Source organism: Oharaeibacter diazotrophicus, assembly GCF_004362745.1.
In the GTDB taxonomy this organism is placed as follows: domain Bacteria; phylum Pseudomonadota; class Alphaproteobacteria; order Rhizobiales; family Pleomorphomonadaceae; genus Oharaeibacter; species Oharaeibacter diazotrophicus.
Window position 1 is genome coordinate 1,236,895 of the sequence record NZ_SNXY01000006.1, and the last position, 450,865, is coordinate 1,687,759.

Annotated in this window: 410 protein-coding genes, 4 tRNA genes, 1 other RNA gene and 2 pseudogenes (2 of these 417 running past the window's edge); 175 read left to right on the forward strand and 242 right to left on the reverse strand. The window is 71.3% G+C overall.

The features are described from left to right. Both EDD54_RS05820 and EDD54_RS05825 read right to left on the reverse strand, forming a co-directional pair. A protein-coding gene (locus EDD54_RS05820) for a glutathione S-transferase family protein (protein WP_126535700.1) crosses the window boundary here: on the reverse strand, positions 1-141 show its 5' portion. Its footprint begins 534 nt before the window's first position; 141 of the gene's 675 nt are visible here — the first part of the coding sequence; the start codon lies at positions 139-141; its stop codon lies beyond the left edge, outside the window. Between the two features lie 67 nt (positions 142-208). Beyond that, the gene (locus EDD54_RS05825; protein ID WP_126535698.1) at positions 209-664 is read right to left on the reverse strand and encodes a DoxX family protein; all 456 of its coding nucleotides are present in this window, start codon (positions 662-664) and stop codon (positions 209-211) included. Between the two features lie 138 nt (positions 665-802). On the opposite strand from EDD54_RS05825, the gene EDD54_RS05830 reads away from it, so the two are divergent. Beyond that, positions 803-1,693, forward strand: a complete 891-nt coding sequence (locus EDD54_RS05830) for a LysR family transcriptional regulator (protein ID WP_126535696.1) — start codon at positions 803-805, stop codon at positions 1,691-1,693. 70 nt (positions 1,694-1,763) lie between these two features. Here EDD54_RS05830 and EDD54_RS05835 read toward each other — a convergent pair whose 3' ends face one another. Further along, positions 1,764-2,693, reverse strand: a complete 930-nt coding sequence (locus EDD54_RS05835; protein WP_126535694.1) for a LysR family transcriptional regulator — start codon at positions 2,691-2,693, stop codon at positions 1,764-1,766. A gap of 121 nt (positions 2,694-2,814) precedes the next feature. Here EDD54_RS05835 and EDD54_RS05840 point away from each other — a divergent pair, with 121 nt between their 5' ends. Together EDD54_RS05840 and EDD54_RS05845 are read left to right on the forward strand one after the other, a co-directional pair. Next, on the forward strand, positions 2,815-3,540 hold the full coding sequence (locus EDD54_RS05840; RefSeq protein WP_126535692.1) for an SDR family NAD(P)-dependent oxidoreductase: 726 nt from the start codon (positions 2,815-2,817) through the stop codon (positions 3,538-3,540). Further along, positions 3,485-4,060, forward strand: coding sequence for a GNAT family N-acetyltransferase (locus EDD54_RS05845; protein ID WP_126535690.1), 576 nt, complete (start codon positions 3,485-3,487; stop codon positions 4,058-4,060). Before EDD54_RS05840 ends, EDD54_RS05845 begins: the two co-directional genes overlap by 56 nt. Before the next feature lie 444 nt (positions 4,061-4,504). Here the strand turns inward: EDD54_RS05845 and EDD54_RS05850 are convergent. The 38 genes from EDD54_RS05850 to EDD54_RS06035 form a co-directional block, all read right to left on the reverse strand. Then, positions 4,505-4,578: transfer RNA gene (locus EDD54_RS05850), tRNA-Gln, on the reverse strand. A gap of 217 nt (positions 4,579-4,795) precedes the next feature. Next, positions 4,796-5,782: an aldo/keto reductase gene (locus tag EDD54_RS05855; RefSeq protein WP_126535688.1), complete on the reverse strand. Its 987-nt coding sequence runs from the start codon at positions 5,780-5,782 to the stop codon at positions 4,796-4,798. Positions 5,783-5,945: 163 nt separating this feature from the next. Next, positions 5,946-6,021 (reverse strand) — tRNA-Val (locus EDD54_RS05860). Between the two features lie 137 nt (positions 6,022-6,158). Continuing rightward, entirely contained in the window at positions 6,159-6,434 is a 276-nt protein-coding gene (locus EDD54_RS05865; protein WP_126535686.1) for an HU family DNA-binding protein, read from the reverse strand. 232 nt (positions 6,435-6,666) lie between these two features. Beyond that, positions 6,667-9,090, reverse strand: coding sequence for an endopeptidase La (gene lon / locus EDD54_RS05870; protein WP_245515651.1), 2,424 nt, complete (start codon positions 9,088-9,090; stop codon positions 6,667-6,669). 385 nt (positions 9,091-9,475) lie between these two features. Further along, positions 9,476-10,744: an ATP-dependent Clp protease ATP-binding subunit ClpX gene (gene clpX, locus EDD54_RS05875; protein ID WP_126535682.1), complete on the reverse strand. Its 1,269-nt coding sequence runs from the start codon at positions 10,742-10,744 to the stop codon at positions 9,476-9,478. A gap of 267 nt (positions 10,745-11,011) precedes the next feature. Next, positions 11,012-11,644 (reverse strand): ATP-dependent Clp protease proteolytic subunit, encoded by a 633-nt coding sequence (locus EDD54_RS05880; RefSeq protein WP_126535680.1) that lies wholly within the window; start codon positions 11,642-11,644, stop codon positions 11,012-11,014. A gap of 301 nt (positions 11,645-11,945) precedes the next feature. After that, entirely contained in the window at positions 11,946-12,836 is an 891-nt protein-coding gene (locus EDD54_RS05885) for an SGNH/GDSL hydrolase family protein (protein ID WP_126535678.1), read from the reverse strand. Between the two features lie 245 nt (positions 12,837-13,081). Beyond that, the gene (gene tig, locus EDD54_RS05890; RefSeq protein ID WP_126535676.1) at positions 13,082-14,431 is read right to left on the reverse strand and encodes a trigger factor; all 1,350 of its coding nucleotides are present in this window, start codon (positions 14,429-14,431) and stop codon (positions 13,082-13,084) included. Between the two features lie 175 nt (positions 14,432-14,606). Next, positions 14,607-14,691, reverse strand: a tRNA-Leu gene (locus EDD54_RS05895). Between the two features lie 128 nt (positions 14,692-14,819). Next, complete coding sequence (locus EDD54_RS05900; RefSeq protein WP_126535674.1) at positions 14,820-15,359, reverse strand: DUF4405 domain-containing protein; 540 nt, start codon at positions 15,357-15,359, stop codon at positions 14,820-14,822. A gap of 287 nt (positions 15,360-15,646) precedes the next feature. Further along, positions 15,647-16,057 (reverse strand): TfoX/Sxy family protein, encoded by a 411-nt coding sequence (locus EDD54_RS05905; RefSeq protein ID WP_126535672.1) that lies wholly within the window; start codon positions 16,055-16,057, stop codon positions 15,647-15,649. A 76-nt stretch (positions 16,058-16,133) separates the two neighbouring features. Then, on the reverse strand, positions 16,134-16,808 hold the full coding sequence (gene tenA / locus EDD54_RS05910; RefSeq protein ID WP_245515652.1) for a thiaminase II: 675 nt from the start codon (positions 16,806-16,808) through the stop codon (positions 16,134-16,136). Positions 16,809-16,818: 10 nt separating this feature from the next. Next, positions 16,819-17,103, reverse strand: coding sequence for a DUF1467 family protein (locus EDD54_RS05915; RefSeq protein WP_126535668.1), 285 nt, complete (start codon positions 17,101-17,103; stop codon positions 16,819-16,821). 46 nt (positions 17,104-17,149) lie between these two features. Further along, entirely contained in the window at positions 17,150-17,971 is an 822-nt protein-coding gene (gene panB / locus EDD54_RS05920; RefSeq protein WP_126535666.1) for a 3-methyl-2-oxobutanoate hydroxymethyltransferase, read from the reverse strand. Then, positions 17,968-18,846, reverse strand: a complete 879-nt coding sequence (panC, locus tag EDD54_RS05925) for a pantoate--beta-alanine ligase (protein ID WP_126535664.1) — start codon at positions 18,844-18,846, stop codon at positions 17,968-17,970. The genes panB and panC overlap by 4 nt, the downstream gene beginning before the upstream one ends. A gap of 438 nt (positions 18,847-19,284) precedes the next feature. Further along, positions 19,285-19,689, reverse strand: coding sequence for a methylmalonyl-CoA epimerase (mce, locus tag EDD54_RS05930; protein ID WP_126535662.1), 405 nt, complete (start codon positions 19,687-19,689; stop codon positions 19,285-19,287). 42 nt (positions 19,690-19,731) lie between these two features. Continuing rightward, on the reverse strand, positions 19,732-21,357 hold the full coding sequence (locus tag EDD54_RS05935) for a ribonuclease J (RefSeq protein WP_126541680.1): 1,626 nt from the start codon (positions 21,355-21,357) through the stop codon (positions 19,732-19,734). A 163-nt stretch (positions 21,358-21,520) separates the two neighbouring features. Further along, positions 21,521-22,396, reverse strand: a complete 876-nt coding sequence (locus EDD54_RS05940) for a lytic transglycosylase domain-containing protein (protein ID WP_126535660.1) — start codon at positions 22,394-22,396, stop codon at positions 21,521-21,523. A gap of 88 nt (positions 22,397-22,484) precedes the next feature. Then, entirely contained in the window at positions 22,485-23,237 is a 753-nt protein-coding gene (locus EDD54_RS05945; protein WP_126535658.1) for a biotin--[acetyl-CoA-carboxylase] ligase, read from the reverse strand. 4 nt (positions 23,238-23,241) lie between these two features. Then, positions 23,242-24,672 (reverse strand): NADH-quinone oxidoreductase subunit NuoN, encoded by a 1,431-nt coding sequence (gene nuoN / locus EDD54_RS05950; RefSeq protein ID WP_207620269.1) that lies wholly within the window; start codon positions 24,670-24,672, stop codon positions 23,242-23,244. 15 nt (positions 24,673-24,687) lie between these two features. Beyond that, complete coding sequence (locus EDD54_RS05955; RefSeq protein WP_126535656.1) at positions 24,688-26,214, reverse strand: NADH-quinone oxidoreductase subunit M; 1,527 nt, start codon at positions 26,212-26,214, stop codon at positions 24,688-24,690. Continuing rightward, positions 26,214-28,310: an NADH-quinone oxidoreductase subunit L gene (nuoL, locus tag EDD54_RS05960; protein ID WP_126535654.1), complete on the reverse strand. Its 2,097-nt coding sequence runs from the start codon at positions 28,308-28,310 to the stop codon at positions 26,214-26,216. The genes EDD54_RS05955 and nuoL overlap by 1 nt, the downstream gene beginning before the upstream one ends. Positions 28,311-28,317: 7 nt before the next feature. Beyond that, positions 28,318-28,626 carry an NADH-quinone oxidoreductase subunit NuoK gene (gene nuoK / locus EDD54_RS05965; RefSeq protein ID WP_126535652.1) on the reverse strand — a complete coding sequence of 103 codons (309 nt, stop codon included), beginning with the start codon at positions 28,624-28,626 and terminating at the stop codon, positions 28,318-28,320. A 38-nt stretch (positions 28,627-28,664) separates the two neighbouring features. Next, positions 28,665-29,276, reverse strand: coding sequence for an NADH-quinone oxidoreductase subunit J (locus tag EDD54_RS05970; protein ID WP_126535650.1), 612 nt, complete (start codon positions 29,274-29,276; stop codon positions 28,665-28,667). Between the two features lie 96 nt (positions 29,277-29,372). Then, positions 29,373-29,861 (reverse strand): NADH-quinone oxidoreductase subunit NuoI, encoded by a 489-nt coding sequence (nuoI, locus tag EDD54_RS05975; protein ID WP_126535648.1) that lies wholly within the window; start codon positions 29,859-29,861, stop codon positions 29,373-29,375. A 77-nt stretch (positions 29,862-29,938) separates the two neighbouring features. Beyond that, positions 29,939-30,187, reverse strand: a complete 249-nt coding sequence (locus EDD54_RS05980; protein ID WP_126535646.1) for a hypothetical protein — start codon at positions 30,185-30,187, stop codon at positions 29,939-29,941. Positions 30,188-30,191: 4 nt separating this feature from the next. Next, positions 30,192-31,238 (reverse strand): NADH-quinone oxidoreductase subunit NuoH, encoded by a 1,047-nt coding sequence (nuoH, locus tag EDD54_RS05985; protein ID WP_126535645.1) that lies wholly within the window; start codon positions 31,236-31,238, stop codon positions 30,192-30,194. 8 nt (positions 31,239-31,246) lie between these two features. After that, positions 31,247-33,322: an NADH-quinone oxidoreductase subunit NuoG gene (nuoG, locus tag EDD54_RS05990; protein ID WP_126535644.1), complete on the reverse strand. Its 2,076-nt coding sequence runs from the start codon at positions 33,320-33,322 to the stop codon at positions 31,247-31,249. A gap of 47 nt (positions 33,323-33,369) precedes the next feature. Continuing rightward, entirely contained in the window at positions 33,370-33,630 is a 261-nt protein-coding gene (locus tag EDD54_RS05995) for a hypothetical protein (protein ID WP_126535643.1), read from the reverse strand. A 10-nt stretch (positions 33,631-33,640) separates the two neighbouring features. Continuing rightward, positions 33,641-34,930: an NADH-quinone oxidoreductase subunit NuoF gene (gene nuoF / locus EDD54_RS06000; RefSeq protein WP_126535642.1), complete on the reverse strand. Its 1,290-nt coding sequence runs from the start codon at positions 34,928-34,930 to the stop codon at positions 33,641-33,643. A gap of 93 nt (positions 34,931-35,023) precedes the next feature. Beyond that, the gene (gene nuoE, locus EDD54_RS06005; RefSeq protein WP_126535641.1) at positions 35,024-35,704 is read right to left on the reverse strand and encodes an NADH-quinone oxidoreductase subunit NuoE; all 681 of its coding nucleotides are present in this window, start codon (positions 35,702-35,704) and stop codon (positions 35,024-35,026) included. Between the two features lie 151 nt (positions 35,705-35,855). Continuing rightward, the gene (locus tag EDD54_RS06010; protein ID WP_126535639.1) at positions 35,856-36,812 is read right to left on the reverse strand and encodes an FkbM family methyltransferase; all 957 of its coding nucleotides are present in this window, start codon (positions 36,810-36,812) and stop codon (positions 35,856-35,858) included. Next, positions 36,812-37,996 (reverse strand): NADH-quinone oxidoreductase subunit D, encoded by a 1,185-nt coding sequence (locus tag EDD54_RS06015; RefSeq protein WP_126535637.1) that lies wholly within the window; start codon positions 37,994-37,996, stop codon positions 36,812-36,814. The genes EDD54_RS06010 and EDD54_RS06015 overlap by 1 nt, the downstream gene beginning before the upstream one ends. Before the next feature lie 51 nt (positions 37,997-38,047). Then, the gene (locus EDD54_RS06020) at positions 38,048-38,431 is read right to left on the reverse strand and encodes a four helix bundle protein (protein WP_126535635.1); all 384 of its coding nucleotides are present in this window, start codon (positions 38,429-38,431) and stop codon (positions 38,048-38,050) included. 38 nt (positions 38,432-38,469) lie between these two features. Continuing rightward, positions 38,470-39,072, reverse strand: a complete 603-nt coding sequence (locus EDD54_RS06025; protein ID WP_126535633.1) for an NADH-quinone oxidoreductase subunit C — start codon at positions 39,070-39,072, stop codon at positions 38,470-38,472. Positions 39,073-39,161: 89 nt separating this feature from the next. Further along, a complete protein-coding gene (locus EDD54_RS06030) occupies positions 39,162-39,740 on the reverse strand; it encodes a NuoB/complex I 20 kDa subunit family protein (RefSeq protein ID WP_126535631.1) in 579 nt (192 codons plus the stop codon). Further along, positions 39,731-40,096 (reverse strand): NADH-quinone oxidoreductase subunit A, encoded by a 366-nt coding sequence (locus EDD54_RS06035; protein WP_126535629.1) that lies wholly within the window; start codon positions 40,094-40,096, stop codon positions 39,731-39,733. Before EDD54_RS06035 ends, EDD54_RS06030 begins: the two co-directional genes overlap by 10 nt. A 532-nt stretch (positions 40,097-40,628) precedes the next feature. Here EDD54_RS06035 and EDD54_RS06040 point away from each other — a divergent pair. The 4 genes from EDD54_RS06040 to EDD54_RS06055 all read left to right on the forward strand — a co-directional run bounded on the left by EDD54_RS06040 (position 40,629) and on the right by EDD54_RS06055 (position 43,615). Beyond that, positions 40,629-41,843: a threonine ammonia-lyase gene (locus tag EDD54_RS06040; protein WP_126535627.1), complete on the forward strand. Its 1,215-nt coding sequence runs from the start codon at positions 40,629-40,631 to the stop codon at positions 41,841-41,843. A 68-nt stretch (positions 41,844-41,911) separates the two neighbouring features. Beyond that, positions 41,912-42,379 (forward strand): RDD family protein, encoded by a 468-nt coding sequence (locus EDD54_RS06045; protein WP_126535625.1) that lies wholly within the window; start codon positions 41,912-41,914, stop codon positions 42,377-42,379. A 94-nt stretch (positions 42,380-42,473) separates the two neighbouring features. After that, positions 42,474-43,220, forward strand: a complete 747-nt coding sequence (locus EDD54_RS06050; protein ID WP_126535623.1) for an arginyltransferase — start codon at positions 42,474-42,476, stop codon at positions 43,218-43,220. Then, a complete protein-coding gene (locus EDD54_RS06055) occupies positions 43,217-43,615 on the forward strand; it encodes a VOC family protein (protein WP_126535621.1) in 399 nt (132 codons plus the stop codon). Before EDD54_RS06050 ends, EDD54_RS06055 begins: the two co-directional genes overlap by 4 nt. Here EDD54_RS06055 and EDD54_RS06060 read toward each other — a convergent pair. From EDD54_RS06060 to EDD54_RS06070, 3 genes are all read right to left on the reverse strand, one after another. After that, positions 43,593-44,633, reverse strand: coding sequence for a polysaccharide pyruvyl transferase family protein (locus EDD54_RS06060; protein ID WP_126535619.1), 1,041 nt, complete (start codon positions 44,631-44,633; stop codon positions 43,593-43,595). The genes EDD54_RS06055 and EDD54_RS06060 overlap by 23 nt on opposite strands. 107 nt (positions 44,634-44,740) lie before the next feature. Then, positions 44,741-45,124, reverse strand: coding sequence for an NADH:ubiquinone oxidoreductase subunit NDUFA12 (locus EDD54_RS06065; protein ID WP_126535617.1), 384 nt, complete (start codon positions 45,122-45,124; stop codon positions 44,741-44,743). Between the two features lie 128 nt (positions 45,125-45,252). Further along, the gene (locus EDD54_RS06070; RefSeq protein ID WP_165644537.1) at positions 45,253-45,939 is read right to left on the reverse strand and encodes a response regulator; all 687 of its coding nucleotides are present in this window, start codon (positions 45,937-45,939) and stop codon (positions 45,253-45,255) included. A gap of 661 nt (positions 45,940-46,600) precedes the next feature. On the opposite strand from EDD54_RS06070, the gene EDD54_RS06075 reads away from it, so the two are divergent. The 7 genes from EDD54_RS06075 (at position 46,601) to arsH (ending at position 56,580) form a co-directional block, all read left to right on the forward strand. Then, positions 46,601-50,317, forward strand: a complete 3,717-nt coding sequence (locus EDD54_RS06075) for a vitamin B12-dependent ribonucleotide reductase (RefSeq protein WP_126535613.1) — start codon at positions 46,601-46,603, stop codon at positions 50,315-50,317. Between the two features lie 341 nt (positions 50,318-50,658). Continuing rightward, positions 50,659-51,771, forward strand: coding sequence for a PAS domain-containing protein (locus EDD54_RS06080; RefSeq protein ID WP_126535611.1), 1,113 nt, complete (start codon positions 50,659-50,661; stop codon positions 51,769-51,771). After that, positions 51,768-52,181 (forward strand): response regulator, encoded by a 414-nt coding sequence (locus EDD54_RS06085; RefSeq protein ID WP_245515653.1) that lies wholly within the window; start codon positions 51,768-51,770, stop codon positions 52,179-52,181. The genes EDD54_RS06080 and EDD54_RS06085 overlap by 4 nt, the downstream gene beginning before the upstream one ends. Positions 52,182-52,316: 135 nt before the next feature. Then, positions 52,317-53,807 carry a PAS domain-containing protein gene (locus EDD54_RS06090; RefSeq protein WP_126535609.1) on the forward strand — a complete coding sequence of 497 codons (1,491 nt, stop codon included), beginning with the start codon at positions 52,317-52,319 and terminating at the stop codon, positions 53,805-53,807. Between the two features lie 161 nt (positions 53,808-53,968). After that, positions 53,969-54,307 carry a PadR family transcriptional regulator gene (locus tag EDD54_RS06095; protein ID WP_126535607.1) on the forward strand — a complete coding sequence of 113 codons (339 nt, stop codon included), beginning with the start codon at positions 53,969-53,971 and terminating at the stop codon, positions 54,305-54,307. Positions 54,308-54,586: 279 nt separating this feature from the next. After that, on the forward strand, positions 54,587-55,831 hold the full coding sequence (gene arsK / locus EDD54_RS06105; RefSeq protein ID WP_126535604.1) for an arsenite efflux MFS transporter ArsK: 1,245 nt from the start codon (positions 54,587-54,589) through the stop codon (positions 55,829-55,831). Further along, positions 55,828-56,580, forward strand: a complete 753-nt coding sequence (gene arsH / locus EDD54_RS06110; RefSeq protein ID WP_126535601.1) for an arsenical resistance protein ArsH — start codon at positions 55,828-55,830, stop codon at positions 56,578-56,580. Before arsK ends, arsH begins: the two co-directional genes overlap by 4 nt. On the opposite strand, the gene arsC is transcribed toward arsH, so the two are convergent. From arsC to EDD54_RS06140, 6 genes are all read right to left on the reverse strand, one after another. Then, complete coding sequence (gene arsC / locus EDD54_RS06115) at positions 56,581-56,988, reverse strand: arsenate reductase (glutaredoxin) (protein WP_126535599.1); 408 nt, start codon at positions 56,986-56,988, stop codon at positions 56,581-56,583. It lies immediately after the preceding gene. A 5-nt stretch (positions 56,989-56,993) separates the two neighbouring features. Further along, the gene (locus EDD54_RS06120; RefSeq protein WP_126535597.1) at positions 56,994-57,695 is read right to left on the reverse strand and encodes an aquaporin; all 702 of its coding nucleotides are present in this window, start codon (positions 57,693-57,695) and stop codon (positions 56,994-56,996) included. Beyond that, complete coding sequence (locus EDD54_RS06125; protein ID WP_126535595.1) at positions 57,692-58,204, reverse strand: arsenate reductase ArsC; 513 nt, start codon at positions 58,202-58,204, stop codon at positions 57,692-57,694. The genes EDD54_RS06120 and EDD54_RS06125 overlap by 4 nt, the downstream gene beginning before the upstream one ends. A gap of 11 nt (positions 58,205-58,215) precedes the next feature. Continuing rightward, positions 58,216-58,554 carry an ArsR/SmtB family transcription factor gene (locus EDD54_RS06130; RefSeq protein WP_126535593.1) on the reverse strand — a complete coding sequence of 113 codons (339 nt, stop codon included), beginning with the start codon at positions 58,552-58,554 and terminating at the stop codon, positions 58,216-58,218. Between the two features lie 184 nt (positions 58,555-58,738). Beyond that, on the reverse strand, positions 58,739-60,928 hold the full coding sequence (locus EDD54_RS06135; RefSeq protein WP_165644657.1) for a putative bifunctional diguanylate cyclase/phosphodiesterase: 2,190 nt from the start codon (positions 60,926-60,928) through the stop codon (positions 58,739-58,741). Positions 60,929-61,140: 212 nt separating this feature from the next. Then, positions 61,141-62,319 (reverse strand): ceramide glucosyltransferase, encoded by a 1,179-nt coding sequence (locus EDD54_RS06140; protein ID WP_126535589.1) that lies wholly within the window; start codon positions 62,317-62,319, stop codon positions 61,141-61,143. Between the two features lie 198 nt (positions 62,320-62,517). Between EDD54_RS06140 and EDD54_RS06145 the strand changes: the two genes are divergently transcribed. Both EDD54_RS06145 and EDD54_RS06150 read left to right on the forward strand, forming a co-directional pair. Next, complete coding sequence (locus EDD54_RS06145) at positions 62,518-65,088, forward strand: AMP-binding protein (RefSeq protein ID WP_126535587.1); 2,571 nt, start codon at positions 62,518-62,520, stop codon at positions 65,086-65,088. 80 nt (positions 65,089-65,168) lie between these two features. Then, complete coding sequence (locus EDD54_RS06150; RefSeq protein WP_126535585.1) at positions 65,169-66,635, forward strand: protein adenylyltransferase SelO; 1,467 nt, start codon at positions 65,169-65,171, stop codon at positions 66,633-66,635. A gap of 21 nt (positions 66,636-66,656) precedes the next feature. Here EDD54_RS06150 and EDD54_RS06155 read toward each other — a convergent pair whose 3' ends face one another. The 4 genes from EDD54_RS06155 to EDD54_RS06170 form a co-directional block, all read right to left on the reverse strand. Then, entirely contained in the window at positions 66,657-67,217 is a 561-nt protein-coding gene (locus EDD54_RS06155; protein WP_207620652.1) for an SRPBCC family protein, read from the reverse strand. Beyond that, complete coding sequence (locus EDD54_RS06160) at positions 67,204-67,563, reverse strand: ArsR/SmtB family transcription factor (RefSeq protein ID WP_126541676.1); 360 nt, start codon at positions 67,561-67,563, stop codon at positions 67,204-67,206. The genes EDD54_RS06155 and EDD54_RS06160 overlap by 14 nt, the downstream gene beginning before the upstream one ends. Positions 67,564-67,666: 103 nt before the next feature. Then, positions 67,667-67,993 (reverse strand): antibiotic biosynthesis monooxygenase family protein, encoded by a 327-nt coding sequence (locus EDD54_RS06165; RefSeq protein WP_126535583.1) that lies wholly within the window; start codon positions 67,991-67,993, stop codon positions 67,667-67,669. Positions 67,994-68,078: 85 nt separating this feature from the next. Continuing rightward, on the reverse strand, positions 68,079-68,477 hold the full coding sequence (locus EDD54_RS06170; RefSeq protein WP_126535581.1) for a flagellar basal body rod protein FlgC: 399 nt from the start codon (positions 68,475-68,477) through the stop codon (positions 68,079-68,081). Positions 68,478-68,680: 203 nt separating this feature from the next. On the opposite strand from EDD54_RS06170, the gene EDD54_RS06175 reads away from it, so the two are divergent. Continuing rightward, positions 68,681-69,112, forward strand: a complete 432-nt coding sequence (locus EDD54_RS06175; RefSeq protein ID WP_126535579.1) for a hypothetical protein — start codon at positions 68,681-68,683, stop codon at positions 69,110-69,112. 180 nt (positions 69,113-69,292) lie between these two features. Here the strand turns inward: EDD54_RS06175 and EDD54_RS06180 are convergent, their stop codons facing one another. The 3 genes from EDD54_RS06180 to EDD54_RS06190 form a co-directional block, all read right to left on the reverse strand. After that, positions 69,293-69,643: an ArsR/SmtB family transcription factor gene (locus tag EDD54_RS06180; protein ID WP_126535578.1), complete on the reverse strand. Its 351-nt coding sequence runs from the start codon at positions 69,641-69,643 to the stop codon at positions 69,293-69,295. A 108-nt stretch (positions 69,644-69,751) separates the two neighbouring features. Next, positions 69,752-71,323 carry a DHA2 family efflux MFS transporter permease subunit gene (locus EDD54_RS06185; protein ID WP_126535576.1) on the reverse strand — a complete coding sequence of 524 codons (1,572 nt, stop codon included), beginning with the start codon at positions 71,321-71,323 and terminating at the stop codon, positions 69,752-69,754. A 129-nt stretch (positions 71,324-71,452) separates the two neighbouring features. Continuing rightward, positions 71,453-72,694: an HlyD family secretion protein gene (locus EDD54_RS06190; protein ID WP_425374982.1), complete on the reverse strand. Its 1,242-nt coding sequence runs from the start codon at positions 72,692-72,694 to the stop codon at positions 71,453-71,455. A 318-nt stretch (positions 72,695-73,012) separates the two neighbouring features. On the opposite strand from EDD54_RS06190, the gene EDD54_RS06195 reads away from it, so the two are divergent. From EDD54_RS06195 to EDD54_RS06215, 5 genes are all read left to right on the forward strand, one after another. Next, positions 73,013-73,645, forward strand: a complete 633-nt coding sequence (locus EDD54_RS06195) for a TetR/AcrR family transcriptional regulator (protein ID WP_126535574.1) — start codon at positions 73,013-73,015, stop codon at positions 73,643-73,645. Positions 73,646-73,778: 133 nt separating this feature from the next. Continuing rightward, positions 73,779-73,979: a hypothetical protein gene (locus EDD54_RS06200; protein ID WP_126535572.1), complete on the forward strand. Its 201-nt coding sequence runs from the start codon at positions 73,779-73,781 to the stop codon at positions 73,977-73,979. Between the two features lie 81 nt (positions 73,980-74,060). Next, positions 74,061-74,729: a response regulator transcription factor gene (locus EDD54_RS06205; protein WP_126535570.1), complete on the forward strand. Its 669-nt coding sequence runs from the start codon at positions 74,061-74,063 to the stop codon at positions 74,727-74,729. Next, the gene (locus EDD54_RS06210; protein ID WP_126535568.1) at positions 74,726-76,129 is read left to right on the forward strand and encodes a sensor histidine kinase; all 1,404 of its coding nucleotides are present in this window, start codon (positions 74,726-74,728) and stop codon (positions 76,127-76,129) included. Before EDD54_RS06205 ends, EDD54_RS06210 begins: the two co-directional genes overlap by 4 nt. Continuing rightward, the gene (locus EDD54_RS06215; RefSeq protein ID WP_126535566.1) at positions 76,126-77,121 is read left to right on the forward strand and encodes an ABC transporter substrate-binding protein; all 996 of its coding nucleotides are present in this window, start codon (positions 76,126-76,128) and stop codon (positions 77,119-77,121) included. The genes EDD54_RS06210 and EDD54_RS06215 overlap by 4 nt, the downstream gene beginning before the upstream one ends. 21 nt (positions 77,122-77,142) lie before the next feature. Here the strand turns inward: EDD54_RS06215 and EDD54_RS22875 are convergent, their stop codons facing one another. Continuing rightward, entirely contained in the window at positions 77,143-77,313 is a 171-nt protein-coding gene (locus EDD54_RS22875; protein WP_165644410.1) for a hypothetical protein, read from the reverse strand. Positions 77,314-77,644: 331 nt separating this feature from the next. On the opposite strand from EDD54_RS22875, the gene EDD54_RS06220 reads away from it, so the two are divergent. From EDD54_RS06220 to EDD54_RS06230, 3 genes are read left to right on the forward strand one after another with little or no spacing between them, the layout of a single operon-like run. Continuing rightward, a complete protein-coding gene (locus EDD54_RS06220) occupies positions 77,645-78,595 on the forward strand; it encodes a Bug family tripartite tricarboxylate transporter substrate binding protein (RefSeq protein ID WP_126535564.1) in 951 nt (316 codons plus the stop codon). Then, on the forward strand, positions 78,592-79,080 hold the full coding sequence (locus EDD54_RS06225) for a tripartite tricarboxylate transporter TctB family protein (protein WP_126535562.1): 489 nt from the start codon (positions 78,592-78,594) through the stop codon (positions 79,078-79,080). Before EDD54_RS06220 ends, EDD54_RS06225 begins: the two co-directional genes overlap by 4 nt. Before the next feature lie 31 nt (positions 79,081-79,111). Continuing rightward, entirely contained in the window at positions 79,112-80,629 is a 1,518-nt protein-coding gene (locus EDD54_RS06230; RefSeq protein WP_126535560.1) for a tripartite tricarboxylate transporter permease, read from the forward strand. Between the two features lie 103 nt (positions 80,630-80,732). Here EDD54_RS06230 and EDD54_RS06235 read toward each other — a convergent pair whose 3' ends face one another. From EDD54_RS06235 to chvE, 5 genes are all read right to left on the reverse strand, one after another. Next, on the reverse strand, positions 80,733-80,981 hold the full coding sequence (locus EDD54_RS06235; protein ID WP_126535558.1) for a hypothetical protein: 249 nt from the start codon (positions 80,979-80,981) through the stop codon (positions 80,733-80,735). Between the two features lie 276 nt (positions 80,982-81,257). Continuing rightward, positions 81,258-82,262, reverse strand: coding sequence for an AraD1 family protein (gene araD1 / locus EDD54_RS06240; RefSeq protein WP_126535556.1), 1,005 nt, complete (start codon positions 82,260-82,262; stop codon positions 81,258-81,260). Between the two features lie 179 nt (positions 82,263-82,441). After that, a complete protein-coding gene (mmsB, locus tag EDD54_RS06245) occupies positions 82,442-83,680 on the reverse strand; it encodes a multiple monosaccharide ABC transporter permease (protein ID WP_126535554.1) in 1,239 nt (412 codons plus the stop codon). Beyond that, complete coding sequence (mmsA, locus tag EDD54_RS06250) at positions 83,677-85,239, reverse strand: multiple monosaccharide ABC transporter ATP-binding protein (protein ID WP_425374983.1); 1,563 nt, start codon at positions 85,237-85,239, stop codon at positions 83,677-83,679. Before mmsA ends, mmsB begins: the two co-directional genes overlap by 4 nt. Before the next feature lie 91 nt (positions 85,240-85,330). Then, the gene (chvE, locus tag EDD54_RS06255) at positions 85,331-86,380 is read right to left on the reverse strand and encodes a multiple monosaccharide ABC transporter substrate-binding protein (protein ID WP_425374988.1); all 1,050 of its coding nucleotides are present in this window, start codon (positions 86,378-86,380) and stop codon (positions 85,331-85,333) included. A 315-nt stretch (positions 86,381-86,695) separates the two neighbouring features. Here chvE and EDD54_RS06260 point away from each other — a divergent pair, with 315 nt between their 5' ends. Further along, positions 86,696-87,724 (forward strand): LysR family transcriptional regulator, encoded by a 1,029-nt coding sequence (locus EDD54_RS06260; protein WP_165644409.1) that lies wholly within the window; start codon positions 86,696-86,698, stop codon positions 87,722-87,724. A 43-nt stretch (positions 87,725-87,767) separates the two neighbouring features. On the opposite strand, the gene lexA is transcribed toward EDD54_RS06260, so the two are convergent. After that, the gene (gene lexA, locus EDD54_RS06265; RefSeq protein ID WP_126535548.1) at positions 87,768-88,478 is read right to left on the reverse strand and encodes a transcriptional repressor LexA; all 711 of its coding nucleotides are present in this window, start codon (positions 88,476-88,478) and stop codon (positions 87,768-87,770) included. Positions 88,479-88,702: 224 nt separating this feature from the next. Then, positions 88,703-89,764, reverse strand: coding sequence for a LysR family transcriptional regulator (locus tag EDD54_RS06270; protein ID WP_126535546.1), 1,062 nt, complete (start codon positions 89,762-89,764; stop codon positions 88,703-88,705). Between the two features lie 442 nt (positions 89,765-90,206). Between EDD54_RS06270 and EDD54_RS06275 the strand changes: the two genes are divergently transcribed. The 14 genes from EDD54_RS06275 to EDD54_RS06340 all read left to right on the forward strand — a co-directional run bounded on the left by EDD54_RS06275 (position 90,207) and on the right by EDD54_RS06340 (position 104,696). Then, a complete protein-coding gene (locus EDD54_RS06275; RefSeq protein WP_126535544.1) occupies positions 90,207-91,514 on the forward strand; it encodes an NtaA/DmoA family FMN-dependent monooxygenase in 1,308 nt (435 codons plus the stop codon). Between the two features lie 58 nt (positions 91,515-91,572). Beyond that, positions 91,573-92,880, forward strand: coding sequence for an NtaA/DmoA family FMN-dependent monooxygenase (locus EDD54_RS06280; protein ID WP_126535541.1), 1,308 nt, complete (start codon positions 91,573-91,575; stop codon positions 92,878-92,880). A 32-nt stretch (positions 92,881-92,912) separates the two neighbouring features. Further along, positions 92,913-93,473: a flavin reductase family protein gene (locus EDD54_RS06285; protein ID WP_245515654.1), complete on the forward strand. Its 561-nt coding sequence runs from the start codon at positions 92,913-92,915 to the stop codon at positions 93,471-93,473. 31 nt (positions 93,474-93,504) lie between these two features. Further along, a complete protein-coding gene (gene ribB / locus EDD54_RS06290) occupies positions 93,505-94,170 on the forward strand; it encodes a 3,4-dihydroxy-2-butanone-4-phosphate synthase (protein ID WP_126535539.1) in 666 nt (221 codons plus the stop codon). A gap of 134 nt (positions 94,171-94,304) precedes the next feature. Beyond that, positions 94,305-95,378 carry an MsnO8 family LLM class oxidoreductase gene (locus tag EDD54_RS06295; RefSeq protein WP_126535537.1) on the forward strand — a complete coding sequence of 358 codons (1,074 nt, stop codon included), beginning with the start codon at positions 94,305-94,307 and terminating at the stop codon, positions 95,376-95,378. After that, complete coding sequence (locus tag EDD54_RS06300) at positions 95,375-95,884, forward strand: flavin reductase family protein (RefSeq protein ID WP_126535535.1); 510 nt, start codon at positions 95,375-95,377, stop codon at positions 95,882-95,884. Before EDD54_RS06295 ends, EDD54_RS06300 begins: the two co-directional genes overlap by 4 nt. A 282-nt stretch (positions 95,885-96,166) precedes the next feature. Next, the gene (locus EDD54_RS06305) at positions 96,167-97,480 is read left to right on the forward strand and encodes an NtaA/DmoA family FMN-dependent monooxygenase (RefSeq protein ID WP_126535534.1); all 1,314 of its coding nucleotides are present in this window, start codon (positions 96,167-96,169) and stop codon (positions 97,478-97,480) included. A 40-nt stretch (positions 97,481-97,520) separates the two neighbouring features. Continuing rightward, positions 97,521-98,354: a transporter substrate-binding domain-containing protein gene (locus EDD54_RS06310; protein ID WP_126535531.1), complete on the forward strand. Its 834-nt coding sequence runs from the start codon at positions 97,521-97,523 to the stop codon at positions 98,352-98,354. Positions 98,355-98,551: 197 nt separating this feature from the next. Continuing rightward, positions 98,552-99,397: a transporter substrate-binding domain-containing protein gene (locus tag EDD54_RS06315; protein WP_126535529.1), complete on the forward strand. Its 846-nt coding sequence runs from the start codon at positions 98,552-98,554 to the stop codon at positions 99,395-99,397. 79 nt (positions 99,398-99,476) lie between these two features. Next, positions 99,477-100,175 carry an ABC transporter permease gene (locus tag EDD54_RS06320; protein ID WP_126535527.1) on the forward strand — a complete coding sequence of 233 codons (699 nt, stop codon included), beginning with the start codon at positions 99,477-99,479 and terminating at the stop codon, positions 100,173-100,175. Continuing rightward, positions 100,172-100,981 (forward strand): ABC transporter permease, encoded by an 810-nt coding sequence (locus EDD54_RS06325; protein WP_126535525.1) that lies wholly within the window; start codon positions 100,172-100,174, stop codon positions 100,979-100,981. The genes EDD54_RS06320 and EDD54_RS06325 overlap by 4 nt, the downstream gene beginning before the upstream one ends. Beyond that, the gene (locus EDD54_RS06330; protein ID WP_126535523.1) at positions 100,978-101,757 is read left to right on the forward strand and encodes an amino acid ABC transporter ATP-binding protein; all 780 of its coding nucleotides are present in this window, start codon (positions 100,978-100,980) and stop codon (positions 101,755-101,757) included. The genes EDD54_RS06325 and EDD54_RS06330 overlap by 4 nt, the downstream gene beginning before the upstream one ends. 372 nt (positions 101,758-102,129) lie before the next feature. Beyond that, a complete protein-coding gene (locus tag EDD54_RS06335; protein WP_165644633.1) occupies positions 102,130-103,605 on the forward strand; it encodes an MATE family efflux transporter in 1,476 nt (491 codons plus the stop codon). Then, positions 103,602-104,696, forward strand: coding sequence for a DMT family transporter (locus tag EDD54_RS06340; protein WP_126535519.1), 1,095 nt, complete (start codon positions 103,602-103,604; stop codon positions 104,694-104,696). Before EDD54_RS06335 ends, EDD54_RS06340 begins: the two co-directional genes overlap by 4 nt. A 105-nt stretch (positions 104,697-104,801) precedes the next feature. Here EDD54_RS06340 and EDD54_RS06345 read toward each other — a convergent pair whose 3' ends face one another. The 5 genes from EDD54_RS06345 to EDD54_RS06365 form a co-directional block, all read right to left on the reverse strand. Beyond that, a complete protein-coding gene (locus tag EDD54_RS06345; protein ID WP_126535517.1) occupies positions 104,802-105,197 on the reverse strand; it encodes a hypothetical protein in 396 nt (131 codons plus the stop codon). Beyond that, a complete protein-coding gene (locus tag EDD54_RS06350; protein WP_126535515.1) occupies positions 105,198-105,644 on the reverse strand; it encodes a hypothetical protein in 447 nt (148 codons plus the stop codon). A 237-nt stretch (positions 105,645-105,881) separates the two neighbouring features. Continuing rightward, positions 105,882-106,250: a hypothetical protein gene (locus EDD54_RS06355; RefSeq protein ID WP_126535513.1), complete on the reverse strand. Its 369-nt coding sequence runs from the start codon at positions 106,248-106,250 to the stop codon at positions 105,882-105,884. A gap of 304 nt (positions 106,251-106,554) precedes the next feature. Further along, on the reverse strand, positions 106,555-106,932 hold the full coding sequence (locus tag EDD54_RS06360) for a hypothetical protein (RefSeq protein WP_126535511.1): 378 nt from the start codon (positions 106,930-106,932) through the stop codon (positions 106,555-106,557). A 446-nt stretch (positions 106,933-107,378) separates the two neighbouring features. Beyond that, on the reverse strand, positions 107,379-107,759 hold the full coding sequence (locus tag EDD54_RS06365; protein WP_126535509.1) for a winged helix-turn-helix domain-containing protein: 381 nt from the start codon (positions 107,757-107,759) through the stop codon (positions 107,379-107,381). Between the two features lie 478 nt (positions 107,760-108,237). Here EDD54_RS06365 and tsaA point away from each other — a divergent pair, with 478 nt between their 5' ends. Then, positions 108,238-108,756 carry a tRNA (N6-threonylcarbamoyladenosine(37)-N6)-methyltransferase TrmO gene (tsaA, locus tag EDD54_RS06370; protein WP_126535507.1) on the forward strand — a complete coding sequence of 173 codons (519 nt, stop codon included), beginning with the start codon at positions 108,238-108,240 and terminating at the stop codon, positions 108,754-108,756. Beyond that, positions 108,753-109,322, forward strand: a complete 570-nt coding sequence (locus EDD54_RS06375; RefSeq protein WP_126535505.1) for a DUF2478 domain-containing protein — start codon at positions 108,753-108,755, stop codon at positions 109,320-109,322. Before tsaA ends, EDD54_RS06375 begins: the two co-directional genes overlap by 4 nt. Positions 109,323-109,342: 20 nt before the next feature. Here EDD54_RS06375 and EDD54_RS06380 read toward each other — a convergent pair whose 3' ends face one another. Then, the gene (locus tag EDD54_RS06380) at positions 109,343-109,969 is read right to left on the reverse strand and encodes a class I SAM-dependent methyltransferase (RefSeq protein ID WP_126535503.1); all 627 of its coding nucleotides are present in this window, start codon (positions 109,967-109,969) and stop codon (positions 109,343-109,345) included. 117 nt (positions 109,970-110,086) lie between these two features. Between EDD54_RS06380 and EDD54_RS06385 the strand changes: the two genes are divergently transcribed. Continuing rightward, the gene (locus tag EDD54_RS06385; protein ID WP_126535501.1) at positions 110,087-112,027 is read left to right on the forward strand and encodes a hybrid sensor histidine kinase/response regulator; all 1,941 of its coding nucleotides are present in this window, start codon (positions 110,087-110,089) and stop codon (positions 112,025-112,027) included. 151 nt (positions 112,028-112,178) lie between these two features. Continuing rightward, a complete protein-coding gene (locus EDD54_RS06390; RefSeq protein ID WP_245515655.1) occupies positions 112,179-113,105 on the forward strand; it encodes an aldo/keto reductase in 927 nt (308 codons plus the stop codon). A gap of 46 nt (positions 113,106-113,151) precedes the next feature. On the opposite strand, the gene EDD54_RS06395 is transcribed toward EDD54_RS06390, so the two are convergent. The 7 genes from EDD54_RS06395 to EDD54_RS06425 all read right to left on the reverse strand — a co-directional run bounded on the left by EDD54_RS06395 (position 113,152) and on the right by EDD54_RS06425 (position 121,732). Continuing rightward, the gene (locus EDD54_RS06395; RefSeq protein ID WP_245515656.1) at positions 113,152-114,507 is read right to left on the reverse strand and encodes an Nramp family divalent metal transporter; all 1,356 of its coding nucleotides are present in this window, start codon (positions 114,505-114,507) and stop codon (positions 113,152-113,154) included. A 516-nt stretch (positions 114,508-115,023) separates the two neighbouring features. After that, entirely contained in the window at positions 115,024-115,980 is a 957-nt protein-coding gene (locus tag EDD54_RS06400; protein WP_126535497.1) for a hypothetical protein, read from the reverse strand. 169 nt (positions 115,981-116,149) lie between these two features. Next, the gene (locus tag EDD54_RS06405) at positions 116,150-117,259 is read right to left on the reverse strand and encodes a hypothetical protein (protein ID WP_126535495.1); all 1,110 of its coding nucleotides are present in this window, start codon (positions 117,257-117,259) and stop codon (positions 116,150-116,152) included. Further along, positions 117,256-117,975: a TfuA-like protein gene (locus tag EDD54_RS06410; RefSeq protein WP_126535493.1), complete on the reverse strand. Its 720-nt coding sequence runs from the start codon at positions 117,973-117,975 to the stop codon at positions 117,256-117,258. Before EDD54_RS06410 ends, EDD54_RS06405 begins: the two co-directional genes overlap by 4 nt. Then, positions 117,972-119,261, reverse strand: coding sequence for a YcaO-like family protein (locus tag EDD54_RS06415; RefSeq protein ID WP_126535491.1), 1,290 nt, complete (start codon positions 119,259-119,261; stop codon positions 117,972-117,974). Before EDD54_RS06415 ends, EDD54_RS06410 begins: the two co-directional genes overlap by 4 nt. Before the next feature lie 4 nt (positions 119,262-119,265). Further along, positions 119,266-119,631, reverse strand: coding sequence for a hypothetical protein (locus tag EDD54_RS06420; protein WP_126535489.1), 366 nt, complete (start codon positions 119,629-119,631; stop codon positions 119,266-119,268). A gap of 124 nt (positions 119,632-119,755) precedes the next feature. After that, on the reverse strand, positions 119,756-121,732 hold the full coding sequence (locus EDD54_RS06425) for an AfsR/SARP family transcriptional regulator (RefSeq protein ID WP_245515694.1): 1,977 nt from the start codon (positions 121,730-121,732) through the stop codon (positions 119,756-119,758). Between the two features lie 496 nt (positions 121,733-122,228). Here EDD54_RS06425 and EDD54_RS06430 point away from each other — a divergent pair, with 496 nt between their 5' ends. Then, on the forward strand, positions 122,229-122,525 hold the full coding sequence (locus EDD54_RS06430) for a DUF6455 family protein (protein ID WP_126535485.1): 297 nt from the start codon (positions 122,229-122,231) through the stop codon (positions 122,523-122,525). A 159-nt stretch (positions 122,526-122,684) separates the two neighbouring features. On the opposite strand, the gene EDD54_RS06435 is transcribed toward EDD54_RS06430, so the two are convergent. After that, the gene (locus EDD54_RS06435) at positions 122,685-124,277 is read right to left on the reverse strand and encodes an EAL domain-containing protein (RefSeq protein ID WP_126535483.1); all 1,593 of its coding nucleotides are present in this window, start codon (positions 124,275-124,277) and stop codon (positions 122,685-122,687) included. Positions 124,278-124,593: 316 nt separating this feature from the next. On the opposite strand from EDD54_RS06435, the gene EDD54_RS06440 reads away from it, so the two are divergent. After that, on the forward strand, positions 124,594-125,751 hold the full coding sequence (locus EDD54_RS06440) for a hypothetical protein (protein ID WP_126535481.1): 1,158 nt from the start codon (positions 124,594-124,596) through the stop codon (positions 125,749-125,751). A gap of 271 nt (positions 125,752-126,022) precedes the next feature. Next, entirely contained in the window at positions 126,023-128,179 is a 2,157-nt protein-coding gene (locus EDD54_RS06445; RefSeq protein WP_126535479.1) for a hypothetical protein, read from the forward strand. A 304-nt stretch (positions 128,180-128,483) separates the two neighbouring features. On the opposite strand, the gene aspS is transcribed toward EDD54_RS06445, so the two are convergent. Then, positions 128,484-130,265, reverse strand: a complete 1,782-nt coding sequence (aspS, locus tag EDD54_RS06455; RefSeq protein ID WP_126535475.1) for an aspartate--tRNA ligase — start codon at positions 130,263-130,265, stop codon at positions 128,484-128,486. A 274-nt stretch (positions 130,266-130,539) separates the two neighbouring features. Here aspS and rnd point away from each other — a divergent pair, with 274 nt between their 5' ends. Next, positions 130,540-131,727 (forward strand): ribonuclease D, encoded by a 1,188-nt coding sequence (gene rnd, locus EDD54_RS06460; RefSeq protein WP_126535473.1) that lies wholly within the window; start codon positions 130,540-130,542, stop codon positions 131,725-131,727. Positions 131,728-132,027: 300 nt separating this feature from the next. Here rnd and EDD54_RS06465 read toward each other — a convergent pair whose 3' ends face one another. From EDD54_RS06465 to EDD54_RS23390, 5 genes are all read right to left on the reverse strand, one after another. After that, positions 132,028-133,548 carry a Ppx/GppA phosphatase family protein gene (locus EDD54_RS06465; RefSeq protein ID WP_207620264.1) on the reverse strand — a complete coding sequence of 507 codons (1,521 nt, stop codon included), beginning with the start codon at positions 133,546-133,548 and terminating at the stop codon, positions 132,028-132,030. Then, positions 133,532-135,676 (reverse strand): RNA degradosome polyphosphate kinase, encoded by a 2,145-nt coding sequence (locus EDD54_RS06470; protein ID WP_126541671.1) that lies wholly within the window; start codon positions 135,674-135,676, stop codon positions 133,532-133,534. The genes EDD54_RS06465 and EDD54_RS06470 overlap by 17 nt, the downstream gene beginning before the upstream one ends. Before the next feature lie 163 nt (positions 135,677-135,839). Then, positions 135,840-136,523, reverse strand: a complete 684-nt coding sequence (locus tag EDD54_RS06475; RefSeq protein WP_126535469.1) for an HdaA/DnaA family protein — start codon at positions 136,521-136,523, stop codon at positions 135,840-135,842. After that, positions 136,520-137,641: an AI-2E family transporter gene (locus EDD54_RS23385; protein ID WP_126535467.1), complete on the reverse strand. Its 1,122-nt coding sequence runs from the start codon at positions 137,639-137,641 to the stop codon at positions 136,520-136,522. The genes EDD54_RS06475 and EDD54_RS23385 overlap by 4 nt, the downstream gene beginning before the upstream one ends. Beyond that, the gene (locus tag EDD54_RS23390; RefSeq protein ID WP_126535465.1) at positions 137,638-138,192 is read right to left on the reverse strand and encodes a CDP-alcohol phosphatidyltransferase family protein; all 555 of its coding nucleotides are present in this window, start codon (positions 138,190-138,192) and stop codon (positions 137,638-137,640) included. The genes EDD54_RS23385 and EDD54_RS23390 overlap by 4 nt, the downstream gene beginning before the upstream one ends. A 191-nt stretch (positions 138,193-138,383) precedes the next feature. On the opposite strand from EDD54_RS23390, the gene purM reads away from it, so the two are divergent. From purM to purN, 3 genes are read left to right on the forward strand one after another with little or no spacing between them, the layout of a single operon-like run. Beyond that, positions 138,384-139,448, forward strand: a complete 1,065-nt coding sequence (gene purM, locus EDD54_RS06490) for a phosphoribosylformylglycinamidine cyclo-ligase (RefSeq protein ID WP_126535464.1) — start codon at positions 138,384-138,386, stop codon at positions 139,446-139,448. Further along, on the forward strand, positions 139,445-140,599 hold the full coding sequence (locus tag EDD54_RS06495; RefSeq protein WP_126535463.1) for a capsular polysaccharide export protein, LipB/KpsS family: 1,155 nt from the start codon (positions 139,445-139,447) through the stop codon (positions 140,597-140,599). Before purM ends, EDD54_RS06495 begins: the two co-directional genes overlap by 4 nt. Continuing rightward, entirely contained in the window at positions 140,596-141,258 is a 663-nt protein-coding gene (gene purN, locus EDD54_RS06500) for a phosphoribosylglycinamide formyltransferase (RefSeq protein ID WP_281009388.1), read from the forward strand. The genes EDD54_RS06495 and purN overlap by 4 nt, the downstream gene beginning before the upstream one ends. A gap of 76 nt (positions 141,259-141,334) precedes the next feature. Here the strand turns inward: purN and EDD54_RS06505 are convergent, their stop codons facing one another. Together EDD54_RS06505 and fabI are read right to left on the reverse strand one after the other, a co-directional pair. Then, the gene (locus tag EDD54_RS06505) at positions 141,335-143,065 is read right to left on the reverse strand and encodes a S8 family peptidase (protein ID WP_126535462.1); all 1,731 of its coding nucleotides are present in this window, start codon (positions 143,063-143,065) and stop codon (positions 141,335-141,337) included. A 187-nt stretch (positions 143,066-143,252) separates the two neighbouring features. Further along, on the reverse strand, positions 143,253-144,068 hold the full coding sequence (gene fabI, locus EDD54_RS06510) for an enoyl-ACP reductase FabI (protein ID WP_126535461.1): 816 nt from the start codon (positions 144,066-144,068) through the stop codon (positions 143,253-143,255). Between the two features lie 179 nt (positions 144,069-144,247). Between fabI and EDD54_RS06515 the strand changes: the two genes are divergently transcribed. Continuing rightward, positions 144,248-145,678: an FAD-binding oxidoreductase gene (locus EDD54_RS06515; protein WP_126535460.1), complete on the forward strand. Its 1,431-nt coding sequence runs from the start codon at positions 144,248-144,250 to the stop codon at positions 145,676-145,678. Positions 145,679-145,685: 7 nt separating this feature from the next. On the opposite strand, the gene EDD54_RS06520 is transcribed toward EDD54_RS06515, so the two are convergent. Then, positions 145,686-146,447, reverse strand: a complete 762-nt coding sequence (locus EDD54_RS06520; protein WP_126535459.1) for a hypothetical protein — start codon at positions 146,445-146,447, stop codon at positions 145,686-145,688. 192 nt (positions 146,448-146,639) lie between these two features. Here EDD54_RS06520 and EDD54_RS06525 point away from each other — a divergent pair, with 192 nt between their 5' ends. Then, entirely contained in the window at positions 146,640-147,284 is a 645-nt protein-coding gene (locus tag EDD54_RS06525) for a LysE family translocator (RefSeq protein ID WP_126535458.1), read from the forward strand. A gap of 13 nt (positions 147,285-147,297) precedes the next feature. On the opposite strand, the gene EDD54_RS06530 is transcribed toward EDD54_RS06525, so the two are convergent. From EDD54_RS06530 to EDD54_RS06545, 4 genes are all read right to left on the reverse strand, one after another. After that, positions 147,298-147,567: a hypothetical protein gene (locus EDD54_RS06530; RefSeq protein ID WP_126535457.1), complete on the reverse strand. Its 270-nt coding sequence runs from the start codon at positions 147,565-147,567 to the stop codon at positions 147,298-147,300. 135 nt (positions 147,568-147,702) lie between these two features. Further along, complete coding sequence (locus EDD54_RS06535) at positions 147,703-148,134, reverse strand: TIGR02301 family protein (protein WP_165644497.1); 432 nt, start codon at positions 148,132-148,134, stop codon at positions 147,703-147,705. 44 nt (positions 148,135-148,178) lie between these two features. Beyond that, positions 148,179-148,613 carry an NUDIX hydrolase gene (locus tag EDD54_RS06540; protein ID WP_126535455.1) on the reverse strand — a complete coding sequence of 145 codons (435 nt, stop codon included), beginning with the start codon at positions 148,611-148,613 and terminating at the stop codon, positions 148,179-148,181. Continuing rightward, a complete protein-coding gene (locus tag EDD54_RS06545; RefSeq protein WP_207620372.1) occupies positions 148,610-149,107 on the reverse strand; it encodes a hypothetical protein in 498 nt (165 codons plus the stop codon). Before EDD54_RS06545 ends, EDD54_RS06540 begins: the two co-directional genes overlap by 4 nt. Before the next feature lie 146 nt (positions 149,108-149,253). On the opposite strand from EDD54_RS06545, the gene EDD54_RS06550 reads away from it, so the two are divergent. Next, entirely contained in the window at positions 149,254-149,988 is a 735-nt protein-coding gene (locus EDD54_RS06550) for an SOS response-associated peptidase (protein WP_126535454.1), read from the forward strand. Between the two features lie 13 nt (positions 149,989-150,001). On the opposite strand, the gene EDD54_RS06555 is transcribed toward EDD54_RS06550, so the two are convergent. Genes EDD54_RS06555 through tpiA form a run of 3 tightly spaced genes read right to left on the reverse strand, consistent with a single transcriptional unit; the run spans position 150,002 to position 152,720 of the window. Next, positions 150,002-150,577, reverse strand: coding sequence for a Uma2 family endonuclease (locus tag EDD54_RS06555; RefSeq protein WP_126535453.1), 576 nt, complete (start codon positions 150,575-150,577; stop codon positions 150,002-150,004). A 41-nt stretch (positions 150,578-150,618) separates the two neighbouring features. Beyond that, positions 150,619-151,950 (reverse strand): dihydroorotase, encoded by a 1,332-nt coding sequence (locus tag EDD54_RS06560; protein WP_126535452.1) that lies wholly within the window; start codon positions 151,948-151,950, stop codon positions 150,619-150,621. A gap of 26 nt (positions 151,951-151,976) precedes the next feature. Continuing rightward, positions 151,977-152,720, reverse strand: a complete 744-nt coding sequence (gene tpiA, locus EDD54_RS06565; protein WP_126535451.1) for a triose-phosphate isomerase — start codon at positions 152,718-152,720, stop codon at positions 151,977-151,979. Between the two features lie 212 nt (positions 152,721-152,932). Between tpiA and EDD54_RS06570 the strand changes: the two genes are divergently transcribed. Genes EDD54_RS06570 through trpC form a run of 3 tightly spaced genes read left to right on the forward strand, consistent with a single transcriptional unit; the run spans position 152,933 to position 156,671 of the window. Continuing rightward, entirely contained in the window at positions 152,933-154,822 is a 1,890-nt protein-coding gene (locus EDD54_RS06570) for a peptidylprolyl isomerase (RefSeq protein ID WP_126535450.1), read from the forward strand. A gap of 38 nt (positions 154,823-154,860) precedes the next feature. Continuing rightward, positions 154,861-155,883 (forward strand): anthranilate phosphoribosyltransferase, encoded by a 1,023-nt coding sequence (gene trpD, locus EDD54_RS06575; RefSeq protein ID WP_126535449.1) that lies wholly within the window; start codon positions 154,861-154,863, stop codon positions 155,881-155,883. Then, on the forward strand, positions 155,880-156,671 hold the full coding sequence (trpC, locus tag EDD54_RS06580; RefSeq protein ID WP_126535448.1) for an indole-3-glycerol phosphate synthase TrpC: 792 nt from the start codon (positions 155,880-155,882) through the stop codon (positions 156,669-156,671). Before trpD ends, trpC begins: the two co-directional genes overlap by 4 nt. A gap of 153 nt (positions 156,672-156,824) precedes the next feature. Here the strand turns inward: trpC and EDD54_RS06585 are convergent, their stop codons facing one another. Together EDD54_RS06585 and EDD54_RS06590 are read right to left on the reverse strand one after the other, a co-directional pair. Next, positions 156,825-157,247: a hypothetical protein gene (locus EDD54_RS06585; protein ID WP_126535447.1), complete on the reverse strand. Its 423-nt coding sequence runs from the start codon at positions 157,245-157,247 to the stop codon at positions 156,825-156,827. A 179-nt stretch (positions 157,248-157,426) separates the two neighbouring features. Then, entirely contained in the window at positions 157,427-158,212 is a 786-nt protein-coding gene (locus tag EDD54_RS06590) for a 2-keto-4-pentenoate hydratase (protein WP_126535446.1), read from the reverse strand. Between the two features lie 85 nt (positions 158,213-158,297). Between EDD54_RS06590 and moaC the strand changes: the two genes are divergently transcribed. From moaC to EDD54_RS06605, 3 genes are all read left to right on the forward strand, one after another. Continuing rightward, complete coding sequence (moaC, locus tag EDD54_RS06595) at positions 158,298-158,780, forward strand: cyclic pyranopterin monophosphate synthase MoaC (protein WP_425374984.1); 483 nt, start codon at positions 158,298-158,300, stop codon at positions 158,778-158,780. Between the two features lie 48 nt (positions 158,781-158,828). Next, positions 158,829-160,031 (forward strand): molybdopterin molybdotransferase MoeA, encoded by a 1,203-nt coding sequence (locus tag EDD54_RS06600; RefSeq protein ID WP_126535444.1) that lies wholly within the window; start codon positions 158,829-158,831, stop codon positions 160,029-160,031. A 157-nt stretch (positions 160,032-160,188) separates the two neighbouring features. Then, complete coding sequence (locus tag EDD54_RS06605; RefSeq protein ID WP_126535443.1) at positions 160,189-160,503, forward strand: DUF6916 family protein; 315 nt, start codon at positions 160,189-160,191, stop codon at positions 160,501-160,503. 155 nt (positions 160,504-160,658) lie between these two features. On the opposite strand, the gene EDD54_RS06610 is transcribed toward EDD54_RS06605, so the two are convergent. From EDD54_RS06610 to EDD54_RS06630, 5 genes are all read right to left on the reverse strand, one after another. Then, on the reverse strand, positions 160,659-161,228 hold the full coding sequence (locus tag EDD54_RS06610) for a GNAT family N-acetyltransferase (RefSeq protein WP_207620546.1): 570 nt from the start codon (positions 161,226-161,228) through the stop codon (positions 160,659-160,661). Further along, on the reverse strand, positions 161,225-161,797 hold the full coding sequence (locus EDD54_RS06615) for a phage tail protein (RefSeq protein WP_165644819.1): 573 nt from the start codon (positions 161,795-161,797) through the stop codon (positions 161,225-161,227). Before EDD54_RS06615 ends, EDD54_RS06610 begins: the two co-directional genes overlap by 4 nt. 13 nt (positions 161,798-161,810) lie before the next feature. Further along, the gene (locus EDD54_RS06620) at positions 161,811-162,359 is read right to left on the reverse strand and encodes a phage tail protein (RefSeq protein ID WP_126535441.1); all 549 of its coding nucleotides are present in this window, start codon (positions 162,357-162,359) and stop codon (positions 161,811-161,813) included. 48 nt (positions 162,360-162,407) lie between these two features. Beyond that, on the reverse strand, positions 162,408-162,965 hold the full coding sequence (locus EDD54_RS06625; RefSeq protein WP_126535440.1) for a phage tail protein: 558 nt from the start codon (positions 162,963-162,965) through the stop codon (positions 162,408-162,410). Between the two features lie 176 nt (positions 162,966-163,141). Continuing rightward, on the reverse strand, positions 163,142-163,351 hold the full coding sequence (locus tag EDD54_RS06630) for a hypothetical protein (RefSeq protein ID WP_208112153.1): 210 nt from the start codon (positions 163,349-163,351) through the stop codon (positions 163,142-163,144). Between the two features lie 337 nt (positions 163,352-163,688). Here EDD54_RS06630 and EDD54_RS06635 point away from each other — a divergent pair, with 337 nt between their 5' ends. Genes EDD54_RS06635 through EDD54_RS06650 form a run of 4 tightly spaced genes read left to right on the forward strand, consistent with a single transcriptional unit; the run spans position 163,689 to position 167,517 of the window. After that, complete coding sequence (locus EDD54_RS06635) at positions 163,689-164,546, forward strand: phosphoenolpyruvate carboxykinase (ATP) (protein ID WP_126535438.1); 858 nt, start codon at positions 163,689-163,691, stop codon at positions 164,544-164,546. 9 nt (positions 164,547-164,555) lie between these two features. Further along, entirely contained in the window at positions 164,556-165,413 is an 858-nt protein-coding gene (locus tag EDD54_RS06640; protein ID WP_126535437.1) for a sulfotransferase domain-containing protein, read from the forward strand. Then, positions 165,410-165,694: a PqqD family protein gene (locus EDD54_RS06645; protein ID WP_165644979.1), complete on the forward strand. Its 285-nt coding sequence runs from the start codon at positions 165,410-165,412 to the stop codon at positions 165,692-165,694. Before EDD54_RS06640 ends, EDD54_RS06645 begins: the two co-directional genes overlap by 4 nt. Beyond that, positions 165,685-167,517, forward strand: a complete 1,833-nt coding sequence (locus EDD54_RS06650) for an asparagine synthase-related protein (protein ID WP_126535435.1) — start codon at positions 165,685-165,687, stop codon at positions 167,515-167,517. Before EDD54_RS06645 ends, EDD54_RS06650 begins: the two co-directional genes overlap by 10 nt. Here EDD54_RS06650 and EDD54_RS06655 read toward each other — a convergent pair. Then, positions 167,490-167,888, reverse strand: coding sequence for a lasso peptide biosynthesis B2 protein (locus EDD54_RS06655; RefSeq protein WP_166653434.1), 399 nt, complete (start codon positions 167,886-167,888; stop codon positions 167,490-167,492). The two genes, EDD54_RS06650 and EDD54_RS06655, sit on opposite strands and share 28 nt — an antisense overlap. A gap of 308 nt (positions 167,889-168,196) precedes the next feature. Here EDD54_RS06655 and EDD54_RS06660 point away from each other — a divergent pair, with 308 nt between their 5' ends. From EDD54_RS06660 to EDD54_RS06675, 4 genes are all read left to right on the forward strand, one after another. After that, complete coding sequence (locus EDD54_RS06660) at positions 168,197-168,568, forward strand: hypothetical protein (protein WP_126535433.1); 372 nt, start codon at positions 168,197-168,199, stop codon at positions 168,566-168,568. Between the two features lie 163 nt (positions 168,569-168,731). Next, positions 168,732-170,345 carry a peptide chain release factor 3 gene (locus EDD54_RS06665; RefSeq protein WP_126535432.1) on the forward strand — a complete coding sequence of 538 codons (1,614 nt, stop codon included), beginning with the start codon at positions 168,732-168,734 and terminating at the stop codon, positions 170,343-170,345. 303 nt (positions 170,346-170,648) lie between these two features. Beyond that, positions 170,649-178,196, forward strand: coding sequence for a type I polyketide synthase (locus EDD54_RS23630; RefSeq protein WP_126535431.1), 7,548 nt, complete (start codon positions 170,649-170,651; stop codon positions 178,194-178,196). After that, positions 178,196-179,575: an aminotransferase class I/II-fold pyridoxal phosphate-dependent enzyme gene (locus EDD54_RS06675; protein ID WP_126535430.1), complete on the forward strand. Its 1,380-nt coding sequence runs from the start codon at positions 178,196-178,198 to the stop codon at positions 179,573-179,575. Before EDD54_RS23630 ends, EDD54_RS06675 begins: the two co-directional genes overlap by 1 nt. Positions 179,576-179,618: 43 nt before the next feature. Here the strand turns inward: EDD54_RS06675 and EDD54_RS06680 are convergent, their stop codons facing one another. Beyond that, positions 179,619-180,407, reverse strand: coding sequence for an SDR family NAD(P)-dependent oxidoreductase (locus EDD54_RS06680; protein WP_126535429.1), 789 nt, complete (start codon positions 180,405-180,407; stop codon positions 179,619-179,621). A gap of 4 nt (positions 180,408-180,411) precedes the next feature. After that, positions 180,412-181,704: a capsule biosynthesis protein gene (locus tag EDD54_RS06685; RefSeq protein WP_165644412.1), complete on the reverse strand. Its 1,293-nt coding sequence runs from the start codon at positions 181,702-181,704 to the stop codon at positions 180,412-180,414. A gap of 198 nt (positions 181,705-181,902) precedes the next feature. Between EDD54_RS06685 and EDD54_RS06690 the strand changes: the two genes are divergently transcribed. Next, positions 181,903-183,192, forward strand: a complete 1,290-nt coding sequence (locus tag EDD54_RS06690) for a capsule biosynthesis protein (protein ID WP_165644413.1) — start codon at positions 181,903-181,905, stop codon at positions 183,190-183,192. A 28-nt stretch (positions 183,193-183,220) separates the two neighbouring features. On the opposite strand, the gene EDD54_RS06695 is transcribed toward EDD54_RS06690, so the two are convergent. The 6 genes from EDD54_RS06695 to EDD54_RS22880 all read right to left on the reverse strand — a co-directional run bounded on the left by EDD54_RS06695 (position 183,221) and on the right by EDD54_RS22880 (position 190,142). Continuing rightward, the gene (locus tag EDD54_RS06695) at positions 183,221-184,825 is read right to left on the reverse strand and encodes an ABC transporter ATP-binding protein (RefSeq protein WP_126535426.1); all 1,605 of its coding nucleotides are present in this window, start codon (positions 184,823-184,825) and stop codon (positions 183,221-183,223) included. A 25-nt stretch (positions 184,826-184,850) separates the two neighbouring features. Further along, complete coding sequence (locus tag EDD54_RS06700; protein WP_126535425.1) at positions 184,851-185,981, reverse strand: ABC transporter permease subunit; 1,131 nt, start codon at positions 185,979-185,981, stop codon at positions 184,851-184,853. After that, positions 185,974-186,897: an oligopeptide ABC transporter permease OppB gene (gene oppB / locus EDD54_RS06705; RefSeq protein WP_126535424.1), complete on the reverse strand. Its 924-nt coding sequence runs from the start codon at positions 186,895-186,897 to the stop codon at positions 185,974-185,976. The genes EDD54_RS06700 and oppB overlap by 8 nt, the downstream gene beginning before the upstream one ends. Before the next feature lie 144 nt (positions 186,898-187,041). Continuing rightward, a complete protein-coding gene (locus tag EDD54_RS06710) occupies positions 187,042-188,637 on the reverse strand; it encodes a peptide ABC transporter substrate-binding protein (protein WP_126535423.1) in 1,596 nt (531 codons plus the stop codon). Positions 188,638-188,884: 247 nt separating this feature from the next. Further along, entirely contained in the window at positions 188,885-189,796 is a 912-nt protein-coding gene (gene puuE / locus EDD54_RS06715; protein WP_126535422.1) for an allantoinase PuuE, read from the reverse strand. 76 nt (positions 189,797-189,872) lie between these two features. Further along, positions 189,873-190,142: a hypothetical protein gene (locus EDD54_RS22880; RefSeq protein ID WP_165644414.1), complete on the reverse strand. Its 270-nt coding sequence runs from the start codon at positions 190,140-190,142 to the stop codon at positions 189,873-189,875. 165 nt (positions 190,143-190,307) lie between these two features. Here EDD54_RS22880 and EDD54_RS06725 point away from each other — a divergent pair, with 165 nt between their 5' ends. Continuing rightward, positions 190,308-190,544 (forward strand): transferase, encoded by a 237-nt coding sequence (locus EDD54_RS06725; protein ID WP_126535421.1) that lies wholly within the window; start codon positions 190,308-190,310, stop codon positions 190,542-190,544. A 4-nt stretch (positions 190,545-190,548) separates the two neighbouring features. Here EDD54_RS06725 and pssA read toward each other — a convergent pair whose 3' ends face one another. Next, entirely contained in the window at positions 190,549-191,445 is an 897-nt protein-coding gene (gene pssA, locus EDD54_RS06730) for a CDP-diacylglycerol--serine O-phosphatidyltransferase (RefSeq protein WP_126535420.1), read from the reverse strand. 15 nt (positions 191,446-191,460) lie between these two features. Then, positions 191,461-192,162 (reverse strand): phosphatidylserine decarboxylase, encoded by a 702-nt coding sequence (locus EDD54_RS06735; protein WP_126535419.1) that lies wholly within the window; start codon positions 192,160-192,162, stop codon positions 191,461-191,463. A gap of 189 nt (positions 192,163-192,351) precedes the next feature. Between EDD54_RS06735 and EDD54_RS06740 the strand changes: the two genes are divergently transcribed. After that, positions 192,352-192,540, forward strand: coding sequence for a hypothetical protein (locus tag EDD54_RS06740; RefSeq protein ID WP_126535418.1), 189 nt, complete (start codon positions 192,352-192,354; stop codon positions 192,538-192,540). A gap of 109 nt (positions 192,541-192,649) precedes the next feature. Here EDD54_RS06740 and EDD54_RS06745 read toward each other — a convergent pair whose 3' ends face one another. Next, complete coding sequence (locus EDD54_RS06745; RefSeq protein ID WP_126535417.1) at positions 192,650-194,566, reverse strand: ABCB family ABC transporter ATP-binding protein/permease; 1,917 nt, start codon at positions 194,564-194,566, stop codon at positions 192,650-192,652. 649 nt (positions 194,567-195,215) lie between these two features. Continuing rightward, complete coding sequence (locus EDD54_RS22885) at positions 195,216-197,153, reverse strand: LysM peptidoglycan-binding domain-containing protein (protein ID WP_166653435.1); 1,938 nt, start codon at positions 197,151-197,153, stop codon at positions 195,216-195,218. Positions 197,154-197,559: 406 nt separating this feature from the next. Between EDD54_RS22885 and EDD54_RS06760 the strand changes: the two genes are divergently transcribed. The 5 genes from EDD54_RS06760 to EDD54_RS06780 all read left to right on the forward strand — a co-directional run bounded on the left by EDD54_RS06760 (position 197,560) and on the right by EDD54_RS06780 (position 200,297). Continuing rightward, positions 197,560-198,165 (forward strand): LOG family protein, encoded by a 606-nt coding sequence (locus EDD54_RS06760; protein ID WP_126535416.1) that lies wholly within the window; start codon positions 197,560-197,562, stop codon positions 198,163-198,165. A 105-nt stretch (positions 198,166-198,270) separates the two neighbouring features. Continuing rightward, positions 198,271-199,062: a sterol desaturase family protein gene (locus EDD54_RS06765; RefSeq protein WP_126535415.1), complete on the forward strand. Its 792-nt coding sequence runs from the start codon at positions 198,271-198,273 to the stop codon at positions 199,060-199,062. Further along, a complete protein-coding gene (locus EDD54_RS06770) occupies positions 199,059-199,496 on the forward strand; it encodes a YqaA family protein (RefSeq protein WP_126535414.1) in 438 nt (145 codons plus the stop codon). The genes EDD54_RS06765 and EDD54_RS06770 overlap by 4 nt, the downstream gene beginning before the upstream one ends. A gap of 82 nt (positions 199,497-199,578) precedes the next feature. Next, the gene (locus EDD54_RS06775) at positions 199,579-199,839 is read left to right on the forward strand and encodes a DUF1858 domain-containing protein (protein WP_126535413.1); all 261 of its coding nucleotides are present in this window, start codon (positions 199,579-199,581) and stop codon (positions 199,837-199,839) included. Further along, on the forward strand, positions 199,836-200,297 hold the full coding sequence (locus EDD54_RS06780) for a group III truncated hemoglobin (protein WP_126535412.1): 462 nt from the start codon (positions 199,836-199,838) through the stop codon (positions 200,295-200,297). Before EDD54_RS06775 ends, EDD54_RS06780 begins: the two co-directional genes overlap by 4 nt. A gap of 186 nt (positions 200,298-200,483) precedes the next feature. Here EDD54_RS06780 and EDD54_RS06785 read toward each other — a convergent pair whose 3' ends face one another. The 4 genes from EDD54_RS06785 to EDD54_RS06800 all read right to left on the reverse strand — a co-directional run bounded on the left by EDD54_RS06785 (position 200,484) and on the right by EDD54_RS06800 (position 204,879). Further along, positions 200,484-201,650, reverse strand: a complete 1,167-nt coding sequence (locus EDD54_RS06785) for an NnrS family protein (protein WP_126535411.1) — start codon at positions 201,648-201,650, stop codon at positions 200,484-200,486. Positions 201,651-201,968: 318 nt separating this feature from the next. Continuing rightward, positions 201,969-203,393: a cytochrome c oxidase accessory protein CcoG gene (ccoG, locus tag EDD54_RS06790; protein WP_126535410.1), complete on the reverse strand. Its 1,425-nt coding sequence runs from the start codon at positions 203,391-203,393 to the stop codon at positions 201,969-201,971. Next, complete coding sequence (locus EDD54_RS06795) at positions 203,390-204,463, reverse strand: hypothetical protein (RefSeq protein ID WP_126535409.1); 1,074 nt, start codon at positions 204,461-204,463, stop codon at positions 203,390-203,392. Before EDD54_RS06795 ends, ccoG begins: the two co-directional genes overlap by 4 nt. Further along, positions 204,460-204,879 (reverse strand): metal-sulfur cluster assembly factor, encoded by a 420-nt coding sequence (locus tag EDD54_RS06800; RefSeq protein WP_126535408.1) that lies wholly within the window; start codon positions 204,877-204,879, stop codon positions 204,460-204,462. The genes EDD54_RS06795 and EDD54_RS06800 overlap by 4 nt, the downstream gene beginning before the upstream one ends. A gap of 158 nt (positions 204,880-205,037) precedes the next feature. Between EDD54_RS06800 and EDD54_RS06805 the strand changes: the two genes are divergently transcribed. Beyond that, positions 205,038-205,739 (forward strand): Crp/Fnr family transcriptional regulator, encoded by a 702-nt coding sequence (locus EDD54_RS06805; protein ID WP_126535407.1) that lies wholly within the window; start codon positions 205,038-205,040, stop codon positions 205,737-205,739. 16 nt (positions 205,740-205,755) lie between these two features. Here EDD54_RS06805 and EDD54_RS06810 read toward each other — a convergent pair whose 3' ends face one another. Genes EDD54_RS06810 through EDD54_RS06820 form a run of 3 tightly spaced genes read right to left on the reverse strand, consistent with a single transcriptional unit; the run spans position 205,756 to position 208,576 of the window. Beyond that, positions 205,756-206,649, reverse strand: coding sequence for a PfkB family carbohydrate kinase (locus tag EDD54_RS06810; RefSeq protein ID WP_126535406.1), 894 nt, complete (start codon positions 206,647-206,649; stop codon positions 205,756-205,758). A gap of 9 nt (positions 206,650-206,658) precedes the next feature. Continuing rightward, positions 206,659-207,522 carry a MurR/RpiR family transcriptional regulator gene (locus EDD54_RS06815; protein ID WP_126535405.1) on the reverse strand — a complete coding sequence of 288 codons (864 nt, stop codon included), beginning with the start codon at positions 207,520-207,522 and terminating at the stop codon, positions 206,659-206,661. 58 nt (positions 207,523-207,580) lie between these two features. Further along, the gene (locus EDD54_RS06820) at positions 207,581-208,576 is read right to left on the reverse strand and encodes a sugar phosphate isomerase/epimerase family protein (RefSeq protein WP_245515697.1); all 996 of its coding nucleotides are present in this window, start codon (positions 208,574-208,576) and stop codon (positions 207,581-207,583) included. A gap of 201 nt (positions 208,577-208,777) precedes the next feature. Between EDD54_RS06820 and EDD54_RS06825 the strand changes: the two genes are divergently transcribed. Both EDD54_RS06825 and EDD54_RS06830 read left to right on the forward strand, forming a co-directional pair. After that, entirely contained in the window at positions 208,778-209,113 is a 336-nt protein-coding gene (locus EDD54_RS06825; protein ID WP_126535404.1) for a rhodanese-like domain-containing protein, read from the forward strand. Positions 209,114-209,355: 242 nt separating this feature from the next. After that, complete coding sequence (locus tag EDD54_RS06830; protein ID WP_126535403.1) at positions 209,356-209,649, forward strand: hypothetical protein; 294 nt, start codon at positions 209,356-209,358, stop codon at positions 209,647-209,649. Between the two features lie 86 nt (positions 209,650-209,735). Here EDD54_RS06830 and EDD54_RS06835 read toward each other — a convergent pair whose 3' ends face one another. From EDD54_RS06835 to EDD54_RS06850, 4 genes are all read right to left on the reverse strand, one after another. Continuing rightward, entirely contained in the window at positions 209,736-210,098 is a 363-nt protein-coding gene (locus tag EDD54_RS06835) for a DUF779 domain-containing protein (RefSeq protein ID WP_126535402.1), read from the reverse strand. A gap of 150 nt (positions 210,099-210,248) precedes the next feature. After that, positions 210,249-211,769, reverse strand: a complete 1,521-nt coding sequence (gene adh, locus EDD54_RS06840; RefSeq protein WP_126535401.1) for an aldehyde dehydrogenase — start codon at positions 211,767-211,769, stop codon at positions 210,249-210,251. 523 nt (positions 211,770-212,292) lie between these two features. Beyond that, positions 212,293-212,766: a cupin domain-containing protein gene (locus EDD54_RS06845; protein WP_126541666.1), complete on the reverse strand. Its 474-nt coding sequence runs from the start codon at positions 212,764-212,766 to the stop codon at positions 212,293-212,295. 112 nt (positions 212,767-212,878) lie between these two features. Beyond that, positions 212,879-213,577, reverse strand: coding sequence for an alpha/beta fold hydrolase (locus tag EDD54_RS06850; protein ID WP_126535400.1), 699 nt, complete (start codon positions 213,575-213,577; stop codon positions 212,879-212,881). Between the two features lie 280 nt (positions 213,578-213,857). Between EDD54_RS06850 and EDD54_RS06855 the strand changes: the two genes are divergently transcribed. Continuing rightward, the gene (locus EDD54_RS06855; RefSeq protein WP_126535399.1) at positions 213,858-215,459 is read left to right on the forward strand and encodes a DEAD/DEAH box helicase; all 1,602 of its coding nucleotides are present in this window, start codon (positions 213,858-213,860) and stop codon (positions 215,457-215,459) included. A 51-nt stretch (positions 215,460-215,510) separates the two neighbouring features. Here the strand turns inward: EDD54_RS06855 and EDD54_RS06860 are convergent, their stop codons facing one another. Continuing rightward, on the reverse strand, positions 215,511-216,749 hold the full coding sequence (locus EDD54_RS06860) for a hypothetical protein (protein ID WP_208112154.1): 1,239 nt from the start codon (positions 216,747-216,749) through the stop codon (positions 215,511-215,513). A gap of 268 nt (positions 216,750-217,017) precedes the next feature. On the opposite strand from EDD54_RS06860, the gene EDD54_RS06865 reads away from it, so the two are divergent. Then, positions 217,018-218,088: a GGDEF domain-containing protein gene (locus tag EDD54_RS06865; protein ID WP_126535397.1), complete on the forward strand. Its 1,071-nt coding sequence runs from the start codon at positions 217,018-217,020 to the stop codon at positions 218,086-218,088. Here EDD54_RS06865 and EDD54_RS06870 read toward each other — a convergent pair. After that, positions 217,995-220,262, reverse strand: coding sequence for a ComEC/Rec2 family competence protein (locus EDD54_RS06870; RefSeq protein WP_126535396.1), 2,268 nt, complete (start codon positions 220,260-220,262; stop codon positions 217,995-217,997). The genes EDD54_RS06865 and EDD54_RS06870 overlap by 94 nt on opposite strands. A 510-nt stretch (positions 220,263-220,772) precedes the next feature. On the opposite strand from EDD54_RS06870, the gene gltA reads away from it, so the two are divergent. Continuing rightward, positions 220,773-222,065: a citrate synthase gene (gene gltA, locus EDD54_RS06875; protein ID WP_126535395.1), complete on the forward strand. Its 1,293-nt coding sequence runs from the start codon at positions 220,773-220,775 to the stop codon at positions 222,063-222,065. 162 nt (positions 222,066-222,227) lie between these two features. Here gltA and lpxB read toward each other — a convergent pair whose 3' ends face one another. The 12 genes from lpxB to pyrH form a co-directional block, all read right to left on the reverse strand. Then, a complete protein-coding gene (gene lpxB / locus EDD54_RS06880; protein ID WP_126535394.1) occupies positions 222,228-223,442 on the reverse strand; it encodes a lipid-A-disaccharide synthase in 1,215 nt (404 codons plus the stop codon). After that, positions 223,439-224,305, reverse strand: coding sequence for an LpxI family protein (locus tag EDD54_RS06885; RefSeq protein ID WP_126535393.1), 867 nt, complete (start codon positions 224,303-224,305; stop codon positions 223,439-223,441). Before EDD54_RS06885 ends, lpxB begins: the two co-directional genes overlap by 4 nt. After that, positions 224,305-225,108: an acyl-ACP--UDP-N-acetylglucosamine O-acyltransferase gene (gene lpxA / locus EDD54_RS06890; protein ID WP_126535392.1), complete on the reverse strand. Its 804-nt coding sequence runs from the start codon at positions 225,106-225,108 to the stop codon at positions 224,305-224,307. Before lpxA ends, EDD54_RS06885 begins: the two co-directional genes overlap by 1 nt. A gap of 131 nt (positions 225,109-225,239) precedes the next feature. After that, positions 225,240-225,665: a 3-hydroxyacyl-ACP dehydratase FabZ gene (gene fabZ, locus EDD54_RS06895; RefSeq protein WP_126541665.1), complete on the reverse strand. Its 426-nt coding sequence runs from the start codon at positions 225,663-225,665 to the stop codon at positions 225,240-225,242. A gap of 47 nt (positions 225,666-225,712) precedes the next feature. Further along, the gene (gene lpxD, locus EDD54_RS06900; protein ID WP_126535391.1) at positions 225,713-226,762 is read right to left on the reverse strand and encodes a UDP-3-O-(3-hydroxymyristoyl)glucosamine N-acyltransferase; all 1,050 of its coding nucleotides are present in this window, start codon (positions 226,760-226,762) and stop codon (positions 225,713-225,715) included. A gap of 184 nt (positions 226,763-226,946) precedes the next feature. Next, the gene (bamA, locus tag EDD54_RS06905) at positions 226,947-229,274 is read right to left on the reverse strand and encodes an outer membrane protein assembly factor BamA (RefSeq protein ID WP_245515658.1); all 2,328 of its coding nucleotides are present in this window, start codon (positions 229,272-229,274) and stop codon (positions 226,947-226,949) included. Positions 229,275-229,467: 193 nt separating this feature from the next. After that, positions 229,468-230,586, reverse strand: coding sequence for an RIP metalloprotease RseP (gene rseP, locus EDD54_RS06910; protein WP_126535389.1), 1,119 nt, complete (start codon positions 230,584-230,586; stop codon positions 229,468-229,470). Between the two features lie 74 nt (positions 230,587-230,660). Continuing rightward, a complete protein-coding gene (dxr, locus tag EDD54_RS06915) occupies positions 230,661-231,869 on the reverse strand; it encodes a 1-deoxy-D-xylulose-5-phosphate reductoisomerase (protein WP_208112157.1) in 1,209 nt (402 codons plus the stop codon). 5 nt (positions 231,870-231,874) lie between these two features. Beyond that, entirely contained in the window at positions 231,875-232,699 is an 825-nt protein-coding gene (locus EDD54_RS06920) for a phosphatidate cytidylyltransferase (RefSeq protein WP_165644676.1), read from the reverse strand. 26 nt (positions 232,700-232,725) lie between these two features. Further along, positions 232,726-233,475 carry an isoprenyl transferase gene (locus EDD54_RS06925; RefSeq protein ID WP_126541663.1) on the reverse strand — a complete coding sequence of 250 codons (750 nt, stop codon included), beginning with the start codon at positions 233,473-233,475 and terminating at the stop codon, positions 232,726-232,728. A gap of 153 nt (positions 233,476-233,628) precedes the next feature. Continuing rightward, complete coding sequence (gene frr / locus EDD54_RS06930) at positions 233,629-234,192, reverse strand: ribosome recycling factor (RefSeq protein WP_126535387.1); 564 nt, start codon at positions 234,190-234,192, stop codon at positions 233,629-233,631. A 102-nt stretch (positions 234,193-234,294) separates the two neighbouring features. Further along, positions 234,295-235,011 carry a UMP kinase gene (gene pyrH / locus EDD54_RS06935; protein ID WP_126535386.1) on the reverse strand — a complete coding sequence of 239 codons (717 nt, stop codon included), beginning with the start codon at positions 235,009-235,011 and terminating at the stop codon, positions 234,295-234,297. 399 nt (positions 235,012-235,410) lie between these two features. On the opposite strand from pyrH, the pseudogene EDD54_RS23765 reads away from it, so the two are divergent. Then, positions 235,411-235,710: pseudogene (locus EDD54_RS23765) on the forward strand (type II toxin-antitoxin system VapC family toxin); the annotation flags it as partial. 155 nt (positions 235,711-235,865) lie between these two features. On the opposite strand, the gene tsf reads toward EDD54_RS23765, so the two are convergent. The 5 genes from tsf to EDD54_RS06965 form a co-directional block, all read right to left on the reverse strand. After that, a complete protein-coding gene (tsf, locus tag EDD54_RS06945) occupies positions 235,866-236,792 on the reverse strand; it encodes a translation elongation factor Ts (RefSeq protein WP_126535384.1) in 927 nt (308 codons plus the stop codon). A 217-nt stretch (positions 236,793-237,009) separates the two neighbouring features. Continuing rightward, positions 237,010-237,792 (reverse strand): 30S ribosomal protein S2, encoded by a 783-nt coding sequence (gene rpsB, locus EDD54_RS06950; RefSeq protein ID WP_126535383.1) that lies wholly within the window; start codon positions 237,790-237,792, stop codon positions 237,010-237,012. Between the two features lie 181 nt (positions 237,793-237,973). Further along, entirely contained in the window at positions 237,974-238,651 is a 678-nt protein-coding gene (locus tag EDD54_RS23165; protein ID WP_207620485.1) for an NADH-quinone oxidoreductase subunit E, read from the reverse strand. 206 nt (positions 238,652-238,857) lie between these two features. Next, positions 238,858-241,326 (reverse strand): BON domain-containing protein, encoded by a 2,469-nt coding sequence (locus EDD54_RS06960; RefSeq protein WP_126535382.1) that lies wholly within the window; start codon positions 241,324-241,326, stop codon positions 238,858-238,860. 264 nt (positions 241,327-241,590) lie between these two features. Continuing rightward, the gene (locus tag EDD54_RS06965) at positions 241,591-242,640 is read right to left on the reverse strand and encodes a porin (RefSeq protein ID WP_126535381.1); all 1,050 of its coding nucleotides are present in this window, start codon (positions 242,638-242,640) and stop codon (positions 241,591-241,593) included. Positions 242,641-243,227: 587 nt separating this feature from the next. Here EDD54_RS06965 and EDD54_RS06970 point away from each other — a divergent pair. The 8 genes from EDD54_RS06970 (at position 243,228) to EDD54_RS07000 (ending at position 251,451) form a co-directional block, all read left to right on the forward strand. Further along, positions 243,228-244,301, forward strand: coding sequence for a hypothetical protein (locus EDD54_RS06970; RefSeq protein WP_126535380.1), 1,074 nt, complete (start codon positions 243,228-243,230; stop codon positions 244,299-244,301). Between the two features lie 59 nt (positions 244,302-244,360). Beyond that, positions 244,361-244,813: a hypothetical protein gene (locus EDD54_RS06975; protein WP_126535379.1), complete on the forward strand. Its 453-nt coding sequence runs from the start codon at positions 244,361-244,363 to the stop codon at positions 244,811-244,813. Continuing rightward, positions 244,810-246,150, forward strand: coding sequence for a hypothetical protein (locus tag EDD54_RS06980; protein WP_126535378.1), 1,341 nt, complete (start codon positions 244,810-244,812; stop codon positions 246,148-246,150). The genes EDD54_RS06975 and EDD54_RS06980 overlap by 4 nt, the downstream gene beginning before the upstream one ends. Next, positions 246,131-246,994: a hypothetical protein gene (locus EDD54_RS06985; RefSeq protein WP_126535377.1), complete on the forward strand. Its 864-nt coding sequence runs from the start codon at positions 246,131-246,133 to the stop codon at positions 246,992-246,994. Before EDD54_RS06980 ends, EDD54_RS06985 begins: the two co-directional genes overlap by 20 nt. 184 nt (positions 246,995-247,178) lie before the next feature. Then, complete coding sequence (locus tag EDD54_RS06990) at positions 247,179-248,069, forward strand: phosphoenolpyruvate carboxykinase (ATP) (protein WP_126535376.1); 891 nt, start codon at positions 247,179-247,181, stop codon at positions 248,067-248,069. 17 nt (positions 248,070-248,086) lie between these two features. Continuing rightward, positions 248,087-248,929: a sulfotransferase domain-containing protein gene (locus EDD54_RS06995; RefSeq protein ID WP_207620487.1), complete on the forward strand. Its 843-nt coding sequence runs from the start codon at positions 248,087-248,089 to the stop codon at positions 248,927-248,929. 295 nt (positions 248,930-249,224) lie between these two features. Further along, positions 249,225-249,386 carry a hypothetical protein gene (locus tag EDD54_RS22890; RefSeq protein WP_165644678.1) on the forward strand — a complete coding sequence of 54 codons (162 nt, stop codon included), beginning with the start codon at positions 249,225-249,227 and terminating at the stop codon, positions 249,384-249,386. A 142-nt stretch (positions 249,387-249,528) separates the two neighbouring features. Continuing rightward, a complete protein-coding gene (locus EDD54_RS07000) occupies positions 249,529-251,451 on the forward strand; it encodes an asparagine synthetase B family protein (RefSeq protein WP_126535374.1) in 1,923 nt (640 codons plus the stop codon). A 13-nt stretch (positions 251,452-251,464) separates the two neighbouring features. Here EDD54_RS07000 and EDD54_RS07005 read toward each other — a convergent pair whose 3' ends face one another. From EDD54_RS07005 to EDD54_RS07025, 5 genes are all read right to left on the reverse strand, one after another. Next, a complete protein-coding gene (locus EDD54_RS07005; protein WP_126535373.1) occupies positions 251,465-253,075 on the reverse strand; it encodes a caspase family protein in 1,611 nt (536 codons plus the stop codon). Next, the gene (locus EDD54_RS07010) at positions 253,072-254,637 is read right to left on the reverse strand and encodes a caspase family protein (RefSeq protein WP_126535372.1); all 1,566 of its coding nucleotides are present in this window, start codon (positions 254,635-254,637) and stop codon (positions 253,072-253,074) included. Before EDD54_RS07010 ends, EDD54_RS07005 begins: the two co-directional genes overlap by 4 nt. Further along, positions 254,634-255,572: an OmpA family protein gene (locus EDD54_RS07015; protein ID WP_126535371.1), complete on the reverse strand. Its 939-nt coding sequence runs from the start codon at positions 255,570-255,572 to the stop codon at positions 254,634-254,636. Before EDD54_RS07015 ends, EDD54_RS07010 begins: the two co-directional genes overlap by 4 nt. Positions 255,573-255,716: 144 nt before the next feature. Beyond that, positions 255,717-256,880, reverse strand: a complete 1,164-nt coding sequence (locus EDD54_RS07020) for a benzoate/H(+) symporter BenE family transporter (RefSeq protein ID WP_126535370.1) — start codon at positions 256,878-256,880, stop codon at positions 255,717-255,719. An 80-nt stretch (positions 256,881-256,960) separates the two neighbouring features. Then, positions 256,961-257,893 (reverse strand): c-type cytochrome, encoded by a 933-nt coding sequence (locus tag EDD54_RS07025; protein ID WP_126535369.1) that lies wholly within the window; start codon positions 257,891-257,893, stop codon positions 256,961-256,963. A 152-nt stretch (positions 257,894-258,045) separates the two neighbouring features. On the opposite strand from EDD54_RS07025, the gene radA reads away from it, so the two are divergent. The 11 genes from radA to EDD54_RS07080 all read left to right on the forward strand — a co-directional run bounded on the left by radA (position 258,046) and on the right by EDD54_RS07080 (position 268,721). Beyond that, on the forward strand, positions 258,046-259,476 hold the full coding sequence (radA, locus tag EDD54_RS07030; RefSeq protein WP_126535368.1) for a DNA repair protein RadA: 1,431 nt from the start codon (positions 258,046-258,048) through the stop codon (positions 259,474-259,476). 177 nt (positions 259,477-259,653) lie between these two features. Further along, positions 259,654-260,307, forward strand: a complete 654-nt coding sequence (locus EDD54_RS07035; RefSeq protein WP_126535367.1) for a CvpA family protein — start codon at positions 259,654-259,656, stop codon at positions 260,305-260,307. 325 nt (positions 260,308-260,632) lie between these two features. After that, positions 260,633-262,093 (forward strand): amidophosphoribosyltransferase, encoded by a 1,461-nt coding sequence (gene purF, locus EDD54_RS07040; protein WP_126535366.1) that lies wholly within the window; start codon positions 260,633-260,635, stop codon positions 262,091-262,093. 129 nt (positions 262,094-262,222) lie between these two features. Further along, positions 262,223-262,981, forward strand: coding sequence for an SDR family NAD(P)-dependent oxidoreductase (locus EDD54_RS07045; RefSeq protein WP_126535365.1), 759 nt, complete (start codon positions 262,223-262,225; stop codon positions 262,979-262,981). A 7-nt stretch (positions 262,982-262,988) separates the two neighbouring features. Further along, complete coding sequence (locus EDD54_RS07050; protein ID WP_207620460.1) at positions 262,989-263,744, forward strand: N-acetylmuramoyl-L-alanine amidase; 756 nt, start codon at positions 262,989-262,991, stop codon at positions 263,742-263,744. 238 nt (positions 263,745-263,982) lie between these two features. Further along, positions 263,983-264,690 (forward strand): lytic transglycosylase domain-containing protein, encoded by a 708-nt coding sequence (locus EDD54_RS23410; protein ID WP_126535364.1) that lies wholly within the window; start codon positions 263,983-263,985, stop codon positions 264,688-264,690. A 147-nt stretch (positions 264,691-264,837) separates the two neighbouring features. Then, positions 264,838-265,284, forward strand: coding sequence for a barstar family protein (locus EDD54_RS07060; protein ID WP_126535363.1), 447 nt, complete (start codon positions 264,838-264,840; stop codon positions 265,282-265,284). Between the two features lie 399 nt (positions 265,285-265,683). Further along, entirely contained in the window at positions 265,684-266,844 is a 1,161-nt protein-coding gene (locus EDD54_RS07065; RefSeq protein ID WP_126535362.1) for a PQQ-dependent sugar dehydrogenase, read from the forward strand. A gap of 70 nt (positions 266,845-266,914) precedes the next feature. Further along, positions 266,915-267,297, forward strand: an RNA gene (gene rnpB / locus EDD54_RS07070) — RNase P RNA component class A. A gap of 65 nt (positions 267,298-267,362) precedes the next feature. Further along, on the forward strand, positions 267,363-267,884 hold the full coding sequence (locus tag EDD54_RS07075; protein ID WP_126535361.1) for a hypothetical protein: 522 nt from the start codon (positions 267,363-267,365) through the stop codon (positions 267,882-267,884). A 363-nt stretch (positions 267,885-268,247) separates the two neighbouring features. Continuing rightward, positions 268,248-268,721, forward strand: a complete 474-nt coding sequence (locus tag EDD54_RS07080; RefSeq protein WP_126535360.1) for a paraquat-inducible protein A — start codon at positions 268,248-268,250, stop codon at positions 268,719-268,721. Here EDD54_RS07080 and EDD54_RS07085 read toward each other — a convergent pair. The 6 genes from EDD54_RS07085 to EDD54_RS07110 form a co-directional block, all read right to left on the reverse strand. Then, a complete protein-coding gene (locus EDD54_RS07085; protein ID WP_126535359.1) occupies positions 268,690-269,316 on the reverse strand; it encodes a GNAT family N-acetyltransferase in 627 nt (208 codons plus the stop codon). The genes EDD54_RS07080 and EDD54_RS07085 overlap by 32 nt on opposite strands. A 7-nt stretch (positions 269,317-269,323) precedes the next feature. After that, positions 269,324-270,055: an NUDIX hydrolase gene (locus tag EDD54_RS07090; RefSeq protein ID WP_126535358.1), complete on the reverse strand. Its 732-nt coding sequence runs from the start codon at positions 270,053-270,055 to the stop codon at positions 269,324-269,326. Then, the gene (locus tag EDD54_RS07095; RefSeq protein ID WP_126535357.1) at positions 270,048-270,515 is read right to left on the reverse strand and encodes a DUF983 domain-containing protein; all 468 of its coding nucleotides are present in this window, start codon (positions 270,513-270,515) and stop codon (positions 270,048-270,050) included. The genes EDD54_RS07090 and EDD54_RS07095 overlap by 8 nt, the downstream gene beginning before the upstream one ends. Positions 270,516-270,559: 44 nt before the next feature. Further along, a complete protein-coding gene (locus tag EDD54_RS07100; RefSeq protein WP_126535356.1) occupies positions 270,560-271,264 on the reverse strand; it encodes a TerB family tellurite resistance protein in 705 nt (234 codons plus the stop codon). Between the two features lie 100 nt (positions 271,265-271,364). After that, positions 271,365-271,952: a hypothetical protein gene (locus EDD54_RS07105; protein ID WP_126535355.1), complete on the reverse strand. Its 588-nt coding sequence runs from the start codon at positions 271,950-271,952 to the stop codon at positions 271,365-271,367. A 70-nt stretch (positions 271,953-272,022) separates the two neighbouring features. Beyond that, positions 272,023-272,502 carry a hypothetical protein gene (locus EDD54_RS07110; RefSeq protein WP_126535354.1) on the reverse strand — a complete coding sequence of 160 codons (480 nt, stop codon included), beginning with the start codon at positions 272,500-272,502 and terminating at the stop codon, positions 272,023-272,025. Between the two features lie 482 nt (positions 272,503-272,984). Between EDD54_RS07110 and EDD54_RS07115 the strand changes: the two genes are divergently transcribed. Next, the gene (locus tag EDD54_RS07115) at positions 272,985-273,251 is read left to right on the forward strand and encodes a hypothetical protein (protein ID WP_126535353.1); all 267 of its coding nucleotides are present in this window, start codon (positions 272,985-272,987) and stop codon (positions 273,249-273,251) included. Between the two features lie 918 nt (positions 273,252-274,169). Then, the gene (locus EDD54_RS07120; protein ID WP_166653436.1) at positions 274,170-275,747 is read left to right on the forward strand and encodes a sensor histidine kinase; all 1,578 of its coding nucleotides are present in this window, start codon (positions 274,170-274,172) and stop codon (positions 275,745-275,747) included. A gap of 183 nt (positions 275,748-275,930) precedes the next feature. Here EDD54_RS07120 and EDD54_RS07125 read toward each other — a convergent pair whose 3' ends face one another. Both EDD54_RS07125 and EDD54_RS07130 read right to left on the reverse strand, forming a co-directional pair. Beyond that, complete coding sequence (locus EDD54_RS07125) at positions 275,931-276,365, reverse strand: CBS domain-containing protein (protein ID WP_245515659.1); 435 nt, start codon at positions 276,363-276,365, stop codon at positions 275,931-275,933. Positions 276,366-276,497: 132 nt separating this feature from the next. After that, a complete protein-coding gene (locus EDD54_RS07130) occupies positions 276,498-277,253 on the reverse strand; it encodes a rhomboid family intramembrane serine protease (RefSeq protein WP_126535350.1) in 756 nt (251 codons plus the stop codon). A 497-nt stretch (positions 277,254-277,750) separates the two neighbouring features. On the opposite strand from EDD54_RS07130, the gene EDD54_RS07135 reads away from it, so the two are divergent. The 3 genes from EDD54_RS07135 (at position 277,751) to EDD54_RS07145 (ending at position 280,128) form a co-directional block, all read left to right on the forward strand. Continuing rightward, positions 277,751-278,386 (forward strand): PAS domain-containing protein, encoded by a 636-nt coding sequence (locus EDD54_RS07135; RefSeq protein WP_208112159.1) that lies wholly within the window; start codon positions 277,751-277,753, stop codon positions 278,384-278,386. A 239-nt stretch (positions 278,387-278,625) separates the two neighbouring features. Continuing rightward, positions 278,626-279,240: a PilZ domain-containing protein gene (locus tag EDD54_RS07140; RefSeq protein WP_126535348.1), complete on the forward strand. Its 615-nt coding sequence runs from the start codon at positions 278,626-278,628 to the stop codon at positions 279,238-279,240. Positions 279,241-279,528: 288 nt separating this feature from the next. Further along, positions 279,529-280,128, forward strand: coding sequence for a transglutaminase-like cysteine peptidase (locus tag EDD54_RS07145; protein WP_245515660.1), 600 nt, complete (start codon positions 279,529-279,531; stop codon positions 280,126-280,128). A gap of 131 nt (positions 280,129-280,259) precedes the next feature. Here EDD54_RS07145 and EDD54_RS07150 read toward each other — a convergent pair whose 3' ends face one another. After that, entirely contained in the window at positions 280,260-280,790 is a 531-nt protein-coding gene (locus tag EDD54_RS07150; RefSeq protein WP_126535346.1) for a gamma carbonic anhydrase family protein, read from the reverse strand. An 88-nt stretch (positions 280,791-280,878) separates the two neighbouring features. After that, complete coding sequence (locus tag EDD54_RS07155; RefSeq protein WP_207620367.1) at positions 280,879-281,205, reverse strand: DUF6949 family protein; 327 nt, start codon at positions 281,203-281,205, stop codon at positions 280,879-280,881. 177 nt (positions 281,206-281,382) lie between these two features. Between EDD54_RS07155 and EDD54_RS07160 the strand changes: the two genes are divergently transcribed. Beyond that, positions 281,383-282,135 carry a hypothetical protein gene (locus EDD54_RS07160; RefSeq protein WP_126535345.1) on the forward strand — a complete coding sequence of 251 codons (753 nt, stop codon included), beginning with the start codon at positions 281,383-281,385 and terminating at the stop codon, positions 282,133-282,135. A 76-nt stretch (positions 282,136-282,211) separates the two neighbouring features. Here EDD54_RS07160 and EDD54_RS07165 read toward each other — a convergent pair whose 3' ends face one another. After that, complete coding sequence (locus EDD54_RS07165) at positions 282,212-282,424, reverse strand: DUF3126 family protein (protein WP_126535344.1); 213 nt, start codon at positions 282,422-282,424, stop codon at positions 282,212-282,214. A 138-nt stretch (positions 282,425-282,562) separates the two neighbouring features. Beyond that, entirely contained in the window at positions 282,563-283,396 is an 834-nt protein-coding gene (gene cysE, locus EDD54_RS07170) for a serine O-acetyltransferase (RefSeq protein ID WP_126535343.1), read from the reverse strand. Between the two features lie 188 nt (positions 283,397-283,584). On the opposite strand from cysE, the gene EDD54_RS07175 reads away from it, so the two are divergent. Then, positions 283,585-284,394: an enoyl-CoA hydratase gene (locus tag EDD54_RS07175; protein ID WP_126535342.1), complete on the forward strand. Its 810-nt coding sequence runs from the start codon at positions 283,585-283,587 to the stop codon at positions 284,392-284,394. Between the two features lie 370 nt (positions 284,395-284,764). On the opposite strand, the gene EDD54_RS07180 is transcribed toward EDD54_RS07175, so the two are convergent. The 3 genes from EDD54_RS07180 to cysQ all read right to left on the reverse strand — a co-directional run bounded on the left by EDD54_RS07180 (position 284,765) and on the right by cysQ (position 288,517). After that, positions 284,765-286,339 carry an AMP-binding protein gene (locus EDD54_RS07180; protein ID WP_208112160.1) on the reverse strand — a complete coding sequence of 525 codons (1,575 nt, stop codon included), beginning with the start codon at positions 286,337-286,339 and terminating at the stop codon, positions 284,765-284,767. Between the two features lie 113 nt (positions 286,340-286,452). Next, positions 286,453-287,640 (reverse strand): AGE family epimerase/isomerase, encoded by a 1,188-nt coding sequence (locus EDD54_RS07185; protein WP_126535340.1) that lies wholly within the window; start codon positions 287,638-287,640, stop codon positions 286,453-286,455. A gap of 64 nt (positions 287,641-287,704) precedes the next feature. Next, positions 287,705-288,517, reverse strand: coding sequence for a 3'(2'),5'-bisphosphate nucleotidase CysQ (gene cysQ, locus EDD54_RS07190; RefSeq protein WP_126535339.1), 813 nt, complete (start codon positions 288,515-288,517; stop codon positions 287,705-287,707). 262 nt (positions 288,518-288,779) lie between these two features. Between cysQ and EDD54_RS07195 the strand changes: the two genes are divergently transcribed. The 3 genes from EDD54_RS07195 (at position 288,780) to EDD54_RS07205 (ending at position 291,423) form a co-directional block, all read left to right on the forward strand. Then, complete coding sequence (locus EDD54_RS07195; protein WP_245515661.1) at positions 288,780-289,541, forward strand: ABC transporter permease; 762 nt, start codon at positions 288,780-288,782, stop codon at positions 289,539-289,541. Further along, positions 289,525-290,244: an ABC transporter ATP-binding protein gene (locus EDD54_RS07200; protein ID WP_126535338.1), complete on the forward strand. Its 720-nt coding sequence runs from the start codon at positions 289,525-289,527 to the stop codon at positions 290,242-290,244. The genes EDD54_RS07195 and EDD54_RS07200 overlap by 17 nt, the downstream gene beginning before the upstream one ends. Before the next feature lie 249 nt (positions 290,245-290,493). Beyond that, positions 290,494-291,423: a threonine/serine dehydratase gene (locus tag EDD54_RS07205; protein ID WP_126535337.1), complete on the forward strand. Its 930-nt coding sequence runs from the start codon at positions 290,494-290,496 to the stop codon at positions 291,421-291,423. A gap of 97 nt (positions 291,424-291,520) precedes the next feature. Here EDD54_RS07205 and EDD54_RS07210 read toward each other — a convergent pair whose 3' ends face one another. The 4 genes from EDD54_RS07210 to xoxF5 all read right to left on the reverse strand — a co-directional run bounded on the left by EDD54_RS07210 (position 291,521) and on the right by xoxF5 (position 296,013). Further along, positions 291,521-292,099, reverse strand: a complete 579-nt coding sequence (locus EDD54_RS07210; protein WP_126535336.1) for a rhodanese-like domain-containing protein — start codon at positions 292,097-292,099, stop codon at positions 291,521-291,523. 120 nt (positions 292,100-292,219) lie between these two features. Continuing rightward, complete coding sequence (locus EDD54_RS07215; RefSeq protein WP_126535335.1) at positions 292,220-293,062, reverse strand: substrate-binding domain-containing protein; 843 nt, start codon at positions 293,060-293,062, stop codon at positions 292,220-292,222. Between the two features lie 198 nt (positions 293,063-293,260). Then, entirely contained in the window at positions 293,261-293,779 is a 519-nt protein-coding gene (locus tag EDD54_RS07220; protein ID WP_126535334.1) for a c-type cytochrome, methanol metabolism-related, read from the reverse strand. Between the two features lie 428 nt (positions 293,780-294,207). Beyond that, positions 294,208-296,013 (reverse strand): lanthanide-dependent methanol dehydrogenase XoxF5, encoded by a 1,806-nt coding sequence (gene xoxF5, locus EDD54_RS07225; protein ID WP_126535333.1) that lies wholly within the window; start codon positions 296,011-296,013, stop codon positions 294,208-294,210. Between the two features lie 502 nt (positions 296,014-296,515). Between xoxF5 and EDD54_RS07230 the strand changes: the two genes are divergently transcribed. Both EDD54_RS07230 and EDD54_RS07235 read left to right on the forward strand, forming a co-directional pair. Then, positions 296,516-297,418 (forward strand): quinoprotein relay system zinc metallohydrolase 2, encoded by a 903-nt coding sequence (locus EDD54_RS07230; RefSeq protein ID WP_245515662.1) that lies wholly within the window; start codon positions 296,516-296,518, stop codon positions 297,416-297,418. Between the two features lie 115 nt (positions 297,419-297,533). Further along, on the forward strand, positions 297,534-298,379 hold the full coding sequence (locus EDD54_RS07235; RefSeq protein ID WP_207620446.1) for a quinoprotein dehydrogenase-associated SoxYZ-like carrier: 846 nt from the start codon (positions 297,534-297,536) through the stop codon (positions 298,377-298,379). An 82-nt stretch (positions 298,380-298,461) separates the two neighbouring features. On the opposite strand, the gene EDD54_RS07240 is transcribed toward EDD54_RS07235, so the two are convergent. The 5 genes from EDD54_RS07240 to EDD54_RS07260 form a co-directional block, all read right to left on the reverse strand. Beyond that, positions 298,462-298,812, reverse strand: coding sequence for a hypothetical protein (locus EDD54_RS07240; protein ID WP_126535331.1), 351 nt, complete (start codon positions 298,810-298,812; stop codon positions 298,462-298,464). A gap of 204 nt (positions 298,813-299,016) precedes the next feature. Continuing rightward, positions 299,017-299,103 (reverse strand) — tRNA-Leu (locus EDD54_RS07245). A 117-nt stretch (positions 299,104-299,220) separates the two neighbouring features. Continuing rightward, positions 299,221-299,616, reverse strand: coding sequence for a septal ring lytic transglycosylase RlpA family protein (locus EDD54_RS07250; RefSeq protein WP_126535330.1), 396 nt, complete (start codon positions 299,614-299,616; stop codon positions 299,221-299,223). A 423-nt stretch (positions 299,617-300,039) separates the two neighbouring features. Next, positions 300,040-300,558 (reverse strand): xanthine phosphoribosyltransferase, encoded by a 519-nt coding sequence (gene gpt / locus EDD54_RS07255; protein WP_126535329.1) that lies wholly within the window; start codon positions 300,556-300,558, stop codon positions 300,040-300,042. 56 nt (positions 300,559-300,614) lie between these two features. After that, the gene (locus tag EDD54_RS07260) at positions 300,615-301,412 is read right to left on the reverse strand and encodes a competence/damage-inducible protein A (protein WP_126535328.1); all 798 of its coding nucleotides are present in this window, start codon (positions 301,410-301,412) and stop codon (positions 300,615-300,617) included. A gap of 145 nt (positions 301,413-301,557) precedes the next feature. Between EDD54_RS07260 and sfsA the strand changes: the two genes are divergently transcribed. Further along, positions 301,558-302,265, forward strand: coding sequence for a DNA/RNA nuclease SfsA (sfsA, locus tag EDD54_RS07265; RefSeq protein ID WP_126535327.1), 708 nt, complete (start codon positions 301,558-301,560; stop codon positions 302,263-302,265). Positions 302,266-302,313: 48 nt separating this feature from the next. Here sfsA and EDD54_RS07270 read toward each other — a convergent pair whose 3' ends face one another. Further along, a complete protein-coding gene (locus EDD54_RS07270) occupies positions 302,314-302,796 on the reverse strand; it encodes a hypothetical protein (RefSeq protein WP_126535326.1) in 483 nt (160 codons plus the stop codon). 196 nt (positions 302,797-302,992) lie between these two features. On the opposite strand from EDD54_RS07270, the gene map reads away from it, so the two are divergent. The 6 genes from map (at position 302,993) to EDD54_RS07300 (ending at position 308,718) form a co-directional block, all read left to right on the forward strand. Then, positions 302,993-303,823 carry a type I methionyl aminopeptidase gene (gene map, locus EDD54_RS07275; protein ID WP_126535325.1) on the forward strand — a complete coding sequence of 277 codons (831 nt, stop codon included), beginning with the start codon at positions 302,993-302,995 and terminating at the stop codon, positions 303,821-303,823. A gap of 654 nt (positions 303,824-304,477) precedes the next feature. Next, positions 304,478-304,900 (forward strand): VOC family protein, encoded by a 423-nt coding sequence (locus EDD54_RS07280; protein WP_126535324.1) that lies wholly within the window; start codon positions 304,478-304,480, stop codon positions 304,898-304,900. A gap of 88 nt (positions 304,901-304,988) precedes the next feature. Next, positions 304,989-305,714: a RadC family protein gene (gene radC, locus EDD54_RS07285; protein ID WP_126535323.1), complete on the forward strand. Its 726-nt coding sequence runs from the start codon at positions 304,989-304,991 to the stop codon at positions 305,712-305,714. A gap of 181 nt (positions 305,715-305,895) precedes the next feature. Further along, positions 305,896-306,813, forward strand: coding sequence for a phosphoenolpyruvate carboxykinase (ATP) (locus EDD54_RS07290; protein ID WP_126535322.1), 918 nt, complete (start codon positions 305,896-305,898; stop codon positions 306,811-306,813). Positions 306,814-307,009: 196 nt separating this feature from the next. Next, complete coding sequence (locus EDD54_RS07295; RefSeq protein WP_126535321.1) at positions 307,010-307,744, forward strand: class I SAM-dependent methyltransferase; 735 nt, start codon at positions 307,010-307,012, stop codon at positions 307,742-307,744. 77 nt (positions 307,745-307,821) lie between these two features. Continuing rightward, a complete protein-coding gene (locus tag EDD54_RS07300; protein ID WP_165644527.1) occupies positions 307,822-308,718 on the forward strand; it encodes a radical SAM/SPASM domain-containing protein in 897 nt (298 codons plus the stop codon). On the opposite strand, the gene EDD54_RS07305 is transcribed toward EDD54_RS07300, so the two are convergent. Then, positions 308,708-309,826 (reverse strand): 50S ribosomal protein L11 methyltransferase, encoded by a 1,119-nt coding sequence (locus EDD54_RS07305; RefSeq protein ID WP_126535319.1) that lies wholly within the window; start codon positions 309,824-309,826, stop codon positions 308,708-308,710. The genes EDD54_RS07300 and EDD54_RS07305 overlap by 11 nt on opposite strands. Before the next feature lie 209 nt (positions 309,827-310,035). On the opposite strand from EDD54_RS07305, the gene EDD54_RS07310 reads away from it, so the two are divergent. The 4 genes from EDD54_RS07310 (at position 310,036) to EDD54_RS07325 (ending at position 314,228) form a co-directional block, all read left to right on the forward strand. Further along, positions 310,036-311,463, forward strand: coding sequence for a circularly permuted type 2 ATP-grasp protein (locus tag EDD54_RS07310; protein ID WP_126535318.1), 1,428 nt, complete (start codon positions 310,036-310,038; stop codon positions 311,461-311,463). A gap of 85 nt (positions 311,464-311,548) precedes the next feature. Beyond that, entirely contained in the window at positions 311,549-312,493 is a 945-nt protein-coding gene (locus EDD54_RS07315) for an alpha-E domain-containing protein (protein WP_126535317.1), read from the forward strand. 19 nt (positions 312,494-312,512) lie between these two features. Further along, positions 312,513-313,340: a transglutaminase family protein gene (locus EDD54_RS07320; RefSeq protein WP_126535316.1), complete on the forward strand. Its 828-nt coding sequence runs from the start codon at positions 312,513-312,515 to the stop codon at positions 313,338-313,340. 147 nt (positions 313,341-313,487) lie between these two features. Continuing rightward, positions 313,488-314,228 (forward strand): proteasome-type protease, encoded by a 741-nt coding sequence (locus tag EDD54_RS07325; RefSeq protein ID WP_126535315.1) that lies wholly within the window; start codon positions 313,488-313,490, stop codon positions 314,226-314,228. 27 nt (positions 314,229-314,255) lie between these two features. On the opposite strand, the gene cueR is transcribed toward EDD54_RS07325, so the two are convergent. The 12 genes from cueR to EDD54_RS07380 form a co-directional block, all read right to left on the reverse strand. Continuing rightward, the gene (cueR, locus tag EDD54_RS07330; RefSeq protein ID WP_126535314.1) at positions 314,256-314,663 is read right to left on the reverse strand and encodes a Cu(I)-responsive transcriptional regulator; all 408 of its coding nucleotides are present in this window, start codon (positions 314,661-314,663) and stop codon (positions 314,256-314,258) included. Between the two features lie 550 nt (positions 314,664-315,213). Continuing rightward, the gene (locus tag EDD54_RS07335; protein WP_126535313.1) at positions 315,214-315,486 is read right to left on the reverse strand and encodes an usg protein; all 273 of its coding nucleotides are present in this window, start codon (positions 315,484-315,486) and stop codon (positions 315,214-315,216) included. 164 nt (positions 315,487-315,650) lie between these two features. Next, positions 315,651-316,874, reverse strand: coding sequence for a vWA domain-containing protein (locus tag EDD54_RS07340; RefSeq protein ID WP_126535312.1), 1,224 nt, complete (start codon positions 316,872-316,874; stop codon positions 315,651-315,653). Beyond that, positions 316,871-317,785 carry an AAA family ATPase gene (locus EDD54_RS07345; RefSeq protein ID WP_126535311.1) on the reverse strand — a complete coding sequence of 305 codons (915 nt, stop codon included), beginning with the start codon at positions 317,783-317,785 and terminating at the stop codon, positions 316,871-316,873. Before EDD54_RS07345 ends, EDD54_RS07340 begins: the two co-directional genes overlap by 4 nt. 116 nt (positions 317,786-317,901) lie before the next feature. After that, a complete protein-coding gene (locus tag EDD54_RS07350; RefSeq protein WP_166653437.1) occupies positions 317,902-318,978 on the reverse strand; it encodes a branched-chain amino acid ABC transporter substrate-binding protein in 1,077 nt (358 codons plus the stop codon). Between the two features lie 151 nt (positions 318,979-319,129). Next, positions 319,130-320,248: a branched-chain amino acid ABC transporter substrate-binding protein gene (locus EDD54_RS07355; protein ID WP_126535309.1), complete on the reverse strand. Its 1,119-nt coding sequence runs from the start codon at positions 320,246-320,248 to the stop codon at positions 319,130-319,132. A 77-nt stretch (positions 320,249-320,325) separates the two neighbouring features. Next, a complete protein-coding gene (locus EDD54_RS22895) occupies positions 320,326-320,463 on the reverse strand; it encodes a hypothetical protein (RefSeq protein WP_165644601.1) in 138 nt (45 codons plus the stop codon). 201 nt (positions 320,464-320,664) lie between these two features. Beyond that, positions 320,665-321,012: a DUF6867 family protein gene (locus EDD54_RS07360; RefSeq protein ID WP_126535308.1), complete on the reverse strand. Its 348-nt coding sequence runs from the start codon at positions 321,010-321,012 to the stop codon at positions 320,665-320,667. Between the two features lie 11 nt (positions 321,013-321,023). Further along, a complete protein-coding gene (locus EDD54_RS07365) occupies positions 321,024-321,761 on the reverse strand; it encodes an ABC transporter ATP-binding protein (protein ID WP_126535307.1) in 738 nt (245 codons plus the stop codon). Beyond that, complete coding sequence (locus tag EDD54_RS07370; RefSeq protein ID WP_126535306.1) at positions 321,758-322,633, reverse strand: ABC transporter ATP-binding protein; 876 nt, start codon at positions 322,631-322,633, stop codon at positions 321,758-321,760. The genes EDD54_RS07365 and EDD54_RS07370 overlap by 4 nt, the downstream gene beginning before the upstream one ends. Positions 322,634-322,635: 2 nt before the next feature. Continuing rightward, complete coding sequence (gene livM, locus EDD54_RS07375; protein WP_126535305.1) at positions 322,636-324,213, reverse strand: high-affinity branched-chain amino acid ABC transporter permease LivM; 1,578 nt, start codon at positions 324,211-324,213, stop codon at positions 322,636-322,638. A gap of 5 nt (positions 324,214-324,218) precedes the next feature. Beyond that, positions 324,219-325,136: a branched-chain amino acid ABC transporter permease gene (locus EDD54_RS07380; protein WP_126535304.1), complete on the reverse strand. Its 918-nt coding sequence runs from the start codon at positions 325,134-325,136 to the stop codon at positions 324,219-324,221. A 395-nt stretch (positions 325,137-325,531) separates the two neighbouring features. Between EDD54_RS07380 and EDD54_RS07385 the strand changes: the two genes are divergently transcribed. Further along, positions 325,532-326,092, forward strand: a complete 561-nt coding sequence (locus EDD54_RS07385; RefSeq protein WP_245515663.1) for a flavin reductase family protein — start codon at positions 325,532-325,534, stop codon at positions 326,090-326,092. A gap of 59 nt (positions 326,093-326,151) precedes the next feature. Here EDD54_RS07385 and EDD54_RS07390 read toward each other — a convergent pair whose 3' ends face one another. Then, positions 326,152-326,649: a histidine kinase gene (locus EDD54_RS07390; RefSeq protein WP_126535303.1), complete on the reverse strand. Its 498-nt coding sequence runs from the start codon at positions 326,647-326,649 to the stop codon at positions 326,152-326,154. A gap of 324 nt (positions 326,650-326,973) precedes the next feature. On the opposite strand from EDD54_RS07390, the gene EDD54_RS07395 reads away from it, so the two are divergent. From EDD54_RS07395 to EDD54_RS07410, 4 genes are all read left to right on the forward strand, one after another. Continuing rightward, complete coding sequence (locus EDD54_RS07395) at positions 326,974-328,005, forward strand: P1 family peptidase (RefSeq protein WP_126535302.1); 1,032 nt, start codon at positions 326,974-326,976, stop codon at positions 328,003-328,005. A 37-nt stretch (positions 328,006-328,042) separates the two neighbouring features. Beyond that, on the forward strand, positions 328,043-328,573 hold the full coding sequence (locus tag EDD54_RS07400; protein ID WP_126535301.1) for a hypothetical protein: 531 nt from the start codon (positions 328,043-328,045) through the stop codon (positions 328,571-328,573). Between the two features lie 64 nt (positions 328,574-328,637). Then, the gene (gene purB / locus EDD54_RS07405) at positions 328,638-329,966 is read left to right on the forward strand and encodes an adenylosuccinate lyase (protein ID WP_126535300.1); all 1,329 of its coding nucleotides are present in this window, start codon (positions 328,638-328,640) and stop codon (positions 329,964-329,966) included. A 419-nt stretch (positions 329,967-330,385) separates the two neighbouring features. After that, positions 330,386-332,371: an HAD-IIIC family phosphatase gene (locus EDD54_RS07410; protein ID WP_133673967.1), complete on the forward strand. Its 1,986-nt coding sequence runs from the start codon at positions 330,386-330,388 to the stop codon at positions 332,369-332,371. A gap of 437 nt (positions 332,372-332,808) precedes the next feature. Here the strand turns inward: EDD54_RS07410 and EDD54_RS07415 are convergent, their stop codons facing one another. Together EDD54_RS07415 and EDD54_RS07420 are read right to left on the reverse strand one after the other, a co-directional pair. Continuing rightward, positions 332,809-333,093: an excalibur calcium-binding domain-containing protein gene (locus tag EDD54_RS07415; protein ID WP_126535298.1), complete on the reverse strand. Its 285-nt coding sequence runs from the start codon at positions 333,091-333,093 to the stop codon at positions 332,809-332,811. Between the two features lie 116 nt (positions 333,094-333,209). Next, entirely contained in the window at positions 333,210-334,409 is a 1,200-nt protein-coding gene (locus EDD54_RS07420) for an MFS transporter (RefSeq protein ID WP_126535297.1), read from the reverse strand. A gap of 408 nt (positions 334,410-334,817) precedes the next feature. Here EDD54_RS07420 and EDD54_RS07425 point away from each other — a divergent pair, with 408 nt between their 5' ends. Then, positions 334,818-336,407 (forward strand): hypothetical protein, encoded by a 1,590-nt coding sequence (locus EDD54_RS07425; protein WP_126535296.1) that lies wholly within the window; start codon positions 334,818-334,820, stop codon positions 336,405-336,407. 348 nt (positions 336,408-336,755) lie between these two features. Further along, positions 336,756-338,381 carry a hypothetical protein gene (locus tag EDD54_RS07430; RefSeq protein ID WP_133673968.1) on the forward strand — a complete coding sequence of 542 codons (1,626 nt, stop codon included), beginning with the start codon at positions 336,756-336,758 and terminating at the stop codon, positions 338,379-338,381. 119 nt (positions 338,382-338,500) lie between these two features. Here EDD54_RS07430 and EDD54_RS07435 read toward each other — a convergent pair whose 3' ends face one another. After that, a complete protein-coding gene (locus tag EDD54_RS07435; RefSeq protein ID WP_126535294.1) occupies positions 338,501-339,040 on the reverse strand; it encodes a hypothetical protein in 540 nt (179 codons plus the stop codon). A 152-nt stretch (positions 339,041-339,192) separates the two neighbouring features. Then, positions 339,193-340,002, reverse strand: coding sequence for a glutamate racemase (murI, locus tag EDD54_RS07440; protein WP_126535293.1), 810 nt, complete (start codon positions 340,000-340,002; stop codon positions 339,193-339,195). 146 nt (positions 340,003-340,148) lie between these two features. On the opposite strand from murI, the gene EDD54_RS07445 reads away from it, so the two are divergent. Then, complete coding sequence (locus tag EDD54_RS07445) at positions 340,149-340,646, forward strand: MarR family winged helix-turn-helix transcriptional regulator (protein ID WP_166653438.1); 498 nt, start codon at positions 340,149-340,151, stop codon at positions 340,644-340,646. A gap of 71 nt (positions 340,647-340,717) precedes the next feature. Here EDD54_RS07445 and EDD54_RS07450 read toward each other — a convergent pair whose 3' ends face one another. From EDD54_RS07450 to EDD54_RS07465, 4 genes are all read right to left on the reverse strand, one after another. Continuing rightward, on the reverse strand, positions 340,718-341,182 hold the full coding sequence (locus tag EDD54_RS07450; protein ID WP_165644482.1) for a YHS domain-containing (seleno)protein: 465 nt from the start codon (positions 341,180-341,182) through the stop codon (positions 340,718-340,720). A 144-nt stretch (positions 341,183-341,326) separates the two neighbouring features. Beyond that, positions 341,327-342,157, reverse strand: a complete 831-nt coding sequence (locus EDD54_RS07455) for an RNA methyltransferase (protein ID WP_281009475.1) — start codon at positions 342,155-342,157, stop codon at positions 341,327-341,329. A 178-nt stretch (positions 342,158-342,335) separates the two neighbouring features. Next, positions 342,336-343,727, reverse strand: a complete 1,392-nt coding sequence (locus EDD54_RS07460) for an NAD-dependent succinate-semialdehyde dehydrogenase (protein WP_126535290.1) — start codon at positions 343,725-343,727, stop codon at positions 342,336-342,338. A gap of 276 nt (positions 343,728-344,003) precedes the next feature. After that, entirely contained in the window at positions 344,004-344,411 is a 408-nt protein-coding gene (locus tag EDD54_RS07465; protein WP_126535289.1) for a group II truncated hemoglobin, read from the reverse strand. A gap of 263 nt (positions 344,412-344,674) precedes the next feature. Here EDD54_RS07465 and EDD54_RS07470 point away from each other — a divergent pair, with 263 nt between their 5' ends. Next, positions 344,675-345,886, forward strand: a complete 1,212-nt coding sequence (locus tag EDD54_RS07470) for an NADP-dependent isocitrate dehydrogenase (protein WP_126535288.1) — start codon at positions 344,675-344,677, stop codon at positions 345,884-345,886. 181 nt (positions 345,887-346,067) lie between these two features. Here EDD54_RS07470 and EDD54_RS07475 read toward each other — a convergent pair whose 3' ends face one another. Beyond that, complete coding sequence (locus EDD54_RS07475; RefSeq protein WP_126535287.1) at positions 346,068-346,574, reverse strand: hypothetical protein; 507 nt, start codon at positions 346,572-346,574, stop codon at positions 346,068-346,070. A 257-nt stretch (positions 346,575-346,831) separates the two neighbouring features. Between EDD54_RS07475 and EDD54_RS07480 the strand changes: the two genes are divergently transcribed. Continuing rightward, positions 346,832-347,224 carry a hypothetical protein gene (locus tag EDD54_RS07480; RefSeq protein WP_126535286.1) on the forward strand — a complete coding sequence of 131 codons (393 nt, stop codon included), beginning with the start codon at positions 346,832-346,834 and terminating at the stop codon, positions 347,222-347,224. Positions 347,225-347,236: 12 nt separating this feature from the next. On the opposite strand, the gene EDD54_RS07485 is transcribed toward EDD54_RS07480, so the two are convergent. The 3 genes from EDD54_RS07485 to recA form a co-directional block, all read right to left on the reverse strand. Then, on the reverse strand, positions 347,237-348,412 hold the full coding sequence (locus tag EDD54_RS07485; protein WP_165644483.1) for a cyclic nucleotide-gated ion channel: 1,176 nt from the start codon (positions 348,410-348,412) through the stop codon (positions 347,237-347,239). 805 nt (positions 348,413-349,217) lie between these two features. Beyond that, positions 349,218-351,875, reverse strand: coding sequence for an alanine--tRNA ligase (alaS, locus tag EDD54_RS07490; protein ID WP_126535284.1), 2,658 nt, complete (start codon positions 351,873-351,875; stop codon positions 349,218-349,220). A 299-nt stretch (positions 351,876-352,174) separates the two neighbouring features. Next, complete coding sequence (recA, locus tag EDD54_RS07495; protein ID WP_126535283.1) at positions 352,175-353,260, reverse strand: recombinase RecA; 1,086 nt, start codon at positions 353,258-353,260, stop codon at positions 352,175-352,177. A gap of 317 nt (positions 353,261-353,577) precedes the next feature. On the opposite strand from recA, the gene EDD54_RS07500 reads away from it, so the two are divergent. Genes EDD54_RS07500 through EDD54_RS07510 form a run of 3 tightly spaced genes read left to right on the forward strand, consistent with a single transcriptional unit; the run spans position 353,578 to position 355,912 of the window. Further along, complete coding sequence (locus tag EDD54_RS07500; RefSeq protein WP_126535282.1) at positions 353,578-354,519, forward strand: PfkB family carbohydrate kinase; 942 nt, start codon at positions 353,578-353,580, stop codon at positions 354,517-354,519. After that, positions 354,516-355,421: a pseudouridine-5'-phosphate glycosidase gene (locus EDD54_RS07505; protein ID WP_126535281.1), complete on the forward strand. Its 906-nt coding sequence runs from the start codon at positions 354,516-354,518 to the stop codon at positions 355,419-355,421. The genes EDD54_RS07500 and EDD54_RS07505 overlap by 4 nt, the downstream gene beginning before the upstream one ends. Next, positions 355,418-355,912, forward strand: a complete 495-nt coding sequence (locus EDD54_RS07510; protein WP_126535280.1) for a GNAT family N-acetyltransferase — start codon at positions 355,418-355,420, stop codon at positions 355,910-355,912. The genes EDD54_RS07505 and EDD54_RS07510 overlap by 4 nt, the downstream gene beginning before the upstream one ends. Positions 355,913-355,918: 6 nt before the next feature. Here the strand turns inward: EDD54_RS07510 and EDD54_RS07515 are convergent, their stop codons facing one another. Next, on the reverse strand, positions 355,919-357,136 hold the full coding sequence (locus tag EDD54_RS07515; protein ID WP_126535279.1) for a cytochrome P450: 1,218 nt from the start codon (positions 357,134-357,136) through the stop codon (positions 355,919-355,921). 220 nt (positions 357,137-357,356) lie between these two features. Between EDD54_RS07515 and EDD54_RS07520 the strand changes: the two genes are divergently transcribed. Next, complete coding sequence (locus tag EDD54_RS07520; RefSeq protein ID WP_245515698.1) at positions 357,357-359,306, forward strand: putative bifunctional diguanylate cyclase/phosphodiesterase; 1,950 nt, start codon at positions 357,357-357,359, stop codon at positions 359,304-359,306. A gap of 42 nt (positions 359,307-359,348) precedes the next feature. On the opposite strand, the gene EDD54_RS07525 is transcribed toward EDD54_RS07520, so the two are convergent. The 11 genes from EDD54_RS07525 to flgB form a co-directional block, all read right to left on the reverse strand. After that, positions 359,349-359,807, reverse strand: a complete 459-nt coding sequence (locus tag EDD54_RS07525; protein WP_126535277.1) for a very short patch repair endonuclease — start codon at positions 359,805-359,807, stop codon at positions 359,349-359,351. Continuing rightward, positions 359,804-360,952, reverse strand: coding sequence for a DNA cytosine methyltransferase (locus EDD54_RS07530; protein ID WP_126535276.1), 1,149 nt, complete (start codon positions 360,950-360,952; stop codon positions 359,804-359,806). Before EDD54_RS07530 ends, EDD54_RS07525 begins: the two co-directional genes overlap by 4 nt. A gap of 33 nt (positions 360,953-360,985) precedes the next feature. Continuing rightward, complete coding sequence (gene cckA, locus EDD54_RS07535) at positions 360,986-363,523, reverse strand: cell cycle histidine kinase CckA (protein ID WP_126535275.1); 2,538 nt, start codon at positions 363,521-363,523, stop codon at positions 360,986-360,988. Between the two features lie 183 nt (positions 363,524-363,706). Further along, the gene (locus EDD54_RS07540) at positions 363,707-365,089 is read right to left on the reverse strand and encodes a DUF1501 domain-containing protein (protein WP_126541656.1); all 1,383 of its coding nucleotides are present in this window, start codon (positions 365,087-365,089) and stop codon (positions 363,707-363,709) included. Positions 365,090-365,096: 7 nt separating this feature from the next. Then, positions 365,097-366,449 (reverse strand): DUF1800 domain-containing protein, encoded by a 1,353-nt coding sequence (locus EDD54_RS07545; protein ID WP_126541655.1) that lies wholly within the window; start codon positions 366,447-366,449, stop codon positions 365,097-365,099. 197 nt (positions 366,450-366,646) lie between these two features. Then, a complete protein-coding gene (flhB, locus tag EDD54_RS07550; protein ID WP_126541654.1) occupies positions 366,647-367,723 on the reverse strand; it encodes a flagellar biosynthesis protein FlhB in 1,077 nt (358 codons plus the stop codon). A gap of 10 nt (positions 367,724-367,733) precedes the next feature. Then, the gene (gene fliR / locus EDD54_RS07555) at positions 367,734-368,498 is read right to left on the reverse strand and encodes a flagellar biosynthetic protein FliR (protein WP_126541653.1); all 765 of its coding nucleotides are present in this window, start codon (positions 368,496-368,498) and stop codon (positions 367,734-367,736) included. Next, positions 368,495-368,758, reverse strand: a complete 264-nt coding sequence (fliQ, locus tag EDD54_RS07560) for a flagellar biosynthesis protein FliQ (RefSeq protein ID WP_126541652.1) — start codon at positions 368,756-368,758, stop codon at positions 368,495-368,497. Before fliQ ends, fliR begins: the two co-directional genes overlap by 4 nt. A 28-nt stretch (positions 368,759-368,786) precedes the next feature. Beyond that, positions 368,787-369,062, reverse strand: coding sequence for a flagellar hook-basal body complex protein FliE (gene fliE / locus EDD54_RS07565; RefSeq protein WP_126541977.1), 276 nt, complete (start codon positions 369,060-369,062; stop codon positions 368,787-368,789). A gap of 103 nt (positions 369,063-369,165) precedes the next feature. Continuing rightward, the gene (gene flgC, locus EDD54_RS07570; RefSeq protein WP_126541651.1) at positions 369,166-369,576 is read right to left on the reverse strand and encodes a flagellar basal body rod protein FlgC; all 411 of its coding nucleotides are present in this window, start codon (positions 369,574-369,576) and stop codon (positions 369,166-369,168) included. A gap of 14 nt (positions 369,577-369,590) precedes the next feature. After that, positions 369,591-370,007, reverse strand: a complete 417-nt coding sequence (flgB, locus tag EDD54_RS07575) for a flagellar basal body rod protein FlgB (protein WP_126541650.1) — start codon at positions 370,005-370,007, stop codon at positions 369,591-369,593. Between the two features lie 369 nt (positions 370,008-370,376). On the opposite strand from flgB, the gene EDD54_RS07580 reads away from it, so the two are divergent. Both EDD54_RS07580 and fliP read left to right on the forward strand, forming a co-directional pair. After that, positions 370,377-372,212: a flagellar biosynthetic protein FliO gene (locus EDD54_RS07580; RefSeq protein WP_126541649.1), complete on the forward strand. Its 1,836-nt coding sequence runs from the start codon at positions 370,377-370,379 to the stop codon at positions 372,210-372,212. A 180-nt stretch (positions 372,213-372,392) separates the two neighbouring features. Further along, positions 372,393-373,238, forward strand: a complete 846-nt coding sequence (fliP, locus tag EDD54_RS07585) for a flagellar type III secretion system pore protein FliP (protein ID WP_126541648.1) — start codon at positions 372,393-372,395, stop codon at positions 373,236-373,238. Between the two features lie 25 nt (positions 373,239-373,263). Here fliP and EDD54_RS07590 read toward each other — a convergent pair whose 3' ends face one another. After that, positions 373,264-374,142, reverse strand: a complete 879-nt coding sequence (locus EDD54_RS07590) for a PhzF family phenazine biosynthesis protein (protein WP_126541647.1) — start codon at positions 374,140-374,142, stop codon at positions 373,264-373,266. 124 nt (positions 374,143-374,266) lie between these two features. Between EDD54_RS07590 and EDD54_RS07595 the strand changes: the two genes are divergently transcribed. Continuing rightward, entirely contained in the window at positions 374,267-375,622 is a 1,356-nt protein-coding gene (locus EDD54_RS07595; RefSeq protein WP_126541646.1) for an aminotransferase-like domain-containing protein, read from the forward strand. A 105-nt stretch (positions 375,623-375,727) separates the two neighbouring features. On the opposite strand, the gene EDD54_RS07600 is transcribed toward EDD54_RS07595, so the two are convergent. The 5 genes from EDD54_RS07600 to EDD54_RS07620 form a co-directional block, all read right to left on the reverse strand. Next, positions 375,728-379,579 (reverse strand): tetratricopeptide repeat protein, encoded by a 3,852-nt coding sequence (locus EDD54_RS07600; protein WP_126541645.1) that lies wholly within the window; start codon positions 379,577-379,579, stop codon positions 375,728-375,730. An 86-nt stretch (positions 379,580-379,665) separates the two neighbouring features. Next, positions 379,666-380,955 (reverse strand): MotE family protein, encoded by a 1,290-nt coding sequence (locus EDD54_RS07605; RefSeq protein ID WP_126541644.1) that lies wholly within the window; start codon positions 380,953-380,955, stop codon positions 379,666-379,668. Between the two features lie 7 nt (positions 380,956-380,962). Next, positions 380,963-381,436 carry a DUF6468 domain-containing protein gene (locus tag EDD54_RS07610; RefSeq protein ID WP_126541643.1) on the reverse strand — a complete coding sequence of 158 codons (474 nt, stop codon included), beginning with the start codon at positions 381,434-381,436 and terminating at the stop codon, positions 380,963-380,965. Then, entirely contained in the window at positions 381,433-382,644 is a 1,212-nt protein-coding gene (fliM, locus tag EDD54_RS07615) for a flagellar motor switch protein FliM (protein WP_126541642.1), read from the reverse strand. Before fliM ends, EDD54_RS07610 begins: the two co-directional genes overlap by 4 nt. Before the next feature lie 13 nt (positions 382,645-382,657). Then, on the reverse strand, positions 382,658-383,170 hold the full coding sequence (locus EDD54_RS07620; RefSeq protein ID WP_126541641.1) for a flagellar basal body-associated FliL family protein: 513 nt from the start codon (positions 383,168-383,170) through the stop codon (positions 382,658-382,660). Positions 383,171-383,468: 298 nt separating this feature from the next. Here EDD54_RS07620 and flgF point away from each other — a divergent pair, with 298 nt between their 5' ends. Genes flgF through flgH form a run of 4 tightly spaced genes read left to right on the forward strand, consistent with a single transcriptional unit; the run spans position 383,469 to position 386,788 of the window. Continuing rightward, positions 383,469-384,209 carry a flagellar basal-body rod protein FlgF gene (flgF, locus tag EDD54_RS07625; protein WP_126541640.1) on the forward strand — a complete coding sequence of 247 codons (741 nt, stop codon included), beginning with the start codon at positions 383,469-383,471 and terminating at the stop codon, positions 384,207-384,209. Positions 384,210-384,230: 21 nt separating this feature from the next. Then, entirely contained in the window at positions 384,231-385,016 is a 786-nt protein-coding gene (gene flgG, locus EDD54_RS07630; protein ID WP_126541639.1) for a flagellar basal-body rod protein FlgG, read from the forward strand. A gap of 12 nt (positions 385,017-385,028) precedes the next feature. Then, a complete protein-coding gene (flgA, locus tag EDD54_RS07635; RefSeq protein WP_126541638.1) occupies positions 385,029-386,018 on the forward strand; it encodes a flagellar basal body P-ring formation chaperone FlgA in 990 nt (329 codons plus the stop codon). Between the two features lie 8 nt (positions 386,019-386,026). After that, positions 386,027-386,788, forward strand: a complete 762-nt coding sequence (gene flgH / locus EDD54_RS07640; RefSeq protein WP_126541637.1) for a flagellar basal body L-ring protein FlgH — start codon at positions 386,027-386,029, stop codon at positions 386,786-386,788. 308 nt (positions 386,789-387,096) lie between these two features. On the opposite strand, the gene dksA is transcribed toward flgH, so the two are convergent. Together dksA and EDD54_RS07650 are read right to left on the reverse strand one after the other, a co-directional pair. Continuing rightward, positions 387,097-387,513 (reverse strand): RNA polymerase-binding protein DksA, encoded by a 417-nt coding sequence (dksA, locus tag EDD54_RS07645; protein WP_126541636.1) that lies wholly within the window; start codon positions 387,511-387,513, stop codon positions 387,097-387,099. Between the two features lie 140 nt (positions 387,514-387,653). After that, positions 387,654-388,097 carry a flagellar assembly protein FliX gene (locus tag EDD54_RS07650; protein WP_126541635.1) on the reverse strand — a complete coding sequence of 148 codons (444 nt, stop codon included), beginning with the start codon at positions 388,095-388,097 and terminating at the stop codon, positions 387,654-387,656. A gap of 222 nt (positions 388,098-388,319) precedes the next feature. Between EDD54_RS07650 and EDD54_RS07655 the strand changes: the two genes are divergently transcribed. The 5 genes from EDD54_RS07655 (at position 388,320) to EDD54_RS07675 (ending at position 391,499) form a co-directional block, all read left to right on the forward strand. Continuing rightward, on the forward strand, positions 388,320-389,435 hold the full coding sequence (locus tag EDD54_RS07655) for a flagellar basal body P-ring protein FlgI (RefSeq protein WP_126541634.1): 1,116 nt from the start codon (positions 388,320-388,322) through the stop codon (positions 389,433-389,435). Beyond that, positions 389,435-389,749, forward strand: coding sequence for a rod-binding protein (locus EDD54_RS07660; protein WP_126541633.1), 315 nt, complete (start codon positions 389,435-389,437; stop codon positions 389,747-389,749). Before EDD54_RS07655 ends, EDD54_RS07660 begins: the two co-directional genes overlap by 1 nt. Then, positions 389,746-390,225, forward strand: coding sequence for a flagellar protein FlgN (locus tag EDD54_RS07665; protein WP_126541632.1), 480 nt, complete (start codon positions 389,746-389,748; stop codon positions 390,223-390,225). Before EDD54_RS07660 ends, EDD54_RS07665 begins: the two co-directional genes overlap by 4 nt. A 262-nt stretch (positions 390,226-390,487) precedes the next feature. Continuing rightward, the gene (locus tag EDD54_RS07670) at positions 390,488-390,946 is read left to right on the forward strand and encodes a FlaG family protein (RefSeq protein ID WP_126541631.1); all 459 of its coding nucleotides are present in this window, start codon (positions 390,488-390,490) and stop codon (positions 390,944-390,946) included. 109 nt (positions 390,947-391,055) lie between these two features. Continuing rightward, positions 391,056-391,499 (forward strand): adenylyltransferase/cytidyltransferase family protein, encoded by a 444-nt coding sequence (locus EDD54_RS07675; RefSeq protein WP_126541630.1) that lies wholly within the window; start codon positions 391,056-391,058, stop codon positions 391,497-391,499. A 15-nt stretch (positions 391,500-391,514) separates the two neighbouring features. On the opposite strand, the gene EDD54_RS07680 is transcribed toward EDD54_RS07675, so the two are convergent. After that, entirely contained in the window at positions 391,515-393,200 is a 1,686-nt protein-coding gene (locus EDD54_RS07680; RefSeq protein WP_133673970.1) for a CDP-glycerol glycerophosphotransferase family protein, read from the reverse strand. A gap of 198 nt (positions 393,201-393,398) precedes the next feature. Between EDD54_RS07680 and EDD54_RS07685 the strand changes: the two genes are divergently transcribed. From EDD54_RS07685 to flaF, 9 genes are all read left to right on the forward strand, one after another. Continuing rightward, complete coding sequence (locus EDD54_RS07685; RefSeq protein WP_126541628.1) at positions 393,399-394,187, forward strand: hypothetical protein; 789 nt, start codon at positions 393,399-393,401, stop codon at positions 394,185-394,187. Between the two features lie 21 nt (positions 394,188-394,208). Further along, positions 394,209-394,988 carry a hypothetical protein gene (locus EDD54_RS07690; RefSeq protein WP_126541627.1) on the forward strand — a complete coding sequence of 260 codons (780 nt, stop codon included), beginning with the start codon at positions 394,209-394,211 and terminating at the stop codon, positions 394,986-394,988. Between the two features lie 23 nt (positions 394,989-395,011). Beyond that, positions 395,012-395,797, forward strand: coding sequence for a hypothetical protein (locus EDD54_RS07695; RefSeq protein ID WP_126541626.1), 786 nt, complete (start codon positions 395,012-395,014; stop codon positions 395,795-395,797). A gap of 17 nt (positions 395,798-395,814) precedes the next feature. Beyond that, on the forward strand, positions 395,815-396,618 hold the full coding sequence (locus EDD54_RS07700; RefSeq protein ID WP_126541625.1) for a hypothetical protein: 804 nt from the start codon (positions 395,815-395,817) through the stop codon (positions 396,616-396,618). A gap of 329 nt (positions 396,619-396,947) precedes the next feature. Beyond that, the gene (locus tag EDD54_RS07705) at positions 396,948-397,802 is read left to right on the forward strand and encodes a flagellin N-terminal helical domain-containing protein (protein ID WP_126541624.1); all 855 of its coding nucleotides are present in this window, start codon (positions 396,948-396,950) and stop codon (positions 397,800-397,802) included. Between the two features lie 250 nt (positions 397,803-398,052). Beyond that, complete coding sequence (locus EDD54_RS07710) at positions 398,053-398,910, forward strand: flagellin N-terminal helical domain-containing protein (RefSeq protein ID WP_126541623.1); 858 nt, start codon at positions 398,053-398,055, stop codon at positions 398,908-398,910. A 167-nt stretch (positions 398,911-399,077) separates the two neighbouring features. Beyond that, a complete protein-coding gene (locus tag EDD54_RS07715; RefSeq protein ID WP_126541622.1) occupies positions 399,078-400,241 on the forward strand; it encodes a flagellin in 1,164 nt (387 codons plus the stop codon). Positions 400,242-400,258: 17 nt separating this feature from the next. After that, on the forward strand, positions 400,259-400,696 hold the full coding sequence (gene flbT, locus EDD54_RS07720) for a flagellar biosynthesis repressor FlbT (protein ID WP_126541621.1): 438 nt from the start codon (positions 400,259-400,261) through the stop codon (positions 400,694-400,696). Continuing rightward, complete coding sequence (flaF, locus tag EDD54_RS07725; protein WP_126541620.1) at positions 400,635-401,006, forward strand: flagellar biosynthesis regulator FlaF; 372 nt, start codon at positions 400,635-400,637, stop codon at positions 401,004-401,006. Before flbT ends, flaF begins: the two co-directional genes overlap by 62 nt. Before the next feature lie 198 nt (positions 401,007-401,204). On the opposite strand, the gene EDD54_RS07730 is transcribed toward flaF, so the two are convergent. From EDD54_RS07730 to EDD54_RS07745, 4 genes are all read right to left on the reverse strand, one after another. Then, positions 401,205-402,734 (reverse strand): hypothetical protein, encoded by a 1,530-nt coding sequence (locus EDD54_RS07730; RefSeq protein ID WP_126541619.1) that lies wholly within the window; start codon positions 402,732-402,734, stop codon positions 401,205-401,207. 83 nt (positions 402,735-402,817) lie between these two features. Then, a complete protein-coding gene (flgK, locus tag EDD54_RS07735) occupies positions 402,818-404,671 on the reverse strand; it encodes a flagellar hook-associated protein FlgK (RefSeq protein ID WP_126541618.1) in 1,854 nt (617 codons plus the stop codon). 71 nt (positions 404,672-404,742) lie between these two features. After that, positions 404,743-406,137 carry a flagellar hook protein FlgE gene (locus tag EDD54_RS07740; RefSeq protein WP_126541617.1) on the reverse strand — a complete coding sequence of 465 codons (1,395 nt, stop codon included), beginning with the start codon at positions 406,135-406,137 and terminating at the stop codon, positions 404,743-404,745. 189 nt (positions 406,138-406,326) lie between these two features. Next, the gene (locus EDD54_RS07745; protein ID WP_126541616.1) at positions 406,327-407,769 is read right to left on the reverse strand and encodes an outer membrane protein assembly factor BamB family protein; all 1,443 of its coding nucleotides are present in this window, start codon (positions 407,767-407,769) and stop codon (positions 406,327-406,329) included. Positions 407,770-407,890: 121 nt separating this feature from the next. On the opposite strand from EDD54_RS07745, the gene EDD54_RS07750 reads away from it, so the two are divergent. Continuing rightward, positions 407,891-408,736: an AAA family ATPase gene (locus EDD54_RS07750; RefSeq protein ID WP_126541976.1), complete on the forward strand. Its 846-nt coding sequence runs from the start codon at positions 407,891-407,893 to the stop codon at positions 408,734-408,736. A 26-nt stretch (positions 408,737-408,762) separates the two neighbouring features. On the opposite strand, the gene EDD54_RS07755 is transcribed toward EDD54_RS07750, so the two are convergent. Genes EDD54_RS07755 through EDD54_RS07765 form a run of 3 tightly spaced genes read right to left on the reverse strand, consistent with a single transcriptional unit; the run spans position 408,763 to position 412,005 of the window. Next, on the reverse strand, positions 408,763-409,788 hold the full coding sequence (locus tag EDD54_RS07755; protein ID WP_126541615.1) for a YcjF family protein: 1,026 nt from the start codon (positions 409,786-409,788) through the stop codon (positions 408,763-408,765). Next, on the reverse strand, positions 409,785-411,401 hold the full coding sequence (locus EDD54_RS07760; RefSeq protein ID WP_126541614.1) for a YcjX family GTP-binding protein: 1,617 nt from the start codon (positions 411,399-411,401) through the stop codon (positions 409,785-409,787). Before EDD54_RS07760 ends, EDD54_RS07755 begins: the two co-directional genes overlap by 4 nt. Positions 411,402-411,453: 52 nt before the next feature. Then, complete coding sequence (locus tag EDD54_RS07765) at positions 411,454-412,005, reverse strand: SixA phosphatase family protein (protein WP_126541613.1); 552 nt, start codon at positions 412,003-412,005, stop codon at positions 411,454-411,456. Between the two features lie 75 nt (positions 412,006-412,080). Between EDD54_RS07765 and EDD54_RS07770 the strand changes: the two genes are divergently transcribed. Together EDD54_RS07770 and EDD54_RS07775 are read left to right on the forward strand one after the other, a co-directional pair. Further along, positions 412,081-413,262, forward strand: coding sequence for a vWA domain-containing protein (locus EDD54_RS07770; RefSeq protein WP_126541612.1), 1,182 nt, complete (start codon positions 412,081-412,083; stop codon positions 413,260-413,262). 167 nt (positions 413,263-413,429) lie between these two features. Continuing rightward, positions 413,430-414,809: a glutamine synthetase family protein gene (locus EDD54_RS07775; RefSeq protein ID WP_126541611.1), complete on the forward strand. Its 1,380-nt coding sequence runs from the start codon at positions 413,430-413,432 to the stop codon at positions 414,807-414,809. 21 nt (positions 414,810-414,830) lie between these two features. Here EDD54_RS07775 and EDD54_RS07780 read toward each other — a convergent pair whose 3' ends face one another. Beyond that, a complete protein-coding gene (locus EDD54_RS07780) occupies positions 414,831-415,955 on the reverse strand; it encodes an acyltransferase family protein (protein ID WP_165644652.1) in 1,125 nt (374 codons plus the stop codon). Positions 415,956-416,102: 147 nt separating this feature from the next. On the opposite strand from EDD54_RS07780, the gene EDD54_RS07785 reads away from it, so the two are divergent. Then, a complete protein-coding gene (locus EDD54_RS07785; protein ID WP_165644651.1) occupies positions 416,103-416,933 on the forward strand; it encodes an AraC family transcriptional regulator in 831 nt (276 codons plus the stop codon). A gap of 48 nt (positions 416,934-416,981) precedes the next feature. Here the strand turns inward: EDD54_RS07785 and EDD54_RS07790 are convergent, their stop codons facing one another. Both EDD54_RS07790 and EDD54_RS07795 read right to left on the reverse strand, forming a co-directional pair. After that, a complete protein-coding gene (locus EDD54_RS07790) occupies positions 416,982-417,302 on the reverse strand; it encodes a 2Fe-2S iron-sulfur cluster-binding protein (RefSeq protein WP_126541608.1) in 321 nt (106 codons plus the stop codon). Between the two features lie 66 nt (positions 417,303-417,368). Beyond that, positions 417,369-417,725 carry an Hpt domain-containing protein gene (locus EDD54_RS07795; protein WP_126541607.1) on the reverse strand — a complete coding sequence of 119 codons (357 nt, stop codon included), beginning with the start codon at positions 417,723-417,725 and terminating at the stop codon, positions 417,369-417,371. A 694-nt stretch (positions 417,726-418,419) separates the two neighbouring features. Between EDD54_RS07795 and EDD54_RS07800 the strand changes: the two genes are divergently transcribed. Next, complete coding sequence (locus EDD54_RS07800; protein WP_126541606.1) at positions 418,420-425,676, forward strand: apolipoprotein A-IV repeat region-like domain-containing protein; 7,257 nt, start codon at positions 418,420-418,422, stop codon at positions 425,674-425,676. 1,010 nt (positions 425,677-426,686) lie between these two features. Here EDD54_RS07800 and EDD54_RS07805 read toward each other — a convergent pair. From EDD54_RS07805 to EDD54_RS07820, 4 genes are read right to left on the reverse strand one after another with little or no spacing between them, the layout of a single operon-like run. Then, entirely contained in the window at positions 426,687-427,301 is a 615-nt protein-coding gene (locus tag EDD54_RS07805) for an ABC-type transport auxiliary lipoprotein family protein (protein WP_165644770.1), read from the reverse strand. A 14-nt stretch (positions 427,302-427,315) separates the two neighbouring features. After that, positions 427,316-428,974, reverse strand: coding sequence for an MlaD family protein (locus tag EDD54_RS07810; RefSeq protein ID WP_126541605.1), 1,659 nt, complete (start codon positions 428,972-428,974; stop codon positions 427,316-427,318). Between the two features lie 8 nt (positions 428,975-428,982). Next, complete coding sequence (locus tag EDD54_RS07815; RefSeq protein WP_126541604.1) at positions 428,983-429,795, reverse strand: ABC transporter ATP-binding protein; 813 nt, start codon at positions 429,793-429,795, stop codon at positions 428,983-428,985. After that, complete coding sequence (locus EDD54_RS07820; protein WP_126541603.1) at positions 429,792-430,949, reverse strand: ABC transporter permease; 1,158 nt, start codon at positions 430,947-430,949, stop codon at positions 429,792-429,794. Before EDD54_RS07820 ends, EDD54_RS07815 begins: the two co-directional genes overlap by 4 nt. 179 nt (positions 430,950-431,128) lie before the next feature. On the opposite strand from EDD54_RS07820, the gene dgcN reads away from it, so the two are divergent. Together dgcN and dgcA are read left to right on the forward strand one after the other, a co-directional pair. Further along, positions 431,129-432,139 (forward strand): N-acetyltransferase DgcN, encoded by a 1,011-nt coding sequence (gene dgcN / locus EDD54_RS23175; protein WP_126541602.1) that lies wholly within the window; start codon positions 431,129-431,131, stop codon positions 432,137-432,139. Beyond that, positions 432,136-433,116 carry an N-acetyl-D-Glu racemase DgcA gene (dgcA, locus tag EDD54_RS07830; protein ID WP_126541601.1) on the forward strand — a complete coding sequence of 327 codons (981 nt, stop codon included), beginning with the start codon at positions 432,136-432,138 and terminating at the stop codon, positions 433,114-433,116. The genes dgcN and dgcA overlap by 4 nt, the downstream gene beginning before the upstream one ends. A 3-nt stretch (positions 433,117-433,119) precedes the next feature. Here dgcA and EDD54_RS07835 read toward each other — a convergent pair whose 3' ends face one another. Continuing rightward, a complete protein-coding gene (locus EDD54_RS07835) occupies positions 433,120-434,292 on the reverse strand; it encodes an MFS transporter (RefSeq protein ID WP_126541600.1) in 1,173 nt (390 codons plus the stop codon). A gap of 152 nt (positions 434,293-434,444) precedes the next feature. Here EDD54_RS07835 and EDD54_RS07840 point away from each other — a divergent pair, with 152 nt between their 5' ends. Further along, the gene (locus EDD54_RS07840) at positions 434,445-435,617 is read left to right on the forward strand and encodes a protein phosphatase CheZ (protein ID WP_126541599.1); all 1,173 of its coding nucleotides are present in this window, start codon (positions 434,445-434,447) and stop codon (positions 435,615-435,617) included. A gap of 56 nt (positions 435,618-435,673) precedes the next feature. Next, positions 435,674-436,213, forward strand: coding sequence for a GNAT family N-acetyltransferase (locus EDD54_RS07845; protein WP_126541598.1), 540 nt, complete (start codon positions 435,674-435,676; stop codon positions 436,211-436,213). On the opposite strand, the gene EDD54_RS07850 is transcribed toward EDD54_RS07845, so the two are convergent. The 3 genes and pseudogenes from EDD54_RS07850 to EDD54_RS07860 all read right to left on the reverse strand — a co-directional run bounded on the left by EDD54_RS07850 (position 436,194) and on the right by EDD54_RS07860 (position 439,278). Beyond that, entirely contained in the window at positions 436,194-437,177 is a 984-nt protein-coding gene (locus EDD54_RS07850; protein ID WP_126541597.1) for a threonine ammonia-lyase, read from the reverse strand. The two genes, EDD54_RS07845 and EDD54_RS07850, sit on opposite strands and share 20 nt — an antisense overlap. Positions 437,178-437,461: 284 nt before the next feature. After that, a pseudogene (locus EDD54_RS07855) lies at positions 437,462-438,469 on the reverse strand (glycosyltransferase family 4 protein); the annotation flags it as partial. After that, positions 438,466-439,278 (reverse strand): UDP-2,3-diacylglucosamine diphosphatase, encoded by an 813-nt coding sequence (locus EDD54_RS07860; protein WP_126541974.1) that lies wholly within the window; start codon positions 439,276-439,278, stop codon positions 438,466-438,468. The pseudogene EDD54_RS07855 and the gene EDD54_RS07860, both read right to left, overlap by 4 nt. Before the next feature lie 213 nt (positions 439,279-439,491). Between EDD54_RS07860 and pgi the strand changes: the two genes are divergently transcribed. The 6 genes from pgi (at position 439,492) to EDD54_RS07890 (ending at position 449,069) form a co-directional block, all read left to right on the forward strand. Then, positions 439,492-441,129: a glucose-6-phosphate isomerase gene (gene pgi / locus EDD54_RS07865; RefSeq protein ID WP_126541595.1), complete on the forward strand. Its 1,638-nt coding sequence runs from the start codon at positions 439,492-439,494 to the stop codon at positions 441,127-441,129. A gap of 141 nt (positions 441,130-441,270) precedes the next feature. After that, positions 441,271-442,749, forward strand: a complete 1,479-nt coding sequence (gene zwf / locus EDD54_RS07870; protein ID WP_126541594.1) for a glucose-6-phosphate dehydrogenase — start codon at positions 441,271-441,273, stop codon at positions 442,747-442,749. A 65-nt stretch (positions 442,750-442,814) separates the two neighbouring features. Then, positions 442,815-443,504 (forward strand): 6-phosphogluconolactonase, encoded by a 690-nt coding sequence (gene pgl / locus EDD54_RS07875; protein WP_126541593.1) that lies wholly within the window; start codon positions 442,815-442,817, stop codon positions 443,502-443,504. A 52-nt stretch (positions 443,505-443,556) separates the two neighbouring features. Next, positions 443,557-445,371 (forward strand): phosphogluconate dehydratase, encoded by a 1,815-nt coding sequence (gene edd, locus EDD54_RS07880; RefSeq protein ID WP_126541592.1) that lies wholly within the window; start codon positions 443,557-443,559, stop codon positions 445,369-445,371. Between the two features lie 93 nt (positions 445,372-445,464). Beyond that, the gene (locus EDD54_RS07885) at positions 445,465-446,499 is read left to right on the forward strand and encodes a phytanoyl-CoA dioxygenase family protein (protein WP_126541591.1); all 1,035 of its coding nucleotides are present in this window, start codon (positions 445,465-445,467) and stop codon (positions 446,497-446,499) included. Between the two features lie 266 nt (positions 446,500-446,765). Then, positions 446,766-449,069: a xanthine dehydrogenase family protein molybdopterin-binding subunit gene (locus EDD54_RS07890; RefSeq protein WP_126541590.1), complete on the forward strand. Its 2,304-nt coding sequence runs from the start codon at positions 446,766-446,768 to the stop codon at positions 449,067-449,069. An 80-nt stretch (positions 449,070-449,149) separates the two neighbouring features. On the opposite strand, the gene EDD54_RS07895 is transcribed toward EDD54_RS07890, so the two are convergent. Then, a complete protein-coding gene (locus EDD54_RS07895; protein ID WP_207620235.1) occupies positions 449,150-450,388 on the reverse strand; it encodes an OmpP1/FadL family transporter in 1,239 nt (412 codons plus the stop codon). A 295-nt stretch (positions 450,389-450,683) separates the two neighbouring features. After that, positions 450,684-450,865 carry the end of a bifunctional hydroxymethylpyrimidine kinase/phosphomethylpyrimidine kinase gene (gene thiD / locus EDD54_RS07900; protein WP_126541589.1) on the reverse strand. The gene runs 640 nt beyond the window's last position, so only the last 182 of its 822 coding nucleotides appear in the window; its start codon lies off the right edge, out of view; it ends in the stop codon at positions 450,684-450,686.

The window sequence follows — 450,865 nt, forward strand, 5'->3', positions numbered from 1 at the left end:
CGAGATCGCGCGGAACCAGTCCGGCTTGTCGTCGAGATCGACGACGGTGCGGGAGAACGGCACGCCTTTCTCGGTGAGAGCGATGACGGCGCGCTGGACATAGGGGCAGAGCGCGTGGCTGACGAGTTCGAGCTTCGGCATCGGACGAATCCAGTCGTGGTGGATAGGAGTGTGGGACGGCGTCGCCGTCCCGCCGATTGCGGCTTGATCAGCCGAAGACCCTGCCCGCGACGCGTCGCGCCCGGCGAAGGAGCGGCCTGGAAGGACTGAGAGCGAAGGCTCCGTCGCCCAGCAGCGCTTGGGCGAACGAGAGTACGACCAGGTAGGCCGGATACTCCCAGCCGCCGTTCGGCGCGGTGAAGACCCAGCCGTTGGCGCCGTGGACGCCGACGATGGCGCCAACCAGGAAGGGCGTCAGCGCCAGCGCCACCCAGCGGGCCTGGATGCCGAGCACCAGGGCCGCGCCGCCAAGAGCCTCGGCGGCGAAGGTGACGTAGGCCAGCCAGCCCGGCAGGCCCACGCTCTCGAAGAAGGCGGCGGTCCCGGGCAGACCGTAGGTGAGGAGCTTCAGGACAATGCCGTGGGCGAGGTACATGGTGCCGAGCGACACCCTGAGCAGGGTCGTCGCCACCCGTTCGGCGGTGAGGGAAGTTGGGGCGGACATGGGGCTTCTCCGAGAGTTCGGGCCGTGGCGCTGCGGCTCGTCCCGATCGGTAGCGCTTGCACATGATCCGCTCCATCTGTGACTTTGGAAGTCGTGCTTGCACGACTGCAAGCCGCTCGCCTGCTAGTCTCCCTGGCCATGGACGACTGGAACGACCTCCGCCTCGTGCTCGCGATCGCCCGCCGTGGCTCCCTGACCGGGGCCGCGGCCGACCTCGGCGTCAACCACTCCACGGTCTTCCGCAGGCTCGGCGCCCTGGAGGACCGGCTCGGCGTGCGCCTGTTCGAGCGGCTGCCGGGCGGCGTCCACGTGCCGACGCCGGCCGGAGAGCGCACGGCCGCCGCGGCCGAGCGGGTGGAGACCGAGACGGCGGCGCTCGACCGCGAGATCCTCGGCCGCGATGCCCGGCTCACCGGCCGGCTGCGAGTGACCTCCTCGGAGACGCTCGCCTACAGCCTGTTGACGAGGCAAATCGGCCTGTTCCGGCAGGCGCATCCGGGAATCGCGGTGGAACTCGTCATCGACAACCGCATCCTCGGCCTGTCACGCCGAGAGGCGGACGTGGCGCTGCGCGTCGCACGGCCGCGCGGGGGCGACCTCTTCGGCCGCAAGCTCGCGGATGTCGGCTGGACGGTCTACGGCACGCCGGGCCTCGTGGCCGGCAGCGGGCTCGAGAACGGCCCCTTCGTCGGTTGGGAGGACGGCGTCGCGGGCGTCAATGCCGCCGACTGGCTGGCAGCGACGGTCCCGGCCGCCCGCATCGCCTACCGTACCAACAGCGTCGTCAACCAGCTGGTCGCGGCCCGCAACGGCCTCGGCCTCGCCGTGCTGCCCTGCTACCTCGGCGACGGCGAACCCGGCCTCGTGCGCGCCGTGCCGGAGCCGATCCCGGCGTTGGCGCGCGAGCTCTGGATCGTAACCCACGCCGATCTCAAGACAACCGCCCGGGTGCGCGCCTTCCTCGACATCGTCGGCGGCGGGCTCGTCGGTGAGCGGGCACGACTCGAGGGACGGACCGGCGACCGGTAGGGGCGCGTCCCGGCCGGAGGGAGGCCCGGCACGCTTCGGGCCCGACAGCCTCGGTCACCCGCGAGCGTCTTCACCCGTCCCGCCGGGCCGATCCGGTAACGCCGAGCGGCGCCAACCGCTCGCGCAGAAAGTCGATCGCCACGCGCGTCTTCGCCGGCAGGTAGGCGCGCGAGGGGTAGAGCATCCAGGCGGACGTGTCGAACTGCGTCGCCGCGCAGTCGTGCTCCGGCAGGAGGTCGACGAGCCGACCGGTGGCGAGGTCGTCCGCGATCAGCCAGAGCGGCAGCAGCGCGGGGCCGAGGCCCATCAGCGCCGCCTCGTAGAGCGTCAGCGCGCTGGTGAAGAGAAGATCACCGTCGATCGGCACCTCGGTCACGGTGCCGGTCGCGTCCCGCACAAGCCAACGGTCGCGGAACGCCGGCAAGGCGAGGCGCAGGCAGCGAGCGGATGCGAGGCGTGCAAGATCCCCGCCGAGCCCGTCGCCATCGCCCCACGACGGCGCGGCGCAGACGCGGTAGCGGGTCGGCATCAGCCGGGTGCAGACAAGATCGCCGGAGACCTCCGGTGCGAGGCGCACTGCGAGATCGATCTTCTCGGCCACGATGTCGAGGGTGTCGTCGGTGAAGACGAGATCGAGCCGGACCGCCGGATGGAGGGCGCGGAAGGCGGGGATCAGCGGCAGGATGCAGCGCGCGCCGAAGGCCACGGATGCCGTGAGGCGCAGCAGCCCCGTCGCGCCCACACTCGCCGCCAGCGCCTCGTCGCGCGCGGCCTCGAGATCGGCGACCAGCGCGCCGACCTTGGCGAGATAGGACGCGCCGAGTTCGGTGGGCGAGAGGCGGCGCGTCGTCCTCTGGAAGAGGCGGAAGCCGAGCTCCGCTTCCACCGCGGCCACCGTCCGCGACACCCAAGAGGGCTCCACGCCGCGCCCGCGCGCAACTTCGGCGAAGCTGCCCCGCGACAGAACTTCGACCACCACCTTGAGCGCCTCGATGTCCATGGGATCATTGGTGCAATTTAAGAACGAGTGTCGCGCATCCTGCGGCGTTTAAGGCGCTCGGTGCAAGGATTAGATCTGGGGCGTCGCGGTTACCCCGCCATCTCGTCCCAGGAGCAGAGCCATGCGGATCCAGTCCACCGTCGCCCTCGTCACCGGCGCCAACCGCGGCATCGGCCGCGAGATCGTCTCGGCCCTCGTCGCCGCCGGCGCGGCCAAGGTCTACGCCGCCGCACGCGACGTCGCCCGATTGGCCGAGACCGTCGCGATCGCCCCGGACCGGGTCGTCCCGCTCGCCCTCGACGTCGCGGATCGGCAGGCCGTCGCCGCCCTCGCCACCGCCGTCCCCGACCTCCGGCTCTTGGTCAACAACGCCGGCGTGCTCGACTTCGGCTCCGCCCTCGACATGGCGCCCGAGGCGATCGAGCGGAACTTCACGGTGAACTTCTACGGTCCGCTGCTCACCACCCGCGCCCTCGCCCCGGTGATCGCCGGCAACGGCGGCGGCGCGGTGGTGAACATCGCGAGCGTCGTCGCGCTCGCCAGCATGCCGGCGCTCGCCGGCTACAACGCGTCCAAGGCGGCGCTGTGGTCGCTGTCGCAGAGCCAGCGCGGGAGCCTCGCCCCGCTCGGCATCGCCGTGCACACCGTCTTCCCAGGCCCGGTCGACACCGACATGGCGGCCGAGATCACCTTCCCGAAGACCAGCCCGGCGGACGTCGCCCGCGCCATCGTCGAAGGCATCGAGTCCGGCCGGGACGACATCTTCCCGGACCCGATGTCGGCGAGCGTCTATGAGGCCTGGCGCGCCGACCACAAGGCCATCGAACGCCAGTTCGCCGCCGTGTAATCCAATCGAAGTCCGGATCGCAGACCAGCTGGCAGGAGGAGCCCCGCCGACGTCCTCGTCGCCAATCGTTCGCCCGGCCGGCGCCGAGGACATCCCGGCGCTCGCTGCCATCATCCGCGGCGTCGGCCTGTTCTCGGCCGAGGAGGCCGACGACTTCGTCGCCTCCCTGCCCGCGGCCTTGGCCGAAAGCCAGGACGGGCGGCAATGGCTCGTCACGTCCGACGGCAGCGGCGCGGCCCTCTTCCAGCCGGAGCCGGCGCCGGGCGTCTGGAACATGCTGTTCCTCGGCGTTCTGCCGGCATCCCGCCGGCGCGGCGTCGGCCGCGATCTCGTCATCGCGGTCGAGCGTCGCACCATCGAACTCGGCGCACGCATGCTCCTGATCGATACGTCGAGCCTGCCCGCGATGGCACCTGCGAGAGCGCTCTACGCATTCCTCGGCTACGAACAGGTAGCCGAGATCCCGGACTATTGGGCGGTCGGGGACAGCAAATGGACGTTCCGGCGCGTGCTTTCGTAACGGCCGATGGAAGCGAGTGTTCGGCGGGACCGATCAAGCGACCCGGATGGACTTCGCGACGCGGTTGGTGCTGACGACGCCAAGAGATGGAAGCACGCTCTCGGCCCGTCCCCGGCACTCCCAGGATTCCAGCGCGTTCTCAATCTTGCCCGCCAGACCGGGAGCCGCGCGGCCCCAACATGATTGCGCACCTGACGTTCCGGGTGCAACCATCGTAGCGGACCGGCCTGCGGTCGCACCGGTGGAAGACGTTGCCCTCGCAGGCGAGAGTGGGGACTTCGTGACGCGTCGCCGTCAGGTGCGCCCCCTCGAGATCCGACCGGCCGCGGCGCCTTTGGGGCACAGCTTGGGGCCAAGGTTGGGGCACACGCGCACCAAGATCGGCGGAGCGGATTCTCAGCCGATGGCGAAACATCAATGTTTACAAGGAGCTTAGCGGAAGATTGGCTGGGGGACCTGGATTCGAACCAAGATTAACGGAGTCAGAGTCCGCTGTTCTACCGTTGAACTATCCCCCAGCAGGCCTGCTTCGCAGGGCCGGCACCGCCGGTGCCGGTTGCCGCCGGCCGGGGTGAAGTAGCCGATCGTCATCGGCCTGTCAACGACTTCGCCACCGGCTGTCAACCAGCCGCAAACCCGCCGGCTTCGGCGGGATCGTCGCGCGGGTGCCTCGACCGGACCGGTTTCCGGCGCACGAGAATCGAGTCGCGCGCCTGCCCCCTCCACCCACCTACCTCAGCCGTCGATCGTCGCCATGCCGCCGGGGGCGTAGCGCTCGCCGGCGGCGGCGCCGCGGGGGAAGGCGCGGTCGAGTTCGGCTAGGTCGTCGGCGGAGAGGTCGACCGTGGCGGCCGCGACGTTCTCCTCGAGATAGGCGATCCGCTTGGTGCCGGGGATCGGCACGACGTCGTCGCCCTGGGCGAGCACCCAGGCGAGCGCCAACTGCGACGGCTTCACGCCCTTGGCGGCGGCCATCTCCTCGACGACGCCGACGAGATCGAGGTTGAGGGCGAAGTTCTCGCCGGAGAAGCGTGGCGAGGCACGGCGGAAGTCGTCGCCGGGAAGATCCTCGGGCTTGCGGAAGCGCCCGGTGAGGAAGCCGCGCCCGAGCGGGCTGTAGGGCACGAAGCCGATACCGAGCTCGCGCAGGGTCGGCAGGATGGCGTCCTCGGGATCGCGGCTCCACAGCGAGTACTCGGTCTGCAGCGCGGCGATCGGATGGACCGCGGCGGCGCGCCGGATCGTCGCCGGCGACGCCTCGGAGAGGCCGAGGAAGCGCACCTTGCCGGCGCGCACCAGATCGGCCATGGCGCCGACGGTGTCCTCGATCGGCGTGTTCGGGTCGACGCGGTGCTGGTAGTAGAGGTCGATCACGTCGACGCCGAGCCGCTTCAGGCTGGCCTCGCAGGCGGCCCGGACGTATTCGGGCCGGCCGTCGATGCCGAGGCGCTCGCCGTTCGGGCCGCGGACGTTGCCGAACTTGGTGGCGAGCACCACGCCGTCGCGCCGGCCCGCGATCGCCCGTCCCACCAGTTCCTCGTTGCGGCCGACGCCGTACATGTCGGCGGTGTCGAGGAAGGTGACGCCGAGATCGAGGGCACGCCGGATCACCGCGACCGATTCCGCCTCGTCGGCGGCGCCGTAGAACTCGCTCATCCCCATGCAGCCGAGGCCGAGGGCCGAGACCACCGGCCCGTTCCGGCCGAGAACACGCGTCCGCATCTGCCATCTCCCGCTCGCGGGTCCCGGTGCCGACCGTCCGGCCGGCGCGCATCGGGCCCCGTATGTCCCCACGTCCCAACGCGAGGGTAGCGGGCAGGGATCCGGCGGTCGAAGCACGATGTCGGGAGGGGCGCGCGAAAAGGACCGGCGCGAGGGAGGCGACTGGTGGGCGGTGAGGGTCTCGAACCCCCGACATCCTGCGTGTAAAGCAGGCGCTCTACCAACTGAGCTAACCGCCCGCCGACCGTCGACGCGGCGAGAATTACGGCGAAGTGGGCCGCGTGGCAAGCACCGCGCGCCGGCGCCGCAAAGGAAACGGCCGGCCGCGCCATCGCGCGACCGGCCGTTCGTGCCGACGGTGGACCGTCGGTCCGGATCAGCCGTTGACGGCGTCCTTGAGGGCCTTGCCGACGCGGAACTTCGGCTGCTTGGAGGCCGGGATCTGGATCGTCTCGCCGGTCTGCGGGTTGCGGCCCTCGGACGCGGCGCGCTCGGTCACGACGAAGTTGCCGAAGCCGACGATGCGAACCTCGTCGCCCTCCTTCAGGGCCGCGGTGATCGCGGCGAAGAGGGCGTCGACGGCCGCGCCGGCCTGCGCCTTGTTCAGCGACGCCTTGTCGGCAACCTGCGCGACCAGATCGTTCTTGTTCATCACGGATCCCTTTGTCCTTGGAAGCTCGTTGACGGTGGCGGACCCGAGGGGGGCCCGGCGACCTCGGGCGGCACGTTTCCCGGATTTCCGCCCGAAATCAAGAGGCGAAGGCCGGGAATCTCAGGAAAAAAGCGCCCCCGGCGAACCTCTTCACGACAAAGAAAGGGCCCGGGCTCCGAGGAGCCCGGGCCCTTTCGACCCTGGGGTGCGACAGCCGTCGAGCGGCCGGTCGTCAGTGTGCCGTGGCGGTCGTGGCGTCCTCCTCGATCGCCGGGGTCTTGGGCGTCTCCGCCTTCGATTCGTCCCACTCGATCGGCTCGGGCATGCGCACCAGCGCGTGCTTCAGCACCTCGTCCATGCGGGCGACCGGGATGATGTCGAGGCCACCCTTGACGTTCTCGGGGATGTCCGCGAGGTCCTTGGCGTTCTCGGCCGGGATCATCACCGTCTTGATGCCGCCGCGGTGCGCGGCGAGCAGCTTCTCCTTGAGGCCGCCGATCGGCAGCACGCGACCGCGCAGCGTGATCTCGCCGGTCATCGCCACGTCGTGGCGCACCGGGATGCCGGTCATCACCGACACGATCGACGTCACCATCGCGATGCCAGCGGACGGCCCGTCCTTGGGCGTCGCGCCCTCCGGCACGTGGACGTGGATGTCGCGCTTGTCGAACAGCGGCGGCTCGATGCCGAAGTCGACCGCGCGGCTGCGGACGTAGGACGCCGCCGCCGAGATCGATTCCTTCATCACGTCGCGCAGGTTGCCGGTCACGGTCATGCGGCCCTTGCCGGGCAGCTTGACCGCCTCGATCGTCAGCAGTTCGCCGCCGACCTCGGTCCAGGCCAGACCGGTGACGACGCCGACCGCGGCGTCCTGCTCGGCCTCGCCGTGGCGGAACCGGGGGACGCCGAGATAGGCCTCGACCTTCTCCGGCGTCACCACCACCGACGTCACCTCGCCCTTCGACTTCTGGATCTCCGTCACCGCCTTGCGGGCGAGCGACATCATCTCGCGGTCGAGGTTGCGGACGCCGGCCTCGCGGGTGTACTGGCGGATCACCGTGCGGATCGCGTCCTCGGTGATCTCGTACTCGCCCTTCCGGAGGCCGTGGTCGGCGATCGCCTTCGGCATCAGGTGCCGCTTGGCGATCTCGACCTTCTCGTCCTCGGTGTAGCCGGCGATCCGGATGATCTCCATGCGGTCCATCAGCGGCGCCGGGATGTTCAGCGTGTTCGCCGTGGTCACGAACATCACGTCCGAGAGGTCGTACTCGACCTCCAGGTAGTGGTCCATGAACGTCGAGTTCTGCTCCGGATCCAGCACCTCGAGCAGCGCCGACGACGGGTCGCCGCGGAAGTCCATGCCCATCTTGTCGATCTCGTCGAGCAGGAAGAGCGGGTTGGACTTCTTCGCCTTCTTCATCGACTGGATGACCTTGCCGGGCATCGAGCCGATGTAGGTGCGGCGGTGACCGCGGATCTCGGCCTCGTCGCGCACGCCGCCGAGCGACATGCGGACATATTCACGGCCGGTCGCCTTGGCGATCGACTTGGCCAGCGAGGTCTTGCCGACGCCGGGCGGGCCGACGAGGCAGATGATCGGGCCCTTGAGCTTGTTGGCGCGCGCCTGGACGGCGAGATACTCGACGATGCGCTCCTTGACCTTCTCCAGGCCGTAGTGCTCCTCCTCGAGGACGTGCTCGGCAAAGGCGAGGTCGTTGCGCACCTTCGAGCGCTGCTTCCAGGGGATGCCCAGCAGCCAGTCGAGGTAGTTGCGCACCACCGTCGCCTCGGCCGACATCGGCGACATCTGGCGCAGCTTCTTCAGCTCCGCCTGAGCCTTTTCCCGCGCCTCCTTGGAAAGCTTGGTCTTTTTGATGCGCTCCTCGAGCTCGGCGAGCTCGTCGCGGCCTTCCTCGCCGTCGCCGAGTTCCTTCTGGATCGCCTTCATCTGCTCGTTGAGATAGTACTCGCGCTGGGTCTTCTCCATCTGACGCTTGACGCGCGAGCGGATGCGCTTCTCGACCTGGAGGACCGAGATCTCGCTCTCCATCAGCCCGAGCACGCGCTCCAGCCGGTCCGCGACCTTGACGAGGCCGAGGATCTCCTGCTTGTCGGAGATCTTGACCGCCAGGTGCGAGGCGACGGTATCGGCGAGCTTGGAATAGTCGTCGATCTGCGAGATGGTGCCGAGCACCTCCGGCGAGACCTTCTTGTTCAGCTTGACGTAGTTGTCGAACTCGGCGACCACCGAACGAGCCAGGGCCTCGACCTCGACGCGCTCGCCCCAATCCTCGTCGAGCATCGTGGCCTCGGCCTCGAAATACTCGGTGCGATCGAGATAGCGGGTGATGGTCGCGCGCTTGCCGCCCTCGACCAGCACCTTGACGGTGCCGTCGGGCAGCTTGAGCAGCTGCAGCACGGTGGCGAGGGTGCCGACGTCGTAGATCGCGCCCGGCGCCGGATCGTCGTCGCCGGCGTTCTTCTGCGTGACGAGCAGGATCTGCTTGTCGGCGTTCATCACCTCTTCGAGCGCGCGGATCGACTTCTCGCGGCCGACGAACAGCGGCACGATCATGTGCGGGAAGACGACGATGTCGCGCAGCGGCAGGACGGGGAACACGTCCTTCGGCAGTCCTGACGGGGATTGGGCGGCCATGTCCATTTCCTTATCTGCGGCCCGTCGACTTGGCCGGGAGGGAGCCACGATCGACGGCCGAACGACGCGGTCGGCACGACGGACCGTCACCGCGCGCGGAGACGACCCTCGATGGAAACGGGCTGTGGAAGGTTCGCGGGGGGCCGTCCGCCGGTCGCCCCGATCCGCTTCGCACGGCCGGCGCCGGGTGCCCCGCGTTGGAGCGCACCCCGAGCCGCCTCGCTCGTTTCCGACGCTGCCGCGTCAAGCGGATACATGGACCGCGGCAGGGGTATGTTCAAGGTCGCCGGAACAGCCCGGCGACTTTGCCGTCATGGCGGCGAAGCCCCTCGCCGCCCTCGATCTTCGCCGCGGCGGGCACCGCCCGCCGCTCGGGCCCCAGGCCTCACGCCGAGGTGCCGGTCTCCTCGAGCCGCTGCTCGGCGTAGACGTAGATCGGCTTGGCCTTGCCGGCGACCACGTCGTCGGAGATCACGACCTCGCGCACGCCGTCGAGGCCCGGCAGCTCGTACATGGTGTCGAGCAGGATCGCCTCCATGATCGAACGCAGGCCGCGCGCGCCGGTCTTGCGCTCGATCGCCTTGCGGGCGATCGCCCGCAGCGAGTCGTCGGTGAAGGACAGCTCGACGTCCTCCATCTCGAACAGGCGCTGGTACTGCTTGACCAGGGCGTTCTTCGGCGCGGTCAGGATGATGATCAGCGCCTCCTCGTCGAGATCCTCCAGCGTCGCCAGCACGGGCAGACGGCCGACGAACTCGGGGATGAGGCCGAACTTCAACAGGTCCTCCGGCTCGACCTCGCGGAACAGCTCGCCGGTGCGACGGTCCTCGGGGGCCGCGACGTTGGCCTTGAAGCCGATCGAGGTCGACTTGCCGCGCGCCGAGATGATCTTCTCGAGACCCGCGAAGGCGCCGCCGCAGATGAACAGGATGTTGGTGGTGTCGACCTGCAGGAACTCCTGCTGCGGGTGCTTGCGGCCGCCCTGCGGCGGGACCGAGGCGACCGTGCCCTCCATGATCTTGAGGAGGGCCTGCTGCACGCCCTCGCCCGAGACGTCGCGGGTGATCGACGGGTTGTCGGACTTGCGCGAGATCTTGTCGACCTCGTCGATGTAGACGATGCCGCGCTGGGCCCGCTCGACGTTGTAGTCGGCGGCCTGCAGCAGCTTCAGGATGATGTTCTCGACGTCCTCGCCGACATAGCCGGCTTCGGTCAGCGTCGTGGCGTCGGCCATCGTGAAGGGCACGTCGATGATGCGGGCGAGCGTCTGCGCGAGCAGCGTCTTGCCGCAACCGGTCGGGCCGATCAGCATGATGTTCGACTTGGCCAGTTCCACGTCGTTGTTCTTGGCGGCGTGGTTCAGGCGCTTGTAGTGGTTGTGGACCGCGACCGAGAGAACCTTCTTCGCCTTGTCCTGCCCGATGACGTAGTCGTCGAGGACCTTGCGGATGTCCTCCGGTGTCGGCACGCCGTCGCGCGACTTGACGAGATTGGACTTCGACTCCTCACGGATGATGTCCATGCAGAGCTCGACGCATTCGTCGCAGATGAAGACCGTCGGGCCCGCGATGAGCTTACGGACTTCGTGCTGGCTCTTGCCGCAGAACGAACAGTAGAGCGTGTTCTTCGACTCGCCGCCGCTGACCTTGGTCATCCAATCATTCCTGCTCGGTTGCGGGCGGTGACCCACCCGGGTCCGGCGGAGGACGCCGCGGCCACCGCCGCCTCGCCCGACCCCGGACCTCGTCCCGATCCTTCTAGCGCATCGCCGGTCGCCCGGCAGACGATCCGACGATGCTGGCGCCGGAGGATCAAGATAGACTTAACGTCACGTACCATCGGCGACCCGGTGGTCGCCGCCGTTCCGTCCCCACCCCGCCCGGCCCCGCGGCGAGGGCCGATGCGGGAACGGTTCCGGGTCTCAGCGCCCCGCCGCCTCGAGGGCGACGCGGCTCTCGAGGACGTCGTCGACGAGGCCGAAGGCCTTCGCCTGGGCGGCGTCCATGAAGTTGTCGCGCTCCAGCGCCTCCTCGACGGCCTCGAGGCTCTTGCCGGTGTGCTTGACGTAGATCTCGTTCAGCCGGCGCTTCAGCTTCAGGATCTCCTGGGCGTGCAGCATGATGTCCGCGGCCTGACCGCGGAAGCCGCCCGACGGCTGGTGCACCATGATCCGGCTGTTCGGCAGCGAGAAGCGCATGCCCGCCTCGCCGGCGCACAGCAGCAGCGAGCCCATCGACGCCGCCTGGCCGATGCAGAGCGTCGACACCTTCGGCCGGATGAACTGCATGGTGTCGTAGATGGCGAGGCCCGAGGTGACGTAGCCGCCCGGCGAATTGATGTAGAGGGAGATCTCCTTGTTCGGATTCTCCGATTCCAGGAACAGGAGCTGGGCCGACACCAGCGTCGCGACGTTGTCGTCGATGCCGCCGGCGATGAAGATGATCCGCTCCTTGAGAAGGCGCGAGAAGATGTCGTAGGCGCGCTCGCCGCGGTTGGTCTGCTCAACCACCATCGGGACCAGCGTGCTCATGGTGAAATCGACGGGATCCTTCATGCCTCTCCTCGCACCGCGCGTGCCGCGGCCGTTCCGTGGCGGAAAACCGGCGTCGCCGCCGCCCCCGCAAATCGCTCGTGACGGGATCGTTACATCCCGTTCCCGCCCTTGGCTACACCGACCGACTAAATTTTGCGTGCACGGCCGCGGTCGGATCGCCGCCGGACCGGTGCCGCGGCGGGCCCGGGAGAGCGCATATATGTCGCCGCGGCCGCCATGGAAGCCCCTCCCCGGAAACGCGGAACGGGCCGGGGATCGCTCCCCGGCCCGTTCGTGACGATCCGTCGCCGGCTCGGCCGGATCAGTGCGTCAGCGCCCAGCGCGCCATGAAGGCGGTGATTTCGTGGGCGTGGGTGGTCGGGTGGACGTCGTCGAAGAACATGTACTCGTTCTGCGTCGCCGTGCTCGCCGACACGCAGGCCGGCACGCGGACGCAGGCGTCGGTGACGTTGGTGAAGCCGAAGGTGGCTGGCGAGGCGATCACCGAGGAGAACAGGGTGTTCAGGTCGAGCACCACGATTTTCGCGGTCGGATTGGCGGTGCGGGCCGCCGTGACCTTGGCCGCGAGGCGGGTGTTGTAGGTCTTGGTGGCGAGCGCGTAGACGGTGCCGAGACCGCTCGCGAGCTTGGCCTGCGGCGTCTTGTCGAGCGCCGGCAGGTTGGAAATCACGACGACCTTCGCGCCGGCCTTCAGCACCGAGGCGAGGTTGGCGGCCATGGCGTCGGCGGCGGCGGTGGCGACCTTCTTGGTGTTGGTCGCGGTGCTCGCCGGCGTCAGCACGAAAATGTCGTTGGCGCCACCGAGCAGCGTCACCACGTCCTTGGCCGCGAACTTGCCACCCTTCTGCAGGTAGGCGCCGATCTGGGTCGGGATCGTCGGGACCTGACCGCCGGTTCCGGCATAGGCGCCGCCGAAGGCGAAGTTGGTGTCCTTGGCGTTGTTGATCGCGCTCGAGAACTTGTTCATCGCGCCGCCGGCCAGGATCTCGGTCCACACCGGCCCGTTGGAGAAGCGGCCCTGGTAGTAGGGCGGCGACGCCGGCTTGGAGCCGGACGTGAACTCGAAGGTGTTGCCGACGTCGCTCAGCGAATCGCCGAAGGAGACGACGCGGTAGTCGGCCGCCGCGGCCGCAGTGACGGTGGCGGCGACGGCGAAGGCCGCGCCCGCGAGCCTGGCCCAGAACGTCTTCATTCAGATCCTCCCGATCCCCGTTCCCTCCGTCCGGCCGGCGCCCTCTCGCGCCCGGCCGCCGGCACGCCGCCTCCTCGCGGCCACCGGTTACGGATTGCGACGTTTACGTAATCGGAAGGCGCGACCTGACGCAAGCGGAAACCGACGTGTTTCCGCAGCCGTCGGCGATACACGTGCGAAAAAACGACGCCGGCCGGAGCGGGTGGCTCCGGCCGGCGCGAAAATTCGTCGGGACGGGCGTGCGGTCAGGCCGCCAGCTCGTCGTCCTCGGTGAAGAGCTCGTCCTTGGAGACGGTCTTGTCGGTGACCTTGACCGAGGCGAGCAGGAAGTCGACCACCTTCTCCTCGAACACCGGCGCCTGCAGCGAGGCGAGCGCGTTCGGGTCCTTGCGGTAGTAGTCGAACACCGCGCGCTCCTGGCCCGGGAACTGGCGGGCGCGCTCGATCAGGGCGCGCTGCAGTTCCTGCTCGGTGACCTGGACCTTGTTGGCCTCGCCGAACTTGGAGAGCACGAGACCGAGACGGACACGGCGCTCGGCGATCTTGCGATACTCCTCGCGGGCCTTCTCCTCGGTGGTGTCCTCGTCGGCGAAGGTCTTGCCGGAGCGCTCCATCTCGGCGGCGACCTGCCGCCAGATGATGTCGAACTCCTGCTCGACCAGGGTCGGCGGCAGCTCGAAGGAATACTGCTTGTCGAGGGCGTCGAGCAGCTGGCGCTTGACCTTCTGGCGGGTCTGGAAGCCGTACTGCGACTCGATCTGGGTGCGCACGGCGCCCTTGAGGGCCTCGAGGCTGTCCATGCCGAGGGTCTTGGCCCAGTCGTCGTCGAGCTTCAACTCGCCGGGCGCCGCGATCTCGAACACCTCGATGTCGAAGGTGGCCGGCTTGCCGGCGAGATGCGGCGCCTGGTACTCGGCCGGGAAAGTGACCTCGATCACCTTCTTGTCGCCCTTCTTGGCACCGACCAGCTGCTCCTCGAAGCCGGGGATGAAGCGCTTCTGGCCGAGGAAGAGGTAGGCCTTGTCGTCGGCGCCGCCCTCGAAGGGCTCGCCGTCGAGCTTGCCGAGGTAGGAGATGGTCAGGCGGTCACCCTCTTCGGCGACGGCGTCCTCGGCCTTCTCCTCGTAGGAGCGGGCGCCCTCGCCGATCTGGCTCAGGCGCTCGTCGACCTCGGCGTCGGTGATGTCAGCGACCGGCCGCTCGATGGCGATCTCGTCGGTCGGGGCCAGCTCGAAGGCCGGCAGCACCTCGTACTTGATGGCGAAGGCGAGATCGACGCCGCCGTCGAGCACCTTCTCGGCGTCCGCGTCGGCCAGCTCGACCTGCGGCTGCATCGCCGACTTCTCGTTGCGCTCCTCGAGCGCCTTGTTCGAGCTCTCGCCGATCACGGTGTTGACGATGTCGGCCATGGCCGACTTGCCGTAAAGCTTCTTCAGGTGGCCCATCGGCACCTTGCCGGGGCGGAAGCCGCGGATCTGGACGCGACCCTTGAGGTCGTTCAGATAGGTCTCCAGCCGACCGGCGAGGTCGGTGGCGGGAACGACGATCTTCAGCTCGCGCTTGAGGCCGTCGGCGGCGGTTTCGGTCACCTGCATGGATGCGTCTTTCGTCCCTGTCGTCGCTCGGCCCGTCCCGGCGCGGCGCGTGGCCGCGGAGCGGACGGGCGTCCCGTTCTGTCGTCTCGATCGTCGGGCGCGTCCCGCACGATCCCTCACGGGACCGGCATTCGGCCGCGACGGCGGGTTCCGGCAGCTCGCGAGGCGCGTCGACTGGTGCGGGCGGAGGGACTTGAACCCCCACGGCTTGCGCCAACGGAACCTAAATCCGTCGTGTCTACCAATTCCACCACGCCCGCGAGGACGCCGCCTGCTTCGCGGCCGGGGCCCGAGGCGGCGTCTCCCATAGCAAAGTTTCGTCGGGGCACAAAGCGAAAAGGCGCGGGTTTCCCGCCCCTCTCCCGCGCCGCGCGGGCCTTCCGCGGGATCAGGGGGCCGCGGTGGTCGCGGGGCCGGCGGGCGCCACCTTCGCCGCGGCATTGAGCGCGGCGACGATCTCGAAGGCGTCGCGGCCGGTGCGGGCGGAAAGGTCGGCGATGCTGTCCGACGGCTTGACCGGGCTGATCCCGGCGGCGACCAGGGCGTCGAGCACGGCCTGTTCGTCGCTGCCGATCGCCGGGGCGACGGCGGTCAGGGGCGCGCTCTGGAGCCGGCCGACCATCTGCATCATCGGATTGCCGCCGCCGTTGCCGGCCGCCAGCGCGAATCCGACGGCGAGCACCAGCGAGACCGCGGTCGCCACCCACATCGTGCCGCGCTTGAAATAGCCGACGAGGCTGCGCCAGTTGCGCCAGACGTGCAACGCCACCGGCACCAGCAGCACCATCGACAGGATCTCGTGCATCTCGCGGAAGGTCGCGGTGCCCAGGTGCACGAACAGCGCGACACCGGAGACGGCGGAGACCACGAACAGGCCGGTGGTGAACGGCGTCGCCTGACGGCAGAGGAAGTCCTTGACGGTGGCCATGACGGGTATCTCGGGTGTCCCTGGTTGCGAGCGCTCCGCCGCCCGCCCGGCGCCCGCGGGGACGGGAACCGGACGGGCACCTCGGAGCGACGAGGGTCGGCGTCGCGCGCGGCGCCGGGGGCACGGCACCGCCGACGTCGACGCTTCGGACACTAGCCGCCCGGTGGCCGTCGATCCTCGCGCGGGGGTATGGAAGTGTAACGAACCGTATCGCGGTGGTCGCCGGCGGAAGGTCGGTGCCACCGGGCACCGCGCCCCCTCGGGAGGCGGCCGAGTCGGCGTCACGCCTAACCCGGCTCCGGCCCGCGAGCCTTCCGCGCCGCGCGCGGGCGCGCTGCCGCCTTCTTGGCGACCGCGGCAGCTTCCTTGGCGTCGGCGAGGCGGCGGGCCGCCGCGGCGGCGGCGAGCGCCCAGGCGCGGAACGCCTCCGGCTCGTCGAACAGCCGCTCGGGTGCGCGCCAGTAGGGCATCCGCGACGTGCGACCGTCCTTGGACGTGTAGGTGAAGGGGCCGCAGCCCTCGGCCTCGAAGTCGGGGATCGTGACCTCGTCGGCCTTGAGGAACAGCACGTCGCCGACCGAGATCGCGAAGATCACGCCGTCGCGGTAGATGCCGAGGCCGCCGAACATGCGCCGCATGGTGACGCCGCCGAGCGGCTCGGTCAGTTCCGCGAGGAAGTCGCGCCAGCCCTCGTCCATGATCCGCCCTCCTCCCGGGGAGCCGCCCGCCGGCGGGGGAAAGGCCCGCGGTCGGTGAGAACGCATCATGAACGGATCAGGGTGCCTTGTCCAATCCCATCTGCCAGAACGCGGCTTCGAGCCGGCAGGCCTGACCGAACAGCTTGGCGAGGCGGACGAGGCGGCCGTCGGAGAGGTCGTCGCCGGCGAGGCGGTCCAGCGACTCGACGGCCGAGGCGGCGAGGTCCTGGTAGGCCGCGCTGGCGTATTCGGCGATCCACAGCGAATAGGGATTGCCGTCGCGGACGCCGCCGGCCTCGGCGAGGCGGCGCGCGATCACGGCATAGCCGATCACGCAGGGCGCCAGCGCGACGTGGAGGTCGAGCAGGTCGCCGGCGAGGCCCGCGTCGATGACGAAGCGGGTGTAGGCCACCGTCGGCATGTCCTCCTCGGACGCCTCCATCTCGGCGCGCGAGATGCCCCAGCCGGCGCAATAGTCGACGTGGAGGTCCATCTCCTTGTCGAGGATGGCGGAAAGGCCGCGCAGGCCCGAGCGCATCTCCTCGAGGCTGCGCGCCTTGTAGACCGCGAGCGCGTAGGCGCGGGCGAACTGGATCAGGAACAGGTAGTCCTGCACCAGATAGTGGCGGAACGCCGCCTGCGGCAGCGTGCCCGTCCCCATGGCCTCCACGAAGGGATGGTGGGTGTAGGCGTCCCAGTCGGACGCAGAGAGCGCGACGAGGCGATCGAACAGCGGCTGGCGGGACGTCACGTCCATGACCTCAGGTGGTGCGGTGAGCCTTCGGACCCGGGAACATGTCGAGGGTCAGGCCGGAGTTGCGGACGAGGAGGAAGGTGACGAAGCAGATCGCGGCCACCACGGTGGTGGCGATCAGCTTGCGCTTCAGGTGCGGCACCACCGGCGCGCCGGGGTCGGAGCCGGGCGTGACCTCGCCGGTCTCGTGCTGCGAGCGCACGCCCCAGGGCAGCACCGCGAACAGCACCAGCCACCAGATGATGAAGTAGATCGCGATCGCGCTGCCGATGCCGACGCCGCCGATGCTCATCGCCCTCTCCTGCTCCGATCCGGCCGGACCACCGCCCTGCCGATTCTCACGCCTTCGGCCGGAACGTATGCTCCGGCCCCGGGAAACTGCGCGCCTTGACCTCCTCGGCATAGGCCGCGACCGCCTTCGACACCTCGGCGCCGAGTTCGGCGAAGCGCTTGACGTGGCGCGGCACGAACTCGTTGAACAGGCCGAGCATGTCCTCGGTGACGAGGATCTGGCCGTCGCAGTGCGGCGAGGCGCCGATGCCGATGATCGGGACCGGCGAGCCCTCGGAGATCTCGCGGGCGAGCGGCTCCATCGTGCCCTCGAGCACGATGGCGAAGGCACCGGCCGCGGCGACGGCCGCGGCGTCGTCCTTGACCTTGCGGGCCTCGGCGAGTGTCTTGCCCTGGGTGCGGTAGCCGCCGAAGCTGTTGACGAACTGCGGCGTCAGGCCGACGTGGCCGAGCACGGGCACGCCGCGTTCGGTCAGGTGGCGGATCGTCTCCGCCATCTCCTCGCCGCCCTCCATCTTGACCGCGTTGGCGCCGGTCTCGGCGAGCACGCGGGCGGCGTTGCGGAAGGCCTGCGCCGGGCTCTCCTGGTAGGAGCCGAACGGCATGTCGACCACCACCATCGCCCGCTTGGAGCCGCGGACCACGGCCGCGCCGTGGGCGATCATCATGTCGAGCGTCACCGGCAGCGTGGTTTCGAAGCCGTAGAGCACCATGCCGAGGCTGTCGCCGACCAGCAGGAAGTCGACGTGCGGGTCGATCATCGCCGCCATCGGCGCGGTGTAGGCGGTCAGGCTGACGATCGGGCGGACGCGGTGCAGCGCCTTGATGTCGTTGACGCTGGTGCGCTTGGAACGGATCGGGGCGCTCACGGGCGTGCTCCCTCGCTGGCGGGGCGGACGGGGATGACGCGCTGGTCGAGCAGCCGGGTGCGGCCGAAGCGGACGGCGAGCAGCACGACGACCGCGCGCGGCGGTTCGGCGGCGTCGTAGGCGAGCAGCGTGTCGGCGTCGCGGACCGCGATCAGGTCCGGCGCGGCGAGCGGCTCGGCCTCGACGAAGGCGCGGACGCGGCGCTCGAGCGCCCGGCCGTCGACGACGCCGTCCGCGACCGCTGCCTCGGCGTCGGCGAGCGAGCGCGACAGCACCACGGCGACGGCGCGCTCGGCGGGGCCGAGGAACACGTTGCGCGACGAACAGGCGAGACCGTCGTCCTCGCGCACGGTCGGCACGCCGACGATGGCGATCGGCATCGAGAGGTCGGCGACCATGCGGCGGATCAAGAGCAGCTGCTGGTAGTCCTTCTCGCCGAAATAGGCCCGGTCGGGCTGCACGATCGCGAACAGCTTGGCGACCACGGTGGCGACGCCGCGGAAGTGGCCGGGCCGGCGTTCGCCCTCGAGCAGGCCCGACAGCGCGGTGACGTCGACGATGGTCTCCATCGGCCGCGGGTACATCTCCTCGACGGCCGGCGCGAAGACGATGTCGCAGCGGTGCGCTTCCAAGAGCGCGCAGTCGCGCGGCAGGTCGCGCGGATAGCGGGCGAGGTCCTCGGTCGGGGCGAACTGCAGCGGATTGACGAAGATCGAGGTGACGACGACGTCGGTTTCGGCGCGGGCGCGGTCGACCAGCGTCGTGTGGCCCTGGTGCAGATAGCCCATGGTCGGGACGAATCCGACCGTGCGGCCGGCCCGCCGATGTGCCGCGATGGCCGCGCGCAGGCCGGCGATGGTGTCGATCACCTGCAAGGACAGCTCCTTCCCTCCCCGGGGAGACCTCGTTGGATCGTTTTGCGACGCTTCTACTGCGCTGCGGCAGCGAACGCCATCGCGGATTTCGGATGAGCGGCGGGCGCGGGTCTCGACAACGCGCCACAACCGAAGGACGATGGCTCGGTCGACGGCGGAAGCAGGGCGTTCCCTGCCCGGCGGGAACGATCGGGGAGGACGGGCCGCCCCGACCGCGGCGAAGGCCTCGCCGTTCGATCAGGAGTCCGGTCGATGTCGCGTCCGCGATGGAAACTGGAGGTCGCCCTGGCGAAATATGCGGACCGCTGGGTCATAACGGTCCGCATATCATTCGCAAGGTAGGCAAACGGGACGGGCGGTGGCTGCCGCCCGTCCCACTCCTGGAAGATAGCAAGTCCGCGGCCCGCCTTCAACGCGGGCGCGCACCGGCCGCGGCGGTCAGGCCTGCTCGAGCTCGACCAGGGTGCCGTTGAAGTCCTTGGGGTGCAGGAACAGCACCGGCTTGCCGTGGGCGCCGATCTTCGGCTCGCCGCTGCCGAGCACGCGAGCGCCGGTCGCCTTCAGCCGGTCGCGGGCGGCGATGATGTCGTCGACCTCGTAGCAGACGTGGTGGATGCCGCCGGAGGGATTCTTGTCGAGGAAGGCGCGGATCGGGGAGGCGTCGCCGAGCGGGGTCAGGAGCTCGATCTTGGTGTTCGGCAGCTCGATGAAGACGACGGTGACGCCGTGGTCCGGCTCGGCCTGCGGCGGCTTCACGTCGGCTCCGAGCACGTCGCGGTAAGTGGCCGCCGCCGCTTCCAGATCCGGAACCGCGATGGCGACGTGGTTGAGCCGACCGATCATGCTTCACCCCTTCCCTGTCGGAGGACGGGGCGCTGCCCCTCCTCAGGCGTCTTCCAATCTCAGCACCGTCACGTCGCAGATGGGCTTCTTGCCCCAGCGCTCGTTGACGGCCGACCGCACCGAGCGGCGGATCGCCTCGGCGACGGTCTCGTCGTCGCGGCGCCGCGCCCGCGGCATCGACTCCAGCGTGCCCTCCACGACCTTGCCGAGGGCGTCGTGGAAGCTCTCGCCCCGCGCGTCGGTGGTCGGCAGGCCGAACAGCGACAGCGCGAAGTCGCCGACGAGGTCGCCCGTGTCGTCGATGACGACCGTGACCGCCACCGCGCCGGCGAAGCTGATCCGCCGCCGCTCGACCACGCCGGACACCTCGGGCTCGCGGACCAACGAGCCGTCCTTGACCAGGATGCCGACCGGCACGTGGCCGGTGATCTCGGCGTCGCGGTCGGCCGGCAGCAGGCGGACGATCGCGCCGTTCTTGGCGGAGACGACGGTCGGCACGCCCGCCGCCTTGGCGAGGGCGGCGTGGGCGGCAAGATGAACGGCCTCGCCGTGGACCGGAACCGCGACTTTCGGCTGGATCAGCCGGTAGAGCTCGGTCAGTTCGTCGCGGCGCGGATGGCCGGAGGTGTGCACCAGCGCGTCGCGGTCGGTGACGATGTGGATGCCGCGCGCCACCAGGGCGTTCTGGATCGCGCCGACGGCCTTGTCGTTGCCGGGAATCGTGCGCGAGGAGAACACCACGGTGTCCCCGCTCGACAGCGCGACGTTGCGGTGCTCGTCGAAGGCGATCTTGGCGAGCGCCGCCCGTGGCTCGCCCTGGCTGCCGGTGACGAGGGCGACCACCTTGTCCGGCGGCAGGTAGCCGTAGGCCTCCTCGTCGCGGAACGGCGGCAGCCCGTCGAGCATGCCGAGTTCGCCGGCGACGTCGACCACGCGGCGGATCGCGCGGCCGAGGATCACGACCTCGCGGTCGTTGGCGGCGGCGGCCTGCGCCACCGAGCGGATGCGGGCGACGTTGGAGGCGAAGATGGTGACGGCGACGCGGCGCTTGGCCTTGGCGATCACCTCGGCCATGCCCTTGGCGACATCGGCCTCGGACGGACTGCGGCCCTCGCGCGTGGCGTTGGTGGAATCGCAGATCATCGCCCGGACGCCCTCGGCGCCGAGGGCGGCGAGCCGGTCCATGTCGATGGCGCGGCCGACGCCGGGTGCGAGGTCGATCTTCCAGTCGCCTGTGTGCAGCACGTTGCCCATGGCGGTGCGGATCATCACCGCGTTCGGCTCGGGCAGCGAATGGGATACCGCGACGAGTTCGAGGTCGAACGGGCCGATCGAGAAGCGCGAGCCCTGCTCGACCACGGTGGTCGGGATGCGCGGTGCGCCGGGCTCCATTTCGCGCTTGGCTGCGTGCAGCGCGGCGGCGAAGGGCGTCATGTAGACCGGCACCTCGAGGCGCGGCCAGAGGTCGTAGAGGGCGCCGTAGTGGTCCTCGTGGGCATGGGTGATCAGGATGCCGACGAGGTTCTTCTTTTGGGCCTCGACGAAGCGGATGTCCGGCAGCACGAGGTCTACGCCCGGCAGGTCCGGTCCGGCGAAGGAGACGCCGCAGTCCATCATCAGCCACTTGCGATCGCGTTCGGGGCCGAGCCCGTAGAGAGCGAGGTTCATCCCGATCTCGCCCACGCCCCCGAGCGGCAGGAACACCAGTTCCTCGCCCCCGTCGATCCTCGGCTTCTTCACGCGGTCGAACTCCTGCAGCACCACACCCGAACGGAAGGGTCCTACGTGGAACGGATGCGCGCCGAGGTCAAGGTTTCCCGGCCGAGCCCGATCAATTCCGCATGACCAGGCAGGAACCGCCGGCCTGACGCAGCGCCCGGCAGAGGCGCGTGGCGTCGCGGCGGCCGGAAAAGGCGACGCGCAGTTGGTAGTAGCGCCGCGGCTTGGCGCCGCCGACGCGGAACGGCAACAGTGTCGGCTCGTGGCCGGCGAGCACGCCGGCGTAGCGTGTCCGCATCCGGGCGTAGGTGGCGACGAGGTCGTCCTTGCCGTAGCCGCCGGCGAGCTGGACGCCCCAGGGCAGCACCGCCTCGTCGAGCGCGGACGCCGCCGCCCCCGGCGTCTCGGCGACGACGGCGGCGACCGTCGCGGCGCAGCCGGCGCCCGGGTCGGCGATCTGCATCACCCCGGCGGCCTCGGCGAGACCGCTGCGCCAGTCGTCGACGCTCCAGCCGGTGACGAAGGCGACGTAGGCCCGCGTCTCGCGCGGCAACGTGCCGCCGCCGGCCAGAAAGTCCGAGACACGGGTCCGGCCGGCGTTGTAGGCGGCGGCGGCGAGGCCGAGCGAACCGAACCGGCCGGAGAGATCGGCGACCAGCGCCGCCGCGGCCGGGATCGCCTGCTCGGGATCGAAGGGATCCTCGAGCTTCCGCTCGGCGGCGGTGCCCGGCATGAACTGGGCGATGCCCTGCGCCCCGGCCCGGCTCGTCACCGCCGGCCGGAAGCTGCTCTCGCGCCAGATCAGGCGCGTGAACACCGCGACCGGCAGCCCATTGTCGGCAGCGGCGCGCTCGATCAGCCGACAGACGGTGTCGCGGGCGCTCTCGGCCCGCGCGGGCGCGGATGCGAACACAGCCGCGTACCCTGCCACGGCGACGAGCGCGGCGGACGCGAGGCGGCGGGCGGGTGTTCGGTCGGCGGATGCCATGGCGCTGCGGCCTGGGTGGAGGCGGACGGTCCCGCCATCCTGCCGAAACATGGTCAACGCCGTATTGCGCCCCGGTGGTCCCGGCCACTCAGCGGAAGAAGACGTCGCCCGCCGAGATCAATTGCCGGCTACCCTCGTCGGTGACGAGCATCAGGCGGCCGCCGGGGTCGAGGCCCTCGAAGCGGCCGGAGACGGTGCGGTCGGGCAGGCGGACGGTGATCGGTGCGCCGAGGCCGCGGGCGCGTTTCAGCCAGGACTCGCGAATCGAGGCGAAGCCGACGTCGCGCCATTCGGCGAGGCGGGCGGCGAGGCGGGCGGCGAGGCACTCGAACAGGGCGAGCGGCGCGGTCGGATAGCCGGCGGCGTCGAGATGGGTGGCCGGATAGGGCGTGCCGCCGGGGTGCGAGGCGCAGTTAATGCCGATGCCGATCACCGCGACCGCGCCCTCGGGCAGCGCGGCCCCCTCGATCAGGATGCCGGAGATCTTGGCGCCGCCGAGGAGGACGTCGTTCGGCCACTTGATCTCGAGCGACGGCCGCGCCGGCGGCGGCAGCACGTCGGCGATGGCGTCGTGGACCGCGAGCGCGACGACGAGCGGCAGTTCGCCCATCCGCTCCGGCGGCGCCGCGTCGCGCAGCATCAGGCTGGAGAAGAGGTTGCCCGGCTCCGAGGACCAGGGCCGGCCCTGCCGGCCGCGGCCGGCGGTCTGGCGTCCGGCTACGACCCAGAGCCCGGAGGCCTCGCCCTCGCGCGCCTTGTCGAGCGCGAGGGCGTTGGTCGATCCGACCGCGTCGAGGACGAGCGCACGATAACCGTGCGGCAGGCGCGGCGCGTCGGTCATCGCGTCAGAACAGCGTCTTCGCCGCGGCGGCGGCGGCGGAGGCGATCGGCCCGGACACCAGCACGAACAGGATGGTGAACAGGCCCGCGACGCCGAGCACCGCCTTCAGCTCCAGCGGCATCGGCTGGAACGGCCGGGCCGGCTCGTCGAAGAACATCACCTTGACGATGCGCAGGTAGTAGTAGGCGCCGACCACCGAGGCGAGCACGCCGAGCACGGCCAGCCAGTAGAGCCCGGCCTGCACCGCAGCCATGAACACGAAGTACTTCGCGAAGAAGCCGGCGAAGGGCGGGATGCCGGCGAGCGAGAACATGATCATGCCGAGCAGGAAGGCCATCGGCAGGTTGGTGCGCGACAGGCCGGCGAGCTCGTAGATGTCCTCGACCATGCCCTCCTCGCGCCGCATCGCCAGAATGCACGCGAAGGCGCCGGCGGTCATGGCGAGATAGGTCGCCAGATAGATCAGCACGCCCTGGACGCCGGTCTCGGTGCCGGCGGCGAGGCCGGTCAGCGCGTAGCCCATGTGGCCGATCGAGGAATAGGCCATCAGGCGCTTGATGTTGCGCTGTCCGATCGCCGCGAAGGCGCCGAGCACCATCGAGGCGAGCGCGATGAAGGCGACGATCTGCTGCCAGTCGTGGGTGACCGGGTGGAACGCCTCCATCACGATGCGGATGAAGATGGCCATGGCGGCGATCTTCGGCGCGGCGGCGAAGAAGGCGGTCACCGGGGTCGGCGCACCCTCGTAGACGTCCGGCGTCCACATGTGGAACGGCACCGCCGACACCTTGAAGGCGACGCCGGCGAGCAGGAACACGATGCCGAACACGAGGCCGAGCGAGGCGCGCTCGGCACCCGCCAGCGAAGCGGCGATGCCGGCGAAGTCGGTGTGGCCGGTGAAGCCGTAGGTCAGCGACGCGCCGTAGAGCAGCATACCGGACGACAGCGCGCCGAGCACGAAATACTTCAGACCCGCCTCGGTGCCGCGGACGTCGTCGCGGTTGATGGCGGCGATGACGTAGAGCGCCAGCGACTGCAGCTCGAGGCCGAGGTAGACGCCGATCAGGTCGCCGGCCGAGATCATCAGCATCATGCCGAGCGTGGCGATGACGATCAGGACCGGGAACTCGTAGCGCTCGAACTTCTCCGCGCGGACGTAGGCGAGCGACATCACGATCGCCGAGGCCGAGCCGATCAGCGCCAGCACCTTGAGGAAGCGGGCGAAGCCGTCGACGACGAACGCGCCCTCGAAGGTGGTGCCCTCGCGGCCCCAGATCACCGCGACGAGCGCGAGCAGGAGCACCACCACCGACAGGCCGGTGACGGTGCGGTAGGTGCGGTCGCCGCCGAAGGCGCCGATCATCAGGAGGACGAGCGATCCGATCGCCAGGATCAGCTCGGGGGCCGCGAGGCCGAAGTCAGGCATGGCGAACATGGCGGTCGGGGCCCCTCAGCGGATGACGACGGCGTCGACGGCCGACGCGGTCTGGCCGGCGGCGTCGATGGCCGCCTGGGCGTTTCGGATCAGCGCCTCGACCGAGGCGGCGCAGGCGTCGAGCACCGGCACCGGGTAGACGCCGTAGAAGATCGTCAGCACGACGAGCGGGACGATGATGGCGAGCTCGCGCGGGCTGAGGTCGACGATATTCTTCAGGCTCGCCTTGGTGAGCGAACCCCAGACCACCCGGCGGAACAGCCACAGCGCGTAGGCGGCCGACAGGATCACGCCGGTGGTCGCGAAGAAGGCGACCCAGGTGTTGACCTGGAAGGCGGCGCTCAGCGTCAGGAACTCGCCGACGAACCCCGAGGTGCCGGGCAGGCCGACGTTGGCCATGGTGAAGATCAGGAACACCGTGGCGTAGACCGGCATCCGGTTGACGAGGCCGCCGTAGGCGTCGATCTCGCGGGTGTGGATGCGGTCGTAGACGACGCCGACGCAGAGGAACAGCGCGCCCGAGACGAGGCCGTGGCTGAACATCTGGAAGATGGCGCCCTGAATCCCTTGAGTGTTCATCGTGAAGATGCCCATGGTCACGTAGCCCATGTGGGCGACCGACGAATAGGCGATCAGCTTCTTGATGTCCTCCTGCATCAGCGCCACCAGCGAGGTGTAGACGATGGCGACGACCGAGAGGGTGAACACGAAGGGCGCGAGGTCGGCCGAGGCGAGCGGGAACATCGGCAGCGAGAAGCGCAGGAAGCCGTAGCCGCCCATCTTCAGGAGGATCGCCGCCAGGAGCACCGAGCCGGCGGTGGGCGCCTCGACGTGCGCGTCGGGGAGCCACGTGTGCACCGGCCACATCGGCATCTTCACCGCGAAGCTCGCGAAGAAGGCGAACCACAGCCACCACTGCATAGACGCCGGGAACGGGTGGTCGACCAGCTGGGTGATGTCGGTGGTGCCGGCCTGCCAGTACATCGCCATGATGGCGATCATCATCAGCACCGAGCCGGCGAGGGTGTAGAGGAAGAACTTGTAGGAGGCGTAGACGCGCCGCTTGCCGCCCCAGACGCCGATGATCAGGAACATCGGGATCAGGCCGCCCTCGAAGAAGACGTAGAACAGCACGAGGTCGGTGGCCGAGAACACGCCGACCAGCAGCGTCTCCAGCACCAGGAAGGCGATCATGTACTCCTTGACGCGGACCTGCACGCTCTCCCACGAGGCGAGGATGCAGAACGGCATCAGGAAGGTGGTCAGCATCACGAACAGGATCGAGATGCCGTCGACGCCCATGCGGTAGGCGAAGAAGGTCCCCATCCAGTCGGCCTGCTCGGTCAGCTGGAAGCCGGGGTTCTTCGGATCGAACCCGGCCCAGACGAACAGCGACACCAGGAAGGTGACCACCGTGGTGATCAGGGCGACCCAGCGGACATTGCGCACGGCCGCCTCGTCCTGCGCCCTCAGAAGGAGGAGGAACAGGACGCCGACGAGCGGCAGGAACGTCGTGAGCGAGAGAAGCGGAAGGCCGCTCATTACTGGATACCCCCGGCGAACATGGCCCAGGTGATCAGCGCGGCGACGCCGATCAGCATGGCGAAGGCGTAGTGGTAGACGTAGCCGGTCTGCAGCCGGACGACGCGGGCGGTGACGTCCTGCACCCGGGCGGCGACCGCGTTCGGGCCGAGGCCGTCGATGATCGCGCCGTCGCCGACCTTCCAGAACAGGCGGCCGACGAACTTCGCGGTCCGCACGAACAGGATGTCGTAGAGCTCGTCGAAGTACCACTTGTTGAGCAGGAACTGATAGAGCGCGTCGTGCTGGCGGGCGAGCCGCTTCGGCTGGTCCGGATCGACGACGTAGAACCAGTATGCGCCGCCGAGGCCGAGCAGCATCGCCACGAAGGGCGAGGCCTTGACCCAGAAGGGCACGTGGTGCGCCTCCTCGACGACGTGGTTCTCCGGCCCGAAGAACAGCGCGGTCTTCCAGAACTCCTTGTACTCCTCGCCGACGAAGTGACCGTAGAACACCATGCCCGCGAGCACCGCGCCGACCGCGAGCACGACGAGCGGGATCAGCATCACGCGCGGGCTCTCGTGGGCGTGGTCGTAGGTGTGATGGTCCGCCCGCGTCTCGCCGAAGAAGGTGAGGAACACGAGGCGCCAGGAGTAGAAGCTCGTCAGCATCGCCGCGAAGACCAGGAGTCCGAAGCCGTAGCCGGCCATCGGGTTGTGCTCCTGGGCGGCGTAGGCGCTCTCGATGATCGCGTCCTTGGAGAGGAAGCCGGCGAAGCCGATCTCGGTGCCGGGGATGCCGACGCCGGTGATCGCCAGCGTGCCGATCGTCATCACCCAGAAGGTGACCGGGATCTTGGTCCGGAGCCCGCCCATCTTCCGCATGTCCTGCTCGTGGTGCATCGCATGGATGACCGAGCCGGCACCGAGGAACAGCAGCGCCTTGAAGAAGGCGTGGGTGAACAGGTGGAACACACCGGCGCCGTAGGCGCCGCAGCCGAGCGCGACGAACATGTAGCCGAGCTGCGAGCAGGTCGAGTAGGCGATCACGCGCTTGATGTCGTTCTGGACGAGGCCGACGGTCGCCGCGAAGAAGGCGGTGGTGGCGCCGAAGAACGTCACGGTGGCGAGCGCGGTCGGCGACAGCTCGAACAGCGGCGACAGCCGGGCGACCATGAACACGCCCGCGGTCACCATGGTGGCGGCGTGGATCAGCGCCGACACCGGCGTCGGGCCCTCCATGGCGTCCGGCAGCCAGGTGTGCAGCAGGAACTGCGCCGACTTGCCCATGGCGCCGACGAACAGCAGCAGGCAGAGCACGGTCGCGGCGTCGAAATCCCACGACAGGAAGTGCAGCGTCTTGCCGTAAAGCGACGAGGCGTTGGCGAAAATCGTGTCGAAGCCGACCGACCCGAACATCAGGAACACGCCGAAGATGCCGAGCGAGAAGCCGAAGTCGCCGACGCGGTTGACCACGAAGGCCTTGATGGCGGCCGCCGAGGCCGACGGGCGCTTGTACCAGAAGCCGATCAAGAGGTAGGAGGCGAGACCGACGCCCTCCCAGCCGAAGAACATCTGCACCAGGTTGTCGGAGGTCACCAGCATCAGCATCGCGAAGGTGAACAGCGACAGGTAGGCGAAGAAGCGCGGCCGGCTCGGGTCCTCGTGCATGTAGCCGATCGAGTAGAGGTGCACGAGCGACGACACCGAGGTGACGACGACCAGCATCATCGCCGTCAGCGTGTCGATCCGGAACGCCCAGTCGACCTGCAGCGCACCCGAGGTGAACCACGTCATCACCGGCACGCGCAGGGTCTCGCCCTCGCCGAAGCCGACCGAGACGAAGGACACCCACGACAGGATCGCAGACAGGAACAGGAAGCTCGTCGTGACGATCTCGGCGATCCGGGAGCCCGGCGCCGCCGGCTCCACCGCGTGGTGGTCGTCGTGGCCGTGGTGGTCGTCGGCCGCGTGGTCGTCGTGGTGATGGTCGTGGTGATCGTGGTGGTGGCCGTGGCCGCCCACCGGCGCCGGCACCGTCGACGCCGCGCCCCACAGCGAAATGGCGCCGGCGATCAGGAAGCCGATCAGGGGGAGGAAAACGATGAGGGAGTACATGTCGTCCTCAGCCCTTCATCATGTTGATGTCTTCGACCGCGATCGAGCCGCGGTTGCGGAAGAACACGACCAGGATCGCGAGGCCGATCGCCGCCTCGGCGGCGGCGACGGTCAGGATGAACAGGGCGAACACCTGTCCGACGAGGTCGCCGAGATGGGTGGAGAAGGCGACCAGGTTGAGGTTCACCGCGAGCAGGATCAGCTCGACCGACATCAGGATGACGATCACGTTCTTCCGGTTGAGGAAGATGCCGAGGATCCCGAGGGTGAACAGGATCGCAGCGACCGAGAGGTAGTGCGAGAGACCGATGACCATGGGTCGACCTTTGTCCGTGGTGCGCGCGCGGGAGGGCCTCAGAGGCCGCGGCCCGGCTCGACCTTCTTGATCTCGATGGCGGTGGAACGCGTCCGGGCGACCTGGACCGAGATGTCCTGGCGCTTGATGTTCGGCCGGTGGCGCAGCGTCAGCACGATGGCGCCGATCATGGCGACCAACAGCACCATGCCCGCGGCCTCGAAGTAGAACACGTAGCGGGTGTAGATGATCTCGCCGAGCGCCTGCACGTTGGATACCTGCGTCGGGTCCGGGATAGGCGCCACCGCCGACGTCATCGCGTCCGGCGCGAAGGTGAAGCCGCCGACCACCATCAGAAGCTCGGCGAGGAACACGATGCCGACCAGCATGCCGACGGGCAGGTACTGCAGGAAGCCCTGGCGCAACTCGGCGAAGTCGACGTCGAGCATCATCACCACGAACAGGAACAGCACCGCCACCGCGCCGACGTAGACGACGATCAGCATCATCGCCAGGAACTCGGCGCCGGCGAGCATGAACAGCCCCGCCGCGTTGACGAAGGCGAGGATCAGGAACAGCACCGAGTGAACGGGGTTCCGGGCGGAGATCACCATGACCGCCGAAGCGACGGTGATCGCCGCGAAGATGTAGAAGAACAGAGCCTGGATCATCGTCTCGCCCTTGCCCCCGTGCCGGGGCGCTCCCGGCCCCCGCGTCCTGTCCATCGGTCGTGCCGGGGGAGACGGATCGCCCCTCCCCCCGCCGCCTCACCGGTAGGGTGCGTCCATCGCGATGTTGCGCGCGATCTCGCGTTCCCACCGGTCGCCGTTCGCCAGGAGCTTTTCCTTGTCGTAGTAGAGCTCTTCGCGCGTCTCGGTCGCGAACTCGAAGTTCGGGCCCTCGACGATGGCATCCACCGGGCAGGCTTCCTGGCAGAAGCCGCAGTAGATGCACTTGACCATGTCGATGTCGTATCGGGTCGTGCGCCGCGTGCCGTCGTTGCGGCGCGGGCCGGCCTCGATCGTGATCGCCTGGGCCGGGCAGATCGCCTCGCAGAGCTTGCAGGCGATGCAGCGCTCCTCGCCGTTCGGATAGCGGCGCAGCGCGTGCTCGCCGCGGAAGCGCGGCGACACCGGCCCCTTCTCGAAGGGATAGTTGATGGTCGGCTTCGGCTTGAAGAAGTAGCGCATGGCCAGGAAGAACCCGGACACGAACTCCTTCAACAGCAGCGACTTGGCGACGGCGTCGAGTCTCATCGACCGATCCCTCTTCCTCTGTTCCTCGTCGAGGGCGGTCGCCTTGCAAGGCGCCCTGCCCCACCCCAGATCACGTGTCAGGCCGGCGTGACGCCGATCCCGATCACCGAAACCCCGACCCACCAGCCGAGCGCGGCGAACACCAGGGCGTTCACCACGAAGACGACCTTCATGACGAGGTCGGCCCGCTTCGGGTCCGGCGCCCCGCCGAGCCGGGCGAGCGCCCGGCGGACCAGCGAGGCCACCACCGCGTAGTCGATCAACCCGACCAGCACGCCCAGCGCGGCCCCGAGGACGCCGGCGAGGGGAAGGTCGGGCCAGCCCATGGCCTCAGCCCGCCCAGCCGGTGACCTGCAGGACACCGGCGACGATCAGGACCATCGCCAGCGACAGCGGCAGGAACACCTTCCAGCCGAGGCGCATCAGCTGGTCGTAGCGGTAGCGGGGCACCATCGCCTTCGCCATCGCGATGAAGAAGAAGACGAAGCAGGTCTTGGCGGTGAACCAGATCACGCCCGGGATCCAGTTGAACGGCGGCAGGTCGACGATCGGCAGCCAGCCGCCCATGAACAGGATCGTGGTCAGCGCGCACATGGTGACGATCGCCACGTACTCGCCGAGCATGAACATCATGTACGGCGTCGAGCCGTATTCGACCATGAAGCCCGCGACCAGCTCCGACTCGGCCTCGACGAGGTCGAACGGCGGGCGGTTCGTCTCGGCGAGCGCCGAGATGAAGAAGATCACGAACATCGGGAAGAGCGGCAGCCAGTACCAGTTCAGGAACGACAGCCACGGCAGCCCGATCATGGTGGCGAGGCCGGTCTCCTGGCTCTTGACGATGTCCGTCAGGTTCAGCGAGCCGGCGCACAGCAGCACCGTGATGATCACGAAGCCGATCGACACCTCGTAGGACACCATCTGCGCCGCCGAGCGCAGCGCCGACAGGAAGGGATACTTCGAGTTGGACGCCCAGCCGCCGATGATGATGCCGTAGACCGACAGCGACGAGATCGCGAAGATGAACAGGATGCCGACGTTGATGTCGGCGACCACCCAGCCGTCCGCGACCGGCACCACCGCCCAGGCGAGCAGCGCCAGCGTCGTCGTCACCAAGGGCGCCAGCAGGAACAGGCCCTTGGACGCGCCGGACGGGATCACGGGTTCCTTCAGCACGAACTTCAGGAGGTCGGCGAAGGACTGGAACAGGCCGAACGGCCCGACCACGTTGGGCCCGCGGCGGATCTGCACGGCCGCCCAGATCTTGCGGTCGGCGTAGAGCAGGTAGGCGACCAGCACCAGGAGCACCACCAGGAGCAGGACGCTCTGCGCGGCGATCACGATGACGGGCCAGAGGATGTCGGACCAGAAGTTCATGTCGCCCCTCACTCGGCCGCGGCCTTGACGGCGCCGGCGGCGAGCGCGGAGCACTCGGCCATCACGGCGGACGCCCGCGCGATCGGATTGGTCAGGTAGAAGTCCGTGATGGTGCTCGCGAACGGCGCGGTGCCGACCGTGCCGCCGATGGCGGCGAGACCGACCACGGAGGCCGTGTCGGACGGCGGCAGCACGTCGACCGCCGCGAAATGCGGATGGTCGGCGTAGAGCCGGGCGCGCAGCTGCGCCAGACTGTCGAACGGCAGGCGTTTGCCGAGCACGTCGGACAGCGCACGCAGCACCGCCCAGTCCTCGCGGGCCTCGCCCGGCGGGAAGGTGGCGCGGGCGCCGACCTGCACGCGACCCTCGGTGTTGACGTAGGTGCCGGACTTCTCGGTGTAGGCCGCCCCCGGCAGGATCACGTCGGCGCGGTGAGCGCCGCTGTCGCCGTGGGTGCCGACGTAGACGACGAAGCTGCCGACGTAGTTGCCCATGGCGATCTCGTCGGCGCCGAGCAGGAACAGCACGTCGACCGCCCCGCCCTGCATGCCGCGGACGTCGAGCCCGCCGGCACCCGGCGTGAAGCCGAGGTCGAGCGCGCCGACCCGCGAGGCCGCGGTGTGCAGCACGGCGAAACCGTTCCACTCGTCCGAGACGGCGCCGACGTCGACCGCCAGCTTGGCCGCGGCCGACAGCACGGCGAGACCGTCCGGCCGCGCGATCGCACCCTGGCCGACCACGATCAGCGGACGCTTGGCGGCGGCGAGCACGTCGCGCACCGCGCCGTCGAGGCCGGTCAGGGCCTCCGGGCCGGTGCCGATCCAGGTGACGGGATAGGTCAGGTCGCGCTTGCCGCCGATCGCGTAGACCGGGCAGCCGCCGGCGCGCCAGCGCTTGCGGATGCGGGCGTTGAGCACCGGCGCCTCGTGGCGCGGGTCGGTGCCGACCAAGAGGATGGCGTCGGCCGCCTCGATGCCGGCGACGCCGGGGTTGAACAGGTAGGCGCCGCGGCCGAGCGAGCCGTCGAGCACCGTGCCGTCCTGGCGACCGTCGACGTTCGGAGAGCCGAGCGCGGCCATCAGGCCCTTCAGCGCGTAGATCTCCTCGACCGAGGCGAGGTCGCCGGCGATGGCGCCGATCCGGTTCGGCGCGGTCGCCGCCACCTTGGCCTTGATCGCGGCGAAGGCCTCGGTCCAGGACGCCGGGCGCAGGCGGCCGTTCTCACGGACGTAGGGGCGGTCGAGCCGCTGGGTCTTGAGGCCGTCCCAGACGAAGCGCGTCTTGTCCGAGATCCACTCCTCGTTCACCTCCTCGTTGAGGCGGGGGAGGATGCGCATGACCTCGCGGCCGCGGCTGTCGACGCGGATCGCCGAGCCGAGGGCGTCCATCACGTCGACCGACTCGGTCTTGGCGAGTTCCCAGGGGCGGGCCTGATAGGCGTAGGGCTTGGAGGTCAGCGCGCCGACCGGGCAGAGGTCGATGACATTGCCCTGCAGCTCGGACGACATCGCCCGCTCGAGATAGGTGGTGATCTCGGCGTCCTCGCCGCGGCCGATCAGGCCGAGCTCGGTGATCCCCGCCACCTCGGTGGTGAAGCGCACGCAGCGGGTGCAGTGGATGCACCGCGTCATGATCGTCTTGACCAACGGCCCGATGTACTTGTCCTCGACGGCGCGCTTGTTCTCGACGTAGCGCGAACTGTCGACGCCGTAGGCCATCGCCTGGTCCTGCAGGTCGCACTCGCCGCCCTGGTCGCAGATCGGGCAGTCGAGCGGATGGTTGATCAGCAGGAACTCCATCACGCCCTCGCGGGCCTTCTTGACCATCGGCGACTTGGTCAGCACGACGGGCGGCTCGCCGTTCGGGCCGGGCCGGAGGTCCTTGACCTGCATGGCGCAGGACGCCGTCGGCTTGGGCGGGCCGCCCTTCACCTCGACGAGGCACATGCGGCAGTTGCCGGCGATCGACAGCCGTTCGTGGAAGCAGAAGCGCGGAACCTCCGCGCCGGCCTGCTCGCAGGCCTGCAGCAGCGTCGCATCCGGCGCGACTTCGATCTCGGTTCCGTCGACGATGAGCTTTGCCATCACTTCGCCTCTTGGGCCGCCGGAGCGGCTCGATCACCCTTGAACCGTCACGCCTTGGTGAGCAGCTCTTCGATCTTGTTCAATCGGGCCTCGATCTCGTCGACCTTGGCCTCCTGCTCGTCGGCCCGCAGGCCGGCGCTCGTTCCGAGCCCCAAGGCATAGAGGACGGAGTGCCTCAACTCGTCGAACCGCTTGTCCATGCGGTCGAAGCGGTTCTCGAGTCGGTCGATCTTCCTACCCTGCTCGATCTGCTCCGCGCGCATTTCCCGGAGCAGCTTCAAGACGATGTTGTCCGGCTCCTCGCCCATCGCCCCCTCCTCATTCCGCCGCCACGGCGTGCGCCTTGGCGTAGGCGTCGATGCGGGCTTCCATCACCGGGCGGAAGTTCTTGATCAGGCCCTGGATCGGCCACGCCGCGGCGTCGCCGAGGGCGCAGATCGTGTGCCCCTCCACCTGCTTGGTGACCTGGAACAGCATGTCGATCTCGCGCTTGGTGGCGTTGCCGACCGCCATGCGCTCCATCACGCGCCACATCCAGCCGGTGCCCTCACGGCACGGCGTGCACTGGCCGCAGCTCTCGTGCTTGTAGAAGTGCGACAGCCGGGCGATCGCCTTCACGATGTCGGTCGACTTGTCCATCACGATCACGGCGGCGGTGCCGAGGCCCGAACCGAGGTTGCGCAGGCTGTCGAAGTCCATCGGCGCGTCGACGATGTTCTCGGCGGTGACGCAGGGCACCGACGAGCCGCCCGGGATCACGGCGAGCAGGTTGTCCCAGCCGCCGCGGATGCCGCCGCAGTAGCGGTCGATCATCTCGCGGAACGGGATGCCGAGCTCCTCCTCGAAGGTCGCCGGCTTGTTGACGTGTCCGGAGACGCAGAACAGCTTGGTGCCGACGTTGTTCGGCCGGCCGAGCGCGGAGAACCATGCCGCGCCGCGGCGCAGGATGGTCGGCGCGACGGCGATCGACTCGACGTTGTTGACCGTGGTCGGGCAGCCGTAGAGGCCGACGTTGGCCGGGAACGGCGGCTTCAGGCGCGGCTGGCCCTTCTTGCCCTCGAGGCTCTCGAGCAGCGCGGTCTCCTCGCCGCAGATGTAGGCGCCGGCACCGTGGTGGACGTAGACGTCCATGTCCCAGCCCGAGCCGCAGGCGTTCTTGCCGAGGTAGCCGGCGTCGTAGGCCTGGTCGATCGCCGCCTGCAGGCGCTCGCGCTCGCGGATGAACTCGCCGCGGACGTAGATGTAGGCGGCGTGGGCGCCCATGGCGAAGCCGGCGATCAGGCAGCCCTCGACCAGATGGTGCGGGTCGTGGCGCAGGATCTCGCGGTCCTTGCAGGTGCCGGGCTCGGACTCGTCGGCGTTGACCACGAGGTAGTGCGGCCGGCCGTCCGACTGCTTCGGCATGAAGGACCACTTCAGGCCGGTCGGGAAGCCGGCGCCGCCGCGGCCGCGCAGGCCCGACGCCTTCATCTCGTTGACGATCCAGTCGCGGCCCTTGAGGAGGATGTCCTTCGTGCCGTCCCACTGGCCGCGTTTCAACGCACCCTGCAGCCCCCAGTCGTGGCGGCCGTAGATGTTCGTGAAGATGCGGTCCTTGTCAGCAAGCATCGTTCGGATCCTCGGACCTCGGTTCGTCCAGCAGGTTCGGGTCACCGCCCGACCACCCGCACGTCCTTCTTCGGCGTCGTCGCGCCGGCCCGGTCAGGCCGGCTTCTTCTCTTCCGGCTTCGGCTCCTCGCGGGCGTAGGCCCGGTGGAGACCGATCGCCGAACCGTCGTAGAGCGCGGCGTCGAGCAGCGTGTTCTCGCCGCCCTCCGGCGCCGCGTACTGGCGGCCGTTCTGCGGCCCCGGCGTCGGCGGGTTGCCCGCCGCGAAGCCGTCGATCAGCGCCTCGAAGCTCTCCGGCGTCAGGTCTTCGTAGGTGTCCTTGAAGACCTGCACCATCGGGGCGTTCACGCAGGCACCGAGGCACTCGACCTCCTCCCAGGAGAACGACCCGTCGGCGTCGAGTTCGTGGGCGTGCGGGGCGATGCGCGACTTGCAGATCGCGATCAGCTCCTCGGCGCCGCGCAGCTGGCACGGCGTGGTGCCGCAGACCTGGATGTGCGCCTTCTTCCCCACCGGCGACAGTTGGAACATCGTATAGAAGGTCGCGACCTCGAGGACGCGGATGTAGGCCATGCCGAGCATGTCCGCGATCGCCTCGATCATCGGCTTGGTGACCCAGCCCTCCTGCTCCTGGCCGCGCCAGAGCAGCGGGATCACCGCCGAGGCCTGGCGCCCCGCCGGATAGCGCGCGATCACGGTCCGTGCCCAGGCCGCGTTCTCCGCATTGAAGGCGAAGCTCTCCGGCTGTTCCGCGTGCAGTCTGCGCACCGACATCTGTCGTCCTCGACGCTTCTGGAACCGTCCCGTCGGGCCGGCCCGTCTCGTTTGATCCGTCGGCCCCCTGCCCCACCAGGGACGGGAACCGCTGCCTCGCACCGTCACCCCGGCGTCGCCGCCGGTCTCATCGGCCAGCCGCGTCGCCGCGTCAAGCCGTCGCGCCCGCGCCGGTGAGCCGTTCGATCCAGAACGGCGAGCGCGTGGCGAAGAAGTCGTATCCGACCCGTCGTACCGTCTTGATGACCGAGAGCTCGGCGAGGTCGCCGATCTCGCGGAACGTCGTGTCCGAGACCCAAGTGAACAGCCGGAGGCCGAACACCTCGCGGAACGCCCGACTCACCGTGTGGTGCGGATCGTTGCCGTGGTCCTCGTAGAGCACGATCAGGTCGCGATCCATCAGCGCGCCGGCGCCCTCGAGCGCGGCGCACTCGGCGCCCTCGACGTCGAGCTTCAGCACCACCGCGCCCGCGGGCGGGACCGGCAGGTCGGACACGGCCACCGTCGTCGCCGCCTCGAGCACGGTGCCGCCCGCCGCCTCGGCGACGATCGAGCGCTGCTCGTGACGGTCGCCGCCGTAGACGGTGACGGCTTCGCCGGAGCGGGCCGCCACGGCCTTGCGCAGCACCTCGAACCGGCCGCCGTTGAGCGCGGCGTTCAGCCGGGCCCGCTCGGCCGACGGCGTCGACAGCTCGACGGCGACGGCCGGATGGGACCCGTAGGCCGTCGACGTCACCTGGACCGACCAGTAGCCGTAGTTCGCACCGCAATCGAGGAAGGTGTAGTCGACCCCGCGGGCGAGCTTCAGGAAGGCGGCGATCTCCTCCTCGTAGTCCATGTGCGGCATCAACAGCACGGACCAGTAGGGATCGCCGTAGGGAAACGAGAACAGGTCGCCGTCGCCGAGCGTCACCACCACGTCGCGCCGGCTCGGGAACAGCCGGGCGATCAGGCGGGTCAGCGGCGTCAGCCCCGGCACGCGCGGAAACGGCACCACCCGGGTGATCGCGCCGAGAAGCGCGATCCCGGCCCGCTCGACCGCGGTCGCGCCGGCCAGACGGCCGGTGCGGCGATCGTAGCGGATGGTGTCGGCCGCGGCGGTGGTCATCAGCGGTCGACCTCGCCGAACACGATGTCGAGCGAGCCGAGCACCGCCGAGACGTCGGCGAGCTGGTGGCCGCGGCAGATGTAGTCCATCGCCTGGAGATGGGCGAAACCGGGCGCGCGGATCTTGCAGCGGTAGGGCTTGTTGGTGCCGTCCGACACCAGATAGACGCCGAACTCGCCCTTCGGCGCCTCGACGGCGGCGTAGATGTCGCCGGCCGGCACGTGGAAGCCCTCGGTGTAGAGCTTGAAGTGATGGATGAGCGCTTCCATCGAACGCTTCATCTCGCCACGGCGCGGCGGCGCGTACTTGCCGTCGGTGGTGAGCACCGGTCCGCGCTCGACGCGCAGCTTCTCGATGCACTGCTTCATGATGCGCACCGACTGCCGCATCTCTTCCATACGGATGTGGTAGCGGTCGTAGCAGTCGCCGTTCTTGCCGACGGGGATGTCGAACTCCATCTCGGCGTAGCACTCGTAGGGCTGCGACTTGCGCAGGTCCCACGGCGCGCCGGAGCCGCGCACCATCACGCCCGAAAAGCCCCACTTCCAGCACTCGTCGAGCGTGACGACGCCGATGTCGACGTTGCGCTGCTTGAAGATGCGGTTCTCGGACAGGAGGTCGTCGAGATCCTGCACGGTCTGCAGGAACGGGTCGCACCAATCCCAGATGTCCTCGACCAGCTGGTCCGGCAGGTCCTGGTGCACGCCGCCCGGACGGAAGTAGGCCGCGTGCATGCGGCTTCCGCTCGCGCGCTCGTAGAACACCATCAGCTTCTCGCGCTCCTCGAAGCCCCACAGCGGCGGGGTCAGCGCGCCGACGTCCATCGCCTGGGTCGTCACGTTGAGGAGGTGCGAGAGGATGCGGCCGATCTCGGAATAGAGCACGCGGATCAGCTGGGCCCGCCGCGGCACCGGAATGCCGGCGAGGCGCTCGACCGCGAGGCAGAAGGCGTGCTCCTGGTTCATCGGCGCGACGTAGTCGAGCCGGTCGAAATAGGGCACGGCCTGGAGATAGGTCTTGACCTCGATCAGCTTCTCGGTGCCGCGGTGCAGCAGTCCGATGTGCGGATCGACGCGCTCTACCACCTCGCCGTCGAGCTCCAGCACGAGGCGCAACACGCCGTGAGCCGCAGGGTGCTGCGGCCCGAAGTTGATGTTGAAGTTGCGGACTTCGGCTTCAGACATGGGCGTTGCCTCCGGGCAGTCGGCAGTAGGCAGTAGGCAGTAGGGTCCGCATCACTTGTCTCCGCCCGGCTGCAGGGACCGGATGAGGCCGCGCAACATGCGCCCGATCCGATCCGCGCTGTCCAACAGCTTCATGACCACGTCTTCCTTAAGGAGCTCGACCCTGCCCGCCAGGATCACGTGCGTCTCGAACTCCTTGAGCGAGCCCTGCGCTATCCGCAGGTGGTGCACGTAGTTCCCGACATTGTCGCGTCCGTAGCCTTCCGCGACATTCGCCGGCACCGAGGCGGCGGCACGACGGATCTGTGAAACGAGCCCGAAGATCTCTTCGCGGGGAAACCCGCGCGTCGCTTCGTAGCTGTTCACCGCAAGATCCATCGCGTCCTTCCAAACCTTCAGGTCCCGGTAGGACCGTATCTCCGGTTCACTCGACATCGGCAGCCAAGCTCCCCCGAAGCCCTACTGCCGAAGCCCTACTGCCTCGCCTTTTCGTCGCCCGGCAGTACGTAGTCCGGACCTTCCCAGGGCGACAGGAAGTCGAAGTTGCGGAATTCCTGGTTGAGGCGGACGGGCTCGTAGACGACGCGCTTCTGCTCGTCGTCGTAGCGGACCTCGACGAAGCCGGTGAGCGGGAAGTCCTTGCGCAGCGGGTGGCCGTCGAAACCGTAGTCGGTCAGGAGGCGCCGGAGCTCCGGGTGGCCGGAGAACAGGATGCCGTAGAGGTCGTAGGCCTCGCGCTCGAACCAGTCGGCCCCCGGGAACTCGGCGCAGATCGACGGCACCGGCGTCGCCTCGTCGGTCGCGACCTTGACGCGGACGCGTGCGTTCCTCGTCGGGGACAGGAAGTGGTAGACGACGTCGAAGCGGCGGTCGCGGCTCGGATAGTCGACGCCGCAGACGTCGACGATCGAGACGAAGCGGAGCGCCGGGTGGTCGCGGAGGACCCGGACCACGTCGACGATGCGCTCGGCCGGGACCGTGACGCCGATGTCGCCGAAGGCGACCTCGAGGTCGACGACGTCGGCGCCGAGCGCCGCGCGGATCGCCTCCGCCATGCCGTTCAGGGCTTCACTCATCGTCCCTCGTCACCTTCGCCCGTGTGGCCCGACCGCCGGTGGCCGCCGGCGGTCCTCTGGGTCGCGTCCCGTCCGTCCGGACCGGCGCCTCAGCGCTCGATCGTGCCGGTGCGGCGGATCTTCTTCTGCAGGAGCAGCACGCCGTAGAGCAGCGCCTCGGCGGTCGGCGGGCAGCCGGGGACGTAGATGTCCACCGGCACCACTCGGTCGCAGCCGCGCACCACGGAATAGCTGTAGTGGTAGTAGCCGCCGCCGTTGGCGCAGGAGCCCATCGAGATGACGTAGCGCGGCGCCGGCATCTGGTCGTAGACCTTGCGCAGGGCCGGGGCCATCTTGTTGGTCAACGTGCCGGCGACGATCATCACGTCCGACTGCCGCGGCGAGGCGCGCGGCGCGAAGCCGAAGCGCTCGACGTCGTAGCGCGGCATCGACAGCTGCATCATCTCGACGGCGCAGCAGGCGAGGCCGAAGGTCATCCACATCAACGAGCCGGTGCGGGCCCAGTTGATGAGATCGTCGGTCGCGGTGACGAGGAAGCCCTTGTCGGCGAGCTCGGCGTTGACTTCCGTGAAGAACGGGTCGTTCGCACCGATCGGCTTGCCGGTCGACGGATCGACGAGGCCCTTGGCCGGGGGCGAGACCAGCGTGGAGTTCGCGGTCAGTCCCATTCCAGCGCTCCCTTCTTCCACTCGTAGGCGAAGCCGATCGTCAGCACGCCGAGGAACACGATCATCGACCAGAAGCCGAACAGCCCGACCTCCTTGAAGGCCACCGCCCACGGGAACAGGAAGGCGACCTCGAGATCGAAGATGATGAAGAGGATCGACACCAGGTAGAAGCGCACGTCGAACTTCATGCGGGCGTCGTCGAAGGCGTTGAAGCCGCACTCGTAGGCCGACAGCTTCTCCGGATCGGGATCGCGGAACGCCAGCAGAAACGGCGAGACCAGCAGCGCTAGGCCGATGCCGAGCGACACCGCCAGGAACACGATGATGGGCAGATAGTCTCTCAGGAGCGCGTCCATGGCGACCTCTCGAGGCGGACCCGAGCCACGCGGGGGACCCCATCACGGCACGAAGGGCCGCCGTTCGCGGCGATGTCCTCGCCACCAGCGGCCGCCCGTCGTCTCAGCCCCGATGCGGCCTTCGTCCAGGCTGTCGTCCCTCCCGCGGCCGAGCGGCCGACGGGAAGGATTTCGCGAGGACTCGCGGGCCTTCCGGTCACGGATACCAGCGGCACGGTTAGCCCATGGCCTGCCCTTTCGCAAGTGCGATCCGACGGAGAACGCCGGGGGGTCCGGGTCGTCCCCGACGCCGCCTCGCCGCCCGGTCGCGGCGGCGAGGGAAATCAATCGATTGAAGCCCGATCGGCCGCGTGAAATTCGGACAAATGCGCCGTTCCGACGATCGCGGCGGCCCGCCGCCCGGACACCACGGGACCGTCGGCGCGAGCGCGGGCGGCGCAGCATCGCCGGGCCCGGCGGGCGACGCGGGCGGGTGGCGGCGCACGCGCGATCTGCTATTGGCTGAGGCGATCGAACAGGAAGTCCGCCGACCATGTCCCGCCCCACCCTCGCCGACATCCGCGCCGCCGCCGCCGTCGTCGCCGGTCAGGTGATGCGCACGCCGTTCCTGGCCGCGCCGCGGCTTTCGCGGCTGACCGGCGCCGACGTCAAGGTCAAGTACGAGAACCTCCAGGTCACCGCCGCCTTCAAGGAGCGCGGCGCGCTGGTCAAGCTGACGTCGCTCACGGCCGAGGAGCGCGCGCGCGGCGTCGTCGCCATGTCGGCCGGCAACCACGCCCAGGCGGTCGCCTACCACGCCACCCGGCTCGGCATCTCCGCCGTCATCGTGATGCCGGTGACGACGCCGCACGTGAAGGTGGCCGCGACGCGCGAATTCGGCGCGCGGGTGGTGCTGGAAGGCGAGACCGTGGCCGAGAGCTCCGGCGCCGCCGAGCGCATCGCCGCCGACGAGGGCCGCGTCTTCGTCCACCCCTACGACGACCACGCGGTGATGCGCGGCCAGGGCACCATCGCGCTCGAGATGCTCGAGGACGACCCCGACCTCGACGTGCTCGCGGTGCCGATCGGCGGCGGCGGCCTGATCTCGGGCATGGCCATCGCCGCCAAGGCGCTGAAGCCGTCGATCGAGGTGGTCGGCGTCGAGACCCGGCTCTATCCCTCGATGTGGGCGGCGATCCACGGCGTCGACGCGGTCTGCGGCGGCGCGACGCTCGCCGAGGGCATCGCGGTCAAGAACGCCGGCGCCTTGACGCTGCCGGTGGTGCGCGACCTCGTCGACGCCATCGTGCTCGTCGACGAGAGCCACCTCGAGCGCGCCGTCAACGCCTTCCTAACCCTGCAGAAGACCATGGCCGAAGGGGCCGGCGCGGCCGGACTCGCCGCCATGTTCGCCGAGCCGGAACGCTTCCGCGGCCGCAAGGTCGGCCTGCTGCTGTGCGGCGGCAACATCGACCCGCGCATCCTCGCCTCCATCATGATGCGCGAACTGGCCCGCGAGGAGCGCATCGTCGCGATCCGCCTCGCGATCCCGGACCGGCCCGGCGTGCTCGGCGACATCGCCGCGCTGATCGGCGAGTGCGGCGGCAACATCCTCGAGGTCAGCCACAAGCGCACGGTGCTGGAGATTCCCGCCAAGGGTGCGTCGCTGGACATCACCTTCGAGGCGCGCGACGGCGGCCACGCCGAAGAGATCTGCGCGGCGCTCCGCGCACGCGGCTACGGCGTCGAGCGCCGACCCGCGGAGTGAGACGCGCGGTCCCGGCGATTGCATCGGCGGGCGGTCGTCCCCACCTGTCGTGTCGCAAGGAGTGAACGATGTCCACCACCCACGACCGGCCGACCTACGTCGCCGACCCGCTGACCGACTGGCGCCTGTTCGACGGCGTGCGGACCCGCCGCATGTTCGCCTTCCTGATCGACGCGGTGCTGATCGCGTTGATGACGATACTCGCCTACGTGGTCGTCGCGGTGTTCGGCGTCTTCACCCTTGGCCTCGGCTGGCTCCTGTTCCCGCTGCTCTGGCCCGGCGTCGCCCTGCTCTATTCCGCCTTTTCGATGGGCGGGCCGCGCTCGGCCACGATCGGCATGCGCACCATGGGCCTCGAGGTCCGCATGCTCGACGGCGGCCGCCTCAACCCGGGCATCGCCGCGGTGCACGCGGTGCTGTTCTACGCCTCGGTCTCGATCCTGACGCCCTTCGTGCTGCTGGTCGCGCTGTTCTCGGACCGCAAGCGCCTCCTGCACGACCTCGTGCTCGGCACCGTCGTCGTCAACCGCGGCTGAACGGCGCGGCCGCCAGGATCGTTCGGACGTCTCGCCTTGGGCGCCGATCCGTGACAGGATCGCCTCCCGACTTCCCGCTTCGGCCGCCCGAGGCATGACGCACCATCCGACCGACGCACCGCAGTTCTTCCTCACCGCGCCCTCGCCCTGCCCCTATCTGCCGGGCCGGTTCGAGCGGAAGGTGTTCACCCACCTGGTCGGCGACCGGGCGCCGGCGCTCAACGACATCCTGAGCCAGGGCGGCTTCCGGCGCAGCCAGAACATCGCCTATCGCCCGGCCTGCGAGACCTGCCGGTCCTGCGTGTCGGTCCGGATCTGCGTCGACGAGTTCGAGCCCGGCCGCAGCTTCCGCCGGACCCTGCGCGCCAACGAGGACCTCGTCGGCGCCGAACTGCCGGCCGCGCCGTCCTCCGAGCAGTATTCGCTGTTCCGCCGCTACCTCGACAGCCGCCACTCCGATGGCGGCATGGTCGACATGACCATGCTCGACTACGCCATGATGGTCGAGGACACCCACGTCGAGACCGCGGTGATCGAGTACCGCCGCCGCGGCATCGACAGCTTCCTGACCGGCCGTGGTCAGGGTCCGCTCCACGCCGTCGCGCTCACCGACGTGCTCTCCGACGGGCTGTCGATGGTCTATTCCTTCTACGACCCGGAAGAGCACGAGCGCGGCCTCGGCACCTACATGATCCTCGACCACGTCCGCCGCGCCCGCGCCCGCGGGCTGCCCTACGTCTATCTCGGCTACTGGGTGAAGGGCTCGTCGAAGATGGACTACAAGGCGCGCTTCCGCCCGCAGGAGCACCTGATGCCGCGCGGCTGGGAGCGCGCGCCGTGAGCTTCCGCCGCCTCGGCGCCGTCACCGTCCTGGTCGACGACTACGACCGCGCCCTCGCCTTCTACCGCGACGGCCTCGGCTTCGCCGTCGTCGCCGACACCGACCTCGGCGGCGGCAAGCGCTGGGTGCTGGTGGCGCCGCGGCCGGATAGCGAGACGCGCCTGCTGCTCGCCCGCGCCGGCGACGACGCCCAGCGCGCCCGGATCGGCGACCAGACCGGCGGCCGCGTCTTCCTGTTCCTCGAGACCGATGACTTCGCCGCCGACCGGGCCCGCGTCGCCGCCGCCGGCGCGACCTTCCTGGAAGACCCGCGCCGCGAGGCCTACGGCACCGTCGCGGTGTTCCGCGACCCGTACGGCAACACCTGGGACCTCATCGAGCCCGCCGCCCCCTGACCGGGCCCAGCCGGGCGGCGAGCCCCGCGAGGTCGCGCCGCAACCGCGCCGCCAGATGCACCGGGCTCGCCGGCTCGCGCAGCGGCACGCCCGCGACCAGCGGATGGTCGAAGGCGCTGAAGCCCGGCTCCGGCGTCAGCGCGCGGCCGGGCACCGGGAAGGCGCGGGCGAGCGGCTCGGCGTCGAAGGGCTTTTCCGTCCAGGTGGCGTCGACCGCGTCGATCACCGCGTCCCAGTCGGTCGCCTCGTCGCGCGGCTGGCCGTAGAGCTCGATCTCGTCGCGGCCGAGGCCGCGGTAGAGGTCGACGAAGCGCAGGTCGACGCTGCCGTCCTCGAGCAACGGCGCGCGCGCGGGCCCGGGCCGCTTTGTCCGCGTCGAGAAATAGAGGCAGGGAATGCCGTAGCTCTCGGCGAAGACGAGGCCGTGCAGCGAGGTCGACACGATGCGCCGGCAGGCGAGGATCTCGTCGAGCCGCGCCCGCAGCGCCGCCACCGAGACCTCGGTGGTGGTGGTGATCACGCGGACGCGGTCGCCGAGCGACGCCGGCACGGCGTAGCGCAGGAAGTCGGGACGCGGCCCGGCGTCGACGGCGGTCGAGACGAGTTCGGAGAGGTGGACGACGACGCCGAGATCCCAGCGCTTCGGCGGGGCCGGATGGAAGCGCGGCAGCAGCCAGAGCGGATCGCCGAAGACGGCGTCCGCCGGCACGGCGCCCTCTCCGAGCACGGCCCGCGAGAACGGCCCGCGCATCGCGGCCAGGGCGACGCGGGTGTCCGGCGGCCGGACGTAGGGCCGCTTCTCCGTTGCGAAGGGATCGAGATGCGGCGAGGCCCCGGTGCCCCAGAACGCGACCGCGCCACCGTGGAACAGGTGGCCGACGGTGCCGACGGCGCCGAGGCGCGGGCGGCGCGAACGGAAGGGCACGTGCTCGACCGGCATACCGGCCATCATCGCCACGATGACGGGCGACAGCGCGTCGCCGAGGTTCAGGCGCCACGCGAACGGTGACGGCGCCATCCAGGACAACGGGACGCGTCCGGTGCGCGCGACGGCGCCGCGGATTTCGTCGAGGACGGAGGCGTGTTCGTCCAACGGTGAGGGCCCGTGGGGGCGCGGGAGCCCGGTCAGCCCGGGGTCCAGGCGTCGTAGTCGCCGGTCGAGCGCGGACGGGTGCCGTCGGCCAGGATCGAGCCCTTGGGGCGATAGGCGGCGGCGGTGCCGGTCGGATTCGGGCGATGCGGCTTCTGCCAGGAGCGCGGCCGGTAGTCCTCGCGGGTCGGCGGCGTGTCGGTGCGGTGGTGCATCCAGCCGTGCCAGCCCGGCGGGATCGCCGAGGCCTCGGCGTAGCCGTTGTAGATCACCCAGCGGCGCTTGCCGGTGGCGTCCTGCCAGTAGACGTTGCCCGCCTCGTCCTCGCCGACCCGGATGCCCTTGCGCCACGTGAAGAAGCGCGTGCCCATGGTCTGGCCGTTCCACCAGGTGAAGAGCTCGGTCAGGAAGGTTTTCATGGTCTCTGATCGCAAGATGCGCCACGCGGGATCGAGCCCTCGGGGCCCGACCCTTGTCGGCGCGGACTATGGCGATGGTGCGGCGCGATGTCCAGTGCGCGGCGGCGCGATCCGTCGCGGCCCGGACCCTATTCGGCGCGGAGCGCGGCGTAGTGGTTGAGCCGCGGCATCCGCTTCAGCGTCTCCGCCGGCTGCTTCGGTCCCTCGGGCGGGCGCACGGTCTCCGCGTAGCGCAACTGCCAGACCGGCACCGCCGGCTCCAACGGGAGCGGCTCGGCGGCCGGCGGGGCGGGCGACGGGCGCAGCGGCTCGACCTCGAGGTGGAAGCGCTCCTTGAGCTTGTCGAGTCGCTCGGGAACGCCTTGGATCACCATGCCGCCGCCCTCGCCCGGCACCAGTTCGCGCTCGTCGCCGATCAGCCAGTCGATGCGGCGGTGCAGCATCGACGGCGCCAGCGGCTTGACCAGGATGGTGTGCGCCCCGGCGCGCATCGCGCGTTCGAGCACCTGCTGCGTGGCGTGGGCGGTGACGATGATCACGGGCACCACCGACAGCTGCCCCATCGACCGTTTTCGCAGCGCCTTCATGAATTTGTATGGCGTCTTTCGACCGATCTTCCAATCGGAGATGACCAGGTTCGGCGGCTCGTGCAGAATCGCCTCGACGGCGTCCTTCAGGCTGTCGAACAGACGGACGCGACGGACGTTGATCGCGTGCAGCATCGTGCGCAGGATGGCCTGCATCGGCTTCGAGTCGTCGATCACGACGACGTCGAGCTGGTCCGTGGGCAGACCGTAGCAGGCGTGATGGGTCATGGGGACGCCGATCCGGTGACATGCGGCGCCGACACCCGAGATCGGCGCTTCATACATCGATAACCCGGTTCTTTCTAAAGACTTGCCAAGGGCCGCCCGCGAATTCGACTAAATTCGTCGCGATCGCCGGGACCTTTTCCCACCCCTACATGTTGTGTGCCGCACGACACCAAACCACGACCCGTTGCGTGACGCATTGACCCGGCGAAGCGACTCGCCGTAGCTTCGCGCCATGGATCGAACCGGTTCGGCGGCCCTTTCGCGGCGGCGCCGACGGCGCGGCAGGAGCCGCGGCGCACGGGACGGTCACGCAGTGCACCCGAGCGCGAGGATCGACCCGCCACCGAATCGCTTCGGCGGCGAACCACGTCCGCGCGGGCGGGACAAGGGCTTCCGTGTCCGCGGCGCGAGGGCGGAAGAGAGTTGGGGACAGGCACGAGGCGGCTGGGGAAAACGGCGTTAAGGAATCTTCAACCGAGTCGCGCCGAACCCTATACCTCGTGGCGACGAGGCCGGACACACACCACATTCTGTGGCGGTCGCACGCGATCGTGTCCGGCGGCAGCGTTCCATCAGGACGACAGAGAGCTATCATCAACCCGAAGACCGCGACGCGAGCCCGCTCTCCCAGGGATCCCGCGGCTGACGAGGACGAGCGACGATGCGGATCGAGCGGCGTTTCACCAAGGACGGCCAGTCGCCTTACGCGGAGGTGGAGTTCCGCTCCGCGGTCAGCGAGATCCGCAATCCCGACGGGTCGGTGGTCTTCCGCGCCTCCGACATCCAGGTGCCCGCCGCCTGGAGCCAAGTGGCCTCCGACATCCTCGCCCAGAAGTACTTCCGCAAGGCCGGCGTGCCCGCGGCGCTGAAGCGCGTCGAGGAGAACGGCGTGCCCTCGTTCCTGTGGCGCTCGGTGCCCGACGACAAGGCGCTCGCCAAGCTGCCGGCGGCCGAACGCGCCGGCGGCGAGACCGACGCCCGGCAGGTGTTCGACCGCCTCGCCGGCACCTGGACCTACTGGGGCTGGAAGGGCGGCTACTTCGGCACCGAGGACGACGCCCGCGCCTTCTTCGACGAGCTGCGCTACATGCTGGCGACCCAGAAGGCCGCCCCGAACTCGCCGCAGTGGTTCAACACCGGCCTGCACTGGGCCTACGGCATCGACGGCCCGAGCCAGGGCCACTACTACGTCGACCCCGCCAGCGGTGAACTGGTCCGCTCGGCCTCGGCCTACGAGCACCCGCAGCCGCACGCCTGCTTCATCCAGTCGGTCGAGGACGACCTCGTCAACGACAACGGCATCATGGACCTGTGGGTGCGCGAGGCGCGCCTGTTCAAGTACGGCTCCGGCACCGGATCCAACTTCTCCAAGCTGCGCGGCGAGGGCGAGAAGCTCTCCGGCGGCGGCCGTTCGTCCGGCCTGATGAGCTTCCTGAAGATCGGCGACCGCGCCGCCGGCGCCATCAAGTCGGGCGGCACCACCCGCCGCGCCGCCAAGATGGTGGTGGTCGACATCGACCATCCGGACATCGAGCAGTACATCAACTGGAAGGTCCGCGAGGAGCAGAAGGTCGCCGCCCTCGTCACCGGCTCCAAGACCTGCTCGAAGCACCTGACCGCTGTGATGAAGGCGATCGGCGAATCCGGCCTTGCCGGCGAGGACCGCTTCGACCCGGCCAAGAACCTCGGCCTCAAGCGCGAGATCCGCGCCGCCAAGAAGGCGGCGGTGCCGGAGAACTACGTCCGCCGCGTCATCCAGTTCGCGCGCCAGGGCTACACCGAGATCGAGTTCCCGGTGTTCGACACCGACTGGGATTCGGAAGCCTACCTCACCGTCTCCGGCCAGAACTCCAACAACTCGGTGCGCGTCACCGACGAATTCCTGCGCGCGGTCGAGACCGGCGGCTCGTGGAACCTGACCGCCCGCAAGGACGGCAAGGTCGTCAAGACGCTGAAGGCCAAGGATCTCTGGGAGACGATCGGCTACGCCGCCTGGGCCTCGGCCGATCCCGGCATCCAGTACCACACCACCATCAACGACTGGCACACCTGCCCGGCGTCCGGCGAGATCCGCGCGAGCAATCCCTGCTCGGAGTACATGTTCCTCGACGACACCGCCTGCAACCTCGCCTCCCTGAACCTCCTGCAGTTCGTGCGGGCCGACCGCTCGTTCGACATCGAGGCCTTCGCCCACGCCTGCCGGATCTGGACCGTGGTGCTCGAGGTCTCGGTGCTGATGGCGCAGTTCCCGTCCAAGGAGATCGCGCGACTCTCCTACGAGTTCCGCACCCTCGGCCTCGGCTACGCCAACATCGGCGGCCTCTTGATGTCGTCGGGCATCCCCTACGACAGCGCCTCGGGCCGTGCGATCTGCGGCGCGATCACCGCGATCATGACCGGCGTCGCCTACGCCACCTCGGCCGAGATGGCCGGCGAGCTCGGCGCCTTCCCCGGCCACGCCGCCAACGCCGACCACATGCTCCGCGTGATCCGCAACCACCGCCGCGCCGCCCGCGGCGAGAAGTCGGGCTACGAGCAGCTGCACACCCCGCCGGTGCCACTCGACCACGCCGCCTGCCCGGACCAGCGTCTGGTCGCGGCCGCGGTCGCGGCCTGGGACGAGGCCCTCGCCCTCGGCGAGAAGCACGGCTACCGCAACGCCCAGGTCTCGGTGATCGCGCCCACCGGCACGATCGGCCTCGTCATGGACTGCGACACCACCGGCATCGAGCCCGACTTCGCGCTGGTGAAGTTCAAGAAGCTGGCCGGCGGCGGCTACTTCAAGATCATCAACCGCGCCGTGCCGGAGGCGCTGCGCGCCCTCGGCTACCCGGAGAGCCAGATCGCCGAGATCGAGGCCTACGCGGTCGGCCACGGCTCGATCGCCCAGGCGCCGCACGTCAACCCGTCGAGCCTGCGCTCCAAGGGCCTGTCGGACGCGGCGATCGAGAAGGCGACGGCGTCGCTGAAGGCGGCCTTCGACATCAAGTTCGTCTTCAACCGCTGGACCCTCGGCGACGACGAGATGCGCCGCCTCGGCGTCTCCGACGCCGAGATGGCCGACCCGAACTTCGACCTCCTCGCCCGCCTCGGCTATTCCAAGGCCGAGATCGAGGCGGCCAACACCCACGTCTGCGGCGCCATGACCCTCGAGGGCGCGCCGTTCCTGAAGGCCGAGCACCTCGCGGTGTTCGACTGCGCCAACCCGTGCGGGCGCACCGGCAAGCGCTATCTCTCGGTCGAGAGCCACATCCACATGATGGCGGCCGCCCAGCCGTTCATCTCGGGTGCGATCTCCAAGACCATCAACATGCCGAACGAGGCGACGGTCGAGGACGCCAAGGAAGCCTACATGCTGTCCTGGCGCCTCGCCCTCAAGGCGAACGCGCTCTACCGCGACGGCTCCAAGCTCAGCCAGCCGCTGAACTCGCAGCTGCTCGCCGACGACGCCGAGGACGCCGAGGACGCGGTCGAGGCCATCGTCGCGGAGAAGGCGGTCGCCGCCCGCACCGCCGCGGTCGCCGAGAAGATCGTCGAGCGCATCGTCGAGCGGCACATCCGTGCCCGCGAGAAGATGCCCGACCGCCGCAAGGGCTACACCCAGAAGGCGATCGTCGGCGGCCACAAGGTCTACATCCGTACCGGCGAGTACAACGACGGCCGCCTCGGCGAGATCTTCATCGACATGCACAAGGAGGGCGCCGCCTTCCGTGCGATGATGAACAACTTCGCCATCGCGATCTCGCTCGGCCTGCAGTACGGCGTGCCGCTGGAGGAATACGTCGAGGCCTTCACCTTCACCCGCTTCGAGCCGGCGGGCATGGTGCAGGGCAACGAGATGATCAAGAACGCCACCTCGATCCTCGACTACGTCTTCCGCGAGCTGGCGGTCAGCTACCTCGGCCGGCACGACCTCGCCCACGTGCTGCCGGAGGAGATGACCAACACCGGCCTCGGCGGCGGCGTGAAGGAGGAGAAGGCGGCCGACCTCGTGCTGTCGAAGGGTCTCGTGCGCGGCAAGACCGCCCAGTTCAAGGTGGTCTCCGGCGCGCCGGATCCGAAGGGCTCCGCCGGTCCCGGCGCCGGCGCGAGCGTCTCGGCCTTCGCGACCGCCCGCGCCTCGGCCCCGGTCTCCGGCCTCGCCACCGCCGGCGCGACCGCCTTCAAGCGCGACCTCGACGACGCCCCCGCCCCGGCCGCGACGCCGTCGGCCGGCACCGCCGAGGCCCCGCAGCCCGACTACGCCACCAAGGTCGCCCAGGCCCGCGCCAAGGGCTACGTCGGCGAGGCCTGCTCGGAATGCGGCAACTTCACCATGGTGCGCAACGGCACCTGCCTGAAGTGCGACACCTGCGGCTCGACGAGCGGCTGCAGCTGAGGGGGTGTGGGAGGGGCGCCTCGCGCCCCTCCCCTCGATCCGGGTTCCGGACGCCTTCGGGCATCCGGAACCGCGCATGAGAACGAAACGAGATCGACGTCGCCTTCTCGTCCAGTTCTTCGTCCGGGCGGTTCGGTCGGGTGCTCCCGCCAGCCTACCTGTCACAATCCCCACCGCCACTTTCGCCCACCGTCGACACCCCCGCCGCAAAGCGCTTTCGTCGCGGCCCATGTTTCCCGTCCGCACGGTGGGCTGGAACCGAAGCTTCGCGACGGCGTTCAAATCGGTGGCCGCCCCGTGCGGCCGTTTCGATCCACTGGGACGCTGTCGGCGGAACGACGATGAGCAGGAACGAGGCCCGGATCGCCGGGGACAGGCTGCTCGCGGCCCATCCGAGCGAGGATCCCTTCGCCGCCGCCATCAAGGCGACGCGGATGCCGATGCTGATCACCGATCCGACCCAGCCGGACAACCCGATCATCTTCTGCAACGACGCCTTCCTCGAACTGACAGGCTACGGCCGGGGCGAGGTGATCGGGCGCAACTGCCGTTTCCTGCAGGGGCCGGACACCGACCGCGCCCGCATCGACGACATCCGCCGCGCGGTCGCCGCCGAGGAGCCGGCCCGGGTCGACGTGCTGAACTACCGCAAGGACGGCACGCCGTTCTGGAACGCGCTCTACCTCAGCCCGGTCAAGGACGACGACGACCGGACGATCTACTTCTTCGCCTCCCAGCTCGACGTCACCGACGTCAAGACCCGCGAGGGCGAACTCGCCGCCGCGCGCGACGACCGTGAGCGCGAGGTGCGCGACCGCACCGCCGAGCTGCGCGCCGCGCTCGAGGCCAAGACGGTGCTGCTCCACGAGGTCGACCACCGGGTCAAGAACAACCTCCTGATGATCGCGTCGCTGGTGAAGCTGCAGGCCCGCCGCAGCGAGGACCTCGGCGAGCGCCGCGCGCTGATGGCGGTGCTGGAACGGGTGGAGGCGCTGAGCACGGTGCAGCGCCAGCTGTTCGTGCTCGACGACGTCTCGCGCTTCGACGTCGCCGCCTTCGCCCGCGACCTCTCGGCCGAACTGCTGGCGGCGTCGACGCGCACCGACGTCACGGTCGACCTCGACCTCTCGCCGGTACTGGTGCCGGCGGCCAAGGCGTCGCCGATCGCCCTGATGGTCAACGAGGTGGTCACCGACGCCATCCGCAACGCCTCCGCCGAGGGCGGGCACGTCCGGATCGCCGTCGGCCGCGCCGACGGGCACTTCCGCATCCGCGTCGACGACGACGGCATGGCCGAGCCCGGCGAGGTGCTCGGCCCCGCCTCGGTCGGGCGGCTGATCGTGGAGACCTGCGCCCGGCAGGTCCAGGCCGAGGTCCGGTGGGAGGCCGCCGGCGGCCGGTCCGCGGTGGTCCTCGAACTCCCCGTCGAATTCCTGGAGGACAACGCGTCATGAGTCTCGCCGTCATGGTCGTCGAGGACGAGGCGCTGCTCGCCCTCGAACTCGAGGACGTCCTGCAAGAGAACGGCCACCGGGTGCTCGGCCCGGCGATGTCGCGCAACCAGGCCGTCCGCCTCGCCGAGGAGACGCGCCCCGACCTCGCCCTCGTCGACGTGCACCTGCTCGACGGCCCGACCGGCGTCGAGGTGGCGCGCCACCTGTCGTCGAAGGGCGTGCCGGTGGTGTTCATGACCGCCAACGTGCGCCGGATCCCCGAGGATTTCGCCGGCGCGATCGGGGTGATCGAGAAGCCCTACACGACGAACGGCCTGCAGAACGCCCTGACCTACGTGGTCAAGCGCCTCCACGGCGAGCCGCCGCCGACCGTGCCGGCGAGCCTGACGATGTCGCCGACCATCGCCTGAGGCTGTGGACGCCGGCGGCCGGGACGACTGGTCCCGCGCGATGGTCGTGCTATTTCTCCCGACGCCCCTGCGGTTCGTGGTGGTCGGTTCGGGAGCGCTTCTCCCGCTGTCCGGTTTGCCCTGGGGCCGCCCGTCATGAACGTGCCGATCAAGTGCCCTCCCGATGCGCCGCCCGGCGGCCCGGACACGCTCGCGCTGTTCCGCACGTTCGACTGGGCGTCGACCGCGCTCGGGGACAGGGCGGACTGGCCGCGCAGCCTCGTCACCGCCGCCGACATCGTCCTGCGCTCCCCGCTGCCGATGGTGCTGCTGTGGGGCGCGGACGGGGTGATGATCTACAACGACGGCTACGCCCGGATCTGCGGCGAACGGCACCCGCGCATCTTCGGCAGCAAGGTGCTGGACGCCTGGCCGGAGGCGTCCGGGTGGAACGAGGAGGTTATGCGGGTCGTGATGGGGGGCGGCACGCTCTCGGTCGCCGACCAGGAGTTCACGCTGCTGCGCAACGGCGAGCCCGAGAAGGTCTGGCTGACGGTCGACTACGGCCCGGTCGTCGACGAGACCGGCTCGCCCGGCGGCGTCCTCGCCGTCTGCGTCGAGACCACCGCCCGCGTGCTCGCCGAGCGCCGCGCCGCCGAGGAGCACGAGCGGCTGAAGCTGATGTTCTCGCAGGCGCCGAGCTTCATGGCGATCCTGTCCGGTCCCGAGCACCGCTTCGAGATCGTCAACGCCTCGTATCTGCGACTGGTCGGCCACCGCCGCGACCTGATCGGCAAGACCGTCCGCGAGGCGCTGCCGGACGTCGAGGGCCAGGGCTATTTCGAATTGCTCGACGAGGTGTTCCGCACCGGCCGGGCCTTCACGGGCCGGAACCTCGCGGTCGACCTGCGACGCGAGGCCGGCGCACCACCGGAGAAGCGCTACGTCGACATGATCTACCAGCCGCTCCAGGACGAGCACGGCCGGACCTCGGCGATCTTCGTGGAGGGCTTCGACGTCACCGACCGCACCCTCGCCGAGGAGAAGCAGACGCTGATCCTGCGCGAGATGAGCCACCGCGTGAAGAACCTCTTCGCGATCGTGCTCGGGATGATCTCCTCGACCGCCCGTCGCGCGAAGACCCCCGCCGACATGGCGGCCGCGCTGCAGGGCCGGCTGCGCGCCCTCGCCGCCGCCCATGACCTCGTCCGCCCCGGCTTCGAGACCGACGGCACGAACGGCTCGCGCGCCTCGCTCGACCGGCTGATCCGGGCCGTCGTCGGCCCGCATCTCGACGAGCCGGGTCGGCTCGCCGCCGACGGTCCGGAGATCCTGCTCGGCGAGCAGGCGGCCACGGCGCTGGCGCTGCTGCTCCACGAGACCGCGACCAACGCGGTCAAGTACGGCGCGCTGTCGGTGCCGGGCGGCCGGGTCGACGTTGCGTGGACGACGGTTTCCGGCGCGCTCGAGCTGACGTGGACGGAGAGCGGCGGCCCGGAGCCGCGCGCGCCGAGCAAGCTCGGCTTCGGCAGCCTGTTGGTCGAGCGCAGCGTCACCGGCCAATTGCGCGGCAGCCTGACGCGGACGTGGCGGCCCGAGGGGCTGCTGAAGCAAGTCACCATCCCCACCGACGCGCTGGCGAACTGACCCGCTCCGCGGGGTCACGATTCGCAGTCGCCGCCCGAGCGGCGGTTGACACCTCGATCATCGAGGTGTATCGACCAGCAATGCCTAGCACCTCGATGCATCCAGTGCCGAAGCCCTCTCCCGATCTCACAAGCCGGGCGTATTGGAACGGCACCATCAAGATGAGCCTGTCGAAGCTGTTCATCCTCCGGGTGCTCTGCGACCGGCCGATGCACGGCTACGACATCGCCCGCACGGTCGAGCAGACCACCAACGGCTGCTGCTCGCCGTCCGAGGGCACGATCTACCCGGTGCTGCGCGACTTCGAGGAAAACGGCCTCGTCACCCACGAGACCGACGTCGTCTCGGGGCGCGAGCGCAAGGTCTACACGCTGACCGACAAGGGCCGCGAGGCGCTGCGGGTCGCGGTCGACGCCTGGATCGAGATCACCGACGCTCTGGTCGCGGCCGACAAGGTCGTGCCGCGGACGACGACGCCGGGAAGCGCCTGCTGCGGATGAGCGCCCCCTCTTTTTCGGCTCCCGGCATCGACCATCGAGGCATCGATGGGCAAGGCGGAGGACGGATCATGGATGGAGACTTGCGGACCGCGGGTCGCACGGCGGGCTGCTGCGGCGGGCCGGCGCCGGCGGCCGTCGACGCCTGCTGCGCGGCGGACGCGACGGCGAAGGCGTCCGGTGAGGCCGGCTGCGGCTGTTCCACGCCGGCGCCGCTCGCCGACGCCGCGCCGGCGGGTGGGTGCCGTGCGCCCCTGCCGGTGGCCGTGGATGCGTGAGCGGATGCGGAGGTCCGCCCTCTCCCTCGGCCCGACGGCCGTCGTCTGGACGCTCGGCGTCACCCAGATCGTCGGCTACGGCACGCTCTACTACAGCTTCGCGATCCTCGCCGGCGACGTGGCAGTGAGCTTCGCCGTGCCGGTGTCGCGGATCTTCGGGCTGTTCTCGCTGGCGCTGCTGGTCGGCGGTTTCGCCGCGCCCTTCGTCGGCCGGTGGATCGACCGCCACGGCGCGCCGCGGGTGATGGCCGCGGGCTCGGTGGCGGCGTCGGTCGCGCTGGCGGCGGTGGCACTCGCCCCCGGCCCGACGAGCTTCGCCGCCGCGCTGATCCTGATGGAAGTCGTCTCGGCGGCGGTGCTCTACGACGCCGCCTTCACGGCGCTGGTCCAGATCCGCGGCCGCGACGCGCGCCGACGCATCGGGCACCTGACGCTGATCGCGGGCTTCGCCTCGACGATCTTCTGGCCGCTGACCACGTGGCTGCACGGCTGGCTCGACTGGCGCTCGGTGATGCTCGCCTTCGCCGCCGCCAACCTGATCGTCGCCGCGCCGCTGCACCTCCTGCTGCTCGCCGCGCGCCCGGGCCGCGACACGGCCGGCGATGCGCCGGAGCGTACACCGGCCGTGGCGGTGGATCCGCCGCCGCCGCCGGCGCTCGCCCGGCGGATGTTCGTGCTGGTGACCGCGGGTTTCGCCCTGTCCGGCTTCCTGCTCTCGGCGCTGCTGGCGCAGATGGTGCCGGCGCTGACCGCCCTCGGGCTCGGCGGGTCGGCACTGGTGGTCTCGACCCTGTTCGGGCCGGCCCAGGTGCTGGTGCGCTTCGTCAACCTCGTCTTCGGCGTCCGCCGCCACCCGCTGTTCGTCACCTTGTTCGGCATGACGATGCTGCCGCTCGCCGTGCTGATCCTGGCGACGACCGCGCCGGCGGTCGCGGGTGCGGTGGTCTTCGCGGTGCTGCTCGGCTTCGGCTCCGGCCTGAAGAGCATCGTCCAGGGAACGCTGCCGCTCGCCCTGTTCGGTACGGCGTCCTACGGCAGCCGGCTCGGCCGGATGGCCCTGGCGCGGCAGTTCCTGGCCGCCGCCGCGCCCTTCGCCTTCGCCTGGCAGCTGGAGACCCGGGGCCCGACCGTGGCGCTCGCCACACTCGTGGCGGTCGGCCTGCTCGGGCTCGCGGCCTTCGCCGCGGTCGCGCGCCTCAGGGACCGCGCCGCCGCGCCCTCGACAATCACCGCCAAGGGACGACCATGAGAGGCACCGACCTTCCCGACCACGACGTCTTCCCGGCCCTCGACGCGCGCTTCCTGGAGCCGATCGACGCCGCCGCACTGATCCCGCCCGGCGGCGCGACGCATCCGCCGCGGATCCTGCTGCTCTACGGCTCGCTCCGGGACCGCTCCTACAGCCGCCTGCTCGCCTACGAATGCGCCCGGCTGCTCGAGCGCTTCGGATGCGAGACCCGGATCTACGATCCGGCCGGGCTGCCGCTGCCCGACGGCGCGCCCGCCGATCACCCGAAGGTGCAGGAGTTGCGCGCCCTGTCCGACTGGTCGGAGGGGCAGGTCTGGGTCAGCCCGGAGCGCCACGGCGCGATCACCGGCATCATGAAGGCGCAGATCGACTGGATCCCGCTCGCGATCGGCGCGATCCGGCCGACCCAGGGGCGCACGCTCGCGGTCTGCCAAGTGTCCGGCGGATCGCAGTCCTTCAACGCCGTCAACACGTTGCGCCTGCTCGGCCGCTGGATGCGGATGGTCACGATCCCCAACCAGTCCTCGGTCTCGAAGGCGTTCCAGGAGTTCGACGACGCCGGCCGGATGAAACCCGGCCCGCTCTACGAGCGCGTCGTCGACGTGATGGAGGAACTGGTCAAGTTCACCTATCTCACCCGCGACCGCTCGGCCTATCTGACGAGCCGCTACAGCGAACGGCGCGAGGCCGGCCTGAAGGCGGAGAGCGCGGCGGCGGACCTCGCCCGGCGCTCCGGCGCGACCGGCTGATCAGTCGGGCAGGACGGCGACCATTTCGCCGTCCTCCTTGGTGAAGGTCGCCGGCGGATTGTCGAGGAGGCCCAGCACCCGCTCGGACGGCCGGCACAGCCGGACGCCCTTGTCGGTGACGACGATCGGCCGGTTGATCAGGATCGGATGCGCCATCATGAAGTCGACGATTTCGTCGTCGGTCCACTTCGGATCGGCGAGGCCGAGATCGGCGTAGGGCGTGCCCTTCTCGCGCAGCAGCGCGCGCGGCGCGATCCCCATGCGCGCGATCAGGTCGACCAGCGTCTCGCGGCTCGGCGGCGTCTTCAGGTACTCGACGACGGTCGGCTCCTCGCCGCTCGCCCGGATCATCGCCAGCGTGTTGCGGGACGTGCCGCAGGCGGGGTTGTGGTAGATCGTGACGGGCAAGGCGTTCACTCCGCAGGGGTTGCTACAGGGGCGGCGGCCGCCCTCGGGGCTGCGAGCAGCCAGCCCGCGAGGCCGAGGGCGAGGAAGGCCCCGGCGAATTCGGCGAGGACGAAGCCGGGCAGATCGGCCGGCCGGATGCCGGAGAAGGTGTCGGTCAGGCTGCGGGCGATCGCCACCGCCGGGTTGGCGAAGGACGTCGACGCCGTGAACCAGTAGGCGGCCGTGATCGTGAGGCCGACCAGCACCGGGACCGCGTCCGGCCGGAAACGCAGTCCGCCGAGGACGACCGTGACCAGGGTGAAGGTGGCGACCACTTCGGCCAACCACTGCGACGCACCCGTCCGCACCGTGGCCGAGACGGCGAACGGGGCGTGCTCGAACATCAGGTGCGCGACCAGCGTGCCGGCCACGCCGCCGAGGACCTGCGCGGCCACGTAGGCGAGCCCCTCGCCGGCGGCGAGTTCGCGCCGAGCGACGAACACCGCCGTCACCGCCGGGTTGAAGTGGGCGCCCGAGATCGGGCCGAGGATGGTGATCAGCACGACCAGAATCGCGCCGGTCGGGATGGTGTTGCCGAGGAGCGCGAGGGCGACGTCCGCGGTCAGTCGATCGGCCATGATGCCCGACCCGACCACGGTCGCGACCAGGACGGCGGTGCCGAGCGCCTCGGCGACGAGGCGGCGCGGAAGATCGGGGCGGGCGGTCACGGGCGGTCCTCTGCGGTCGTCCGACCGATGTCGTCCAGCTTCTTCTGGAGCGACAGCCGGTCGAGGCTCGTCACGGGCAGGTTGACGAAGACGCCGATCCGGGCGTTCAGCTGCCGATAGGCGTCGGCGAAGGCGAGCGCCTTCTCCGTGTCCGTCCCCTCCACCGCGGCGGGGTCGGGAACGCCCCAGTGCGCCGTCATCGGCTGGCCCGGCCAGACCGGGCAGGCCTCCGCGGCGGCGCTGTCGCAGACCGTGAAGACGAAGTCCATCTTCGGCGCCCCCGCCACGGCGAACTCGTCCCAGCTCTTCGAGCGGGCGAAGGCGGTGTCGAAACCCGACTGTCGCAGCAGACGGATCGCGAAGGGATTGACCTCGCCCTTCGGCTGGCTGCCCGCCGAATGGGCGCGGAAGCGGCCCTGGCCGAGCTTGTTCAGGATGGCCTCGGCCAGGATCGAACGGGCGGAGTTGCCCGTGCAGAGGAAGAGGACGTCGAAGGTCCGGTCGGACATGGGGCGCTCCATCAGCAGCCGCAGCTCTCGGGATCGGGCGATCCGAGACCGGCGCAGAGTTCGGGACGGCCGCCGCAGCAGTCGGCGGTGAGGAAGGTGATCAGGTCGCGCACGCGCTCGATCGCGACCGCGTAGCGGATGTTGCGTCCGTCGCGGCGCGAGACGACCAAACCGGCCCGCTCGAGATTGGCGAGGTGGAAGGACATCGCCGTCGGCGGCACGGCGAGCTCCGCCGCGATCTCGCCCGACGGCATCCCCTCCGGACCCTTGCGGACGAGCAGCCGGAAGGCGTCCAGGCGGACCTGGTGCCCGAGGGCGACGAAGGCGGGGACGGCTTGGAGATCGTTCAACATACAATCCTACAAGCACGCTTGTAATGTCACAATCAAGCGGACTTCGATCTCCCGCGCGTGGTCGGTCGCGCGGTCGGTCGCGCGCCCGCGGCGGCGGCGACGCGCGCGGCCGGAGAACCGGCCACGCGTCGGGCACCCGGGTCCGAGATCCGATCGAAAGGGACGCCCCGTGCCGCGGGGATCAGAGCGCGAGGCGGCGCGGCGCGAGGTCCTGGCGCCGGCGGTCCGGCGAGACGAAGTCCTCGAGCGCGGCGGGACGGCCGAGCAGGTAGCCCTGCAGGCGGTCGCAGCCGAGCGTGCGCAGGAGTTCGGCCTGCTCGGCGGTCTCGACGCCCTCGGCGACGCTGACCATGCCGAGCCGGCGCGCGAGGTTCACGACCGCCTCGACGATGGCGAGGCTGGAGGGGTCGGACGCGATGGTGTCGACGAAGGAGCGGTCGATCTTGACGACGTCCACCGGCAGGCTCTTCAGGTGCGACAGCGAGGCGTGGCCGGTGCCGAAGTCGTCGAGGGCGACGCGAACGCCGCGTTCGCGCAGCGCCCCGAGACAGGCGCCGATCTCGTCCTGGACACCCTCCAGGAACACGGTCTCGGTGACCTCGAGGACCACTTTGGACAGGTCGACGCCGAAGCGGGCGAAGCCGGTGGTCAGGCGCTCGACGAGATCGCCGCGGGCGAAGTCCGACGAACCGACGTTGATGCCGATCGACGGTGCGAGCCCGTGCAGATCGCGCCAAAGGTGATACTGCCCGGCGACCAGACGAATCATCCGGCTGGTGACGTGGTGCGACAGGTTGGCGTCCTGCAACGCGGCGTGGAACGCGCCAGCCGGCACGACCGTCCCGTCGGCGGCGACGAGGCGGACCAGGGCCTCGAAGCTGGTGACGCCCCCGCTGGCGGCATCGACCACCGGCTGGTAGTGCGCGATCAGGCGATCCTCGAAGATGGCGCTCTCGAGCCGCTGGATCGCGCCGATCCGCTCCATGATCCGGGTGCGCAGTTCGGCGTTGAAGGCGACGCAGCCGCCGCGGACGTGCTCCTTGGCGTGATGCAGCGCGAAGTCGGCGCTCTGGTAGCAGACGTCGGGATCGCTGCCGGGCTCGACCTCGGCGAGGCCGACGCTGACGCGTGGCATGATGCTGATCCGCCCGGCCGTGAGCGGTCGCTGCGCCAGTCGGAGGATCCGCCGCGCCAGCGCGGGAACGGCGTCGGCGGCGTCGGTGGCGACCAGCACGGCGAACTCGTCGCCGCCGAGACGATAGGCCCGGCCGCCCGCGGGCACGATCTCGGTCAGTTTGCGGGCAAGGTCGACCAGCACGAGGTCGCCGGTGGCGTGACCGTGGGCGTCGTTGATGATCTTGAAGGCGTCGAGGTCGAGCAGCAGCAGCCCGACCCGTCGGTCGCCGGCGAGCCGCGTGCGCAGGTCCTCGCGAAAGCGGCGCAGGTTGCCGAGACCGGTCAGGGCGTCCGTGTTGGCGATCTCCTCCAGCGCCTGCTTGCCGCGGTACTCCTCCGAGACGTCGCGGACGATGCCGAACAGGCTGCGCGCCTTGCCGTCGACCATCTCGACGTCGCTGACCACGTGGACCCAGCGCGCCTCGCCCGCCGGCGTCACGATGCGGTAGTCCTTGTTGACGGGGATGGCGATGCCGCGCCGCGCGGCGTCGAGGCGCAGGCGCATCTCCTCGCGGTCCTCGGGGGCGTAGCAGGCGAGCACGGTCCCCGAATCGAGCGGCGCGCCGACGGGGATGCCGACGTTGCGGTAGACCTGATCGGACCACTGGATGGTACCGTCCTCGAGGTCGAGCCGGAAGCCGCCGACCTTGGCGGAGGCCTCGGTCTGCCGGAACCGAGCCTCGCGCAGGTCGACCTCGTGCTTCAACTCGACGAAGTTCTCGCGCACCAGCGCCAGCTGCAGGACCGTCTCGGCGATGGCGCGGAGATCGCCGAGTTGCGCGAGCACCGTATCGGGCGCGTGCAATTCGGGACCGAGCACGCAGAGCGCGCCGATCGTCTCGCCCTCGATTCCGAGCGGGACCCCGACATAGCTGCGCACGCCCATGGTGCGGACGAGCCCGTTCGCCGCGAAGCGCGGGTCGCCGGCGGCGTCGGCGACGACGAGCGGGCGGCGGGTGTCGACCACCACCTTGCAGAAGGAGCCCGTCAGCGGAGCCTCGGTGTCGTCGGCGCCGTAGCGGGCGATGAAGCGCTGGCGGTCGTGGTCGACATAGGTCAGGAGCGCGATCGGATAGCCGCTCGACGAGGCGGCAAGGTGCAGCACGGGGTCGAAGGTGCCGCCTTCGATCCCGAGAACCACCTCGCGGAGCTGCAACGCCTTGGCGCCGTGTAGCGACCTCTCCGACCCACCCATTCGGGCACTCGCTGGAACCTCGATGACCACCATCGAAGATGATACATCTTGAGCGGTCCAGGAGTTAATATTGTGTGTTCTTCGATCGCGGCGGGCAATCGCCGCGCGTCTTTCCATTTATGCGCGCACAACCTTAACACGGCGACGGCGGGTTGACGCAAGGGAATGCGTCCCCTCGTCGCGATATGTCGGATGTTCCCCGGCGGGATCGGTCAGCGCCAGCCGGCGGCGAGTTCGCGGATGCGCTCGCCGACGCGGCGGCGGGCGCGGGCGAGACGTCCGGGCTCTTCGGCGGCGACGGTCATGTCGTTGCCGCGCCACGTAAAGCCGTCGCCGGCGAGCGCGGCCGCCCACAGCAGCGGCAGCGCGGCGTCGCGCAGCAGCTTGGCGGCGAGACCGCGCACCGACAGCGGCCAGCCGGAGACCCGGTCGAGCGCCACCTCGGCGCCGTACCAGACCAGGGCGTAGGCCGCGACCGCCTCGGCCGGCCAGACGCCGTTCGCCGCGAGCACGACGGCGCCGGCGATCGGTAGCGCGCCGCCGGCGAGGAGCTCGGGCGCGAAGAACAGCGGGAAGGAGGCGCGGCGCAGCCGGGCCCAGCGCAGCTGACGGCGCCAGACCTCGCCGATGGTGCGCCGGCCGAGCGGCTGCGGATAGGGCCGGTCGACGAGCCGGACCGAGAGGCCGGCCTCGCGCACCACCTTGGTGGAAGCGGCGTCCTCGGCCACCTCGGCGGCGAGACGGTCGATGCCGCCGGCGCGGTCGAGCAGCGGACGGTACCAGAACATCGACTTGCCCTGGGCGAAGCCGAGGCCGACGGTGTCGGCGACCAGCTGCCAGCGCGCCTGGAAGCCGTTGAGCCAGGCGCATTCGACCTCGGCCCACAGGTTGGCGGGCGCGACACCGATCGGCGGCGAGCAGACGAGGCCGGTGCGCTCGTCCCAGCGCGCCATCGAGCGGCCGAGGAAGTCGGGCGCCATCAGCACGTTGCTGTCGACCATGGCGATCCAGTCGTGCCGCGCCGCCGCCCAGCCCTTGACCACGTTGTTGAGCTTGGGGTTGACGCTGATGCGGTCGTCGCCGACCAGCAGCCGCGCCTCGCGCTCCGGATGGGCGGCGATCAGCCGGCGCACCAGCGGCACCACCGGATCGTCGGCCGAGGCGACGCAGAACACGATCTCGTAGTCGGGATGGTCGAGCCCGAAGCTGCTGGCGAGCGTCGCCTCGACCGCGTTCTCGAGCCCGCAGACCGGCCGGAGCAGCGTCACCGGCGGGCGGCGCGCCGACAGCGCGCTCGAGCCCGGGCGCCGGCGCGCGCGCCACGCGGCGAGGGCGACGCCGGTGAGCTGCACCGCCATCGCGAACCCACAGAAGGTCGACAGGGTCTCCATGCGGCCGTGTCTCCGGATCCAGGAATTCCAGCGACTAACCCAGCCTCGTGACAGTCGCGCGAAGGCCGGCGTACCCGGACATGTCAGCGTGGCGACGGCGACGACCGACCATGATGGCGTCACGATCCGGTCGCCGATGTCGCGCGCGGCCGGCGAAGCGGCCGCGCGAACGGGTGGCGGCACGTCCGGGGAGCGGCGATGGAAGACTGGTTCTGGCGGGAACTCGGCGCGCACGGCGCGCGGCCGGCGCTGATCGTCCCGGGGCGCGACCCGGTCCGCTACGACGAACTCGCCGACAGGGCGCGCGACTTCGCCGCCCGGCTCGGACCGGGGCGCCGGCTGGTCGCGGTCGAGGCGGCACCGTCCGACCACGCCGTGACGGCCTGGCTCGGGGCCCTCGTCGGCGGCCACGCGGTCGCCCTCGTCGCGCCCGACGACGCCGCGGCGCGGCACGCCTTCGCCGACCGATTCGCCCCCGACGCCACCGTCCGCCGCGTCGCCGGCCGCTGGCGGCTCGAGGAGTCGGCGCCCCCGTCCGACGGCGACCGGCGCCTTCATCCCGACCTCGCGGAGATGCTGGTGACCTCCGGCAGCACCGGCTGCGGCAAGGCCGTGCGGCTGTCGCGGCGCGCCGTCGACACCAACGCCCGCGCGATCGCCCGCTATCTCGGCCTCTCGCCCGCCGACCGCGCCGCGCTGGTGCTGCCGCTCCACTACAGCTACGGCCTCTCGGTGCTGGCCTCGCACCTCGCCGTCGGCGCGTCGGTCGACCTCGGCTTCGGCTCGGTGCTCGACGACGGCTTCGTCGACCGCCTCGCCGCCTCGGGCTGCACCGGCCTCGCCGGGGTGCCCTACACCTACGACCTCCTGGAGCGGATCGGCTTCCGCGACCGCATGCCGGCGGGCCTGCGTACCATGACCGTCGCGGGCGGACGGCCCTCCCCCGACCTCGTCGTCGCCTACGACGCGGCGATGCGTCGAACCGGCGGCCGCTTCTTCGCCATGTACGGCCAGACCGAGGCGACGGCGCGGATCGCCTACCTGCCGCCGGAGCGGGCCGCCGACGCGCCCGACCGGATCGGCGTCGCCATCCCCGGCGGCAGCCTCGCGTTGGTCGGCGACGACGGCCGGCCGGTGACGGCGCCGGGCGCCGTCGGCGAACTCGTCTACCGCGGCCCCAACGTGATGATGGGCTACGCCGAGACCGCCGCGGACCTCGCCCGCGGCCACGAGGTCGAGACGCTCGCCACCGGCGACCTCGCCGAGGTCGACGCCGACGGGCTCTACCGCATCGTCGGCCGCCGCGCGCGCTTCTCCAAGATCGCCGGCGTGCGCGTCGGCCACGACGCCGTCGAGGCGGCGCTGCGGCGCGAGGGCGTCGTCGCGGCCGTCACCGGCGACGACCGCGGCCTCGCCGCCGCCTTCGTCGGGGCCCGGGCGGTCGAGGACGTCCGGCGCCGCCTCGCCGCGGTGGCCGGGCTGACGCTCCGCCACGTCCGCGCGGTCAGGGTCGACGACCTGCCGCGGCTCGCTTCCGGCAAGGTCGACCTCGCCGCGGTCGGCCGGCTCTGCGCCGCGCCGGCGCCGCGCGACGCCGGCCTCGCCGCCGCCTTCCGCGAGGTGTTCTACCCGCACCCGGTCGCCGACGGCGACAGCTTCGCCGCGCTCGCCGGCGACAGCCTGCGCTACGTCGAGATCTCCGCCCTGCTCGAACAGCGCCTCGGCCGCATCCCCGAGGGCTGGGAGACCATGACGCTGGCCGACCTGACGCGGCTCGGCCGCGAGGACGGCGGCCCGGGCCGGTCGATCCGGATCGACCTCCTGATCCGCGCCCTCGCGATCCTGCTGGTGGTGACCCAGCACGCCACGCTGTGGCCGATCCCGGGGGGATCGGCGGCGATGACCGTATTGATCGGCTTCGGCCTCGCCCGCTTCCAGCGCGACAGCCTCGCCGCCGGCGACCTCGGCCGCGTGCTGCGCCCGCTCGCCTCGGTGCTGGCGCCCTATTACGCGCTGGTCGCCGCCTACGCGCTCGTCTGGGACCAAGTGCCGTGGGCGTCGGTGTTCCTCGTCGGCAACTTCGGGATCGCCGACCCGGTCAGGCACACCATGCTGCCGTTTCTCTACTGGTACGTCGAGGTCTACGCCCAGACCATGCTGCTGCTCGCCGCCGTGTTCTCGGTGCCGGCGGTGCGGCGGGCGGCCGGACGCGATCCGTTCCGGCTCGGTCTCGTCTTCCTCGCCGTCGGCGTCGCCGCCCATTTCGCCGGGCCGGCGCTGTGGCCCATCGGCGACCGGAAGATCTTCACCCTGCCCTGGGTGCTGCCGCTCGCCGCCTTCGGCTGGTGCGCCGCCGTCGCCGACACGCCGGCCCGCCGGGCGGTGGTGCTCGCCGTCGCGGCCGTGGCGATGCCGCTCTTCGCCTGGACCGGCGGCAACTGGACCGGCGCCTGGGTGCTCTACGGCCTTCAGATCGCCGTGATCGCCGCCCTCCTCCACCTCCGCACGATACGGCTGCCCGCTCCGCTCGCCGCGGGCGTGCTGGCGCTCGCGACCGCGAGCTTCCACGTCTACCTGTTCCACCGCTTCGTCCCGGAGCTCTTCCTCGCCCATCTCGAGCCGCATCTCGGCGCCGGCGCCTTCGCGGCGGTGTCCGTGGTCGGCGGTGTGCTGTTCGGCTGGTCGGTGCACCGGCTGGTCCGCGAACTGCGCGCTCGGATGGCGGCGCGGCACGGCGCCGGTGCGATGGCGCCGCCGGCACGGTCCTGATACCGGGTGTCGGACCGGCGGCGGTTGCCGAGGGCGGGCGGCTCCCCTATGTCGAGGGTCCGATCCAGGGAGCGCCGCCGATGTGGACCGCCCACCGCTACCACGACCTCGCCGACCGCCTCTACGCGGAGGTCGCGCCGGTGCCGGTGCGCGCGCCGACACTGGTGGCGCTCGACGAGACGCTCGCCGCCGACCTCGGCCTCGAGCCCGCGTGGCTGCGCTCGCCCGAGGGCGTCGCCGCCCTCGCCGGCAACGCCGTGCTGCCCGGCACGCGGCCGGTCGCACTCGCCTATGCCGGCCACCAGTTCGGCCAGTTCGTGCCGAGCCTCGGCGACGGCCGCGCGGTGCTGCTCGGCGAGGTCGTCGCGACGGACGGCCGGCGCCGCGAGATCCAGCTGAAGGGCTCGGGACGGACGCCGTTCTCGCGCGGCGGCGACGGCCGTGCCGCGCTCGGCCCGATGCTGCGCGAGTTCGTGATCTCCGCCGCCATGGCCGGCCTCGGCATCCCGACCACCCGGTCGCTGGCGGTGATCGCCACCGGCGAGCCGGTCCGCCGCGAGACCATGCTGCCGGGCGCGATCGTCGTCCGCGTCGCCGAAAGCCACGTCCGCGTCGGCACCTTCCAGTATTTCGCCGCCCGCGGCGACCGCGAGGCGCTCGCGCTCCTGGTCGACGACGTGGTGGCGCGCAGCTATCCCGAGCTCGCGGCCACCGCCGGACCCGAGCGCGCCGCGGCGCTGCTCGACGCCGCCTGCGCGCGGCAGGCGAAGCTGGTGGCCTCTTGGATGGGCGTCGGCTTCGTCCACGGCGTGATGAACACCGACAACGTCGCGCTCGCAGGCGAGACGATCGACTACGGCCCCTGCGCCTTCCTCGACGCCTACGATCCCGCCACGGTGTTCAGCTCGATCGACCGGATCGGCCGCTACGCCTTCGCCAACCAGCCGCACATGGCGGGCTGGGCGATGGCGCGCCTCGCCGAGGCGCTGCTGCCGCTCCTCGCCGACGACCGCGACCGCGCCGTCGCGATCGCCCAGGCCGCGATCGACCGCATGGCCGCCGCCTCGACACGCGCCTACGACGCCGTCATGGCCGCCAAGATCGGCCTCGCCGCCGACGATCCCGCCGCGCGCGACCTCGTCACCCGCCTGCTCGCCGCGATGGCGGCGACGGCAGCCGACCATACCGCCACCTTCACGGCCCTGACGGACGCAACCGCCGATCCCGCGGCGGTACCGGCGCTCGCCGCACGCCTCTCGTCATCCGAACTGGCCGCTTGGCTCGAAGACCACCGCGCCGCGGTCGCCGCCGGGACGGGCGCCGCCGCGGCGGCGGTCGCGCGGATGCGGGCGGCGAACCCGCGCTTCGTGCCGCGCAACCACCGCGTCGAGGCGGCGCTGGCGGCCGCGGCCGAGGGCGACCTCGGCCCGCTCGGCGATCTCCTCGCCGTCGTCCGGCGGCCCTTCGACGAGCACCCGGCCCTCTCCGCGCTCGCCGAACCGCCGCCGCCGGGCGGCGGGATCTACCGCACCTTCTGCGGCACCTGACGAGCCGATCCGGGCCGCGTGTCACGCCGACGGGGTGCGGGCGTCGTAGACCGGCTGCAGCGCCGCGACGCGCCGCCAGAAGCCGTCCGGTGCGCGGCCGGCGAGCCGGTCGGCGAGGATGTCGAGGTGGACGTGCCAGCCCGTCGAGACCAGCACGGTCATGCCGCGGTCGCGGGTCCGCGAATGGGTGATGGTCAGACGAACGCCGCCGTCGGCGTCGGCAAGATCGAAGCGGACCTCGGACGCGTCGGGTCCGGTGCCCCAGGTGAAGGCGAGCAGCGCCGGCGGGTCGCAGGCCAGCACCGTGCCCCGCAGCCGGGATTCCTCGCCGTGGGCGGCGAGATGGGCCGGCGGCGGGTCGTCGCCCTCGGTCAGCTCGTTGTTGCGGAACACCAGTTCGATCGCCCCGCCGGTGGCGAGGTCGAAGGCGCCGGCGGCCAGCCACTGCCGGCGCAGGTCCGCCTCGGTGAGATAGCGCCAGACCCGCTCGCGCGGCCCCGGCAGCATGCGCTCGATCCGCACCTCGTCGCGCGCGGTGAGCCGGCCGAAGCCGCCGTCGTCCATCTGGTCAAGTCGAGCCATCGTGTCCTCCTCGCTCTGCGTCCTCGGCGGCGAGAAGCGCCGCGAGGGTGTCCAACCGTTCGGTCCAGAACCGCTCGAAATGCCGGATCCACTCGCGGCCGGCGTGCATCGGCGCCGCGTCGAGCCGGCAGACGTGGACCCGCCCGCGCACCTCGCGCCGGATCAGGCCGGCTTCCTCCAGCACGCGCACGTGCTTGGACGCCGCGGCGAGCGACATCGGATGCGGCGCCGCGAGGTCGCCGACCGACGCTTCCCCCTGACCGAGCCGCAGCAGCATGGCGCGCCGGGTGGGATCGGCGAGCGCGTGGAAGACGGCGTCGAGCCGTTCGGGATGTTCTTCAACCATGTGGTTGAGAATAGCGGGGGCGATCAGGACAGTCAACCGGTTGGTTGAATTTCCGGGCACGGAAGAGCGACACCGGGGCGGACGTCGCCGCCGGTCGGGTCGATCAGTCGCGGGGGGCTTCGGTGCGGTCGGCCGGGCCGTAGTCGCGGATCACGGTGGCGATGCGCAGGCGGTAGTCGCGGAACATGCCGCCGCGGCCGACGGCCTGGGCGCGGCGGTGGTCGAGATGGTTGCGCCAGACCTTGATCGCCGCCTCGTCGCGCCAGAATTGCAGCGACAACAGCTTGCCCTCGTCGTAGAGGCTCTCGAAACGCTCGACCGAGATGAAGCCGTCGATCTGTGCGACCTCCGCCTTCAGGTCCGCGGCCAAGGCGAGATAGGCTCCGCGCTGGCCCTCGGCGGGCCAGACTTCGAAGATCACGGCGAGCATCGAATCCCCCGTCCGGGTTCGAGAAACCCCATCCTCGCCGAAGTGGCGGACAGCGTCACGACCCGACCGTGCGGTATGCCTTACGTTACGTCAACGCATCGAGGGTCGTGCGCATCATGTCGTTCGCCACCGCGACGACCTTCGCCGACGCGGCGTAGCCCTGCCGCGCCCGGAGCACGTCCGTGAGTTCGACGACGACGTCCACCGCCGGGGCGGCGACGGTGCCGTCCGGGCCGGCGTCGGGAGCATCCGGATCGAAGCGGCTCTCGTAGGCCGGCGCGCGCGGCACCAGGTCGGCCCGGACGCCGCCGTCGGCCGTGGCGGTGGTGCGCACCGCGACCGGCGCGTAGGCGTTCGAGCGGCCGGCGGCGTCGGGCGGTGCGCCCGTGCTGCCGGCATTGGCGAGGTTGGACGCCGCCGCGTCGAGCCGGAGGCTCGCGGCCCGCATCCCGCCGAGGGCCGTCCCGATCGCACCGACGCCCATCGTCCTCCCTCCCCGTCGTTCCCCGTGTCGGCGACCATGGTCGCGCCGAGGCGTTCACGGCGGCTTGCGCGGGTCGGTGCAATTCGACCGACCGAGCGACGGCAACGGCGCGCATCGTGATTTGACGGCGGGGGCGGCCTGCCCGAAGCTCCAGAATGGTCGTGACCGCGCGGTCCGCGCGGCCCCGGAGAGGAGCCCGCGCCATGATCGCCTCCCGCATCGCCGCCGCCTTGCTCGTCCTGCTCGTCGCCGTGCTGCCGGCCGGCGCCGCGGAGTTCACCGACGCCGTCGCCCGCAAGATGGTGAAGGACGCCACCGCCTTGGTGAAGAAGGGCAAGTACCTGCGCGGCCCGGCGATCACGTCCGCCCTGATCGGCCGGCAGTTCTACGCGCGGCAGCCGGGTTCGGCGGCCATCCCGACGTTCCAGTTCTATTCGACGGGCTACACCGTCTCGCTCGGCTTCAACTCCGCGCTCTACGACTGGAAGGTCTCGGGCAACATGTTCTGCTCGAAGCTCCGCACCGCCTCGGCATACGTCTGCAAGCACCGTGTGGTGAAGCTGACGGACGGCACCGTGCTGGTCGGCACCGCCGGCGCCAAGAGCATCGCGATGCGGCCGCGCATCAAGGCCTGAACGCCCCGCTCGGTCTCAGAGCCTGTTTCAAAAGTCGGCGGCCGAGGGCCGCCAGGGGATTTTTCGTCGTCGGCAGGAGCCGAACGCAGCCGATGCCGGAAGCATCGGCGAGGATCGGCGACGAACCGACGGCGGAAAAGCACCGGCAGACCGACCCGACCGACTTTTTGAAACAGGCTCTTACTTGCAGTAGATGTCGTAGAGCAGGCCGATCAGCCGGCGCGCCTCGTCGGAGGCGAGGCGGTAGTAGATCGTCTGGCCGTCGCGCCGGGTGGCGACGATGCCGAGGTCGCGCAGGCGGGCGAGATGCTGCGACAGTGCCGACTGGCTGAGCCCGACCGCCTCGGCGAGCGCACCGACCGACATTTCGCGGTCGACCAGCCGACAGAGCGCCATCAGCCGCTTGGTGTGGCCGAGCGCGGTGAGGAGGCGCGCGGCCTGATCCGCCTTGCCCTCGAGGACGGCGAGGGAATCGTCGCCTTCGCAGAGGCCCTGGCCACCCGCGACCGCGTCCACCTGATCGAGAACCATCGCATCTCCCATGTCCGCCCGCGTCAAACTTGGGGCGGGGACTCCGAATATCGTCGTATTCAAGCGCATGCGCAAGAACGGTCGATCGCCGACGCGGCCGGTCGGGCGTCAGTGCCCGCCGCCGCCACCGCCGGCACCCTGGGGCCGGCGCACGAAGGGCAGCACCAGCGCGAGCGCCAGGAACAGCCCGGTCAGGAGCAGGAAGACATCGGCGAAGGCCATGACGTTGGCCTGCCGGGCGACCATTCCGGCCATGCGCTGCAACGCGCCGCGTTCGGCCTCGCTGCCGAGGGCGGAGAGACCGCGCGTCATGGTGTCGAGCGTCTCGACCGCGACGCCGCGGCTCCAGGTCACGCCCTCGGCGAGGCGCTCGGTGTGGAGGTCGCGCCGGTCGGTCAGCACCGTGTTGATGACGGCGAGGCCGACGGCGCCGCCGAGGTTGCGGGTGAGGTTGAACAGGCCCGAGGCGTTCTTCAGCTGCGACGGCGGCAGCGTGCCGAGGGCGATGTTGTTGATCGGCACCATGCAGATCATCAGCGACACGCCGCGCAGCACCTGCGGCAGGAACAGTTCCCAGAAGTCCCAGTCGGCGGTGAGATGCGAGACCAGCCAGGTGCCCGCGCCGAAGCCGACGAAACCGGCGCCCATCATCACGCGGGGATCGAGCACCTTCATCAGCCGCCCGGCCACCGGCGCCATCACGAACATGCAGACGCCGGTGACGAACATGGTCTCGCCGATCTGCAGGGCCGAATAGCCGCGGATACGGGCGAGGTAGGCCGGGTAGAGGTAGGTCAGGCCGTAGAGGCCGATGCCCATGCCGAAGGAGAACAGCGAGCCGAAGGAGAAGTTGGCGTTGCGGAACGACCTGAGGTCGACGATCGGCTCGTCGCGGGTGAAGGCGCGGAAGAAGAACACCAGCGCCCCGGCGGCGCAGGCGACGGCGAGCACGGCGACCGCCTCGTCCTGGAACCAGTCGTTGGCCGGCCCTTCCTCGAGCACGTATTCGAGCGAGCCGAGGAAGACGGCCATGGCGGCGAAACCGATCCAGTCGAACTTGCCGAGCAGCGACATGTCGGGCTCGTCGAAGTCGATCAGGGTGGCGGTCGAAATCGTGACCAGGATGCCCGGCACGATGTTGATCAGGAACAGCCAGTGCCAGGAGAACAGGTCGGTGAGATAGCCGCCGACCGTCGGGCCGATGGTCGGCGCCAGCGTGGCGACGAGGCCGATCATCGGCGAGATCATCGACTGCCGCTCGCGCGGAAAGATCGCGTAGGCCGAGGCGAACACCGTCGGGATCATGCCGCCGCCGATGAAGCCCTGCAGGGCGCGCCACACGATCATCTCGTTGATCGTCGTGGACGTGGCGCACAGGAAGCTCATCGCCGTGAAGCCGCCGGCGGAGATCGCGAACATCCACCGGGTCGACAGCATCCGCGACAGGTAGCCGGACAGCGGGATCATCACGACCTCCGCGATCAGGTAGGCGGTCTGGACCCAGCTGATCTCGTCGGACGAGGCGCCGAGGCCGGCCTGGATCTCCGACAGCGAGGCCGAGACGATCTGGATGTCCAGGATCGCCATGAACATGCCGAACACCATGCAGAGGAAGGTGAACAGCTTGCGCTTGTCGAGGGGGGCGGGCGCGGCCCGGGGGGCGGCGGCGACGGCGGACATGGAGCGGACCTCCCCGGTCCGGCCGCGGGCGGCGGCGCCGGGCCGATCTTCGGCGGTGGGGGGAGCGCGGCCGGCGGGGCGCGCCGTCGGGAGGGACGGTGCGGCTCCGGTCGCGCGCGGTCTTCGGGATCAGCGCGCGGCGGTGCGCGCAGGCGCGTCGCCGGTGCGGGTGTCGACGCCGGCGATCACCGACATGCCCGGGCGGAGCAGGCCCTCGGCGGCGACGTCGGCGGGCACGGCGATGCGGACCGGCACGCGCTGGATCACCTTGGTGAAGTTGCCGGTGGCGTTTTCGGGCGGCAGCAGACTGAACACCGAGCCGGTCGCCGGCGAGAAGCTCTCGACGGTGCCCTCGATGGTGCGGCCCGGCAGCGCGTCGACGGTGAGTTCGACCGTCTGGCCCGGCTTCAGGCCGGCCAGCTGGGTCTCCTTGAAGTTGGCGTCGACGTGGACCGAGGCGAGCGGCACCAGCGCCGCCAACCGCTGGCCCGGCTGGACGTAGGAGCCCTCCTCGACCGCGCGGTTGCCGACGACGCCGTCGACCGGCGCACGGATCACGGTGAAGGAGAGGTCGCGTTCGGCCTTGTCGAGCGCGGTGGCGAGCTCGGCCCGCACGTGCGACGCCTCGACCTGCTGTGCCTTCAGCACCTCGACGTTCGCCTCGGCGGCCGCGAGCGCCGCTTCGGCGGCGGTGACGCCGGCGACGGCGCGGTCGCGGGCGGCGCGGGCGCTGTCCATCTGGGCGGTGGAGGCGACCTTGGTCTCGACCAGCTTGTCGGTGCGGGCGTAGTCCGCTTCGGCGACCTCGAGGTCGGCCTTGGCCGAGGTGATCTGCGCGTCGGCCTGACGGACGGAGGCGTCGGCGGCCTCGACCTGCCGGCCGATCCGGTCGATCGTCGCATCCTGGGTCGCGATCTTGTCGCGGGCGGCGGCGACCGCGAGTTCGTAGTCACCGGCGTCGAGGTGCAGGATAGGATCGCCCGCCTTCACGTGGGTATTCGGCGCGACGTCGACCTTGTCGACGTAGCCGCTCACCTTGGCGGCGAGCGTGGTGATGTCGGTGGCGACATAGGCGTCGTCGGTCTCGACCATGAAGCGCCCGTGGGTCCACCACTCGCGCCCGGCATAGGCGCCGTAGGCGGTCGCACCGGCGAGGATCAGCAGCAGCACCAGACGGCCCTTGCCCTTCTTCTTCTTCGGCGCGGCCGCCGGCTGTGCCGCGACCGCGGCGGGAGCCTGGACCGCGGGCGCGGCCGGAGCCGCCGGCACCTCGGGGGTGGGCTTCGGCCCGGCGTCGGCGCGGATGGCGGGCGCCGGCTCGCCGGCCGAGGCCGCGCCCTGCTCGTCGCTCTCGTAGGTCTTTCTCGCCACGGCTCTCTCCTCGAAACCGTCGTCGTCTCCAGACGGGTCGCGCGACGCCGTCCGTCCGGCATCCCCGCGCCCTCCGCCGGAATGGGCCCGGCCCGGGAAGACGGTTGCAATGATCGTGCGACCACATATGTATTGACCGAACGGTTCGGTCAATCACCTCCCACCGCATCCAACGCACTCGTGATCGCAGCGCGAGGCGCGGCATGCGGCGAACATGACGTCGGCGTGACGCCCCCCTTGCGGAGGCGGCAGCGACGCGGCAGGTCTTGGACGACCGCACGTGCCCGCTCGCGACCGACGGGATCCTGGACGACGACGATGAACGACACCCTGCAGACCGCCCACACCGACGGTGCGGATCCCGCCAAACGACGCCAGATCCTCCATGGCGCCCGCGAGGTCTTCCTCGCCAAGGGTTACGACGGCGCCAGCATGGACGGCATCGCCAAGGCCGCCGGCGTCTCCAAGGGCACGCTCTACGTCTACTTCCAGAACAAGGAGTGCCTGTTCGAGGCGCTGATCGTCGAGCAGAAGCGGACGCTGGCGGAGAACCTGTTCGAGACCGCCGGCGACAGCACCGACTTCCGCGCCCATCTGGTGCGGATCGCCGGCCGCTATCTCGACTACATGGCGGCCCCCGAGCACATCGCCTCGATCCGCATGGTGATCGGCGCGATGGAACGCTTTCCCGCCTTCGGCCGCGCCTTCTACGCCGCCGGCCCGCAGACCGGCATCGACAAGCTCGCGGCGATCTTCCGCACCGCCGTCGCGGCCGGGCGCTTGCGCGAGGACTGCGACGTCGAAGTCGCCGCCGGCCACTTCATGGACCTCTGCGCCTCCGGCACGCTGAAGCGCCTGCTGTTCCACGTCGAGACCGCGCCGGGCCCCGCCCGCATCGCCGAGACGGCCGAGATCGCCGTCGACGTGTTCCTGCGCGCCTACGGCCGCTGACACGAGCGGCCGGCAAGATTTTTCTCCCGCCCCGCTCCTCCTTGGCATGGCGTGCCACCGCGCCGCCAAGATTGGGATGGATAAGGCGACAACATTGGTAGAGAATGTCGGCATCCGAATCCGGAGCCCGACCATGTCCACCATCTCGTCCCTCGCGATCGACCGACCCGCCGCTCCGGCGCGCCGTCGCTCCCCCGTCCGGCGGGCGCGCGTGGTCCTGGACGTCGCCCTGTTCGCTTTCGCGGTCGGTTTCGTCGCCCTGACGACGCTCGCCGGCACCGGCCCGCGCCCGGCCGACGGCGCCACCGCCGCGGTGGTCGGCTCGCTGCCCTGACGGCGCCGCGGCAGGGATTGCCCCGCCGCACGCCCCGCGCGACACTCCCGGCAAAACGAAGACCGTGCCGGGAGGGAGGACATGCGGCTGCTGGTGGTGGAGGACGCCGAGGATCTCGGGTTGGCGATCCGCCGTCACCTCGAGCGCCAGGGCCATCTGGTCGAATGGGCGCGCGACGGCGCCGACGCCAGCCAGCTCGGCGAAACCGGCGACTTCGACGCCGTACTGCTCGACCTCAACCTGCCGACCCGCTCGGGCACCGACGTGCTGGAGCGCCTGCGCGCCCGCCGACGCCCGGTGCCGGTGCTGGTGATGACCGCCCGCGGCGAGATCGACGACAAGGTCCGCCACTTCCAGCTCGGCGCCGACGACTACCTCGTCAAACCCTTCGACTTCCGCGAACTCGACGTCCGCCTCGCCGCGCTGCTGCGTCGCCACGGCGGCGGCGCGGCGGCGGAACTGCGCCTCGGCAACCTGGTGTTCGACGGAGCGGCGCGCCGGGCCCGCATCGGCGACCGGCCGGTGGAGTTGTCGGGCCGCGAGTACCGGCTGCTCGAGTATTTCGTGCAAGGCCGCGGCCGGGTGCTCTCCAAGGAGCAGATCCTCGACCATCTGGTCGGGCTCGACGAGGAGATCGGCCTCAACGCCGTCGAGCTCTACGTCTCGCGCCTGCGCAAGAAGCTCGAAGGCTCCGACTTCGAGATCCGCACCATCCGCGGCCTCGGCTACGTCGCCGAGATCGCCCGGTGACCGGGCGCCGCCAGCATTCGATCGGGCGCCGGCTCGCCGTCGCCGGCGGCGTCTCGGTCGCCGTCTTCGCGGCGGTGATGGCGGCGATCGTGCTCAATTTCGCCCACCGCGCCTCCGAGGAGGCCTACGACCGCCTGCTGCTCGCCTCCGCGCAGTCGATGGCCGACGCCATCCGTGTCGACGGCAGCGAGATCACCGTGGACGTGCCGACCTCGGCCTTCGCCATGCTGGCGATCGACAAGGATGACCGCATCTTCCACCGCATCACCGAGGATCCCGGCCTTCCGATCACCGGCTATCCCGACCTCGCGCCGGACTTCGCCTTCGCCCCCGGCGAGACCGTCGCCTTCTTCGACACCGACTACGCCGGCGCAAGGGTGCGGGTGGCGGCGGCGCGGCGGCTGATCAGCGCCGCCGGCGAGCCGCGCCGCGTCGCCGTGCTGGTGGCCGAGACGGTGGAGAGCCGGGCCGCCCTCGCCGCCGAGATCCGCGCCTACGCGCTCGCGCCGCTGGCGATCGCCTGCCTCGCCGCCATCGTGATGATCCCGCTGTCGATCAAGCTGGTGCTGCGGCCGGTCGGCGCGGTCGAACGCGCCCTCGCCGCCCGCGACCCCTCCGACCTCGGGCCGCTCGCCACCACCGAGGTGCCGCGCGAGATCGCGCCGCTGGTCGAGGCGCTCGACCACTTCGTCGGACGCCTGCGCGACACGTTGGAGCGCAACCGCGTCTTCATCGCCGACGCGGCCCACCAGTTGCGCACCCCGCTCGCCGCGCTGCGCGGCCTCGCCGAGGTCGCCGCCGCCGAGAGCGACCCGGCCGCGCTCTCCGATCAGGTCGAGCGCATCCGGCGCAACGCCGTCGCGGCGAGCCGGATCACCAATCAACTGCTCGCCGACGCCACGGTCTCGCATCGGCTGCAGCTCGGCGCGCGCGAGCCGGTCCGGCTCGACCGCGCCGCCGCCGACGCGGTCAACGACGCGCTCGGCTTCGGCGGCGGCCGGGCGATCCGCTTCGACGTCGAGGACGGCGCCGCCGGTGGCCTCGTCGCCGGCGACGCGACGGCGCTGCGCGAGGCGGTGCGCAACCTGATCGAGAACGCCTTCGTCCACGCCCCCGGCGAGGCCGCGGTCGACGTCACCGTCGCGGCCGTGGCCGACGACCACCTCGCCGTCCGCGTCGCCGACCGCGGGCCGGGGATCGCCGCGCCAGACCGCGAGCGCCTGTTCGGCCGCTTCGAGCGCGGCGCCGGCGCCGCCGAGGGCGGCTCGGGCCTCGGCCTTGCGATCGTCGCCCGCGTCGCCGCCGCCCACGGCGGCACGGCGCGCCTCGACGGCCGGGCGGGCGGCGGGCTGGTGGCGGAGATCGTGCTGCCGTCGGCGGGGCGGGAGGAGGAGGCGTGATCGTGCGGCGGATCCTGCTGGCGGCCCTTGCCGCCGCCCTCCTCGCGGCGCCGGCCACGGCCGCCGACCTGGTGATCGCCGGCTCGACCGACCGGGCGGCGATGGAGCCGCTGCTGGTCGCCTTCCGCGCCGGCGCGCCGGACATGGACGTCGTCTACGTCGAGCGCGAGACGGTCGATCTCGACGCCGCGGTGCGCGCGGGTACGCTCGACCCGGCGCCGGACGTTGTGATCTCCTCGGCGGCGGACCTCCAGGTCCGCCTCGTCAACGACGGCTTCACCCGGCCCTACGCCTCGCCTGCGACCGCACGGCTGCCGGCCTGGGCGCGCTGGCGCGACGAGGCCTTCGGCTACACCTTCGAGCCGCTGGTCTTCGTGGTCAATCCGCGGCTGGTGCTCGGTTCGGAGCGGCCGCGCACGCGCGAGGCGCTGGCGGCGATGGCCGCCGACCGCCGGCTGACGGTGGCGACCTACGACGTCGGACAGAGCGGCATCGGCTATCTCGCCGCCAGCTTCGACGCCGACACCATGAGCGACTACTGGCCCTTCGTCGAACGGATCGGCCGTCCAGGCCTCAGGACGGCGTGCTGTACGTCGATCGTGCTGGACATGGTGGAGAGCGGGGCGGCGGCCGTCGGCTACAACGTGCTCGGGTCCTACGCCCGGGCGCGGCAGGCCGCCGGCGGTGGCATCGACATCGTGCTGCCGGAGGATTTCACGGTCGCGATCGCCCGCGTCGCGGTGCTCCCGCGCAATGCCCCGCATCCGGCGGCGGCCGAGCGCTTCCTGGAATTCCTGCTGTCCGACACCGGACAGGCCGTGCTCGGCGCAGAGGCGCTGCTACCGGCCGGAACCGGCGGCGACGAGAGCGCCGCCGAATCGCGCGCATCGGTGCGCCCGATCGCGCTCGACGCCGCGCTGCTCGCCCGCACGGACGACCTCAGGCGGCGCCGCTTCATCGACCTCTGGCGGAGCGTCACCGCCGGACGGTGACGCCGACGCTCCGGCCCCGGTTCAGCGCAGACGGACGCCGTCGAAGCTGGTGCGGGGCAGGCCGAGCTTGCGCAGCGCGACCGGCGACGGACGGTGGCCGCCCTCGACGGCCACGGCGGCGGCGAAGGCACCGTCGATCATGTCGACGACTTCGCGGACGCGGGCGACGAAGGTGGTGGACCGGGCGGACATGACAATCTCCCTCTGGGGCGTGGTGTGACCGACGCCCCGGATGTGGCCCCGCGCCCGGCGCAGCGGTAGCCCGCCCCCGCGCGCGGCCGGCATGCACGGAGCGCCTGCGTTCAAACGGTTGAGCGCCCTTGCGGTTAACCGGTTCGCAGGATTCGGCGCATCCGCGTCGGAACGACAGGCTGGTGACAGGGTTCGGCGCCAGCTTGCACCGATCGGCGCCGGAGGGCGTCGGACCGGTCGGCGCGGAGGACGCGTCGCCGGCGGCGGAGGTCGCTCTGCCGGAACGAGAACGATCGCAGCGGCCCGGGAGGGGCCGTTCGGGAGGAGACCCATGCGCAAGCTCATCATCGCGCTCGCCACCGCGGGCGCTTTCGCCCTGCCCTTCGCCGCGTCGGCGGCGGACTACAAGATCATGGCGCCGGCCGCCCCCGGCGGCGGCTGGGACCAGACCGCCCGCACCATGCAGACCGCGCTCCAGGACGAGGCCATCGCCTCGTCGGTGCAGGTCACCAACGTACCGGGCGCCGGCGGCACCATCGGCCTCGCCCAGTTCGTCAACCAGGCGAGCGGCGATCCGTCGTCGCTGATCGTCGGCGGCTACGTCATGGTCGGCGCCATCCTGACCAACGCCTCGCCGGTGACCCTCGACAACGTCACCCCGATCGCGCGCCTGACCGGCGAGACCGAGGCGATCGTGGTGCCGGCCGCCTCCGACATCAAGTCGATGGACGACCTCGTCGCCAAGCTGAAGGCCGATCCGGGCGCGGTCTCCTGGGCCGGTGGTTCCGCCGGCGGCACCGACCACATCGCGGCCGGCCTGATCGCCAAGGCGATCGGCGTCGATCCGACCAAGATCAACTACATCGCCTATTCCGGCGGCGGCGAGGCGCTGGCGGCCATCCTCGGCGCCCAGGTCACGGTCGGCATCTCCGGCTACGGCGAGTTCGCCTCGCAGATCGAGGCCGGCCAGCTCCGCCTCCTCGCCGTCACCGGCGACCAGCGCGTGCCGGGCACCGACGCCCCGACGCTGAAGGAGGCCGGCGTCGACGTCGTCCTGCAGAACTGGCGCATGGTCGCGGCCGCGCCGGGCATCACCGACGAGCAGAAGGCGGCGATCACCGCCGACATCGAGAAGATGGTGAAGTCGAAGACCTGGCAGGACGCCCTCGCCGCCAAGGGCTGGACCGACACCTATCTCGCCGGCGACGCCTTCAAGACCCAGCTCGCCGCGGACGTCTCGGCCACCACAGACGTCCTCAAGGCCATCGGCCTGGTGAAATGAGCCAGCCGTCCGGCTCCTCCCGGCAGCGCCGCCCCGACGGGGCGGCGCTCGCCATCGCGGCGGGTCTCGCCGTGGTCTCGGCGGTGATCTTCTGGAACACCGCCAACCTCGGCGGCGGCGCCAGCTACGCCAGGATCGGCCCGACCGCCTTTCCCTACGCGATCGCGACCGCCCTCGCCCTCCTCGCCGTCGGCACCGCCGCCAAGGCGTGGCGCGGCGCCTTCCCCGAGCGCGAGCGCGACGAACCGGCGCCGATCCTCTGGATCGTCGGCGGCCTCGCGGTGCAGCTCCTGATCCTGAAGACCGCCGGCTTCTCGATCGCCACCGGCCTCCTGTTCGCCGCCACCGCGCGCGGCTTCGGGCGCGGGCCGCTGTGGATCACGGTGCCGGTCGGCATCGCGCTCTCGCTCGCGATCTGGCTCGTGTTCGCCCGCCTGCTGCAGCTGTCGCTGCCGGCCGGGCCGCTCGAACGCCTCTTCCTCTGACCTGACCCTCGGACCGGGCGGATCACCGCACATGGATACCCTCGTGCTCCTGATGCACGGGCTCGCGACGGCGTTGCAGCCGATGAGCCTCGTCTACGCGTCGATCGGCGTGGTGCTCGGCACCGCCGTCGGCGTGCTTCCCGGCATCGGACCGGCGCTCACCGTGGCGCTGCTCCTGCCGGTGACCTACAAGCTCGATCCCGCGGGATCGCTGATCATGTTCGCCGGCATCTACTACGGCGGCATGTACGGCGGCTCGACCACGTCGATCCTGCTCAACACCCCCGGCGAGAGCGCCTCGATCGTCACCGCGCTCGAGGGCAACAAGATGGCCCGCGCCGGCCGCGGCGGCCCTGCGCTCGCCACCGCCGCGATCGGCTCCTTCATCGCCGGCCTCGTCGCCACGCTCGCCCTCGCTTTCCTGGCGCCCTGGGTGGTCAAGATCGCGATCGGCTTCGGCCCGGCCGACTATTTCGCGCTGATGGTGCTGTCCTTCGTCACGGTCTCGGCCGCCTTCGGCTCGTCGGCGCTGATGGGGCTGACCTCGCTGTTCGTCGGGCTCGCCCTCGGTCTCGTCGGCATCGACCTGCAGACCGGTCAGGCCCGCCTTTCCTTCGGCGTGCCCGACCTCCTCGACGGCATCGAGGTGACGACGCTCGCCGTCGCCCTGTTCGCCATCGGCGAGACGCTGTCGGTCGCCGGTGCCGGTGCCCGCGGCGACGAGACCATCGAACCCGTCCGCGGCTCGGTGTGGATGACGAAGCGCGACTGGGTGCGCTCGTGGGGACCGTGGCTGCGCGGCACGCTGATCGGCTTCCCGATCGGTGCCATGCCCGCGGGCGGCGCCGAGATCGGCACCTTCCTGTCCTACGCCACAGAGCGCAAGCTGACGAAGCATCCCGAGGAATTCGGCAACGGCGCCATCGAAGGCGTCGCCGGACCGGAGGCCGCCAACAACGCCTCGGCCGCCGGTACGCTGGTGCCGCTGCTGACGCTCGGCCTGCCGACCTCGGCGACCGCCGCGATCATGCTGGCCGGCTTCCAGCAGTTCGGCCTGCAGCCGGGGCCGCTCCTCTTCGCCACCAGCCCGCAGCTGGTCTGGGGCCTGATCGCCTCGCTGCTGGTCGCCAACCTGATGCTGCTGATCCTCAACCTGCCGCTGGTGGGCCTGTGGGTGAGGCTGCTGGCGATCCCGCGGCCGTGGCTCTACGCCGGCATCCTGACCTTCTCGACGCTCGGCACCATCGGCGCCAACCCCTCGCCGGTCGAACTCGGCATGCTGCTCGCCTTCGGCCTGCTCGGCTACGGCCTGCGCCGCTTCGGCTATCCGATCGCGCCGGTGGTGATCGGCCTGATCCTCGGACCCCTCGCCGAGCAGCAGTTGCGCCGCGCGCTGTCGATCAGCCAGGGCGACCTGACGGTGCTGGTGCAGTCGCCGCTGGCGATCGCGCTCTACCTCGTCGCCGCCGCCGCCATCCTGGTGCCGATCGCCGTCCGACTCTCCGGCCGCGGCAAGGTGCTGGAGGCGCTCGCCTCCGACGAGGACTGATCGGCGGGAGGCTCTTCGTGGGAAGGGTGCCATGAAAGAAGCGAGGCGGGTCCGGCCGGACCCGCCTCGCTTCGTTCTGGTCGGACGATTTCGACCTTCGGCCTCAATGCCGACGGGCGCGGCCCGGCAGCTCGCCGGCGGTCAGGATCACGAGGCCGATCAGGCAGGCCGCGGTGGCGGTCAGCGCGATGGTGATCAGCGCCGCGTAGCCGTAGTGGTAGACGAGGCCGACCAGCGCCAGCACCAGATAGGTCAGCAGCAGGTAGACGCCGCCGATGCGGCCGCCGACGGCGTCGCGGAGCGCCCAGCCGACGAAGGGAACGGTGTAGAGCGCGCGGACGGCGGTGTTCATGATGGCGAATTTCCCCTGACAGGGCCGATCCGTACGGCCTCGTACGGACCTCTCTGCCGCATGTTGCACTGCGGTGCAAACCCGGGAAAGTCCCGATGCGACCGCCCGCCGCGCCGGACCGAGGCGGCCCGGCGCGGCGGGCGAGCAGTCTTGCCGAGCCCGTGAGGTTCCGACCTGTGGTCGGAGCGTTGCGGGCGAGAAGCGCCCGACCGGGCGCCGGCCGAAAGGCCGAAACCCCGCAAAATCCCGACGAGTCGGGACTTTGCGGGACAGGTTTCAGAGCGCGCGGACGAGTCCCGGACCGGGCTCGCTCGCCGCCACGGCGAGACCGTTGCGCAGCGGCAGGCCGAAGGGCGGCGCGGAGATCTCGAAGACGTCGCCGGCGCGCGTGGTGACCGCGTCGGAGAAGCTCAGCGTCGCCGTGCCGAAATAGTGGACGTGGACGTCGCCCGGGCGCCGGAACAGGTCGTATTTGAAGTGGTGGTGTTCCAGGTTGGCGATGGTGTGGCTCATGTTGTCCTCGCCCGACAGGAACGGCTTCTGCCAGACGATGGTGCCCTCGCGCAGGATCCGGCTGACGCCGGAGACGCCGGACGGCAGCGCGCCGACCAGCAGTTCCGGCCCGAAGGAGCAGGCGCGCAGCTTGGAATGAGCGAGATAGAGGTAGTTCTGCCGCTCGGTGACGTGGTCGGAGAACTCGTTGCCGAGCGCGAAGCCGACGCGCCACGGCGTGCCGTCCGGACCGATCACGTAGAGGCCGACGATCTCCGGTTCCTCGCCGCCGTCGAGGGCGAAGGCCGGCGACACCAGCGGCGCCCCCGGCGCGGCGACGATCGAGCCGTCGCCCTTGTAGAACCACTCCGGCTGCACGCCCGCCTCGCCGGGCCCGGGCTTGCCGCCCTCGAGGCCCATGCGGAACATCTTCATGCTGTCGGTCTGCTTGGCCGGATCGGAGAGATCCTTGTGCATCTTGTCCCGGCCCTCGGCGCTGCCGAGATGGGTGAGGCCGGTGCCGGTGACGTAGACGTGGGCGGGATCGGGATGGTCGAGCGGCGCGAGCATCCGGCCGTCGCGGTAGACGTCGTCGAGATCGACCGTGACGCGCGCCCGGCCGTCCAGCCGAGCCGCCACCGCGGCCTCCAGCGAAACGCCGCCGGTGATCGCCTCGAAGGCGAGCTCGCGGACGCCCGCGGCGCCCGGCACCATCACGGCGGCGCCGTCGTCGAGCACGGCGGCGACCGCCCGGTCGCCTTGGGGCGTCAGGATCTGGGACAGGCGCATCGGGTCACTCCATCGCGGCGGGACGCGCGCGGCAGCGGCGTCCGCGGCGGTTCACGGACGGGGAACACGGCTGACGGGCGCTCGGCCGGCCGCCGCGGGCGGAGGGTCGGCCGCGGCTTCGCGACCGGCTCGAACAAGGCCCGAAAATCCGGTGGCAACAGGGACTTCCGGGCGACTTCTCACTTGTTGCGGTTGTAGATGTCGACGAACACCGCGGCGAGCAGCACCAGGCCCTTGATCACCTGCTGCCAGTCGATGCCGATGCCCATGATCGACATGCCGTTGTTCATGACGCCCATGATGAAGGCGCCGATCACCGCGCCGACCACCGTGCCGACGCCGCCGTAGGCCGAGGCACCACCGATGAAGCAGGCCGCGATGACGTCGAGTTCCAGGCCCTGACCGGCCTTCGGCGTCGCCGAGGTCAGGCGCGCGGCGTAGATCATGCCGGCGAGCGCCGACAGCACGCCCATGTTGACGAAGGCGTAGAAGGTCAGCCGCTCGGTGTCGATGCCGGACAGCTTGGTCGCCTTCTCGTTGCCGCCGAGGGCGTAGATGCGCCGGCCGATCGTCGTGCGCGTCGCCACGAAGGAGTAGAAGGCGATCAGCACGCCCATGATCACGAGAACGTTGAGGATGCCGCGATAGGTCGAGAGCGCCCAGCACAGCGCCACGATGGCGGCGACCACCAGCACGTTCTTGGCGACGAAGATCGCCGACGGCTCGAGCTCCATGCCGTGGGCGCGGTGCTCGGCGCGGGTACGGACGTTGAGCCAGACCAGGAAGGCCGCGAGCGCGAGCGCGATCAGGAACGACGTGGTGTGGAACGGCCCGCCGACCAGGTCGGCCGGGAGCGCGATGCCGAGGCCGTCGGCGCCGAGGAAATCCGGGATGAAGCCGTTGGCGATGCGCTGGAACCCGTCCGGGATGCGGATCGAGACCGAGCCGAGCAGCGCGATCATCAGGCCGCGGAACACCAGCATGCCCGCGAGCGTGACGATGAAGCTCGGGATCTTCTGGTAGGCGACGAAATAACCCTGCACCGCGCCGATGGCGCCGCCGACCACGAGGCAGAGCACGAAGGCGAGCGCCGGATTGAAGCCCCACGGCACCATCATCGTCGCCGCCATGGCGCCGACGAAGCCGGAGAGATAGCCGACCGACAGGTCGATGTGCCCGGCCACGATGATCAGCAGCATGCCCAGCGACATGATCACGATGTAGCTGTTCTGCGAGATCACGTTGGTCAGGTTGACCGGGCGGAACAGGATGCCGTCGGTGGCGAAGCCGAAGAAGGCCATGATCACGGCGAGCGCCAGCAGCATGCCGTATTGGCGCATGTGGTGGCGCAGGTAGCTGCCGAAGGACGGCGTCGCCGCCTTCTTGTCACCGGCTCCGGGAAGGGTCGTGTCGGTCATGGCGCACCCGCGTCCTGTTTCTCGCCGTGGCGAATGATGGCGGTCATGATCTTCTCCTGGGTGGCCTCGGCCACCGGCATCTCCGCGACGAACTCGCCCTCGTTCATCACGTAGACGCGGTCGCAGATGCCGAGCACCTCGGGCATCTCCGAGGAGATGACGACCACCGCCTTGCCCTGATCGGCCAACTGGTTGATGATCTTGTAGATTTCATACTTGGCGCCGACGTCGATGCCGCGCGTCGGCTCGTCGAGGATCAGGATGTCCGGCTCGGAGAACAGCCACTTCGACAAGACGACCTTCTGCTGGTTGCCGCCGGAGAGCTGACCGACCTTCTGGTGCACGCCCGCCGAGCGGATGCCGAGGCTCTCGCGGAAGCGGACCGCGACCTTCAGCTCCTTGATCTCGTCGATCACCGTCGCCTTCGACACCGCCTTCAGGTTGGCGAGGGTGACGTTGGTGCGGATCGGCTCCTCGAGCACGAGACCGAGCTGCTTGCGGTCCTCGGTGACGTAGGCGAGGCCGGCGCCGAGCGCCTTCGGGATCGTCGAGATGTCGACCTCGCGGCCGGCGACCCGGGCCGTGCCCGAGATCTTCTGGCCGTAGGAGCGGCCGAACACGCTCATGGCGAACTCGGTGCGCCCGGCGCCCATCAGGCCGGCGATGCCGACGACCTCGCCGCGGCGCACGTTCATCGCCACGCCCTTGATCAGCTTGCGGTCGGCGTGGAGGTGGTGATGGACGGTCCAGTCGCGGACCTCGAACAGCGTCTCGCCGATCTTCGGCGTGCGCTTGGGGAAGCGGTCCTGCATCTCGCGGCCGACCATCAGCTTGATGATCTTGGCCTCGCTGATCGGCTCCGACGCGGTGTCGATCGTGCCGACGGTCTGGCCGTCGCGCAGCACCGTGATGCGGTCGGCGACCTTGGAGATCTCGTTCAGCTTGTGGGTGATCAGGACGGAGGCGATGCCCTGCTTCTTGAACTCGACCAGCAGGCGCAGCAGCGCGTCGGAATCGCTCTCGTTCAGCGACGCGGTCGGCTCGTCGAGGATCAGGAGCTCGACCTCCTTCGACAGCGCCTTGGCGATCTCCACCAGCTGCTGCTTGCCGACGCCGATGTTGGTGATCAGCGTGCCGGGGCTCTCGGAGAGGCCGACCTTGGCCATCAGCGCCCGGGTGCGGGCGAAGGCCTTGGCCCAGTTGATCACGCCGTTGGAGGCGGTCTCGTTGCCGAGGAAGATGTTCTCGGCGATCGAGAGCTGTGGCACCAGGGCGAGTTCCTGGTGGATGATGATGATGCCGCGGTGCTCGCTGTCGCGGATGCCCCGGAAGCGGCACTCCTCGCCCTTGAAGCGGATCTCGCCGTCGTAGGTGCCGTGCGGATAGACGCCCGAGAGCACCTTCATCAGCGTCGACTTGCCGGCGCCGTTCTCGCCGCACAGCCCGAGGATCTCGCCGCGGCGCACCGTCAGGTTGACGTTCGACAGCGCCAGGACGCCGGGAAAAGCCTTGGTGATGCCGCGCATCTCCAGGATGGTGTCCATTCCGGTCCCTGTCATCTCGGTCTCGTCCCACCCGTGACTGTCGGGGCCCGGCCGCTCGGACCGGGCCCCGTTCTCGTTCGCGTCCGTCGCCGTGGCGACGCCGCGATCAGTTCTCGATCTGCTCCTTGGTGTAGTAGCCCGAGCCGACCAGGATCGACTCCCAGTTCGACTTGTCGACCAGCACCGGCTTGAGCAGGTAGGACGGCACGACCTTGACGCCGTTGTCGTAGGTCTTGGTGTCGTTGATCTCCGGCTCCTTGCCCGAGAGCACGTCGTCGACGAGCTTGGCGGTCACCTTGGCGAGCTCGCGGGTGTCCTTGAAGATCGTCGAATACTGCTCGTCGGCGAGGATCGACTTGACCGACGGCAGCTCGGCGTCCTGGCCCGAAACGAACGGGAAGGGCTGCTCGGCGGTGCCGTAGCCGACCGCCTTCAGCGACGACAGGATGCCGATCGACAGGCCGTCGTAAGGCGACAGCACGGCGTCGACGCGCTTGTCGGTGTAGTAGGCCGACAGGAGGTTGTCCATGCGGGCCTGGGCGACCGCACCGTCCCAGCGCAGGGTGCCGACCTTGTCCATGCCGGTCTGGCCGGACTGGACGACGAGCTTGCCGGCGTCGATCTGCGGCTGCAGGACGCTCATGGCGCCGTTGTAGAAGAAGAAGGCGTTGTTGTCGTCCGGCGAACCGCCGAACAGCTCGATGTTGAACGGACCCTTGCCCTCTTCGACACCGAGCGCCTTGACGAGCGAGGTCGCCTGCAGCACGCCGACCTGGAAGTTGTCGAAGGTGGTGTAGTAGTCGACGTTGCCGGAGTCGCGGATCAGGCGATCGTAGGCGATCACCTTGATGCCGGCCTCGTTGGCCTTCTGCAGGACGTCCTTCAGCGTGGTGCCGTCGATCGCCGCAACCACCAGGACCTTGGCGCCCTTGGTGACCATGTTCTCGATCTGGGCGAGCTGGTTCGGGATGTCGTCCTCGGCGTACTGGAGGTCGGTCTCGTAACCGGCCGCCTGGAACTCCTTCACCATGTTGTCGCCGTCCGCGATCCAGCGCGCGGAGGACTTGGTCGGCATCGAGATGCCGATGGTGCCCTTGTCCGCGGCGGCGGCCGGGCCGACGAAGGCGGCGACGCCGATGGCGAACGCGGTCAGCATGGAAGCGATCAGTTTCAAGGTCTCTCTCCCTCGGTCTTCGGACGGAGGAGCCGCCCGAGCCGCACCCGTCGCGGGGCGCGGCGGGCCGGCCGCCGGCGTCTCACTCCCCGGAGGCGGCGGACGGACGGGCTGCGTCGGTCCGTGCCCGTGGCACGGCGCTTCGACGGTCCCGCATTCGGCCGGCATCCTCCTCCAACCCGCCCGGCGATCCCACCGCCGGAAACGAGCCCGCGCACATTAGGGCCCCACAGCTATAACCGTCTAATGACGTTTCACGCCGTTGCCATAGCCGATCCGGCATGTATAGCTCACGTCATGGAAACGTCCCCTCCCCGTCCGCCGCGCACCGCGGACAAGTCCCCCGGCCGCCGCGTCGCGGCCACGCCACCCGGTGACCGGCTGCTGCGCAGCGGCCTCAAGGTCAAGCACCTGCTCCTGCTCGTCGCCCTCGACGACCACCGCAAGCTGCACCGCGCCGCCGAAGCCATGAACCTCAGCCAGCCCGCCGCCTCCAAGATGCTCGGCGAGATCGAGAAGATGGTCGGCGCGGCCATGTTCGAGCGGCTGCCGCGCGGCATAGAGCCGACCCGCTACGGCGAGGCGCTGATCCGGCGCTCGCGCACCGTGCTCGCCGAACTCGGTCAGGCCGGCACCGAGATCACCGCGCTCCGCGTCGGCGAGGGCGGCGCGGTCGCGATCGGCACCGTGATGTCGCCCGCGGCCGAGATCATGGTCGACGCGATCGAGCGGGTGCGCGCCCGCATGCCGCGCGTCCAGATCACGGTCCAGGTCGACACCAGCGACGTGCTCGCCGGCCATCTCACCGCCTCCCGGCTCGACTTCATGATCGGGCGCATCCCGCCCGGCGTCGATCCATCGCCCTTCGTCTACCGCGAGATCCGCGAGGAAACGGCGGCGCTCCTCGTCCGTGCCGAGCATCCGCTCGCCGGCCGCGCGGCCGTCCGCCCGGAGGACCTCTACGACCGCGACTGGGTCATGCAGGCGCGCGGTTCGCTGCTGCGGCGCAGCCTCGAGGCGCTCCTGCGCCGCCACGGCGTGCCGCCGCCGGTCAGGGTGATCGACACCCCGTCGGTGATGATGGCGACGCTCCTCGTCGCCAGGACCGATTCGATCCTGCCGGTCGCCGAGCCGGTCGCCGACCTCTTCCTCGCCGCCGGCCGATTCGTGAAGCTCTCGCTCACCGAGAAGCTCACCGTCGAGCCCTACGGCCTGATCCGCATCGCCGGCCGGCCGCTCTCGCCGGCCGCAGCCGCCTTCTACGCAACGCTCGAGGACCTCGTCTGGGGCCTTCCCGCGCCGGTCGAGGGCGAACCCGCGGCCTGAGCGCCGCTCGCGGCGGTCGGATCGGCCGCCGCCGCGACGGCGATCAGTAGCGCCGCATCAGCGCGACCAGCCGGCCCTGGATGCGGACGCGGTCGGGCCCGAAGATGCGGGTCTCGTAGGCGGGATTGGCGGCCTCGAGGGCGATCGAGGCGCCCTTCTTGCGCAGACGCTTCAGCGTCGCCTCCTCGTCGTCGACCAGCGCGACCACGATGTCGCCGGTGTCGGCGGAGTCCGAGCGCTTGATGACGACGGTGTCGCCGTCGAGGATGCCGGCCTCGATCATCGAATCGCCGCGGACCTCGAGAGCGAAATGCTCGCCGAGGGCGACGAGGTCGATCGGGACGTGGATGGTGTGGGAGTGGTTCTGGATCGCCGAGATCGGCACGCCCGCCGCGATCCGCCCCATCACCGGCACCGGCATGGTGTCACGGCTCTCGGGCGCCGGCTCCGGCGCGGGCACGGCCCTCGGACGGCCGAGATTGCCCTCGATCACGCTCGGCGCGAAGCCGCGCCGCGGCCGTCCCGGCCCGGGCTGGACGCTGTCCGGCAGCTTGATGACCTCGAGTGCGCGCGCCCGGTTCGGCAGGCGCCGGATGAAGCCGCGCTCCTCGAGCGCGGTGATCAGGCGATGGATGCCCGACTTCGACTTCAGGTCCAGAGCGTCCTTCATCTCGTCGAAGGACGGCGGAACGCCGGACTCCTTGAGCCGCTCGTGGATGAACATCAGAAGTTCGAGCTGCTTGCGCGTCAGCATCGGGACCCCCTGGCCGGAGCGCCGAAATCGGAACGGCCCGAGTGCCGCGCGATTCGGTACAAAACACGAACACAGTTAACATGTTCCGTGTGTGTTCCGCAAGAGCCGGTGTCCGTCGTTCCAGATCCTATCCGATGGCGCGGCCCGCTTTCGACCCTCGACCCGCGATCGACGGGTGCGAAGCGTCACGCCGCGGGGACGCCGGTTCGTGGCCGGAGCGCGCTTCAGTCGGCCTGACGCAGCCCCGTGGCCGTCACCAGCCGGGACGCGTCGCGCACCGTCGGGCGTGCGTCGGCGGCGACGGCGACGCGGGCGCGGACGGGGGACTGCGCCGGGTGGCGGTGCGCCGGCGGGGCGGAGGGAATCGCGGCGGGCGCTTCCATGTGGGCGTCGATCAGGCAGTCGACGAAGCGGCGGGCGAGCTTGAAGTCGGTCGAACTCGGTCCGAGCACGGCGGCGACGCGGCTAACGTGGCGGGTGATGTCGGGACGCAGCAGACGCAGCCGCCCGACGGCGACGTGCGGGGCGGCGACGTGGTCGGGCAGGAGGCCGATGTTGCGCCCCGACAGGATCAGCGTCGTCTGGGCGTGGGCGCCGTGGCCGATGTCGCCGCGCGTGGCGGCGTTGCGGGTGCGCTCCGGATGGAAATACTCGTGGTGGCCGCGGTTGGCGTAGCTGGCGGCGTCGATGTCGGCCCGCGAGATGTTGTCGTCGGGCACGGCGAACAGCGGATGGCCCGCGGCACAGTAGAAGTGCGATTCCTCGTCGAACAGGTGCTCGAAGGTGAGCTGGCCGAAGTGGTCGTTGACGAGGCCGATGCCGACGTGGACCAACCCGTCGGCGACCCTGCCGGTCATCTGGAAACCCAGCATGATCTCCATGCGGTAGCGGATCTGCGGGTAGTAGTCCGAGAAGCGGGCGATCGCCTCGGCGATGCGGGCGCGGGGATTGTCGACCACGTGGTCCTGAATGCCGATGACGAGCTCGTGGCCGGCGCCGTCGTGCAGGTTCGAGGCCCGTTTCCTGAAGGTCTCGACCGAGGAGAACAGCTCCTTGGCCGCCTCGTAGACGATCTCGCCCTCCGGGAACAGCTTGAAACCGCGCGGCCCGCGCTGGCACAGCCGCGCGCCGAGACGGATCTCGAGCGACTTCAGGTACTCGCTCAGCATCGACTGCGACAGGTTCAGCGTCGCCTGGGCGGCGGTGAAGCTGCCCTCCTCGACGATCGTGCAGAAGCAGCGCAGCAGCTTCAGGTCGATGTCGTGGATCTGCGTCAGGTTCGACATGGCGGGCGTTCCTGATCTCCACGACCGCCGTCGGGGGCACGGACGGTCGGAATACGGAAAACTACGCAACCGGCGTGCCAGTCATGTTGCATCGCAAGAGATGCGGAGTCCGAGCGCCGTACCGCGGCGCGGCGAGATCGGTCGGCGGAAGGCCGACACCCGCGACAAACATTTGTTCTACAACGATCTTTTCGGCCGGCCGCGTGCCATCGCCGCACCCGGCCCATTCGGCGCCGACCGCCGGCGTCGGCTCGTGCCGGGCATGCCGCCCGGGGACCGGGCTGCGGATCTTTCGTCCAAAAATCAAGCCGTTGCCCAATTCGTCAGCCTCGCCCTCCCCGATCGGAGCTTTGCCCATTGCCGATGGAAGCCGTTGTTGCACTGCGGTTGACTGGTCCCGAGGCGCCCACCCCGGACCGTCGCCAACCGCCACGAGGCCGCGATGCCCAAGCCGTTCCACCTCGCCTGGTTCATGAACTTCTCGGTCGACGAATGGAACGCGCCCTTCTCGGCCGGCGGCGATCCCTGGACCGGCGAGTTCTACATCGACATGGCCAAGGCGATGGAGCGGGCCTGCTTCGACTACATCATGATCGAAGACACGCTGATGATCGCCGACGCCTACGGCGACTCGATGGAGGCCTATCTCAAGTACGCCCTGATGGGCCCCAAGGGCGACCCCGCGCCGTTGGCGGCGATGATCGCCAACCACACCTCGAAGCTCGGGGTGGTGGCGACGCTCTCCACCATGGCCTACCCGCCCTTCATGCTGGCGCGGCTGTGCTCCACCCTCGACAGCATCGCGCAGGGCCGCTTCGGCTGGAACATCGTCACCACCGGCGAGAACCACGCCGCGCGCAACTTCGGCATGGACGAACTGCCGCCGCGCCAGATGCGCTACGACATGGCCGACGAATACGTCGCCCTGGTCAAGCAGCTGTGGGACAGCTGGTCGCCGGGCGCCGTGGTGCGCGACCGCGCGACCGACACCTACGTCGACCATGCCAAAGTGAAGCCGATCGACTTCGAGGGGCGGTTCTACAAGTGCCGCGGGCCGCTCAACTGCGTGCGCTCGCCGCAGGGCCGGCCGACCTTCGTCCAGGCCGGCGGCTCGCCGCGCGGGCGCCAGTTCGCCGCCGAGACGGCCGACAGCATCATCGCCGCCGCCTCCGGCACCAAGGCGATGAAGGAATACCGCGACGACATCCGCCGCCGCGCCGCCGAGGCCGGCCGCGACCCCGACGACATCAAGGTGTTCTTCATCGTCACCCCGGTGCTGGCCGAGACCGAGGCGATGGCGAAGGAGAAGCTCGCCTTCTACACCTCGACCGAGGCGTTCATGGTCAAGGTGCTCGCCCAGATCAGCTCGGTCACCGACATCGACTTCTCGCGCTTCTCGCTCGACGAGGAGCTGCCGCGGATGACCACCAACGGCGAACAGGGCTCGCTCGAGGCCTTCGCCCAGTGGGGCACCGGCAAGACGCTGCGCCAGCTGGTCGCCGACCGCGCCACCCGCGGCCTCGACGGCATCGTCGGCACGCCGGCGGCGGTCGCGCGCCGCCTCGGCGAGGTCATGGAGGAAGTCGGCGGCGACGGCTTCCTGATCACCTCGCCGTTCCAGAAGGTGTCGCGCCAGTACGTCACCGAGATCTGCGAGGGCCTGGTGCCCGAGCTGCAGCGCCTCGGCCTCGCGCGCACCTCCTACGGCGACGCGCCGATGCACCTGCGCGACCGCCTGCGCGAGTTTTGAACCCTCCCCGCCCGGCTTCCGCCCGCCCCGTTCACCGCCCCTCGTCGAGGACGATCCGATGCCCAAGCGCTTCCACCTCGGTTGGTTCATGAACTTCGCCGTCGACGAATGGAACAAGCCCTTCGCCGCCGGCGGCCGGCCCTGGGACGGCGGCTTCTACGTCGACATGGCCAAGTCCATGGAGCGGGCGTGCTTCGACTACATCATGCTCGAGGACACGCTGATGATCTCGGAGGCCTACGGTCACTCGACCGAGGCCTATCTCAAGTATTCGATCATGGGTCCGAAGGGCGACCCCTCGCCGATGGCCGCCCTGATCGCCGCGGCCACCACCAAGCTCGGCGTGGTCGCGACCATGTCGACCATGGCCTACCCGCCCTACATGCTGGCCCGCCTCTGCGCCACGCTCGACAACATCGCCGGCGGCCGCTTCGGCTGGAACATCGTCACCTCCGGCGAGAATCTCGCCGCCATGAACTTCGGCATGGACGAGCTGCCGCCGCGCCAGAACCGCTACGACATGGCCGACGAATACGTCGACCTCGTCCAGCAGCTCTGGCGGAGCTGGGACCGGGACGCCGTGGTGCTCGACCACGCCACCGACACCTACGCCGACCACACCAAGGTTCGGCCGATCGACTTCGAGGGCAAGTACTACAAGTGCCGCGGCCCGCTGAACTGCGTGCCCCCGGTGCAGCCGGGCCGCCCGGCCTTCGTGCAGGCCGGCGGCTCGCCGCGCGGGCGCCAGTTCGCCGCCGAGACCGCCGACAGCATCATCGCGCCGTCCTCCGGCGTCGCCGGCATCAAGGCCTACCGCGACGACGTCCGCGCCCGCGCCATGGCCGCCGGCCGCGACCCGGACGAGATCAAGGTGCTGTTCGTGGTCGCCCCGGTGCTGGGCGAGACCGAGGAGGAGGCCAAGGCGAAGTTCGCCCGCATCTCGGCGGCGCCGAGCTACATCCCGAAGGTGCTCGCCTCGATCAGCTCGATCACCGACATCGACTTCTCCAAGTTCGACCTCGACGCCGAGCTGCCGCACCTCACCACCAACGGCGAGCAGGGCTCCCTCGACGCCTTCGCCCAGTGGGGATCCGGCAAGACGCTGCGCCAGATCTGCATGGAGCAGGTCTCCCGCGGCCTCGACGGCCTCGTCGGCACGCCGGACCAGGTCGCCGACCGCATGGGCGAGATCATGGAGGAGGTCGGCGGCGACGGCTTCCTGATCACCCGCCCGTTCACCACCAACATCAGCCGCCAGTACATCCTCGAAATCTGCGAGGGCCTCGTGCCGGCGCTGCAGCGCCGCGGGCTGACGCGGACCGAATACACCAAGTCGACGCTGCGCGAGACCCTGAGGGAATTCTGAGCGCCCTTCCCCGCCCACTCGGAGACACGGTCATGGCCTATGCCGATCACGTCCACGACATGCCCCCCGCCGGATCCGCGTCGCCGGTGGGAACGGACATCTTCGCCGTGCCCACGGTCGACCGGCAGGCCTACCGCGGCGGCATGGCCCGCCTCGCCGCGGCGGTGAACATCGTCACCGGGGCCGGCGACGACGGCTGGGTCGGTCTGACCGCGTCGGCGGTGACGTCGGTGACCGACGACCCGGCCACGCTGATCGTCTGCGTCAACCGCAACGCCCAGGCCCACGCCACCTTCACCAAGAGCCGCATCCTCTGCGTCAACACCGCGGCGGCCGAGCACGAGGCGCTGGCGATGGCCTTCGCCGGTGGCACCAAGGACATGGCGGCCCGCTTCGCCGCGGGCCGCTGGACCACCCTCGTCACCGGCGCGCCGGTGCTGGAGGGCGCCACCGCCGCCTTCGACTGCCGCGTCGCCAACGTGGTCGGCGGTGCGAGCCACGACGTCCTGTTCTGCGAGGTGCTGGCGGTGCGCGAGAGCCCGACGGCCGAGGCGCTGGTCTACCACGCCCGCAAGTTCCACCGCCTGTCCTGACCGCGTGCCGTCCGGCCCCGAGGAGCGCCCGATGAACAGTCCCTGCCCCCTGCCCTTCCTCGACGAGGCCGAACCGGTCGGTCCGATCGCCTCCGCCGAGGAGATCGTCGCGGCCGCCCGGGCCGGCCGGATGGTGATCCTGATCGACGACGTCGACCGCGAGAACGAGGGCGACCTCGTGATCCCCGCCGACGCCGTCGACGCGGCGACCGTCACTTTCATGGCCCGCGAGGCCTGCGGCCTCGTCTGCGTCGCCATCGACGGCGAAACCGCCGCCCGGCTCGCCCTGCCGCCGATGACCCGGCGCGCCACCGACCCGATGCGCACCGCCTTCACGGTTTCGATCGAGGCCCGCCACGGCGTCACCACCGGCATCTCCGCCGCCGACCGCGCCCGCACCGTCGCCGTCGTCGCCGACCCCGCTTCGGGGCCGGACGACGTCGTGATGCCCGGCCACCTCTTCCCGGTGGTGGCGCGCGAGGGCGGCCTGCTCACCCGCGAGGGTCACACCGAGGCCGCCGTCGACCTCGCCCGGCTCGCCGGCCGCGGCTCGGCCGGCGTGATCTGCGAGATCATGAACGCGGACGGCACCATGGCCCGCCTGCCGGACCTCCTGGTGTTCGCCCGCCGCCACGGCCTCCTGCTCGGCACCATCGCCGACCTCGTCGCCTATCGCCGCGAGGCCGGCTTGCCGTGATCGACGCCGCGGTGCACGGGCCGCGACGCCCGCACCCCGCCGCCTTGCCGTCCGGACGGTCCGGACGCTACACCAGTGTCGTCGCGCGGCCGGGTGCGCCGGCATCCTGCGCGACCGGTCCGAGGGCCCTGCCGATGCGCCTGTCGATCCTCGACCAATCCGTGACCGTCGCCGGCCAGGGCCCGGCCGCGGCGATCCGCGAGACCGTCGCGCTCGCCCGCGCCGCCGACCGCCTCGGCTACCACCGCTTCTGGGTGTCCGAGCACCACGGCTTCCCCGGCCTCGCCGGCTCCGCGCCGATGCCGCTGCTCGGCGCGATCGCCGCCGGCACCCGCCGGATCCGGCTCGGCGCCGCCGCAGTGATCCTGCCGCACGCCGCACCGCTGAAAGTGGCCGAGGAGGCGCTCGTGCTGGAGGCGCTGGCACCCGGCCGGGTCGACCTCGGCCTCGGACGCGGCCCCGGCGCCGACCGGGCCACCGCCTACGCGCTGTCGCCGGAACTGCTCGACGATCCCCTGGCCCGGCCGGGCGGCGGCTTCGCCGACGACGTCGCCGCCGTGCTCGCCTTCCTGAGCGGCGCCCCAATGCCGCCGGACCACCCCTTCGCCGGCGTCGCCGCGGTGCCGGCGCCCGAAGGCCCCGGCCCCGCGCCCTTCGTCGTCGGCGGCACGGCCCGGACCGCGCAACTCGCCGGCCGGCTCGGCCTGCCCTACGCCTTCGCCCATTTCGTCGCCGACGGCGCCGGCGCGGACGACACGCTCGCGGCCTATCGCCGGACCTTCGTCCCGAGCCGCTTCCTCGCCGCGCCCCGGGTGATCGTCGCCACCTTCGCCGCCGCCGCCGCGACGGCGTCGGAGGCCGCCGGGTTCCACGCCGCCTACCGGCGCTGGCGCGCGGCCCGCGACGTCGGCGCGTTCCGACCGATCGGACACCCGTCCGCCGACGACGCGACCCCGCCCGCCGGTCCGCGGCCCGAGCGCTTCGGCACGGCCGACGTCGTGGTGTCCGACCTTCACGCGCTCGCCGAGTCCTACGGCGCCGACGAGGTCGTCGTCGCCGTGCCGGTGGCGGACCTCGGCGCCCGCCTGCGCGCCGTCCGCCTGATCGCCGCCGCCGCCGGCCTCGCCGCCGCCCCCTCCCGCCCGCGCGCGATCCCGACCGGGGTCGCCGCGCGCCCCTCCCCGTTCCCGACGGAGCTCTCCCCATGACCGACACGCCCGCCCCGATCGATCCCGGCACCTTCTGGCGCACGCTCGGCGCCCGGGCCACCGGCATGATCGTGGTGACCGCCGCCGGCGACGCCGGCCCGGCCGGCTTCCTCGGCCTGTCCGCCGCCCACGTCACCGCCGATCCCGCCACCATGCTGGTGTCGATCGACGCCAAGACCAGCGCGCTCGCCGCCGTGCTGGCGCGCCGGCACTTCGCCGTCAACATCCTGCCGGCCGAGGCCGCCCACGTCGCCGACGCCTTCGGCGGCAAGTCCGGCCTCGCCGGCGCCGACCGCTTCGTGCCCGCGGAATGGACCACGTTGGCGACCGGCGCGCCGGTCCTCTCGGCGGCGCTCGGCGTGTTCGACTGCGTGGTCGACGAGATCGTCACCCGCGGCAGCATCTCGATCGTCATCGGCACGGTGGTCGCCGCGCGGTCGCGCGGCGACGGCGAGCCGCTGGTGTTCTTCCGCGGCAAGGTCACGACGGGACTGACCGGAGCCTGAGGCTCCCCTTCAAATCGACAGTTGCAATCGGCGTCGCGGAAGATTACATCTCCGCGAGCCGGTTGCATTTTCTTTTCATGATGTCCAGGTGAATAAAAAGGCATCTATTGCGAGCCTAAAAAGGCAGCATAAATCTTTGCCTCTTCCAATTTTCGATTTGCCCTTGATGGATGTTTTCCGCTGATCCGCCGAGGTTAGGTTTTTCCCGTAGTCCACGGCAGCCACCGAGGCCGGGCTCTCCAGCCCTGCCGCGCGGCCCACGGGAGAAAGAGATCAGCACCGATGGCCGGCAAACCCTTTCACCTCGCCTGGTTCCTGCAGGGGTCGAGCATAGCGGGCTGGGGCGATCCCTTCGCCGGCAACATCGCCCGCGACTGGATGTCCGCCGGAGCCTTCCTGGACCTCGCCCGGGCGATGGAACGCGCCTGCTTCGATTACGTCCTGATCGAGGACTCGATCTACGTCGGCGAGAACTGGAAGAACTCCCGCGAGATCTTCCTCGCCAACGGCATGTGCGCACCGCGTCAGGAGCCCTCGGTGGTGGCGACGCTGATGGCCGCCGCGACCACGCGGCTCGGCATCGTGCCGACGCTCTCCACCTTCGCCTACCATCCCTATCTGACGTCCCGCATCGTCGGTTCGCTCGACCAGATCTCCGGCGGCCGCGGCGGCTGGAACATGGTGACCGGCTCGTCAGACCTCTCCGCCATGAACTTCGGCATGGACGCCCTTCCCGAGCACGACGCCCGCTATCTGATGGCCGAGGAATACATCCAGATCTGCAAGGGTCTGTGGGGCTCCTGGGAGCCGGGCGCGATCGTCGCCGACCGTGACAGCGGCCTCCTGATCGACCACACCAAGGTGCACACCATCGACTTCAAGGGCGAGTACTACGCCTCGCGCGGGCCGCTGAACTCCGGTCCGCTGCCGCAGGGCCGGCCGGTGATCGCCCAGGCCGGCGGCTCCAAGATGGGCAAGGCCTTCGCCGCCCGCCACGCCGACACCATCGTCGCCGCCCCCCGCGGCGTCGCGGCGATGAAGAAGTACCGCGACGACATCCGCGCCGAGATGATGGCGGCCGGCCGCGACCCCGACGACTGCAAGGTCCTGTTCCTGCTGCAGCCGATCGTCACCGAGACCAAGGCGGAGGCGGCCGAGAAGATCGCGATGCGCCGCGAATTCTCGGAAAAGAACATCGACCGCATGCTCGCCCGCTTCGGCTGGTCGACCAATCTCGACCTGTCGGACTGCGACCTCGACGCCCCGATCGGCGAACTGACGACCAACGGACACCAGTCCTCGCTCGCCCAGTTCCTCGACAACTCCAAGGGCAAGACGCTGCGTCAGGCCATCGTCGACCACACCACCAAGGGCTACTGCGTCGACGTCGTCGGCACGCCCGACACCTGCGCCGGCATGATGGCGGAGATCATGGAGGAGATCGGCGGCGACGGCTTCCTGATCGAGCAGCCGAACGTCCACCGCAAGGCGATCGCCTCGATCACCGACGGCCTGGTGCCCGAACTCATGCACCGCGGGCTCACCCGCAAGGCCTACGCCCACGAGCAGCTGCGCGACAACCTGCTCGACTTCTGACCCCCCCGCACCGCGACCGTTCGACCACCGGAGATCGTTCATGACGTCAAGCCCGAAGACGCCGTCCCTCGCCGCAACCCTCGGCCTCGCCGCCGGCATTTTGGCCGCCGCCACCGCGCCGGCCGCCGCCGACAAGCTGCTGCTCGGCAACGAAGGCGTCTACCCGCCGTTCAGCATCGTCGCTTCCGACGGTCACCTGACCGGCTTCGAGCCCGAACTCGCCCGCGAGGTCTGCAAGCGCATCGGCGCCGAGTGCGAGTTCGTCGTGATGGACTTCAAGGCGCTGATCCCGTCGCTGCTGCAGGGCAAGTTCGACATCCTGACCTCGCAGCTGTCGCCGACGCCCGAGCGTCTCGAGAAGCTCACCTACGGCACCCCGATCGTCTACAACCCCGCCACCTTCGTCGTGAAGAAGGACAGCGACTACACCTTCACGCCCGAAGGGCTGGCCGGCAAGGGTCTCAAGATCGGCCTGCAGCGCGGCGCTTCCTCGATCCCCTACGTCGACAAGCACTTCCCCGACGTCTTCGAGAAGATCCTCTACGACAACCCCGACCAGATGCGCCTCGACCTGATGGCCGGCCGGATCGACATGGTGTTCGACTCCAAGCTCAACTGGACCTTCGAGCTGATCATGAAGCCGGACGGCAAGGACTGGAAACTCGCCGGCGGCGACCACTGGCTCGGCGACGCCTCCATCCCGGACGACAAGCGCGGCTACAGCTGGGCCGTCCCGAAGGGACAGGAAGCGCTGATCGCGCGCTTCGACAAGGGCATCGACGAGGTCATCGCCGACTGCACCTTCACCAAGCTGCGCAAGCAGTTCCTCGACGTCGCGATCCTCACCCGCGAGGCGCCCTGCCTCGACAAGTGACGCCGGTGTCCGCGGCGATCCCGGCTCCCGGTCGGATCGCCGCGTCCCCCCGAACGCGCCTCGCCCCCGCCCGGACGGACGGGAGACCATGACCCGGCCCCTCGCCCCGTCGCGGCGGGGCGGCCGCGGCAGGACCACCGAAGAGAGAAGCCCTCCCACCCGAGATCCCGAACCACCACCCCACCCTGGAGACCGCCATGACCCGCTTCGCCCGCACCCTTCCCGCGCGGATCCTCGCCCGCCTCGCCGCCCTCGCCGTCGCCGCCGGCGTCGCCCTGCCGGCGGCCGCCGAGACGCTGCGCGTCGGCAACGAGGGCACCTACCCGCCCTTCAGCATGGTGGACGCGGACGGCAAGCTCGTGGGCATCGAGCCGGACCTCGCCCGGGCGATGTGCGAGCGGATGAAGATGGAGTGCGAGTTCGAGGTGATGACCTTCAAGGCGCTGGTGCCGTCGCTGCTGCAGGGCAAGTTCGACGTGCTGGTGTCCCAGCTGACGCCGACCGCCGAGCGCAAGGAGAAGATGCTCTTCACCACCCGCGTGGTCGCCAATCCGATGGTCTTCGTCGTGCCCGCGGCCCTCGACGCGCCGATCACCCGGGAGGGCCTCGCGGGCAAGGGCATGAAGCTCGCCCTGCAGAGCGGCGGCGCGCACATCCAGTACGCCAAGGACATGCTCGGCGACAGCGTCGAATACGTCCTCTACGACAACCCCGACCAGTTCCACCTCGACATGGTCAGCGGCCGGGTGAACATGTCCTTCGAGGCCAAGCTCAACTCGCAGGTCGACTTCCTCTCCAAGGACCCCGGCAAGGGCTTCAAGATGGCCCCCGGCGAATACTGGGTCGGCGAGGCCAGCGTGCCCGAGGACGAGCGCGGCCTCGGCTGGGCGGTCCGCAAGGACTCGCCCGAGCTCCTCGAGAAGGTCGACGCGGCGCTGAAGTCCCTGATCGCCGACTGCACCTACACCCGGATCCGCAAGAAGTACCTCGACATCTCGACCCTGCCCGAGGACGAGGCCTGCGCGGCCACCATGACCAACTGACCTTCACCTGGGCCCGGCGGACACCCCGCCGGGCCCGCGCCGTTTCCGGCCATCGCTCCAACGTCCGCAAGGAGGGCCCATGGACCTCGCCTCTCCAGAATTCTGGGGCTACATCCGCCAGATGGCGGGTGGAGCGGTGATCACCCTCGAGCTGTTCGCGTGCAGCGTCGTGCTGGCGCTGGTACTCGGGACGATCGTCGGCATCGTCAGCCTGTCCCGCAACCTCGCGATCCAGGCGCTGTGGCGGACCTACGCCTCGATCGTGATGGGCGTGCCCTCGCTCCTGGTGATCTTCATCATCTACTACGGCGGCAGCGCCATGCTGAACGGTCTGTTCGGCCGTTCGCTGCGCCTCGACGTCACGCCCTTCGGGGCCGGGCTCGCCGCCCTCACGATCGTCTACGCGGCCTATGTCGCCGAACTCGTCCACGGCGCCGTGCGCAACCTGCCGCGCGGCCAGTTCGAGGCCTGCGCGGCGCTGTCGCTGCGCCCGGTGCAGGCCTGGATCCACGTAATCCTGCCGCAGGTGTTCCGGCTCGCCCTGCCCGGCCTCGTCAACGTCTGGCTGATCGTGCTCAAGGACACGCCGCTGGTCTCGCTCGCCGGCCTCAACGATCTCGTCGCCACCGCCAAGATCTCCGCGGGCGCGACCAAGGAACCCTTCATCTTCTTCATCGCGGCGTCGCTGTTCTTCATCGCGTTCAGCGCGCTGACCATGCCCCTCGCCAACCGGCTCGACACCCGTCTCGGCCGCGGCATCGCCAAGGTGAAGTCATGAGCGCACTGCCGATCGACCTCGAACTCGCCGCCGAGAGCCTGCCCGAGATGCTGCGCGGGCTCGGCACCACCATCTCGATCACCGTGGTCGTGCTGCTGCTCGGCCTCGTGCTGTCGGTGCCGATGGCGCTCGCCCGCATGTCGAAGCGGCCCTGGCTGTCCTGGCCGGCGGCGTGCTTCGTGGTGTTCTTCCGCGGCGCGCCGCTGCTGACCCTGCTCTACCTCGTCTACTACGGCTTCGGGCAGATCGAGTCGCTGCGCGAAGGCCCGCTGTGGTTCGTGTTCGGCAGCGCCTTCGCCTGCGCCGTCATCGGCCTCACCCTCAACCACGTCGCCTTCATGGTCGACGTGGTGCGCGGCAGCCTGGAGGCGGTGCCCGCCGGTCTCGTCGAGGCGGCTTCCGCCCTCGGCATCACGCCGCGCCAGACCTTCCGCGAGATCCAGATGCCGCTCGCCATGCGCTACGGCCTCGCCGCCTACCAGAACGAGGTGGTGATGTTCACCAAGGGCACGGCGGTGATCAGCGTGATCACGGTGGTCGACCTGACCGCGGTCGCCAACGCGGTGTTCGAGCAGACCTACGATCCCTTCACCCCGATGCTGACGGCCGCCTTCCTCTACTGGACGCTCGTCAACGTCATCCGTCTCGGCTTCGGCCTGCTCGAGGGCCACCTGAACCGCCACCTCAGGGCCCACGACGCCTCGCGCGGCGAGGCCGGCGTGCGCCTGCCGGCCGCCGTGGCGGCGCTCGGGCGCCGGCTGCGCCTCGCCGTCACCCCGTCGACCCCGAAGGAACAGACCTCATGAGCCTCGCGACGCCCGCTCCCGCCGGGACCGATCCCTCGCAGCGCGCCGTCGCGGTGACGATGCGGGGCGTGGAGAAGTACTACGGCAAGTTCCGCGCCCTCTCCGGCATCGACCTCGAGGTCCGCCGCGGCGAGAAGATCGTGATCTGCGGACCGTCCGGCTCCGGCAAGTCGACGCTGATCCGCACCATCAACCGGCTCGAGCCCCACGACGGCGGCACCATCGTCGTCAACGGCGTCGAGCTCGACGGCAGCGCGGCCAAGACCCAGGACGTCCGCCTCGAGGTCGGAATGGTGTTCCAGCAGTTCAACCTGTTCCCGCACCTGACCATCCTCGAGAACTGCATGCTGGCCCCGCGCCTCGGCCGCGGCATCTCGCGCGCCCTCGCGGAGAAGCGCGCGCTGCAGTATCTCGACCGCGTCCACATCGCCGAGCAGGCGCACAAGTACCCGAGCCAGCTCTCGGGCGGACAGCAGCAGCGCGTCGCGATCGCCCGGGCGCTCTGCATGGAACCGCCGATCATGCTGTTCGACGAGCCGACCTCGGCGCTCGATCCGGAGATGATCAAGGAGGTCCTGCAGGTGATGGAGGACCTCGCCGCCGACGGCATGACCATGATCTGCGTCACCCACGAGATGGGCTTCGCCCGCCGCGTCGCCACCCGCTGCGTCTTCATGGACAAGGGCGAGATCGTGGAGATCGCCCCGGCCACGGAGTTCTTCGAGCAGCCGAAGAGCGAACGCCTCAAGGGCTTCCTCGCGCAGATCCTGCACTGACGGCACCGACGGGACGCCTTCCCCCGACGTCGCCCGAGCGCCATCCCCGAGACCGCCGACGCCCCGCGCCGGCGGTCTCGTCGCATCCGGCGGGCGCCCGTTCCCATGAGCCCGCGCAACCGCCCCGGCCGCGCCCGCGCGGGCGCCCACGGCTCCGGCAGGCTGGCGCGGCAATGGGCAGCGAGCCCCCGGAGAGGGCCGAAGGTCGGTTCGCGCCTTGGCGATGGTTCGCCGCGCCGGGCGTCGCTAGTCAGGAAGGGCCGGCTGCCCCGGCCGCCCGTCGCCGTCCCACCTGCGGACGGCCCCGGCGAAGCGGCAGCACCGGCCGACGTGCCCGATCGGGCGGCCCCTCCTCTGGCGGAACGAGGCGCGATGACTGGTCACGACCGACCGCAGATCGAAGCCGTCCCCGTCCCGGCGCGGGCCGAACCGCGGCTGCCGGCCTCGGGGCCGGCCCCGCTCGGCGGCCACGTCCGCGAGACGCTGCGTCTCGCCGGGCCGATCTCGATGGCCCATTTCTCCAACCTCGCCACCACCACGGCGACCCTCCTGATGTTCGGCTGGACCAGTGCCGACGCGCTCGCCGCCGGCGGCCTCGCCATCCGCGTCGCCGTCAGCACCAACATCCTCTGCGGCGTCGTGGTCGTCGCCGGCCTGATGATGTCCGAGGCCGAGGGCGCCGGCGACGGCCGCGCGGTGGCGGCGAGCTACGGCCGCGGCCTCGTGCTGGCCCTCGCCCTGTCGGTGCTGTCCTTCCTCTGGATGACCGTGTCGCCGACGCTGCTGCTCGCCCTCGGCCAGGATCCCGGGATCGTCGCCCGCACCGCCGACGTCCTCGACGTCATGCGCTGGGCCGAGCCGGCCAACCTGATCCGCCTCGGCCTGATGCGCTCGGCGCTGCCGGCGCTCGGCCTCGCCTCGATCCTGTTCGCGCTGACGCCGGTGTCGATCGCCGCCTACGTGCTGATCGGCTTCGGCCTGGTGTCCGGCCGGTTCGGCCTGCCCGAGGTCGGCTGGCTCGGGATTCCCGTCGCCTTCGTGATCGTGAGCTGGGCCGGCGCGCTCGTCATGCTGGCCGTGGTCCACCTCGGACCGCGGCGCCGCAAGGTCGCCCTCCGCCCGGGCGGGCTCGGCGGCATCCTCCACGTCTTCGGCCGCGGCCTGCCGATCGGCACCATGCAGGCGATCGACAACGTCTACTATCTCACGCTGACGCTCCTGATCGGCCAGTTCGGCGCCGCCACCCTCGCCGCCCACCAGATCGCGCTCAACTTCGGCACCATCGCCTGGGCCTTCGCCTCCGCCTTCGGCGACGCCGGCGCGCTCCGGATCCGCTACCGCCGCGGCGCCCGCGCCATGGACGACGCCTGGCGCGCCGGCCGGGTCGCCGCCGTGCTGTCGGTGCTGTCGATGACCGCGGCGGCCGCCGTCGTTCTCGCCTTCCCCGCCCCCTTCGTCGGCCTGTTCCTCGACGTCCACCGGCCAGAGAACGCCGCCACCGTCGCGATCGCGCTCACGTTCATCCCGTTCGCCGCCGGCTTCATCTTCGCCGACGGCCTCTACGGCGCCGGCATGGGCGTGCTGCGCGGGCTCGACGACAACCGCTTCGCCATGGTCGCCTCGGCCTGCGGCTACTGGGGCGTCGGCATGCCGCTCGCCTGCCTGTTCGCCTTCGCGCTCGGCTTCGGCGGCATCGGCATCTGGATCGGCATCGTCTGCGGCGTCACCCTGGTCGGTTCGGTGCTGCTCGCCCGCTTCGGCTGGCAGGCCGACCATGCCGGGCGGGCGAAGCACCGCGCCGCCGCGCCGCCGGCCGGCGAACTCGCCGGCTCCGGGAGCCCGACGTGAGCGCCGACGGCGGCGCCCGCTTCACCCCCGCCGATCTCGACGGCGCCGCGGCGATCCCGGCGGCGGCGCCGGATACGGCCGCCCCGTCCGCGGACGTGGACGCCGCCGGCGCCGTCGACGCCTCGGATCTCGCCGAGGTCGCGCTGACCGCGCCGCTCGCCCCGCCGCTGTCGGCACCCCGGCGCGAGCCGGTCGCCGGACGGCTCCGCCGGCTCGGCGCCCGCGGCCGCTCCCGCTGGACGGCGGCGTCCGACAACCTGCGCGGTTCGGCGCTGATGATCGGCTCGATCCTCGTCTTCTGCGTGATGATGTCGGCCATCAAGGCGATCGGCGACGGCCTGCCGCTGGTCGAGACCCTGCTGATCCGCCAGCTGCTGCTGACCGCCATGGTGCTGCCGGTGCTCCGGGGCGACCTCGTCGCGGTGTTCCGCTCGCAGCACGCCGGCCTCCTCGCCCTGCGCGGGCTGTTCTCTCTCGGTTCGCAATACACCTATTTCCTCGCGGTGCTCTACCTGCCGCTCGCCGAGATGACCGCCCTCGGCTTCAGCCAGGTGGTGTTCATGACGCTGACGGCGGTGGTCGTGCTGCGCGAGACCGTCGACGCCCGCCGCTGGGCCGCCACCGGCATCGGCTTCCTCGGCGTCCTCGTGATGCTGAAGCCCGGCGCGGCGCTGTTCGACCCGCACGCGCTGCTGGCGATCCTGAGCGCCCTGCTCCTCTGCGGCGTCACCGCCTTCATCCGCCTGCTCGCGGACCGGGAGTCGACCTCCGCGATGCTGCTCTACCAGTCGGCCGTGCTCTGCCTAGCCTATGTCGGCCCGGCGATCTGGCTGTGGGAATGGCCGACGCCGCGCGAATGGGGCCTGCTCGCCCTGATCGGCGTGTTCGGCACCATCGGCCAGTATCTCTTCACGATGGCCTTCCGCGTCGCCGAGACCTCGGCGCTCGCCCCGCTCGAGTTCACCCGCCTGATCGTCGCCTGCGCGATCGGCTACGCCCTCTTCGACGAAATCCCCGACCTCCGGACCCTCCTCGGCGCCACCATCGTCATCGCCACCACGGTGTACACGGTCCGCGGCAACGCGGGGTGATGGAGGGTGGGAGGGCGGAGGGCGGGCCCCCCCAGAAGCCGACCGAAATAATGCAAAGTCCCGGCGAGTCGAAACGTCATGAAACGGGTTTAGGAGTGCCGAGGTCTATGGTGCACCCTCGGCTTTGCGCTTGCGGATCGAACGCTTCAAAATGAGATACAAACCCCATCCGACAAAATAAATAATGACAGCAGAGAAATAGAGGTACCCAAGAACAGTCCAGAAACTGTTCGTTTCCGCGATAAAACTCAACGACGCCTGCAGGCAAATGCCGGACGGGATCCCGACGCCATAGCCGGCACCACGCCATGAAACAAGTGCATATGAAGGAATCCCTGATCGTTTCGCTAGCCCAAAAAACAACGACAACCCACCCAAAATTATCGCCGCGGCTAGAGATCCATAGAATAAACCAAGTAAAATCGAGAGCACGATACAAAAGGCGCCGCTAGCAACGAAAATTAGAGCAAACGCAAAAATTGAGTATGCGATACGCATCATTCAATATCCAGTACCAAGAATTAAAAGAACATGGAAACGATCGAATATTTCCACGATCACGGTACTTTCATCATCAAACTGCGGGAGTTCTGGCTCAAAGCAGGTCTCACCTGGGTATTCTAAACGATCTGAATAATTTATCGACAATCTGTCAGATCGATTCTCTGTATTAAATTTAATCAGTACACTTTTTATTGTTGTTGCACAGTTTTTCTTGTCGCCACCTTCAAAATAGAACGCTAAATCATGGCGGCAAATTTCTTTCGACTTTGTCCTGTTGTTGTAAACTGCTCTACCCCCTACAAAGACAGAAATTCGACAGTCGTCGTTTCTGCAATCGATATCGAGCGCAGGTATTCCATCGCCTTTGGTGAGCGTCCTCGCCTCGCTTGGCTTCACGCATTGCGATGCAGCGTAACCCGCAGAAGGAAACAGTGAGAGCGACATCACAATGGTGAAACACAAAATGCGCATTACAGTCCACGATATGATAGGATTCATGAGTAGTTTAACTCGCCGACGGCGTCGGACTTGATCGCATGCGGAACGATTCGCCGCCTTTCCGCCTCCCGGTCCACTTGCGGTGCGGTTCGAAATCGTGGTCGAATCTTCGCCACATAAGACTCGATCCGCAAGCGCCTCGAAAACGTTTCGTTCTTCATTTGGCGAATGAACTAGCCAAATTCAAAACAACAGACAATCCTGAATGGAGGCTCTAAACATATCGTGCAGCGGGCTTGTATCAGAGTTACACAAAATCACACGCCGGCCGGAAACATGAGCCAACTCAAAATACCCGCCACTTTCATCGATCAGTCGATCACCATCGAGTACCACGAACAATCCGAACAGCGCCTCACAAGCAGATTCGGCGATTAGGCTATCGACATGGTCTCTACTTTCGTCGTCGAGAGATTTGTACCAGTTTGAACGATTTCTGATCTCAACCGACACCTTACGCCCGGTCGGATTTCTCAGTCTCTCTACCACATCCAAAACCGCGGCATCGGCAACATGGATCTTGACCAGATCGACAAAGGACTCGCTGTCCATCCCGAAACTCCTCATTCTTGGAACTTCCAGGACGATGAGTCCTGCTCAACTTACTCGGAAACCAATGTAGGCTTCTCAGAATAACGACGAAACCAAAATTGCCGTAAATTCTTATGCGATTGAATATTCAGAAAATCTATGACCCCTGCATCTCCATGGCATGGGCATCGCCAAATGCCCTGGCGTAGGCAAGGGAATAGTCGAAGCCGTTTCGCCGGCGTATGCCGTCGATATGCGTGCCACCGGGTGTTTCCGAACAACACGACGTGATGCAAGACCGTGACCCGATATGGACGTCGCGACCTCATGACCGAGTGGTCGTCCGCGTCCGGCTTGCGTCCCGCGCACGGGATGCAAGCAGATCCAAGGCGACGGCGATCTTGATCCGTGCGGACTTCCTGCAACCGCGACGGTAGTCCGCGAGCGTCCTGCGCACCACCAGAATCTCGCCGTCGTCGCGCGGTACTTCGACGACGACGATCTCGTCGGGCGAAACGAGAACGGTGTAGATGTCTTCACCCTGGTCCATGACCCAGTCCAAGACGAAGGCGTCGGCGACGTTCGCCGTTTCGGCTCGGAGGGCGTCGACCAACCGATCGTCGCTGCCGTCGTTCAAGGCGGCATTGGATCGGAGCAACTGCTCGCGCAACAATCCTTCGGCGAGGCTGCCGATCAGCTTCATGTCCTCACCCCCTGCACGTGCCCGCAGGACATGCGAAATCACGCTTCGCGGCCGATCATTGCGTCGCTGCGGTGAAGGGCCGCCGAGACTTCGCGCATCGCGGCCCCCGATGGCCGTTGAGCGGAAGAGGAAGTGCTCCGCCCTCGCGCCGAGGCGACGTTCATCCCAATGCTACCAAGCGGGAGCAGCGTTCGCATCCGGTGCCTCGGCGATGAGACGCACGACGCGGAAGGTGAAGTCAGTGGCCGATCGGACGAACGCAGGGCGATCCGACGGTGATTTCATTGACGGCAGCCGTCACATGCGAGCGGATCCGTCGAACACCGCCACCCGAACTCCGCGTCGAAGAACGAAGACGCCCCCGCGAGAACATTTCGTACTTGGTAAGAAAACGGCGCGCCATCGACGAAACCGAAGCGCCTTCGACATCCGGAACTGCAATGATCCTAGCTCGTCCCGTCGACCGGCTCGGACACGCCCCCCTCCTCCGCCCGCACCACCTCCTCCTGCAGCGCCTTGAGGTGCGGGGCGGCGGCGTCCGTGGCGGCGCGTTCGATGGCGCGGAAGCGGGCGACGAGGGCGAGGCCGAGGGGGGTGAGGGCGGCGCCGCCGCCGCGGCGCCCGCCGGACTGGCCGGAGACGACCGGCCGGCCGAAGGTGCGGTTCATCTCCTCGACCAGTTCCCAGGCGCGGCGGTAGGACATCCCCATCGCCCGCCCGCCCGCCGCGATCGAGCCGAAGGCCGCGATCTTCTCGAGCAGGTCGATCTTGCCGGGACCGATCCGGCCGTCGGGATCGAGATCGATGCGCAGGCTGAGGGCGGGCATGACGGCGAGACTCGGTGGGCGGGGCCGATCGGACTATGGCCGCCGGCCGACGCCGACGCCAGTCCGGGCCGACGAATCATCCGCGACACCGCCCCGCGACCAGCCACGGGCTCGCCGGGCCGCACCGCGCGGAGCCACGGCCACGCGGGGTGTCGCGCCGCGCGCCTGGAGCCCATCGGAGCCAGCGTCCCTGCGCCCGAACCGGGAGCACGGCGGCAATACCGGGGTCGCCGAGTTCCGACCCGTCGTCGGCGCACTCGCGCGCCAGAGGCACCCGACCGGGCGCCGGCCGAAAGGGCGAAACCTCGCAAAGTTCCGACGAGTCGGGACGTTGAGAGGCAGGTACGAGAGGCCGTGGACGAGACGGCCTCCGCCGCGCTATTCCTTTTCGAATATAGCGCCATCGGCGGATCGAGGCCCCTCCCCGGATCGGCCGTCCGCTGCACGCCGGGCAGCCCCCGTTCACCCGAGGTGACCCATGACACCGCGTGACGAGATCCGTACCAACGAGGTGGCGGTGGCGCCGCCGGTGCCGGGCGACGCCGGGCTCGTGTTCGTGGGACGCATCGCGACGCCGTGGACCGAGCGGACCGACTGCCCGCGCCAAGGCCGGCTCGACGGGCCGGACTGCCGCATCGAGGTGTTCGAACCCTGGGTGGCGGCGCTCGACGGCATCGGCCGCTACGAGCGCCTCGAGGTGCTCTACTGGCTGCACCGCTCGCGCCGCGACCTGGTGCGTCAGAGCCCGGCCGACGACGGCGCCACGCGCGGCACCTTCGCGCTGCGTTCGCCGGTGCGGCCGAACCCGATCGGCACGGCGGTTGTCCGGCTGGTGGCGGTGGACGGGCCGTTCCTCACCGTGCGCGGGCTCGACTGCGTCGACGGCACGCCGCTCGTCGACCTCAAGCCCGACCGCACTCTGTTCGTGCCGCTGGCGCCGCCGCAGCCGGGCGACTTCGAGACCGGCCCGGCCGCTTCCGCGGGCCGGCCGGCGTGAGCGCGCTGCCGCGCCTCTACGCCGACAACGACGTCGCCGGCATGGTCTACGGCCCCGGCGACGATCCAGACGCCCTGCTCGCCGGCTTCGTCCGCACGCTGCTCGGCGAGGGCTGGGACGTGCTCGGCATCCTGCAGCGGAGCGTTCCGGGCGCGACGTCGCGCAACCGTGCCGTCGCGTTCGATCTCGTGCCCGCGGGCGAATGGCCGGAGCCGCCGGTCGCGGGCGTCCGGGCGCCGGGGCGTGCGGCGGACGCGCTGCCGGAACTCGGCCGCCGGCTCGCGGCCGTGCTCCACCGCCGGCCGGACCTCGTCGTCCTCAACCGCTTCGGCCGCGCCGAGGTCGCCGGCGGCGGCCTCGTCGACGTGCTCGGCCGCGCGCTCGAGGGCGGCGTGCCGGTGCTGGTCGCGGTGCCCGCCGGGCTCTACGACACCTGGATCGCCGGCACCGGCGGCCTCGCCGTCACGATCGAGCCGCGGGCGGAGCGGCTCCGCGGCTGGTGGGCCGCGCTCGGCAACGCGCCGTCGCCGCGGCGCGCGCCGCCGGCCTGCCCGCACGAGCCCTGACCACGGCGGCTCCGCTCGGCCTATTCCGCGCCGTCGAACGCGTGGACCGTGGCGGTGCCCGGCGTCCCCGCCGAGGCGCCCCATTCGGCGACGACGTAGGTGGCGAGCGGTGTCAGCCGGGCCCACGGCAGGTGGTCGCGACCGGGGTCGCCGACGAGGACGCGCGCGCCGCGGCAGCGGAGTTCGGTCAGCGCGGCGAGCGCGGCGGTCGCGACGGCGGCGTCGTAGAAGACGTCGCCGGCGACGACGAGATCGAAGTGGCCGGCCGGGAGTTCGGCGGCCGTCGCGACGGCGAGGCCCGCGCGCCGGGCGTTGGCGCGGACCGCGGCGCGGGCAAAAGAGTCGGCGTCGAGCGCGACGACCTCGGCCGCACCGGCGCGGGCGGCGGCGAGGGCCGCGACGCCGCCGCCGGCGCCGAAGTCGAGCACGCGGCGGTCCGCGGCCAGCACCGGGTGGTCGAGGAGGTGACGGGCGAGCACGAGGCCGCCCGGCCAGGGCCGCGCCCAATAGGGCGGCGGGAAGGCCGGATCGGCGGCGGCGAGGCGGCCGAGGCCGCTCGACGGCACCGCCGCGTGCAGCGCGATCTCGGGCACCAGCGGATGCGCCGCGGCCGGCAGCCGCGCGGTGATGAAGGCCTCGACGTCCATGGTGGCGCCGTCACGCTGTCGCCCAGGAGGAACGTTCCGCCGGAGACGGGCGCCCTTTCGGGGGGAACCTTCTCCGCTGCCGGACGTTTACGCTCACCGAGGGCTTTCGGGGAAGCCATGGAACGTCGCGACAGGGCGGAAGGATCCGACGACGACAGCCGATACCGGCGTCTCGTCGATGCGATCACGGACTACGCCATCTACATGCTAGATCCGAACGGGATCGTGTCGAGCTGGAATCCGGGGGCCAGGCGCTTCAAGGGCTACGAGCGCGAGGAGATCCTCGGCCGGCACTTCTCGATCTTCTACACCGAAGAGGATCGCGAGGCGGGCATACCCGCGCTCGCGCTGCGCACGGCGGCCGAATCCGGTCGCTTCAACGCCGAGGGCTGGCGGCTGCGCAAGGACGGCGGCCGTTTCTGGGCCTCGGTGGTGATCGACCCGATCCACGACGCCGACGGCGCCGTGGTCGGCTTCGCCAAGGTCACGCGCGACCTCACCGACCGCCGCGCCGCCGACGAGGCGCTCAGGCGCTCCGAACAGCAGTTCCGGCTGCTGGTCCAGAGCGTCACCGACTACGCCATCTTCATGCTCGACCCGCAAGGCAACGTCGCCAGTTGGAACGCCGGCGCCGAGCGCATCAAGGGCTATGCGCCCGCCGAGATCCTCGGCGAGCACATCTCGGTATTCTACACGCCCGAGGAGCAGATCGCCGGCCTGCCGCGGCTCGCGCTCGAGACCGCCGCCCGGGAGGGCCGCTTCGAGAGCGAGGGCCAGCGCGTGCGCAAGGACGGTTCGCGCTTCGACGCCCACGTGGTGCTCGACGCCGTCCACGACGAGACAGGCCGGCCGATCGGCTTCGCCAAGATCACCCGCGACATCAGCGAGCGGCTCCAGGCCCAGCGCGAGCTGGAAGCGACGCGCGAGGCGCTGTTCCAGTCGCAGAAGATCGAGGCGGTCGGCCAGCTGACCGGCGGCGTCGCCCACGATTTCAACAACCTGCTGGCAGTCGTGATGGGCGGGCTCGAAGTGCTGCGCCGGCGCGTGCCCGACGAGCCGCGCACCCGCGCGATCCTCGACGACCTCGTGCGCGCGGTCGACCGTGGCGCGGCGCTGACCCGGCGCATGCTCGCCTTCGCCCGGCGCCAGGACCTCGTGATCCGCGCCGTCGACGTCGCCGCGCTGGTCGCTGGGATGACGGAGCTGCTCGAACGCTCGCTCGGGCCGGCCATCGCGATCGAGACACCCTTCCCCGCCGACGTGCCGCCGGTCCGTACCGACTCGCACCACCTCGAGACCGCCCTGATCAACCTCGCCGTCAATGCCCGCGACGCCATGCCGGAGGGCGGCACCATCACATTCTCCGCGGCGCCGGCCGTGCCGGATCCGACCGACGGGCTGCCGCCCGGCGCCTATGTCGCGGTCGCGGTCACCGACAGCGGCTCGGGCATGGACGAGGCGACGCTGGCGCGCGCGGTCGAGCCGTTCTTCACGACCAAGGGCGTCGGCAAGGGCACCGGTCTCGGGCTGTCGATGGTGCACGGTCTCGCCGAGCAGTCGGGCGGGCGGATGCGGATCCGCAGCCGGGTCGGCATCGGCACGACGGTGGAACTGCTGCTGCCGGCGGCCGCCCCCGAGGACGTCCGGGACGAGCCGGCGCGGCCGCGGCCGGTGCCGACGCCGGGGCGTCGGCTGGCGGTGCTCGCGGTCGACGACGACGAACTGGTGCTCGCCGCCACCGCCGGCATGCTCGAGGACCTCGGCCACGCCGTCGTCGCCGTGCCGTCGGCGGCGCGGGCGCTCGGCCTCGTCGAATCCGGCGGCGCTTTCGACCTCGTGCTGACCGATCAGGTGATGCCGGAAATGACCGGTGCCGAACTCGCCGCCCGCCTCGCCGCGATCCGGCCGGAGCTGCCGATCCTGGTGGTCACCGGCTACTCCGACCTGCCCGCCGACCTGCCGGCGCACCGCCTCGCCAAGCCGTTCAGCCGCGACGGCCTCGCCGCCGCCATCGCGGATGCGACGGCGGGCCGCACCGGACCGCGCGCCGTGCTATGACCGGCGCGGCGCGGGGGAGCGCCACGGGGAAGGCCCCGCGCCGGGACCGCGGCGCGGCCGAGCCCCCCGACGACCGGAAACGACGACGAGGAGGACAATCTTGAGCGGAAACGATGACGCCCGCGTGTCCGTGGGCCGGACGGCGGTCCGGGTGCCGAGGATCGGATTCGGCACCTCCGCGCTCGGCGACATGCCGAACACCTACGGCTACAGCGTCGACGAGGCGCGGGCCCAGGCGACGGTCGAGGCCATCCTCGCCAGCGACCATCCCTTCCTCGACACCAGCCGGATCTACGGCGCCGGCCGCAGCGAGGCGCGCATCGGCGCGGCGATCCGGGCGATCGGCGGCCTGCCGGCCGGCGCGGTGATTTCCACCAAGCTCGACCGCGACGTCGAGACCGGCCGCTTCGACGCCGCCGCGGCACGGCGTTCGGCCGAAGAGAGCCTCGCCGCGCTCGGGCTCGACAAGGTCCACGTCCTCCACCTGCACGACCCCGAGCACGCCCGCGACCTCGGCGAGATCGCGGGTCCCGGCGGCGCCGTCGAGGAGCTGTTCCGGATGAAGGAGGAAGGGCTCGCCGACGCGGTTGGCCTCGCCGCCGGCGACGTCGCGGTGATGATGCCGATGCTGCGCGACTTCCCCTTCGACGCGATCATCACCCACAACCGCCACACCGTCGTCAACGGCAACGCGGAGGCGATGATCGAACTCTGCGTCGAGCGCGGTACGTCCGTGTTCAACGCGGCCCCCTACGCTGGCGGCGCGCTCGCCAAGGGCACCGCCGGCTTCCGCCGCTACGTCTACCAGGAGGCGACCGACGCCATGCTGGCGCCGCTGCGCCGGGTCGAGGAGATCTGCGCCCGCCACGGCGTGCCGGCCGGCGCGGTGGCGCTGCAGTTCTCGCTGCGCGATCCGCGCGTGGCGTCGACGATCTGCGGCGTCAGCAAGCCCGAGCGGGTGGCGCAGACGCTGGAATGGGCGGCCTTCCCGGTGCCGGACGCCGTCTGGTTGGAACTCTCCGCCATCGAGCGCGACAGCGCCGACCCCGAGGCGACCCGCGCCTACGATCCGGGCTGACCGGCGGTCTCCCGGGGCGTGGATGCCGCGCCCCGGGATGTCCGGTTCAGGCCCCGGTGACGAAGTCGTAGATCAGCTTGAGATTGAGCACCACGATCACCGTCGCGATCAGCGCGGCGAACACCGACAGCCAGCGCGGCGCCACCAGCGCCCCCATCTTGGAGCGGTCGGCGGTGAACATCACCAGCGGCACCACGGCAAAGGGCAACTGCAGACTGAGCACGACCTGGCTGAGGATCAGCAGTTCGGCGGTGCCGCTCTCGCCGTAGGCGATGGTGACGGCGGCGGCCGGCACGATCGCGATCGCCCGCGTCACCAGTCGCCTCAGCCACGGCGAGAGGCGGATGTCGAGGAAGCCCTCCATCACCGCCTGCCCGGCCAGCGTCGCCGTCACCGTCGAGTTGAAGCCGCAGCACAAGAGCGCCACAGCGAACAGCGTCGGCGCGATCGCGCTGCCGAGCAGCGGCGCCAGCAGCGTGTGCGCCTCGCCGAGCTCGGCCACGGTGGTGTTGCCGGTGTGGTAGAAGGCGGCGGCCGCCAGGATCAGGATCGAGGCGTTGATCAGGAGCGCGATCATCAGCGCCACCGTGGAGTCGATGGTGGCATAGGTGACGGCGCTGCGCCGGCCTTCCGGCGTGCGGTCGTAGCCGCGGGTCTGCACGATCGCCGAGTGCAGGTAGAGATTGTGCGGCATCACGGTCGCGCCGATGATGCCGAGCGCGAGATAGAGCATGTCCGGGTTGGTGACGATGTCGGTGGTCGGCGCGAAGCCGGCGATCACCGCGCCCCAATGCGGATCGGCCATGGCGATCTGGACGCCGAAGCACACGAAGATGACGCCGAGCAGCGCGACGATCAGCGCCTCGACGTAGCGGAATCCGAGGCCCTGCAGGAACAGCACCAGGAAGACGTCGAGCGCGGTCAGGATCACGCCGATCTCGAGCGGGATGCCGAACAGTAGGTTGAGGCCGATCGCGGTGCCGATCACCTCGGCGAGGTCGGTGGCGCAGATCGCCAGTTCGGCGAGCAGCCACAGCGGCCACGACACCCAGCGCGGATAGGCGTCGCGGCAGGCCTGCGCGAGGTCGCGGCCGGTGGCGATGCCGAGCCGGGCGCACAGCGCCTGCAGCACGATCGCCATCACGTTGGAGACCAGCGCCACCACCAGCAGCGCGTAGCCGAAGCGGGATCCGCCGGCGAGCGAGGTCGCCCAGTTGCCGGGATCCATGTAGCCGACGGCGACGAGATAGCCCGGCCCGAGGAAGGCCGCGAGCCGGCGCAGGCCCGGCTTGCGCGGCACCGCCACCGAGGCGTGGACCTCCGCGAGCGCGGGATCGCCGCGGTCGCGGCGCCAGCCGAAGCGGTTCAGGGAGACGACGGTCGGCGAGACGGTTTCGGTCACGATGCGTGGTTCCCCGTACGGACCGTCAGATTAGAATGCAAATCACTCGCAATAGCAACTCGCGAATGGGGGGAGGTCGCGGAGGCGGCCGGGGCGCGGGGCTCCGCATCGCCCGGCGGCGCCTCGAAGGAGGCGCCGCACGTTCGTCATGACGATCGCTCGAAGCTGCGGTTCCATCCTTCCCCTGAAGGGAAGGATGGAGGCAACGGGCTTCCGAGGCCGGACGGCCCGCGACGTCCACCGAAACGCCCTCGGAACCCCGACCCCTTCCGGCCCTCCGGGCCACCTTCCCCTGGAGGGGAAGGATGAGACCCCCCGGGCTTCCGACGCTCGACGGCCGGCCCGGTCTGCGCGCCGCGCCAACCGCTTCCTTCATCCTTCCCTTTAGGGGAAGGTGCCGAGCGGAGCGAGGCGGAAGGGGTCGCGACGGCCGGCGGAGCTGGCCGTTCCGCCGCGACGTCCGCCGAAGAGCCCACGGAAACCCGAGCCCTTACAACCGTCCTCGCGCGGGAGCGGTCACTTCACCCGCATGCTGTCCGGGTCGCGCATCAGCGAGGAGGTGTCGACCGCCTCGAAGGCCGAGGCCGGGACCTGCTTCAGCTCGTCGAGCAGGCCCTCGGGCCAGCGCGTGTCGGCGGTGCCCTGGAAGAACCACGGCGAGCCGTTGTCGGCGAGGACGAGGCCGAAGCGCTTGAAGGCGGCCAGCACCGCCCTGGTGTCGGCCCTGAGCGCCGGGTCGATCCGGTAGGACGCCTTCAGACGGAAGCGCGCACCCATCGGCGGAAAGGCGGCGTTCGAGACCGAGCCGGCGTCGTGGCGGGCCGGCCAGAGATGGGCGCGGTCGGTGACGTCGGTGGTGAAGCGGACGGCGTGGTCGATCCGCCGGCGCGCGACCTCGTCGTAGCGCAGGAGACCGGGCAGGATCGGCAGGCCGGCGGCGTCGGCGGAGGTCCAGCCGTCCGGGCGCAGCGCGTTCGACTTCAGGAGCCACGACGCCCCGCTGCCGGCGAACCAGCGGCCGCCGCGCCGGGAGGTCGCCCAGGTCTCGTAGACGCGGCAGGTGCCCTTGTCGACGACGATGGTGTGGCGGTCGCCCTCGACCCATTGGCCGCCCTCGACCTTGGTGTCGGACCCGAGCGGATAACGGATGCGGTCGCTCTCGTCGGCGTAGTCGAAGGTCACCGACACCTTGGGGTGGGACGACGCCACCACGGTGATCGGGATGCCGTAGGGCACCGGTTGCTCGCCGTAGCTCGGTCCGAAGTCCGGGTGCAGCCGGCGGCTCGGCGACATGTTCGCCATCCAGCGCGCGCTGGAGCGATGCACCGGCAGCTTGGAGACGTCGGCGTGCCACCAGCTGTCGGCGGGGAAGTTCGGGCAATTGGTGCCCGGTACGGGCGAAGACGTCGGGGCGGCCGCCGCCGTGGCGACGGAGAGCAGCAGCACGGCGGCGGCGGCACGGAACGGGCGCATGGTCACTCGTCTTCCCCCTGGGTGGCGCGATCTACGGACGCGATCTGCGACGGGCACGGCGCCCGTCGTCCCTTGAACGGACGCACGGCCGCCGATCTTCCCCCGAAATCGAGATTTTCCAAGAGCGTGGCACCACCTCTTCGAGTCCAAGACCCGCCCCGCGGCGCGGTCAGCGCCTCGACAGGATCCGGCTGGCGCAGTTGAGGCCGCCGTTGCGCAGCGCCAGGGCGCCGAGCCCACGCACCGGCACGGTCGAAAAGCCGAGCCCGGCCCAGAGCGCCAGCATGGCGTCGTCGACCGCCGCGAGCGGATCGTCCGGCCCGGCGGCGAACAGCGGTACCCACGCGCGCGGCGTCGCGACGCCCTCGGCCTCGACCCAGGCGTTGTTGGCGGAGAGGAGGTGCATGGTGCGCCGCCGGCGGTGCGCGTGGTCGATGCCGATCGCCGGCAGCGGATTGCGCAGCACCGCGAAGCCGGCTGCGGCGAGCGCCGCCGCGTCTGCGTCGAAGCGGGCGGCGTAGTCCTCCGGCGGCGGCGGCAGGCCGGCGAGCCGGGCCGCCAGAGCGGGATCGCCGACCAGGAGGCGCGGCCGCCCGTCCGGCGCACGGCCGGCCGGCGTGACGTGGACGTCGACGTGGAACACCGCCTGCCGCGAGCCCTTGGCGACGATGCCCGGCCATGGGTCGTGACGCCAGACGCCGTCGTCGCGCGGGTGATTGCTGCCGAAGGGTGTCGGCGCCGGCTCCGCCCCGCCGACCACGACGATCCGCTCCGGCAGGCCGTAGTCGGCCGCGAAGGCGGCGAGCGCGCCCTCCCCCTCCGGCGGCGGCACGGCACGCCGCGCGCGCCAGAACGCGAACTCGTCCGCACCGACGAGCGCGTAATCCGCGCCGACCAGGAGGTTGCCGCCGTCGAGCAGCGGCGGCCCGTCGAGGACGAGGTCGAGCGGCAGCGCGCCGACCGAGAAGCGCGGGCCGGCGAGCAGCCGCGGGCGCGCGCTGCCGGAAAAGGCCAGCGACTGGTCCTGGATCCAGACCGACAACGGCGTGTCGTCGGGCACCGCCTCGACCGCGGCGCCCTGCCCCGCCCGCGCCCGTACCACCGCGGCCGACGCGGCGTGGGTGACGGCCAGCACTTCGCCGCCGGTCGCCGCCGCGGCGGCGAACAGGGCGTCGGCGGCCTCGGGCGAGTCGCGCAGGAAGGCGGAGGGCAGCGCCAGCAGCACCGCCGCGATCGCGCCCTCCGAGGAGGAGACCAGCCGCCCGGGCGCCGCGGTCATCGCCCTGCCCGTTCGGCGAGGAAGCCCAGCCATTGCGACGTCGCGTTGAACGTCCAGTCGGTCGGCGGCGGCAGGCGGCCGGGCGGGCGGGCTTCGAGCCAGCGCGCCACCTTGAGGGCGTCGCGGCGCTTGCGGTCGATCCGGCCGGCGCGCAGCAGCGCGCGCAGTTCGTCGGCACGCCCCCCGTCGAAGCCGGCGCGCGCCGGCAGGTCGGCGAGGCGGCGGTCGGCGTGGTGGACGGCCCGCGAGGCCTCGGCGAGCGCGACCCGCTCGACCGGCGTGATCGTCCCGCGGCGGGCGAGCACCGCCAGCGTCAGGTCGACCACCGCCTGCGTCTCCGACAGCGCCGCCCAGCCGAGTTCGGCCGGGGCGTGGATCTGCGCGACATAGCCGTCGTCGAGTTCGGCCCCGCTCGCGAAGCGCCAGTAGACCGCGCCGACGCCGACCATGCCGAAGGCGGCGCATTCGGCGGCGCGCAGCGCCCCCATGCTGGCACCGCCGGCGACGCGGACGCCGAGCGACAACGCGTGGACGATCTCCTTGTGCCAGATCGCCGGCGTCGAACCGAACAGGCCGTCGACGATGCCGACCGCCTCGGCCCCGGCCTCGACGGCGTCGAGGAGGTCGCCGCGGGCGGCCGGGCCGCGATGGACGAGGCCGGGGAACGCGGCACGATCGGCGTCGGTCAGGCTCGGGCCGGAGAACAGGACCTTCACGCCGCGCTCCTCAGCATCGCCCTGAGGAGCCGTGCCCCGGGCTGGCGCCCCGGCCCGCCGGTGCCGATCTCGAGGCCCGGCACGATCACCCGGCAGACGGCGAAAGGGAAGTCCGGATCGGTCATCGGCACCATCACGACCTGCCGGATGCCGCTGGCCGCGAGCCGGGCGACCACGGCGTCGACGGCCGCCCACAGGCCGTCCGTGCGGACCAGCGCCGGCCGCGGCGGCGCGTCGACGGCGGGGGCGGCGGTGAGCGCGGCGAGGCGGTCGTTGCGGCCGCGGTCGCCGGCGCCGAGCGAGCGGTAGCGGTCGGCGCCGATGTCGTCGCGGGCGCCGGCGATGGCGGTGACGCGCGCCTGACAGGCCTCGGCGACCGCGCGCATCGCCGCCGACCCGACCGAGGCGTCCGAGCCGTAGCCGATCGTGAGGCCGGCCTCGATGGCGCCGGGGTCGCGCTCCATCCGTCGCGGCGTCAGCAGCGCGGCGACGACGGGCACGCCGAAGTCGGAGGTGGCGTCGAACAGCGCGACGTCGACGCCGGCGGCGTCGAGCCGGTGGGCCGCGGCGTCGAGCCAGGGATCGCCGAACCACGCCGGCGCGCGCTTCAGGGCGGCGACGGCGGGATCGGGCAGCAGTTCCATCAGGGCGATCGCGTCGCGCTCAACCAGCTCGTGCAGGCCGCGCAACACCGCCTCGACCAGCAGGTTGCCCGAAGCGAGGCCGTCGCTCGAGCGGTCGAAGGCGTCGCGCGGCGGAAGGTCGACGTGGTCGAGGCCGACGAGTTCGACGGGGACGGCGACGGCGGTGCCGGCGATCAGGTCGAAGCCGGCGACGAGGCGGCGCGGCAGGGCGCGGTCGACGTCGCGCGGACGGCAGCGGGTGACGCGCGCGAGATCGACCAGCGGAACACCGGCCGCGGCGGCCTCGGCGAGCGACAGCGTCAGGCACGCGGCGGGATCGCGTTCGGCGACGGCGACCTCGGCCGCCTCCATCGCGGCCGAGGCGAGCGCCGAGACGGCGTCGCGGCCCTTGCCCTGGTTGACGGACAGGCTGCGCGAATTCGGCCGGTAGGCGGCACCGATCGGCACGCCGACCCGGTCGAGCCCGGTGACGAGGCCGATCCGGGTGATGCCGAGGGTGGAGGCGAGCCGGCGGACGACGGCGAGCGTCTCCGCCGGATCGACGACGCGGTCGCGCTCGCCGTGGACGGCGCGATCCGCGGTGCGCCGCGAGGCGGCGACCCGGCCGGCGACGGTGTCCGCCAGCATCGGCCAGGTCGTCATCGCGTCAGCTCGCGTGGTGGACGACGTGGCTCGACAGGAAGCGCGCCAGCTCCGCGTCGGTGCGCGAGAAGCGGTCGACCGGCTCGATGCGGACGGTGGCGAGCACCGAGCCGAGCTCGTTGGCGGAGATCGCCAGGGAGACGCCCCGGTTCACGGTGCCACGGCTCTCGATGGTCGCGAGGATCGAGGCGGCCATGTCCTTGCGGGTCTCGTGCGCTTCCGGCTCCGCCGAGGAGACCTCGGCCTGGAACATCGCGATCACGTCTTCCCAGATCGCCTTCGGGACCGGGTTGGCGGTGCCCTCGGTCTTGTTGATCAGCCACAGGTCGTCTTCGTCGTCCAGGTTACCGACGAGATAGTAGTCAGCCATGGCGTGTCCCTCTCGCTCCCCCCGAGGTCGCCGGAGCACCCGAATCACCGGGTGAGGCACCAAAGGGTTAACGAGCGGTAAACGGGAGGGCGTGACCGAGCCGTGATCGGATTTGTGCGGCCTGTCACGGCAGACCGGCGGCGCGCAGGCCGTCGATCAGGTTGCGGGTGTCGTCGGAATTGCGGTTGGGTACGATGTTCCAGAGCTGCTCGGTGCGGAAGTCCGGGAAGGTCTCGCGCACGGCCCGGGCGTAGCGCTCGGCGGCCTCGCGGTCGCCGGCGCGGGCGGCGGAGGCGGCGAGCAGGCGGGCGGTCGCCGGGTTGCGCGCCACCGGCGACAGCGCGGCGAGCGCGTCCTCGAACTGGGCGACCTGATAGAAGATGCTGCCGCGGACCCAGTGGTAGTAGTCCGGCGGCACCGGGTTGAGCCGGAGCGCCCGGCCGATCGCGTCGAGCCCGGCGGCGGGGTCGCCCGCGTGGGCGAGCGCGTCGGCGTAGTCGGCCAGGAGGTCGGCGTCGTGGGGGTTGAGGTCGACCGCGCGGCGGAAGCACTCGAGGCTGTCGTCGTGGTGCTTGCGGTAGAGCTTGGCGAAGCCGGCCTCGCGGTGGCCGCGGGCGTCGTCGGGATCGCGCTCCACCGCGGCGGCGGCGAGCGCGGTCGCCTCCTCGAGCAGTTCGGGCGTCGGCGCGCCGCGCACCAGCCATTCCAGGCTGTGGGTGCGGGCGAGGCCGGCGTAGGTCGCGGCGAAGCTGTCGTCGAGCCGGGTGGAATCGCGGAACACCTTGCGCGCGCGGCGCAGGTCCCTGAGGTCCGTGCTCTGCAGGAAGCGCCGGCCCTCGAGGAAGAGCCGGTAGGCGGACGGATCCTTGGGCGTCGCCGGCGGCGCCAGCTGGGCGCGGTCGATCGCGTCGGCGGTCCACGACACGATGCGCGCGGTGATCTCGCGGTGGACGCCGCGCAGGTCGTCGCGCGGCAGCGCCACCTCCTGGGCCCAGATTACCTCGTCGGTCGCCACCTCGGTGAGGCGCAGACCGAGGTGCAGCGCGCTGCCGTCGATCCGGCCGGAGGCGAACAGCGCAAAGTCGCACCAGGGCTTGTCGCGCTCGCGCCCGCGCGGACGGGCGCCGTGCAGCAGGCTGGTGTGGGCGGCGATGATGCGGAAGCTGCGATAGCGGCTGAGGCCGACCGTGATGTCCTCGAGCAGCGCATAGGCGCGCGACTGCGCCCAGCGCTCGAAGGCGGTGGTCGGAGGCAGGATGGCGATGCGCGGCCGGTCCCGCGTCGCGGACGGCCCCGGTGGCGTCGGCGCCGCCGGCTCGGCCGGCACCGGCGCGATGCCGAGCCCGAGCACCCGCTCCGCGGTCGCCACGGTCTCCGGCTGCGGCGGTTCGCCGAGTTCGGCGAGCAGCGCCTGCCGGCAGGTGGCATAGGCGCGCCGCGCCGCCGCGATGTCGCCGACGGCGGCGTGGGCGCGCATCATCGCGCGATAGGCGGCCTCGTGGGTGTTGTCGCGCGCGGCGAGGCGCGTGGCGATCGCCAGCGACACCTCCGGCGGCGCCGCCCCGGCCTCGAGCAGGGCGACCGCGGCGGCGATCCAGGAGAAGCGGAAGCGCTCGCGCTCGGCGGTGAGCCAATCGTCGAGGCTGGTCTCGCCGGTGCGCACGCCCTCGAGCAGGTCTCGGTCGTAGCGGCACAACAGCCCCGACAGCGCCGGCCACTCGCGCCGCCTCGTCAGGCCGGCGACGTCCGCGTCGAGCCAGTCGACGAGGTCGATCGCGGTGGCGTCGGCGAGGCGGATCCATTCGGCGTCGACGACGATCAGTACGAACCCGGACGAGCGCTGCAGTCGCGTGATCCGGCTGAGCAACTGGCGGAGGTTGGCGTTGGCCTGCGCCGGGCCGGCCGATCCCCACAAGAGGTCGCGCAGCTTCGAGCGGATCATCCGCCGCCCGGGCGCGAGCGCCAGCGTGGCCGCGATGAAATAGGCCTTGTCGGGAATCGCGACGGTCGTCGCACCGACGTAGAGCGCGGGTGCGCCGAGCAGTTCCAGCCGGGCGGCGTGACGTCCGTCGTCGCCACCGCCGAGATCTCCGAGCGCCATGTCCACGTGCAGAACTCCGCCACCCCGGGCCCGGCCCGCCGCCGTCCGCCCGGCGCGCGCCGCCGCCGGGCTCGACTTTGGCGACGCACCCGGCGAAAGGGGCGTCGCTGCGGTAGACCTTGGTAGAACAAATACAGTTTATGGCATCTCGCAGCCTTCGAGTCACGCCCGTGTCACGCCGCATGTCGGAGTGTCGGGACGCCTTTCGCGAGGCGGGCCCGTTCGGGCCCTCGACTGACGCGGTAGACCTTTGACTTCGTCCCAACCGGGGTGGCCGACACCCTCCCCCGCGTCACCCCGAGGCGACGCGGATCGGCGGGCCGGCTGCTCCGGTTGTTTTTTCCGGTTTGTTTCTCGCCGTCCGATTTTCTACGGCCGGACGATCGCATCGTCCACCGTTCGCGCGTTGATCCAGGTCAACGCGCCGCCCACACGGCGATGGGAGGTTGCTTCCGCCGGGCTCCGGAACCGAGAGCCCCCCGAGCGGAGGTCAGCCATGTGCGCCGATCACGACGACACCACCGAGCGAGCCTGCGGCGACGATTGCCCGTGCCGGTCCGCGGCCGCCCCCGAGGAGATGCGCCGGATGGTCCGCGCGCTCGGTGTCGACGGGCTGCTCCAGGACGCCGAGCGCGCCGAAGCCGGCGCGCTGTGCACCACCTGCACCGACCGTGACGTCTGCCGCGACTGGCTCGACGTCGCCGCGATCCGCGGCGCCGACCACGCGCCGGACTTCTGCCTGAACGGCGAGCGCTTCGCCGCCCTCGCCTCCGAGGCGCCGGCTACCATCTGAAGGTCCGGCGCGCGGACCCTCGCGTTCGCGCTCATACCGATCTCGCAAGGTCCCGACTCGTCGGGACCTTGCGAGATCTCGGCCTTTCGGTCGGCGCCCGGTCGGGCGTTCCTCGCCCACGAAGCTCCGGCCAGTGGTCGAGACCTTGCGAGTCCGGCCTCACGCCGCGTCGCGGCGGTCCGGGGCGGGCGCCGCGGCCGTCGGCGCGGCGGTGTCCGCGCGCGCGGCCGGCGCACCCTTTTCCAGCATCTCGAGATAGGCCTTCGCCGGCACCGGCGGCGAGAAGACGTAGCCTTGCGCCGTCGCCACCCCGACGCGCTTCAGGTGCTCGAGCTGGTCCTGCGTCTCGACGCCCTCTGCGATGATGCCGAGGCCGAGTTGGTTGGCGAGTTCGACCAGGGTGTCGACGATCGTCTGCGACGAGTGGTCGGTGCCGATGTGGTCGATGAACATCTTGTCGATCTTGATGATGTCGACGCCGAGCTTCTGCAGGTAGGCGAGACCGCCGTGGCCGGTGCCGACGTCGTCGAGCGCGACCGCCGCGCCGAGCGCCTGGATCCGGCCGATGATGGCGCGCGACAGGTTGAGGTCCTTGAGCGGGTGCTGCTCGGTGACCTCGAAGCAGAGCTGATCGAAGGCGATGCCGCTGTCGCCGTAGATGTCCTGGATCTCGTCGAGGATCTCGAGGTCGTTGAAGTGCATCGCCGTCAGGTTGATGCTGAGCTTGAGATGCGGGTTGCGCCGGTAGATCGCGGCGCAGTCCTCCACCGTCTTCGCCATCAGCTGGCGGGTGATGTCGCGGATCAGGCCGGTCGCCTCGGCGTAGGGCAGGAACTGGCCGGGCGGCACCATGGTGCCGTTCTCGCGCCGCCAGCGCACCAGCACCTCGCAGCCGCGGATCTCGCCGGTGAAGAGGTCGAACACCGGCTGGTAGTAGGGTACGAATTCCTGGTTCTCGACCGCCCGGGTGAAGGCGTCGCCGGCCTGACCGCGCCAGTTGTTCCAGAGATTGACCGCGAACACCGCGATGCCGGACAGGGTGGCGACCACCAGCACGATCGCGCGCAGCGGCGCCATGGTGTCCTCGGCCGCCACGGCCGAGGCGGAGGCGACCACCTTGATCGGGTAGCGGTGCGACGTCGCGGTCTCGACGATCGCGCCCGGCTCCTTCTCCGGCGCCCAGTTGCCGGCGGTGCGCAGCCAGACCGAACCGTCCTCGAGGAAGACCTCGATGCGGCTGGCGTCGCGGAAGTAGGAGGGGCCGGCGGCGACGTCCAGCACGTCGCGGTCGAAGCGCGCCACGAGACGCTGGCGCGGATCGACGCGCAGCGTCACCACCGCCTGGCTGTCGCCGTTGCCCTTGAGGATGCCGATCATCACCGACGGATCGCCCGGATCGGCGGCCGGCAGGCGGGCCGGAAAGGCGAGCGCGCCCATCGGCTCGCCGCAGATCAGCGTGCCCGCCTCGTCGATCAGGCCGATCTGCTGGACGTAGCTGGCCTGGAACGCGAGGTGGCCGTAGGCGGCGCGCGAATCGTAGCCGCAGTCCACCACCGCGCGCTTGCGCGCCTCGGCGAGCAGCGTCAGCCCCTCGCCGATCACGGCCTCGGCGCGCTCCAGCACGCGCTCGGCCATCTCGCGCGCCTCGACGCGGCCCTCCGCCAGTCCGTTGCGGGACAGCACGTAGTCGGACACCATGATCGGCAGGCCGGCCATCAGGGCCGCCGCGATCGCGGTCTTTCCCCACTGCACCAACCGCCGCTTCAACGGATCGATCCCCGCAAAGGCACGCGCCCGGATCCGGGCCTTCGCCCGAGAATGCGGTGCCCGGATGAAGATTCGGTTCCGCTCCGCCGCCGGAACGCCCCAATCGCCGACGACCTTCCCCCGCACGCGCGGTCCGTATACGTTCGTTTCCGGGGGAGGTCCCCTTCGGGGGGCCGCAGGAGAGCTTCAGCTTGAACGGTCCGGTACCCTTGTTCCAAGGTGTCGCGCCGGCCCGGTGCACCGCGCCGCCGGACGGGACGACCGCACGCAATCGACGACCCTGCATTGTTGGGAGAAGAGCATGAATTTCCCGCGTTCGGCGAAGGCGGGTGTCGCCGCGCTCGCCATCGGCGCCTTCACCACCCTTCCCGGTTGGGCCGCGACCGACCAGGAGATCACCGACGCGCTGACCAAGTTCTCCAAGGCCGGTGACGACAAGGCGGTGGTCGAACTCGGCACGCCGAAGAGGGAAGGCGACGCGCTGATCTACGGCAACGTCGTCGTCAAGGACCAGGGCGGCACCCGGGAGACCCGGATCGCGACCCTGAAGCTCGTCAACGCCGACCTCAACGGCAAGGGCGGGCTCAAGGCCGACTCACTCACCGCCGAGGGCATCTCCGGCACCTCCGGCGACACCGCCGCGAAGGCCGAGAGCCTCGAGATCGTCAACTTCGACGCCACCCCGCCCGCCGCCCCGGGCGGCGAGGGCAAGGGGCGGATGGACAGCCTGACGATCACCGCGATGGAGATCACCGAGAAGGACAAGCCGCCGGTCACGATCGGCAGCCTCGGCGTGGAGGCGTCCGACTTCGTCGACGACTATCCGCACACGCTGTCGCTCTCGGTCGAGAACATCGTGGTCGATCCGGCCACCGCGGCGGCCGGCGGCATCGACACCGCCCCGCTGAAGGCGCTCGGCTACGACAAGCTCAACCTGTCGGTCTATGCCGGCGGCGCCTGGGACCAGCCGTCCGGCACGCTGACGCTCGACGAGTTCAGCGTCGAGGGCGCCGACATGGGCACGCTCACCCTGACCGGCACGATCGGCGGCGTCACCGCCGACGTGATGAAGGCGCTCGGCCAGCCGAACCCGCCGCCGGACCTGATCACCAAGCTGACCCTCTCCGACGCCTCGCTGACCTACGAGGACGCCTCGCTGACCGGCCGCGTGCTCGACATGCAGGCCAAGCAGATGGGCCAGGAGAAGGAGGCCTTCGTCGGCCAGATCACGGCGGCGCTGCCGATGATGCTGGCCGCGCTGCAGAATCCGCCCTTCCAGGACAAGGTGGCCGCCGCCGCCGGCGCCTTCCTCAAGGACCCGAAGAACCTGCAGATCACCGTCGCGCCGGAGAAGCCGGTTCCCGTCGCCGAGATCGTCGGCACGGCCCAGACCGCGCCGCAGACGCTGCCCGACGCGCTGAAGGCCGACGTCCAGGCCAACGTCGAACTCGAGGAGTGAGACCGAGCGCGCAAAGCTCCGACCCGTGGTCGGCGCTCTGCGCGCGAGAAGCGCCCGACCGTGCGCCGGCCGGATGGCCGAAACCTCGTGAAGTCCCGACAAGTCGGGACTTTGCGAGACGGGTACGAGACCCCGGCGGCGGGGCCGGCGCGCAGGGCGCGTCGACGGTCCCGCCGCCTCCCTTTCGTCGACGGCCCCACCGGACGGGCGGGGCGGATTTTCAAGTGCGCGGCCCGACATGCCGGGCCCCCGATTCGAGAGCGGTGCCCCGATGACGTCGTCCGCCAAGGTCCGGCTCGCCGCCGGTCTTTTCTTCGCCCTCCACGCCTCCACCGCCCTCGCCGGCCCGCGCGCCGATCTGGTGCGCGACTGGCTGACCGCGAGTTCCTTCGGCCTGCCGGTGACGATCGGCGCCGTCCGCGAGGAGCCGCGGTCGCAGTCGGTCGTCCTCGAGAACGTCGTGATCGGCGATCTCGAGAAGGATTTCGTGACGATCGTCTACCCCACCCTGACCGTCGAGGATCCGCGCCGCACGCCGACCGGCGACTTCGCCGCCCACGCGATCCGCATCGCCGGGATGAAGGCCGATGTGCGCCTCGACATGGAGCACTGGGTCCCCGACCTCGCCGCCCTCTCCAAGGCGAACGACGAGGGATCCGACCCGATGGTTCCGGACGGCGGGCAGACGGAGGACGATGCCGCCGGCGGCAACGCCGCGGACGGCAACGGCGCCACCGCGGACGGCGCGACGCCCGACGAGCCTGCCACCGCCGAGAAGCCCCCGGTCGCACGGCTCTCCTTCCAGGCCGAGACCTTCGTCGTCGAGCGCTTCGTGTCGCCCTTCGCGAGCCCAACCTTCGACGCGAAGGCGAGCAGCTTCGACAAGGCGATCGCAATCGCCCGTTGGAGTACCCGCATCCGTACGGACTGGGCCGAGTACACCAACGCCGACTACGATACGACCGACGCCGCCGGCGGCACGACCAAGGTCTCCTACGGCAGCATCTACCTCTCCGGCATGCACGACGGCCGGATCGAACGGTCCGGCGCGAAGTCCATCGAGGAGACGATCGCCGCGAACGGTACCGACGCCAAGGTCACGATCGGCGAGACGTCGACGCGCGGCGCCGACATCGGCGCTTATCTCGACGCCTTCGACCCCGCCGCCTATGTCGATGGCAAGGGCGACGGCCGCTGGCACACCCTCGTGGCCGAGGCCGGCTATCGCGACATCCGCGTCGAGTTCGACGGCGGGGTCCTCGCCGTCGGCGACGTCACCACCACCGGGGCGCGTATCCGCCAAACGCCGAAGCCCGCCATGGCCATCTTCCAGGCGTTGTTCGCCGACCCGAAGCTGCCGGAGCGCGACCCGCTCGCCTTCGCGCGCGACGTTCTGCCAAACGTCACCGGACTCTTCGGCTTCGATCAGGTCAAGGTGACGGACATCTCGGTCGACGCGCCCGACGACATCACCTTCCGGCTCGGCGAGATCGCCGTCGACCAGGCCGACGCCGACGGGATCGGCGCGATCACCTTCCGCAACGGCGAACTGAAGGCCGGCGAAGCCGGCTCCGGCTCGCTCAACCTCGTCACGCTCGGCAATCTGAAGTTCGGCTCGCTCGGTGCCCTGCTCTCGCTCGCCGACGCCTCCAAGACCGCGGAAGGTCCCTCGCCGCAGGCCATGATGGACGCCGTGCTCGACGGCTCGCCGACGCTCGACTTCCTCGAGGTCGCCGGCCTCGCGATCGAGACGCCGCAGGGCAACCTCGGCCTCGACAGCTTCGCGATTACCGAGGGCGACTGGTACAAGGCGCTCGCCCGCCGCTACGACCTGTCGTTCAGCCGCGCCTTCCTGCCGGTGGCGATGATCACCGATCCGGACGCCAAGGAGCAGCTGACCGCGATGGGCTACGACCAGGTCGCGGTCTCCGGCGCGGCCACCATGACCTGGGATACCGACAAGGGCGATGTCCACCTCGAGGACGCCACCGTGAAGGTCGCCGACATGGGCGTGCTCTCCGGCGACGTCCACCTCGGCAACCTGCCGCTGTCGATCTTCCTCGATCCGGCGACGATCGAGGCGCGGATGCAGGAGGGCACCCTGGTGTCGGGCTCGATCGGCTTCGGCAACGCCGGCGTGGTCGAACGCGCCTTCGAGGTCCAGGCCAAGAAGCTCAACCAGAAGCCCGACGACTTCCGCAAGAGCGTCGGCGACGCCATGCCCCTGATGCTCGGCTTCCTCGACGACCAGCGCATCCAGCAGAAATTCGCCGACGTGCTGAAGACCTTCCTGAACGACCCCCAGTCGATCGTCCTCACCCTCGCCCCCACCGCCCCGCTCCCCTTCTCCGCCCTCGCCGCGATCCAGACCGAGGCCCCGGGCGAGGTGCTGGATCTCCTGAAGGTGGACGTGAAGGCGAACGAGTGAGGCAGTCGGCAGTCGGCAGTCGGCAGTCGGCAGTCGGCAGTCGGCAGTCGGCAGTCGGCAGTCGGCAGTCGGCAGTCGGCAGTGAACATCCGCCGGAGTGCGCGTCCCTGTCCATCCCTCGACACGTCCCCTCCCCCCTCGAGGGGGAAGGTTAGGGAGAGGGGTACGCGAAGCTTCGACCGCCGCGTCGGCGGACGCGTGGGTTCCCCCTCTCTCCAACTCTCCCCCTCGAGGGGGGAGAGGGCGGGTCGAGGTTCCGGTGCTTGCCCGGCCAGGATCGAGGGCGAACGCGCCCCGCCCTGCCTCAGCTCGGCAGGTTGAGCCGGATGTGCAGTTCGCGGAGCTGCTTGTTGGTGGGATCCGAGGGGGCGCCCATGAGGAGGTCCTCGGCGCGCTGGTTCATCGGGAACAGCGTGATCTCGCGCAGATTCTCGGCGCCGCAGATCAGCATGATGATGCGGTCGACGCCCGCCGCCATGCCGCCGTGCGGCGGGGCGCCGTACTGGAACGCGCGGTAGAGGCCGCCGAACTTCTCCTCGACCTCGGTCTTCGACTTGCCGGTCAGCTCGAAGGCCTTGACCATCACTTCCGGCAGCTGGTTGCGGATCGAGCCCGAGGCGATCTCGTAGCCGTTGCAGACCATGTCGTACTGGTAGGCCTTGATGGTCAGCGGGTCCCGGTTCTGCAGCGCGTCCAGGCCGCCCTGCGGCATCGAGAACGGGTTGTGGGCGAAGTCGAGCTTCTTCTCCTCCTCGTCCCACTCGTAGAACGGGAAGTCGACGATCCAGCACAGCTCGAAGCGCTCGGTGTCGACGAGGCCGAGTTCGGTGCCGGCGCGGGTGCGCGCCTCGCCGGCGAACTTGTAGAACTTGGCCGGATCACCGGCGACGAAGAAGGCGGCGTCGCCCTCGCCGAGGCCGAGTTGGACGCGGATCGCCTCGGTGCGCTCCGGGCCGATGTTCTTGGCGATTGGGCCGGCGCCCTCGAGCGCGCCGTTCTCGCTGCGCCAGAAGATGTAGCCGAGACCGGGCTGGCCGGCGGTCTGCGCCCACGAGTTCATCCGGTCGCAGAAGGCGCGCGAGCCGCCGGTACGGGCCGGGATCGCCCAGACCTCGGTGCGGGCGTCCGCCTCGATCATGCGGGCGAACACCTTGAAGCCCGAGCCGGCGAAATGCTCGGTCACCGCCTGCATCTCGATCGGGTTCCGGAGGTCCGGCTTGTCGGAGCCGTACTTGCGGATCGCGGTGTCGTAGGGGATGCGCGGGAACACCTCGGTGACCGGCTTGCCCTCGGCGAACTCCACGAACAGGCCGCGCAGCACCGGCTCCATGGTCGCCCAGATGTCCTCCTGAGTGACGAAGCTCATCTCGAGGTCGAGCTGGTAGAACTCGCCCGGCAGGCGGTCGGCGCGCGGGTCTTCATCGCGGAAGCAGGGCGCGATCTGGAAATAGCGGTCGAAGCCGGCGACCATCAACAGCTGCTTGTACTGCTGCGGCGCCTGCGGCAGCGCGAAGAACTTGCCGGGATGGATGCGCGAGGGCACCAGGAAGTCGCGCGCGCCCTCGGGCGAGGACGCGGTCAGGATCGGCGTCGAGTATTCGGTGAAGCCGGCCGCGTCCATGCGCCGGCGCATCGCCGCGATCACCTTGGTGCGGGTGACGATGTTGCGGTGCAGCGTCTCGCGGCGGAGGTCGAGGAATCGGTACTTGAGGCGGACGTCCTCGGGATAGTCGGGCTCGCCGAACACCGGCAGCGGCAGCTCGCGCGCCGCCGACAGCACCTCGAGCTCGCGGACGTAGACCTCGACCGCGCCGGTGGCGAGGTTCGGGTTCACCGTCTCGGGCGTGCGCGCCTTCACCTCGCCGTCGATCCGGATCACCCACTCCGACCGCACCGCCTCGGCGGCGGCGAAGGCGGCGGAATCGGGGTCGATCACGCACTGGGTGATGCCGTAGTGGTCGCGCAGGTCGACGAACAGCAGGCCGCCGTGGTCGCGGACGCGGTGGACCCAGCCCGACAGCCGGACATTGCCGCCGACCGCCGAAGCGTCGAGCTGTCCGCAGGTGTGGCTCCGGTAGCGATGCATGGTCGGCGTCCTGTCTGAAGCGGCGAAGGAATGGCGCGAAACGGCCGAAAGCCGCGGACCTCGCGGTCCCGGCGCGCGGGCGGAAGAGCGCACGGCGCACCCGCTTTGTCAAGGATGCGGCCCGCGCCGGGACGGCTCCGGGTGGACGACCCGCGCGGCCGCCGCGGATCGCCGGCGGCGTTGCCGCGACGTCACGAAAGTGGCGAAACGACGTTCGCACCGCCTCTGCCGGCGCGACAGGCGCATACGATTCGGCTATAGAATTTCCTCAGCCATGACGATGATCACCACCATCTCCGCCCTCGCGGAAGCCTGCACCCATCTCGCCCGGTTCGACGCGGTGACGGTGGATACCGAGTTCCTCCGGGAAACGACCTTCTGGCCGAAGCTGTGCGTCGTACAGATGGCGAGCCCCGAGCGGGCCTTCGTCGTCGACGCCCTCGCCCCCGGGCTCGACCTTTCGCCCTTCTTCGACCTGATGCGGGACGAGGCGGTGCTGAAGGTGTTCCACGCCGCCCGGCAGGACATCGAGATCATCTGGCACCTCGGCGGCTTCGTGCCCCACCCGGTGTTCGACACCCAGGTCGCGGCGATGGTCTGCGGCTTCGGCGACTCGATCTCCTACGACCAGCTGGTCGCCCGCGTCAGCGGCGCCCACATCGACAAGACCCACCGCTTCACCGACTGGACGCGCCGGCCGCTGTCGGCGAGCCAGCTCGCCTACGCCGAGGCAGACGTCACCCACCTGCGCGACGTCTACCGCCACCTCGCGGCGACGCTGGAGCGCAAGGGTCGCACCGACTGGGTCGCCGAGGAGATGGAGGTCCTGACCTCGCCGGAGACCTACCGCTCCGATCCCGACGAGGCCTGGCTCCGCCTCAGGATGCGGCTGAAGAAGTCGCGTGAGCTGATCGTGCTCAAGGAAGTCGCCGCCTGGCGCGAGCGCGAGGCCCAGGGCCGCGACGTGCCGCGCTCGCGCGTGCTCAAGGACGACACCCTGTTCGAGATCGCCACCCACGCCCCGACCACGGTCGCCGCCCTCGGCGAGCTGCGCACCGTGCCGCGCGGCTGGGAGCGCTCGAGGGCCGGCGAGGACGTGGTCGCCGCCGTGACGCGGGCGCTCGAGATCCCCAAGGAGCAGTGGCCGCGCGCGCCCAAGGGCCGTCAGGCGCCCGAGGGCTCCGGCGCGGTGGTCGACCTTCTCAAGGTGCTGCTGAAGCAGGTCAGCGACGACGAGGGCGTCGCCGCCAAGATCATCGCCACCGTCGACGAACTCGAGGAGATCGCCGCCGACGACGGGGCCGACGTGCCGGCGCTGCGCGGCTGGCGCCGCGAGCTGTTCGGCGAGCGCGCCCTCGCGGTCAAGCGCGGCGAGATCGCCTTCGCCTACGACGGCAAGCGCGTCGTCACCGTCGAGATGCCCGGCCGGGCACCGGCGGCGGCCAAGTCCGCGGCGGAGTGAGGCCAGGGCATTCGCGCGAAGCCGTAGTCATCCTTCCCCTCGGGGGAAGGTGGCCCGAAAGGCCGGAAGGGGTCGTCCTCGTGGGGCGGACCAAGCACTTTTGGGTCGAAGGGAGCCTCGCTCCGATCCATAACGGGCAGGCGGAACGGAAAAAGGCGACCCCTCCCCCTCGCTTCGCTCGGACCCTCCCCTGAGGGGAGGGATGAATGGCCGCTCGGAGCAATTGCGCCAGGAGTGGATTGCCCCGGCCGGACTTCGTGAAGGCCGGCCCGTCACCGCGGGACCGGTCCATATCCTGCGTCAGCCGACGATCCGCACCGCGGCGTCGCGGCCGCCGCCGAGCTTGCCGAGCTGGACGAGCCGCTTCAGCAGGCGCTCGCCGACGAGGTCGGCGAGGTCGCCGGGGATCTCGAGTACCAGGGTCTCGCCGTCCATCGACAGCCGCGTCCGTGGCACCACCCCCGGCATCGACGCCGAGATCAGGTAGGCGACCCGCAGCGCCGCGCCGAGCGTGCGCGCGCGCTCCTTCAGCCGCGTCGAGGCGAGTTCGCGGATGCGCGGGCTGACGGGATCGTCGACGAGGCCGACGTGGCGGAAGAACACCGCCAGCGACAGATAGGCCCGGCCGGGATGGTCGACGCCGACGAAGGAGGCGTTGGAGAGGATGCCGAGGCTCTGCTCGCCGCGATAGTCCGGATGGGCACGCCAGCCGATGTCGGACACGAGGCAGCCGGCAGCGCGCAGGCGCGCCTCGTCCTCGGTCTCGTCGATGCCGAGGGCCGCGAAGGCTTCGGCGGTCCACGGGATCAGTTCCTCGGCGTGACGCGGCGAGCGCGAACGCAGCAGGTTGAGCTCGCGGCAGGCCTCGAGCAGCGGATCGCGGGCGCGCTCCTCCTCGGCAAGGCGCTCGTAGAGGTGGCCCTCGCGCACGCCGAGCGCGGAGATGATCACCTGGCTCGGCCGCAGGGCCCGCACGACCTGTTCCAGCACCAGCGCGCCGAACGGCAGCAGCGCGCGCCGCGCCTTCGACACCACCTCGATCTGGTCGATCGATTCGAGCTCTCGCCGCGCCACCACGCGCGCGAACTCCAGCGCCTCGTCGGCGCGGATCGCGTAGTGGTGCATCACGTGCAAGGGATAGCCGACCTCGGCCATGTGCAGGCGGGCGAGCGAGCGCCAAGTGCCGCCGACGGCGTAGAACGGCCGACCTTCGCAGGGCACCATCTCGCCGGCGCCGGCGAGCGCCTCGGCGACGATCTTCTCGGCCTTGCGGACCGAGCCCTCGGCAGCCTCCTCGAGGCGCAGCCCGCCGAGCGGCAGGCTGCGGCCCTTGCCGATCGTGCCGGCCTCGACCGAGACCAGTTCCAGGCTGCCGCCGCCCATGTCGCCGACGACGCCCGACGCCTTGTGGAAGCCGGAGATCACGCCGAGCGCGGACAGCCGCGCCTCGTCGGGCCCCGACAGCAGGTTCACCGGCGCGCCGCAGATCTTCTCGACCGCGCGCAGGAACTCCGGGCCGTTGGCGGCGTCGCGGGAGGCGGCGGTGGCGAGGATGTAGGTCTCGACCGATCCGGACTGGTCGGCCAGCAGCTTGAAACGACGGATCGCGGCGAGCGCGTCGTCGACCGACTGCGGCTGCATCCGCCCGCTCGACGCGAGGCCCTTGCCGAGACCGGCGAGGACCTTCTCGTTGAAGAGCATGGTCGGCGAGCGCGTCAGCCGCTCATAGATCACCAGCCGCACCGAGTTCGAGCCGATGTCGATGACCGACACCGGCCCGTGTCCGGGCAGACGACCCGGCGCGTCAGCCGGCGGCGGCAGCGGCCTGTCGGCGGCGGCGTCGGGGGATCGGCTTGGGGGAGTCCGTTTCGAGCGAATGTCCGCGACCCGACAGCGAGGGGTTTGTCATGAAGTACTGGTGCGCGTTGAAGGGCTCGTCGCCCTCCTCCGCCACGATGCGCTCGTGACCGCCGTTCGGCAGCAACCGCCAGCTCTGCTGGTTGTCCCGGATGCTCGCGACCATGATCTGGTCGACCACCTGGGCATGCACGGTCGCGGTCGTCAGCGGCACCAGAACCTCGACGCGGCGATCGAGGTTCCGCGGCATCATGTCGGCCGATCCGATGTAGACCGTCGCCTGCGGCGAAGGCAAGCCGTGGCCATTCCCGAAGCAGAAAATGCGGTGGTGCTCGAGGAAGCGGCCGACGATCGACTTGGCGCGGATATTCTCGGAGAAACCGGGGATTCCCGGCCTCAGGCAGCAGATGCCGCGGACCACCACGTCGATCGACACGCCGGCCTGGCTCGCCCGGTAGAGCGCGTCGATGACGTCGGAATCCACAAGAGAATTCATCTTCAGCCAGATCTGCGCCGGGCGGCCGGCCCGGGCGTGCTCGATCTCGCGCTCGATGCAGCCGACGATGGTCGAGCGCAGCGACAGCGGGCTCATGGCGAGCTTGCTCAGCGACTGCGGCTCGGCGTAGCCGGTGATGAAGTTGAACACCCGCGCGACGTCCTGCGCGATCACCTTGTCGGCGGTGAAATAGGACAGGTCGGTGTAGATGCGGGCGGTGATCGGATGGTAGTTGCCGGTGCCGATGTGGCAGTAGGTCACGAGATGGCCGGCCTCGCGGCGCACCACCATCGACAGCTTGGCGTGGGTCTTCAGCTCGATGAAGCCGAACACCACCTGGACGCCGGCGCGCTCGAGGTCGCGGGCCCAGCGGATGTTGGCCTCCTCGTCGAAGCGGGCCTTGAGCTCGACCAGCGCGGTCACCGACTTGCCGGCCTCGGCCGCCTCGATCAGGGCGCGCACGATCGGGCTGTCGTTGGAGGTGCGGTAGAGCGTCTGCTTGATCGCGACCACTTCCGGGTCGGCCGCCGCCTGACGCAGGAACTGCACCACCACGTCGAACGACTCGTAGGGATGGTGGACGATCAGGTCCTTCTGGCGGATCGCGGCGAAGCAGTCGCCGGCGTGCTCGCGGATGCGCTCGGGGAAGCGCGGCGCATAAGGCGTGAACTTCAGCTCGGGCCGATCGAGGCCGACCAACTGGCCGAGTTCGTTCAGCGCCAGCGCACCGTCGACCAGGAACATCTCGTCGGGGGCCGAGCCGATCGCCTCGGCGACGAAGTCGCGCAGGCCGACCGGCGTCGCGCTCTCGAATTCGAGGCGGATCACCGAGCCGCGGCGCCGGCGCTTCAGCGCCGATTCGAACAGGCGGACGAGATCCTCGGCCTCCTCTTCGACCTCGAGGTCGCTGTCGCGGATGACGCGGAAGGCGCCCTGCCCCTTCACGACGTAGCCGGGGAACAGCCGGCCGATGAACATCGTGATCAGCTGCTCCATCATGATGAAGCGGGCGACCGGGGTCTCCTCGCGCTCCGGCAGGCGGACGAAGCGCTCGATCTTGGCGGCCATGCGGATCAGGGCGGTCATCCGCGAGGCGTCCTTCACCCGCTCGAGGTCGAGCGCGACGGTGAAGCCGAGGTTCGGGATGAACGGGAACGGGTGCGCCGGATCGACCGCGAGCGGCGTCAGCACCGGGAAGATCGCCTGCAGGAAGTGGTCCTCGAGCCAGGCGATGTCGGCGGGCGACAGCGTGTCGGGCTGAACCAGCACGATGCCGACCTCGGCGATCTCGGCGCGCAGGTGAACCCAGCGCTGCTGCTGGGCGGCGGCGAGTTCGGAGGCGGCGGCGGAGATCCGCGCGAGCTGCTCGGCCTGGGTCAGGCCGTCCTCGGACAGGGTCGAGACGCCCTCGCGGATCTGGCCCTTGATGCCGGCGACGCGCACCATGAAGAACTCGTCGAGGTTGTTCGCCGAGATCGACAGGAAGCGCAGGCGCTCGAGCACCGGGTGCGCCGGATTCTCCGACTCCTCGAGGACGCGGCGGTTGAAGCCGAGCCAGGACAACTCCCGGTTCACGAACCGAACCGGGCTCTCCATGAGCGCCCGGCGCGCGTCGGCGCCGTCGACCGGCCGCTCGCCGCTCAGAAGCTCCTGTTCGGTGAATTCCAAGGTGCCCTCCTCCGCCCGTCACGCAAAGCAGCGTGAGCCATGACAGGAGTTTATGACGCTTTTTCTGCGAAGGCGAAGAGGTCCGTGCCGCTCACTCGTCCTCGCCGGGGGAGAGCAGCTCCGCGGCGAGCGCACGGGTCACGCGCCGGCCGCGCGCCAGCGATTCGCGGTCGAGGGCGTCGACGATCTGCGTCGCGGCGGCGAAGGAGCGCTCCATCCGCGTGACGAGATAGTCGAGCACGCCGGGTTCGACGTCGATCTGGCGGTCGGAGAACAGCTTGACCATGACCCGCTTCAGGAGCTCGTCGTCGGGCGGGCCGAGGAAGGCCGGCTGGGCGGCGCGCAGGCGCGAGACGAGGTCCGGCAGCGTCAGCCCCCAGTCGGAGGGGATGGCGTGGGCGGTGATCAGCACCGAGGCGCCGCGGGCGCGCGCGGCGTTGAGCAGGTGGAACAGCGCGCGCTCGGCGAGCCCCGGCTCGTCGGCGTCCTCGACCGCGACGGCGCCGCGGCCGACCAGTTCGGTCGGGTCGGTGTCGGCGAGGTCGGCGGCGAGCACCACCGGCGCCTGCGCCCGGTCGGCCCAGGCGCGGGTCAGGTGCGTCTTGCCGGAGCCGGGCGGGCCGATCAGCAGCACGACGGCCGCCGGCCAGTCGGGCCAGGCGTCGACGAAGGCGGCGGCGTCCCGGTTGGCCTCGCCGACCAGGAAGTCGGCCCGGCTCATCTGGGGCTCGAAGGGCATCTCCAGCGGCAGTTGCTTCGGCCGTCCGTTGCTCATGGCCTCTGGTGATCCTCTCCGAGAAGGTCGATGCGCCGCGTCGGCACCTCGAGCGTGGCGGTGCGGCCGCGGTAGAGCGCACTCGCCAGATATTGCGCCAGCGCGAAGCGGATCAGCACCGCGATCGCGGTGGTCGCCGGCACGGCGACCAGCATGCCGACGAAGCCGAACAGCGCGCCGAAGGCGAACAGGGCGAACATCAGCCAGACCGGGTGCAGGCCGACGCTGTTGCCGATCAGCTTGGGCTGCAGGATGTTGCCCTCGATGAACTGGCCGAGGGCGAAGACGCCGGCGACCACGGCGACCCAGGTCCAATCCGGCCAGAACTGCACGATCGCGACGCCGATCGCCAGGATGCCGCCGACGATCGAGCCGACGTAGGGGATGAAGCTGATCAGGCCCGCGAACAGGCCGATCAGCAGGCCGAAGTTGAGGCCGCACAGCGTCAGCCCGATCGCGTAGAAGGCACCGAGCAGCGCCGACACCGAGACCTGCCCGCGCACGAAGTTGGAGACGCCCTGGTCCATCTCGCGGGCGAGCCGGCGGACGGTGATCTGGTGGTCGCGCGGGATCCAGCTGTCGACCTTCTTCACCATGTGGTCCCAGTCGAGCAGCATGTAGAACGCGACCACCGGCGTCACCACCAGCAGCGACACGATCGACATCAGCGCCTGCCCGCCGTTCCACAGCGAGGCCATGATGGTGCCGAGCCAGGAGGCGCCCTGGTTGACGATCTCGCCGAGCGAGCCCTTGACGTCGGTCGGCGACAGCTTGAGCGCGCCGAAGATCCGCTTGCCGGCGGTCGAGTTGACGAATCGCTGCAGGCGGTTGGCGTAGTCCGGCAGGTCGGTGAGGAAGCCGGTGAGCTGGGTGCCGAGCACCGGCACCAGCACGATCAGCAGCAGCACCGTCATCATCAGGAAGGCGACGAGGATCAGCACGGTCGCGATCGTGCGCGACAGGCCGGCGCGCTCGAGGCTGTCGGCGACGGGATCGAGCAGGTAGGCGAGCGCCATGCCGGCCACGAACGGCAGCAGCACGCCGGAGAAGACGTAGAGCAGCAGTACGAAGACCGCCGCCGCCCCGAGCCAGAACAGGATGGTCGACCGCAGTTTCACGCGCCGCTCCCCTCCGCCGGTCCCGCCATGTGCCGTGCCCAGCCGATGAGGTAGGCCGCCGCCGAACCGATCGTCAAGGCGGCGACGATCCAGCCGAGCGCCGGAACCACCGGTCCGAGGGCGATGCCGAGGCCGAGTTCCCCGAGGACGACGGCCGCGAACAGGATCTGCGCCGCCGTGTTGGTCTTGGAGATGAGCAGCGGCACGATCGGCACCGGCCGGGTCACGATCCACGACAGGATCACGCCGCCGACGATCAGCACGTCGCGGCTGACCACCAGCAGCACCAGCCAGGCCGGGATCGCGCCGACGATGCCGAGCGTGACGTAGATCGAGACCAGCAGTGCCTTGTCCGCGACCGGATCGAGATAGCGGCCGAGTTCGCTCGCCTGCCCCGGCACGTGGCGGGCGATCGCCCCGTCGACGGCGTCGGAGATGCCGGCGGCGACGAACAGCGCGAAGGCGGCGCCGTAGTCGCGGTCCATCAGCAGCAGCACGACCACCGGCACCGCCACGAGGCGGACCAGGGTGATGATGTTCGGCAGCGTCAACTCGACCCCGCGTCCTTCGCGCCCCGAGATCACCGTGACATGGGGATCGGCCGGCGTCCATCAATGCGGAATCGCCCGCGGACGTTCCGATTCCGTGGGCGGCGGGCGGATCTGCGGCGGATTGGTCTTGAGTTCGGTGCGAGATTGCGGTTCTTGGCCCCAAATCCCAAGTCCACGAAGGGCCAGTCGGCATGCAGGGCAGGAACGGTCTCACCTACCGCGACGCGGGTGTCGACATCGACGCGGGCAACGCCCTGGTCGACCGCATCAAGCCGCTCGTCAAGGCGACCCGCCGCGTCGGTGCCGACGCCGACATCGGCGGCTTCGGCGGCCTGTTCGACCTGAAGGCCTGCGGCTACCGCGACCCGGTGCTGGTCGCCGCCAACGACGGCGTCGGCACCAAGCTGCGCGTCGCCATCGAGGCCGACCGCCACGGCACCGTCGGCATCGACCTCGTCGCCATGAGCGTCAACGACCTCGTGGTGCAGGGCGCCGAGCCGCTGTTCTTCCTCGACTACTTCGCCACCGGCAAGCTCTCGGTCGACACCGCCGCCGACGTGATCGCCGGCATCGCCGAGGGTTGCCGCATCGCCGGCTGCGCCCTGATCGGCGGCGAGACCGCCGAGATGCCCGGCATGTACGCCGACGGCGACTACGACCTCGCCGGCTTCGCGGTCGGCGCCGTCGAGCGCGACGGCATCCTGCCGCGCCGCGACGTCGGCGCCGGCGACGTCGTGCTCGGGCTTGCCTCTTCCGGCGTCCACTCCAACGGCTATTCGCTGGTGCGCAAGATCGTCGAGCGCTCCGGCCTCTCCTACGGCGACGACGCCCCGTTCGCGCCCGGCACCAGCCTCGGCGAGGCCCTGCTCGCGCCGACGCGGATCTACGTGAAGTCCGTGCTCGCCGTGCAGCGCGAGACCGGCGCGCTCAAGGCGCTCGCCCACGTCACCGGCGGCGGCTTCGTCGACAACATCCCGCGCGTGCTGCCCGAGAAGGTGTCGGCGCGGATCGACCTCTCCGCCGTCGCGGTGCCGCCGGTGTTCGGCTGGCTCGCTCGCGAGGGCGGCCTCGACGAGGCCGAGATGGTGCGCACCTTCAACTGCGGCGTCGGCATGATCGTCGTTGTCGCCGCCGCCGACGCCGACCGGGTCGCCGCCGCCTTCGCCGCCGCGGGCGAGACCGTCTGCCGCCTCGGCGTGCTCGAGGCCGACGCAGACGGCCCGCGCACCCTGTTCGAGGGCCGTCTGGCGTCATGACCACGCGGGCGCGCGCCTGCACGACGTCCTCCGTCGGCACGCGCCTGCGTCGCGCCGTCGAACTCTTGCGTGCCCGTGCGGACGCGCTCGCCTTCCTGGTCCGTCTCGCCGCGGCCGTCGCCCTGCACCGCCGCAGCGCGGCGCGCTGCTTCTGCTTCGCCGTCTCGCGCAACAAGCACGCCGCCGTGCGGGCCGAGCATCCCGCGGCGCGGATCGTGTCCTGCCGCATCCACAAGGTGGGCGACGGCTATGCCGAGCAGCCCGCCTTCGTCCGGCGCGCCGCCCGGCGCCTCGTCCGCGCTGCCCATGCCGCCGGCATGCCGATCGCCGTATGGGGCTACGCGGACCGCCTCGCCCTCGGCGTCGACTTCGCCGGCGACGCGCCGGTGGAGCGGCTGGAGCGCGCGGTCTGGGGCCCGCCCGTCGATTCCGACGCGCCGGTGTTCGCCTACGTGCTCGACCGTGGGGCCCCGTATTTCGACGGCCGCCGGGCCACCGACCTCGAACGGGCGGCCGAAACGGTCGGCGACGCCGAGCTGGCCGAGGACGACGCCCTGCTCGACCGCCTGCTCGCCGGCCGCTTTCAGAAATACGCCGGCCTCGGCGGCGACCTCGCCGTCGATCTCGGCCCCGAGGACCTGGTGATCGCCGGCCAGTGCGTCGGCGACGCCGCCTGGATCGAGACCGACGCCCTCGTCGAGGACAACGTCGCGCTGGTGCTCGCCGCCGTCGCCGATATCCCCGCCCGACGCGTGTTCTACAAGCCCCATCCGTTCAACCGCACCAAAGCGGCCGATCGCGAGCGCCTCGCGGCTGTACCCGGTCTCGTCCAGCTCGACCCGGCCACGGCCTTCGCCGCCATCGTCGAACGTCGGCCGAAGATCGCCGTCGCGACGTCCGGCGCCGGGCTCGAGGCGGCGGTGCGCGGCTGCGAAGTGCACACCTTCGGCACCTCCTTCTATTCGCACCGAGGCTTCACGGTCGACCGCACCGTCTGCGACCGCCGCCGGCGCCGTCTCGACGCGCGCGCGATGCTCGCGGTGACCCTGTTCCATTACACGCGCTACGCCGACCGTGCCGCCGGGCGTGCGCTCGCCGCCCGCGAGGCGGTCGAGCGCATCCTCGGCGCGCCGGCAGGAGGACGTCCTTGAGCCAAGACAAGTGCCCTGTCGGCGTCCTGATCTCGGGGCGCGGCTCCAACATGGCGGCGCTGGTCGAGGCCGCCGAAGCGCCCGGCTATCCCGCCCGCATCGCCGTGGTGATCGCCAACAAGGCCGACGCGGCCGGGCTCGACTTCGCCCGCGCCCGCGGCATCCCGGCGATCGCCGTGCCGCACCGCGACTTCGCCGACAAGGCCGCGTTCGAGACCGCGATGACCGCCGAGCTCGAGCGCCACGGCGTCGAGCTGGTCTGCCTCGCCGGTTTCATGCGGCTGCTGTCGCCGGTGTTCATCGAACGCTGGCGCGACCGGCTGATCAACATCCATCCGTCGCTGTTGCCGGCCTACCGCGGGCTGCACACCCACGAGCGCGCCCTCGCCGACGGCGTCCGTGTCGCCGGCTGCACCGTGCATTTCGTGGTGCCCGAGGTCGACGCCGGCCCGATCGTCGCCCAGGCCGCCGTGCCGGTGATGCCCGGCGACGACGCCGACGCCCTCTCCGCCCGCGTCCTCGCCGCCGAGCACCGCCTCTACCCGCACGCCCTCGCCCTGGTGGCGAGCGGCGCGGCCCGCGTCGAGGGCGGCGCCGTCGTGCTCACCGGCGTCGGCGCGGCGCCCGCCCCGCTGATCGTCCCGCCGATCCCGTCCTGAGAACGCGTCGACGGGGACGGGCATCGCCCGTCCCCGTCTCTCGCCGCCCGGTCGCGGGCCGGCCCGTGCGGGCGGGTCAGCGCACGACCAGACGGACCCGGAGGGTGGCGACGTCGCCGATCGCGTCGCGGTTCACCACCTTGATGTTGCCGTCGTAGGTGCCGGCCGGCAGGAAGAAGGCGGCGGCGGAGGGGCGCACGGTGATCCGGGTCGAGCTGCCGGCGGCGATCGAACCGGAGCCGACGCTGGTCTCGAGGAAGACCGGCACGTCGCGGACCTCGAAGCCGAGCCGGGAGCCGGTGGCGCGGATCGTGAAGCTGCGGCCGGCCGGCGAGAACGAGGTCAGGCTGGACTTGGTCAGGATCTGGCGCGCGGTCGGCGCGGCCGACAGGTCGGGATTCTCGGCGCGGACCTTGGCGGCGGCGTCGTCGAGTTCGATGCGGGAGCGGATCAGCGTGCCGCCCGGGCGGGTGTCGCGGATCGGCCGGCCGGTGGCCTTCAGCGCGGCCTCGATGCGGGCGACGGTGGCGGTCGGCTCGACGCTCTTGATCGCGGCGAAGGCGGCGGCGACGTGCGGCGTCGCCATCGAGGTGCCCTGCAGCCCGGCGAAGCCGCCGCCCGGCACCGACGACTGGATCACCGAGCCCGGCGCCAGCAGATCGACCATCCGGTTCATGTTCGAGAAAACCGAGACGCGGTCGGTGGCGGTGTCGGTCGAGCCGACGGTGACGGCGCTCGAGATGCAGGCCGGCGAGCCGACCGCGTCGGTGAAGCCGTCGTTGCCGGAGGCGATCACGGTGGCGACGCCGCGGCTGCGCAGGGCGTCGATCTGCGCCTTCATCAGGCCGTTGACGAGGTCGCAGTCGCCGGTGTTGCGGCCGCCGCCGAGGCTCATGTTGACGGCGGCGATCGGCGTGCCCGGCAGGTCGGCGCGGTTGACCCGCTCGATGACGAAGCCGAGCGCGTCGAGGAGGTCGAGGCCGTTGAAGCGCACGCAGGGGGCGCGCTCGTTGCCGCAGTCCACGACCATCGAGCCGGCCATGATCGGCAGGATCTTCGCGCCCGGCGCGACGCCCCGGCGCGGCCCGGTGGCGGTGCGGTTGACGCCGGCGACGATGCCGGCGACGTGGGTGCCGTGGAAGCAGCCGCTGACCAGCGGGCCGCAGTCGTCGCCGGCACCGGTGGCGATCTCGGTGTCGCCGCCCGAGGGGCAGAGGCTCGACATCACGAAGGGGATGTTGGACGAGAAGCAGGCCTGCTTCAGGGTGACCTTGCCCCTGAGGAACGGGTGGTCGAGGTCGACGCCGGTGTCGATCACCGCGACGGCGGTGTTGCGGCCGTCCGCGCCCGCCGCGATCGCCGCCGGCGCACCGATCCGCGGCAGGCTGGCGTCGAGGGTCGGCGAGAACACCTGCTCGAGCTGGATCGCGGTGACGGCGGGATCGGCGGCGAGCTCGGCGAGTTCGGCCGCCGTCACCGTCACCGAGAAGCCCGGGGCGTAGCGCGAGCGCTTGATCGCCATCCGCTTTGCCGTGGTGCCGGCGAGGGCCGCGGTGCCGAGGGCCGAGCGGATCCGGGTCGTCTGCTCGCCCGGCAGCGCCGCGAGGTAGCCGTCCGGCACGCCGGCCCAGTGCGGCAGGTCCTTGCCGTTCCAGGCTGTGGCGTAGCGCACGGTGACGCGCACGCTGCCCTCGGCCTTCAGCCGGGCGTCGATGGCGGCGCCGTCCTGCACCACGGCGGCGGCGCCGGCGGAAAGGGTGGAAGCCGCGAGCAGGCAGGCGGCGAGGAAGGTCCTGGGCGTGGTCACGGGCGTTGCTCCGACGATCGATCCGGACCGCTACGGGCCCGTTGCCACCAATCTCGCCGAGCCACGCCCGCCGCGCTGTTTCCACGGGAACAAGGGGTTGGCGACCGCGCAAACGAAAACGACCGGCCCGCGGCGGCGGAACCGGTCGTTCGATCGGATCATCCGAAATGGCTGGGTGCGCGCCCGCTCAGTCCTTGACGACGCTGATGTCCGGGGCGTCGACCGCCTTCATGCCGACGACGTGGTAGCCGCTGTCGACGTGGTGGACCTCGCCGGTGACGGCGCGGCCGAGGTCGGACAGGAAGTAGACGGCGCTGTCGCCGACCTCCTCGATCGTGACCGTGCGGCGCAGCGGCGCGTTGTACTCGTTCCACTTCAGAATGTAGCGGAAGTCGCCGATGCCGGAGGCGGCGAGTGTCTTGATCGGGCCGGCCGAGATGGCGTTGACGCGGATGCCCTTCGGGCCGAGGTCGACGGCGAGATACTTCACGCTGGCCTCGAGCGCGGCCTTGGCGACGCCCATGACGTTGTAGTGCGGCATCACCTTCTCGGCGCCGTAATAGGTCAGCGTCAGGATCGAGCCGCCGTCGGTCATCAGCTTCTCGGCGCGCTGGGCGATCGCCGTCAGCGAATAGGCCGAGATGTTCATGGTGCGGGCGAAGTTGTCCGGCGTGGTGTCGACGTAGCGGCCGGTCAGCTCGTCCTTGTCGGAGAAGGCGATCGCGTGCACCAGGAAGTCGAGCTTGCCCCAGCGCGCCTCGACCTCGGCGAACACGGCGTCGATCGTGCTGCCGTCGGTGACGTCGCAATGGCCGACGACGATCGCGCCGAGTTCCTCGGCGAGCGGCTCGACGCGCTTCTTCAGGGCGTCGCCCTGGTAGGTCAGCGCCAGCTCGGCACCGGCTTCGCGACAGGCCTTGGCGATGCCCCAGGCGATCGACCGGTTGTTCGCGACGCCCATGATCAGGCCGCGCTTGCCCGCCATCAGCCCGGAAACAGCCATCGTTCTCTCCTGAATACCAACCAAAGTCGCGGCCGCCCCGTATGGCACGGGGCTATTGCTTAGGCAAGAAGCCGCCTGGACGGGATGTCGCACTTTTCTCATCCGATTGTTACAAGGTCGGGGAGCCCTCCCGCCGGCGTCCGGCGAGCCCGTCCGCCCTCCGACCGAGCCCGCCGTCCATGGCCGACGACAGCCTCTCCGCCTTCCTCGCCGGCGCCGCCGCCGCCATCGGCGCTCGCCACGTCGTCACCGATCCGGCCGATCAGGCGCGCCATCTGGTCGAGTGGCGCGGGCTCTATCGCGGCGAGACGCCAGCGGTGCTGCGGCCCGGCACCACCGCCGAGGTCGCCGAGATCGTCCGCCTCGCCGCCGCGACGCGGACGCCGCTGGTGCCGCAGGGCGGCAACACCGGCCTCGTCGGCGGTCAGATCCCGGTGCCCGGTGCCGGCGAGGTGGTGGTGTCGCTGGAACGGCTCGACCGGATCCGCGCCGTCGACGCCGCCGGCTACACCGTCACCGTCGAGGCCGGTGCGACGCTGGAGGCCGTCCACGCCGCGGCCGAAGCGGTCGACCGCCTGTTCCCGCTGACGCTGGCGTCCCAGGGCAGTTGCAGGATCGGCGGCAACGTCTCGACCAACGCCGGCGGCACCGCCGTGCTCTCCTACGGCAACACCCGCGATCTCGTGCTCGGCCTCGAGGTGGTGCTCGCCGACGGCCGCGTCCTGAACGGGCTGCGCCGGCTGCGCAAGGACAACGCCGGCTACGACCTCAAGCAGCTGTTCATCGGCACGGAGGGCACGCTCGGGATCGTCACCGCGGCGGTGCTGAAGCTGCTGCCGCGCCCGCGCGAGGTCGCGGTCGCCTTCGTCGGGCTCGACGGGCCGGCCGAGGCGCTGGCGCTGCTCGCCCGTGCCCGCGACGAAGCCGGATCGTCGGTCACCGGCTTCGAGGTGATGGCCGGCGGCGCGGTCGCCTTCGCGCTCCGCCATCTCGCCGGCGCGCGGCGGCCGACCGCGGCCGACCATCCCTGGTACGTGCTGGTCGAGATCTCCTCGGGGGCGGCCGACGGCACGGCGCGCCGCCTGCTCGAGACCGCCCTCGCCGAGGCGATCGAGGCCGGCGAGGTCGCGGACGCGGTCGTGGCCAGCAGCCTCGGTCAGGCCGCCGAGTTCTGGCGCCTGCGCCACGGCCTGTCGGAGGTTCAACGCCACGAGGGCGCCTCGATCAAGCACGACGTCTCGGTGCCGCTCGCCGACCTCCCCGCCTTCCTGGTCGAGGCGGAGGCCGCCGTCCGCGCCGCCTTCCCGGGCTGCCGCCCGGTGCCGTTCGGCCACATGGGCGACGGCAACATCCACTTCAACGTCAGCCAGCCCATCGGCGCCGACGGCGCGGCCTTCCTCGCCCGCTGGGACGAGATGAACGCCGTCGTCCACGCGGTGGTGCGGCGCTACGACGGCTCCGTCGCCGCCGAACACGGCGTCGGTCGCCTCAAGCGCGACCTGCTCGCCGAAACCCGCGACCCGGTCGAGATCGAACTGATGCGCCGTCTCAAGACCACGCTCGATCCCCTAGGAATCCTGAATCCCGGACGGGTGATCCAGGCCCCCTGAGCCCGGCTCATTCCCCCGCCAGGAACGCCGTCCAGCGTCCGTCGGCGGCGATCTCGACGTGGAAGAAGCCGTAGGCGCCGGCCGCCCGCATGCCCTCGAAGTCGCCGGCGGTGAGGATGCGGAACAGTTCCACCATCTGCGGCGCCGTCAGCGCATCCAGGGGATAGCGCGCGAAATAGGGCCAGACGTAGCGCTCGTCCGCCGTGCCGGCGTCGACGCGGACCCAACCGGCGTCGAGCACGTCGAGCAGGATGGCGAGCACCTCGCGGCCCTCCTCGTCGCCCGATTCGGCGCGCAGCACCTCGATCGGATCGCCGCCGTCGAGGCTGGAGACCCGCGTGGGCGGCGTCGCCCGCTCGATCAGCGCGCGCAGTTGCTCGGGGTCGCCGGTCCGCGCGGCGGCGATCACCGCCTCGCGGGTCGCCCGCACGGCGGGGGGCAACGCTTCGGTGCCATAGCGGACCTCCGGCAGCGGCCCGGAATAGGGCTCGGCCGTGCTCGGGGCGCGCACGCCGTCCGGATCGTCCTCGACGGCGTCGGGTTCGGGCGGTTCGGCCGAGAACGGCGTGCCGTCCCTCGGGATCACCAGAGAGCCGCCGCCGGGCAGCGGCGGCGCCCCGCCCGTCGCCGGCTCCGTGACGCCGGCGGCGAGGCGGATCGGCGCCCGCGATTCGGCCGCGGCCACGCCGGTCGACAGCACCAGCGACGCCGCGAGCAGGACGGCGGCGCGGCGGAGGAGAACGGGCGTTGCGTCGAGGTCGGAGGTCATGCGAGGCGGATCCGGTCGGCGAGTCTCGAGGACGCGGCTGCCGACTCCTAGACGAATGCGCGCGCCCGACAAAGCGGGAAGCGGCATCGTGAGCCGCCGCGATGCGACGGCGGCTTCCCTTCGCGGCGGTCGGCCGTGCTAGGGTCCGGCGGCACGGCCCGCCGCGCCGCACCGAAGGAGTGGAACCACCGCATGACCTTGGCGCAGTTGCTGTTCGCCGGCGCCGTGATCGGCCTGGTCATGGCCGTTCCCGTCGGGCCGGTGAACCTGCTCGCGATCTCGCGGACGCTGCGCTACGGCTTCGTCGCCGGTTTCGTGGCCGGGCTCGGCGGCATGGTCGCCGACACGCTGCTCGCCGCCATCGCCGCCTACGGCGTCACCTGGGTGATCGACTTCGTCGAGGGCAACGCCCGACCGATCCAGTTCGCCGGCGGCGTCCTGCTCCTGGTGATGGGGATCGCGGCGATGCGCTCGCATCCCCATCTCGACCGCGCCGCGGCGGTCGCCTCGTCGGGTGGCGTGCTGCGCGGCGGTGTCTCCGCCTTCTTCATGACGATGACCAACCCGGGCGCGGCGCTCGCCATGCTCGCCCTTTTCGGCAGCCTCGGCGACATCGACGCCGACGGTCTGCAGGGCGCCCGCGCCGCGGCGGTGGTCGCCGGCGTCGCCGCCGGTTCGACGCTGTGGTGGTTCGTGCTCGCGAGCATCGTGCGCCACGTCCGCGGCCGCCTCGGCGACGCCTGGCTCCACGCGGTCAACCGCACCGCCGGCATCGTGCTCGTGGTGTTCGGGGCGGGCCTGATCGCCAGCCTCGCCCTCGGCATCCGCCTGTTCTAGACCCGCCGCCGGCTCACTGCAGCGTGCGGTTCACCGTGTAGCCGCCGGAGGCGATCTTCTCGGGCAGCTCGCCGATCAGGTTGGCGACGCACTCCTCGCCGAAGCACTCCACCAGCGTCGCGATCGCGGCGAACAGGGCGGCGTGGGCGACCGCGTCGACGGGAAGGCCGTCGGTCTCGGCGTCCTCGAAGGCGCGCTCCAGGTGACCCATGGCCCGCTGCTTGACGTTCTCGCCGGCTCCGACCTCGATCGGCTCGAACACCTCGTCCCGCATGTCGGACATCTCGACGCAACCTCGTCACGCACGGCCCGAATCCCGCCCGCGGCGGAACGATGACCGTCATGGCGACCCTAGCACCCGGCCCCCCGGGTGCAAGACCAATGATTAATGTTCGTTAACGGCATTGCGGACACCCGGTTAATCCGGGGGTAACCCTGCCGCGCCAGCCCCACCCGTGCCCGCGGCCCCGCCGCCGCGCCCGTCGGCGAGGCGCGAGCCGACCTCCGCGCCCTCGGCGAGATAGCGTTGCAGCAGTGCGCGGGTGCGCGCGGTGCAGACCCGATGCACGGCCGCCAGCGTGCGCGTGCCGCGGTTGAAGGCGGCGACGTAGCGCCGGCGCTCCTCGGCTCCGAATCGCTGGGCGTCGACGATCGCCTCCATCCGCCCGCGCCACGCATCCGGCTCGGCGGTGCCGCAGAGCTGGTCGAGATAGGACGTCGCCCCGAGGATCTCGGCGAATCGGGTCAGGTCCGCCTCGAACGGGCGCGCGGCCGGCGCCGGATCGTCCGCGGCGGCGGCCGCGACGGTGGCGGCGAGGAGGACGACGACGGCGGCCGCGGCACCCTGCATACCCTCCCTCCCCGCCCCGAATCGACGGCGCGCAGCCTCGCCCCTCATCGTGGCGGCTCTCCGGCACGTGCGCCGGTGGCCGCGACGAAATGGCCGAGCCGCGGCGTGGTGTCGAGGGAGGCGATCTCGTCCGGGGCGAAGTAGCGGGCGTCGGCCGCGTCGGAGGCGGCCACCGGGGCGGAATCGTCGAGGGCGCGGGCGGCGTGCACCAGCAGCACGTGGTGGCCGAGGAGCACGCCGGCCGAATCGCGGCGGACGATCTCGTGGACGAGCGGTTCGCCGACGATCTCGACGACGAGGCCGGTCTCCTCCATCACCTCGCGCCCGACGGCGTCGGCGACCGCCTCGCCCGGCTCGACGTGGCCGCCGGGAAAGGTCCACAGCCCCGAGAGCGGCGCCTGACCGCGCCGGATCAGCAGCACGCGCCCGGCGCGCCAGACGCCGGCGCTGACCGCCAGACGGGGCAGGACGGGGCTCACCCGAAGATCGCGTCGACCGCCGACTGGGCGTCGGCCGAATCCTCGGTGACCAGCGTGACCGGCGGCGCACCGTTGATCAGGCCCATGGCGTGCGCCAGCAGCGGCTTCACCCGCATCTCGGTGAGATCGGTCACCGCCTCGAGCGGCAGCGCGTCCATCGGCGCCTCGGTGATCATGCGCTGGACGTCGCCGAGGGCCTTGTCGATGTTGCGCACCGTGCTCTCGAAGGCGGCGCGGCGGACGGGATCGACGGCGCCGTAGGCGGCGATGGCGAGGTCGCGCTCCTTGAAGTGCGAGCGGCGGAAGTGCTCGACGTAGCTGCGCGGCAGCCAGGCGACCACGTCGGGCGCGCAGTCGGGCATCATCGGCAGCATGTCGATGAGCATGACCACTTCGTTGAAGTGGTTGAGATAGTCGGTCGCCAGCCGCGTGTCCGGGTGGATGTTCGCCGCCGCCAGACGCGCGGGCGAGAAGTCGTCCGCCCCGGCGTCCACGGCCTCCAAGATCCCCCCAGCGTCCAACGCTCCGGCCTCCTGCTCGCGCATCGGCCGAATCATGATCCCGTCAGGTTGCCAAATGCCTTACGACGCTACACGTTGCGTTCGGATCGTTCGAGACGCGGCGACGGGAGGAGACGGCGATGTGCGGGCGCTACGCCCTGACCCTGCCGCCGGACGCGGTGAAGCGGCTGTTCGGCTATCCCGAGACACCCAATTTCCCGCCACGCTGGAACATCGCGCCGACGCAGCCGATCCCGATCGTTCGCGGCGGCCGCGACGGTGCACATTTCCTGCTGGTGCGCTGGGGGCTGATCCCGGCCTGGGTCAAGGACCCCCGGGACTTCACGCTGCTGATCAACGCCCGCGCCGAGACCGCCGCCGAGAAACCGGCTTTCCGCGGCGCGATGAAGTACCGCCGCTGCCTCGTGCCGGCGAGCGGCTTCTACGAGTGGCGCCGCGACGGCAAGGACAAGCGGCCCTTCCTGATCCGCCCGCGCGACGGCGGCGCCGTCGCCTTCGCCGGGCTTTGGGAGACCTATCTCGGCGCCGACGGCGCCGAGATCGACACCGCCGCCATCCTCACCACCGCCGCCAACCGCCTGATGGCGCCGATCCACGACCGCATGCCCGCGGTGATCCCGCCGTCCGAGTTCGCGCGCTGGCTCGACACCGACGGCTCCAAGCCGGCCGACGTCGCCGACCTCCTCCGCCCTGCCCCCGACGACCTCTTCGAGGCCGTCCCGATCTCCACCCGCGTCAACGCCGTCCGCAACGACGACGCCGCCGTCCAGGAACCGCTCAGCGAACCGCTGCGCGTGGACGCGCCGGCCGCGGAGGAACGGCGCGAGCGCGGTGGTCAGGGCGAATTGTTCTGAGGGGGAAAGTCCGTCACATACCCGGCAGGTCGCGCAGGCGGACGGAGTAGCCGGGCACGAAGGCGGGGACGAGGAGGTCGGCGGCGGAGCAGTCGACGATCGAGCCGTAGCCGCGGGCGTCGGGGTCGCGGTGGACGCGGGTGGTACGATCGGCGGCCTGGATCACCCAGTATTCCCTGACGCCGATCGAGGCGTAGATCTGCGCCTTGCGCACGGCGTCGTAGCGCCAGGAGCTGTCGGCGACTTCGATCACCAGCGCCGCGTCGGGGCCGCGGATGGAGCCGATTTCGAGTTCGGCAGGGAAGACCAGGAAGTCGGGCTCGAGGTAGAGCAGGTCCGAGATCGCCCAGCCGGCCTCTTGGATGTGCCCGAAGGCGTCCGGCAGCTCCCGGGCGAGGTGCCGGTTGAGATGACGTTTCAGCGTCTCGTGCAGCGGGCCCTTCGGCGACATCGGGCGGAGCTCCCCGTCGACGATCTCCAGCCGCTCGTCGGGCTCGATCACCCCGGCCTCGACCATGCGTCGCACGTCCGCCACCGTGAAGGCGCGGCGCAGGCTCCCATCCTCGGCGACGAAGGTGCGCTGGTTCATGATAGCCAGACTACCACGGCCCGCGCGGCCGGCGAAGCCGCTCAGCGCGGCATCGCCTCGCCGAAGCAGACCGGGCGCCCGGCCGACGGGCCGGTCAGTTCGCCCTCCCACATCACCCGGCGGCCGCGGACGACGGTGCCGACCGGCCAGCCGGTGACGGTCACGCCGTCGTAGGGCGTCCAACCGGCGCGCGAGGCGATCCAGGCGTTGGTGACGGTCTCGCGGCGCTTCAGGTCGACCACGGTGAAGTCGGCGTCGTAGCCGACGGCGATCCGGCCCTTGCCGGCGATGCCGAACAGGCGCGCCGGGCCGGCGCTGGTCATGTCGACGAAGCGTTCGATCGAGAGCCGGCCGGCGGCGACGTGGTCGAGCATGACGGGCACCAGCGTCTGCACGCCGGTCATCCCCGAGGGGCTGTCCGGATAAGGCTTCGCCTTCTCCTCGAGCGTATGCGGCGCGTGGTCGGAGCCGAGGATGTCTGCGATGCCCTGGGAGAGCCCCCACCAGATCCGGTCGCGATGGGCGGCCGAGCGCACCGGCGGGTTCATCTGCACCAGCGTGCCGAGCCGGCCGTAGGCCTCGTCGGTCAGCGTCAGGTGGTGCGGCGTCACCTCGCAGGAGACGAGGTCCTTGTGATCCCGGAGGAAATCGATCTCGTCGCCGGTCGAGATATGGAGCACGTGGATGCGCGCGCCCTGCTCTCGGGCGATGCGGACCAGGCGCCTGGTGCAGGTCAGCGCCGCCTCGGCGTCGCGCCAGACCGGATGGGAGGACGGATCGCCGGGCACGCGCTCGTCCTTGCGCGCGCGCAGCCGGAACTCGTCCTCCGAGTGGAAGGCGGCGCGGCGGCGGGTGGCCCCGAGGATGGCGGCGACGCCGGCGTCGTCCTCGACCAGCAGGTCGCCGGTGGACGAGCCCATGAAGACCTTGATGCCGGCCGCGCCCGGCAGGCGCTCCAGCTCCGGGATGTCGGCGACGTTGCCGCGGGTGCCGCCGACCCAGAAGGCGAAGTCGCAGTGCATCCGGTCGGTGCCGGCGGCGACCTTGTCGGCGAGCCGCTCGGCGGTGGTGGTCAGCGGGTTGGTGTTCGGCATCTCGAACACCGCCGTGACGCCGCCCATGACGGCGGCGCGCGAGCCGGTCTCGAGATCCTCCTTGTGGGTCGCGCCCGGCTCGCGGAAGTGCACCTGGGTGTCGATCACGCCCGGCAGGATCGTCAGGCCGGTGCAGTCGATCGTCTCTTCGGCGGCCGACGGCGGGAAGCTGCCGAGCCCCGCGATGCGGCCGCCCGAGACGGCGACGTCGCGGACGCCGACACCGTCGTGGTTCACCACGGTGCCGTTCTTCAGGACGAGGTCGTAGAGGTCGGCCATCGGGGTCCGGTGCTCCGCGCGGGGGATCAGGCGTAGGCGGCGACGATGCCGAGGAAGTCGGCGGCCTTCAGGCTGGCGCCGCCGACCAGCGCGCCATTGACCTCCGGCACCGCCATCAGCTCGCGGGCGTTCGAGGGCTTCACCGAGCCGCCGTAGAGGATGCGCACGCCGGCGCCCGCGGCGCCGAAGCGCTCGACGAGGCGGGCGCGGACGAAGGCGTGGACCTCGGCGACGTCGGCGACGGTCGGCGTCAGGCCGGTGCCGATCGCCCAGACCGGCTCGTAGGCGACCACGGTGTTCGTGGGCTCGACGCCGTCCGGCAGCGAGCCGGCGAGCTGGGTGCCGACCACGTCGAGCGTACGGCCGGCCTCGCGCTCGGCGCGGGTCTCGCCGACGCAGACGATGGCGACCAGCCCGGCCCGGCGGGCGGCGCGCGCCTTGGCGGCGACGACGGCGTCGGTCTCGCCGTGGTCGGCACGGCGCTCGGAATGGCCGACGATGACGTAGGTGGCGCCGGCGTCCTTCAGCTGCTCGGCCGCGACGTCGCCGGTGTGGGCGCCGGAGGCGTCTGCGTGGCAGTCCTGACCGCCGACCGGCAGGCGACCGAGGGTGGCGAGCGCGGCCACCAGCGTCGCCGGCGGGCAGACCGCGACCTCGACCGCGTCCGCGAGGGCCGGCGAGACGCCGTCGGCGATGGCGACGAACTCGGCCACGGAGGCCTTCGTCCCGTTCATCTTCCAATTTCCGGCGACGAGCGGCTTGACGGCCATCACACGAGTCCTCCCTGCAGAACACTGACGCTTCGCGTCGGACGGACTTAGCAGAAGGCCGGGCCGGCGCAAGGCGGGCGCGCGCGGATTCGCGTGTTCGGCCGCGGCTTGCGGCCCCTCCGTCCCGTCCTTATGATCCGCGCCCTATCCGGGGGAGCCCCCGGGAGGATGATGCTCGGGTGCGCCGGTGGCGCGCCGAACCGGACGGGACGATGCTCGACACTCTGCGCCGCGGCGCCCAGACCTGGGTCGCCAAACTGCTCATGGCCATTCTCGTGGTGTCGTTCGGCGCCTGGGGCATCGCCGACGTGTTCCGGAACTTCAGCGTCCACGCCGTCGCCTCGGTCGGCGGCACCGACATCGAGGCGACCGAGTTCCAGCGCGTCTACCAGCGCCAGATCCAGAATTTCTCGCGCCAGATGGGTCAGGCCGTCTCGGCCGAGACGGCGATGGCCTTCGGCCTGCCGCAGCGGATCCTCGGGCAGCTGATGGCCGACGCCGCGCTGCTCGACGCCGCCCGCGGCTACGGCATCGGCCTCTCCGACGACGCCCTCGCCAAGGCGATCGCCGACGATCCGGTGCTGCGCCCGCAGGGCGCGACCGCCTTCGACCGCGCCTATTTCCAGCAGCTCCTGCAGCAGAACGGCTTCAGCGAGGCGTCCTACGTCACCCAGCGCCGCGGCGACGAACTGCGCAAGCAGTTGCTCGACGGCCTCGTCGGCGACGTCACCGCCCCGGCGGCGCTGATCGAGGCGGTGGCGCGCTACCGCAACGAGGTCCGCATCGTCGAGACCGCCGCGCTGCCGCGCAACGCCGTCACGCCCGTGCCGGTGCCGACCGACGACGACCTCGCCAAGTGGTACGAGACCAACAAGGCGACCTTCGCCGCCCCCGAGATCCGCACGCTCTCGATCGTCTCGGCGACGCCCGACGCCCTCGCTGACGCCGCCGCCGTCTCCGACGAGGACGCGCGCAAGGAGTACGAGCGCACCAAGGCGAGCTTCGGCACGCCCGAGACGCGCCGGATCCAGCAGGTGCTGCTGCCGACCATCGAGGACGCCAAGGCGGCCGCCGACAAGATCGCCGCCGGCGGCACCTTCGACCAGCTGATCGCCGAGCGCGGCCTCAAAGCCGAGGACATCGACCTCGGCGTCATGACCAAGGCGCAGGTGATCGACCCCGCCGTCGCCGAGGCCGCCTTCGCGCTGCCGCTCAATCAAGTCAGCCAGCCGATCGGTGCCACCTTCGGCGGCGCGCTGATCCGGGTCACCGAGATCACGCCCGAGCACGTCCGCCCCTACGAAGAGGTCGCGGCGGAGATCAAGAAGACGATCGCGACGCGCCTCGCCGAGAAGCAGATCCTCGACCTCCACGACGAGATCGAGGACGCCCGTGCCGGCGGCGCGACGATCCAGGAGATCGCCGAGCGCTTCAAGCTGAAGCTCGTCACCGCCGAGGTCGACGCCCAGGGCGCCCGCGCCGACGGCACCGAGGTCGCCGACCTCCCCGAGAAGCAGGCGCTGCTCCAGGCCGCCTTCGCCGCCGACGAGGGCGGCGAGACCGACCCGGTGCCCTCGGGCAAGGGCTTCGTCTGGTACTCGGTCGACAAGGTGGTCGCCGCGCACGACCGCCCGCTCGCCGACGTCCGCGACAAGGCCGCCGCCGCCTGGACCGACGCCAAGGTCGACGAACTGCTCGCCGCCAAGGCCGACGCCATGGTCGAGGCCGTCAAGGCCGGCGGCGACTTCGCCAAGCTCGCCGCCGACGCCGGCGCCACGGTCGCGACCTCCGACGCCTTCGCCCGCAACGCCCAGAAGCCCGAGCTCGGCCCGGCGGGCGTCGAGGCCGCGTTCGGCGGACCGGCCGGCCACGTCGTCGCCGTCGAGGGGCCGGATCGCGAACGCATCGTGATGCGGGTCAAGAACGCGGTGGTGCCGCCCTTCTTCGCCGAGGCCGCCGACAGCATCGACGCCGCCAAGCAGCTGCGCACCGAGCTCGAATCGAGCCTCGAGGCGCAGTATGTCGAGGCGCTGAAGAAGAAGCTCGGCACCACGGTCAACCAGGCCATGCTCGATTCGGTGATCGGGCTCGGCAGCCGCTGAGACGCGTCCGCGCAATCCGGGGATCGGGGGATCCGGCCATGGCCGACTTCAAGGCGTTCATCAACAAGGTCGCCGGCGGCAACGCCCTCTCCCGCGAGGAGGCGCGCGCCGCCTTCGACGTGATGATGTCGGGCGAGGCGACGCCGGCGCAGATCGGCGGCTTCCTGATGGCGCTGCGCGTGCGCGGCGAGACCGTCGACGAGATCGCCGGCGCGGTCGAGACCATGCGGGCGAAGATGCTGCGGGTCGAGGCCCCGGCCGAGGCGATCGACATCGTCGGCACCGGCGGCGACGCCACCGGCAGCCTGAACATCTCCACCGCCTCGGCCTTCGTCACCGCCGCCGCCGGCGTTCCGGTCGCCAAGCACGGCAACCGCGCGCTGTCGTCGAAATCCGGCGCCGCCGACGTCCTGATGGCGCTCGGCGTCAAGATCGACGTCCCGGCCGAGACGATCGGCCGGGCGATCGCCGAGGTCGGCGTCGGCTTCATGTTCGCGCCGGCCCACCACGCCGCCATGCGCCACGTCGGCCCGAGCCGGGTCGAACTCGGCACCCGCACCATCTTCAATCTGCTCGGACCGCTGTCGAACCCGGCGGGCGTGCGCCGCCAGCTGGTCGGCGTGTTCGCGCGCGCCTGGGTCGAGCCGATCGCCCGGGTGCTCGGCACCCTCGGCTCCGAGGCCGCGCTGGTGGTGCACGGCTCCGACGGCATGGACGAGATCACCTGCGCCGGCCGCACCCACGTCTCGCGTCTCGAGGGCGGCGAGGTGGTCAGCTTCGAGATCTCGCCGGAGGACGCCGGCCTGCCGATCCATCCGCCCGGCGCGGTCGCCGGCGGCAACGCCGAGGAGAACGCGGTCGCGCTGCGCCGCCTGCTCGAGGGCGCCCCGGGCGCCTACCGCGACACCGTGCTGATGAACGCCGGCGCCGCGCTGATGGTGGCCGGCCGCGCCGCCACCCTCGCCGAGGGCGTCGTCGCCGCCGCCGCGGCCATCGACGACGGCCGCGCGCTCGACAAGCTCGACCGCCTCGTCGCCCTCACCAACGCGGACGACGCATGACCGACATCCTCGCCGCCATCGAGACCTACAAGCGCCGCGAGATCGCCGCCGCCGAGGCCGCCGTCCCGCTCGCCGAGATCCGCGCCCGCGCCGCCGACCAGCCGCCGCCGCGCGGCTTCCGCGCCGCGATCGAGCGCACGCTCGCCGACGGCCGCTACGCCCTGATCGCCGAGATCAAGAAGGCGAGCCCGTCCAAGGGCCTGATCCGCGCCGACTTCGATCCGCCCGCCCTCGCCCGCGCCTACGAGGCCGGCGGCGCAACCTGCCTGTCGGTACTGACCGACGGCCCGTCCTTCCAGGGCGATCCCGCCTATCTCGGCGCCGCCCGCGCCGCGGTGCCGCTGCCGGCGCTGCGCAAGGACTTTCTCTACGTGCCCTACCAGGTCTTCGAGGCCCGGGCCTGGGGCGCCGACTGCATCCTGATCATCCTCGCCGCCGTCGACGACGACACCGCCAAGGCGCTCGAGGACACCGCCTTCGCGCTCGGCATGGACGTGCTGATCGAGGTGCACGACGAGCCCGAGATGGAGCGCGCGCTGAGGCTCGCCTCACCCCTGGTCGGCATCAACAACCGCAACCTCCGGACCTTCGAGACCCGCCTCGAGACTACCGAGGCGCTGGCGCCGATGGTGCCGGCCGGCCGCATCTGCGTCGGCGAGTCCGGTCTCGGCGTCACCGCCGACCTCGACCGCCTCGCCGCCGTCGGCGTCCGCAGCTTCCTCGTCGGCGAGAGCCTGATGCGCAAGCCCGACGTCGCCGCGGCGACGCGGGAGCTGTTGGGCCTCTGACGCTTTCCCCGAAACGCGAAGGGCGCGGGTGCCGTCCGGCCCCGCGCCCGTTCACCACTCTACGCGACGCAACGCTTACGCGACACCACGGCCGGCGGCGGTCGGGCCGCCGCCCGTATCACGGGTCAGCCCACCGTTGCGGCGGGCCGGGGATCACTTCTCGCTCAGCGTCAGGGCGAGGCGCGGCAGATGGGTGGTGCCGTCGGCGAGGAACAGGCTGACCAGCGGCTTGGTCGAGCGCTTGCCGGCACAGGACACCGCCAGCGCCACGACGGCCTGGACGTCGGACTCTTCGGCGCTCGCCAGCGCGACCTGGACGCCGCGGTTCGAGGCGACCGTGCCCTCGGCGGTGGCGAAGTCGGTACCGTCGGCGGCGTTGCGGCCGACCACGGTGTAGGTCGCGTCGGTGCCGCAGGTGTTGACGATGCCGACGACGATCTCGTCGGCCGCCACCAGCGGGATCGGCCCGGCGGCATAGGCCTTGCCCCTCGACTGACCACCGCCGTCCCCGGCGAGCGCGGCACCCGACGTGGCGGCGATGACGACGGCGGCGACGGCGAACTTCTTCAGGATCATTCTCTACCCCCGGCGGATCGTCGCGCGCGGCTCACGACGCCGCGCAGAGCGGACAACGATCGCTGAGGACAATCATTCCCATCGAGATCTGAATTCGCGCTTGCGCCGATGCCAACAATTGCATCGATCCGCATCTTTTCCGAGGATCTTGCGGCTTCGGAAAGGCTGCAGGCGCCGCTTCAGCGGAACGAGACGGAGACCGTCCCGAACACCCCGAAGTCGGCGGTCACGGCGTCACCGGGTCCGACCTCGAGCGGGACCATGCAGGTGCCGGTCGTCACCACTTCGCCGGCCGCGAGCGGGATGCCGAGGCCGGAGAGTTCGTTGGCCAGCCACGTCAGCGCGAGCCTGGGATCGCCGAGCACGTTGGCGCCGATGCCCTCGCGCGGCGGCCGCCCATTTACGGTGCCGAACACGCGGTGGGCGGAGAGGTCGACGTCGCGCCAGAGCGCCGGCGCCTCGGGGCCGAGCACGAATTCGTGGGCGCAGGCGTCGTCCGCGATCAGCTGGGCGGCGCCGACCTTGGTGAAGTCGCGGTAACGGCTGTCCGGCACCTCGATCGCCAGGTGCAGCGCCGCCACCGCCGCCATCACCTCGTCGACCGTGTAGGGTTCCGCCCGCGGCTCCAGCGTCCGCCCCACGCGGAAGCAGAACTCCGGCTCGGCGACGGCCATCAGGTTGTCGCCGAAGGCCAGCTCGGCCCCGGAGGGGAACGCGCGCCCGGCGAACAGACGGCCGGCGAGCGGGCCGTCGACGGCGATGTGGCGCTGGCCGGCGAGGCTGGTGGCGGCGATCTTCCAGCCGATCCGCGGGCCGGCCGAACGGCCCTCCAGGCGCGCCTGGATCGCGTAACCGTCGGCGCGGCTCGCCGGGCGCACGGGCTCGGGGATGGCGTCGCAGCGCGCCTGCCGGCTCCAGAGATCGTAGAGGAAGTCCGCCGCGGCGGAGGCGTCGTCGAGCTTCATGTTGTTCCCTCCCGGCGGCGATGCTATGCGCCGCGGGACGAACGCCCGCAAGGGACGCGTGGGGGGCGTCGCCGTGGAGGAACCCGTGACCGATCGGCTCACCCATCTCGACGACACCGGCGCCGCCACCATGGTGGACGTCGGCGACAAGGCCGTCACCGACCGCACCGCCGTCGCCGAGGGGCGCGTCGTCATGCGCCCGGAGACGCTGGCGCTGATCGTCGCCGGCGACGTGCCGAAGGGCGACGTGATCGCTACCGCGCGCATCGCCGGCATCATGGCCGCCAAGCGCACCCACGAGCTGATCCCGCTCTGCCATCCGCTCGCGATCACCAAAGTGAAGGTCGACATCGCCGCCGACGCCGCGCTGCCGGGCCTCGTCGTAACGGCCACGGTGCGCGTGCCGGGCCGCACCGGCGTCGAAATGGAGGCGCTGACCGCCGCCTCGATCGCATGCCTCACCATCTACGACATGGCCAAGGCGGTCGAGAAGGGCATGCGGATCGAGGGTATCCGCCTGCTCGCCAAGGCCGGCGGCAAGTCCGGCGACTGGTCCGCCGCCGACTGACACGTCGCCGATCGCGCGACACCGCCCTTTCACGAGAGGATCGCCGCCATGGCGTTGACGTCCGTCGCCGAAGCCCAGTCCCGCCTGCTCGGGTCGGTCGTGCCGCTCGCGGTCGAGACCGTATCGATCGAGGCCGCCGCCGGCCGTGTGCTGGCGCAAGATCTCGCCGCCCGCCGCACCCAGCCGCCCTTCGCCGCCTCGGCCATGGACGGCTACGCCGTCCGCGGCGCCGACGCCGGCGCCGGCTCGGTGCTCGCGGTGATCGGCGAAGCCGCCGCCGGCCGCGGCCTGCCGCGCCCGGTCGGTCCCGGCGAGGCCGCGCGCATCTTCACCGGCGCGCCGCTGCCGGACGGCGCCGACACCGTGGTGATCCAGGAGGACACCGCCCGCGACGGCGACCGCGTCACCCTGACCGCCGCGACCGCGCCCGGCCGCAACGTCCGCCCCGCCGGCCTCGACTTCGCCGAGGGCCACGTGCTGCTCCCCGCAGGCCGCCGGCTCGACGCCCGCGCCCTCGGCCTCGCCGCGGCGATGAACCACGGTGTGCTGCCGGTGCGCCGGGCGCCGCGGGTGGCCGTGCTCGCCACCGGCGACGAGCTGGTCGCCCCCGGCACCGAGCCTGTCGGGCCCGACCGCATCGTCGCTTCCAACCAGATCGCCATCGCCGCGATGGTGCGCGAACTCGGCGGCGAGCCGATCGCCCTCGGCATCGCCCCTGACGACCTCGACGCCATCCGCGGCCGCATCCGCGCCGGTCTCGACGCCGGCGCCGACGTCATCGTGCTGCTTGGCGGCGCCTCGGTCGGCGACCACGACCTGACCGGGCCGGCGCTCGCCGCCGAGGGCGTCGCCTTCGACGTGCAGAAGCTGGCGATGCGGCCGGGCAAGCCGCTGATGCTCGGCCGGCGCGGCGCAGTCCACGCGCTCGGACTGCCCGGCAATCCGGTGTCGAGCCACGTCGGCGCCGTGCTGTTCCTCGCCCCGCTGCTGCGCGCCCTCCAGGGCGAGACCGATCCCCTGCCCCGGCTCGAGCCGGCCGTGCTCGGCACCCCGCTCCGGGCCAACGACCACCGCCAGGACTATCTCCGCGCGACGCTCGCGGTCGACGGCGGCCGCCTCGTCGCCACGCCGGCCTCGCTGCAGGACTCCTCGGTGATCTCGGTGCTCGCCGCCTCGAACGCCCTGATCGTCCGCCCGCCGCACGCCCCGGCCGCCGCCGGCGGCGACACCGTCGACGTCGTCCGGCTCTGACGCTCGCCAGCGCCGGCGCGATCCTCGCGTCGAGGCGCGGCGCCGCCGATGCCGCCGGCGATGCGCGCCACCACGCCCCTTGCGCGAGCGATCCCGTTCCGGTTCAATCCATGTGAGAGCCCGTACCGGAGCGACGGGACGGGGAGCACCGCGCGTCATGACCGACACGAGCGAGACGGCCGACACAACCGCGTATCCGGACCTTGACGCCATCCGTGCCGAGGTGGGTACCCGGTTCATGGTCAACGGCGAACCGATGACGCTGGTTTCGGCCGAGCCGCTGCGGGCCGCGAGCATGCCCGGACGCGCGACCGGTTTCGCCCTGGTCTTCGCCGGCGAGCCCGGCCGGCCGATGCGGCCGCAGGCCCTCCGCGCCCTCGAACCGCCGCTGGCTGGGATCGCCGGCCTGTTCCTGGTCTGCGTCGGCCCGCGCCCCGGCGGCGGCTTCCGCTACGAGGCGGTGTTCAACTGACGCGACGACCGGAGGCGCGCGGTCCTGCGACGTGACATCCGGAGACGACACCGGCACGACGGCGCGGCACGCGGCATCCTCCCAACGGCCGGAACGCCACCGTAGATGCGCACGACCGCCGAAACGAGTCGGCGCATGTCGACCCGCCCTGCATCCTAGGGTGCCGGCCGGTCCGTCCCTCGGACGCCCGATTCCGGCAGCGGCAACTCCATCTTCTCGTAGGCGCCGGCGAGCCCCTGCGAGACGAAGCCGAGGCGCAGGTACAGGCGGCGGGCGGGGTTGTTCGGCTCGACGTGGAGCCCGATGCGGGCGAGGCCGCGCGCGCCCGCCTCCCCGGCCGCGAAGTCGATCAGCGCCGCGCCGATGCCGCGGCCGCGAAAGGCCGGCAGCAGGCCGACGTCGACGACGCGCAGCTCCTCGCCGGCCGCGATCAGGATCAGCCGGCCCGCCGGAACGCCGTCGACCTCGACGATCCAGCGGTCGGCGTCGGCATAGTGGCGGGCGTAGTGCAGCGACTGCAGGCGGAACTGATCGGCCAGGAAGGCCTCCAGCACCGCGTCCGGCCAGCCGGCGACGGCCATCTCGGCGCGGCGACCCTCGACGTAGACGGCGCATTCGAGCGCGGCGTCGTCCGCGCGGGCGGGACGCAGCGACACCCCCGGCGCGGCGCGGAGCGCGCGCGACGGGGGTGTCGCCTCGATCCCGGCGTCGACGGGGGCGATCACGGCGGGGTCGGGAAGTAGCCCTCCGTGCAGATGCACCAGCGCATCGCCAGGAAGGGCTGGCGGTTCTCGTGGGGATTGCCCGTGCCCGACCCGCTGCCGACGAAGGGCGTCAGCGTGGCGGGGTTGAGTTGCACCGGCGAGGGCGCCGGATCCTGGGTGTAGCCGAAGGCGGCCACCGTGCCCGACGGGTTGCCCTTGAAGTAGATGCCGGTCTGCAGGTTGCCGGTGGGTTCCTGCACGCGAACCGCCAGCGTCGACTGGGCACCCTGGTAGTTGTGGATGTGGGGCGGCATGTGCGCCGTGGTCAGCGCGACGGCATTGGCACCGCCGTGCTGGGCGACCATCGGGTCGAAGTCGTCGACCGGATCGTCGCCGGCGCAGACCAGGGCGCGCGCCCTGAGGTCCGGCAGGGCGAAGTTGAACCCCGGCGTGCCACCGTAGAGATTGCCGATCACCGCGTAGAGCGACTGGTTGGCCTGAACGGGGACGAGAGTTCCGTCGCAGAGGGCCCAGTTGAGCGGAACGAACTGGTAGGGAAAGAGCCGAAGCTCGCCGACGAAGGCATCCATGGCGTGCGTCTCCTCAAGGGCGGTCGGGATAGAGACCTTCGTAGCAGATGATGAAACTGACCGCTTGGTAGGGCATGATGTTGTCATGCGGCTGGCTGCCGCCGGCGGACGCGCCCACCGTGGTCGGATCGAGGAACTGCTTGGTGATGCCAGCGGCCGAGCCCGGGACGTAGGCGTAGATGGTCCCGTCGGGGCGCGCACCCGGCACCGCCAGCACAGCCCCGCCGCTCGGCGTGTCGGTGGTGCCGCCGTCGCCGCTGACGGTGACGAAGTGGCGGTGGATCGCGATCTGGTCCTGACGCAACTGCACCTTGCTGCCGCCGCCGCTGACGCCCAGGACCCGCTGCTTGAGGCCCGGGCCGGTGCCCTGGCCGACCGCGAGCCGCCCGCGCAGGTCCGGCAGCTTGAAGGTGGTGTAGCCGTTGCCGCCGTATGTCACGCCGAGCAACGAGTAGAGGACCTGATAGGTCTGGATCTGCAGTTCGCTGCCGTCGCACATCAGCCAACTCTGCGGCGCGAACTTGCCGGCGAACGGGCGAATTTCACCCACGACGCTTTCCATGACGGGTTTTCTCCTGCGGAGATCGAACGGGCTTCGCCGGACCGGCGCTCACGGACGCGGCGGATAGTAGCCGGTCAGCGCGATCGCGAAGTTGAGGGTGAGGAACGGCTGCATGTTGTCGTGGCCGTTGCCGCCGACCGGATCGATCGCGGAGGAGTCCAGCACCCGCGGATTGGTGATCGGATCCGACGCGCCGTGCGGCTGGTAGACGTTGAACGTCACCGACGACGAGGTCGTCGGCACCACGCGTCCGAAATTGTTGCCGCCGGGATTGACCTGGTTGCCGTTCTGCCCGGACGCGAAGATCGCGTGCGTGTGGGTCGGCGCCTGCTTCTCCGACAGCGCCACGGTCTCCTGCCCGCCCTTGGTGCCGACGGTGTAGTTCACGGTCGGATCGACCGGCTGCGCTCCGATCCCGACCGGGGTCCGCCCCCGCAGGTCCGGCAGCGCGAAATAGTTGGCATCGCCGCCGAAACTGTTCAGCAGCAGCGAATACAGCGCCGGATACTGCCGCGCCGGCAGCATCGAGCCGTCGCACAGCGCCCAGCCGACCGGCGCCCAGGGGAACGCCCACATCTTGATCTCGCCGACGAACGGTTCAGCCATCGTCACACCTCCCGATCACGGACGCAGTTCTCCCCGACCGCGGCGCGTCTCGCCACGGACCACCGGCCCGAGCCTGCAATTTTGAATTTTATTTCCCGTTGAACTCAACTAATCATGGTTTGCCGTCGATGGCAACCACGCGATTTCCGGAGTCGACGGCCTCGTCGATCCCGATCTCAGGATCCGTCCTTCGCCGACTCGGCGCCCGTTTGTTCCAGCGGGGCCGTGTGCTTGTCGGCCGTCGCCGACCAGACCCCGGCATCCTCGACGGTCGGCTTCACCCAAGGGCGGCGAACCGGCGGATGTCCGCCCTGCGCCGCGGCCGGCGAGGAGGCGTCGACCGCCGTTTCGAGGCCGATGGTCTGCGTCTTCACGGGATCCGTCATCGACTGGTCGCTGCTCCCCCGAAGCGTCCGACGCCCCACGTGACGAACAACTCGTGCCGACGGCCGAGTTCCATCGCCGGCCCGAAGTGCCCTTCGGACCGCATACGGCGTGCACGGATCGCCTTCCCGTTGAAATTTGACCGGGAGTATGGTCCACATCGTGGTGCAACACAAGCGGGCATTAATCAAGCGTCGATTTCAGGACCCCGCGACGGATCAGCGAATGGTTGTCGGCTCCAACAGTGAAATGTGGGTTTTCGGGGCGAACGCGGCGTCGACACCGCTGTCGCCGCAACCGCGCCGCTACCGCATGGCCGGCGTGGAAATCGCGTCGCAGTTGTCGCTTCCGACAGCCCTTGCCGGTGGCGACACCACCGCCGATCTCGTGATCCGGCTCCGCCCGCTGCCCGACCGTCTCGCCACACCGCTCGCCTCCGGCACCGGCTGGAGCCTCGACCACCGCGACTTCCTGCTGGAGCTCGACGGGATCGCCCGGATCCGGGTCCGCGACGGCCGCGAGATCGCCGTCGACCCGGCGCCCGGCACCGCTGCCGACGATGCGGCCGCCTTCGCGGTCGGCACCGGGCTCGGCGTCACGCTGCTGCAGCGCGGCGTGCTGCCGCTGCACGCCGCCGCCGTCGGCCATCGCGGCCGCGCCGTGCTGCTCTGCGGCGTCAGTGGCGCCGGCAAGTCGACTCTGGCCGGCGCGCTCTGCCGCGCCGGCTGCGACTTCCTCGCCGACGACGTCGCCGCCCTGGCTGCGTCGGTCGACGGTCCGCCCGTGGTGCAGCCCGACGGCCGGGCACTGCGCCTGCACCCGGAGAGCATCGCGGCCCTCGACCTCGCCGCGCGGGCCGGCTCCCCGGTGCGTCCGGCGGTCGCCAAGCGCCACGTCGCGCCGCCGACGGCGGTGCCCGGACCGCTGCCGATCGGCGCCGTCTTCGTGCTGGCCCCGGCTACGCCCGCCCGGCCGGCCGGGATCACCGCGATGCCGGTCCTGGCGGCCGCGCAGGCGCTGCTGCGCCACACCTTCCGCCGCGGCCTCGCCCTCATGATCGCCCCGGCCGTGCTGACCCGCGAGATCGCCACCCTCGCCGACAGCGTGCCGGTGGCGACCCTCGTCCGCCCGCAGCGCTTCGCCGACCTCGACGCCACCGCCGCCGCGGTGCTCGCCCATCTCGACGCGGCGTGGTGAGCCGGCGCCATGGCGATCTTCCCGCCCGGTCTCGTCTGGCTCGCCTCGTTCCCGAAGTCGGGCAACACGTGGCTGCGCGTGCTGTTCGCCAACCTGCGGGCCGGCGCTGTCGGCGGCGCGCACATCAACCGGCTGGAGGACGACGACGGCGACTATCCCGGCTCGAAGGACTGGCTGGTCGAGCGCACCCAGGTCGATCCCGACCTGCTCGGCCTCGCCGAGATCGAGCGCCTGCGCGCCCGCGTCCACGACGCCCAAGCGCCGACCGCCACAACCTTGCAGCCGGTCAAGATCCACGACGCCCTGTTCGGCGTCTCCGGCGCGCCGATCGCCGGCACCGTAGCGCGGGCGATCCTCTACGCCGTCCGCGACCCGCGCGACGTCGCGGTGTCGGCGATGCACCACTTCGGCCTGACCGCCGACGCCGCCGTGGCGCTCCTCGACGGCGAGCACGGCCCGTTCGGCGGCGGCCGGATGCTGCCCTACCGGCTCGGCGACTGGTCGAGCCACGTCCGCGACTGGACCGGCTACCGCGCCGTCCCCGTGGTGACCCTTCGCTACGAGGACCTGCGCGCCGAACCCGAGCACCGCTTCGCCGCGGTGCTCGCCGCCCTCGGCGTCGCCGCCGACGCAGCGGAAATCGCGACCGCGGTCGCGCGTTCGTCGCTGGCGGCATTGCAGCGCCAGGAAGAGGAGGCCGGTTTTTCCGAGGCCCGCCTCGGTCAGGCACGTTTCTTCCGCTCGGGCCGGGTCGGCGAATGGCGGGAGGTGCTCTCGCCCGCGCAGGTCGCGGCCATCGAAGCGCGCCACGGCGCCGTCATGCGGCGCTTCGGCTACCTGCCCGCCGAAGAGGACCCGTCGCCGTGACCTATCCCCGTTTCCGCCGCCGCCCGGACGCGCCCGCCGCCACGCTCGGCGACCGGCTGCTGGTGCTCGACGTCGCCCGCGCCCGCTTCGTCGGCCTGAACGCGGTCGGCGCGCGGCTGTGGGCGCTGTTGGAAACGCCACTTTCCGCCGACGACCTCGTCGCCAACCTTCTCGCCGAGTTCGACGTCGACGCCGCAACCTGCCGCATCGAGACGGCGGCGGTGCTGCGCGACCTCGTCGCCCGCGGCCTCGTCGAGGTGGATCCAGACCCGTGCGCCTGATCTGCGGCCTGCTCCGGCTCGACGGCGGCCCCGCTTCGCCCACCACCGTCGCCGCCATGGCGGCGGCGATGACGGCGCCCGGTCTCGCTCCCCGCCTTGCCGTGCGCTGCGACGGCCCGGTCGGCCTCGGCGTGCTCGCCTTCTCGCGGGCCCACGCAGCGGCGGTGGTCGCCGACGGCGCCCTGCTCCTCGCCGCCGACGCACGGCTCGACGATGCCGGCGAAGCCCCCGAGGCCATACTGGCCCGGGCGATCGGGACCGCCGGCCCCGACTTTCCCGATCGCGTCGACGGCGACTTCGCGGTCGCGGCCTGGGACGGCGCGCGGCGGCGCCTGCTGCTCGGCCGCGACGCCTTCGGCGTCCGGCCGCTCGCGTACGCCCTCCGGTCGGGGCGCTGGTTCGCCTTCGCCAGCCTGCCGAAGGGCTTGCACGGCGCCGGTCTCGCCGCCGCCGACTACGATCCCGCCGAACTCGCCGCGCTGTTCCTGCAGGTCTACCACCGCGGCGCGGCGACCGGTTTCCGCGAGATCCGGATGCTGCCGGCCGGCTGCTCCCTGTCGATCGCCGCCGACGACGGCGTCCCGCGCCTCTGCCGCGCCTTCGCGCCCGATCCCGCCACCGTGGGGCGCTGGCGCGGCAGTGCGGACGAGGCCGCCGAAACGCTCCGCATCCTCGCCGACGCGGCGGTGCGCGCGCGCCTGCCCGCGACGGGTCCGGCGGCCGCTCATCTCTCCGGCGGTCTCGACAGTTCGCCGGTGGCCGTGCTGGCGGCGCGGGCCTTGCGCGAGCGCGGCGACCGATTGCTGGCGCTGTCGTGGTCGTCGCCGCTGACGCCGGACCGGCCCGGCCGGGACGAGGCCGCGATGGCCGCCGCGGTGCTCGCCGCCGAGCCGGGCATGATCCACCGCGACTTTCCCTACGGCCTGCCGCTGCCCGACCGGGGCTTCGACCCGGACTGGCCGACCGACCCGATCCATGCCCATCTCGACCTGTCGACCGCCGCCGCGGCCGCCTTCGGCGCCGGTGTCGTCCTCTCCGGCGTCGGCGGCGATCAGGCGGCGAGCTACGACGGCCGTCACCCCTATCTCGCGCTGCTGACGGCCGGCCGGATCGGCAGGCTGGTCCGCGAACTGCCGGCGCGGGCGGAGGCCGACGGCGTCGGTCTGGCAAGGGCGATCCACGGCCGGCTGCTCCGGCCCGCCCTCTTCGGCCGCGACGGCGGGGCGCGCCGGCAGGCCCTGACGGCCGAACGGGCACGCTTCCTGGTGCCGGCGCTCCGCGCCGTCGCGCCCGACCTCGCGCTGCCGCGCCAACTCGACGGCTTCCGCCCGGAGGACCGCGTCGGCGCCGTGCTCGACAACCACCTGCCGTCGCGCTGCACCGAGATGGCCTTCGCCGGCGCGCGCCACGGCGTCGCCTTCGCCTTCCCGCTGCTCGACCGCCGACTGGTGGAGTTCGCCCTCGGCCTGCCGCTCCACCTGATGGTCGACGAGGGCCTGGCGCGCCAGCCGTGGCGGCGGGCGATGCGCGGCGTGCTGCCGGAAGCGGTGCGGCTGTCGCCCCACAAGCTCGGCGGCTCCGACCCCCGCCACGTCCGCCTCGCCGCCCACGCCCCGGCGCTGATCGCGGAGGCGGCGGCCCTGAAGCGCCACGACGCCGCGACGGCGATCGTCGACCTCGACCGCGTCGCCGCGGTGCTGGCGCTGCTCGGCCGCGCCGACGGTCCGCCGGCCGCCGTGCTGAACGGCGCCGCCCGGGCGCTGTCGCTCGCGCGCAACCTCGCCCGGATGGCGGATCAGTCGAAGCTGGCGAGTTCCACCTGACCGGGCGCGGCACCGCCGCCGATCAGCACGACGCCGCCGGCGGTGAGCCAGGCGTGGGCGGCGAGACCGCCGTCGGCCGGGCCCGCACTGAGGTGGAGCCGGGTCGGCAGGCCGCGTCGGCGCAGCATGGTGCGCAGCGCGAGCGCGCGGGAGAGGCAGAGGAAGCGCGAGGGGGCGAAGCGGGTCGCCCGCTCGACCGCCGCGGCGACGCGGCGGCCGCGCACGACCGTCTCGGTCGGCACCGGCACCGCGGGCGCCTTGGCGAGGCGGCCGGCGAAGCGCCGGAACGGCACCACGCGGATGGCGACGGTCCAAAGACCGAGCCACGCCGCCGCCTCGATCACCCGGAGCCGCCACAGCCACAAGCCCATTCTCACGTCACCCGCACCCGAACGTCCCGTCGGTCGCGACGGTAGCGCCGAGGCCCGCGTCCTGTCCATGCCCGGCGGCCGGCGCGGGCCGGAAGCGGCCGTCGGCGCGTGCGACACCCGAGTTTCTTCGACGTCGTAAATTTCCCCGCAACCACGTCGCACGATCTCCGGCGCGCGAGCGGTCCACCATGCCCCGGTTCGCGTTAGGAGTCTGGAGGCGAGTCGCGCCAAGATGCCGGACCGGTCGATTCGGGCCGGCCCACAACAGCTCAGCGACCCCCCTCAGAACAAGATCGAGCGGGCCGGGCATGATTGCGACCACCAACGACGCCGACGGTTCGGCGGGCGCCGGACGGTGTCCGGCCGCGGAGGCGGAGGATCTCGGGCACGTCCTGCGCCTGATGCGGCTGCTGCTCACCGCGGTCGACTACGCCGGAACCGACGGACTGACGCTCGAGCGCGACTCGGCGCTGGTCGGTCTGGTGCGCACGCTGGTCGGCCGTCAGGGCACGTCTCCCCACTCCACCCGCACCGCGGTGATGGCGCTGCGCGACCTCGTCTGGCGCGTCGACACCGCCCGCGCCCTCCTCTCCGCGCGGGTCGACGAGGCCGGCCGGCGCGAACTCGACGTGCTGCTCGACACCGACGACATCCACCTCTTCCTGCGCCAGGAGCGCTGAGCGGCGGCCTGCGCCGCGGTGCGAAGCGCTTGACCTCTCCGGCGCGAGCGACGATACCCACGGCTTCCGTGAACCGCGGGCGTCGTCCGGGGTCGGCGACCGTCTCGCGCGCCGGCCGGATCCGCCCGGCCGGACACCGCCGAGACGAGGTCGACCGAGCGCCATGAGTTCCCCATCCGCGGCAACGGCCGCCGAGAACAGGATCCGCGCCGAGGTCGGCCGCCGGCGCACCTTCGCGATCATCTCGCACCCCGACGCCGGCAAGACGACGCTGACCGAGAAGCTGCTCTTGTTCGGCGGCGCCATCCAGCTCGCCGGTCAGGTCCGCGCCCGCGGCGAGAACCGGCGCACCAGGTCGGACTGGATGAAGATCGAGCGCGAGCGCGGCATCTCGGTCGTCACCTCGGTGATGACCTTCGAGTACGGCGGCCACGTCTTCAATCTGCTCGACACCCCGGGCCACGAGGACTTCTCCGAGGACACCTACCGCACGCTGACCGCGGTCGACAGCGCGGTCATGGTGATCGATGCGGCCAAGGGCATCGAGGCGCGCACGCGCAAGCTGTTCGAGGTCTGCCGCCTGCGCGACATCCCGATCGTCACCTTCGTCAACAAGCTCGACCGCGAGGCCCGCGACCCGTTCGAGACCCTCGACGAGATCGAGAAGACCCTCGCCCTCGACACCGCGCCCGTCACGTGGCCGGTCGGCTCGGGCCGCGACTTCGTCGGCACCTACGACCTCGCCTCGCGCCGCACCCGGCTCATGAACGAGAAGGGCGAGGACCACCGCGACGAGATCGACGACGCCGCGCTCGACGAACTGCTCGCCGCCCGCCACCTCTCCGACAAGCGCGAAGAGATCGAGATCGCCCGCGAGGGCACCGCGCGCTTCGACGTCCAGGCCTTCCGCGAGGGCCACCTGACGCCGGTGTTCTGGGGCTCGGCCCTGCGCAACTTCGGCATCAAGGACCTGCTCGACGGCCTCGGCGCCTTCGCGCCCGCCCCGCGCGACCAGCGCGCCGACACCCGCGAGGTCCACGCCGACGAGGAGAAGATGTCGGCCTTCGTGTTCAAGATCCAGGCGAACATGGATCCGAACCACCGCGACCGCATCGCCTTCGTCCGGCTGTGCTCGGGCCGGCTGCAGCGCGGCATGAAGGTGCGCCACGTCCGCTCCGGCAAGACCATGAGCCTGCACACGCCGCAGTTCTTCTTCGCCCAGGAGCGCCAGCTCGCCGAGGAGGCCTTCGCCGGCGACGTGGTCGGCCTGCCCAACCACGGCACGCTCCGGATCGGCGACACCCTGACCGAGGGCGAGGATCTCACCTTCGTCGGCGTGCCGAGCTTCGCGCCCGAGATCCTGCGCCGCCTCCGGCTCGAGGACGCGATGAAGGCGAAGAAGCTGAAGCAGGCCATGCAGGAACTCGCCGAGGAGGGCGTCGTCCAGCTGTTCCGCCCGGTCGACGGCTCGCCGGCGCTGGTCGGCTTCGTCGGCGCGCTCCAGCTCGACGTGCTGCAGAACCGCCTCGAGCAGGAATACGGCCTCGAGGTCGGCTTCGAGACCAGCCAGTACAACATGGCGCGCTGGGTCGGCGGCGAGCGGCAGGCGGTCGCCGATTTCGCGGCGGCGAACCGGTCGGCGCTCGCCGAGGACGTCGACGGCGATCCGGTGCTGCTGTCGAGTTCGGGCTACGCCTTCAACTACGTCCGCGAGAAGTGGCCCTCCGTCCGCTTCACGGACGTCAAGGAAATCCAGGCGCGCGCCGGCGCGGCGTGACCGTTCCGCCGCACTCGGACATCCGATTGCGAAGGCTACGTTGCACTGCGATGCGATCCGCGGCAGGATCGTCCCATATGGATTTGCCTTCGGATCCTCGACGGGGGCCATTGGCGCCCGTCCGGCCGCGATCTTCGCCGCGGTCGGGCCGTCGGGGAAACGGGTGTTGTGCGGCGCAGCATCGGCAATGGACCGTAACGGGGGAAGCGATGACCGATCCTGTTTCCGTCGCCTGCGCCTGATTCGCGGCTCCACGGGGAGCCGGTTCGTTTTCGAGCGGTGTTTCGTTCCTTCAGAGGTTCCATGACGTATTCCAACCGCCCCATCGCGATCGTCGGCTACGCCTGCAGGCTGCCGGGTGCCGAGAACGCGGACGCCTTCTGGTCGGTGCTCGAGGAGGGGTCCTGCGTCGTCGGCGAGGTGCAGGGCGATCGCTGGGCGCGGAACCGCTTCGGCCACCCCAACCGCCAGGTCGGCGGCAAGAGCTACACCTGGCGCGCCGGCCAGATCGCCGATCCCTGGGGCTTCGACCCGACCTTCTTCGGCGTCTCCCCGCGCGAGGCGATCCAGATGGATCCCCAGCAGCGCCTGCTGCTCCAGGTCGTCTGGGAGGCGCTCGAGCACGCCGGCATCCCGCCGTCCAAGCTGTCGGGCACGGAGACCGGCGTCTACGTCGGCGCCTCCTCGGTCGACTATTCCAACAAGTTCATCGTCGATCCCGCCGCCGCCGACATCCAGTTGATGACCGGCAACACGCTGTCGATCGTCTCCAACCGCATCTCCTACGTCTTCGACCTCAAGGGCCCGAGCTTCACCGTCGACACCGCCTGCTCGTCGTCGATCGTGGCGCTGCACGAGGCCCTCGAGGCGATGCGTGCCGGCCGGATCGACACGGCGATCGTCGGCGGCGTCAACCTGCTGCTGTCGCCCTTCGCCTTCATCGGCTTCTCGCGCGCTTCGATGCTGTCGCCGACCGGCCTCTGCCGCGCCTTCGACGCCGACGGCGACGGCTACGTCCGCTCCGAGGGCTCGATCGCCTTCGTGCTGAAGACGGTCGAGGCCGCGCGCGCCGCCGGTGACCCGATCCGCGGCGTGCTGGTCGGCTCCGGCATCAACTCGGACGGGCGCACCGTCGGCCTGTCGCTGCCGTCGTCGGAGCAGCAGGCGGCGCTGCTGCGCCACGTCTACGAGCGCTTCGAAATCGATCCCAACGCCCTCGCCTATCTCGAGGCGCACGGCACCGGCACCCGCGTCGGCGATCCCGCCGAGGCGATCGCGCTCGGCACCGTGCTCGGCCGGCGCCGCGACGAGCGGCTGCCGATCGGCTCGGTCAAGACCAACATCGGCCACCTCGAGGCCGCCTCCGGCCTCGCCGGTCTGCTCAAGGCCCAGCTCGCGCTCGAGAAGCGCCTGCTGCCGCCCTCGCTGCACTTCGACACCCCGAACCCGGACATCCCGTTCGACGACCTCAACATCGAGGTCGTCACCAAGGCGCGGCCGCTGGCGGACGGCGGCACGCTCGCCCACGTCGGCGTCAACTCCTTCGGCTTCGGCGGCGCCAACGCCCACGCCGTGTTGCGCGAGCCCTCGCAGGTCGAGGCCGGCCGCGCGCCGAAGCCGACGCGGATCGCCCCGCTCGTGGTTTCGGCCCAGAGCCCCGAGGCCCTGCGCAACCTGGCCGCCACCTATCGCGGCCTGCTCGCCGACGCCGACACGCAGACCGCGATGCGGATCGCCAACGCCGCCGCGCACCGGCGCGACCGGCTCGACCACCGCGTCGTCGCCCTCGGCGCGACGCCGGAGGCGCTCGCCGGCGCGCTCGACCACTTCCTCGACCGCCAGCGCGCCGCCGATCACGTCTCCGGCCGCGCCGTGGCGCGCTCGGCGCCGGTCGCCTTCGTCTTCTCCGGCAACGGCTCGCAGTGGGCCGGCATGGGCCGGGCCGCCTACCAGACCGATTCCGCCTTCCGCTCGGCCTTCGACGCCGTGACGCGCCAGTTCATCCGCGTCGCCGGCTGGTCGCTCCTGCGCGAGCTGTTCTCGCCCGACCTCGAGACCGAGATCGACCGCACCGAGATCGCCCAGCCGCTCTTGTTCGCCGTCCAGGTCGCCACCGTCGAGGCGCTGGCCTCGCGCGGCCTCCGGCCCGACATGGTCGCCGGCCACTCGGTCGGCGAGGTCGCCGCGGCGTGGGCCGCCGGCGCACTGTCGCTGGAGGCGGCCGTGTTCCTGATCCACGTCCGCTCGACCCAGCAGGAGATCACCCGCCACTTCGGCGGCATGGGCGCGCTGCTCGTCTCCGCCGCCGAGGCGCGGCAGGCGCTCGACGACCCGCAGTTCCGCGGCCTCGAACTCGCCGCCGACAACAGCCCGCGCTCGGTGACGGTATCCGGCACGGTCGAGGCGATGAACGACTTCGCCCGGCAGGCCAAGAAGAACCGCTGGGCCTTCAAGAAGCTCAAGCTGGACTACCCGTTCCACAGCGCCCTGATCGACCCGATCCGCAAGGACCTGACCGCCGCCCTGGCGACCCTGCAGCCGCGCGAGACCCGGATCCCGTTCGTCTCGGCCGTGACAGGGGCGCTCGCCGAGGGCCGCGAACTCGGCGCGGACTACTGGTGGCTGAACGTGCGCCAGCCGGTGCTGTTCCGCTCCGCGGTCGAAGTGCTGGCCGAGCAGGGCGCGCGCATCTTCGTCGAGATCGGGCCGAAGCCCGTGCTGCAGACCTACGTCACCGACAGCCTCGCCGGCGCCAACCGGCCGGGCACCACGGTGAGCAGCCTCGACACCCACGACAACGAGGACGCCGACATCGTCGGTCTCGTGGTGGCGCGCGCGCTGGTGGCCGGCGCCGAGATCGACGACACCCGCTTCTTCGGCGCCCCCGCCGCCCAGCCCGACGGGCTGCCGCGCTATCCCTGGCAGAACCAGCCCTACCGCGTCGCGCTCACCGACGAGGCCGTCGACATGTTCGGCCGCGGCGACGACCATCCGCTGCTCGGCTACCGGCTGCGCCGCGACGGCGGACCGTTCCTCGCCCACCTCGACGCCGCCCTGGTGCCATGGCTCTCCGACCACAAGGTCGAGACCTCCACGGTGTTCCCGGCCGCCGGCTTCGTCGAGATGGCGCTCGCCGCCGCCCGCGTCCACCACGGCGACGGCGCGATCGAAGTGCGCGACCTCGACATCCTGCGCCCGCTCGTGTTCGAGGACGGCGAGCCCGTCGAGACCCGCACCGAGGTCGACGGCGACGGCGACGTGGTCACCGTCGAGAGCCGCCGCCGTTCCGGCGAGGACGTCTTCGCGCTGCACGTCAAGGCGCGCGTCGCCCGTGCGCCGACCCAGACGCCCGAGAAGATCGTCCTGCCCGAGATCGGCGAAGCCGCCCTCGACGCCGAGGCGCTCTACGCCCTGACCCGCCGCTTCGGCCTCGGCTACGGCCCGGCCTTCCGCCGGGCGGCGTCGGTCCATCCGGCCGGCGAGCGCGCGCTGGTGGTCAAGTTCGCGGCCGAGACGCCGGCCGGCGTCGACGACCGCGCGACGGTGCTGCACCCGACGCTGCTCGATTCCGCCTTCCACGGCCTGTTCTACCTGATCACCCGCGACGTCGGCGCCGACCCGGACGTCTCGTTCCTGCCGGTACGCATCGGCGATCTCCGCGTCCACGCCGCCGGCCGCACGCCGGCCGCGGCCCTCGTCACCGTCGAGAAGGCGTCGCCGCGTTCGGTCGAGGCGAGCTTCGTGCTGGTCGACGCCGACGGTACCGTGGTGGCGCGCGCCGAGAAGGTGCGCTTCAAGGCGGTCCGGCTGTCGCGTGCGGCAGACCCCGACGACTTCGTGCTGACGACGCGCACGATCCGCCTCGCCGCGGTCAACGAGGAGATCGAACTGCCGGCGGCCTGGGCCGACCCGATGCGGCGCCTGCTCGAGCTCGGCCTCGTCACCGACGCGGTCGATCCCGACGAGCCGTCGCTGCTGATCGACGCCGGCGCGCGCTCGATCGCCTTTGCCGCGCTCGCCGGCTTCGCCGACGCCGACGGCCGGCTCGACCCGGAGCGCCTCGCCGACGAGGGCCGCCTCGCCACGTCGTCGCTGCCGCTGTTCCACCGCCTGATCGAGGCGCTGGAGGAGGACGGTGCCGTCGAGCGCGACGATGCCGGCGCACGGCTGCCGGCCGAGAGCCCCTATCCGCCCGCCGAGACGGTGATCGCCACCCTCGTCGCCACCTATCCGGACCGCATCGCCGAGGCGATGGCGCTGGTCGGGCTCGACGGCGGCCTCGCCGGCCGCCTCGCGCGCGGCCTCGCCGCCGAGACCTCGGACGTGCTGCCGCAGGCGCTCGCCGACCATCTCGACGGCTCCGCGCCGTCGGCGGCGCCGCTGCACGCGGCGGCCCTCGCCGCCGCGCTCGACATCGCCGGCGCCTGGCCCGCCGACCGGCCGCTGCGCATCCTCGTGATCGGCCCGCAGGCCCCCGCCATGGCCCGCCGCCTCGCCGCCCACCCGCGCGTCACCGCCGTGGTCGTGACCGACCCCGACAACGGCCGCTTCGAGCGCGCCCGCCTCGACATCCCCGCCGTCACCGATGTCTTCGCGGTGCCCTTCGCCGAGATCTCCGAGGGCCGCTTCGGCCAGCGCGTGTTCGAACTGGCGCTCGCGGTCGGCCTCGTCGGCCGCCCGGCCTCCTCGGCCGCGCTCGACACCATCCGCGGCCGCCTCGCCAGCGGCGGCCTGTTCCTGTCGGCCGAGGCCGAGCCGACCCTGGTCGGCGACCTCGTCTACGGCCAGACCGTCGGCTGGTGGCGCGGCAGCGTCTCGCCGGCCTATCCGATCGGCGCGCGCACCACGACCGCCGGCTACCGCGAGATCCTCGCCAGCGCCGGCTTCCGCGATCCCTCCACCCTCGTCCTCGCCGACGAGGCCACCCGCGCCTGCCTCGCGGTCGGCCGCGCGCCGGTGCGCGTGCTCGCCGTCGGCGAGCCCAAGGCCGACCCGGTGCTGGTGCTGGTCGACGCCGCCAAGGGCGCCCGCCGCATCGCCGACGCCCTCGCCGCCGCGCTCGCCGAGCGCCGGCGCCCGGTCCGCGTCGCCGCCGTCCGCAAGGATGCCGCCGGCCGCCTGCTCGTCGAGGCGATCGACGCCGGCACCGACGAGGAGCTCATGGCTCTCCTCGCCAGCGGCGAGGCCAAGGACCTCGTCTACGCCGCCGCCCCCTCGTCCGAGACCGCCGATCCGCTCGCCACGGCGCAGGAGCGGACGATGACGCTGCACGCCGTGCTGAACGGCGCCATGAAGCCGCCGGCGCGGCTCTGGCTGGTTCTGCCCGGCGGCTCGGGCGCCGACCCGGTCCGGTTCCACCGCCCGGTCGAGACGGCGCTCTGGGGCCTCGGCCGCGTCGTGATGAACGAGTATCCGGACATCGAGACCCGGATGATCGACCTCGCGGTCGCCTTCGAGCCCTCGGAGGCCGCCGCCCGCCTCGCCGACCTCCTGGACCGGCCCTGCCCGGAGCGCGAGATCGTCGTCGACGAGCGCGGCACCGCGGCGCTGCGCATCGTGCAGGCGCCGAAGCTCGCCGAGCGCGCGGCCGCCTCGCGGCTCGACGGCCCGCTCGCCCGCGTCCTCGGCATCGACCGCCAGGGCAGCCTGGACGGCCTCGTCTGGCACACCGCCGAGCGCCGCGCCCCCGCGGGCGACGAGGTCGAGATCGAGGTCGCCGCCGCCGGCCTCAACTTCCGCGACGTGATGTGGGCGCTCGGCCTCCTGCCCGAGGAGGCGCTGGAGGACGGCTTCGCCGGCGCCACCCTCGGCATGGAATGCTCCGGCGTCGTCACCCGCGTCGGCCCGGCGGCGAGCCGCTTCCGGCCGGGCGACCGCGTCATCGCCTTCGCGCCGGCCTGCTTCGCCACCCACGTCACCGTGGCCGAGAAGGCGCTGGCGCCGCTGCCGTCGACGGTCGACCTCGTCGCCGCCGCGACCATCCCGGTCACCTTCCTGACCGCCTACTACGCGCTGGTCGAGCTCGCCCAGCTCGACGAGGGCGAGACGGTGCTGATCCACGGCGGCGCCGGCGGCGTCGGCCTCGCGGCGCTGCAGATCGCGCTGTCGCGCGGCGCGCGGGTGATCGCGACCGCCGGCACCGCCGACCGGCGCCGGCTCTTGTCGATGCTCGGCGCGACCCACGTGCTCGACAGCCGCTCGCTCGCCTTCGCCGACGACGTCCGCCGCCTGACCCGCGGCGCCGGCGTCGACGTCGTGCTGAACTCGCTGTCCGGCGAGGCGATGGAGCGCAGCCTCGAGATCCTGAAGCCGTTCGGCCGCTTCGTCGAACTCGGCAAGCGCGACTACTACGCCAACACCCAGATCGCGCTGAGGCCGTTCCGGCAGAACCTGTCCTACTTCGGCGTCGACGCCGACCAGCTCCTGACCCGGCGCCCCAAGCTCACCGCCAAGGTGTTCCGCGAGCTGGTCGAGGGCTTCGAGAGCGGCGCCTTCACGGCCCTGCCCTACCGGGTCTATCCGGCCGAGCAGGCGACCGAGGCGTTCCGGCTGATGCAGCAGTCCGGCCACATCGGCAAGGTGCTGGTGCGCCCGCCGGCGGTGCCGGAGCCGGTTCACCCGTCCGCCGCGATCCGTGCCGACGCGACCTATCTCGTCGCCGGCGGCCTCGGCGGCTTCGGCGCCGAGACGGCCCGCTTCCTGGTCGAGCGCGGCGCCCGCCACGTCGTGCTGACCAGCCGCACCGGCACGCCCGGCGAGGCCGCCGCGGGCGCGATCGCCGCCATGCGCGCGGCCGGCGCCACCGTCGTCACCGCCGCCGCCGACCTCACCAAGGCCGACGCGGTCGCCGCCCTGTTCGCCCGGATCGCGGCGGAGATGCCGCCGCTGAAGGGCATCCTGCACACGGCGATGGTGATCGACGACGCCCTCTTCCACAACCTCGACGCCAAACGCATCGAGGCGGTGATGGCGCCGAAGATCGCCGGTGCCGCGACCCTCGACCGGCTGTCGCGCGGGCTCGACCTCGATCTCTTCGTGCTCTACTCCTCGGCGACGACGCTGATCGGCAACCCCGGTCAGGCCGCCTATGTCGCGGCCAACGCCTACCTGGAAGGCCTCGCCCGCGCCCGCCGTGCCGCCGGCCTGCCGGCGTTGGCGATCGCCTGGGGCGCGATCGGCGACGCCGGCTACCTCGCCCGCAACCTCGCCACCAGCGACATCCTCGCCACCCGCCTCGGCAAGCAGACGCTGTCGGCCCGCGCCGCCCTCGCCGGGCTCGGCATGGTGCTCGACTCCGGCGTCGACATGCCCGTGGTCGCCTACGCCCGGGTCGACTGGGCGGCGGCGCGGCGCGAGCTGCCGCTGATGGCGACGCCCTTCGCCGGGCGGGTCGCCGCCCACGCCAAGGAGGCCGCGCAGGACTCCATGGGCGAGGGCCAGCTGCTCGCCATGATCGAGGGCCTCGACCACGCCCAGGCGCAGAAGGTCGTCGTCGAGCTGCTCGGCGGCGAGATCTCCCGCATCCTGCGCCTGCCGGCCGAGGACATCGACCCGAGCCGGCCGCTCACCGAGGTCGGCATGGACTCGCTGATGGCGCTGGAGCTCCGCATGGCGGCCGAGCAGCGCCTCGGAATCGACATACCGTTGTTGTCGCTGGCGAATGGCGCCACGCTCGGCGACATCGCCCGGCGCATCGTCGACAAGGCGCTGGCGCGGGACGGGGCGGCCGAGGTCTCGGCCGACGCCGAGCTCGCCGCCGCCCGCCACGTCGACGGCGAGCTCGACGAGGACATGACGGCGGTCGCCAACGCCGTGGAAGCCCGGGCGGGAACCGTGAAGAGGTTGATCTGATGCCGGACCAGAAGCGCGGTTACGGGGGCGTCTCGGGAGCCGCCAAGGATGCCCTGATCGCCGGGCTGCGGGAGGCGAGCCGCAACCGGCGTCAGCGTCCCGACCTGCCGGCGCCGGCGCTCGGCAAGGAGCGCGTGGCCAAGGCCTACGACTTCTCCCAGCTCGAGGACTACCGGCAGCTCCGGCTGCACCGCGCCGCCGCCGACATGCTCGGCATCGAGAACCCGTTCTTCCGCTCCCACGACGGGCTGGCCGCCGGCACCACGTCGATCGCCGGCCGCTCGTTCCTGAACTTCGCCTCCTACAACTACCTCGGCCTCAACGGCCATCCCGCGGTGACCGCCGCCGCCAAGGCGGCGATCGACCGCTACGGCGTGTCGGTGTCGGCGAGCCGGCTGGTCGCCGGCGAGCGGCCGTTCCACCGTGAGCTCGAGCGCGCGCTCGCCGGCCTGCACGGCGTCGAGGACGCGGTGGTGATGGTGAGCGGCCACGCCACCAACGTCTCCACCATCGGCACGCTGATGGGCCCGAAGGATCTCGTCCTGATGGACGCCCTGATCCACAATTCGGTCGCCGAGGGGGCGCGGATGGCAGGCGCCGCCCGCATGACCTTCCCGCACAACGACTGGCAGGCGGTCGCCGACCTGCTCGGCCGGGTGCGGAGCCAGTACCGCAACGTGCTGATCGTCGTCGAGGGCATCTACTCGATGGACGGCGATCACCCGGACCTCGCCCGCTTCGTCCAGGTCAAGTCCGACTTCGACGCCTGGCTGATGGTCGACGAGGCCCATTCGCTCGGCGTGCTCGGCGCCACCGGGCGCGGCATCGCCGAGCACCTCGACGTCGACCCGCGCAGCGTCGAGATGTGGATGGGCACGCTGTCGAAGACGCTGTCCGGCTGCGGCGGCTACATCGCCGGTTCGTCGGCGCTGGTCGAATACCTGAAGGTCAAGGCGCCCGGCTTCGTCTACTCGGTCGGCCTGCCGGCGCCGGTGGCCGCCGCGGCGATCGCGTCGATCGAGGTGCTGCGCGAGGAGCCGCAGCGCGTCGCCCGGCTGCACCAGAACGGCCTGCGCTTCCTCGAGAAGGCCCACGCCGCCGGCCTCGACACCGGCCACGCCATGGGCTACGCGGTCGTCCCGGTGATCGTCGGCGACAGCGCCCAGACCGCCGTCCTCGCCGACCGGATCTATCGGCGCGGCCTCAACGCCCTGCCGATCATCTATCCGGCCGTGCCGGAGAAGGGCGCCCGCCTGCGCTTCTTCATCACCTCCGAGCACACCGACGAGCACATCGACACCGCGGTCCGGATCACAGCGGAGGAACTCTCCGAGGTGCAGAATCAGGGCAGCGTCCTGAAGCAGCTCGTCGGCCGCTGAAGGCCGGGCGCGAGCGCGCCCGGCCCGCCCCGGCACACTCTGTTCAGCGCCCGTCGTCGGGCTCGACGCGGGCGCGGAAGCCGCGGTTGGTCCAGTCCGACAACGCCGGCGGCAGCAGCATGTTGAGCATGGTGCCGAGCGTGAGCAGGAACGGGAAGGCGATCACGCCGCGGCCGCGGCGGAGCCGGTCGGCGATGTGCGCCGCGGCCTTCTCCGCCGAGATCTCGAACGGCTTGTAGCCGACGTGCCGGGCCGACATCGGCGACGTCACGAAGCCCGGATAGACCACGCTCACCCGGATGCCATAGCTCCTCAGCCAGCCGCGCAGGGCGATGCCGTAGCCGCGCACCGCCATCTTGGTGGCGCTGTAGGACGGCAGGTCCGGCTGCGGCCTCAGCGCCGCCAGCGACGACACCAGCGCGACATGTCCGCGCCGCCGCGCGATCAGGCGCGGCAGCATCGGCTCGACGGTGTTGAGCATGCCGCCGTAGTTGATCTCCATCAGGCGCCGGCTGACGCCCTCGGCCTCCGGCTTGTCGCCGGGTGCGAGGCCGGCGGAGACGCCGGCGTTGGCGATCAGGAGGTCGACCGGATGACGGTCGTCGAATTTCTCCAGCATGTAGCGCGTCATCACGGGATCGCGGACGTCGACCAGCGAGATCTCGACCGCCGCCCCCTTCTCCCGGCAGGCGTCGGCGACGGTGCGCAGGCGCTCGGCGTCGCGGGCGATCAGGCAGAGCGTGACGCCCGGTGCGGCGAAGGCGCGCGCGAGCGCCGCGCCGATGCCGCTGGAGGCCCCGGTGATCACGATGGTGGAGTAGTTCGTCGGCATCGGCTCAACCCTTCTCGGAGCGCCACTCGTCGAGCCGCCGGAAGGCGACCGTGCGGGGGCGCGGCGGTCCCGGCAGCCTAAGCTCCGGCTCCAGGATGCGTTCCGCGACATTGGAAGCGCCGAGGTCCATGGCGTGTTCCGCCGTGAAACCGCCGCGCACCTGGCTCGCCCAGGCGAGCGCCCGGACGAAGTCGCGCGCCAGACTTGGATCCGGCGGCACCGGTTCGCGCCAGAAGGCCGCGAGCGGGCCCTGGTGGGTCAGGCCGGCGACGTCGTAGACCGCATTGCCGAGCGCCGCCACCGGCCGCCCCGCCGCCAGCGCGGTGACGCCGACCGTCGAGTTGACGGTGACGACGCCGGCGGCGCCCGCCAGCATGGCGTCGAGGTCTCCGCCGTCGACCACGTGCGCCCGGTCCGCGACGCCGACCGCCGCCGCCATCCGCGCGATCCGGCGCGGCCACGCCGCGAGACCGTTGTCGAGCGGGTGCACCTTGAACAGCAGCCGGGCCTCGGCCGGTGCGTTGCGGGCGAAGGAGGCGAGGATCCACGCCACCGCGTCGTCGAGATGCGGGAACGGGCTGTGGACGCGGATCTGGAAGTCGGTGGCGAGTTGCAGCGGCACCAGGAAGGTCGGCCGCGGATCGGCGGCGAGCGCCGCCAGCACGGCCGCGGTGCGGCGGGCGGTGCGCCCCTCGGTCGCGAGCTTCAGGATCCAGCCGCCGTATTCCACCGCGGCGTGGTCGATGGCGTAGCGGCGGTAGCGCGGGAAGGTGAAGGGGTTGCCGAACACGTTGGCGAGGTTGTAGGCGACGTCCCAGGCGGCGTATTTCAGGAAGCTCGCGCCGCCGAGCGGCGCGAGGTCCGGATCGGGCCGCCCGGCCGCCATCCGGCGGATCGCCTCGGCCTCGCGCGGAAAGCGCGAGAAGGACGACAGCCCGTCCGGCTCCACGGTGATCCAGTCGGGCCGGAGATAGCCGTGTTCGATCGCGTGGACGCGGATGCCGAGGTCGTGCGCCACCGGGATCGCCGCCGCCTGATAGGGCCGGCTGTCGCCGAGCAGGGCGAGGTCGGTGACGGCCTCCTCCGCCATGAAGCGGCGGACGAAGCCGGACCAGTCCGTAAGGGAGCCCCGATAGTCGCGTGCGCCCGGCAGCCGCCAGAACAGACGGTCGCCGAGGGCGAGATTGAGGCGTCGCACGTCATGGCCACGATCGAGGACGGCACGGGCCACCCGCGCCATGAAGGGCGAAGACGGCCCCTGGAGGAACAGGACGCGCCGCTTCGAAGTGGCCGCCATGCGCTCGCTCGCTCCCCTCTCCGCCTCGCCTTCGACGCGTCGGCGGCGCAAGCCCCGCATTTGGGAGGGTGCCCCGACGTCGCCTCCCCTCTTAGCCGAAACACCGACGCGCCGCCATTGACACGGGGCGAGCCGGACGGCTACCGAAGGCGTCACGAAGCACGGACGCGTGACAAGTCGGGTCGCACCAAGGACATCATGACGGGGAAGACGGCCCGCACGATCCTGCTCCTCCAGGGGCCGCCGACCCTGTTCTGGACTGAACTGGCCGACGGTTTCGAGGCTGCCGGGCACCGGGTCCTCAAGGTCCACTTCTGCATGGGCGACTGGATCTTCTGGCGCCGCCGCGGGGCCCGCAACTACCGGGGTCGCTTCAAGAACTGGCGCCGCTGGCTGGAGCGTTTCGTCGCCGCCGAGGGCGTCACCGACATCCTCTACTACGCCGATCGCCTGCCCTATCACGTGGTCGCGCGCGAGGTCGCCGAGTATCTCGGTCTCAACGCCTACGCCGTCGAATTCGGCTACCTGCGCCCCGACTGGCTGACGCTGGAACGGGGCGGCATGGGGGCGTGGTCGCACTTCCCGAACGACCCCGACGAAATCCGCCGCGCCGCCCGCGACCTGCCCGAGCCGGTGATGCACTCGGCGTTCGGCTACAAGTTCAACCAGGAAGCCTTCGGCGAGGTGACATTCCACCTCTCCGCCGAGATCCTGCGCCTCGCCTACCCGTTCTACCGGCACGACACCTATTACCACCCCTATCTCGACTATCTCTCCTGGATCCCGCGGCTGGTGAAGGTGAAGGGCGCGCTCGCCCACGCCAACGCGGTCTGTCACAAGCTCTGGGACGCCAGGACGCCCTATTTCCTGCTCGCGCTGCAGCTCCAGAGCGACTACCAGATCCGCGCCAACTCGCCCTACCGCCATCTCTCCGAGATGCTCGAGGAGGTGATCGGCTCGTTCTCCCACGACGCCGACCCGGGCGACCATCTCGTCGTCAAGATCCACCCGCTCGACAACGGCTTCGAGAACTGGCCGCGTGTCGTCGCCGAGATCGCCGCCCGGCACCGGGTCAGCGATCGCGTCCACGCCATCGACGGCGGGCTGCTCTCCAAGCTGATCGACCACGCCAAGGGCGTCGTGGTGGTGAACTCGACCGTCGGCCTGCACGCCATCCGCGCGGGCTGCCCGACCAAGGTGCTCGGCATCGCCGTGTTCGACGTGCCCGGCCTGACCGACCAGGGCTCGCTGACCGACTTCTGGCGCGAGCCGGCCCCGGTCGACCCGGACCTCACCGACGCCTACGTCCGCCTGATGGCCCACGCCATCCAGATCAAGGGCTCGTTCTACAATCCCGCCGGCCGCGCCGCCGCGATCCCGGAGATCGTGCGCCGGGTCGAGGCCGATCTCGTCAACGACCGCGCCCTGGTGCCGGTACCGCCGCGCCTCTCGCGCGCCAAGCGCATCGGCGTCCCCGCGATCCCCTGACGGAACCGCGGGGGACATCCGGCGCGGCTCAGGCCGCGACGGTCTCGCCGAGGGCCGCCGCCATCAGCTCGCGGGTGTAGGGCTCGCGCGGATCGTCGAAGATCTGGTCGGTCTCGCCCTCCTCCACCACCCGGCCGCCGCGCATCACCAGGATGTAGTCCGACAGCGCGCGGACGACCGCGAGGTCGTGGCTGATGAAGAGGTAGGACAGGCCGTGCTTCTCCTGCAGGTCGCGCAGGAGGTCGACGATCTGCTTCTGCACCGAGCGGTCGAGCGCCGACGTCGGCTCGTCGAGCACCACCACCTTCGGCTTCAGGATCATCGCCCGGGCGATGGCGATGCGCTGGCGCTGGCCGCCCGAGAACTCGTGCGGATAGCGGTTGCGCATCGCCGGGTCGAGCCCGACTTCGGCCAGCGCGGCGACGGCGCGGCGGTCGCGCTCGGCGGCGGAGAGCTGCGGCTCGTGGACCAGCAGGCCCTCGGTGACGATCTGGCCGGCGGTCATGCGCGGGCTGAGCGAACCGAACGGATCCTGGAACACCAGCTGCAACTCGCGCCGGAGACCGCGCATGCGGGCGCGGTCGGCGGTGGAGATATCGTGGTCGGCAAAGCGGATCAGGCCGGTGCCGTGGTTGAGGCGCAAGAGCGCCCGCCCGAGCGTCGACTTGCCCGAGCCCGATTCGCCGACGACGCCGATGGTCTGGCCGCGCCTCAGCCGCAACGTGACGCCGTCGACCGCCTTCAGCTCCACCGGCGGCCCCGCGAACAGGCCGCCGCCGAGCTGGAACGACACCTTGACGTTGCGGCCCTCGAGCAGCACCGGCGCGTCGGGCGCCGGCGGCGCCTTGCGGCCGGTCGGCTCGGCGGCGAGCAGCATCTTCGTGTAGTCGTGCTTCGGCGCGGCGAAGATCGCGGCCACCGGCCCGGTCTCCACCACCTCGCCGCGGCGCATCACTACCACGCGGTCGGCGAAGCGGCGGACGATGCCGAGGTCGTGGGTGATGAAGACGATCGAGAGACCGATCCGCCGCTTCAGGTCGGCGAGCAGGTCGAGGATCTGCGCCTGGATGGTGACGTCGAGCGCCGTGGTCGGTTCGTCGGCGATCAGGATGTCGGGGTCGCAGGCGAGCGCCATCGCGATCATCACGCGCTGGCGCTGGCCGCCGGACATCTCGTGCGGGAAGCTGTCGACCCGCCGTTCCGGGTCGGGCACCTTGACGAGCGCGAGCAGCTCGATCGCCCGTTTGCGCGCGGCCGCGGCCGAGAGGCCCTTGTGGTGGCGCAGCGGCTCCATGATCTGGTCGCCGACCCGGTAGAGCGGGTCGAGCGAGGTCATCGGCTCCTGGAAGATCATGGTGATCTTCGAGCCGCGGATGCCGTTGAGAGCGCGCGGCGACAGCCCGACCAGCTCGCGGCCGCGGTATTTCGCCGAGCCGGCGACGCGGCCGTTGGCGGCGAGCAGGCCCATCAGCGCCATCATGGTCTGGCTCTTGCCCGAGCCGGATTCGCCGACCACGGCGAGGGTCTCGCCGGCGGCGACGGCGATGTCGACGCCGCGGACGGCGTGGACTTCGCCGCCGGGCGTCGCGAAGCGGACGTCGAGCCCGCGGATGTCGAGGACGGTTTCGGCCATGCCTTCGTCTCCTGGCGGGTTCGGGTCAGCGGTCCTTGGGGTCGAGCGCGTCGCGCAGGCCGTCGCCGAGGAAGTTCAGCGCGAACAGCGTGACCACGAAGAACGCCGACGGGAAGATCAGCAGCCAGGGCGAAGCCTGCATCGCGGCCGAGCCCTCGGCGATCAGCGTGCCCCAGCTCGTCAGCGGCTCCTGGACCCCGAGACCGAGGAAGGACAGGAAGCTCTCGAGCAGGATCACCTGCGGCACCAGCACGGTGACGAAGACGACCACCGGGCCGATCGTGTTGGGCACCACGTGGCGGCGGATGATCGCCGCGGTCGAAAGGCCCATGGCGTTGGCGGCCTCGACGTATTCGCGCCGCTTGATCGACAGCGTCTGGCCGCGGACGATGCGGGCCATGTCGAGCCACTCAATCGCGCCGATCGCCACGAAGATCAGCACGAAGTGGCGGCCGAAGAACACCACCAGCATGATCACGAAGAACATGAAGGGCAGCGAGTAGAGGATCTCGACGAGGCGCATCATCACGTTGTCGACCCGGCCGCCGACGTAGCCGGAGATCGCGCCGTAGGCGACGCCGATCACCAGCGACACCAGCGTCGCCAGGATGCCGACGGTCAGCGAGATCTGGCCGCCGATCATCACGCGCACGAACAGGTCGCGGCCGTTGCGGTCGGTGCCCATCGGGAAATACTGGCGATTCACCGTGCCGGTGACCACCAGCGTCCGGCCGTCGTCCAGCGTTTCGGCGACGGTCGCGCCGTCGAACTCGTCCGGACGGTCGAGATAGCGGGTGACGCGCGGGTCGATCGGCGCGTCCTTGACGAGGCGGGCGGTGTAGGTCGAGCCCTCGACGTCGAACGCCTCCAGCTTGACCCGGCCGCGGTCGGCGGCGGTGGTCATCACCTTCGTCAGCGTGTCCTCGAGCGGATAGGGCTCGAGGCTCGGGGGTACGCCGACGTAGCTCGGGAAGATCTCGTCGTAGCGGTGCGGGTAGACGAGCGGCCCGAACACGCAGACGAGCGAGACCAGCGCCAGCACGACGAGGCTGGTCATGGCGGCGGCGTTGCGGCGGAGCCGGGCGAGCGCGATCGAGCCGAGGCTCTGGCCCTTGCCGGCGGAGGCCGGCGGCATGGCGGCGGCGGCGTCACTCATAGCGCACCCTCGGGTCGATCACGGCGTAGAGGATGTCGACGATCAGGTTGAAGACCACGATGAACACCGAGATCAGCACCACGGTGCCCATCACCAGCGTATAGTCGCGGTTGAGCGCGCCGAGCACGAAGTAACGGCCGACGCCGGGCAGCGAGAAGATCGTCTCGACCACCACGGAACCGGTGAGGAGACCGGCGGCCGCGGGGCCGAGATAGCTGACGGCCGGCATCAGCGCGGCGCGCAGCGCATGGCGCACCACCACGGAGCGGGCCGGCAGGCCGTAGGCGCGGGCGGTGCGGACGTGGTCGGCGCGCAGCGCCTCGATCATCGAGCCGCGGGTCAGGCGGGCGAACACCGCGAGCTGCGGCAGCGCCAGCGCGACCATCGGCAGCACGAGGTCGTCGAAGCCGCCGTTGCCCCAGCCGCCGGCCGGAACCAGCCGCAGCATCACGGCGAACACCAGCGACAGCACGGGGCCGACGACGAAGTTCGGCACCGTCGTGCCGATCGTCGCCATCGACATCACCGCGTAGTCGATCGCCGAGTTCTGGCGCAGTGCCGCGAAGGTGCCGACGGCGATTCCGCCGATCACCGAGATCACCAGGGCGAAGGAGCCGAGGATCACCGAATAGGGCAGCGCCTGCAGGATGAGTTCGGCGACGGTATAGTCGCGGTAGACGAAGCTCGGGCCGAAGTCGCCGTGGAGGACGTTCCAGAGATAGTGGACGTACTGGACGACGAGCGGCTGGTCGAGTTCGTAGACGCGGTTCAGGTTGGCGAGAACCTGGGGCTCGAGCGGACGTTCCAGGTTGAACGGTCCGCCGGGCGCGATCCGCATCAGGAAGAAGGACAGCGTGACGACGATGAACAGGGTCGGCACCGCCGACACGAGCCGCCGGAGGGCGAAGGCGAGCATCCGGGCACTCCCCTCGGAGGGATGACGACGACCGTCGGCGCCCCGCCGCGGGCCGGCCGGAGCCGGGACGGCGGAGCGGGAGCGGCGTGCGGAGACCACGCCGACCGGCCCGCTCCGAAGGAGCGGGCCGGTCGGCGGAGGCGGTCATTCCACCGAGAGATACTTGGTGAGGTGCTCGTTGACGGCGTTGTTCTCGAAGCCCTTGACCTTGCGGTTGACGAGCCAGAGCGAGCCGTTGTTGAGGAACGGCGTGGTCGGCTGCTCGCGGGCGTAGATCGCCTCGGCCTCGGCCATCACCTTCATGCGCTCGGCCGGGTCGCGGATCTCGTAGGACTTCTTCATCAGCGCGTCGAACTCGTCGTTCTTCCAGTGGCCGTAGTTGAAGGCCGTGTTGGAGGAGACGAGCAGGTTCAGGAAGTTCTCCGGGTCGGCGTAGTCGGCCGACCAGCCGGCACGGGCGACGTCGAAGGCGCCGCCCTCTTGGAGGTAGGCGTAGTGCGACTTGACGTCGAGGTTCTGCATGGTGACCTCGACACCGATCGCCTTCCACATGTCGGCGACGGCGGTGGCCACCTTCTTGTGGTTCTCGGAGGTGTTGTAGCGGATGTCGACCTTGAGCGGCTTGCCGCCCTCGCCGAAGCCGGCCTCCTTCAGGAGTTCCTTGGCCTTGTCCTCGCGGTCGAGTTGGTCCATCGACGCGAAGTCGGCCTCGGCCGGGGTGTAGCCCTCCATGCCCGGCGGCACGAAGGCGTAGCTCGGCAGATAGGAGTTGGTGAAGATCTTCTCCGACAGGAAGTCGCGGTCGACCGCCATCGACAGCGCCTGACGGACGCGGACGTCGTCGAACGGCGGCTTGCGGGTGTCGAAGACGTAGTAGTAGGTTGCCAGATTCGGGGCGACCTTGATCTGGTCCTCGCCGAGCTTGCCCTTGAGGAAGTCGAGCTGGTCGGCCTGGAACTGGTAGACCACGTCGAGCTCGCCGGCCTCGAACATGCGCTCGGTGGCAGCCATGTCCTCGGACGGGTTGTAGATCACCTTGTCGATCTTGACGCTCGCGGCATCCCAGTATTCGGGATTCTTGACCGCGGTGATGTGGTCGTTGGCGACGTACTCGGTCAGCTTGAACGCGCCGTTCGAGACCATGTTGCCGGGCTTGGTGAACTCGGCGCCGAACTTCTGCACGTTGGCGGGATTGACCGGCAGCGCCGCGTAATGGGTGGCGAGCTGCAGGAAGTAGGGGGTCGGGCGCTCCAGCGTGACCTCGAGCGTCTTCGGCGCGACCGCCTTGACGCCGAGCGTATCGACCGCGGCCTTGCCGGTGTTGATCGCCTCGGCGTTCTTCACCGGATAGAGGATGGTGGCGTATTCGGCCGCTTCCTTGGGATCGAGCAGCCGGCGCCACGCGAACACGAAGTCGTCGGCGACCACCGGCGAGCCGTCCGACCACTTGGCGTTCTCGCGCAGCTTGAACGTGTAGACCGTGCCGTCGTCGGACAGCGTCCAGCTCTCGGCGACGCCGGGGATCACCTCGCCCTTGTTGTCGTAGACCGTCAGGCCCTCGAACAGGTCGCGCACCACGAAGCCCTCGATGTCGATCGAGATGTGGGCCTGGTCGAGCGTCTGCGGCTCGCCGCCGTTGCCGCGGCGCAGGACGGTTTCGGCGGCCGCGGGCAGCGCGGACAGCACGGTGCCGGCGAGGAGGGCGGCGGCGATGCCGCGGGCGAGCACGATCCTGGTCATCTGGATTTGCCTCCATTGTTCTGCTGCCGGCGGCGGGCCGTTCACGTTCCGGAACTCCCCTGGTCACCCGCCACCGACGGTCGGCATACGCTAAGCCTTGCCGCGCCGACGGCAAGACGGAAAAGCACCTGTCGTTGCGTCATGTGGAAACACTTGCGCGAAAAAGCAGCAAAGCTGCCGACGAAGAGCTTCGCCGGCAGCAATATTTCCCGTTGTCCAACGGCAGCTTGCGGAACGTGTCGCGCGCTCAGGCCGGCTTGTGGTGCGCGATCCAGTGCCACGCGATGTCGATGCGCCGCGGCAACCAGACCTTGTCGTGCGAGAGCACGTAGTCGAGGAAGCGCGCGAGCGCGGCGACGCGGCCCGGGCGGCCGACGAGGCGGCAGTGGAGACCGACGTTGAGCAGCTTCGGACTGCCGGCCGCGCCTTCGGCGTAGAGCACGTCGAAGCTGTCCTTCAGGTAGTTGAAGAACTGGTCGCCGGCATTGAAGCCCTGGTTGGTGGCGAAGCGCATGTCGTTGGTGTCGAGGGTGTAGGGGATCACCAGATGCGGCCCGTTCGGCCCCTCGAGCCAATATGGCAAATCGTCGGCGTAAGCATCGGACGTATAGAGGAAACCGCCCTCCTCCATCGCGAGGCGGGTGGTGTTCTCCGAGCAGCGGCCGGTGTACCAGCCGAGCGGCCGGGCGCCGGTGACCTCCTCGTGGATCCGAATCGCCTCGAGCATGTGCGCGCGCTCGGCCTCGGGCGAAAAGTCCTTGTATTCGATCCACTTGAGCCCGTGCGAGGCGATCTCCCAGTCCGCCTCCTTCATCGCCGCGACCACCTCGGGATTGCGGGCGAGCGCGGTGGCGACGCCGTAGACGGTGACCGGGACGTTCCTCCCCGTGAACAGCCGCCACAGCCGCCAGAAGCCGGCGCGGGAGCCGTATTCGTAGATCGATTCCATGTTCATGTGGCGCTGGCCCGGCCAGGGCTGGGCGCCGACGATCTCGCTCAGGAAGGCCTCCGAGGCGGCGTCGCCGTGGAGGATGCAGTTCTCCCCGCCCTCTTCGTAGTTGATCACGAACTGGACGGCCACGTTGGCGCCGTCGGGCCAAGCGGCGTCCGGGGCGTTGCGTCCGTAGCCGATGAGGTCGCGGGGATAGTTCGGGTCCATGGTCGCCGGAGGTCCTTTCCTTCGCACCCGCGAACGATCGGACAGCCGCGCCGACTTTGCAAGCCGGATCCGACGGTTAACGCCCGCCCTCCCCGCCCTCGCCGAGCCGCATGACGGCGACGCCCATCGCGACGCTGGCGAGCGTGATCACGAAGCCGGCGGTGACGAGCGCATAGGGAACCAGCGGGGTGTCGTCGCCGGCGACGAGGCGGCCGAAGCCGCCGACGTCGAGGACGACCAGCCCGGTCGAGACGACGAGCCCGGCGGTGGCGCCGGCGAGCGCGTTGAGGGCGAGCAGGCGGAACAGCGGCAGCTTCCACACGGGCGCGGAACGGGTCGTGGTCATCGGCGTTGTCACCTCGCTGCATCCCGATCGGACGCCGTGCAAACGCCGGGAACCATGACCTGGATCATGGTGCAAAACGTTAACCCGGTGTTAATCGGCCGTTAACCGAACGACAACCAAACTCGGACCGACCCATTTCGGTCTCAGCTCTACGAGGAGTGCCCCATGGCGTCCCGGCCCGTCGAGCGTCAGGACCCCGCCGCCCCGCCGTCGCACCATCCGGTCGACGGCCGTTTCGCGATCGCCCGGGCCGAGCTCGAGGCGATGCGCGTCTTCCTCGCCGAGCGACGACCATCCTCGGGCCCCGAGGCCCTCGACCTCCTGCGCAAGGCCTTCCCCGCCGCCCCGCTCGCCGAGCGGGTCAAGGTCGCGACCGAGGCCCGGGCGGTCCGGTTCGGCTGACCGCTCAGGGCCGGGGATCGGCCGAGGGCCGCGCCTCCGGCTCGTCGTCGTCGTCCTCTTCCTCGCCCCCCTCCGCGGGCCCCTCGAAACCGACCTCGGCCTCCGGGGTGCCGTGGGCGCGGGCGAGCCGGTTCCACGACCGCCAGCCGAACGGCACGAAGACGAGGTAGGCGATGGTGGCCGCCGCCAGCATCTCGAACGGGAAGCTCGCGAACAGCGCCACCGCGGCGACGACGCCGACCAGCACCGGCAGCACGAGATCGCGCCGGACCCGGCCGAGCTTCTTGCCGGAGAAGGTCGGGATCCGGCTGACCATCAGGAGCGCCACCAGCACCACGTAGACGCCGACCGCCGGCGCCGCCTCGGGCGGCACCTGGAGCCCGGTCTGGGCGAGGTAGACCGGCAACAGCACGGTGATGGCGCCGGCGGGTGCCGGCACCCCGGTGAAGAAGTTGCCCTGCCAGGCCGGCTTCTCGGTGTCGAGCATGGCGTTGAAGCGGGCGAGGCGGAGCGCGCCGGCGATCGCGAAGATCATCGCCGCCATCCAGCCGAACGACTTCACCCCGTGCAGGATCCAGCCGAACAGCAGGATCGCCGGCGCGACGCCGAAGGCCAGGAAATCGCTGAGCGAATCGAGTTCGGCGCCGAAGCGCGAGGTCGAGCGCAGGTAACGCGCGATCCGGCCGTCGAGGCCGTCGAGGACGGCGGCGGCGAGGATGAAGTAGACCGCCAGTTCGAAGCGCCCCTCGAAGGTGAGGCGGATCGAGGTCAGCCCGGCGCAGAGCGCCAGCAGCGTGACGAGATTGGGCACGATCGCCCGGATCGGGATGCGGCGGCCGAGCCGGCGCACCGGGCCGGGCGGTTCGTCGTAGGGATCGACGGGCGGGAAGATGTTGGTCATGGCCGCCGCTCCGCCTCAGGCGATCCGCACGATCGGGGTCGGCCGCTCGCCGTCGAGGTCGGCGAGCACGGTCTCGCCGGCGACGGCACGCGCACCCTCGGCGACCAGGGCGGTGGCGCCGGCGGGCAGGTAGACGTCGACGCGCGAGCCGAAGCGGATCAGGCCGAAGCGGTCGCCGACCACGAGTTCCTCGCCCTCGCGGGCGAAGGACAGGATACGGCGGGCGATCAGGCCGGCGATCTGCACCACCGCGACCTGCCGGCCGTCGGCGCGGTCGATCACCAGACCGTTGCGCTCGTTGTCCTCGCTGGCCTTGTCGAGCTCGGCGTTGAGGAACTTGCCAGCGCGGTAGGCGATCCGGCTGATCCGACCGGTGACCGGCATCCGGTTCACGTGGACGTCGAACACGTTCATGAACACGCAGATGCGCAGGCGCGGCACGTCGCCGAGGCCGAGTTCGCGCGGCGGCACCGCCATCGCCACCGACGAGATCCGCCCGTCCGCCGGGCTGATGACGAGGGTCGGCGTCACCGGGGTGACGCGGGCGGGATCGCGGAAGAACAGCGCGCACCAGATCGTCAGCGCGAGGCCGATCCAGAACAGCGGCGCGACGAACCAGCCGACCAGGACCGTCACAACCGCGAAGATCGCGATGAAGCGGTGACCCTCCGGGTGGATCGGCGGGACCGCGTTCCTGACCGAGGCGAGAATGGACATCCGGGGCGACCCTGTGACCGGGGGGAGATCGGGACTGTCCCGACCGTTTCGCACGGAACGCCCGGCAGCGGAAGGGTCGGAGTTGAGCGATCCCGGACTCCGTTCGGACACGATTGCGGTCGTACACTGTCCCCGTGCGGACGCCGGACGCGATTCGAGCCCGACCGCCGCACCTGAGGATCGTTCGTAATGAGTATCTCGGCTCTCGGTTCTTCGACGAGCACCCCCGTCCGCGCTCCGCAGCCCCTGGCGGAGAAGGCGGAAGGCGCCGGCCCCGACAGGGACGGCGACGCCGACGACGTCGGCGCGGCGGCCGCGGCCGCCCCCAAGGCGGCCCTGCCCAAGGGCGTCGGCTCGCTCGTCGACGTGACCGTCTGATCACCGCGCCCGCGACGATCCGGCCGTACGCCGGGGCGTCGCGGGCGAGGCCCGGCCGGAAGCCGGCCGGATTCCAGGTGACCGCGGCGAGCCCGCACCGGGCCCGCCGTCACTTCGCCGGGATCGGCTCCCCGGCCCGCGGCCCACGCGTGACGACGCCGAGGTCGTCCTCGGCGATCGCCCGCTTCAGCTGCTCCTCGGCGTCGGCGGCGGCGCGCTGGCGGTCCCACATGGTGGCGTAGAGGCCGCCGGCGGCGATCAGCGCCGCATGGGTGCCGCGCTCGGCGATCCGGCCCTTCTCCAGCACGATGATCTCGTCGGCGCCGACCACGGTGGAGAGCCGGTGCGCGATCACCAGCGTGGTGCGGCCCTCGGCGACCCGATCGAGTTCGGCCTGGATCTCGCGCTCGGTGTTGGTGTCGAGCGCCGAGGTCGCCTCGTCGAGGATCAGGATCGGCGGCGCCTTCAGGATGGTGCGCGCGATGGCGACGCGCTGCTTCTCGCCGCCGGAGAGCTTGAGGCCGCGCTCGCCGACCTGGCTGGCGTAGCCCTGCGGCAGGCTCTCGACGAAATGGCCGATCCGGGCCTGCCGGGCCGCCTCGCGGACCTCGTCGTCGCTGGCGGAGGGCCGACCGTAGCGGATGTTGTAGAGGATGCTGTCGTTGAAGAGCACGGTGTCCTGCGGCACCATGCCGATCGCCGCGCGCAGGCTCTCCTGGGTGACGTCGCGCACGTCCTGGCCGTCGATGGTGATGCGGCCGGAGGTGACGTCGTAGAAGCGGAACAGCAGCCGCGACAGCGTCGACTTGCCGGCGCCGGACGGGCCGACGATCGCCACCGTGCGCCCGGCCGGCACCTCGAAGCTGATGCCGGAGAGGATCCGGCGGTCCGGATCGTAGGAGAACACCACGTCCTCGAAGCGCACCGCGCCGCCGATGACCTTCAGCGGCACCGCGTTCGGGGCGTCGACGATCTCGGCCGGCTGGTCGAGCAGGTCGAACATCTGCTCGATGTCGGCGAGGCCCTGGCGGATCTCGCGGTAGATGAAGCCGATGAAGTTGAGCGGAATCGCGAGCTGCATCAGGAGCGCGTTGATCAGCACGAAGTCGCCGACGGTCTGGGTGCCGGCCATCACCTCGCGCGCCGACATCACCATGCAGGCGGACATGCCGACGGTGAAGATCAGGGTCTGGCCCATGTTGAGCCAGGCGAGCGAGGTCCAGGTCTCGACGGCGGCCTTCTCGTAGCGCGCCATCGAGGCGTCGAAGCGCTTGGCCTCCATCGCCTCGTTGCCGAAATACTTGACCGTCTCGAAGTTGAGCAGGCTGTCGATCGCCTTGGTGTTGGCGTCGGTGTCGCTCTCGTTCATGCGGCGGCGGATGTCGATCCGCATGTCGGAGTACTTCACCGAGAACCAGACGTAGAGCCAGACGGTGAGACCGATCACCACCAGATAGGGCCAGCCGAACTGGAAGCCGATCACCGCCGCCGACAGCGCGAACTCGAGCAGGGTCGGCGCCGCATTGAGGATGGTGAAGCGGACGATGGCGTCGATGCCCTTGACGCCGCGCTCGATCACCCGCGACAGCCCGCCGGTGCGCCGCTGCAGGTGGAAGCGCAGCGACAGCGCGTGCAGGTGCGTGAAGGTGCGGAAGGCGAGCGTGCGGACGGCATACTGGCCGACCTCGGCGAACAGGGCGTCGCGCAGCTGGTTGAAGGCGTTGAGGAGAATGCGCCCGACGCCGTAGGCGACGACCAGGAACACCGGCATCGACATCATCAGCACGGCGCGGTCGGACGGCGCCTCGGGCGCCAGCGCGTCGGTGGCCCAGCCGTAGAGATAGGGCACCAGCACCGTCGCCACCTTGGCGACCACCAGGGCCGCGACCGCGAGCGCGACGCGCATCTTGAGGTCGGGCCGCTCGGACGGCCACAGATAGGGCCAGAGGTTGGCGATCGTCTTGCCGAGCGTCGAATCGTCCGCGCTCACGGTCCGGCCGTTGGCGCGCGTGTCGGGTTTCTTCATGGGATGTCCGCAGCCGTGGCATCGGCCCCGGCCGACGGCCGAAACCTCCGGCCGCCACCGACGGCCGGACCCGGCGCATATAGCCTACTTCGCAGGCAACGACACCGTCCGAATGCCGCAACTTCGCGTGAGAGGGGATCGGGGCGCGGGTGGGCATTGCCCGCCGGAATGCGGGACCGCACGACGCGGGCGGTGAGTGGACCCGTGCGAGCGGTGGGTGGCGCAGTGCGGTCGAACGGACGAGCCCGGCGAGACATGCGCTTCATCCTTCCCCTGAGGGGAAGGTGCCGAGCGGAGCGAGGCGGAAGGGGTCGCGACGGACGGCGGAGCCGGCCGTTCCGCCCGCGACGTCCGCCGAAGACCCCACGGAACCCCGACCCCTTCCGGTCCTACGGACCACCTTCCCCTGAGGGGAAGGATGAACAACGCGGTGGAGGCGGTTCACGCGACGGGCAACGTCGGCGCGGCCGGAAAATGGGGGAAATGTCGGAAATGCGCGTGCAACCGGCTGGGCAATTCATCCTTCCCCCGAGGGGGTGAGGCGAAGCCGAACGCCCTGAAGGGAAGGATGAAGGACGCGGTGGAGGCTAAGAGTGCCGTCTGCACCGTTGGTGCAGACGGAAACGCGCGCGTGCCGCTTCCCCCGTCCTCAGTTAGCCGGAGCCGCCGGAGTGACAGACGTGGCCGCCGGAGCCGTCGCCCCGTCCGGAGCGGTCGTGGGAGCCACCGGCGCCGCGGGCGGCGGTTCGGGGGCGGCGCCGGGGAGCGCGGGGGTCCAGTTGGTGTCGCCCTGCGGGATGACGAAGATCTGGCCGGGGTAGATCAGGTCCGGGTCGCGGATCTGGTCGGTGTTGGCCTGATAGATCGTCGAGTAGCGCACGCCGCGGCCGTAGAGCCGGCGCGCGATGGTCCAGAGATTGTCGCCGCGACGGATGATCAGCGACTGCGGTCCGCTCTCCGGCGCGACCACCGTGGTGCCGGAGCCGGCGGCAACTTGGCCCGTGCCGGTGCCGCTGGCGGTGCCGGCGTCGGCGGGCGCCTCGGCGGCGAGTTCGAACGGCACCTCGGCACGGCTCGCGACCTTGCCGTCGGCGCCGAGGTGGTCGACGCGGGCGACGTGGCGGCCGGCCTCGAGCGGACGGGTCGCCTCGAGCAGCCAGCGGCCCGTCGGCATCGCCTTCGTGTCCGCCACGAGCGCGTCGTCGACGTAGACGCGCAGCGTCGCGCCCGGCTCGGCCGAACCGGCGGCGAACAGGCGCCGGCCGTCCTCGACCTCGACGGCGTCGATGCGGACCGGCGCGGCGACGGCCGCGGGCGCGGGCGCCGGCTGCTCGGCGGGGGCGGCGGCCGGAGCGGGCGTGGCGGCCGGAGCGGGAGCGGACGGCGTGGCGGGCTCGGCCTGAGCCGGGACGGCGGGCGCCTCGGCGGACGGCGTCGGAGCGGCCGGCTCGGCGGACGGCGTCGGCGCGGCGGGCTGCGCGGACGGGGTCTGCGCGGGCTCGGCCGGCGCGGCGGGGATGGCCGGCGCGGTCGTGGCGCCCTGGCCGGCCGAATCGGAGGCGGGTGCGGCACCCTGACCGGCCGTGGCGGTCGGCGTCGCGGGGGTCGGATCCGAAACCGCCGGTGCGGGCGCGTCCGCGGCCGGGGTGATCGTGCCCTCGGCGGTGGAACCCGGAGCGGACGAGACGGCTTGCCCGGCGGACGGGGTCGGCGCGGGGGCCGGGGCGGGCTCGGCGGACGGCGCGGTCGTCAGGCCGCCCTCGGCGACCGAGCCGCCGGCCGGCGCCTCGGCGGTGACGGTGGTGGAGACGCCGGCGCCGGCGGTGCCGGCGACGACCTCGGTCGAACCGCCCTCGGCGGGTGCCGGCGCCGGCTCGGCGCTGGCGACGACGGCGGTGGAGCCGCCCGCGGCCGGCGCGGCGTCGGCCGGCTTCTCGGCCGGGGCCTCGCCCTCGGCCGAGGCGACCGAGCCGCCGGGCACGGCGACGCCGGCGGCGTCGAGGGTCTTGCGGGTCTCGTCCTCGCCCGGGATCTGCAGCACGGTGGACGGCGAGCCGGGCTGGTTCAGCACCACCAGCACCTCGCCCTTGCCGCCCTCGGGCACGCTGACGGCGACCGACTGTTCGGAGGTAACGGGCTTGCCGTCCGGGCCGGTGACGCGGACCGAGAGGTCGTGGGCGCCCGGCTTCAGCGGGTCGGCGAGTACGATCGCCCACTCGCCGGTGTCGTTGACGGCGCCGGATGCGACGGCGACGCCGCCGGACAGGATCTCGACGCGGGCCTTCGGGGCGCCCTGCCCCGCGATCACGGCGTCGCCCGAGGGCTCGACGCGGACGAGGTCGAAGATCGGGACGACACGGGCCGCGGCCGCCGCCGATTCGGCGAGCTTCGACGAGGGCTTGGTCTCCACCGGCGGCGCAACGGCGACGACCGTGCTCGCGCCTTCGGGCAGCGGCGCGGGATGGCCGGCGATCTCGACGCCGATCTGGCGCAGGACGCCGTCCAGGAAACCGCCGAACAGGGCGACGAGGACCGCGATGACCACGGCCACGGCCGCCGCGAGCGCGTTCCCGATGTGCTTCGTCATGACCTGCCCCACGCCCCCGTGCACTCACCACGATCCGCCGCCCCGCGGCGGTCCGCGCGTCCCTCGGGACGCGCCGGAACCGCGCCGTCCGACGGGTGGCCCGGCCCGTCGGGATGCAGGAAGTCGGATCGATCGCGACCGTTGCCCGACGCCGCTTTCGGCGCACCGGTCCACCTTGCCGCAGGCGGACCGGCCGACGACCGCACGCCACGACCGGCGCCCTCGCGGCGCCCCTCTCAACGGCTTTATACGCTTGCCGATTTTGCGGCAATACCGTGGTGTTTCCGCGCCCCCTCCGTGACGGTTCCGCGACGCCGAAACCGCCGCGGTGATGCAGCGAAGACGCAGCTTCGCCGCGCCGCGGCGGTCTTGACGCGGTGCGAAGGCCAATGCGACACCTCGGGGCATGGCAAGCATCTCCAGCATCTGCGTCTTCTGCGGCTCCTCCGACGGCCGCGTCCCCTCCTACCGCCGCGCCGCGGAGATCCTCGGCACCGCGATGGCCGAGAACGGCATCCGCCTGATCTACGGCGGCGGCTCGATCGGGCTGATGGGCACGACCGCCCGCGCCGTGCTCGCCGCCGGCGGCGCCGTCACCGGCATCATCCCGGAGTTCCTGCTGCGCCGCGAGATCATGCTCGACGGCGTCGACGACTTCCACATCGTGCCGGACATGCACACGCGCAAGCAGATGATGTTCGAGCGCGCCGACGCCTTCGTGGCGCTGCCCGGCGGCATCGGCACGCTGGAGGAGGTCGTCGAACAGATGACCTGGGCCCAGCTCGGCCGCCACCGCAAGCCGATCGTGCTCGCCGACGTCGAAGGCTTCTGGACGCCGCTGATGGACCTGATCGCCCACATGGGCGCCGAATCCTTCATCCGCCCCGGCTACGAGGTCACCTTCCGCGTCGCCGCCCGCCCCGAGGACATCGTGCCGACGGTGCTCGCCGCCGCCGCGGACGTGCCGGACGCCGCCCTCGACGGCGACCGCCGGGCGATCGAGCGGCTCTGAGGCCGCGGATCCAGGCCACCCGCGCCCGGGGGATTGCGGGCGCGCCGCCGCGGACCGATATGCTCCCGTGCCGCGGCCGGATCGCCGCGGGGGTGGGGACGAGGCATGGAAGCGGCGCTGAGGCTCGGGATCTTCGTGGCGATCTTCGCCGCCGTGGCGCTCGCCGAGTGGCGCTCGCCGCGCCAGCTGCCGACGCGGACGCGGCGCGAGCGCTGGGCCGTCAACCTCGGCATCCTCGCCCTCGACGTCGGCCTGCAGCGCCTCACCGTCGGCGCCGCGGCCTTCGCGACGGCACTCTACGCCCGCGACCACGGCTTCGGCCTGTTCAACCTCGTCGACCTCCCGGCCTTCGCCGAGATCGCGATCGCCTTCGTGGCGCTCGACCTCGCGGTCTATCTCCAGCACGTGGCGAGCCACGCCGTGCCGGCGCTGTGGCGGATCCACGCGGTGCACCACGCCGACCTCGACGTCGACCTCACCACCGGCGTGCGCTTCCACCCGCTCGAGATCGGGCTGTCGCTGGCCTGGAAGGCCGCGGTGGTCGCCGCCCTCGGCGCCGATCCGTGGGCGGTGGTGGCCTTCGAGGCGGTGCTGAACGCCTCGGCGGTCTACACCCACGGCAACCTCCGCCTGCCCGAGCGGGCCGATCGGCTGCTGCGCCGGCTGTTCTGCACGCCCGACATGCACCGGATCCACCATTCGGTGGTGCCGGCCGAGACCCATTCCAACTTCGGATTCTTCCTCTCGGTCTGGGACCGGCTGTTCCGGACCTATCGCGCGGCGCCGCGGGCCGGCTGGGACGGCCTCGTGCTCGGCCTGCCCGGCGAGCGCGACCCGGCCCGGCTCGGGCTCGCCGGTCTGCTTGCGATGCCGTTCCGGCGCGGCGGCGCGGCTTGAACTGGCTCGACCTCTCCGGCCTGTTCGCCGCCGCCCTCCTCGCCGCGACGATCCTGCCGGCGCAGTCGGAGGCGGTACTGGTGGCGCTCCTCGCCGAGGGCGACACCGCGCCCTGGCTGCTGGTGACGGTGGCGAGCGCCGGCAACGTGCTCGGCGCCTGCGTCAACTACCTGCTCGGCCGCTTCGCCCGGCACGGGCGCGACCGGCGCTGGTTCCCGGTCGGCCCCGCCGCGCTCGCCCGCGCCGAGGGCTGGTACCGCCGTTGGGGCCGCTGGAGCCTGCCGTTCTCCTGGCTGCCGGTGGTCGGCGATCCGTTGACGGTGGCGGCCGGCGCGCTCGGCGAACCGTTCCGGGTGTTCCTGCCGCTGGTGGCGCTCGGCAAGGTGGCGCGCTATGTCGTCCTCGCCGGCGGCACCGCGGCGGTGACGGGGTGACAGGCGGCGAGCTTGCGGCAGAGCAAAGAGCGGGCGACGCGGGAGGGCTAGTCTGCGTCGAGGAGCCCGGAAAGCGCCGATCATGTCCACGATGCCGATCACAGCCGAAACCATCCTCGACGACCTCATGACCACCCACAAGGTGACGATCCCGTTGTTCCTGCGCCGCAGGATGATGTGCGTCGGCTGCCCGGTGGTGGCGCTCCACGACGTCGGCGAGGCCTGCCGGGAACACGGCGTGCCGCTCGAGGAATTCCTCTGCGAGGTCAACGCCGCGATCGCCTGCCCGGTCAAGCGCGCGGCCGCGGGCGTCGGCGAGGACGAGGAGACGGGCGGACGATGAGCGACGACGACCTCCGCGTGCGCGCTGCCGGCGGCCCCGGCTTCCCGCGGCCGCCCGCCGGCCTCTCCGAGGACGACATCCGCGCCCTGGTGCACGCATTCTACGACCGCATCCGCGCCGACGCCCTGCTCGGCCCGGTGTTCGACGCCGCGATCCCGGACGAGCGCTGGCCGGTCCAACTCGCCACCATGGTCGACTTCTGGTCCGGCGCGGTGCTGCGCACCGACCGCTACGCCGGCCGGCCGCTGCCGGCTCATCTCGCCCTCCCCGGCATCGGCGAGGCGCATTTCGCCCATTGGCTCGCCCTGTTCCGGCGCACCGCCGAGGACGTGCTGGAGCCCGCCGCCGCGGCGCACTTCACCATGCTCGCCGAGCGCATCGCCCACTCCTTCCGCCTCGGCATCGCGTTCCACCGCGGCGAGGATTCGACAAGGGTGGCCTTCCTCCAGGCCCGCTGACGACGCTCGCTTCCACCCCCGACGAACGCCCCGGCCCGCACCGGGGCGTTCGCGTCCCCATTCCTGCTTCGCAAGGTCCCGACTCGTCGGAACCTTGCGAGGCTGCGGCCTTTCGGCCGGCGCCCGGTCGGGCGCTTCTCGCGCGCGAAAGCTCCGACCAGGGATCGGAACCTTGCGGACTCGCCTTCAGGGCCGGCTCATGTTCGGGCGGAAGGCGAGCATCCGGAGGTAACCGACTGCGAAGACGAGATAGGCGGCGGCCCAGGCGAGGGCCGCGCAGTCGAGGGCGTGGACGACGAGGCCGCCGGCGTAGGGCGCGGCGACGCGGGCGGCGGTGCCGACCAGGTCGAGGGCGAACACCGCGATCTCGAGCCGGCCGGCGGCGAGCGGTCGGCCGGAATGGCCGCGGCTCGCCCGCGTCATCACCGCCAGCGTCATCGCGCCGACCGCGCCGACGGTCCAGACGTGCACGGCCGCGACCGGGTCGACCACCGCCGGGACGAGGATCGAGGCGGCGACGGCGAGGAAGCCGAGCGGGATCGCGGCGAAGGCGACGTGGAGGACGAACAGCAGCGGCTCGGACCGGGTGGCGAGGCCGCGCCAGCGCGCGAGCCGGACGGCGGCGAGCACCCCGGCAATCGCGAGCGCCGCGGCGGTGACGGCGGCCTCGGGCAGGAGCGTCCAGGCGACAAGGCCGAGGACGGCGGCGGCCATCGACGCGGCGTCGATCCGATCGAAGGCGGCGGGCAGCCTGTCCTCGCCGCGGCCGGCGAGCCAATTGCGGGTGAAGGCCGGCACGATGCGGCCGCCGATCAGGAGGATCAGCACCAGCACCAGCGCGATCGCTCCGCGCAGGGCGAAGTCCGCGGTGCCGGTGGCGGCGGCCTCGACGTGGAAGGCGAAGTCGGCGGCGGCGAGCGCGGCCACCACCGCGACGACGCGCAGGTTGCGCCGGTTGCCGGCCGCGACGATCTCGCGGGCGAACACGGCGGCGAGCGCGACGGGGAACAGGAGGTCGGCGATCAGCGCCGCGGTCGGCCCGATCGCGGCGGAGGTCGAGACCGCGACCCGGCCGGCGATCCAGAGCCCGACCAGCGCGGCGAGCTCGCCGCCGGCGATCGGCGCGCGGCCGGTCCAGTTGGCGACGGCCGTGAGCGCGAAGCCGGCGACGATCGCCATTACCCCGCCGAACAGCATGGTGTGGACGTGCCAGTCGCGCGGGGCGAAGGCGGTGGGCAGCGCGAGGGCGCCGGTGAACACCGGCAGCCAGATCAGCACCGACGCGGCCATCGCCAGAGCGCCGAGCAGGAAGAAAGGGCGGAAGCCGCCGGTGAGGAGATGGGGCGTTGCCATGGTCGTCGGTCCCGGTGATGGCGCGGAAGGTGGCGAACGGGCGCGAGGGTGCCGGCGGCGCACCATGTGATGTGGGGGCGATGCGCCGCCGGCGGTCCGGCGCACGAGAGGCGCCGGATTTCTCGTCGGACCGAAGCCCCGAGGGGGGATCGGAGGGTGCCGCCCGGTGGGTCGCGACGGGGTATGGCCCGGGCGGCGGATCGGATCCGGCGAGAAATTCCCTGGTTTCGGCGGGACGGCTCGTCGCCGCCGTGGTCCCTGGATAGGCCGGAGCGCCGGTGCCGACGTTGTGCCGGCGCAAACTTCCCGGCGGATCGGTCAGGGCAGCGCGAAGCGATCGACCGCCGCGGCATGCGCGCCGTCCACCGTAGTGACCGTGAAGTGGAGTTCGCCGGCGAGGTCGCGGCGGCCGAACACGCCGACGCGCAGGCGCCGGGTCTCGTCGACGCCGAGGCGGACGGAGAGGCTCGGCGCCTCCGCGCGCGGATCGGCGGCCGGGGCGATGGTGGCGGCAGCGGCGCCGGCGACCGCGATCTCCACCGTCGTCGGCGCACCGGTGGCGTTGGCGATCCGGAGCTCGAAGCCGTTGCGGATCCGGCCGTCGGAGAGCGCCACCGCGACCGGGTCGCGGTCGTGCATCACCGCGAGGGTCAGCTCGGCGCGGGTCGTCAGCGCGGCCACCATGCCGCCGGTCAATGCCAGGATGGCGAGGGTGAGCGCGACCGTCTTCGGCCGGACGACGCGGGCCGGACGGCGGGCCTCGCCGCGGCGGCCGCGCTCGACGTTGGTCCAGGTCTCGAAGTCGATCAGGCCGCGCTCGCGGCCGAGCTTGCCCATGGTGCCGTCGCAGGCGTCGACGCACAGGCCGCAGTTGATGCAGGCGATGCTCGGGCCGAGGCGGATGTCGATGCCCATCGGGCAGACGGCGACGCAGGCGTTGCAGTCGACGCAGTCGCCGGCGGGCCGGTCGGCGGCGCGGGCGGCGGCCGCCTTCTTGACCGACATCCTGGGCTCGCCGCGGTGGTCGCGGTAGTTGACCGTCAGTGCCTCGGCGTCCCAGATCGCGCCCTGCAGCCGCGGCCACGGGCACATGAAGGTGCACATCTTCTCGCGGGCGAAGCCGGCGAGGCCGTAGGTCGTGGCCGTCAGCGACAGCAGTACGCCGTAGGCGACCGGCGAGGCGGTGCCGCGGACGAGGTCGACCACCAGGGTCGGGGCGTCGGAGAAATAGAGGATGCCGGCGCCGCCGGTGAGCGCGGCGACGACGAGCCAGATCGCGTGCTTCAGGACGATCTCGCCGACTCGGCGCACGGTGAGCGGGGCGTCGAGCTTGCGCAGGCGCTCGCGGCGGTCGCCCTCGATCCGGCGCTCGACCAAGAGGAACAGGTCGGTCCAGATCGTCTGCGGGCAGAAGAAGCCGCACCAGACCCGCCCGGCGAGGGCGTTGGTCAGGATCAGCACCAGCGTCGCCAGCACCAGGGCGCCGGTGAGGTAGTAGAACTCCTGCGGCCGGATCTCGAGCGCGAACAGGTGGACGCGCGCGCCCTCGAGGTCGAACAGGATCGCCTGGCCGGGCCGGCCGGGGCCGCGGTCCCAGCGGATCATCGGCAGGCCGTAGGTCACGGCGAGGGCGAGCGCGAGGATCGCCCACTTCAGGCGCCGGAACCGGCCGGAGACCGATTGCGGCACGACGCGGGTCTCGGCGCCGCCGAGGCGGGCGAGGCGGGGATCGTGGTAGGTCACGGGCGGGCTCCTCCGGAACGGGGCGCGGGCCGGACCAGCGCGGTGCCGGCGACGAGGATGGCGTAGAGCGCGAGGGCGGCGAGCGCGGAGACGGCGCCGGCCGCGACGAGGTCCGGCAGATCGGCGACGGCACCGCCGACACGGGCGGCGACGGCGACCTGGAGCAGCGCGGCGGGGATCCAGAGCGGCGCGGCGTAGCGCACCGGCGCGCCGGTCACGGCCGGCAGCACGATCGGGGCGTGGGCGAACACCATCGACAGCACGAAGCCGAGGCCGATCGCGTGGACGGCGGCGTCGCGGCCGGCGGGCTCGAGCGCCGGCGGCAGTGCCGCGAGCACCGCGGCGGCGACGAGGAGCCAGCCGTAGCCGGCGAACAGGCAGGCGGCCGAGAAGCGCGGAAAGCCGCGGCCGCGGATCGTCGAGCGGGCGACGTCGGTGGCGGCGAGCCACAGCGCCAGGGCGGCGAGCGCGCCGGCGTGCAGCGTCGTGCCGGTGAACGGCTGGCCGAGGACGAGCGCGCCGACGAGGGCGGCGAGGATCGTCCAGAGCGCGGCGATCGCGAGCGGACCCGGCCGGGCGAGGCGCGACAGTTCGATCCGCTCGGCCGCGACGGTGACGACCAGGAACGCCAGCCAGACGTGCGAGACCTCGGCCACCGGCGCGCCGGCGAGCCAGCGCCAGGTGCCGAACGGCCACAGCGCCGCGCCGAGGCTCATCACCGCGGTGAAGGTCTCCGGACGGCGGCGCGCGGCGGCGAGGGTGAGCGCGAGGAGGCCGAGCCCGGCGGCGAACAGCAGGACCGCGCCGGCCTCCGCTTCGCCGAGGAGCAGCGCGGCGCTGCCGGCGGCGCCGAGCGCGGGCACCGCAAGGGCCGCGGCGGAACCGGCTGCGACGGCGCGTTCGAGCGCGATCAGGACGCCGAAGAAGCCGCCGACCATCAGCGCGCCGTGCTGCTCGACCGCCGACATCGGCGCGGGCGAGAGGCCGAGGCGGGCGAGGCCGCCGGCGAGACCGGCGGCGAGCGCCGCGGCGGCGGCGAGCGCGAGGGCGATCCGGACGGCGGCGGTCATGACCGCCCCGTCAGCCGGTCGAGGCCGTGCCGGAGCGCGCCGAGGAGGCGCGACGGCCGGCGGGCGAAGCGGGCGCGCACCTCGGGTTCGGCGTCGTCGGGGCTCCAGCGCACCGAGCGGTCGACGGTGACGCGCACCGCGAAGCCCGGCCCGAGCCGCCTGCCGACCGCGACCGCCGCGGTCTCGGCGATCAGACCGGCGAGCGGACAGGTCGGCGTCGTCATCGCCAGCACCACCGCGACGCGGTCGCCGTCGATGTCGATCGCGCGGACGAGGCCGAGGGCGACGACGTCGACGCCGAGTTCCGGGTCGTCGACCTCGCGGAGGGCGGCGAGCACGTCGGCCTCGACGGCGGCGGTGACGGCGGTGTGCCGCCAAGCGGCGGCAGTGGGGGCGAAGGGCTGGGTCGCGGACATGGCTCGGGTCTCCGGTCGTGCGGAGGACCTTAGGGCGGCCGGGCGCCGGCGTTCTTTGTCGGGGAACAACCTCGGGCGAGTAGTTCGGGAAAGCCGCGCGCGGGCGGTGGGCCGGGCGCGGCGAACGCGGTATGATCCCGGCATATCGAGGAGCGCCGATGTCACCCCGCAAGCTGGACAAGTCCCTGATCCGCGGTCTCGCCATCTTCCAGCAGATGACCGAGGACGACCTCGACGCCGTGCTGGCGACGGCGTCGGTGCGCCAACTGCCCGAGGGCGCCACCGCCTTCGAGCAGGGCGTGACCGCGACCGAGTTCTTCGCCCTGCTGCACGGCCGCCTGAAGGTGGTGCAGACGACCCCGGACGGCCAGCAGGTGGTGGTCCGCCACGTCGGCCCGGGCGACATCTTCGGCATCGCCCGCGCCATGCGCCGGCCGGACTATCCGGCCACCGCCACCGCGGTGGTGGAGAGCCTCGCGCTCGCGTGGCCGTCGAGCCAGTGGGAGCCCTTCATCGCGCGCAGCCCCGTGCTGGCGATGAACGCGCTGCAGACCGTCGGCCAGCGCCTCCAGGACGCCCACACCCGGATCCGCGAACTCTCCACCGAGGAGGTCGAACGCCGCATCGCCCACGCGCTGCTGCGCCTCGTCCGGCAGGCCGGCAGGAAGACCGAGGAAGGCATCCTGATCGACTTCCCCGTCACCCGCCAGGACATCGCCGAGATGACCGGCACGACCCTGCACACGGTCAGCCGGGTGATGACGGCCTGGGAGGGCAAGGGGCTGGTGTCGAGCGCGCGCAAGAAGGTGATCGTCACCGACGCCCACCGGCTGCAGGTGCTGGCCGAACGACCGGAGTGAGCGGGGCGCGGCCGCCCTATCCTCGTTCCCGCGCGCCGATCCGCGCCGCGCGCTCGGCCTCGGTCAGGGCGACCAGACGCCCGGCGGCGGCGTTGCCGGCGCGGACGGCGGTGGCGATGTCGTCGCCGGCGGCGAGGCGGGCGGCGAGGACGCCGACGAAACAGTCGCCGGCGCCGTGGGTGGAGCGGACTGTGACCGCCGCGGCGGCGATCGTCTCGGCAACGCCGGGTCCGGCCACGGCGACGCCGGCGCCGCCGGCCGTGACGACGGCGATCCGTCCGCCCGCGAGCCGCCCGGCGGCGGCGAGCGCCGCGGCGAGGTCCTCGACGGCGCCGCCGCCGAGCATCTCCGCCTCGACCGCGTTGACCACGACGACGCCGACGTGGCCGAGCAGTTCCGGGTCCGGCGCCAGCGCAGGTGCGGCGTTCCAGACCACCACGAGCCCGCGCGCGGCGGCCGCTGCCGCGGCGGCGCGGTTCACGGCCGCCGGCACCTCGTTCTGCAGGACGAGGACGTCGCCGGGGCGCCAGCTCGCGACGGCGGCATCGGGGAGCGCGATCGAGCGGTTGACGCCGGAGACGACCACGGCGCCGTAGTCGCCGCCGGCGTCCTGGATCGCCACGCTGATCCCCGAGCCGGCGCCGGGCACGACCGCGACCGCGGCGACGTCGACGCCGGCGGCCGCGAGGTTGCCGCGCAGCACGGCGCCGAAGGCGTCGTCGCCGACGGCGCCGACCATGGCGACGTCCGCCCCGGCGAGCACGGCCTCGACGGCCTGGTTGCCGCCCTTGCCGCCGCACTTCGGCCACCACGCCTCGCCGATCACCGTCTCGCCGCGGCGCGGCCGGTCCGGCGCGGCGACCATGATGTCGTAGTGCAGGCTCCCGACGACGACGACCTTGCCCGGCATGACGCTCCCTCAGCGGCGCTTGTCCCTGACCGACGACATGGTCTCGGCGAGGTTCCGTTCGGCGGTGTCGTAGTCGCGCTGCGCCAGCGCCACGAACACCGCGTCGAGGATGTTGAGCTGGGCGATCCGCGCCGCCGCGTTCTCCCCCGTCAGCGGCGAGCCGAGGGCGGTGGAGAGCAGCACGGCGTCGGCGAGGTCGACCAGCGGCGAGTTCGGGTAGTTGGTGACGGCGATCACCCGCGCCCCGCGCCGGCGCGCCGCCTGGACGGCGTCGAGCACCGTGGTCGAGCGGCCCGAGTGCGAGAAGGCGACGACGACGTCGTCCGGTCCGAGCAGCGAGGCCGACATCAGCATCATGTGGGCGTCGTCGTGGACGTTGGCGCGGATGCCGATGCGCAGGAACTTGTGGGCGACGTCGCGGGCGATCTGGGCCGAGCCGCCGACGCCGTAGAAGTCGCGGATCCGGGCGCGGTGCAACAGGTCGACCGCGCGCACGAAGGCGTCGCGGTCGAGGATAGCCAGCGTCTCCTCGAGCGCCCGGATCGCGGTGCGGAACACCTTCTCGACGATGGCGGCGGGGCTGTCGTCGCGCGAGACCTCGGCCGTGAGGTCGCTCGTCGGCAGGCCGTTGTACTCGACGAGCGCGACGCGCAGGTCCCGGAAGCCCTCGAAGCCGAGCTTCTTGCAGATCTTGACCACCATCGGGTCCGACACGCCGGCCCGCGCGGCGACCTCCTTCAGCGTGGTGCGGTCGTCGAGGGTCTTCCAGTCGAGCAGCATGCGGGCGACGCGCGCCTCGAGCGGCGTCAGCGTCGGCAGGATCATCCTGATCCGCGGCCCGACCGCGCGCGGGTCCCTGGCGTCCACCGTCATCTCCGCCCCCGATTCGCGGCCCTGCCCTCGCCCATGATGGCGACGCGGACCGGCGCCGTCAGCGCCGGCCGTAGAGCGCCGCCGACACCGCGCCCTGCCCCGCCACCGCGTCCTGGCGGGCGAGCGCGTCGGCGAGGGCGCTGTCGTCGTCGAGGTCGTCGGCGATCGCCAGTAGCCGGTCGACGGTGGCGATGTTGACCGCGCATTCACAGACCGGATCCATCCCCGTGAAGTCGGGGAAGGTGTCGAAGTAGATCACGCCGTCGTAGCCGTCGCGCCGGATCCGCATCAGCAGCTCGAGCGTCTGCTGCGGATGGACGCTCGCGACCATCAGGCCGTCGTCGCGCTTGCCGTAGCCGTCGTTGAGGTGGACGCCGAGGATGCGGGCGTGGCGGGCGGCGAGCATGGCGACGAAGGCCGGCTGCTCGTCGGCGTAGAGCACGTGGGCGAGGTCGAGGGTGACGCCGAGGTTGGCCGCGCCGACCTCGCGGATCGCCAGCAGCGTCGTCGCGCAGTCCGGCAGCACGCTGAAGGAGCGCGGCTCGTTCGGCTTGTACTCGATCGAGACCTTGCAGGCCGGATCGTGTTCGGCGACGGCGCGGATGCCCTCGAGCTCGAGGTCCCACAGCCGGCCGTAATCCGCCTGGAAGGCGTAGTCCCAGCCGTCCTGGCCGAGCCAGACCGTCATCAGGTCGCAGCCGATCGCCCGCGCCGCGTCGATGCCGCGTCGCGTCAGGTCGATCGCCTCGCGCCGCACCGCCGGATCCGGATTGGTGAAGGCGCCGAGCTTGAAGGCGGGGTTGCCGTAGTAGCGCATGGCGAGGCCGTTGACGGCGAGGCCGAGGTCGCCGATCGCCGCCGCGACCTCGCGCACCGTCTCGGGCGTCGCCTGATCGGGGAAATTGAGGTCGAGGTGGGTCAGGCCCGGCACCGTCGCCGCCCGCGCCGCCATCTGCAGCGTGCTCGGCCGGCCGCCCTGGCCGGGCCAGTGCAGGTGGGCGCCGCTCGCGAAGGAGTTGAGCCGCGTGGCGTAGCGCCGCTTGCAGTCTGGGATCACGATCGGTCCTCCGAGGTCGTGTGGAAACTAGAACTTCACGGCACGTGGATCAAGTCGTGAATTTCATGAAGCTCGAATCGGTGCGGTCGCCCGCGTCGTGGCGGCGGCTGGTCGGATGATTGCGGCTCCGTAAAAACACGTTGCGAGCGGGTCGCTGTCAGAATATTAGGATGTACGAAAATAACTACGGAGCCCGAGATGTTCCACTTCGTGCCGCCGAGCGACCTCGTCGCCCTCTCCGCCGACGAGGTCCACGTCCTCGCCGGTGTCGGGCGGATCGCCCTGGTCGACGTGCGCGAGGCGGCGGAATGGACGGCCGAGCGCATCGCCGGCGCCATCCATGCGCCGCTGTCCGGGCTGGCGGAGAGCGCGGGCTCGCTGCCGGTCGACCGCCCGGTGGTGTTCTACTGCCTCGCCGGCGGCCGTTCGGCGCGCGCAGTGGCGCTGTGCCGCTGGATGGGCTTCCCGTTCGACCGGGTGATGGCCGGCGGCCTGTCCGCCTGGAAGACCGCGGGTCTGCCGACCCGAACCTGAACGGCTTCCCCTCCCTGCGGCGCCGTCGCCGCCCCCATGGGCGACGCCGTCGCGGGTCCCGGACCGGACGCCGATCTTCCGCCGGCGTCCGGTCCGGGAGAGACGCGGGAACGCCCCCTTCCCAGCGACGGCGTGTCGCCGCCTACGCGGTTCTGCCGTCGGGGAAAACCAGGTACCGTGGCGCGACCGTGGCCGACTCCGGCCACCGCATTGCGACCACCGCATCGATCCGGGATACGTCCATGACCGCGCTCGCCAACGTCTTCTTCAAGGTTCCCGTGATCGGCTGGCTCGCAAGGGACGCCGTCCACGGCCGTGACGACGCCAAATACTGGTTCGTCTTCAACTTTGCCGTCACCTTCGTGGTGATGACGTGGACCTTCGGCTACCCGTTCGTGATCGTCTACGCGCTGACCATGACCGCCTGTGGCATCCTCGGCCTGATCGTGCTGACCGCCGGCGACCTGTTCGACGGCGATAAGCGCCGCCGGCGCCGCGCCGCGGCCGCCGCCGTGAAGCCGCGCAAGGGGCTGTGAGGTTTCACCCGTAACGTCGCGTGCCGTGGGGACTTTGCGGGATCGGCAAGATGCCGGTCCCTGACGGCCGCGACGAGGCGTGCCGCTCACCCCACCGGATCCAGTGCCGCCACCTCGTCGTCGGTGAACACCCGGCTGCGGGTGAGGAAGCGGACGCCCTCGGGGGCCTCGAGCGAGAAGCCCGAGCCGCGGCCCGGCACGACGTCGATGATCAGCTGGGTGTGGCGCCAGTATTCGAACTGCGACGCGCTCATGAAGAAGTCGCAGCCGCCGATCGCGCCGAGGCGGACGTCGCTCGCGCCGGTGCGGAACTCGCCGGCCTGGTAGCACATCGGCGCCGAGCCGTCGCAGCAGCCGCCGGACTGGTGGAACATCAGCGGCCCCACCCGCCGCCTCAGCTTGTCGATCAGGGCGAGCGCCGCCTCCGTCGCCGTCACGCGTTCGACCATCGGTTTGCCCTCCTCCTGGAAACGAAGATCCCCCGGGCGCGGCGGCGCCCGGGGGCAGGCCCCGGCGGGAGTCGGTGCCGGAGCGCGGGAGTTCGTCCCGGGCCGGTCCCGCGCGGCGCCCGGCAAGGGGCCGCGCGGGGCTTTCCCGGATCAGAAGAAGCCGAGCGCCTTGGTGGAGTAGCTCACCAGCATGTTCTTGGTCTGCTGGTAGTGGTCGAGCATCATCTTGTGGGTCTCGCGGCCGATGCCCGACTGCTTGTAGCCGCCGAAGGCCGCGTGGGCCGGGTAGGCGTGGTAGCAGTTGGTCCAGACGCGGCCCGCCTGGATGGCACGGCCGAAGCGGTAGGCGTGGTTGATGTTGCGCGTCCACACGCCGGCGCCGAGGCCGTAGAGCGTGTCGTTGGCGATCTCCAGCGCCTCCTCGGGGGTGTCGAAGGTGGTGACGGACACCACCGGCCCGAAGATCTCCTCCTGGAACACGCGCATGCGGTTGTGGCCCTCGAGGACGGTCGGCTGGACGTAGAAGCCCTCCTCGAGCTCGCCGCCGAGATGGGCCCGGCCGCCGCCGGCCAGCACCTTGGCGCCTTCCTTCCGGCCGATGTCGATGTAGGACAGGATCTTCTCGAGCTGGTCGTTCGAGGCCTGGGCGCCGATCATCGTGGTCGGGTCGAAGGGATGGCCCTGCTTGATCGCCTCGACGCGCTTCAGCGCCTTCTCCATGAAGCGGTCGTAGACCGACTTCTGCACCAGCGCCCGGCTCGGGCAGGTGCAGACCTCACCCTGGTTCAGGGCGAACATGGTGAAGCCCTCGAGCGCCTTGTCGAGGAAGTCGTCGTCCTCGGCCATCACGTCGGCGAAGAAGATGTTCGGCGACTTGCCGCCGAGCTCCAGCGTCACCGGGATGATGTTCTCGGAGGCGTACTGCATGATGAGGCGGCCGGTGGTCGTCTCACCGGTGAAGGCGATCTTGGCGATGCGCTTGTTCTGGGCGAGCGGCTTGCCGGCCTCGATGCCGAAGCCGTTGACGACGTTGAGCACGCCCTCCGGCAGGATGTCCTTGATCAGGTCGACCAGGACCATGATCGACAGCGGGGTCTGCTCGGCCGGCTTCAGGACGACGCAGTTGCCGGCGGCGAGCGCCGGGGCGAGCTTCCACACCGCCATCAGCAGCGGGAAGTTCCACGGGATGATCTGGCCGACGACGCCGAGCGGCTCGTGGAAGTGATAGGCGATGGTGTCGTGGTCGATCTCGCCGATCGAGCCTTCCTGGGCGCGGATGCAGCCGGCGAAGTAGCGGAAGTGGTCGATCGCCAGCGGCAGGTCGGCGTGGGTGGTCTCGCGGATCGGCTTGCCGTTGTCGATGGTCTCGACGAGGGCGAGCACGTCGAGGTTCGCCTCCATGCGGTCGGCGATCTTGTTGAGCACGTTGGCGCGGAAGGCCGGCGAGGACGCGCCCCACTTGTCCTTGGCGGCGTGGGCGGCGTCGAGCGCCAGCTCGATGTCGTGGGCCTGGCTGCGGGCGATCTCGCAGACGATCTTGCCGGTGACCGGGCTGATGTTGGCGAAGTACTCGCCGTTGACCGGCGCGACCCACTTGCCGCCGATGAAGTTGTCGTAGCGCGACTGCCAGAGCACGCGGCCCTTCAGCTTCTCGATCTCCTGATGGAACATCGTCTTCCTCCCTGCGCCTCCCGCCGGCCCTCCGGGCAGCCGACGGCGTTTCCACCGTCCCGCGACGGTGGATGGTTCCGGCCGACCCGGCGGCCGCTGTCCTTCGATGGATCCGCTGTTCGGTGCAGGATGGATCCCGCCGTGCCCGGCACGAGCGAAAACGCCCGCGGTTCCCTGTGGAACCCGCGCCGGCGACCGACCCTCCGGCCGGTCCACGTCTCGATCCGTCGTCCTCCCGACGTCCTCGTCTCCTGCCCCGGACGCTATACCCGTCGATGAATAACGCAACCGACCGAAAGTACGGTTTGCACCAAAGAAGGACGGCACGACCCGCCGTTTTCCGCCGCCTCCGTACGAAAGTAGGAGGCTCCGGCCGCGGATGGTTGTCAATTGTAATTCCCAATCGGGAATTACGCAGCGCGTGTTTCCACGTAGGGGACGGTCCGGTGCGGCCGGAATCGAAACGGCGCGCCGCCCCTTTTCGGAGCGACGCGCCGCGAAGGGCGTCGGAATCGTGCCGCGATCAGGCGGCGGGAGAGAGCATCTCGCGCATCGCGCTCTTCATGCGCAGCGCAAAGGCGAGCGGCAGCGGCATGGTGCGCCGGCAGAAGGCGAGCTTGCGGACGTGATCGTCGATCGCCCAGGTCGCCCAGGTGCCGCCGGCGAAATAGCCTATGTCGCCGGCGCGCAGCGTCCTGACCGTGCCGTCCTCGGCGGTCACCGTCACCGAACCCGACAGGATCAGCACGGTCTCCTCCCAGCCGAAGTGCCAGCGGAAGGTGCCGGCGGTGCATTCCCAGACGTGGGTCGAGGCCGACTGGTCGTTGGCGGCCGAGTGCAGGCCGGAGCGCGCCCGTGGATCGCCCGAGACGATCCACGACGGCTCGATCGGCGCGTCGTCGAGCACCACCTCGTCGAGACCCGAGACCACCAGCGCCTGCCGCGGCAGCCGCGGCGGCACCGCGGCGGCCATGAAGCTCAGGGTGCTCGCGAGCATCATCTTCAGCTGCACCGGTCGTCCTCCCCCGTATGTTCCATCCGTCGGGAGACGATAGCAGCCGACCCTCGACGGCCGGTTGCCCCGGTCCGTCGCATTTTAACGAACGGCCTCAGAGCCCGGCGTCGGCGAGGAAGCCGCGGATGGCGTGGGTCACCGCCTCCGGCCGCTCGAGGGTGGCGAGGTGGCCGCAGACCGGCATCACGGCGAGGCGGGAAGCGCCGATCGCGTCGGCGATCTCCTCGGCGTGCTCGGGCGGCGTGATCCGGTCGCGGTCGCCGACGACCACCAGGGTCGGCACCGCGATCGCCGCGAGGTCGGGCCGCGAGTCCGGACGGGACAGGATGGCGCGCTGCTGGCGCACGAAGGCCTCCGGTCCGGTCGCCTCGGCCATCGCCCGCACCACCGGGCCGAGCCGTTCGACGGCGCCCTCGGCGACCAGCAACGGGATCTGCATCGTCGGGATGTCGGCGAAGCGGCCACCCTCGGCGAGCGCGATCTGGCGCTCGCGCCGCTCGACGGCGTCGGGCGCGTCGGGCCGGGCGGTGGTGTCCATCAGGATCAGCCCGGCGACGCGCTCGGGGGCCTGCCGCAGGATCTCGAAGGCGACGTAGCCGCCCATCGACAGGCCGCCGAGCACGAAGCGCTCCGGCGCGTCGGCGAGCACGGCGGCCGCGACGTCGGCGACCCGGTCCTGGCGGCCGTGGCAGGCGACCATGACGCCGCGCTCGGTCGACAGCGCCTCGATCTGGTCGGCGAACAGCGTCGCGGTGCAATTGAGCCCGGGCACGAGGACGATCGGCAGGGTCATGGCGGTTCCTTCTGTTCGGCCGGGTCGGCGCGCGCGGCGGCGGGCCCGGCCCGGATTACCACGGGCGGGGCGGCGATCGAACCGCCCCGTCGGCACCCGCCTTGCGCCGGCGCCACAGGCCCGCGTCTTTTTGGCGGTTTTCGGCCGGAAAAGGTTGACAGCACTGAAGTTCCGCCTATGTTCGGGCGCGTCTTTCCCGGCCCGTGACCATCACGCTCCGGCCCTCAGGACGACCGCTTTCCACAACGCGCCGTCCCAACCTTCAGAACGTTCCGACGACATGCAATTTTCCGAACTCGGCCTGAGCGACAAGGTGTTGGCGGCCGTCGAGGCGGCAGGCTACACGCAGCCGACTCCGATCCAGGAGCAGGCGATCCCGCACGCGCTCACCGGCCGCGACATCATCGGCATCGCCCAGACCGGCACCGGCAAGACGGCGGGCTTCGTCCTGCCGATGATGACGCTGCTCGAGAAGGGCCGCGCCCGGGCGCGGATGCCGCGCACGCTGATCCTCGAGCCGACGCGCGAACTCGCCGCGCAGGTCGAGGAGAACTTCAACAAGTACGGCATCAACCAGAAGCTCACGGTCGCGCTGCTGATCGGCGGCGTCTCCTTCGACGACCAGGACCGCAAGCTCGACCGCGGCGTCGACGTGCTGATCGCCACGCCCGGCCGCCTGCTCGACCACTTCGAGCGCGGCAAGCTGCTGCTGAACGGCGTCGAGATCCTCGTCATCGACGAGGCCGACCGCATGCTCGACATGGGCTTCATCCCGGACATCGAGCGCATCTGCAAGCTGATCACCAAGAAGCACCAGACGCTGTTCTTCTCCGCGACCATGCCGCCGGAGATCCAGCGCATCACCGACAGCTTCCTGACCGACCCGGTCAAGATCGAGGTCGCCAAGCCGGCGACCACCGCCAAGACGGTGGCGCAGCGCCTCGCCACCGCCGGCGTCGAGGCCCACGAGAAGCGCGACGTGCTGCGCGGCCTGATCCGCGACGCCGAGGACCTCAAGAACGCGATCGTGTTCTGCAACCGCAAGCGCGACGTCGCCATCGTCTACCGCAGCCTGGAGCGCCACGGCTTCAACGTCGGCGCCCTGCACGGCGACATGGACCAGTCCGCCCGCATGGCGACGCTGGCCGCCTTCCGCAAGGGCACGCTGACGCTGCTGGTCGCCAGCGACGTTGCCGCCCGCGGCCTCGACATCCCCGAGGTCAGCCACGTCTTCAACTTCGACGTGCCGATCCACGCCGAGGACTACGTCCACCGCATCGGCCGCACCGGTCGTGCCGGCCGCACCGGCACCGCGATCACCATCGTGACGCCCGACGACGGCAAGTTCCTCGGCGCCATCGAGAAGCTGATCGGCGAGGATCTGGAGTGGCTCGGCGACGAGGTCACCTTCGATCCCGAGGGCGCCCGCAAGCGCCGCGCCCGCGGCAAGACCGGCGAGGACCGCGAGCGCGGCGGCTCGCGCGCCCGCGGCCGCGGCGAGTCCCGTTCCGAACCGCGCGGCGAGGACGGCGAGCGCCGGCCGCGTCGCGCCGCCGGCGAGCGTCCGGCCCGTTCCGCCGACGAGGCCCGCGCGCCCCGCGGCGCCGAGGAGGCCCGGCCGCCCCGCGCCCCGGCCGAGCCCCGCGCCCCGCGTGCCGCGGCGGAGTCCCGCCCCGTGCGCGCCGGCGACGACGTCGCCCCGATCCGCCAGGAGGAGCCGCGCGCCCCGCGCCGCGACGATCGTCGCGACGAACGTGGCCCGCGCCCCGAGCGCGGCCGTCACCACCGCGACCACGACGACGGCCCCGCCGTCGTCGGCCTCGGCGACCACGTCCCGGCCTTCCTGCTGCGCCCGGTCCGCACCGTCAAGCAGGCGTCCTGACGCCGCTCCGGAGCCCCTCCCCTCCGGGGACGGGCTCCGGCCGACGCGCCGTCAGCGCGAGACGTTCGCGATGCCGTAGGCCGTGCCGGCGCCGAGGACGTTGTGGACGATCGCGAGCGATCCGTCCTTCAGTCGCACCGTGTTCATGGTGTCGAGCAACGACGGCGACATCCCGCTGCGGGACGTACGCGGCGCGTAGAGCGGCTTGCCCTTGCGGTCGAAGCCGCGATGCTGGTAGGCGACCGCGCCGCCCGTGCCCTTCGAGACCCAGGCGATCACGAAGCCGCCGCTCGCGAGCGGCTGCACCTCCGGCGCGATCTGCATTCCCGCCCGCACCGTGTTGACCAGGAAGTCGGGCCCCGCCGGGATGCCGGTCGCCGACAGGATGCGCGCGCGGATCTCCCAGCGGTCGAAGGACGACGTGGTGGTCCGCTCGAGGCTCGGCCAGGTCACGACGATGCGCCCGTCCGCGAGCCGCGCCATGCTCGCCTCGAACGGCGTGTAGTAGAAGCTCGCCACGTTGGCCATGGTCGTCGTGTTGATCTTGATCGGTGCGCCCACCGGCTTGCCGCCCGCCCCGAGGCGATGGGCCATCAGCGCCACAGGATAGGTCCCGCGCCGGCGCAGGTGCAGACCGAGCGTGCCGCCCTGGCGGTCGATCAGCGCGAAGTCGGTGTTGACGAAACCGTCCTGCTGTTCGCCCGCGGCGCCGTTCAGACCGGCGCTGCCGGGCAGCACGGTGAGGTCGGCCTTCAGACGGATGACCCGGATGATCTCGCGCGCCGGCAACGGCACCGCCTCGACGTCGGTGTAGGCCACCGAGATCGTGCCGTCCGCGCCCTTGGTGGCGGCGAGGTGGCGGTCGTCGACCGGCACGAGGTCGGTGGTGCGCAGGACGGTCGCCGTCGACGGCCGCACGATCGCGGCGTTGAGCGAGACGGTGAAGAAGCGCCCCATGCCGTGCCAGAACACCGCCACGTCGGTGGCCGACACCGGCACCAGCACGACGCCGCCGAGGTCGTGCTGCGACTGGCGGCGCGGCTCGATGGCGAAGGCCGCCCCGATCGGCCGCCCGGTGCGCGAGAAGCGGCGCCCCTGCAGCGTCGCGTGACCCGTGGGCGTGTCGGAACGCCACACCCCGAAGAAGCCGTCGCCGTAGCGGATCAGTTCCATGTCGCCGCCCATCGCACCGGTGAGGACGACGGGCTTGTCCGGCACGGCGGCGCCGGCGGTCGCGGTGGCGAGCAGCAAGGCGGCCAGAAGCGTCGAGATCGTTCGACCGAAGCGCAATGGAGTTCCCCCCCTGACGGCAATCGAGGACCGCCGCGGAACGGCGCGCCCTGAGGCCCGCCCTTTTCCACGACGACGAAGACGGGGATAATATGAACGATGCATCCGGGAATGGGAACGGCGTCGCCGTCGATCGGCCCCTCCTCGACCGGGCCACCCTCGTCCACCGCACCGCAGCAAAAATCGCGATGGGACGAACTTAACGGCGTGTTCATGGCCTCCGCATACACTGTGAAACACGCTTCTACGATGCGGTGGCGGAGCAGTGATGACGCAGCGCGAAGAGTTCCAGCGCACGATCGGCTACGGCGAAGCCGCGATCGGACAGCTGCGCCGCAACGAGATTCCCGCCTACCCGCGAAACTACGAGCTCTGGTACTCGTATTGCGCCGGATTCAACCATGCCTTGAACAAGGCGGTCAACGACATCCTGCGCGCCCGCGGCACCATCACGCCGGAAGAGATCAACGCGATCTACACCCGCTTCCTGGCCCCCTCGCGGCTGGGTGACCGCATCGAGGAGGTCGGCGGCAAGATCTCCGAGGAGATCAACGCGGTGGTCGCGGCGATGGAGCAGACCATCTCCTCCAACGCCCGCTACCGGGCCTCGCTGAGCGCCTCGACCACGGAACTCTCCGGCGCCACCGACGCCGAGCGCATCCGCGCCATCGTGCAGGCGCTGATCGTCGCGACCGAGGACACCGAGTCGACCAACCGGCTGCTGGAGACGCAGCTCGCCGACAGCCGCAAGCAGATCGCCGACCTCCAGGAGAGCCTCGACGCGATCCGCTTCGAGAGCCTGACCGACGAGCTCACCACGCTCGCCAACCGCAAGCACTTCGATCAGTCGATCGAGCGCGCCGTCGAACAGGCGCGCGACAGCGACGACGGCTTCTCGCTGCTGCTCACCGACATCGACCACTTCAAGACCTTCAACGACACCTACGGCCACCAGACCGGCGACCAGGTGCTCCGCCTCGTCGGCCTCGCGACCAAGCAGAACGTCAAGAGCCACGACGTCGCCTGCCGCTACGGCGGCGAGGAGTTCGCGATCGTCCTGCCGCGCACCAGCCTGGACGCCGCCCGCACGGTGGCCGACCACATCCGCGTCGCGGTGATGTCGAAGGAACTGGTCAAGCGCTCGACCGGCGAGAATCTCGGCTACATCACCATCTCGATCGGCGTCTCCACCTACCGCCGCGACGACACGGTGCAGAGCCTGATCGAACGCGCCGACGCCGCGCTCTACCTCGCCAAGCGGACCGGCCGCAACCGGGTCTGCACCGAGCGCGACCTCGAAGTGTCCGACCGCCGCGCGCCCGCCGGCCGCGTCGCCTGACATACCCGGCCGCCCGACCACGGGCGGCGCGACGGCGGCAGCGCCCTACCCTCCTCCACGAGATCGACGGTGCCGTCGCCGCGGCGGCCGATCGAGTAGGTGACCGCCCCGGCGTCCCCGAGCACCCCGGCGTCGACCACGGTCGTCGTCGCCGCGCACCACGGCGGCGCCGGCAGGCCCGACACCACCACGTCCGCCGCGAGGCATTCGTCGCCGAAGGCGATCGGGCGGAACACGACCGCCAGCCGGGCCCGGCCGCCGGGGCCGGCGAGGATGCACGCGTCCGGATCGCAGGCGACGCCGGCGGCGAGCGAGGTGTCGTCCGGCCGGCGCGGATCGCCGAGGGCGGCGAGCCAGAGCGAGGCCTCGAAGTCGCCGGGCTTGCCGACCAGCGCCAGCCCGCCTTCGGCGCGCGTCACCAGTGCGCCGCGCCCGTCGGCGGCGACGACGAGATCGAAGCCGCCTCCGAGCGGGCCGATCGCGGCGCCGATCAGCACCAGCGGCAGCCCGAACAGCCGCGCCCGCCGCCGCCACAGCAGCATCCACAGCCCGCCGGCGACCACCAGCAGCGTTCCCGCCAGCAACGGCCGGCCGATCACCCCGCCCGACGGCGTCCATGCCGCGGCGACCTCGGCGATCGCCGTCATGCCGTCGATGCCGGCGCCCATCACCTGGAGCGGCCAGCGTTCCAGCCCGAGCGGCGCGGCGAAGGCGGTGGCGACGGCCGCCGGCATGATCACGAAGCTCACCAGCGGCGTCGCGGCGAGGTTGGCGAAGAGCCCGAGCGGGGCGACGCGGTTGAAATGGTGCAGCGCGATCGGCGCGGTCGCAATGCCGGCGATCAGCGAGGTCGCCAGCGACAGTCCGATCCACTTCACGGCGGTGTCGAAGGCGCGGACGGCGCGGTTGACGTCCGGCATCTCGTCGCGGCCGATCCAGGGCCGGAGCACCTCGAAGCCGGCGACCAGCGCGACCACCGACGCGAAGGACATCTGGGCGCCCGGATCGAGCACCGCCTCGGGCTGCAGCAACAGGATCGCCAGCGCCGCCACCGCCACCGTGCGCAGCGACATCGCCTGCCGGTCGAGCAGCACGGCGGCGAGCGTCACGCCGATCATGATCGCCGAGCGCTGGGTCGGCACGCCCATGCCGGAGACGACCAGATAGCCGGTGGTGCCGGCGAGTGCCGCCGCCGCCGCGATCTTCTTGACCGGCCAGTGCAGCACCGCCCGCGGGATCGCGGCGAGCAGCGCCCTGAGCCCGGCGAACAGGCAAGCCGCCACCAGCGCCATGTGCAGGCCGGAGATCGACAGCACGTGGCTGAGGCCGGAGATCCGCATGGCGTGGTCGGTTTCGGGGTCGATCGCGCCGCGGTCGCCGACGATCAGCGCCGCCGCGATCGCGCCGGTGTCGCCGGGGAGGATCTCGCGGATCCGCCGCGACACCCGCTGCCGGAAGTCCTCGACGGCGAGCGCCGCGGCGGTCGCCATGTCCGGCTCGGGCACGGCGGCGAGCGGCACCGGCCGCCCGAGCGCGAAGCCGACGGCACCGACGCCCTGGAACCACGCGACGCGCGCGAAGTCGTAGCCGCCCGGGATCAGCGGTCCCGGCGGCGGGCCGAGCCGGGCGGACATCGACAGGCCGCTGCCCGGGCGCGGCGGACCGTCGAGGCCGCGCACCGTCACCCGCACGCGCCGCGGCAGTCCGGCACGCGGGGCCGGATCGATCCGCGTCGGGCGCAGGATCACCCGGAAGCCGCGGCCCTCGCGGTCCTCGACGCTCTCGACCACGCCCTCGAGTTTCACGGTGCGCTGGCGTTCCGGCCGCGGCGTCGCCGCGAGCCACGTCGCCGCGTCGGCGACCGCGACGCCGGCGACGACCAGGAGCGCGAGCACGAGCGCGGTGCCGAGCCGCCGCCGTGCCGCGGCGACCACGGCGGCCACCGCCGTCGCGAACGCGAGGCCGGCGACGATCCGGCCGTCCGGCTCGAACGGCAGCACGAAATAGAGCGCCTCGCCGAGCCCGAGCGCGACCGGCGTCCACAGGAAGCCGCGGCCCTCGTCGAGGTCGCGGGCGAAGTCGGCGACCGCGGCGCGGAGCCACGCGGACGCCGCGCCGGCTGCCCGTCGCGGCCACGCCCCTCCGCGGCGTCGCTCCCCGGCCGCCCCCGCCACGCCCGCCTCCGCCCTGCCCGTCGTCGGGTGATCCTAGGCCATCCCCGCGCCGGATTGAAACGTGCATCGCCGCGGTGGCGCGCGCCGGTTGCGACGTGGAGCGACGGTTTCGGATCGCGGAAGCGTCGACACCGTGTCGGGCGGCCAGGCTGACGTTGGCGGAAGCGGGACGCCCGGCGGCCGGCCTGTCGCAGCGCAGCAGCCGGCAGCACGGCCGGAGGTGGCGCCTCGCGGCGGTGCCGCCGGCGCGAGCTTCACGTCCTCGTGCCCGAGTCGCGGACGGAATCGCGCGAACACGTTCGATTCTCACGAAGTTTGCGCGATTTCCCGCCTGTTTTCTCGACCAACGGCGAATGCCGATTCCAGGCTGGCGTCCTTGCTGCCCATGCGTTTTTCCGCTACGCACAATGACAGAAGCGCACACCCTGGATGCGTGTTTACGCTTACGTAAACGTAAGAACTGGGTAGGACGTCCGCTTCCCGGGAAAACCCGTCTGGAGGTCAGAAGGAATGAGCGACAAGACCGCCTCCCTGAAGCTCGGTGATCAGACCTACGAATTCCCCGTCAAGGGTGGATCGATCGGCCCGAGCGTCGTGGACATCTCTGCCCTCTACGGCAAGACCGGCAACTTCACCTACGACCCGGGCTTCACCTCGACCGCCTCCTGCGAGTCGAAGATCACCTATATCGACGGCGACAAGGGCGTGCTGCTCTATCGCGGCTACCCGATCGAGCAGATCGCCGCCGAGGGCGACTTCCTCGAGACCTGCTACCTGCTGCTCTACGGCGACCTGCCGACCAAGGCGCAGAAGGCCGATTTCGACATGCGCGTGACCCGTCACACGATGGTCCACGAGCAGATGTCGCGCTTCTTCACCGGCTTCCGCCGCGACGCCCATCCGATGGCGGTCATGGTCGGCTGCGTCGGCGCGCTCTCGGCATTCTACCACGACTCGATCGACATCGCCGACCCGCACCAGCGCATGGTCGCCTCGATCCGCATGATCGCCAAGCTGCCGACGCTGGCGGCGATGGCCTACAAGTATTCGATCGGCCAGCCTTTCGTCTACCCGACGAACAGCCTCGACTACTCCTCGAACTTCCTCAAGATGTGCTTCGCCGTCCCGAGCGAGGAATACGTCGTCAATCCGATCCTGGCCCGCGCCATGGACCGGATCTTCATCCTGCACGCCGACCACGAGCAGAACGCCTCGACCTCGACGGTCCGCCTCGCCGGCTCCTCGGGCGCCAACCCGTTCGCCTGCATCGCCGCCGGCATCGCCTGCCTGTGGGGCCCCGCCCACGGCGGCGCCAACGAGGCGGCGCTCAACATGCTCTCGGAGATCGGCAGCGTCGACCGCATCCCCGAATACGTCCGCCGCGCCAAGGACAAGAACGATCCGTTCCGCCTGATGGGCTTCGGCCACCGGGTCTACAAGAACTACGACCCGCGCGCGCGCATCATGCAGCAGACCTGCCACGAGGTGCTCGGCGAGCTCGGCCTCGGCGACGACCCGCTGCTGCACGTCGCCATGGAGCTCGAGAAGATCGCCCTCCACGACGACTATTTCGTCGAGAAGAAGCTCTACCCGAACATCGACTTCTACTCCGGCATCACGCTGCGCGCGCTCGGCTTCCCGACCACCATGTTCACGGTGCTGTTCGCGGTCGCCCGCACGGTCGGCTGGATCGCCCAGTGGAAGGAGATGATCGAGGACCCGACCCAGCGCATCGGCCGCCCGCGCCAGCTCTACACCGGCGCCCCGACCCGCGACTACGTCCCCGTCGCGGACCGCCGCTGACCGGCACGCGCGCATCGACCGACACGACGAGGGCGCCCCACCGGGCGCCCTCTCTCGTGTCGGCGGCGGACGGCCGGAGGTGCGTTGGCCGACCGGCTGCGGGCGTACGACGACGGCGGCTCGGCGAGGCCCGATGGCGGATGTGCGGTGGCGGCGAAACGCTCAGCGGGCCGCGGGTGCCGGTAGCTGCCCAGCCGCCGTCCGCAGCACGATCTCCGCCGCGACGTCGGCGGCGCGGGGCTGGTCGGGCGGGGCCATGACGTCCCAGAGCTCGGCGAAGGCGTCCTCCTGGGCGCGCCGCTCCGGGCCGTCGGTGAACAGCGGCGCCAAGTCGGCGGCGAGAATCTCGGCGGAGACGTCTGGATCGAGGTGGTCGGGCACGATCTTGCGGCCGAGCACGATGTTGGCGAGCACCATCGAGCCGACCTGGACCTGCCCGGGGATCCGCCGGACGATCTCGGTGACGATCCGGAACAAGGGATCGCGCCGATAGGCCACCACCATCGGCACACCGGCGAGCGCCAGTTCCAGCGTGACCGTGCCGGAGGTTGCGAGCGCGACGTGGGCGCGCCGGAAGGCGGCGAATTTCTCGGCCTCGCCGGTCACCACGGTCGGCGGCACGGCCCAGCCGGCGCTCTCGCGGCGGATGCGGTCGGCGAGGCGCGGCACCGCGGGAATGGTGACGTCGAAGACGAGCCCGGCGGCGGCGAGCCGCGCCACGGTCTCGCCGAACACGCCGAGCATGCGATCGATCTCGCCGCCGCGGCTGCCCGGTAGCACGAGCAGCGACGGCCGCGCGGCCGCGTCGACCGGCGGGCGCTCGCCGGCGGCAGGCAGCAGCAGCTCCGGCGCGTCGGTCAGGGGATGGCCGACGTAGGTGGTCGGCGGGCCGCCGAGCTTGGCGTGCACCGCCGGCTCGAACGGAAACAGCGCCAGCAAGTGGTCGACGTAGGCCGCCATCCGTTTCGCCCGCCCCGGCCGCCACGCCCACACCGTCGGCGAGACGTAGTCGACGATCGGGATCCCCGGGCGCTTCTTGCGGATGCCCTTGGCGACGCGATGGGTGAAGTCGGGGCTGTCGACGATCACGACCACGTCCGGCTCGGCCGCGACCGCGGCGTCGATCGTCTCGCGGATCCGGCGCAGGATGGTGCCGAGCCGCGCCAGCACCGGGCCGATGCCCATCACTGCGATGTCGTGCAGCGGGAACAGGCTGGAGAGCCCGTAGGTCGTCATCCGCGCGCCACCGACGCCGGTGAAGCGGACGCGGCCGCCCGTGTGGCGGATTAGCGCCTCCATCAGCCGGGCACCGAGCTGGTCGCCGGATTCCTCGCCGACGACCAGGAACACCTCGAGCACGCCGTCGGCCCGGCTCATGGCGCCGCCCCGTCGACGCCGGCGAGGAACAGCCGCGCCGCGTCGGCCGCGGCGACGGTGGCGGCGCGATCGACGATCATCACCCGCCCCGCCTCCACGGCGATGCCGCCGAGCCCGGCGGCGACCGCGGCCTCGACCGTGCGCGGGCCGATCGTCGGCATGTCGACGCGCAGGTCCTGCTGGGGCTTGGCCGCCTTCACCAGCACGCCGGACCGCGCGGGCGCCTTCAGCCGGCCGCGGGCGCGCAGGTCCGCGACCCGCTTCAGCATCTCGTCGGTGCCCTCGATGCCCTCGAGCGCCACCACCCGGCCGCCGACCGCGATCGAGGCCTGCCCGACGTCGAGCCCGCCGAGCGCTCGCGCCGCCTCGAAGCCGCGGGCGACGTCGAGCCGGGCGGCGTCGTCGGGCGCGTGGCGGCCGAGCACGCCGGCGGCGGCCACCAGCTCCGGCGCGATCGCATGGGCGCCGGTGACGGCGTAGCCGCGGTCCTCGAAGAAGCGCACGACGTTCTTGAGCACGGTGTCGTCGCCGCCGACCATCAGCGACAGGATCTTCGGCAGGCTGAGCACGGCGCCGAGGTCGACCCGGATCGAGGTGAAGTCCGGCCGGTTGACCGCGCCGCAGATCACGATCTCGCCGACCTTCTCGCGCACCAGCAGGTCGAACAGCCGGCCGATCTCGCCCCAGCGCACCCAGTGGTGCGGGAAGGCCTGCACGGTGGAATCGGCCTCGCCGGCGATCGCCATCACCACCACCGGACGCCCCGCCGCGACCGCCGCGCGGGCGACCGCCGGCGGCACCGAACCGCCGCCGGCGATGATGCCGAGCGTCGGACGGGCCGGATCGGGAGCCGGGCGCGCCATCAATCCTCGCCGCTGCGCTCGCGCGGCGTCGTGATCGCACGGTCGCCGCCGGCACGGATGAAGGCGATCACCTTGTCGACCAGCGGCGAGCCGCCGAACTCGGCCGCGACCCGGTCGACCCGGGCGGCCAGCGCCTCCTCGCCCTCGAACAGCGCCTTGTAGGCGCCGCGCAGCGCGTGGACGTCCTCGCGCGCATGCCCGGCGCGGCGCAGGCCGACGAGGTTGAGGCCGCCGAGCCGGGCGCGGTTGCCGATCACCGTGCCGAAGGGGATGACGTCGTTCTCGACGCCGGCCATGCCGCCGACGAAGGCGCCCTCGCCGATCCGGACCCACTGATGCACCGCCGACAGGCCGCCGAGGATGGCGTTGTCGGCGATCTGGACGTGGCCGGCGAGCGTGGCGTTGTTGACCAGGATGACGTTGTCGCCGATCCGGCAGTCGTGCGCGACGTGCGCGCCGACCATGATCAGGCAGCCGGCACCGATGCTGGTCAGCATGCCGCCCCCCTCGGTGCCGAGGTGGATCGTCGCGTTCTCGCGGATCACCGTGCGCGCGCCGATCTCGAGCCGGCTCGGCTCGCCGCGGTACTTGAGGTCCTGCGGCACCATGCCGACGGCGGCGTAGGGGAAGATCTCGGCCGCCGCGCCGATCGTGGTCCGCCCGCCGATCACCGCGTGCGAATGCACGACGACGCCGTCGCCGAGGCGCACGTCCGGCCCGATCACGGCGAAGGGCCCGACGGAGACGCCGATGCCGATCTCGGCGGCGCCGTCGACGATCGCGCTGGGATGGATGCTGCTCATCGTGTTCCTTCCGCCCCGCAGGGCCGGCCGCCGCGCCCGTGCGGCGCGCGCCCCTCGCGCGGTGGTATACCGTCCCCCGGGCGCCGGGTCACCGCACGTCGTGTTGCACGACGTAACGTGTCCGCCCGCCCTCAGCCGACCAGCATGGCGCTGAGTTCGGCCTCGGCGACCTTGGCGCCCGACACCTTGGCCTCGCAGGCGAACCACCACATGTTGCCGCGCTGCTTCAGCTTGCGCACGTGGTACTCGACGACGTCGCCCGGCACGACCGGCTTGCGGAACTTCACCTTGTCGATCGTCATGAAGTAGACGACCCGGTCCGGGTTCGGCCCGCGCGAGGCGACGCAGATCGCGCCGGCGGTCTGGGCCATGCCCTCGATCATCAGCACGCCCGGCATCACCGGCTGGCTGGGGAAGTGACCCTGGAACTGCGGCTCGTTCATGGTCACGTTCTTGATGCCGACGGCGGAATTCTCGCCGTCGATGTCGACGATCCTGTCGACCAGCAGGAACGGATAGCGATGCGGCAACGCCCGCATCAGCCCCATGATGTCCATCGACGTCAACGTCTTCGGCGGCGTCGCGGCGCCCGTCTCCTGCTCGCTCACGATTCCCTCTCTCCCTTGGTCGCCGCCGCCAGACGCTTCAGGGCGGTCTGCTCGCGCATCCAGCCCCGGATCGGCTGGGCCGGCACGCCGACCCAGCGTTCCCCGGCGGGAACATCGTCCTTCACCGAACTGGCCCCCGAGATCTGGGCCCCCGCCCCGATCTTCAGGTGACCCGCGATCCCGGCCTGCCCGCCGAGCGCGACGTAGTCGCCGAGCTCGGTGGACCCGGAAATGCCCGTCTGCGCCACCAGCACGCAGTGACGCCCGATCGTCACGTTGTGGCCGATCTGCACACCGTTGTCGATCTTGGTGCCCTCGCCGATCACGGTGTCGCGGTTCGAGCCGCGGTCGATCGTGGTGTTGGCGCCGATCTCGACGTCGTCCTGGATCACCACGCGCCCGATCTGCGGCACCTTGAGGTGCCCGCCCGCGCCCATGGCGAAGCCGAAGCCGTCCTGTCCGATCCGGACACCCGCGTGGATGGTGACGCGGTTGCCGACGAGGGCGTGGGTGACGCTGGCGGTCGGCCCGACGAAGCCGTCGCGGCCGAAGCGCACGCCGGCACCGATCACCGCGTTCGCCGAGATGCGCGTGCCCGCGCCGATCTCCGCGCCGGCACCGATCACCGCACCGGGCTCGACGGTGACGCCGTCCTCGAGGCGCGCCGTCGGGTGTACGTGGGCGGCCGGCGAGACGCCGTCGTCGCCCCAGGGCCCCTTCAACCGGGTCGCGTCGGGGAACAGCCGCTGCATCACCAGCGCGATCGCCCGATAGGGCTGCGCCGCGACGATCACCGCCGTGCCCGCGGGCGCGGCCGCGGCGTGCTTCTCGGCGGCGATGCAGGCGGTGGCGGTGGTCGCCTTGAACTGGGCGAGATAGCGCGGGTTCTCGAAGAAGGTGAGGTCGCCGGGGCCGGCCTGGTCGAGCGGCGCGACCCGGTTCACGGTGGCCGCCGGGTCGCCGGACGCGAGCCGACCGCCGACGAGGCGCGCGACCTCGGCGAGATCGAGCGGGCCGGACGGGCGGAAGAAGACGGGATCGGTCATCGCTGAGACGGTTCCGGGGCTCGGGCGGGCCGGGATCGGCCGACGGTGCGGCGGTTCGAGAACCGCCCTCCCCGCCCGGCCGACCGAACCGAAAGGGCGGCGACCCGCCGCACTCCGCAGCCTTCATAAACAGAACGGCCGCCGCGGTGAAGCGACGGCCGTGTCTTTTTCCAAGGGGGAGAACTCAGAACTTGGTGCCGCCGGAGAAGCGGAAGATCTGGGTCTCGTCGTAGTCCTCCTTGAGGACCGGATAGGCGAAGTCGGCGCGCAGCAGGCCGAAGGGCGACTGCCAGATCAGGCCGACGCCGACCGAGGCGCGCAGCTTGGCGTCGTCGCCCTGCAGGGTCGCGCCGGACGAGTCGACCGTGCCGCTGTCGGCGCTCCACACCGTACCGGCGTCGGCGAACAGCGAGCCGTAGAGGCCGAATTCCTCGGGGATGACCGGCATCGGGAACAGCGTCTCGGCCGTGGCTGCGACGTAGTACTGGCCGCCGAGCAGGTAGCCGGTCGCCTTGTCGCGCGGGCCGAAGCCCTCGCTGGCGAAACCGCGGACGGTGTCGCCGCCGAGGCGGAAGTGGTCGATGAAGCGCAGGTCGTCGCCGATGCCGGTGATCTGGCCGCCCTTGAGGCCGACGTGGCCGACGAGGCTCCAGTCGGACATCAGCTCCTTGTAGTAGTCGGCCTTGACCGACGTACGCAGGAACGAGACGTCGCCGCCGACGCCGGCGAACTCCTGGCCGAACTGGGCGTAGATGCCGTTGCGCGGGAACAGCTTGTTGTCGATGGTGTCGTAGGTCAGCGTGTAGCTCACCGACGACACGAAGCTGTCGCCGGTCGGGATCAGCTTCGGATTGATCTTCGTGATGTCGTCCTGGACATCGCTGATCTCCTGCTGGTAGGCGGAGTAGCGCAGGCCGAGGGTGAGATCCTCCATCACCGGGATGCCGAAGCGGATCGCGCCGCCGGTCAGCACCTCCTCGTAGGGATGGATCACGTCGCTGCCCGCCGCGTACTGGCGGCGGTAGACGTCGAAGCCGCCCGAGAGCCGGCGGTCGAACAGATACGGCTCCGTGAAGGAGAGTTCGTAGGTCTGCGTGTCGGAGCTCGAGCTGTCGGTGCTGAAACCGCGGCCGACCGAGGCGCGGACCTGCTGACCACGGCCGAGGAAGTTCTTCTCCGAAATCGAGAGCTCGGCGATGAAGCCCGACGTGGTCGAGTAGCCGCCGCCGACCGAGATCTCGCCGGTGGTCTGATCCTCGACCTGGACGTTGACGACCACGCGGTCGGGCGAGGAGCCCGGCTCGGAGTAGACGCGGACGTTCTTGAAGTAGCCGAGGGCCTTCAGCCGGCGTTCGGCCTTCTCGATCAGGACCTGGTTGTAGGCGTCGCCCTCGCCGAGGTCGAACTCGCGGCGGATGACATAGTCGCGGGTGCGGGTGTTGCCGATCACGTTGATCTTCTCGATGTAGGCGCGCGCGCCCTCGTCGATGAAGTAGGTGATCGAGATCTTGTGGCCGGCGTAGTCGCGATCACCGCGCGGGCGGACCTGCACGAAGGCGTAGCCCTTCTCGGCCACCGCCACCGTGATGTCCTCGAGGGTCTTCTCGACGTCCTTGGCGCTGTAGACGTCGCCCTTGTGGGTACGCGCCAGCGACAGGAGATCCTTGGCGTTGACCTCGGACAGCGTCGTCTCGACGTTGATGTCGCCGTAGACGTACTGCTCGCCCTCCTCCACCGTGATGGTGATGAAGAAGGCGTTCTGCTCGCGATCGAAGTCGGCGACCGCGGAGATGATGCGGAAGTCGGCATAGCCGTGGTTGTAGTAGAAGCGCTTGAGGGCTTCCTGGTCGGCGTTCAGCTTGTCCGGATCGTAGTTGTCGCTCGACTTCAGCCAGCCGAGAATGCCGGACTCCTTGGTCGCGATCACGTCCTGGAGACGACCGTCGGAGAAGGCCTTGTTGCCGACGAAGCTGATGCGCGACACCTCGGTGCGCGGACCCTCGTCGATCTGGAAGATCAGGTCGACGCGGTTCTGGCCGAGGTCCACCACCTTGGGCTCGACCTTGGCGTTGTAGCGCCCGGTGCGGCGGTAGAGTTCCTGGATGCGCTGGGTGTCGGACTGGACCTTGGCCTGGGTCAGCACCGACCGCGGCTGCAGTTCGACGGTAGCGCCGAGCACCGTGTCGCTGTGGCGGTCGTTGCCCTCGAAGGCGACGCGGGCGATCACCGGGTTCTCGACGACGCGGACCTGCAGGGCGCCGCCGGCCCGCGAGATCTGCACGTCGGAGAACAGGCCGGTGGCGAACAGCGCCTTGATCGAGTCGTCGATGTCGATCGACGTGAAGGGACGGCCGGGCTTGATCGTCACGTAGGAGACGATCGTCTCGGCCTCGACCCGGGTGTTGCCGCTGACGGTGATCCGGCTGACGGACTCGGCGTGTGCCGGCGCGGCCCCGATCCCCGGAAGGCCGCCCATCGCCGGCGCGAGGCCGACGAATGCGACGGAGAGCATGGCGGCCTTCGTCAAGTTTCTGAGTGAGCGCATGTCGTACTCGTACCCGTTGTCAGCGGCCGGACCCCGTCGATGCGAACCCGACGGATTCTCGACGAACGTTTTTTACAATCTTCCGGGGGCCTTGCAAGCACGCACGCCGCGCCCCGCCCCCTTTTCGCCGTGGACAGTGGCGGCATGGCCACGGTCCTGTTCACCCTGAGACCAGACGCACGATGTCGTTGAAGGTCCCCAGCACCATCAGCATCAGGACGACCGCGAATCCGATCCTGAAACCGAAGTCCTGGGCCCGCTCCGACAGTGGACGACCCCTGACCGCCTCGATCGCGTAGTAGACCAAGTGGCCGCCGTCGAGCAACGGTATCGGGAAAAGGTTAAGCAGACCGATCGAAATCGAAAGAACGGCGGCAAGGTTAACGAGTGGTATCAATCCGAGGGACGCCGCCTGTCCCGAAACCTTGGCGATGCCGATCGGCCCGCCGATCTGGTCCGCGGATTCGCGCCCCGCGAAGATGCCGCCGATGTAGCCGAGCGTGCCGCCGACCACGTCGGCACTTTCGGCGAAGGCCTGACCGACCGCCTCCAGCGGACCGTAGTGCACGATCACCACGGTGCCGTTCTGGCGCTGCAGGCCGAGCAGGCCGACGCGCTGGCGATTGCCGAACACGTCGGTGATCTCGTCGATTCTGGGCGTCGCGGTCAGGACGACGTGGCCGCCGTCGCGCTCGACGTCGATCGTGAGCACGAGACCGGCGCTGCGCGTGACGATGCGCTGGAGCGCGGTGAAGCTGTCGACCGGCCGGCCGTCGATCGCGGTGATGCGGTCGCCCGGCAGGAAGCCGGCTTCGGCGGCGGCGCTGCCCGGCGTCACCGCGTCGACGATCGGTGCCACCACCGGCTTGCCGAGCGAGGCGAACAGAAGCGTGTAGATCACGAGCGCCAGGAGGAAATTCGCGATCGGGCCGGCGGCGACGATCGCCGCCCGCCGCGCCACGCTCTTGCCCTGGAACGAACCCTCGCCGGCCGCCGCCGCCGCGGCCCGGTCCGGCGCGCTGGCGGCGTTGAGGTCGTCGATGAACTTGACGTAGCCGCCGAGCGGAATCGCCGCGAGCCGCCAGCGGGTGCCGTGGCGGTCGTTCCAGCCGAAGAGTTCCGGGCCGAAGCCGATCGAGAAGGTGCGCACGGCGACGCCGCACCAGCGCGCCACCAGGAAGTGCCCGAGTTCGTGGAAGAACACCACCACCGTGAGCACCGCCAAGAAGGGCACCAGCGTGCCGAACAGCGACGCACCGTAGCCGGTCAGGAGGTCCATCTGGAAAGATCGCCTTTTCGATTGTCCGGCACCGGTCCGTCCCGTCCGATTCCGTCGCCCCGCGCGGGGGGCGTTCAGCCGATGAATGCCGCGGCGCGCCCCCGCGACGCCGCGTCGAGATCGAGGGCTTCGCCGAGCGAAGCCGGTTCGCGCATCATGCCCGCGCCCTCCGCCCAGGACAACGTGCGTTCGACGAGGCCGGGGATCCCCATGAAGCCGATCCGGCCGTCGAGGAAGGCCTCGACCGCGATCTCGTTGGCCGCGTTCAGCACGGACGGCGCGCCGTCGCCGCGCCGCATCGCCGCCTCGGCGAGCGCGAGGCAGGGGAAGCGGCCACGGTCGGGCGCCTCGAAGGTCAGCGTGCCGAGCGCGGCGAGGTCGAGCGGCTTCACCGGCGTCGGCCGCCGCTCCGGCCACGCCAGGCAGTAGCCGATCGGCGTGCGCATGTCCGGCGAGCCGAGCTCGGCGAGGATCGAGCCGTCCGTGTAGCGCACCATGCCGTGCACCACCGACTGCGGGTGCACCAGCACCGACAGCCGGTCCGGCCCGACGGCGAACAGGTGGTCGGCCTCGATCAGCTCGAGGCCCTTGTTCATCAGCGTCGCGCTGTCGATGGTGATCTTGCGCCCCATCGACCAGTTGGGATGACGCAGCGCCATCGCCGGCGTCGCCGCGGCGATCGCCTCGGTCGAGAGCGTCCGGAACGGCCCGCCGGAGGCGGTCAGCACGATCTCGGCGACCTCGCGCTCGGCGTGACGCTCCAGCACCTGGAAGATCGCGTTGTGCTCGCTGTCGACCGGCAGCACGGTGACGCCGCGCCGCGCCGCCTCGGCCATGAAGCAGACGCCGGCGGTCACCAGCGTCTCCTTGTTGGCGAGCGCGAGCGTGCGCGTCGCCGACAGCGCGGCCAGCGACGGCGCAAGGCCGGCGGCGCCGACGATCGCCGACACCACCATGTCGGTCGGCCGCCGCGCCGCCTCGACCACCGCCTCGGGCCCGGCCGCGGCGGCGATGCCGGTGCCGGCGAGCCGGTCGGCGAGGTCGGCGTAGGCGGCGGGATCGGCGACCACCGCCACCTCGGCCCGGACCGCGCGCGCGGCGGCGGCGAGCGCCGCGGCGTTGGTGGCCGCGGTCAGCGCGACGACGTGGAAGCGCTCCGGCTCGCGCGCGACGAGGTCGAGCGTCGAGCCGCCGACCGAACCGGTGGCGCCGAGCACGGAGAGCCGCATCGGCGCCGCGGCGGAGGCGGGCGACGGGTCGGGGGCACGGGAGGGCGTCGCCATCGGGCTCACCACACCATCAGGCCGCCGCCGGCGTCGCCGCCGCCGCTGCGGACGAGGCCGATCGCCGCCGCCAGCACAAGCGCGACCACGAGGCCGTCGACCCGGTCCATGATGCCGCCGTGGCCGGGGATCAGCCGACCGGAATCCTTGACGCCGAAATGCCGCTTCATCGAGGATTCCGCGAGGTCGCCGGCCTGCGACACCACCGAGAGTAGCGCGGCGATGAACGCGAGCGGCGCCAGTGTCGCGATCCCCGCGAAGGACCCCACCGCGAGCCCGACGACCACGGCGGCGAGGAGGCCGCCGATCGCCCCCGACCACGTCTTCTTCGGCGACACCGCCGACCACAGCTTGGGGCCGCCGAGGTGCCGGCCGGCGAAATAGGCGCCGGTGTCGGTGGCCCAGACCAGCAGGAACACGAAGCAGGTGGCGACGAGGCCGAGCGAGGCGACCCCGGCGGGCGCGTCGCCGCGCAGCACGACGGCGGCGATGCCGGAGAGACCGGCATAGAGCACGCCGGCGGCGAGCCAGCGCAGCCGCGCCTCCACCGCCCCGGCGAGGAGGAGGCCGATCGCGACCGCACCGACCGCGATCGCCGAGGCGCGCCAGTCGCGCGTGGCGATGACGACGCTGAGGCCGACGAACAGCACGGCGAGCTTCGGCGCCGCGCGCAGCGCGTAGGGCCCGGTCATGCCGACCCATTCGACCAGGATCAGCGCCGCGGCGACGCCGGCCAGCAGCGCGAACACCAGACCGCCGGCGACGAGCGCCGCGACCGCCACCGCCATCAGCACCACCGCCGAGGCGAGCCGCGGCCCGAGGTCCGCCATCCTGCCGCCGCCCCCCGCGCCCGCCATCAGACGCCGACCCCCGCCTTGAGGCCGCCGAACCGGCGCTCGCGGCCGAGATACTCGTCGATGGCGCGGTCGAATTCGGCGGCGGAGAAGTCCGGCCAGTAGGTCGGCACGAACAGGAACTCGGAGTAGGCCGCCTGCCAGAGCAGGAAATTGGAGAGCCGCTGTTCACCGCTGGTGCGGATGATCAGGTCGGGGTCCGGCATGTCGGCGGTGTCGAGCCGCCGGCCGATCGCGGCCTCGTCGATCGCCTCGGGCGCGAGCCGGCCGGCGGCGACGTCGCGCGCCAGGGCCCGGACCGCGCGGGCGATCTCGTTGCGGGCACCGTAGTTGAAGGCGACCACCAGCGTCAGGCCGGTGTTGGCGGCGGTGGTGGTCTCGGCCTCGTCGAGCAGGCCGGCGATGTCGGCGGCCAAACCTGCGCGCTCGCCGACGACGCGGACACGGACGCCGGCGCGGTCGAGTTCGGCGAGGTCGCGGCGGATGAAGATCTTGAGGAGCCCCATCAGCTCGCGGACCTCTTCCGCGGGCCGGCTCCAGTTCTCCGACGAGAAGGAGTAGAGCGTCAGGCACTCGAGGCCGACGTCGCCGGCGTGGCGGACGATCTCGCGCAGCGTCTGCAGGCCGCGGCGGTGCCCCTCCACCCGCGGCAGGCCGCGCGCGCGCGCCCACCGCCCGTTGCCGTCCATGATGATGGCCACGTGACGCGGGAAGCCGTCCGGGCGCCCGAAACTCTGCCGCACAGCGTCCATCCCCGTCGTCATGGCCTCGAAGATCCCGTCCCGCCCCCCGGTCTACCGCAGCCGGACGGGCGAGAATAGGGCGGATCGGCGCGCGCGTCTCGCCCCGCCCCCGCGGATGCGGACGGCGCCGCGCCCCGGGAACGATCGACGCGGCGGCGCCGATCAGACCTGCATGATCTCGGCTTCCTTGGTCACCAGCATCTTGTCGGCTTCGGCGATGGTGTCGTCGGTCAGCTTCTGCACCTTGTCGGCGTAGGAGCGCGAGGAATCCTCGGAGATGAGGCCTTCCTTCTCGAGCTCCTTCAGCTCGTCCATGCCGTCGCGGCGAACGTGGCGGATCGAGACGCGGGTCGCCTCGGCGTATTTGTGGGCGATCTTGGCGAGCTCCTTGCGGCGCGCCGTGTTCAGCTCCGGGATGGGCAGGCGCATCAGCGTGCCCTCGATGATCGGGTTGAGCCCGAGGTTCGATTCGCGGATCGCCTTCTCGACGGCGTGGACCATCGAGCGGTCCCACACCTGCACCGACAGCATGCGCGACTCCGGCACGCTCACGGTCGCCACCTGGTTCAGCGGCATCGTGCTGCCGTAGGCCTCGACGACGATCGGATCCAGGAGGCTCGCGCTCGCGCGGCCGGTGCGCAGGCCCGCCAGTTCGTTCTTGAACACCGAGAGCGCGCCCTGCATGCGGCGCTTCAGATCGCCGAGATCGAACTCCTCGTCAGCCATGGTCACTCACCTTCGGGTCTGCATTCTTCTCGGGATCGTCCCGGGTTCACGGATCGTCCGCGACGGGCGGGGCGCGTTCGCCCCGCCGGGTCGGCGGTCCGGTCAGCCCGCGATGGTCGTGGAACGCCCGCGGCCGCGGAGCACGTCCACGAACGAGCCGGACTCGTGAACCGAGAAGACGATTACCGGAATCCGGTTGTCGCGGGCAAGCGCGATCGCCGCGGCGTCCATCACCTGGAGGTTCTTCGCCAGCACCTCCTGGTGCGTCAGCTGCTCGTAGCGCGTCGCGGTCGGGTCCTTCTTCGGGTCGGCGGTGTAGACGCCGTCGACCTGGGTGCCCTTCAGGAGCGCGTCGCAGCCCATCTCGGCCGCACGTAGCGCCGCACCGGAATCGGTCGTGAAGAACGGATTGCCGGTGCCGCCGGCGAAGATCAGCACCTTGTTCTCGGCGAAGTGGGTCATCGCGCCGCGCTGGGTGAAGGTCTCGCACAGCGCCGGGATCGCGATCGCCGACAGCACCACGGCGGGCACGCCGAGCCGGTCGACGGCCGAGCGCAGCGCCAGCGCGTTCATCACCGTGCCGAGCATGCCGAGATAGTCGCCGGTGGTGCGGTCGCCGCCCTCGGCGGCCACCGAGACGCCGCGGAAGATGTTGCCGCCGCCGACCACGACGGCGATCTCGACGCCGAGGCGGTGCGCCTCGACGATCTCGGCCGCGATCCGGTTCACCACCTTCGGATCGATGCCGAACGTGCGGTCGCCCATCAGGGCCTCGCCGGAGAGCTTCAGCAGGACGCGGCGGTAGAGGGCTTCGGGCATCGGCCGGGCTCCGGACAGGTTGGGGGTTCGCGGCGCCGACATAGCGCGAGACGGCGGAGAATCAAAGCCGGATCGGGATGGCGGGTGAGGGTGCGCCGTTCGACCCGCGCAAGCGCCGGCATTGGCGCGGACGCCACGGATCGATATGATGGCCGGTGTCAGCCAGGGAACGATGTCGGTGCGTGCCACTCGATCCAACCGATCCGACGAAGACGCCGCGTCCGCGACGCGGGACGTGATGCGCGTCCGCGCCACGCAGCCCGTCCCGCCGGCACCCGACCATCGCGCCCGTGCGGGCAGGCCGCGCGAGCCGGGCGCCGCGGGCGGAGGACCGCCGATCGGCCGCGCGATCCTCGGGGACGACCTGCCGGATGCGGAGGTGGCGGCCTGGAACGGCCGATGAACTGCCTCCTCGACACCCACGCCTTCGTCTGGTGGGTCGCCGGCGAGGAGCACGAGATCGGCAACACCGCCCGCGACCTGATCCGCGATCCGGACAACCGGATCTTCGTCGGCGCCATCTCGCTCTACGAGATCGTCCTGAAGTTCCGTCTCGGAAAGTGGCCGGCGGTCGAACGGCTGGCCCGCGACCCGGTCAAAATCGCCGTCCGGTCGGACATCGAGATCCTCGCCGTCGACGGGCGGCATGCCACCGTCGCCGCCGAACTCGCCCTCGACCATCGCGATCCGTTCGATCGCATCATCGCGGCGCAGGCCATCGTCCACGGCTTGACCGTTCTGTCGCTCGATCCGCGGCTCGGATCCTTCGGTGTCGACGTCGTCTGGTTACGAAAAAGGCGCCGGCCGGGGCCGACGCCTTTCAATTCAACGGCTTGCGGGCATTGCCCGAAGCGTCACTTCGTGCCGGCGGCCGCGGCGACCTCGGCGGCGAAGTCGGTCTCTTCCTTCTCGATGCCCTCGCCGAGCGCGAAGCGCACGAAGCCGGTCACCTTGATCGGAGCGCCGACGGTCGCCTCGGCGGCCTTGACGGCGGCCTCGACGGTGAGGTCGGGGTTGATCACGAAGGCCTGCTTCAGGAGGGTCGACTCCTCGTAGAACTTGCGGATGCGGCCCTCGACCATCTTCTCGATGACCTGCGCCGGCTTGCCAGACTCCTTGGCCTGCTCGACGAAGATCGCGCGCTCGCGCTCGACCACCGCCGGATCGACGTCCTCGGCCGAGAGCGCCAGCGGGTTGGTGGCGGCCACGTGCATGGCGACCTGACGGCCGAGCTTGGTCAGCTCGTCGGCGTTGCCGGTCGACTCCAGCGCGACCAGCACGCCGATCTTGCCGAGGCCGTCGGCGATCGCCGCGTGGACGTAGGGGGCGACGACGCCGGCCGACACCGTGAGGGCGGCCGAACGGCGGAAGTTCATGTTCTCGCCGATGGTCGCGACCAGCTCCTTGACCTCGGCCTCGACCGAGTGCGCCTTGCCCGGGTAGGCGGCGGCGGCGGTCGCGGCGTGGTCGCCGCCGTTCTCGACGGCGATCGCGGCCACCGCGCGCACCAGCGCCTGGAAGGCGTCGTTGCGGGCGACGAAGTCGGTCTCGGAGTTGACCTCGACAACGGCCGCGGTCGTGCCCTTCACGGCGACGCCGACGAGGCCCTCGGCGGCCACGCGGCCCGCCTTCTTGGCGGCCTTGGCCAGACCCTTGGCGCGCAGCCAGTCGATGGCCGCTTCCATGTCGCCGTTGTTCTCGATGAGGGCCGCCTTGCAGTCCATCATGCCGACGCCGGTCTTCTCGCGGAGATCCTTCACAAGTGCAGCGGAGATGTTCATCGGAGCCTCGTCTCGTTTCCTGTCGAATCGGAGCGGGGAATTCGCGACCGGTATGATCCGGCGGACGCGACGGTGTCGTGACCGTCCCGGCGTCCCCGGCCGGCGGCGCGCTGTCGCGACGCCCGTTGCGGCCGGCGGTCTCCCGCATGAAGTCGGGCGGGCCCCTTGGGGACCCGCCCGCCGTTTGTCTCTACGCGCGTCGACGAGCCCGGCGGGCTCAGGCGGCCGCTTCGGCGCCCTCGGTCTCGGCGAGCGCCGGCTCCGCCGGCGGCTCGTCGGACTCGCCGACGTCGATGCCCATGTCACCGGCGCCGCGGGTCAGACCGTCGATCGCCGCGCGGGCGATCAGGTCGCAGTAGAGGCCGATCGCACGGCCGGCGTCGTCGTTGCCCGGAACGGGGAAGGTGATGCCTTCCGGATCGCAGTTGGAATCGACGATCGCGGCGACCGGGATGCCGAGGCGGCGGGCCTCGTCGATCGCGATCTTCTCCTTGTTGGTGTCGATCACGAAGATCAGGTCCGGCGTGCCGCCCATGTCCTTGATGCCGCCGAGGGCGCGCTCGAGCTTGTCGCGCTCGCGCGTCATCACCAGCCGCTCCTTCTTGGTGAGGCGGTTGGCGGCGTCCGAGTTCAGCATCTCGTCGAGCTTGCGCAGGCGCTGGATCGAGCCCGAGATCGTCTTCCAGTTGGTCAGCATGCCGCCGAGCCAGCGGGCGTTGACGTAGTACTGGGCCGACCGGCGCGCCGACTCGGCGACCGCTTCCTGGGCCTGGCGCTTGGTGCCGACGATCAGCACGCGGCCGCCGCGGGCGACGGTGTCGGAGATCGCCTTCAGCGCCTGGTGCAGCAGCGGCACCGACTGGGCGAGGTCGAGGATGTGCACGCCGTTGCGCTGGCCGAAGATGAAGTCCTTCATCTTCGGGTTCCAGCGGTGGGTCTGGTGACCGAAGTGCACGCCCGCCTCGAGCAGCTGGCGCATGGTGAAATCGGGAAGAGCCATCGTGTAACTTGCCTTTTTTCCGGTTCTACCTCCGCGGGCGCGTCGGCTACCGTGATCACGGACCGCCGACCGGACGGACGCGCGCGAGCGCGACCGGAACCCCGCGTGTGGGATGGGCGCGTCTATAGAAGACGACGGCTCAAATGGCAAGCGGCCGCGAACTCTTCAAGAGCGGCGGAAATCAGCCTTCCGCGCCACCCGAGGCGAGGCTCCTCGCCTGCGCGATCCAGCCCTCGCGCTCGATCCGGCCGGGGAAGGCGAGGTAGCTGCCGACCCAGCGCGCCTCCTCGGGCGTCCAGGCGGCGATCTGGTCGAAATGGAACACGCCGAGGGCGTTGAGCCGCGCCTCGTTCTGCGGACCGATGCCCTTGATCACCTTGAGGTCGTCGGGCACGCCGTCGCGGGCGCCGGCGTAGCCCTCCGGCCGCGTGCCGACCTGATCGGCGGCGGCGGCCTTGGCCGGGTCGATCACCGCCTCGCCGGCGGCGAGCACTCCGTCGATCGCCGCCGGCGCCGTCACCGTTTCGGCCGTCGCGACGGGCGCGGCCGGTTCCGGCATCGGCTCGCCCTCGAGCGTCTCGGCCGCGAGCGGCTCCACCACCGGGCCGGGTTCCTCGACGTCGGGACGCGCCACCGCGACCACCACAGGCGTCTCGACCGGCGCCGCCGCGACGACCTCGTCCGCGAGCGGCGCGGGCGCCGTGCCATGGGCGTCCGCCCCGTGGATCGGCGCTGCGAAGGCGCCGGCCGGTGCGAGCGTCGGCCGGTCGAAGGCCTGCCGCAGCACGATGCCGATCGCGGCCCCGAGGGCGACGAACACCAGCATCAGCACGAAGGTCTCGATCACCAACCAGAACATGCTTCGCCACTCCCCCACCCGGCCGCCCCCGCGGGCCGGCCTCGCATTCCCGCCCGTCGGCGCGCCCCGTCTCAGTCCGCCGCGGCCCGGCCGGTCGTGAACCAGCCGATCACGACGCCGGCGATCAGCGCCAGCAACGCATAGGGCCAGAGTTCGTAGGTCAGGTAGAACATCGCCGTCTCCCGCTTCCCCGCGCCATCGGCCCGTCAGGGCGCGGCGTCCTCCACCACGATCGCCACCGCCGGCGCGTCGGCCGCCACCGGATTCTGCGCCGCTCCGGCGACGAGCCGGGACGGATCGACCCCGACGTCGGCGAGGAACTTCACCACCGCCTCGGCCCGGGCCGTGGCGAGGCTCGCCGCCGCCGCCGGATCGGCCGCGTCCGGCGCGGCGCCGGTGACGCGCAGGCGCGTACCCGCCCCGCAGCGCTGGGCCGTGCCGCCGATGCGGTCGACGAAGCCGTGGCTGTCGGCGGCGATCGTCGCGCTCGCGTCGTCGAAGCGCACCGCGTTGCCCGAAAGGATCGGCTGCAGCGCCGCCGCACAGGCCGCGGTGTCGGCGAGCGCCGGACCGCCGGGAGCGACGCCGACCGCGGCGTCGAGCCGGAAGCCCTTCGGCACCGCGCCGGCGACGTCGGAGGAGAATCGCACCGCGCCGATGCCGGTGAAGGCCTTGCCCTGCACGGTGATCACCGTACCCTCGATCGAGACCTTGCCGGTGGCGAGCAGCGAGGCCGCCCTGACCGCCGTCAGCGCCGCCGGCTCGGCATCGTCGGGCATGCCCGGGACCTCCTCGAGGTTCATTTCGACGTCGGCCTTGCCGAAGGCGCGCTCGACGAGACTGCGCAGCTTCGCGGTCATCTCCGGCCCCGCCGTGGTGCCGTCCACGGTCACGGCGTCGAGCCCGCGCTCGATCGACAGCCGGAAGGCCGGCGGGAAGTCGATCTGCACCATACCCTTCTTGACCGCCCGCGGCAGCCGGCCGTCCATGGCCGAGACCACGGCCATACCCGCCTTGGCGGTGCCGGCCGAGCCGAGCACCGAGAGCCGGTCGTCGTTGAGGGTCAGGAAGCCGCCGTCCATTGCCGCGAGTTCCTTGGCGGCGAAGCGCGCCACCGCGACGAGGTCGACGTATTCCGGCAGGCCGGCGGCGAGCTGGGTGCGGTCGAGCACGGCGCGGTCGTCGCCGGCGAGGTCCTCGGCGAGCGCGCGGATCGCCGCCCGCGCCTCCTCGCTCGGCACCGAGCCGGTGAGGACGATGGTGTCCTCCTTCTTCTCGATCGCCCAGACGTAGGGCTTCACCACCGGCGGCGTGACGTCGACCCGGACGGTGAAGCCTTCCGGCGCCTGCGACGCCGCGCTGCCCTCGATCTCGATCAGGTCGGCGCCGGTCTTCGCCGCGCCGGTGACCGCGATCGTGTCGTCCGTGACCACCACGGTGCCGTCGGAGAGGTTCGCGAGCAGGCCGAGCGCGAACACCGCCGCGTCCTGGAACCGTTCGGGTGCCCCGGCCGCGACCGTGGTCTCGATCACCGCGGCCCGCGTGCCGGCGATCCGCGCCGCCGCCGCCTTGACGAGGCCGGCCGCGTCGTCGGAGGGCACGAAGCCGCTGACGGTGATCCGGTCGTGGCTGCGCGAGGCCGAGAGGGTGAACGGCGTCACCACCGGCAGGTCGACCTTGGCGTCGACGGTGTAGCCGGCGGGCTCGAAGGCGGCGAGGAAGGCGCGCGCGGTCCGCCACGTCTCGGGCGTGGCGGCGACGCCGGAGATCGACACCGCGGTATCGCGGACCTCGACGCGGCCGTAGGCGAACAGGTCGATCAGGTCGGCCGCCTGGGCGGCGACGTCGGCGAAGCCCGCCGGTGCGCCGGAGGCGAGATCGACCGCGTCGACCACCGGACCGCGGCGGGCGCCGGCGCGCACCACGCCGTAGAGCCGCAGGCGCGTGTCGGAATCCGGCGCGAAGCCGGCGATGCGGACGTCGCGCCCGCTGCTCTCGGCCGACCACGTGAAAGGCGCGGCCACCGGCCGCGCCACCGTGACGGCGGCGTAGTCGTAGCCGGGCGGCAGCGTCGCCGAACGGGCGCGGAGCCGGCCGTAGGCGTCGTTCGAGGCGGCGACGCCGTCGATCGCCACGGCACGGTCGGTCACGGTGACGGTGCCGCTGGAGAGGTCGCCGAGCAGCGGCTGCACCGCCGCGACGGTGTCGAGGAAGCCGGCGTCGGGCATGCCGCGCGCCAAGGCGAGACGGTCGTTGTAGGCGAGATTCGGGACCGCCTTGGTCAGCCCGTCGACCATCCGGCGGCGGTCGGGCTGCGACGGCGCCGAGCCGGCGATGGTGAGGCCGGCCGCGTCGCGCGTCAGCGTCACCGCGTAAGGTGCCGCCTCGGGCAACAGCCGCGTACCGTCGGCGTCGACCGACCGGACGCCGAAGATCCGGCCGACGCGGTCGATCGCGAGCTGGCGCAGTTCCTCGGACGGCGCGGCGCCGGACAGCACGACGTCGCGGCCGTCGACGTGGACGTCGGCCCAGGACGTCACCTCGGGAGCGAGGGCCGCGGCGGACTTGCCGTGGAGGTCGGCCGCCATCCGGTCCGCGCCCGCGACGAGCGCCGCCCCCGTGATCGCCACGGCCGCCGCCGCCGAGAGCACCAACGTGACCTGCCAGCGCACCATGACCGCTCGACCTCCCGCCCGACCCCGCGTCGGGGACCGCCAGCGGCCCCCGCGCCCGTTCTCCGACGGCGATCGGGAACCACTTCCCGACCCCCACCCTAAGGAGGGAGCGACGGCGGTTTCAAGACCGGCGACGGTCGCCGAGCGCGACCTTTTGCCGACTGGCGGAGCGGAGGGAACGGGTCGGTGAGCGCTGCCCCCGAAAAGCAGAAGGGCCCGGCGCGAGGCCGGGCCCTTCCGTTTACCGTTGCCGGTAAGTGGTGATTACCACTCGCGGGTCAGGCGCAGGACGCCCGAGAAGTCGTTGTCGGCGACGATGTTGTTCTCGCCGTCGTCGTACGCGACTTCGGCAGTGGCCACGAGGCCGCTGACGATGGTGTAGGTCGCGCCGAGGGTCACGCCCCACGAGTCGGCGTTCGGGCCGCCGTCGAGGTCGTTGAACGAGTACTGGCCGAGGCCGTACACGCTGACGGCATCCGACACCGCGTACTCGGCACCGAGGCCGATCTGGATCGAGTCGGCGTTGAAGCCACCGATACCGACGTTGTCGAGGTAGATCGCGGTCGCGTTGACGGTCAGGGCGTCGGTCGCCTTGAACGAAACACCACCCTTGACCGAGAAGAAGTCGTCGCCCGGCTGGTTGCTGTACCAAGCGGCCAGGGCGGCGCTGCCCCACGGCTGATCGGCGATGCCGATGATCGCCTCGACGTCCGGGAAGTCCGCAGCGCCCTTCTTGTCGTCGAAGTCGAACTCCTGACGCAGCAAGACCGGAGCGGTGGCGTGCGCCTGGATACCGGCGTAGAAGCCGCCGCCGAGGTTGTCGGCCAGCAGGGTGATCTGGGTGTAGTCGTCGCCACCCCAGTTGCGATCGGCGATCGCGCTGCCGGCGAGGCCACCGAACGAGTCGTAGAAGTTCGCGGCCTTACCGACGGTCAGGTAACCGAGCTGGATGAAGGCGCGGTCGAACAGGGCGCCGCTGCTCGGGGTCGTCGCGATGCGGACGTAGGTGCGCAGGGTGCCGAGCTCGGTGGCCGAGCGGACGTCGACACCGAAGCGGGCGTCGGTGTTCAGACGCACCACGTTGTCGCTGCTGGCGTACTGGATGCCCGTGCCGGCCTGGACGCGCACGCGGCCGTCGAACTTCAGGCAGGTCTCGGTGCCCGGGATGTAGAAGAAGCCGGTGCCGAAGGCGTCGCAGACCTTGACGTAGTCCACGGCGGCCGGCGTCGGCTCGCCCGGCAGGTCCGCAGCCTGGGCGGCGGAAGCGACCATCAGGCCGGCGGCGGTGCCGAGCAGGATGCTCTTCATGTTCATGTTCCTGACCTCCAAAGTCGTCCTAAGGAGGAACCTCGCCTTGAACCGCAGGACCTGCGGTCTGGGCCGAGGTCGATCTCCGATCCGGACTGGTTCCGGTTAGTCGCCGCTCCTCCGCGCTTGTTCGGCTGCCACCCCTGACGGCCGTCGCTTCGGTGCGGTGAGTTCCGTTTCCCGAAATCTCACGGTCAGAGAGTTGCCCAACGGCGGCCATGGTTCAACGAAAATGAGCCGCCGATCCGCCGCCCGGGACGTCTTGTGACCGCACTGTGGCGGTTTTGCCACGAGATCGGCCACCACCCCCGCCCGATCCGTGAATGCTTCGTTAAAGCCCTGATGTCAAAGCCCGAACAGCGTTAACGCAGGTTGCCGGCGGGTTAACGCCGGGCCGGATTCCGGGGGGCCCCGGCCCGATGCCGGCCGCCTCGCCACCGCCCTGCCTGTGGACGGATCGGGGCGGGACGGGGGCACGGCCACCCGCCGCGACCCGGTGCGACTCGGGTTTCGTCCCCGTTCGATTCGCGCACTTGACTTCGGGGTGCGCTTGCCCCTGACACTGGCCCCCGCAAGGCTGGGGGGAGGACGTGATGGCCGAGGGCGGAGCGAAGGGCGGGCGGGATCTCGTCGCCCAGTACGCGGGGCACCTCGCCAATCTCCTCAACGGCAACGACCACCTGCCCGCCGGCACGCCCACGGTGGAGATCCGCGCCTTCCAGCTCTACGACCGCGTCGCGCGCGGGCTGTCGGCCAACCGGCGCTACGTCGAGGGTCTCGTCGGGCTCTGGGCCTATCCGCCGCCGCCCGACGCCGAGCAGGCCGCCGACTTCTATTTCGACGCCGTGCTCGACCGTCCGATCGGCCGTCGTCCCGGCAAGCCCTCGTCCGCCGACAACCTGCGCGCCCTGATCCAGGCCGCGGCCGTCGGCCCCGGCCCGGCGCCGCGCGAGGAGGAACTGTCGACCTGGAAGGCGATGGTGAACGGGCCGACCCGGATCCGCCGCTTCCTCGAGAAGACCGCGCTGTTCGAGCTGTCGAACCGGATCCTGAAGTGCCTCGACGCCGCCAACCGGCCCTATGCCGAGGTGCTGCGCCTCGGCCTCTGCCCGCGCGACTGGCTCGCCGGCGACGAGGAGGTCGGCGTCAACACGCTGAAGGCCGCCAACGCCTTCCTGAAGGCGCTGCGGACGGCGATGAACGACGAGGTCGGACGTCGGCCGACGCCGGCCGAACTCGCCGCCGCCTTTGCCGCCGCCCCCGTGCCGGGCTTCCCCGACGCCGACGCCTTCGCCAAGGCCCCGCTCGGCTCGGCCGTCCTGACCCGCGTCGCCGGCCAGGACATCACCCGCATGGTCTCCTACGAGGACGTCGAGGCCTTCGTCTCCGAGACGCTCGAGGACGAGGACGACGCCCCGCTGGTGACGGAGGAGGAGGCGCTGCCGCTGCTGGAGCGCGCCGTCCGCGCCGGCGCCGTCGCCGCCGACGAGCGCAACCTGCTCGCTGCCATCCTCGAGGGCCGCCCGCTCGCCGACGCCATGAAGACCGACCTCGGGCTGCGTCGCCGGCTCAAGAACGAGTGGGACGGCGACCTCGCCGCCTACGTCTCCGATCTTTCCGCGCGCGTCGCGGCGTTCGTTCGCAAAGAGGCCGCGGGCAGACCGTAAGCCGGACAAGACCGCATCCACCGCCGGAGATGCCCCGGCGGACCTTGGGAGCCCTTCCGATGACCGACTTCACCTCCTCCGACGCCCGTCTGCTCCGCCGCTTCGCCAACACCGTCCGCGTCGCCACCGCGACCGCGCTGGCGGAATACGAGCTGACGGCCGGCCGGACCGCCGCGACGGCGCCGGTGCAGTTCCGCGCGCTCGCCGCCAAGGGTGCCGACGGCTGGCGCTTCCCCGCCGCCGGCCTCGAGGCCGCCGACGGCCTCGTGCTCGCCACGCTGGAGCGCGACGACGCCGGCGCGCCGGCCCGCCTCGTCCTGCAGGCGCAGGGCTCGGCCGGCCTCGACGCCTGGGCCGGCCGCGAAGCCGAACTGGGCCTCGGCGCCTTCGGCCCGAGCTTCGCCGTCTCCTTCGACGCCGGCGGCCGCGCCGTCGCCGACCTGACGGCCGTCGCGATCGACGAGGACGAACTCGCCGCCTTCACCCTCGCCCGCACGGGCGCCGAGGGATGACCGCACGGGTCTTCGTGCCCCTGGTGGGCGCCGACGGATCCGGCCAGCAGCTCTTCGAGGCGATCGCCGGCGCGACCGCCCCGGAGGCGCATCCGGCCAAGCTCGTCGCCCAGATCTCCGAACTCTACGACTTCGGCCTCTACCGTGTCGGCCAGACCGTGCGCGAGGCGGCCACCCGCTTCTGCGACGTCCGGCGCGGCCGCGTCTGGCTCGGCCGGCGCAACGCCCGCGTCCACCCCTGGTATCTCCGGATCTCCGAACTCCAGGTCGGCCGCCTCTCCGACGAGAACGCCCGCTCGGCCGGCCTCGGCCTCACCCTCGCCGCCGTGCTCGCCGCCTTCGACCGCCCGCACGGCCTCGTGTTCGCCACCGGCGAGGTGCTGCTGCCGCAGGATCCGGCCGGCCTCGGCACGGTCGCGATCGGCCCGGTCGACGGCATCCGCGGCAAGCTCGGCCTCGTCGGCGACTACCTGCACCGCCACCGCGCCACCCTCGCCGGCGAGACGGTCACCGTGCTGCTGCCGACCACCGCCGTCGACGGCCGCCCGCTCGCCGAGGTCGAGGCCCGCACCCTCGCCCGCCTGCGCGCCGCCGCCGACGACGCCGGCGTCGGCCTTGCCGTTGTCCATCTCGACACGCTCGACGCGATCGAGTCGCTGTTCGGGCCGTTCTCGGCCGAACCGTGGATCTCGCGCCGCAAGGCGCTCGGCGCCGTCGCCGCGGTGGCGCTGGTCGCGGCGGGCCTCGCCGGCTGGAGCGCCCTCGCCCACGCGCCGGTGCTGATCTCGTGGGTGCCGGTCGAGGACGCCAACGCCCGCTCGATCGGCCCCGAGGCGACGCCGCGCCGGGCGCGGTACCGCGCCGACATCGACAAGCTCGAACTGAAGCCGGACTGCCTCGACGAGCAGCGCCAGCCGGTGGTGGTCGGCGGCGAGACGGTGGTGCTGCGCGTCACCGCGGTCGACGGCCGGCCCTTCGCGAGCTGGGTGGCGCCGCCGCGCTTCTTCATCGCCTCCGTCAGCCGGGCCGCCGACCCGGTCGTGCTCGACGCCGGCCTGTTCCGCACCACCGGCGCCGCGGCGGCCGAGGGCGTGCTGACCGACGCCGTCGCCGCGATCCCGATCGAGGCGACCGACGACGAGATCCGGCTTTTCGTAGTCGCCACCCGCGATCGGACCGTAAGCCTGTCGCAGCTGACCGAGGATCTGCGGTCGCGCCTGAAGGGGCTGGAAGGAGCGGCGGTGCTCGCCACCTCCGCGCAGTTCCTGAAGGACCGCTTCGACGGCCAGATCGACTACCAGTTCAAGGTGACGACCGATGCGGCGCGCTGTCCTTGAGGTTCTGACCGCCCTCCTCCTCGCCGGGGCCGCGCTAGCGTCCCCGGCCGCCGCCGCGCCGCTCGCCCTCGGCGACGACGCCGCGCTCGACCGCTTCGCCGCCATGGTCCAGCGCTACGCCGACGCCTCCAGGGTGCGCTGGGTCGTCGCGACGCCCGACGCGGCCACCCGCGCCGTCCTTCTCAAGAAGGTGGCCGACCGGGTCGGCCCGGATCTGGTCGAACGCGTCCGCGCCGAGGCCGGCGCCCCCGACGCCGCCCCCGCCGCCTGGATCGAGACCGCCGCGGCGGAGCCGGCGCAGGACTGCAGCTGGCAGGTCACCCTCACCGATCCCGCCGCGCCCGCGCGCGATGCCGGCCCGGCCCATCTGGCGCTCGCCAGCGGCGACAAGCTGCCGGTCTCCGGCGCCGCCACCTACGAGATCGGTTTCTCCGGACCGCTGCAGTCGACCCTCTACGCCTTCGGCGAGACCTCGCCCGGCGCGATCCGCGACCTCGCCGCCGCGCCGGAGATCGCCATCCCCGTCGCCGCCGGCGGCGCCGAGACCCTGGTGCTGGTGCGCGCGCGCCGGCCCGTGCCCTTCCTCGACCAGATCCGCCAGTCCCTCGCCGCCCGCCCGGGCGACCGCGCCGAACTCGGCGAGAACCGCGGCCTCGCCGAACGCTTCGCCGGCCGCAGCCGCGGCATCGGCGCCCTCATCCAGCTGATGGACCCCAACATGGTGGTCGCCGAGGCCGCGCCGAAGGCCGCCCCCGCTCCCGACGCTCCCGCCGAACCGCAGGTCGCCGACGCCGACCTGATCGAGACCTGCCTCTACACGCTGACGCCCGCCGTCGGGATGTGAGGGACGGGGGAAGCTGGGACGGGGCCGGGCTCCGGAGCCCCGCGCGCTGGGGCGGACCGGTCCGGCCGGGCCGACGGACGGGCGCTCGACCGGCGCGGGCGGAACGCCTTGTCGTTTCGCCGGACGATGACATAACGTCTCCGACCGATCGGGGATCGTCGGTGTCGGACGAAGGCGGGTCTGAATGTCTTTCGAGGATCGGGCTTTCTGCGGCTGGCGCATCCGGAGCGCGCTGCCGCTCCCCGAACTGCCGGTCTGGAGCGGATCGCCCAACGCCCCGGTCGACGTCGCGATCGAGCCCGGCCGTGTCGCGCCGGCGAGCGAGCGCGATCCCTGGCTGAAGATCGAGGCGGACGGGGCGGTACGCATGTGCCTGCCCGGCACGGTGCGCCTGCTGATCGAGAACGGGCGCCGGATCACCGTCGACGTCGTCGGCACCGAGAAGGCGCCCGCCTGGCGTCTCTTCCTGCTCGGGCTCGGCATGGCCATCCTCTGTCATCAGCGCGGCGTCGTCCCGCTGCACGCCGCCTCGCTCGCCGTCGCGGGGCGCACGGTGACGCTCCTCGGGGCGAGCGGCGCGGGAAAGTCCACCCTGGCCTTCGCCCTGCTCCGGCGCGGCCACACCCTGCTCTCGGACGACCTGACCGTGCTCGCCCCTGGTCGTCCGCAGGTCCTACCCGCCTTCGCCCGGCTGAGACTCTGGCGCGATTCGCTCGACGGCATGGGCGTTTCGGCGGCCGGCCTCGCCCGCTCGCGCGACGCGCTGGAGAAGTTCGACTTCGAACCGGACCACGATTTCGACACCACGCCGCGACCGCTCGGCGCCGTGTTCCTCCTGAAGACCGGGGTGGCGCCCGCGCTCGAACGGGTGACGCCCGCCGCCGCCGTGCCGCTCGTGTCGAGCCACGTGGCGCGTGCCGGCGTCGGCCGCGCGCTCGGTCGCCGGGCGGAGATGTTCGCCGCGGCCGCGGGCGTCGCCCGGGCCGCACCGATGTACCGGCTGGTCCGATCGGTCGATTTCGCCCATCTCGACGAGACGGTTCGCCTCGTCGAAGCCGCCGCCCTCGCGGCATGACGGAGGCGCGCCGGACCGTGGCCGGACTGTTCTGGATCGCTTCCCACCCTAAGTCCGGCAACACCTGGATGCGCTGTCTGATCGACAGTCTCGGCCGCGGCGGGCTTCCACCCGACCTGGAAGGCCTGCACCACCGCTGTCCCGCGGCGGCGGACCCGCACTGGCTCGAGGCGGTGACGGACGTCCCGACGGCCGATCTCGGCCCGACGGAACTGTCGGCGCTGCGCCTGTCCGCCTACCGCGCACTCGTCGGTGGCGGGTCGTGGGCCCGACGGGCGGCTCCGGCGGTGCGCCACGTCAAGGTCCACGACCGCTACGACCCCGCGGACTTCCCGCCGGACGTGACCGCCGGCGCGGTCTACGTCGTGCGCGATCCCCGCGCCGTGGCGTCGTCGTGGGCGGCCCACTCCGGCACGACGGCCGCCACGATCGTCGCCCGCATGGGCCGGCCCGATCCGGGTCGGCACGCGATGCCCTCCCCTCGTAAACCGACCGTCCCCGAGCGGGTCGGGAGCTGGTCGGAACACGTCCTGTCCTGGCTCGACGAATTCCCGGCGCCACGCCTCGTGGTGCGCTACGAGGACCTCCTCGCCGATCCGCTCGCGGTGACGGGCCGCCTCGCGGGCTTCCTCGGCCTGCCGGACGAGCCCGCACTCGTTTCGGCCGCCGTCGGCGCATGCCGCTTCGACGCGCTCCGGCGGATCGAGGACGCGACGGAGTTCCCCGAACGCCCTCCGACCGCCGAGCGCTTCTTCCGTCGCGGCCGCGCGGACGGCTGGACGACGGAGTTGACCGAGGCCGAGGCCGCCCGGATCGTCGCCGACCACGGCGCGGTCATGGCCCGGCTGGGCTATCTCTGATGCCGAGCTCGCAAAGTTCCGACCCGTGGTCGGAGCGTCACGGCAGAGGAACGTCCGACCGGGCGCCGGCCGAATGACCGAAGCCACGTAACGTCCCGACGAGTCGGGACGTTACGAGGCAGCGACGAGGCCGCCCCTGCCCGCCCGTCGGGCGATGCAAGGCCGACTCCGCGACACGACCCGAATTCGCTTCAGGTCTGTTGCTGGATTTGCTAATGGCAGTTTGGGCTTTGGATGGACGGGTCGTATCTCTGCCGTCTTGCGGAGCAACCCGAGCGAGCGAAAGTGACCGAGCATGGCCGAAGAGCGGAATCTTGCTCCCGAGGACGCGTCGACCGAGCGCTCTCCATGGCGCAAACCGAAGCTGAGCATCCTGCCCATGGACGAGACGGCGCAATCGAGCCTCTCCGGCTCCGACGGCACCGGAGAGCCGACCTTCGGCGGATCCGAGGTCTGAACGATGCCACGCTCCCGATGCGAACCACGACCTGTCGTCGGCCGCACGAGGGGCGATACGTGGTGGCGCAGGACGACGGCGCGACGGCGCAGCTCCGGACGGCGAGCCGGGACGACGGCGTCGATATCTCCGGCGGTTCGCATTGAGTGATTTCGCAGGCCTGTGGCGGCTGGACGGCAGACCCGTCGACGACCACGACGTATCCCGGCTGGCCCGGGGGCTGGAAGCGCGCGGCATCGGTCCGGCGCGGGTGTGGCGGGAAGGTTCCTTCGCGCTGGTGCATCGCCAGCACGTCTTCACCCCGGAAGACGAACGCGAGCGCCTGCCGCTCGCCGGCCCGTCGGGCGGCGTGCTGGTCGCCGACGTTCGGCTCGACTTCCGGAGCGAGCTCGCGGCCGCTCTCGGCTTCGCCGACGAAGAGGCGGCGCGTCCCGACGGGGCGCTCGTCCTCGGGGCGCTGGAGCGCTGGGGCGAGGCGGGGGTGTCGCGTCTCTACGGGGATTTCGCCCTCGCCTTCTGGCAACCCGGAGAGCGTCGGTTGGTCCTGGCGCGCGATCCGTTGCGGGACCGCAGCCTCTTCGTCCACCGCGGCGCGGCGCTGATCGCCTTCGCGACGCGGATGCGCCCGCTCCTGGCCCTGCCCGACATTCCGCGCGACATCGACGAGAACGCGGTCGCCGACCGCCTGATCCTCAACACCGCCGATCCAGAGCAGACCCTCTATCCCGCGATCCGACGCGTGCCCCAGGGTCACGTGTTCACGGTGACGGCAGAGCACACCGCGAAGCGGCGGTGGTGGACGATGCCGCAGCCCGGCGGCCTGCGCTTCCCCGGCCACGAGGCTACCGTGGCCGCCGCCGAGGCGGTGATCGACCGTGCCCTGGCGTCGGGGGTGCGGGCGGTGGGACCGGTCGGGACGTGCCTTACCGGCGGCATGGACAGCGCGACGGTCACCCTCTTCGCGCGCCGCCATCTGCCCCCCGAGCGGTTGATCGCCCTCACCCGGGTTCCGGGCGGCCCGACCGCGCCCGACGACGCCTCGCACTATCACGACGAGAGCCCGCGCGCCGGCGCCTTCGCCGCCGGCCAACCCGGGCTGAACTGGCACGCGGTGGGCGACGACGGCCTGGACTGGGGCGAGGCGGATCGCCGACGCTGGTTCCTGGAAACCGGCGTCGTCGCCGACAACCGGATCAACGGCGCCTGGTTCCTGCCGCTGGCCCGCTTCATGGCCGCTCGCGGCGGACGGGTGATCCTGACCGGCGGTGGCGGCAATTTCTTCTACAGCTACGACGGCGGCCTCGTCGAACTCGCCCTCTTGCGCCAGGGCCGGATCGGGGCGCTGCTGCGGCTGCTCGCCGGGCGTGCCCGGAACTATCGGCCGGGACTGCTCGCCCTCGTGAAAAGTCGGATGCTGGCGCCCTGCGAGCCGCGCCGGATGCGGGCCTGGCGCAAGGGATGGGACGCGCCGTGGAGCCATCTCTCCGCCCTCAACCCCACGTTCGCGGTGGAGACGAAGTTGCTGGACCGCCTCGACCTGTCACGCTACCGGAGCCGCTCCGGACCGCCGCGTCCGTCGGCGCACGCCACGCGGCTGTGGTTCCACGGCGACGAGACGATCGGCGACTGGTCCGTGGCCTATCGCGCCCTCACCGGCATCGAATGGCGCGCTCCGCTCGCCGGACGCGAGGTGATCGAGTTCTTCGCGGCCCTGCCGCAGGAGGCCTTCGTGCGCGACGGCCGGGGACGGGCGATCGCCAGGTCCATTCTCGCCGGGCACCGGCCGGAGGAGATCGTGCGGGACCGGCGCAGCGGCCGGCAGCTCGGCGACTGGTTCGCGATCCTGACCGCCGAGCGCCCTCGGATGCTCGCCGCGCTGGAGCGTCTCAAGGCGTCGCGCAGCGCCGGTCGCGTCGTCGATCTCGCGCGCCTGGAACGGCTGCTGAACGATTGGCCGGCCGATGCAGCCGCCGCCGAAGCCCGCCGTGGGGAGTATCACTTCGTGCTGACCCGCGGGCTCGAGACCGCCGAATTCCTCGCGTGGCACGACCGCTCCAACACCTGACCGCCGCCCGCCCTCACCGCTCCACGCTGTAGGCGAGGTCGCCGCGCGAGACCGTCGCGCCCTCGATGCGGCGGTCGGAGGTGGGGCCGGGCATCTGCTTGAACACGATCGCCCGGGTCGAGGCGCTCGACAGCGCGTCGGCGTAGGCGGCCGGGTCGGCGATCGGGGCGAGGTCGGCGTGGGCGGCGAGCAGGGCCGTGACGTCGACGGCGGGGTCGACCACGAAGGCGGTCAGCGTGCCCGCGCCCGGCTCGTCGGCGACGAGGTCGAAGGCGGCGCCCTCTTCCGGGATCCGGATCGTCGCGCCGGCGGCGACCAGACCGGCCTCGCCGAAATCGAGCGAGAACCGGTTCGGGTAGAGCTGCACCACCGAGCCGTCGTCGCGGCGGTCGAGCACGACGAGGCGGCCGGCGCGCGGCGAGGTCACGCGGATCGCCAGCGGCTCGCCGACGCGGCCCGGCCGGCCGCCCTCGAAGGCGACGGCGACCGGCGCGCCGCGGGCGGGCATCAGGTCGGACGGCACGGCGGTCGCCGCGTCGGTGGCGGCGGTGCCGGTGTGGCGGACCACCGTGGCGCCGGCGGGCGCCGCGCCCGGGCCGGCGTCGGCCATCACCGCGGTCTCGCCGCCGATCCGGCGGACCAGCGACCGGCCGGCGTAGCCGTCGAAGGCCTCCAGCATCGGCAGCGGATCCTGGCCGAGGCAGTCGTAGCGGCCGCAGTAGAGCTGGGTCTCGACGCGCAGATAGTCGATCAGCTCGGCCGGCGTGACGACGCCGTTGCCGTTGGCGTCGGCGGCGAGGTCGGAAAGGCCGCGGACGAAGCGGCTGGTGAAGAGGCCGGCCGAACCGCCGACGCTCATGTCCTCGAGCGCGTATTGCGCCGAGGTGACGGCCGTCCAGACCGCGAGCTTCGGGCCGCCGGCGATCGCCCGGGCGCCGGCCGCCGGCAGCTTCGCCCGCGCCGCCCTGGCGCCCGCGGCCATCTCGCGCATCCGCGGCGCCAGCACGGCCGGGCCGAAGGGGGTGAGCGTGCGCACCGGCCGATAGGCGCCGGCCGCTTCGGCCGCCGCCGTCCGGGTGATGGTGCCCGAATGGCAGGCGTCGACGATCACGGTGACGTCGCGGCCGGCGAGGCCGGCGAGCGCCACCTCGATCTCGTCGTCGAGGATGACGCCGTCGAGCTGCGGCTCGGCGGCGCCGAGTTCGGCCGCGGCGTCGGAGGGCACCAGCACCTCGTCGAGCCCGTCGTCGGCCTCGTCGCCACTGTCGTCGGCGACCTGGGCGCCGTGGCCGGCGTAGTAGATCAGCACCCGGTCGCCGGGCTTGGTCCGCTCGACCAGCTCGTGGCGGATCGCTCCGAGGATGCCGTCCCGGGTGGCGTCGAGGTCCGACAGGAAGGTGACGTCGGCGGGCGCGTAACCGAACACGTCGACCGCGAGGTCGCGCATCCTCCGGGCGTCGTTGACCGCGCCGGAAAGGTTGCGCTGGTTCGGCGCGCCGTTGACCAGCACGTGCGGATAGAGGTCGATGCCAACGATCAGCGCCCGGTCGGACGCCGCGGCGGTGCCGGTCGAAAGCGCGAGCGCGAGCGCGAGGGTGGCGGCGAAGGCGGTCCGGCTGGTCACGATCGCTTCTCCGCGGTGAAGAACGCCTGGATCCCGATGCGGTGCGGCCGGCCCGCGACATCACGCGTCAGCGCCGCGAACACGGTGGCCGGCCGGACGCCCGCACCGGCGCCGGCGAGCGCGGCGCGCAGCGTCTCCGGCTTCTCGGCGGTCGCCACCACGACCAGCGTGTCGGCGCCGAAGGGCGGCGTCACCGCGCCGGCGAGCCGGAACCCGCGGTCGGTCGGCCAAGGGTCGGCGTCGGCGGGGCCGAGCGGCCAGAGCATGTGCACCGAGCCGGTGGCGGTGAGGTCGAACACGGTGAGATAGGGCAGCGCCGGGTCGCGGACGCGGAACACGATCTCGGTGCCCTGCGGCTGCACCCGGTCGTCGGGCGAGAACTCGACCGCGAGCGGGCCGTCGAGCGCGAGGCGGGCGATGCCGTCGAGCGCGCGGGCGGCCTCGACCACCAGCGGGAAGTCGCGCAGCGGCCGCGCGCCGGTGGCGACGACGTCGCGCACGGCGTTGAGGGCCGTGCCGGCGTCGGGGTCGAGCAGCAGCGCCGCCCGCTCGGGCGCGTCGACCAGCGCGACGCCGCCCTCTCGTGCGAGCATCGCCGTCACCGCCGCGGTCTCGGCGCCGGGCAGCACGTGGACGGCGATCGGCGGCAGCGCGGCCGGCGCGACGGCGGGCGCGGACGCGGCCTCCATCGGCTTGCGCGAGCCGTCCTTGGCGACCGCCACGATCCGCCGCGTCGCGTCGGAGAAGGCGAACTGCGGCGTCTGCTTGGAGGCGGCGAGGTTGCGCACGGTCTGGCGCACGTAGAGCTCGAACTCGCCGGCGGAAACCGTTCCGTCGCCGTCGAGATCGGCGGCACCGTCGAGCGCGCGGGCGGTGGCGTAGGACAGGGCGCCGCGCGGGGCGCCGTCGATCATCAGCTCGGGCACCACTTGGTCGTCGAGCGTCGCCCCGACCGCGAGCACGCCGGCGGCGGCACCATCGGGGAGCGTCGGGGCCGGGATCGGCGGCGGCCGGGTCGGGTCGGTCTTCGGCCGGTAGAGCCGCGTCGGCAGCGCCCCGGCGCCGACGGCGCGCGACGGGCTGCCGGAATGGCAGGCGTCGGCGACGAACAGCACCTGCTGGCCCTTCGCCTCGGCAATCCGGAACAGGGCGTCGAGGTCGTCGTCGACCAGCTGCTCGTCCGGATGCGCGGCCTCGTCGAAGCCCTGGAGCAGATAGGATTCGTCGCGTCCGTCGGCCTCGTCGCCGTCGCGGTCGGGGATCGAGATGCCGTGACCAGAGAAATGGAGGTAGAGGAGATCGCCGGGCGCGCCCTCCGCCACGAGGTCGCGGAAGGCGGCGATCACCGCCGCCCGCGTCGCCGCGCCGTCGAGCAGCGTCCGTGTCTCGACGCCCCGGCGGGCGAGCACGTCGGCGACGTCGCGGACGTCGTTGACGGCACCGGCCAGCGTCGGCGCCGAGCGGTAGGCGTCGACGCCGATCAGCAGCGCCCGGGTCGCGGCCGAGGCCGGCGCGGCGGCCGCGGCAAGCGCGGCGGCGAGGAGCAGGATGCGGCCTCTCATCGGATCAGCTCCACGCGGCGGTCGAGGGCGTCGCGCGCCGCCGCGTCGCCGGCGAAGCGGGCGTCGTCGGGGCCGCGGAACGGCTCGCGTTCGCCGCGGCCCTCGACGGTGATCCGGCCGGAATAGCCGGCGGCGGCGACGAAGGCGCGGACCGCCTCGGCGCGGGCGAGCGACAGCGCCATGTTGTCGGCGTCGCCGCCGACCGTGTCGGTGTGACCGACCAGCGTCACGGCGGCGAGGTGCGACGCGCGGAGATAGGCCGCGAGGTGCTCGGCGGCGCGGCGGCCCTTCTCGGTGAAGGCGGTGGTGCCGAACTCGAACTGCACCGGCACCGGGACGGCGGCGACGGTGAAGCCGCGATAGCGTTCGGCGTAGAGGCCCGAGGCCGGATCGCCGCGGGTCACGGCCGGCGTCTCGTAGGTCGAGGCGAGCAGCGCGGCGGTCGCCATGCGGGCGTGGATCTCGCGGAAGGCCGCCTCGTCCGGCAGCGCCGCGAGATCGGCGTCGGATCCGGTCGCGGCCCGTCGCGCCAGCGTCGCCACCGCCTGTTCGTAGAGCGGGGCGGCACCGTCGTAGTCGGCGCGCTCGTAGCGGACTTCGGCGAGGGTCAGGATCAGCTGCCACGGCGCGCCGAATCGGCGGCCGGCCTCGAGCAGGTCCAGGTGGGCGGCGGCGTCGCCGTCGGCCTCGACCGCGGCGAAGAAGGCGTCGACGTGGGCGTTGGCGACGTCGTCGCCGAGCGCGGCGCGCCAGGCGTCGGTGCAGCCGGCATCGGGCCGGGCGGCCTCGTCGACGAGGCGCGAGAGGGCGGGAAGGTCGCGGTCGGCGATGCCGGCGCGCGCGTCGGCGTCGATCGCCGCGCAGGGCCGCGCCGCCGCGGGGGTCGCGGCGACGAGCAGCAGCAGCGGGAGCGCGATCCGGGCGCGGTGTCTCATGGCGGCCTCGTCGGACGGGCGGCGGTCGTCCCGCCACACCCCGTCCGACCGAGCTTACGGTCTGCCCGCCGCGATCGGAAGGCGGCAAGGCCGCCGCGCGATCGCGGCAGCCCGATCGGAAAGCGGCAGGGCCGTCGGACGACCTCAGCCCCGGCGGAAACGCGCCAGCCCCAGCATCGCCCCACCGGCGAGCAGTCCCCAGAAGGCGCCGGAGACGCCGAGGAAGGACAGGCCCGAGGCCGTCACCACGAAGGTGACCACCGCCGCCTCGCGCTCCTCGTTCGCCGCCATCGCGGCGGACAGCGACGCGCCGAACGCCCCGAGCAGGGCGAGGCCCGCCACCGCCTCGATCAGCACCGGCGGCGAGGCGGCGATGAAGGCCGTCGCCGCGCCGGAGACGAGGCCGAGCACGACGTAGGCGACGCCGCAGACCACCGCCGCCCACCAGCGCCGAGACGGGTCCGGGTGGGCGTCGGGGCCGGCGCAGAGCGCCGCGGTGATCGCCGCGAGGTTGACCGCGTGGCCGCCGAAGGGCGCGGCCAGCAGCGTGAACAGGCCGGTGCCGCGCAGGAGCGGCCCGAGGTCGGGCCGGTAGCCGTTGACGTTCAGCACCGCCATGCCCGGGATGTTCTGCGAGGCCATGGTGACGATGAACAGCGGCACCGCGATGCCCACCAGCGCCGACACCGACAGCGTCGGCACCGTGAACACCGGATGTGGCGCGAGGCCGGCGACCACGCCGGCCGGCATCGTCGTCGTCGCCGCGATCGCGACCACCGCCACGATCACCGCCGCAGGCACTGCCAGCACCCGCTTCCAGCGCGCCACCAGCGCCCAGACCGCGACGATCACGAGGCCGAGCACCGGCTCGGCCGCCACAGCCTTCACCGGCTTCAGGCAGAGCCCGAGCAGCACGCCGGCGAGCATGGCGTTGGCGAGCGGCGCCGGGATCGCGGCGACGGCGCGCCCGAGCGGCTTCCAGAGGCCGGCGACCACGATCGCCGCGCCGACGACCAGGAACGCCCCGACCGCCGCCGGGAAGCCGCCGTCGACCGCGCCGGCGGTGGCGAGCAGCGCCGCGCCCGGCGTCGACCACGCCACGCTGATCGGCATCCGGAAGCGGACGCTGAGCAGGATGCCGGAGAGGCCCATGGCGACCGCGAGCGCCATCAGGCCCGACGCCGCCTCGGCCGGGCTGGCGCCGACCGCCACGAGACCGTTGACGCAGACGGCGAAGGAACTGGCGAAACCGACGAAGGCGGCGAGCAGACCCGCCGACGTCGCCTGCACGGAGAAGGACCGCAGCACTCTGTTCGACACCCGCTGGAGGAGGGAGGCCGGACCCTAGCCCGGCTCCCGCCGCCGCGTAACCCCCTCGTGGCGCAGCTTCAACTCTCGTCCTTCTTCGCCGCGGCCGGCAGCTTCGGCACCGCCTTCAGATAGGCCGCGATCGCCGCGATGTCCTCGGGCGGCAGCTTGGAGATGTTCTCCTGCACCTCGACCATCGAGCCGCCGAAGCTGTCGTAGTCCGGCTTGAAGCCGGTCGAGAGCGCGTTGACGATGTCGTCCTCGCTCCAGTCGGCGATGCCGCCCTCGCCGCCGGTGATGTTGGGGATGACGCCCTTGCCCTCCGGATTGGGCGCGCCGGCGAGCCACTTGGAACGGTCGAGACCGCCGGCCGGCGAGCGGCTGGTGTGGCACTCGCCGCAGTGGCCGGGCCCCTCGACCAGATACTGCCCGCGCTTCACGGCGTCCGAGGCGTCGGCCGGCAGCGCCACCACCGGGGCGGGGTCGAGGTAGAGCAGCTTCCAGAGGCCGAGGCCGCGGCGGACGTTGAACGGGAAGCCGAGCTCGTGGTCCGGCACCGCGTTCGCCACCTTCGGCAGGCTGCGCAGGTAGCCGTCGAGGTCGATCAGGTCCTCGGTCCGCATGTGGGTGTAGGAGGCGTAGGGGAAGGCGGGATAGAGGTGCTCGCCCTCGTCGTCGACGCCGTTCTTCATGGCGCCCACGAAGGCCGCCGTCGACCAGCCGCCGATGCCGGTGGCCTCGTCGGGCGAGATGTTCGGCACGTGGAACTTGCCGAAGGGCGTCGCCAGCACGAGGCCGCCGCCGAGCTTCAGGCGCTCCTCGCCCTTGGCGCCCGGCGCGGCGTGGCAGCCGGCGCAGCCGCCGGCGTTGAACATCCGTTCGCCGTTGGCGAGGTCGGCGACGTGCTGCGGCAGGTCGCCGGCCGCCACCGTCCGCGGCATCGTCAGCACCCAGAACCCCGCCCCGCCCGCGACGGCGAGCACGGCGGCGGTGGCGAGCAGCTTCTTCAACATCGGGACGGCCTCCTACGCGCGATTCCGGAATCGTAGCGCAGTCCTGCCACGGCTCAACTGACGCCTCGGTGACCGATCGGCACGAACCGCGCTCGCCGACCCTGTACAAAACGGGAACATTGCCCTATGGTGCCGCGGGTGCGGAGAAATCGATGGCGAAGCGAACCACCGTCTACGTCTGTCAGGCCTGCGGCGCGGCGACGCCGAAATGGGCGGGCAAGTGCGAATCCTGCGGCGAATGGAACTCGATCGTCAAGGAGGCCGGCGCGCCGCCGGGCCTCGGCGGCGGCGTGGTCGGCCAGAAGGGCCGGCCGATGCGCAAGGGTCGGGTGGTGCCGCTGGTGGGCCTGTCGGGGGCGATCGACAGCGCGCCGCGCATCGCCTCCGGCATCGTCGAGCTCGACCGCGTCACCGGCGGCGGCTTCGTGCGCGGCTCGGCGCTGCTGGTCGGCGGCGACCCCGGCATCGGCAAGTCGACGCTGCTGATCCAGGCGGCGGCGACGCTGGCGCGCCGCGGCGCCCGGGTCGTCTACGTCTCCGGCGAGGAGGCGGTGGCGCAGGTGCGCCTGCGCGCCGAGCGGCTCGGCCTCGCCGACACCGACGTCATGCTCGCCGCCGAGACCAGCGTCGAGGACATCCTGACCACCCTCGCGGACGGCCGCGCGCCGGACCTCGTCGTGGTCGATTCGATCCAGACCCTGTGGACCGAGGTGGTCGACAGCGCGCCGGGCACGGTGGCGCAGGTGCGCACGGCCGCCCAGGCGATGATCCGCTATGCCAAGGAGAGCGGCGCCACCGTCGTCCTGGTCGGCCACGTCACCAAGGAGGGCACCATCGCCGGCCCGCGCGTGGTCGAGCACATGGTCGACGCCGTGCTCTACTTCGAGGGCGACGGCGCCCGCCATTTCCGCGTCCTGCGCGCCGTCAAGAACCGCTTCGGCCCGACCGACGAGATCGGCGTCTTCGAGATGACCGGGCGGGGCCTGCGCGAAGTGCCGAACCCCTCGGCCCTGTTCATGGGCGCGCGCGACACGGCCGCCCCGGGCGCCGCGGTGTTCGCCGGCATGGAGGGCACCCGGCCTGTGCTGGTCGAGGTCCAGGCGCTGGTGGCGCCGACCACGCTCGGCACCGCCCGTCGCGCGGTGGTCGGCTGGGACGGCAACCGCCTGTCGATGATCCTCGCCGTGCTGGAGGCGCACTGCGGCGTCCGCTTCGGCCAGCACGACGTCTATCTCAACGTCGCCGGCGGCCTCAGGATCGCCGAGCCGGCGGCCGACCTCGCCGTCGCCGCCGCCCTGGTGTCGTCCCTGGCCGGGGTTGCCCTCGGGGCCGATTGCGTCTATTTCGGCGAGGTCGCCCTGTCGGGGGCGGTGAGGCCGGTGGCGCATGCCCCGGCCCGTCTCAAGGAGGCGGAAAAGCTCGGTTTTTCGAGAGCCGTCGCCCCGCGGACCAAACCCGGCGAAGGCGAGCCTCCCGCGCTTGCGGTGGCCCCGGTCGACCAGCTCGTCGATCTCGTCGCCCGCATCGCCTCGGGCCGGTCCGTCGAGACGGGCGGACCGCGGCGCGTGGCCTCGGCCACGTGAGGCGGCTTGTCGCGTCGGCCGATTCGGGCGAATGAAGTCTCACCGAGCGCATTTGCTCCCGATCCACGTCGGGGCGGATCGCGCGAGGAGCGCCCAGGGGGGCGCCGGCCGGACGGCCGCAACGGGTGACACGGGTGCGGGTCCGCGGGGGCGGCCGGCCCATCGGAAAGGCCGACGATGCCGATCACGCTCCTCGACGGTATCCTGCTGGTGATCATGCTGATCTCGGCGTTGCTCGCGATGATCCGCGGCTTCGTGCGCGAGGTGCTGTCGATCGCCGCCTGGATCGCCGCGGCGGCCGCCGCCTTCTTCTTCTACGACGACCTGCTGCCGACCGTTCAGGAGCACATCGCCCAGAAGCAGGTCGCGGTCGCGGCCTCGGCCGGCGGCCTGTTCCTGCTGACCCTGGTGGTCGTCAGTTTCGCCACCATGCGCATCTCCGATTTCGTGCTCGACAGCCGGATCGGCGCGCTCGACCGCACGCTCGGCTTCGTGTTCGGCGCCGCCCGCGGCCTGCTGCTCGTCGTCGTCGGCATGCTGTTCTTCAACTGGTTCGTGCCGAAGGCCGAGGAGCAGCCGACCTGGGTCGCCGACGCCAAGGCGAAGCCGCTGCTCGACATGATCGGTGGCCGGCTGATGGCGGCGCTGCCGGAGGACCCGGAAAAGCAGATCCTCGAGCAGTTCCAGAACCCGCAACACGGCGAGGGTGCGCCCGCCGCCGACGCGCCGGACGATACCGGTGCCCCCGACGACGGCGCCGACAACGGCTACAAGCCGGGCGAACAGCAGGGTCTCGACCAGTTGATCCAGTCGACCGGCACCAAGCCCTAGAGCGCTTTCCGACCCGACGGAATCGTCGGGTCGATCGGAAATCGCTCCGGATTCGACAGGCCGGGGCCTTCTCCGACCAAGTCCGTGCAACTTGGTCGGAGAATGCCCTGGCGGGGAGCCCCGGCCGGCCCCATTTGCGCTCGACCGGGACGGTCCGGCCCCTCCGCCATGTGCGCGGCGCAGGGCCGCGTCATCGAACGGACATGTTTCCCGGCCCGGCCGGGTGCGATAGAACCCTGTTTCCCCGGCGCCGGCCATCTTGGTCCGGCGCCGATCCGTTCGCGGGACGGCTCCCGGCGCGGACGGCGCGAGAGGACGGCGAAGCATGGAAGACTTCACGACGAACCCGTTCGGCGGCCCGGACGACGACAAGCTGCACGAGGAGTGCGGCGTCTTCGGCGTGTTCGGCGCCCAGAACGCCGCGGCCCTCACCGCGCTCGGCCTGCACGCCCTGCAGCACCGCGGCCAGGAGGCGGCGGGCATCTCGTCCTTCGACGGCGCGCACTTCTTCACCGAACGCCACATCGGTCTCGTCGGCGACAACTTCACCAAGCCCTCGGTGATCGCCCGCCTGCCGGGCGACCGCGCCATCGGCCACACCCGCTATTCCACCACCGGCGGCTCGGGCATCCGCAACGTCCAGCCGCTGTTCGCCGAGCTGTCCGGCGGCGGCTTCGCGATCGCCCACAACGGCAACCTGACCAACGCCATGACGCTGCAGAAGGAACTGCAGCGCCGCGGCTCGATCTTCCAATCGACCTCCGACACCGAGACCATCCTCCACCTGGTCGCGACGTCGCAGAAGACCCAGATCGTCGACCGCCTGATCGAGGCGCTCGGGCGCATCGAGGGGGCGTGGTCGCTGGTCTGCATCTCGCAGAAGAAGCTGATCGGCGCCCGCGACCCGATGGGCATCCGCCCGCTGATCATGGGCGACCTCGACGGCGCGATCGTGTTCGCCTCCGAGACCTGCGCGCTCGACATCATCGGCGCCCGCTTCGTGCGCGAGCTCGAGCCCGGCGAGATGGTCGTCGTCACCGAGAGCGGCATCGAGAGCCTGAAGCCCTTCGCGCCGGCGCCGTCGCGCTTCTGCATCTTCGAATACGTCTACTTCGCCCGCCCGGACAGCGCCTTCGGCGGCACGTCGGTCTATCAGGTCAGGAAGCGCATCGGCGCGGAGCTCGCGGCCGAGAGCGGCGTCGACGCCGACATCGTCATCCCGGTGCCGGACAGCGGCACGCCCTCGGCGATCGGGTTCGCCGAGGCCGCCGGCCTGCCCTTCGACCTCGGCATCATCCGCAACCACTACATCGGCCGCACCTTCATCGAGCCGTCGGATTCGATCCGGCACATGGGCGTCAAGCTGAAGCACAACGCCAACCGCTCGGTGATCCAGGGCAAGCGGATCGTGCTGGTCGACGATTCGATCGTGCGCGGCACCACCTCGGTGAAGATCGTGCAGATGATGCGCGACGCCGGCGCCACCGAGGTGCACATGCGCATCGCCTCGCCGCCGACCACCGACAGCTGCTTCTACGGCGTCGACACCCCCGAGAAGGGCAAGCTGCTCGCCTCGCGCATGAGCATCGCCGAGATGTCCAACTACATCGGCGTCGACAGCCTCGCCTTCCTCACCATCGACGGGCTCTACCGCGCCGTCGGCGAGGCGAAGCGCAACAACGAGCTGCCGCAATATTGCGACGCCTGCTTCACCGGCGCCTACCCGACCGTCCTCACCGACCAGTCCGGCGAGGCCAACGTGCGGCAGCTGTCCCTGCTGGCCTGACGCGCCGCGGCGACGGACCCGGCGCCGCCCGGGTCCGCGCCACCCCGAGGGTGGACCCGCCGGCCGCCCGGCGCTATTGCGGGCGTCCGAGGGCGGCGCCGCCGGGACCGCCGGACAGGAGTGGGTGAGATGGCCGAGACCGAAGACAGACGCATCGTCGTGGTGACCGGCGCCTCGCGCGGCATCGGCAAGGCCGCCGCCGTGGCGCTCGCCGCCGCCGGCTGCCACGTCGTCGCCGTGGCGCGCACCCAGGGCGGCCTCGAGGAGCTCGACGACGAGATCCGCGCCGTCGGCGGCAGCGCGACGCTGGTGCCGGCGAGCCTCACCGACGAGGGCGCGATCGACCGGCTCGGCCTCGCCCTGTTCGAGCGCTACGGCCGCATCGACGCCCTCTTCGCCAACGCCGGCATCCTCGGGCCGCTGTCGCCGGTCGGCCACGTCGACCCCAAGAAGTGGGACGAGGTCTTCGCCGTCAACGTCACCGCCAACTACCGGCTGATCCGCTCGTTCGACCCGCTGCTGCGCCGGTCGGCGGCGGCGCGCACGCTGTTCGTCACCTCGGCGGCGTCGTGGAAGTGCCGGGCCTACTGGGGCCCCTACTCCGCCTCCAAGGCCGCGCTCGACGCCATCGTGCGCACCTGGGCCGCCGAGGTGCAGAGCTTCGGCATCACCGCCAACCTCCTGAACCCCGGCCCGCTGCGCACCCGGATGCGCGCCCAGGCGATGCCGGGCGAGGACCCGATGTCGCTGGAGACGCCCGAGGACCTCGCCCCCCACGTCGTCGCCGCGCTCGCCCCCGAGACCACCCGCACCGGCGAGGTCTTCGACTTCCCGACCCGCAGTTGGATCGCGCACCGCTTCCCCGCGGCGCCCGACGCCGGAGCCTGACGCCGCCATGATCGAGGGCGCCGTCCTCTGCGATCGCTCGCGCACCTCGCCGAACCACGGCGAGCGCGCCGGCGGCGGCCCGATCGACATGATCGTGCTGCACTACACCGGCATGGTCTCCGAGGAGATGGCGCTCGACCGGCTGTGCAGCCCGGCCTCCGAAGTGTCCTGCCACTATCTCGTCCGCGAGGACGGCCGGGTGTTCCAGCTGGTCGACGAGACCCGCCGCGCCTGGCACGCCGGCCGATCGTCCTGGCGCGGCACGACCGACGTCAATTCGCGCTCGATCGGCGTCGAGATCTGCAATCCCGGCCACGAGTTCGGCTACCGGCCGTTCCCGAACGTCCAGATCGAGGCCGTGCTCGACCTCTGCCACGACGTCCTCGGCCGCCGCAGGATCGCCCCGCGCGACGTCGTCGCCCATTCCGACGTGGCGCCGACCCGCAAGGAGGACCCGGGCGAATTCTTCCCGTGGGCCCGCTTCGCCGAGGAGGGCGTCGGCCACTTCGTCGACCCGACGCCGATCCAGGGCGGCCGCTTCTTCCAGCGCGGCGACGAGGGCCAGCCGGTGCGGGCGCTGCAGACCATGCTCGGCCTCTACGGCTACGACGCCCCGGCGACCGGCGTGTTCGACGACCACACCGCCGCCGTGGTCCGCGCCTTCCAGCGCCACTTCCGGCCCGAACGCGTCGACGGCATCGCCGACATGTCGACGATCGACACGCTGCACCGCCTCTTGCGCGCCCTGCCCGCCCTCGCCTGACCGGCTGCCGTCGCCCGTGCTCGCCCCTGCATGGCCGCCCTGCGAGCCCCTGCGGCACGGCGACCATCGTCTCGCCCCATTTCGCCCTAGTATGCCCGCCCCCATTCAGCGTATTCATGCATTTTAACTTCCCGTAAACCGGATTCCTCTTCTTCGTCGGATCGTCGTCCGATTTCGGCCCCAAACACCGAAGAAGAAGATGCCCGCCTGATCTTGGGCCTTACGGGAAGACTTACGCATGAAGATTTCGACCGATCAGCGCGGCGCCCTCGTGGCCGTGGCCATCGTGGCGGCGACCGCCCTGTCGATCACCGGGGCGCAGGCCGCCTCGACCGCGAAACAGGAGAACCACGCCGCCGCGGCCACCGCCGCCGACGAACCCGACAGCATCTGGGAGCTCTGGCAGGCCGCCCGCGCCCGCCGCGCCGCCGCGGCGGAGACGACCGCGACCGGGACCCGCACTGCCGCCGCGGCCACCGAGGCGCCGCGCGCCCACCGCCGCCACCGCGCCGCCGAGGCGGCACCGCGCACCGCGACGAAGCCGGCCGCCACCGCCGAGCGGCCCGCGAACCGCACCGACCTCCGCGCCCTCGTGCGCAGCCACGCCGAGGCCGCCGGCGTGCCCGCCGACCTCGCCGAGGCGGTCGTCAAAGTGGAGAGCAATTTCAACCCGCGCGCGCGCGGCAGCCACGGCGAGGTCGGGCTGATGCAGATCAAGCCGTCGACCGCCCGGGCGATCGGCTACCGCGGCACCACCGCGGCGCTCTACGACCCCGACACCAACCTCGCCTGGGGCATGCGCTACCTCGCCCGCGCCTACGCGCTCGCCGACGGCGACACCTGCGGCGCCATCCTGCGCTACAACGGCGGCCACGCCGCCCGCAAGATGACCCGGCAGGCCAGCGCCTACTGCGGCCGCGTCAAGACCTACGTCGCCGCGCTCTGACGCCGGGCCGAACGACGAACCGAAACCGCGTGAAGTCCCGACGCGTCGGGACTTCACGAGACGGGGCCGACGCGAAGAGCCATCCTGTGGAAGGTCAGGCGCCGGGCTGCTATCGAGGGTTCGTTCCGATACCCCCGGAGAGCCGTGATGGCCGGCAGGACCGACTTCGTATATTCGAGCCAGCCGGAATCGTTGCTCGAGGACGGGGATTTCGTGGCCCGAATTCCGTCCGGCCTTGCGTCCAAACACGAACTCCTCGAGACCTTGTCGGAGGTCGCCGCGTTCCCGGGCTATTTCGGCAGGAACTGGGACGCCCTGGTCGATTGCTTGCGTGATTTCGGCTGGATCGAGAACAGGAGGGTCGTCCTCGTGCACGACGACCTGCCGCTGCGCAACGATCCGGCGGAATGCCGCACCTACATCGACGTGCTGAAGGGTGTACTCGAAGATTGGGCGACTAACCCCGAGCCCGGCTCGTTCGTTTCCACTCCCGACTGGCCCAATGTTGCGCGCGACCTCGTGGTCGTGTTCCCGCCGGAGACCATGGCCAGTATCGACTTCATTTTGAAGCTCATTCAACGACGCCGAAGCTGATCGGATCGTCCGACTTGAGATCTCTGCACTCGACTGCGTGGGCAGCCGGTTCGCCGCGGCGTTCCGGCGTGGCACCGGAAGGCGACCGTCCCGCAAAGGTCCGCCCCGTTCGCCGAAACCGCGCGGGGAACGATCGTAGACCGCAGCACGCACGCGGCCGACGAACCGGTTCGCCGCGGGACCGGCACGATCCGGCTCCGACGGAGACCCCGCGCCCGGCCGGCAGTCGCTCACGCTTTCCTCACCCTGCCCGGTGATCGCCGCCGCCGCCCCTGTCCGGCTGGCGGGAGCGCGCTATCATCGCCGCGGGAGCGAATCGGGGGGCGAAGCCGGCGCGATCCCGCCGGACCGGACGCGTCGGCACCGACCGTGCGCGCCTTCTCAGGGAGGATCGACACCTTGCGCCTCGCCACCTTCGCCGCCCTCGCCCTCGGCCTCGTCGCCACCGTCGCGCCGGCCGCCGCCGATCCCGCGCCGGCGGCGCCGGCCGCCGCGCCCGCCGCGGCGTCCGCGAATTTCACCGTCGAGGAGGTCACCGCCGGCCTCGTCTATCCCTGGGGCATGGCCTTCCTGCCGGACGGCTCGATGCTGGTGACCGAGAAGCCCGGCCGGCTGCGCCGGCTCGCCATGAACGGCACGCTCGGCGCGCCGATCGCCGGCGTGCCCGCGGTCGTGTTCGAGAACCAGGGCGGCCTGCTCGACGTCGCGCTCCATCCGAACTTCGCGCGCAACCGGCTGGTCTACTTCACCTACGCCCGGCAGACGCCGACCGGCGCCGCCACCTCGCTCGCCCGCGCCAAGCTCTCGGCCGACCTGACGCGCCTCACCGGCTGGACCGTGCTCTTCACCCAGGGGCCGCGCTTCGACGGCGCCGGCCACTTCGGCTCGCGCATCGCTTTCGACGGCAAGGGCCACGTCTTCGTCAGCCTCGGCGACCGCCAGCAATATCCGTCCGACCCGGCGGCGCAGCGGCTGAACAACGGCCTCGGCAAGGTGATCCGCCTCGGCGAGAACGGCGGCATCCCCGCCGACAACCCGTTCGCCGGCCAGCCGGGCCGCAACCGCGCCATATGGACCTACGGCCACCGCAATCCGCAGGGGCTCGCCTTCAACCCGCTCACCGGCACCCTGTTCGAACTCGAGCACGGCCCGATGGGCGGCGACGAGCTCAACGTGATCCGCAAGGGCCGCAACTACGGCTGGCCGGTGGTGTCCTGGGGCCTCAACTACGACGGCTCGCCGGTCGGCACCGGCAAGCACAGCCAGCCGGGCATGGTCGATTCGATCCGGCACTGGACGCCGGTGATCGCGCCGGGCGGCTTGTCCTTCTACACCGGCGACGCCTTCCCCGCCTGGAAGGGCGACATTCTGATCGGCAGCCTGCAGGCCCCCGGCATCGTCCGCCTCGACATGGCCGGCGACAAGGTGCTCTCCGAGGAGCGCCTCCTCACCGACCGCGGCCAGCGCATCCGCATGGTCCGCGGCGGGCCCGACGGCTACGTCTACGCCGCCACCGACGAGGACCCCGGCCGCATCCTGCGTCTGAAGCCGGCGCCCTGAGCCGGCGCCGACCGGAACCGCCGCCCCCGCCGCCTTGACCCGGCGGGGACGGCGTGCCACATCGGCCGCGCCAGCCGGTTGGACGGCCGCTCGGGCGAGACGCGAAAGCGTGCCCGGGAGGAAAGTCCGGGCTCCACGGAAACACGGTGCCGGGTAACGCCCGGCGGGGGCGACCCCAGGGAAAGTGCCACAGAAAACAGACCGCCCCGGCATGCCGGGGTAAGGGTGAAACGGTGGGGTGAGAGCCCACCGCGGCTCCGGCAACGGAGACGGCACGGCAAACCCCACCGGGAGCAAGACCGAATAGGGGCGGCGCGGGTCTCCGGACCCGGTTCGTTTCCGAGCCAGCCGCCCGGGTGGGTTGCGCGAGGCGTCCGGCAACGGACGTCCCAGATGAATGGTCGTCGGGCGGGAAACCGCTCACAGAACCCGGCTTACAGACCGGCTGGCACAATCTGTTGTGGAATTGAACGATCGGAACTACCCTTTGTCCGGAGCATCGGACGGGGGAGGTTTCCATGACGGATTCGACCGGTGGGGAAGACGGCCTCGCATGGTCCCGATGGCTGACGATCACGGTCGGCTGCGTCGCCATCGCCACGGCGATCTGGCTGACCTGGAACCAACGCGAGATCGGTCTGTCGAACGCCGCCCTGTTCGGCCTCGGCATCGTTTCGATCGCCCTGCCCTGGATCCAGAGCTTCAAATGGGGCAAGGACGGCTTCGAACTGGTAACGGCGCGGAAGACGACCACCACGCTGGACGAATTGCAGAAGTCCGTGGCGAAACTGAATGCCGATTTCCTGGATCTTGCTCAGGCGACCAAGAAGATCGCGGCGGAACTCGAGGCCGTGATCGCGGCGCAGCCCCCCGAAGCCAACGTGGCCGCGGCCGCGGCGCAGGCATCCTGGCTGCCGACGCTGCGGACCCTCGGCGAGATCGTGGACAGCGCGACGGCCAACACCGCCGCCATCCAGAAGGTGGCAGGCGCGGTGAGTTCGCTTAAGGCGATCGTCTACGACGCGGATCCGAAGCCCTGACGACCTCGTCCCTCCCCGTCGGCCTTGCCATCGCTGTTCATCCGCTCTGCGACGCCTTGCGGACGAACCGTGGCGACGAGCGCCAACTCATCCTACCCCTCAGGGGAAGGTGGCCCGGAGGGCCGGAAGGGGTCGGGGTTCCACTGGCTCCGAGGCGGACGTCGCGGGCGGAACGGCCGACTCCGCCGGTCGTCGCGACCCCTTCCGCCTCGCTCCGCACGGCACCTTCCCCTGAGGGGAAGGATGTCTCGGCAGGCGTCGAGCCGAACCGTCGGCACGACGACACGCGGCTTCTTGCTCCGAAGCCCCGACGGCCCGCCCCGCCCCGTTGGCCGGCGCGCCCCGCCGTGCATACTGGCGGCGATGCGCAACGCCCTGCCCTCGCTGCTGATCCTCGTCGCCGCGCTGCTGCTGCCGCTCGGCCTCGTCCTGCCGATCCTGAGGCTCGACCGGCTGTGGTTCCTCACCGAGGAGCCGTCGCTGGTCGACGTCGTCGTCGGGCTCCACGCCGACGGCGACCTGCCGCTCGCGGCCGTGGTGGCGCTCGCCTCGATCCTGTTCCCGGCCGTGAAGCTGGTCGCGCTGCAGCTCGCGGCCGCCGGCGTCTCGGGGCCGCCGGTGCGCCATCTCCACGCCCTCGGACGCTGGTCGATGATGGACGTCGTGGTCGTGGCGCTGGTGGTGTTCGCCGCCAAGACCAGCGGCCTCGCCGAGGCGGTGACCGAGCCGGGCCTGTGGGCCTACGCCGGCTCCACCGTCGCCGCCGCCGTCGCCGCGCTGCTGTTGGAACGCGGCGCGCCGGGGCTCACAGATCCGGCAGCCGCGCCTCCGCGATGACCGGCACGTGCGGCCCGGCGGCCGGATCGAGCCGGCCGATCAGGCGCGGGTCGTCGTGCACCTCGACCGCCCGGGCGTAGGGCGAAAAGCCCATGCGCACGTAGAAGGGCAGCGCCTGCGGGCTGTCGAAGTGGCAGGTGTGCAGCCAGAGCCGGCGCGTCTCGGGCCGGCTCCAGACGATGCGGAACGCCTCCTCCATCAGCCAGCGACCGACGCCGCCGCCGATCGCCTCTGGCACGAGACCGAAGAACGACAGCTCGACATCGGCGGGATCGGCGAAGTCGAGTTCCAGGATGCCCATGACCTTGCCGTCCGACACCGGCACGTAGGCTTCGGTGCCCGGCCGGTGCAGCCGTTCGGCCAGCACGGCGTCGGACATCAGCATCCGCGACGTCCACAGCCAGCGCGCCCCGATCTCGACGTAGAGCCGGCGGAACTCCGCGAGCGTCCAGCGCTCGACCCGCTCGAGGCGGTAGCCCGCCGGCGCCGGCCGGCCCGACGGGGCCGGCGGCGCGGTCGTCTCGAGGAAGGTCACGACGTTGGCGAGCTTGCCGGGCGCGAGCGCGTGGTAGCCGTCGGGCAGGATGCGGGTCATCGGGGGCTCAGATCGTCTCGCGGCGGTGGTTCTCGCCGCGCGGCACGAAGAAGGGCGCGGGCAGGTCGCGCGAGAGGTCGGGATCGGCGGCGAGCCGGTCGGCGAGCTCGCGCAGCATGATCACCGTCATCCGCGGCAGGTTCAGCGTCCCGGTGTCGGCGAGCGGCACGAAGCGGACGTCGGAGAGCTCGTTGTCCGGCGGCACCGGACTGGTGGGCACGTGCGCGACGGCGTCGTCGGCCCAGACCGCGAAGAAGCGGGCGTCGAAGCGGCGCGGCCGCTTCACCGGCGTGATCGCGCGGCCGACCAGCTTGACCAGCGACAGGTCGAGCCCGACCGCATGCTCGACGAAGGGCGCGAAACCGTCCGGCGGGGCCTTGGCGAAGCCGGCACCGGCGCGGCCGACCAGGTAGCCGGTCTCCTCGGCGGTCTCGCGCAGCGCCGCGACCACCAGCGCACGAGCGCGCCGACGCGACGGCTTGGGACGCATCCGGTCGATCAGCCGCGCCTCGAGCGGCTCTGGCAGACCGACCGCAGCCGGCACGAGGCCGTCGGCGGCGTCGACCCGCCCGCCCGGGAACACGTAGGCGCCGGGGTTGAACGCGAGGTCGTCACGGCGCTTGCCCATCAGCACCGACACGCCGGACGCCGTGCGGTCGAGGATCAGCAGCGTCGCCGCGTCTTTCGGCACCAACGCCTTCTTGCGGGCGGCCCCAGCCGCCTTGCTCTCGTCAGCCAACATCCCCCTCCGCGACCGGTCGATGGGTGCGGTCCTCGTCGTCGGCTCCGAGCGGATTGAAGCCGTGCATGTAATAGGCCCACTGCCAGCCGATGACCGCGCCCTTGATCGGCTGCAGCAGCACCAGCGACAGTATCAGCGTCAGCGGCAGCCAGACGAGCAGCTGAAGGTATACGTCGGGCTTGTAGTGGGTCTCGACGTAGAGGATCGCCGGCACCACGACGTGGCCGACCACGACGATGGTGAAATAAGGCGGCGCGTCGTCGGCACGCTGGTGCGACAGGTCCTCGCCGCAGGCCTCGCAGGTCGCCACCGGCTTGATGTAGGCGCGGAACAGCCGGCCCTTGCCGCAGGCCGGACAGCGGCAGGCGAAGCCGCGCTTGACCGCCTGCCACAGCGAGCGCTTCGGCAGCGCGAGATCGGCGCGGTCGGCGGCGGGAGTCCAGGTCTCGGTGGGCATGACGGCGGGTCCGGTGGAGAGGAACGGTACGGGCGCGGCCGGGATCAGGCGTATTCCCGGGCGATGCGGTCGTAGGCGGCGTTGAGCGCGGCGACGCGTTCGGTGGCGATCCGGACGCATTCGGCCGGCAGGCCGCGGGCGATCAGGCGGTCCGGGTGGTTGTCCGAGACCTGCCGGCGCCACGCCCGCTTGATCTCGTCGGGGTGGGCGTCGCGCGGCACGCCGAGCACCACGAAGGGATCGCTCGCCTCGGGGCGGACGTGCCGGGCCATGATGCGCCCGAAGGCCGCGGTCGAGACGTGGAAGATGTCTGCGACGCGCTCGAGGAACGCGCGCTCGCGGTCGTGCACGAGGCCGTCGGCGCCGGCGATCACGAACAGGCCGTCGAGCACGTCTTCGAGCATCTCGGGGGCGTCGCGGTGGAGGTCGGCGATCCGCTCGGCATAGGCCTCGAAGCCGGCGGCATCCTGCTTGGCGATGTTGAACAGCCGCGCCACGTTGGCGCGCTCGTGCTCGGGCACCACCAGCAGACGCTTGACCACCGAGACCTCGTCGTCGGTGACGACCCCGTCGGCCTTGGCCATCTTGGCCGACAGCGCGATCATCGAGATCGTGAACGCGACGGCACGCCGCTCCTCCGGCGACACCGCGGCGCGCAGCACCTCGACCACGCGGTCGAAGGCGCAGCCGACCGTGCCCGCGAAGGGCAGGCGCGACACGACGTCGGAGAGGAGGGACCAGAGGCTCATCGCGGTCCAGTCTAGGGGAGTTCGGCGCGAAGGGCGAGCGGATCCGGCGCGACGCACGCGCACGGGTGCGTGAGTCCGGCGGGAGAGGCGGGAGACGGGCTCAGACCAGGATGTCGACGCCCTGGCTCGCGGCCGCCGTGCCGGTGCCGCCGGAGGTCGCGTCGCCGGTGGTCGCGGTCGACGTGCCGCCGGTGGCCGTGGTGCCGTCCGTCGTCGTGGTGCCGGCGGTCGGGGGCGCGGTCGCGGGTTTGGCCGGCTCGATCCCCGCGAGGATCTGCTTGGTGCGGTCGGAGCGCAGGCTGGAAAGGTCGAGCGCGTCGATGTTGTCCTGGATGCTCTTGGCCGCCTTGGCCAGCTCCTCCTGCTGGCGCTGCGTGTACCAGTCGACCAGCCCGGTCGCCTCGAGCATGCCCTGCAGGGTGCCGCCGCTGAACTTGTCGACGTTGCGCTTGACGTAGTCCTTCAGTGCCTCGGTCTGGCCGTCGCCGGAGATGGTGGCGAACATCGCGCCATAGTCCGGGCCGGTCTGCTGCGGCCCGAAGAACAGGTCGTTGGCGTTGGCCGATCCCGAAGTCGAACGCGCGCGCACCGCCTCGGACGACCACTTCCCGGCCACCCCGTAGGTCTTGATCGACACCTGCGGTGTCCTGATCGGCTGGTAGCCGGCGCGGTACCCGGAAATCGCCATGACGGCCCTCCGCCGGCGAGTTTCCGTGCCGCATGGTTAATGCCGGGTGAATCCGCGGGGCGGTGTGAGCCTAGACCGTGACGTCGACGCCGTCGCCCGCCGCGTCGGTCGAGGCCGCGCCGTCGCCCTCGCTCGCAGTCGTCGTGGTGGTCGTCGTCGCGGTCGTGTCGGTGGTGGTCGCGGTCGGCGTGTAGAGCCGCAAACGGCTGAAGAACCGGTTGGTGCTCTTGGCCTCCTGCAGGACGTCGATCTTGTCGGCGAGGCTCTTGGCCGCGTCGGCGAGTTCCTTCTGCTGCTTTTCCTTGTACCAGTCGATCAGGTCGGTCGATATCAGCATCGCCTTCAGCGTGTCGCCGCTGAACTTGTCGATGTTGCGCTGGACGTAGTCCTTGAACGCCGCGGTGTTGTCGGTCGACTGCAGGAACACGGCCGCCCAGTCGGTGCCGGATTGCCGGGGACCGCTGAAGATCTCGGCGGTGCTGCTCGCGACCTTGTTGCGCGAGGCCGCCCACGCCTGCCGGTTGGCGTTGGATCCGGAACCGATACGCACGACAATACTCCGCCGGAAACAGCCGGATACGAGGGTCCAGGATCGCGCCCGCGCCTTAAGCCGGGGTGAACGGGGTCGCTCGAATGCCGGGAATCCCGCCGAACCGCCCCCGTCCGAGGCTGTGGCCGCCGCGCCGCACGGCGCCGGAATTGTCCGACCGTTCTCCACGGTAAAGAAATCGCACCCGGCCGGAACGGCGGCGTCGCGACCGTCCGGCCGCGGTCGGCGCCGGTCGGAACGGCAGCGGTCAAAACGTTGGGATCACGGGATTTTCAGCCCCTCGTGACCGCGCGCACCCCGTTCGCGGGAAGAGCCTTTGAAACCCGTCCCGTAAGACGATCGTAACCGTGTCCATCCCCACGAAACCGTCGTGGATGGTGCGACCGTCGCCACAGTTTCGTCCGCATTAGCCGGAAAACAACGCCTCCCGCCGAGGATCGTGGTGACCGCGACCCCAGGCGGCCAGAAAAACCGGAACGATCATGAGCCCGACCAAGACCCTCATCGCCGACGCCGTGGCCCGCTTCCCCCTGGAGCACACTGCCGAGTGGGCGAAGCTGACCGCCACCTTCGCCTCGGCCGAGGTCGATCGCATCGAGACCGACGCGGCCTCGATCTCCACCGTCGACTTCCTGTTCGACGGCCGGGCCGTCGTCGTCCTCAAGGACGCCGCCCCGGTGCCGGCGCGCGTGTTCGGCCGCTGCGACGGCCGTCGCGCCGAGATCGAGCGCATCGTCTTCGCCGCCTGACGGACGGGTTTCGGTCACCGCCGAGTGCGGTGCCGACCGGTTCGGACCGACACGTGGAATGGAGCCGCGGACGCGCGCCGCGGCCCCGATGGACGGGGATCTCCCTCCGAAACGCCCGTTCGGGCGCCGCGATCCGCCCCGCCACCGGCCGCGATTCGCACGGATCCCGAGGGACGTGCAGCGGTCGATGCGTCGGATGATCTCGAGAAGTCGTCCTTGACCGCGGCATCGCGTGCCGCCGGTCGATGCTGTCCGCCGGCGGAACGTCGCCGGCATCGGCCCGGGCGCCGCGCCCGTGGCCTCGGCCTCCCGCCTCAGATCGCGCCGACGACGATGGCGGCGACGAACGCGAACGCGGCACAGACGGCGATGACGTTCAGGCTCCTGGTCATGCTCATGGCTGGCCTCGCCTTTCGCTTCACAGTCACTCGACCAAGCTAGTCGTAAATCCGACCTGTGCAACCGAATTCGATTGTGCAGCGCGGCAGTCGATCGCCAAGAAATTTTACCGTCCACTCGGAATTAGCGGATTTTCAACCGCTTGGACGCCGGTGCGTCGCGATTCGTAGAAAATTCGTCTTCGATTTTCCACATCCGCGGAAGTCCCGATCCGGTTGCGCGGACATGCGGCCCCGCGCGGCGCACGGCCTCGGCCCCCGCCCGAATCCGACCCGGCGCGTCGATCCGGCGCGGCACGCGCCGGCACCCGCCGTTCTCCGCGGAGAAGCGCCTCGCACGTCCGCACCCGGACCATGGCTCCGGCCGGACGGTCGACCACGGCGGCATCTTTCGCCGTGCCGCAGCTTGCGTCCGCGGGCCGGGAAGGCCATTTCTAGGGCACGAGGGTCCCGGTTGGGGACCATTTCCCGACGGCCCGCTTCCGCGGCCGACGCCTGCGCAAGTCTCGATCAGACCATCATGGCCGCGACCATCCATCAGCCAATCGGCGCCCCGTCCGGGCGCCATCCGGCGTCCGCGGATCTCGCCGCCACCCTGGAGACGCTGCTCGCGATCGCCACGACCACCGACGCCTCGCTCGCGGACCAGACCGCCGACGCGCTGGCGGCCGTCGTCGCCCATCTCGGCGTCGACGTCGGCGAGGCCGGGCGCCGCGGCGAGGACGGCATCCGCCCGCTCGACACCGTGTTCCACCCCGCGGCCGTGCGCGCCGCCGCCCCGGCCGCCGCCGCGCGCGCCGCCGCCGCAATGCTGGCGCCGGCCGGCGGAGCGGCCTTCCACTCGGCCGACACCGCCGCCGACGGCCACCACGCCCTCGCCGGCATGGGGATCGGCAGCGCGCTGGTCAGGGCCGTCGAGGCCTCCGGCGAGGTCTTCACCTTCGCCTTCCTCGCCGCGTCGCCGCGCGGCGCGCCGTTCTCGGACGCCGAGTGCCGTCTGGTCGAGCGCGTGGCACAGTGGTTCCTCGGCGCGGTCGAGCGGCAGCGCCGGATCCGCGGCATCGTCGAGAGCCGTGACGAACTGGCGATGATCGTCGAGAACCTGTCGTCGCCGATCGCCGCCTACGACCAGGACGGCCGCATCGTGGCGGCGAACGACACCGGCCGCCACGTCCGTCGGCCCGCCGAGAGCCGCGGCATCGACGCCCGCACCCTGTCGACCGGGATGCCCCTGCTCGGCCGCGTCGAGGCCTGGGACGACGGCGAAGGCGGCGAGCGCTGGATGCGCACCGACCGGATTCCCTACGAGAATCCCGCCGGCGACGGTGCCCGCCTGCTCCTGGTCGCCACCGACGTCACCGAGATGGTGGAGAAGAAGCAGCAGCTCGCCAAGGCCAACGCCGGCCTCAACCAGTTCGCCTACGTCGCTTCGCACGACCTGCAGGAGCCGCTGCGCAAGATCGGCACCTTCACCGACCTCCTGACCCAGAGCCTCGAGAAGGGCGACGCCGAGGAGGTCGCCTACGCCACCCGCGTCATCAAGGATTCCGCCCGCCGGGCCCGGGCGCTGATCACCGACCTGCTGGCGTGGTCGAGACTCGGCAACCGCAAGCTCGAGCGCGTGCCGGTCGACGTGCCGTCGCTTGTGCGCGACACCCTGGCCGAATTGCTCGCGAGCCGGCGCGACGTCCCGGTCGAGATCGACGACCGGATGAGCGCCGGCGTGGTCGCGGCCGACGCCTCGCAAATGCGCCAGCTGATCGAGAACCTGCTGGTCAACGCCCTGAAGTACCGCCACCCCGACCGGCCCGCCGCGATCGCGCTGCGCTTCGAGCGCCGGCCCGGCGGCGGCCGCGTCCTCGAAGTCGCCGACAAGGGCATCGGCTTCGATCCCGCCCATGCGGCGGTGATCTTCGAGCCGTTCCGCCGGCTCCACGCCGACCGGCAATATGCCGGCACCGGCGTCGGCCTCGCGATCTGCGCCCGCGTCTGCGAGCGCCACGGCTGGACCATCTCCGCCGACGCCCGCCCCGGCGAGGGCGCCGTGTTCCGCGTCGAGATGCCCACCCGGCCCGTCCGCACCGAACCGACGCGCTGACGACGGCCGCCCACACGGCCGCTCGGGCGCGCCGGTTCCGTCCGCTTCCTCCCCGGTCCGCTTCCTCCCCGGTCCGCTGCGCCGAGGCCACCCGGTCGGCGACGAGCCGGCCGGGTGGCCTCGGCGGCACGGCGACCGCGCACACCTCCCCCCGAAGGCGCGCCCGGGCCAGCCGTCCGCGGATCAGGCGGTGGCGATGTAGTTTCGGATCTCCTCGGCCTCGCGCTCGATGTCGGCCATCCGATGCTTGACCACGTCGCCGATCGAGACGATCCCGACGAGGCGGCCGCCGTCGACCACCGGCACGTGCCGGAAGCGGCCGCGGGTCATCATGTCCATCAGCTCGTCGATGGTGTCGCGCCGGGTGCAGGTCACCACGGTGCGGGTCATGAAGCGGCCGGCCGGCTCGGCCATCACCTCGGCGCCGTGCTGGGCGATGACGCGCACGACGTCGCGCTCGGAGATGATGCCGATGACGTGGCGCTGCTCGTCGGTCATCACGATCGCGCCGATCCGCTGCTCCGCGAGCCGGGCGCAGATCTGGCCGACGGTGAGCGACGGATCGCCGGTGGCGACGTCGCCGCCCTTGAGGTTCAGGATGGTCTGAACGGTGGTCAAGGCTGTGCCTCCTCCGCGCATTCGGGTGGAACGGGCCCCTCCCCCTGGGGAGCCGCGCGGCGCCGAAGCGGCGCCCATGCACGGGAATGATGGGTCTAAATCGATTGAAGCTCAACCTGCCCCGATGCGCAATTAGTCGCGGTCGGCGGCCGGAACGGCTGCGGCCGGCGGCCGCACCGGGTCGAACAGGGAGAAGGCGACGAGGCCGAAGGCGAAGCCGCCGAGATGGGCCTCCCAGGCGATCGGAGACTCCTCGCCCGCGAGCGTCACCACGCCGAGGCCGAACAGCAGGTTGCTCGCGATCCAGAGCACCAGGAACACCACCACCTGACGGTCCGCGAACAGACGGCCGAGCGGCAGCGCCGGGGTCTCGAACACCCGGCGATCGCCGCGGCGGGCGGCGAGCGGGCCGCCGGCCTGGAACACGAAGCGCGCCGTCGCGGCCATCTGCCCCGAAATGGCACCCGAGGCGCCGATCACCGGCACCCAGGCGGCGGGGTGGGCGAGATAGAACACGCCGGCGCCGGCCGCCGCCGCCAGCGCGGAGAACACGAGGAAGCGGGCGGCGCCGAAGCGGCGCGCCAGCGCGCTGCCGAAGGCGGCGAGCCAGATCCCGTTCATCAGGAAGTGGCCCCAGTCGCCGTGGAGCAGCGCGTAGGTGAAGGGGGTCCAAAGGCCCGCGAGCGCGCCGCCGGGAAGCGACGCGGCCTCGGCCGAGCCGTCGTAGCGGCCCGGCACAAAGGCGAAACGGGCGAGGAGATCGAGGTCCTGGGCGTCGGTGAGCAGTTGCGTGCGCACGAGGTGGATCGCGGCCATCACGGCCAGGAGCGCGACCACGACGCCGGGCAGGTTCAGGGCCGGCTCGCGCCGCGGGGACAAGTCGCTCATCGCTTCGGGATCCGGCCGTGGCGTGTCGGGACAGGCGAGGACATAGGACGTCGGGGCGCCGCGGGCAACAAGGCCTTCGTCCGCCGGACGAATCGCCGCCGTGTCGGGGCGGGGCCGGGATGTCCCTTCGGGCGAAAAAAGAGCCCGGGCCGGAGACCGGCACCGGGCTCGACGCCTCCCGAAGTTAACCTTCGGTGTCGCTGGAAGTCGTCGTCTCTGCTGTCTCGGAGAGCGAGTTCCCGTGGGTTTCATGATGGGACGGGAACCGCCCCGGCGCAACGGCGACCCGCGATCAGGGTTAACGCGAAAGCCGCGGAAACCCGCCGATCCGCCACGAAGATGTGGACGAGGCTCCCCCTGGCACGCCTCCTGCTCCGAAGCCCCCGAGCGGTGCGCTAAGAGAGGCGTCGTGTGTCGAATTGGAATTCGGCACCGGGTCTGCCGACCGTTGCGCACGCGCCGGTACCGGGGTTCGGGGGCTGTCGATGAAGCACGCCGTGACGAGGACGCTGTACGACTACTGGTCGCGCCTGCGCGGCGACCGCACGGCGCCGCGCCGGTTCGAGGTCGAGCCGGGCGACATCCGCCACATCCTCGGCGACACCTTCATCCTCGAGGCCGACGACCGCCTGACCTACAGCTTCCGCCTCGCCGGCACCCGGCTCTGCGCCGCCTACTGCCGCGAGCTCAAGGGCCGCAACCTGCTCGACATGTGGGTCGGCAAGGACCGCGAGGCGATCGCCTGCCTGCTCGCCGCCATCGTCGAGGACGGTGCCGCCGCCGTGGTCGGGCTCGAGGCCCAGAACGAGCGCGGCCAGACCGCGCCGGTCGAGATCATGATGCTGCCGCTGCAGCACGACGGCCCGCACCACACCCGCATCCTCGGCTGCTACGCGCCGCTGAAGACGCCCTACTGGTTCGGCACCCACCCGGTCGTGCGCCAGCCGATCCAGAGCCTCCGGCTGATCTGGCCCGACGAGCGCCCGAGCTTCCTGCGCACCGCCGAGGAGGCCGACCGCGCCGAGCGCCGCGGCGAGCCGCCGGCGATCGTGCGCGCCCAGGCCCGCCCCGCCGACGGCGGCCGACGCGTCGGCCACCTCCGCGTGATCGAGGGCGGCCGGGCCGACTCCTGATACCGAGCTCGCAAAGTTCCGACCCGTGGTCGGAGCGTTGCGGGCGAGAAGCGCCCGACCGGGCGCCGGCTGAAAGGCCGAGACCTCGCAAAGTCCCGACGAGTCGGGACTTTGCGAGACAGGTATGAGCGCGGCGTTCGTGAAGGCCGCGGGCGGGCGGTCAACCTTTTCTTAGTCGTGTCCACCTAGGCTGACCTCGGGGGGATCCGGAAGGATCCACACGTCGGGCGGGCATGCGCATGAACCAGGAACCGGAAACGCCGAAGCGCGAACGCCGCCTGCCCAAGCCGGAGCGCCGCCGCTTCCAGCGCGTCAGGATCAACGTGCTCGGCCGCTTCATGCTGCCGAACCGCTCCGAGTATCCCTGCCAGGTCGTCGACATGTCGCCGGGCGGCGCCGCGCTGATGACGCCGGTGTCCGGCGAGATCGGCCAGCGCATCGTCGCCTATCTCGACCACGTCGGCCGCATCGAGGGCGAGATCACCCGCGTGTTCGAGGGCGGCTTCGCGATGTCGGTCAACGCGACCGCCCGCAAGCGCGACAAGCTCGCCGCCCAGTTGACCTGGCTCGCCAACCGCAACGTCCTCAACCTGCCCGAGGACCGCCGCCACGAGCGCATGACGCCGCGCGTGCCCTTCTCCAACGTCGTGCTGCCGGACGGCCGCGAGATGCGCTGCCGCATCATCGACGTCTCGATGTCCGGCGCCGCCATCGCCCTCGACGTCCGCCCCGCCCTCGGCACCGCCATCACCCTCGGCCGCATGCGCGCCCGCGTGGTCCGCCATTTCGACGAGGGCGTCGCCGTCGAGTTCGCGATGATGCAGACCGAGGACATGATCCAGAACAATCTCTGACCGACGGCGGCGTCCGCCGCCACTCCCGTTCCGTTCCGTCCGAGCCCCGGCCCCCAAGGCCGGGGTTTTCGCGTTTCGGCTCGCGAATCCCGGATTCCCGGGACGATCGTTCGATTTTTAACGATTTCGTCGGCAAGACCTTAAAGTAAATTTTCTCCGAATTCAGGCTTCGGTAGAATTAACGGAGGGTGGTTTTGAAGTCGGAGTTTTGATTTCTGCATTTCACGCGACTTCAAATCGAATGTGACATCTTCGTGGCGTGGACAGGGAGACGTCACGACGATGCAAATGATCGCGACGCTTACGAAGTACTTCACGGCGGCAACGCTGGCGGTCGTTCTCGGGACGTCCTTCGCGGCGGCCGCGCCGATGCGCGTGACCGGCCCGAGCGCCCCGCCGCTCGGTCACGTCCAGTTCTGCGCCGCCCATCCGGACGACTGCGGCGTCTACGACAAGCCGAACCAGATGGTCCGGCTGACCGACGCGGTCTGGGCCCGCCTCAACCAGCTCAACGAGGCGGTCAACGCCGCGGTGCTGCCGGCGACCGACCTGCAGATCTACGGCGTGCTCGAGCGCTGGGACTATCCGAAATTCGTCGGCGACTGCGAGGACTACGCCCTCGAGAAGCGCCGCGAGCTGATCGCCGCCGGCTGGCCGGCGAGCGCGCTCCTGATGACCGTCGTCAAGGACGAGGCCGGCGACGGCCACGCCGTGCTGACCGTGCGCACCGACCGCGGCGAGTTCATCCTCGACAACAAGACCGACGCGATCGAGCTGTGGAGCCACACGCCCTACCGCTACCTCAAGCGCCAGTCGACCCGCGACGCCGCCGCCTGGGACCAGATCGAGGACGGCCGCGACGTGCTGGTCGGCAGCACGCGCAACTGACGAACAGCCGGGGCCTCCCGCGGCCCGGCGCGAGCGTCCGCACCGGGAGAGCCCGGCGCCTCCCCGTCGGACCGGTTTCGGCCCGATCGTGACGTGAACACCCGCCCCCGGGGCGACCGGCCCCGCCCCGCTCAGCCGACCGGCTTCAGCCCCTTGGCGAAGCGGGCGGCGTTGGCGGTGTAGCGGGTCGCGGAGGCCTTCAGCTTCTCCACCGCCGCCTCGTCGAGGCTGCGCACCACCTTCGCCGGCGATCCGACGATCAGCGAGTTCGGCGGGAAGGTCTTGCCCTCGGTGACCAGCGCCCCGGCGCCGACCAACGAGCCGGGGCCGATCACCGCCCCGTTCAGCACGATCGCGCCCATGCCGATCAGCGCGCCGTCGCCGATGGTGCAGCCGTGCAGGATGGCGCGGTGGCCGATGGTGCAGTCGCGCCCCACCGTCACCGGGAAGCCCGGGTCGGTGTGCACCATCACGTGTTCCTGGAGATTGGTGCCGGCACCGATGACGATCGGCTCGTTGTCGCCGCGCAACACCGCCCCGAACCAGACGCCGACCCCGGCCCCGAGTTCGACCTTCCCGATCACCGAGGCGTCCGGCGCCACCCACACCGAGCCGTCGTCGGCGATCGCGGGCACGTGGTCGTCGAGGGCGTAGATCGGCATGGCGCACTCCATCGGGTCGCCCCGACGCTATCCCCCGCTCCGCCCCCGCGCCATGCGACTTCGGTGCACGGGGCCCTTCGTCGCCCCGTCAGAGGCTGTTTCCGAGGGCGAGGGCGAACTGCATCACGACGGTGCCCGAACACAGGCTCCACGCCCCGGCGATCGCCGTGGAGGCGACCAGCCAGCCGCCGTGGCGGCGCTCGATCATCCGGCCGCGGACGGCGTTGCGCATCAGCACCGCGGGACCGGCGAACATCAGCAGGATGATCGTGGCCAGCCCCATCAGCAGGCGGTCGTCGCCGAGGTCGAAGCGCACCGGCTGCGCCGTGACCAATTGGTAGGCCGAGGCCAGGATGCCGGCGCTGACGAACCCGGTGGCGATCAGGAAGGAGGAGATGACGAGGTCGGACGACACGGCCTTTAACGCTCCGTTAACCGAGATCCGAAATGAAACGGTGTGGGTGATCTCGTTTACGGATTCGCAAAGCTCGGGCCGCCGTGCCGGAGCCCGCGAATGCGGGGGTTCCGGGATCGGTCGCATGCCGCCCGCCCAAGGTCGGGACGGTCCGGCGTCTCATAGTGGGAGGGGTCGTTGGCTCGCTACGCCGCGTCCGTTGAGGACGACCTCGTGTTCCAGGCGGTGCGCCGCCCGGCCAAGCGCGCGAGCGCGACCGCCTGGGCGCTGCGCGTCGCCACCTCCTGCGTCATCGTCGCCGGCGGCCTCGTGCTCGCCGACATCGTGATCGGCTGGACCCGCACGGTCGCCGACATCGAGGGCCGCGTCACCGATCCGACGCCGATCGCCACCTTCGTCGGCGACCAGCGGCTGACGATCCCGGCCAACATGTTCCGCTTCGAGAACCAGCGCGTCGTCGGCCCGCAGGACCACGTCGAACTCGCGGTGTCCTGGCCGGCCTTCGCCGGCTTCACCGCCGAGAGCCGCGCCGCCTTCCTCGACGGCTCGGCCGACGCGCCCGTGGTGTTCCTCACCATCCGCAAGCGCGACACCGCCACCGACAGCGCCGGCCGCGTCGCCAACGTCTACCAGCACTTCTTCGAGAATACCGCCCTCGCCGCCCCCGACGGCCTCGTCGGACACCGCCTCGGCGAGGATTCCGGCCTCGCCGGCGAGGAGGTCTACTACGAGGCCGGCTCGACGCGGCCCTTCACCACCCACTGCCTCGCGCCCGACGGCAGCGGCTATCCCGCGCCCTGCCTCACCGAGATCCACGCCGGCTCCGACCTCTCGGTCCAGATCCGCTTCCGCAAGGGCCTGCTGCCGCACTGGCGCGGCATCGCCGAGGGCGTGCGCGGCCTCCTGCTCTCCTTCGGCGTAACGGCCTGATCCCCCGAAACGCGCGCGGGCGGCGGACCGTCCGATCCGCCGCCCGCCGCGATGGGGTCGATCCGCTCCGTGGGGATCAGTCCTCGAGGTCCATCCCCAGGATGGCCATCTGGAAGTTGTAGGACTTCTCGTCGTCCTCGTCGTCCTCGAAGACGACGCCGATGAACTCCTCGCCGACGTAGACCTCGGCCGAGTCGGTCTTGCGCGGGCGCGCCTTCACCGTGATCGTCGGCGATCCGAGGCTGCGCCGGAGATAGCGCTCGATCTTGTTGAGTTCGTCCTTGGTCACGGCCTTCCTCCGGGTTGGGTCGCGGTCTTCTGGCACGGACCGCGGCGCGATGGAACCCGCCATCGGCCGGCGCCCCGAGGAAGCGGTGGGAATCGCCCCGCCCTCTCCCGGCGGCTGCCGGGAGCGGCGGGGACGGCGTCAGATCGCCTGACCGGCGTCCGGGAAGGTCTGCCGCATCGAGCGCGCCGGATCGGCGCAGCCGGCCTCGCCGATCACCCGGGCCGGCACGCCCGCCACCGTGGTGCAGGGCGGCACCGGCTTCAGCACCACCGAGCCGGCGGCGACGCGCGAGCAGCGGCCGACCTCGATGTTCCCGAGGATCTTGGCGCCGGCGCCGATCAGCACGCCGTGGCGGATCTTCGGGTGGCGGTCGCCGGTCTCCTTGCCGGTGCCGCCGAGGGTGACGCCCTGCAGGATCGAGACGTCGTCCTCCACCACAGCGGTCTCGCCGATGACGATGCCGGTGGCGTGGTCGAAGAACAGGCCACGGCCGAGCCGGGCGGCCGGGTTGATGTCGGTCTGGAACACCTCCGACGACCGGCTCTGCAGGTACATCGCGAAGTCCTTGCGGCCCTTGGCGAGCAGCCAGTGCGCCAACCGGTGGGTCTGGATCGCGTGGAAGCCCTTGAAGTAGAGCACCGGCTCCAGCATGCGGTCGCAGGCGGGGTCACGGTCGAACACCGCGGCGATGTCGCTGCGGAACGCCTCGCCGATGGCGGGATCGTCGGCCAGCGCCTCGGAATAGGCGCGGCGGATCGCCGTCGACGGCACCGCCTCGTTGCCGAGCCGGTCGGCGACGCGCTGCACCACCGCCTCCTCGAGGCGCGGCTGGTCGATCACGGTGGCGTGCAGGAAGCCGCCGAAGGCCGGCTCGCGCTCGATCGCCTGACGCGCCTCCTCGCAGATGCGCTGCCACACCGGGTCGACGGTTTCGAGCGCACGCGTGGGAGCGGCCTTCACGGGGAGGGTCATGGGGGTGCCGGGTCCTCGAGGTCGGGTGCGGGTCTCGCGCCCGCGGTGGGGCGCCCCGCCGCCCCCGCCTCCGACGAAGGGAGCGTGGCCGGCCGGGCATCCAGGGGCTAAGGATAGAGCCCCGCGGCACGCCTGAAAAGCGCTCCGGGGAATGACGTTTCCGAGATCGCCTCCAGGAGGGTGAACAGATGCGCAAGACGCGCGCCGCGACGGCCCCCGAAGGTCGGATCACCGTCGACGTGATCGGCGGTCTCGGCCGCATCGGCATCGACAACCCGGGCCGCCACAACGCGCTCTCGCTGGCCATGTGGCAGGCGATCCCGGAAGCCGTCGCCACGCTGGAGGCCGCCGAGGACGTCCGCGTCGTCGTGCTGACGGGCTCGGAGGGCGGCGCCTTTGCCTCCGGCGCCGACATCACCGAATTCGACGTGGTGCGCGCCGACGCCGCCACCTCGGCCAGCTACGAGGCCGCCAACGCCGCCGCCTTCGCCGCCCTGCGCCGGGCCGAGAAGCCGACGGTCGCCGTGATCCGCCGCTTCTGCATGGGCGGCGGCGTCGGGCTCGCCGCCGCCTGCGACATCCGCATCGCCGCCGACGACGCCGTCTTCGCCATTCCCGCCGCCCGGCTCGGCCTCGCCTACCCGCCCGAGGCGGTCGCCGACATCGTCGCGCTGATCGGCCCCTCGCGCGCCAAGGACCTGTTCTACACCGCCAAGCGCATCGACGCCGCCACCGCGCTCCGGATCGGCCTCGTCGACGAACTCGTCCGCGACGACGAACTCGAGGCCGCCGCCGTCGCCTACGTTGCCCGCGTGTCGGCGCTGGCGCCGATGACCCAGCGCGCCGTCAAGGCCGCCATCGACGCCGCCGTCGGCAGCGCGGCCGGCGACTGGGGCCGCGCCCGCGAACTCGCCGAGCTCTGCTTCGAGAGCCAGGACTACGCCGAGGGCCGTGCCGCCTTCCGCGAGAAGCGCGAGCCGGTCTTCACCGGCCGCTGACCCCCGCTGCGCCCCGCGCGGACGACCTGCCCGATTTTCGCGCTTGCCCGCATCGGCCGGCTCTGATTCCTTGTCGGCCGCGCCGACGTGCCTGCCGCGCCGGCGTTGCCGTTCCAGCGGAAGGGCAACCACCTCGCGCAAGGATTCAAGCGCGCGAAGGGCTTCTCGCACGATCTGCGATATGCCCTACAAACTATTGATTCGAAATGTCGATTCGCCGCCGGCTCAAGTTCCGGCGGAGAGCCCGCGCGCACCCTCGGGCGTTCTCCGCCGCCGCGCGAATCCGCACGCCGAGCAGCCGGGGGAACCTCGCGATTCCCGCCGCGGCCGACGTTGACGTGGAGGATTCGGGGACGTCGAGGATGCGGGATCAGGCCTTCGCGGCGATCTCGGCGATGGCGACGAAGTCGACCTTGCCGGTGCCGAGCACCGGCAGCGCGTCGACCTTGACCACCTTGCGCGGCATCATGATCTCGCCGATGCCGTGGTCCTGCGCATAGGCGATCAGGCCCTCGACCGTGGCGTCGGCCGAATCGGACACCAGCACCACCGCCTCGCCCTTGCGCGGATCCGGCACCGCCACGGCCGCGTGCGAGGCCTCCGGCCAGATCGCCGCGGCATAGGCCTCGACGGCGGCGAGCGACACCATCTCGCCGCCGACCTTGGCGAAGCGCTTGGCGCGGCCGCGGATGGCGACGAAGCCGTCGGCGTCGATGGTGACGATGTCGCCGGTGTCGTACCAGTCGCCATCGCGCGGCTGCAGCACGCCGGGCCGGTCGACGCGGAAGTAGCCGCGCATCAGGTTGGGCCCGCGCACCAGCAGCCGGCCGCCCTCGGCGAGCCCCGGTACCGGCTCGAGCCGGGCCTCGATGCCCGGCAGCAGCGGCCCGACGGTGCCCTCGCGCGCCGAGCCCGGGATGTTCACGGCGATCACCGGGGCGCATTCGGTGGCGCCGTAGCCCTCGTTGAGTTCGATGCCGAAGCGCTCGCGCCACAGCCGCCGCGTCGCCTCCTTGACCCGCTCGGCGCCGAGGATGGTCATCTTCACGGTGGCGAAGTCGTCGGCTTCGGCGGCCCGGCCCCAGCCGGCGGCGAAGGTGTCGGTGGCGAGCAGGATGGTCGTGCCAGCCGCCTTCACGAAGCCGGGTATCTGCCGGTAGTGCAGCGGCGAGGGATAGAGGAACGACTTGAAACCGCCGACCAGCGGCAGCAGCAGCCCGGCCGTCAGCCCGAAGGAGTGGAACACCGGCAGGGCGTTGAACATCACGTCGTCGGGCCGGAACCGCCACGCGGCGCGGATCTCGGCGACGTTGGCGAGCAGGTTGGCGTGGCTGAGCGCGACGCCCTTCGGCACGCCCTCGGTGCCCGAGGTGAACAGCACCACGGCGACGTCGTCCGGCTTCGGCCGGAACGGCGCGTGGAACAGCCGCGGCAGTTTGGAGTAGGCGGCGCCGATCGCCTTGTCGACGAGGGTCAGCGCACGCCGGACCTCCTCGAGCCGGATCACCGTCGTCTTCTCGGCCAGCTTGGCGACGACCTCGTCGAGTTTGGCCGTGCGCACGAAGGCGTCGGAGGTGACGATGGTGCGGATGCCCGCCGCCGTGCAGGCCGCCTCGAGGTTGAGGAGCCCGGCGGAGAAGTTCAGCATCGCCGGCACGCGGCCGTAGGCGGTCAGCGCCAGCAGCGTCACCGCCGCACCGCCGACGTTCGGCAGCAGCACGCCGACCCGCTCGCCCCTCGCCGTCATCGTGGCGAGACGCCGTCCGAGCACCGCGGCCGCGAGCAGCAGACGGTCGCGCGTCAGCGGCTGGCGATCCTGGTCCTCGACCGCGGCGACGTCGCCGCCGGCCATGGTTCGTCCGTCCAGGAAGGCCTCGAACAGGCCGCGGTTCCAGAAGGCCGGATCGAGTCCGGCGGCGACGGGGTCGCGCCCGGCCGTGACCATCCCCTCGGCTCGTCCTGCCGCCATCCCGTCCTCCCCGCCCCCGCCCGGAGTCGCCGGCCGTTCCGTAACGCAATCTAACGCAACGGAAGGGATGGGGAAGCCCCTGGGATCGCTCAGATACCCCCGGCCGCGACGGCCTTCTCGAGTTCCTCGATGGCGCAGATCACGTGGTAGAAGCTGCTGGCCGGCGCCGGCTCGACGCGGAAGCTGCCGTCGACCTCCATGCGGTCGCGCCAGAGACCCGGGGTGTCGACGTCGAAGAAGCGCAGCATCGCCTCGCCGGCGGCGGCCGCCGCGGCGAAATGCTCGTCCCGTGCCGCCGCGTCGGTGGCGACGCCCGCGAGCGCGACGTGACCCTTGAGGCGCTCGGTCTGCGACCACAGCCGCGCCGTGCCGTCGCGCACGCCGCCGTCCTCCAGCATCTCCATGATGGCGACGCCGCGCGCGCGGTCGACGCCCGGCTCCTCGCCGAGTTCGACCAGACGGCCGGCGGCGCGGATCGCGTCGGGACGGGACCGCTTGACGCCCCAGCGGGTCAGGAGCCACGCCCACTCGAAATGGTGGCCCGGCTCGACGATGCGGCCGGCCTCGCCGGGCATCGGCGCCCAGTCGCCGTCGAAGAACTCCTTCAGCCAGCCGCCGGCTGCCGGATCGATCAGCTTGGCGAGGCAGAGTTCGGCGATCTCGTCGGCGAGCGCGCTCCAGGTGGCGTCGCCACCGGCCTCCTCCCACGCGAGGCAGGCCTCGAACATGTGCATGTGCGGGTTGGCCTTCAGCGGCAGCGTGCGCGGCGAGGCCTCCTCGAAGCCGGCGACCGGGTGCTTCCAGGTCGCGTGGAGGGCGGCGCGCAGCTTCAGCGCGGCGTCCTCGGCCTTGGCCCGGTCGGACGCGACGCTCGCGGCGGCGGCGAGGGCGAACAGCGCGAAGGCCTGGTCGTAGAGGTTGAAGGTATCGTCGAGCGCCTTGCCGTCGGCGGCGACCAGCATGCGCACGGTGCCGTCCGGCTTGACGCAGTGGGCGAGGAACCAGTCGAGCCCCTCGTCGACGATCCGCCGCCACGGCCCGCCCCAGCCGAGACGGCCGGCGACCGCGAAGGAGAAGATCTGCCGGGCGACCACGCGCACGCGCCGCGGCCGCGCCTCGATCTCGCAGCGCAGGCCCACGACCTCGTGGAAGCCGCCGTTGACGTGGTCGACGCCGAAGGCCGCCCAGGTCGGCAGCGCCTCGAGATGCAGCCACGAGGTCAGGCGGTCGCGCACGGCGACGGCGGCGGCGAAGGCGTGGGACCCGTCCGAAGGCATGGAGATCCTCGACTGCAGGAGGGAAGCGGAGAACGCCGACGGGGCCGTCGGCGCCCGGCTGCGATCAGCCGGCGACGGCCACGTCCGCCGAGGCGGCGACGAAGAAGCCGTTGGCGAAGTCGACGTCGTGGCCCTGGTCGCGCTTGCCGTAGAGGAAGGGCGTGCCGTCCGGGTTGACGACCCGGCCGCCTGCCGCGCGCAGCACGGCGTCGCCGGCGGCGGTGTCCCATTCCATGGTGCGGCCGAAGCGCGGGTAGAGGTCGGCCTCGCCGCAGGCGACGAGGCAGAACTTCAGCGACGAGCCGGCCGAGCGGTACTCCGCCACCTCGTAGCGACCGACGAAGGCGTCGGTCTCCGGCGAGCCGTGCGAGCGGCTGCCGACCACGGTGAGGCCGCCGGCGGGGGCGCGACGCACCGCCATCGGCTTCAGGGCGCCGCAGGCGCCTTCGGCGACGTCCGCCGACCACGCCGACGCGCCCTCGCCCGCGAACATCCGGCCGAGCGCGGGAGCGTAGACGACGCCGGCGACCGGCACGCCGTTCTCGACCAGCGCGATGTTCACCGTGAACTCGCCGTTGCGCGAGATGAACTCCTTGGTGCCGTCGAGCGGGTCGACCAGGAAGAAGCGGTCCGCGGTCGCCGGCACCTTGCCGGCCGCCACCGACTCCTCGGCCACCACCGGCACGTCCGGCGCGATCTCGGCGAGCCGGGCGAGGATCACCGCCTCCGCGCGCTCGTCGGCCTCCGTCACCGGCGAGGCGTCCGCCTTGGTCGTGACCGCGATCGGCGCGGCGTAGACGTCGAGGATCTCGCGGCCGGCCGCGAGCGCGGTGTCGAGGAGGGCAGCGAGCAGGGACGACGGAGCGGCGGAAGTCATGCGCGGGAGCCCTCTTCTTGGAAGCCGTCCGGCCTCAAAGCACGCTCCGGCCGCAAAGGTCAAGCGCGCCCCTGCGACATTCCGGCCATCCGCGCGCCGCCGCGATTGACCGGCCGCGGCCGGGTCTCCACATTGCCGGCGAAGGCCGGCGCCGCGGGGGAGCGGAGCGAACCGGCCGCGAACGGTCCTGGAGGATGGACATGCCCCGGCAGGCGACCGACCGACGATCCCGGCGCGCCCGCGCCGCGGCCGGAGGCCCCGCGTGAGCCGGTCCCGCGCCTCGATCGCCACCACCGCCGCCTCCGTCGCCGCGCTGATCGCCCTGTGGTCGGTCGTCTCGCTGTTCGCCGAGCGGCGCGTGCTGCCGCCGCCGTGGGAGGTCGCGGCCATCCTCGTCGCCGAGATCCGTTCGGGCGAACTGCCCTGGCACCTCTACTGCACGCTGACCCGGGTCGTGGCCGCCTTCACCGTCGCCATGGCGCTCGGCTCGGCGATCGGCCTCGCCATGGGCCGCAACCGGGTCGTCGACCGCGCGCTCGACGTCTGGCTGGTGGTGCTCCTGAACCTGCCGGCCCTCGTCGTCATCATCCTCGCCTACGTCTGGTTCGGCCTCACCGAGGCGGCGGCGATCGGCGCCGTGGCGCTCAACAAGCTGCCGAACGTCATCGTCACCGTCCGCGAGGGCGCCCGCGCCCTCGACCCCGACCTCGACCAGATGGCCGCCGCCTTCCGCCTGTCGGCGCGCAAGCGCCTGACCGAGATCGTGCTGCCGCAGCTCCAGCCCTATCTAGCCGCGGCGGCGCGCTCGGGCCTGTCGCTGGTCTGGAAGATCGTGCTGGTGGTCGAGCTGCTCGGCCGGTCCAACGGCGTCGGCTTCCAGCTCAACATCTATTTCCAGCTGTTCGACGTCGCCTCGATCCTCGCCTACGCGCTGAGCTTCGTCGTCGTGATGCTGGCCATCGAACTCGCCGTCCTGCAACCCCTCGAAACACGGGCGAACCGCTGGCGTGTCCGCACCGCTTGAGATCCACGTCGCCCGCAAGGTCTACCGCGGCGCCGAGGGCGGCACCGTGGAGGCCGTGCGCGGCCTCGACATCGCCGTTCCCGCCGGCGGCTTCACCGCGCTGATCGGCCCGTCCGGCTGCGGCAAGACCACCAGCCTCAGGATCCTCGCCGGCCTCGACCACGACTACGAGGGCCGCGTCGTGCTGGCGCCGGGCGCGCGGATCGGCTTCGTGTTCCAGGAGCCGCGCCTGTTGCCCTGGCGCACGGTCGAGGAGAACGTCCGCCTCGTGCTCGACGATCCCCGCGGCTTCGACCCGGGTCCGCTGTTCGCCGAACTCGGCCTCGACGAGATGGCCCGGCGCTACCCGACCGAGCTGTCCCTCGGCCTCGCCCGCCGCGTCGCCCTCGCCCGCGCCCTGGCGATCCGGCCCGACGTGCTGCTGCTCGACGAGCCCTTCACCTCGCTCGACGAGACCACCGCGGGGCGCCTGCGCCAACTCGTGCTCGCCGCCTGGGCCCGCTACCGGCCGACCACGCTGATGGTGACCCACAACGTCCGCGAGGCGCTCCAGCTCGCCGAGCGCATCGTCCTGCTCGCCCCGCGCCCCTCGCACGTCGTCGCCGAGATCCCGCTCGAAACCCCGCACGCCGAGCGCGACGAAGCCTGGGTCGAAGCCCGCCGCACCGACCTCGTCCGCGCCCACCCCGGCCTCGTCGCCTGAAGGGGTGGGCGGCGTTTGCCGCACCCCTTCTCCCTTCGCGGGAGAAGGGGCCGCGTCAGCGGCGGATGAGGGGGAACCGCCGACGCCGGTCGGCCATGATCGGGCTCGGATCGGAAAGCCCTGCGCATCCCCCTCGTCCGGCGCCCGCGGGCGCGCCTCCGGCCGATCGCGGCGACGCCTCCGCCGAGCCTTGCCCTCGCCCGTGCAGCCCTGCTACCCAACTCGCCCTTTCCCGAACCCGAGGCCGCCATGGTCACGCCCGACGACATCCGCGCCGCCGCCGAGCGCATCCGCCCCTGGATCCGCCGCACGCCGGTGATCCGGCCCGGCGAAGGCGCCTTCGGCCTGCCGTTCGATCTGACGCTGAAGCTCGAGCTGTTCCAGCACACCGGCTCGTTCAAGCCGCGCGGGGCCTTCAACAACCTGCTGACGCGCGACGTGCCCGCCGCCGGCGTCGCCGCGGCGTCCGGCGGCAACCACGGCGCCGCGGTCGCCTATGCCGCCGCCCGGCTCGGCTACCCCGCGACGATCTTCGTGCCGGAGATCTCGAGCCCGGCCAAGATCGCGGCGATCCGCGCCCACGGCGCCGAGCTCGTCGTCGAGGGCGCACGCTACGACGACGCCCTCGCCCGCTGCGAGGCCCACCGGGCCGCCACCGGCGCGATCGGCGTCCACGCCTTCGACGCCGACGAGACCATCGCCGGCCAGGGCACGGTCGCACTGGAATGGCTGGAGCAGGCGCCGGATCTCGACACGTTGCTGGTCGCGGTCGGCGGCGGCGGACTGATCGCCGGGATCGCCGCCTTCTCTGCCGGATCGGTCCGCGTCGTCGCCGTCGAGCCGCGCGACAGCCGCGCGCTGCAGGCCGCGCTCGAGGCGGGCGGGCCGGTCGACGTGCCGGTCGCCGGTGTCGCCGCCGACAGCCTCGGCGCCCGCAACGTCGGCGCCCGCGTCTACGCGATCGCCGCCCGCCACGTGGCCGCCGCGGTCACCGTCTCCGACGAGGCGATCCTGGAGGCCCGGCGCCGGCTCTGGCGCGACCTGCGCATCGTCGCCGAACCCGGCGGCGCCACCGCCCTCGCCGCGCTCGTGGAAGGCGCCTACGTGCCGGCCGCGGACGAGCGCGTCGGGGTGCTCGTCTGCGGCGGCAACACCGACCCGGCGACCGTCGCGGGTTGACGTGACACCGATAAACCGCCGGCAGGCGGGCCGAGTCCCGGCCGCGCGGCCGTAACACCGCCGCGTCCGTTCGGGCGGCGACGCCGACGGGACATCCTCATTCGTCGAGGCCCGGCCGCGGCACTGGTTCGCGGGCCTCCACCGGCAGGCCCTCGAAGCCCCAACCGTCTGTCCCCTCGGGGTACCAGACCACGTCGGTGTAGCCAAGCGAAAGGGCGCGCTTGGCGGCGTTCCAACTCATCCAGCAGTCGGCGAGGCAGTAGAACACCAGCGTCCGGGCGTGGTCGCCCTTCGTCGCCGCGGCGAGGTTGTCGGTGAAATAGCGCGCCATGTCGGCGGAGAGTTCGGCATAGCCGACGTCCGGCAGCCAGACGCTGCCCGGGATGTCCTCGCGCGGCGGGAGCCGGAACACCGTGCCCGGCGGCAGCTTCGGCCGCGGCGGCTTCGGCAGCACGTCGACGAACACCGCCCCGCCGGCCTTCCACAGCGCCGCGACCGCCGGGGTGTCGAGCACGCGGGCACCGTCGAGCCCGTCCGGCACCGGCGCCCGGTAGGGTTCGGCACGGAAACCGTCCGGTTGCGGCACGTCCGCCGCGGCGCGGACCCCGTCCGCGCCCGCCGTCACGACCGCCGCGGCGATCAAGGCCGCCACGGCACCAGAACACCACCGACGCATCCACGACCTCCCCACCCGGCTCCGCCGGACTCCGCCGCCGTGCCGTCGCGCCGGTTCGGCGCCGGACGAGCGGCCGCGATCCCGTCGCGGCCCGCAGGACCGTACCGCGACGGGCCGTCGTCACTGCGTGATCGGCCGGTCCTTCTCGTCGAGCAGCGGCACGCCGAACTCGAGCAGGATCGCGTTGATCTCCTTCTGGTTCTCGCGGATCAGCGTGTTGAGCTGACGCTTCCAGTTCTGGTCCGAGGCCCTGACGCCCATGGTGATGCGATAGGTCAGGCGCGGCCCGCGGGTCTCCTTGACCAGCGGCACGGCGGTGAGGCCGTTCTGCTTGGCGTAGTAGCCGCCGATCGGACCCCAGAAGATCGCGACGTCGGTGACGCCGTCGACGAGATCCTTGACCATCATCTCGGGCACGTGGGTGTAGCGGGTGTCCACCATCAGCGGATAGGGCTTCACCCGGCCCATCAGGCCGTTGATCGCGATGTTGTCGCCCGGGGGAGTGCCCGCGACGAGGCCGATCCGCAGACCCTTCAGCCGTGGGTCCTCCAGGGTGTCGACGCCGTCGGCCTTGGAGCCGGGCTTGGTCACCAGCACGTAGCTGGTGCGGTAGTAGGCGTTGGTGTTCTGCACCAGCTCGTCGCCCTGGGCGTAGCCGATGATGACGTCGCAGCGCTTCTCGCCGAGCGTCTTGCGCACGAAGCCCGTCGCCATCGGGTACCAAGTGTAGGTCAACGGCTTGCCGACCTTGGTCGACAGGAACTCCGCGATCCTGTTCTCGAAGCCCTGGCTCTTGTCGTTGGAGAACGGCATGCTGGCCGGGTCGGCGCAGACGCGCAGGTTGTGCGGATCGATCAGTTCGACCGCCTCGCTGAAGTTGCCGTCCTGTGCCCGCGCCGTGCCGAACGAGGTGGCCGCCGCGATCGCCGCGACGAGAACCGCCGCTGCCTTCCGTTTCGTCATTCGCTCCTCCCGCGACGGGTCGTCCGTACCGGCGCCCGCGCCTGTCGTTGGTCCTGGTCGCTCGCCCGCGCCCCGTCGCGGCAATCGCCCGTCGTCTCCGCTCCGCCCTGCCGCTCCCTCGAAACGGCAAGAGCCGCCCCGACCTGCCGGCCGGGGCGGCTCGTCCCTCTCAAACCGCCTCGCCGGCCGATCGCGTCGTCACTTCGGCGGGCCGAGGCACTCGTCCTGGTACTTGCGGGCCGCGTCCGGCTTGGTTTCCTTCTTCGCCGGGCGGCCGCGGCCGATGGCGTCGTCGGAGCGCGCGCGCAGGTAGACGTAGAGGTCGTCGATGAAGCACATGACGTTGAGGTTCGTGCCGAACGCCGGCATCACCGAGGCGCTGCCGCCCTGGACCGCGGTGTTCTGCTGGCCCGAGGAGACGATCTCCTGGAACTTGTAGTAGTCGATGTTCTTCTGCTTCAGCGAGTCCTTCAGCGCCGGCGCGTAGGTCGAGCCCATCGCGTCCGGGCCGTGGCAGACGTGGCACTCGGCATGGTACATCCGGAAGCCGGAGTAGGTGTACCAGTCGACCGTGCCGTCGGCCTGGATGTTGTAGGTCGGGTTGCCGTCCGCATCCAGGTACTTGCCGTCCTCCTCGGACACGGCCTTGCTGTCGGCGGCATAGGCCGAACCGGCGATCAGCACGGCCGCGGCGAACATCGAGAATCTCAGAACCATCAAACTCTCCAGTCCTCAGTGGATGAGCGTTCGCGCCCTCCCCCAGAAGGCGCGCCTCCGTGTTGTCGGCGACCGCGGATCTGTTCCAACGACCCTGACGGCACCCTCCTCCCCCGAATCCTCCCGAGAAACGCGCCCGGCGCCTCTCCGTCCGACGACGCCGACCTTCCCTCGCAGGTCGGGAACTACGTCCCCGGCACGAGGGTACGTCGGAATACTATGTCGGGCATTTCTTCCTGCCGTCCATCCGCCCAAAGGTCGCGTACAGGGCAAAAGCCGGCGGTGCGACGGTTGGTCACGATGGCGTCGGCGGCGATGAACGCCCGGAACCCGCGCTCGGCGCGCGCGGGTCGCGGCCGCCCATCAAGCCAGTGGCCCGGGTCACCGTCGGGTGATCCGGGCCACCGGTCATTCGGGCCTCGAGCCTATCAGGGCAGCGAGAACACGGTCAGCTGGCCGCCGAGGGCGGTGTACTTCGACAGGGCGGCGTAGCCACCCACCGCGCCGAGACCGGCGTTCGGGTCGGTCAGACCGGCCGCGAGGCCGATGCCCGCCCAGCCACCGACACCCGAGAGGATGGCGATGTACTGCTTGCCGGCGTGCTCGTAGGTGGTGACGTTGCCGATGATGCCCGACGGGGTCTTGAACTTGTAGAGTTCCTTGCCGTCGGACGGATCGACCGCCTTCAGGTAGCCCTCGAGGGTGCCGTAGAACACCACGTCACCGGCGGTGGCGAGAGCGCCCGACCACACCGAGAACTGCTCGGGGACCGACCACACGATCTTGCCGGTCACGCCGTCCCAGGCGATGAAGTTGCCCATGCCGCCGTGGCTGTTCGGGGCCGGGTACATCGACAGGGTCGCACCGACGTAGGGCTGGCCCGCGGTGTAGGACACGCGGAACGGCTCGTAGTCCATGCAGACGTGGTTGGTCGGCACGTAGAACAGCTTGGTCTTCGGCGAGTAGGCCGCGGGCTGCTGGTCCTTGGTGCCGAGCGCCGCCGGGCAGACGCCCGTCGTGTTCACGTCTTCACCGTTCTGGTGCGTGGAGTACTGCGCCACGACGGCCGGGCGGCCGTAGGTCGGCGAGTTCTTGTCCATGTCGACGCCGGTCGACCAGTTCACGGCCGGGTCGTACTTCTGGGCGACGAGCAGTTCGCCGGACTCGCGGTCGAGCGTGTAGGCGAAGCCGTTGCGGTCGAAGTGGCTGAGCAGCTTGCGCGGCTTGCCGTCGACATCCTGATCCGTGAGGATCATCTCGTTGATGCCGTCGAAGTCCCACTCGTCGTGCGGGGTCATCTGGTAGACCCACTTGGCCATGCCCGTGTTCAGGTCACGGGCCCAGATGGTCATCGACCACTTGTTGTCGCCCGGACGCTGCGACGGGTTCCAGGTCGAGGGGTTGCCCGAGCCGTAGTAGACGAGGTTCAGCTCGGGATCGTAGGAGTACCAGCCCCAGGTGGTGCCGCCGCCGATCTTCCACTGCTCACCTTCCCAGGTGGCGGTGCCCGAGTCCTTGCCGACCGGCTTGCCGAGCGACATGGTCTTCTCGCCGTCCATCAGGGTGTCGGCGTCGGGACCCATGGAGTAACCGCGCCAGGCGCGCGAGCCGTCCTTGAGGTTGTAGGCGGTCACCGAACCGCGGACGCCGAACTCGCCGCCCGAGATGCCGATGATGACCTTGTCACCGAAGACGTGCGGGGCCGAGGTGCCGGTCTCGCCGATCGACGGGTCGCCGTTCTTGACCGACCAGACGACCGCGCCGGTCTTGGCGTCGAGCGCCACGACGGTGGTGTCGGCCTGGTGCAGGATGATCTTGCCGTCGCCGTAGGCCACGCCGCGGTTGACGGTGTCGCAGCACATCACGGGGATGACGTTCGGGTCCTGCTTCGGCTCGTACTTCCAGATGATCGAGCCGTTGTCGTTCAGGTCCAGAGCGTAGACGATGTTCGGGAACGGCGTGTGGACGTACATCACGTCGCCGAGCACCAGCGGACCACCCTCGTGACCGCGCAGCACGCCGGTCGAGAACGTCCAGGCGACCTTGAGGTCCTTGACGTTGTCCTTGGTGATCTGGCTGAGCTCGGAGTAGCGGGTGTTGGCGAAGTCGCCGGCCTGGGCCACCCAGTTCTTCGGGTCCTTCATCAGGCCCGCGAGTTCCTCGTTGGCCGAAGCGGCACCGGCGCAGAGCGCCATGACGGCCGTCATGCCGGCCATCGCAAGCGTTTTCTTCATTCGTGTTCTCCCTAGACCACACCTCTCGAGTCCCGCCGGGCGAGCCACCGCGACACGCCCTCCGCGTCTCGGCATCCCGGATTCCGACGGGTTCGTCTCCGACCGTGTGTCACGCCCGGGGTCCTGGTCCCTCAACCCGACCCGCGGCCTTCGAGTGTCGACGGCGCTCCCTCAAACGCCCCCGCCATGTCGTTCGGCGACTCCCCGAACTCTAATCAGCTTTGCCGGAGCCCGCAAGTTGGATACTTTGGCTTGACCTTCCGCGATTGAGTAAGCCATGCTGACCAAACCTCCCGGACACCTGTCGCAACCCACTCGTCGTGGAACCGTTATCGGAAGCGTTTTCAGACGCTTAATTCGATTGAGCGACAGAGCCGTCATAGACGGGGCCGATTGGGTAAGAGTGCCTGCCGATTTTTCCCGTCCGACGAATTGTGCAGTGCAATATCAGTTCGTAACGAAGTGTAAACCGGCCGCTCGGCAGTCCTTCCTAACGTTTATCGTGCTCCTCCTCGCCATTACTGGGGCGATCGGGCGAGCAACGGCCGAGCCGCTGCCAGTCGTCGAGGTCGCCGACGGGGTGTTCGCCTTCCAGGGCGTCCATGCCGAGATGAACGCGGCGAACCGCGGCGGGATCGCCAACATCGGCTTCGTGATCGGACACGACGCCGTTGCCGTGATCGATACTGGCGGCAGCGTCGAGGAGGGCCGCCGGCTCCTGGAGGCGATCCGCCTGCGTACCGATCTGCCGGTGAAGTGGGTCGTCTTGACGCACATGCATCCCGACCATGTCTTCGGCACCGCAGCATTCGGCGGACAGGATGCCGCGGTCGTCGCGCACGCCCACCTGAACGTCGCGCTGGAGGCCCGGTTCGACCATTATCTCGCCGCCAACCGGGCCGTGATGGGCGAGGCCCTGCTCGAAGGCGTCGTCCGCGTCCCCGCCACGGTGGAGGTCGCCGACACCCGCACCATCGACCTCGGCGGCCGCGTGCTCGACCTCGTCGCCTGGCCGGTGAGCCACACCGACAACGACCTCACCGTCTACGACCGCGCCACCCGCACGCTGTTCTCCGGCGATCTCGTCTTCCTCGGCCACACGCCCTCGCTCGACGGCAGCCTCGTGGGCTGGCTGCGGACGCTCGACCGCCTCGCGGCGGTGCCGGCGCTGCGCGTCGTGCCCGGCCACGGGCCGGTGCCTTCGCCCTGGCCGGCGGCGATCGAGCCGGAACGACACTACTTCGAGGTTCTCGCCGCCGACGTCCGCGCCGCGATCGCCGCCGGCACGCCGCTGTCGGCGGCCGTCGGAACCATCGGGCGTTCGGAGGCCGGCAAGTGGGAGCTGTTCGACGACTTCAACGCCCGCAACGCCACCGCGGCCTTCGCCGAGCTCGAATGGGAGTGACGATCGGTCCCGCGATCACGACCCGGTGAGCGCCCCGTGGTGCCCGCTCCAGTGTGTTAGAATGTACTCATCGAGGAAGGCCCGGAGAGGCGGGAAGAAGAGGAGAGAGGGAGGAATGTTCGACATCTCGCAGATCACGTCCGCCGTCGCGGCCGCGCTGGTCGGCATCGCGCTGTCGGCGGGCGTCGCCGGGGCGCAGTCGGTGGTGCAGCCGACGACCGCCCCCGCCGACGAGGTCTGGGCCGGGCTCGTCACCGACGTCTTCGACGACCGGCCGATGAAGGACGGCGCCGGCGTGCTGACGCTCGACGCGCCCTACCGCGCCGAGGACGCGGCGGTGGTGCCGATGACGCTGGCCTTCGGCCTGCCCGCCGGCGACGCCCGCAGTATCCGCAAGGTCACGCTGGTGATCGACAACAATCCCTCGCCGGTGGCCGCCACCTTCGAGATCGGCGAGACCGCCGGCGTCGGCCGGATCGAGACCCGCGTGCGGGTCAACTCCTACACCAACGTGCACGCGGTCGCCGAGGCGAGCGACGGCACGCTCTACGTCACCGAGCGCTTCGTGAAGGCCTCGGGCGGCTGCTCCGCCCCGGCCGGCAAGGATCCGGCGGAGGCGCTGCAGAACATCGGCAAGATGAAGCTGAAGCAGTTCGGCGACGCCGCGGCGTCGAGCGCGCCGCGCGAACTCCAGGTCATGCTGCGTCACCCGCAGTATTCCGGCCTGCAGATGGATCAGGTCACCCGCAACTACATCCCGGCCTGGTTCGTCACCGACCTCGAGGTCCGTCAGGGCACCCGCAGCCTGCTCAAGGTCTCCGGCGGCATCTCGCTGTCGGAGGACCCGAACATCCGCTTCTCCTGGCGTCCGGACGGCGCCGACCCGATCGCCGTCGTCGCCACCGACACCGACGGGCGGACCTTCTCCGGCTCGTTCCCGATCGCGGCCGGCGGCAGCTGACAGTCACGGGGGCCGGAACGGTCGATGAAACGGCAAGGGCCGGGCTGATCGCCCGGCCCTTCGCGTTTCGGCGGCGGGATCTTCAGAAGCAGCGCATCTCCGCCTCGGCCTGGGCGCGGCGGAGGTCGCCGATCGCGGCCTTGGATTCGGCGGCGCCGCGGAACATCGCGCCGCTCTCGCCGGTGACCTGCCCCATCGACAGGAAGGTCGAGGCCTCCTCGTAGCGGTCGAAGGGGATGATCGTGGCGATCACGTCGATCGAGCAGGAGCAGCGCCGGAGCGTGTCGGGCGTCTGGCCGTTGGCGGTCATGCAGCCGAGCACGTAGTCGGCGCGCGCCTCGGTCGGGAAGTCGTTGAGCACCACGGGCGCGGCCGTGGCGACGACGGGCGCGCCCGCGACCAGGGCGACGGCGATCAGCGCGGGCATCCGCATCGGGTTTCTCCTCCGGACGATTTTTCCTCGGTGCCAACATGGCACCGCCGCCGGTCGCTTTGAAGTCCCGCCCACGGGGCTGCGTCCGATCGCCCCGGCCGGCGGCTCCTCCGAAGGTCGGAGACATGTTTAGCGGAGCGGCCGATTTGTTGAGTAGCCCGCGGCGCCCTGCCGCAGTCGGCGGCGCCGATCGGTGGAAAGGCGTGGTGCGGACGAGGGGGATCGAACCCCTAAGCCCTTACGGGCGCAAGATTTTAAGTCTCGTGCGTCTACCGGTTCCGCCACGTCCGCGTCGACCGAACCGATACCGGCCCCGCCCGGAGGGGGTCAAGGGAAAACCATGACCCCGCATGGGGGCGACCGGCCGTCCGGACCGTCCCGGTCGCCCGGGACGGTCCGGCGTCTGGATCAGCGGCAGGAGCCGACCAGGGCCTCCGACTCGCCCTTCACCACCGACAGCCGCACCCGGGCGACACCGGCGCCGACGAAGCCGAGCTGCTGGGCCGCCCCGCGCGAGACGTCGATGACACGCCCGTGCACGAACGGGCCGCGGTCGTTGATGCGGACCACCACGGCACGGCCGTTGCCGAGATTCTCGACCTTGACCATCGTACCGAACGGAAGGGAGCGGTGGGCGGCGACCAGCGCCGCCGGGTTCATGCGCTCGCCGCTGGCGGTGCGGTTGTGGCTGGCATACCAGGAGGCCCGGCCGCACTGGGCGTTCGCGGACGCGCAGGCGGCGAGGGTCGCGGCGACCGGGAGGGCCACCGCAAGGGCGCGAAACGCGCCGAACACAGATGCCATTGGCAATCGACCTTCTGTCCTGTTCCGCGTTGGCGGCGCGGATCTCGTCTCCAGGGAATGTCGGTCCTCTTGATCGGGACGTTTGCGACGAGAAGGAAGAGGCGGTGTCGAAAATGGCGAGATTCGGGCGACGGTCCGCCGAAATTCCAGGCCATCGGGAAGTGTCAAGGGCTGCACAGGGATGTGAACGGCAAATTTTCGTGAAGGATTCGAGGCGCCTACGGGTATAGTCGTACTTCGCCGCAAGCGGGATTGTAGCGTGACGATTCTACTTCCGATTGCCGGTCCGAAGCTGTGGAAAAGCCGCGACCGCCTGGAAATGAGGCAGCGTCGGGCGCCCTCGCCCGATTCCCGCCATCGGCGCCGGACGCCGTCCGCGGGTCGCCCCGGGGCCGTCGAACGGCCCCGGGGAGCGGCGCGGGATCAGCCCTCGGAGCGCTTGTTGATCGGCGGCTGGAAGGCGAAGCCCATGTCCCAGGGGAAGTAGATCCAGGTGTCCTGGCTGACCTCGGTGACGAAGGTGTCGACCAGCGGCCGGCCCTTGGGCTTGGCGTAGACGGTGGCGAAATGCGCCTTCGGCAGCATGTCGCGGACGACGCGGGCGGTGGCGCCGGTGTCGACGAGGTCGTCGATGATCAGGATGCCGGCGCCCTGGCCGCCGTCCATGTCGATCAGCGCGCCGTTGACCGGCTTGACCACCTCGAGCTGCCCCTGGTCCTTGTATTCGTGGTAGCTCGCCACGCCCACGGTCTCGATCACGCGGATGCCGAGCTCGCGCGCCACGATCGCCGCCGGCACCAGCCCGCCGCGGGTGATGCAGACGATCGCGTGCCACTCGCCCTGGCCGGACAGGCGCCAGGCGAGCGCGCGGGCGTCGCGGTGGAACTGGTCCCAGGAGACCGGGAAGGCCTTGGAGTGCAGCGGTTCGGCGTCGGGGGTCATGGCGGCTCCGGTGAAAAGCGTCGATGCCCGCGAGAAAGCGCCGTCCGCGGCGGAATTCAATAGGCTTGCGCGGGCCGGGCCGCCGCCGGCGCGGCTTCTCCACGCTCGGCCGCGATCGTGGCCAGCATGGCGCGCACCGCGTCGGCCGCCGCGGCGAGCGCGGCGGCGTCGCGCGAGCGCACCACCAGCTTGGTCGAGAAGCCGCGGCCGTCGAAGGCGGGGTAGCTGCCGATCGTGGTCGCCGGGTGGGCGGCGGCGACCGCCGCGAGCGCGGTGCCGATCGTGCCCTCGCCGAACGGGCAGTCGATCGTCTCCGAGCGCACCGGCACGCCGCCGACGAGGCGTTTGGCGACGTCGAGCAGCATCACCTCCATGATCTTCGGCACGCCGGCCATCACGAACACGTTCTCGACCTGGAAGCCCGGCGCCTTCGAGAGCGGGTTGTCGATCAGTTCGGCGCCCTCGGGCATCCGGGCCATCCGGAGTCGCGCCTCGGTCAGCGCCTCGGGCGTGACGTAGTGGGCGCGCAGGATCTCGACCGCGCGCGGATCGTGGATCACCTTGCGGCCGAAGGCGGCGCCGACCGCGTCGGCGGTGATGTCGTCGTGGGTCGGGCCGATGCCGCCGGTGGTCAGCACGTAGGTGTAGCGCCGGCGCAGCGCGTCGATCGCCTCGACGATCGCCGGCTGGTCGTCCGGCACCACCCGCACTTCGCGCAGGTCGATGCCGCTCTCGGTGAGGAAGGCGGCGATCACGCCGGAGTTGGTGTCGCGGGTGCGGCCCGACAGGATCTCGTCGCCGATCACCACGATGCCCGCGGTCGGCTGCGGGGCCTTGGTCTCGTCCGTCACCATGCGTCTCCTCGGATCGCGCGCTCGCTCCACCCATACGCCCGCCGCCGCCGCCGGACCACCCCGTGCGGACGTGCCCCCCCGGGCCTTCCCACCGCGGGACGCCGGCGTTAGCGTCGCGGCCCCCGCCGAGGACGCCGTTCCGCCGATGAAGTTTCCCGCCCCGCTGCACACCGCCCGCCTCGTCCGGCGCTACAAGCGCTTCCTCGCCGACGTCGTGCTCGACGCCACCGGCGAGGAGGTGACGGCGCACTGCGCCAACCCCGGCGCGATGCTCGGCCTCGCCGCGCCGGGCGCGCGCGTCTGGCTGTCGCTCTCGGACGACCCGAAGCGGAAGCTGAAGTGGTCCTGGGAGATCGTCGAAGCCGACGGCGGCCTCGTCGGCATCAACACCGCCCACCCGAACGGCCTCGTCGCCGAGGCGATCCTCGCCGGCGCCGTGCCCGAGCTGGCGGGCTACGCCGGGCTGCGGCGCGAGGTGAAATACGGCCGCGCCAGCCGGGTCGACATTCTGCTCGAGGATCCCGCCCGGCCGCCGGCCTACGTCGAGGTCAAGAACGTCCACCTGATGCGGACGGCCGGCCGGGCCGAGTTCCCCGACAGCGTGACCACCCGCGGCGCCAGGCACCTCGACGAACTCGGCGACATGGTCGAGGCCGGCGCGCGCGCCGTCATGGTCTATCTGGTCCAGCGCACCGACTGCGCGGTCTTCACCCTCGCCGGCGACGTCGACCCGGCCTATGCCGCCGCCTTCCGGCGCGCGCGGGACCGCGGCGTCGAGGCGATCGCCCTCGCCTGCCGGATCGGCCCCGACGAGATCGCGGTCGACCGGGCGATCCCGATCGAGATCGCCTGACCGGCCGCTCTCCGCGGCCCGCTGCGAAGGTCCGTCCGCGCCGGGAGGTCAGGGCGCGAAGGTCCGGCCGACGAAGCCGCAGGTGAAGCTGCCGGCGGCGCCGACGACCGGCACCGCCAGCGACACCGTCGGATTGCCGGCCGCGACGAACAGCGTCGGCGTGTCGAAAGTGCGATAGCGCGCCTTCCCGCCGAGATCGGCGATCCGCTGCACCGTCACGAAGAGCGTCGGCTGGTTCGGCGCGGCGAGGACGACGTCGACCGACTTGACGGTGGTGGGCAGGACCGCCTCGCAGGCGAGGCTCAGCACCTGCAACACCTTGCCGGCGGGCGGCGCCGGCAGCACGATCGGACAGGGCGCCGGCAGTCCGAGGCCGGAGAAGACGCAGCCGCGCGTGAGCGTCTTCTGCACCACGCCCGCGGCGCCGAGCAGGGCGTCGCCGGGGTCGGAGACGCCGGCTGTGGCGGGTGTCGCACCGGCGGCGAGCGTGGCGAGAAGGGCGACGGCGGTCGCGAGGGAGCGGGCGGACATGGACGGCACCTCCGGTTTCGACGATCCCATCATGGCACGGACGGGCGGCCCGCGCCGTTCCCGGGGTGACAGGTCGCGGCGATCGCGGGGTGAAACCGGCGCGGAGAACCGCTATATGGGGTCCGGGGCCGGCCGAACCGGCGATCCCGTGTCGCCACGCCGGCGGCCCGGACCTCTACGCGACGTGACGGGACCCATGGTGACCTACGTGGACGCGGCGGTTGCGCCGCTGCGCAACACCGGCGACATCCGCCTCTACACCGCCGACGACTTCGAGGGCATGCGCCGGGCCTGCCAGCTCACCGCGCGCTGCCTCGACGCCCTGGTCGACGTGGTGAAGCCGGGCGTGACCACGCAGGCGATCGACGACTTCGTCCACCGCTTCGGCCTCGACAACGGCGCCCTGCCGGCGACGCTGTTCTACCGCGGCTACACCAAGTCGGTCTGCACCTCGATCAACCACGTCGTCTGCCACGGCATTCCCGACGACAAGCCGCTGCGCGAGGGCGACATCGTCAACGTCGACGTCACCTTCATCCTCGACGGCTGGCACGGCGATTCCTCGCGCATGTACGGCGTCGGCGAGATCAAGCGCGCCGCGGCGCGGCTGATCGACGTCACCTACGAATCGCTCCTGCGCGGCATCGCCGCCGTCCGCCCCGGCGCCACCACCGGCGACATCGGCGAGGCGATCCAGCGCTACGTCGAGGCCGAACGCTGCTCGGTGGTGCGCGACTTCTGCGGCCACGGCGTCGGCCGGCTGTTCCACGACGCCCCCAACATCCTGCACTACGGCCGCCGCGGCGAGGGCGTCGTCCTGAAGCCGGGCATGATCTTCACCATCGAGCCGATGGTGAACCTCGGCCGCCCGCACGTGAAGGTGCTCTCGGACGGCTGGACCGCCGTCACCCGCGACCGCTCGCTCTCCGCCCAGTTCGAGCACGCCGTCGGCGTCACCGAAACCGGCGCCGACATCTTCACCCTCTCCCCCGCCGGCCTCGACAAGCCGCCGGTGATCGAGCGCTGAGAGGGGCGGAAGGGCCCGCGCCGGCGCCAGCTACTACCCTCCCCCTCGTGGGGAGGGTCGACGGCCGGAGGCCGGCGGGGTGGGGTACGCGTCCACCGCCGCGACGCGGGGCCTGTCCGTCGAGCCCGCGGACAAGAACCCTCCCCGGCCCTGCGGGCCGACCCTCCCGCAAGGGGAGGGTCAAACGAGTTGCCGCGACGGTGCCACCTCCCACCCTCCCCCTCGTGGTGAGGGTCGACGGCCGGAGGCCGGCGGGGTGGGGTACGCGTCCACCGCCGCGACGCGGGGCCTGTCCGTCGAGCCCGCGGACACGAACCCTCCCCGGCCCGGCGGGCCGACCCTCCCGCAAGGGGAGGGTCAAACGAGTTGCCGCGACGGTGCCACCTCCTACCCTCCCCCTCGTGGGGAGGGTCGACGGCCGGAGGCCGGCGGGGTGGGGTACGCGTCCACCGCCGCGACGCGGGGCCTGTCCGTCGTGCCCGTGGACACGAACCCTCCCCGGCCCTGCGGGCCGACCCTCCCGCAAGGGGAGGGTCATGCGTGCGACGGCTACCCTCCCCACGAGGGGGAGGGTAGATCCTCGACCCGCGACGGTGCAGCTTCCATCTCCGCCGAAGACGGCCCCGTCCCCACTTCCCCCACCAGAGCCCCGCCATGTCCACCGCCCCGAAGACCCGCGGCATCCTCGAGACCGCGCTCTACTGCGCCGACCTCGGCCGCTCCCACCGCTTCTACGCCGACGTGATCGGCCTCTCGGCCATGCTGACGACGCCCCGGCTCGTCGCCATGGACGCCGGCGCGCGCGGGGTGCTGCTGCTGTTCCAGGCGGGCGCAACCTCCGAGGACCTGCCCGAGGGCGACGGCGTCATCCCCGGCCACGAGGGCGCCGGGCGCCTCCATATGGCCTTCGCGATCGACGACGCCGACTACGAGCCCTGGAAGGCCCATTTCGCCGCCCTCGGCCTGTCGCTCGCCGGCGAGGTGTCGTGGCCGCGCGGTGGCCGCAGCCTCTACGTCCGCGATCCCGACGGCCACGCCGTCGAGTTCTGCACCCCCGGCCTGTGGCCGAACGGCTGACGGCGCGGCCGTCGGCTCGCCGCTTGCGGCCACCCCCGCGACCTCTGCTAAGCTCGCGCTCTCATCCGCACGCACGGGGCGCGGGGTCATGGCTGGAAACGGCGGCGGTAGCGGCGACGGGCTCGAGGAAGCCAAGGCGGGCGTGCCGCACTACCACGGCCACCGCGACCGGCTGCGCGCCCGCTTCCGCGAGGCCGGCGCCGACGCCCTGCCCGACTACGAACTGCTGGAACTCGTGCTGTTCCGCTCGATCCCGCGCCAGGACGTCAAGCCGATCGCCAAGGCGCTGATCGCCCGCTTCGGCTCCTTCGCCGAGGTGCTCGGCGCCTCCGAGGCGCGGCTGCGCGCCGTCGAGGGCGTCGGCGAGGCCACCATCCTCGACCTCAGGATCGTCCAGGCCGCCGGCCAGCGCCTCGCCCGCGGCTCGGTGATGAAGCGGCCGGTACTGTCGTCCTGGTCGGCGGTGCTCGACTACTGCCGCGCCGCCATGGCCTTCGAGGAGACCGAGCAGTTCCGCATCCTGTTCCTCGACAAGAAGAACGCCGTCATCGCCGACGAGGTGCAACAGACCGGCACCGTCGACCACACCCCGGTCTACCCGCGCGAGGTGGTCAAGCGCGCCCTCGAGCTCGCCGCCACCGCGATCATCCTCGTCCACAACCACCCCTCCGGCGACCCGACGCCCTCGCGCGCCGACGTCCAGATGACCAAGCAGATCGTCGACGCCGCCGCCCCGCTCGGCATCGTCGTGCACGACCACGTCATCATCGGCCGCGACGGCCACGCCAGCCTCAAGGGCCTGCGCCTGATGTGACGCCGGCCGCGGACGACGCGAACGCCACGGGTTCTCCACGGCCGGATCGCCCCGCCCCGGCGCCGGGCGTGGCCGGCCCGGCCGCCGCCCGCTATGGTCGCGCCGGCCGCCGGGCCGCGGCCTTCCGAATCGGGAGCGCACCGGCCGACGGGGACGACACGGGAGCGGAGTGCCGGGACGGATGGGACTGCATCGTTGGGCCGACTGCACGATCCGCAGCGGACTTCCGCTGCCGGAACTTGCGCCGGCGCCCGCCGGAGCGATCCCGGACGTCGAGGTCGTGCTGCGCACCGTGCCGACGGCGCCGACGGCGGCCGAGATGCGCCCGGTCTGGTCCGGACCCGACGATTTCGCCTTCGCCACCCAAGTCGCGCGCTACCGCGTCCGCGACGGCCGTCACGTCGTCGTCGAGGTGCCGCCCGAGCCGGACATGGCGGGCGTCCGCCTGTTCCTGCTCGGCTCGGCCTTCGCGGCGCTCGCCGTCCAGCGCGGCGTGTTCCAACTCCACGCCGGCGCGGTCGACGGCCCGGGCGGCGTGGCCGCCTTCGCCGCCGATTCCGGCCACGGCAAGTCGACGCTGATCGCCCACCTCGGCGAGCGCGGGCACACGATCCTCTCCGACGACACCCTGCCGCTGCAGATCCCGCCCGACGGGCCGCCCCTGGTGCTCGACACAGTGCGCCGGCTGAAACTGCTGCCCGACGCGGTCGCCGCTCTCGGCGTCGACCGCACGGCGCTGGCCCCGGTGATGGCCGGTCACCACAAGCTCGCCTTCCTCGCCGACCGCGACGCCCCGCCCGCGGCACCGCCGCCGCTCGCCGCGCTCTACCTGCTCGGCCGCGCCGAGCCCGGGGCCGGCCCTTCGATCCGGCGCCTGCGCGGCGTTCCCGCCGTCGAGGCGGTGCGCCGCCACGCCTACCGGCCGCGCCTCGCCGTCGCGTCCGGGCGCCAGCGCGCCCTCGCCGCGGCCGCGCTCGCCGTCGCCACCGGCGTTCCGGTCTTCCGTCTCCTGCGGCCGTGGGACCTCGCGCGGATCGACGACACGCTGGCGCTGATCGCCCGCCATCGCGCCGACCCCGTCGACGAGCTCCACGGCTGATGCCGAGCTTGCAAGGATCCGACCCGTGGTCGGAGCCTCGCGGGCGAGAAGCGCCCGACCGGGCGCCGGCCGAAAGGCCGAAACCTCGCAAAGTCCCGACGAGTCGGGACTTTGCGAGACGGGTACGATCCGCCGCGGCTTGCCGGTCGCCGCGCCCGCCTGTTACGAGACGGCAACGCGGCACGAGCGGGGAAGCATGGCCACCACCGACTGGAAGACCCGGCTCTACCGGGCCTACGTCTCGACCGGCCAGGGCGGCGGCGACGCCGGTGCGGGCTACGGCGCGACCCGGCCCTACCTCGAGCGCGTGATCGCCCGCCACGTTCCGGCCGATCGCGCCATCCGGATCCTCGATCTCGGCTGCGGCGCCGGCGGCATGCTGTACTGGCTGAAGCGGCGCGGCTACCGCGACCTTGCCGGCGTCGATGGCTCGGCGGAAATGGTCGCGCTCGCCCACGCCAACGGCCTCGACGAGGTCGTGCTCGGCGACATCGGCGCGACGCTGACCGCGACGTCGGCGGGGAGCGTCGACGTCTGCTTCGTCATGGACGTGCTCGAGCACCTGGAGCGGCAGGAGCTGTTCGACGTCTGCGACGGCATCTTCCGCGTGCTCCGACCCGGCGGGCGGATCATCCTGCACGTGCCGAACGCCGGCGGGCTGTTCGGGGCCAAGGTGCGCTTCTCCGACCTCACCCACGAGGGCGCCTTCACGTCGATCTCGATCCGCCAGTTGCTCGGCGCCTGCGGCTTCGGCGAAGTCCGCTGCTTCGAGGACCGCCCGGTGCCGCACGGCGTCGTCAGCGCGCTGCGCGCCGTGCTGTGGGAGATCGGCTCGGCGCCGATCCGCCTGCTCCACGCCGCCGAGACCGGCAGCCTCGAGTGCATCCTGTCGCAGAACCTTCTCGCCGTCGCGACGGTTCCGTGGCGATAGCCCCCTGCCCGCGGCCCGGCCTCGACGGGGCGCCACGGCCGGAACGTCGCCATCGATCCGGCATGCCAGAGGAACACATGTCGATGCGCAGCGAGATCGTCGGGACGCCGCCGGCCATCTTCAACGTCGAGCTCACCAACCGCTGCCCGTTCCGCTGCATCATGTGCGCGCGCACGCACAACATGACGCGGCCGGAGGGGGTGATGTCCTTCGCGCTGTTCCGCAAGGTGATCGACGACTTTCTCGCCGTGAACCCGCAGGCGGCCCGCCGCGACGGCGTCTGGCTGCACGGCTTCGGCGAGAGCCTCGTCCATCCCGAGTTCGACCGGCTGATGGCCTACGCGAGCGACGCCGGTGTGCCCGCGAAGCTCTCGATCAACCCGCTCCTCTTGAAGCCGGAGATCGCGCGGCGCCTGCTGGCGGCCCGGCCGGCGCTGCTCTACGTCTCGCTCGACGGCCACGACGACGCCAGTTTCGAGCAGATCCGCGGCGTGCCGAACGCCTTCGAACCGTCGCGCCGCCGCTTCCTGGAGTTCCTCGACCTCAAGAAGCAACTGAGCCCGGCGACGCGGATCCACTTCTCCATGATCGACTTCGCCCGCAACCGCGACAGCATCGCCAAGGCCCGCGGCCTCTGGGAGGACGTCGAGGCCATCGACCGGTTCCAGGTGAAGCCCTTCGTGACCTGGGACGGCAACGCGCCCGACGTCAACCTGCTCGCCGACGGCCCGCGCGGTCGCGCCGAGGGGCCGGTCACCTGCGGCTTCCCGTGGCAATCCCTGGCGATCGCGTGGAACGGCCGGGTGCTCCCCTGCTGCTACGACTACGACGAGCGCCTCGTGCTCGGCGACGTCGCGAACCAGACCCTGGCGGAGATCTGGAACGGCGAGCCGATGCGGCGCCTGCGCGCCGAATTCGCCTCCGGCACCGTCGACAACCCGCTCTGCCGCAACTGCGATCAGCTCAGGGCGTGACCTCGGTCGCGGCACCGCCCGCCGCCCCGGCCCGTTCGACCGTCGCGACGATCCGGAGCCGGACGCCGTCGTGGGAGGCGTCGACGACGACCGTGTCGCCGGGCTCCGCCGGTTCGTCGAGCGGGTGGAACAGGCAGGCCCAGCATGAGAACGCGCCCGGCGCGGGCCGGCTCTCGTAGACCGTCTCGGCGTCGAGCCCGATCCGGATCCACTGCGCCACGCCGTTGGCCCGGCCGCCCTCGACCAGGAGCCGTGCCGTCGTCCGGCCCCGCCGCTCGGACCGGCCGCCGGCGAAGTCGAAGGCGAACAGGTCGCTCGCTCGGCCGGCGAGCGCGAGGCCGGCGTCGCCGACGTCGAGCTGGCGCGGATGGCGGTCGAGTTCGTCGAAGGCGGAGAGATCGAAGCCGTCGACGACGCCGACGCTGCGCTTCTCGAGCCCGTCCCACCACGCCGGTGCGACGACGATCGCGCCGGTCTCCGGGATCACCCGGCCGCCGGGGGCGAGCAGCCGCGGTACCACGTCGGCCATCACCGCGAGCGCGTACTCGCCGAGCAGGTCGTTCGCCAAGATTTCCGACACGACAACGTCGACCCGCCCGCCGAGGTCGGCCTCGAGATCGAGCGCAGCGGAGTGCTTGGCCACGATCCGGACCCGGTCCGCGAGGCCGTTGGCGGCCACGATTCGGGTCGCGGCCGCGGCGATCGGCGCGTTCATCTCGCAGCTCGTCACCGCGCCGGCGCCGGCGCGCGCCGCCATCATGCCGAGGAGGCCCGTACCGGCGCCGATGTCGAGCACGCGGTCGCCCGGGCGGATCGCCCGCTCGAGCGCAGCGCGATAGGCGGCGTTGCGCGCGGCGTCGCGGACGATGAGGAAATGCCAGCGCGGCACCAGCGACGACAGCGCCTTTCGGCGGTCGGCGCGGACCATGGCGTCGTCGGGCGCGAGTGCGGCAGCCCGGTCGGCGAGCGTCACGGCGAGATCATCGAGGTCCTTGTCGGCCGCCGTCACGGCGATGCGCGCCAGCGCGGCCGCGTCGTCGCCGGCCGCGCCCGCCATCGCCGTCAGCGCCGTCCGCCACCACGCCTTGCCCTTGTCGTCCCGCTCCATGCCACCGCCCCCGATCGTGTCGCCCGCGCGAGTGATACACGCCGGGGGAACCGGCCGTAAACGGCGGAGCCACGGGGCGGGAGCCGTCCAACGGCGGAGAGCGCCCAAAAACTCATCACTTCAGCCCTCGCCATGCCCAATCCCTACCCTTGCCCTCCCTTGTCATTTGCCGCTTAATTGGTCACGAGAAACGGTGCGCAGGTGGGGTGATGGGTCCAGCGGCCTTCGACGAGATGAACGGAGACGGCACGCTCTGCCGCCCTGCCTATGGTCTGATCAAGAGTTGGTTGGAGCAGACGGCGCCCGAATACCTGAAGCGGCGCCAGGAGGAGGCGGAGTTCCTGTTCCGCCGGGTCGGCATCACCTTCGCCGTCTACGGCGACGCCGAGGCCGAGGAACGGATCATCCCGTTCGACATCGTGCCGCGCGTGCTGACCTCGACCGAATGGGGCACGCTGTCCAAGGGCCTGACCCAGCGGGTCACCGCGCTGAACCGCTTCCTGGCCGACGTCTACGGCAAGGGCGAGATCATCCGCGCCGGCGTCATCCCCGAGGACCTCGTCTGGCGCAATCCCTCGTTCCGGCCCGAGATGATCGGCGTCAAGCTGCCGTCGGACATCTACGTCCAGATCGCCGGCATCGACGTCATCCGCACCGACGACAAGGACTTCTACGTCCTCGAGGACAACGCGCGCACCCCGTCCGGCGTCTCCTACATGCTGGAGAACCGCGACGTCATGATGCGGCTGTTCCCGGACCTGTTCGCCGAGGCGCGCATCCACCCGGTCGAGAACTATCCCGACGAGCTGCTCGCCACGCTGCGCTCGCTGGCCCCGGCCAGCGCGCCCGGCGAGCCGACCGTGGCGCTGCTGACGCCCGGCTCGTTCAACTCGGCCTACTACGAGCATTCCTTCCTCGCCGACCGGCTCGGCATCGAGCTGGTCGAGGGCCGTGACCTGTTCGTCAAGGACGCGGTCGTCTACATGCGCACGACCGAGGGTCCGAAGCGCGTCGACGTCATCTACCGCCGCATCGACGACGACTTCCTCGACCCCCTGGTGTTCCGCCCCGATTCGGCGCTCGGCGTGCCCGGCCTCGTCTCGGCCTACCGCGCCGGCAACGTCACGCTCGCCAACGCGATCGGCACCGGCGTCGCCGACGACAAGGCGATGTACACCTACATGCCGGACATCGTGCGCTTCTACCTCGGCGAGGAGCCGATCCTGAAGAACGTGCCGACCTGGCGCTGCCGCGAGCCCGACTCGCTGAAATACGTGCTCGACCACCTGCCCGAGCTGGTGGTCAAGGAGGTCCAGGGCTCCGGCGGCTACGGCATGCTGGTCGGCCCGAAGGCGACGCGCGCGCAGATCGACGACTTCGCCGCCAAGCTGCGCGCCGACCCGGACAACTTCATCGCCCAGCCGACGCTGGCGCTCTCCACCTCGCCCACCTTCGTCGGCGAGGGCATCGCGCCGCGCCACGTCGACCTCCGGCCCTTCGTGCTGTCGGGCTCGGACAAGGTGCGCATCGTGCCCGGCGGCCTCACCCGCGTCGCCCTCAAGGAGGGCTCGCTGGTGGTCAACTCCAGCCAGGGCGGCGGCACCAAGGACACCTGGATCGTCGAGGACCCGGCATGATCGGCGTCCGTCCCGGCCCGCGGCGGGCCGTGACCGTCGCGCCGTCCACCTCCACGTCCGCTCCGGCCCATCCGGGAGCCGTTCCATGCTGAGCCGCCACGCCGACAACCTCTACTGGCTCGCCCGCTACGTCGAGCGCGCCGAGAACACCGCGCGCCTGATCGAGGCCGCGACGCGCCTGTCCGCCATGCCGGTCGCCCACCGCGACGGCCGCAACGAGTGGGAGATGGCGCTCGACGCCACCGGCACCACCGTCGCCTTCAAGGGGGCCGGCAACGGCGAGGCGACCCAGCGCTCGGTGATCGACTTCCTCGCCTTCTCGCCCGACAACCCGTCCTCGATCCGCTCCTGTCTCGACGTCGCCCGCGCCAACGCCCGCTCGGTGCGCACGGCGCTGACCATGGACATGTGGGAGACGATCAACTCCGGCTGGCTGGAATCGAAGAAGGTCGTCCCGGCCTCGCTCGGCCGCCAGCAGCTCTCGGACCATCTGTCCGGGATCAAGGAGGTGTCGCTGCGCTTCGACGGTTCGGCCTACCGGACCATGCTGCGCAACGACGCCTACTACTTCCTGCGCCTCGGCACCTACATGGAGCGGGCCGATTTCACCGCCCGCATCCTCGCGGTCAAGGCCGACGTTCTCGACCCCGACCGCCCCTCGCCCGGCGGCGGCTTCGACTACTACCAGTGGTCCTGGATCCTGCGCTCGGTCTCGGCGCTTACCTCCTACCACTGGGTCTACCGCGAGAACCTGAAGCCGCATCTCGTCGCCGAGTTCCTGATCCTCAAGGAGGAGATGCCGCGCTCGCTGGTGTCCTGCTACGACAACATCACGCGCTTCCTCGACGCGCTCTCGCGCGACTACGGCCGCCAGGGCGTCAGCCAGCGGCGGGCCCGCCAGATCCTCGGCCGGCTCCAGGACGCCGACCTCGCCGGCGTGTTCCGCGCCGGCCTCGCCGACTTCCTGTCCGACTTCGTCGGCGAGAACGCCGGCCTCGGCTCGGCCATCGCCGAGCAGTACCTGACCTGACCGCCGGGGGCCTTCTGCCATGCGCCTGCGCGTCAGCCACGAGATCAACGCCGTGTTCACGCCGCCGTCGAGCCTGTCGGTGCGCGAGATCCGGATGACCCCGCGCACCTACGACGGCCAGTACGTCGGCGAGTGGCGCATCGACGTCGGCCACGACTGCTGGCTCGACCGTGTCGCCGACGCGCTCGGCAACACCGTGCACGACTTCACCGTCACCGGCCCGGCCGGTTCGCTCTCGATCGTCGCCGCCGGCGAGGTCGAGGTCGACGACACCAACGGCGTGCTCCAGGCCGGTCACGAAAGGCTGCCGCCGGCGCTGTTCCTGCGCGAGACCCGGCTGACCGCCGCCGGCGAGGCCGTCCGCGCGCTCGCCGGCGAATCGGCGGCCGCCGGCACCGGTCCGCTCGACCGCTGCCACGCCCTGATGGCGATCCTGGCCGAACGCTTCGAGATCGGCACGGCCGAGGAGGCCGAGGTCACCGGCACGGTCGACCGCACCGCCGAGGAGACCGCTCTCGCCGTCGCCGGATCGCCGACCGGGCTCGCTCACGTCTTCGTCGCCGCGGCGCGGGTGCTCCAGATCCCGTCGCGATTCGTCACCGGCTACCTCTGGCGCGGCGACGCCCGCGACGACGGCGAAGCGGCGCACGCCTGGGCGGAGGCCCACGTGCCCGGCCTCGGCTGGGTCGGCTTCGACGTCGCCGAGAACCGCTGCCCCACCGACGCCTACGTCCGCGTCGCCGCCGGTTTCGACCAGAACGGCGCGGCCTGGGTGCGCGGGGCCGACCGCGGCGTCGACCGCATGGCGACGACGAGCCGCGCCGTGATCCGCCGCCGGGACGGCTGATCGGCGGGACATCCACGAATGGAGCGCTGACGACGGCGCGGGTCTCCTGTATGACCGGCCGTCGATGCCCCTGCCGCGCGGCGGCTCGGGCCGGGCGAAGACGGTGCGGGCCGAGGGGCCGGCGCCCGACCGGGGGGACGGGACGAAATGACCTACTGCGTCGGCATCCTCGTGAAGGAGGGGCTCACGATGATCGCGGACACGCGAACCAACGCGGGTCTCGACAATGTCGCGCAGTACCGCAAGCTCCACGTCTTCGAGCGCCCCGGCGAGCGCATGATCGCCATCGCCACCGCCGGCAACCTCGCGGTGTCGCAGTCCGTGCTGTCGCTGCTCAACGAGGGCATCCGCGACCCCGAGACCGGCGAGCTCGAGACCATCCACACCCAGCCCTCGATGTTCCGCGTCGCCCAGTTCGTCGGGCGCGCGGTGCGCGAGGTGTTCCGCATCGACGGCCCGGCGCTCGAGCAGTCCAACACCGCCTTCGAGGTCTCGATGCTGCTCGGCGGCCAGATCGCCGGCGGCCGGCTGCGGCTGTTTATGATCTACCGCCAGGGCAACTTCATCGAGGCGACCGAGGACACGCCCTTCCTCCAGATCGGCGAGCACAAATACGGCAAGCCGATCCTCGACCGCGCCATCAAGTTCGGCACCAACATCGAGGAGGCGCTGAAGCTCGGCCTGATCTCGATGGATTCGACCATGCGGTCGAATCTCGGCGTCGGCATGCCGATCGACCTCGTCACGATCCGCCGTGACGCCGTCCAGCACGACCTGCTGCACCGGATCGAGCCGGGCGAGCCCTATTTCCACGACCTGCGCGAACGCTGGAGCGCCGCCCTGCGCGCCGCCCACCAAGGCATCCCGAAGCCGCCCTACAAGGGCTGACGGCGCGCGTCCCCACGCCCGCGTCCGTCACGACGCCCGGCTCGTGGCGCCCTCCCCGGCGAGTTCGTCGAGGATCGGGCAGTCCGGCCGGTGGTCGCCGTGGCAGGCGTGGACCAGCCGCTTCAGCGTCGTGCGCATGCCCTGGAGTTCGCGGATCTTCGCCTCGATCTCGGCGATCCGCGTCTCGGCGAGGGCGCGGACCTCGCCGCTGGCGCGGTCGCGGTCGGCCCAGAGATCGAGCAGGGCGCGGCAGTCCTCGATGGTGAAGCCCAGCGAGCGGGCCCGGTGCAGGAAGGCGAGCTGGTGAACCTCGGCCTCGCCGTAGCGGCGGTAGCCGTTGCCCGAGCGCGGCGCCCGGAGGAGGCCGATCTCCTCGTAGTAGCGGATCGTCTTGGCCGGCAAACCCGAGCGCCGCGCCGCCTCGCCGATGTTCATCTCCCGCCTCGCCCGCTTTCGACCATCCCCGATCATATGGTCGCGCGGCCGCCACTGAGAAGATCGCGACGCGCGCCGGGGGCATCCAGGGCGGTTCACCGCGGCGGTCGGGACGTCGCCTGCGCCTCCCTCGCGGTCTCGCTCCACGGGCGGGGAGGTGTCCCGTCGAGGGGGTGGCGAAGGATACGGCTCGTGAAACCCACTACACCGGCACCGCCCCCAGCCTCCACTTCGCCCCGAACCTCCCCACCGCGTCCCCTCCCCCCTGGAGGGGGAGGGACAGGGAGAGGGGGCCGACGCGCCGACGTCGGCCGAATCGGAGATGGAGCCGAGCGACGAACCGCTGCTCGTCTGCCCCCTCTCCCCAACCCTCCCCCTCCAGGGGGGAGGGAGTCCGTCGAGTGTGTGGAAAGGGTGGAGGGAAGTCTCTGCCGCCCATCGACAGCCGGACACCACCAACCGACAGACGGCCACCGACCACCACCCGCCGACCGCCGCCCACCGACTGCCGACTGCCGAAGCCCTACTGCCTACTGCCCACCACCCCCGATCAATGCACCCCGAACACCGCATCGACCTTCCGCCATTCGGACGGCCCGATCAGGCGCTTGTGCGCCACCTCGACGGAGTGCAGCGCGCCCTCGAGCCGGCTGCGCCAGAACGCCAGGAAGCGTTCGAGCTGGGGGAAGTCGGGGGCGAGGTCGTAGTCCTGCCAGACGTAGCTCTGCAGGATGCGGGGATGGTCGGGCAGGCGGTAGAGGATGTGCGCCGTGGTGAGCCCGTAGCCCTGGAGCTGCTTGCCGAAATCCGTCGTGGTCGCCATGCGTCGCCTCGCGTCTCGTCGAACGCCGGGCGGCGGTGGATGCGGGAGGAGCACCCCCTGCCCCCGACGCTCCGATGGTGCCGCAAAAGCAAATCCGAGAAAAGAGTTTTCTCAATCCAATCAAGGTGTTGGCAGCATCGCCGAGGGAGTGCTGCCAAAGTCCCTCACGCCACCTGCCGGAGCCAGCGGCGCGGGTCGAAACGCTCGGCGGCGCTGCCGTCGAGGGCGCCGCAGAGGTCGGCGACGGCGGCGAGCGAGTGGATCGGCCGGAACTCGTCGACATGCGGCAGCATCGCGCGGATGCCGCCGGCCCGGGCCTCGAAGCCGTCGAAACGCAGCAGCGGGTTCAGCCAGATCAGCCGCCGGCACGAGCGGTGCAGCCGGTCGGTCTCACGGGCGAGACCGTCGAGGCCCTCGCGCTCGAGGCCGTCGGTGATCAGCAGCACGATCGGCCCGCCGGAGAGCACCCGGCGAGACCAGTCTCGGTTGAAGAGCCGCAGCGCCTCGGAGATCCGGGTGCCGCCGGACCAGTCCGGCACCGCCGCCGAGCAGGCCGCGAGCGCCTCGTCGGGATCGCGGGTGGCGAGCGGCCGGGTGACGTTGGAGAGGCGGGTGCCGAACAGGAACGTGGAAACGCGCCGCCGTTCGGAAAGCGCGTGCAGGAAATGCAGGAACAGCCGCGAGTACTGGCTCATCGAGCCGGAGATGTCGACCAGCGCCACGATCGGCGGGTGCACCGTCTTCGGCTCGCGGAAGGCGAGCGGGATGATGCCGCCGCCCGAGCGCAGCGAGGCGCGGATGGTGCGGCGGAGATCGATCTCGCGCCCGCGCGCCGTCGCCACCTTGCGCCGGGACGGCACCCGGTCGACCGGCAGCACCAGATCGCGGATGGCGCGCTTGGCGTAGAGGATCTCGTCGGCCGACATCTGCGCGAAGTCGCGCGCCTGCAGGATCTCCTTCTGCGAGAAGGTCATCCGGGCGTCGATCTCGATCTCCGGCTTCTCGACCACCCGGTCGGCCGCCGCCTCGCCGAACAGCGCCTTGGCGACGCGGTTGGCGCCCGCCTTGGGCGGCTCGGCCGGCGCGCGCGGCGGCGCCACCGGCGAGAGCATCGCGATCAGCTTCTGCACCAGCCCGCGCGCCCGCCAGAACGAGCGGAACGCCTCGTCGAACACAGCGTGGTGGTCGCGCTTGGTGACGAACACCGCGTGCAGGGTCCAGTAGAGATCGTCGCGCGAGCCGACGCCGGCCGCGATCAGCGCCTCGACGGCGTCGACCACCGTCGCCGGCCCCACCGGCAGGCCGGCGCGCCGGAGCACGCGGCCGAACAGCGCGACATTCTCGGCGAGCCGGTGCTCGCGCCAGGGATCGGCGCCGGGCGCGCTCATCCCGCCGCCGCCTTGCGCCGGACCTCCTCGACCAGCCGGCCGACCTCGCCGTCGCGCACCTTGGCGATGTCGTCCTGGTACTTCAGCAGCACGCCGAGCGTGTCGGACACCGTTTCCGGGTCGAGCGCGAGCTTGTCGAGTTCGGCGAGCGCGGCGGCCCAGTCGAGCGTCTCGGCGACGCCGGGGGCCTTGAAGAGGTCGAGCGCGCGCAGCCCCTGCACGAAGGCCACCACCTGGCGCGCCAGCGTCTCGGCCGCGCCCGGCACCTTGGTGCGCAGGATCGCGAGCTCGCGTTCCGCGTCCGGGTAGTCGACCCAGTGGTAGAGGCAGCGCCGCTTCAGCGCGTCGTGGATCTCGCGGGTGCGATTGGTGGTGATCACCACCAGCGGCGGCTCGGCCGCCTTGACGGTGCCGAATTCCGGGATGGTCACTTGGGCGTCGGCGAGCACCTCGAGCAGGAAGGCCTCGAAGGCCTCGTCGGCGCGGTCGAGCTCGTCGATCAGCAGCACCGGACTGCGGCCGTCGACGGTCGGCTCCAGCGCCTTCAGGATCGGCCGCTTGATCAGGAAGCGCTCGGAGAAGACGTCGCCGGCGATCTCCGCGCGGTCGCGGGTGCCGGCGGCCTCGGCGATGCGGATCTCCACCATCTGGGCGGCATAGTTCCACTCGTAGACGGCGCTCGCCATGTCGAGGCCCTCGTAGCACTGCAGCCGGATCAGCGGCCGGCCGAGCGTCGCCGAGAGCACCTTGGCGATCTCGGTCTTGCCGACACCGGCCTCGCCCTCGAGGAACAGCGGCCGCCGCATCTTCAGCGACAGGAACAGCACCGTGGCGAGGGCGCGGTCGGCGACGTAGCCGCCGCGGCCGAGCAGGTCCAGCGTGGCGTCGATCGATTGAGGCAGGTCGGTCATCGCGCTCCCGGTCGTCTCGGCTCCCCCGCCGGTCGGACGCCGGCGCTCGGGGAGTTATAGCACCGGCGGCGGCGTTGCCGAGGGGGCCGATGGTACGGAAGTCGCGCCGCCGCGACTCACTCCAGCGGCCGCGGCTCCAGCCCGCGCCAGATCGAGAGCGCGTAGCCGGCCTCGGTCATGTCGCCCTTGCCGTCGAAGGAGACCGGGCCGATCGCCGTCGGCGTCGTCGACGCGGCGATCCGGCCGGCAACGGCCGCGCCGTCGCCGCCTTCCGTCGCCGCGGCGGCGTAGACCTGGAGCGCCGCGTAGGCCGCGAGCGCCGCGTTGCCGGGCTCGGCGCCGCGGGCGCGGAGCGAATCCGCCACCGCGCCGGCGCCGGGGGCGCGGGCGAGGTCGCGCGGGACGGCGAACACCACGCCCTCGGCGGCGTCGCCGGCGAGCGCCCGAAATTCGGCTAGCCCGAGCGATTCGTTGCCGATCAGCTCGGCCGAGAGGCCGCGGCCGCGGACCTCGCGGGCGATCACCGCGGCGTCGGCCGGGAGCGCGCCCAGCACCACCGCGGAGACGGCGGCGTCCTGGAGCCGGCCGGCGAGCGTGATCTGGCTCTTCTCGCCGGGCGTGAAGGCCTCGGTGGTCACCGGCACGCCGCCGTCGTCGGCGTAGAGCTTGGCGGTCGCCTCGACGAGGCCCTGGCCGTAGACGCTGCCGTCGTGGACGAAGGCGACGCGCTTGTCGCGGAAGGCGGCGAGGAGATGGTCGGCGATCGCGCGCGCCTGCAGGTCCGAGCGCGGCGCCATCCGGAACACCGCCGGCCCGACTCGCTCGTCGGTGAAGCGCGGGTTGGTCGCCGCCGGCGAGATCAGGACGATGCCGGCGCCGGCGTAGACCTTGGCGGCCGCGAGCGCGGCACCGGTGCAGGCGTGGCCGATCACCACCGCGGCGCCCTTGCCGACCAACTGGTTGGCGACCGCCGAGCCGGTCTCGGGATCGCACTTGTCGTCGACCGCGACGATCTTCACCGGCTCGCCGGCGATGCCGCCGAGGTCGGCCGCCGCCTGCTCGACGCCGGCGCGGATCTCCGCCCCGACGGCGGCGAAGCTGCCGGACATCGGCCCGGCGACGCCGACGATCACGTCGGCCTTCGCCGGGGCGGCGAGCGCGAGGAGGATCACGGCGGAGCGGACGAGGGTCATGGGTCCCGTGGCAGGTCGACGGCGGTGGCGCCTATCTTCCACGCCGGGCCGCCGGAGGAAACCGGATTCGACGCCGGCCGCGTCGGCGCAAAGAAAAACGCCCGCCCCGATCGCTCGGGGCGGGCGCGGCTTCATCCGCGAGGACGCAGGATCACTGCATCATCTCGTAGGTGATCTTGCCCTCGGCGTTCTTCTTCCAGACGTACATCGTGTAGTCGGCGTCCTTGCGGTCGCCCTTCTCGTTGTACGCGAGGCCGCCGATGACGGTCTCGATGGTGTCGCCCTTGTGCAGCGCCTCGGCGACCGCCTGCGGGTCGGTCGAACCGGCCGCCTTGGCACCGGCCGCGACCACCTGGAGGGCGGCGTAGGAGTAGAGCGTGTAGGCCTCCGGCTCGAAGCCGGCGGCGCGGAACTTCTCGACCGCCGCGGCGGCGTTCGGGTTCTTGCGCGGGTCCGGGCCGAAGGTCATCAGGGTGCCCTCGACGGCCGGACCGCCGATGGCGGCGAACTCGTCGGAGGTGATGCCGTCACCCGACATGGCGGTGGCCTTGAGGCCGGCGTCCGCCGCCTGACGGATGATCAGGCCGCCCTCGGTGTGCAGGCCGCCCCAGTAGATGATCTCGACGCCGGCTTCCTTCATCTTGGAGATGAGGGCCGAGAAGTCCTTGTCGCCGATGTTGACGCCTTCGTACATCACCTCGGTGACGCCGGCGGCGTTCATCGCCTTCTTGGTCTCGTCGGCGAGGCCCTGGCCGTAGGGGGTCTTGTCGTGGAGGACGGCGACCTTCTTGTCCTTGAAGTTGGTCGCGATGTAGCCGCCCGCGACCGCGCCCTGCTGGTCGTCGCGACCGCAGGTGCGGAAGGTGTTCCACAGGCCGCGCTCGGTCAGCTTCGGGTTGGTGGCCGACGGGGTGATCACCATGATGCCGTTCTCGGCGTAGACGTCCGAGGCCGGGATGGTGACGCCCGAGTTGAAGTGGCCGATCACGAACTTGACGCCGTCGCCGACGAACTTGTTGGCCACCGACACGCCCTGCTTCGGGTCGGAGACGTCGTCGCCGTAGGTCAGGACGATCTTCTCGCCGTTGATGCCGCCGGCGGCGTTGATGTCGGCCGCGGCCTGCTCGGCGCCCTTCTGGAGCTGCGCGCCGAAGGCGGCGTTCGGGCCGGTGAGCGGGCCGGCGACGCCGACCAGGATGTCGGCCCAGGCCGCGCCCGAGAAGGCGAGGCCGGCGGCGAACACGACGCCGGTCAGAAGATGCTTCTTCATGTTATTCTCCCCTCGTTAGGTTCAAACCACGTACTTTGTCCGCGGCCCACCGAGGCCGCCGGACAATCCCTGCCGTATCACCTGCCCGAGACGGGGCAGGCGAACGAGAAGTTGCTTTGCGGACCGTCGCCGAGCGTGCGGATCGTCTCGACGGCGAAGTCGACGCTCGTGCGGATGCGCGCGCGGACGTTCCGCGACCCGACCTCGAGACCCACCGTCGAACGTGCCGGCTCCTTCGCCGAGGCATCATTCTTCGCCACAGGATTCTCCCTCGATCGACGTCCTCGAGAAGGGGTCCTCGGGGAACCCCAGGCCTCGGGTGACGTGCCGACGGGGAAGTTCCCCCATTTTTTCAGCGCTGTCACCCGGATTCGCGCGCCCGGCACCGGCCCATCCGGCGTGATGAGCGAAGTGCTTCAGGCCTTGGCGCGCCAGCCGAGGAAGCCGGCGCGCTCGTAGAGCCAGTAGTACTGCCGCACCATCATGCCCGTGCGGGTGTGGACGTAGCCTACGAAACCGATCGCCATCAGGACGATCGTGTCGACCGCGTAGTAGTGCAGCGACAGGAGCGTGCCGCCGAAGATCGAGAAATGGATGAAGCGCACGGCGACGCCGAGCACCATGAGGTAGAACACCAGCGCGCCGTAGGGCCGCCAGGTCGCGGCGCAGGCCCGGCCCGTCATCCACGCGCCGACGCCGCCGAGCACGAGGGTGATGAAGAAGAAGTAGAGGACCGAGCTTTCCTCGTAGATGATTCCCTGCACGGCTCGCCTCCTCAGTGCCGGCCGCCCTCGAGATACGCCGCGCGCACCTCGGGGTTCTCCAGGAGCTCGCGACCCGAGCCCGTCATGGTGATGACGCCGTTGACCATCACGTAGGCCCGGTGGGCGAGCTTCAGCGCGTGGTAGGCGTTCTGCTCGACCAGGAAGACCGTCAGGCCCTGGGTCCGGTTGAGCTCGCGGATGGCGTCGAAGATCTGCTTGACGATCAGCGGCGCGAGGCCGAGCGAGGGCTCGTCGAGCATCAGCAGCTTCGGCCGTGCCATCAGCGCGCGGGCGATCGCCAGCATCTGCTGCTCGCCGCCCGAGAGGGTGCCGCCGCGCTGGTGCAGCCGCTCCTTCAGGCGCGGGAACAGCACGAACATCTTCTCGGCGTCCTCGTCGAAATACTTCAGATTGTCGAGCGAGGCGCCCATCTGGAGATTTTCGAGCACGGTCATGCGCGGGAAGATGCGCCGGCCCTCCGGGCTCTGGGCGATCCGGAGCCGGGCGATCTCGTGCGGCGGCATCTTGGTGATGTCGCGGCCCTCGTAGAGGATCGCGCCCTCGCGGGCCCGGGGCGAGCCGAAGATGGTCATCATCAGCGTCGACTTGCCGGCGCCGTTGGCGCCGATCAGCGTGACGATCTCGCCGGGGTTGACGTCGACGTCGACGCCCTTCAGCGCGATGATGTTGCCGTAATAGGTCTTCACGCCGCGTACGGCGAGCAGCGGCGAGCCGTTCGTGGCCGTCATTGTCCGGTCTCTCCGGTCAGAACGTCGAGCTGGTGTTCGACCTTTTCGACCTCCTCGTCGTCGACGCCGAGATAGGCCGCGATCACGCGCGGGTCGGCCTTCACGTCGGCCGGCGTACCGTCGGAGATCTTGGTGCCGTATTCGAGCACGACCACGTGGTCGGAGATCTCCATCACCACGCTCATGTCGTGTTCGATCAGGAGGATCGAGACGCCCTCCTTCGCGCGGATGCCGAGCAGCAGCTCGTTGAGCTCGGCGGACTCGCGCGGGTTGAGGCCCGCGGCGGGCTCGTCGAGGCAGAGCAGCTCCGGACCCGTGCACATGGCGCGGGCGATCTCGAGCCGGCGCTGGGCCCCGTAGGGCAGGTCGCCGGCGGGGTCGTCGGCGCGGGCGGTGAGACCGGTCTTGTCGAGCCAGTAGCGCGCCCGGTCGATCGCCTCGCGCTCCTTGACCTTGTAGCCGCCGATCCCGAGCACGCCGAGGATCGTCATGCCCGACGCCATCATCAGCGGGTTGTGCTGGGCGACGAGCAGGTTCTCGAGCAGCGTCATGCCGCCGAACAGGCGGATGTTCTGGAAGGTGCGCGCCACCTTGGCGATCTGGCTGACCTTGAAGTCGGCCATGCGCTCCAGGAGGTGGGTGTCGCCGCCCTTCTGCTTCAGCGCCAGCATGCCGGTGGTCGGCTTGTAGAAGCCGGTGATGCAGTTGAACACCGTCGTCTTGCCGGCGCCGTTCGGACCGATCAGGGCGGTGACGTCGCCGCGGCCGACCTTGAACGACAGGTCGTTGACCGCGACGAGTCCGCCGAAGCGCATCGTCAGGTGCTCGACGGCGAGGATGGGATCGCTGTCCCAGCGGTTCGCAGTGGTCATGGTCAGCCGTGGCCTTCCTTCACGAGATCGCCCGAGATCGTCTTCCGCTCGAACAGGAAGGCGGTCGGCTCGCGCGCCGAGACGAAGCCGCGCGGCTTCCACACCATGATCACCACCATGGCGAGGCCGAACAGCAGCATGCGGAACTGGTCGGGGTTGAAGTCCTGGCCGAACACCGCCTTCAGGAAGGCGAGCTCGCGCAGGAGCTCGGTGCCGCCGATCATCACCGCCGCGGCCACCGCGACGCCGATCATCGAGCCCATGCCGCCGAGCACGACGATCGCCACGATCACCGCCGATTCCATGAACACGAAGGATTCGGGCGAGACGAAGCCCTGGCGCGCCGCGAAGAACGAGCCGGCGAAGCCCGCGAACATCGCGCCGGTGGCGAAGGCCGTCAGCTTGGTGTTGGTGGTGTTGATGCCGAGCGAGCGGCAGGCGACCTCGTCCTCGCGCAGCGCTTCCCAGGCCCGGCCGATCGGCAGGCGGCGCAGTCTCAGCGTCACGTAGGCGGTGAGGAGGGCGAGCAGCAGGATCAGGTAGTAGAGGAAGATCTTGTAATAGGCCGAAGAGATCGGCAGGTCGAACATCTTGGCGAAGCCGCCCGGGGAGGCGTCGAACGGGATGCCGAACAGCGTCACCTTCGGGATCGACGAGATGCCGGCCGAGCCGCCGGAGAAGTCCTTCCAGTTGATCAGGACGAGGCGGATGATCTCGCCGAAGGCGAGCGTCACGATGGCGAGGTAGTCGCCCCGGAGCCGCAGCACCGGAAAGCCGAGGATCACGCCCCACAGCGCCGCCAGGATGCCCGCCACCGGCAGGAGCACCCAGAAGCTGAGGCCGAAGGTCGTGGCCAGCAGGGTGTAGGAATAGGCGCCGACGGCGTAGAAGGCGACGTAGCCGAGGTCGAGCAGGCCGGCGAGGCCGATCACGATGTTGAGGCCCCAGCCGAGCATCACGTAGATCAGGATCTGAACGCCGAAGTTGTCGACCCACTTGATCGAGCCCTGGATGCCGAACAGGGCGAGCACGATCGCGGGATAGAGGAACAGGAACACGAGGCCGCCGCGCGACACCCGCTTCTTGCGCGCCGCCTTGGCGAGGATCGCCGCCTCGTCCATCGGCGCGGCCGGCCGGCCCATCCAGCGGATCGCCGCCTCGAGGATGGCGGTGACCAGCACGGCGAAGCCGAGCACGGTCGGCAGCCGCTCGATCGCGCCGGGGATCTCGTAGATCAGCGCATAGAGGACGAAGGTGGTGGCGAGCACGATCAGGAAGATCGGCAGCGCGCGCCGCGCCGTCTCGCCGAGGCCCGGACGCGCGCGGTCGAGCTTGCCGGCGGCGAGGCGCGGATAGACGAAGGCCTGCAGGACGAACCGGCCGACCATCACGATCGCGACGATCACGAAGGCGGACAGCCAGCGGTTCTCGACGATGAGCTGGTTGTCCATGTTCTGCTCAGTCTTCAGGCCCACCAGGGATCCGAAGATGCCGAGCGCGATGATGCCGGCGATCACCGCGTCCTTGCCCGCGCGGGCGAAGTCCGGAGCGGCGACCGGCTGCTTTGAGCTGTCGGTCATGGAACTCAAACCTTCTCGACTTCCGGACGGCCGAGGATGCCCTGCGGCATGAAGATGAGGACGACGACGAGGATCGAGAACGCGGCGACGTTCTTGTAGTCGGCCGACACGTACTGGCCCCACAGCGTCTCGATGATGCCGATCAGGAGCCCGCCGAGCACGGCGCCCGGCAGCGAGCCGATGCCGCCGAGCACCGCCGCCGTGAAGGCCATGATGCCGGGCGTGAAGCCGTCGGCGAAATGCACGACGCCGTAGTACATCAGGAACAGCGTGCCGGCGACGGCCGCGAGCGCGGCGCCCATCACGAAGGTCAGCGAGATCGTGCGGTCGACGTTGACGCCGAGCAGGCCGGCCATCTTGCGGTCCTGCTCGCAGGCGCGCTGGGCACGCCCGAGCGGCGTCTTCTGCACCACGTACCAGAAGGCGGCGAGCAGCACGGCCGTGACCACGATGATGATCAGCTGCTTCAGCGAGATCGTCACCGGATAGCCGCCGGCGTCCCAGAGCGTGAAGCTCTGCTGCACCATCGGCGGGATCGGCTTGTTGCGCGGGCCCTGGGCGACCTGCACGAAGTTGGACAGCAGGATCGACATGCCGATCGCCGAGATCAGCGGCGCGAGGCGGAAGGATCCGCGCAGCGGCCGGTAGGCGACGCGCTCGATCGTCCAGTTCAGCAGCCCCGACAGCACCATCGCGATCACCATCACGAGGAGCAGCGCCAGCGCCACCGAGGAGATGCCGATCCAGGTGGTCAGCACCAGATAGAAGATCAGGGCGAGGAAGGCCGACACCATGAACACGTCGCCATGGGCGAAGTTCACCATGCCGATGATGCCGAACACCATCGTGTAGCCGATGGCGATCAGGCCGTAGAGGGATCCGATCGTGATCCCGTTGATCAGCTGTTGGACGAAAACTTCCATATGCGGGTGGCCCCCTGAAGCCGTGCGGCCGGCCGTCGTTCTTATTGATCGCACCATTCATGCGCGTGATGAATCCATTAGCAGGCCACATGGATCGACACAACGCACTCCGCAGCATTCCCCTGCTTTGTCCAATGGTTTGGTGATAGTCGCCATAATGAAAGGGATTTCAGCGATTGTCGCTGAAATGGCGGATTGATGACGGTCGATTCACGTCGGGATGCCCTGTCCCGGTCGCATTTCCGCTATGCGTTTTCGGACTGGCGCATGCAAGGATTTTGCCGTCGCGTCGTTCGCGCACTAGATCTTTCGCCGCAGCGGCCCGATCCGCCGCAACGGGGCGTCAACGGTCGCGTGCGATGATCGATGCCGGAAGGGGTGGCGACGAGGTGGACATGACGGCGATGCGGTGGATCCGACCCGAGGACATCGTGGCGGCGACGGACGCCGCGGGGCTGCCGCCCGTCGGCGGCCAGGCCTTCCGCGACTGCATCGCGCGCGTGCCCTCCGGCGTGAACATCGTCACCACGGCCGGCGTCGCCGGCACGTCGGGCTTCACCGCCACCGCGGTCGCATCGGTCTCGGACGACCCGCCGATGGTGCTGGTCTGCCTCAACCGGCGCAGTTCGCAGAACGAGACCTTGAAGGCCAACGGCCGCTTCGCGGTCAACCTGCTGCCGGCCGGCGCCCAGCCGCTCGCCGACGCCTTCGCCGGCCGCACCGGCCTTTCCGGCGAGGCGCGCTTTTCCCACGGCACCTGGACGACGCTCGCGACCGGCGCTCCGGTGCTGGTCGGCTCTGTCACCAGCCTCGACTGCGTGCTCGCCGCGCTCGAGGAGGTCGGCACCCACACCGTCTTCTTCGGCACCGTCGTCGGCTGCAGCCTGACCCCGGTCTCCACCGCGGGCGGGCCGGAGATCCTGGTCTACCACGACCGCCACTACGCCGAGGTCTGAAGCCCCGGCCGACGCTCTCCCGCGGCACCCCGGCGGACCGGGGCACCGCGGGCGTGGTTTCATTGCGCCGGCTTGATCGAGCCGAGGATCGCGGCGATCTCGGCGCCGTGGGCGTCCTGGTCGCCCTTGGAGCCCCAGTAGGTCAGCACCAGCAGCTTGCCTTCCTTCGGGCTGGTGAATGCGAGGCCGATCGTCACCGGACCGTCCTTGTCGGTGCCCTCCCACTCGATCGTGGAGGCCTTCAGGCCGTTGAATTCGGCCGTGCCCTCCTTCTGGGTCGCGGTGTCGACGGTCACGCCGGCGCCGCCGAGGTAGGTGATCGCGTCGGTCACCACCTCTTCGACGTTCTCGGCGTCGGCGACGTCGATGGCGAGATAGACCGCCTCGTCCGCCGAGGTGGCGTCGATGCCGCTCTCGGTCTCCTTGGGGCCCCAGTCGTCGGGAATCGTGATCGCGGCGACCGGATCGTCGCTCGGGAAGTTCAGGGTGGCGGCCTCGGCCGCGAGGCCGACGAGGGCCGTGGCGGCGAAGGCGGCGGCGGCGACGATACGCTTCATCGTTGGATCTCTCCCCCAGGGCTGTCCGGGCTCCGGCGACGGTCGCTCGACCCGCTCGCTCCCACGGGGCTCCGGACAAGGCCGAGCATAGGCTGGCGATTGTTGCGAATCTCCGGCGCAATGACCTGACGATTAGCTGCTTTGTTTCCTCGAATCGCCCGGGATCGCGGGTGGCGGGCCGCCGCCCGGACGCGATCGCCCGGGACTCCCCCGGCGATCGCGGCGACGCCGCGGCGGACGGCGGCGGCAGGCCGAGGAGGCTCGCGCGCCGGACCGCCCTGGTGCACCCTCTTCCGCGACGCGCCCCACAGGAGCACCGACGCCATGCGGACCGGCCCGCGCAACCTGATCACCGACGTCGACGGTCTTTCCGTCGGCAACGCCGCCGACGGCGCCCTGCGCACCGGTGCCACCGTCCTCGTCGCCGACGCCCCCGCGGTCGCCTCGGTGGCGGTGATGGGCGGCGCGCCCGGCACCCGCGAGACCGACCTGCTCGCCCCCGAGCAGACCGTGCGCGGCGTCGACGCCCTGGTGCTCTCCGGCGGGTCCGCCTACGGCCTCGACGCCGCCGCCGGCGTCGTCGCCGGCCTCGCCGCGGCCGGACGCGGCTTCCCGGTCGGCGCCGTCCGCGTCCCGATCGTGCCGGCGGCGATCCTGTTCGACATCGGCGCCATGGCGGGCGCACCTTTCCTTGCCGGCGCGGCCGACCCGCCCTGGCGCGCCCTCGGCCGCGCCGCGCTCGAGGTCGCCGGCGCCGACTTCGCGCTCGGCAGCGTCGGCGCCGGCACCGGCGCCACCACCGCGGGCCTGCGCGGCGGGCTCGGCTCGGCCTCGACCCGCCTCGACGACGGCATCACCGTCGGCGCCCTCGTCGCCGTCAACGCGGTCGGATCGGTCACCATGGCCGACGGCCCGCATTTCTGGGCCGCGCCCTTCGAGATCGACGGCGAGTTCGGCGGCCTCGGCCCGCCGCCGTCCCTGCCCGCGGGCGTGTCCTCCGTGCGGGTGAAGTCGGTCGACGCCCCGCTCGCCGCCACCACGATCGCGATCGTCGCCACCGACGCCGACCTCAGCAAGGCCGAGGCGAAGCGCCTCGCCGTCGCCGCCCACGACGGCCTCGCCCGGGCGATCTGGCCGGCGCACACGCCCTTCGACGGCGACCTCGTGTTCGCCGTCTCGACCGGCCGCCGTCCGCTCGCCGATCGGGGGCGCGATCTCCTGGTGCTCTCGGCCGTCGCCGCGGCGACGCTGGCGCGCGCCGTCGCCCGCGGTGTCCACGCCGCCGCACCGGCCGACGGCGCCGGCCCGCCGTGCTGGCGCGAGCGCTTCGGAGGGCGCGGGGCGACGATCCGGTAAGGTGCACGCAAGCCGGTCCGTGCTAGAAGCCCGGTCCATGACCGCGTCCACCGCCCGCACCGGCCTCGTCCCCGCCCTCGGCGCCGCCTTCGGCCGCGCCCGCGGCGTGCTGCCGCTCGCGCTCGCTTTCGCTCCGGTGCACGCCGTCCTGATCGCCGCCGTGGTCGCGGTCTCGATCCTGTGGCGCGAGATCGGCTGGACGCACCGTTCGCTCGTGGTGCTCGCCACCTTCGCCGCCGGCGGCGCGCTCGCCGGCCTCCTCGCCGTGCCCACAGCGGCCTTTGTCGCCGGCCACCGGCCGCGCTCGGCGCGCTTCGCGGCGATGTTCGTGGCCCTCACCGGCTTCACCGCCTGTTCGGTGCTCCTGATCTTCCTGATCGACTTCCGCCTGCTCGACGCCGACTTCTGGAGCGACTTCCCGCATCCGTTCTGGCTGGTCGAGCTCGCCTTCACGGTCGCGACCGCCGCCTACACGCTGACCGCCTCGGGCCTGCCGCTGCTCTTGCCGCACGGGCTCCTGCTGCTGTTCGGGGCGGCCTGGTGGTTCGCGCGCCGTCCGCGCGGTTGAGCCGCCCTCCCCGCTCTGCTACACCGCGCGGCATTCCCGCCCCCGCCGAGCCCCGAGGCCGCCGATGATCCCGCGCTACTCCCGCCCCGAGATGACCGCCATCTGGAGCCAGGAGACCAAGTTCCGGATCTGGTTCGAGATCGAGGCCCACGCCACCGACGCCCTCGCCGAGCTCGGCGTCGTGCCGGCCGAGGCGGCGCGCACCGTCTGGGAGAAGGGCGGCCCGGCCGTGTTCGACGTCGAGCGCATCGACGAGATCGAGCGCGTCACCAAGCACGACGTCATCGCCTTCCTGACCCATCTCTCCGAGATCGTCGGGCCGGAGGCGCGCTTCGTCCACCAGGGCATGACCTCGTCGGACGTGCTCGACACCTGCTTCAACGTCCAGCTCGTGCGCGCCACCGACCTCCTGCTGAAGGACATGGACGGCCTGCTCGCCGCGATCGAGCGCCGCGCCTTCGAGTACAAGGACAGCGTCTGCATCGGCCGCAGCCACGGCATCCACGCAGAGCCGGTCACCTTCGGCCTCAAGATGGCCGAGGCCTACGCCGAGTTCGCCCGCTGCCGCACCCGCCTCGTCCACGCCCGCGACGAGATCGCCACCTGCGCCATCTCCGGCGCCGTCGGCACCTTCGCCAACATCGATCCCCGGGTCGAGGAGCACGTGGCGGAAAAGCTCGGCCTGAAGCCCGAGCCGGTCTCGACCCAGGTGATCCCGCGCGACCGCCACGCCATGTACTTCGCCACGCTCGGCGTGATCGCCTCGTCGGTGGAGCGGCTGGCGATCGAGATCCGCCATCTCCAGCGCACCGAGGTTCTCGAGGCCGAGGAGTATTTCTCGCCCGGCCAGAAGGGCTCGTCGGCGATGCCGCACAAGCGCAACCCGGTGCTGACCGAGAACCTCACCGGCCTCGCCCGCATGGTGCGCGCCTTCGCCTTCCCGGCGATGGAGAACGTCGCGCTCTGGCACGAGCGCGACATCTCGCACTCCTCGGTCGAGCGCATGATCGGCCCGGACGCCACCGTCACCCTCGACTTCGCCCTCGCCCGCCTCACCGGCGTCGTCGACAAGCTGCTGGTCTATCCGGAGCGCATGGTCGCCAACATGGACCGGCTCGGCGGCCTCGTGCACTCCCAGCGCATCCTGCTGGCGCTGACCCAGCGCGGCGTCTCGCGCGAGGACGCCTACCGCCTCGTCCAGCGCAACGCCATGAAGGTGTGGGACAGCTACCAGCGCGCCGGCGCCGCCGACGTCGACTTCCTGACCGAGCTGCTCGCCGACGAGGAGGTCCGCGCCGCCCTCTCCGAGGAGGAGATCCGCGAGAAGTTCGACCTCGGCTACCACACCAAGCACGTCGACACGATCTTCCGCCGCGTCTTCGGCCGCAGCTGAGAGCGGGTTCGCGAAGTCCCGACCTGTTCGAGGGCGGGACACGCGGTGACGCCTGCGACGCGACCCTAGTCCTCGCAGAGGTCGTTCCAGGCCCTTGCGCAGGCATCGACGATCGCCGGCACGTCGGCGAAGACGCGGCGAGAGAGGTATCGTTCCTCCAGGTGGAGCCGGATGCGCTCGGCCGGGTTCAATCCCCGGGCGAATTATGGCAGGCGGGAGCAGCAGGGCGAATGGGCCGCCCAGCGCGCCGGCTACCCGCTATGCGACACTTGATAACCCCAACGCACTCGGGAATGATCCTTTTGTCGGCCTGCTGGACATCGCGGCCCGACGCGCGCCGGCCCAGCGTCGACCGACGGTGACCATAAAACCAACTGTATCGCGCTCTGGGATAAATCATTGTTATCAGGAGCTGTCACGTGAATAAACTGGACATTATCGTATCGCCAGATGAAGTCGATGCGATGTTTAGAACTATACTTGGACGGCCAGCTGGGAACGCCGAATTTTGCAAAAAATTGTCGGCTGACAAAGTAACTATTAATCAGCTAGTTGGTATGATACTGAAATCGAAAGAATTTCGATCGCGTTTTGAAGCTGACGTATCCGCAAGGCAGAAGGAAGTTGTTTTTAATTTCGACTATAGGATACCGACCGACTTATCTGTCAATGACGTCAGCATCGACAGAGTGGCAATCATAGGATCATGTTTGTCCGATTTTTGGCGGAGGGAAATTGGCGCACTCAAGCGACCGTTCGAGTGCGATATGTATTACGTTGGGCAGCTACCGAAACAGCCGAACCGCCCAATCTCTGAATACGATTTTCAGATTGTTCAAATACCGCTACGCGCGCTGATTCCAGACGCCAGCTTTGCAAAACTCGGTCAATTCGACAGCAAAGGTCACAGCGATCTATTTAAACATTCGTCCTCGACCCTTATTCGATACCTCGACAATTCAATGAGGTGGAACAAAGCACATGGCATACTGTCGTTCGTTATGACATTGCCTGTGCCACAACAAAATCTGGTCGGCCGAACGCAGCCTCGCTTCGAGCTAAGTAATCCCGCCTTCTTCATTGAGAAACTCAACGAAGTCATCTGTCAGGAGATTTCCAAGTATCAGAATTGTTACGTGATTGATTTCAATGAAATTTTATCCAGTTACGGCAAGAAATTCATTGTCGAAGATGTGATTGCCCAGTTCAATCACGGCTCAATTATAAACAACTATGATAAGCAATTTGACAAAAATCGAATTGAGCCGGCCACTCCGGCGACAACAATGTACTATACGGCTACAAAAGAAATCATATTGGCTACGTGGCATGAGATTATATCATTGTACAGAATGGTTCGAGGGGTTGATGCAGTAAAGGCTGTTGTAATAGATCTCGACGACACTTTGTGGCGCGGTATCGTCGCGGAACTACACCCCGATGAGATGCCGACTTCAGAGGGTTGGCCCAAAGGCTTTTGGGAGGCCCTTCTTATTTTGAAGCGGCGCGGCATCATGCTTGCCATAATCAGCAAAAACGAAGAAAAACGGGTTCTGGAGTGCTGGGATTCTATTCTGAAAGGTCAACTGAAGATTGACGATTTTGCAGTTCACAAGATAAATTGGGCGCCAAAATCAGACAACATGAGAGAGATTCTCAATGCTCTCAATATTTTGCCGAACAGTGTTGTTTATATCGACGACAATCCAATTCAAAGAGCTGAAATCAAAGCGGCGTTTCCTGACATCAGGGTCCTAGGGGGAACACCTGCTCGATGGAGGCACATTCTCCTGCATTCGAGCGAAACACAATTCACAACCATTACACAAGAATCCACCAAGAAAACTGAAATGATAAAAGCACAAATTCAGCGTGAACAGGACAGAATGGAGATAAGCAGCGATGATTTCCTGGCCTCGCTGAACGTACAAGTTAAAGTCTCTGAAATCAGAGACACCAAGCACAGCAATTTTTCGCGCTCACTGGAACTTGTAAACAAGACAAATCAATACAACACAACGGGAAGACGATGGTCGTTCGAGGAAGTATCGAATAGTATCAATGAGGGTATGAGGATTTTTACATTTGATGTAGAGGATAAATATACACAGTACGGAGTCGTTGGGGTTGTATTTGTTCTAGGTGATACAATTGAACAGTTGGTTATGAGTTGTCGCGTGATGGGAATGGGAATAGAAGACACCATGGTTTCACATACTGCGCGTATAATAGTGTCCGAAAGCATGAATAATGGAGCCAAAGGCAGAATTGTAGAAACGGACCGTAATTCTCCCTGTCGAGACATATTCCTCAAGAATGGCTTTTCCTTCGAAGCGGGGGTTTGGACGGCCCCGTCGGATACGACGACATCGGTTCCATCTCATGTGACATTGGTGGTCTCTTGAAATCCGTGGACGCGTCCCCGGTTGCCCATCGAGTCGATCGGAGGCCCCCCCTCGGTAGCTCTGGCCACGAACCTTTCGGTTTCGTCTTGGGTTGATCGGATCGAGCCAGCCTGCCGGAGCAACCTGTCGCCCCCTGTGTCTCGAGCACCCGAGAGACACTTCCTCCGGCGGTAGATGATGGTTGCCTCGTCGGGAGTCCGCCTCGCCGGGCGCCAGAACAGCGATCGGCAGGCATCGGGGCGGCTCGACCGTGTGACATCAACCTCGTGATGCTCGGACCTGTTCGAGGGCGGAACACGCGGTGAGGCTTGCGACGCGACCGTTGTCCTCGAAGGGGTCGTTCCCCGCCCTTGCGCAGGCAACGACGATCGCGGGGACGTCGGCGAAGACGCGGTGGAAGAGGTCGCGTTCCTTCAGATGGCGCCGGATGGCCGAACCTACCCGCCGCCGCACAGGGTCTCGCACGGCACGCCGTCGTGGTCGCCGTCGAGGCGGCCGTCGCCGCAGACCTCGAGCCGGTAGCGCGCCTCGGCGCAGCTCGACATCTGCTTGCAGGTCTTGCGCGGCGTGCAAGAATACGCCTGTGCCAGCACCGTTCCAGCGGCGACGCAGGCCGGCGCCTCCGGCGCCGCGCCGCCGTCGGCGCAGTCCGGAGCCGGCGCTCCGCCCGCCGTGAGCGCGGCGGCGACCAGGAGGATCGAGGCGAACGGGAACGGGGACATCGACGCGGCTCGGGCGCACGGGGCCTCCGGCCACCATCGGCGCACGCGATACCCGCATCAACCGACGCACTGCAATCCTAGATACATGATCCGGCCTTGCGCGGTGGTACCAGCCCTCACCGCGCCGCCAGCGTTCCCGCGATCCCGACCCCGGCCATCGCCGCCACCGCCCACGGCACCCCGCCCCAGCCGACCGTCTCCACGGTCGCGGCCAGGATCGGTGCGCCGGTGAGCGAGCCGACGTTGCCGAACTGCACGATCAGGCCGGACATCAGCGCGACGTCGCCGCCGGTCGAGCGCCGCGGCAGGCTGGCGAAGATCACCGAGCCGACCACGCCGCCGGCGGTGAAGAACACGGCGCCGACCGGCCCGAGCAGCCAGGGATCGGAGAGGCCCGCGAAAGCCGCCCCACCCGACAGCGCCATCACCGCGAAGGCGACCGCGGTCGCCGGCGCGTCGGCCGCGCCGACCCGCTGCATCACCCCGGCGAGCAGCGTGCCGAGGACGGCGAAGGGCGCGGTCGCCGACAGCACCAGGCCCGCCGTGGCCGGGGAGAGTCCTCCGACCTCGATCAGGTGGGTCGGCAAGAGCGCGATCAGGCCGACCTGGAGCGCCGCGAAGGCCATGAAGGCGACGCCGAGGCCGAGCGAGCGTGCCGAGCGGTAGAGCGACAGGTGCACCGCCGGTGCCGCCGCGGCGATTTCGCCGAGCCGGCGCCCGATGCCGCGGCCGACCGGCGGGTCGCGCGGGGCGACCGCGGCCACCACGGCCGCCACCGCCACCAGCGACGCCGCCGAGATCAGGAACATCGTCCGCCAGCCCCAGGCCGCGGTCGCGGCCGGGCCGGTCATGGCCATGATCGACACCGACACCGGCACGAAGGCGCCCCAGATCGCCAGCGCCGTGCCGCGGTCGCGCGGCGCGGCCGCCGCCGCCATCGCCGTCGGCGCCGCGGTGCAGATCAGGAGATAGCCGAGGCCCTCGACGATGCGCGCGGCGAGGAACGGCCCGGGCGCGGCGATCAGGGCCGTCGCGACGCCCGCGATCGCCCCGAGCAGCAGCGCCGCCACCAGCGTCCGCGCCGCCCCGAACACCCCGACGATCCGCCCGGCGACGACGCCGAACAGCGCGCCCGTCAGCGACACCGCCGTCGTCGTCCAGCTCGCCGCGACGAGGTCGAGCCCGATGTCGCGCTGCACCTCGACCAGCGCGACGCTCATCTTCGCCGTCTGGAACATGCCCGCGACGCCCGCCGCGAAGCCCAGCGCCACCATCCCCCAGCGGGTGCGCTCGGCCGAGGTGTCGATGGCGGTCATGGTGCTCTCCGGGATCGGGACGCCCTTCTACCGGATCCCCGGCCCTGGGCGCCAATTCCGAATGCTGATGGATCGGGACGGCGCGGCGGATCGGTGCCACGCCGGTCCATGGACGATCGCGGGCGGCACGACCGGACGCCACATTATCGGGGCCGGACACCTTTTTGGTGTAGCTGAAGCAGAGGCAAGGGCATATGATATTATGAATACCTGCTCGTCGCATCCGCGATCCCCGGCCCGGAAGCCCGCGGCGCCCCGACCCGGGTCGGCCCGTCGCAGGCTGGGAGTACCCGAGGGACGACGGCTGCGGCACCCGCGACCTCGACAGCCCCTTGTTGGGCTGGCGCCTTCGAGGCTGGACCGAGAGGTGACGTCGTGACAGCGAGAAACGCATCCTGGCGGGGATGGGTGAAACTGGCGCTCGGCGCCGCGGTGCTGATCGCGGGTACGTCGGCCGCCCAGGCCCGAACCCAGTTGTTCGCGGCCCGCAACGACGCCTTCGCCACGCCCCAGGAGTTGACCCCGGGGCCGCTGCTGAAGCCCGGCACGATCGACTACGCCTCGCGGGAACTCGGCGAGCCCCGGGTCTACCAGGACGGCAGCATGCGCCGGACGGTGTGGTACCGTTACACGGCCCGCGCGACGGGCCGGGCGGTGGTGATGATCTCCAGCGGTGTCGAGCGCACCGCCGCCTTCCAGGTGGCGGTCTACACCGGCACGCGACTTGCGAGCCTGAACCGCCTCGGCCGGGCGCGCGCCGAAGGCACCGCGGAGGCGCCGGCGGCCGCGGTGTCGTTCCCGACCACCGCCGGGCAGGCCTACATGGTCCAGGTCGACGGGGTGCGGACCGAGGCGGAGTTCTACGGCGACTTCCTCGTCGGGGTGCAGCAGGTCGGCACGCGCGGCGGTCTGGCCATGTTCCGCACCCGCCCGCTGTTCGTGGAGGAGGTGTGCTGCGACACCGCTCGCGTCTCCTACGTCGCCAACGGCTTTCCCGTCGCTGTGAAGCTGACGGCCGGCCTCGGCGACCTCACCGGCAAGCTGACGCTCACCTCCACCGACGACGATCTCGGGGTCGGCCAGGTGTCGATCGTCGCCCTCGCCAACGCGAAACCGAACTTCGCCGCCGGCACGGTGACGACCGGACGGCTCGACGTCGTCGCCGGACGAAGCCCCGCAGGGGACGTGCTCGGCCGGGCGTCGGCTCCGGTCACCGTGATCACGCCCGAACGCAAGTTGCATCCGATCGTCGGCATCAACTACCGTGACAGCGGCTTCAGCGTCCGCAAGAACGGCCTCGCCTCGACGCTCGCCGTGATCCGGAACACGTCCGGCGTCGATGCCGTCGGCTGTCGCTTCGAGCCGAAGACCGACAAGATCGCGACCACCTACGACCTCGAGGCGCGGGAGATCCTGAAAGATGGCGCGTTCGGCCCGAACAATCGGGTGTTCGACCTGAAGACCGGGGAAACGCGACACTTCCGGATCTCGCACCGCCCGACCGCCTGGGATCATTCGGAGTTGTACTTCATATGCGCAAACAAGGCGATGGACTTCGAGCGCTTCCATGCCTCGTCACTCGGCAATCAAGTCATATTGTGGAAACAGGCACGCGTAAAAATAAGAATGGACTCCGACACTGAATTTGATGAGTACTTCATGGATCAACAGGAGGAACGCACGATTCACCTCGATATCACCAATATTGGGGAGTATTCAGGAATATTCACACTGTCGATCCACGATGACTACACTCCAGGCAAAGCGATTCTCTCTGGAGTCTGTGTCGCCGAAGGCCGCAACGATTGCGAACCCGTGTCCGGTCCCCGCGAACTGGACTTTGACCTCGCGGTCGGCGAGACGCGGCGGGTGACGGCGACCGTGCGACGCGGGTTCGGAGAGGGTGGCCGCATCGTCTTCTCGGCATACACGAGTTACGCGCCACCAACGAAACTGGTGTCGGCCGGGAATGTCGCCGTCCTTTTGGTCCCGAAGTAGCGCCGGGACCGCCGTCGAAATGTCCCGACCTCCGACCGACTTGGCCATGGCCACCCGCCCACTTCGACCACGGCGACGGATCGGTGCCGGATCCGAGCGCCACGGCCGCGTGTCACATTTCAACGGCCGGAGACCCGGTCGGTGCAACCGTGGCAGCGGTGAAAACATGCGGTTCTTGAATTCTTTCTCGTCGCAGCCGCGATCCCCTGCTCGGATGCCCGCACCGCCCCGACCTTCGGTCGGCCCGTCGCGGGCGGGAAGCACCCGAGGGACGCCGGCTTGCGGGACCCCGCGACCTCGAACGCCCCGTCCGGCCGGGTCTTCGAGGCTGGACCGAAAGGTGACATCGTGACCGCGAAAAGAACTTCCTGGCGTGGGTGGCTGAAACTGGCGCTTGGCGCCGCCGTGGTGATCGCGGCAACGGCCGCCGCCCAGGCCCGGTCCCAGTTGCTCGCGGCCCCCAACGACGCCTTCGCCACCCCGCAGGCGTTGACCTCGGGGCCGATGTTGAAGCCGGGCACCATCATCTACGCCTCGCGGGAACTCGGCGAACCCCGGGTCTACCCCGACGGCGGCATGCGCCGGACGGTTTGGTACCGCTACGCCGCCTCCTCGACCGGGCGTGCGGTACTGATGATCACCGGCGGCTTCACGCGGCCCGCTCCGTTCCAGGTGGCGATCTACACCGGCTCCAGGCTGGCGACCCTGAGCCGCGTCGCCCGGGTGCGCGCCAAGGCATCGGCGGAGGACCCCGCCGCCGCGGTGTCCTTCCCGACGACCGCGGGGCGGATCTACCTCGTCCAGGTCGACGGCGTGGTCGACGAGCGGACGTTCTACGGCGACTTCCTCATCGGCCTGCAGCAGGTCGGCGAACGCGGCGGTCTGGCGATGTTCCGCACCCGCCCGCTCTTCGTGGAGGAGGATGCGTGCTGCGACAGCGATCGCATCTCCTACGTCGCCAACGGGTTTCCGGTCGCGGTGAAGCTGGCGGCCGACCTCGGCAGCCTGACCGGCAAGCTGGCGCTCACTTCCACGGAAGACGTGCTGGCGGCCGGGCAGGTGTCGAAAGTCACGCTCGCCGATGCCGATCCGAACTTTGCCGCCGGCACCGTCACGACCGGACGATTGACGGTCGTCGCCGGACGGGGGCCCGCCGGGGACGTGCTCGGCAGGGCGTCCGCTCCGGTCACCGTGATCACCCCCGAGTACGAGCGGCATCCGGTCGTCGACGTCTACCATCTCGACACCAACTTCCGCGTCCGCGTGAACGCTCGCGCGTCGACCCGGACCAAGATCCGGAACACCTCCGACGTCGATGCCGTCGGATGCCGCTTCGAGCCGGACAAGCAGAGCGATTGGAGCGCCTACGACCTCCAGGCGCACGAGATCTTGCCGGGCGGCAAGACCGGAGCGGGCAATCCCGTATTCGACCTGAAAGCGGGAGAAACAAAGAACTTCGCGGTATCCTACCGTCCGCTGTACTGGGACATAGCTCATATATTCCTATATTGTGCAAATAAAGACATGAAGGTGAAGAACACGGTCAACGATACGTTTCGCGCCTGGGCAGATCTCGGAATTCCGGCCTTTGTCGAGCTGAGGCCGGATGCCGACACCGAGTTCGGCGAACTCAGGATGGGAAAATTCGAGACGCGGCTCGTCCATGTCGACGTGACGAACAGAGGCGAGTATTCCGGCGACTTCAAGATGGAGATCCAGGACGATCGCTATCACGACAGAGCGGTCGTGACCGGGCTCTGCGTCGCGGAAGGCGTCGGCGACTGCAAGCTCACGTCCGCCAGGACCTACCTGATCTTCGACCTCGCCGTCGGCGAGACTCGCCGGGTGACGGCCGCGGTTCGCCACGGCGGCGGAGCGGGCGGCGAGATCGTCGTGAGAATGGCCGTGAAGGACGATTCTCCGACCGGCCTCTCCACCATGGGGATGACCGGCATCCAGGTCGTTCCGAAATAGATCCGGCGCCGAACACGTGACGGTCCGATCCGGGACCGTCACGAGACCGGAGCGCCGGCGGCGTGGCTCGCCATCGGGATCGCCTGCTCGCGCCGCGCCCTCGCGCCCGCCTCGCTCCTTCACCCGGGGAACATCTGCACGCCGAGCGGCCGCAGCACGCCGTCGACGATGCCGAGGCAGGACATGCTCTCCATGCCCTGGACGTAACAGAACACCGGGCCGTCGGCCTTGCGGATCGCCTCGTAGGCGTCGCGGTCGATGCCCTCCTCGGCCATGAACGGGAAGTCACCCTCGGTGGCGTCGGCGCCCTTCGGCCACTTCGGCAATTCGTGGGCGCGCTGGTAGGCGCTCTTGGCCGGATCCGCCCATTCGGCGAGTGCGGACTTCATTTCGTCGGCGCCGGCGCGGCCCGCCAGCGTCGCGACGTATCCCGCCGGCAGCGCCTCCTGGTGGACGATGTCGCCGGTCGGATCGCGCAGCACGATCACCGCCACCGCGCGGTCGCAGGTCGGCCCGCGCGTGAAGGCCTCGGCCGTGAAGTCGCCGGTCTCGCCGGTCTGCCAGGTACCCTGGAACTCCGCCTCGCACCCGGCCGCCGCCGTCAGCGTCGACGCCGCCAGCGCCATCCCCGCCACGACCCACATCGCGAAAAGCTTCATCGCCCGCCCTCCGTCGTCCCGCACCGTCGCGCTGCGTCGGCTACCGCGGCCAGACGCCGGCCGGAACCTCGGCGATCCGTCGCGCGCCGACAAGCCACCGAACGTCCGGGGCACCCCCGATTGCGCCGCCGCGTCCGCCGCGCGCGCCGCCCTCAGGCCGGCACGGTCGCCGCCGCGGCGAAGCTCTCCGCGGCCGGGAAGCCGAAGCGGGCGAGGAAGGCCGTCTCCGGCAGCCGGCCGGTGGCGAAGAAGCGGTTCGGACCGGTCGAATCGCCTGCGGCCCAGCCCTGCGCGGCCTCGGCGGTCACGACCGCCGTGCGTCGTGCGATCGCCGGCGCCGGGTCGATCCAGGTCACCGGCCAGGGCGCCAGCCGCCGCAACCGGTCAAGCACCAGCGGATAATGGGTGCAGGCCAGCACCACCGTGTCGGTGCGCCGGCCGTCCGCCTCGACGAAACAGGGCGCGATCTCGGCCGCGAACGCCTCGTCCGGCACGCTCCGGCTGCCGTGGACGTCCTCGACCAACTCGGCGAGGCGCGCCGAGCCGACCAGCGTGAAGCGGCAGTCGCCGCCGTGGGTGGCGATCAGGTCGCGGGTGTAGTCGCGCTTCACCGTGCCCGGCGTCGCCAGCACCGAGACCATCCGGCTCCGGCTGGTCTCGGCCGCCGGCTTGACCGCCGGCACGGTGCCGACGATCGGCATGGGGAAGCGGGCCCTGAGCGGACCCAGCACCAGCGTCGAGGCGGTGTTGCAGGCGATCACCACCGCCGCCGGTGCCGAGGTCGCGACCGCGCCGCCGATCAGATCCACGACGCGCGCCACCAGCACGTCGGGCTCGAGCGCGCCGTAGGGGAACACCGCGGTGTCGGCGAGATAATGCAGGCAGGCCCCGGGCAGCGCGGCGGCGATCTCGCGCGCGACGGACAGGCCGCCGACGCCGCTGTCGAACACCAGGACGCGCATGTCCGCCTCCCCCGCTGCCGCGCCGCCCCGATTCGGCGCTTCCGTCGCCGCACGAGTGTAGCCGGCAATGCGGCCGGCCGGAGGCGGTTGCCGCCGCGGCGGACGATCGCCTACCATGACGCATGTCGAGAGCCCGGACAGTCAACGTGATCGGCGCCCTGGTGCTGGCGCTGTCGGACCGCGTGCAGGCCGCCGCCGCCGCCGAGGCGCCCGAGGACGGCGCCGCCGCCGCGGCGCTCGCCCTGCTCGCCCACGCCCCCGGCCAGCCGATCGAGCAGCTCCGGCGCGCGCTCGGCCTGTCCCATCCCGGCGCGGTGCGGCTGGTCGACCGTCTCGTCGCCGACGGTCTGGTCGAGCGCCGCCGCGCGATCCACGACGGCCGCGCCGTCGCGCTCCATCTCACCGCCGCCGGCGACGGCGCCTGCGGCCGCATCCTCGGCGCCCGGGCCGACGCCCTCGGCGTCGCGCTCGCCAGCCTCGGCGAGGACGAACTCGCCGCCTTCGGCGACGTCGCGTCCAAGGTCCTGCGCCGTCTCGTCGAGGACGTCGACGACGCCTACCGCGCCTGCCGCCTGTGCGATCCCGTCGCCTGCACCGACTGCCCGGTCGCCGCCGAACTCGAGGCGCGCGCCGGGGCGGAGTGACCGCGCGGTCCCGCACGGCCCCCGGGGGCACCGGCCGGATGCCCGGCGCCCCCGGCGCGTTCGCTCCGCGCTCAGCGGTAGACCTTGTCGAGCGTCTTCACGGTCGGCCAGTTGGCCTCGGCCTTGTGGCTGTTGTCGGCGACGTGCGCCTGGAAGGCGTCGCGCGCCTCGACGCTGAAGTTGACGTAGAGCTTGCCGTCGTTGATCGCGTAGGCGTAGGGGTCGATGTCGGCCTTGATGCCCTCGGTGACCGCGAAGGCGCAGTAACCGCCGTAGACCGGCACGTATTTCGCCGGCGCGGCGTCGAACAGGGCCTTGTGCTCCTTGCTGGCGAACTCGTAGGTCGCCCCGTCGTAGGTCGAGGCGATCGACGGGTCGCCCTTGGTCGGCTTGTGGTCGACGAAATAGGCGACCGGGTCGAAGCCGTGCAGCGCGACGCCGTCGACGAGGTTCTTGGCGGGCCCGGCGAGCGCCGGCACGGCGAGCGTCGCGAGCGTCAGGGCGGTCGCGGCGGCGCGGATCACGAAATGTCTCATCGGTGTTCTCCAGAGCGGCATTTATATGCCATGGGCACATAAAAAGCCCGGGCAAACACGTTCAACTCACGCCTTCGGCATCGCGACGCCGTGCGCTCCGGGACGATCGGAATGAAGCCGGTGCGTTACGCGTGGCGCCGGCCCTCAGGCGCCGTCGCCCTCGCCGTCCTGCTCGTCGGGGCCCTCCCCCGCGGCCGGGGTCTGGGCCGGGCCCTTGACCTTGGTCGGGCGATGGGTGCGGCCCTCCAGCGTGGCGATCACGCCGCGCAGCGTGCGCACCTCCTGGGCGGTCAGTTGGGTGCGCTGGAAGATGGCGCGCAGGTTGCGCACCATGGTGTCCTTCTTCACCGTCGGGCGGAAGAAGTTGCGCTCCTCGAGCGAGGCCTCGAGATGCTCGAAGAGGTGCATCAGCTCCTCCTTGGTCGCCGGCGGCGAGCGCTCGGCCGGGCCGAACGGCAGGCCGACGTCCTCGCCCTCGAAGCCGGCCTTGCGCCACTCGTAGGCCACCACCAGCACCGCCTGGGCGATGTTCAACGAGGCGAACTCGGGCACCACCGGCAGGGTCAGGATCTCGTCGGCGAGCGCGATCTCGTCGTTGTCGAGGCCCCAGCGCTCGCGCCCGAACAGGATGCCGCTCCTGACGCCGGCCGCGTCGAGCGCGCGCAGGTGGCGGCCGGCGTGCACCGGCCCGCGCACCTCCTTGGTGACGTCGCGGCTGCGCGCCGTCGTGGCGTAGACGAAGCCGAGGTCGGCGACCGCGTCCTCGAGCCGGTCGTAGACCTTCACCGCCTCGATCACGTGGAGGGCGCGGCTGGCGTTGGCGGCGGCCTTCTCGTTCGGCCAGCCGTCGCGCGGGCGCACGAGACGCAGCTCGGAGAGGCCGAAGTTGGCCATGGCGCGCGCCGCGCCGCCGATGTTCTCGCCCATCTGCGGCTCGCACAGGATGACGACGGGGGAGATGGCGGTCTCGGACAAGGGCGGGATTCCCGGACGTCGCGCGCTCGGGCGAGGCGCGGAAAACTCGGCCGGTCAGATAGGCGGCCCCGCCCCGGCTGTCCAGGGAAAACGCCCCTCGCGCGACGGCACGCGACGGGAGCGGGGCCCGCGCCGGTCTCCCGCCGCGGGCCTCGCCCTTGTCACACGTCCATCGCCGTCAGAACGGCGCGTCGATGTCGACCACGTCGATCAGCTTGTGATTGACGAACTCGCGGATGCCGAGCCCGATCAGCTCGCGGCCGTAGCCGGAGCGGCGGACGCCGCCGAACGGCAGGTCGGCCTTCACCATGGTCGGGTGGTTGACGAACACCATGCCGGTCGAGATCCGCCGCGCCATCTCTTCGCCGCGCCGGGTGTCCGTCGTGAACACCGAGCCGCCGAGGCCGTAGGGCGAATCGTTGGCGATCCTCACCGCGTCGTCCTCGTCGCGAGCGCGGAAGATCATCGACACCGGGCCGAAGAACTCCCAGTAGCGCGCCGGGTTGTCGTCGGCGACGTTGGTCAGGATGGTCGGCTGCACGAAGGCGCCGGTCGTGGGCACCGCCGGCCCCACCGCCGTCGCGGTCGCGCCGTGGGCGACCGCCTCGGCGATCTTCTGGCGCACCTCGTCGGCCGCCTTCTGCGACGACAGCGGCGCGAGCGTGGTGTCGGGCGACATCGGATCGCCGCAGCGCAGATCCGCGACGCCGGCGGCGTAGCGCTCGAGGAAGGCGTCATGGACCGCGTCCACGACGATCATCCGCTTCGACGACACGCAGACCTGACCGCCGTTCCAGTGCCGGCCGAACACCGCCCACTTCACCGTCTTGTCGAGGTCGGCGTCGGCGAGCACCACGAAGGCGTCGGCGCCGCCGAGTTCCATGGTCGACTTCTTCAGCGCCTTGCCGGCCTGGGCCGCCACGATCGCGCCGGCGTCCTCGGAGCCGGTCAGCGCCACGCCGTGGACGCGCGGGTCGGAGATGATCGCCTCCACCTGCGAGCGCGTGGCGTAGAGGTTGCGGAAGGCGCCGTCGGGCAGGCCGGCCTCGCGCATCAGCGCGTCGAAGGCGGCGGCCGACTGCGGCACGTTGGAAGCGTGCTTCAAGAGCACCGTGTTGCCGGCCGAGAGCTGCGGCGCGATGATCCGGGCGATCTGGTAATAGGGGAAGTTCCAGGGCTCCACCGCCATGATCACGCCGAGCGGTTCGCACACCAGCACCGCGCGGCCTTCCGCCGGCGACTTCACCGGCAGCGCCTCGGGCTCCAGCAGCCGCTCGGCGTTGTCGGCGTAATACTCGAAGATCTCTGCCGACAGCTCGACCTCGGCCTTGGCCTCGACGAACAGCTTGCCCATCTCAAGCGTCAGCAGGCGGGCGAAGGCGTCGGCGTCGCGGCGCAGGATCGTCGCCGCCTGCCGCATCACCGCGGCGCGGTCGGCGAAGCTGGTGCGGCGCCAGCCCTGGAACGCGGCGTCGGCCGCGGCGATGGCGGCCTGCACCTCGGCGTCGGTCGCGTCGGGGAAGGTCTTCACCAGCTGACCGGTGAAGGGATTGACGGTGGCATAGGCCATGATCGGTCTCCTCGGGATCGGGCGGCCCGCCCGCTCCCCGCGGGCGACCGGCCGCCGCGTCGCGCCGGCGGCGGATCCGGCCCGGCGACCGCTGTCGCCACCGCCGGTCCGCGCGTCGTTTGGCGCGACCCGGGGCGGACGCTAGGCCCGCCACCGCCGCCGTCGTTTGATCCGGATCAACGCCGACCGAAGGGAGGAGGCGGCGGGCGGACACGTTCGCGCGATCGACCACGGCGCACGCCGATCGGCGACACGGGCGGTCGGTGCCGACCTCGGTCAGGCGGCGTCCTCGCGGTTCCTCATGTGGTGGGCGAGGCGCTCGATCTGCGGCAGCACCGCGGCGGTCACGGCCGGGGCGTGGATGGTCTCGTTCCAGGCGCGCAGAAAGCAGAGCAGCCAGCCGTCGATTTCCGGCCCCGAGATCGGCGCGCGCAGGTGGCGGGCGCGCAGCATCGGCGGGCCGTGCTTGTCGGTGAACAGCGGCGGGCCGCCGAGCCAGCCGGTCAGGTATTCGTAGAGCTTCTCCTCGGCCGCCTTCAGGCTGGGCGGGTGGATCGCCCGGCAGGCCGCCGCCTCCGGCAGCTCGTCCATCAGGGCATAGAAGCGCGCCACCAGCCGGCGGATCGCCGCCTCGCCGCCGACCGCCTCGTAGGGCGTCACCTGCACGCCGTCCGCATCCGACATTCCCTGGCTCCCCGCGCTTCCGGCCCGTGCGAGCCCTGTCGCGCCGGCGCTCGTCCGTCAAGTCGGGACGCACCCGCATCCGGCCGCCGCAAGGTCTTTCGATATTCCCTTTACGTAAGCGTCATATCTGCGAAAGTCTTGGCACCGCACTCTATGATCCCGCGCTGCGACATGCTATCCGACCGCGGAAGACCGGCCCTCGGAAACCCGGCCGACATCCCGGCCGGCGGTCGTCCTCGAACAGTCGAAAGGTCGCGCGCCCCATGTCGAAGATCAAGGTAGCCAATCCCGTCGTCGAGCTCGACGGCGACGAGATGACCCGCATCATCTGGCAGGCCATCAAGGACAAGCTGATCCATCCCTACCTCGACATCGACCTGCACTACTACGACCTCGGCATCGAGAACCGCGACAAGACCGAGGACAAGGTCACGGTCGAGTCCGCCGAGGCCATCAAGAAGTACGGCGTCGGCGTCAAGTGCGCGACCATCACGCCCGACGAGGCGCGCGTGAAGGAGTTCAACCTCAAGAAGATGTGGAAGTCGCCGAACGGCACGATCCGCAACATCCTCGGCGGCGTGATCTTCCGCGAGCCGATCATCGCCAAGAACGTGCCGCGTCTGGTGCCGGGCTGGACCAAGCCGGTCATCATCGGCCGTCACGCCTTCGGCGACCAGTACAAGGCCACCGACTTCGTCGTGCCCGGCAAGGGCAAGCTGACGATCAAGTTCGTCGGCGAGGACGGCCAGACGATCGAGCACGAGGTGTTCGACTTCCCGGGCGGCGGCGTCGCGATGGCGATGTACAACCTCGACGAGTCGATCAAGGAGTTCGCCCGGGCCTCGATGAACTACGGCCTGATGCGCAACTACCCGGTCTACCTCTCGACCAAGAACACCATCCTGAAGGCCTACGACGGCCGCTTCAAGGACATCTTCCAGGCCGTGTTCGACGCCGAGTTCGCCGACAAGTTCAAGGCGGCCGGCATTGTCTACGAGCACCGCCTGATCGACGACATGGTCGCCTCCGCCCTGAAGTGGTCGGGCGGCTACGTCTGGGCCTGCAAGAACTACGACGGCGACGTCCAGTCCGACACCGTCGCGCAGGGCTTCGGCTCGCTCGGCCTGATGACCTCGGTGCTGATGACGCCGGACGGCAAGACGGTGGAGGCCGAGGCCGCCCACGGCACCGTCACCCGCCACTACCGCCAGCACCAGGCCGGCAAGGAGACCTCGACCAACTCGATCGCCTCCATCTTCGCCTGGACCCGCGGCCTCGCCCACCGCGCCAAGCTCGACGACAACGCCGAGCTCGCCCGCTTCGCGGCCACCCTCGAGAAGGTCTGCGTCGACACCGTCGAGGCCGGCTTCATGACCAAGGACCTCGCCCTCCTCGTCGGCGCCGACCAGGGCTGGCTCTCCACCACCGGCTTCCTCGACAAGATCGACGAGAACCTCCAGAAGGCCATGGGCTGATCCCGTGCTCTCCGCCCGCGACGGTTCCGCCGTCGCGGGCGGCATCCCGACCCGAACAATCGCGCGCCGTCGAGCCCGGCTCGCGGTATCTCCCCGCTCGGGCCACCCCTCGGCGTTGCGCCGTCCGGGGCACGCCGGCCGATCGGCCGCGCGACCGCCGCGCTTCCGCGGGCACCCCGGCTCACCCCGCCTGTCCGCCGCCCCCCTGCCCGGACCGCGCCTCGCGCGCCGGCAGCACGTATTGTCCGCGCGTCCGGTTCTCGAGCTTCTCGGCGGCCACCATGCGCCGGAGCCGCACCACCAGCGCCGACCGCTTCATCTCGAAGCCGGCACGGTGCAGGTCGCGGTAGAGATCCTCGACCGTCAGCCCGTTCCGCTCCCCGGCGAGCAGTTCGAGAATGGTCTCCTCGACGCCGAACACCTGATCGGGCGCGATGTCGTCGGCGCGCGAGCCCTCGTCCGCTCGGCCGCCCTCCCAGCCCGAAGCCCCTGGTCCCGGTACCGGCCCCTCGCTCCGCGGCGGCGCGCGCCGCGTCAGCCGCGCCAGCACCCGCTCCATGTCCCGCACCAGCAGCTGCGCGTAGTCGGGGTTGAGTTCGGCGATCTCCCGGATCCCGTCGACCACCGCGGCGAATCCCGCCTGGACCCTGCGCTCCGCCCGCTGGCCGATTTCGTCGAGCCCGATCATGACGCACCGGATGTTACTTGCGACGCCAACCGAGATAACACCGCGAACACCGAATCTCAATCAAGCCGTCAACACATCCTTAACAATACGACGAAGCATCATTCATCGCCTCGTATAACCATTTGTGATTACGGCAATATTATCCGTTGCTTCGCCTTGTTTCACATCGTTCGATCTTGTGCGTCCAACGAACGCCGGATATGTTGGTTAACGTTCTGTTGACCACGAGCCGGCGGGCGCACTTGCGGGGGGCGATCATGGATCTGACCGATTTCACGCTGGGCATGATGGTCGGCGCTGGGCTCGCCGCGGGCTGGAACATGCGCGACGTGGCGGCTCGAAGGGTCCGCAGGGGTTGGCTCACCCTTTCCGGCGAGGGCGAGTGCCTGATCGAGACCGGCCTCGTCCTCCGCCGCCGTCGCGGCGGCGACCTCTTGTTGCTGGGCCATCTCGGCCTGACTGCGCCCTCGCGCCGCGCCGAGAGCCTGCGGCGGCACCCGCGGCGGCGCTTCTTCTCGGTGCAGCATCACGCCGAGGGCCCCGCCTTGCGGATCTCCGAGATCCACGTCGACCTCTCCTGCCGCGGCCTCGGCCGCCTGCGCCTCACGCTCCTCGCCAGCCGCTCCGGGCGCAGAGCGCGTGACCGGTAGGCGCGGAACCGTTCAGGCGCCGGTCCCGTCGCCACCGTCGTCCGACACCACCGGCCGTTCCCCGTGCTCCTCGGCCGCCTCGCGGATGCGCCGGCCGATCTCGCGGCGCTTGTGCATCAGGTGGTGGAGGTCGTCGGCGTCGAGCACCAGGAGCCGCGCCGCCGTCACCGCCACCGAATCCGCCGAGCGGTGCGCCCGGCGCAGCACCGCGATCTCGCCGAAGAACCGGCCCTCGCCGAGGTCGATCCGCCCCTGCGGCAGGTAGACCGCGATCGTGCCGGAGACGATGAAGTACATCGAATGGGCGGGCTCGCCGGCATAGGTCACCACCGTGCCGGGCTCGACGTACTGGGCGCGCAGCAGCCGCATGACGTCGGCGATCTCGGCCGCGCCGAGTTCGGAGAACAGCGGCACCCGCGCCACCATCGACCACGTCACGACGAAGTCGCGTTGGCGGATCTCGCGGGCGAAGGCGGTGGCGATGATGCCGACCGGCAGCGCGAACATGGTGAAGCCGATCACCATGGTGATCCCGGCGAGCAGCTTGCCCGCCGGCGTCACCGGCACCGCGTCGCCGTAACCGACCGTGGTCAGCGTCGTCACCGCCCAGTACATCGCGCCGGGGATCGAGCCGAACACCGCCGGCTGCGCCTCGCGCTCCAGCGCGTGCATCAGCGTCGCCGTGGCGATGACGAGCCCGAGCATGATGATCGCCGAGGCGAGGATCGCCCGGCGTTCCGTCGCGATCGCAGCCGCCAGCGAACGCATGCCGGGCGAGTAGCGCGCCAACTTGAGGAAGCGCAGCAGCCGGAACGCCGCCGCGAAGGCGACGTCGTAGTGGCCGTAGGCGGCGCCGATCAGCGGCGGCAGGATCGCTGCGAGATCGACCAGCGCGAAGGGCTGCGCCGCGTAGCGCAGCCGTGCGCGCAGCGCGCCGAGCCGGCGCAGGTGCGGGTGGAGATCGGCCACCCAAAGCCTCAGGGCGTACTCGCCCACGAACAGCGCGACCGTGACCGCCTCGATCCACAGGAACACCGCGCCGTAACGCAGCGCAAGGTCCGGCACCGTCTCCAGCACCACCGCCGTGACGTTGCAGAGCACCAGGAGGATGATCGCCCAGTCGGCCAGCCGCGACGCCCGGTCGTCCGAGCTGCCGATCTCCAGGATCTCGAAGACGCGCCGTTTCACCCCGCCACCCCCAACCACCCGACATATGCCGGATTCCCGGCGACGGCGCGAGACCGGAAGGCCCCGGTGCGGATGGACTTTCGGAGATGCGGCGCATCCCCGCGCGTGGAGGGACGACCGGCCGTGGGGAATGAAGGTGAATGCCTCGGCGGGCGCATCCCCGAGCGCCGGGAGCCGAGGGCACCCGCTCGCCACACGCACCGCCGCGTCGGGAGGACAGGACCGATGCGCCCGCGCGCGCGACCTCCCGCGCGAGGCCGGCAGCGCCGCCTCGGCGCTCCCGACAAGCGACCGCGAAGCCCACGTGCGCCCTTTCACCCGTCACCCTTTCAGGGCGGGCGGCGGTACCGTCGCCTCCCACTTGACCCTCGTTCAGGCAGGGCGACGGCCGGCGCAACCTCCTACCCTACTCCGCGTGGGGGTGAGGCGATGCCGAACGCAGCGGAGGTAGGCGGCTCCAAGGCCGGCTTGTCGACGGCCCGAGGCCGGCGGGTGGGGTCGGTCGGCACTGCCTCCGCGCCTCCCGCATCCACAGCCGCGAATGAGCATCGAACCCCACGGCCGCGGAGGCCACCCCACCCCGGCGCTCCGCACCGACCCTCCCCACGAGGGGGAGGGTAGAGAAACGGCACCCCGCTCGCGACGACTGCCGGTCGGGCGGGAACTACCGCTCCGCTCGCGCACTTTGGACCCGCGCGCGGCGCGAGAACGGCGCAACGTCTTCTGCCGGAGTCGGCCCGGCCCTCCCCTCGGGGCGGAGACCCCGCGCGATCATCCTCGCGACGGCGGTTCCGCTTACCCGCCGTCAGGCCGCCAGCAGCGCCGCCTCGACCGCCGCGATCGCCTCGGCGGCCTTGCTGCCGTCGGGGCCGCCCGCCTGGGCCATGTCGGGACGACCGCCGCCGCCCTTGCCGCCGAGGGCCTCGGAGGCCGAGCGCACGAGGTCAACCGCGGAGATCCGCGCGACGAGGTCCTCGGTGACGCCGACGACAACGCCGGCCTTGCCGTCCTCGCCGAGGCCGACCATCACGACGACGCCCGAGCCGAGCGACTTCTTGCCCTCGTCGACCAGCCCCTTGAGATCCTTCGGCGCCACCCCCTCGGCGACCCGCGCCAGGAAGCGCACGCCGTTGATCTCGCGGATCTCGTCGGCGGCGCCACCACCGCCCATGGCGAGCTTCTTGCGCGCCTCGGCGAGTTCGCGCTCGAGCCGGCGGCGGTCCTCGACCAGCGTGGCGACGCGGTCGCCGACGTCTGCCACAGCCACCTTCAGCGTCGCGGCGACCTCCTTCAGCCGGCGCTCCTGCTCGGTGAGATGGGCGCGCGCGGCCTCGCCGGTCAGCGCCTCCAACCGGCGCACGCCGGCGGCGACCGCGGACTCCCCGACGATGTGGACGAGGCCGATCTCGCCGGTGCGGCCGACGTGGGTGCCGCCGCAGAGTTCGATCGAGTAGGCCTTGCCGGCCTTCTCGCCCTCCACCGCCGTGCCCATGGCGACGACGCGGACCTCCTCGCCGTACTTCTCGCCGAACAGCGCCATCGCGCCGGAGGCGATGGCGTCGTCGACCGCCATCAGCCGCGTCGTCACCGGCGCATCCTGCAGGATGATCCGGTTGGCGATGCGCTCGACCTCGCCGGCCTCGCCCTCGATCACGGGCTTGGGGTGCGAGAAGTCGAAGCGCAGCCGGTCCGGCGAGACCATCGACCCCTTCTGCGCCACATGCGTGCCGAGCACCTGGCGCAGCGCCTCGTGCAGCAGATGGGTGGCCGAGTGATTGGCGCGGATCTTTCCCCGGCGGCCGTGGTCGACCGTCAGTTCGACCGCGGTGCCGACCGCGAGCGTGCCCTCTTCCACCATGACGGTGTGGACGAACAGGCCGTCGGCCTTCTTCTGGACGTCGGTGACGCGGGCGCGCACGCCCGGGGCGGCGATCACGCCGGTGTCGCCGACCTGACCGCCGGACTCGCCGTAGAACGGCGTCTGGTTGACGATCACCGCACCGGTCTCGCCCGCCGCGAGCGCGGTCGCCTCGGCGCCCTCGCGCACCAGCGCGGCGACGACGCCCTCGGCCTTCTCGGTGTCGTAGCCGAGGAACTCGGTGGCGCCGACGCGCTCGCGCAGGGCGAACCAGACCGTCTCGGTCGCGGCCTCGCCAGAGCCGGCCCAGTTGGCGCGCGCCTCGGCACGCTGGCGCTCCATGGCGGCGCCGAAGCCGTCGGTGTCGACGTCGATGCCGCGCTGGCGCAGCGCGTCCTGGGTCAGATCGAGCGGGAAGCCGTAGGTGTCGTAGAGGCGGAACGCGGTCTCGCCGTCGAGCCGGCCGCCCGCGGTCAACCCGCCGGTCGCCTCCTCGAGCAGGCCGAGGCCGCGCGCCAGGGTGCGGCGGAACCGGGTCTCCTCGAGCTTCAGCGTCTCGGCGATCAGCGCCTCGGCGCGCGAGAGCTCGGGATAGGCGACGCCCATCTCGCGCACCAGCGCCGGGACGAGGCGGTGCATCAGCGGGTCGGCGGCGCCGAGCAGGTGGGCGTGGCGCATGGCGCGGCGCATGATGCGGCGCAGCACGTAGCCGCGGCCCTCGTTCGACGGCAGCACGCCGTCGGCGATCAGGAAGGCGGAGGCGCGCAGGTGGTCCGCGATGATGCGGTGGCTCGCCGTCGTCGCGCCCTCGGCGGGCACGCCGGTCGCCTCGACCGAGGCGCGGATCAGCGCCTTGAACAGGTCGATCTCGTAGTTGTTGTGGACGCCCTGCAGCACGGCGGCGACGCGCTCGAGCCCCATGCCGGTGTCGATCGACGGCCGCGGCAGCCCGACCCGCTCCTCGCGGGTCAGTTGCTCGTACTGCATGAACACGAGGTTCCAGATCTCGATGAAGCGGTCGCCGTCGGCGTCGGCCGAGCCGGGCGGACCGCCGGCGATGCCCTCGCCGTGGTCGAAGAAGATCTCCGAGCAGGGACCGCACGGGCCGGTGTCGCCCATGGCCCAGAAGTTGTCGGAGGTCGAGATCCGGATGATGCGGTCGTCCGAGAGCCCGGCGATCTTCTTCCAGAAGCCGGCCGCTTCCTCGTCCTCGGAATAGACGGTGACGAGCAGGCGCTGCTTCGGCAGTCCGAATTCCTTCGTGACGAGGTTCCAGGCCAGCTCGATCGCGCGCTCCTTGAAGTAGTCGCCGAACGAGAAGTTGCCGAGCATCTCGAAGAAGGTGTGATGGCGCGCGGTGTAGCCGACGTTGTCGAGGTCGTTGTGCTTGCCGCCGGCGCGCACGCACTTCTGCGCCGTCACCGCGGTCGAATAGGGCCGCTTCTCGAGCCCGGTGAAGACGTTCTTGAACTGCACCATGCCGGCGTTCGTGAACATCAGCGTCGGGTCGTTGCGCGGCACCAGCGGGCTCGAGGCCACCGGTTCGTGCCCGTTGCGGGCGAAATAGTCGATGAAGGTCGACCGGATCTCGTTGACGCCGCTCATGACCGCCCTGTCCACTCGCTCTCGGCCCGCCGTTCACCGGCGGTGCGCAATCCTCGTCGCCGCCGCCGTGCCGACCCGCCGGGTGCATCCCCGCGGTCCGCCGCCGCCCGCGCCCCAAGGGGACGGGACGGCCGGACCGGGCGGGAGGGCCCTCGTCGATCGGTCGCACGAACGGCAGGCGCCGCGGTCCGTCGAGGCCCGCGGCGCAACGTTCACGGCGTTTTATCCGTGGCGTTCCGGCCTGTCCAGGAGGACGAAGCGCACCGGGGCGCGGCCCGCCCCGGCGTTTCCGCCGGCCTTCAATCGAAGGTGGGCGGGGTACCCTCGGCGTCCGGCTCCGGCGTGCCCTGCATGATCGCGTTGGCGATCACGCCGGCGCTCTGGCGGATCGCCTGCTCGATCTCGTTGGCCGTCGCCGGGTTGTCCTTGAGGAACTGCTTGGCGTTCTCGCGGCCCTGGCCGAGGCGCTGGCTGTTGTAGGAGAACCAGGCGCCCGACTTCTCGACGATGCCGGCCTTGACGCCGAGGTCGACCAGTTCGCCGAGCTTGGAGACGCCCTCGCCGTACATGATGTCGAACTCGACCTCCTTGAACGGCGGGGCGAGCTTGTTCTTGACCACCTTGACGCGGGTCTGGTTGCCGACGATCTCGTCGCGCGCCTTGATCGCGCCGACGCGGCGGATGTCGAGGCGGACCGAGGCGTAGAACTTGAGCGCGTTGCCGCCCGTCGTCGTCTCCGGGCTGCCGAACATCACGCCGATCTTCATGCGGATCTGGTTGATGAAGATCACCATGGTCTTCGAGCGCGAGATCGACGCCGTCAGCTTGCGCAGCGCTTGGCTCATCAGGCGGGCCTGCATGCCGGGCAGGCTGTCGCCCATCTCGCCCTCGAGTTCGGCCTTCGGCGTCAGCGCCGCCACCGAGTCGACCACCAGCACGTCGATCGCGCCGGAGCGCACCAGCGTGTCGGTGATCTCGAGCGCCTGTTCGCCGGCGTCGGGCTGCGAGATCAGGAGGTCGTCGAGGTTGACGCCGAGCTTGCGGGCGTAGACCGGGTCGAGCGCGTGCTCGGCGTCGATGAAGGCGCAGACGCCGCCGCGCTTCTGCGCCTCGGCGACGGTGTGCAGGGCGAGCGTCGTCTTGCCCGAGGATTCCGGGCCGTAGATCTCGACGATGCGCCCGCGCGGCAGGCCGCCGACGCCGAGCGCGATGTCGAGGCCGAGCGAGCCGGTCGGGACCGTCTCCACTTCGACGGCCTGGCCCTGGCCGAGCCGCATGATCGAGCCCTTGCCGAAGGCGCGCTCGATCTGAGACAGGGCGGCGTCGAGCGCCTTGGTCTTGTCCATGGAGGTTCCTTCGACGAGGCGGAGCGTGTTCTGCGACATGTCCGATCCCTTATTCCACGAGCGGCGGCGGCTTTCAAACTCGGATCCAATGTACGCATTTTGTTCCTGTTTGCAAGCGTGACCTCAACCATCTGAATCAAAATGCGTTCCCGCGCCGTGTCCATGGAACGTTCCGGCAATTTCGGCACTCCGCCCGGCCGGTCCGCACCCTCGCGCCGGCGGCCCCGGTCCCGCGGATCCGCCGCGACTCGCCCCGGCGCCGCGTCCGCCTCGCCGCCCCGCCTTGACGCCGCGGCGCCGGCGCGGCATGTCCCTCGCCGTCCGGGCGCGCCGCCGCCCCGAGGGGCGACCTTGCGATGACCGACCATGCCTTCGATGCCGGCGCCGGCCCGCTCGTCTTCGTCGGCGGCTGCCACCGCGACGTCGTCGCCCGCACGCTCGACGCCTTCGAGCCCGCCACCTCCTGCCCCGGCGTGATCGCGGAACGCCCCGGCGGCGTCGCCCGCAACGTCGCCGTGCTGGTGGCGAGCGCGGGGCTACCCGTCGGCTTCGTCGGCCGCGTCGGCGACGATCCGGCCGGCCGCGCCCTCGCCGACGCCCTCGCCGCCGCCGGCATCGGCCCGGTCGAACTCCGCGTCGACGCGGACGCGCGCACCGGAACCTACGTGGCGGTTCACGGCGCGGACGGCGAACTCGTCGCGGGCGTCTCGGATCTTTCGATCTACGACCGCGTCACGCCGGCCGAGCTCGACGCCAGCCCGGCGCTCGCCGCCGCGGGGACCGTGTTCGCCGATGCCAACCTGCCGGTCGCCGCGCTCGCCGGGCTCGCGGCGCGCTTCGGCCCGCGCCTCGCCGTCGACGCGATATCGCGGGCGAAGGCGCCGCGACTCGCGGCCGTACTCGGCGCCGGCGCGCTCGTCTTCGTCAACCTGCCGTCGGCCGAGACGTTGGCCGGCCGGCCGCTGGCCGATCCCGCCGCGGCCGCCGCCGCGCTCGCCGGGCTCGGCGCCCGCCGCGCCGTCGTCACCGGCGGCGCACGGCCGGTCGCGGTGCTCGACGGCGGCACGGTGACGCTGCGCCCGGTGCCGGCCTGCCCGGTCGTCGACGTCACCGGCGCCGGCGACGCGCTCTCGGCCGGCACCCTCGCCGCCCTCGCCCACGGCCGCCCGCTCGCCGACGCGGTCGACGTCGGCATTGCCGCCGCCCGCGCCGCGCTCGCCGGTGCGGGCGCCCTCGCCCGCCTGCCCGCCGACGTCGTCGCCGCCCTCGCCCCCTCCCTCGAAGGAGCCCGCCCATGAACCCGCTGCTGACGCCCACCGCAGAGGTCGCCGCCGCGCTTTCCGCCGGCCGGCCGGTGGTCGCGCTCGAATCGACCATCGTCACCCACGGCATGCCCTGGCCGGCCAACGTCGAGACCGCCCGCGCGGTCGAGGACGTCGTGCGCGCCGGCGGCGCGGTGCCGGCCACCATCGCGGTGCTGGACGGCCGGATCCGGATCGGCCTTTCGCCCGACGAACTCGAGGCGCTCGGCAAGGCGAACGGCGTGATGAAGCTGTCGCGCGCCGACCTCGCCTACGCCGTCGCCACCGGCCGGCCCGGCTCGACAACGGTCGCGGCCACCATGATCGCGGCCGACCGGGCCGGCATCCGCGTCTTCGCCACCGGCGGCATCGGCGGCGTCCACCGCGGCGCGGAGGAGAGCTTCGACGTCTCCGCCGACCTCGACGAACTCGCCCGCACGCCGGTGATCGTGGTCGCCGCCGGCGCCAAGGCCATCCTCGACGTGCCGAAGACGCTCGAGGTGCTGGAGACCCGCGGGGTGCCGGTGGTCGGCTTCGGCACCGACGAGTTCCCGGCCTTCTGGTCGCGCCGCTCCGGCCTGAAGGCGCCGCTGACGATCGACGACGCCGCCGGCGTCGCCGCCTTCCAGCGCGCCCGCGAGGCGCTCGGGGTCGGCGGCGGCATGCTGGTCGCCAACCCGGTGCCCGCGGCCGACGAGATCCCGGCCGCGGAGATGGCCGATCACATCGCCGCGTCGCTCGCCGCCGCCGCGGCCGCCGGCGTCGTCGGCAAGGCGGTCACGCCCTTCCTGCTCGGCGACATCCTAGAACGCACCGCCGGCCGGAGCCTCGCCACCAACGTCGCGCTGGTGAAGAACAACGCCCGCGTCGCCGCGGCGATCGCGGTGGCGCTGTCGTGAGCGCGGACCCCGCCGCCGTCGTCGGCGTCCGGTTTCGCCGCGCCCACCGCGACGACGTTCCGGCGATCGTCCGGCTGCTCGCCGACGACGCCCTCGGCGCCGGCCGCGAGCGCGTCGAGGATCCGCTGCCGGCCGCCTATCTCGACGCCTTCGCCGAGCTCGACGCCGATCCGCGCGAGACGCTGCTGGTCGCCGAGGACGTCGACGGCAGCGTGGTCGGCTGCCTCCAGCTCACCGAGACGGTCGGCTTGTCGAGCGTCGGCATGCGCCGCGCCACCATCGAATCGGTCCGGGTCGCGGCGTCGCTGCGCGGGCGCGGCGTCGGGGCCGCGCTGGTCGGCCACGCCGTCGACATCGCCCGCGACAAGGGCTGTGCGCAGGTCCAGCTCACCAGCCACGTCTCGCGCCGTGACGCCCACCGCTTCTACGAACGGCTCGGCTTCACCGCCTCCCACGTCGGCATGAAGCTGGTGCTCCGCGGGCGGCCGTAGCCGACCTCACCACGCCACGTCGAGCCGTTCCAGGCCGTGGAAGTGGTAGCGGTCGGCGTAGACCGGCGGCGCGGCGAGGCGGAGGCCCGGCAGGCGGCGGAACAGCACCGGCAGCGCCGCCTGCAGCTCGAGCCGGGCCAGCGGTGCGCCGATGCAGAAGTGGATGCCGGCGCCGAAGGACAGGCTGGCGACGTCGGCGCGGTCCGGCAACAGCCGGGCGGGATCGGCGAAGCGGGCGGGGTCGCGGTTGGCGGCGCCGAGCAGGAGGCCGATCTCGTCGCCGCGGTTCAGCCGCGCGCCGGCGATCTCGACGTCCTCGAGGGCGTAGCGGGTGAACATGTGCAGCGGCGCGTCGTAGCGCAGCAGCTCCTCGCACAGCGTCTCGGTGCCCGCGGGGGTGGCGAAGGCGGCGGCGGTGTCGACGCCGGTCTCGAGCAGGGCCTTCACGCCGTTGCCGATCGCGTGCACGGTCGCCTCGTGGCCGGCGTTCAGCACCAGGATGCAGGTGGTGACGAGTTCGTCGGTGGTCAGGCGCTCGCCAGCGGTCTCGGCGGCGATCAGGTGGCTGATCAGGTCGTCGGCCGGGCGCGAGCGGCGCTCTTCGACGTAGCCGCGCATGAAGGCGACGAAGTCCTCGGTTGCGGCGACGGCGGAGTCCTCCACCGCCCGCGTCCGGTTGAACTGGTACATCGCCACCATGCGGTGCGACCAGTCGAGCAGCCGGTCCGACATCGCGGCGGGCACGCCGAGCAGTTCGGCGATCACGATCACCGGGATCGGCGTCGCGAAGCGCGCGAGGAGGTCGACGCGGCCTTCGGCCTCGAAGCCGTCGATCGCCTCTTCCGCGAGGGCGGCGATGCGCGGGCGCAGCCGCTCGACGGCGCGGCTGACGAAGGCGCGGTTGACGAGGCCGCGCAGGCGCGTGTGCACCGGCGGTTCGCGTTCCAGCAGCGAATGCGCCTCGACCGCGTAGAACGGCGCGAGATGCGCCGGGATCTCCGGCCAGCCGAGTTCGGCCCGGCTCGCCACGTGCAGCACCTCGCGGCCGAAGCGGCGGTCGCGGAACAGGGCGCCGACCGCCTCGAAGCCGGTCAGGCACCACATGCCGTAGTCTTCCCAGAACACCGCCGGTCCGAGCGCCCGCATGCGCTCGTAGGCGGGATAGGGGTCCTGCACGAAGACGGGATCGGTCGGCGACTGGCGGAAGATCGGGCGCTGCGTCATGGCCCGTCGATAGCCGGCCGCCGGGGCGGCGTCCAGAGCCGCGCCGCCTGCAGCGTGCATATGGCGGAAACACTTATGACATGATGATTTGCATCGGCATTGAACGTTCCTTAATGCGCCGGGACCATCGTTCGCGGACGGCACCGCCGGCGACACCGGCCGCCGCGGCATTTCCCGGGGAGCTCTGCGGGGCGCGATGACGGACGAGGCGGCCTTGGGCGTGGTACCCGAGCGCGTCGAGCAGGCGAAGGCGGCGGTGCGCTCCGTCCGCGAGATCGCGCCGCTCGCGCTCGTGATCGGTGGCGCCGTCTTCCTGCTCCTCGCGGATGCCATCGCCCTCCCCGTGCTCGGCGGCTGGTACGCGCTGCTCGCCGCCACCTACGCGGTCCGCTGGGGCGTGATCGACCACGCCCGGCGCTCGCTCGAGCGGGATCCCGAACGAGTGCTGCGCCTCGCCGTCGTCATGGCGACGATCTCGGGGCTCGCCTGGGCGGTGGTGCCTTGGCTGGTGGTGTCGCGCGGCGACCTCGACCTGCGCGGCCTCGCCACCATCATGGTGCTGTTCAGTTTGGCGGCCAGCGTCGTCACGGTGAACACCGCCTATGCCCCCGTGACGATCTTCTTCGCGACGCCCTGCACGTTGTCGCTGGTCGCCGCCCTGTTCACGCTCGGGGATCCCGACGTCTGGATCCTCGACGTCGCGATCCTCACCTACGGCGCCGTGCTCGTCCGTTCGGCGCTGGTCGGCGAACGGCGCTACGTCGAGCACTTCCGCCTCGCGCTCGCGCAGGAAGCCGCCTCGCGCTCGCTCTCGGTCGCCGCCGGCGAACTCGAGCGCTCCAACGAGCGGCTGGTCCACCTCGTCGACCACGACCCGCTCACCGGGCTCCTCAACCGCAGCGGCTTCGCCAACGACCTCGATGACCGCATCGCCCGGGCCGCGCTGCGCGGCGGCAAGGTCGCCCTGCTCCTGATCGATCTCGACAACTTCAAGGCGGTCAACGACAGCCAGGGCCATCCGGCCGGCGACACCGCGCTGGCCGAGACCGCCGCCCGCATCCTCGCCCTGGTGCCGGCCGGCGCCTCGGTCAGCCGCACCGGCGGCGACGAGTTCGCCGTCGCCCTCGGCGACGACGAGGCCGGCACCGTCGCCGACGGCCTCGCCCAGCGCCTGATCCACCACATGGCCGAGCCCTTCTCGGTCGCCGGTCAGCCGGTGGTGCTCGGCTGCAGCGTCGGCATCGCGGTCTATCCGGATCACGGCGGCGATCGCCAGAGCCTCGTCTCCCACGCCGACATGGCGCTCTATTCCGCCAAGGACGCCGGCAAGGGCCGGCCCTGCCACTTCGACATCGACATGCTGTCGCGCCGCCACGCCCAACGCGTCGTCGAGCACGACCTGCCCACGGCGATGGACCGCCACGAGGTCGAGGTCCACTTCCAGCCGCAGGTCTCGCTGGTCGACGGTCGGCTGGTCGGCGTCGAGGCGCTGGTGCGCTGGCACCACCCGTTGATGGGCTGGATCGACCCGCCGGCGATCGTCGACGCCGCCCGCCGGGTCTATTCGGCCGCCCGCCTAACCGCCTACGTGCTCGAGGCCTCCGTCGCCGTCCGCGGTCTGCTCGCCGCCCACGGCTGGCGCGACATCCGCGTCGCCGTCAACGTCTCGCCACGCGACCTGCCGTTCTTCCCCCTGCCCGAACTGGTCGCCGAGATCGCCGGCGACGCCGTCGGCCGGGTCGACGGCATCGAGATCGAGATCACCGAGGACGCGATGATCGACCTCGATCTCTGCGGCCCCAAGCTCGCGGCGCTCAGGCTGATGGGCGTCAAGATCGCCGTCGACGACTTCGGCACCGGCTTCTCCTCGCTCGCCTACATGAGCCGGCTCGAGGTCGACCGCATCAAGATCGACCGCCAGTTCGTCCACGACCTCGACGGCGACGGCCACAACCGCTCCCTTGTCCAGGCCGTCGTCGGGCTCGGCCGCTCGCTCGGCTGCGAGGTGCTCGCCGAGGGCGTCGAGACCGCGGCCATGGCCGCCCGCCTCGCAGAACTCGGCTGCGACAGCGGCCAGGGCTGGTATTTCGGCCGCGCCATGCGCGCCGACGAGCTCGACCGCTGGCTCGCCGACTTCGCCGCCGCCGCCCCCCGCCGCAGCAGGGCGTGAAACCGATCGCGCGAAACGCCGACGCGCCGCCACGGCGCGCGGTCACGGCCCTTGCGCCGGCTCCGGTTCGGGCACCGGTCGGCCGCGACGGTCGCCGAGCAGGCACGCGAGCCGGGCGCGCAGGACCTCGGGCCGGCGCGTCTCGCATTCCCACACCAGCACGACCCGGAAGCCGGCCGCCCTGAGCGCGCGGATCGCCTTGGCGTCGCGGCGGCGGTTGGCGGCGAGCTTCTCCGTCCAGAAGGCCCTGTTGGCCTTCGGGATCGTGGCGGCGCGACAGCCGGTGTGGTGGTGCCAGAAGCAGCCGTTGACGAACAGCGCCCAGCGCCGGCGCCGGTTGGCGAAATCGGGCCGCCCCGGCAGCCCGGCGACGTCGAGCCGATAGGCGAGGCCGAGCGCGCGCAGCATCCCGGCGACCAGCGTCTCCGGCGCGGTGCCGCGCCGCCTGACCCGCCGCATCAGGTCGCTGCGTTCGGGGCTCGACGGCGGCGGCCGGTTCATTCCGCGGCGATCCCCTGCGCCGCTCCGTCCATGCGCCCGAGATGGTCGCGCAGCCGGTCGAGGAAACCGGGTGCGAAACGCAGCGTGCCGCGGCCGGCGCGGCCGAGGAAGCCGCGGGTCGCCCGGCTCGACAGCGGCTTGCCCGGATGGGACAGGAACGCGGCGAGCGGCGGACGGTCGCGCCAGACCGGAAACGCCCCGATCGCGACGGCCCGGCGGTCGCGGCCGTCGGAGCGGGCGGCGCGCGGCCAGCGTCCGTCGAGGGGGCCGTCGCGCGCGGTGTCGTGGACGCCGGGCGAGGCGAGCCGACGCCCGACCCATTCGGCCACCGGCACCGTCACCGCGTTGCCGACCAGCGCCCAGCGCAGCGATCCGCGCGCCGCCGCCGTCGCCGGCTCGGTCCAGCCGGCCGGGAAGCCCTGCAGCCGCTCGGCGTCGCGGATGTCGGGCGTGACGACCCGCCCGTCCGGCAAGAGCACCGCCGGCGGCGAGGCGATGCCGACCGTCGATCCGTTCTTCAACGTCGGCACAGCGTCCGCCGCCCAGCCGAGACCGCGCACGCCCTCGGTCCAGTAGAAGCCGTGGGCGTGAGTGCCGAGCGCGGTGGTCGTCGCGGGCGGCGCGGCGTCGTCGGCGAACAGCACGCCGGCCGGATCGACGGCGGTCGTCGTCGCCACGAAGATCACCCGCTCGCGCCGCTGCGGCAGGAAGGCGAGCGAGTTGACCACCCGATAGGCCCAATGGTAGCCGCGCGCCTCGAAGGCCTCGACCAGCCGGGTCATCGCCCGCCCGCGGTCGAGATGGAGCATGAAGGAGACGTTCTCGAGCACCACCCACGGCGCCGGTCGGGCGTCGAGCAGCCGGAACACGTGGCCGACGAGGCCCGAGCGGCCACCGTCGATGCCCGCGGTCGTCCCGGCCTGACTGAGGTCCTGGCACGGAAAGCCGCCGACGACGAGGTCGACGTCCTCCGGCAGTCGGTCCAGCGCCGCCACGTCGCGCGCGACCGCAAGACCCGGGAAGCGCGCCGCCAGCACCGCCCGCGCCGGCTCCCAGATTTCGCACGCCAGCGCCGTCCCGTGCCCGGCCGCGGCGAGGCCGCGCTCGAAACCGCCGATGCCGGCGAACAGGCCCGCGACCCTCATGCCGCCTCCGATCCCGCCCTCGTCACCCCGCGCTCACTCCGCCAGCGTCTCCTTCACCGTCGTCGCCAACTGCTTGAGGCTGAAGGGTTTCGGCAGGAAGTTGAACTGCTCGTTCTCCGGCAGGTTCTTCTTGAAGGCGTCCTCGGCGTAGCCGGAGACGAAGATGATCTTGAGGTCCGGCCGGGTCTTGCGCAGCTCGCGCAGCAGCGACGGGCCGTCCATCTCCGGCATCACCACGTCGGAGACCACGAGGTCGATCCGCCCGTCGGTCTCCTTCATCACCTCGAGCGCCTCGGCGCCGGTGGAGGCCTCGTGCACGGTGTAGCCGCGCGAGGCGAGCGCCCGGGCGGCGAAGGCGCGCACCGCCTCCTCGTCCTCGACCAAGAGGATGATGGCGTTGCCGGTGAGGTCCGCCATCGGCGTCTGCTCGACCGGGCGCTTCGGCTGCGCCTCGGCGACCTGGACGTGGCGCGGCAGGAAGATCCGGAACGTCGTGCCGACGCCCATCTCGGAGTGGGGCCAGATGTAGCCGCCGGTCTGCTTGACGATGCCGTAGACCGTCGAGAGTCCGAGGCCGGTGCCCTTGCCGACCTCCTTGGTCGAGAAGAACGGCTCAAAGATCTTCTCGATGATCTCCTCGGGGATGCCGGTGCCGGTGTCCTCGACCTCGAGCACCACGTAGTCGGCCGCGGGCATGCCCTTGTAGCCGAGCGCGCCGACCTCGCCGGCCGGCAGGTTGAGCGTGCGGATCTCGAGCCGCCCGCCCTCGGGCATGGCGTCGCGGGCGTTGACCGCGAGGTTGATCACCACCTGCTCGAGCTGGTTGAGGTCGGCCATCACGGTCCACAGGTCCCGGCCGTGCACCATCCTCAGCTGCACCTTCTCGCCGAGCAGGCGGTCGAGCAGGATCGAGAGGTCCGAGAGCACGTCGGAGAGGTTCAGGACCTGCGGGCGCAGCGTCTGCCGCCGCGAGAACGCCAGCAGCTGCCGCACGAGGCCGGCGGCCCGGTTGGCGTTCTGCTTGATGTTCATGATGTCCTGGAAGGACGGATCGGTCGGCCGATGGTTGGCGAGCAGCAGGTCGGAGAAGCCGATGATCGCCGTCAGCACGTTGTTGAAGTCGTGCGCGACGCCGCCGGCGAGTTGGCCGATCGCCTGCATCTTCTGGCCTTGCGCGAACTGGGCCTCGAGGGCGCGCTGTTCGGTGGTCTCGAGCGCGTAGACCACCGCCACCTCGCCGTCGCCGGCGCCCTCCTCCACCGGCGAGACGAAGAAGCGCGCCGAGCGCGCCTTGTCGTCGGCGAGGCTGACGTCGATCGGCGGCACCTGACCCTGGCCGGTCAGCGCGCCCTTCAGCGCCTCGACCACCGCGAGCCGGTCGCGCTCGGCGACCACGTCGGTCAGCCGGCCGCGCGCCGCCGTCGGCTCCACCTTCAGGAACGAGCCGAAGATGCGCATGAACGGCGCGTTGGTGCGCCCGAGCCGGCCGTCCTTGTCGATGCCGGCGATCGCGACCGGCGTGTTGTTGAAGAAGCGGGCGAAGCGCACCTCGGCGGCGCGCAGCGATTCCGAGATGTCCTCGCCGGGCGAGCGGTTCAGCACCAGCGTCCGGCTGTCGCCGACCCCGCCGTCGGCGCCGACCGGCACCCGGTGGATCAGTCGCACCGGCAGGCTCTGGCCGTTGCGCTTGACGAGGTCGAGGTCGACGATGCCGGTGCGCACCTCGCCGGGCGCGCCGCGCACGCCGTCGAGCAGCGCCGCGCCGTCGCCGGCCGCGAGATTGGAGAGGCCGATCCTGCCGGCCTCGAACTCGGCGAGGTCGTAGCCGAGCCAGTCGGCCAGCGTCGCGTTCATGTAGACGATGTGGCCGAGCGCGTCGGCCGAGAAGAAGCCGGCCGGGGCGTGGTCGAGGAAGTTCACCGCGCGCTGCAGCGCCTGGAAGCTGTCCTCCTGCTCGTCGCGGTCGCGCGTGACGTCGGCGATCTGCCACACCGACAGCGGCCGCGCCGCGTCGGGTAGCGGGCGGACGCGGATGCGGTACCAGCGCGGCGAGCCGTCGGAACGGCCGATCGGATGGGCGAGCCGCACCTCTTCGCGGGCGCTGCGGCCCTCGCGGGCGGCCTGGGCGAGGCGGAAGATCACGTCGGCGGCGTCGGGGTCGCCCGAGAACACCCGCTCGACCGTGCGCACCTCGCTCGGCGTCTCCGCCCGGATCAGCCGGCCGTAGGCGGCGTTGGCGTAGACGATCCGGCCCTCGACGTCGGTCAGGCAGACGCCGTCGGTCATGGTGTCGAGGAAGCGCTTGGCGAGGGCGTGCTGGCGGTCGTTGCGGGCGCCGAAGCGGATCAGGCCGATCGCGCCGGCGAACAGCGAGAACACGCCGACCACCGCCAGCAGCCCGAGCAGGCCGAGCACGTAGGGCTCGGCGCGCGAACGGTCGAGCATGGCGAACACGCCGGCCGCGGCCACCAGCGACAACGCCAGGGTGACCAAGAGCCCGACGTTTCCGCCGCGCTCGGAGCGGTCCACGATCGGCGCCTCGACCGAGGGGGCGGCCTCGCTGTCGCTCATCCTGTCGTCGTCCCGGCTCGCCGCATCGATTGTCGGACCGTCCCGGGCCTCGTGGGCGGGGCCTCCCGCCGGAGAATCGCCCGGGTTCTCGGTTCCATCAATAACGGTCCCCGCGCGGCGGGCAAAGCGCCGCGCGGGGCCGGAACGCGCACTCCCCGGGGAAGTTCGGCTTTTCGGCCGACCTCAAGCCCCGTAGCGCTGGCGGTAGCGGGCGATCGCGGCTGCCGGCCGGAGCCCCGCGGCCCGGTAGGTCCCAGCCGCCGCCGCGAGGCGGGCGCCGCTGGTCGCCGACGGCTTGACGAGACCGGTCATCGCCGGCACGTCGGCGCTGCCGGGGAACACCGTCTCGTCGAGCACGTCCTTCGGCACGCCGATGTGGTCCATCAGCACGCCCTTGAAGATCGCCCGGAGGTCGGTGGTCGGGGTCAGGTCGCTCTCCTCGTAGAGGTCCTTCTTGGCGATGCCCGGCCAGGTGCCCAGCACCTTGCCGCCGGCGACCGAACCGCCCGCGAGCATCGCCACGGTGCCGACGCCGTGGTCGGTTCCCTTGGTGCCGTTGACGTGGACAGTGCGGCCGAACTCGGTCGCCATCACGATCACGGTGTCCTTCCAGACGTCGCCGACCGCTTCCTTGAAGTCCTTCAGCGCGATGTCGAGTTCGGCGAGCGCGTCGAACAGGTAGCCGGAGGTGACGCCCTGGTCGGAGTGGGTGTCGAAGTTGTTGACCGACAGCACCGCCATCCGCGGCCCGTCGGCGGCGGCGAGCAGTCGGCCGGCGCCGCGGAACGACTGCCGGAAGGTCGATACCCAGCCCGAGCCGTCGTCGACCTGCTCGGCGAGCGCGTCGGCCTTGAGGCCACGCTCGAGCGCGCCGGCGAGTTCGCCGTCGGTGTTGCGCAGCATCTGGACGACGCGGTCGGTCAGCGTCGCGTCCGGGTGCTGGAACCACGTCGGCGACCAGCCGAGCACCGGCGCGGGGCCGCGCAGCAGGAGCGGCGCCTCGCCGATCTGGATCGCGCCGCGGCTGACGATCGGCGAGCCCTGCGGCATCGCCGTCAGCAGCCGGTTCATCCAGCCGGTCGAGTTGGAGCCGAGACCGGGCAGGCCGTTCTCGAGATTGTCCTGGCAGTCGAAGTGCGAGCGGTTGCGCAGCGGCAGGCCGGCCGCGTGCACCACCGCGGCGTCGCCGGCCTTGAAGAGGTCGCCGAAGCCGGTCAGCGCCTTGTTCAGGCTGAAGAAGTCGTCGAGGCCGATCGACTGCGCCCGCGAGATCGCGATGTTGCCGCGCATCTCGTTGTAGGACCCGTCACCGTGCGGGATGACGGTGTTGATGCCGTCCATGCCGCCGCGCAGCACCACCACCAGGAGGCGCGGGTCGCCGGTGGCGGCCTCGGCCCAGCGCGGCACGAAGGCGGAGGAGAACAGGCCGGCGGTGATGCCGAGCGCGGCGCGCCGGCTCACCAGCAGGCGGGATTCGGCGCAGCCCTCGGTGGCGCGCCCGAGGACGGCGGAGGGGAGACCGAGGTCGGCCGGGCCGTGGTCGTGGTCGTGGTCGTGGCGGGACATCTCGGGGTCACCTGCGCTGGAATTCGGAGGAGATCAGCAGGGTGGTGAAGCGCGCGTTGGCGTCGGGGGCGCCGGCGATCCGCCGCCGCGTCTCCTCCGACAGCGTCGAGCCGAACAGGAAGCGCGCAAGGTCGCTCGCCGAGTGCTTCGGCTTCCGGTTGAACACCTGATGGGTCATCATCGCGGTGTCGAGCCGGATCGTCATGCCGTCGGGGTCGAGCCAGTAGCTGCTCTCGTCGGCGTAGCCGTCGGGGGTCGGATGCTCCCAGGGCAGGTTGTTCATGGCCCGCAGCGGCTCGGTGACGGCCCAGCCGTTGTCCTTGTTGGGGAAGAAGCCGAGCGCGCGCATCTGCGCCACCGCCAGCTCGTAGGGCCGGCGCACCTTGCCGAGCGGCAGCGTGAACGCCTCGGGCAAGTCGAGCAGCGCCAGATAGGTCGCCTTGAGGTTGCCGCGGGTCTTGTAGAAGGCGTCGGCGACCGGCTTCACCATCGCCGGAGTCGGGTCGTCGGTGACGAAGTGCAGCACCAGCTTGAAGGCGATGTGCTCGGCGGTCTCGCGCGCGGTGGCGAGGTCCGTGAGCGCATCGAGGCCCTGCTTCATGCCCGCGCCGCCGTAGAGCTTGCCGCGCAGCTTGACGTGACCGGGCTCGTGCCAGCGGGTGCGGAAGATGAACTGGCCGTTGTTGGAGGCCTTGCCGCCGTTGTAGTGGTACTGGGCCTCCCAGCCGCGCACGAACGACCATCCGGTGATGATCTTGGCGAGCTGGGTGACGTCGGTCTCGTCGTAGCCGGCGCCCGAGCCGAGCGTGTGCAGCTCCATAATCTCGCGGGCGAGGTTCTCGTTGAGGCCGGCGTTCCAGTTCTTGCCGTCGATCGAGTTCGGCCCGATCGAATCGTCGTTGTCGAGATAGTCGATCATCGCCGGATGCTGGATCGCGGCCTTGAGCATGGTCTGGAAGTTGCCGAGCACGTTGCGCCGGACCACCGCCCGCTCGAAATGGCCGAGCGTGCCGCGCACCGTCTCGGACTTGTTGATCGACATCGAGAAGTGGTTGCTCCAGAACAGCACCAGCCGCTCCACGAAGCCGACCACCGGCCCGAGGTGCTTGCGCATCCGCGCCTCGAGCTCCACCGACCGGATCTTCTCGGCCTTGTCGAAGCCGAGCTGCGACAGCCGGCAGACGGTCGCGTAGCTCTGCAGCCGCGTGTCGGTGATCGACGCGATGTCCGGATTGTCGAGTTCCGCCTTCACCGCCGCGATCGGATCTCCGGCGATCTTGGAGAACCCGCCCGGCTTCGCCCCCAGTCCGAACCGCTGGAGCGCGATCCGGGCCTGCTGCGCCCTGCTCGTTGCAGCCATGTCCAACCCCCAACCCGAGCGACCGCCGCCGCACGCCGCGCGGCCGGTCGCTGACCGGGACACCCTGGTCCCTCCGATCGCCCCGGAAAGGTGACGAAAGGCTTTACGCCGTCCGTCCAACTACCAAGTCCCGGAACGTATTATCCCTGCGGCGAACAATATGTCTCGCCCCTCTGCAAATCGTATTTAAGCGCCGGTTATTCCCGCCAGCGCGCTTTTTTCCTCAAATTCATGACGAAGCCGATGACTTCGGCGACGGCGCGGTAATGATTTTCCGGGATCAGCTGGTCGAGTTCGGCGGTGGCGTACAACGCGCGGGCGAGCGGCGGATTCTCGACGATCGGAACCTTGTGCTCCACCGCGAGCTCGCGGATCCGGAGGGCCACCTCGTCGACGCCCTTGGCGACACAGACCGGCGCCTGCATGCCGGTCTCGTATTTCAGCGCCACGGCATAGTGGGTCGGGTTGGTCACCACCACGGTCGCCGACGGCACCGCGGTCAGCATGCGCTTGCGCGCCCGCTCCATGCGCAGTTGGCGGATCTTGCCCTTGACCTCGGGGTTGCCCTCGGTCTGCTTGTGCTCCTCCTTGATCTCCTGCAGCGACATCCGCTGCCGCTTCAGCCAGCGCCAGCGCACCCAGCCGTAGTCGAGCACCGCCACGAAGAACAGCGCGGCGGTCATGGCGCCGAGCATGCGCACCGCGCTCGCCTGGGCGATGCCGAGCAGCACGGCGAGGTCGGTGGTGACGAGGCCGTCGAGCCGCTCGCGCTCGGGCCACAGCACCGCGGTCATCACCGCCCCGACCAGCACGATCTTGACGAGGCCCTTCACGAAGTTCATCAGCCCGTCGGGCGAGAACATCCGCTTCAGCCCCGACAGCGGCGAGATCTTCGAGAACTTCGGGATCATCTGCTCGGCCGAGAGCACCGGCCGATGCTGGATCATGTGGCCGATCACGCCGCCGACCGCCAGGATCGCCAACGGCCCGACGATCGCCGTGCCGATCGCGAGGCCGAGCGTGCCGTAGAGCCGCCTGAGCCCGCCGCCGTCGACCGAGAGTTCGGCGGCGTGCTCCAGCAGGCCGCGCAGCGCCGGCAGGAGCGCGTGCGAGGCCGGCCCGCCGGCCATCGCCACCGTCAGGGTGATCGCGCCGAGGGTGAAGAAGGCGACCACCTCCTGGCTCTTGGCGACGTCGCCCTTCTCGTGCGCCTGTTCGAGCTTTCGGCCCGTTGGTTCTTCTGTCTTGTCCTCGTCGTCGCCGCCTTCGGCCATGTCCGGGCCCTCAGGGTGCGACGAGGCGCATCAGGCCGGTCTCGACGTGTCCGAGGTACCAGCCCATCATGGTGGTGGAGAGCAGCGCGACCAGCACCAGCCCGACGAAGATCGAGATCGGCATCGACAGGAAATACACCTGCAGCTGCGGCATCAGCTTGGAGAGCACGCCGAGCCCGAGGTTGAAGATCAGGCCGAACACCATGAACGGCGCCGAGATCTGCACGCCGACCTTGAAACTCTCGGCCGCCGTCATCAGCGCAGCGTCGCGCAGGTCCTCGACAGGCAGCACGTCGCCGGGCGGGAACATCGCGTAGCTGTCGGCGATGCCGGCGAGCGCGACGTGGTGGAGGTCGGTGGCGAAGATCATCGCCATGCCGGTCAGTGAAATGAAGCTGCCGATGATCGCGCCCTGCTGGCCCATCGACGGATCCACGGTCTGCGCGAAGCCGAGGCCGACCGCCGAGGCGATCGAGGCGCCGGCGGTCTGCGCCGCCGACAGCAGCATCCGCGCGATCAGGCCGAAGGACAGCCCCACCAGCACCTCCGACACCATCGCCACCAGGAGCCGCGGCAGGTCGTCGGAAAGGCCCTGCGGCAGCCGGCCGGACAGGAGCGGATAGAACACCAGCGCCAGCATCAGCGCGAAGGCGAGGCGGATCCGCGACGGGATCGCCTGTTCGCCGAGCGCCGGCATCAGCATCACCAGTGCGCCGAGCCGGGCGAAGATCAGCAGGTAGAGGACCGTGACCTCCGGCAGGACGGTGACGGTCATCCCGAGACGATCCGCTCGGTGATCCGCGTCATGAAACCGGCGAGCGCGTCGGACATGAAGGGCAAGGTCAGCAGCAGCACCAGGAAGATCGTCAGGATCTTCGGGATGAACACCAGGGTCTGCTCCTGGATCTGCGTCAGCGCCTGCACCAGCGCCACCGCGAGGCCAACCACCAGCCCGACCAGCATGGTCGGCGCCGCGATCTCGACCGTGACCCAGATGGAATCGCGGGCGATGTCGAGTGCCTCCGGCCCGGTCATGGCGTCGTCCCTTCCCCGCGGAGCGCCGTCAGATCGGCATCCGCATGATCTCCTCGTAGGCGGAGATGACGCGGTCGCGCACCGAGACCATCGTCTCCAGCGCCACCTCGGTCTCGTTCACCGCCGTCACCACGTCGATCATGTCGGCCTTGCCGGCGAGCAGGTCGCGCTGCTTGCCCTCGGCGGCCCGGCCCTGGTCGACGACCTGCTGCACGCTGTCCTCCAGCATGGCGCCGAAGTCGACGCCGGCGCCGTCGGCCGCCGCAGTCTGCCCCTGCGACCCGCGATTCGCGAGCCTCGACATGGCGCCGTAGATGCCGGAGGCGTTGAGGGCGGTGGTGAGGGCCAAGGCGGGTCTCCCGGGGAAGAGCGGTCACGAGGGGATGCGAAGGCGCGCCGACGATCGGTCAGCCCTTCAGGAGGTCGAGCGTGCGCAGCATCATCTGCCGCGTCGACGAGACCACGTTGAGGTTGGCCTCGTAGCCGCGCTGGGCGTCGCGCAGGTCGGTCATCTCGATCAGCGGCGTCACGTTCGGGTACTTCACCATCCCCGAGGCGTCGGCGGCGGGATGGCCCGGCTCGTAGCGCATGTCGAAGTTGGAGCTGTCGCGGTCGACCTTGCCGAGTTCGGCGATGGTGGCGCCGAGGGTGCGGTCGAATTTCGCGTTCACCGTCGGGATCTTGCGGCGGTAGGGGTCGGCGCCCGGCGTCGCGCCGGTGGAATCGGCGTTGGCGACGTTCTCGGCGATCACCCGCATCCGTCCCGTCTGCACCTTCATGCCGGCGGTCGAGACCTTGAGCGTGTTGTCGAACTCCATGGTTCAAACCTCCGTCAACGCTTGCCGATCGCGGTCTTGAGCAGGCCGAGGCCGCGCTGGTACAGCGAGGCGGCGGCCTGGTAGTCCATCTGGTTCTGCGTCACCTTCATCATCTGCTCTTCGAGCACCACCGCGTTGCCGTCCGGGGTGATCTCGTAGGCCGGCGCCTTCCGCCCCTCGGCGACCGGGGACCGGGCCGGCGCGCTGCCGCCGAGATGGCGCGGGTCGGTGGCGGCGAGGCGCACGCCCGCCGCGGCGTCGGCGCGCATGTCGGCGGCGACGCGGAAGAAATCGGGCGCCGTGACGTCGCGGCCGACGTAGCCGGGCGTCGAGGCGTTGGCGACGTTCTCGGCCAGGATCTTCTGCCGCTGCTCGTGGAAGCGCAGCTTCTCCTTGAGCGCCTGGAGAACCGGCATATCCGTCATCGACATCGTCCGACGCTCCTCCACGCACCCCGTCCCGCCGGCACGACTCGCCCCGGCCGGAACCGCCGGCAGGCAAGAATTGCCGCCCGTGTGGTTAACGGGTCGTTAACGACGCCGTACGGCACCGGGCCGGCCGACCGGAAATTCGCCGGATTCCGCCCCGAGCCGTGGTCCGGCGACCGGTTGCGCGCTTGTCGGGCGCCGCCCGATCTGCAAGGAAGGGCGGCAGGAATTGCCGCACCGCCCCGAAGGCCCTCGCGAATGCGGATGCCGGGGCGCGGCGGTAGAACATGGTTACCGGCTCGGAAGACAATTCTTTAAAATTTGCCGATACTGATCTCTGACGAACCGGAATTCATCGGACGAGTGACGACGATGCAGGACTTCCTCGTGAGTTGGTTTGGCACGACGGGCGCGACATGGGCGCGGCTCGTCCTCGCCGTCGTCGTGGTGCTCGCGCTGCTGTTGGCGCTGCGCTGGGTGCTGAAGCACACCATGATCGGCTCGGGCCACGTCGTCGCCCGGTCCAAGCAGCCGCGCGTCGCCGTGCTCGACGTCGCCCCGGTCGACCAGCGCCGTCGGCTGGTGCTGATCCGCCGCGACAACGTCGAGCATCTCCTCCTGATCGGCGGCCCGACCGACCTCGTCGTCGAGCAGACCATCTACCGCGGCCTGCCCGTCGGCAGCATGGGCCGGATGCCGGTGCCCGGCGCCGCCCCGGCCCAGCCGCAGCCTGCCGCCCAGAGCCAGACCGCATCGCCCGTCGCGCCCGCGCCGGCGGCCCCGATCGGCGCCGTGCCCGCCCGCCCGGCCGCCCCGCCCGTCGCCGAGGCGCCGGCCCCCGAGCCCGCCGCCGCCCGCCCGCGGCCGCAGGGCGGCCCCGTCCTCGCCGCGCCGGCGCCGGTCGTCGTCGCGCCGCCGGCCCAGACGCCCGTGCCCGCCGCGGCCGCCCGCGCCGACGTCCGCACCATCGGCCAGGGCCAGCCGCGCCCCGCCGCCCGCGAGATCCGCCCGGTCCGGTCCGACGACCGCCCGGCCGAGAAGCCGGCCCGTACCGAGGCCGCCGCCCCGGCGTCGCCGGCGCCCGAGCCCGCGGCATCGGTGCCGCAGCCGGCGCCACAGCCCTACGTGCCGCCGGTCGCCGCCAAGCCCGAGTTCCACGCTGACCCGATCGCCCCGATCGTCGCGGCCGTGCCGGCCCCCGCCCCGGCGCCGGCCGAGACGCCCGCCCCGGCCGCGCCGGAACCCGGCTTCGACGACCTCGCCCGCCGCCTCGACGAGGCGCTGCGCGTCGACCTCGCCGACGTCCACCCCGCGCCGAGATCCGAACCGCGCCTCGAGCCGGTGACGCGCCCCGAGCCGGTCGTCCGGGTCGAGCCGCCGCTCGCACGCCGCCCCGCCCGCGTCGAGCCGGTCGAGCCCGCCGAGCCGCCGGCGCCGATCCCCTACGTCCGCCCGACCCGCGGCCCCGCCGCCCGCCCGATCGACGAGGACCGCGCCGAGCCGATCGAGGCCGAGGCCGCGGCGCCGGAACCGGTGGCGTCCACGCCGAAGGAGCCCGCGCCGCGGCCGCCCGAGCCGGTCGCGCCGAAGGCCCCCGAGCCCGTCGCCGCCCGCCGTACCGAGCCGACCGGCGACGATCCCGCCCGCACCGCCCTCGGCGCCGCCGCGGCGTGGTTCCGCCCGCGCGCCGTCGAGCCCGCGCCCGAGCCGGCCGTGACCGCCGAGCCGCGCCCGGCACCGCAGCCTGCCGCCCGTCCCGCCCCCGTGACCGCCGCCGCCCGCCCGGCGCCGACGCCGGTCGTCCGTGCCCCGGAGCCGCCGGCCGCTGAGATCGTCCCCGAGCCCGAGGTCGAGACCGCGCCCGAGCCGGTCCGCGCCGCCGCTGCGGCTCCGGCCGCCGCCGCCGAGGCGCCGGCCCGCCCCGCCGCGTCCGCCGACCTCTCGGCCATGCTCGCCGACGACCTCGCCCGCATCCTCGACGACGAGGTCGCCAAGGCCGGCCCGGCGCCGGAACCCGCGGCGCCGTCGCCGGCCGCGCCCCAGGCCGCCCCGAAGGCCGCGGCGCCCGCACCCGCCAAGCCCGCCGCGCGCCCGGCTGCACCGGCCGCACCGGCCAAGGCCGACCCGGATTTCTCCTCCCTCGAGGACGAGATGGCCCGCCTGCTCGACGAACTCGCCGGCGACCTCAAGTCCGACAACCGTTCCTGAGACGCGCCTCGGCGCGACCCGACGGGCCCGGCCGGCGACGGCCGGGCCCGTCGCGTTTCGAGGGAGAGCCCCACGCCGTCCACACCCCGTCACCGTCCACCGCCCCACCCGCCGCCCGAATCGCGGTAAACGGGGAGCGGACCCGGCCGAGAAGGCCGGACGAGGCGGCGGATCGGAGCCATGGCGCGGACAGACGCCGGCGCGGCGGCGGGCGGACCGGACGGTCCGGATCCCGGCGGCGGCCCGGCCCTCCAGGGAGATCGACAGGACGGCCGCGGGCGGCCCCACGCCCGGCGCACCGCCTTGGCCGCGGGCGTCCTCGCCGTCGGCTTCGCGCTCGCCGGCGCGGCGCACGCGCAGGACATCACCATCGGCCTCGGCCAGGGCACCACGCTGACCGAGCGCGGCGTCCAGCTGATCGGCCTGATCACGGTGCTGTCGCTGGCGCCGTCGATCCTGGTGATGATGACGAGCTTCACCCGGATCGTGGTGGTGCTGTCGCTGCTGCGCACCGCGATCGGCCTGCAGACCGCACCGCCCAACGCGGTGATGGTGTCGCTGGCGCTGTTCCTGACCGGCTTCATCATGGCGCCGACGTTCCAGACCGCCTACGAGGACGGCGTCGCCCCGGTGGTCGCCGGCCAGATCCAACTGACCGAGGGCTTCGAGCGCGCCGTCGCACCGTTCCACGCCTTCATGCGCGCCAACGTCCGCGAGGCCGACCTCGCGCTCTTCATCGACCTCGCCCGCGAGGAGCCGCCGGAGGCGCCCGAGGACCTGTCGCTGCGCGTCCTGATCCCGGCCTTCATGATCTCCGAGCTGCGGCGCGCCTTCGAGATCGGCTTCCTGATGTACCTGCCCTTCCTGATCATCGACATGGTGGTGTCGTCGATCCTCATGGCGATGGGCATGATGATGCTGCCGCCGGCGACCGTGTCGCTGCCGTTCAAGCTGATCTTCTTCGTGCTGGTCGACGGCTGGTCGCTGCTCGCCGGCAGCCTGATCCGCAGCTACGGCGCCGGGTGATCCCGGCGCCGGCCCCGCCCCCTGGTCACGCCGCCCGGTTCGCCCGCGCGCTCACCAGCGGGAACACGGTGCGCCCTTCCACCATCGTTCGCGTCGACCCGCCGATCCAGATCCGGCCGCGGCCGTCGCGGTCGACGTCGACGCGGCCGGCGCGGCCGAGCCGGGTGCCCTGGGCGGCGCGGTAGGGCCCGTTCGCCCGGCCGGTGTCGTAGAGCCAGCCGGCGACCGACGCGTTGAGGCTGCCGGTCACCGGATCCTCGACGATCAGGCCGCGGTGGTCGCTGAAGAAGGCGCGCAGCTCGAAGGCCGCCTCGGCTCCCTTCGGATGCGCGCCGACGACGCCGACGTCGATCTTGCGCGGGTGGCCGCGCCGCGGCTCCAGCGCCAGCACCGCCTCGGCCGAGCCGAGCATGATGCCGAGCCAGCCCGGACCGTTGTCGATCCAGCGCGCGTCGACCACCGCGTCGCGGCCGATGCCGAGGAGGTCCAGCGCCTCGTCCAGTTCGGCGTCGGTCGGCTTGCCGGAGCGCAGCAGCGGCGGCGCGGCGAAGGCGAGGCCGCCGTCGGTGCCACGTCGGATCTCGACCAGCCCGGCGCCGCATTCCTGCACGATCCGGCGCGGATCGCGCGGCCGGCCGTTCTGCGTCAGCCAGGTGTGGCAGGTGCCGAGCGTCGGATGACCGGCGAAGGGCAGTTCGCCCGAGAGCGTGAAGATCCGCACCCGGTAGTCGGCCTCGGGCCGGGTCGGCGGCAGCAGGAAGGTGGTCTCCGAGAGGTTCAGCCAGCGCGTGATCGCCAGCATGTCGTCGGTGTCGAGGTCGGTCGCGTCGGTCACCACCGCCAGCGGGTTGCCGCTGAACGGGCGGGTGCCGAAGACGTCGACGAGATCGAGGCGATGGACCATGGCAAGGCACTCCGGATCGGACGGTCCCCGCGGGACCGGCACGCACCGTCCTAGCAAAGTGACACACTTTGCCGTAAGGTGGAAAAGTGTACCGACACACTATCGTCGCGGAACCTGATCCCCCATGCGCCTCGCCTCCCCCTGGACGCCCCGCCTCGCCGGCTCCGGCCTGCCGCACGAGCGGCTCGCCGCGGCGATCGCCGAGGATCTCCAGTCCGGCGCGATCGCGCCCGGCGACCGCCTGCCGCCGCAGCGCGACGTCGCCTGGCGGCTCGGCCTCGCGGTCGGCACCGTCGGCAAGGCCTACGCCGCCCTCGAGCGCCGCGGCCTCGTCGAGAGCGTCCACGGCCGCGGCAGTTTCGCCGCCGGCCTCAAGACCGACGACGCCGGCCCGGCCGACCTCGCGGTCAACCGGCCGCCGCAGATGCTCGACGACCGCCTGCTCGCCGCCACCCTCGCCACCGTCGCCCGCCGGCTCGACGCCGACGCCTTCGGCGGCTACGCGCCCTCCGCCGGCCGGCCGGTACACCGGGCGATGATGGCGCGCTGGCTCGCCCGCCAGGGCCTGCCGGCCGCGCCCGAGACCGTGCTCCTGACCAACGGCGCCCAGCACGCCCTCTCCGTCGCGCTCGACCTCGCCTGCCCGCCGGGCACGCTGCTCCTCGTCGAGCGTTTCACCTATCCGGCCGTACCGCTGTTCGCCCGCCACCGCGGCGTCGAGGTCCGCGGCCTCGCCGTCGACGGCGAGGGCATGCGCCCCGACGCCCTCGCCGAGGCGCTCGCCGACGCCGCCCGCGCCGGCCGCCGCGCCGCGCTCTACCTGATGCCGACGGTGCAGAACCCGACCGCCGCCGCCATGGGCCCGGCGCGCCGGCGCGCCATCGCCGACCTCGTCGCCCGCCACGACGCGACCATCGTCGAGGACGAGGTCTACGCCGGCCTCGCCGAGGCGCCGCCGCCGCCGATCGCCGCCCTGGCGCCGGAGCGCACGCTCCACGTCACCGGCCTCTCCAAGGTGCTGAGCCCCGGGCTCCGGATCGGCGCGCTGGTGGTGCCGCGCGCCCTCGCCGCCGCCGCCGCCGAGCGGGTTCAGGCCGCCTGCACGTCGGTGTCGGTGCTGTCCTGCCTGATCATGGAGACCTGGTTCGCCGACGGCACCGCCGACGTCGTCGCCCGCGCCATCCGCGAGGAGGCCCGCGCCCGCCTCGCGCTCGCCCGCGCCAAGCTGCCCGACGCCAAATTCGCCGCCGGCGGCTACCATCTCTGGATGCCGATGCCCACCGCCGCCGCGGCCGAGTTCGTCGCCCGCGCCGCCGCGGCCGGGGTGCTTCTGATGTCGGCGCGCGCACCGCTCGCCGATCCCGCCGATCCCGTGGGCGGCGTCCGCGTCAGCGTCGGCGGCCCGGCCCGGCCGACGCTTGAGCGGGCGCTCGACGTGCTCGCCGGCCTGTCCGAGCCGCCCGCGATGGCGGCGATCTGAGTCCCGAGCCCTGCGAGGAGCACCCGACCGGGCGCCGGCCGGATGGCAGGAACCTCCCGCCGTCCCGGCTCGGCCGGGGCGTCGGGAGCCGGCGGAGACTCTTCCTCAACCCGCCGCGGGCGGTGCCGTCGGGGCGGCGGTGTTCTCGGCGCTGGTGCCGCCGCCGGCGCCGAGCGGCACGGCGGTGCCGTTCTCGATCAGCGCCGGGCGGTTGGGATCGCCGAGTTCGAGGTAGCGCTTGCGGTAGTCGTCGAGGAAGGCCTGCAGCGTGCCGACGTTGGCGATCGACTTGACCACCTCCTGGAAGCTGCCGCCGGCCACCTGCATCCGGCTCGTCACCGCCTCGAAGGCGGCGCCGTTGGCGGTCTCGGCCATCTTCTTGGAATACTTGGCGCGCAGCCGGTCGAGGCTGAGGCGGTCGCCGGCGAGCGTGAAGCTGATGCCGGCCTTCAGCACCTGCATCTGCTCGAGATCCGACAGCGGCAGCGGCTCGTTCCAGCGGCCGCCGAGCATGCGCTCGTACTGGTCGCCGGCGTCCTCGTAGCGGTCGTTCTCCCACAGGATGTCGGCGCGCAGGCGCTCGATGTCGCCGCCGCGCAGCGGCTTCAGGAGGTCGAGCGCGAGGTCGGGCTTGCCGGTCTCGGCGAGCGCGCGCGCCTCCACCGAGCGGCGCTGGCGCTCGATGCCGGCCGGCAGTTCGGACTGCCGGGTGCGGCTGAGGATCAGCAGCGCGCGGTCGGGGCGCTGGTCGAGCAGGTAGACCAGCGCGAGGTCGGCCGCCACCTGGGCGCGGGCGGCGCCGCGCAGGCGGTTCTCGACCTGATAGGTCAGCAGTTGCTGGGCCTGCGGCAGCAGGTCGACGTCGACCAGCCGCTCGGCCAGCTTGCGCACCATGGCGTCGCCGCGCCGGCCGTTCGGCGTCAGCTCGCGGAAGTCGTAGTAGAGCGCCAGCGCCTCGGTCGGCTTCATCTCGTCGGCTTTGCCGTCGAGGTAGAGCGAGGCGAAGGCGGCCTGCATCTCGTCCTGCATCAGCCGGGTGGTCTGGGCGTTCGGGTCGATCTGCATCGCCGAGCGCATCACCTCGAAGGCGCGGCGGTAGTTGCCCTTCTCGATCGAGTACTGGCCGAGCGTGCGCAGCGTGTTGAGCTCGATGTCGTCGCCGCGCCAGGCCACCGCCAGTTGCTCCAGGCGGTCGAGCGCCTGGTCGAGGGTGATCAGCCCCTCGCGGCGCTGCAGCAGCACCAGCCGGTAGGTCGCCTCGGCCGCCACCGGACCACGGCCGGTGCGCACCACGTTGGAAAGGATGCCGATGGCGTCGCCGGCGTGACCGTCGGCGTCGATGGCGCGGGCGTTGAGGAGGTCGAGTTCGGCGAGTTCGTCAGGCCTCAGCGCCTTCGGGTCGATTTCCGAGAGCAGCGTCCGCGCCTTGGCGTAGTCGTTGAGCTCGAGCGCGGTCGCCACCGACGCCAGCATGAAGCGGCGCTGGATCACCCGCGGGAACGAGCCGATCACCTCCTCGGCGCGCGGCATCTGTTTGCGCGCGTCGGTGTGCCGGCCGAGGTCGACGTCGGCGATGGTCCGCCAGACCGCGGCATAGGGGCTGTCGGCGAGTTCGGGCCGGTCGAGCATCGACAGCGCCTCGGTCGGGCGGTGCATCAGCAGCGAGGCGCCCGCCCGCAGCACCGCCATGCGCTGCGACGTCTCCTCCTCCGGCGCGATCGAGCCGATCAGGCGCAGGATGCCGAGCGCTTCGGAGCCGAGACCGTTGGCGAGGTTGAACTTGGCGAGCTTGTACCAGCGGTCGACCCGGTCCGACTTCTCGCGCGCCTGCGAGACCTGACCCATCAGGTCGTGGCGCTTGTGCCAGAAGTCGGCGGCGTCGCCGGCCTCGGTGTCGGCGAAGTCGACGAAGCCGGGCCGTCCGCCGAGCGAGGAGCCGATCGACGCCGGCAGGTCGAGCACGGCGGCGCGCTTCGGTGCCGTGTCGGTGGAGATCGAGAGGCCGCCGGGACGGCGCAGCGACACCAGCTCCCCCTCGGACTTGACCTGGAGGTCGTCGACCTTGGGCAGGAAGGCGAGGCCGTGCGCCGACGACAGCGCCTCCACCTCGGCGAAGGTCTGCGGCTTGATCAGGCCGCGCGGCTGGCCGCGGCCGGTGATCACCAGGACCTCGTCGCCCGAAGCGGGGTCGGTGATGTGGTGCATCGCCGAAACCGGGCCGAACGGGATCTCCAGCGCCGCCGCGCCGTCGCCGGCGATCGAGCGCTTGATCGGCAGCGGCCGGGTCGGCGCCATCACCATGTCGCCGATCGTCACGACCCAGAAGGTGCCCTCGGGGTTCAGCGTGGCGAGCAGAGGTTCTGCCATCTCGATGCGGATCGCCTGTGCCTCGCCGCCGATCTTCATCGGCTCGATCGAACGGGCGTAGCCGGCCAGCGCGTCCTGCAACGGCGCCGCGTCGATCGGCGAGGGATCGTCGAACACCAGCCAGACCGCCGGGCCACGGCTGAACAGGGCCGCGCCGATCTCGCCGTGGTAGGGGAAGACCACGCGCGTCGCGCTGCCGATCCGCTTGGCCTCGACCCGGATGGTGCCGTCGGCGAGGGCGTGCTCGTCGCCGCCGTCGGGCAGTTCGGCGAGTTGCCCACCCGTCGGCTTCACCCGGGCGGACGACGGGGCGGCGTATTCCTCGGCCGTGGCGTCGGCGGCCGTGGTCGCGTGCGGCGCCTCGTGCGCGTCGGGAGCGGCGTGGCCGCCGGGGGCGGCGTGGCTGTCGGCGGCCGCGTCGTGGGCCTCCGGGACCGGCGGCAGCACGGCGAGACCGCCCTCGGCCGGAACTTCGTGTCCGACGTCCGCGGCATGGGACGCCGCCGTGCCGTGCCCGTCGGCTGCCGGTGCGGCACCGTGACCCTCGGCCGGCGCGGGCGCACCGTGACCCTCGGCAGCCGGCGTCGCACCGTGGCCCTCGGCGGCGTGGCCGGCCGGAACCACCGGGGTCGTGTCCTCGACGCCCGGCGCGTGCACCTCCTCGGTGGCCGTCGGCGGCGCCTCGCTGCCGTCGCGCGTCGCGGCGTGGACGATGGCGTCGTGCGGGCGCAGGGCGGCGGGGTCGACGTGACCCTGGATGTCGACGACGTAGGTGTTCTCGTCCTTGAAGGCGCGCACGTCGGCGCTCGGCTGCACCGACAGCAGCACCGTGATGCCGTCGTCGTCGCTCTCGGTGGAGATGTCGTCCAGATAGGGCGGCATGTCCATCCGCACGGTCGACAGGTCGACCTTGGCCTTGCGGTTGAAGCGGACGCTGACGCCGGAATCCTGGCGCTGGAAATCGGCCTCGAAGGGAACGTTCCAATGGAACGTCAACCGGCTGAAGGTCGGCGCGCGGGCGACGGTGAGGTCGAGCTTGGCCGCCTTGGAGCCGGCCACCTTCAGCATCTCGGCCTCGCGGGCGCGGCGGGCGGCGTCCTCGGCCCGCCGCGCGAGTTCGGCGATGATCTCGTCGGGCAGCCGCGGCGGCGGACCGGCCCAGTCGGCCGGCAGGAAGTCGAGGAACAGCTTCGGACCCGCTTCCATGGTGTTGACACGGGTGCCGCGGGTCAGCGCGAAGCGGGCGCCGCGGCCCTCCGGGTCGGCGCGGGCGATCATCACGAACTTGGACAGCATCGACGACACCCGGGAGACGTCGATCTCGACCGGGTCCTCGAAGTGCAGCACGAGCACGCCGTTGTCGGTGTTCACCGTGTAGGCGGGCAGGATGTTCTTGTCGGCGAACGAGACGATGATGCGCCCGAAATTCGCCTCGGGCTTGATCTCGACCGAGACCGCCTGGGCCGCCGCGGTCATCACCGTCCACAGGAGCGCGGCGACGAGGCATACCACGGACGCGATCCACCGCCCGACGTCGCCGCCGGGCCGGTCGACGACACCGACCGCATTCCGGCGTTCAGTTGTCACCATGGCCTCGCCCACCGGCCGCTTCCTGCGGCCTCTCGGGACGACCCTACGGACGCGCGTTTAAGCCGCCGTTAAATCGAAGGCTCGAATCAGCCGTTCGGCGCGGGTTGGATCTTCGGCAACGCCGCCGGATCGGTCGGCCCGGCGTCGCCGCCGCTCTCGGGCACCGGGATCGTCATCTCGTCCGGGGTGCCACCGGGCACCAGCGGGATCGCCAGCGGCGCCTGGGACGACGGCTCGTCGGTCATGCGCACCACGATCTGGCGCGGGCCCTGGTCGCCGGCGAGCAGCAGGGTCAGCCGCGCCGCCTTGGTAGGCGCCATCGCCGCCAGGATCGGCGAGAGCTTGCGCGGGTTCATCTTGCGGGCGATGGCGGTCAGCACGGAGACGTCGAGCGAGTTGAACACCTCGGCGGCCGCCTTCGGCTTCATCGCCTCGTAGAGCTGCACCAGCCCCTTGATCTGCTCGTCCTCCTGCTCGGCCGCCGCCGCGCCGGGGGCGGCCGCCCCGCCCTGCCCTGCCGCTGCGCCGCCGCCGCCGGGCACCGTGTTCAGCTGGTTCTCGATCGACTTCAGCTCGTCGACGCGCTGCTGCAGCCGGATCTCGGCGGCGCGCAGCAGCTTCATGCGCACGTCGATCTCCTGCTGGCGGCGGTCGAGTTCGTCGCGTCGCTTGCCGAGCGCCTCGAGGACGGCCGCCTCCGAGGTCGAACCCGGCGGCTGGTACTCCTCCGGCCGCACGGTCGAGACGCCCTCGGGCAGCTTGGGGCCGCTGGAACCGTGTCCGCCCTCGGCCGGAGCCCCGTGACCGCCTTCGGCGGGAGCCGCGTGACCGCCCTCGGCCGGCGCCGCGCCGTGCTCACCGGCGGCCGGAGCCGCCTCGCCGTGTCCACCTTCCGCGGGCGCCGCGGCGTGCTCGCCCGCGGCCGGAACCGCCTCGCCGTGACCACCCTCGGCGGGCGCAGCGGCACCGTGCTCGCCCGCGGCCGGAGCCGCCTCGCCGTGGCCACCTTCCGCCGGCGCGGCTTCGCCGTGGCCGCCCTCGGCGGGGGCCGCTTCGCCGTGACCGCCCTCGGCCGGCGCGCCGTGACCGCCGCCGTGGCCGCCACCCTCCTGCTGCTTGGCGAGCGCCTCGGCCTCCTTGGCGAGGTCGAGCGGCGCGCCGAGGATGATCGGGTCCTCGATCGATTCCGCGTCGGCCGGCTTGGCGGCGCCGTGCCCGCCCTCGGCCTCGCCGCCGTGTCCGCCGTCGCCCGCCGCCACCGCCGCGACCGGGCCGAGCGCGAAGGAACCGGCGCCGGTGGCGAGGCCCACCAGCTTCAGCACCAGCAGCGCCGAGGTCGCGAACAGGACGATCGGGAGGAGGCGGAGCGTCTTCATGGCTTGCTCAGGCGGCCTCCTCGCGGGAGCGGCGGTAGGCGGCGAGCCGCTCGGCCGCGGCTTCCGCGGCGGCCTGGAGGCCGCGGGCGGCGGGTTCGCGGGCCGGCGCCGCCGGCGTCTCGGGCGCGGGCGCGGCCGCCTTGCCCGGCATCGCCGCGCCGACGATGGCGCCGATCCGGCGCACGATCTCCGAACCGGCCACGAGCTGGCGGTCGAGGTCGCCGACCAGCGCCTCCGCCGCCTTCATCCGGCCGCCGAGCGAGGTTTCGCAGGCGTTGGCGGTGGCCTTGAGGCCGAGGATCGCCCGTTCGGCGATCTCGGTGGCCGTGATCAGCTCGGCAATGGTGGCGCGCAGCACCTCCTCGTCGGCGCGCAGCCGGGTCAGGCGCCGGTTCAGCACCATGCAATAGCCGATGGTGAGGACGAGCAGCACGGCGACCACGACCTCGATCGCCATTCCGAGTGAGAAACCCGTCGTCATGTCTGCTCCAGCTCCTTCTGCACCGCCCGCTCGAACGCGGCCAGCGTCATGCGCGGCCGCCGGAGCGGCCGGTTCACCTTCACCGACACCTTCTCGCCGAGCCGGCCGATGTGCCCCGTGGTCAGGTGCACGCTGCCGCACTTCACCGCGATCGGGTCCTGCGGCGACACGTTGAACACCAGCGTCTGCCCGACCTCGAGGTCGAGCACCATCGACAGCGGCAGGTCCTCCTCGCACATCACCGCGTCGACCGCGATGCCGGCGTGGAAGATCTCGGTGGCGAGATGGCCCTCCCAGATGGTGTCGCGGCCGAACTTCTCGCCCATGATCATCTGCAGCAGCAGATGCCGGATCGGTTCGATGGTCGCGTAGGGCAGCAGCATCTCGATTTTGCCGCCGCGGTCCTCCATGTCGACGCGGAACTGCACCAGGATGCAGGCGTTCGCGGGCCGCGAGATCGGCGCGAAGCGCGGGTTGGTCTCGAGGCGCTCCAGCGTGAAGTCGATCTGCGTCAGCGGCGCGAAGGCCTTGGCGGCGTCGGCGAGCAGGATCTCGATCATCCGCCGCACGAGGTTCATCTCGATCGTGGTGTAGGGCCGGCCCTCGACGCGGATCGCGGTGGTGCCGCGGCCGCCGCCGAGCAGCACGTCGATGATCGAGTAGATCAGCGAGGAATCGACCGTGACGAGGCCGTAGTTGTCCCACTGCTCGGCCTTGAACACCGAGAGGATGGCCGGCAGGGGGATCGAGTTCAGATAGTCGCCGAAACGCACCGACGAGATCGAATCGAGCGAGACCTCGACGTTGTCGGAGGTGAAGTTGCGCAACGAGGTCGTAGTCTCGCGGACGAGCCGGTCGAACACGATCTCCAGCATCGGCAGGCGCTCGTAGGACACGAGCGCCGAGTTGACCAGCGCGCGGATGCCGCTCTGGTCGGAGGCGAAATGGTCGTCGAGGTTGAAGCCGAGGAGGTTGTCGATCTCCTCCTGGTTCAGCACGCGATCGGCGCCGCGCGAGGTCTGGTCGAGCTCGCCGTCGTTGTCGTCGATCATCGCCGCCCACTGGGCGGCGACGGCGTCGGCGTTCTCGACGCCCTGCTCCTCGAGCGCGGCGCCCCATTCCGCCGCGAGGTCGTCCATGTCGCCGCCCTTCTGCTCGGCGAGCGCGGCACCCCAGTCGGCGGAGAGGTCTTCGTCCTCGTTTTCCATCGCGCTCACGTCCTCACTGCACGATGACGTTCTTGAACAGCACGTCGTCGACCCGCGCCGGATAGACCGCGATGTTGATCCGGCGCTGCAGTTCCTCCTTCAGCCGGTACAGCCCGGCCGAGCCCTGCAGGTCCGACACCCGGAGTTCGCGCATGTAGGTCTGGAAGGCGTCGAGCACGCGCGGCATGTTCGGCTCGACCAGCTTCAGCATGTTCTCGTCCGAGAGCTCCAGCGCGACCTGGAGCTTGACGTAGGCGGCGTGGTTCTCGGTGGTGGAGAGGTTCAGGATCATCACCGGCAGGTCGTAGTAGTAGGCCGTCGGCTGCTGCTCTTCGACGATCTGCTTGGCGGTCTCGGCCGGGTCGGGCTCGCCGCCCATCATCATGAAGGCCGCGCCGCCGCCGCCGACCAGGAGCAGCAGCAGGCCGCCGCCCGCCGCGATGACGAGCTTCTTGTTGGCGAGGAGGCCCTTCAGACCCTTCTTGCCCTCGCCGCCTTCCGCTTCGCCCTCGTCGTCCTTGGCCATGCCCCGCTCGCCCGCCGGATCCCGCGTCGCCGACTCTCGCGCGGCGCCGTCCCGTCCCTCCGGTGGACGTTGCGGCCGCAATGGTTAACGAAACGTTGACGGTTCGTTAACTCCCCGGCAAATCCTGCCGCCCCGACCCGGCACCCGGCAGCTTCGTTACCGCGCGGTTAACCCTCCTGCACCACGATGCCGCTGTTTTCATTGGATTTTCGAGTTGGCACGGCTCCTGCGAGGCAGTCGTCGGAGCCGCGGCGCTGGGGAGCGCTTCCCGCGGGTCCGCCAGGACTTGGGGATTCACATGGAGAACGCCTCTCTGGTGGGGCTTTCCCGTCAGATCGTCCTTCAGCGCAAGCTGACGGTGATCGCGGACAACCTCGCCAACATGACGACCGCCGGCTTCAAGCGGGAGGACCTCGGTTCCGAGGAGGCCTTCATGCCGAAGAGCCGCACCAACCTGTTCGAGCGCCGCGACACCCGCGACAGCTACGTCCGGGAAAAGGCGACCGTCACCGACTTCAGCCAAGGCGAGATCGAGCTCACCGGCAATCCCTTCGACCTCGTCATCGAGGGCGAGGGCTTCTTCGTGGTGCAGGCCCCCGAGGGCGAACGCTACGCCCGCGGCGGCAATTTCGTCCTGGATTCCCAGGGCCGTCTGGTCACGCCCGACGGCTACCCCGTCCAGGGCGAGGGCGGCGACATCGTGTTCGCCCGCAACGAGCACGACGTCGCGGTCGGCGCGGACGGCACGGTGTCGTCGAGCGCCGGCGAGAAGGGCCGCCTCCGGATCGTGAACTTCGCCAACCCGGGCCAGTTGGTGAAGCAGGGCAAGAACCTGTTCCGGTCGCAGGTCGCGCCGACGGCGGACCCGGACGCCCGCGTCAAGCAGGGCGCGATCGAACGGTCCAACGTCTCGGGCATCGTCGAGATCAACACGATGATCGAGGTCACGCGCGCCTACGAACAGATCTCCGATCTCATCAAGAAGCAGAGCGACTTGAGCTCGAAGGCGATCGAACGCCTCGGCTCGCTGCAGGCTTGACCGGTGGAAGGATAGGGACGAATGAAAGCTCTCAACATCGCCGCCACCGGCATGATGGCCCAGGAGATGAACGTCAACATCATCTCCAACAACATCGCCAACATGCGCACGACCGGCTACAAGCGCCAGCGCGTCGACTTCCAGGATCTCTACAACCAGAACCTCCGCCGCCAGGGCGCGAGCACGTCGGAGGCCGGCACCATCGTCCCGGCCGGCGTGCAGGTCGGCTCCGGCGTGCGCGTCGTCGCCACCCCGCGCATCATGAGCCAGGGCGACATCGAGCAGACCGACAAGGACACCGACGTCGCCGTCCGCGGCGAGGGCTACGTCCAGGTCCAGATGCCCGACGGCCGCACGGGCTACACCCGCGACGGCTCGTTCGAGATCGACGCCACCGGCACCATCGTCACCCAGGACGGCTATTCCGTGCTGCCGGCGATCACCGTGCCGCCGAATTCCAAGGACCTGACGATCAGCCAGACCGGCACGGTCCAGGTCACGGTCGGCAACGCGACGACGCCGACCGTGCTCGGCCAGATCCAGCTCGCCCGCTTCGTCAACAAGGCCGGCCTCGAGGCGATCGGCGACAACCTGTTCGTCGAGACGACGTCGAGCGGCGCGGCGCTGGTCGGCAACCCCGGCGACGAGGGCTTCGGCACCATGCTCCAGGGCCACCTGGAAATGGCCAACGTGGTCCCCGTCTCCGAACTGTCGTCCCTGATCGCCGCCCAGCGCGCCTACGAGATGAACTCCCGCATCATCCGGGCCGCGGACGAGATGTCCCAGGCGATCGCCAACCTGAAGTAAGGAGGCCGATCCATGACCCGTGCCTTCCTCCTGCGCCTCGTCGGCGCGGCGCTGATCGCCGCGCTCGCCGCGACGCTGATCACGCTCCGGCCCGCCGCGGCGGCGACGCTGAGGCCGCACGCCATCGTCACGACCGACCTCGTCACCCTCGGCGACCTGTTCGACGGCGCCGGCGAACGCGCCGCGACGCCGGTGTTCCGCTCGCCCGACGCCGGCGTCGACGGCGCCCTGCCCGCCGCCGACGCCCTCGCGGCCGCCCGCGCCGCCGGCCTCGCCGTCGACCCGACCGCGATCGACGTCGTCACCGTCGTCCGCGCCGGCACCGAGGTCGACGAGGCGATGCTGACCACCCTCGTCCGCGACGCCGTCGCCGGCCGCCTCCGGGTCGCCCCGGAGAGCCTCGACATCGACTTCGACGCCCTCGTCGGCCCGATCACCGCCGACGCCGGCGCCGACCGTCCGGTCACCCTGGTGGCGCTGTCGGTCCAGGGCGGCTCCGGCCGCTTCGACGCCCGCCTCGCCGTCGACGTCGGCGCCGAGACCCGCACCGTCGAGGTCGGCGGCCGCGCCGTCGAGATGATCGACGTGGTGGTGCTGAAGCGCGACCTCGAGCGCCGGCAGGTCGTGCGCGCCGACGACATCGCGGTCGAGCGCGTCGAACGCCGCCGCATGGGCCGCAGCGCGCTCGCCGAGCCGGACGCGGTGGTCGGCCTCGCCGCCCGCCGGGCCCTGCGCGGCGGCGACACCCTGAGCCCGGTCGATCTCGAGCCGCCGCGCCTCGTGCTGCGCGGCGAGCAGGTGACGCTGAGCTACGCCCGGCCCGGCATCACCCTGTCGGCCCGCGGCCGCGCCCTCGCCGACGGTGCGCTCGGCGAGACCGTCACCGTCCTCAACGAGCAGAGCCGCCGCACCGTCGAGGGCATCGTCACCGCGAACGGCGTCGTCACGGTCGCGCGCGGTACCCAGCATCCCGCGGCGGCCACCGCCGCCCTGACCCAGTGAGAGCCGCCATGTCCCGCCGTCCGGCCCCCACCCTCGCCCGCACCCTCCCCGGCCTAGCCCTGGTCGTGGTCTCGCTCGCCGGCTGCGGCGGCGCCGCCGACCGCCTGTCGCAGGTCGGCCAGGCCCCCGCGCTGTCGGCGATCGAGAACCCGACCGCCCAGGCCGGCTACCGCCCCGTGCAGATGCCCATGCCGGTCGTGCAGCCGGTCAGCTACGCCCCGGCCTCGCTGTGGCAGTCGGGCTCGCGCACCTTCTTCAAGGACCAGCGCGCCCGCAACATCGGCGACATCCTGACGGTCAAGGTCCGGATCACCGACAAGGCGGAGATCGAGAACTCCACCGCGCGCTCGCGCACCTCCAGCGATTCCATGGGCATGGAGGGCGTGCTCGGCAACGGCATCACCAGCGTGCTGCCCGGCGGCACCAGCGCCGACGCGCTCGTCTCCAACAAGGGCGCCAGCGCGTCGAGCGGCACCGGCACGGTGAACCGCTCGGAGGACGTCACCACCGACGTCGCCGCCGTGGTCACCCAGCAGCTGCCCAACGGCAACCTCGTCATCGAGGGCCGCCAGGAGGTCCGGATCAACTTCGAGGTCCGCGAGATGATCGTCGCCGGCGTGGTCCGGCCCGAAGACATCGGCTCGGACAACACCATCGACAGCGCCAAGATCGCCGAGGCCCGCATCTCCTACGGCGGCCGCGGCCAGATCACCGACGTCCAGCAACCCCGCTACGGCCAGCAGGTCCTCGACGTGCTGCTGCCGTTCTGATCGCGGCGCGGGACGAGGGTCCCGCGTCGCCACCCCGTCCGCCCGGCCGGCGCTCCCCAAGCATCGGCCGCCCGGGCGGCCTTCCGCCGTGCGGCGCCGCTCCCCAAGGGCCGCCGGCGGTTCGCGGACCCGCGGCATCCCCAGGCCGCGGCGGTCCGCAACGTCCCCTCGGGCGCGGTCGCCGGCTCCCCAAGTCGAAGGCGGCCGCGCCCGACGGGCTCGTCCCGTTCCACGAACGAAGACGGCGCCGCCCTGGCGGGCGGCGCCGTCTTCGTTTCCGATGCGCGGGGTCGGGCGGCCGGCCGCGCTCAGTCGTCGCGGTAGACGCGCTCGCGGCGCTCGTGACGCTCCTGCGCCTCGATCGACAGCGTCGCGATCGGGCGGGCGTCGAGACGCTTCAGCGAGATCGGCTCGCCAGTCTCCTCGCAATAGCCGTAGGAGCCGTCGTCGATCCGCTTGATCGCGGCCTCGATCTTGGAGATCAGCTTGCGCTGGCGGTCGCGGGCGCGCAGCTCGATCGCGCGATCGGTCTCGGACGAGGCACGGTCGGCGATGTCGGGCAGGTTGATGTTGTCGTCCTGGAGATGCTGGAGCGTCTCCTTGCTCTCACGCAGGATGTCGTCCTTCCAGGCGGTCAGCTTGCGCCTGAAGTACTCCCGCTGCCGGTCGTTCATGAACGGCTCGTCTTCGGTCGGCCGGTAGTCCTCAGCCAGTTCGATCGACATACGAAGTCCTCTCCCAGCGTCGAACGCGGGCGGGAATATAGCCATCGCGACCGCGCGCCACAACGACTATCGCCGCAGTGCGTCGCAATCCCATGACTATTCCGAATGCCGTTTCGTTTCCGTATGTTATGGGTCGTCGCTCACGCTCCGGGACGGTCGACGTAGCGCCCGAGCTTGGCGAGTTCCACCTCCGCACGGAGGTTGATGTCGGCGATCAGGGCGTCGAGTCCGTCGTCGCCGGAACTCTCGAGCGTGCCGAGCAGCGCCACCACGCGATCGAGCGCGGCGCCGGACACCGTGCCCGAGAGCAGGCCGACCTTGATCTCCTCGAGGACGTCGAGGAGGTCGTGGCCACGCTTGGCGGCCCGGCGCTTGCGGCGCGGCCCGTCGGGATCGATCGACTGCAAGGCGAGCAGGGCGTCGAGGCCGGCGAGCGCCGCGGGGCCGGACGACGGCCCGGAGGCGGAGGCGCGCGGCGCGGCCTCGGCGGCGGCCGGCGCGAAGGCCGCACCGGATCCGCCCGTGCGCGCGCCCTGGACGCCGCCCTGCAGTCCGACCGGCCGACCCGTCCCGCTGATCCTCATCCCGCGCACCCGGTTCGCACGAACTCGTTTCCGATCGGCAATTTCGGCCGCGATCGGTTAACGAGCCGTTAACGACCGGGCAAAGCCTGCCGCCCGGACCGGACCCTGCCGTCACCACGGATCCGGAAACACCGCCAAATCAACGTCCTGTGGCGGAGACGGCTCTGGCACGGCGCTTGCGGATCGAACGGTCGGGAGCATCCCGTGGGGACGGGATCGACGATGGTGAAACGGATGCGGCTGGTTTGCGCCCTGTGCGCGATCTTTCTCGTCCTGTCCGCGGTGGCCGCCGATGCGGCGTCGCGGATCAAGGACATCGTCAATGTCGAGGGCGTTCGCGAGAACCAGCTCATCGGCTACGGCCTCGTCGTCGGCCTGCAGGGCACCGGCGACAGCCTCAACAATTCGCCCTTCACCAAGCAGAGCCTGCAGGCGATGCTGGAGCGCCTCGGCGTCAACGTCCGCGACGCCAACATGCGCACGGCCAACGCCGCGGCGGTGATGGTGACGGCGCACCTGCCGCCCTTCGCCACCGCCGGCAGCCGGATCGACGTCAACGTCAGCGCCCTCGGCGACGCCAAGAGCCTGCAGGGCGGCCAGCTGCTGGTCACGCCGCTGATGGGTGCCGACGGCGAGGTCTACGTGATCGCCCAGGGCGCCATCGCGATCGGCGGCTTCCAGGCCACCGGCGCCGCCGCCGAGATCACCCGCGGCGTGCCGACCCAGGGCCGCATCGCCAACGGCGGCGTCATCGAGCGCGAGATCGCCTTCCGGCTCGGCGAGATGGCCTCGGTGCGGCTGTCGCTGCGCAACCCCGACTTCACCACCGCCCGCCGCATCGCCCTCGCCATCAACGACCTCTACGGCTCCGGCGTCGCCGAGCCGACCGATCCGTCGACGGTCCGGCTGTCGCTGCCGAAGAAATACGACGGCAACATCGTCGACCTCCTGACCGAGGTCGAGCAGCTGATCGTCGAGCCCGATCTGCCGGCCAAGGTGATCATCGACGAGGCCACCGGCATCATCGTGATGGGCCAGGAGGTGCGCGTCTCCACCGTGGCGGTCGCCCAGGGCAACCTCACCGTGATGATCACCGAGACGCCGCAGGTGTCGCAGCCGGCGCCCTTCTCCAACGGCCAGACCGCCGCGGTGCCGCGCACCCAGGTCAACATCCTCGACGACAAGGAGCGCCGCCTCGCCGTGATCCAGTCCGGCGTGACGCTGCAGGACCTCGTCGACGGCCTCAACGCCCTCGGCCTCGGCCCGCGCGACCTGATCTCGATCCTCCAGGCCATCAAGGCCGCCGGCGCCCTCCAGGCCGACGTCGAGGTGATGTGATGGACGGCGCCCTCGATTTCGCCACGACCACCCGCTATGCCCCCGCCGTCCGGACGCCGAAGGCGACCCGGGACAAGGCCGAGGCCATGCGTCAGGCGCAGGACTTCGAGTCGGTGTTCATCGCCGAGACCATGAAGGCGATGTTCGAGGGAATCGCCGTCGACCCCCTCAACGGCGACGGCAACGCGAACCAGAGCTGGCGGGAGATGCTCGTCGACGAATACGCCAAGTCGATCGAGAAGGCCGGCGGCTTCGGGCTCGCCGAGCCGATCGCGCACCAGTTGCTGCAGATCCAGGAAGCGAACAACGGATGAACACCCAGGCCCGCCCCGCCCGGCCGGCGCAGATCACCTCCCGCGAGATCGCCGTCAAGGTGATCGCCGCGCTCGGCAAGTCCATGGACGACCTCCTCGCCCTGCTCGAGGAGGAGACCCGCCTCGTTCGCGCCGGCAAGCTGCGCGCCGCCGCCGAACTCGCCGAGCCCAAGCAGGAGCAGGCCGCGCTCTACACCCGGCTGATGCTGCTCGCCCGCGACGAGATGAAGACGCTCGCCGCCTACGACCCCGCCGGCATCGACGCGCTGCGCCGACGCCACGACCTGTTCCGCGCCGAGGTCCAGATCAACCTCGCGGTGCTCGCCACCGCCCAGGACGTCGCGGAGGGGCTCTTGCGCTCGGTCGCGACCGAGGTCGGCACCGCCGGACAGGCCCGCACCTACGGTCAGCGCGGCGCCCTGCCGACCGCCGCCGCCGTCGCGGCCCGGGGCATCGCGATCAACCGCAATCTCTGAGACGGGGCCACGGCCGACCTCGCCCCGGTCGTGCGGGTGTGAACCGCGGCCTTCGAGGGGGGCCCGCATTTTCGCCGCCGCGTTGGATCTTCGTTAAGACCCTCCGGTGCCTCATGGGCGCCGACCGGACCGGAGCGGGCGATTCGCACACGGAAACCGGAGTTCCCTAAAATTTTAGCGAACGCTTGAACGCGACTTTAGCGTCCCGGACCCAACGTGGTGATCGGCATGGAGGATCCGTGCCGAGCCAAGGACCGAGACAATGGAAATCGGCAGCGTCAGACCGGCCGTGACCGGGGTGACCCAGCCGGTGCCGAGAGCGCCGGCGGCGAGCGAGCAATCCGTTCGCACCGACCTGCCCGTGCAGGCGGCGGTCACCGAGGCGGCCAAGTCGGAGAAGAACTTCCTGCGCTCCGCCACCGAGGACGACGGCAGCAGCAGGCAGGGCGCCATCGACGTCGCTCTCAACGGCACCGGAAATCGCAAGAAGACCCAGGAGGTCAAACAGGATTCGGTCGATCGCGAGATCGAGATGGATCCCGAGACCCGCGCGCTGGTGTTCAAGAAGATCGACGTGCAGTCGGGCGACGTGATCGAACAGGTTCCGGAGGAGGCCATGCTGCGCATGCGCCAGATGATCCAGTCCTGGGGCGAGCGCGGCGTCGGCGGCGGCACGGCGACGACACCCGCGCGCACGGCGGCCTACGACCTCACCGCGTGACCCGGTCGCGGGGGACGCCCCCGCGTCAAGGAAGCGTTAACCACGACGGTCGCAAGGTGAACCGGTCCGCGGCCCGCGATCGGGCCCGCCGCGGCGAGCGGGTGAGCCCATGTCCAGCGAATCCACGTCCCGGACCTATCGGCGCGCCATCACCTACGGCACCTACGACCTGCTCCACATCGGGCATGTCAACTTGCTTCGCCGCATCCGCGGCTTCTCCGACCACCTGATCGTGGCCGTCTCCACCGACGCCTTCAACGCGATCAAGCACAAGGTCTGCGTCCAGCCCTATGCCGAGCGCGCCGAGATCGTCGCCGCGCTTCGCTACGTCGACCTCGTCATTCCCGAGGACTCCTGGGAGCAGAAGCGCCGCGACGTCGTCAACTACGGCATCGACGTCGTGGTGATGGGCGACGACTGGGCCGGCAAGTTCGACGACCTCGCCGACCTCTGCGACGTCGTCTACCTGCCCCGCACCGAGGGCGTCTCCACCACCATGCGCAAGACCGACATCATCGCCCGCGGCGAGAGCCTGCTGCGCCGCACCGCGTGATCGGGATTCCCGCCTTCAGCGCGGGCATTCCTCGGCGAGCCCCGCCCTGACCGCCTCGACGACGTTCCGTGCCGCCTCGCCCGGAAACGGCCGGAGACGGCGGATGTTGGCCGCCCGCGCCGGCGCCAGCGTGTCGCCGCCGGGCGCCAGCACCTCGCGCAGCTTGGCCACCGCCGCCGGGAAGCTCTTCACCCGGTAGAGCCCGTCGTAGAGGAACGCGCCGGCGGCGTTCAAGCCCTTGTTGGTGCGGTTCTCGTGGAAGATCAGCGGCTTGTCGAACAGGGTATACTCGGAGAAGAACGAGATGCCCTCCGAGATCAGCGCGTCCGAGGCCGCGAACAGGCGCGCATATTGGTTCGACGTCACCGTCGCGGTGTTCGGCAGCTTGGCCCAGTTCTCCTCGAACCAGCGCACGTCGCCCTCGCTCATCAGCTTGGAGGCGACGCAGACGTCGAGCAGCGTCGGGTGCGGCTTGAAGACGAACTCGACGTCCTGGTTCTCGCGCGCGAGCCGGAAGACGTCGCGGTAGACCTCGGGGAAGTTTCCGAAGCCGAGGCCCTGGCCGCCGATCGACAGGTGCGGCGCGTAGATCACCCGCATCGACCGCCCCGGCCGACGGATCGGCCAGGCCTCGTCGCCGACGCCCGCGGCGAGGTCGAGGATGGCGTCGAACTTCGGATAGCCGGTCAGCACGGCGTTGCGGCCGCGAAGCAAGTTGACCTTCGAGTATTGCGCGAGGTCGTCCGCGTTGGCGCTGAAATAGCGCCACGCCAGCCGATGCAGCGGCTGGTCGTACTGCTGCGGATCGAAGTTGGCGGAATAGTAGACGTAGGGGACGTAGCAGATCCGGGTGAAGCCGAGTTCGGACGCCGCGAACTGCGGGGGGATGTCGCTGTCCCACGGCGACTGCCGGAACACCACGTCCGGCGCCAGCGCCCGGAGCACCTCGATGCCCTGCTCGCCCTCGCCACCGAGGCGGATGTGGTCGATGCCCTGCTCGGTCAGCACGGCCGAGATGGCGTCCTCGTATTCGAAGGCGCGCCGATCGCGCCGCCAGCGCGGCAGCGTCGCCACGATCACGTCGAAGTCGGGGTCGCCCAGCATCGACCGGTGGACGCCGACCAGCGCCTCCCAGGCCTCGACGAAATGGACCAGGAACACCACGCGCCAACGCCGACGCGTCCGGCCGCGGGCGCCGAAGGCCGCGACCTGCCGTGTCGCGCGCACCTGGACGGCGAGTTGCTGCAGCGCCTTCGAGGTGCCCTCGGCGATCTTCATCTGGGCGTCGAGCAACTGCTCGGCGCGCTGGTCGACCCGCTCGACCAGCTTGGCCTGGAGCCGGTCCAACTGTGCCTGCGACGGTCCCCCGGCCGATGCGGCGGGCGTCGCGGCGGCCGTCTTCGCCCCGCCGAGCAGGCCGGTCAGCCCGCCGGCGGCGGGCGCGGCCGGTGCGGCCGACGCCGCCGCGGCGAGGCCCGTTCCGGCGCCGCGCTGCGCCTTCGCCAGGGCGGCGATCTCGCCGGCGAGACGGCTGCCGAGTTCGGCGAGTTTCGCCTCCAGCCCGTCGAGCCGCGCGGCGAGATCCGGCCCGGCCAGGGCCGGGGGCGGAACATCGGCCGTGGCCGCCGTCGCCCGCGCGGTAGCCGCGCGCACCGCCGCCCGCGCCCGCTTCGCCTTCGTCCTGTTGACGCCGTCCGCCATCGCGAGATCCCACCGCCGGCCCGTTTTCCGGGCGAGAGTGGACCGGCATCGTTAACGGCGCGTTAACCCTCCCCGTCGCGAAACGCGACGGCCGAAGCCCGGCTTTCCGCGCTTCGGCTCCGAACGGGACGGCGGATTAACCCGCCCTTAACCACGCCGCTTCATGTTTCGTTAAATTCCAGGGGGAGCCATTCGGCCATGAAGATCCTCGTCGGCGTCCCGGCCTACCGCCAGTCGGTCAGCACGACCTGTCTCCAGACGCTCGTCACCCTGTTCTCGTCCTTCGGCAAGACCTACGACCACATCTCGCTCGACCTCAAGATCGCGCAGGCCACCGTCGTCCACCGCGCCCGCAACGCCTTCGCCTCGATCGTCTGGCGCGACCCGAGCTTCACCCACCTCCTCTTGGTCGACCCCGACATCGGCTTCCGCCCCAGCCTGCTCGAGCGCATGCTCGCCTTCGGCGAACCGGTGGTCGGCGCGACCTATCCGACCGGCAGCTTCGACCGCAAGGTCTTCGCCGCCTTCGCGCGCGAGATGGACACCGGCGCCGACGCCGAGGTCTGCGCGCTCGAATACGCCGGCGGCGGCTCGTCGGTGATCCTGGTCGAGGACCCCGACCAGCACGGCGCCAAGGAGCTCATCCTGCGCGACGGCTTCATGCGCGTGCGCGACATCGGCAACGACCTCTTGCTGATCGGCCGCGAGGCGCTCGAGCGCATCGCCGAAAAGGTGCCGTCCACGGTGCTCGAGGTCGCCCCCGACCCCTACAAGCAGTTCGGCATCACCGGCCCGGTGATCCAGTGCTTCGACCCGATCCCCGAGCCGGTCGACGGCTTCTTCCGCGAGGACGACGGCTTCACCCGGCGCTGGACCGAGGCCTGCGGCGGCGAGCTGTGGGCCTGCTTCATGGAGCCGGTGCAGCGCCGCGTCGAGGACACCGTCGCCGGCCACTTCCTGACCAAGCTCCAGCTCGGCCACGTCTGAGCGGGCGGGAGGGCGGACACGATGCGCATCCTGATCGGTTCCCCATCGGCGGACGGCGAGGTCGAGCCGATCTTCGCCCAGGCGATCCTCGGCCTCGTCGGCAGCTTCCTGGCGACCCGGCCCGACGTGACCTTCGAGATCGAGATGCCCGAGGGCCGCTCGGTCGCCTTTGCCCGCGACGTCCTCGCCAACCGGGTGCTGCAGTCCGACGACCTCACGCACCTGTTGTTCATCGACACCGACATGGGCTTCAACCCCGAGCTGATCCGGCGCATGATCGCGCTCGACCGCCCGGTGGTCGGCACCATCGCGCCGCAGCGCCACCGCGACCTCGACGCCTGGCGCCGGCTCTCGCGCGAGATGACCAATCCGCTCGCCGCCGAGGTCTGCGCGGTCTCCTACACCCCCGACGTCGCCGACCTCGACCTCGTCGGCATGGACCCGGACGACGACGCCTCCAGGGCCGGCTTCATCCCGGCGCTGCAGACCGGCGCCGGCATCCTGCTGATCCGCCGCGACGTCTTCGAGACCATGCGCCTCGTCTGCCCGGAGCTCGCCGAAACCGCGGTGCGCCCGGCGCTGGCGGCGATCGGTCTGACCGAGCCGCTGGTGCGCTTCTTCTCCTTCTCGCACGGCCGCACCGGCATCCTGGTCGGCGAGGACCTGTCCTTCACCACCCGCTGGCGCGAACGCTGCGGCGGGGAGATCTGGGTCGCGCCCGACGGCGCCATCCGCCATGCCGGCACGCGCGTGGTCACCGGCGACTTCCGCCGGCGCATGGCGCTGACCGGCGAAACCTGACGCGAGCGGGGACCTCCGAGCCGATGGCCATCCTCTTCGGGACCCCCAACAACCGGGGCAGCATCTCGACCAGCCATTTCCAGATGGTGGTCCAGTTCATGGAGTACATGCGCGCCAAGCGCCCGAAGATGCCGGTGCACCACAAGGTCGCCAACTGCACCGTGGTCGGCTTCGCCCGCAACGCCCTCGCCAGCGTCGTCTACGTCGACCCGCAGTACAGCCATCTCGTGCTCGTCGATCCCGACATCTCGGTCGCCCCCGAGACGCTGGCCGAAATGGTCGACGCCGATCTGCCGGTGGTCGCGGCGCCCTACCCCACCCGCGAGTGGGACCGTCAGGCCTTCGTCGCCGCCGCCCGCCGCATCGAGGACGCCGCGGTCGCCGAGGCGGTTTCGGCCACCTACGTCGGCGGCGACGGCGAGCTGATGCTGACGCCCGCCCCCGGCGGCGGCTCCAAGCCGATCGTGCGCGGCCGCCTCGCCCGGGTGAAGAGCTGCGGCGCCGGCGTGCTGGTGGTCAAGCGCGAGGCCTTCCTCGCCGTCGCGGCCAAGCGGCCGGATCTCCTGCTGCGCGAGGTCAAGAGCGACTACTGGAAGATCGGCTACAAGGGCGACACCGTGCTGGAGTGCTTCGAATACGCCGGCAACCTGCGCTCCGACCAGGCGGTCGAGGGCGCCGGCTTCGCGAAGCTGTGGACCGGCGACTGCGCCGGCGAGATCTGGACCGCCCTCGAGGCCTCGGTCACCCGCTCCGGCGAGTACCGCTTCGTCGGCCACTTCGCCAGCAAGCTGAAGCTCGGGCTCATCTGACCCCGCGGGAGGACCCGATGCAGCCCGCCCGCATCCTGATCGCGACGCCGACCGCCGACGGCGGCCTGTGCACGGAATATTGCGAGACCGTCGTCCAGCTGATCCAGAGCTTCGCCGAGCGTCACCCCGAGGTAACCTTCGTGCTGCGCTTCCACGAGACGCACGACCTGCGCCTCGTGCGCAACGCCTACGCCAGCGAGGTGCTGAACGACACCGGCCTCACCCACCTGCTGTTCTTCGATTCCGACATGGGCTTCTTCCCGCCACTGGTCGAGAAGATGCTGGCGGCCGCCAAGCCGGTGGTCGGCGTGGTCTCCCCGAAGCGCAGCCTCGACGTCACCAAGGTCGCCGAGATGGCGCGGCGCTTCGACGACATCCGTATCTGCGAGATCGCCGGCAACGACTACATCCCCGACCCCTCGGCCTTCCCGGTCGGCTACGACGAGACCGGCGCGCCGGCCTACGTCCGCCACCAGGGCTCGCTGATCCCGATCGGGCGCTGCGGCACCGGCATCATGCTGATCGCCCGTTCCGTGTTCGAGCGCATGCGCGACGAGCTACCCGAGGACTACGACGCCGAGGCCCCGCCCGCCGCCCGCGCCTACGGCGTCGACGGCGGCTACCTGCGCTGCTTCGACGCCGTCGCCAGCGGCGGCGGCACCACGCTCGGCGAGGACTACGCCTTCTCGCAGCGCTGGGTGAAACGGCTCGGCGGCGAGATCCACCTCGTGTTCGACGAGATCATCTTCCACGTCGGCGACCGCCGCACCGTCGGCAACGCCGCGCTGCGCTACGCCCTGCGCCCCCGCCTCGGTCTCTGAACGAAGGGCCGACGAGCCCCGCCGGCCCGGACGACGCCGCGCCGACCACGCCGCGCGTCCGGGGCCGCCGGCGCGCATCGGCATCGTCATCACCCGTTCATCTTTCCCGTCGCCGTCGTTGCATTCTGCGAAGCGGAATGAGACGGCGCATGGCAAACCCATGTTTAAGAGGCATGGTTAACGTAAACGACCCCAAGTCACGAGGAACCCAATATTAATCTTGACCGACGTTTACCAAGTTCTTTTACGGTCGATTCTTCCTGGTCTCTTTGAATAGGGGCACCTCTCAGGACGAGAGGCGTCAAAACGTACCAGGAAGGAAGACAAAAATGGCCGGCATCACTCTCGGCTCGGGCGTTCGCCAGAACCTCGTCGCTCTGCAGCAGACGACGGACCTGATGTCCCAGACCCAGAGCCGTCTCGCCACCGGCAAGAAGGTCAACTCCGCCCTCGACAATCCGAACTCCTTCTTCACGGCGTCGGCCCTCAACGACCGCGCCCAGGACCTCTCGACCCTGCTCGACGATCAGGGCCAGGCGATCCAGACGCTGAAGGCCGCCGACGAGGGCATCACGGCGATCAGCAAGCTCGTCGAGGCCGCCAAGGCCAAGGCCAATCAGGCCCTGCAGAGCTCGTCCGTCACCGACCGCTCGAAGTTCGCCAGCGAATACAACGATCTGCTCGGCCAGATCGAAGGCATCGCCAACGACTCCGGCTACAAGGGCAAGAACCTGCTCAAGGGCGACGACCTCAAGGTCGTCTTCAACGAGAAGTCCGGCTCCAGCCAGAACTTCCTGACGATCAGCGGCATCGACTACACCGACTCCTCGCTGACCTCGGCGTCCTCGGGCCTCGGCCTGACCGACGTCGCGTCCGGCGACTGGACCGCCGGCTCCACCGGTGACGACGCGATCAACACCTCGATCGACAGCCTGACCTCGGCGCTGACCACGCTGCGCAACCAGGCCTCGACCTTCGGTACCAACCTCACCGTCGTCGAGAACCGCCAGAACTTCACCAAGTCGGTGATCAACACGCTGCAGAGCGGCGCGGACAAGCTGACCAACGCCGACTCCAACGAGGAAGGCGCCAAGCTGCTCGCGCTCCAGACCCGGCAGAGCCTCGCGTCGACGGCGCTGTCGCTGGCCTCGCAGGCCGAGCAGAACGTGCTCAGACTGTTCTGATCCGACCGACCTTCGGTTTCGATCGCGGCGGGGGCCCTCCCCCGCCGCTTTCTTTTTGCGCGTCGGTCTCGCGAAAAGCCGCCCCCCGGATCCCGTCCACGACGCCCGCACCGGCGCCCCGCCGCGGGTGAAAACGTCCCGTTCACCAACGATCGCAGCCGTTTACCGCGGATTAAGGTTAAACGGTCACTCTTTGCCGTGACCCGCCCAGAACGAGGCGGCCGACGAAGCCTAGAACGGGAAGTTTGCAATGTCTTCAGTCACTCTCGCCGCCGGCGTTCGCGCGAACCTTCTGGCCCTGCAGCAGACCTCGACGCAGCAGGAGTTGGTCCAGAACCGCCTCGCCACGGGCAAGAAGGTGAATTCGGCCCTCGACAATCCGAATTCCTACTTCACCGCCGCCGCCCTGAACGACCGTGGCCAGGACCTGACCAACCTGCTCGACGACATGGGGCAGGCGGTGCAGACGCTGAAGGCCGCCGACGAGGGCATCCAGGCCATCACCAAGCTCGCCGAAGCCGCCAAGGCGAAGGCCAACCAGGCGCTCGCCAGCTCTTCGGCCACCGACCGCGAGACCTACGCCTCCGAGTACAACAAGCTGCTCGGCCAGATCGAGGACATCGCCGAGGACTCCGGCTACAAGGGCAAGAACCTGCTCAAGGGCGACGACCTCAAGGTCATCTTCAACGAGCGGACCTCGTCGGCGCAGAACTTCCTGACGATCAGCGGCATCGACTACACCGACTCGACCATCACCCGCGCCTCGTCGGGCCTCGAGCTCACCGACATCACCTCGGGCGACTGGACCCTCGGCACCACCGGTGACGCGGCCATCGGCACGGCGATCGACTCGATCAACGGCGCCCTCAGCCAGCTGCGCGTCCAGTCGGCCACCTTCGGTACCAACCTGTCGAGCGTGCAGATCCGCCAGGACTACACCAAGTCCTTCGTCAACACCCTGCAGAGCGGTGCCGACAAGCTGACGCTCGCCGACCAGAACGAGGAAGGTGCCAAGCTGCTCGCCCTCAACACGCGCCAGCAGCTGTCCTCCACCGCCCTCTCCTTCGCTTCGCAGGCCGACCAGAACGTGCTCCGACTGCTCGGCTGACGCGGCGGACGCCGCCGACGCACACGACATCGGGACGGGCGCCATCCGGGCGCCCGTCGCATTTCCGGGGGCGACGGGACCGCCCGCCGGCCGCGTTAACCATCCGTTAACCATACGCCGCGCTATCGTTGGACATCGTCACAGAACGTGCGAGTCCCCGATAGGCCATGGCCACCACAGTCGACCTGACGCGGGCCTCCCGCGACACCATCTCCTCGCTGCGGACCGCCATCGACCAGTCCGCGGTCGCCAGCCGGCGCATCTCGACCGGCCAGCGCGTCAACGACGCCTTCGAGGATCCGGCCTCCTTCTTCACCGCCCAGAGCCTGACCAACCAGGCCTCCGAGCTCGATCGCACGCTCGACCAGCTCGGCCAGGGCGTCCAGATCGTCAAGGCCGCCAGCGAGGGCATCTCGTCGATCGACGAACTGCTCGACGCCGCCAAGGCGGTGGTCAACCGCGCCGGCCAGAGCGACGACGCCTTCGCCCGCGCCGATTTCGCCAAGTCGTTCAACGACCTCCTTGACCAGATGGAGGGCGTCGCCAAGGATTCGAGCTACCGCGGCAAGAACCTGCTGCTCGGCGAGGGCCACGACCTCAAGCTCTACTTCAGCGACGAGGCCCGCGACGCCATCGTCATCGCCGCCCGCGACCTCTCCGACGTCGGCCGCACCCTCGGCCTCGAGCGGATCGACGAGGGCACGATCGGCGTCGCCGAGACCAAGCTCGCCCCCGGCGGAACGCCGCTCGCCGCCACCGATCCGGCCGCGAACGCCTCGGACCAGTTCGCGATCGGCGACACCGTCGAGATCCGCCGCCAGAGCGACGGCGCCCTCCTCTCCAGCGTCACCATCGGTGCGGACACCACGGTCTCCTCGCTGGCGTCGTCGCTCTCGAACGCCGACGCGGGCGTGCGAGCCAGCTACGGCGCCGACGGCGTACTACGGATCGAGGCGGCGGTCGGCGTCACCATCGACGGCGGCGTCGCCGGCGGATCCTTCGACGGCACCAGCATCGACGCGACGCCGTCGGGCTGGTTCGACGCCGACGCCACCACGGCCGAGGCCGAGGGCGTTCAGTCCGCGCGCGACACCCTGCGGCTGATCTCGGTCGCCTTCGGCACCAACCTGACCATGTTGCAGAACCGCGAGACCTTCATGAAGGAATTCTCCGGTACGCTGGTCACCGGCGCCGAGACGACGATCGGCGCCGACCTGAACGAGGAAGGCGCCAATCTGCTGGCGTTGCAGATCCGCCAGCAGTTCTCGTCGAGCGCGCTGTCCTTCGCCAACGAGGCCGATCAGGGCGTCCTGCGCCTGCTCGGCGGCTGACCGGAGGAGGACGCACCGTGGCCCTCAAGGTCGAACTGAAGCCGGGTGAGCGCATCATCATCGGCGATTCGGTCATCACCAACGACAATCAGCGGACCCGTCTGTTCATCGAAGGGTCCGCGCCGATCCTGCGCGAGAAGGACATCCTCACGCCGCGCACCGCGGACAGCCCCGCCAAGCGAATCTACTTGGCGGTCCAGCTGATGTACCTCGCGAAAGAAGTCGGGAAGTTCCAGGACGATTACTTTGCTCTGGTGCGCGACATCCTGGAGGCCGCGCCGAGCGCGTTACCTTACATAACGCGTATAAGTAACCACATATTAAGTGGCGCCTTGTACAAAGCGTTAAAGGAAGCACGCGGTCTCATCGAGTACGAGCGGAAGCTGATCAGCCATGTACAATCACGGGGCGCAGGCCTACCAGCGGACGCAGCAGACGACGGCCAATCCCCGTGAGCTCGAGGCGTCCCTGCTGATCAAGGCCGCCGCCCGCCTGCAGAGCGTGCGCGACGAGCCCGACGCCTCCCGCGAGGCGCTCGACGAGGCGATCACCTACAATCGCAAGCTCTGGACCATCCTGGCGACCTCGGCGACGCGGTCCGACAACCCGTTGCCGGCCGCGATCAAGAACAACGTCGCCAACCTCGCCGTCTTCATCTTCAGCCATTCGATGCGCATCCTGTCCGAGCCGACCCCGGACCGCATCTCGACGCTGATCAACATCAACGCCAACATCGCGGCCGGCCTGCGCGGTTCCGCCGGCTGAGGCGGGCGGGCGCGGGCGACGTGGTCGGCGCGGCCGCGGGCGACGCGTGCCGGCTCCCCTCTGCCAATCGACATGCGCGGCCGGACCGCCGACGACGGTTGCTGAAACGGGCGTGACGCCGTACCGGCAAAAGGCCGGACGGCGTGAAATGTCGGCAGGACTTCCGAGGGGCCGGTCGCTTGACGCCCCGCCCGCTCGTCAGATGAACCGCACCAGCGACAGCTGGCTCAGCATCGAGGTCACCTGGTAGCTCGCCTGCATGCGGTTCTGCAGCGTCAGGATCTGGGCGGCGACCTCTTCGGGCTTGGCGTCCTCGACACCGTCGAGCATTTCCTGCATCGCGCTCTTGTTGACCTTGAGCCGCTCGGCGGCTTGGGTCGCGACGTTGCCGGCCACCGCGATCTCGGCGTGGATGTCGGACGGCGATTCTGCCGTACCGTCGAAGGCGAGGGTCTGGCGGGTGCGCTCCATCAGGGCGCGATAGCGGTCCTCGTCGGTCTCAACCGTGGCGTCGAAGGTCGACACCGCGGTGACCGCGAGCGACTGCACCAGCAGCCGGAAGCCCTCCTCGTTGGCGCGCGCGCCGTAGGCGACGTCGATCGAGGTGTCGACCCGCGCCCGGGCGTCGTTGCGCGGGTGCGTCGCCGGATCGTCGGCGTCGTAGTCCGGATTGTAGCCCTGGTACCACGCCACGGTGTCGGCGGTGGTGGCGTCGCGCAGGTCCGTGGCGGTCGCCAGCGTGCCGCCGCCCGAGCCCTCGTCGACGCGCTGCGGCACGCCGCCGCCGAAGGTGTCGAAGAAGGTCTCGGCGGCGCGGATCGCCGAGGCGGCCTTCAGATCCGTCGCGGTGGTCTTGTCGAGGGCGGTGCCGAGCGCGGCCTCGAAGTTGGCGGCGGTGTCGGCCGCCGTCGCGCCGATGGCGAACCGCCCGTCCGGCGGCGGGTCGGACAACGTCGCCGTCAGCGTGATGCGCGAGGTGGTGCCGTCGGGATTGGTGAGATCGAGCGAAATGCTCTCGCCCGAGGCCGGATTGGCCGTGAAGTCGACGTCGACCTGATCGACCGGCGAGCCGGACTGCGTCACCGTCACCGCGGACGAGGTGCTCTCGGCGTCCGCGATCTCGAACCCGAACTCGTCCGACAGCGGGCTCTGCCGCGTCAGCGACACCGTCGAGCCGGCGCTGCCGAGCTCGAGACGGCCGCGCCCGCCGGTGCCGAGGTCGGCGGTCAGGCGCTCCTGGATCACCTGGGACAGCCCGGCCTTGGCGCCGTCGCCGTAGAGCATGGTGCTGACCGACACCACCGGCTTGGTGTCCGACGAGCGGCCGGCGAACAGGAAGCGGCCGTCCGCCTCCGAGTTGAGCAGGCCGACCACTTCGTCGAGGCCGATCGCGGCCGACTTCTGCGCGTCGGTCTTGCCGTCGAGCCGGACCTCGTAGGCGTTGGGGTCGAGGGTGGCGCGGATGTCGGTCGGCACCTCCGAGAGCCGGGTCATGGTGGAATCGAGCAGTTTGAAGCGCAGCGACAACAGGTCGGTCGTGCTCTGGTAGGTCTCGATCGCCGTGACCTTGGTGCGGAACGACACCGACAGCGTGCGGTCGGTGCCGAGCCCGCCGTAGGTGTCGGCCTTCTGGCCGGTGCCGAGCTGGCGCTGCAGGTCCTCGAGCTGCGTGCGCATGGTCGATAGCGTCTGCGTCGCCGGGTTGCGGCTGATCGAACCGATCGACATCGCGGGTCACACCTCTCGTTGCACCGGGCCCGCGGGCGCCGGACGGGTCCGGGCCGCGCGGGGCGGCGGCCGCCCGGCCGCCGTCAGAACGCGTCCATCAGCGCCTGCATCATCTCGCGGGCGACGGTCATCACCCGGGCATTGGCCTGATAGGCGTTCTGCAATTCGATGAGGTTGGCGAGTTCGGTATCGAGGTCCACCTTGCGACTGTCGTCGTAGCGGGCCTCGAGGTTGGCGGTGACGATGCCCTGGCCGTCCGCGAGGTTCTGCGCGGCCTCCGCGTTGGCGCCCTGGGTCGTCACCACCTGCTTCATGTAGGCTTCGAGCGTGCCGTGGAACGGCGCCGAGGCGGTGCCGATGCCGACGCTCGGGTCGAAGTGCACCTGGGTCTCGGTCAGCGCCTTCAGCATGGCGCGCGGACGGGTGTCGTCGTTGGGCTGGGTCGTGGTGTCGTAGAGCACCAGCGAGGCCGGATCGCCCGTCACCTTCGGATTGACCACGATGCGCGAGGCGAAGCCCGCGGTGGTGCGCGTCGTCCCGCTCAGGCCGGTGAAGGCGCCGCCGCCCGCCGAATCGACGAACAGCGGCAGCGCCGCGCCGTCCTGGAGGCCGTCGGCGGTGATCGAGGCGGTCAGGCCGTCGACGTCGATCGAGCCGGACGGGCCGTCGTCGACGATCCGCACCACGTCCGCGCCCTGGTCGGAGACGCCGAAGCCCGGCAGCGCCGCGGCGATCTGGTCGGCGATGCTGCCGCTGGCGCCGGAGAGGTCGATGCCGACCACCGTGTCGTTCGGATCCGGGGTGAAGTCGTCGCCGAGCGTCGCCGTGCCGTCGTGGCCGACGAAGCTCACCGTGTGCGAGCCCGAGCCGTCGGTGTACTTCAGCGTGACGACGTTGCCCTGCGTGAAGCCGGAGAGGTCGATGTCGTAGCCGGCCGCGCCGCCGCCGTCGGTCGCCGCGGTGCCCGAGACCGCATTGTTGCCGACGGCGGTCGCCATCCGGGCGGCGAGTTCGTCCAGCTGCGACTGCACCTGCGGCAGCGTGGTGTCGCGCAGTTCGAGCCACGCCGCGATCTTGCCGGAGCGGAACACGCCGTCGGCGACGACGTCGCGCCCTTCGCCCGAGCCGCTGACCACCGTGATGGTGCCGACGCCGCGCTCGGCTCGGATGGTCGAATAGGCGTCGTCGGCGCCGATCACGCCGTGTTCGTCGAAGCCGAACTGCACCGCCGCCTCGTCGTAGAGCATCGAGCCGTCGGCGGCGTAGATGGCGACGGAGCCGTAGGCCTGATCCTGGACGCGGATGTCGATCAGTTGCGACAGCTGGTCGATCGCGGCGTCGCGCTGGTCCTCGAGCGCGGCCGTACTGTTGTCGCCCGAGCCGAGGCTGACGATCTGCTTGTCGATGCCGGCGATCTGGGTCAACAGCGAGTTGACCTCCTTGACCGCGCCGCCGATCGCGGTCTCCGCCTCCTGGCGCAGGCCTTGGACGTCGCTCGACAACGTGCGCAGCCGCGTCGCCAGGGCGTCGCTCGCGGAGGCGACCTGGAGGCGCTGGGCACCGTTCTCCGGCGAGGTCGCCAGCGTCTCGAGGGCGGAGGTGAACTTGGTGAACAGGCTGTCGAGCGAGTTGGAATCGCCCGGACCGCCGAACAGGGAATCGAGCCGGTCGAGCGTCTCGGCGCGCGTCTGCGCGTAGGCGGAGTTGCCGTTGGCCGACCGCCACTGCCGTTGGACCTGGACGTTGAGTTCGCGCTCGACCTTGCCGGCGGTGGTGCCGAACACGGTGTCGCCGGCCACCAGCGCCGTGGTCGACAGCGACTGCCGGCTGTAGCCCGTCGCGCCGGCGTTGGCGACGTTGTTGGAGGCGACCTCCATCTGGCGCTGATTGGTCTTCAGCGCCGACAGGGCGATGTTGAGGGAGGTGCCTATGCCCATCGTGGCCGAGCCCGGTGGGAGAAACGCGAAGCGGGACGCCGGTCAGCCCGGCGCCCCGCCCTGACGAGAGATCAGCGGATGATGTTGAGGACGTCGCTCATCATCTGGTCGGCGGTGCTGATGACCTTGGAGTTGGCCGAGAACGCCTGCTGCGTCACGATCAGCTTGGTGAACTCCTCGCTGATGTCGACGTTCGAGTTCTCCAGCGACGCGCCGATGATGTTGCCGGACGCGTTGCTGACCGCCGGTCCGCTGTCGCGGGTCTCGGCGTAGGCGCCGCCGTCGAGCGGCTTCAGCGCCGAGGCGCCCTGGAAGCTCACCAGCGGGATCTGGAACAGGTCCACCGTCTTGCCGTTGGAGTAGTTCGCCACCACGCGGCCGCCGTCGGTGATCGAGACGTCCTGGAAGTTGCCGGCGGGCAGGCCGTCCTGGGTCAGCTGGCGCACGTTGGCCTGCTGGCTGGCGTCGGCATACTGGGTCAGGCCGTCGCCGAAGGAGATCGTGATGCCGCTCAGCGTCTTGCCGCCGATCTCGAGATCGCTGGCGAGTTCGAGGTTGGCGACGTCCTCCACCACCTTGCCGTCGGAGTCGAAGGTGAATTCGGGGCCGGCGCCGCCCGAGTTGATCTGGGTCCACATGACGTCGCCGGTGGCGGCGGTGTTCGGATCGGAGGCTTCGTTCTGGTAGTAGAGCTGCCACTCGTTGTCCGCGGTCTTGGCCCAGCGCAGCTGGACGTTGACCGCGTTGCCGAGCGAATCGTAGCCGGTGACCGCGCCGCCGGAGATCGAGTTGTTGAGGAACTCCTCGTTGAGTTCGTCGGTGACCTCGCCGGTCGCCGGCGGGCCGGTGCGGCCGCCCGAGGTGGTCCACATGTTCTCGTCGGTGATCGAGGTGTCGGTGTTGGTCTCGGAGAACTTGGTCTTCGGCTCGGTCGGCAGGTTGAGGCGGTAGTTGATCGTCGTGCTCGCCTCGGCCTCGACCGGCGACTTGTCGATCTGGATGACGCCCGGGGTGTCGCCGACCGGGTTGTTGGTGGCCGGATCGATCGCGAGACCCGCCAGGAAATAGCCGGCGCCGTTGACGAGGTAGCCTTCCTTGTTGATCTGGAAGTCGCCGCGGCGGGTGTAGGCCATGCTGGTCTCGAACGTGCTCGCGCCGTTCGCCTCGCCGGACTTCTGCAGCACCGAGAAGAAGCCGTCGCCCTTGATGCCGAGGAAGGTCTCGACCGAGTTGCCCTCGATCGCGCCCTGCACCGTCACCGTCGAGCGCGAGCTCGCCCGGACGTTGCCCGCCGCCAGCTGGGTGATGCGCGCCGTACCGGCTCCGACGAGGTCGGTGAAGCTGGTGTCCGTGCGCTTGTAGCCCGTCGTCTGCGAGTTGGCGATGTTGCCGGAGATGTTCTCGAGCGCGAACGACTGCGCATTGAGACCACCGACCGACTTGTTCAATGCGGAGAGAATGCCCACGGCGTCTTGCTCCTTCGATCCCCAGGCGTCGTGGCCCGCGAGGGGCCCTCGGGAAGAAGGATGGCAAGCGACATGCCAGGGCGAAGGGCGCGTACTTTCAAGGCTCTACGGGTCGTACACCCTTAAGCAGAAGTTAATCCGGCGGTCGGATCTACCGGACCCGGCAAATCCTGCCGGGCCGATCCGTCGTCATGGTCCGGGAGGGGCCCCGCCCCCGCGGCGGCCGAAGACGTGCAGGGTGCCGCCCGCGACCACGTAGATCCGGCCGTCGGAAACGATCGGAACCGTCCCGGCTCCCGGCAGCGTCCACTGGAAGCGGACGTTGCCGGGCGGCTCCAGGACCACGAGCCGATCGGGCCCCCGGCCCCCGCCCGCGGTCTTCACGTCGTCCAGCGAGGCGACCAGGAAGCCGTTGGCGCCGGTCAGGTCGCTCGCGCGCCCCTGCAGTGGCAGCAGCACGTCCGCCACACGCCGGTCCGTGAGGTCGAAGGAGTGGAGATGGAGCTCGCCGTAGTGCCGGGATCCGAGCCTGTCATCCCTGAGCAACGCGTAGGTCCCCGAGCCGAACCGGGTAGGGAACGACAGGATGCCGTTCCGGCCGGCCGGGAGGACCCTGGCCACCTCGTCCGGGAACGAGGCGAAACGGATCTCGGAGCGCCGCCGCTGCCCGGAGCGGCGAACGACGTTGTAGGAGATCCGGCCGTCGACGAGCTTCACAGGGGCGGTTCCGGGATGACTGCCGATCTCCGAGCCGTCCTCCGGCGACAACCAGTGGATCCGCCCGTTCGCGACCGCCACGACACGGTCGGCATCGACGGCGACGCCGCCCGGCGACGGGATCGCAGCGACGTCCGCGTTCACCCAAGCGATCGAAAGGTCCGACGCATGCAGCGCGAACAGGCCACGGCGGGTCTGAACGTAGAGGATCCCGTCCGCCAGCACTGGATGGAAGCGTGCGCTCCACGGCGCTCCGAGAGCGCGCCGCCCGAGGACTCGCCCGGTGCGATGGTCGAGGGCCGTGACCGTCCCGTCGCCCGACACCGTGAGGATCCTGCCGTCATGGGCGATCGGCGCCGAGCGGGCGCCGACGTCCGCCGTCCAAGACCGTTGTTCCGGCAGGAGGCCGATCGACCGGACCTGCCCCGCGGCCGTCGTCAGGTAGATACGGCCGTCGTAGCGGACCGGGCCGAAGGCGACATCGCCCACGGGGATTGTCCGGACGAGGCCGAGATGGGCGACCGTGTCTGCGTCGAAGTCGCGATCTTGGGTGACGTTCGACCGCGCGCCGTCCCGGAACGGCTGCGGCCAGTTGTAGGTGACGACGTAGGACCACTGATCGAACGCGGCCGTCGCCTTGCCGATCACCATGACCAGATGGGCACCGGTGCCGAGATCGGGGTCGAGCTGGATCGTCCCGTCGGCGAATCCGCCGCCCGAAACCGGGAACATCCCGACGCGCGTCCCGTCGATGTAGACGTCGGCGAGGGTCTCCCGCTCAGAGAAGCCGGCGGCCGAGACCGTTATACTCCCGCCGGGGATCTGATTGACCGGGTCGATACTCAGCCGCGGGCTTGCGAGGGCGCCGGAACTCGGGAATATTGCGAGGGCCACCAGGACGGCTGGGAGTTTCATCCGCGAGGCTCCCACATGAGCGATTGCGTGACGCACCGGCGGAAACGGCAAGGTCGGCGCAACCTTCGGCAGAAGCTACACCACACCGAACCAGGACTCGCAAGTGACCGACAGCACCTCCATGCGCTTCTCCGGCACCGCCTCCTATGTCGCGACGCCCGATCTCGCCGTCGCGGTCAACGCCGCGGTGACGCTCGAGCGGCCGTTGCTGGTGAAGGGCGAGCCGGGGACGGGCAAGACGGTGCTTGCGGAGGAGGTCGCGGCCGCGCTGGGGGCGCCGCTGATCGCCTGGCACGTCAAGTCGACCACCAAGGCGGCGCAGGGGCTCTACGAATACGACGCGGTCTCGCGCCTGCGCGACGGCCAGCTCGGCGACGAGCGCGTGCGCGACGTCCGCAACTACATCCGCCCCGGCAAGATCTGGGAGGCCTTCGCCAGCGACGTCCGGCCGGTGCTGCTGATCGACGAGATCGACAAGGCCGACCTCGAGTTCCCGAACGACCTCCTGCTCGAACTCGACCGCATGGAGTTCCACGTGCACGAGACCGGCGAGACGGTGAAGGCGCTCCGGCGGCCGGTGGTGATCATCACCTCCAACAACGAGAAGGAGCTGCCGGACGCGTTCCTGCGCCGCTGCTTCTTCCACTACATCCGCTTCCCCGACCGCGAGACCATGGAAACGATCGTCGAGGTCCACTTCCCCGGCCTGAAGAAGCGACTGCTCGCCGCCGCGCTCGACGTCTTCTTCGAGCTGCGCGGCGTCCAGGGCCTGCGCAAGCGGCCGTCGACCTCCGAACTGCTCGACTGGATCCGCCTGCTCGTCTCCGAGGACGTCGAGCCCGAGACCCTGCGCGCCAAGGACGCCCGCAGCATGATTCCGCCGCTCGCCGGCGCCCTGATCAAGAACGAGCAGGACATCCACCTGTTCGAGCGCCTCGCCTTCATGGCCCGGCGCGAGGGGCGCTGACGGAGCGCCCTGGAAGGGAGGGCCGTTCAGCCCTCCCCCTTCTCCGCCCTGCTCAGGATGCCGCCCATCACGTCGGAGACGCCGGGCCGCGGCAGCGACGCGAACGGCAGCGGGCGGCAGACGTCGATCGCGGCGAGGCCCACCCGCGCGGTGAGGAGACCGTTGACGACGCCCTCGCCGAGCCGGGCCGACAGGCGGGCCGCGAGGCCGTGGCCGACGATCTGCTGCACCAGCCCGTCGCCGACCGCCATGCCGCCGGTGACCGCGAGATGGCCGACCACGTGCCGGGTCAGCCGCACGAAGCCGACGAGGCCGGGCCGTCCGCCGTAGAGGTCGGCGAGGCGGCGGACGAGGCCGAGCACCGCCACCAGCACGAAGATCACGTCGACGATCGCCCGCGGCGACACCGCCGTCACCACCGACACCCGCTTGGCCGCGTCCGAGACCAGCCGCCGCGCCGCCGCGTCGAGCGGGGCCAGCACCTCCGCCTCGGCGAGGCCGACGAGGTCGCGCCCGTCGATGACTTCGCGCAGGTGCCCGGCGATCGCGGCGCGACCGGCCGCCGTCTCCGGCCGATCGGCGTAGAGCGCGACGAGGTCGCGCACCACCTTGCCGGCGCGGGCGTCGTCGTCGGCGGCGGCCGCCGCCTCGGCCTCGGCGCGCAGCCGATCGATCCGCTCGACGCGCAGGATCCCGGCGACCTCGCGCACCACCAGCCCGACCGCGCCGACGGCGACCAGGGCCGCGAGCGCGAGGCCGAGCCAGCCGAGCCAGTCGGCGCGCTCGAACAGGTCGCGGATCAGCCGGTCGACCGCGAGGCCGATGCCGAGCGAGACGAGGCCACCGAGGCCGGTCCACAGCAGCCGGCCCCAGCGCGGCCCGCGCCGCTTCGGCAGCGGCACGGGGAGCGGCGCGGTGTCGTCGGCGGCGCCGTCGACCTCCGGCTCGACGACGATCCGGGCGTGCGCCGGCGGCGCCTCGCCGGCGGGGACCACGACGACGCCCTCGCCGTCGATGCGGAAGGCGGCGGGCTTGCGCGGGGTGCCGGTCATGCCAGTCGGTCTCCGATCAGGAAGTCGAGCGCGCGGTCGAGCCGGATGTGCGGCAGCGACAGCGTCACGCCCTCGGCGGTCCGCTCGATCTGCGGCGGGCGGAACCTCAGGAAGCGCATGTCCGGCACCAGCGAACGGGTCGAAAGCCCCGTGCCGTCGAGGTCCGCGTCGGCCGTCGGATCCGCCGTGCCTGCGACTTCGGGCGCGGCTTCAACATCCGGATTCCCCGCGCGAGATCGTCGAATCTCCGCATGAAGGTCCGCGAAAAGAACTTCCGGATCGGCCGGCAAGTCGCCGGGGAACAAGGCGATTTCCTCGTCTCCGGTGTAGGTCGAGCCGTCGAGCGTCTCGCCGGCGCGGGGCACCCCGAGGATGCAGGGCAGGCTCTCGCCGCCGCGCCGCACCGTCGCCTCGCGCGTCGCCCGCACTGCCGCGACCGCGCGCACGTCGACCTCGGCACCGGCGAAGGCGGCCCGGCGCGAGGCGGCCTCGACCAGCCGGCGCAGGATCGCCTCCAGGCGGTCGTGGCTGACGTGGTGCAGGTGGTCGGCCTTGGTGGCGGCGAACAGGATGCGATCGATCCGCCGCGTCAGGACGCCCGACAGCCAGGACGACCGGCCCGGCCGGAAGCAGGCGAGGATCTCGGCGAGCGCCGCCTCGAGGTCGGCGACCGCGGCGGTGCCGCCGTTGAGGGCGGCGAGCACGTCGACCAGTACGACCTGCCGGTCGAGCCGGGCGAAGTGGGTGCGGAAGAACGGGCGCACCACCACGTCCTTGTAGGCCTCGTAGCGCCGCTCCATCAGCGCCCACAGGCTGTCGCGCGGCGCCTCGCCCTCGGCCGGCAGGTCGAGCGGCGCGAAGGTGATCGCCGGCGAACCGGCGAGGTCGCCGGGCATCAGGAAGCGGCCCGGCGGCACCATCGACAGCGCGTGGCCGTCCCCGCGGGCGGCGGCGAGATAGCCGGTGAAGAGCCCGTGCGCCTCGGCGGCGACGCCCTCGTCGGCCGGTCCCGCCGGATCGGTGGTCGCGAGATGGGCGAGCCACGGCCCGGCGATTTCGGCCCGCGCCGGCATGCGGGCGCGTGCAACGGTCTCGCGGGCGAAGGTCCGGTAGTCCTTGGCGAGCAGCGGCAGGTCGAGCAGCCACTCGCCGGGGTAGTCGACGATGTCGAGGTCGAGCCGGCCGCGGCCGAGCCTTCGGCCGAGGAAGGTGGCGCTCTCGTAGGCGATCGACAGCCGCATCTCCGAGATCATGCGGGTCGATTCCGGCCAGACCCGGTCGCCGACCAGGGCGCGGACGTGGCCGCGGTAGTCGAAGGTCGGGACGTCGTCGTGGCGCTGCGGCTTCAGCTCGGCGCCGATCAGCCGCCGGCTCTTCCACGGCTCGAACAGCGGCAGCCGGCCGCCGTGGACCAGGTTGTGCACCAGCGCGGTGATGAACACCGTCTTGCCGGCGCGCGCGAGCCCGGTGACGCCGAGCCGGAGCGGCGGAGCGCCGAGGCTGGTGGCGTATTCGTAGACGTTGTCGAGGGCGATCCGCGCCTCGTCGGTCAGGGAAGAGAGCCCCAAGTCGGTCCTCCGGTCGGGCCGGCCGACGCCGGCCGCGCTTCCCATGTGGCGACGCGGAGGGCGGATTGCAAAAGGAGACGAGACCCGACCGGCCGGATCAGTCGTCGACGTCGGTGATGGCGGGGTCGCCGACCACCTCGAGCTCGCGGGCGCGGAAGAAGGCGACGATGCGCCCGCTCCGCGGGTCGAGGCCGGACCAGTCGTCGCCGTCGAAGTCGATCACGGCGAGGCCGGAGGTCGGGAATTTCGCCGCGATCGAGGCGGTGATGTCCGGGTTGCCGCGGCCGATCAGCGTCAGCGCGGTCTCCTGGATCACCGGGTTGTGGCCGATCAGCAGCAGCGTGCGGGCCGCGCCGCCGTGGCGGCGGATCGTCGGCGCGTAGGTGCCGCCGGGGCAGTCGTAGATGGTGCGCAGGAACTGCGCCTCGAAGTCGTGGCGCAGGAACGGCAGCACCGCCGCGAAGGTCTCGCGCGTGCGCCGCGACGACGAGCACAGCACCCGGTCCGGCGAGAGCGAATGGTCGGCCATGTGCCGCCCCATCAGCGGCGCCGCCGCCCGCCCGCGCAGGTTCAGCGGCCTGTCGAAGTCCGACAGGCCGGTGTCGTCCCACGACGACTTGGCGTGGCGCAGCAGCAGCAGACGGGGCATGGTCACTCCGGTACGTTGGCGGCTCCGCCGCGGACGCGCATACTACCGCGATTCCGCCCCGCTGGGACCGCCGGCATGTTCCCGACCTTCTTCGCCGAGTTGCGCGCCGCCGGCATTCCGGTGAGCCCGCGCGAGTATCTCGACCTGATGCGCGCCCTCGACCTCGGCGTGCCCGAGACCCGCGTCGAGGACTTCTACCACCTCGCCCGCGTCGTCCTCGTCAAGGACGAGAAGCATCTCGACCGCTTCGACCGCGTCTTCGCCCGGGTGTTCCAGGGCCTCGGCGAGACCCTTTCCGGCGTCGAGACGACCGAACTCCCAGAGGAATGGCTGCGCAAGCTCCTCGAGCGCCACCTGACCGAGGCCGAGAAGGCCGAGATCGAGGCGCTCGGCGGCTTCGACAAGCTGATGGAGACGCTGCGCGAACGTCTCGCCGAACAGAAGGGCCGCCACCAGGGCGGCTCCAAGTGGATCGGCACCGCCGGCACCTCGCCCTTCGGCGCCTACGGCTACAATCCGGAGGGCGTCCGGATCGGCCAGGACGAGAGCCGGCACCGGCGCGCCGTCAAGGTCTGGGACCGCCGCGACTTCCGCGACCTCGACGACACCGTCGAGATCGGCACCCGCCAGATCAAGGTGGCGCTGAAGCGCCTGCGCCGCTTCGCGCGCACCGGCGCGGCCGACGAGCTCGACCTCTCGGGCACCATCGACGCCACCGCCCGCCAGGGCTGGCTCGACGTCCGCCTCCGCCCGGAGCGCCGCAACGCCGTGCGCGTGCTGCTGCTGCTCGACGTCGGAGGCTCGATGGACGACCACGTCCGGGTGACGTCGGAGCTGTTCTCGGCGGCGCGCGGCGAGTTCAAGTCGCTGCACCACTACTACTTCCACAACTGCGTCTACGAGGGCGTCTGGGCCGCCAACGCCCGCCGCCATGCCGAGCGCGTGCCGACCCTCGACGTGATCCGCACCTTCCCCCCCGACACCCGCGTGGTGATCGTCGGCGACGCCGCCATGAGCCCCTACGAGATCACCCATCCGGGCGGCTCGGTCGAACACTGGAACGAGGAGCCCGGCGCCGTCTGGCTGCGCCGCCTCGTCGACGCCTTCCCGAAGCTCGCCTGGATCAACCCGGTCGGCGAGCGCGAATGGGACTGGACCCACTCCATCCGCCTCGTCCGCGACATCGTCGGCCCCGACCGCATGGTGCCGCTGACGCTGGAAGGGCTGGACCGGGCGATGCGGCAGCTCGGGCGGTGAGGGCTGGGCTTCCCGGACGGTGCGACCCGAGGGCATCGTCGCCCGGCAGGACCCGCATGGTCGCAACGTGAAGGCGACGCCGGCCTCCCCCCTGCCCAAATCACCCGCCCGGGTCTAGGCTCTCCCGGCCCGCATCCCGTGCGATGCCTCCGGAGACCCGACGTGTCATGACAGGACTTGCCGACGCCGCCCCGCGCTTCACCTCGGCGGACGACGCCATCCACTGGCTGCGCGAGCGGCGCATCGACGAGGTCGAGTGCATCGTCCCGGACATGAACGGCATCATGCGCGGCAAGATCGTGCCGCGCGAGGACTTCATCCGCATCGTCGACGCCGGCGTGCGGCTGCCGGAATTCGTGTTCTTCCAGGCCGTCACCGGCGACAGCGCCGACGACAGCGAGATCGTCAACCCGCTCGACCGCGACGTCCGCTGCGTGCCCGACCTCACCACGCTCCGCGTCGTGCCCTGGTACGAGGAGCCGACCGCGCAGGTGATCTGCGACTGCTACTTCGCCGACGGCCGCATGGTCGACTTCGCGCCGCGCTCGGTGCTGCGCCGGGTCGTCGAGCTCTACGCCGAAAAGGGCCTGCGCCCGGTCGTGGCGCCCGAGCTCGAGTTCTACCTGACCGCCAACAACCTGGACCCCGACCTGCCGATCGAGGTGCCGATCGGCCTCTCCGGGCGCAAGGAGAGCGGGCGGCAGGCCTACGGCATCGAGCACGCCAACGACTTCGACCACGTCGTCAACCTGATGTACGACTATTGCGAGGCCTCGCGGATCGAGATCGCGACCATGGCCCACGAGGCCGGCCCCGCCCAGCTCGAGATGAACTTCCGCCACGGCGACCCGATCGAGCGGGCCGACCAGACCTTCCTGTTCAAGCGCACCGCCCGCCTCGCCGCCCGCAAATACGACATGGTGGCGACCTTCATGGCGATGCCGCACCAGGACATGCCGGGATCGGCCACCCACATCCACCAGTCGATCGTGCGGATCGACGACGGCGGCAACATCTTCGCCGCGCCCGACGGCTCCGACGCCCCCGCCCTCCTCCACTACATCGGCGGCCTGCAGCGCTTCGTGCCCCCGGCGATGAGCCTGTTCTGCCCCAACGTGAACAGCTACCGCCGCATCCGCCTCGAGAGCGACGCGCCGATCAACGTCCACTGGGGCCGCGACAACCGCACCTGCGGCCTGCGCGTGCCGGATTCCGGGCCGGAGGCGCGCCGCGTCGAGAACCGCGTCATCGGCGCCGACAGCAACCCCTACGTCGCCATGGCGGCGACGCTCGCCGCCGGGCTGATCGGCCTGGAGGAGAAGATCGAGCCCGAGCCGGTGGTCGAGGTCAACGCCCACACCCTCGGCGTCTCGCTGCCCTCGCACCTCTCCGACGCGCTCGAGGAACTCGCCGCCTGCGAACCGATGAAGCGCGTCCTCGGCCCGCGCTTCGTCGAGGCCTACATCGACGTCAAGCGCCTGGAGTGGCGGCTCTACAACCGCGTCATCTCGAGCTGGGAGCGCGAATACCTGCTGCTCAACGTCTGACGGCGAGCCGGGCGCGCGGCGTCACCCCTCGACCGCCGCGCCCGCGGTCGACGGACCGGTGCCCCGGGCGGCCCGGGCGGCGAGGCCCTCGAACAGCCGGCGGCCCGGCAATTCGACGAAGCGCCGGGTCGCGCTCGCGAGAAGGGCGACCAGGGCGACGTAGAGCACGGGGATGGCGACCATCGCCACCGCCGGACGGCCCGGCGCGAGGGCGATCACCGCCGCGGCGATGCGCGGCACGACGCTGGTCACCACGAGGGCGTGCAGCAGGTAGATCGAGTAGGACAGCCGGCCGAGCGTCTGGAACGGCGCGGTGCGCAGGAGCCGCGACGGCAGCCCGGCCTCGCGGGCGAGCACCGCGATCAGCACCACGTACACCGCCGGCGCGGCGAATTCGAAGGCCGTGCCGGGGGAAAGGGCGACGAAGGCGGCGGCGATCGCCAGCGCCGCGACCTCGGCGACGGTGCCGCCGGGCACCCGGTGGCCGTGGGCGCGCCAGAACGCGGCCAGCAGCATGCCGGCGAAGAAGCCGTAGAGGCAGCGCGGCACGCCGAAGTCGTAGGTCGCGTCCATACGGTGCGGCGACAGCGCGGCGACCGTGAGCCCACCGGCGGCGCACAGCAGCGCGGCGAGCACGAGGCGCAGCCGCGGCCGTCCGACCGTCGGCACCACGACGGCGGCGAAAACGCCGTAGACCCAGAACTCCGCCGCCATCGACCACGACGGGAAGTTCCACGTCAGGTCGGCCTCGGTGTCGAAGACGTGGATCAGCAGGAGGTTGGGCAACAGCGTGTCGAGCGGGCGCTGGCCCGTGAAGGGTGCGAAGTGGGGCACGTAGCCGAAGCCGGCGGCGGCGACCATCTTGGCGAGTTCGGCCCCCACGAACAGCGTCAGCACCGCCGCGTGCAGCGGCCAGACGCGCCCGAGCCGGCGGACGAGGAAGGCGGCCGAGCCGGCGGCGTCGCCGAGCCGGTCGGCGTAGACCAGCGCGATCACGAAACCGGACAGCACGAAGAACACGTCGACCAGCACGTGGCCGCGCGTCAGCCAGCCGCCGAAACCGACGTAGCCGGTCATCTCGAGATGGGCGAGCGCGATCAGCACCGAACAGGTGCCGCGCAGACCGTCGAGTGCCCTGAGCCGCACGGCGGACGCCCTCCCCATGATCGCCCCGACGCGGCATCCTGCACGACAAAGATGAATCCCGCGCTGACGGCGCCACCGGCCGGCGACGACCGCAAGACCGATCAACGACGGCCGTGGCATTCGATCGGCCGTGGAGGACGGACGGACATGGCGAAACGGACGACACGGGCCGAATACGTGAGACGCATGACCAAGGTGGCGCTCTACATCGACGCCAACCTCGACGGCGACCTCTCGCTCGACCGTCTCGCCGACGTCGCCTGCTTCTCCCGCTTCCACTTCCAGCGGATCTACGCCGCGCTCGCCGGCGAGACAGTCGCCGAGACCGTGCAGCGTCTGCGCCTCTATCGCGCCTCGGGCGAACTCGCCCGTACCGACCGGCCGATCGAGGTGGTGGCGCGGCGGGCCGGCTTCGGCTCGAAGGCGGCGTTTACCCGCGCCTTCCGCCGTCGCTTCGGCGCCACGCCGGGGGCGCTCAGGGCCGGATCCGCCTTCAGGCAGGAGCAGAACGACATGACCGAACTCGACATCCGCACCATCGCCCCGATCCGTTGCGCCGCGGTTCCCCACCGGGGGCCCTACACGGAGATCGGCCCGAAATACGGCCAGCTCGCCGCATGGGCCGCGGCCGCCGGCCTGTCGTGGGAGCGCCCGCGCGTCCTCGCGATCCCCTACGACGACCCGAAGACCGTGCCGGCCGCCGACCTGCGCGCGCACGCCTGCCTCGCGGTAGACGACACGGTCGTCGTCACCCCGCCGGCCGAGGAGGTGGTGATCGCCGGCGGCCGCTACGCGGTGTTCCGCCACGTCGGCCCCTACGCCGACCTGCACCGGACCTACCGGCGGATCTTCGGCGAGGCGCTGCCGGCCGCGGGCCTCGAACCCGCCGACCGGCCCTCGTTCGAGGACTACCTGAACGCGCCCGCGGTCACCCCGCCCGCGGCGCTCCTCACCGACATCTACGTGCCCCTGCCCTGACGGGCGCGGCTTCGCGGCGACCCGTCACGACGGGCCGCCGCGACGGGCTCAGGCCTGACGCTCGGGAATGCGCACGACGAGACCGTCGAGCTCGGGCTTGACCTTGATCTGGCACGACAGCCGGGAGGTCGGCCGGACGTCGAAGGCGAAGTCCAGCATGTCCTCTTCCATCGGCTCCGGCGGGCCGACGCGATCGGTCCAGGCATCGTCGACGTAGACGTGGCAGGTGGCGCAGGAGCAGGCGCCGCCGCACTCGGCCTCGATGCCGGGCACCATGTGCTTGACGGCATTCTCCATCACGGTCGAGCCGACGGGCGCGTCGACGGCGTATTCGGCGCCGTCCGGCGCGACGTAGGTGATCTTGGGCATGGGTTTCTCGGCGTTCCCAGGACTTCTCGCGGGGTCGCTCCGGTCATAGCGGCCCCGCCGCCGACGTCAAGCCGACGCGCCGCCGCGAAGATGCTCCCGGATCGCCGCGGCCGCGGTCTCGACCGCCCGGCGGACCGCGCCGACGGCCCGCTCAGCCTCGACCGATCCGTCGAGGAAGGCCCGCTCCGCCTCGGCCGCCGCGGCGGCGACCGCGGGCGCGCCGATGCCGCGCGCCGAGCCGAGCAGCTTGTGGGCCGCCCCGGCACGGTCGGCGCCGGGATCCTCGATCGCCGCCACCAGGGCCGCCGACTGCGTCAGGAACAGGCCGAGCACCTCGCGCGCGAGGCCGGCGTCGCCGAAGGTCTGGCGATCGAGGTGGGCGAAGTCGATCGGCTCGGCCTCTCCGACGGCAAGTCCCGGCATCGTCACGGATCCCAAGGCGAATCCGCACGGGGCGGACCATCCGGCCCGCGCGGGTTCCGACGAGCCTGCCGAGGGCCCCTTGCCGGCGCCTTAAGCCGGCGTCGGACCGAGCATTCTGCGAACATGGTTAATGCGGGTTAACCCTGCGGAAATCCGGTTGCGTATCAACCGAAACTGCAATCCTCGTCTGCAGGGGCGACCGCGATCCGGGCACGACCGCGAGCGATCCGGCCGGCGGCCGTCCGGACGCGAAAAATGCAGGATGGTCAAGGATTTGTCCGATGTTCCGATGGCCACCCGGCGCCGCCGGTCCCGCCGTGGCCGTGCCAACTCGGCACGGGTCGTGCGACCCGCGGGTTCGCGGCCGGTTTCGGCGACGGCCTCGGTGCCGGCGCTCGCGAGCCCGACCACGGACCCCGCATCTTCTGCGAAGAGGGTTAAGCGGCTGTTAAGAAGCCGGGCCGGAACCCGCCTGTTTCTTGTCCGGAAAGGCCCTTTGTGCCATTACCACGGGTGGGCGCCACAGTTTTTCGGGTCGTGGCGGACGGACACGGCGTCCGTTCCGCCCCGATCCAGAAGTGCCCCTTTCCGCGGCGGAGGCCACGACGCGGGAAGGCGGCGAAGCGGACGCCCCGCGTCGGTCCGACGTCGGGGATGCGGCCGGTTCGTAAGTCAGTACGGACGCGAGGGGACCATGGCGAAGAACACCACGGTGAAGGATCCGGCGGAAGCGGCCCTCTCGGCCGTCGAGGAGGCGCTGAAGATCGACTTCGGCAACCTCGATCCCGCCCCGGGATCCACCGACGCCGACCTGTTCGGCGACACCCCCGCACCCGCTCCGGAGCCCGCCAAGCCCGCCGCCGCGGCGGCGCCGGCCGCCGCGCCCGAACCGGCCCCGGAGCCGGCCGAGGCGGCGCGGCCCGCGATCGCCCGCCCGCGCGCGCCGGCCAACGACGACCGCCGCTCGGTCTCAACCGTGCTCTACCAGCTGCAGCGCCGTCCCTCGAAGGCCCCCTTCGTGGTCGCCTTCGTCGCCTCGGCGGTCTGGGCCGCCGCCGGCGCCTGGATCGGCTCGCGCAGCCTCGCCGCGCCCGCCGGCGTCCAGGACGTCTCGGCCTTCCTCGCCCGTCCGGACACGCTGATGCTGGCCGGCGCCGTGGTGGCGCCGATCCTGTTCTTCTGGGCCTTCGCGGTGATGGTCTGGCGGGCGCAGGACATGCGCATCGCCGCCCGTTCTCTGACCGAGGTCGCCGTCCGTCTCGCCGAGCCGGAGCAGGTCGCCAAGGAGAACGTCGTCACGGTCGGCCAGGCGATCCGCCGCGAAGTCGCCGCGATGGGCGACGGCATCGAGCGCGCCCTCGCCCGCGCCAGCGAACTCGAGGTGCTGGTCCACAACGAGGTCGCCTCGCTGGAGCGCTCCTACACCGAGAACGAGATCCGCATCCGCAGCCTGATCGAGGAGCTGGTCACGCAGCGCGAGGCGGTCGTAACCAACGCCGAGCGCGTGCGCACCACCATCGCCGGCGCCCACCAGGGCCTCGCCGAGGAGCTGCGCAGCGCCGGCGAGGACCTGACCGGCCGCATCGAGGACACCGGCCGCTCGGTCACCCGCACGCTCGGCGACAAGGCCGAGGAGCTGACCCGTCTGTTCGACACCTCGGGTGCGACGCTGGCCGACCTCGTCGCCAAGCGCGGCGAGGACTACGTCGCCCGCCTCGAGACCACCGGCCGCGAGGTCTCCGAGCGCCTGACCACCGACACTGCCGCGTTCAACACCCGCCTCTCCGAGGCCGGCCGCAGCATCACCGACACCCTCGCCGTCCAGAGCGCCAGCCTGCTCGCCTCCCTGGCCGAGCAGCGCGAGACCTTCACCGCCAAGCTCGACGAGACCGGCACCGGCGTCGCCGCCGCCGTCACCGCCAAGGTCGACGCGCTCACCGGCACCCTCTCCCGCGAGGGCGAGCGGCTGACCTCGGCGGTCGCCGCGCAGACCACCGCCCTCGACGACATCCTCGGCACCCGCTCGCGCGAGATGGCGACCACGCTCGAGGCCCGCGCCGCCGAGCTGTCGTCGACCATCGCGGGCCAGACCGGCGACCTCGCCTTCACCCTCGCCCAGCGCACCGAGGAGTTGATCGAGACCCTCGGCGCCCGCACCGGCGAGATCGACGCGATCCTGAACACCCGAACGGTCGAGCTGACCGCCGGCCTCGCCGCCCGCGTCGGCGAACTCGACGGCGCGCTGTCGAGCCGCAGCGCCGAGATCGCGGCCGCCGTCACCGCCGGCACCTCCGGCCTCGCCGAGACTCTGGCCGCCCGCACCGCGGAGATCACCGCCGCGGTCGCTGCCGGCACCCGCGCGCTCGACGACGGCGTCGCGGCCCGGACCGCCGAGTTCACCGCCACCCTCGGGACCCGCACGGGCGAGATCGTCGGCGCCATCGCCGCCGGCACCGAGGCGCTCGACGCCGGCGTCGCCGCCCGCACCGCCGCCTTCACCGCGGCCCTCGAGGCCCGCACCGGCGAGATCGTCGGCGCCATCGCAACCGGCACCGAGACGCTCGAGACCAACGTCGCCACCCGCGTCCGCGCGCTGGAATCGACCCTCGCGACGCAGACCGAGGCCCTCGGCGCCACCCTCGACCGTCGTGCCGCTGCGCTCGACGCCGCCCTCGCCGACCGCGCCGCGGCCCTCGACGGCACGGTGTCGGCCCGCACCGAGGCGCTGGTCTCGACGATCACCGGCCTCACCGGCGAGCTCGCCGGCACCCTCGCCGAGCGCGCCGGCGTCCTCGAGGACACGCTCGCCGGCGGCAGCGCCGCCCTCGCCGGCGCCCTCGAGACCCGCACCCGCGAACTCGGCGAGGACCTCGCCGGCCGCGCCCTCTCGATCGAGCGCCTGCTCACCGACCAGACCAACGCGATCGTGGTGTCCTTCGATACCCGCGCCGCCGTGCTCGAGCAGGCCCTCGACACCCGCACCCGCGAGATGGACGAGACGCTGGCGCGCACCGCCGGTCAGGTCGAGACCGCCATCGTCGAGCGCACCCGCGGCGCCATCGAGATGCTGGAGCACACCGGCACCCGCTTCGCCGACGACATCGCCACCCGCGCCGCCGAACTGACCGCGGCGGTCGACCGCTCCGGCGCCGACGTCGGCGCCGCCATCGCCACCCGGGTCGACGAGATCGCCGGCGCCCTGCGCTCGACCGGCGAGTCGGTCCTGCTCGACCTCGCCATCCGCAGCGGCGAGATCACCGACCGTCTCGACGAGACCGGCACCCGCATCACCGACGAGATCGCCACCCGCGGCACCGACCTCGTCAACCGCCTGACCCGCACCGGCGAGGACGTCCATCAGGCGATCTCCGTCGGCGGCGGCAGCCTCGCCGACCGCCTGTCCGAGACCGGCGGCGACATCGCCCGTCTGCTCGACGACCGCACCGGCGAGATCCGCCGCATCGTCGACGGCGCCACCCGCACGGTCGAGACGGTGCTGTCGGTCGGCGGCGGCGACTTCACCGAGCGCCTCGCCACCATCGGCGGCGAGATCGCCCGCGCGATCGGCGCCCGCGGCGAGCGCCTCGCCGAGAGCCTGACCGTCACCGGCAACCGCATCGCCGGCCTGCTGGACGACCGCTCCGACAGCCTGACCACCAGCTTCGAGGCGCGCATCGCCGCCCTCGACGAGATCGTCAACGGCCGCGCCAAGGCGCTGGTCGACAGCCTGCTCGACCGCACCACCGAGATCGACGGCACGCTCGAGGGCCGCATCCGCGCCATCGAGGAGGCGCTCGCCGCCCGCACCGCCGCCATCCAGGCTGCCCTCGGCACCGGCACCGCCGCGATCGAGGCCGCCCTCGCCGGCCGCGTCGACGGCCTCGCCGGCCTCATCGACCAGCGCGTCGCCGCCCTCGGCAGTACCATCGACGGCCGCTCGGCCGCCTTCGTCGGCGCCCTCGACGAGCGCACCGGCGCCTTCGTCGGCACCCTCGACAGCCGCACCGGCGCGATCGTCGAATCCTTCGACGACCGCACCAAGTCGATCCTGTCCTCGATCGAGAACCGCGCGGAGATCCTCTCGACCGCCCTCGCCGGCCAGCTCGAGACCTTCGACCGCACCGTCGGCACCCGCCTCGACGACGCCGCGACCAGCATCGCCGCCAAGGCGGACACGCTGAGCGAGACGCTCGACAAGCGCACCATGATGATCGACCAGGCGCTCGACACCCGCGCCCGTCAGATCACCGAGACCCTGGTCGCCCGCACCCGCGACCTCGCCCAGGCGTTCTCCTCGGGCCAGTCCGAGATGGCCGAGGCCATCGAGGGCCGCCTCGAGGTCGTCGCCAAGTCGTTGCAGCGGAAGACCGAGGAGTTCACCGAGACGCTCGCCGACAAGGTCGCCGAGATCAACGTCTCGCTGGGCGCCAAGGTGTTCGAGGTCGCCGAGACGCTCGACAACCGCTCCGCCGACCTGCAGCGCTCGCTGTCCGAGCGGCTCGGCACCATCGTCGGCACCCTCACCGGCGAGACCGAGACGGCGCGCGAGACCCTCGCCCGCGCGATCCTCGACGCGGTCGACATCCTGGAGCGCGAGAGCGCCCGGGCCCGCGAGGAGATGGTCGGCGCCCTCGCCGGCGCGACCGAGAAGCTCGGCTCCGAATCCGAGCGCGCCCGCGCCCTGGTCGACGGCGCGCTGCGCGACGTCTCCGAGCGCATCGCGGCCGAGGCCGGCCGCGTCCGCGACGTCATGACCGCGTCCGCCGACCTCGTCGCCGGCCGCCTCGACAGCGAGACCGCCCGCAGCCGCGACACGCTCGCCGCCGCGGTCGAGGCCCTCGCCGGCAAGCTGGTCGACGAGACCGGCCGCGCCCGCGAGATCCTCTCGACCATGCTCGACGGCGTCGGCGACAAGCTCGGCTCCGAGAGCGAGCGCGTCCGCGGCCTCGTGGTCGGGGCGATCGACGCCGCCGCCGCCCGCCTCGCCGAGGAGTCGCAGCGCACCGCCGTCGTGCTCGCCGCCACCGCCGAGGAGGCCGCTTCCCGCCTCGCCGCCGAGCGCGGCGATCTCCAGGGCGCCTTCGTCGCCACGCTCGACGCCACCACCGACCGGCTCGCCGCCGAGCGCGTCCGCACTCGCGACGCCCTCGCCGAGGCCGCCGACGAGACCGCCGCGCGTCTCGCCGCCGAGCGCGACCTCACCCGCGCCGCCCTCGCGGCCGCCACGGACGAGACCGCCCGCCGCCTCGCCGACGAGCGCGAGCGCACCCACGCCGCCCTCGCCGCGACGGTCGACGAAACCGCCGAGCGCCTCGGTGCCGAGCGCCTGCGTACCCACGAGGCGCTCACGGCCAGCGTCGACGAGACCGCCGACCGGCTCGCCGCCGAGCGGGACCGCACCCGCGACATCCTCGCCGGCGCGGTCGAGGACACCGCGGCCCGCCTCGCCGCCGAACGCGACCGCACCCGCGTCGCGCTGGTCGCGGCCATCGACGAGACCGCCGACCGTCTGGCCGGCGAGCGCGAGCGCAACCGCGAGGCGCTGATCGACGGCGCCGACGGCTTCGCCGCGGCGATCGCCGCCGAGCGCGACCGCACTCGTGCCCTCTTGACGGAGCTCGCGACTTCGATCTCCTCCGCCCTCACCGGCGAGAGCGAGAAGGCCCGCGCGATCGTGGAGGCCACCGTCGCCGACGTCGCCGGCCGCCTCGGCGGCGAGAGCGAGCGCGTCCGCGCCACCGTGGTCGGCACCGTGGAGGAAGTCAGCGGCCGCCTGATCGCCGAGAGCGAGAAGGCCCGCGCCGCGCTGGTCGCCTCGCTCGACGAGGCCACCGACCGCCTGTCCGGCGAGAGCGCCCGCGTCCGCTCCAACATCATCGGCGCCGCCGAGGACATCACCTGGAGGCTGTCGACCGAGAGCGAGAAGCAGGCGAGCCAGCTCGAGAGCGCCATCGACGCCGCGACCCGGCGGATCCAGGAGGCCTCGACGCTGCTCGAGTCCGCCCTGCTCGACCGCACCGCGAAGGCCGCCGACGAGCTCGACGTCCGCTCCGAGCGCCTCGCCGCCCTGCTCACCGCCCGCCTGTCCGAGCTCGGCGAGCTCATCGACGGCCGCGGCGGCGAACTCGCCCGCTCGTTCCTCTCCGGCACGCGCAGCCTGACCGACATCGTCGACAACCGCGGCGACGAGATCGCCGCCAAGGTCCGCGGTGCCGCCAACGACGTGCTGGCCGCACTCGCCGACGGTGGCGAGGGCGTCAGCCGGGCGATCGCCGAGCGTGGTCAGGAGACCTCGCGCACCCTCGCCGCGACCTCGCGCACTCTCCTGTCGACCCTCGACGAGCAGGGTCGTTCGGTGGTCGCCGCGCTGGACAGCACCAACGCCCGCGTCAAGGACGACGTTTCCTCGATCCTCGACCAGCTCGACCGCTCCAACCGCGCGCTCCAGACCATCCTGGAGCAGGCCGGCGGCAGCCTGTCGCGCATCGAGCGCAGCCTCGCCCAGCAGACCGGCGACTTCCGCTCGGTGATCGACCGCGTGGTCGACGACACCGCGGAATCGACCCGCGCGATCGCCGACAACGTCGGCACGCTGAAGTCGGTCTCCACCGACGTGCTCGGCGAGATCGCCCGCATCGCCGCCCGCTTCGGCGAGCAGACCCAGGCGGTGCAGACCGCGGGCTCGGCGCTCGCCGCCGCGGCCGGCGGCTTCGAGGGCGTCGTCGACGAGCGCCGCGGCGCGCTCGAGCGGATCGCCGCCACCCTCGCCGACAAGAGCGGCAAGGTGGAGGACGCCATGCGCGGCTTCTCCGCCCTGATCAAGGACACCCTCGACACCGCCGAGCGCCGCGCCCGCGACGTCGGCATGCTGCTCGCCCGCAGCGCCGAGACGGCGGCGACCTCGGTCACCGAGCAGATCCAGTCGCTCGGCGTCACCGCGGAGCTCGAGGGCGAGAAGACCAAGGAGGCCGTCGAGCGGCTGCGCGAGCGGCTGGTCGCCGAGATCGACGCCTCGATCGGCGGCGCGGTCGACCGCTTCGCCGAGACCGCCGAGGAGATGCGCAAGGCGACCCGCGCCGTCAGCCGCGAACTCGAGGAGATCCGCGAGGAGATCGGCCGCGGCGTGCTCGACCTGCCGCAGGAGACCAGCCAGCACGCCGCCGCGATGCGTCGCGTCGTCAGCGAGCAGATCAAGGCGCTGAACGAGCTCGGCGAGATCGCCGCCCGCCACGCGGCGTCGAGCGAGGCTTCGGGCAGTCGCGGCCGCCCGTCCGCCTCGTCCGGCGGCACAGCGGTGCTGGAGGCCCCGCGCCCTGCCCCGCGTCCGCAGGCCCCCGCCGCGCCCGAGCGGGCGCCGGTCGAGCGGCCCGCCGCCGTCGAGCGTGCCCCGGTCGAGCGTCCGCAGGCCGAGCGGCCCTCGATCGAGCCCTACGCCTTCCCGGCCGAACCGCGCCGTGCCGAGCCGCAGCGCCCGGCCGAGGGTGGCCGCGAGCGCGGCTGGATCGCCGATCTCCTGCGCCGCGTCGCCGCCGACGAGGGTCGCGAGCAGGAGGCCCCGGCCCGGGGCGGCGAGCCGCGTCCGGTCGAGCCGCCGCGCAACGCCGGCCACACCATCGAGAGCCTGAACTCGCTCTCGGTCGACATCGCGCGGGCGATCGACAACGAGGCCTTCGTCGACCTCTGGAACCGCTACCGTCGCGGCGAGACCCACGTCTTCACCCGCCGGCTCTACACCCTCCAGGGCCAGCAGACGTTCGACGAGATCCGTCGCAAGTACCAGCGCGACGGCGAGTTCCGCGCCGCGGTGGACCGCTACATCGACCACTTCCGGGCGCTCTACGACGACGCCGTCCGCAAGGATCCCGAGGGCGCCCTCGCGCTCGGCTACCTCAACTCCGACACCGGCAAGGTCTACACCATGCTGGCGCACGCGAGCGGCAAGCTGGGCTGACGCCGACGGGCGGGCGACCGCCCTCCCGCGAGACGACCGAAGGGGCGCGGATCCGAGGGATCCGCGCCCCTTTTCCGTGTCGTGGACCCTGCGTCGACCGGCCCCGACGCCTCCGTCGACGGCGCGCGCGGCAGGGCGTGGACGGGGTGACGCCCGCCCGTGGTCGGCGGCGGGAAGCGGGTCGTCACATGGCTCCCGGTGGGCGGGACGTTGGAGACCTTGGCGAGCTGCGTATGGTCTGCTCCGCGGGCTCGGAAATGTTTCCGATACTCCCTAGGACCACTGCATCGGCGAGAAGCCGTTTGCGTATACACCATAGATGAATGCGTAAAATTCACGTTCCCTCAAAAATTCGTCACTAACAATGTGAGAACATATTAAGAACATACAGCTTTATTGTCTGACTAGTTGGGATCGTAAGGGGAACAATAGGGAAAGTATCCCATGAATAGCCAAGGTGTTTCCAAATCTTCTAATACACCGCAAGATGCCTTGATTAAATTGCAATTCATCGACAATAACCACCGATGCGCGAGTCCACGTCAGACAGTTGCGAAGAGGATCCCCGGGCCGAAGAGCGGTCGCCGCGCGGCCGGGCACGTCGAGGGCGGCGCGGCGTGGCGGGAACGATCGCTGCAACCGCTGGCACGAGGCAGTCGCGGGCGGAGGGTGATCCGGGCGGGCTTCCCCTCGCACGAAGTCCGGTAGGCCTTCCGACGCAAGTCGATCGCCCCGCTGCCGGCCGCGGGCCGGCCGACCGGGCCGGGCATCGGCGGCCGGACGGACGGCGCGACTTGCCGAGCCCGCGTCCGGCCGGGCCGAGGCGGATGAACCGGAACCGCACACGAGGTCCCGGCAGCCCGGGCCCCAGCCGGACGGGCGTCATGACGATCTCGTAAAGTCCCGACTCTTCGGGACTTTACGAGACTTCGGCCATCCGGCCCGCGCCCGGTCGGGCGCCTCTCGCCCGCAAAGCTCCGACCAAAGGTCGGAACTTTGCGGGCTCGGTCTCAGATCAGGCCGGCGGTCCAGACCACCACGTCGGTGAGCGCGCGGTCGGCGGCGGCGTCGAGCGCCCGCACCACGGCGTCGGCGGCGTCGCTGCCCGCGGGCACGACGGCGTCGAACACCTTGGTCGCCTTGACCTTGCCGGTGCGGTCGTCGAGCAGCTTGACGCCGAGCGCGACGTGGGCGGAGCGGCCCTGCGAGACGTCGAGCTCGAAGGCGCGGATGTCGACGATGACCTGATAGTCGATCGCGAGGCTCTCGCCGGGCCGGCCGACCTTCGCCCGCCCGGAATTCTCGAAGGCGCGCACCAGCTTGGTCTGCACCAGCGAGGGCAGTTCGTCGCTCCAGGTCGCGCCCGGATAATAGGACAGCTTGCCGACCGGCTCGCGCACCACGATGCGGGCCGAGCCGAGCGCGTCGATCGCGGTCGGCAGCGGCACCAGCAGTTGCCGGGCGGTGCCGGTCCTCAGGCCGGCGAAGTCGGTCGGCGCCGAGATGTCGTAGATCGCCGGCGGCTTGGCGCCGCCGAGGCTGGCGCAGCCCGCGAGCGCGAGCGCCAGGGCGAAGGCCGGGGCGAGCCGGCGGGCGATGGACGGGGCGGGACGGCGGTCGGACACGTCGGTACCTCTCGTCAGCGGCGGCGCGGGGCGTATTCGGGCACGCCCTCGCCGCCGAAGATGAACTGCTGGGGATTGCGCTCGATGCCCGACAGCACGCGGTCGAGCCGCTGCAGGGCGCGGCGGCCGTCCTCGGCGAGCTGGGTGTAGCTGCCGAGGCCGCGATCGGTGAACTTGGCGACGTTGTCGGTGATCGGCCCGATCCGCGCGTTCAGCGTCTCGGCCACCGATCGGATCGAGGCCAGCGTGTCGGTCGCCTGCTTGATCAGGCCCTGGCCGTCGCCCTCGACGTAGCCGTCGACCTTGCGCAGGATGCCGTCGGTGCGCGTCGCGATGCCGTTCAGCTGGGCGACGAGGTTGCGCGCGTCGGTGATCGCGATGTCGACGTCGCGGTTGCGCGCGTCCACCGTCTCGCCGAGCCGCTTCAGGCTGCCGGTCGCCGAGCGGACGTCGGCGAGGATGCCGTCGATCTCCGGCTCGTAGCCGGACAGGCTGGCGGCGAAGCCGGAGACGTCGTCGACCGTCGAGCGCACCTTGGCCGGATCGACCGCGCCGACCACCTCGCCGACCTTGCCGAGCGTCGACTGCGCCGACGAGATCACGCCGGTGATCGTGCCCGAGGCGTCGGCGATGTTGCGCGTCGCGGTGCCGACGTCGTCGACGATCTTCTGCACCTTCTCGCTGTCGACCGAAGCGAGCAGCCGGTCGGCCTTGTCGGCGGCGGCCGAGACGCGCTGGACGCCCTGGTCGAGGTTGGTCACCAGCCGGTCGACCGCCTGCGGGTCGACCGCCGCGACGACGTCGCGGGCCCGCTGGATCGTTTCGTTCAGGCCGCGCGAGGCCTCGGCGAGGCCGTCCATCACGCCGTTGACCTTGGCCGGGTCGATGCCGCCGACCACTTCCTCGGCGCGCGCCAGCAGCTTGTCGAGCCGTTCGGACGAGCGGTTGACCTCCTCGACGATCGCCGCGACCCGCGCCGGATCGACCGCGTTCAGGATCTCCTCGGCGCGCTTGGCGGTGCCCTTCAGGTCGTCGGCGATGCCGCCGATGGCATTGCCGGCGTCGGCGATGCCGGCGAGGGCGTCGTCGATCGCACCGGCGTTGTCGGCGAGCGCCTTGGAGAAGGTCTCGACGTTGTTGACGGTGCGGTTGAAGGCCGGGCCGTTCTCCTTGATGAAGTCGTCGATCGCCTCCATTGCGCTGTCGGCGCGGTTGAGCACGTTCTTGGCGCTCTCGAGGATGTCCTGGAACGGCGAGACCTCGGCCTGGATGGTCGGGATGCCGCCGCCCTTGACCGATTCCAGCAGCATCGGCGCGTTGCGCGAGCCGCCCTCGAGCTGGAGGTTGGCGACGCCGGTCAGGCCCTGGTAGGACAGCACCGCCCGGGTGTCGACGCGGATCGGCTTGGTCCGGTCGACCCGGATCATCGCCACCACCGTGTTCGGGTCCTTCTCGTCGAGCGAGAGGTCGGCGACCTCGCCGATCTTGATGCCGTTGAACAGCACCGCCGACCCGGTGTTGAGGCCGGTGACCGCGCCGGCGAAGACGACGCGGATCTCCGCCTGCTGGGCGCGCTGGCCGGCGTTGGTCAGCCAATAGAGGAAGCCGAGCCCCGTCATCAGCGCGACGAGGATGAACAGGCCGATCGCGGCATAGTTGGCACGTGTCTCCATGACGCTTCCTACCCGATCTTCAGCCGTTCGGCGCGGGGGCCGTTGAAATAGGCGTTCACCCACGGGTGATCGACGCGCTTCAGTTCCGCGAAGGTGCCGTCGACGAGGACCTTGCGGTTGCCGAGCACGGCGATGCGGTCGGTGATCTCGACCAAGCTGTCGAGGTCGTGGGTGACCATGAACACGGTGAGCCCGAGCGTCGCCCTGAGCTCCAGGATCAGCCGGTCGAAGTCGGCCGCACCGATCGGGTCGAGGCCGGCGGTCGGCTCGTCGAGGAACACGATCTCGGGGTCGAGCGCGAGGGCGCGGGCGAGCGAGGCGCGCTTGATCATGCCGCCGGAGAGCTCGGCCGGATACTTGTCGGCGGCGTCGGCGGGCAGGCCGACCAGTTCGATCTTCAGCCGGGCGAAGTCGTCGACGAGTGCCGACGGCAGGTCGAGGTGTTCGCGGATCGGCACGCCGACGTTCTGCGCCACCGTCAGCGAGGAGAACAGCGCGCCCTGCTGGAATAGCACGCCCCAGCGCTGCCCGATGGCGCTGCGCTCGGCGGCGCTCGCCGTGCCGAGGTCGCGGCCGAACACCTCGACGGTGCCGGCGCGGCGGCGGTTGAGGCCGATGATGGTGCGCAGGAGCACCGACTTGCCGGTGCCCGAGCCGCCGACCACGCCGAGGATCTCGCCGCGGCGGACGTCGAGGTCGAGGTTCTCGAGGATCAGCTTGTCGCCGAAACCGACGGTGAGGCCGCGGGCGCGGATCACCGCCTCGCGGTCGTCGCCGCCGTCGGCAGCAGGGCCGGGGGCCGGGAGCGCCACGTCGCTCATATGCCGAGCGCCGCGAAGAACATGGCGAAGACGCCGTCCATGACGATCACCATGAAGATCGCCTTCACCACCGACGACGTCGTGTGGCTGCCGAGCGATTCGGCCGAACCCTGCACCTTCATGCCCTCGACGCAGGCCATCAGCCCGACCACCAGCGCCATGAACGGCGCCTTGACGATGCCGATCATGAAATAGGTCGGCGTCATCGCCTGCTGCAGGCGCTGGAAGAAGGTGTCGCTCGGAATGCCGATGTAGAAGGTCACCACCACCCACGCCCCCGCCAGCGAGGCGAGGTCGGCGACCAGCGTCAGGATCGGCAGCGCCACCACCAGCGCCAAGAGCCGCGGCACCACCAGCACGTCGACCGGCGAGACGCCGAGCACGGTCAGCGCGTCGATCTCCTCGCGCATCTTCATCGAGCCGATCTCGGCCGTGAAGGCCGAGCCGGAGCGGCCCGCCACCATGATCGCGGTCAGGAGCACGCCGATCTCGCGGCAGACCAGGATGCCGACGAGGTCGACGACGAAGAGTTCGGCGCCGTAGGTGCGGAAGTAGAAGCCGCCCTGCTGGGCGATGATCATGCCGATCAGGAAGCTCATCAGCGCCACGATCGGCACCGCCTGCAGCGCGGTGCGGTCGAGATGGTTGACGAAAGCCGGCCAGCGCATCCGCCGGCGCCACGTCAGCATCGCGAAGCTCGCCACCGCGAACTCGCCGAGGGTGTCGAGCACGCGCACGCCGTCGGCGACGATCTCGGCGGCCTGCCGGCCGACCCGGGCCAGGAATCCGACGACGAAATTGCCCGGTTTCGCCGGCGCCGGCTCGGAGAGCCCGGTCTTCTCGACCGCCGCGATCAGCGTCCGCGCGTTGTCGGAGAAGCCGTCGAGCGTCACCGCCCGCCCCGCCGCGGCGACGCGCCGGCGCGCCTGCTCGACCAGGAAGGCGCCGGCGGTGTCGATCCGGTCGATGCCGGAGCCGTCGATGACGACGCGCCCGTCGCCGGGCAGCGCCGATTCGAGCGCGCGCGCCGCCGCCGCCGCGGCGTCGATCGTCCAGCGGCCCTCGAGGCGGACGAGCGTGCCGGCGCCGCCGGCCTCGGCCGTCGCCGCCGCCGTTCCGCTCGCCGCCGCGGTCCCCACGCTGTCACTCGTCATCGACCGTCCGCTTTCTCGCGGCCTTGCGGGCCGCCCCGTTCGCCAAGTACCCTCGGACGGCGTGATTTTCGACCGCCTGCCGCGCCGCGGCAACGCATCGGCCCGCCGCTGCGTCGCTTTCGGCCGAGCCGTTGCGCAAACGCTTCAGGTCGGAACGCGGTTCCGGAGTTGTACCGAGGATGCAGATCGAGCGCCCGTATCTCCTCTTCCTCGGCGACGTCCCGGACGCGCTCGCCGCCAAGACCGCCGCCGGCATCGTCGACTGGCGCCGCGACTGGTGCGTCGGCCAGATGCGCCTTCCCGGCTGCAACGCCGACACCGGCCTCCCCGACATGACCGTCGCCGAAGCGGTGGCCGCCGGCGCCCGCACTTTCGTCGTCGGCGCCGTCAACGCCGGCGGCATCCTGCCGCGCCACTGGGTCGCCTCGATCGTCGCCGCCATCGAGGCCGGCATGGACGTCGCCAGCGGCCTGCACATGCGCCTCGGCGACGACCCCGACATCCGCGCCGCCGCCGAGGCCCACGGCCGCCGGCTGTTCGACGTCCGCCATTCCGGCGAGCGATTCGCCACCGGCAAGGGCGTGAAGCGGCCCGGCCGGCGCATCCTCACCGTCGGCACCGACTGCTCGGTCGGCAAGAAGTACACCGCCCTCGCCCTCGAGGCCGAGATGCGCGCCCGCGGCCTCGACGCCGATTTCCGCGCCACCGGCCAGACCGGCGTGTTCATCTCCGGCCGCGGCGTCGCCATCGACGCGGTCGTCGCCGACTTCATCGCCGGCGCCGCCGAATGGCTGACGCCCGCCGCCGATCCCGCCCATTGGGACGTGGTCGAGGGCCAGGGCTCGTTGTTCCACCCCTCCTTCGCCGGCGTCACCCTCGGGCTCCTGCACGGCGCCCAACCGGACGCGTTCGTGGTCTGCCACGAGCCGACCCGGCGGACGATGCGCGGCGTCGCCCATCCGCTGCCGACCATCGCCGAGGTGATCGACCTCACCGTCGCCTGTGGCCGGCTCACCAACCCGGCGATCCGCTGCGTCGGCATCGCGGTCAACACCGCCGCCCTCGCCGAGGCCGACGCCCGCGCCGCACTCGACGCCCTCGCGGCCGAATACGCCCTGCCGGCGGTCGATCCGGTACGCTTCGGCGTCGGGCCGATCGTCGAGCGCCTGGTTGCGGAGTTCCCGTCGTGAGGCGGCTCGACGTCACGGTCGAGCGCTTCCCGATCCGCGGCGCCTTCACCATCGCCCGCGGCTCGAAGACCGAATCGGTCGTCGTGCTCGCCACCCTCGCCGAAGCCGGCGCCGTCGGGCGCGGCGAATGCGTGCCATACGCCCGCTACGGCGAGAGCGTCGAGGGTGTCGTCGCCGAGATCGAGCGCCACCGCCAGGCGATCGAGGGCGGCGTCGACCGCGCGACGCTCGCCCGGCTGATGCCGGCCGGCGCGGCCCGCAATGCCGTCGACTGCGCCCTCCTCGACCTCGAGGCCAAGCGCACCGGCACCCCCGCCGCGCACCTCCTGGGCCTCTCGTCGCCCGGCCCGGTGACGACGGCCTACACGCTCTCGCTCGCCGAGCCCGAGGCCATGCGCGCGGCCGCGGCCGCGGCGGCCGATCGGCCGCTGCTCAAGATCAAGCTCGGCGGCGCCGGCGACGTCGAGCGCCTACGCGCCGTCCGGGCCGGCGCCCCGGCGAGCCGGCTGATCGTCGACGCCAACGAGGGCTGGTCGCCGGAGAGCTTCCCCGCGATGATGGCCGCCTGCGTCGAGGCCGGGGTCTCGCTGATCGAGCAGCCGCTGCCCGCCGGCGCCGACGACGCCCTCGCCGGCATGGCCCGGCCGGTGCCCGTCTGCGCCGACGAGAGTGCCCACACCAGCGCCGACGTACCGCGGCTCGCCCGGCTCTACGACGCCGTCAACGTCAAGCTCGACAAGACCGGCGGGATCACCGAGGCGGTGGCGATGGTGCACGCGGCCGAGGCCGCCGGGCTCGCCGTCATGGTCGGCTGCATGCTGGCGACCTCGCTCGCCATGGCGCCGGCGCTGCTGATCGCCGGCCGCGCCCGCTGGGTCGACCTCGACGGTCCGCTGCTCCTCGCCCGCGACCGCGCACCCGGCCTCGTCTACGACGGCTCCACCGTGCTGCCGCCCTCCCCCGACCTCTGGGGCTGAGGCTCACGCCGCCGCCGGCGTGCCGCCGAGACGGCCGATCCGCGTGCGCGCCAGCACCAGGATCACCACGCCGGCGCCGGCGAAGGCGGACATGCCGAGGAAGCCGTCGTCGCCGAAGCGCTCCCACAGCCGGCCGGCCACCGCCGTCGCCGCGGCCATGCCGACGCCGACCGCGGTGCCGTAGAGCCCCTGCGCCGAGGCCGCGCGTTCCTCCGGCACCATTTCGCGGATGAAGCGCATGGTGCCGTAGTGGCCGAGCGCGAAGGTGCCGGCGTGGAGGAGTTGCGCCGCCGCGGTGGTCGCCGCGTCGGTGTCGATCGTGAAGAGCGCCCAGCGCAGCACCCCGACGAGCCCGCAGCCGACCAGCAGCATCACCGGCGACACGCGGGCCGGGATGCGGTGCGCCAGCGCGAACAGCACGATCTCGGCGACGACCCCGATCGCCCAGAAGGCGCCGATCAGGTCGTCGCCGAAGCCGCGCTGGCGCCAGGTCAGCGTGGCGAAGCCGTAGAGGCCGGCGTGGCTCGCCTGCATCAGCGCGCCGGCGACCAGCACCGCGACGAAGGCCGGCCGGCGCACGATGCCGGCCGCCGCCGCCGTCGCCGGCTTCGGGAGCGGTCCGGGCGGCGGCAGGACGGCGGTGGCGGCGAGCGCGATCGCGAAGCCCGCGAGCATCAGGAGATAGACCGCGTCGGCACCGCCGCGGTGCAGCACGGCGCCGCCGGCGAGATTGCCCAGGATGAAGCTCGCCGACCCCCACAGCCGCATCCGCCCGTAGACGCCGGCGCCGCGCCGTTCCAGCGACAGCGCCACCGCGTCGGCGAGCGGGCCGATGCAGAACAGCAGCACCAGCACCGCCGTCGCGGTACCGATCACGGCGAGCCGTCCGGCGAGCGGCAGGAAGGCGAGGCCGAGCGCGAGCACGAGGCCGCAGACGGCCGCGACGACGCGGCGGCGGTCGCCCGCCCGGTCGGCGAGCCGGGTCACCAGCGGCAGCGAGACGAGGCGCAGCAGATACGGCAAGCCGAGCACCAGGGCGACGTCGCCGGCCGAGAGCCCCCGCGCGGTCAGCACGACGGGGAAGAACGGGATCACCACGCCGTTGACGAAAAAGGCGGCGGCGAAGAAGGCCGACATCGCCGCGGAGGGCTTCGGCCGGCAGACGGCGATGGACACGGCAGGGGCTCGTTATACACTGATCGATAAGAATCATCCGCGATCATCGCGGACGAATCAGCGGCCGTTGGGGGGCGTGCGGTGATCGATCGATCGACGTCCCGCGGCGGGTGCGTGTCGGCAGCGACTAACACGTTACGGGCGTCGAGACCATGAGCGACCTGCCGGTTCCGGCCCCGCTGCGCGAAGCCGACTACCAGGCCATCGAAGCCGCCGTCATGGAGACGGAGAAGGGCCGCTGGTTCCTGGCCGAATACGCCCGGCGCAACCGCAACGCCGACACCGCCCAGGTGCTCGACGCCGTCGCCGGCCTGAAGCGCATCCTGAAGCGCGAGCGCCGCCCCGACGCCGACCGCATCCGCCTCGACATCGCCGAGATGAAGGACGCGATCGAGCGCACCAAGCTCGAGATCGCCCAGATCAAGCTCGACGGCAGCGAGGGCAGCCGCTTCGACCGCGCCTCGAACGAGCTCGACGCCATCGTCGAGCAGACCGAGGCGGCCACCGGCGACATCCTGTCGGCGGCCGAGAAGATCCAGGAGATCGCCTGGACCATGCGCGAGGCCGGCGTCGAGGAGGCCGTCTGCGCCGAGGTCGAGACGCTGACGACCACGATCTACATGGCCTGCTCGTTCCAGGACCTGACCGGCCAGCGGACGCAGAAGGTGGTGCACGTGCTGCGCTACCTCGAGCACCGCATCGACAGCATGATCTCGATCTGGGGCATGGACGAGTCGGAGGTGCAGAAGACCTCCGAGGCCCAGCCCGACCACGGCCCGGTGCTCGACACCCGCCCCGATGCCCATCTGCTCAACGGCCCGCAGCTCGCCGGCCAGGGCATGGACCAGAACCGCGTCGACGACCTGATGTTCGACGGTCCGGCGGCGCCGGCCGCCGTCGCCGACGAGGCCCCCGCGGCCGAGATCGACTTCGCGCTGGTCGAGGGCCCGGCCCCCGCCGACGAGGACGTCGCCTTCGAGAAAGTCGACGCCACCACCGCGGACGAGCCGCTCGCCGCCGACGACGTCGACTACGACGACGTCGTCTGGGCACCGGTCGAAGCGGAGGCGGACACCGTCGAAGTCGCGGCTCCCGAGGAAACCGGGTCCTTCGCCGAGAAACCCGAGGCCTCCGAGGAATCGGCCGACGAGGATCCCGAGGCCGTCGCCGCCATGGCGCGCGCCGCCGAAGCGATGGAAGAGGCGATCGGCACCCTGAAGGATGTCGCCGCCGCCGCGACCGGCCGCCGCCCGGAGCCCGCGCCGGCCTCCGACGATCCCTTCGAGCGCATGACCAAGGCCGAGCGTCAGGCCCACTTCACCTGAAGCGCAGCCCGGCGAACCGGCTTCCGGCCGCGCGTCGAGAGCGCTAGTTTCGTCCGATGAATCGTTCCCGCCTCACCGGCGCCCCGGTCGTCGAGACCGAACGGCTGCGCCTGCGCCCCCACCGCGCGTCCGACCACACCGCCATGCAGGCGGTCTGGTCCGATCCGGTCGTCGTCCGCCACGTCGGCGGCCAGCCCTCGACCCCGGAGGAGACCTGGGGCCGGCTGCTGCGCTACGCCGGGCTCTGGCACCTGCTCGGCTACGGCTACTTCGCCGTCGAGGACCGCGCCACCGGCGCCTATGTCGGCGACGTCGGCATCGCCGACTTCAACCGCGCGATCGACCCGCCGCTCGGCGACACCCCGGAGGCCGGCTGGGTGCTCGGCGCCGGCTGGCACGGCCGCGGCTACGGCGCCGAGGCGGTCGGGGCCCTGCTCGGCTGGGCCGACGGCGCGCTCGGCCGCGGCCTCGCCTGCATCGTCGAGCCGGAGAACGAGGCCTCGCTGCGGATCGCCCGCCGCCACGGCTTCGTCGACACCGGAACGACCGCCTACAAGGGTGCGACCGTGGCGGTGCTCAGGCGTCCGGCGCCGTGAGCGCGAGGGCGCGCGCGAGCATGGCGTCGTCGACGTTGCCGCCGGACAGCACCGCCACCACGATGCGGCCGGCGGTCTCGACCTTGCCGGAGAGCAGCGCCGCCAGCGCCACCGCCCCGCCCGGCTCGACCACCAGCTTCAACTCGCGCGCCGCGAAGGCGACGGCGGCGAGCGCCTCGTCGTCGGTGACCACGACACCCGGCGACAGCCGCCGCGTGCCGACCGAGAAGCTGATCGCGCCGGGCACGTTCGACATCAGCGCGTCGCAGACCGAGCCCCCGAGCGAGGCGTTGCGCAGCCGCTCGCCGGCGGCGAGCGAGCGGGCGTAGTCGTCGAAGCCGGCGGGCTCCACGGTGTGCACGGCCGTCTCCGGCGAGAGTTCGGCGAGCGCCGTGGCGATGCCGGCGACGAGGCCGCCGCCGGAGGTGCAGACCAGCACCGCGTCCGGCTTAAGGCCGCGCTGGGCGCAGTCCTCGGCGATCTCGAGGCCGATGGTACCCTGCCCCGCGATCACCCCGGCGTCGTCGAACGGATGCACGAAGGTGGCGCCGGTGCGCGCCGCGATGGCGTTGGCGATCGCCTCGCGGTCCTCGGTATGGCGGTCGTAGAGGACGACCTCGGCGCCGAAGCCGCGCGTGCGCCGCACCTTGGTCGCCGGCGCGTCCTTCGGCATCACGATGGTCGCGGGCATGCCGAGGATCCGCGCCGCCTCGGCGACGCCCTGGGCGTGGTTGCCGGAGGAGCAGGCGACGACGCCGGCGGCGCGCGCCTCCGGCGGGATCATCGACAGCCGGTTGAACGCGCCGCGGAACTTGAACGAGCCGGTGCGCTGCAGGTTCTCGCACTTCACGAAGGCGAGCCCCCCGGATGGCAGCGTCACCGGCAGGAGCGGTGTGCGCACCGCCTCTGCATGGATGCGGTCGGCGGCGGCCCGGACGTCGGCGAAGCTCGGGGCGGCGGTCATGGCGGGGATTCCCTCGGGTCCGTGATTGGAGCCGGATCGTGGTCGGCCCCGCCCCGCTTGGCAAGGCCGCGGGCCGTGGGACCCTTCTCCCCTCGCGGGAGAAGGTGCCGGCGCCAGCCGGCGGATGAGGGGGAACCACCGGCGGCGGACGATGGACTTCGGGACGGGCGACGGCCGGGAAACGCCTCGCATCCCCCTCATCCGGCCCTCCGGGCCACCTTCTCCCGCAAGGGGAGAAGGACCGTTGCCCACTCTCAGGCCGGGACCTCTTCCTCCAGTTTCTCGCCGTTCGCGATCCGCACGTTGGTGAGGAACTGGCGCGCCGCGCCCTCCCAGGAATAGCGCAGGGCGAAACGGCGGGCCTCGTCGCGCGAGACGTCGAGGGCACGGAGGCAGGCGGCGCGCAAGTCGTCGTCGAGGGCGCCGACCGGGGCCGAACCGATGATGTCGAGCGGCCCCATCACCGGATAGGCCGCCACCGGTACGCCGCAGGCGAGCGCCTCCAGGATGACGTTGCCGAAGGTGTCGGTGCGCGAGGGGAACACGAAGACGTCGGCCGAGGCGTAGGCGCGGGCGAGTTCCTCGCCGAAGCGGGCGCCGGCGAAGTGCACCTTGGGGAAGCGCCGCTCCAGGCTCTCGCGCTGCGGACCGTCGCCGACCACCACCTTGGAGCCCGGCAGGTCGAGCGCCAGGAAGGCCTCGAGGTTCTTCTCCACCGAGACGCGGCCGACGTTCATGAAGATCGGCCGCGGCAGGTCGAACACGCTCTCGGTGCGCGGGCGGGGCCGGAACAGGTCGGCGTCGATGCCGCGCGACCAGCGCATCAGCGTGTGGAAGCCGCGGGCGGTCAGGTCGCGCTCCAGCGTGTCGGTCGCCACCATGCAGCCGGCGCCGGCGTTGTGGAAGCGGCGGACCAGGGCGTAGAGCCAGGACGCGGGGATCGGCAGCCGCGCCGAGACGTATTCCGGGAAGCGGGTGTGGTAGCTGGTCGTGAAGGCCATGCCGTGGCGCATGCACCACTTGCGCGCCTTCAGGCCGAGCGGTCCCTCGGTGGCGATGTGGACGTAGGACGGCTGGCTCTTCTCGATCTCGCGCGCCACCGTGCGGTAGCCGGCGAGCGCGAGGCGGATCTCCGGATAGGTCGGGCACGGCATGGTGCGGAACAGGTCGGGCGTCACCATGGCGACCGACGCACCGAGGCGCGCGAGTTCCGCGTTGGTGTTCTCGATCGAGCGGACGACGCCGTTGACCTGCGGGTGCCAGGCGTCCGTGACGATGGTGATCCGCGTCATTCGGCGGCGGCCCGCGGTGCGGCGAGGGCCGGCAGGCCGGCGCGCTCCTCGGCGAGGCGCGTCCAGCGGATGATTTCGAGGCGGCCGTCGTGGTGCTCGGCGACCGCGGTGCAGCTCTCCACCCAGTCGCCGGTGTTGACGTAGGCGATGCCGTCGATCTCGCGCAGCGCGGCGTGGTGGATGTGTCCGCAGACGACGCCGTCGGCGCCCTGCCGCCGCGCCTCGCCGGACAGCGCCTGCTCGAAGGCGCCGATGAAGTTCACCGCGTTCTTCACCTTCAGCTTGGCCCAGGCCGACAGCGACCAGTAGGGAAAGCCGAGGAAGCGGCGGGCCTTGTTGACGGCGGTGTTGACGTTGAGCGCCGCGACGTAGGCCCAGTCGCCGAGATGGGCCAGCCACTTGGCGTGGCGCACCACCACGTCGAACTGGTCGCCGTGGATGATCAGCAGGCGCCGGCCGTCGGCGGTCTCGTGGATGCAGGTGTCGACCACGTCGACGCCGCCGAAATGGGTGCCGAGATAGCCGCGCAGGAACTCGTCGTGGTTGCCCGGCAGATAGACGATCCGCGCCCCCTTGCGGCCCTTGCGCAGCAGCTTCTGGACCACGTCGTTGTGGGCCTGGCTCCAGTACCACGACCGCCGGAGCCGCCAGCCGTCGACGATGTCGCCGACGAGGTAGATCGTCTCGGCGTCGTTGAAGCGCATGAAGTCGAGCAGCAGTTCCGCCTGGCAGCCGCGGGTGCCGAGATGGATGTCCGACAGGAACAGCGTTCGATAGTGCCGATGTTCGGCGGAGACGTCGTCGGTCATCTTCACCAACCGCTGCGGCCGGGCCGCCATCTGGGGATCGATTTGCGCGGCACCGTGTCCGAGTCCGGTCTCAGTTTTGTGACGTGCCGTCCCGGCCGCGGCGGATTTCCCTGCGGAATCCGGATGCCGCGGGGGGTCGTCGCCGCGCCGCGGCACTAGCCACTAAGCCTTTAGGCCAATATGATCCGCGCGCCCGTGAACCGGAGACACCTGATGACCGCCGACGTCGACGCGATCTTCCAGCGCCTCGCAGACCATGCCGCCAGCTTCGCGGACCGCCCGCTCCGCACGCTGTTCGCCGAGGACGCTGGTCGCTTCGAGCGTTTCCAGGTCCGGCTCGACGACATGCTGCTCGACTATTCCAAGAACCGCGTCGACGTCGCGACGATGGACCTCCTGGTCGAACTCGCCCGCGCCGCCAAGGTCGAGGAACGCCGCGACGCCATGTTCGCCGGCGCGATCGTCAACGTCACCGAGAAGCGCGCCGTGCTGCACACCGCGCTGCGCAACCGCTCCGGCGCGCCGGTCGTCGTCGACGGCCGCGACGTGATGCCCGACGTCGCAGAGGTGCTTGCGCGGATGCGCGTGTTCGCCGAGGGCGTGCGCTTCGGCGCGATCGCCGCCGCGAGCGGCGCCCGCTTCACCGACGTCGTCAACATCGGCATCGGCGGCTCGGACCTCGGCCCGGTGATGGCGACGCTGGCGCTCGCGCCCTATGCCAACGGTGGCCCGCGCCTGCACTACGTCTCCAACGTCGACGGCGCCCATATCCACGACACCCTCGCCGGCCTCGATCCGGCGACGACGCTGTTCGTGGTGGCGTCCAAGACCTTCACCACCTCAGAGACCATGACCAACGCCGCGACGGCGCGGGCCTGGATCCGCGACGCCCTCGGCGAGGCCGCCGTCGGCGCCCATTTCTGCGCGGTCTCGACGGCGCTCGACAAGGTCGCCGCCTTCGGCATCGACGTCTCGCGCGCCTTCGGCTTCTGGGACTGGGTCGGCGGGCGCTATTCGGTCTGGTCGGCGATCGGCCTGCCGGTGGCGATCGCGGTCGGCTTCGACAACTTCGAGGCCTTCCTCGCCGGCGCCCACGAGATGGACGTCCACTTCCGCACCGCCCCGCTCGCCGAGAACATGCCGGTGGTGATGGCGCTGCTCGGCGTCTGGTACCGCAACGTCCTCGGCTTCTCGACCCACGCCGTGCTGCCCTACGACCAGCGGCTCGCCCGCTTCCCGGCCTATCTGCAGCAGCTCGACATGGAATCGAACGGCAAGGGCGTCACCGTCGACGGCGCCCCGGTGCCGCGCGCGACCGGGCCGATCGTCTGGGGCGAGCCGGGCACCAACGGCCAGCACGCCTTCTACCAGCTGATCCACCAGGGCACCGACGTCATCCCCGCCGACTTCCTGGTCGCCGCGGTGCCGCACGAACGGCTGTCGGACCACCACGCCAAGCTGGTCGCCAACGCCCTCGCCCAGACCGAGGCGCTGATGCGCGGCAAGACGCTGGACGAGGCCGCCGCCGAATTGCGCAAGGCCGGCAAGTCGGAGGCGGAGATCGCCGCCCTCGCCCCGCACAAGGTGTTCCCCGGCAACCGGCCGACCAATACCCTCCTCTACCGCACCCTCGATCCCCGCACCCTCGGTCGCCTGATCGCGCTCTACGAGCACAAGGTGTTCGTGCAGGGCACCATCTGGGGGATCAACTCCTACGACCAGTGGGGCGTCGAACTCGGCAAGGAACTTGCAACGCGCCTGCTGCCGGTCGTCAAGGGCGAGGCGGAGGTCGGCGCCGACCAGGACGGCTCGACCCGCGGCCTCGTCGCGGCCTTCAGGGCCCTTGCGTGAAACTGCGGATCGATTTATTTCGGAATTCAAAAATAACCGTGCGAGCACGGGTTCGACGGTTCGCCCCCGGGCGGGCCACGGGGTGGGTCGCGCCGACGGCCGCGGGGATCGCGGGTCCACGGCACTGAACGGGAACGAGAGATGACCAGCCGCATCATCGTGGTGGATCCCTTCGACTACGTCGTCTTCGGCGGCACGGGCGACCTGGCGCGGCGCAAGCTGCTGCCGGCGCTCTACCATCGCGAGCTCGACGGCCAGCTGCCGGACGAGGCGCGCATCATCGGCGTGTCGCGCCGCGACAAGGCCGACGCCGAATACCGCGACGACGTCCGCGCCGCCCTGACCAGCTACGTCAGGGCCGACGAACTCGACCCGGCGGTCATGGAGAAGTTCCTCGCCCGCCTCTACTACGTCGCCGCCGACGCGACCTCGTCTGACGGTTGGACGACGCTCGCCGCCACCCTCGACGAGGGTCGGCACCGGGTGCGCGCCTTCTACCTCGCCACCGGCCCCGACCTGTTCGGCCCGATCTCCGAGCGCATCAAGGAATTCGGCCTGATCACCGACAGGACGCGCGTGGTCGTCGAGAAGCCGCTCGGCAAGGACCTCGCGTCGGCCAGGGCGATCAACGACGAGATCGGCAAGATCTTTCACGAGGACCAGATCTACCGCATCGACCATTATCTCGGTAAGGAGACGGTGCAGAACCTGATGGCGCTGCGCTTCGCCAACGCCCTGTTCGAGCCGCTCTGGAACTCCGCCCACGTCGACCATGTCCAGATCACCGTCGCCGAGACGGTCGGCGTCGAGGGCCGCGGCGACTACTACGACCATTCCGGCGCCCTGCGCGACATGGTGCAGAACCACATCCTGCAGCTGCTCTGCCTCGTCGCCATGGAGCCGCCGGCCAACCTCGAGGCCGGCGCCGTGCGCGGCGAGAAGCTCAAGGTGTTGAAGGCGCTGAAGCCGATCACCGCCCGCAACGCCGACACCGCCACCGTGCGCGGCCAATATCGCGCCGGCGCCTCGCCGACCGGTGCCGTCCCCGGCTACCTCTCGGAGATCACCGATGGCGAGAGCCGCACCGAGACCTTCGTGGCGCTGAAGGTGGAGGTCGAGAACTGGCGCTGGGCCGGCGTGCCCTTCTATCTCCGCACCGGCAAGCGCCTCGCCAAGCGCATGTCGGAGGTGGTGGTGCGCTTCAAGCCGGTGCCGCACTCGATCTTCGACGACGCCGCCGGCGCTCTCGCGGCCAACGAACTCGTCATCCGCCTGCAGCCCGACGAGGGCGTCAAGCTGCAGCTGATGATCAAGGATCCCGGCCCCGGCGGCATGCGCCTCACCCGCGTGCCGCTCGACATGAGCTTCGCCGACGCGTTCAAGGTCCGCAATCCCGACGCCTACGAGCGCCTGCTGCTCGACGTCGTGCGCGGCAACGCCACGCTGTTCATGCACCGCGACGAGGTCGAGGCGGCGTGGACCTGGATCGACCCGATCCTCGAGGCCTGGGGCGAGAGCCGCGACACCCCGCGCGGCTACACCGCCGGCACCTGGGGCCCGTCGGCCGCCATCGCCCTGATCGAGCGCGACGGTCGCACCTGGCACGAGGACACGTTCTGACGATGGCGACGCCGGCGCCCGCCCCTTCAGGGGCGGACCCGGCCGACACGGGAAGGACTCGAGGCATGGAACTCAGGAGCTTCACCGGCCGCGACGACCTGGCGAGCGCGCTCGCCCGCTTCGTGGCGGACGCGCTCGAGCACCGCATCCGCCGCGACGGCAAGGCCGCCCTAGCCGTCTCCGGCGGGCGCACGCCGACGCGCTTCTTCGAGGCGCTCGCCGGCGAGCGGTTGCCGTGGTCCGACGTCGTCGTCACCCTGGTCGACGAGCGCTGGGTCGACGAGGACTCGCCGCGCTCCAACGCCGCCCTGGTGCGCCGCCACCTCTTGCACGGCCCCGCCGGCGCCGCCGAGTTCGTGCCGCTGTGGCGGCCGGTACCGACGCCCGAGGACGGCCTTGCCGCCGTCTCCGCCGCGATCGCCGACCTGCCGCATCCCTTCGCCGCCGTGGTGCTCGGCATGGGCGACGACGGCCACACCGCCTCGTTCTTTCCCGGCGGCGACCGCCTCGCCGAGGCGCTCGACCCCGCCGGCACCGCCCCGGTTCTGCCGATGCGCGCCCCCGGCGCCGGCGAGCCGCGCATCACGCTGACGCTGCCGCTGCTGCTCGCCGCCGACCGGGTCGCGATCCATGTGGAGGGCGACGGCAAGATGGCCGTGCTCGACGCCGCCCGCGCCGGCGACGACGTCGCCGAGATGCCGGTCCGCGCCGTGCTGCGGGCCGCGCATCCCCCCGCCGTGTTCTGGTGCGGCTGACCATCCTTTCGCCGGCCGCGGGGCGCCGCGGCGTTTCTCCGAGGAGACCGACATGACCCTCCACGCCCGCATCGGCGAAGTCACCGAACGCATCGTCCGCCGCTCCCGGGACGGCCGCCAGCGCTATCTCGATCGCATGGAGAAGCAGATCGAGAAGGGCGTGCGCCGCGCCAAGTTCGGCTGCGCCAACCTCGCCCACGGCTTCGCGGCCTGCGGGCCCTCCGACAAGGCCGCCCTTTCCGGCGACGTGGTGCCGAACCTCGCCATCGTCACCGCCTACAATGACATGCTCTCGGCCCACCAGCCGTTCGAGCGCTTCCCCGACCTGATCCGCGCCGCCGCCCGCGAGGCCGGCGCGGTCGCCCAGGTCGCCGGCGGCGTGCCGGCCATGTGCGACGGCGTCACCCAGGGCGCCGTCGGCATGGAGATGAGCCTGTTCTCGCGCGACGCCATCGCCATGGCGACCGCGGTCGCCCTCAGCCACGACATGTTCGACGCCGCCGTCTACCTCGGCGTCTGCGACAAGATCGTGCCGGGTCTCCTGATGGCCGCCGTCACCTTCAGCCACCTGCCGGCGGTGTTCGTGCCGGCCGGGCCGATGACCTCCGGCCTGCCCAACGACGAGAAGGCGCGGATCCGCCAGCTCTACGCCGAGGGCAAGGTCGGCCGGAAGGAACTGCTCGAGAGCGAGAGCGCGTCCTACCACGGGCCGGGCACCTGCACCTTCTACGGCACCGCCAATTCCAACCAGATGCTGATGGAGATCATGGGTCTCCACCTGCCGGGCGCGAGCTTCGTCAACCCGAACACGCCGCTGCGCGACGCGCTGACGAAGGAGGCCGCCAAGCGCGCCCTCGCCATCTCCGCCTCCGGCAACGCCTTCACCCCGATCGGCCGCATCGTCGACGAGAAGGCGATCGTCAACGGCGTGATCGGCCTGCACGCCACCGGCGGCTCGACCAACCACACGCTCCACCTCGTCGCCATGGCCAAGGCCGCCGGCATCCGCCTGACCTGGGACGACTTCTCCGACCTCTCCGACGTCACCCCGCTGGTCGCCCGCGTCTACCCCAACGGCCTCGCCGACGTGAACCACTTCCACGCCGCCGGCGGCATGGGCTTCCTGATTTCGACCCTGCTCGACGAGGGCCTCCTGCACGAGGACGTCACCACTGTCTGGGGCGAGGGCCTCACCGGCTACCGCAGCGAGCCGGTGCTCGACGAGGCCGGCGGCGTCGTCTGGCGCGCGGCCGCCGGCACCAGCCACGACGACAAGGTGCTGCGCCCGGCCGCGACCCCGTTCCAGGCGACCGGCGGACTCAAGGTCCTCGACGGCAACCTCGGCCGCGCCGTCATCAAGACGTCGGCCGTCAAGCCGGACCGCCACGTCGTCGAGGCCCCGGCGATCGTGTTCCACAGCCAGGAGGCGCTGCAGACGGCCTTCAAGCGCGGCGAACTCGAGCGCGACTTCGTCGCCGTGATCCGCTTCCAGGGTCCGAAGGCCAACGGCATGCCGGAGTTGCACAAGCTGACGCCGCCGCTCGGCGTGCTCCAGGACCGCGGCTTCCGCGTCGCCCTCGTCACCGATGGCCGCATGTCCGGCGCCTCCGGCAAGGTGCCGGCCGCGATCCACGTCACCCCCGAGGCCGTCGACGGCGGCCCGATCGCCCGCATCCGCGACGGCGACGTCGTCCGCCTCGACGCCGTCGCCGGCCGGCTCGAGGTGCTGGTCGATCCCGCCGACTGGGACGCCCGCAGCCCCGTCGTCGTCGACCTCTCCGACAACGAGTGGGGCATCGGCCGCGAGCTCTTCGCCCCCTTCCGCCGCGCCGTCGGCCCCGCCGAGGAAGGCGCGTCGGTGTTCTGAGCGCCCTTCCGGTGGCGGCGATCCCGGGATAGCATCCGATCCGAGGGGCTGCGGCCGGCCGAACGGCCGGCCCGTTCGGACGGGGGCGCCACCATGAAGACCGCCGACTGGCTCAAGGCCCCGCTCTGGCTGTGGGGCCTCGCCGGCACGTCCAAGTCGTTCCGGGCCAATCCGCTGATCGGCGATCCCGGCCTCAACGCCCGCGGCCTGCACCGCGAGCGCGTGGCGCTCGCCTGGCGCATGGCCGAGCGGCGCCGCGCCGCGATCGCCTCCCGCGTCGCGCCCGAGCACCGCCGCCAGTTCGACGAGAACGGCTTCGTCGTCGTCGAGAACTACCTGCCCGACGACGTCTTCGCCCGCATGGTGGCGAGCCTGCGCACCACCGCCCTGCCCGCCCGCGAGATGCGCCAGGGCGAGACGGTGACGCGGATGATCCCGCTCGGGCCCTCCGTGCTCGCCCGCCTGCCCGAGGTGCGCGGCGTCGTCCGCGACCGTGAGATCGGCGCCGCCATCCGCTACGCCGCCTCGACCGCCGGCCCGCCGGTCTGGTTCGTGCAGACCGTGATCGCCGAGCCCGGCCGCGGCCGGCCCGACCCGCAGTGCGACGTCCACGCCGACACCTTCCACCCCACCGCCAAGATGTGGCTGTTCCTGCAGGACGTCGGCCCCGACGACGGCCCGTTCCGCTACGTCCCCGGCTCGCACCGGCTGACGCCGGCCCGGCTCGACTGGGAATACCGCACCAGCCTGACCGCGCGCGACGATCCACGGCTCCACCACGCCCACGGTTCCTTCCGCGTCCGCCCCGACGAACTCGCCGCCATGGGCTTTCCCGAACCGCGGGTGATGACCGTGCGCGCCAACACGCTCGTCATCGCCGACACCTTCGGCTTCCACGCCCGCACGCCGAGCCCGAAGCCGACGCTCCGGATGGAGCTGCACGCCTATCTCAGGCTCGCGCCCTTCTCGCCCTTCGCATGGCCGGGCGTGCGCGCCCTGCCCGGTGTTTCCGCCCGCCAGCTCGACCTCTATCTCGGCTGGACCGACGCACAGGCGCGGCTGACAGGCCGCGGCCGGGTCTGGAAGCCGGTCGGCGAGGTCACGGCGGATTCGCCCGCGCATCTCTGATGCCGAGTTCGCGAAGCTTCGACCCGTGGTCGGAGCTTCGCGGGCGAGAAGCGCCCGACCGGGCGCCGGCCGAGAGGCCGAGACCTCGTAAGGTCCCGGCCAGTCGGAACTTTGCGAGACGGGTACGAGCGTCGGCGAAGGCCGGAGCGGTCGCGGTGGAACGTCGGACGCGACGGCGGGGGTGGCAGGGCGGCTCGCATCTTCTATAGTGCGCGGCGAACGCACCTTTCGTTCCATCCCCCCGCCCCCTCCCCGAAGGTCCCGACATGAACGCTTCCGCTCCGCTCAAGTTCGGCATCGGCGCGTCCGTCCTCCGCCGCGAGGACGCCCCGCTGATCACCGGCCGGGGCCGTTACACCTCGGACGTGACGCCGCCGGGCACGCTCCACGCCCTGGTGCTGCGCGCCGCCATGGCCCACGCCCGCTTCACCGTCTCCGGGCTCGACGACGCGCGCGCCCTGCCGGGCGTCCGGCTGATCTGGACCGCCGAGGACATCGCCGACGTCGCCGGCCTGCCCTGCGAGGCGCGGCCGCGGCAGGTCGACGGCACCAAGGTCGAGCCGCCGGAGCATCCCGTGCTCGCCAAGGGCGTCGTCCGCCACGTCGGCGACCCGATCGCCTTCGTGGTCGCCGACAGCGTCGCCGCCGCCCGCGACGCCATCGAGGCGATCGCCGTCGACTACGACGGCCTGCCGGCCGTGGTCGACACCGCCGCCGCCCTCGCGCCCGACGCCGCGCTGGTCTGGCCGGAGCGCGGCAGCAACCTCGCCTTCGAACTCGGCAGCGGCGACGCCGCCGCCACCGACGCCGCCTTCGCCAAGGCCGCCAAGGTCGTCCGGCTCGACCTCGTCAACAACCGCGTCGTCGCCAACTACATGGAGACGCGCGCGGCCATCGGCGAATACGACCCCGCCACCGGCCGCTACACCCTGACCGCCTCGACCCAGGGCGGCCACTCGATCCGCGACCTCGTCGCCAAGAAGATGCTCGGCATCGATCCGGCGCGCCTGCGCGTCGTCACGCCCGACGTCGGCGGCGGCTTCGGCACCAAGACCTTCGTCTACGGCGAATATCCGCTGGTCCTGAAGGCGGCCGAGGCGCTCGGCGCGCCGGTCAAGTGGGTCGCCGAGCGTAACGACCACTTCGTCATCGACGCCCACGGCCGCGACAACGTCACCACCATCGAGCTCGCCCTCGACGCCGACGCCCGCTTCCTCGCCGTCCGCGTCGACCTCGTCGCCGCCATGGGCGCCTATCTGCACCAGTTCGGGCCCTACATCCCGCACGGCGGCGTCTCGATGACGCCTGGCCTCTACGACATCGGCGCGATGCACGTGCGCGTGCGCGGCGTCTACACCAACACCACCCCGGTCGACGCCTACCGCGGCGCCGGCCGCCCCGAGGCCGCCTACGCGATCGAGCGCATCGTCGACCTCGCCGGCCGCGAGACCGGGCTCGGCCCGCTCGAGATCCGTCGCCGCAACTTCATCCGCCCGGACCAGTTGCCCTACCGCACCCTGACCGGCCGGCTCTACGACACCGGCGAGTTCTCCGGCCACCTCGACCGCGCGGTCGAGCGTGCCGACCTCGCCGGCTTCCCCGCCCGCCGCGCCGCCTCGGCCGAGAAGGGCCTGTGGCGCGGCCTCGGCCTCGCCAGCTACGTCGAGGCCTGCGCCTTCCCGGGCTCCGAGGAGGCCAACCTCGTCCTCAACGACGACGGCAGCGCGACGCTCTTCATCGGCACGCAGACCAACGGCCAGGGCCACGCCACCGCCTACGCCCAGGTCATCGCAGCCCACGTCGGCCTCGACGTCTCGAAGATCGAGACCGTCCAGGGCGACACCGACCGCGTCCGCAAGGGCGAGGGCACCGGCGGTTCGCGCTCGATCCCGCTCGGCGCCGCCTCGGTCGAGATCGCCTCGAAGCTGCTCGCCCAGCAGATCAAGGAGATCGCCGCCGACCGGCTCGAGGCCTCCGCGGCCGACATCGAGCTCGTCGAGGGCGCGGCCCGGGTCGTCGGCACCGACCGGGCCATGACGCTGGTCGAGGTCGCGGCCGCGGCCCCCGACAAGGAGAAGCTCGAGGCCCACGGCGAGTTCGTCCAGGAGGAGTGCACCTATCCGAACGGCACCCACGTCTGCGAGGTCGAGATCGACCCGGAGACCGGTGTCGCCAAGGTGGTCGGCTACACCATCGTCGACGACTTCGGCGTCACGGTGAACCCGGTGCTGCTCGCCGGACAGGTCCACGGCGGCGTGGTGCAGTCGGTCGGGCAGGCGCTGCTCGAGCACACGGTCTACGACGCCGAGGGCCAGCTCCTGACCGCGACCTTCCTCGACTACTGCATGCCGCGCGCCGACGACATGGCGCCGATCGCCTTCGAGACCCGCAACGTGCCGTCCACCACCAACATGCTCGGCATCAAGGGCGCGGGCGAGGCCGGCACCGTCGGCGCCCTGCCGGCCGTGATGAACGCCGTCGTCGACGCCCTCGACCACGGCTGCGGCATCCGCCACGTCGACATGCCGGCGACCCCGGCGCGTCTCTGGGCCGCCATCGCGGCGGCTTGACCGCCCGACGCGAGACGAGAAAAGGCCCCGGGGACGAGCGTCCCCGGGGCCTCTTCCATTTCCACCGTACGGTGTGCGCCTCAGCTGCCGAAGCTGTAGCGCAGCGAGACTGCGAAGATGTCGATGTCGCTCTCGGCGGTGCCGCCGTAGTAGTTGGTGCCGAGCGAGGTGTTGACGTCGATCTTGCCGTCCTCGACGAAGAGGTGCGAGTAGGACGCGTCCAGGGAGAGATTCTCGCTGACCTTGTAGGTCGCGCCGATCGAGGCCCAGAAACGGTCGTTGTCGGGCAGGCGCATCGAGCGGTGCTCGTCCTCCACCGGGGAGAGTTCGAAGGCGCCACCGGCGCGCAGGGTCAGCTGATCGTTCCAGGCGTACTCGCCGCCGAGCGAGAAGAACCAGCCGTCCTTGTACTCGAAGGTCAGGGCGGTCGGCGTCGGCGCGCCCTTGACCGGGATGGTGCCGAGCCGGCTCCAGTTGGTCCACTCGACGCCGCCGAGCAGGGTGAAGTCGTCGGTGATCTTCTGGCGGATGCCGAGGGTGACCGTCTCCGGCAGCTCGACGTCCGCGCCGATGGCGAACTCGAGCGGCGTCGGCGTCAGGCCGCGCACCGTGATGTCGCCGTCGAGGGCGTGCGAGATCGAGGAGCGGAAGCCGAGGCCGATCTCGGTGCCGTCGAACGGCTTGTAGGTCAGGCCGGCGGTGAAGCCGAAGCCGACGTCGTCGCCCGAGAGGTCGACGCTGGCCGAGCCGAGCGGGGCGGCGGCGCGCTCGAGGTCGACCTTGAAGTACTGCACCGACACGCCGACGCCGAGGCTGAGCTGGTCGTTGACCTTGTAGCCGACCGTCGGCGTCACGTTGGCGGAGAACACCTTGGCGCGCAGGTGGTCGGCCTGACCCACCCACGGCGCCTCCGAGTGCGTCGACAGGCCGTAGGGCGCGTTGACGGAGACGCCGAGGTAGAGGCTGTCGTTGACCTGATAGGCGGTGTAGCTGGACGGCACGTAGGCGTCGATGCCGACGTCGCCGCCGTTGCCGAGCAGGCCGGCGTAGGGCGTCTGGGTCGGGTCGACCGACAGCTCCGAGCGCGGCAGGATGAAGGTGTGGTGGCTCTCCATCGTCAGCCCGTGGGCATTGGTCACCGCCGCCGGGTTCCAGAACATCGCCGAGATCGAATCGCCCGGCGCCGCGGCGCCCGCGAAGCTCGAGCCCTGCGCATAGGCCGACTGTTCGCGCAGCGCGAAGGCGCCCGCGAAGGCCGACCCCGTCGAGGCCGCCACCGCGACCGCCGCAATGCCCGACATCAGGACCTTGGCAGACATTTCCAACCCTCGCGTTCTTGTTCTCTCGACGGCCGGATCATGTCCGAACCGTGGCTCGTGTGACCGAGTGTGCTGAGGGTTTACGTGAACGGCAACAGGCGATTTTTGCCGCGCCGCAGCACTCCCCTAGCGGCAACCGGGGTCCCGGACGCGGCCCGGACAGGGCTTTGGAAGCCCTGAAATACCAATCGCTTCAAACGATTGAACTCACGGGTGACGTCCACCCCGGGCGGCTCCGGCCGGCCGCGCGTGGCGCAGGGTCGGCCGGCGTTTCCCACACGTTGTTGCAGGCACGTCACAGCGACGTCGCGTCAACCCGGCCCCACAGGGCGTGGAAGTGGTGGACCGGCCCGCGGCCGCGTCCGATCCAGAGCGAATCCGCCGCCACGATCGCCGCTGTGACGTAGCGCTTGCCGGCGGCGACGGCGTCGGAAAGGGCGAGGCCGCGGGCGAGACCGGCCGCGATCGCCGACGACA

What these genes read in the sequence shown, in the direction of transcription:
- EDD54_RS06360 (WP_126535511.1), bottom strand. Translation starts at nt 106,932, where the DNA reads ATGAAGCTGATCGGCAGCCTCGCCGAAGGATTGTTGCGCGAGCAGTTG.
- EDD54_RS06695 (WP_126535426.1), bottom strand. Translation starts at nt 184,825, where the DNA reads ATGGCCGAAACCGTCCTCGACATCCGCGGGCTCGACGTCCGCTTCGCG.
- EDD54_RS06015 (WP_126535637.1), bottom strand. Translation starts at nt 37,996, where the DNA reads ATGTCTGAAGCCGAAGTCCGCAACTTCAACATCAACTTCGGGCCGCAG.
- EDD54_RS06325 (WP_126535525.1), top strand. Translation starts at nt 100,172, where the DNA reads ATGAGCGCACTGCCGATCGACCTCGAACTCGCCGCCGAGAGCCTGCCC.
- EDD54_RS07505 (WP_126535281.1), top strand. Translation starts at nt 354,516, where the DNA reads ATGAACCCGCTGCTGACGCCCACCGCAGAGGTCGCCGCCGCGCTTTCC.
- EDD54_RS07500 (WP_126535282.1), top strand. Translation starts at nt 353,578, where the DNA reads ATGACCGACCATGCCTTCGATGCCGGCGCCGGCCCGCTCGTCTTCGTC.
- EDD54_RS06725 (WP_126535421.1), top strand. Translation starts at nt 190,308, where the DNA reads ATGGCGTCCCGGCCCGTCGAGCGTCAGGACCCCGCCGCCCCGCCGTCG.
- EDD54_RS06765 (WP_126535415.1), top strand. Translation starts at nt 198,271, where the DNA reads ATGGAAGCGGCGCTGAGGCTCGGGATCTTCGTGGCGATCTTCGCCGCC.
- EDD54_RS07765 (WP_126541613.1), bottom strand. Translation starts at nt 412,005, where the DNA reads ATGCCCCGTCTGCTGCTGCTGCGCCACGCCAAGTCGTCGTGGGACGAC.
- EDD54_RS07885 (WP_126541591.1), top strand. Translation starts at nt 445,465, where the DNA reads ATGAAGACCGCCGACTGGCTCAAGGCCCCGCTCTGGCTGTGGGGCCTC.
- cysQ (WP_126535339.1), bottom strand. Translation starts at nt 288,517, where the DNA reads ATGACTTCCGCCGCTCCGTCGTCCCTGCTCGCTGCCCTCCTCGACACC.
- EDD54_RS06365 (WP_126535509.1), bottom strand. Translation starts at nt 107,759, where the DNA reads ATGCCCGCCCTCAGCCTGCGCATCGATCTCGATCCCGACGGCCGGATC.
- EDD54_RS06985 (WP_126535377.1), top strand. Translation starts at nt 246,131, where the DNA reads ATGCGGCGCGCTGTCCTTGAGGTTCTGACCGCCCTCCTCCTCGCCGGG.
- EDD54_RS06690 (WP_165644413.1), top strand. Translation starts at nt 181,903, where the DNA reads ATGACGGGGAAGACGGCCCGCACGATCCTGCTCCTCCAGGGGCCGCCG.
- EDD54_RS07380 (WP_126535304.1), bottom strand. Translation starts at nt 325,136, where the DNA reads ATGGAAGTTTTCGTCCAACAGCTGATCAACGGGATCACGATCGGATCC.
- EDD54_RS23165 (WP_207620485.1), bottom strand. Translation starts at nt 238,651, where the DNA reads ATGTTCTGGTTGGTGATCGAGACCTTCGTGCTGATGCTGGTGTTCGTC.
- EDD54_RS06785 (WP_126535411.1), bottom strand. Translation starts at nt 201,650, where the DNA reads ATGGCAACGCCCCATCTCCTCACCGGCGGCTTCCGCCCTTTCTTCCTG.
- EDD54_RS06740 (WP_126535418.1), top strand. Translation starts at nt 192,352, where the DNA reads ATGAGTATCTCGGCTCTCGGTTCTTCGACGAGCACCCCCGTCCGCGCT.
- nuoF (WP_126535642.1), bottom strand. Translation starts at nt 34,930, where the DNA reads ATGCTTGCTGACAAGGACCGCATCTTCACGAACATCTACGGCCGCCAC.
- pgi (WP_126541595.1), top strand. Translation starts at nt 439,492, where the DNA reads ATGACCGCCGACGTCGACGCGATCTTCCAGCGCCTCGCAGACCATGCC.
- EDD54_RS06045 (WP_126535625.1), top strand. Translation starts at nt 41,912, where the DNA reads ATGTCCACCACCCACGACCGGCCGACCTACGTCGCCGACCCGCTGACC.
- EDD54_RS05880 (WP_126535680.1), bottom strand. Translation starts at nt 11,644, where the DNA reads ATGAAGGATCCCGTCGATTTCACCATGAGCACGCTGGTCCCGATGGTG.
- EDD54_RS06280 (WP_126535541.1), top strand. Translation starts at nt 91,573, where the DNA reads ATGCCCAAGCGCTTCCACCTCGGTTGGTTCATGAACTTCGCCGTCGAC.
- EDD54_RS06380 (WP_126535503.1), bottom strand. Translation starts at nt 109,969, where the DNA reads ATGGACGTCGAGGCCTTCATCACCGCGCGGCTGCCGGCCGCGGCGCAT.
- EDD54_RS06020 (WP_126535635.1), bottom strand. Translation starts at nt 38,431, where the DNA reads ATGTCGAGTGAACCGGAGATACGGTCCTACCGGGACCTGAAGGTTTGG.
- EDD54_RS07325 (WP_126535315.1), top strand. Translation starts at nt 313,488, where the DNA reads ATGACCTACTGCGTCGGCATCCTCGTGAAGGAGGGGCTCACGATGATC.
- EDD54_RS06855 (WP_126535399.1), top strand. Translation starts at nt 213,858, where the DNA reads ATGCAATTTTCCGAACTCGGCCTGAGCGACAAGGTGTTGGCGGCCGTC.
- EDD54_RS22875 (WP_165644410.1), bottom strand. Translation starts at nt 77,313, where the DNA reads ATGTCCGCCCGGTCCACCACCTTCGTCGCCCGCGTCCGCGAAGTCGTC.
- EDD54_RS07860 (WP_126541974.1), bottom strand. Translation starts at nt 439,278, where the DNA reads ATGACCGACGACGTCTCCGCCGAACATCGGCACTATCGAACGCTGTTC.
- EDD54_RS07345 (WP_126535311.1), bottom strand. Translation starts at nt 317,785, where the DNA reads ATGACCGACCTGCCTCAATCGATCGACGCCACGCTGGACCTGCTCGGC.
- clpX (WP_126535682.1), bottom strand. Translation starts at nt 10,744, where the DNA reads ATGACCAAGGTCAGCGGCGGCGAGTCGAAGAACACGCTCTACTGTTCG.
- EDD54_RS05855 (WP_126535688.1), bottom strand. Translation starts at nt 5,782, where the DNA reads ATGCGGACGCGTGTTCTCGGCCGGAACGGGCCGGTGGTCTCGGCCCTC.
- lon (WP_245515651.1), bottom strand. Translation starts at nt 9,090, where the DNA reads ATGGCCGCCCAATCCCCGTCAGGACTGCCGAAGGACGTGTTCCCCGTC.
- EDD54_RS06025 (WP_126535633.1), bottom strand. Translation starts at nt 39,072, where the DNA reads ATGAGTGAAGCCCTGAACGGCATGGCGGAGGCGATCCGCGCGGCGCTC.
- pssA (WP_126535420.1), bottom strand. Translation starts at nt 191,445, where the DNA reads ATGACCAACATCTTCCCGCCCGTCGATCCCTACGACGAACCGCCCGGC.
- EDD54_RS06150 (WP_126535585.1), top strand. Translation starts at nt 65,169, where the DNA reads ATGTGGACCGCCCACCGCTACCACGACCTCGCCGACCGCCTCTACGCG.
- EDD54_RS07685 (WP_126541628.1), top strand. Translation starts at nt 393,399, where the DNA reads ATGAAGATCCTCGTCGGCGTCCCGGCCTACCGCCAGTCGGTCAGCACG.
- EDD54_RS06030 (WP_126535631.1), bottom strand. Translation starts at nt 39,740, where the DNA reads ATGGGACTGACCGCGAACTCCACGCTGGTCTCGCCCCCGGCCAAGGGC.
- EDD54_RS07700 (WP_126541625.1), top strand. Translation starts at nt 395,815, where the DNA reads ATGCAGCCCGCCCGCATCCTGATCGCGACGCCGACCGCCGACGGCGGC.
- EDD54_RS07035 (WP_126535367.1), top strand. Translation starts at nt 259,654, where the DNA reads ATGCCGATCACGCTCCTCGACGGTATCCTGCTGGTGATCATGCTGATC.
- EDD54_RS07895 (WP_207620235.1), bottom strand. Translation starts at nt 450,388, where the DNA reads ATGTCTGCCAAGGTCCTGATGTCGGGCATTGCGGCGGTCGCGGTGGCG.
- recA (WP_126535283.1), bottom strand. Translation starts at nt 353,260, where the DNA reads ATGTCGCAGAACACGCTCCGCCTCGTCGAAGGAACCTCCATGGACAAG.
- EDD54_RS05980 (WP_126535646.1), bottom strand. Translation starts at nt 30,187, where the DNA reads ATGGGCTGGCCCGACCTTCCCCTCGCCGGCGTCCTCGGGGCCGCGCTG.
- EDD54_RS05840 (WP_126535692.1), top strand. Translation starts at nt 2,815, where the DNA reads ATGCGGATCCAGTCCACCGTCGCCCTCGTCACCGGCGCCAACCGCGGC.
- EDD54_RS06180 (WP_126535578.1), bottom strand. Translation starts at nt 69,643, where the DNA reads ATGGTTCTCGATCAGGTGGACGCGGTCGCGGGTGGCCAGGGCCTCTGC.
- EDD54_RS06555 (WP_126535453.1), bottom strand. Translation starts at nt 150,577, where the DNA reads ATGAACCAGCGCACCTTCGTCGCCGAGGATGGGAGCCTGCGCCGCGCC.
- nuoL (WP_126535654.1), bottom strand. Translation starts at nt 28,310, where the DNA reads ATGTACTCCCTCATCGTTTTCCTCCCCCTGATCGGCTTCCTGATCGCC.
- EDD54_RS05865 (WP_126535686.1), bottom strand. Translation starts at nt 6,434, where the DNA reads ATGAACAAGAACGATCTGGTCGCGCAGGTTGCCGACAAGGCGTCGCTG.
- fliQ (WP_126541652.1), bottom strand. Translation starts at nt 368,758, where the DNA reads ATGACCGGGCCGGAGGCACTCGACATCGCCCGCGATTCCATCTGGGTC.
- cckA (WP_126535275.1), bottom strand. Translation starts at nt 363,523, where the DNA reads ATGAGCGACAGCGAGGCCGCCCCCTCGGTCGAGGCGCCGATCGTGGAC.
- EDD54_RS07240 (WP_126535331.1), bottom strand. Translation starts at nt 298,812, where the DNA reads ATGCGGATGCCCGCGCTGATCGCCGTCGCCCTGGTCGCGGGCGCGCCC.
- EDD54_RS06865 (WP_126535397.1), top strand. Translation starts at nt 217,018, where the DNA reads ATGACGCAGCGCGAAGAGTTCCAGCGCACGATCGGCTACGGCGAAGCC.
- EDD54_RS23410 (WP_126535364.1), top strand. Translation starts at nt 263,983, where the DNA reads ATGAAGATTTCGACCGATCAGCGCGGCGCCCTCGTGGCCGTGGCCATC.
- EDD54_RS07760 (WP_126541614.1), bottom strand. Translation starts at nt 411,401, where the DNA reads ATGGGAAGCGCGGCCGGCGTCGGCCGGCCCGACCGGAGGACCGACTTG.
- zwf (WP_126541594.1), top strand. Translation starts at nt 441,271, where the DNA reads ATGACCAGCCGCATCATCGTGGTGGATCCCTTCGACTACGTCGTCTTC.
- EDD54_RS06170 (WP_126535581.1), bottom strand. Translation starts at nt 68,477, where the DNA reads ATGGGCGTCGGTGCGATCGGGACGGCCCTCGGCGGGATGCGGGCCGCG.
- EDD54_RS07660 (WP_126541633.1), top strand. Translation starts at nt 389,435, where the DNA reads ATGGACGGCGCCCTCGATTTCGCCACGACCACCCGCTATGCCCCCGCC.
- EDD54_RS05905 (WP_126535672.1), bottom strand. Translation starts at nt 16,057, where the DNA reads ATGGACGAGGGCTGGCGCGACTTCCTCGCGGAACTGACCGAGCCGCTC.
- EDD54_RS07800 (WP_126541606.1), top strand. Translation starts at nt 418,420, where the DNA reads ATGGCGAAGAACACCACGGTGAAGGATCCGGCGGAAGCGGCCCTCTCG.
- EDD54_RS06980 (WP_126535378.1), top strand. Translation starts at nt 244,810, where the DNA reads ATGACCGCACGGGTCTTCGTGCCCCTGGTGGGCGCCGACGGATCCGGC.
- EDD54_RS06665 (WP_126535432.1), top strand. Translation starts at nt 168,732, where the DNA reads ATGAGTTCCCCATCCGCGGCAACGGCCGCCGAGAACAGGATCCGCGCC.
- EDD54_RS07080 (WP_126535360.1), top strand. Translation starts at nt 268,248, where the DNA reads ATGCGCAACGCCCTGCCCTCGCTGCTGATCCTCGTCGCCGCGCTGCTG.
- EDD54_RS05835 (WP_126535694.1), bottom strand. Translation starts at nt 2,693, where the DNA reads ATGGACATCGAGGCGCTCAAGGTGGTGGTCGAAGTTCTGTCGCGGGGC.
- EDD54_RS06515 (WP_126535460.1), top strand. Translation starts at nt 144,248, where the DNA reads ATGGCCGACGACAGCCTCTCCGCCTTCCTCGCCGGCGCCGCCGCCGCC.
- EDD54_RS22885 (WP_166653435.1), bottom strand. Translation starts at nt 197,153, where the DNA reads ATGACGAAGCACATCGGGAACGCGCTCGCGGCGGCCGTGGCCGTGGTC.
- edd (WP_126541592.1), top strand. Translation starts at nt 443,557, where the DNA reads ATGACCCTCCACGCCCGCATCGGCGAAGTCACCGAACGCATCGTCCGC.
- EDD54_RS07755 (WP_126541615.1), bottom strand. Translation starts at nt 409,788, where the DNA reads ATGACCGGCACCCCGCGCAAGCCCGCCGCCTTCCGCATCGACGGCGAG.
- EDD54_RS07295 (WP_126535321.1), top strand. Translation starts at nt 307,010, where the DNA reads ATGGCCACCACCGACTGGAAGACCCGGCTCTACCGGGCCTACGTCTCG.
- EDD54_RS07790 (WP_126541608.1), bottom strand. Translation starts at nt 417,302, where the DNA reads ATGCCCAAGATCACCTACGTCGCGCCGGACGGCGCCGAATACGCCGTC.
- EDD54_RS06800 (WP_126535408.1), bottom strand. Translation starts at nt 204,879, where the DNA reads ATGTCCGCGACCCAGCCCTTCGCCCCCACTGCCGCCGCTTGGCGGCAC.
- lpxB (WP_126535394.1), bottom strand. Translation starts at nt 223,442, where the DNA reads ATGAGCCGGGCCGACGGCGTGCTCGAGGTGTTCCTGGTCGTCGGCGAG.
- EDD54_RS06135 (WP_165644657.1), bottom strand. Translation starts at nt 60,928, where the DNA reads ATGGGTGGGTCGGAGAGGTCGCTACACGGCGCCAAGGCGTTGCAGCTC.
- EDD54_RS06175 (WP_126535579.1), top strand. Translation starts at nt 68,681, where the DNA reads ATGATCGCCTCCCGCATCGCCGCCGCCTTGCTCGTCCTGCTCGTCGCC.
- gltA (WP_126535395.1), top strand. Translation starts at nt 220,773, where the DNA reads ATGAGCGACAAGACCGCCTCCCTGAAGCTCGGTGATCAGACCTACGAA.
- arsK (WP_126535604.1), top strand. Translation starts at nt 54,587, where the DNA reads ATGCGGAGGTCCGCCCTCTCCCTCGGCCCGACGGCCGTCGTCTGGACG.
- EDD54_RS06400 (WP_126535497.1), bottom strand. Translation starts at nt 115,980, where the DNA reads ATGCGCCCGTTCCGTGCCGCCGCCGCCGTGCTGCTGCTCTCCGTCGCC.
- EDD54_RS06745 (WP_126535417.1), bottom strand. Translation starts at nt 194,566, where the DNA reads ATGAAGAAACCCGACACGCGCGCCAACGGCCGGACCGTGAGCGCGGAC.
- EDD54_RS06780 (WP_126535412.1), top strand. Translation starts at nt 199,836, where the DNA reads ATGAGCGACGACGACCTCCGCGTGCGCGCTGCCGGCGGCCCCGGCTTC.
- EDD54_RS07145 (WP_245515660.1), top strand. Translation starts at nt 279,529, where the DNA reads ATGATCGCGACGCTTACGAAGTACTTCACGGCGGCAACGCTGGCGGTC.
- EDD54_RS07060 (WP_126535363.1), top strand. Translation starts at nt 264,838, where the DNA reads ATGGCCGGCAGGACCGACTTCGTATATTCGAGCCAGCCGGAATCGTTG.
- EDD54_RS06835 (WP_126535402.1), bottom strand. Translation starts at nt 210,098, where the DNA reads ATGGTCGAACGCGTGACGGCGACGGAGGCGGCGCTCGCCCTGATCGAC.
- EDD54_RS07050 (WP_207620460.1), top strand. Translation starts at nt 262,989, where the DNA reads ATGATCGAGGGCGCCGTCCTCTGCGATCGCTCGCGCACCTCGCCGAAC.
- EDD54_RS06385 (WP_126535501.1), top strand. Translation starts at nt 110,087, where the DNA reads ATGGAACGTCGCGACAGGGCGGAAGGATCCGACGACGACAGCCGATAC.
- nuoE (WP_126535641.1), bottom strand. Translation starts at nt 35,704, where the DNA reads ATGTCGGTGCGCAGACTGCACGCGGAACAGCCGGAGAGCTTCGCCTTC.
- nuoH (WP_126535645.1), bottom strand. Translation starts at nt 31,238, where the DNA reads ATGAACTTCTGGTCCGACATCCTCTGGCCCGTCATCGTGATCGCCGCG.
- EDD54_RS06430 (WP_126535485.1), top strand. Translation starts at nt 122,229, where the DNA reads ATGTGCGCCGATCACGACGACACCACCGAGCGAGCCTGCGGCGACGAT.
- EDD54_RS06160 (WP_126541676.1), bottom strand. Translation starts at nt 67,563, where the DNA reads ATGGTTGAAGAACATCCCGAACGGCTCGACGCCGTCTTCCACGCGCTC.
- ribB (WP_126535539.1), top strand. Translation starts at nt 93,505, where the DNA reads ATGAACAGTCCCTGCCCCCTGCCCTTCCTCGACGAGGCCGAACCGGTC.
- rnd (WP_126535473.1), top strand. Translation starts at nt 130,540, where the DNA reads ATGACGATGATCACCACCATCTCCGCCCTCGCGGAAGCCTGCACCCAT.
- EDD54_RS06445 (WP_126535479.1), top strand. Translation starts at nt 126,023, where the DNA reads ATGACGTCGTCCGCCAAGGTCCGGCTCGCCGCCGGTCTTTTCTTCGCC.
- gpt (WP_126535329.1), bottom strand. Translation starts at nt 300,558, where the DNA reads ATGACCCCCGACGCCGAACCGCTGCACTCCAAGGCCTTCCCGGTCTCC.
- EDD54_RS07235 (WP_207620446.1), top strand. Translation starts at nt 297,534, where the DNA reads ATGTTCGACATCTCGCAGATCACGTCCGCCGTCGCGGCCGCGCTGGTC.
- EDD54_RS07355 (WP_126535309.1), bottom strand. Translation starts at nt 320,248, where the DNA reads ATGAAGAAGCATCTTCTGACCGGCGTCGTGTTCGCCGCCGGCCTCGCC.
- EDD54_RS06035 (WP_126535629.1), bottom strand. Translation starts at nt 40,096, where the DNA reads ATGGACGCGCTCCTGAGAGACTATCTGCCCATCATCGTGTTCCTGGCG.
- EDD54_RS06090 (WP_126535609.1), top strand. Translation starts at nt 52,317, where the DNA reads ATGAACGTGCCGATCAAGTGCCCTCCCGATGCGCCGCCCGGCGGCCCG.
- EDD54_RS07540 (WP_126541656.1), bottom strand. Translation starts at nt 365,089, where the DNA reads ATGTCCCGCCACGACCACGACCACGACCACGGCCCGGCCGACCTCGGT.
- EDD54_RS07260 (WP_126535328.1), bottom strand. Translation starts at nt 301,412, where the DNA reads ATGGTGACGGACGAGACCAAGGCCCCGCAGCCGACCGCGGGCATCGTG.
- flaF (WP_126541620.1), top strand. Translation starts at nt 400,635, where the DNA reads ATGTACAATCACGGGGCGCAGGCCTACCAGCGGACGCAGCAGACGACG.
- EDD54_RS06350 (WP_126535515.1), bottom strand. Translation starts at nt 105,644, where the DNA reads ATGTCGCTCTCACTGTTTCCTTCTGCGGGTTACGCTGCATCGCAATGC.
- EDD54_RS07010 (WP_126535372.1), bottom strand. Translation starts at nt 254,637, where the DNA reads ATGAGAGGCCGCATCCTGCTCCTCGCCGCCGCGCTTGCCGCGGCCGCC.
- EDD54_RS06495 (WP_126535463.1), top strand. Translation starts at nt 139,445, where the DNA reads ATGACCACGCGGGCGCGCGCCTGCACGACGTCCTCCGTCGGCACGCGC.
- livM (WP_126535305.1), bottom strand. Translation starts at nt 324,213, where the DNA reads ATGACCGACAGCTCAAAGCAGCCGGTCGCCGCTCCGGACTTCGCCCGC.
- EDD54_RS06285 (WP_245515654.1), top strand. Translation starts at nt 92,913, where the DNA reads ATGGCCTATGCCGATCACGTCCACGACATGCCCCCCGCCGGATCCGCG.
- mce (WP_126535662.1), bottom strand. Translation starts at nt 19,689, where the DNA reads ATGATCGGTCGGCTCAACCACGTCGCCATCGCGGTTCCGGATCTGGAA.
- EDD54_RS07045 (WP_126535365.1), top strand. Translation starts at nt 262,223, where the DNA reads ATGGCCGAGACCGAAGACAGACGCATCGTCGTGGTGACCGGCGCCTCG.
- EDD54_RS07395 (WP_126535302.1), top strand. Translation starts at nt 326,974, where the DNA reads ATGCGGACCGGCCCGCGCAACCTGATCACCGACGTCGACGGTCTTTCC.
- EDD54_RS07680 (WP_133673970.1), bottom strand. Translation starts at nt 393,200, where the DNA reads ATGGCGGACGGCGTCAACAGGACGAAGGCGAAGCGGGCGCGGGCGGCG.
- EDD54_RS06675 (WP_126535430.1), top strand. Translation starts at nt 178,196, where the DNA reads ATGCCGGACCAGAAGCGCGGTTACGGGGGCGTCTCGGGAGCCGCCAAG.
- EDD54_RS06310 (WP_126535531.1), top strand. Translation starts at nt 97,521, where the DNA reads ATGACGTCAAGCCCGAAGACGCCGTCCCTCGCCGCAACCCTCGGCCTC.
- EDD54_RS07840 (WP_126541599.1), top strand. Translation starts at nt 434,445, where the DNA reads ATGAGCGACCTGCCGGTTCCGGCCCCGCTGCGCGAAGCCGACTACCAG.
- EDD54_RS06060 (WP_126535619.1), bottom strand. Translation starts at nt 44,633, where the DNA reads ATGGCGCCGTCACCGTTCGCGTGGCGCCTGAACCTCGGCGACGCGCTG.
- EDD54_RS07400 (WP_126535301.1), top strand. Translation starts at nt 328,043, where the DNA reads ATGACCGCGTCCACCGCCCGCACCGGCCTCGTCCCCGCCCTCGGCGCC.
- EDD54_RS22890 (WP_165644678.1), top strand. Translation starts at nt 249,225, where the DNA reads ATGGCCGAAGAGCGGAATCTTGCTCCCGAGGACGCGTCGACCGAGCGC.
- EDD54_RS06960 (WP_126535382.1), bottom strand. Translation starts at nt 241,326, where the DNA reads ATGGTGCGCTGGCAGGTCACGTTGGTGCTCTCGGCGGCGGCGGCCGTG.
- EDD54_RS06830 (WP_126535403.1), top strand. Translation starts at nt 209,356, where the DNA reads ATGACCGCGCTCGCCAACGTCTTCTTCAAGGTTCCCGTGATCGGCTGG.
- EDD54_RS07280 (WP_126535324.1), top strand. Translation starts at nt 304,478, where the DNA reads ATGTCCACCGCCCCGAAGACCCGCGGCATCCTCGAGACCGCGCTCTAC.
- EDD54_RS07210 (WP_126535336.1), bottom strand. Translation starts at nt 292,099, where the DNA reads ATGCGTCGGTGGTGTTCTGGTGCCGTGGCGGCCTTGATCGCCGCGGCG.
- EDD54_RS07175 (WP_126535342.1), top strand. Translation starts at nt 283,585, where the DNA reads ATGCGCAAGACGCGCGCCGCGACGGCCCCCGAAGGTCGGATCACCGTC.
- EDD54_RS07810 (WP_126541605.1), bottom strand. Translation starts at nt 428,974, where the DNA reads ATGGAGACACGTGCCAACTATGCCGCGATCGGCCTGTTCATCCTCGTC.
- EDD54_RS07130 (WP_126535350.1), bottom strand. Translation starts at nt 277,253, where the DNA reads ATGAGCGACTTGTCCCCGCGGCGCGAGCCGGCCCTGAACCTGCCCGGC.
- EDD54_RS06850 (WP_126535400.1), bottom strand. Translation starts at nt 213,577, where the DNA reads ATGACCCTGCCGATCGTCCTCGTGCCCGGGCTCAATTGCACCGCGACG.
- EDD54_RS07715 (WP_126541622.1), top strand. Translation starts at nt 399,078, where the DNA reads ATGGCCACCACAGTCGACCTGACGCGGGCCTCCCGCGACACCATCTCC.
- EDD54_RS07675 (WP_126541630.1), top strand. Translation starts at nt 391,056, where the DNA reads ATGTCCAGCGAATCCACGTCCCGGACCTATCGGCGCGCCATCACCTAC.
- EDD54_RS07390 (WP_126535303.1), bottom strand. Translation starts at nt 326,649, where the DNA reads ATGAAGCGTATCGTCGCCGCCGCCGCCTTCGCCGCCACGGCCCTCGTC.
- EDD54_RS07750 (WP_126541976.1), top strand. Translation starts at nt 407,891, where the DNA reads ATGCGCTTCTCCGGCACCGCCTCCTATGTCGCGACGCCCGATCTCGCC.
- EDD54_RS05915 (WP_126535668.1), bottom strand. Translation starts at nt 17,103, where the DNA reads ATGAGCATCGGCGGCGTCGGCATCGGCAGCGCGATCGCGATCTACTTC.
- EDD54_RS05945 (WP_126535658.1), bottom strand. Translation starts at nt 23,237, where the DNA reads ATGACCGACGCGCCGCGCCTGCCGCACGGTTATCGTGCGCTCGTCCTC.
- nuoN (WP_207620269.1), bottom strand. Translation starts at nt 24,672, where the DNA reads ATGTTCGCCATGCCTGACTTCGGCCTCGCGGCCCCCGAGCTGATCCTG.
- EDD54_RS06075 (WP_126535613.1), top strand. Translation starts at nt 46,601, where the DNA reads ATGCGGATCGAGCGGCGTTTCACCAAGGACGGCCAGTCGCCTTACGCG.
- EDD54_RS07590 (WP_126541647.1), bottom strand. Translation starts at nt 374,142, where the DNA reads ATGGTCCATCGCCTCGATCTCGTCGACGTCTTCGGCACCCGCCCGTTC.
- EDD54_RS06200 (WP_126535572.1), top strand. Translation starts at nt 73,779, where the DNA reads ATGTCCACCATCTCGTCCCTCGCGATCGACCGACCCGCCGCTCCGGCG.
- EDD54_RS06640 (WP_126535437.1), top strand. Translation starts at nt 164,556, where the DNA reads ATGGCGATCTTCCCGCCCGGTCTCGTCTGGCTCGCCTCGTTCCCGAAG.
- EDD54_RS06735 (WP_126535419.1), bottom strand. Translation starts at nt 192,162, where the DNA reads ATGTCCATTCTCGCCTCGGTCAGGAACGCGGTCCCGCCGATCCACCCG.
- EDD54_RS07610 (WP_126541643.1), bottom strand. Translation starts at nt 381,436, where the DNA reads ATGACGACGGGTTTCTCACTCGGAATGGCGATCGAGGTCGTGGTCGCC.
- EDD54_RS07140 (WP_126535348.1), top strand. Translation starts at nt 278,626, where the DNA reads ATGAACCAGGAACCGGAAACGCCGAAGCGCGAACGCCGCCTGCCCAAG.
- EDD54_RS07815 (WP_126541604.1), bottom strand. Translation starts at nt 429,795, where the DNA reads ATGAGCGACGTGGCGCTCCCGGCCCCCGGCCCTGCTGCCGACGGCGGC.
- fliM (WP_126541642.1), bottom strand. Translation starts at nt 382,644, where the DNA reads ATGGAAAACGAGGACGAAGACCTCTCCGCCGACTGGGGTGCCGCGCTC.
- purM (WP_126535464.1), top strand. Translation starts at nt 138,384, where the DNA reads ATGCAGGGCAGGAACGGTCTCACCTACCGCGACGCGGGTGTCGACATC.
- EDD54_RS06845 (WP_126541666.1), bottom strand. Translation starts at nt 212,766, where the DNA reads ATGCTCGCGAGCACCCTGAGCTTCATGGCCGCCGCGGTGCCGCCGCGG.
- EDD54_RS07670 (WP_126541631.1), top strand. Translation starts at nt 390,488, where the DNA reads ATGGAAATCGGCAGCGTCAGACCGGCCGTGACCGGGGTGACCCAGCCG.
- EDD54_RS06085 (WP_245515653.1), top strand. Translation starts at nt 51,768, where the DNA reads ATGAGTCTCGCCGTCATGGTCGTCGAGGACGAGGCGCTGCTCGCCCTC.
- EDD54_RS06710 (WP_126535423.1), bottom strand. Translation starts at nt 188,637, where the DNA reads ATGACCAGGATCGTGCTCGCCCGCGGCATCGCCGCCGCCCTCCTCGCC.
- EDD54_RS06315 (WP_126535529.1), top strand. Translation starts at nt 98,552, where the DNA reads ATGACCCGCTTCGCCCGCACCCTTCCCGCGCGGATCCTCGCCCGCCTC.
- EDD54_RS07215 (WP_126535335.1), bottom strand. Translation starts at nt 293,062, where the DNA reads ATGACGAAACGGAAGGCAGCGGCGGTTCTCGTCGCGGCGATCGCGGCG.
- EDD54_RS07300 (WP_165644527.1), top strand. Translation starts at nt 307,822, where the DNA reads ATGTCGATGCGCAGCGAGATCGTCGGGACGCCGCCGGCCATCTTCAAC.
- EDD54_RS06925 (WP_126541663.1), bottom strand. Translation starts at nt 233,475, where the DNA reads ATGGACGCTGTGCGGCAGAGTTTCGGGCGCCCGGACGGCTTCCCGCGT.
- EDD54_RS06885 (WP_126535393.1), bottom strand. Translation starts at nt 224,305, where the DNA reads ATGGCGCGCCCGGCTCCCGATCCGGCCCGTCCGACGCTCGGCATCATC.
- EDD54_RS06330 (WP_126535523.1), top strand. Translation starts at nt 100,978, where the DNA reads ATGAGCCTCGCGACGCCCGCTCCCGCCGGGACCGATCCCTCGCAGCGC.
- EDD54_RS07745 (WP_126541616.1), bottom strand. Translation starts at nt 407,769, where the DNA reads ATGAAACTCCCAGCCGTCCTGGTGGCCCTCGCAATATTCCCGAGTTCC.
- EDD54_RS07480 (WP_126535286.1), top strand. Translation starts at nt 346,832, where the DNA reads ATGGATCTGACCGATTTCACGCTGGGCATGATGGTCGGCGCTGGGCTC.
- flgA (WP_126541638.1), top strand. Translation starts at nt 385,029, where the DNA reads ATGACCCGTGCCTTCCTCCTGCGCCTCGTCGGCGCGGCGCTGATCGCC.
- EDD54_RS06295 (WP_126535537.1), top strand. Translation starts at nt 94,305, where the DNA reads ATGCGCCTGTCGATCCTCGACCAATCCGTGACCGTCGCCGGCCAGGGC.
- EDD54_RS07595 (WP_126541646.1), top strand. Translation starts at nt 374,267, where the DNA reads ATGCGCCTCGCCTCCCCCTGGACGCCCCGCCTCGCCGGCTCCGGCCTG.
- EDD54_RS06470 (WP_126541671.1), bottom strand. Translation starts at nt 135,676, where the DNA reads ATGGAGAGCCCGGTTCGGTTCGTGAACCGGGAGTTGTCCTGGCTCGGC.
- alaS (WP_126535284.1), bottom strand. Translation starts at nt 351,875, where the DNA reads ATGAGCGGCGTCAACGAGATCCGGTCGACCTTCATCGACTATTTCGCC.
- fabI (WP_126535461.1), bottom strand. Translation starts at nt 144,068, where the DNA reads ATGGCTGTTTCCGGGCTGATGGCGGGCAAGCGCGGCCTGATCATGGGC.
- EDD54_RS07370 (WP_126535306.1), bottom strand. Translation starts at nt 322,633, where the DNA reads ATGACCACTGCGAACCGCTGGGACAGCGATCCCATCCTCGCCGTCGAG.
- nuoI (WP_126535648.1), bottom strand. Translation starts at nt 29,861, where the DNA reads ATGAGACTCGACGCCGTCGCCAAGTCGCTGCTGTTGAAGGAGTTCGTG.
- puuE (WP_126535422.1), bottom strand. Translation starts at nt 189,796, where the DNA reads ATGGACCCGAACTATCCCCGCGACCTCATCGGCTACGGACGCAACGCC.
- tpiA (WP_126535451.1), bottom strand. Translation starts at nt 152,720, where the DNA reads ATGGCCGTCAAGCCGCTCGTCGCCGGAAATTGGAAGATGAACGGGACG.
- EDD54_RS06225 (WP_126535562.1), top strand. Translation starts at nt 78,592, where the DNA reads ATGAGCCAGCCGTCCGGCTCCTCCCGGCAGCGCCGCCCCGACGGGGCG.
- EDD54_RS06270 (WP_126535546.1), bottom strand. Translation starts at nt 89,764, where the DNA reads ATGTCGAACCTGACGCAGATCCACGACATCGACCTGAAGCTGCTGCGC.
- EDD54_RS05845 (WP_126535690.1), top strand. Translation starts at nt 3,485, where the DNA reads ATGAGGCCTGGCGCGCCGACCACAAGGCCATCGAACGCCAGTTCGCCG.
- EDD54_RS07580 (WP_126541649.1), top strand. Translation starts at nt 370,377, where the DNA reads ATGCAGGACTTCCTCGTGAGTTGGTTTGGCACGACGGGCGCGACATGG.
- EDD54_RS07250 (WP_126535330.1), bottom strand. Translation starts at nt 299,616, where the DNA reads ATGGCATCTGTGTTCGGCGCGTTTCGCGCCCTTGCGGTGGCCCTCCCG.
- EDD54_RS07085 (WP_126535359.1), bottom strand. Translation starts at nt 269,316, where the DNA reads ATGACCCGCATCCTGCCCGACGGCTACCACGCGCTCGCGCCCGGCAAG.
- EDD54_RS06600 (WP_126535444.1), top strand. Translation starts at nt 158,829, where the DNA reads ATGGCGTTGACGTCCGTCGCCGAAGCCCAGTCCCGCCTGCTCGGGTCG.
- EDD54_RS06660 (WP_126535433.1), top strand. Translation starts at nt 168,197, where the DNA reads ATGATTGCGACCACCAACGACGCCGACGGTTCGGCGGGCGCCGGACGG.
- EDD54_RS06700 (WP_126535425.1), bottom strand. Translation starts at nt 185,981, where the DNA reads ATGAGTGACGCCGCCGCCGCCATGCCGCCGGCCTCCGCCGGCAAGGGC.
- fliP (WP_126541648.1), top strand. Translation starts at nt 372,393, where the DNA reads ATGGCGCGGACAGACGCCGGCGCGGCGGCGGGCGGACCGGACGGTCCG.
- EDD54_RS07665 (WP_126541632.1), top strand. Translation starts at nt 389,746, where the DNA reads ATGAACACCCAGGCCCGCCCCGCCCGGCCGGCGCAGATCACCTCCCGC.
- EDD54_RS06520 (WP_126535459.1), bottom strand. Translation starts at nt 146,447, where the DNA reads ATGACCTCCGACCTCGACGCAACGCCCGTTCTCCTCCGCCGCGCCGCC.
- EDD54_RS22880 (WP_165644414.1), bottom strand. Translation starts at nt 190,142, where the DNA reads ATGACCACGACCCGTTCCGCGCCCGTGTGGAAGCTGCCGCTGTTCCGC.
- EDD54_RS07655 (WP_126541634.1), top strand. Translation starts at nt 388,320, where the DNA reads ATGGTGAAACGGATGCGGCTGGTTTGCGCCCTGTGCGCGATCTTTCTC.
- EDD54_RS06810 (WP_126535406.1), bottom strand. Translation starts at nt 206,649, where the DNA reads ATGCCGGGCAAGGTCGTCGTCGTCGGGAGCCTGCACTACGACATCATG.
- EDD54_RS06260 (WP_165644409.1), top strand. Translation starts at nt 86,696, where the DNA reads ATGGAAACGTCCCCTCCCCGTCCGCCGCGCACCGCGGACAAGTCCCCC.
- EDD54_RS07820 (WP_126541603.1), bottom strand. Translation starts at nt 430,949, where the DNA reads ATGACGAGTGACAGCGTGGGGACCGCGGCGGCGAGCGGAACGGCGGCG.
- EDD54_RS06685 (WP_165644412.1), bottom strand. Translation starts at nt 181,704, where the DNA reads ATGGCGGCCACTTCGAAGCGGCGCGTCCTGTTCCTCCAGGGGCCGTCT.
- EDD54_RS07290 (WP_126535322.1), top strand. Translation starts at nt 305,896, where the DNA reads ATGGGACTGCATCGTTGGGCCGACTGCACGATCCGCAGCGGACTTCCG.
- rseP (WP_126535389.1), bottom strand. Translation starts at nt 230,586, where the DNA reads ATGGACCTCCTGACCGGCTACGGTGCGTCGCTGTTCGGCACGCTGGTG.
- EDD54_RS06620 (WP_126535441.1), bottom strand. Translation starts at nt 162,359, where the DNA reads ATGGAAAGCGTCGTGGGTGAAATTCGCCCGTTCGCCGGCAAGTTCGCG.
- bamA (WP_245515658.1), bottom strand. Translation starts at nt 229,274, where the DNA reads ATGCTCTCCGTCGCATTCGTCGGCCTCGCGCCGGCGATGGGCGGCCTT.
- frr (WP_126535387.1), bottom strand. Translation starts at nt 234,192, where the DNA reads ATGGCTGACGAGGAGTTCGATCTCGGCGATCTGAAGCGCCGCATGCAG.
- mmsB (WP_126535554.1), bottom strand. Translation starts at nt 83,680, where the DNA reads ATGACCGACACGACCCTTCCCGGAGCCGGTGACAAGAAGGCGGCGACG.
- flgK (WP_126541618.1), bottom strand. Translation starts at nt 404,671, where the DNA reads ATGGGCATAGGCACCTCCCTCAACATCGCCCTGTCGGCGCTGAAGACC.
- sfsA (WP_126535327.1), top strand. Translation starts at nt 301,558, where the DNA reads ATGAAGTTTCCCGCCCCGCTGCACACCGCCCGCCTCGTCCGGCGCTAC.
- EDD54_RS06615 (WP_165644819.1), bottom strand. Translation starts at nt 161,797, where the DNA reads ATGGATGCCTTCGTCGGCGAGCTTCGGCTCTTTCCCTACCAGTTCGTT.
- lpxD (WP_126535391.1), bottom strand. Translation starts at nt 226,762, where the DNA reads ATGACCGATCCCGTCTTCTTCCGCCCGTCCGGCCCGCTCGATCTCGCC.
- purF (WP_126535366.1), top strand. Translation starts at nt 260,633, where the DNA reads ATGGAAGACTTCACGACGAACCCGTTCGGCGGCCCGGACGACGACAAG.
- EDD54_RS05900 (WP_126535674.1), bottom strand. Translation starts at nt 15,359, where the DNA reads ATGGCCACCGTCAAGGACTTCCTCTGCCGTCAGGCGACGCCGTTCACC.
- EDD54_RS05830 (WP_126535696.1), top strand. Translation starts at nt 803, where the DNA reads ATGGACGACTGGAACGACCTCCGCCTCGTGCTCGCGATCGCCCGCCGT.
- EDD54_RS07470 (WP_126535288.1), top strand. Translation starts at nt 344,675, where the DNA reads ATGTCGAAGATCAAGGTAGCCAATCCCGTCGTCGAGCTCGACGGCGAC.
- EDD54_RS07025 (WP_126535369.1), bottom strand. Translation starts at nt 257,893, where the DNA reads ATGTTGAAGAAGCTGCTCGCCACCGCCGCCGTGCTCGCCGTCGCGGGC.
- flgF (WP_126541640.1), top strand. Translation starts at nt 383,469, where the DNA reads ATGGAGAACGCCTCTCTGGTGGGGCTTTCCCGTCAGATCGTCCTTCAG.
- EDD54_RS05970 (WP_126535650.1), bottom strand. Translation starts at nt 29,276, where the DNA reads ATGATCCAGGCTCTGTTCTTCTACATCTTCGCGGCGATCACCGTCGCT.
- EDD54_RS06760 (WP_126535416.1), top strand. Translation starts at nt 197,560, where the DNA reads ATGGCAAGCATCTCCAGCATCTGCGTCTTCTGCGGCTCCTCCGACGGC.
- EDD54_RS06010 (WP_126535639.1), bottom strand. Translation starts at nt 36,812, where the DNA reads ATGACCACCGCCGCGGCCGACACCATCCGCTACGATCGCCGCACCGGC.
- EDD54_RS05935 (WP_126541680.1), bottom strand. Translation starts at nt 21,357, where the DNA reads ATGAACCTCGCTCTCTACGGGCTCGGCCCCGAACGCGATCGCAAGTGG.
- EDD54_RS07015 (WP_126535371.1), bottom strand. Translation starts at nt 255,572, where the DNA reads ATGAGACACCGCGCCCGGATCGCGCTCCCGCTGCTGCTGCTCGTCGCC.
- EDD54_RS07620 (WP_126541641.1), bottom strand. Translation starts at nt 383,170, where the DNA reads ATGGCCAAGGACGACGAGGGCGAAGCGGAAGGCGGCGAGGGCAAGAAG.
- EDD54_RS07315 (WP_126535317.1), top strand. Translation starts at nt 311,549, where the DNA reads ATGCTGAGCCGCCACGCCGACAACCTCTACTGGCTCGCCCGCTACGTC.
- EDD54_RS06560 (WP_126535452.1), bottom strand. Translation starts at nt 151,950, where the DNA reads ATGGCCGACCTCTACGACCTCGTCCTGAAGAACGGCACCGTGGTGAAC.
- flgH (WP_126541637.1), top strand. Translation starts at nt 386,027, where the DNA reads ATGTCCCGCCGTCCGGCCCCCACCCTCGCCCGCACCCTCCCCGGCCTA.
- EDD54_RS06475 (WP_126535469.1), bottom strand. Translation starts at nt 136,523, where the DNA reads ATGAGCAACGGACGGCCGAAGCAACTGCCGCTGGAGATGCCCTTCGAG.
- EDD54_RS06420 (WP_126535489.1), bottom strand. Translation starts at nt 119,631, where the DNA reads ATGGCTGACTACTATCTCGTCGGTAACCTGGACGACGAAGACGACCTG.
- EDD54_RS07095 (WP_126535357.1), bottom strand. Translation starts at nt 270,515, where the DNA reads ATGCCCACCGAGACCTGGACTCCCGCCGCCGACCGCGCCGATCTCGCG.
- lpxA (WP_126535392.1), bottom strand. Translation starts at nt 225,108, where the DNA reads ATGAGCAGCATCCATCCCAGCGCGATCGTCGACGGCGCCGCCGAGATC.
- EDD54_RS07890 (WP_126541590.1), top strand. Translation starts at nt 446,766, where the DNA reads ATGAACGCTTCCGCTCCGCTCAAGTTCGGCATCGGCGCGTCCGTCCTC.
- EDD54_RS07320 (WP_126535316.1), top strand. Translation starts at nt 312,513, where the DNA reads ATGCGCCTGCGCGTCAGCCACGAGATCAACGCCGTGTTCACGCCGCCG.
- EDD54_RS07785 (WP_165644651.1), top strand. Translation starts at nt 416,103, where the DNA reads ATGGCGAAACGGACGACACGGGCCGAATACGTGAGACGCATGACCAAG.
- EDD54_RS05825 (WP_126535698.1), bottom strand. Translation starts at nt 664, where the DNA reads ATGTCCGCCCCAACTTCCCTCACCGCCGAACGGGTGGCGACGACCCTG.
- radC (WP_126535323.1), top strand. Translation starts at nt 304,989, where the DNA reads ATGGCTGGAAACGGCGGCGGTAGCGGCGACGGGCTCGAGGAAGCCAAG.
- EDD54_RS06920 (WP_165644676.1), bottom strand. Translation starts at nt 232,699, where the DNA reads ATGGCGGACCTCGGGCCGCGGCTCGCCTCGGCGGTGGTGCTGATGGCG.
- EDD54_RS06655 (WP_166653434.1), bottom strand. Translation starts at nt 167,888, where the DNA reads ATGGGCTTGTGGCTGTGGCGGCTCCGGGTGATCGAGGCGGCGGCGTGG.
- EDD54_RS06625 (WP_126535440.1), bottom strand. Translation starts at nt 162,965, where the DNA reads ATGGCTGAACCGTTCGTCGGCGAGATCAAGATGTGGGCGTTCCCCTGG.
- EDD54_RS06570 (WP_126535450.1), top strand. Translation starts at nt 152,933, where the DNA reads ATGCTCGACACTCTGCGCCGCGGCGCCCAGACCTGGGTCGCCAAACTG.
- EDD54_RS06975 (WP_126535379.1), top strand. Translation starts at nt 244,361, where the DNA reads ATGACCGACTTCACCTCCTCCGACGCCCGTCTGCTCCGCCGCTTCGCC.
- trpC (WP_126535448.1), top strand. Translation starts at nt 155,880, where the DNA reads ATGACCGACATCCTCGCCGCCATCGAGACCTACAAGCGCCGCGAGATC.
- EDD54_RS07305 (WP_126535319.1), bottom strand. Translation starts at nt 309,826, where the DNA reads ATGGAGCGGGACGACAAGGGCAAGGCGTGGTGGCGGACGGCGCTGACG.
- EDD54_RS07340 (WP_126535312.1), bottom strand. Translation starts at nt 316,874, where the DNA reads ATGAGCGCGCCCGGCGCCGATCCCTGGCGCGAGCACCGGCTCGCCGAG.
- EDD54_RS07530 (WP_126535276.1), bottom strand. Translation starts at nt 360,952, where the DNA reads ATGAGGGTCGCGGGCCTGTTCGCCGGCATCGGCGGTTTCGAGCGCGGC.
- cysE (WP_126535343.1), bottom strand. Translation starts at nt 283,396, where the DNA reads ATGACCCTCCCCGTGAAGGCCGCTCCCACGCGTGCGCTCGAAACCGTC.
- EDD54_RS06425 (WP_245515694.1), bottom strand. Translation starts at nt 121,732, where the DNA reads ATGGCGCTCGGAGATCTCGGCGGTGGCGACGACGGACGTCACGCCGCC.
- EDD54_RS06145 (WP_126535587.1), top strand. Translation starts at nt 62,518, where the DNA reads ATGGAAGACTGGTTCTGGCGGGAACTCGGCGCGCACGGCGCGCGGCCG.
- EDD54_RS23630 (WP_126535431.1), top strand. Translation starts at nt 170,649, where the DNA reads ATGACGTATTCCAACCGCCCCATCGCGATCGTCGGCTACGCCTGCAGG.
- EDD54_RS06825 (WP_126535404.1), top strand. Translation starts at nt 208,778, where the DNA reads ATGTTCCACTTCGTGCCGCCGAGCGACCTCGTCGCCCTCTCCGCCGAC.
- EDD54_RS06990 (WP_126535376.1), top strand. Translation starts at nt 247,179, where the DNA reads ATGTCTTTCGAGGATCGGGCTTTCTGCGGCTGGCGCATCCGGAGCGCG.
- map (WP_126535325.1), top strand. Translation starts at nt 302,993, where the DNA reads ATGGTGACCTACGTGGACGCGGCGGTTGCGCCGCTGCGCAACACCGGC.
- EDD54_RS07335 (WP_126535313.1), bottom strand. Translation starts at nt 315,486, where the DNA reads ATGGCGACCACGACGGATTTCGGCAAGCAGCTCCAGGGCTACGGGCTC.
- EDD54_RS06525 (WP_126535458.1), top strand. Translation starts at nt 146,640, where the DNA reads ATGACCTTGGCGCAGTTGCTGTTCGCCGGCGCCGTGATCGGCCTGGTC.
- EDD54_RS06155 (WP_207620652.1), bottom strand. Translation starts at nt 67,217, where the DNA reads ATGGCTCGACTTGACCAGATGGACGACGGCGGCTTCGGCCGGCTCACC.
- aspS (WP_126535475.1), bottom strand. Translation starts at nt 130,265, where the DNA reads ATGCATCGCTACCGGAGCCACACCTGCGGACAGCTCGACGCTTCGGCG.
- EDD54_RS06405 (WP_126535495.1), bottom strand. Translation starts at nt 117,259, where the DNA reads ATGACCGCGGCGCCCGGGCGGCTGGTCTCCTCCTCGGAGGGCGCGATC.
- EDD54_RS05955 (WP_126535656.1), bottom strand. Translation starts at nt 26,214, where the DNA reads ATGAGCGGCCTTCCGCTTCTCTCGCTCACGACGTTCCTGCCGCTCGTC.
- EDD54_RS06680 (WP_126535429.1), bottom strand. Translation starts at nt 180,407, where the DNA reads ATGCCGACGAACTACTCCACCATCGTGATCACCGGGGCCTCCAGCGGC.
- EDD54_RS06970 (WP_126535380.1), top strand. Translation starts at nt 243,228, where the DNA reads ATGGCCGAGGGCGGAGCGAAGGGCGGGCGGGATCTCGTCGCCCAGTAC.
- EDD54_RS07705 (WP_126541624.1), top strand. Translation starts at nt 396,948, where the DNA reads ATGGCCGGCATCACTCTCGGCTCGGGCGTTCGCCAGAACCTCGTCGCT.
- EDD54_RS07450 (WP_165644482.1), bottom strand. Translation starts at nt 341,182, where the DNA reads ATGAGACATTTCGTGATCCGCGCCGCCGCGACCGCCCTGACGCTCGCG.
- EDD54_RS06195 (WP_126535574.1), top strand. Translation starts at nt 73,013, where the DNA reads ATGAACGACACCCTGCAGACCGCCCACACCGACGGTGCGGATCCCGCC.
- EDD54_RS06095 (WP_126535607.1), top strand. Translation starts at nt 53,969, where the DNA reads ATGAGCCTGTCGAAGCTGTTCATCCTCCGGGTGCTCTGCGACCGGCCG.
- rpsB (WP_126535383.1), bottom strand. Translation starts at nt 237,792, where the DNA reads ATGGCTCTTCCCGATTTCACCATGCGCCAGCTGCTCGAGGCGGGCGTG.
- EDD54_RS07795 (WP_126541607.1), bottom strand. Translation starts at nt 417,725, where the DNA reads ATGCCGGGACTTGCCGTCGGAGAGGCCGAGCCGATCGACTTCGCCCAC.
- flgG (WP_126541639.1), top strand. Translation starts at nt 384,231, where the DNA reads ATGAAAGCTCTCAACATCGCCGCCACCGGCATGATGGCCCAGGAGATG.
- EDD54_RS06775 (WP_126535413.1), top strand. Translation starts at nt 199,579, where the DNA reads ATGTCCACGATGCCGATCACAGCCGAAACCATCCTCGACGACCTCATG.
- lexA (WP_126535548.1), bottom strand. Translation starts at nt 88,478, where the DNA reads ATGCTGACGCGCAAGCAGCTCGAACTTCTGATGTTCATCCACGAGCGG.
- nuoG (WP_126535644.1), bottom strand. Translation starts at nt 33,322, where the DNA reads ATGGCAAAGCTCATCGTCGACGGAACCGAGATCGAAGTCGCGCCGGAT.
- EDD54_RS07205 (WP_126535337.1), top strand. Translation starts at nt 290,494, where the DNA reads ATGGTCACGCCCGACGACATCCGCGCCGCCGCCGAGCGCATCCGCCCC.
- arsH (WP_126535601.1), top strand. Translation starts at nt 55,828, where the DNA reads ATGAGAGGCACCGACCTTCCCGACCACGACGTCTTCCCGGCCCTCGAC.
- EDD54_RS07220 (WP_126535334.1), bottom strand. Translation starts at nt 293,779, where the DNA reads ATGGTTCTGAGATTCTCGATGTTCGCCGCGGCCGTGCTGATCGCCGGT.
- tsaA (WP_126535507.1), top strand. Translation starts at nt 108,238, where the DNA reads ATGACACCGCGTGACGAGATCCGTACCAACGAGGTGGCGGTGGCGCCG.
- araD1 (WP_126535556.1), bottom strand. Translation starts at nt 82,262, where the DNA reads ATGCGCCTGTCCCAGATCCTGACGCCCCAAGGCGACCGGGCGGTCGCC.
- trpD (WP_126535449.1), top strand. Translation starts at nt 154,861, where the DNA reads ATGGCCGACTTCAAGGCGTTCATCAACAAGGTCGCCGGCGGCAACGCC.
- EDD54_RS06440 (WP_126535481.1), top strand. Translation starts at nt 124,594, where the DNA reads ATGAATTTCCCGCGTTCGGCGAAGGCGGGTGTCGCCGCGCTCGCCATC.
- EDD54_RS07730 (WP_126541619.1), bottom strand. Translation starts at nt 402,734, where the DNA reads ATGTCGATCGGTTCGATCAGCCGCAACCCGGCGACGCAGACGCTATCG.
- EDD54_RS07365 (WP_126535307.1), bottom strand. Translation starts at nt 321,761, where the DNA reads ATGACGGCCACGAACGGCTCGCCGCTGCTCGCCGTACGCGGCGTGAAG.
- EDD54_RS06275 (WP_126535544.1), top strand. Translation starts at nt 90,207, where the DNA reads ATGCCCAAGCCGTTCCACCTCGCCTGGTTCATGAACTTCTCGGTCGAC.
- EDD54_RS07385 (WP_245515663.1), top strand. Translation starts at nt 325,532, where the DNA reads ATGACGGCGATGCGGTGGATCCGACCCGAGGACATCGTGGCGGCGACG.
- murI (WP_126535293.1), bottom strand. Translation starts at nt 340,002, where the DNA reads ATGCGCGTCCTGGTGTTCGACAGCGGCGTCGGCGGCCTGTCCGTCGCG.
- EDD54_RS06235 (WP_126535558.1), bottom strand. Translation starts at nt 80,981, where the DNA reads ATGAACACCGCCGTCCGCGCGCTCTACACCGTTCCCTTCGTCGGCTGG.
- EDD54_RS07415 (WP_126535298.1), bottom strand. Translation starts at nt 333,093, where the DNA reads ATGTCCCCGTTCCCGTTCGCCTCGATCCTCCTGGTCGCCGCCGCGCTC.
- EDD54_RS06185 (WP_126535576.1), bottom strand. Translation starts at nt 71,323, where the DNA reads ATGTCCGCCGTCGCCGCCGCCCCCCGGGCCGCGCCCGCCCCCCTCGAC.
- cueR (WP_126535314.1), bottom strand. Translation starts at nt 314,663, where the DNA reads ATGAACATCGGCGAGGCGGCGCGGCGCTCGGGTTTGCCGGCCAAGACG.
- EDD54_RS06050 (WP_126535623.1), top strand. Translation starts at nt 42,474, where the DNA reads ATGACGCACCATCCGACCGACGCACCGCAGTTCTTCCTCACCGCGCCC.
- EDD54_RS07650 (WP_126541635.1), bottom strand. Translation starts at nt 388,097, where the DNA reads ATGAGGATCAGCGGGACGGGTCGGCCGGTCGGACTGCAGGGCGGCGTC.
- EDD54_RS07460 (WP_126535290.1), bottom strand. Translation starts at nt 343,727, where the DNA reads ATGGCCTATGCCACCGTCAATCCCTTCACCGGTCAGCTGGTGAAGACC.
- tig (WP_126535676.1), bottom strand. Translation starts at nt 14,431, where the DNA reads ATGCAGGTGACCGAAACCGCCGCCGACGGCCTCAAGCGCGAGCTGAAG.
- EDD54_RS06965 (WP_126535381.1), bottom strand. Translation starts at nt 242,640, where the DNA reads ATGAACATGAAGAGCATCCTGCTCGGCACCGCCGCCGGCCTGATGGTC.
- flhB (WP_126541654.1), bottom strand. Translation starts at nt 367,723, where the DNA reads ATGGCCGAAGGCGGCGACGACGAGGACAAGACAGAAGAACCAACGGGC.
- dgcN (WP_126541602.1), top strand. Translation starts at nt 431,129, where the DNA reads ATGCAGATCGAGCGCCCGTATCTCCTCTTCCTCGGCGACGTCCCGGAC.
- EDD54_RS07115 (WP_126535353.1), top strand. Translation starts at nt 272,985, where the DNA reads ATGAGCCCGACCAAGACCCTCATCGCCGACGCCGTGGCCCGCTTCCCC.
- EDD54_RS06590 (WP_126535446.1), bottom strand. Translation starts at nt 158,212, where the DNA reads ATGAAGCTCGACGACGCCTCCGCCGCGGCGGACTTCCTCTACGATCTC.
- purB (WP_126535300.1), top strand. Translation starts at nt 328,638, where the DNA reads ATGATCCCGCGCTACTCCCGCCCCGAGATGACCGCCATCTGGAGCCAG.
- EDD54_RS07180 (WP_208112160.1), bottom strand. Translation starts at nt 286,339, where the DNA reads ATGGTCACGGCCGGGCGCGACCCCGTCGCCGCCGGACTCGATCCGGCC.
- EDD54_RS06125 (WP_126535595.1), bottom strand. Translation starts at nt 58,204, where the DNA reads ATGTCCGACCGGACCTTCGACGTCCTCTTCCTCTGCACGGGCAACTCC.
- EDD54_RS07185 (WP_126535340.1), bottom strand. Translation starts at nt 287,640, where the DNA reads ATGCCTTCGGACGGGTCCCACGCCTTCGCCGCCGCCGTCGCCGTGCGC.
- EDD54_RS06415 (WP_126535491.1), bottom strand. Translation starts at nt 119,261, where the DNA reads ATGACGACCTGGCCGATGCTGGCGGACACCGTCGCCGGCCGGGTCGCC.
- EDD54_RS06335 (WP_165644633.1), top strand. Translation starts at nt 102,130, where the DNA reads ATGACTGGTCACGACCGACCGCAGATCGAAGCCGTCCCCGTCCCGGCG.
- fliE (WP_126541977.1), bottom strand. Translation starts at nt 369,062, where the DNA reads ATGTCGAGGCTCGCGAATCGCGGGTCGCAGGGGCAGACTGCGGCGGCC.
- EDD54_RS07270 (WP_126535326.1), bottom strand. Translation starts at nt 302,796, where the DNA reads ATGTCCGCCCGCTCCCTCGCGACCGCCGTCGCCCTTCTCGCCACGCTC.
- EDD54_RS05940 (WP_126535660.1), bottom strand. Translation starts at nt 22,396, where the DNA reads ATGGCATCCGCCGACCGAACACCCGCCCGCCGCCTCGCGTCCGCCGCG.
- fliR (WP_126541653.1), bottom strand. Translation starts at nt 368,498, where the DNA reads ATGACCGTCACCGTCCTGCCGGAGGTCACGGTCCTCTACCTGCTGATC.
- EDD54_RS06630 (WP_208112153.1), bottom strand. Translation starts at nt 163,351, where the DNA reads ATGACGGATCCCGTGAAGACGCAGACCATCGGCCTCGAAACGGCGGTC.
- EDD54_RS07695 (WP_126541626.1), top strand. Translation starts at nt 395,012, where the DNA reads ATGGCCATCCTCTTCGGGACCCCCAACAACCGGGGCAGCATCTCGACC.
- EDD54_RS07515 (WP_126535279.1), bottom strand. Translation starts at nt 357,136, where the DNA reads ATGACGCAGCGCCCGATCTTCCGCCAGTCGCCGACCGATCCCGTCTTC.
- EDD54_RS07150 (WP_126535346.1), bottom strand. Translation starts at nt 280,790, where the DNA reads ATGCCGATCTACGCCCTCGACGACCACGTGCCCGCGATCGCCGACGAC.
- EDD54_RS06585 (WP_126535447.1), bottom strand. Translation starts at nt 157,247, where the DNA reads ATGATCCTGAAGAAGTTCGCCGTCGCCGCCGTCGTCATCGCCGCCACG.
- EDD54_RS07845 (WP_126541598.1), top strand. Translation starts at nt 435,674, where the DNA reads ATGAATCGTTCCCGCCTCACCGGCGCCCCGGTCGTCGAGACCGAACGG.
- EDD54_RS07075 (WP_126535361.1), top strand. Translation starts at nt 267,363, where the DNA reads ATGACGGATTCGACCGGTGGGGAAGACGGCCTCGCATGGTCCCGATGG.
- EDD54_RS05885 (WP_126535678.1), bottom strand. Translation starts at nt 12,836, where the DNA reads ATGAAGACGTTCTGGGCCAGGCTCGCGGGCGCGGCCTTCGCCGTCGCC.
- EDD54_RS06300 (WP_126535535.1), top strand. Translation starts at nt 95,375, where the DNA reads ATGACCGACACGCCCGCCCCGATCGATCCCGGCACCTTCTGGCGCACG.
- EDD54_RS06065 (WP_126535617.1), bottom strand. Translation starts at nt 45,124, where the DNA reads ATGAAAACCTTCCTGACCGAGCTCTTCACCTGGTGGAACGGCCAGACC.
- EDD54_RS07775 (WP_126541611.1), top strand. Translation starts at nt 413,430, where the DNA reads ATGACAGGACTTGCCGACGCCGCCCCGCGCTTCACCTCGGCGGACGAC.
- EDD54_RS07465 (WP_126535289.1), bottom strand. Translation starts at nt 344,411, where the DNA reads ATGTCGGATGCGGACGGCGTGCAGGTGACGCCCTACGAGGCGGTCGGC.
- EDD54_RS07420 (WP_126535297.1), bottom strand. Translation starts at nt 334,409, where the DNA reads ATGACCGCCATCGACACCTCGGCCGAGCGCACCCGCTGGGGGATGGTG.
- EDD54_RS06535 (WP_165644497.1), bottom strand. Translation starts at nt 148,134, where the DNA reads ATGCAGGGTGCCGCGGCCGCCGTCGTCGTCCTCCTCGCCGCCACCGTC.
- pyrH (WP_126535386.1), bottom strand. Translation starts at nt 235,011, where the DNA reads ATGCCCGAAGCCCTCTACCGCCGCGTCCTGCTGAAGCTCTCCGGCGAG.
- EDD54_RS06355 (WP_126535513.1), bottom strand. Translation starts at nt 106,250, where the DNA reads ATGGACAGCGAGTCCTTTGTCGATCTGGTCAAGATCCATGTTGCCGAT.
- fabZ (WP_126541665.1), bottom strand. Translation starts at nt 225,665, where the DNA reads ATGGACATCATGGGGCTGATGCGGGCGTTGCCGCATCGCTATCCGTTC.
- EDD54_RS06070 (WP_165644537.1), bottom strand. Translation starts at nt 45,939, where the DNA reads ATGACCCATCACGCCTGCTACGGTCTGCCCACGGACCAGCTCGACGTC.
- EDD54_RS07850 (WP_126541597.1), bottom strand. Translation starts at nt 437,177, where the DNA reads ATGACCGCCGCCCCGAGCTTCGCCGACGTCCGGGCCGCCGCCGACCGC.
- flgC (WP_126541651.1), bottom strand. Translation starts at nt 369,576, where the DNA reads ATGGAGTTCGACAACACGCTCAAGGTCTCGACCGCCGGCATGAAGGTG.
- EDD54_RS05995 (WP_126535643.1), bottom strand. Translation starts at nt 33,630, where the DNA reads ATGGGCGAGGAGCCGGACAACATCGTCTTGAAGCTGCTCCGGGAAATG.
- xoxF5 (WP_126535333.1), bottom strand. Translation starts at nt 296,013, where the DNA reads ATGAAGAAAACGCTTGCGATGGCCGGCATGACGGCCGTCATGGCGCTC.
- EDD54_RS06805 (WP_126535407.1), top strand. Translation starts at nt 205,038, where the DNA reads ATGTCACCCCGCAAGCTGGACAAGTCCCTGATCCGCGGTCTCGCCATC.
- EDD54_RS06605 (WP_126535443.1), top strand. Translation starts at nt 160,189, where the DNA reads ATGACCGACACGAGCGAGACGGCCGACACAACCGCGTATCCGGACCTT.
- flgB (WP_126541650.1), bottom strand. Translation starts at nt 370,007, where the DNA reads ATGTCGATGACGGATATGCCGGTTCTCCAGGCGCTCAAGGAGAAGCTG.
- pgl (WP_126541593.1), top strand. Translation starts at nt 442,815, where the DNA reads ATGGAACTCAGGAGCTTCACCGGCCGCGACGACCTGGCGAGCGCGCTC.
- EDD54_RS07545 (WP_126541655.1), bottom strand. Translation starts at nt 366,449, where the DNA reads ATGGCTGCAACGAGCAGGGCGCAGCAGGCCCGGATCGCGCTCCAGCGG.
- EDD54_RS06140 (WP_126535589.1), bottom strand. Translation starts at nt 62,319, where the DNA reads ATGGAGACCCTGTCGACCTTCTGTGGGTTCGCGATGGCGGTGCAGCTC.
- EDD54_RS06305 (WP_126535534.1), top strand. Translation starts at nt 96,167, where the DNA reads ATGGCCGGCAAACCCTTTCACCTCGCCTGGTTCCTGCAGGGGTCGAGC.
- EDD54_RS07710 (WP_126541623.1), top strand. Translation starts at nt 398,053, where the DNA reads ATGTCTTCAGTCACTCTCGCCGCCGGCGTTCGCGCGAACCTTCTGGCC.
- adh (WP_126535401.1), bottom strand. Translation starts at nt 211,769, where the DNA reads ATGTTCCATCAGGAGATCGAGAAGCTGAAGGGCCGCGTGCTCTGGCAG.
- EDD54_RS07770 (WP_126541612.1), top strand. Translation starts at nt 412,081, where the DNA reads ATGTTCCCGACCTTCTTCGCCGAGTTGCGCGCCGCCGGCATTCCGGTG.
- EDD54_RS06815 (WP_126535405.1), bottom strand. Translation starts at nt 207,522, where the DNA reads ATGACGGTGGACGCCAGGGACCCGCGCGCGGTCGGGCCGCGGATCAGG.
- EDD54_RS06230 (WP_126535560.1), top strand. Translation starts at nt 79,112, where the DNA reads ATGGATACCCTCGTGCTCCTGATGCACGGGCTCGCGACGGCGTTGCAG.
- EDD54_RS06040 (WP_126535627.1), top strand. Translation starts at nt 40,629, where the DNA reads ATGTCCCGCCCCACCCTCGCCGACATCCGCGCCGCCGCCGCCGTCGTC.
- chvE (WP_425374988.1), bottom strand. Translation starts at nt 86,380, where the DNA reads ATGCTGACCGCGTTCGCCATCGGCGTCGCCGCCTTCGTCGGCCCGGCC.
- EDD54_RS06205 (WP_126535570.1), top strand. Translation starts at nt 74,061, where the DNA reads ATGCGGCTGCTGGTGGTGGAGGACGCCGAGGATCTCGGGTTGGCGATC.
- oppB (WP_126535424.1), bottom strand. Translation starts at nt 186,897, where the DNA reads ATGCTCGCCTTCGCCCTCCGGCGGCTCGTGTCGGCGGTGCCGACCCTG.
- EDD54_RS07310 (WP_126535318.1), top strand. Translation starts at nt 310,036, where the DNA reads ATGGGTCCAGCGGCCTTCGACGAGATGAACGGAGACGGCACGCTCTGC.
- radA (WP_126535368.1), top strand. Translation starts at nt 258,046, where the DNA reads ATGGCGAAGCGAACCACCGTCTACGTCTGTCAGGCCTGCGGCGCGGCG.
- mmsA (WP_425374983.1), bottom strand. Translation starts at nt 85,239, where the DNA reads ATGACAGGGACCGGAATGGACACCATCCTGGAGATGCGCGGCATCACC.
- EDD54_RS07600 (WP_126541645.1), bottom strand. Translation starts at nt 379,579, where the DNA reads ATGGTGACAACTGAACGCCGGAATGCGGTCGGTGTCGTCGACCGGCCC.
- EDD54_RS07475 (WP_126535287.1), bottom strand. Translation starts at nt 346,574, where the DNA reads ATGATCGGGCTCGACGAAATCGGCCAGCGGGCGGAGCGCAGGGTCCAG.
- EDD54_RS07100 (WP_126535356.1), bottom strand. Translation starts at nt 271,264, where the DNA reads ATGAGCCTCTGGTCCCTCCTCTCCGACGTCGTGTCGCGCCTGCCCTTC.
- EDD54_RS07350 (WP_166653437.1), bottom strand. Translation starts at nt 318,978, where the DNA reads ATGACCCTCGTCCGCTCCGCCGTGATCCTCCTCGCGCTCGCCGCCCCG.
- EDD54_RS07120 (WP_166653436.1), top strand. Translation starts at nt 274,170, where the DNA reads ATGGCCGCGACCATCCATCAGCCAATCGGCGCCCCGTCCGGGCGCCAT.
- EDD54_RS06795 (WP_126535409.1), bottom strand. Translation starts at nt 204,463, where the DNA reads ATGACCGCCGCCGTCCGGATCGCCCTCGCGCTCGCCGCCGCCGCGGCG.
- EDD54_RS06220 (WP_126535564.1), top strand. Translation starts at nt 77,645, where the DNA reads ATGCGCAAGCTCATCATCGCGCTCGCCACCGCGGGCGCTTTCGCCCTG.
- tsf (WP_126535384.1), bottom strand. Translation starts at nt 236,792, where the DNA reads ATGAACATCTCCGCTGCACTTGTGAAGGATCTCCGCGAGAAGACCGGC.
- EDD54_RS07525 (WP_126535277.1), bottom strand. Translation starts at nt 359,807, where the DNA reads ATGAACCGGCCGCCGCCGTCGAGCCCCGAACGCAGCGACCTGATGCGG.
- dksA (WP_126541636.1), bottom strand. Translation starts at nt 387,513, where the DNA reads ATGTCGATCGAACTGGCTGAGGACTACCGGCCGACCGAAGACGAGCCG.
- EDD54_RS07605 (WP_126541644.1), bottom strand. Translation starts at nt 380,955, where the DNA reads ATGAAGACGCTCCGCCTCCTCCCGATCGTCCTGTTCGCGACCTCGGCG.
- EDD54_RS06080 (WP_126535611.1), top strand. Translation starts at nt 50,659, where the DNA reads ATGAGCAGGAACGAGGCCCGGATCGCCGGGGACAGGCTGCTCGCGGCC.
- nuoK (WP_126535652.1), bottom strand. Translation starts at nt 28,626, where the DNA reads ATGGTCATCGGTCTCTCGCACTACCTCTCGGTCGCTGCGATCCTGTTC.
- EDD54_RS06550 (WP_126535454.1), top strand. Translation starts at nt 149,254, where the DNA reads ATGTGCGGGCGCTACGCCCTGACCCTGCCGCCGGACGCGGTGAAGCGG.
- EDD54_RS06530 (WP_126535457.1), bottom strand. Translation starts at nt 147,567, where the DNA reads ATGTCCGACATGCGGGACGAGGTGTTCGAGCCGATCGAGGTCGGAGCC.
- EDD54_RS06165 (WP_126535583.1), bottom strand. Translation starts at nt 67,993, where the DNA reads ATGCTCGCCGTGATCTTCGAAGTCTGGCCCGCCGAGGGCCAGCGCGGA.
- EDD54_RS07435 (WP_126535294.1), bottom strand. Translation starts at nt 339,040, where the DNA reads ATGAAGCTTTTCGCGATGTGGGTCGTGGCGGGGATGGCGCTGGCGGCG.
- EDD54_RS07105 (WP_126535355.1), bottom strand. Translation starts at nt 271,952, where the DNA reads ATGGCGATTTCCGGGTACCGCGCCGGCTACCAGCCGATCAGGACACCG.
- EDD54_RS07690 (WP_126541627.1), top strand. Translation starts at nt 394,209, where the DNA reads ATGCGCATCCTGATCGGTTCCCCATCGGCGGACGGCGAGGTCGAGCCG.
- EDD54_RS06345 (WP_126535517.1), bottom strand. Translation starts at nt 105,197, where the DNA reads ATGATGCGTATCGCATACTCAATTTTTGCGTTTGCTCTAATTTTCGTT.
- dxr (WP_208112157.1), bottom strand. Translation starts at nt 231,869, where the DNA reads ATGGCGACGCCCTCCCGTGCCCCCGACCCGTCGCCCGCCTCCGCCGCG.
- EDD54_RS06320 (WP_126535527.1), top strand. Translation starts at nt 99,477, where the DNA reads ATGGACCTCGCCTCTCCAGAATTCTGGGGCTACATCCGCCAGATGGCG.